Raw genomic sequence first — 461,373 nt, forward strand, 5'->3', positions numbered from 1 at the left:
GTGGCCGCGACGCTCCCCGGCTCGGGCGGGTACGCGACGCGCGCGATCGCGGGGTCGCGCACCACCTATGCGCTCCCGGACGCGATGCCGTTCGAGGACGCCGCAGCGATGACCATCACCTACCAGACAGGCTACTTCGCGCTCCACCGGCGCGCCGGCGTCCAGCCGGGCGACACGGTCCTCGTGCACGCCGGCGCGGGCGGCGTCGGCAGCGCGGCGATCCAGCTCGCCAAGGCGGCCGGCGCGACCGTCATCGCGACCGCCGGCGGCGAGGAGAAGACGGCGGTCTGCCGCGCGCTCGGGGCGGACGTCGCCATCGACTACCGGCGCGAGGACTTCGTCGCCATCGTGAAGGAGCGGACCTCGGGCCGGGGCGCCGATATCGTCTTCGACCCCGTCGGCGGCGACGTCTTCGATCAATCGACGAAATGCGTCGCCTTCGAGGGACGTATCGTGGTGATCGGCTTCGCCTCCGGCCGCATCCCCGCGGCGCGCGCGAACCACCTGCTCGTGAAGAACTATTCGGTCGTCGGCCTCTACTGGGGCACCTACAGCCGCGCCCGGCCCGATCTCACGCGGAGGGCGCAAGACGAGCTCTACGCGCTCTACGGCCAGGGCGCGATCAAGCCGCTCGTCTCCGCTGCGCCGCCGATGGCGGAGGCGAAGGCGGCCATGAAGGCAGTCGCGTCCCGCGCGACCACCGGCAAGGTCGTGCTCACGACCGCGCGAGGCGGCGGCGCGTGACGCGCTGTTCACGGAGACCCGGCCCGCCCCGCGGCGGACTGGGTCCCTCGGCCTATCTCACGAATGCCGCCGCCGCTGCGGAGAGCGGGGAGAGCGGCAGCGGCGCGGAGGATGGGATCAGTTGCAGCCGCCGGCGGTGGACGCCTCCGGGAGCGCCGCGGGCGTCTCCTTGTTCTCCGTCGTCAGGCCGAAGCCGTACGGGAACAGCGCGCCGTCTTCCCCGCGGTTGACCCGCTGGCAATCGGTCGCAGGCCAGGAGAACGAGAGCTTGCCCTGGAACTGCTGCTTGCCGAACAGCACGTCGGCCACGCCGCCGCCCTCGGAGCCCGGGAGCCACGCGGCCACGAAGGCATCCGAGCGGTTCAGCTCCTTGTTGACATAGAGCGGACGGCCCGACAGAAAGACCGTCACGATCGGCAGATCCGGCGCGGCCGTGCTGATGGTCTGGAGGACCTGCAGATCCTCGGGGTGGAACACCGCGTGCTCCAGCGTCTTCGCGTGCGGCGTGTCGTCCGTCGCGAGCTGGATGTCCCCCTGCATCTCGGCATAGGGCGTCTCGCCGATCACCACGATCGCCGCGTCGAAGCTCCCCGAATTGGCGGCGGAGCCGTTGGCGCTCAGCGTCGCCTGGCCGCCGCCGGCCGAAACGAGGTCCTGGATCCCCTTGAGGATCGACGTCGCGCCGGGGAAATCGGCGTTCGTCACGTCGGTGCCCTGCCACGTCCGCGACCAGCCGCCGGCCTGGTTCGGGATGCTGTCCGCGGACTTGCCCGCGACGAGCACCTTGGCCGACGCGGCGAGGGGCAGGACCCCGCCGGCGTTCTTGAGGAGGACAAGAGACTTCCGGACCGCCTCGCGCGCGAGGGCCCGGTGCTCCGCTTGCCCGAGCACCGACTGATCTCCCGCGAACATCCGCTTCGACGGCGCCTGCTTGGTCTTCTTCGGGCCGAGGAGCCCCGCCCGCATCTTGACCCGCAAGATCCGCGTCACGGCGTCGTCGACCCGCGCCATCGAGATCTGGCCCCCCTTCACCTGGCTGAGGGTGTTCTCGTAGAACGCCTTCCAGTCGTCCGGGACCATGATCATGTCCACACCGGCGTTGATCGAGGCGGCGCACGAGGAGTTGGTGCAGCCCGACACCTGGCCATGACCGTTCCAGTCGCCGATGACGAACCCGTCGAAGTGGAGCTTGTCCTTCAGCACCCCGGTGAGCAGATCGCCCTTCCCGTGCATCTTCTGGCCGCGGATGCTGTTGTACGACGCCATGACCGTCTGCGCGCCCGCCGGGATGGCGGACAGGTAGCCCTGCCCGTGGATCGTGCACAGCTCGGTGTCGGAGGCGAGGTTGTTCCCCTGATCATCGCCCTTGTCCGTGCCGCCGTCACCGATGAAGTGTTTGGCCGTCGCGATGACGCGCGTCGCGCCGAGGAGATCAGGGCTGTTCGCGGCGCCCTGGATGCCTTGCACGATCCGGCCACCATAGGCGTTCACGATCTCGGGATCCTCCGAGTAGCCCTCGTACGTGCGGCCCCAGCGGTCGTCGCGCACGGTCGCGAGCGTCGGCGCGAAGGTCCAGTCGAGCCCGGTCGCGAGGACCTCCTTGGCCGTCGCGGCGCCGATGCGCTCGAGCAGCTCGGGGTCGTGGGCCGCGCCGAGGCCGATGTTGTGCGGGAAGAGCGTGGCGCCGCGGACATTGTTGTTCCCGTGCACCGCGTCGATGCCCCAGATGATCGGGATGGCCACGCGGCCACCGCTGGTGTCCACCGAGGCGTTGTAGAAGTCGTCGGCGAGCTTCACCCAGTCCGCCGCCGTGGCGTTCTTGTTCTTCCCCGGCCAGGAGCCGCCGCCGTTCAGCACGGAGCCGATGTTGTACTGCTTCACCTCGGCCGGCGTGATCTTCTGGATCTCGGCCTGCACCATCTGGCCGACCTTCTCCTCCACCTTCATCTTGGCGAGCAGCTCGGTGATGGCCGCCTCGATCGCCGGATCCTGCGCGATCGCGCTCCGCACCTCGGGCCAGCCGTTGTCGCAGGGCAAGAGGCCGACGCTGTCCCCGGCGCCGCTGCCGCCGCCGCCGGTGCTGTCGCTGCCGCCGGTGCCGCCGCCACCGGTCCCGGAGCCGCTGCCGGAGGAGCCGGCGCCGGCGCCGGAGCCAGCACCGGCGCCGGAGCCGCTGCCGGAGCCAGCGCCGGCGCCGGAGCCGCTTCCGGAGCCAGCGCCGGCGCCGGAGCTGGCCCCGGAGCTGGTCGCGTTGTCGGACGTGTCGTCACCGCAGGCGGCCGGCGCGAGAACGACAGCCGCCGCCATGATCCAAGTTGCATACCGTGTGAGGCGCATGGGTGCTCCCCTCTCTTGTCGATGAGATGAAGGATGGGCTTTAAGGGTGAATTGTGACAGTCGAGCAAAGCGTCGATCGGGACGTGTAAGAAATATAAGACAGGAAGGGAACGTTCTAATCCATGACTCCACCCGCACGCAAGCCCCCCTCACGCCGCGGACGAGGGTTCGACCGCGTGACCGCGTGACCGCGTGACCGCGTGACCACGCGGGCGTCGCCGCCGCGTCCCCGCCGCCGTCGCCATGAGCCCGAGCGAGGCCTCCCTCGTGCCTCGTGGCGCGCCGGATGACACGGTGCGTCCTGGGACGCCACCGGTTAACCATAGTCCGAGTCGGGCCGCAATATACAAACCCGATGGCGCAGCGCGGTAATCCACCCGTGGCATAACGCGACAACCCGTGCACGAGCGAGGACGCGACGGGCTCATCGATGGATGCGGGCGCACCGGGGTCGAGCACATCATCTCCGATCCGAGGATCGAGAGGCCGCGCGAGGGGACAGGGAGGAGCGCAGGTGTCCGCGCGATGACGAGAGACGCTCAGCGCGGTTGACGTTGGCTGCGTTTCGTCGGTTGTCGAGGGAGTCGGCGCTCAGCGCTCCATCATGAAGAGGACGGTGAACAGCTATCATGAGCCGTGGCACCACGGGGATACGAGGCAACGGCGGCACCACGCCGCGCGCAAGCGCCAGCTCGTCGAGCCCGCCCTCGCGCGGTCGACCCCCCGCAATGCTGATTCCAGCGGGGTGCGGCGCGATCGGCGCGGTCAACGCAGCGGGGTCAGCGGACAGAGCCATGGGCTCACGCAGCACGGGCCGACGGGCGAGCCGAAGCGTCTACCGTCGCGATTCAGCGGAAGCATATTCCGCCAAGGGAACAATGATAGAATCGTGACGCCTGCGCGGCAGCATTTACCCGCGAGACTGCACGTGCCTATTCTCCGCGCATGGTCTCTATCCCGCGCACTTCCATTCGTCTCTTCATGACCACCGGTACGCTGCTCCTCGCGCTCGCCGCGTGCGGTGACGACGAGGTCAGCTTTGGCGCAGGCGGCGCAGGCGGTGAGGCCGGCGGCGGCACCTCCACCAGCACCAGCGCAGGAACTGGCGGCGGCACCACCAGCGGCACCGGCGGCGAGGGCGGCGCAGGCGGCGCTCCCGGCACAGGCGGCGAGGGCGGCGCAGGCGGCGCTCCCGGCACAGGCGGCGAGGGCGGCGCAGGCGGCGCTCCCGGCACAGGCGGCGAGGGCGGCGCAGGCGGCGCTCCCGGCACAGGCGGCGAGGGCGGCGCAGGCGGCGCTCCCGGCACAGGCGGCGAGGGCGGCGCAGGCGGCGCTCCCGGCACAGGCGGCGAGGGCGGCGCAGGCGGCGCTCCCGGCACCGGCGGCGCGGGCGGCGATGACGGCGAGCCCGTACGGTGGGCCGACGTGGAGCCGATCCTGCTGGCGAAGTGCTCGCCCTGCCACACCCGCACGGATCCCGCGCCGGCCAGCGGCTTCGCCATCACCTACGAGTCCTCGCAGCTTGCCTCGAGCTCGGAGCAGTGCGCCGTGGACGCGGGTGAAGTTCCGAGGACGCAGGGGGGATGCACCATCATCCGCATCCACGGCCTCGACTCAGCCACCCGCATGCCGCGCAACCGCGGATGCACCGGCGACCCGGCGCTCGACGCCGCGAATTCTGCCTGCCTGACCGCGGAGGAGCAGAAGACCCTCGAGGACTGGATCCTGGACGGTCAGCTCGACTGATCCGAGGAGGCCCGGTCCCCGCCGCGCCTCACGTCACCTCGGCTGCTCCAGGAGCGCTCCGTCTCGATACGCGTCGATGAGCCGCTCCAGGATCTCGATCTCCCGCTCGAGCTCCTCCCCCTTCTCGGTGTCTCCCACCCGGCGCTCGGCCTCGTAGACCTCCACGTCCGAGATCACGGGGATGATGTCCTCCCCCGCCTCCACGGCCTGCTCGACCGACGTGAAATGGTGGTGCTGCGCGAGGCGCGCCCCGCTCGCCTCGAGCACGAGCGTGTACCCCTTGTCGCCGTACGCCTCCGAGAACGCCCCGTCGATCGTCACCGCGCGGCGCGACGCCTTGATCGGCGACTCCCCTTGCTCGACCCGGACCGGCACGTGCCCGTTCACGATGAGCCCGCGCTCCTCGTCCACACCGAACTCGCGGCACACCCGGCCGCAGAACGCGGCGCCGTGGATCAGGTGGAAATAAGGGTTCTTCGTCTCCCTGTGCGTCCTCTCGTCGGCGACGAAATACGACTCGAACGTCGTCATCCGGTCCTTGCCGAACATGGGCGAGAGCGGCCCGGTCCAGAGGTACCAGAGCATGTCGACGTCCTCCTGCGCGCCCGCCCGGAAGGCCCGGCGCACCGTTCGCTCCAGCGCGTCGAACAGCGCCCTGCCGCGGCGAACCTCGCCGTCCACCACGAAAGGAAGGAGCTCTCCCTCGCCGTCCACCGGGACACAGCCGTGGAAGATGAGCGCCCGATCGCGCCTGAGCCACGTCGTCCCCTGCTGCACCATCCAGCGCATCTGGCGGGACAGCGCCGGGCTCCTCAGGAAAGACTCCTTCAGAAGGGTGACGCACGCCGCCTCGTCCGGCGTCAGCGCGTACGGATCGCCGGGCTCGAGCGTCGGGAAGCGCGCGTCGAGCAGCGGGAACACCTCGCCGTCGATCGCGACCGTGCCCGCGCGCGCGTCGATGCGATGGAGCAGGCAGCGGTGCTCGAGCGCGTACTCCGGGCGGCGCCGGCAGAGCTGCCCCTCCAGCTTGAACTGCAGGACGGCCGCGGCCTTCTGCATCCGCGCCATCAGGAGGGCGTCGCGCAGGCCCTCGCCGCGGACCGCGAAGCGCTCCGCCGGATCGTCGGCGTAGGCCGTGCGCGCGAGCCGATCGAGCGGCGCCACGGAGATGCCAAAGCCCTCTTCCAGCTGCGACAGGCGCCCGTACCGCAGCGAGAGCCGGACGACCGTGGCGATGAGCGCCTCCTGGCCGAGGCTCGCGCCCATCCAGCTCACGTCGTGGTTGCCCCACACGACCCGCACGCGCGGCTGGCGCATCAGGTACTCGATCACCTTGTCGAGGCGGGGACCGCGATCGCCGAGATCGCCGGCCACCACGAGCTCGAAGACGGTCAGGTTCCGGATGGCGCGCGCCGTGGCGCGCAAGATCTCGATCTCGCGGCCGTGCTGCACGAACGGATCGATGAGCGCGTCGAGGTAGCCGCCCTCGCCGAGGGTGGCGCGCGCCGACACGAGCTCGCGGAGCAGGCCCCGCATGTCCTCCGGGAACGCCGCCTCCACCTGGCGGAGCGTGTAGCGCAGCGACAGCTGGCGGATGACCTCGATCTGGCGCGCGAGCGTCCAGAACAGGAAGTCCCGCCGCTCCCCCTCGCCGCGGGACGCGACGCGGGCATGGCTCTCGCGAGGATAGTAAACGACCGAGAGCAGCGCGCGCTTCTCGGCCGCCGTGAGCCGGTCGCCGAAGACCCGCTCGACCAGCGGCCGCAGGCTCCCCGAAGCGTTGTTGATGATGTGCTTCAGCTTCCTGTGCTCGCCGTGGACGTCGCTGACCACGTGCACCGTCCCCTTCGGGAGCGACAGGATCGCCCGCAGATGGCCGATCTCCGAGAGCGCGGCCTCGGTCGTCGGGTACCGGGCCGCGAGGGCCCGGAGCAGCGGCAACTCCCGCGTGTCCAGCATGGCGTCGCAGCATAGAGCAAGGCCGCGGGTCGACGCACGCACGCGACGTGCTCCGCGCTGAGCAGCCGGGCAAGCGCGCAATGCGAGCGCATGCGCCTGACTCTGCCGCGTTTCTCCTTGCGGCCGCGCGGCGTCCTACTAGCAAATGCAATGGGAGCCCATGCAATCTCGGGGCTGCGAGGCCGCACCTCCGCGCCGAGCGGCCTCGACGCCGGCCCCGCATTCACCAGCGAACGCCCTCTTCCCACATGAGCAAGTCTATCCTGATCATCGATGACGACGTGGATCTGGCGACGACCCTGGCCGAGACGCTGCGCGACCTCGGTTATGAGGCGACGCCTTTCTTCAGCGGGCGAGAGGCGCTCGAGCGGCTCCTCGACGGCGAGCGGCCCGGAGTGATCCTGCTCGACCTGATGATGCCGAAGATGAACGGCTGGAAGGTGTGCGACGAGCTCTGCGCGGTCCCCGCGCTGGAGGAGATCCCCGTCGTCATCATGACCGCGGCGTCGAACATCAAGCAGCCGATGCCGGCGCACGCGCGCGAGGTGCTCAGCAAGCCGTTCGAGCTCGACGCCCTGCTCAGGACGATCGACGCCGCCTGAGCGGCGCGCGCCCCGGCGTGCGCGCGGAGTACGGCCCGACGTATTACGCGGCTTTCCTGCACGATCCCGACGGCAACAACCTGGAGGCGGTCTGTATGAAATAGGGGCGCAGCGCGCGGCCATCGCGCCATCACGCCATCGCCGCAGAGGGCAGATGGCTCCGGCCGCCGCGCCGAGGCGGCCTCTGGGCGCCGAGCCCCGGGCTACCGCTTCTTCTTCGCCTTCGGCGGTGCGCTCGGCTTGATATCGATGCTCGTGGCCCCCTGGCACGGCACCTGCGCTGTCACACCCGCGCTGAGCCACTCGGGGAACTTCGTCTTCCCGGCCCGGCCGACGCGCACGAAGAAGCGGCCGCAGCGCACGGCCAGCGCCTGGTTCACATCCCCCGCGTACTTGCCGGTCATGTAGACGCTCCCCGGCTGCGGAAACCCCACCGTGAGCAGGCCCTGATCCTTGGGCAGCGACGCAGGATTGCCCCCCTGCCGCGCCTGGCTCGCGGCCTCCTTCGCCGCGGCCTCCTTCGCCGCCGCGGCCTCCTTCGCCGCGGCCTCCTTCGCCGCCGCGGCCTCCTTGGCCGCGGCCTCCTTCGCCGCGGCCTCCTTCGCCGCGGCCTCCTTCGCCGCCGCGGCCTCCTTCGCCGCGGCCTCCTTCGCCGCCGCGGCCTCCTTCGCCGCCGCCTCCTTCGCCGCGGCCTCCTTCGCCGCTGCCGCCTCCTTGGCTGAGAGCGTCTTCGCCGCCTGCGCCTTCCCGGCCGGAGCCTTCTTCATGGGGGGCGACTCGCTCGCCGCGGACGTCGCCGCGGCGACGGGCTCGACGATCGCGGGCGCCAGGTCCACCGCGACAGCCGGCTCGGGCGGATCCCGCCGCGCCACGTAGATCCAGAGCCCCGCCACCACCGTCGCCGTGATCGCCGACACCGCGATCGTCCCGGCGGGCGACAGCGAACGCGGCGCTTGCCATGCCAGCGCAGCCAGCCGCGGGCGCCGCGACGACGCGCCGGCCGGGGGCGACGACTCCACCGGAGAGCCGCCGCGGCCCTCCGCGCTCGGCCTCGGGTACGGCACGCCCCCGGGCGGCGTCAGGCCCGATGAGCCGTCCAGCGGCACCGTCACCCCGGACGGCGTCAGGCCCGTTGCGCCCATGGGCACGGTCACGCCAGAGGGGGTCACCGGCGAGCCGGAAGGCGGCTTGGGCGGCGCCCCCAGGAACGCGGGCGCGAGATCCGCCGGGAGGGCCGGCGGCGGACCGAAGCGGATCGCCTCCGGGATCACCGAGGTGGTCGGCACGAAGCGGGCCACCTCCGCGCCCGTGCCAGGCATCGTCGTGCCGTCCTCCTCGAATATCGGATCGACCTCGGTCAGCGTCGGCGGCCCGCCCTCCTGCGGCCCCTCGTCGGCCGCCGCCGCGTCGCGCTCCGCCGCGCGCTTCGACGCCTCGAACAGGCGGCCGAACGTCTCGCGATCCGGCAGCGCGGGCCTTCGTCCGTCGATGCCCTTCGCGCCGTCGCCCCTCACCTCGGACGCCGCCGGCACCGGGATCGTGATCGGCTCGGGCGCGCCGATCGACGCCTTGCCGTCCTGCCGCGCCGACCCGATCAGCGCCTCGGACGCCCCCGCCGAGGGAGGCGCGGTCTTCGCCTGCGCGCCGGGAGTCCGCAGCCTCGCGGCGCCGCCGTCCCTGGCCGCCTGATCCCTGGCGAAGAGATCCTTCGCGAGCCGCTTCGCCGCGTCCGCCGCGGGCCTCGCGGTCTGACCTCCCTTGCCCTTGACCGGGATCGTCGGCCGCCGGTCCTCCTCGTGATCCGCGTCCTCGATCTCGATCGTCGCGTGCGCCGATTGCACGCGCGTCACGAGCTCGGCCTTCCCCTTCTCCGGGCGAGCGACCTTCGCGAGCGCCTGCTCGATCTCGTGGACGGTGATCTTCCGATCGTCGGGCGCCGGCGCGAGGGCCGTGTCGAGCAGCGCCACGATCGGGCGCGGGATCTCCGGCCGGATCGTGGCGATCGCCTGCGGTCGCGTGCCGTCCGCGGGCGGCCGCCGCCCCGTGAGCAACGACCAGAGCAAGAGCCCCACGCCATAGATATCGGCCTTCACCGTGACGCGCTCGGCGCGCGCCTGCTCGGGCGCCATGTAGCCCGGCGCGCCCTTGACCACGCCCGCGATCGTATCCGGCGTGCGCCCGAGGATCTTGCCGATGCCGAACCCCGTCAGCCGCACCTGCCCGTCCCACCCGATCACGATGTTCTCCGGGTGGAGGTTGCGATGGATGATCGGCGTGGGGCTGCCGTGCTCGTCGACGGACCCGTGCGCGTGCGCGAGCGCCCCGGCGATGCAGTGGACCAGGTAGTAGACCGCCGCGTCGGCGAGCTTCTGCTGCCGCGACGCGAGGTGCTGGTGCAGCCGATTGAGGTTCACGCCCTCGACGTGCTCGAGCACGAGGACGAGCCGGCCGGCGTGCTCGAAGAAGTCGAACATCCGCACGATCGCCGGGTGGTTCATCGTCGCGCAGATCGACGCCTCGCGGGCGAGCTCGTCGGCGAAGCGCGGGTCACCCTCGGCGGTGTTCGGGACGAGCTTCAGCACGCAGACGCGGCGAAACCCGAGCGGCCCATCCAGTCGCCCGAGATAGACGCTGGTAGGCCCAGAACCGGACAGGCGCCGGAGAATCTTGTAGGCCCCAATCGTCTCGGGAGCGGGCTCCGTCGGAAACATCCGGGGCCGATCATACCCAAGCGGGGCGAAGCCCCCAAGCCAACGACCAAGACCGATCACTTCGCGGCGCCGGGAGGCGTCCCCGGGCGCCTCGGTACGAGCCCATGCTCCACGCGCCCTGTACGGCGCGTCGCTCTCTCGTTCGCCAGAGAGCGGTACAGCTGATCAGCAGATGCCCGAACAGCTGTGACGGATCCCCGTGGAGAACCCTCCGGCCGCGCTCGCGCGGTCGCGCCTCCGGCCTTCGAGCGGCGCGGGGCCTGGGCTATAAGCCGCCGCGATGAAGCTCCGCGCCTGGCATCGATTGCTCGCCGTCGTCCTCCTCGCGGGCTGCGAGGCCGCCGTCCCGCCGCCTCCGCCCGCGCCGCCCCCGCCCCCGTCGCCGAGCGCCGCCCCGGCCTCGGCGCCCGCGCCCGCGCCCGCGCCGGCCACGCCGGCGTCGCGGTTCCCCGCCGGGTGGCCTTACCCCGAGGGCGCGCCGCCGGTCCGGGGCCCCTCGATGGTCACGAGCGACGCCGGCCTCGCCACGAAGGTGGGCGCGGAGGTCCTCGCCTCGGGCGGCAACGCCGTCGACGCGGCGGTCGCGACGGCGTTCGCGCTGGCCGTGGTGCACCCGACGGCCGGCAACCTCGGCGGCGGCGGGTTCATGGTCGCGCGCGTCGGCGACAAGGAGCACGCGCTCGACTTCCGCGAGACCGCGCCGGGCAAGGCGACCCACGACATGTACCGGGGCAAGGACGGCAAGGCCACGGAGAGCGCGCGCGTCGGCCACCTCGCGGTCGGCGTGCCCGGCAGCGTGGCGGGGCTCTGGGAAGCGTACGACAAGCTCGGCTCCAAGAAGAAGACCTGGGCCGAGCTCGTCGCGCCCGCGATCCGGCTCGCGAAGGAGGGCTTCCCGGTCGACGAGAACTTCGCGACGACGGTCAAGGCCGCGTCGGGCAAGCTCAAGCGCTTCCCGGCGTCGGTCGCGCTGTTCCTGCCGGGCGGCGCCCCCATCGAGATCGGCGCCACGTGGAAATCGCCCGAGCTCGCGGCGACGCTCGATCGCATCGCGGAGAAGGGGCCCGCGGGCTTTTACGAGGGCAAGACCGCCGAGCTCTTCGTGGCCGAGATGCGGCGGGGCAAGGGCATCATCACGGCCGCGGACCTCAAGGGCTACAAGGCGAAGTGGCGCGAGCCCGTCGTCTTCGAGTACCGCGGGCGCCGCGTCGCATCGATGCCGCTCCCGTCGTCGGGCGGCCTCGCCCTCGCGATGATCGCGCACCAGCTGGACGGGCTCGACGTCGCCAGGCTCGGCTGGCACTCGCCGTCGCACGTGCACGTGGTCGCCGAGGTGATGCGGCGGGTGTTCCTCGCGCGCAACGAGGTCCTCGGGGATCCCGATTTCGTGAAGAACCCGGTGGAGGAGCTGCTCTCGGTCGCGTGGGCCGAGAAGCAGCGCGCCACGATCGCGGCCGACCGCGCGACGCCTACGGACGAGCTCGCCCGCGGCGCGGCGGTCAAGGACTCGGGCGGGCGCGGCCCGCACACGACGCATTTCTCGGTGGTCGACGCGCAGGGCAACGCCGTCGCGCTGACCACGACGCTGAACGGCTGGTACGGCTCGGGGGTGACGGTGACCGGCGCCGGCTTCGTGCTGAACAACGAGATGGATGACTTCGCCGTCGTGCCCGGCACCCCGAACCAGTTCGGCCTGGTGCAGGGGGAGGCCAACTCGATCGCTCCCGGCAAGCGCATGCTCTCGTCGATGTCGCCGACGATCGTGACGGGGAAGGACGGGCGCGTGGAGCTCGTGCTCGGCGCCGCCGGCGGCCCGACGATCCTCACTGCGGTGTTCCAGATCCTCTCGAACGTGGTCGACTTCGGCTTCGACGTGACCACGGGGGTCAACGCGCCGCGCTTCCACCAGCAGGACTACCCCGACAAGCTGTTCGTCGAGAAGGGCGGCTTCTCCGACGAGCTGAGGAGCGCGCTCGGCGCCATGGGCCACACCCTCGACGACCGCGGGCACATCGCCGACGCGCCGTCGATCGGCCGCGAGGGCGCCGCGTTCGCCGGCGCGCGCGAGCCGCGGCGGCCCGGCTCCGAGGCGGCCGCCGGGAAGTAGCGCCGGCGGGGCGCCGCGCCCCACATCGGCTCACGCGACGCCTGCGTATCCCACAACGGGCGGGATCCGTGGCCTGCTCCGGACCGGCAGACCGGCGCCGCGGCGCGCTCGGGGGCGCCGCCAGGCGGGGAGCCTCGACAGCGAGCCACGCCCCGTCGACGGACCCACCCGACCCACGTGACCCACCCGATTCACGTTGTCGCCCGCCGGGCGACGCATGTTGTCGGGACAACATCGCAACGATCAATCGGTCAGGCGTCTCCCTACCTCTCTCCCAGGGACCAATCGCCTCTCATTTCAATGGCTTACCGCCTCGAGACGCGCCGCGCATCAGGCAATTCCCTAAGGGAATCCCTCCTTGTCTGGCGCACGTTGGCCGTTCCCCGTTCCCGGCACGCGCGTGCGCCCAATGGACTGTGGCGCCCGTCCTCGTGGCGTCATCGCGTGATGCGCTTCCGACGGCCCTCTTCGCCACGGAGCGCCGTGAGTCCGGGCGACGAGGCGACGCTGTGTCGCATTTGCTCCTGACCCTCGAGCCGAGTCGTGCTTCGCTCGCCTGACGCGCGGCGTCTCGGCGGCGGAGCCCGCCAGGAGCGCTCGATCCGCGCGCGGCGCCGCGGCGGTTCGACCTTGACACAACCCGTCCGTTTCGATTGCGTAGGGCGATGCGCCCCGCCGAGCATGTTTGCTGCCCCGGCGGATCGCGCGGCCGCCTCTCGCCTTCCTTGAGTTCAGCGCCCGAGGAGCTGCCGTGAAGCGGGGGGCTGCGGCTTGACACGGACCGAGATACCGACTGAACGCCGCGCTGGGTAAATAGCCCTGTCACTCCAGGGGGGTCGCCGTCATGGTGGAGCTGTTGAATCACGAGTTGCTCGAGACGCTGCACGATGGTGCTCGCAGCAGCGTCTATCTCGGCCGGAGGAAGAGCACGGGCAAGATGTGCGTCATCAAGGTCGCGCGCAAGGGCGTCAATGGCACCCGCAACGTGGCGATCCTGAAGCGCCAGTACGAGATCACGAAGCACCTCGACCTCGATGGGGTCGTGCGGGTCCACGAGCTCGAGGTCCGGCTCGATTACGCCGCGCTCGTCATGGAGTACTTCGCCGGCCGCTCGCTGCGGGCGATCATCGACGGCAACGGGCAGGGCGTCGGGCTGGCGCAGGCGGTGAGGATAGCGCTCCAGCTCGCGGACACGCTCGGGGCGATCCATGAGCGGAACATCGTCCACAAGGACATCAAGCCGAGCAACATCATCGTCGACAGCGACGTGCGCACGTCGAAGCTCACGGACTTCTCCATCGCCTCGCTCCTGCCCGGGGAGCGCGCGGCGGTCGTCGACCCCTGGTCGGTCGGCGAGGGTACGCTGCAGTACATCTCGCCCGAGCAGACGGGCCGGATGAACCGGTCGATCGACTTCCGCTCGGACTATTACTCGCTCGGGGTCACGCTCTACGAGCTCACGACGCGGCGCCTCCCGTTCGAGACGACGGATCCGCTGGAGCTCGTGCACCATCACATCGCGAAGACGCCTGTCGCGCCGCACCTGATCCGGCCGGCGATCCCGGAGGCGCTCTCCCGGGTGATCATGAAGCTGCTCTCGAAGACGGCGGAGGAGCGGTATCAGAGCACCTTCGGCCTGAAGGCCGATCTGACGGCCTGCCTCGACATGCTGGAGCACGGAGCCCCGGTGGCGGACTTCGTGCCGGGGAGGAGGGACAAGCCCACGCGGCTCCAGATCTCGCAGAAGCTCTATGGCCGGCAGGGCGAGGTCGGCGCGTTGATGGCGGCCTTCAGGGACATCAGCGGGTCGGGTCCGGAGGCGGCGGCGGGTGGCCGCTCGGAGCTCGTGCTCGTGGCCGGTTACTCCGGCGTGGGCAAGTCGGCGGTCGTCAACGAGATCCACAAGCCGATCGCGAAGGAGGCGGGCTACTTCGCCGCCGGGAAGTTCGACCAGTTCACGCGCAACGTCCCGTACGCGGCCGTGCTCGCGGCGCTGCGGGAGGTCGTCCGGCAGATCCTGACCGAGAGCAGGAATGAGCTCGCCGACTGGAGGGCCAGGATCCTCGCGGCGGTCTCTCCGAACGGGCGGGTCATCGCCGAGGTGATCCCGGAGATCGAGCTCATCATCGGCGAGCAGCCGCCCGTCCCGGCGCTGGGCTCGATGGAGACGCGGAACCGCTTCAACCTGACGTTCCGGAACTTCATCGGCGCGATCGCGCTGAAGACGCGGGCGCTCGTGCTGTTCCTCGACGATCTCCAGTGGGCCGACACGGGGTCCTTGAACCTCCTCAGCGTGCTCCTGGAGGACCCGGACATCCGCCATCTCTTGCTGATCGGGTCGTACCGGGACAACGAGGTCGACGACGCCCACCCGCTGACGATGACGCTGGGCGCGCTCCGGAAGAGCGAGGCCCGCGTGCGCACGATCACGCTGACGCCGCTCGGGCCCGATCACGTCAACCAGCTCGTGTCGGACACGCTCGACGCGCCTCGGGAGGAGTGTCGCGAGCTCTCGGGCGTCATCTTCGCCAAGACGCACGGGAACCCGTTCTTCACCATCCAGTACCTCGAGAGCGTCTGCCGCGAAGGCCACCTGCGCTTCAGCTCGGAGACGGGCGCCTGGCGATGGAACATCGCCGACATCCAGCGGATGGAGGTCGCGGACAACGTCGTCGACCTGATGGTCCGCCGGATACAGGGCCTGGGTGAGGCGACGCAGCGGGTCTTGAAGCTCGCCGCGTGCATCGGCAACCAGTTCGATCTGAGGATGCTCGCCCTCATCCACCAGAAGAACCGGCGCGCGACCGACGAGGACCTCTGGGGCGCGCTGGACACAGGGCTCGTCGTGCCCGTCGACGGTGAGTACGGGATCGCGCGCTTCCTCGACGACGCGGACGAGGAGGCGGTCACGTTCAAGTTCCTCCACGACCGCGTGCAGCAGGCGGCCTACAAGCTGCTCCCTGAGGGGGAGCAGAAGCGGATCCACCTGGAGCTGGGGCGGCTGATACTACGGGAGAGCCCTCCCGCGTCCGTCGAGGACCGGATCTACGACATCGTGATGCACCTCAACATGGGGGCAGAGATGATCGTGGACAGGCGCGAGCGCGAGGAGGCCGCGACGCTCAACCTGAGGGCCGGGCAGAAGGCGAGGCGCTCCACGGCGTATGGCCCCGGGGTGCAGTGCCTCCGCGCGGCCGCGGCGTTCTTGCCCGAGGACTCGTGGGAGACGAACCACGAGCTGTCGCTCACGATCTACACGGATCTCGTCGAGCTGGAGTACCTGACGATCAACTTCGACCGCGCCGAGGCGTGCGCGAAGATCGTCGTGGACCATGCAAGGGACGTACTGGAGAAGATCCGGGTCTACGAGACGCGCATTCAATTTTACATGTCGCAGCATCGACTGGCGGATGCTCTCGACATCGCCCTGGCTGTGCTTGCCATGCTGGAGGTACCGCTCTGCCAGGCGCCGCCCGCCGACATCGACATACCTCACCTGGCGGAGCGGCCGGTGCTCGCCGATCGGCGGATGCTCGCCGCGAACCGGATCCTCGTCTCTGCTTTTCCAGCGGCTGTCCTGACAAAGCCCCACTTCGTTCCGCTGATCGCATTCACCATGATGGACATATGCGTACAGCACGGGATCTCCCCTTCCGCGGCATACGCCTTTGCGATCTATGGCCATATTCAGTGTAGCGTGATGAACAATATAGATCATGGGTTCGCGCTGGGCCAGCTCGCGATCGAGCTCACCCATCGCTTCGGGGCGATCGAGCTCGAGCCCAAGATCTATACCCTCAATTACATCGCGATCCATCACTGGAAGCGGCACCTGAAGGAGACCATCGAGCCGGCGCGCCACGCGGTCCAGGTCGGGCTGGAGACAGGAGACATCGAATATGCCGGATACAGCTCCTGTCAGTACCCCACCTACTCCTTATTTACCGGGGAGGATCTGGAGACGGTCGAGCAACGAATGACGCATTCTATCGAGCTCGCGCTGAAGCTCAATCAGCAGTATCCGCTGTATTATGTAAAGATCTGGAAGCAGCTCGTGCGCAGCCTCCGAGATCCATCTTCCGATAAGCAGCGGCTGGTCGGCGAGAGCTTCGACGAGACGTCGATGATTCCTTGTCTCGAGCACAACAGGACATCCCTGTTTTGCCTACACCTCGCGAAGGGCATGTTGCTCTACCTCTTCGGCGAGCCCAAGCTCGCATACGACTGCCTTCGCGCCGGAGAGGAGTACCAGGACGCGGTGGGTTTTGCCACCGTCGTGCAGCAGAACTTCTATTGCTCGCTCTCGATCCTCGCTTCCTTCGATCGACTCTCGAAGGAGGAGCAAGACGCGGCGCTCGCCAAGGTCGACGCGAACCAGCAGAAGCTGGGGATGTGGGCACACCACGCTCCGGAGAACAGCCAGCACAAGCACGACCTGGTGAGCGCGGAGCTGGCCCGCGTGGGGCGCTCGATGATCGAGGCGATGGCCCTCTACGATCGCGCGATCGAGGGAGCTCGACAGCACGGATACATCCAGGAAGAGGCGCTAGCGTGTGAGCTCGCGTCGTCGTTCTACCGAGGGATGGGTCGGGGCGAGATCGCTCAGCACTACATGACGATGGCCTACCGGGGCTATGCTCTGTGGGGCGCTGATGCGAAGTGCCAGAGCCTCGTCGCCGCGTTCCCTCATCTGAGGCTCGAGGGGAGGCCAGACCAATCGACGTCGGTGACGGTGACCTCCACCCACGAGGACGCGGTCCTGGATCTGCTCAGCGTGGTCAAGGCGTCGCAGGCCGTGGCGAGCGAGATCGTCCTGGAGAGGCTCCTGGAAAACCTCATGACGATCGTGCTCGAGAACGTCGGCGCGCAGTCCGGCATGATGGCCCTCGCGCATGGCGATGCCCTCTTCGTCGAGGTGGAAGGGACCTTTCAGCCGAAGCAAGTTCACGTGCTCAAGTCTGCGCCCGTCGTCTCGTTCAGCAGAGCGCCGCTCTCGATCATCAGCTACGTGCAGCGTACCCAGAAGGCCATTCTGCTGGACAATGCGACGGAGGAGGCCAGATTCGCTGCCGACCCTTACATCCGAGAGATACGCCCGAAGTCGGTCATCTGCGCTCCGATCATCCGGCAGAATCGGCTCGTCGGCGTGCTCTACCTCGAGAACAACCTGTCCACCGGCGTATTCACGCAGAACCGCCTCGATCTCCTGAAGCTCCTCTCGACGCAGATCGCGATCTCCATCGAGAATGCAAAGCTCTATGAGAGGCTCGAGCAGGAGGTAGCCGCGCGCACGGAGGAGCTCCGGCTGTCCAACGAGCAGCTCCGCGACGTCAACGACCAGCTGCAGGTGGAGCTGGGCGAGCGGGTCCGGCTGCAGGAAGAGCGCGTCCAGATGCAGGAAGCCATCATTCAGACGCAGCGGGATCGGCTCTTCGAGCTATCAACGCCCTGCATACCGATCACCGATCAGGTCATGGTGATGCCGATCATCGGAACCATCGATGAAAGACGGGCGGCGCAGATGATTGAAACCGCGATGCAAGGGGTCGCGTCCAGCTCTGCCAAAGTCGTGATCGTCGACGTCACGGGGGTCAAGAGCGTGGACACAAGCGTCGCGAGCAGGCTGATGAGCTTGGCCCAGGCGGTGGGATTGCTCGGAAGCAAGGCTATTTTGACGGGGCTCCGCCCTGCGGTGGCGCAGAGCTTGGTCGCGCTCGGCGTCGACCTCGGCTCGATAGAGACCCGCTCCAATCTCAAGGCAGGTATCGCCTACGCGATGCGGCGGACGGCGACGAGACTGCACGCGTAGGGAGCCCCCTTTCTCACGACGCGCCCCGTGACGCCGGGCGAGCCCCTCGCAAGCGCCACGCGCCCGGTGGACTCCCTTGCCTTCATCCAGCGCGCACGATCAAACTTTCTAGTCCAGAGTAGCGACCGGCTTCGAGAGCCCAGCGCTGGTTCCCGGCGATCATGGCGTCGGCCGCGTCCAGGTAGAGGCGGATCTCGTCGTCCGCCCAGAGCGCGAGCACCTTCTCCTTCACGCCTTGGTACTCCGCGACCCGGCGATCGTGCATCTGCTTGAGCCGGTCGACCGCCTCTCCCAGCGTGCTCACGCATTCGTTCCGAAGGACGACGATCAGGTTGTGCGACTCGCCGTTGCTCAGCTCCTTCCCGAGCGAGAAGTAGTCGTTCGTCCAGCAGAGGATGTCATTACATATATCGCGAACCGCCTGAATCAATGGATGCTGGACGACCTCGAGCGGCAGCGGCCGTTCGAGCAGCAGCTCGAGCAGGTCGCAGTAGGTATAGACGGCTCCGCTGTAGCGCCGCATCATCAAATACTCTTCGAGGTCCGGGACCCTCATCTGCTTTCGGTTATTTGCCTCCCACAGGTTGGCCTCGTAGTAGTACTGAAAGTGCGAGAGCCATCGATTCAGGAAGAAGTGTGGATGGCTGCGTCGGATGCGCTCACGCACATCGAGCATCCCGCGCGTCAGGGGATCGCTCATGTCCACTTCGGTGTATCCGAAGAGCTCCCCCAGATACTTTTCATTGAGACACTCGACGGACTCCGGGTCCGTGCTGAGCTGTCCCTCGTCGTACGCGTCATCCAGGAGGAACAGCGCGGCAGTGAAGTCCGATGCCAGCTGGAGCGTCTCGGTGCTTGCGGACGGCAAAAGCCACGCCGCCAGCTGGGAGAAGTTCGTCGCCTTGAGACGCGAGAGCGACCGACCGTCTGGCACCAGACGCAACCGGCGAACCCACGCCAGGGTCCTTTGCTCCGCGACCTCTCGCCCGGGGTGACACGACGCAGCAAATGGATATTCGAATACACCAGCATCGCCCTTACTGACGACAACGCTGGTTCGATCAGATGACATGACGAACTCCGCCACAAGACGATTCCATGGAGTAGAGACATTCTCACGACGAGAGCATGGTCCTACCAGATCCCCTGGACGACCGGCGACTCACGCGCGGCGGTCGCTGAGGCGGGGATCACCTCGATGGGCAGCGCCACCGGGGAGCGCGTGTTGAGAGCCGCTTGCCACTCGAGACGGTCGGTACGAAGCACGATGCGGTGGCACCGACGCAGGAGCTCCTCCAGCACAATGCGGGCCTGCACCCGGGCCAGGAAGACCCCGAGGCAGAAGTGGGCACCATGGCCGAATGCCAGGTTGGCCTGATCGCCACGCTCCGGGTTGAAGCGGTCCGGCTCCTGAAACCTCGCCTCGTCGCGCAGACCCGAGCTGATGAGCAGCGCGACCACGGCGTGGGCGGGCAGACGCGTACCGCCGAGCTCCGTCTCGGTGAGGGTCAGTCGCATCGTGGCGTGCACAGGCGCCTCGAAGCGCAGGACCTCCTCTATGAAATGCGGGATGAGCGCCGGCTCCGCACGTAGGCGATCCATCCACATCGGACGCTGGGCGAGGATCAAGACCATATGGGTCATCAGCGACGTCGACGTTTCGAGCCCTGCCACGAGGAGCAGGGAGAGGAGGGATACGAGGTCCTGGTCCGTGATCCCATCGTCGTCCCTCCGAGACCGGATCAGCTCACTTACCAGGTCGTTCTCCAGCCGACGCCGGCGGCTCGCGAGTAGGCCCAGCATGTACTGCTCCATCTCATCGATGGTCCTACGCACCTCGGCGATCCGCGCGTGATCTTCTGGAGGTATGACGCCGACGATGACCAGGTCAGTCGCCCATCGCTTGAAGTGCTCCTCCAGCCCTGGATCAAATCCGATCAACTTGGCGAGGACGCTGACCTGCGCGCGGCTCGCGAACTCGGAGACGAACTCGACGACACGATGCTGCACCAGGCCGTCCGTGAGCCGCACGGCCACGGATCGCATGTGGTGCTCCAGCGTGCTCACCATGTTGGCGGTGAACGCGCGGCTGCTGAGGCTGCGCAGCTGTCCGTGCCGCGGCGGGTCCGCGAGGATCATGGATCCGGACAAGGGATTTTGACGCCCCAGGAACGGGGGCTCGGTGGCCATGCGCAGCCCCGCGGACGAGAACACCTGCGTGTTCTTGCACGCCGCGACGATGTCATCATACCGGGTGACCACCCACATCCCGTTGGGGTCCACCTGACACACGGGCGACTCGCGGCGCAGCGCCGCGTAGAAGGGGTACGGGTTCTCTCGGACCTCGGGGGCAAACAGATTCAGTCGACTCATCGCGCTCTTCCTGTGGCGAAGGCAGGACGCAGCCGCAACACCATGGCGGCACGCGTCGTTCAGCCTGGAGTGTGGTGTTCCCTCGGATGACGCGCTGGGCGACGCGATGGCGTCGATTCGGTGCTGCCCTGAGGCAGCTGGCCCCTAGCGCTGAAAGGAGCACGAAACGGAACCCGCAAGCCGCGTTGCCGCGATGCTCCAGCGCGTGGTCACCTGGGCGCATCTCCCGCGAGCAGGGCGCTGAACAGCCGCCGCGCGGTCCGAGCCAACGCTCGGCGTCCGCACGACACGGCTGCACTCCTCGGTCGTCGCTGCGCTCGCCAGGATGCGAGCATGCGACTCACGAGCGCCTGGATTGCTTCCAGGGCATCTCCCGGTGCATCATGAGACCAGAGCAAGCGAGAGAGCCGCTAGGCTCTCTTCATGGCTGCAGGGGTCCGATGGTTCGTGGGTGCTCCTCCATCTGATGACAGCATCCTATACCATGCGGACGAATGCGCAACTGTATTCTTATTTGCGGACTTCACACGACGACCTCGTCGTGATCGAAGCACCGCGGACAACGAATCTTCTAACACTTCCATGCGATGGCCGAGCCGCCACGACATGCCGCGTGAATAAAAATACATTTCAGCGTCTGCGAGCCCCGCCGCTCCAGCAGGCGCGGAGAACATCGACTGCCCCCGAGCGACACCTCGATGGCCATCCGATAGAGATGCGTTGCGATCGATGAGCGCAATGATCTCTGGATGATCGACGTCGTCTATCGCGAGCGGCTGTGCAGCAATGCAAGATGCAGTCGACTCGGCTTTCATCCGTGAAGGCATAGCGTGTGACCCGAAGCCGCCCCCGCTACGCTCCGGATGGAGCGAGCCGTGCAGACGAGAACGCTGCAGGCGCGCGTCGGCGCGAACGCCCGCGGCGCCTGCCTGGAATGCTGACGGCGAAGGTTTTCGCCATCGATGTGACGTGCATTGCAGGAATGCACGGCCGCACGAGAGTGCGCCGGCCTGCTATGCAAGATGAACGCCTCGCTCGAGAGGCGCGCGGTCACCCTTCCCAGCGTCGCCGGCCGTGATGCGGGTCGCTCGATGTCGCGCTCGGGTCGATCTCGTGACCTCGAAAGAGGGGGCCTCTCCCTGGAACCCTACCTCCTCCGGAGGCGCGCCGACCCGCGCCGGAGGCGCGTTTGGGACGAGGCCCGTTTGGGCTCGGGGTCACGCTCTGGGCACTCCCGGGTTGCGCCCAGGGGTCTCCTTCGTCGTGCTCAGGGCATGCCCAGCGCTGAACCGTTGAACAGCATCCAGGGGCGCGTCCAGCCCGCCTTGACGATGCGACCGATCGGTCATATGACTGACCGGTCGCATGCCGAAGAGCACGTTCTTTGGGTTGCCCGAGGAGCGGCGGGGCCGCCTCGTGCGCGAGGCGATCGCCGAGTTCGCGGATCGCCCGTACGCCGAGGCCTCGCTCTCGCAGATCGCGCGCCGCGCCCGCATCCCCAAGGGGAGCTTCTATCAGTACTTCGAGGACAAGCTCGATCTCTACCGGTGGCTCCTGACCGAGGAGGTGCCGCGGCAGAAGCGCGCGTTCCTCGGCGCCGCGTGCCTGGAGGGCGGCTTCTGGGCTCGCCTGGAGGTCCACATCGAGCGCGGCATGGCGTTCCTCGTGGAGCACCCGCGCCTCGCCCGCCTGTCCGCCGCGGCCGCCGACCCGACCGCGACGGTCGAGGTCCGCGGCCTCCACAAGGCGATCTGCGAGGCCGGCGCCGCGGAGCTCCGGGCCCTGCTCGCGGAGGGCATCGCGAGCGGCGCCGTCCGTTCCACCGACACGAGCCTCGAGGTGGCGACCCGGCTGGTCGCCGCCGTCATCGGCCCCGGGCTGACCGACGCGGTGCTCCAGGAGCTCGGGGCCGAGCTCCACGACGTGCTGGCCTCCGACGCGCTGCGAAAGCAGCTCGGCCCGAAGCGCCGCCGTCGCCTCGCCCAGCAGGCGGTCCAGTTCATCCAGCGCGGCCTCGGCGCGAGCACCGCGTGATTCCACCAGGAAAGGGAGCTTCATGATCACCTACGACTTCGCCGGACGGGTCGCCCTCGTCACCGGGGGCACCTCGGGCATCGGCCTCGCGACAGCGCGCGCGTTCGCGCGAGGAGGGGCGCGCGTCGCCGTCGCCGCGCGCGACGGCGACGCCGGACAGCGGGCCTGCGCCGCGCTCGAGCGAGAGGGCGCGCCGGCGCTGTTCGTCCAGGCCGACGTGCGGGACGACGCCTCGATGAAGCGCGCCGTGGAAGAGACGATGAGGCGCTTCGAGCGGCTCGATTTCGCGGCGAACTGCGCGGGCGTCGGGGGCGACATGGCCCGCCTCGAGCGCGCCGATCAGGCGGTGTGGGACGACGTCATGGCGACCAACGCCCGCGGGATCTGGCTGGCCATGCGGCACGAGATCCCGGCCATGCTGGCGTCGGGCGGGGGCGCCATCGTCAACATGGGCTCCATCTACGGCGTCGCCGGGAAGCCGGCGCACCACGCCTACGTCGCGTCCAAGCACGCGGTCCTCGGGATGACGCGCTCGGTGGCGCTCGAGGTGGCGCCGCTCGGGATCCGCGTGAACGCCCTCTGCGCCGGCGTCACCCGCACGCCCGCCATGCAACAGGCGGAGGCGTTCGCGCCCGAGCTGGTGCAGGCGCTGGTCGCGCAGCATCCGATGGCGCGGATGGCCACCGAGGACGAGATCGCCGCCGCCGCGCTGTGGCTGTGCTCCGAGGGCGCGGGCTATGTGACCGGCGGCGCGATCCCGGTCGACGGCGGCTTCCTGGCCGCGTGAGCGCGCCGATTGCGTGGGCCTCGACCGTCTGTTAGAGAGCACGGCTGACGCAAGAGGAGAGTGCTCCGGTGAAGATCAGCTCCTGAATCGGTCTCCGTCGCAGGTCGCGAGCGCGACAGGTGGCATCCCTGCTCCCTGGCCGCGCGAGGCAGCCTGCCCGTCCCGTGACCGGGCCATGTGGCCCTCTGGATTCAGGAGCTCGTATGTCGTTGTTGCGCGCGCAGCGCCTCTCCTTCTCGTATTCCGACGCGTCCACGATCCTCGCGGACGTCGATCTGAGCCTGACGCCCGGGTGGTACGGGATCGTCGGGCCGAACGGCGCCGGCAAGACGACGCTCCTCCGGCTCTTCGCCGGCGAGCTCGCGCCCGAGGCGGGGAGCTTGCGGCTCGACCCGCGGGGCGCGACCGTCGCGGTTTGCCCGCAGGCCGTGGAGCACGCCGACGCGGCCATCCATGCGCTGGCCGACGCCGAGGACGGCGCCGCGCGCAGGTTGCGCGGCGAGCTCTTGCTGGATCCGGCGGAGCTCGGGCGCTGGGCCACGCTGTCGCCCGGCGAGCGCAAGCGGTGGCAGATCGGCGCGGCGCTCGCCGCGGCGCCGGACCTGCTCCTGCTCGACGAGCCGACGAACCACATCGACGCGGACGCGCGGGCGCTGCTCGCCAGCGCGCTCGCGGGGTTCCAGGGGATCGGGGCGTGCGTCTCGCACGATCGCGAGCTCCTCGACGCGCTGACCACCGGCACGATCCGGGTCGAGCGGGCCGCGGCGAGGCTCTATCCCGGCGGGTACAGCGCGGCAAAAGCGCTCTGGGAGGCCGAGGCGCGCGGGCGCGAGGAGGCGCACCAGCGGCTGCGCGCCGAGGAGCGGCAGCTCCGGCGCCGCCTCGGCGACGAGCGGCGGGCGCAGGCCTCGGCCGACGCGGACCGGAGCACGAAGCGGCGCATGAAGGGCCCGCGCGACAGCGACGCCCGGGGCCTGCTCGCGGACTTCCGCGTGTCGTCGGCCGAAGCGCGGCTGTCGCGCAACGTCGGCGTGACCCGGCGCAAGCTCGAGAAGGTGTCGGCCGAGGCGGGAGAGCTCGAGCTCGAGAAGGCGGTGGGCCGCAGCGTGTTCGTCGATTACGAGCGATCGCCCGCGCCGTGGCTCTTCGTGCTCGACGCGCCCCGGATCCACGCCGGCGGCGAGGGCGAGGGGCGGACGCTGCTGCGGGACGTGCGGCTCTCGGTCGGCCGCGAGGACCGCATCCGGATCGCGGGCCCGAACGGCGCTGGCAAGACGACGCTGGTGAACGCGCTGCTCGCCGGCGCGCGCGTGCCGGCGGACAAGGTGCTCCATGTGCCGCAGGAGCTCGGCGAGGCAGAGCAGCAGGCGCTCCTCGCGAGGGCGCGGCGCCTCCCTCCGGAGGAGCGCGGGCGGGTGATGTCGCTGGTGGCCGCGCTCGGGGTGGAGCCGGGGCCGCTGCTCGGGTCGGCGCGGCCGTCGCCCGGCGAGGCGCGCAAGCTGATGATCGCGCTGGGCCTCGGGCAACACGCGTGGGCGCTCGTGCTGGACGAGCCGACCAACCACCTCGACCTGCCCTCGATCGAGCGGCTGGAGCGCGCCCTCGCCGACTACCCGGGCGCGCTGCTCCTCGTCACGCACGACAGGGCGTTCGGGCGGAGCTGCACGTCGATCCTCTGGACGGTGGCCGGGGGAGAGGTGCGGGTGTCGTCCGACGACGCCGGCGCGTGACCCGCGCCGGCGTCCTCGCGATCGTGCTCTCGAGGTTGCGTCGCGCTCAGTCGATGGCCGGCTTGCCGCCCATCTCCTTCAGCACGGCGTCCGCGCCCGACACCGCGTCCATCACCCACTCCATGTAGCGGTGCTCGACGTGGATGGTCCGGGTGATCGACGGCATGAACAGCCAGTCGGACGCCATCGCCTCGTAGTTGCCGTCGAAGGCGAGGCCCACGAGCTCGCCGCGCGCGTTCAGCGTGGCAGAGCCGGAGTTGCCGTTCGTGATGTCGAGATCGCTCAGGAAGCAGACCGGCACCTCGCCGAGGTCCTTGTCCACGTACGGGCCGAACCGCTTCTCGCGCGCGGCCTCGAGCAGGGTCGTCGGGGTGTTGAACGGCGCCTCGCCGGTGCTCTTCTTCACGACCTCGCTGAGGGTGGTGAACGGGCGAACCACCGGCTTGTCGGCCTCCGGGCGGTACCCCCGCACGGTGCCATACGTGACGCGGAGCGTGCCGTTCGCGTCGGGCGCCAGGAGGCCGCCCCGGTGCGCGCGGAGCGCCTCGACGAAGCGCGGCTTCACGAGGGCCATCGCCCCGGCGTAGGCCTTGTCGCGCGCCTCGATGGCCTTGTCGACCGGCGCGAGCTCGAGCGCCAGGCGGATCATCGGATCCCGGCTCGCCCGGAGCTCCTCGAGCGTCGCCGTCTTGAGCAGCTGGATCCGGGTCGCCGCGTCCTCGAGCGCCGTCTTCTCGTAGAGCGCGTCGATCGCCGCGGCGATGCCCGCCTCCGTCTGTGCCTGCCCGCCCGCGAGGGCCCCGAGCAGCGCGGGCCTGTCCTTCGGATCGAGCCGGAGCGCGCGCCGCGTGGCCAGCTTGAAGGTGCTCCGATCGATCGCGCGGTCGTACGACTTCTGCAGCGACGCCTGCGCCTGCTCGAGGCGCTCCCAGTTGCGCTGCTGGTACTCGGCCTCGCGCTCGGCGTCGGCCTTCGGCCGCTCCTCCGCCATGCGCACGAGGGTGACCGCGGCGTCGAGGAGCCTCGCCGACGAGGCGATCTCCGACACGGCCGCGTCATGGTCGCGCGTCGCCAGCTGCCCGGCGTGCAGCGCCGCGATCCGCTCGATCGCGCCGCCGTAGGCCGCCTTGCGCTCGGGGTCGGCGTCGATCCAGGCCTTGAGGTCGCCCTCCTGCTTGGCCTTCTCCTTGGCCAGGCCGCCCTGGACCAGCCCGTCGAGCAGGCCGCGCGTCTTGAGCAGGTAGTTGGCGTAGCCCTGGATGGTCGGCTCCGCCTTGATCCGCAGGGCCGGGTCGTTCTTGCCGAGCTCCTCCAGGAGGGCGACCGACTCCTCGTAGAACGACACCCGCTTCGGGTACAGCCAGGAGACCGCGGACTCGACCTCCGCCGCGGTCCGGAGCCGGTTCGTCGTGCCGGGGTAGCCGGCGACCATCACCAGGTCGCCCTGGTGGAGCGGCGACGACGCGAGCTTCAGGTGGTGCGCCGGACGGTAAGGCACGTTGTCCTCGGCGTGGGCCGCCGGCCGGTTGTCCTTGCCGACATAGGCCCTGAAGAAGGCGAAATCGCCGGTGTGGCGCGGCCAGCGCCAGTTGTCGATATCACCGCCGAAGTTGCCGATCGCCTCCTGGGGGACATAGACGATGCGAACGTCCTTGATCTCGAGCTGCTCGATCAAGGACACCTGGCCGCCGCCGAAGTACTCGGCGATGGAGCAGCGGATCTCGGGGCGCCCCTCCTCGCACGCGGTCACGAGCTGCTTCTTGCGCTTCTCGATCTCCTCGTAGCGCTCGAGATCGCCCTGGATGGCCTCGATGCCGCGCCGCACCTCGGCGGTGACGTCGCGGAACGCGCGGGTCACGAGCACGCGCGCGGTGGGGCCGGCCCATCGCTCCTCGGCGCGGGATTTCGCGAGGTAGCCGTTCGTCAGGAGGTCCTGCTCCGGGGTGGAGTTGTACTGGAGCGCCCTGGTCGAACAGTGGTGGTTCGTGGCGATGAGCCCATCGGGCGAGACGAACGAGGCCGAGCAGCCGCCCAGGCTCACCACCGCGCCGAGCGGGGACGCCGTGGGATCGGCGAGCGACTCGGGATCGATCTCGAGCCCGAGCGCCTTGAGCTGGTCCTTGTGCTGCCGCATCTGCTCCGGCATCCACATCCCGCCGGGGTTCTCGAAGGGCGCCCCCTGACCGGGCTCGGAGCCCGGCGGCCTGGTATCGCCCGCTTGCGGCCGCTCCGAGCCGCAACCCGGCGCGAACGCGGAGACCGCGAACAACGCCAGGAGCGTATGACTACGTAGAGAGGAGTGAGACATGCGGTGTTGTTACCATCGTCAGTGAACAACGCAACCACACGGCAACTTTCTAGTAACACGAGACACAGTGGGACGGGCCTCCTGCGTGCGGAGACGTACGGATCCCGGCGAGAGGGCGGCGTTCCGTATGTGGTGATGGACACCGGATCTCGTCGATGTTCGTTGAGGCGAGCTTCGCCTGCTTCAGCGGGCTTGTCGGGACTTCATGTTCTGTGCGCCGGGCGGCCGGACTGGCATCCACGGCATTCCGGACAAGGCCGCGCGCGGAGGGTCGGTCGAGCAGCGGGGGCGATGTGGCTCAGTCGACCTGGTGAGCCCGGAATGCGGCGACGGCCCCGTGGGTCTCCAGGCAGCGGTGGATCCAGGCGGCGTCGCGCGCGCGCACGGCGATGAGCCGGACGTTGCCGGAGCCGTCGAGCGCCTGGAGGCCCTGGAAGCCGACCAGCGCGGCTTCCTGGAGCGTCATCACCTGCGCGCCTGTCTCGCTCAGGACCTCGTCGCTGAGCAGGCCGGCGCCGTCGGATCCCTCGGCGAGGTGCACCTCGAACACGGTCATCATGAGGCCATGGTCGCCGGGCGGCGCCGCGCCGACAAGGGCCCTCGTGCGAGGCGGATCGCCCCATGCGCCCCTTCACCGATTGCCGGCGGCCTCGCGCTCCGTCGCGCCCTGTCACGCCTTGCCGGCGGCCTCGCGCTTCGTCTCGAGCTCCTCCCAGCGGCTGACCAGGCGCGCCGCGTCCTGCTTGGCGCGCTCGAGCTCCGAGAGCAGCCCCGCCACGTCCGCGCCGCGGCTCGCGTAGAGCGTCGGGTCGGCGAGCTTCGCCTCGAGCTCGGCGACCTTCTGCTCGGCCGCGTCGATCCGCCCCACGATGGCGTCGAGCTCCGTCCGCTCCGCGAACGTGAGCTTCGGCTTGTCGCCGGCCCGCGCGGCCGCCTTCGCCGGCGCCGCCGCCGGCCGGGCCTCCGCCGCCTGGGCCTTGGCGGCCCGCGCCTCGGCCTCCGTCTCGAGCGCGGCGTTCGCGCGCTGCTCGCGGTAGGCGTCGTAGTTGCCCGCGTACCGCACGACCCGGCCGTCGCCCTCGAACGCGAGGATCGAGGTCGCCACCCGGTTCAGGAACCAGCGGTCGTGGGTCACGACGAGCGCCGAGCCGTCGAGCTCGATGAGCATCTCCTCGAGCGCGGCGAGGGTCATCACGTCGAGATCGTTCGTGGGCTCGTCGAGGATGATCACGTTGACGCTCTGGGTGAGCATCTTCGCCAGGGCGACCCGCGCCCGCTCGCCGCCGGAGAGCGAGCCCACCGGCTGCCGCGCCTTGTTCGGATCGAACAGGAACCGCTCCAGGTAGCTGCGCACGTCCATGGACCGGCCGCCGACCTCGACGCGCGTGTGCGAGCCCGCGATGTTCTCGAAGATCGATTTGTCGAGGTCGAGCCCGCTCCTGTGCTGGTCGAAGTACGCGACGCTCGAGTTCTTTCCGAGCACGACCTCGCCTTCCATGCGGGGCCCCTCGGCGGCCGCGCCGTCGCCCTCGGCGCCGAGCTGGCCGAGGATCGCGCGGAGCATCGTGGTCTTGCCGGTGCCGTTGCGGCCGACGACGCCGACGCGCTCGCCCTTGGTCAGGGTGAAGTCGAGGCCGCGCACGAGCCACTTGCCGTCGACCGCGAGGCCGAGCTTCTTCAGCTCGAGGATGGTCTTGCCGGTGCGCACCGACTCCACCGAGAGCTGCGCGGTCCGCTCCGCCTTGGGCGGCGGCGCGCTCTTGGTCATCTCGGCGCGCTGGATGCGGGCCTTCTGCTTGCCGGTGCGCGCCTTCGGCTGGCGCCTGAGCCACTCGAGCTCGGTGCGCAGGAAGTTCTGCCGGTTCGACTCGGTGCGCGCCTCGAGCGCGAGGCGCTCGGCCTTCTGCTCGAGGTACTCCTCGTAGCCGCCGTCGTAGCTGTAGACCTTGCCCTTGTCGATCTCGAGGGTGCGCTCCGCGACGCGGTCGAGCAGGTAGCGGTCGTGGGTGATGAGGAGGAGCGCGCCGGGGTGCTCCTCGACGAGGTAGCGCTCGAGCCACTCGACGGTCTCGACGTCGAGGTGGTTGCTGGGCTCGTCGAGCACGGCGAGGGCGGGCCGCGACACGAGGAGGCGGGCGAGCGCGACGCGCCTGCGGTCGCCGCCGCTGAGCACGCTCATGGGCGCGTCGGGCCGGGTGACGCCGACGTGGCCGATGATGGCGTCGACCTGGTGCATCATGTCCCACCCGCCGAGCCGCTCGACGTCGGCCCCGGCCTCGGCCTGCTCGGCGAGGAGCGCCTCGGCGTCCCCCGAGCCGGCCGCGAGCGCCCGGCTCACCTCGTCGTGGCGGGCCTTGGCGGCGTGCCAGGCGGAGAGCCCGGCGAGCACGACGTCGCGCGCGGTGTCGGTCGGCTCGAAGACCGGATCCTGCGAGAGGACGCCGATCTCGGCGCCGCGTCGGCGCGCGATGGTGCCGCTGTCGGCCTGCTCGACCCCGGCGAGGATGCGGGCGAGCGTGCTCTTGCCGGAGCCGTTGACGCCGACGAGGCCCACCCGCTCGCCCGTGCGGATGTTGACCGAGACGCCGTCGAGGATGGTCTGCGGACCGAAGGATTTGTGGAGATCGTGAGCGGTGAGGACGGGCACAGGGCGCGGAGCTTAGCGCAGCCGGGGGTGCATGCGCCGGCTTTGCTGGGCCGGGGGCTGGGCCCAGGACCGGATGGTTCGGCCCCGAGGGGCGCGGCGCCGCCCCGGCCCTGAGGGGACGCTGGAGTGAGATGCTCTCGGCCGGCGGGCGCCAGCGCAAGCGTCAGGGCGCGACGATCCGTCCGGGCGCCCCCTCGGCGCCCTTCTGGGAGTGGCAGCTGTTGCAATCGCCGCTCATCTGCGCGGTGAGCATCTTGCGCTCCTTGTCGCCCTTCACCACCCGTGCGGTGATCGGGAACTTGATGGGCGTGCGATCTCGGGCGGTGTCGAAGAGGAAGTTGCCTGACGCATTGACCGGCAGCTGGATCACCCGAGCGTCGGCGGTCGTGATCTCGACGACCACGTCCTCGGCATCCCCGTCGACGCCGAGGCAGTCGTCGGGCTCGTGCCCGGTCGGGTAGACGGTGCCGACGATCGGCAGGCGCGTCGCGACCCGCGGCTCCTTCATCGAGTGACAGGTCCGGCACGCCATGCCTGGGTGCATGAGCGGCGATTCGTGATCGCCCATCGTCCAGTGCTCGTCGCTGCTGCACACCGGAGCGTGCGCGAACGGATCATCGCCGCCCGTGCCCCCCGTACCGCCGGAGCCGCTCGCGGCGCCCGAGCCCCCGGAGCCACCGGAGCCGCCCGAGCCGGTCGCGTCGCCTGAACCGCTCGTGCTGCTGCCCGACCCGCTCGTCGGGTCCTCGATCCCCGTGCCCGTCGTGCTCGTCGTGGTGCCCGACGTGGTCGGCCCCTCGCCGCTCGAGCTCGTATCGTCTCCGCCCGCCGAGCCCGTCCCGCCCTCCGCGCCGGTGCCCTCCCCCGCACCGCCGCAGGCCACCAAAAGGATCGCTCCAACAAGAGTGAAGAACCGTGTCATCGCATGAACCTCCATCCATCCAGCCTGCCCACGGACGCTCGATCCCGGTATGTCGGGATGGGCCACGATCCGAGGCATGCAATTGCATGTCACGACTCTCAACGATCTTTCGCGTCGACGCAATAGCTCGATCGCGCTCTCGCATGGAGGCTACCGACAGCGGGCGTCGTGTCATTGCACGGCGACGCCACCCCGCCGCGCGAAATGTACAGCATCACGGGCCGCAAATGCTGTTGATATAACGTTTCGTTTTCAGGAAGCCGCGGACCTCACGAATGCTGTTGATGTAGCGTTTCGCTTTCAGGAAGCACGCCCACCTTGAGCTCGCCTCGTACGAGCCCACGACGCACCGCCCCACGACGCATCGCCCCACGACGCACCGCGACCCCATGGGGAGCGACGTTATGGTCCGGGTGGAGAACAACGAGGTCACGGTGCGCCAGCGCCACCGCAAGCGCATCATCGAGCGCCGGGAGGCACCTTCTCGGGGTTCTTGCGCCAGAACTCTCTCTGGCACCACGCCGGGAGGAGCTGCTCCACGATCACCCCTTCTGCGGAGAGCGCCTCTTCGTGCTCGTGCCAGTCGGTGTCGCACGCGTTCACGATGGTGCTTTGACCGCCTTCCGCCCGGTGCGCGAGGTGCGCCGCCACGAGCTTCTTGTCGGAGTTGTCGAAGCGAGCGAGCCGCTCGGGCACGACGGCGTACTCGCCGTCGTACTGCACGGAGACGAACGCCGCCGTCCGGAGCTTCTCCATCGCCACGACGAGGCCGTAGTCCTGGGCCGTCAGCTTCTTCCTGTACTCGCGCAGGATGCCGCGGGCCCTGTCGATGATCAGGCGGCGCCCGTCATCGGCGCGAAAATCCTTGAGCCACGCGAAGACGACCCTCCGCTCGCTCGTCGGGACGTGGGTGTCCTTGAACGGCGAGGCAGGATCGGCGGCGCTCGCGACGATGAGCACGTTGGTGTCGACGACATGATCAGCCACGTTGCTCGTCCTTCTCCATGCGGTCGAGCATCCGCTCCATCTGGCGCTCGACCTCGCCCACCGTGTCACCGAAGAACTTGTCGGGCCAGTTCGCGACCCGCCCGTACTCGTTCACCGCGAGCGGCTCGAGCACCGAATCCCCTCCATTGCACCGGGCAAAGTACATGGCGCACTCGTCCGGCGTGATGCGCTCCTCGGCCATCAACGTCTGGATCCGCCGGAAGAGGTGCTCCGAGTGCGTCTCGACGAGGAGCTGCACCCCGCGCTCTCGCACGGCCTCGACGAGCAGGTCGCCGAGCGCGGATTGCGCCAGCGGGTGCAGGTGGAGCTCGGGCTCCGACATGATCACCGTCGAGCCCTCGGGCGCGAAGTACGCCGCGGTGACCACGGGCAGGACCTGGGAGACCCCGAAGCCGACGTCGAGCAGGTTCGTCCGGTGGCCCTGGAAGGTGATCATGACCTGGAAGAACGTCGTCGCCTGGCGCTCGATCTCCATCCTGTCCGCGACCCCGAGCCGCGCGAGCCCCGCGGAGACCTGCTCGACGAGGCGGCCCCGCTCGGACCCGTCGGCGTGGCGGCCGACGAGGCTCGCGATCAGCGCCGGGATCGCGTGCTCGCCGCTCGATCCGAGCTGCCCTATCGAGCGCCCCGTCCACGCGTAGTGGCGCGTGGGCACGCTCCGGTGGGGCCCAATGTAGGCGAGCCGCCGGAGCTCCCGCGTCAGCGCGAGCGCGAGATCCTGCGCGTCCGCCCCCGCGGCGCCGAGGGCGGCGACCGCATCGGCCGAGAAGCCGACGGACCGCTCGGGCTCGTAGGTCCGCCGAGCTCGCCGGTCGTCGGGCAAGGGGCCGCCCGGCGCGGAGAGCGCGTAGGCGCCGTCTCGCTGGCGCGCGACGGCGTAGGCGCCCTCGACGGTGGCGTACGAGAGCCGCTCCACGTAGGGATTCTCGTCCTCGCCGGCGCCAACCTCCACCTCGTAGTCCACGGAGCCGAGCGTGCGCGGCGCGGCCCCCTTCCCGATGCTCACGGGGCCGAACGTCAGGCGGAAGCCGAGCCCGGCGCGCACGTCGCCCCCGGAGACGACGTCGGAGAGCCTGCCGAGGTCCAGCATCTCACCGGGCTGCCCGCCCAGGTTGAGCGAAAGCAGCCGGTCGGGCGACTCGATGGTTTGCTTCAGGAGCAAGAGCGGCTGGAGCAGGCTCGTCTTGCCGGCCGAGTTGACGCCGAGCACCAGCGTGAGCGGCCTGAGGTCGAACGCATGTGCGCCACGCCAGGACTTGAAGTTCCGGAGTCCGAGCTTCGTGAACATCCTCTGTTTCCCTTTCCAAGGAGGGCTCGCGCCGCAACGGGGTTCGCTGTTCTGTTGCTCGAGACGCCGGACGCGCAGGTCAGCGGTCCGGCGGATCGGCCCGGTAGCCCGGCTTCGGACCGGCCGGCGCGGAGGGCGCCGCCGCGGGCGCCCCCGCGCCGCCCGCCTCACCTTCGGCCGCGACGAACCGGACCCGACCGAACCGCCGCGCCCTGTGGAAGTTCCCCTCGCCCAGGATCGGCGACCACGCCGCCCCGCCGTTGTCCTGCATGGCGTAGAAGTTCATCCGCCACGCGTCCCCCGGCGACGGCGGCGCCGCCTTCGCCTTCGCGAACGAGCTCCACGGGATCTTCGCCTCGACCACGTACCCCACGTCCTCGTCCGAGCCGTCGTCGAGCGTCCCTCTCAGCGCGACCGCGCTCGTGAGGCCCGCGCTCCACGCCTCATGGCCGAAAGGCCCGCTCGGGCCGCCCCTTGGAGCGTTGTAGTCGTCGAACTGCGAGTCGAAGACGAGGTTCTGAGGGTTGATCTGAATTTCGTAATAGTCTTTGTTATCTCCGTCGCCGTCGGGATCGATCATCACCTCGACGGTGTCCCGCTCCCAGAGATGCGGATCCCGCGCGCCCTCGGGGAACCCGCCGGTGATCGTCCTGTCGCTGACGTCGAATCCGACGTAGAGGAACCCATCGTCCCAGAGCAGCCGCGCCTCGCCCTGCGTCGGCAGCGACCGGTCCTCGCGGCCCGTGCCCACGTTGACGAACGGGCCTGTCGTCGCCGCCGCCTGCCACGCCGGCTCGTCGAGGCGGCCGTCGATGGCGATCGCCGCGCCGGGCGCGAGCTTGCGCACCGAGAGCTCTTTCACGACAGCAGGCGGTCGTCTCTGGATCTGTCCGGCGCCCGCGCCGCTGCTCGCCGGCGCGCGACCCGTCGTCCCGGACGGCGCCGCCTCCTTCTCACCCCCGCCGCCCCGGGAGCACGCGGCGGCGAAGGCCACCGCGACCAGCGCGAGCGCCCGCGCGCGACCGTGCGCGCCTTCCGCGCCGTGCGCTCCGTCAACAGCGCGCCTTCGGCAGCAGGGCCCGCGCACGCGGCCGCCGCTACTTGCGCCCCTTCTTGCGGGCGTCGCGCTCGCGCTTGCGCTGCGCCTTCTTCGCGTTGCGCTCGGAGGCGCTGAGCGTCTTCATCTTCGTCATGTTCGGGCCCCCGGCGCCGACGCCCGGGAAGCCGCCCATGCCCGGCATCCCCAGCCCGGGCATCCCCATGCCCGGGAAGCCCATGCCCGGGAAGCCCATCCCGGGCATGCCCATCCCGGGCAGGCCGCCGCCGCCGGCCATCATCTGCTTCTGCATCTCCCGCATGTTCTTGGCCATGGCCATCTGCTTCATGCCGGGGATCTTGCCCATGAGGCCCATGTTCTGGCCGAGGCCGCTCATCATCTGGCGCATGAACAGGAACTTCTGGACGAGCTCGCTCACCGCCTCGGGCTTCGAGCCCGAGCCCTTCGCGATGCGCTCCACCCGCTTCGGCTCGCGGACCAGCGCGTACGGGTCGCTCTTCTCGAGGCGGGTCATCGACTGGATGATCGCCTCGATGCGGACGAGCTCCCGGTCGTCGAGGTTCACGTCCTGGGGCAGGCCGCCCGGGAACATGCCGCCGAGGGGCAGCTTGTCGACGAGATCCTTCAGCGACCCCATCTTCTGGATCATCCGCACCTGATCGAGGAAGTCCTCGAGCGTGAAGTCGCCCTGGAGCATCCGCGCGGCGTCCTTCTCGGCCTTCTTCTGGTCGACGACCTCCTCGAAGTCCTGCATGAGGCCGACGACGTCGCCCATGCCGAGGATGCGGCTCGCCATGCCGTCGGCGCGGAACGGCTCGAACTTGTCCGTCGTCTCGCCGATGCCGGTGAAGAGCACCGGCGCGCCCGTCACCTCCTTGATGCTGAGCGCCGCGCCGCCGCGGGCGTCGCCGTCGAGCTTCGTCAGCACGACGCCGCCGATCGACAGCCGCTCGTTGAAGCCGCGCGCCGTCTTCACGGCGTCCTGGCCGATCATCGCGTCGACCACGAGGAAGATGTTCTCCGGCTTCGTCGCGTCCTTGATCTGCGCGAGCTCCTGCATGAGCGGCTCGTCGATCGCGAGGCGGCCGGCGGTGTCGTAGATGATGACGTCGCGGCCGAGCCGCTTCGCCTCGCCGCGGGCCGCGGCGCAGATGGCGACCGGCGACTCGCCCGGCACGTTGAACACGGGGATCTTGAGCGACTCGCCGAGGACCTTGAGCTGCTCGACGGCCGCGGGGCGCTGCATGTCGGCCGCGACGAGCAGCGGCTTCTTCCCCTGCTTCTCGAGGTAGCGCGAGAGCTTCGCGCAGCTCGTCGTCTTCCCGGAGCCCTGGAGGCCGACCATCATGATGCCCGTGGGCCCGCCGTCGGCCCAGGCGATCTCGTCGCCCTCGTGGGTCATCATCGCCTCGAGCTCGTCGTGGCAGATCTTGACGAAGTGGTCGCTCGCCGAGACCTGGTGGACCTCGCCGGCGTGCTTCACGCGCGTCTCCAGGGTGCGGCCGAGCGCGGCCTCCTTGACCCGGGCGAGGAACGCCTTGACCACCCCGATCTCGACGTCGGCCTCGAGCAGGCTGAGCCTTACCTCGCGGAGCGCGGCGTCGATGTTGCTCGCGGTGAGCTCCGTGAGCCCGGCGAGGCGGTTTCTGGCCTGACGAAAGCCCCGTGTCAGCGTGTCGAACATGGCAGGGCGGGTCTTAGCACAGGGGACCGCGAGCGCGGATCCCCTTGCCCTCTTCAACGCCGCACGCCGCGCGGCGCGGGCGCGGCCGGCGCCCCTCCCCGGGGGCGCGCGGCGCGGGCACCTCGGCCGGCGCGGACGCCCGCCGGCGCGGCCCCGCGGACGACGCGGCCCCGCGGACGACGCGGGCCGTCACATCCCGCGCCGGCCCGAGCGGCGGAGGATCGCGAGCGCCTCGGCGCACCTCGGCATGACCTCGGCGCTCTCCTTGACCTTGGCGTCCGCCGCGACGAGATCCGCCAGCGCGCCAGGGCCGGCGGCCCCGTCGGGCGCCTCGAGCAGGGCGCGGACGCGCGCCTCGGCGGCCGTCGCGTCGAGCAGCAGGCGGTAGGCCCGCGCGCACGTGTCCTTGGCGCTCGCGGCGGGGGGCGTCGACGCGGGCTGGCGCTCGAGCTCCGCGAGCAGCGCCTCGCGCGCTTCGCGCGGCTCGCTCGGGGCGTCGCGGAGGACGTCGATCGCATGCAGCAGGGCGTCCGCCTCCTGCTGCTCGGCCGATCGGCCGCACCCGGGCGCCAGCTGGACCATGGCGACGGAGGCGAGCGCCGCGGCGATCCGCCGGACGGCCGTCCCTGCTGCGCCCGCCGCCCCTGCCGCCTTCGCCGCCCCTGCTGCGCCCGCCGCCCCTGCGCTGCCCGTCGCGCCGGGCCTCGTCGTCACGCTGGGCGCCCTCAGTCGGCCGGCTTCGCGGGCGGGCCCATCTGGATGCGCTCGCCGAGGTAGGAGCCGATCAGCGTGAAGAGCACGCCGATGAGCGCCATGATCACGTACATGAACAGCGGCATCGTCCGGACGGTCTGGCTGTGCAGGAGGTAGAAGACGGTCGGGATCGCGACGAGGAACGACGCGACGACCGGCTCGAGGAACGTCTTTCCGGGCGAGATCATGCCGAGGAGGACGCCGCCGATGAACCAGACGGGGATGGCGACGATCATCCCGTTCGACCCCTCGAAGTCGAGCTGCTGTACGATCATCGGGAGGCCGCCGACGAGGGCCGCGGTGAGCACGCTCTGCAGCACGAGGGCGATGAGGCACCACAGGATCGAGAAGCCCTCCTGCTGGTAGCGGCGGTGGCGGTCGAGCTCGGAGTCGCGGAAAGGCGCGAGCGAGCCCATCCTGGCGCCGCACGCGATGCAGCGCCCGCTCGCCGTCACGGAGGCGTTGTTCGCGCCGCACGACGGGCACACGATGGAGCTGTCGTTCTTCGAGGGCATCGCGGCTAGGCTAGGCAAGGCGCCGCGTGCGGGCAAGCGCGCGACGCGGCCCCCTGCGCCGCGGCCGGGCGAGCGCGCGGCGAGCTCAGGGACGGCCCGCGAGGGCGGTGGGCCGCTTGACGGTGCGTGCAGCGCCTGGCGACCCTGCGGGCCCATGGGGGGTACCGCCCGCGCCGCCCCCCGGCGCGTGTTCGGGCGCCGGCCCGGCGATCGCGTCCCGCGGTTCCTGATGGGCGAAGGCGCGGGCTAGACTCGGCGCCCCGCCGACGGACGCTCGCGCGGCGGGGATCCCGCCGGCTGCCGCGAGCTACGCAAGAGGCGCACGAATGGGCCTGGACGCGACCGTGATGTGCAGATGTTGGCTCGACGGGACGACGCGGACGCCGCCCCCGCACGCGGAGCACGTGGGGTTCGATGAAGAGGGGCAGCTCTGCCTGACGCTCCCCGAGGAGCGTCAGGACGCGCACGGCGCGTTCTACGCATGGATGGAGGACTGCTGCCCGCACCCACGCATGTGGCTCGCCTCCGAGTGGATCTCGAACTGGGCAGGTCTCAGGGCGTTCCAGGCGGCGCTCGATCGGATCGGCTGGCAGCACTTCCCGACGCTGCAGGCCGAGCTGCCGGCGGCGAACGGCGGCATGATGCCGGCCGAAGCGAGCGCGCGCGCGCTGGGAGAGCTCGCGCGGTTCGCAGAGCGCGTCGCCTCCGTCCGCTCGGCCTTCCTGGTCGATTCCGGGACCGGTGATGAGCTCTACGACTTCATTCCGCAGTACGAAGGCATCTTCATCATGAGCGGCTCGGACCAGATCCACCTTGGCTTCGACGTGAATGGCTTCTTCGTGCGGAGCCGCGGAGCGCCGCCCCGTGAGCTGTTCCGCGCCCTGCGCGTCGAGCAGATCCTGCTGGAGCCCGAGCGCACCGAGGCCCACGAGGGCGGCCGCGTGCTGCTCCGGGACCTCGACACGGGACGCGAATTCGAGTCCAGGGTCGCCGTTCCCGGCGGGCGCATTCCGTGGCCCGACGGTCGAATGCAGGACGACAGGGGGCGCGTCCGCTCCGCGTATCCGCGCTCCTTCCACGTGGCGCAGCGCGCGCTGGGCATCGCCGATTTCGAGCAGATCCTCGGCTCCCTGCGCCGGGTCTTCGAGGCCTCGGTGGCCACGGGCAACCCGGTGTGCTGGTGCTGAGCCCGCGCACGCGCGCCGGGAGCGTGTCGCTCGCCCGTGTCCTGCACGCCGTGCCTGACGTCCTGCGCGCCCGGGTCCGCCACGCCCGAGCCCGCTCCTCCCCTCGTCCGGGGGCCGGCGAGACGGCGGTGCACCGCGGCCGGCGCTCCGGCTATATACTCGACGAAGCGTGCCCACCGACCCGACCTCGACCCTGGAATCCATGACGTCCGGCCCGCGCGGCCCGGGCGGCGATGGCCTCGACGTGGCGGGGCCCGATCCGGAGCTGCTCGCGCTGCCGTCGCCGCCGAAGCAGGAGCGCACGGTCACGGTGGCGCTGATGGCGGCGACCGCGATCGCCGCCCTGTGGATGGCCGTCGCGCTGCTCGGGGAGGCGCGCTACGCGCTGTCGCCGGGCCAGCCGGCGGACGTGGGAGAGCTCGCGTCGCTGCGGCCGCAGGCGGACCTCGCGAACCGTTACGTGCGGGCCGCCGGCCTGCTCGGGACGCGCGGCGCGATCCGGTACGGGCGCGCCGCGGAGGGCGACTCGTTCCGGCTGGCGCCGGTGGCGGGCAACCCGGCGCTGTGGGTGGAGATCCGGGTGCCGGAGGGCTTCGAGGGCCCGCGCTTCGTCCCGCCGAGCACGTTCGCGGGGCGGCTCGTGCCGTTCAAGAGCGCGGGCATCCGGCACGCGCGGCTGGCCGCCGAGGTGGAGGAGCAGGCGGGGATGGCCGTGACGGACGACGCCTGGCTGCTCATCGACGGCAGCTCGCCGCGCGCGTCGCGCTGGGCGGTCGCGCTCGTGGCGCTGTTCGTGGGCTTCGCGGGCTGGAACCTGGTCGGCATCGCGCGGGTGCTCCACCGCGTGCGGGACGCGAGGGACGCGCGCCGCGCTTCTTGACGCGCTCGCGGCAGGGGAGCAGGACGCTCCCTGCCCACCGATGCCCAAGGTCACCTTCGTCAACGAGCACAGGACGGTCGAGGCCGCGCCGGGTCGTCTCCTCAGCGAGATCGCGGCCGAGCTCGGGATAGCGGTCTGCCGCGAGGCGTTCCGGGGCACCGGCATCGGCGACTACACGTGCTGGGTGAAGGGGGAGCCCGGCGCGACGTCGCCCCCGACGTTCCTGGAGAAGCTGCTCGGCGCGCGCGGCCAGCGGCGGATGGCGAACAGGACGCGCGTGCTCGGCGACGTGCAGGTGTGGACCCAGGCGGGCCCTGGCAACCGGCTGCGCGCGCCGCGGCCGATCGCGCCGCCGCCGAGCCCGGCGACGGATCCGGAGGCCCCGCGCAAGCCGATCGACGCGAGCGGCAGCGCGGCGTTCCCGTACGGCGATCCGCGCGCGGTCGGCCACGGCAAGCGCGAGCCGATCGCGGCGGGCGCGCTCGAGGCGAAGGCCGCGAAGGAGAAGAAGGCGAAGGCGGCCACGGCGAAGGCGGCGGAGGGCGCGGCCGCGAAGGCGGCGGAGGGCGTGGCGCCGGAGGCCGCGGCGAAGGCGGCGGAGGGCGCGGCGCCGGAGGCTGCTGCGAAGCCGGCGGAGGGCGCGACACCCGACACCGCCACCGCACCAGGAACCACGGGATCCGGGACCGCGGCGCAGGCGCTCGGACCTGCAACGACAGCCAAGGAGACCGGCGGAGGTGCATCGGAGTAGCGGTCGTTGCGCGCTCACGCCGACGCGAGCGAGGTCGAAGGCGTCGAGCGGCCTGTCTTCTCGACGATCCCCGCGCAGGCTGACGGGGCTATACAGGACTTGGGGGGTATGTTCTTGAGAGCTGCTTTAAGCCTGTGCTCGTAGCTCCAAGGTGCGAAGGCTCTCAACCGTCCCCTCGACAACTCATCCTGTTTCTTCCGCGCTGGCCGAATTTGCCCTAGCCTCCCAGGCTGGAGGCTGCCAGCGATGAAAGCACGTCGGCGCAGACGAGCATGACCGAGATATCGAGGAAGGCGATTGCGTCTTGGCAAGCGCATCTCCAACAGGCGCAACGCGACGGCGCATGGCTCCAGGCCATGAAGGCTCTCGAGGAGCAGCGCGAAGAAGTCGTGCCGCAGATCCGGGAGCTGCTCGACAGCTTCCTCGCAGGCAGCACCGATCTCGAACGCTTCCGGTCGGAATTCGATCGGCGAAGCCGCACCGAATGGAGCACCTTCGGGCTCGGCGGGTTCGGCGGTGGCATGGTGCTGAACAAGCTGGTCAAGCACGTTCCCGATCACGCCACGCTTGCGGCGAAGCTCAAGGCCGCGCTCCGTGTCCCTGCCAACGAGGGTGCAGCCACGCTGCAGCTCCGGGAGTTTCTCGATTACCTCGCGGCGCTGGAGACCACCAATGTCACGACGGCGATCAGAACCGACGCGTCGCGGGTACCCTTCTTCGTACCGTTCTGGTGGCATATCCAGGCCCCTCAGGAGTGGCCCGTCTATTACAAGTCCGCGCGCTCCGCGTTCATCGCGGCGGGCCTCCTCGGCGAGGAAGCGGGTATCGCAGACCAGTACACGCGTTTCCGTCGCGTCTTCCTGGAGCTCGCGAAGGCACTCGACATCGACGCATGGCGCCTCGAGCAGCTCTGCAAGCGCGTCGGGGGCGCTGAGGGTGAGGGCACCCATGAGGAGAGCGTGATCGCCGCGCCCGCCACGACAGAGGGCGGCACAGAGCGCCGTGTCTGGCTGCTGGCGCCTGGAAAGGGCGCGCGCCTCTGGGAGGACTTCAAGAAGGAATCCATCGCAGCGATCGGAGTGGATTCCCTGGGCGACCTGAAACGGTACGCCGACGTCGACGCGATCCGGAGGAAGCTCGCCGAGGGTCGAAACGACGGTAGTATCCCGACGAACGACGCGCTGGCCTGCTACGAGTTCGCGCACAAGATGCAGATCGGTGACGCCGTCGTCGCGAAGCGAGGCATCCACCACATCGTCGGCTACGGCATCATCGACTCGGACTATCGCTTCGATCCCAAGCGCTCCGAATACAAGCACGTCCGCACCGTGAAGTGGCTCAAGTCCGGCGCCTGGCGCGTACGCGACAAGCCGCTGGTAACAAAAATGCTGACCGACATCGGCAAGTACCCGCAGCTCGTGGCGCAAATCGAGGACGCTCTCGGGGTCCGCGGCAGCAACGGCCCCGAGCCTCCGGAGCCGACAAAATCGTACACGCTCGACGAGGCATGCCGTGACCTCTTCCTCGGGCGCATCCACATCGAACGGATGCTCGGGCTCCTGCGGAACAAGAAGAACCTCATCCTGCAAGGACCGCCCGGGGTGGGGAAGACGTTCGTGGCGAAGCGGCTCGCGTACCTGCTTCTCGGCGAGAAGGCTCCCGAGCGCATCGACATGGTGCAGTTCCACCAGTCGTACGCCTATGAGGACTTCGTCCGCGGCTACTGCCCGACCGAGGAAGGCTTCGTGCGGCGCGATGGCCCATTCCTCCGGATCTGCAACCGCGCTTTGCAGGATCTCGACAACTCCTACGTGCTCATCATCGACGAAATCAACCGCGGCAACTTGAGCAAGATCCTGGGCGACCTGATGATGCTCATCGAGGCCGACAAACGTGGCCAGGAGTGGGCGACGACGCTCTCGTACTCGACCGAGGACGAGGAGCGATTCTACGTCCCCCCGAACTTGCACATCATCGGCACCATGAACACAGCGGACCGCTCGCTCGCCCTGGTGGACTACGCCCTCCGGCGCCGCTTCGCGTTCGTCTCGGTCGCGCCGAGTTTCGAGACCGACGCGTTCGCCGCGGAGCTCTCGCGGATGCAGGTGCCAGAGGCGCTCGTCGGGCGGATCCGGACGCGCATCAAGCTGCTCAACGACATGATCCGGGAAGATCGGCAGCTCGGCCAGGGCTTCTGTATCGGTCACAGCTACTTCTGCCAGGCTCCGGCGGGGCGGGCTCCTGCCGAGGACTGGTATGGGCAGATCGTCGAAACCGAGATCCGACCGCTGCTCGAAGAGTACTGGTTCGACGCGCCCGAGCGCGCCGCAGAGGCGCTCGCGCTCATGTACGACGATGAGCACTGACACCGTGGAGATTCCGATCCGGAACGTGTACACGCTGCTCGCCTACGCGTCCGGGTTCCTGGAGCTCTCGGCCGTCTCGGAGGTCGGCGCGATCGAAGCGGACACGCCAGCAGATCTCCTCGCGCGGCTGCTCGCGGACGGGCTCAGTGCGCTGCTCCGGCGCGGGCCGTACCGCGCGTACCTCGAACGCGCGGAGGACGTACGGCGGCCGCGTGGTGCCGTCGACGTCACGCGCACGGTCAGCTGCGCGCTGCGGTCGCGAGGGCGCGTGGGCTGCCGCTTCGACGAGCTGTCGCACGATGTCATCGAGAACCGCGTCGTCAAGGCAGCAGCCCGCTTGCTCAGCACGTGCCGCAACATCAAGCGCGAGCTCGCCCTCGCGCTGCGCGCCGCGTACTTCCGCATGGAGGACGTCGCGGACGTCGAGCTCAGCGCCGAGCTGCTGCGGCGAGCCCGCGTCCCCCGCGGGTATCGCCTCTACGGGATGCTGCTCGACATATGCCAGCTCGTGCTCGCTAACTTTCTCCCGGACGAGCAAGGGGACGGTTCTCGACTCCGGGACTTCACCCGTGACGACGAGCAGATGGCGCACCTGTTCGAGGCGTTCGTACGCGGCTTCCTCCAGCACCATCTGGACGGCGCTCGCGTCGCCCGCGAGCACCCAAGCTGGGCCAGCGCTTCAGGAGAGCCCACGGCGCTCCAGCTCCTGCCGCGGATGATCACCGACGTGTCGGTCCGCTGGCCCGGGCAGTGCACCATCGTCGAGACCAAGTTCGTGAGGCGGCCGTTCAGGGAGCTCGCAAACAGTGCGCGGCTCAAGCTGAGATCAGATCACCTGTACCAGCTCTTCGCCTACGTGAAGAACATCCGAGAGCGGGAACCCGCATCGATGAAGGTGGATAGCATCCTGCTCTACGCGAGCGTCGGACGCGGCCTGTCAGAGACACTTTCGCTAGGAGACATCGGCATCTCCGTCCGAACGATCGACCTGTCGGCGAGCTGGACCGACATCCGTGCGGCCCTGCTCTCTTTGCCGTTACGACGCGGCGCGACGCGCATGGTGGCGATGTGAAAGCTCGTTCTCCGCGTGCGTAACGAGGAGCTTCGTCGAACCGGACGACGGCGTGCGGCTTCGCAGCGCCATCGTGAACATCACACCTCGCGACATGAGGGCCGGGCGTGCCAAGACGATCACTCCTCGCAGCCGCAGACGCCTCCGTGATGTGAGCAGCAGCCACGATACGAGGAGCGGGCGCAGAGGCAGCTCGGCGAGAGCGTGCCGTCGCAGCACTGCACCCGGAGGCTCGCCTGTCGTCTCTCCTCGGCCGCCTCTTTCATCAGCCGCTGCCTTTCCTCCGCGGCTTCCTGGAGGTCCCGCCGCCGCTTCTCTTCCGCCTCCCGCCGCCGCCGGATCTCCTCCACCCCCGCGTCGACATCCGGCCGCAATCGCGCGACCCGCGCGAGGAGCGCTGCGCAGGGCTCTGCCTGCTGCACGTCGGTGCCCCGGAACTCGTCCAGCGCGAGCTCCACGCGGCTCAACGCAGCTTGAGCATCCTCCCACCGTCGCAGCGTTGCCCTGGTGGAGGCGACCTGCAGATCCCGCGCGATCGCTGGAGCGACGTCCTTGAAGCGGGCAGCGGCTCTCTGCTCCCTCGCCGCCCGCTCCCGCTCCTCCTCGGCGCGCTGTTGCGCCTTTCGGGCGGCTTCCTCCTCGTCACGCCGCTGGATGGCCTCGCGCTCTCTCCCGTCGACCTCGGCCTCCGTGCGTGCAACCTCCAGCAACGCCACCCCGACGCAGGTGCTCCGCGCCTTCTGGAGATGCGACCTGGCCCGGTCGAAGCTCGCCGCCTCGAGCGCCTCGTTCGCGCTGCCGCGCGCCCGCTCGCAGGCGGCGAGCGCCTCCCGGCGGACGCGCTCGTCGGCGCTGCGCTTCGTGATGAAGCCCGCGAGGCCCACGCTCAGCAGGCCGGCCACCGCGGGGTAGACCACCCACGGCGCCCGACGCGACGCCAGCGCAGCAGCCGCGAACGGCCGCGGTGCAGCCGCGGCGGACGCACCGATCGCGACCGTCAGGCCAGCGAGGATCCCTGCCCCGAGCACGACGAGCGCCACGGGCTCGGAGGTGGCGCCGATCACGTAAAGCAATAGCAGCGTGTAGACCTGGGTTCCGGCCCACCCGAGGGCGACGCCGAGCCTGGCCCTCGCCTCACCCGTGTATCGCCCCTCCGAGCTGGCGATCTCCCGGAGCACGAGCCGGCCGAGCACGATCGCAGGCACGCCAAGGAGGGGTCCGAGCACCATCGCCGCAGCGCCCAGCTTGAAGAGCGTCTCGCTCGACGGATGAGGCCGCGGGAAGAGCCCTTCCAGACTTGGTACCGGGCTCGGGCCGGGCAGCGAGCTGGGCGGATCCCGATCTGCCACCGTCACGTCTCCAGCGCCGCGAGCGCATCCTCGAGCCAGCGGATCTGCTGCGCTTGCAGTTCGTCTGGGACCTCGTCGGAGCGGACGGCATCGAGCGCGGCGAGCAGATGGCGGCGCTTCGCGGCTGAGGTCTTGAGCCCATCCACCTTCTCCAGGACGGCATCGACCTCGATCCGGGAGGCCTCGAGCAGGAGCTGATCGCGCAGCTCCTGGAGCGTGAGCCGCTCGAGGCCGAACCGCACGGCGCTCCTGCGCCCCGCGGGCCCCTTCGCGGCCTCGAGCCTTGCGAGCGCCTCCTCCAGCGCCTCCTTTTCCTGCACCCGCAGCGCCCGCTGGCGGCGCTCCTCCTCCTCGACGAGGATCGCCTGCCGGCGCGCCTGCTCTCGGGCGCGGAGCGCCTCCCGGCGTGCCGGCGCGTCCTCGTAGTCGCCGAGCGCCTCGTACTCCTCGTCAGCCTGCACCGGCGTGCCGGCGTCCTCCAGGGCGATCGCCAGCATGTAGCGGACCGCGCGCGCGGTCTCCTCGTCCATGGGAAGCGTGAGCGCATGACGGAGCCCCACCGCCGCGAGGCCGTGCTGGCCCGCCGCGCCGAGCTTCTCCGCGTGGGCGATCGCGAGCTTCAATGCTTCTCGCTGCCGCGCTTCTTCCTGGTGTTTCCGCGCCTCGTCCTCGCGGCGCCGCTCCTCCTCGACCTCGGCCTGCAGCGCCGGGAGACGGTCGGCCGCGTCCTCCAGACCGCCCTGAGCGATCAGCGCCTGGTACTCGACGATGGCGGTGGAGCGAGAGTCATGGTCTTCCAGCAACCGCGCCAGCTTGTAGCGCAGGCTGCGCGACAGCTCCGGGGCACAGCCGGGCGCATCCGCAGCCTGCCGCAGCAACGTCGCTGCGTGTTCGATCTCGCCCAGCGCGACCCGTGCGTCCGCCAGCGCGCAAGCGCCCAGCGGGAAGGCAGGATCCGAGGCGGAGAGCTTGAAGTTGCCTACGGCCTCACGCGGATGCCCGTCGAGCACATGAATCTGGGCTCGCGCGACCTCGATGCTGCCAGCTCCCCCGCCTTCCGGGCGAAACGGCAACGGCGCAGGCAGCCCAGGGAAGGCCAGCGTCATGCCCGACGAGAGCCGGCCGATGCTCGGGACCCGCGCGGCGGCCCTTTCCAGGGCCGCGAGGGCGTCCTGGTAGCGCACGCGGCACGCGGCGTGAGCTGCGACGAGCAACCACGCGTCGGCATCGTCCTGTCCGCGGTCCTCCAGCGTGCTGAGCAGCTCGGCGACCCTGGGATCCGATGCGTGGAGAGCGGCGATGGTATCGAGGAACAGCACCTCCAGGCGCTCGCGCGCTATCCGTCGAGCTATCCGGTAGATCGCGTAGGCTGCGCCCCCGGCGCCGAGGAAAATCCAGACGGCCGGGATGGTCAGGATCATGACGAGCGCGTACAGAAGCAGCGCGAGGAGGCCGGTCAGCGCGATGATCGCCAGGAGCACCACGAGAGGGTGTCCACTCCGCGACGCGCCCTGCCCGGAGGGCGGGAGACGCTCGCGGTATACGACATAACCCACGCCGACGAGCCCGAGCGCGATCCACGGGTACGGCGTCGCGAGGACCGCGGCCAGGGCGGAAATGATCGCGAACAGCGCGTAAAGCCCCAACCCGATCGCGAGCAGGAGCGCAAGCGCACCGGCCGATCCACCACGCCGCCCGCGTGTCCGCGGAAGACGGACGCGAGGGAAGGGTCGAGGGCTACGGCGTCCCATTCGCCACGTTCATTCTCGGCGGGGACGCCGCTGCTTGTCAATGTGTCCTTGCACCGCGGTGGGACAACATCTCCCGTGGTCCCACGATGGCAGTCGGTCGCTCGACTGCGCGACGGCGTGGTACCGAACCTGGTGGTCCCCGTTACCCCGGATCAGCAGAAGAACCGCCAAGCCGCCGAGGACGTCAAGGGGAGATGGGGAAGGGGGCCGTCCGGGCATCCCCCCCTATTCCCCGGTTTTCTTGGCGCCCTCGGCGGCTTGGCGGTTCGCTTCCCTGGCCGACTTCTCCCAGTAGAGATAACCGTCTTTGTTTTCTCTCCGCATGCCGCCTGCCGAGACCTCCAAGTCGACGTCATCTCCAGCATCATCACCCACGTTGGGCCCCTGCATGAGCAGCTCGTACAGCGTACCCTCCATCTCGAGCGCAGACGGCGCGAAGATCTCACTCACGGCCTCGGGGGGCGATATCCCCGCGAGCGACCCAGAAGACTGCCGCCGCCTGCCGCATCTCCCCTGCGACTTGCTCCGGTGTCTTGGGTGTATGGAACGCATCTTCCCGTATTTCTTCGGTGACCCTCATGCACGCCTCCTGTTGCTTCAGATCCCTTGCCCTATCTTCCGCGCAAGGCCGCCGTCCAATCACTGCCGAGCCCCGGCAGCGCTTCCCCCTGCCCCTGCCGGGCCTCCGCAGCCCTTCCCCCCACCCATGCCGGGCCTCCGCAGCCCTTCCCCCCACCCATGCCGGGCCTCCGCAGCCCTTCTCCAAACCCCTGCCGGGTCTCCGCAGCCCTTCTCCAAACCCCTGCCGGGTCTCCGCAGCCCTTCTCCAAACCCCTGCCGGGTCTCCGCAGCGCTTCCCCCAACTCCTGCCGGGTCTCCGCAGCGCTTCTCCCTGCCCCTGCCGGGTCTCCGCAGCGCTTCTCCCAACCCCTGCCGTGTCTCCGCAGCGCTTCCCCCTGCCCCTGCCGGGGCTCCGCAGCGCGGGTGCTCCGGAAGGCGCACGCCCCGACGCCGCCCCAGGGTCGACAGCCGAGCATCGCTCTCCCCTGCGTCGACAGATCCCGCGAAGCAGCCCCCCGATCTCATGTCGCACCGCGCCGCGGGCGACGCGGCGACACGCGCTCCAGGTTGTGTGGCTGCCCTTGGCGCCCGGCGTGCTATGCACGCGTCGATGAGCGACGTGGTGGTGATCGGCGGCGGCGTGGCCGGGTGCGCCTCGGCGCTGGCCCTGGCGCGGCGCGGGCTGTCTGTCCGTGTCCTCGAGCGCAACCAGGGCGAGGGCGCTTCCTGGGCGGCGGCGGGGATCATCGGCCCCCAGCTCGAGGCCGCGGGCGACGGCCCGCTCGCGCGGCTCTGCCTCGCGAGCCGCGCCCTGTACGCGGAGCTCGCCGCGTCGCTCGTCGAGGCGACGGGCATCGACGTCGGGTACCGGCAGAGCGGCGCCCTCCGCGTGGCGTTCACCGCGGAAGGACGCGAGGAGATCGCGCGCGAGCTCGGGTGGCAGCGCGAGGCCGGCCTCGCCGTGGAGATCTGCGACGGTAACGGGGCGCGCGCGCACGCGCCGGCGCTCTGCGACGAGGTCGCCGGCGGCGCGTGGCTGGCCGACGAGGCGCGCGTCGATCCGCCGTCGCTCATGCGCGCGCTGCGCATCGCGGCGGAGCGCGCGGGCGTGCAGTTCAGCACCGGGGCGACCGTCCGGCGCATCGTGGTCGAGCGGGAGCACGCGCGCGGCGCGCAGCTCGAGGACGGGACGAAGGTCGAGGCGGGCTGGACGGTGCTCGCCGCCGGGAGCTGGTCGTCGCTGCTCGAGGCGTCGGGCCTCGCGCCCTCGGCCGTGCGCCCGGCGCGCGGGCAGATCGTCGAGCTCACGCCGGCGACGCCGGTGCTCTCGCAGGTGGTCTACGGCCCCGGCTGCTACCTGTCGCCGCGCGACGACGGGCGCGTGCTCGTCGGCGCGACCACGGAGTTCGCCGGCTACGTCACCGCGGTGACGTCGCGCGCCGTGCGCGACCTGCTGACCGCGGCGCTCCGGCTCGTGCCCGCGCTCGGCGACGCGCCGATCGGCAGGACGTGGGCCGGCCTCCGGCCCCACCCGAAGGACGCGCTGCCGATCCTCGGCGAGGGGGAGATCGCGAATCTGATCTTCGCGACAGGGCACTTCCGCAACGGCGTCTTGCTCGCCCCGGTAACGGCGAAGATCGTGGCGGCGCTGATCGCCGGAGAGGAGCCGCCGCTCGATCTGTCGCCCTTCTCCGCCAGGCGGGCCGGCATCGCCGGCTGAGCGCGGCGGCAAGGTGTGCGCACTTGGCGCGGCGAGCCGACGGTCGTCCGCGCAAGCATCGATGTGCGGAGACTCTCGCGATGTTTCGGCGCGACAGCGCCCGAGCCCGCTGGCCACTCTGCCCGATGGGAACGACGCATCGTGAGGGTGGCAGCCCGCTGAGCTCCCTCGCGAGGCGAACGCTCACCGGGGAGCCTCGATCGCCAGCAGTGAATTGAGCACAGCCCATTCGGTCAGCGGACAAGGCGCCGACATACATGCTCTTTCCAGGAGGGAGGCAGACAATCAAGGCAACGAGCCGTCGACCAGGAGCAGGCTCCCCAGCACGGGCTTGACATCGCCGGGAAATATCGTATCTCATCTCCTTCAGAACTTCTGATCTTGCTTGGTGGCATCATCACGCACACTGCCTTGCCTTGAAGTGGTTGAAATGATCCACCGAAAGGAGAATACCTTGAGCTTACACACTGCCTTTCCCACAATGTGTGTCGCCCTGGCGACAGCTCTCGCGGGCTGCGTCGTGGGCGTTGACACAGGCATTGACGAGGGCGCTGCGACAGACAGCGATCACGTCGGTGACCAGCAGCCGTCGGCGCTCGCGTCGTCTGGCTGCACGGTTCGTCTCACGCCGACGAGCCTCGTCGCGAGCGTCGCGCAGGCCGAGAACCCGGCGGCGAACGTCGCCGATGGCAGCCTGGCCACCCGCTGGTCGGGCCGCGGCAAGGGCGCCTACGTGACGGCGGACCTGGGCGCGAAGCAGCGCATCTGCGGCATCTCTCTCGGCTGGTACAACGGCGGGGTCGATGGGCGCATCTACGACTACGCGCTCTCGACGTCCACGGACGGCCAGAATTTCTCGCCGCTCTTCGCGGGGAAGAGCCTGCCGAGCACCTCGCTCCAGCCGGTCGAGCTCCAGGCCGTCGACGCGCGGTACGTCCGCCTCACGGTCAACGGGAATACCGTGAACGACTACGCCAGCGTGACGGAGCTCCAGATCTCCGCCAGCGCGGCCCCCGCCGGCGCCTTCGTGCACCCGGGCATCCTGGTCAGCAAGGAGCAGCTGGATTTCGTCAAGACGAAGATCGGCGGCGGTCAGCAGCCCTGGACCAAGGAGTACCAGCTCGCCAGGGGCTCGAGGCACGCGAAGCGGGACTACGTCGCCAGCCCGGTGCCGGTCGCGAAGTGCTCCACGCCTGGCTCGAAGGAAAAGGCCATCGACCTGGGCTACGAGCAAGCGGGGTGCAGCGAGATGGTCAACGACGGGAACGCCGCCTATACGCAGGCGCTGCTCTGGTACTACAGCGGCGACGCACAGTACGCCGAGAACGCGAGGCGCATCCTCAACGCCTGGGCGCGCACGATGACCGCCATCCTGTTCGATCAGCCCCGCTTCCCGGACAACAACGGTCAGGTCTACGCCAACGGCCATTTCGTCGCTGGCTGGGCAGGCACCAACTTCCTGCGTGCCGCGGAGATCTTGCGTTACACGTACGGCGGCTGGACGGCCGAGGACACGGCGCTGCAAGAGAACCACTTCAGGACCGTCTACTGGGACCTGGTGAAAGACGGCTGGACGGGCGGCGGGAACCGGACCTCCGTGATGAACGAGACGGCGCTCGGCATCGCGATCTTCACGAACGATCGCGAGAAGTACGAGTACGTCGTGAGCCAGGTAGAGCACTCCAGCAAGGCCATGATCTACATGCCGAGCGACGGCGGCCAGCCGCTCTATCCCATGTATCAGGGCCGGCCGCGCTACACCAACGACGCGAAGGGCGATCTCGCGGGGATCTGGAGCAAGCCGACGCGCTACATCGCCGGCCTGGAGCAGGAGACCTGCCGCGACCTCGGGCACATGCAGATGGGCACGAGCTCGCTGGCGAACATGGCAGAGACCCTCCGCATCCAGGGCGACGCTCGCAGCGCCTACGGCGACGACCCGGTTCATGACGAGAACCGCCTGCTGCAGGCGCTCGAGCTGAACGCCGATTACGTGCTGCAATACCTCGACAACACGGGCAATCAGGTCGGCGTGAAGGTGACGCCCAAGGGCTGGATGCCGGCGCGAAACTGGCCGTGCAGCAGCTTTTCCGAGTCCGCCGGCGGCGGCTCGGCGGTCATGGGCTGGGAGATCGGGTACAACGAGTTCCGCAAACGCCGCGGGCTCAGCATGCCGAAGACCGAGGAGCTCATCACGCGTGTCAGGGCGATGAGCAGCGCTTCCACCCGGGTCGGCAACCACATCGGCTGGGAGGCGCTGACGCACGCGGGCGCGCCCTAGCCGCCCCGCAACCCCGGTCCTCCCGAGCACGGGCTCCCGCGCGCCGCGGGAGCCCCGTCCCCTGCGCCGTCGCCCGCCGCCCACGATGTAAGCCGGGCCACGTCCTCGCCGAGAACCCGCCGGTCAGGAACTTTTCGATGGGCTCGCCGTGTCCTGGAGGTGTCCGGGAAACGAGGCGGCGTCAGCCTTCCTCCTCCCGGCCCGGCCCATGCGCACGTCTCCCCACGCCTCGTTCCTCGATCGGCTCCTCGCCGAGCTCCCGTGCCTCCTGCGGGCGGCGCGCCGCCTGACGCGCTCGGAGCAGGACGCCGAGGATCTGGCGCAGGCGACGATCGTGCGCGCGATCGAGCGGCACGCCGACCTGCGCGACGAGGGGCGCATGCGCGCGTGGCTGCTCCGCATCGAGCGGTCGGTGCTGCTCAACGCGACGCGCGGCGCGCGGCAGCGCCTCGAGGTGATCGAGGGCGGCCGCGGGGCCGAGTCGGTGCCGGAGCCGCAGGGCGATCTGGAGGCGGAGCTCGTCGAGCGCGGCTTCGCCGACGAGGTCGAGCGCGCGCTCGCGCGCGTGCCGCCGGAGTGGCGCGAGGCGCTGCTCCTGCGGGAGGTCGAGGAGCTTTCCTACGAGGAGATCGCCGATCTCCAGGGGTGCCCGGTGGGCACGGTGCGATCACGGCTCTCGAGGGCGCGGCTCGCGCTCGTCGAGGGCCTCTCCGAACGATGCGAGGAGACGTCATGGCAGGGTGCAACCGCGAGTGGTTCGAGAACATTTCGGCGTGGCACGACGGCGAGGTGACGCCCGAGGACGCGGCGCGGATCGAGGCGCACATCGCCGGCTGCGGGCCCTGCCGGCGCGCCGCGGAGGTCCTCGGCGGCGTGCGGCGCGCGCTCGTCGCGAAGGCGGACGGGGAGGTCCCGGAGCGCCTGCGCGAGCGGGCGGAGGCCGCGGCGCGGAACGCGCGCCCGCGGCGCCGCGGCCCCTGGGCGATCACGGCCGCCCTCGCCGCGGCCGCGGCAGCCGCCGCGCTGCTCGTCGGCAGCCCGGGCCGGGGCGTGAGCGCGGCGATGGCCGACGAGCTCGTGAGCCACCACGTGCGCGGCTTCGCGCGCGAGCGCCCGTGCGACTTCGAGTCCTCCGATCCGGGCGCCGTCGCCGGGTGGCTCGAGGGGAAGCTCGGCTACGCGGTGACCGTCCCGCCGGTGTCCGGCGCCCGGCTGCTCGGGGCGCGCCTCTGCCAGATCGGCGGCACGCGCACGGCGGCGCTCATGTATGAGAGCGGGGACAAGCCGCTCACGGTGTTCGTGCCGCCGCCCGGCTCCGGCGCCGCGACGGCGGCGCGCGCGCTCGCGGGGCGCAGCGTGGGGTGCACCCGGGGGCCGCTCGGCAACGCGATCTGCGCGAGGAGCGTGGAGCAGCCGGTGCTCGCGGTGGCTGAAGTGGACACAGCGGCGCTCGCGCCGGCGCTCTTCGGGCGCTGATCCCGTCGATCGCGAGGACCCATGATGACGATCGGTTCATTGCTGACGCTCTTCGGCGCGGGGCTGCTGACGTTCGCGTCGCCCTGCGTGCTCCCGATGCTCCCCGTCTACCTGTCGGCCCTCGGCGGCGCCGGGGCGCTCGGCGGTCCGGACCCGGCGGCGGCGAAGCGCGGCGTGCGCCTCGCCGGCGTCGGCTTCGCGATCGGCCTCGCGCTCGTGCTCGTCGCGCTCGGCGCCGGCGCGTCGGCGCTCGCCGCGGTCCTCGCGCCCCACCGGCGCGCGTTCACCGTCGCGTCCGGCGTGCTCCTCGCGCTCTTCGGCGCGAAGCTCCTGGGCGTGCTGCGCCTCCCGTGGCTGGAGCGCGAGGCGCGCCCGCTCCTCTCCCGCCTCCCGGGCGCGGGCGGCTTCTGGGGGGGCATGCTCTTCGGGATCGCCTTCGCGGCGGGGTGGACGCCGTGCGTCGGCCCGGTGCTCGGCGCCGCGCTGACCTATTCGGCCAGCGCGGGCGCGAGCCCGCTCACCGGCGCGATCCAGCTCGGCGCTTACGCGGCGGGCCTCGCCGCGCCGCTCGTCGCCGCGGCCTTCGTCGGGCCGGCTGCCGTCGCGCTCGCGCGCCGCCTGATGCCGGCCACGCCGGCCCTCCAGCGCCTGACGGGGGCGCTGCTCGTGGCCGCCGGGATCGCCGTCGCTGCCGGCCGTCTGGACGCCCTCTCGCCGGCGCCCGCGGCGGCCCTGGATGCGGGCGCGCCCTGCGAGGTCGGCCCCGCCGGCGCGTGCGCGGCCCCGGAGGGCGCCGTGGCGCAGGGCGACGTGGCGCTGCCCGAGGGGATGCCTCGGCTGCTCGAGTTCGAGAGCGCGCACTGCGCGGTGTGCGAGCGCATGGCGCCGCTCGTGAAGGAGCTCGAGGCGCGCTGCGCCAAGGAGGCCGGCACCGTCCTGCGCATCCAGGTCGACGATCCGCGCGGGCAGGCCCTCGCCGCCCGCTACGGCGTGCGCTTCGTGCCGACGTTCCTCAGCGTCGACGCCGCCGGGCAGGAGGTGGAGCGCGCCGTCGGCGAGCTGCCTGCCCAGCGGCTCGCGAGCCTCATCGGCGACGTCCGCGGCGAGGCGTGCCCCCCTGCCTTGTGAGCCCCGACGGCGGGGCTAGGCTCCCGCGAGCCGCGCGCGCACCTTGGCGAGCACCGCGACGTCGGCGGGGGGGAAGAGCTCGTCCCGTAGATCCGCCGCCTCGGCCCAGCGCACGGCGGCGACGTCGAGCGCGGCGGGCGCGGGCGAGCCCTCGGCGAGGGTGGCGGTGTAGAACAGGAGGAGCACCGGTTTCTTCGGATAGCGGTGGTAGGTCACCTCGACGATGTCGCCGACCTGGGCCTCGACGCCGATCTCCTCGCGCAGCTCGCGAATCAGGGCGTCTCGCGGATCCTCATCGGCCTCGACCTTGCCGCCGGGGAACTCCCACGCGCCCTCGAGGTGCGCGCCCACCTTGCGCTGCGTGAGCAGGACGCGGCCGCGCTCGATGATGACGGCGGCGGCGACGAGGACGAGGGGAGGAGCGGGCTCGGGCGTGGCGGACATGGGCGCGTAGAATGTCGGTCGCGGCGCGCAAGACAAGGGCGAACGGCGCGCTCGACGCTGCGCTTCCCTCCGGAGTTTGCATTGCCTTTCTCGGCTGGGATTTCTCACCCTCGGACCCGAGCTCCGGCGGCGGCGGGAGCGGGGGCGCGACCGGCGGCACCGGCACGACCGAGAGCACGTTTGGCAGGCCAGCGCGGCCATTCGCGCCCCGTCGTCACGGCGTGTAGCTGGGCAGCTCGATCACGTAGGCGTCGACGGTATCCCCGTTGCCCCAGTCGCTCCCGAACACAGCGCGCGTGCCGCTGGGGCTGGGCACGGTGTGCGGCTCGGCCCAGTACGGCTCGGCGAGGTGGGTGTTCTCCTTGCCCCAGCTCCGGTGGCGGCCAATCCGGCAAACCTTGCCCGTGCTCGTGTCGGCGATCAGGTTTTCCATGTCGAGCGCCCCTGTGCCCGACGTATCGCCGATCGACGACACGAACACCCACCCCGGCCGCTTGTACGCCATCCCCGAGATGTGCCCTGTCGGGGGATAGGGCCACCCCGTCTCCGGACCGATGACCACCTTCGAGGTGCCCTCCGCGAGATCCCATGTGACGAGGAGCCCGATGTCGTCATTGCCGCCGGGACCGGGATCGTAGACAGCCCCGTTCCAGGTGTCGTGACCGTTCACCCTGCTCAGCGACGCGTGGCCGTACGGCTCCAGCAGGTCCAGCGTACGCACCACGTTCAGCTGCGGATCGGTCACGCCGCCGCTGTCGCTCAGGAACGCGAGCGTCCCGCTCGGCGCGACCTGGGCGGGATTCTCGTCGAGCGCCTTCCTGGCGAGCACCGTATTCTGGCCGATATCATAGATGAACACCTGATCGTCGCACGTGAGGCCGATGCGGTTCGAATCCCACGACATGAACAGCGGGTCGCCGCCCGCGCTCGCGCCGCCCGAGCAGAAGTCGAACGTCGTCACGACCTCCTTCGTCCCGGCGCCGACGTGGTAACGGATGAAGTCCTTGTCGTCCACGTAGAACAGGACGTCGGGATCGGAGGTGTGCCAGTACACCTGCTCGATTCCGGTCCCGCCGTCTCCGGCCGATGACCCGCCGTCGGAGCAGGCGGCGAGGAAGGAAGAGGAGACAAGGAGGGTGACAGCGACGCCGACTCTCATGGGGTTTCCTTGGCGCGAGCCACGATGCGTGGCCGCGGCAGCATACCCCGAAGCGACGTCAGGCGTACGCGACGGTCTGCAAACCCGCCGGCTGTCCCGGTCGCGGCGCAGCCTGATCAGGTGTGGCGCTGTTGATATGGCGTCGCTTTTCACGCTACAGTCTCGTGCGAGCCAGGGACGCGGGCTCCACTCGCCGGAGGCGGCCGATGGGCTGGGAAGTCGATCACGTGTTCCTCGCGACGCCCGACGTGGGCATCGCCGAGCGGATGCTCGCCGAGTTCGGCCTGAACTTCAGCCGCCACGCGGTGCATGAGGGTCAGGGGACCACGAATGCGTGCGCGGCCTTCGAGAACGCGTTCTTCGAGGTCCTCGGCGTCCATGATCTGGAAGAGCTGCAGACCGAGATCGTTCGGCCGCTGGGGCTACAGGAACGCATTCATTGGGCCGAGACCGGCGCATGCCCGTTTGGCATCTGTTTCAGGACCATCGATGCTGGAGGCGCCGGGGACTGGCCCTTCGAGACCTGGGACTACAAGCCGAAATACACGCCGGCGGGCATGAGCATGCCCATCGTGACGCCGCGAGGGTCCCTGGCGGAGCCCATGATATTCGTGGCGCCCCAGACAATCCGGCGGACCACCCCGATCGAGTCGCGATCGCATCGTGGCGCGCGCCGGACGCTGACGCGTGTACGTCTGCAGCTGCCAGCGGAGAACCCGCCGCTCTCGTCGGGCGTGCGTTGGTTCGTGGACCAGGGCATGCTCTCGATCGATCGTGGGGCGACCTGCTCTCTTGAGCTGGAGTGGGATCACGGTCACGAAGGGCAATCGCACCAGTTCCCCGCAGAAGTGCCGCTCGTCGTGCGCTGGTAGAGCGGGCTTTCGCCGTACGTGGGGGGAAACACGAGCGCTGGCCCGGCCATGCGGTCGCGTGTCTGTTCTTCCTCGACTACTTCGCGACAGGCAAGCTCGACGTCGACGTCGACGTCGACGTCGACGTGGGCGAGGCCGTGGTCCGCGGCATCGCCGAGGGCTGCAAGCAGGCCGGCTGCACGCTGATCGGCGGCGAGACGGCCGAGCTGCCCGGTATGATCCGGGCGCGAGGCCGTCGAACCGCTAGATATCACGAATCCAAGGCATCGGAATCATTGAAGTCGGACCACCATTGTCGGTTTGACGAGATCGTCCGGATGCCTTCGCGACCGAGCGCCTGCGACAGCTGCGTCCGGCTCTCGCTCCAAGCGCTGATGGCCACTGACTCCAGCCGCATCACCTCTCGTGCATTCTCGATCAGCAGGAGTGCCCGCTCGCTGGTGTCGCAGCGAACCACACAGAACGAGATTCCAAGTGGAGCTATCAGCTCGCGGACCCAGAGGTCCTCCCCCTCATAGCTGGAGACGAGGCGGTCCGTGCACTCAGGGACAGGTCGGAGTCCGAGCCGCTCCGCGATGAGCCCCCGCCGTAGGTGCGAATCCAGCGGGAAAGCCAGCTCGACGCGGAGTCGCTCGGCCTCCGCTAGACCGTCCTCCAACGCGAGGATCTCGAGCCATGTCCGGAGCTCGCCTGCCACAAAGTCCATCTGCTCAGGCATATTTGCGTACACCCAAAGTCCGCCTTCGCCGGACCACAGGATGAGCTTCCAGTCGTGCCATGCTCCCACGGCAACGAGCTGCAAGTCCTTCCACGACCAGAGCGGCCAGCGGACAAGGCGAAGGCCGGTCGGAAACGACTCTGCTCCGCCTTCGAAATCGAGGAGCGACTGAGCTCGCTCTGGGAGCATCTCGCGCGGAAGCAGCCCCAGCCACAGTGCGCCGTCCGGCATCTCGTGCTCGCGGGGCATGACCACACAGCCTCCGCCCACGAGTCCGCGTATGGACTCGACCAGCGCCGACGGCGCAGGGACCGGCGGCGCAGCGACGCAGACAGCCCCTTGGTCCTGCAGGTAGCGATCGAGCCGCGGCGAGCCGAGTGCCGGCGCGCGGCAGCGGTGCTGAGTCGCTTCCTCGCGGACGATGTCGAGCCGTGCGACTGCTTGTTCCAGCACAAAATCGCCCTGAATCACGTGTTCATCCGTCACCCACACACGGCGCGAAGTGAAGGCGGACGCGTCCGTGTAGAGAGGAGCAGCCGTGGGCACCGATAGCTCTGGAAGCTCGCGCACAGCGACGCCAGCACCCACGTCGAACACCGCCCGGGCACCTTCATGGGCGCAGAACCGAAGCACGTCCCCGAGCGCTGCCAGCGTGCGCGTGAAGATGCGCGGCTGCGCGACGACGACATCGCCCGCTCGAAGGAGCGAACCACCTTCTCCAGACGGTGAAAGCGAGAACTGCTCACTCAGTCGCGTCCAGAACGCCTGCGCGGCCCGACGACGGCGCACGACGAGCGAAGGCCAGAAAGCGTCAAAACAGTCCACGCACGCCATCAGCGCCACACAGTCGCGCCACAGGCCCACACCGAGGCCACCAAAGGAGTCGAGGTAGAGCGCGCCCTTCCAACGATCCCACGCGAAGAGGCGGCGCTCACCGCGGCCCATCGAGGGCACCGTGGTGGGCGCGAGCGCGCGGGCAGCTGGGTAGCCGAACGCTGCCCCCCCGAGGAGCGGGAACCCACGGCGACCCGTCAGCTCAAAAAGCTCTTCGTCCTCGACGGGTGTCGGCGAATCCGGCCGAAGGCTCACGCCAGGAACGATGGGCGCCTGGCGGAGCTGCTCGCACGTCGCAGGAGACCATCGCTGCATCAGAGCTTCGTCCATCTCTTCCCGTCCCAGTTCCAGGCACCAGGCTCCGCCGCTCTGCCTTCTTTGTTCATGAACATACCCTCCCTGGTCGGCGACTGTGTCCTGTTCGCCCCAGGCACCCATGATGGGTCGTAGTTCGGCCCTGTTGTGTTCTGAGAAGGGTTGCTGCCGCTCGTGAATCCCCCAGGTACCGTCTGCAGTCCCGGGGGAGGCAACCCTGCAAGGCTCCAGAGGCGGGGGACCGTCTGAGAGCAGTTGGGACATGCCTGCTCAAGCTGACTTTTATCACCTCCTTTGTATGATTTCACACCACCCACGCTCTCGAGCGCTTCTCCCAGGTGCTGCTGCCAGTTCTCATGACCTGGCCTGCACATCTTCCCCGTATCCTGCTCCCATTGCTTCAAATAGTCGCTCAGTGCCTTGGGTTCCGAACAAACATTCTGCGCGCCGCCGCTCTCCGAAGGACGTGCGTTGTTCGGGGCCAGCGCGGCCTCCACTGCGGGATGTAGGTCCGTGGAGCCCGCCCTACCGGAATTTGCGAACTTCGTCACATTGGCTTTCTTCCCGTTCTTCTTCAGGTAGGAGCCAGTCACTTCCGTATGCATCTTGGAGAGACCGTTGAAATCCGAGAACTCGAGAGGCCACCCATCAACATACGCGTATGTCCGAAGGCTGCCCTCCAACCGGATGGGCTCCGGGCTCAGGTACTGCCCCGTCTCCGGGTCGTAGTACCGGTACCGGTTGTAGTAGAGCCCCGTCTCCTCGTCCGCGTACTGCCCCGGAAACCGCACGGGCGTCAGCCCGGCCTGCTCCCCCTCGACCTTGCCGAACAGCGAAGCATCGATCCGGCCGACGAGCCTCCCATCGTCGCGCACAAGCGCCGCCGGCATCCCGTTCGGCGCCTCGACGTAGTACCGCACCTCGTCGCTGTCGCCCCGCCGTACCCGATCGGCGAGCGGCGTCACCCCCTCCGGCAGCACCGCATACGCTCGCTCTTCCCCCACCGGCTCCCCGCCCGCTTCCCCGAACAGCTCGCGGATCTCGTGCACCAGCGCGTCGCCGCTCCAGGTATAGCGTGTCACGCTCTCCACCACCCGGTCGCGCCCCCGCTCCACCCGCTTCTCCAGCCGCCGAGCGAACGGGTCGTAGACGAAGCGCACCACCCGGCCATCCGGCAGGCGCACCGCCTGGAGCAGGTCGTCGTCGCCCCACTCGAAGCGAGTGACCCGCCCGTCCGGCAGCCGCTTGGTCGTCATCCGCCCTCGCTCGTCGTAGAAGAACTCAGCGCTTCCTCGCCGCTTGAGCTGCCCGCCTGGCGCATACTCCCGCGGCGCCGCGCTCTCGTGGAGCTCGCCGCTCGGCCCGTGGCGATATCCCTCGATGAGCTCCCGCAGCGCGCCATCCACCCGCTGTCGCCCCACCACCCGGCCCTGCGCGTCGCGCAGGTACTCGACATACGCCGCGCCCGGCGCGCCGCTGCCCACCGCGCCGAGCAGCCCGGCCGCCGACCATCCATAGCTCTGCGCGAACGTCACCTCATGCGGCAGCGGCCCCACCCACGCTGGCTTGCCCGGCCGCACCGCGGGCGTCGCCACGAGGCCCGTCACCTGCACCCCCGACGGGAGCCCATCGGGCGTCCACCCCTCCGCGATGCGCCCTCCCGCGGGCAGCACCCGGTCGACAAGCTGACCCGCTGGATCGTAGGTCAGCTGCACCTTCATGGTCTGCGCGCCGACGTCCCCGACAGCCACCGCCAACGGCCGCCCCACCACGTCGCGCGCGATCTCCATCCGCCCGAACGGCCCGCTCGCGCGCACCGCCTTGCCCAGCGCGTCGTGCGCCGTCTCCACCACCGTCCGCCGCCCGCCCCGCGCCACCGTCTCCCGCACCACCCTCCCGCGCTCGTCATGGGTGTACTCGCACATCACGTCGCCGCTCGTCACAACCTTGATCCGGCCGAGCAGGTCATAACCGATGCTCTCCGTCCGCCCATCCGTGAACCTGCGCTCCACGAGCCGGCCGCACGGGTCATAGACGAAGTCGACCGTGCCGAGCCCATCCCGGATCTGCGTGATCCGTCCCATCACATCGTGCCGGTAATAGATGCGCCGCCCGTCGAACGTCCGCTCCTCGCCGATCCGCCCCTCGCCGCGCCGCACGTACCGGTGCTCCTCGCCGGACTCGTCGACCACGCGTACCAGGTCCTGCTCCCGATCGTAGAAGTACCTCACGGCGCTCCCGTCCGGCCTCACCACCTCGGTCACGACCCCGATCCCACCCCACCGCAGCGTCGTCACCCGCCCGTCCGCGTCGGCGATCTCTGACAAATTCCCGTCGACATCGTAACCATACCAGTCCGTCGCCCCGCTCGGCCTCCGCACACGGACGAGCCTTCCGCTGCCGTCGTAACCATAGGACGTCTCGTGTCCCCGCTCGTCGACGAAGCCCGTCACCCGTCCCAGGAAATCATAACGGATCTTCCGCCTCGTCCCGTCCGGCTCGATCACCTCCACACGGTTGCCGAGGGCGTCGTAGACCATCCGCGTCACACCGCCGTTCGGCAGCGTCGCCTCGACGAGCATGCCGCGCTCGTCGTAGCGGAACGCGACCACCGGCCCGAACTCGTCCTCGACGGCCACCACATCGCCTCGCGCGTTTCGCTGGTAGCGCGCGAACCCGCCCATGGCGTCGCGCACCTCCTCGATGAAGCCCCGCTCGTCGTATTCGTACACGGTCCTCGCGCCCATCGGATCCGTCACGACGCGCAGTCGGCCCAGGTCGTCTCGCTCGTAGCGCCACGTGTGCCCCAGCGCGTCCCGATACACCAGCACGTTGCCCGTGGCGTCAAACGTGTAGGCGTGCAGGCCGCCCTCCCACGCGACGCTGTTCACCTTGTCCAGGTGGTTGCCGTCAATCCGCCGTTTTGCGCGCGAGGTGATCACCTCGACGAAGTGGTCGTAATCGTCGATCTTGACGTGACAGAAGCCCTTGGCCCTGGTCTTCCGATCGTCCAGCGTGCCCGGCACGTCGCCATCGAGGGCGTCGTTGCCCTCGCGACGACACCATGCCTCCACGCAGCGGCCGTTGTCGCCATAGCGGAACTCCGCCACCAGCCCTCCCGGCTCGCGGCGCCGGACCAAGCGGTGCTGTTCGTCGTACTCGTACCGCTCCTCGTTGCCCGCGGCGTCGCGCGCCGAGATCAGATCTCCTCGATCGTCATGACTGTAGGTGCGAAACGCGCGCCACCCTCCGCCCGGCGACTCGTCGTTCACCTCGAACGCAGCGATCCTCCCGTCCGCTCGCCGACGCACCCGCACCATCCGCCCCACCGCATCGATCGCATGGGACAGGCGCCCTCGCTCGTACGAGAGCCGTACCTCGTTGTCGTACCGGTCCACGATGCGCGACAAGAGCCACCTGCTCTCCTGCCTCTCGCCGAACACGAGCAGCACCCCCTCGGCCTCCAGCGTGTAGCCGCCCTCGTGACGCCTCAGCACGCCGCACGGCATCGGGACGGGACGGCCCGGCTCGGGGATCTCCGCCTCGGTCGGCGCCGCGTGCGGCTCCAGGACACGCAGCGTCCGCCGCCCGTCCTCGATGGCCCACGCCAGCGAGTGGCTCCACCCGAACCCGAGCCCCAGATCCACATCGCTCGTCTCCGACGAGTAGCTCCGCTCGATCCGGAGCGGCAGGATCATCCCGCCGAGCGTCAGATCCACGGTCTTCGCGGTGTAGACCCGCCCCGTCACCGGATCGACCGGGTCACCGGCCGACGTGCCGCCCCCGCGCCCGTGAGACGGATTCGGGCACCCGCCGCCGCTCCCCGGTCCGCACGCGCCTGCGTTCTTGCCTCCGCCTCGCGGCCCCTTGCCGCCGCTCTTGCCGCCCGCCCCCTGGTCGCCGCCGCGGCCCCGTCCTCCGCGGCCGCGGCCGCCGCCTCCGCCGCCCCCGCCGCCCAGGATGAATGTGCCGGGGTTCATGCCGGGAATCGCGGGAATGTTCGGGACCGGCGCCGTTCGTGCCATGGCGGCCATAGTCGATAGGCACACCCCGCGGTGTCAAGCCGGGCAGCCTCTGTGCGACGCAGATCTGGAACCGGCGATAGCGGCGTTGAGGGAATGACCCGCGTCCGGCATGCGGGACCGCGGCTCGCCGCGCCGAACTGGCACGCGATCGACCGCTGTTCAGGCTCGCTCGACGGCTGCACCGAAGTCGCGGCGGGCTCATCCTCGCCCATCTCCGTTTGAACTCCGTGTTCGTGCGTCGCGAGCGCAGGTCTCGCCCGATCGCCTCGTCACTGCTGGAGGATCGGCGTGAGCAGCGCGAACAGGCCCGAGTTCCTCGCGTGCGTGCGCTCGTCTTGCTTGCCCAGGATCATGGCAGCAGCCTCGAGCAGGCACCCCTGGCCTTTGGCACGCGCGGCGCGCACCCCTGACCCTACAAAAAACGCGGTCTGGTGGCTTCATCAGGCTGCAACCTCGCAAGAGCCGGGCGGCAGCCCGACGCTACAGCCTCGTGCAAACCAGGGCCGCCAGTTCCACTCGCCGGAGGCGGCCTCCGCGCCCGGCGGAAGATCGAGCTTACGGACGTCGCAGATCCCTGTAGCATGGTTCACATGCGGGCATATCAGCGGTCATGGTTGCGACGGACGAGCGGCGCACCCGGCAGATCGACGATAGAAGTCACTACAAGCCATTGATTTCGCCAAATGTAGCAAACGAATGAACTCCGAATCTGACAGGGCCTGCGCGGCACTTGGCGCCGCGCTGCTCGATGCCAAGCTGGAGACGCTGTTCCACCGGCACCTTCGAAGCTTCCACGAAGAGCTCCTTGGCGCAAGCCGCCCTATCGGATCCCTTAGCACGCGGATTCAATTGGCAAACGCACTGGCGCTTGTCAGCGACGATACCCGCGCAGACTTGGACACCATCCGCGTCATTCGAAACAATTTTGCCCACAGCTTCGATTACGAACTCGGCTTCGACGACCAGTCCATCATAGATCGTTGCACAAACCTAAGAACAGCCAATGCTTACATTGATGGCTTTGACCTCGCCACGGCCGCTCCGCGCCGCAAGTTGAGTGCCATGGCAATCCACGCAATACGTGATCGTTTCAGGGCTCCTCGCTGGCGGTATCAGCTCTCGGTTGAATTCTTGGCACAGTACTTGGACGAGATCGCGACGGGCACTCCAAACTATGCGGGTTCGGACCTGCCTGCCGAGGTTCGGGCCCTCAGCGCGAACACCGGGTTGAAGTAGGGGCGCAAGGGAGTGTTCAACCGCCGGCCGTCACAGAAGCGGCGCAGGAAGCCCCTCGTCGTGTGATGCTGGCGAACATGGCTTTGCAGCCTCCTGGCCCCTTACCGCCTGATCACCGTCGCGACCCGTGCCCTCCCCCGACCATGGCCACCGTCTCCACGCCAAGAATGAACGCGCCCGGATTCATGCCAGGAATCACGGGGATGCTCGGGACCGGGGCCGCGTGCGCCATGCCGGCCACCGCCGAGAAGCGTTGCACGCGACGTACAGCGGCCCACCATCCTCCTCCCCGCACGGCCCAGCCAGCCGGCCGTTCTGGCGGGGCTGCTCAGCAGAGACGAGCCGGGCGACCCCGAAAGCCGCCCCGAGAGCGAGCCCGCTTCCCTTTGCCGCCGAGGTGTGGGATGCGCCTGCCATGAGCGTCACGTACCGGGAAGCCGGGGTCGATATCGATGCAGGGGACGCGCTCGTCGAGCGCATCAAGCGGCTCGCGAAGCCGACGCGCATCCCCGAGGTGCTCGCCGACGTGGGCGGCTTCGCCGGGCTGTGCGCGCTGCCGGGCGGGCTGTCCGAGCCGGTGCTGGTCAGCGGCACGGACGGGGTCGGCACCAAGCTGAAGGTGGCGTTCGCGACGGGCGTCCACGACACCGTCGGCATCGATCTCGTCGCGATGTGCGTGAACGACGTGCTGACCGTGGGCGCGCGGCCGCTGTTCTTCCTCGACTACTTCGCGACAGGCAAGCTCGACGTCGACGTGGGCGAGGCCGTGGTCCGCGGCATCGCCGAGGGCTGCAAGCAGGCCGGCTGCGCGCTGATCGGCGGCGAGACGGCCGAGCTGCCGGGCATGTACGCGGACGGCGAGTACGACCTCGCCGGGTTCGCCGTCGGCGTCGTCGAGCGCTCGCGCATCCTCGACGGCAAGCGGATCGCGGCCGGCGATGCGGTCCTCGGCGTGGCGTCGAGCGGGCTGCACTCGAACGGCTTCTCGCTCGCGCGGCGCGTGCTCGAGAAGGAGATGGGCCTCACGATGAGCGACCGCGTGGCCGATCTCGGCGGCACCGTGGGCGAGGCGCTGCTGACGCCGACCCGGATCTACGCCCGCGCGATCACGGCGCTCCTCGCGGCCTGCGGCGACGCGGTCCGGGGGCTGTCGCACATCACGGGCGGCGGCCTGCCGGGGAACCTGCCGCGCGTGCTGCCGGACGGGCTGGGCGCGCGGCTCGACCTCGGCTCCTACCAGCGGCCGGCGGTGTTCCAGGTGCTCCAGCGCGGCGGCCCCGTGGAGGAGGCCGAGATGCGGCGCACGTTCAACCTCGGCGTCGGGCTGGTCGCGGTCGTCGAGAAAGGCGCCGCGGACCGGGCCATCGAGGCGCTCGCGAAGAGCGGCGAGCAGGCCTGGGTGCTCGGCGAGGTGGTGTCGGTCGGCGACGTGCCGTTCGAGGAGCGCGTGCTGTTCGGATGAGCGGGCCGGCGAGGGCGATGCGCGGCGCGCGGGCCGGGATGCGCCGAGCGACCGCGCAGGCCGCGCGGGCCGCGCGGCGCGAGCTCACCCGCCTTCGAGCCGCGATCGCAGCTTCTTGATCGCCTCGTCGATCGCCCGGTTCTTCTTGTAACAGGGCCTCACCGTCGTCTCGAGCACGACGAGGGTGCGCTCGTCCCCCTCGGAGACGGCGCGCTCGAGGAACGGGAGCTTCTCGCCGCACGTGGCGTCGCGCAGCTCGAAGGAGATCCGGACCGCGGGGGTCCCGCGGGCCGCGATCTCCGGATCGCGGAGCAGCTTCGCGGCCCGGGTGGCCGGCGTGGAGCGGCCGCGGGTCTCGACGATCTCGTAGAGCACGTCGATGCCCGCCGTCCCGAAGCGGCTCGAGAGCGCGTCGAAGACCTTGTCGGCGTGCTCCTCGCCCGTCTTCGCGATGGCGATGGCGACGTTGCGCGCCGCGATCGCGAGCGCGCGCTCGCGGAGCGCCGTCGGATCGCGCTCCGCCAGCTGATGGATCGCGTCGGCGGCCTTCACCCAGCGGCGCGCCTTGACAGCGTCGGTGAGCGCCTTCCGGGCCGCTTCATCGGGCGGGGGTTCGGCCGGCGCGTCGGGCGCCGCCGGCGCAGCGGCCTCGGGCGCCGGCGCCGTGGGCGCGGGTGTCTCGGGGACGGCGGCGGTGTCGGCCGGGGCCGGCTCGCTCGTGGCGAGCGCGCTCGCGGGAGGCCTCGCGGAGCCGAGCTGGGGCTCCGGCTCGGGCGGGGCGCGCCCACCGCTGGCGAGCGCCGCGATCACGGCCACCGCGAGGATGCCGCCGCCCAGGTACGGGGCCAGCCGGCCCACGCGGCCGCCGAGGCCTTCGGGGCCCAGCCGCGACGCGCGAGCTTCCCGGGCTTCGCGCTTTCGCCTGGCCTTCTCCTCGCGCTCGCGCGCGGCCTCCTCGCGCTCGCGCGCGGCGCGCTCTGCCTCCTCGGCGAGCTTCCGCCTGGCCTCTTCCTCGCGCTCCCGGGCGACGCGCTCCGCCTCGGCGGCCTCCAGCTCCCGCAGCAGCGTCGGGGCGAAGGCTGGCCGCGAGCCGCTCATCCGCTCGGACGTCGGCTCCGAGACGGGCGCCGCATCCTCTGCAGGCGGCTCGTCCGGCGGCGGGGACGCGGACGCCACGGGAGCCGGCTCGTTCTGCGGCGGCTGCGCCTTCACGGACGGCGCGGGCGACGGCGATGACGCCGGCTCCGCGCCGGCCCCGGACGGCGGCTTCGACGACGCCGGCTTCGCGACGGATGCCGGCTCCACAGCGGATGAGGACAGCGGCTCCGATGGCGCACGCTCCGCTGCAGGCGACGACGGCGGCTTCGATGACGCACGCTCCGTTGACGGCAGCTTCGACGATGCACGCTCCGCCGCTGGCGACGACGGCGGCTTCGATGTCTCACGCTCCGCCGCTGGCGACGACGGCGGCTTCGATGCCTCACGCTCCGCCGCCGGCGACGACGGCGGCTTCGATGTCTCACGCTCCGCCGTTGGCGACGACGGCGGCTTCGATGTCTCACGCTCCGCCGTTGGCGACGACGGCGGCTTCGATGTCTCACGCTCCGCCGTTGGCGACGACGGCGGCTTCGATGTCTCACGCTCCGCTGCGGGCGACGACGGCGGCTTCGATGTCTCACGCTCCGCTGCGGGCGACGACGGCGGCTTCGATGACGCCGGCTCCGCAGCCGACGGCGATGGCTCCACGACCGCCGACGGCGACGGCTTGTTCGATGAGGGCTCGGCCGCACGGCGCTCCGCCTTGCCCGACGACAGCAATAGGTCGTCCAGCGACAGCCGCAGGGAGCCCAGCCCCGCTGCCTCCGTCGCCCCAGGCGCTTCGACGGACCGCTCCTCCTCGCTCGGCGACGGAGGCAGTACCTCCGGCGACGGCGGCATCGACATCAGCGACGCCCACTCCTTCAGCTCCGGCGACTCCTGCGACCGCGCCGGCGCCTCGGACAGCGGTGACGACGCGTGCGGAGGACGCTGGTCATCGGCCTCGGCAGGAGCGCCGTCGCCGGCGGCCTCGCGCGCGAAAGCGGCCTGCGCGATGAGCGCCGCGCCGCCCACCGTCGTCGGGCGCGCGTCGTCCGGCACGCTCGAGTCGTCGGCCGCGGAGGCAGCGTCGGCCCTGGCGACCTCCTGCGCGAAGGCGACCTGCGCCATGAACGCCGCGCCGCCCACCGCGGTCGGCCGCGAGTCCCGCGTCATCTCGGCGACGAGGGTCGGCGTGTTGCGCACCGGCGTCGGGCGCGAGTGGCTGAGGGCGTCTTCCTCGTCCTCGTCGCCGTCCACCGCCTCTGCCGGCTCGGCGCCGCCCGTTCGACCCTCCGGAAGCTCGCCCGACGCGCGCGCTCTCTCCGCCTCCTTCGCGCTCGCGCCGCTCCCGGCCGGCTCACCTGCCGCCCGCTCCGCGGCAGGCGCCAGCGCGTCCGCGACATCGTTGAACGAGACGAGACACGAATCGCCAAGGACAATCGCCGAGGCGCCGCCGGCGCTCGCGTCGGGCGCGCCCGACGGCGCGCTGGGCACGGGCGGCCGGTTGCTCGGCACGCGCGCCGCCTCCGCGATCGCGGGCACCGACGTCATCTCCCCCCTCGACGACATCTCCGCCCGCGGCTCGTGCACCGCGATCCCCGACGCGGCGCACGCGTCGTCGAGCGCTGCGATCACCTCCTCCGCGGTCCCGAAGCGGGCGCGCGGATTCTTCTCGAGGAGGAGCCGCACGACCGCCTCGAGGGCAGGCGGGACCACGACGCCGGGCGAGTGCGCGGCGATCGGCGGCACGGGCGCGCTCCGCTGCTGGTTGAAGAGCTCGACCGGATCCTTGGCCAGGAACGGGTGCTTGCCGGCCAGCATCTCGTAGAAGATCAGGCCCAGGGCGTAGAGATCCGCGCGCTCGTCGACGAAATCCATCCCGAGCGCCGACTCCGGGGCGAGGTAGGCGATGGTCCCGAAGATCACGCCCGCCGTGGTGAGCCGGACCGGGAGCGAGTCCGCGCCCGCCCGCGCGGACTCCGGCGAGCCGACGGACCGGCGCAGCTGATCGACGCTCACCTTCGCGAGGCCGAAGTCGATGAGCTTCACGAGGTCGCCCTGCGGCTCGACGACCATCACGTTGCGCGGCTTCACGTCGCGGTGGACGATGCCCATCGCGTGGGTCGCGTCGAGCGCGGCCGCGAGCTGCCTGGCGATCAGGGCGGCGCGCGCGGCGGGCACCGGCCCCCGCCGGATGATCTCGTGGAGCGTCGTGCCGCGCACGTACTCGAGGACCAGGAAGAACGAGCCGTCCTCCGCCTCGCCGAAATCGGTCGCGGTCGCGACGTTCCGGTGCTGGATGTGGGCGCCGGCGATGGCCTCGCGCTCGAAGCGCTGCACGAGCTCGGGGAGCCGCTCGGTGTCGGGGTGCAGGATCTTGATCGCGACGCGCTTGTGCATGTGCACGTGCTCGCCGCGGTAGACCGCGCCCATGCCGCCCATCGCGATGACCTCGTCGATGCGGTAGCGCTTCGAGATCACCCGCCCGAGGTAGGACCTCGCCCGGTGCTTCGCGGCCTCGTCGGCGGTAAGGGTCGGCTCAGGCGGGCGTTCCGACATCGTGGCGGCGCCACCCTACCCCGAGCGGCGCGGCATTGGTAGGTGGCCGGCCAGAGGGGCCCGGCCCCGGCGAGGCGCGAGCGTGCGCAGCCGCAAATGACAGCGCAAGCGGCCCGGAGGTCGCCTCGCAGCCCTCGATGCGCCCCCCGGGGAGCCGGGCGGCCGCTTCCGCCCCGGATCTCTCCCGCGCCCGCCTCCGCCGTAGTATCTGGCCCCCATGCCCCCCCTCGATCTCGGCGTCCTCATCTCCGGCCGCGGCTCGAACCTCCAGGCGATCCTCGACGCGATCGCCGCCGGCCACCTCGACGCCCGCGTCCGGCTCGTCCTGTCCAACCGGCCCGACGTGGAGGGCCTCGCGCGCGCCGAGCGCGCCGGGGTCCCCACGCGGGTCATCGCGCACCGGGACTTCGCCGATCGCGACAGCTTCGACGCCGCCGCCGTCGACGCCCTCCGCGAGGCGGGCGCGACCTGGGTCGTCCTCGCGGGCTTCATGCGCCTGCTCACGACGACCTTCCTCGACGCCTTCCCGCACCGGGTCGTGAACATCCACCCGTCGCTCCTGCCCTCCTTCCCCGGCGTCGACGCCCAGCAGCAGGCGCTCGATCACGGCGTGCGCGTCACCGGCTGCACCGTCCACCTCGTGGACGCCGGCACCGACACCGGGCCCATCCTCGCGCAGGCCGCCGTCCCCGTGCTCGACGGGGACGACCGCGACGCGCTCGCCGCGCGCATCCTCGTCCAGGAGCACGCCCTGCTCATCCGCGCGCTCTCGTGGATCGCCGAGGGGCGCCTCCAGATCGCGCCGCCTGACGTGCCGGGCGGGCGCGCGCGCGCGACGCTCGCCGGCGTCGAGACCGCGCTCGGGCTCGCCCAGAGCGGCCGCGCGCGGGGAGACGTCGGAGATGTCGGGGAAGTCGGAGAAGCCGGGGAAGGGGCGTGATTCACAAGCACTACGACGTCATCGTCCTCGGCCGGTCCATCGGCGCGCTCACGGCCGCGGCGCTCCTCGCGCGCCGCGACTTCACCGTGATGGTCGTCGGGCACGGCGAGCGCCCGCCCACCTACCGCCTCGACCAGCACGTCCTCCGCCGGCGCGCCTTCACGATGCTCGCCGAGCCCTCGCCCGCGTGGCGCCGCTTCCTCGTCGAGCTCGCCCAGTCGCAGACCTGGAAGCGCCGCATCGTCCCGGCCATGCCCATGCTGCAGGCCGTCGCGCCGCGCCGGCGCCTCGACGTGCCGCCCGACATGGTCCTCTTCGGCCGCGAGATCGACCGCGAGTTCCCCGAGCTCCGGCGGGTCGTCGACGAGCTCTACGCCGAGCTCGCCCACGTCAACGGCGCCGCGGACGACGCCTTCTCGCACGACGCCCTCTGGCCGCCGGGCACCTTCTGGGAGCGGCGCGAGACCGCGCGCTACGCCGGCATGCTCCCGTACGCGCGCGCCGAGCCCGACGCCGACCTGCTCGTCGAGTTTCCGCGCGGCCACCTGTTCCGCTCGATCGTCACGCAGTCCGTCCTCTTCGCCACGGACCTCTCGGCGCTCCCGCCTCCCTTCGCGGTCGCGCGCCTGCACGGGGCGTGGACGCGCGGGCTGATGATGCTCCCGCGCGGCGAGGAGGAGCTCGAGGAGTTCCTCGTCGAGCGCATCCTCGCCCACGGCGGCCGCTGCCTGCTCGACGAGCGCGCCGCGTCGGTCCACGTCCGCCGCGGCACCGCCGCGGGGGTCGTCCTCGACGGCGACGACCACCCGAACGGCAGCAGCTTCGTCATCACCGACATGGACGGCGAGACGCTCGCGAGCCTCTCGGGCGGCGAGGGCATCCACAAGCGCGCGCTGCGCGAGTGGCCGCGGATCACCTCGTCGGTCGGCCGCTTCGTCGTGTCGCTCATCGTGCGCCGCGAGGGCTTGCCCGAGCCGCTCGGCCCCGAGGCGCTCCTGTTCCCCTTCCCGTCCGCGTCGACGGGCCGCTCGCCCGCGCCGCCGCGCGTGTCGAGCGACGGCGCCTCCGGGGGCCGGCCGAGCTCGCCGCGGCAGACGCGGCCGACCGGGCCCGGGCGCCCCGTGGTCCACCTCCAGCGCTGCGATCTGCCCGCTCCCTCGACCGACACGCTGCTCGTGGCGGAGATCCTGCTCCCCGACCGGGGCCCGCTGTCGCTGCTCGAGGCGCGCCAGGCGGTGCTCGACGCGCTCGCGGCCGAGCTCCCCTTCCTCGAGCGCCACCTCGTGCTCGTCGACTCGGTGCACGACGGGCTGCCCGTGTGGCTCTACGACGGCCAGCGCCGCCGCCTCATCGAGCGCGCCGCGCTGAAGGGCGCCGCCCCGGGCGCCGAGCCGATGGTGCGGCAGCTCGAGGTCGACCCGCCCGGCTACCTCGGCCTCGCGGGCGAGCCGATCCGCGGGCCGATCGAGCGCACGCTGCTCGTCGGCCGGAGCGTGCTGCCCGGCCTCGGCCAGGAGGGCCAGCTGCTCGCCGCCTGGGGCGCAGCGAGGCTCGTCACCCGGACCGACCGGCGGAAGGAGCGGATGCGGCGCGACATGTGGAGCAAGGTGGAGATCGGATAACGACGTTGAGGCCGCCCCCCCGGCGAGCTGCTCAGCTGCATCCCTCGAAGACGCGGTGACCTGCGCGCGGCCTCGCCGGCTCCCGTGCTAGCGGGACTCCGCTCGTGCCGACATCTCACGCCGCCACCATGACATGTCACGCCGCCATCGTGACATGTCGCGTGACATGTCACGCCGCCACCGTGACATGGAAAGGTGGCGGGCCCGCCCCTCAACCATCCGCACCGGCACCTCGATCGCTTCCTGCTGCGCCATTTGCAGGCCCTGGGGAGGCGGATGGTTCCCCTCGTGGCCGAGGCGGGGCGCCCACGAGCCTGGCACACCAATTGTAAGAACATAGCGTGTCGCTTGGCGCTGCGCCGGTGCTCGGCGTGACACGAAAGGTCTCCGCTCATGGAACCATGGCGGCCGCTCACACAGGCAAGACCGGAAGATCGTCGCGCTGCGGGCCGAGCTCGGAGTCCATGCTGACGCTGAGGAGCTCTGACGTAAATCTGCCAGGGCTCTTCTGCTTGCGCTCCAATCACCATCACTTCCCATTACGTCTAACAACCTCGAAGGAACGCTAAATGTACAAGTCGATTCCCCTCTTCATCGTCGGCGCGGTCGTAAGCGCAGCGCTGGCCAATTCCTCCGACGCGGCGGCGCTGCACGAGCGCGTATCGGGGACCAACTGCGCCTACGGAAATGGAACCACGACCGGCAATTTGATTGCCATCGGGAGCGCCATCTCCAACAGTTCAACGAGCGGCGCGGAGAGCGTCTCTTGCCCGGTTACCGACGATGATCGCTTCCGTAAGCAGGACATCGCCTCGCTGAACATTCACGGCTACAATGGCGGCATCAGCATCTCGGGTCAATCGGCCGAGGTCGACGCGTCCACCTGCGTGCAGTACTATGGATCCACGGGTGGAGCCTGCACCACGCCGGTGAGCACGTCGGGGAATGGAAACTACACGCTCAGCCCGCCGCTGACGTACTGGACGAGCTCCAACTACGCGGACTTCGGATACATTCGCATCAAACTGCCGCCGAAGGGGACCAATGCGAGCACCGTCAGGGGCTACTACACCGCGGACTAGCAGACAAGATTTGCGATAACACCAGAAGGGGGCAACGAGCTGCGTATCGCGAGAGGGAACGCCGAGTTGCCCCCTTCTATTCATTACAATCAAACATCGAAGCCCAGCGCCGGGCGCCATTCGAGCAGGCGCGCCGTTTACTGAAGCGGATGCGCTCGACCTCGTCGACCGCATCCCAACAACAGGAGATGTCCGTGATTTCTTTTCGTAGCGTCATCTCGGCCATGATGCCCATTCTGGCGGGCGCTCTCGCCGGTGCGATAGCGACAGTGATTGTCTCCCGTGAAGCCGCGGACGAAAAGTCGCGAAAGAGCACGGCCGTCGCCGGCGAATCCAGAACGCACTATGTTCCTCGATCTATCAGCAGCGTGAACCCGGGGATCGGCGCGACGGACCTGAGGGAGCTGAAGCAGCGTCTATCGGCGCTGGAAGAGCGAGACGAGCAGCAAGACTCGGATCAGAAGGACTCCCACGAGCGTACCGAGATGCCCGACCTCGTGGAGTGGAAAGCCCAGAAAGAAAGTCACCATCGCGAGATCATCGCGGCGCATCAGCGTGCGGCCGAGGATGCCACGTGGGCTCCCCAAGCACGAGCCTCCCTGCTGAAGGAGATACGCACCGTCGGCTCGGGGAGCTTTGACGTGCGCGACGTAGATTGTCGGACCAACACCTGCGCCGCCGTCCTGGAGTGGAAGAATTACGACGAAGCGGTCAACAATTGGTCGACCGCCGTGGAGCACAACTACGAAGTAAGCTGCAATCGAGAGATCCTGCTCCCGGAGCCCTCCGATCGGAGCACGCCGTACCAGGCCACGATGGTCATGACCTGTCCTCGCGATTCAGGGTGAGCCATTTGACTGACGCGCGACGAGCGGCTCCCGCTCGCGCCGCGCGTCCCAGCGATAGACGCCTCGAGACGCCGCTCAGGGCGAGCGGGGGAAGACCTGGAAGAACCCGTCGCGCTCGACCACGGTGAGGGGCACGTCGAACAGGCGGGACAGGTTGTCGTCGGTCAGCACCGCGCGCTTCGGGCCATCGGCGAAGACGCGGCCCCTCCGCAGCAGGACGACCCGCCCGATCTCCGGCGGGATCTCCTGCACATGGTGCGTCACCAGGATCAGCGTCTTGCCCTGCCGCGCGAGGCGCCTGAGCAGGTCGATGAGCTCGAACGCGGCCTTCAGATCGAGGCTCGTCGTCGGCTCGTCGAACACCAGCGCCTCCGGGTCGTGCACGAGCGCGCGCCCGAGCAGGCAGCGTCGCTGCTCGCCGGCCGACATCTCCGCGATGGGCTTGTCGCCGAGGTGCGCGACGCCGAGGTCGCGGAGCACCTCCTCGGCGCGCCGGCGCTGCGCGGACGTCGGCGGCTCGTGCTCGTGCAGCCCGGCGCTCGCGAAGTAGCCGGAGAGCACCATGTCGGAGCCCCGCACACCCCGGGGATAGGCCATCTGCAGCTCGTACGACACGAGCCCAAGCCTGCGCCGTAGTGCGGACACCTCCCACCTTTCGCGACCGAGTATCCGCACATGCGAGCCTTCACGGTGGACCGGATAGATTTCCCGTGAGAGCAGCCGCAGCAAGGTCGACTTCCCGGCGCCGTTGGGCCCGAGGATCGCGGTGTTCTCCCCCTGCTCGATCCGCAGCGACAGCCCCTCGAAGACGCGCGTGTCGCCGCGGAAGACCTCGGCGTCCTCGATCTCGATGAGCGCGGGCGCGCTCATCGCTCCACTCCACGGTCCTGGTTCATCGGGCGCAGACTACCCGCTTGGCAGCGTCCCGCACCGAGAAATCAGGCCGTTCGCGGTGGATCGTCCGTGCCCCGGTTCGGCGATCCACTCCATCGGCCCACTCTCCATCTCTCGCGGACAGGCACCGTCGGAATGCGCCCGTGAACCGGCGTCCTCCGCGCTGGAGAGACGATGGCCCGGCCGTTGCAACGCTCTCCAAACCTTCCTTTCAACAAGCGCCCCGTGCCAAGCCGACGCTGGCACTCGGGAGTGGAAAAATCCGATGCGGCGCGGAGCCGCTCGGTCACTTGGAGATTGACAATGACGAAGATCAAGGGTTCGTTTTTCGGTGCTGGGGCAGCTGCGTGCCTGCTCGCCGCTCTCGGCGGGTGCATCGTTGCCGCGGACGATGGTTCCAGCTCCGAAGAGGACGAGATTTTCGCCGATGAGGCAGCGGCGGCCGCGGCGGCATCGCAGATGCGCTTCGGCGTCGCTCCGCAGTGGAGCCAGACCTGGTCGCCGCCCCAGTCCGGCCCCGCCAACGTCGATGTGGTCGCCGTCGGGGACTGGTTGCAATCTGGCGGCTTCACCAGCACACACAAGACCAAGCTTCAGAAGATCGTCAACGCGGGGAAGACCCCCTACTTCTTCGGCTACATCGCCACGGACATGACGAAGAAGGGGCTCGGGTCCGAGAACGACTGTGACGGCAACAGTGGCGCACCGCTGTGCCAGAAGGGCGCGGCGTACGTGCGCGCCAACATCGCCTCGATGGCGAGCGCCTACCAGAAGGCGGCGGCAGGGATCAACGGGGCCCTCGGAGGGCGCGAGGCGCTGATCCACATCGAGCCGGACTGGTACCAGTTCTCGCAGACGGCGCAGCAGAACGCGCTCACGGAGACGGAGTCCGACAGCTACATCAACCAGATCCTCGGCGCCATCAAGTCGGGCTGCCCCTCGTGCAAGGTGGTCATCGACTTCAGCCCGTGGTTCAGCCCGTCGGCCACCAAGTGGGCGTCGTCGGTCGGCGACTTCTACGACGGCTGGGATCGCAGCGTGGTCAAGTACGTCGGCCTCACGGGCAAGCAATTCCCGTTCACCACGGGCAAGATCGACAACTTCACCTACAAGGAGATCACCACCGCGCTCAGCCTGCCGCTCGTCATCGTGGACGCGTACACGTTCGGCGGCGGCCCGATCAACGTCGACTCCACCTGGCTCAACGAGAGCAACGTCGCCAAGGCCGTCGACATGGGCGTCGCGATCGTCATGCTCTCCCAGACGGGCGACGTCGCCGGCTATGACAGCTTCATCGCGCGGGTGAAGGGCAGCAGCAGCTCCAGCTCCAGCAGCTCAACCTCCAGCTCCAGCTCAACCTCCAGCAGCTCCAGCTCCAGCAGCACGACGACCAGCAGCAGCAGCGGTGGCGGCGGCAGCGGCGGGACAGGCGGCTCCGGCGGGACAGGCGGCTCCGGCGGCGGCACCGGGACGGGCGTACGCGTGGAGGGCGGCAATATCGACGTCGCCGTCACGACGTCGTCCTCGTGGTCGAACGGGTACTGCAAGAACGTCACGCTGACGAACAAAGATAGCCGCGACGTCACCTGGAAGCTCTACGTGCCAAAGGACGGCACCATCTACAACCGCTGGAACGTCAAGGACTCCGTCGAGGGCAGCAACTTCGTGTTCGTCGGGGTGGACTGGAACGCCAAGATTGTGCGTGGCTCCAACACCAGCTTCGGATTTTGCGCGAACCGCTGACAACCGGAGAAAGGACGACGCGCGGCCGACGGCAGGACGAGCCCCGCGGCCGCGCGTCGCCTCGGCCCGCATCGACGAGCTGAGCGACACAGAGCAGACAGATACGTCCTCCGGGTCAGCCTCTCGACGTCCCGCATCCCGCTGTCCTCCCCCGGCTCCCGCGCCTTTCCCGCCTCCCGCGCCGTTTGATATCGTGGGCGCACCGTGCCCCCCGCCCCGCAGCATTCCTACCTGGCCGGCGACGGCCCGCTCCGCTTCGCCCGCGCCACCGCGCCGCGCGCGCACCGTCCGGTCGGGGCCGCCCCATGCCGCTGAAGCTCCGGGTCACCTGGCGCAATGCGGGCAGCCCGCTGCTGCCCGACGCGCTCGCCGACGTGCAGGCGACGGCCGACGACGCGCCGCTGCCGCTCGCCGGCGCGAGCCCGGGGCGGCGCGAGTTCGTGATCCCCGCCGGGGCGTCGCGCGTCGCGCTCAGCGCGCGCTTCTCGGCGGCGTTCGACGCCTTCGAGGACGTCGCCGCCCTGGAGGAAGAGGTCCTGTCGGTCGACCAGGCGTTCGACGTGGCGGGCGGCGGGACAGCGCTCAGCCCCGCCCCGGACCCGGCGCTCGGGCAGGCGCACCCGCTCGTCGACGTGCAATCCGCGCCCGGCCTCGCGCTCGCCCAGATCAGGACGGATTTCGTCGATATCACCCCGTTCTGGATGGCCTACGCCGGCTACGCGGACGAGTACCAGCGCGAGCACCGGCCCGGGACCGAGCTCGTGGCCCTCGGCGCCACCGCGGGAGATCCGAAGATCTGGTTCGCGAGCATCCCGGAGGCCTGCAAGGCGCCGCCGGACGGCGGGATCTCGGCCCTCGTGTTCTACCGGCCGGAGGGATACGCCCATACCCGGGTCGACCAGCGCCACGAGATGTTCGGGCTGAATCGATACCTGCTCGCGCCCGACCCGTCTCCCGGCGCCTCGTTCTGGGCGCGCGACGTGTTCGAGCGCGATCCGCGCGACCAGTCCCGCTGGGTCTATGTCCGCTGCGGCTTCGAGGAGGCGCTCGCCGCGAGCGGCAGGGCGGTGGTCATGCTGCACCCGTGGCCGAGCGGCGCGAGCTTCGGCGCCGCCACGACAGCGAGCCTGCCCGGCCTCGCCGAGGCGGCGCTCCGCTTCCTCTGCGGCGCGCGGAAGATCGGCACGGGACAGGGCGGGCCGCGGCTCGGCAAGCTCGGGCTCGCGGGCTTCAGCGCCGGCGGACTGGCCCTGTGGCAGGCGCTCGCGGCCAGCAAGGACCGCGTGAGCGAGGTGTTCGCGTTCGACGCCCGCGGCATCGCCAAGAACGAGGCCTTGCTCGTGCGCTGGCTCGGCGGCGACGCCTCGCGCCGCCTGCGGATGACCGGCGGCCACCAGATCGAGGCGAACGCGGCGCTCCAGCGGAAGCTCCCCGGCCCCTCCAGGGAAGCGCGCCTGACCAGCTTGCCGCCCGACAGGAGCGGCTATCTCCCCGGGGCGAACCCGCGCTGGGATCACGTGTGCTCCTCGCTCGAGGCGAGCGAGAAGGATACCTATCTTCACGCCGACTGGGTATGGCACCAGTTCGCGATGTTCGGGGGCTTCCCGGAGGCCGGAGAGCAAGCCACCGTCACGTTCCTCCAGCGCTTCCTCGAGGCGTCGGAGCTCTGAGCCGTCTCTCACCACGTGATGAGCCGCGCCAGCACCCGCATGTCCTCGTCGTCGCCCATCCTCGCGAGCGCGGCGCGCGCCCGCGCGAGCGCGGGCTCGACGTAGCGCAGGTACGTGGGATCCACGCCGATGCGGTCGAGAAAGACGAAGCGGCCGGCGTCCTTCAGCTTGCGCTGGACCGTGAGCACATCGAACTCCCGGCCGAGCGCGTCGCGCGCCGGCCGGTCGAGCGAGGCGGCGGCCGCATAGTCGTCCAGCCGGGCCTCGACGAAGGAGCGATCCAGGTCCTGGGCGCTGTCGTTGAGGAGCGTCGCGAGATCGTAGGCGCGCGGGCCGAGGAGGGCGTCCTGGAAGTCGAGCCAGGCGATCTCGAGGCCCCCGCCCGCCGCGTCCACGACCATGAGGTTCTGGCTCTGGTAATCGCGGTGAACGAAGCCCCGCGGCCACGCGGCGATGCGCCGGGCGAGGCGCTCCGAGACGGCGTCGAGCTCGGCCCGCGCGGCGTCGCCCAGCCGGAGCCCGCGCGCGTCGAGCGCCCACGCGCGGAAATGGTCGAGCTCCCAGCGCAGGAGCGTCTCGTCGAGCGCGCACGCGTCGACGATCGAGCCGCTCGGGAGCGCCGCGAGCGCCCGCTGCGCCCGGGCGAGATCGCGCGCGGCCAGCGCGTAGACCTCGGCGCGGCGGGCGGGCGCGCGCTCGACGAAGGCCGAGAGCGTCGCGTCCCCGAGATCCTCCAGGAGGAGCAGGCCGCGCTCGCAGTCCTCGGCGAGCAGCGCCGGCACCCGGACGCCGCGCTCCCGGAGGAGCGCGCGCACCTCCAGGAACGGCCACCGCGGGGGAGCGGCGCCGACCGCGACGCCGTCGGCCCCCGCGCTCGGCGCGAACATCGCGACCGCCGTCCCGGCCGGCGTCACGACGCGCAGATAGCGCCGGCACGACACGCCCCCGCGCAGCGGGACCATCGACGACGGGACATGGCCCGTGGCCCGCTGGACGAGCCGGAGCAGGGCGTCGGTGTCGAGCTCGCGCACCCGGTGCAGGAACGAGCCAGACGCTCAGCAGGCGCCGGCGCAGCCGTCGGCGCTGTTGAACCAGAGACCGCCGGAGTCCTCGCACGCGCTGCGGTCGTACCTGCCGGAGCAGCAGCGCTCCTGGCTCTCGCACACCTTCGCGGCGCCCTCGCCGCTCCGGAAGCAGCACTTCCGGCTCTCGGGCGTCTCGGGCGCGGCAGGATCCTCGGGCGCGGCGGGCTCCCCGGGCGCGGTCGCCTTCTCGATGACCACCGGCACCGCGGGCGCGACGAGCGTCGCCACCGTGTCGCAGCCGAACGAGGCAATCATGACGAGGAGGGCGAGCGCCGATCCCAGCGCACGAGCGTTTCCAGCCGGCTTCATGATCGCCGTGGGTGACATGGGCGCAGTGCGGCGGCAAGTTCGTGACGAGCGCCGTGCTATAACGCCGCGGAATGGCGAATGGTGCGACGAAGAGCGCGACGAAGAGCGCGACGAAGGCCGCGATGATGGGCGCGATGAACCGTGGGACGAGCGGCGCGACCGGGCCCGTGAGGGTCACGCCGCTGGACGGAGCCGCCGCCGCCGCCGTCGCGTGGCGCAGCCGGGGCGAGCTCCACATCACCGTCATCGTCAAGGCCACCTTCGCCTTCGCGGCGGACGCGGAGATGCCGAGGGTCGAGCCGCAGCAGGTCGTCCACGGGGAGGTCCATCACGGCAACAACCCTGGGCGGAGCGTCCGGCTCACGAGCGATCTGGCGCCGCACCTGGAGCGCGCCGACGTGCTCTTCACCGGCCACGCCCACGCGCCGCCGCCCGGCGCGCCCGTGCACGCCTTGCCCGTGCGACTCGCGATCTCCGATGAGGGCGGGCCCCTCCTCGACAAGGAGCTCCTGGTCAAGGACAGGGCCGGGTTCCAGCGGATGCCGCTCGTGTACGAGCGGGCGCTCCGCGGCGAGAACGACCAGGAGAACTTCCTCGGCGTGCAGGCGACCGGCGACGCGTCCGAGCCCGAGGCGAACATCGTCGATCCCCTCCAGCCGGGGCGCGCGGCCGGCTTCGGGCCCATCGCGCGCGCCTGGCCCGCGCGCAGGCGGCTGCTCGGGGCCACGCCCCGCAAGGCGCTCGACGCCGCCATCGCCGAGATCCCCGATCCCTTCGAGTGGGCGTATTACCAGGCGGCGCCCCCCGATCAGCGGACGCGTTACCTGCGCGGCGGCGAGTGGATCGAGCTCCACGGGCTCCACCCCACGCTGCCGCGGCTCCGGACGCGGCTGCCCGAGGCGCGCGGCCGGGCGCGCGTCCACGGCCTCTCCGCCTTCGGCGTGGGCGAGGGCCACGCGCTCGAGCTCAACGCGGACATTCTGCGCATCGACGGCGACGAGCAGCGCTGCACCCTCGTCTTCCGGGGCAACCTGGTCGTCCCCGACGAGGCCGCCCTCGCGGCGGCCACCCTCGTGGCGGGGGTCGAGCTCCCCGGCGAGCCGCTCGAGTGGCCCGAGCTGCCGGCGGAGCAGGGCGTCGCGGCCCAGGATCTCGCGAAGGCAGCCGACGCGGCTGGCCGCGCGCGCGGCGTGGGAGGCGACGGCGACGGCGGCGACCCCCTGGGCGCGACCCAGGCCGCGCCGGCCGCCGGGGCGCGCACGGTGAGCCTCTCGGACGCTGGCGCGGTGGCCGCTGCCCTCGCCTCGGCGGCGGCGACGCCGTTCCGCCCCGGGTCGGCTCCCGGCGACATCGCCGGGCCGGCCGAGGGCGCGCACGGGCCGCGGGTCGACACGGGGACCCTCTCGATCTCCTCGGTGGAAGAAGGGCCGAAGGGGTCTCCCGCCGCGACGCTGGCGCTGCTGCCCGAGGAGGACGCCGGCGCGACGGACCAGCCCGCGCTCCCGTTCCAGCCGGCGCCCCCGGGCGGCGCGCTGCCTCCCTCGATGATCAGCCGGGAGCCGGTCACGGCGGAGGAGCGCGCGGGCTCTGGCACGCTCGCGCTCGCGATGGAAGACGACTGGGAGCCGGTCGCCGGCGCGCCCGGCCCCTCCGGCGCCGGCGCGCTCGCGGCCCCCCCTGCGCTCGTGCCAGCCGCCGTGGAAGCGCCAGAAACGGCGGCAGCGCCGCTCCCGGCTCCTGAGCCGGCGGCGCCACCTCCGGAGCCGCTGCTGCCGGAGCCGCCTCCCCCGCCGAGGCCAACGCTGAGCGCCTCGCCTGCGCGCTCCCCCGAGGCGGACGAGCCGCCGCCGGCCCCGCCGCCCCGCAGGCCGCCGCCTCCCCCGCCCGAGCGCCCCGCGCTGCCGACCCCTTCCCCCGCCTTGAGGAGGAGCCTTTACGAACGCTTCGATCGCAAACGGTAGCTCGCCGAGCCCGCATCGACGAGCGTGAGGGGCGCCCGCGGGCGAGGCGCCCCTCAGCAGGAGCCCCTCCCCCACGTCACGAAGGATGGATCGACGATGACGACGCGCAGCCCCTCCGATTCAGATGCCCCTCAGCAGGAGACCCTCTCCCACGTCACGGACGATGATTCGACGAGGACCGCGAGCAGGCTCGCCGATTCAGACGCCCCTCAGCAGGAGACCCTCTCCCACGTCACGAACGTTGAACCGACGGAGACGGTGAGTAGGCTCGCCGATTCTGGCGCCCCTCAGCAGGAGACCCTCTCCCACGTCACGAAACTTGAACCGACGAGGTCGGTGCGCAGGCTCGCCGATTCAGACGCCCCTCAGCAGGAGACCCCCTCCCACGTCACGAAACTTGAACCGACGAGGTCGGTGAGTAGGCTCGCCGTTTCAGGCGCCCCTCGGCAGGAGACCCCCTCCCACGTCACGAACGATGGTTCGACGACGACGATGCGCAGGCTCGCCGTTTCAGACGCACCTCGGCAGGAGCCCCTCTCCCCCGTCACGAACGTTGAACCGACGAAGACGGTGAGTAGGCTCGCCGTTTCAGACGCACCTCGGCAGGAGACCCCCTCCCCCGTCACGAACGATGGTTCGACGACGACGATGAGCAGGCTCGCCGTTTCAAGCGCCCCTCGGCAGGAGACCCTCTCCCAGGTCACGAAGGAGGGATCGACGGGGACGGCGAGCGGGCTCGCCGATTTGCTGAACATTCGACTCGAGCTCTCCGGCTTCTCGTCCGACCTCCTCCAGGTGAGCAGGCTGTCGGGGCGCGAAGCGATCTCCCAGCTCTTCACGTTCGACGTCGAGGTGGTCTGTCCGAGCGACGCCGGGGTCGACGGGCAGACCTTCACGGGCGAGAGCGTCGCGATCGTCTTCGAGCAGAACAGGGTCGAGGTGCGGCGCGTCCACGGGATGGTCGCGGAGGTCCACGACATGCTCGCGAACCTGCGCGACCACCGGGCGTACCGCCTGCACATCGTCCCGCGCGCCTACCGGCTGGCGCTGGTCGAGACCACGGAGACCTCGATGAACAAGGCGGTGCCGGATCTCATCAAGCAGAAGCTCGAGCTCGTGGGCCTGAGCGGGAGCGACGTGGCGCTCAGGCTGACGGGCACGTACGCGCCGCGGGAGTTCGTGGTGCAGTACCAGGAGACCGATCTCGCCTTCATCAGCCGCCTGGCCGAGCACGCCGGGATCAGCTTCTTCTTCGAGCACCAGGACGGGCAGGACACGATGGTCTTCACCGACGGCGCCGGCTTCGAGCCCGCGGCCGGCGCCGAGTCCGTCCAGTTCCGCGAGCACAATGAAACGCGCGACGTCTTCGAGCTCGAGGCAAGATCGCGGCTGGTGCCGAGCGTGTATGTCGCCCGCGACTACAACTACCGGCAACCGATGCTCGATCTGACGGCGGAGCACGTCCTCCCCACGGGGTACGCGGGGGGCGTGATCGAGTACGGCGGCCATTACAAGACGCCGGCGGAGGGGAAGGCGCTGGCGCAGGTCCGGGCCGAGGAGCGGCAGGCGACGCAGCTCGTGTACGCGGGCAGGAGCGCGGTGTGCGGGCTCGGCGCGGGCGCGCGATCGACGCTGGAAGGGCACCCGAACCTGGAGTCGCTCGACCTGCTCTTCGTCGAGGTGGAGCACCGCGCGACGCTGCTGACCGGCAGAGACGAGCCGCGGCGCTACGTGAACACCTTCCGCGCGATCCCGGGCAAGAACACGTACCGGCCGCCGCGCGTCACCCCGACGCCCCGGATCGGCGGCGTCGTCACGGGGATCGTCGACGCCGGGCCGGGGGGCGGGGGCAACAACGCGGAGATCGACGATCAGGGCAGGTACATGGTCCGGTTCCTGTTCGACACGGCGGCTGCCGGCGGCGTGTCGTCCAGGCCGGTGCGCATGCTCCAGAACCACGCCGGAGCGAACTACGGCACGCATTTCCCGCTCAAGCCGGGGACCGAGGTGCTCATCGCCTTCGTGAACGGCGACCCGGATCGGCCGGTCATCGTGGGCGCCGCGCCCAACCCGCTGACACCCTCGCCGGTCAACAGCGCGAACCGGTCGACTCACCGGATCAAGACGCAGGGAGGTATCGTCTTCGATCTCGTGGACGAGTGAGCCGCGCACGGCCCCCCCGGGCGGCGAGCGATGGCGCCGCTCAGGGAGCTGGCTTCTTGCCGGGCGCGGGGCCTGCGCCGTGGGAGGCGCCCTGGGCGCCTGTCATGGCCCGGATGGCGTAGTTGAGCGCGGCGCGCAGGTTGCGTTGCGTGTTCAGCTGGGTGAGGTCGAGGCCGAGCGCGACCATGGTCTGGGCGACCGTCGGCTTGATGCCGGCGACGATGCCGTCCGCGCCGAGGAGGCGGATGGCGGTGATGAGCTGGATGAGGTGGCTCGCGACCCGGGTGTCGACGACCTCGACGCCGGTGAGGTCGAGGATGGCGAAGCGCGCCCGCTTCTCGACGATCTGCGCGAGCAGGCTGTCCATGACCTCGGCCGTGCGGACGCTGTCGACCGTGCCGACCATGGGGAGCGTGAGCACGCCGTCCCAGACCTCGATGATCGGCGTCGAGAGATCGCGGATCACCTTCTGCTGCGCCGCGATCTGGTCGAGCTGGATGCGCAGCTCCTTCTCGACGAGCCTGGAGTCCGACACGTCGAGCGAGACCCCGAGCACGCCGTCGACGCTGCCGCCGGGCTCGCTGCGGAGCGGGATGAGCCAGGTGTCCCAGTCGGCGCCGTGCGCCTCGCCGCGACCGCGGCGCACCTCGCCGTCGTACCATCGCCGCATGTCGGCGGCGGCCTCCGGGGTGGCCGCATAGAGATCGTACACGCTGTGCCCGACGTGCTGCCCCCGCGTCAACCCGGCCTTCGCGACCGACTTGCCCTCGTGATAGACGTAGATGCCGTCGCGGTCGAGCGCCCATATCGTCATGGGATCCACGTGCTCGACGAGGCCGTCGAGGATGCGCGCCTTGAGCCGGAGCGTGCTCAGCTCGTCCTCGGTCGCCGGCGCCGCGGCGGCGGCCGCGGGCGCGGGGCGGAGCGAGCCGAGGACGGCGCTTCGGTCGGACGACCGGCTGGCGCTGCACGACAGCGGCCGGTAGGCGCCGCCGCCGTCGCGCAGGCGCACGCTGAACGAGACGGGCTCGTCCCTCTGAAGGAGCGACGACCAGGCCGCCGAGAGCGCGGCGCGATCGTCCGGGTGCGCGAGATCCGCGAGGCGCGTGCCCCCCTCGACCCCGGGGCCCAGCGCCTCGCGGAGTCCGCCGCTCCCGTGGAGCAGCGCTCCGTCGGCCGAGGCGATGAAGAGCAGATCGGGCGAGCGGGCGAAGAGCTCGCCGAGCAACACATTGGGGGCAGATTCCATCAGTCTCACGACTCCTCAGCGAACAGAGAAGGATAAGTGTAGCGTGAACGGAGCAGGCTGCGAAAGAGCTCCCTGGCGGTCGTCATGCGATTGAGCCGGGAGAAACGCGCCACGAGGTGGGGGCGCTAGCGTGGCGGGCGCTGCGCGGCAAGACGGTGAGCCGGCTCGCCGCTGAATGAGCTACGGCGAGGTGGGCCGGGGACGGCAAGGCGCCGCTTGCGTGGACCGGGGCGGGAGAGGTGGTGAGAGGTGCGGTGCTCGAAAGCGGACCGCAGGTCCTCCACGATCTCTCCGGCGATCACGTCCGGCGCCCCTTCCAATTCATCTGTCAGTCGATGCTGCCGCCGAGCAACGGCTCGAACGCGTGGTAAGCCTCATAGCTCTTGAAGTGCCGCGCGTAGATGTCCGCGCCGTCATCAAGAGTGTCCGAAAGAACACGACTTACATCCACAACGCGCTTCAGCCTCCAGTGAATCTCCTGCCCTAGAACATTGTTGAAGCACGTCTCGTGCGCACGGCTGTGTTGCTCGGCGCGCGCGCGTGCCTGCTCCTCACTTTCGGCGCGCACCAGCGCGAAGCACTCTTCGTACATGGGTGTGTACGACGGGTCCGGTGACCAAGACTCGTAGAGGATAACGGCAACATAGAGATCGTTGTTCGGGCTGGATTCCATGGACGAGCTCGCTTGTCGATGCGGCTTTGACCGGGGAGTGCAACGCCGCGTGATGCCGAGATCAGCCTGCCCTGTCGCGGGGCGCGGCGGTAGGGGCCTACCTGTCCGGACGCTTCCCTTTCCTCAAGTCGGCCACCTTCCGCCGCGCAGGCGGCGGCCCCGTTGAAGCCGACCGACCAGGCGTGGCTGAGGTGAAGCCCGCGAGGTGCCGCGATCGCGCGCTCGCCGGCGTCCACCTCGACCCCGAGGCCGGTCCGTAGCCCGTGGCGCCACGCACCCCAAGCACACTCTCGTTGACGGTGCAGGACGGCGACGGCGGCAGGGTAGCTCAGCGGTCGCGAGCGGTCACACAGAGGGGATGCCCCGGGACGGACCGGGTGGGGTCACGAAGCGAGGTCGTCACGGCGAGGTGCTCCCGGCCGACGCCCGCGCCCTCAGATCGGCCTCCACCGTCTCGAACTGCTCGAGGGCTGCCCGCAGGTCCTCCACGATCTCTCCTGCGATCACGTCCGGCGCCGGCAGGTTCTCGGAGGCCTCCAGGCTCTCGTCCTTCAGCCAGAAGACGTCGAGGCTGCACTTGTCCCGAGCGATGAGCTCCGCATACTCGTAGGCTCGCCACTGCCCTGTCGGGTTCTTCTCCGAGCACGTCGCCCGCCGCTTGTGCAGCTCACCGGCCTTGTAGCAGGCGACGAAGTCGTCGAGATCGGCGCGAGAGAGCGGGTTGGTCTTGAGCGTGAAGTGCTGGTTCGTGCGGAGATCGTAGACCCAGAGCTTCTTCGTCCACGGCTTCTCGCTGGCGGGCTTCTTGTCGAAGAAGAGCACGTTCGCCTTCACGCCCTGCGCATAGAAGATGCCCGTAGGGAGCCGGAGCAGCGTGTGAACGTCGCAGTCGTGGAGCAGCTTGCGGCGGATCGTCTCCCCTGCCCCGCCCTCGAAGAGCACGTTGTCGGGCACGACGACGGCCGCGCGCCCATGGATCGCCAGGATGGTCTTCACGTGCTGGACGAAGTTGAGCTGCTTGTTGCTCGTCGTCGCCCAGAAGTCCTCGCGCATGACGGTGAGCGCCTCGCGGGCCTCGTCGCCCTCTTCCGTGAGGACCATCACGCTCGACTTCTTCCCGAACGGCGGGTTGGTCAGGACCATCGAGTAGCGGGAGCCCGGATCCGCGGCGAGGCTGTCCCGGGTCTCGATGGGCGGCTGCCCTTCGTCGGCGCTCGGCCCGATGCCGTGGAGGAGCAGGTTCATCGCGCAGAGCCTGGTCACGCCGGGGACGAGCTCGACGCCGTGGAGCGCGCCGACCTTCAGGCGCTTCTTCTGCTCGCGGGTCATGCTCGTGTGCGTCCGGACGATGTGGTCGTGCGCCGCGAGCAGGAAGCCGCCCGTGCCGCAGGCCGGGTCGCAGATCGTGTCGTCGGGCCCCGGGCGCATGACCTCGACGATGGCCTGGATGAGCGGGCGCGGCGTGAAGTACTGCCCCGCGCCGCCCTTCGTGTCCTGCGCGTTCTTCTCGAGCAGCCCCTCGTAGGCGTCGCCCTTCACGTCGGCGTCGAGCGTCGTCCACTGCTCGCGGTCGATGAGATCCGCGACCAGGCGGCGCAGCTTCGCCGGGTCCTGGATCTTGTTCTGCGCCTTGCGGAAGATGAGCCCGAGCATGCCCGGCTGCCGGCCGAGGTGGTCCAGGGTCTTGCGATACTGGACCTCGAGCGCGTCGCCGTCCTTGGCGAGCAGCGCGGGCCAGTCGTGACCTGCCGGGATGAACGGCTTGTGGTTCCACGGCGGCTGCGTGCGCTCGTGCGCCATCTTCAGGAACAGGAGGAACGTGAGCTGCTCGACGTAGTCGCCGTAAGACAGGCCGTCGTCGCGCAGGACGTTGCAGTAGGACCAGAGCTTCTGGACGATCTGGGCGGAGGGGTTCGACACGTTGGCTATTTTCTGGAATGAAGGGCGAAGACGGACACCTGAAGGAATGTCCCGGCGAGGGGCTCGAAGTCCTTGTCCGTCGTGATGAGGAGCGATGATGTTGCGGCGGCCGTGGCGGCGATCCAGACGTCGTTGTCCCCCACGGTCCGGCCGGCGCCGATCAGGAACGTGTGGATCGCCGCATAGCGCTCGGCGATCGCACGGTTGATGTCGAAGACGACGAGCTGCTTGAGGATCTGGTTCAGCTTGTCGATCCGGTCTGCCCCCCAGGCTCGTCGCTTCGCAAACGCGAGCAGCTCACCCACGCTCACGATGGATAGGATCGGACGGAGGGGGCGAGCCTGGAGCCTGAACGCCGCGTCGAGCGCGCGACCGAACTCGTTTCCGCGCACCAGCTGCAGCACGACGTTCGTGTCGAGGACGACCGGACCCTCCGGCGCCGTCACGAGAGCTCCTCGAGTGCGGCCAGGAACTCCTCCTCGGTGTCATCCATCGGAATGCTGCCCAGGATGGCCGCAACGCCCGAGTTCGGCCCCTGCGGCACACGGAACCGGTGCGGGTCGGCCGGCGTGTCCAGAGGCCGCGGCATCGTCGACCAGACCGCGAGGTCGCCCGGCGCCGGGTCGATGCGCTCGGCCTCCACACGCAGCACCTTGCCGGAGGGCCGGAACTTGGCGACGCCGGAGACGATCGCCGGCTGGCCGAAGAGCCGCGCGAGATCGGCTGGGTCCAGCGAGTCAGCGGTGATGCCTCGCAGCGTCTCGCCCGAGGTGAGGACGAGCGTGAAGGAGCGATCACTGTGGCGGATCGCGTCGAGCTTGCCGCCGACCGCGACGCGTCGGTCCTCCGGCGTTCGCTGGCGCAGCGCGCGGATCGCCTCGACGCCCCCCGGGTCGACACGGAGCGTCCGGCCGTTGATCAGCTCGATGCTGTCCACGCCATGGCGGAACAGGCGGCCGAGCCCTTCGAGGGTGGCCATGAGAGGCCGATCGTAACGATCGCTGTCCTCGCGCCCGGCGAGGGCGTCGTCGAGGCTGTCCTCGAGGTAGTCGAGGCAGGAGCGGCTCGGCTCGGCGCCCGCGAAGAGATCGAGCTGCCGGGAACGATGCGACAGCGCGTCCGCGAGCGAGGGAGCGCGCAGGATGATCTCTCGCTCCTGGATCTGCTCGACGTCGAACGCCGCCGCGTCCTCCAGCCAGGCCGGAGGCGTGCCCGGCGCGGTGCTGCGGCCGTCGATCTGCAGGCGCGTCGCCTGCTGGGCGCCGTCGACGAGGATGTCGAGCAAATCGCGCAGGAAAGGGCCACGCTGCGTTGCAACGTCCTCGCCCGTGAAACGGATCACGTGCCGGGCGCCGCCGAGCTGCGTGCCGGACGCGGCGCGCTTCGTGGTCCTGGATCGTTCACCCATCGTCGAGCCCTCCCTCGTCGGCCTGGACCACCTTAGCGCGACCCCTGCGGCAGGTCCTGCCCGAGCCGTTCGCGGCGGACGCCGGCACGCGCGCGGCGCGGATCCGGTCCAGCAAGGCGCTCGCCGGCTCGTCGTTCGGGTCCTGCGGGACGAGCTTGCCTTCGAAGGCGCGCTTGAGGACGGATTGGCGGAGGCGCTGGGCGCGGGCGAGCTGGACATTGACAGCCTTCTCCATCTCGTCGGTGATGGATTGCAGGCGCGCGACCTCGGTCAGAATACGCCGCTGCTCGGCAACGGGTGCGAGGACCACCGGCCACTCGAGCATGCGCTCGGCTGTCAGATGAAGAATGCCGACACCGGGCGCCATCTTGGCAAATCGACCCAGCAAGGCATCGCGCATGAAGCCCAGGTGTAGCCACTCCGGGGCAAGATCCGGGAAGTACGACCGAACCCGGAGCAATGTCTTTTGATAACAGCACCCAGGAATCTCTCCTCGCCAGATCGCCGGCTTGCCTACCTCGCTCGGACTGCCCGAAGCCTCCGAAAGCAACACGTCTCCAGGTGCTAACCGGTACCGCTCCGGGTCTGGGAATCCCATCTGCTTGACGTCGCTGAGATCGAGCCCGCGCCATGTAATATTGGCGGCACGGATATAAGGGTACGTCACCTCCGCCGCCGCATGCACGGGGGCTCGCTGCTGACCTAGCTGTACATCGGCGACGCTGCCAAGCTTCGCCCAAGCCCATCCTTCCGGCAGTTTGGGAAGATCGCTCGCATCCGGCTCTTTCGGGTCCTCATACTTGGCCTTCCACCCTTCGTCGCGGGGCTCCTGCCCCTTGGCCCGCATCTTCGCGAGCTGGTCCGCCTCCCACCGCGCGCGGCGCTCGTCGAGGATGCGCCGAAGCAGCACGTCGCCAGGCTCGTACTCGCGCCCCTCCTTTCTCGCGAGCTCGGCCTCGGTGGGCACCAGCCGCCCCTCGCAGGCAGCCTTGAGAACGGCCGCGCGGTAGCGCTTCAGGTTTGCGAGTACGCGCTCAAGGGAGGCCACACCGGCATCGACATCCGAGAGGAGCTGCTCAACGACAGCGACAATGCTTCTTTGTTCATTCAGCGGTGGGACACCGATCCTCACAGAAGCCACGTCGTCTTGCGACAATTTCCAAATGCCCGCGGTCGTCTTCGCCTTTCGCTCCAACTGCTCCCGAATCGCAAGCGACGACCACATCGCAGGCACCCACCGCGTCTTTACGAATGATGCCACAAAACGAAGGCGAATCATCGTATCAGGAAATATTACGGTGAACGGCGGAGCGCCGGCTAGAGTTCCGCGCCCAACCAGGTGAAGACTTCCGTTGCCACGCGACACGAAGAAGTCATCTGCCTGGATGTGTAGCCGCTCGACATCTGTGGTCGCTATTGGTAGGTAACGAATAGCTGAGTAGTCAAAGCCGCAGTCGCCCATAGCGTTCAGCCTCAGCGCACGCACACCGGGCGGATGGTCGGCACCTTTGACAGAAAGTCCATTACACGGGCGCTCGACCAACAGCTCACCTACCGTGGCCCATGCCCATCCCGCCGGCAGTCGAGGCAGATTGTCTCTCACGCCGCCAACACCTCGTTCAGCTCCTCCATCACCCTCTCCAGCTCCGCCCCGAACACCCTCGCCGCCTTCCCCACGCCGCCCATCCCGACGAACGGCGCATACTCGAAATCATCGACCGAGATCTCCAGGTTCGCCGCCATGTGATCCCGTATCGCCTCAAGCCACGCCCGCTGCTCCGCCGAGAACCTCCGCCCCTGGTTCGCCTGCTGCGTCATCCACCGCTCGAACCGCTCCTGCACCCGCTCGCGGAAGGGCACAAGCTCTTCCTCCTGGTGCAGCGCGAACCGCACGAGCGACACGACATCCGTCAGCAATCTCCCCGCCCCCGCCCCGCGGACCTTGTCCCGCTCCAGCGTCTCGTATGCCCGCCACAGCACATCCGGCGTCCACTGCCGCGGCGGCGCCTTGATGGCGTCGGCGAGCGCCTTCACGTCCTCCGGCTTGAGCCGCTGCCGGTGCGGGCGGCTGTAGAGGATCTGGAGCGCCGTGATCTGGTCCCGGTGCTTCCGGCAGAACGCCTCGAACGTGCTCGTCAGCGCCTTCGCTCGCTCCTTCGCCTCGTCCGAGAAGCCCGCCGCGGTCACCTCGTCCTTCGTGACCGCGTCGATCGTCTGCTCCAGGCTCTTCTTGACGTCGGTGAGCGCCCTGCGCAGCTCCGGGCTCGCGCGGAGCGGCTGCACCGCCTCGCGCAGCATCTCCTTGCGCACCTTCTCCAGGACGCCCGCGGGCGGCTCCTTCCCCGCGGGCAGCCCCGCGACCGCACAGGCGCGCTCGGCCTGCGCGTCGGGATCGATCGCCTCGACGAGCTTCGCGCTGAGCTCCGCCAGGCTCTGGCCCCCGGCGAGCTTCGCCAGCATGGCCCGCTCTTCCGCGCCGATGCGCCGGTCGAGGCGCGCCAGCCTTCCCGCGAGCGACGAGAGGACGTCGACCTTCGTGCTCCCCTGCGCCACGGCCTCGAGCAGCTTCTCGAAGCCCACCGTGCGGTTCCTCTCGAGCGGGAGCGCGTCGATGAGATCCGTCTCGCAGACGCCGACGCAGTCGACAAGCACGAAGCGGTCCTTTGCGCGCGCGTCCGATGTGACCAGCTGGAGGTCGGTCGGGTTGATCACGCGCGCGCCGCGGCCCTTCATTTGCTCGAAGAAATTCCGGCTCTTCACCGCCCGCATGAACATCACGATCTCGAGCGGCTTCACGTCCGTACCCGTCGCGATCATGTCGACCGTAACGACGACGCGCGGGTCGTAGCTGTTGCGGAAGGAGGAGAGCAAGTGCTCCGCATTCAGCCCGTTCGACTTGTACGTGACGACCTCAGTCTCCTTGGCGTCAGGCCCCAGCTGCTTCTCGACGATGCGTGCGGTGCCCGTCTTGTAGGTGATCTTCTCGCAGAAATCGTTCCCCTTGCCGAACTCCTCCCGGACGATCTGCACGATGTCGTCGGCGTGGCTGTCGTCCTTGGCGAAGATGAGCGTCTTCGGGACCTCTCGCCGGCCCGGGAAGATCTCGGTGAAGAGCCGATCGCGGAAGGTGCGGACCACCGTGCGGATCTGGTCGAGGGCGACAACCTGGCGGTCGAGCGCGGCCGCGTCGTACGTGAGATCGTCGTCGAGCAGCTCCCAGCGGACCCTGCGCGTCTCCCGGTCGCGCCGGCCGACGATCTCCTCCGGACCGGCCTCGACCGTGGCGCCCTTCTCCGTGATGCGCGTGCGGATCTTGTACACGTCGTAGTCGACGTTCACCCCGTCGGCCACGGCCTGCTTATGGTCGTAATCCATGACCAGGTTCTGGCGGAAGAACGCGAACGTCTGCTTCGCAGGCGTCGCCGTGAGGCCGACGAGGAAGGCGTCGAAGTACTCGAGCACCTGCCGCCAGAGCGAGTAGATGCTGCGATGGCACTCGTCGACGAAGATCGCATCGAACGCCTCGATCGGCAGCGCCGGGTTGTAAGCGACCGGCACAGGCTCCCGGAGCATCTCGCTCAGGCTGGCCAGGCCGAGCTCCTCCGCTTCGGGCGGGAGATCCGCCTCGCCCTTCAGCATCGCGTACAGGCGCTGGATGGTGGTGATCACGACGCGCGCGACCGGATCGAGCTTGTTCGAGGTGAGCCGCTGCACGTTGTACAGCTCCGTGAACTTCCGGCCGTCGTCCGGCGCCACGTACTGCTGGAACTCCTTGAGCGCCTGGCGTCCGAGGTTGTCGCGGTCGACGAGGAACAGCACCCGGCTCGCGTCGCCGAACTTGATCAGCCGGTAGATCGACGTGATCGCCGCCACGGTCTTCCCCGCGCCGGTGGCCATCTGGATGAGCGCCCGCGGCCGGTTGTCGCGCAGGGACACCTCGAGGTTGCGCACCGCGCGCACCTGCGCGGCCCGCAGGCCCGCCTCGGGCACGTCCGGGAACGTGAGCAGCCGCGTGCGGAAGGACGCGGGGCGCTGGCTGCGCGGATCGGGACGCCCGTCGACGCGGGGCAGGTAGACCGGCTCCGAGGTGATCCAGCGGCTCAGGGTCTCGGGCTTGTGGAAGTGGAACACAGAGCGGCTGCGCGGGTCGGGGTCGAGCCGGTTGGTGAACGCCGTCTCGACGCCGGTGGACTGGTAAAGAAACGGCAACGGCCGCACCGGCGCCGGCAGGAGGTCCGGAAGCCCGGCGGAGTACTTCTCGGTCTGCCCCTCCACACCGGTGAGCGTGGTGCCGACCTCCTTCGCCTCGATCACGCCGACCGCCTCCCCGTCGACATAGAGCAGGTAGTCGGCGAAGCCGTGACCGCGCTTCAGCGGGAACTCCCGCACGGCGACGCCATGCGCCGCATCGAGGTTCATCACCTGCCTGTCCTGCACGGCCCAGCCGGCAGTCCTCAGCGCTTCGTCGATGTTCTTCCGGGCAGCATCTTCGGGACGAGTCATGGGCTGGATCAGGAAGCGTAACGAAAGCAGCGGGTTCCCGTCGATACCGAGGCGTGGAGGGGGAGCCATTCCACCCGGAAGCGCCGGGTAGGATATCGACGCCGGAGCAGGCGGGGAACGGGCGAAGGAAGGTGAACGCAGCGCCGGTGCAAAGGTGGAGAGAGCTCGCGCCGCGGGTCGCGATCGCGGAGCCGCCCGGCGCCGCGCGCTCCGAGGAGCTCCAGCCGGCAGCGGCGAGCATCATTCCGGCTCTCGCCGGCGCTTGCGATGCGCTCGCGGATCAACGAGCCTGTCGGGCCATGTTGCGGCCGTTCTGGCCGCGTTCCCCGACAAGGAGGGATAGATATGGCGTCGAAATTGGTGACCGACAGGGACAAGTCCAGCCGCGCCGTGGCCGCGTCGGCCGAGACGCACGCCGACGAGATCGCGAAGGGGATTGCGGGCGAGCTCGCGCCCTGCCTGAGGTCCGGCGAGAAGATGCCCGACGTGGCGTTGCTCATGCGCCTCGTCGCGCGCCGGCTCGCCGCGGACACGGCCGCGCTCGTGGCGGCCGACGACGCGCACGAGCGCGAGCTCGCGGACGACGCCGCGCCCCGCGAGGCGCGCGACGAGGCGGCCGCCCGGCTGCGCTCGGTGCTCGTCGACGGGCGCGCCGCCGTCGACGCGGCGTTCGGGCCGGCGGGCCTGCGCAAGCTGCGGCTGGACGGGGCCGTCGCCGAGGACCCTTCCGTGCTCGTCACGACCGGCGAAGGGGTCGTGAGCGCCCTGCGGGACGCGGAGATCAAGCTCCCGAAGCCGAGGCGCGCGTCGATGAAGCTCGATCGCGCCGCGCTCGCCGACGAGATCGCGGCCGAGCTGCCGGCGCTGAAGAAGGCGCTCGCGAAGGTCGCGACCGAGGAGCGCGAGAAGGAGGCCACGCTGCGCGCGAAGCAGAGCGCCATGCGCAAGAGCGACAGGAGCTTCGGCCAGGGCGCCGCGCTGCTCGCCGCGAGCTTCACGTTCGCCGGCCTCGAGGATCTCGCCGCCAAGGTGCGCCCCTCCGGCCGCAGGCCCGGCCGGACCGCGGCCGAGGAGGACGACGCGCGGCCCCCCGAGGCGCCCGCCTCGCCCGGATCGCCTCCGGCGCTCGAAGGCGACTGACCGCCGTCCGCGCCGGCCGAGCCTGAAAGCGGCCCCTCCGCTCCCCAACTCGCGCTGCCACGGCCGGGAAACGCGATGATCCCGCGGCAAAGCGCGCTCTGAACCGTTCCCCTCGGGCGTCGCCGCGGGCGCAGCCCTTCCGAAGCGATCGGCGGCCTCGGGGCCGCCGGAACTCGCCTTTCTGACGGCTCCCGTGTCGTCTCGCCCCGGGCTCGTCGCCTGTGGAGCGGCTCCAGCGTCGTCTCGCCCCGGGCTCGTCGCTTGTGGAGCGGCTCCAGCGTCGTCTCGCTCTGGGCTCGTCGCCTGTGGAGCGGCTCCAGCGTCGACTCGCCGTGGACTCGTCGCTTGTGGAGCGGCTCCAGCGTCGTCTCGCCCTGGGCTCGTCGCCTGTGGAACGGCTCCAGCGTCGACCGCCGCACCTCCCTGCTTCACCTGCGCTTCGGTGGACGGCCATGGCGTCACCACAGACGCCCGTCGGATGCACCGGAGGACACCTCCCCGGTCCGGCTGGTGCAGATGCGGCCGCTCTGCGAGGTGGCGTCGTCCTCGTGGCGAGAGGCGGGGTGCGCGGCGCTCCGAGGGCGGTTCGACGCCGCGGAGGCCGAGCTCAGGACGGGTTTGCCGGAGAAGATCGCGGCGGGCCTTGCGGCGCTGCGGGAGAAGGGGATGGCCGCGGCGGAGCTCGACGCGGCTCAGGCGAGGCTCGATGCGGGCGACGTGAAGGGCGCCGCAATCGCGTATGACGCCGCCGTACGCGGCGCGGAGGGGACATGAGAAGCTCGAAGGACGTCGCGCTGCGCGGCCGGAGCTCCGTGGTGGTCCAGAAGCTCGTCGCGCTTGTCACGGCGCTGGCGGTGCTGGCGCCGTCGTTCGCGTGGGCCGGCACGCCGTACACCCTCCTCTGGAGCAACCGCCAGGACGTCGACTCGTGCGCGAGCGGCGAGCTGGAGACGGAGGGCGACGCCCTCTTCGAGGTGAACCAGACGCCCCTGCCCACCTACGGGATCCCGGGCGCGCTGCAGCTCGAAAGCGACGGCTCTCGGAGCAACACGCTCGAGGCGGAGTTCGACTCGGTGCTGCTCCGCACAGGGGCCAACCAGTTCGACTTCGGGGTCCACACCGTCAACGGGGGCAACTGGTGTACCCACGCGCACGACGTGGTGCACCTCGTCTCGGAGCCGCTCGCGCTGAACAAGCCGCTCTTCGACATCCGCCGCGATGGGGCCGGCTTCGAGGGCAGCACCGTGGCCGACCTCGGCCTCGCGGAGATCAACCCCGCGCTCGCGCGCGACATCGCGGAGCTGGAGGTCGCGCTCGGCAAGCTGATGGAGGCAATCCTCCGGAACGCCGCCAGGGTCGCGGACCTGAGGGCACGGATGGACCTGCTGCGGCAGCTCGATCTGGAGCTGCACGACCTGGTGAACCGGCCGCTGGACGAGATCTCGCGGACCGACCTCGACGCGATCCTCGACCGGTACAAGGACGTTGTCGACGCGGAGACGCGGGCGGCGATGGAGCAGCTCGTCGACGACCTGAAGAAGAGCGTCAGCGACCTGGAGGACGAGCTCGGGCGGCTGATCGACGAGTTCGGGGCGCAGGCCGACGAGGTGGCGGACCTCGCGACGCAGGACGCGCGCGCCGAGGGATGGAACCCGGACGATCCGTGGGTGTACGCGCTCGGCGAGAGCGAGGTGCCATGGGTCGAGGTGCCGGACATCGCGGAGGTGGACGGTGCGTTCGACGAGGGGAGAGACCCGTACGCGGCGTATGCGGACGGCGTGATCGCGGCGCTGGAGAAGGACGTGAGCGGGGGCGCGGTGGTCGCGCGGGCGGACTTCGTGGCGAACGTGCGGGCGTGGCGGGCGAACAGCGCGGCGCTGGAGATCGCGCTGCGCGACCGGATGGGGGTGTCGCTCGCGGAGACCAACGCGTTCCTGAAGGCGCAGAACCGGATCACGGCGGTCGTGCGGAAGTTCATGGATGCGTCGGACTGGTTCATCGAGACGCCGATCCCGCCGGACCTGCGGGCGCAGGTGGACACGGTGCTCAAGCCGCGGTTCGACGCGCTCGCGGACCAGATGAAGGACAACCTCAACCTGTGGACAGGGGACGGCTTCGATCTGGAGCAGACGCAGCTCTACCAGACGATCAGCGCGTTCGCGGGCGCGATGTCGACCGTCGCCGAGGGGTTCGGGGCGTACGCGGAGGTGATGCAGACGCTGGTGCACGCGACGACGCGCATCGGCGTGGGCTTCGTGCCGGTGGTGGGGCCGGCGCTCGACCTGTGCGAGGCGGTCACCGGGAAGGCGTGGTGCTTGCCGTCGGGGGAGGAGCTCAGCACCGAGGAGCGGATCTTCTCGGGGGTGGGGTTCGGGCTCGGGGCGGTCGGGCCGATGTGGCGCGCGGTCAGTCGCGCCGGCGGGCTAACGCCGGATGCGATTCGGGTCGCCGAGGAGATCGCTCAGTTTGGCGAGGAGCTCGCCACTGCGCTGCGTGCACCGCGGCGCACCTGGTACAAGACGCTGCGCGGGGCGGTCACGAGCAAGCCGCTCGACGCGATGGAGAAGGAGGCTGCCAAGTTCATGCTGGACGACGGGCGGGCGCTGATCGGCGTCGGCGACGACGGAGTGCGCCGGGTGCTGGACATACCGAAGGAGTCTCCTCCAAGTACGACCTTGGGAAGGGCTCCCGACTTTCTCACCGTGACCAAGGGAAACAAGCTGGCCCTGACCGAGGTGAAGGATATTGACAGTACCACCGGGAAGGTCGACATCGACCACGCACTCACGCAACTGGAGAATGCGATGAAGAAACTGAGCGACAAAGGACTCGCCGGCGACGTCGAACGGATCGAGTTCATCATCCCCAAGGGTGCGCCGCTCAAGAACGAGAACAAGATCGTCAAGGACGGCTATCTAGTCGACGCGCTCACGGGTAAGCGCATCAAGCTTGAAGGCTTTAGGAACCTGGTCATGGTCATCCAGTTATGAGTGTATCAGGTCCCTGGCTCTATGCATGGTGTGACGAGGCGGACAGGGTCGACGCGCTCGCTGCGGCTCTGTCTGCTCTCGTCATCCCGGGGGGAACGTGCGGCTTCCACATCGAGTCCATCGAGCATCCCGATAGCACCTGGCGATGGCGCGATACGGTCACCCTCAGCGAGACGGTCGCGGCGGTGCGTGCAGGATTCACCGCAGGGACGCATGTCTTCGCATCCTTCGGCGTGAAGCTGAACTCCGGCAGCGCAATCGAACTCGCCATCGAATGCAATGGCGAAGCGTGGGAGCGCCGGTATCCCTCCGGTCCTCTATGCGCACGCCCCGGCGATCGCAGCGATCTACTTCCCTGGAGCCTTCGCATCGCCCTCGGCGGCACGCGCTCTGTCGAGGTCGAGGCGGCGATCCTGGCGGTGCAGGTCCAGCAGGATCTCGAAGATCTTATGGTCCGCCTCTGCGCGCCGGATGCGCGTGCGCGCGTGACGGCCGGCGCCTGGACGGAATTCGCGGCTTGGGGGCCGCCCACCAAGGCGTGCGCGACCTATCACACCAGCGCGGCGTTGGTTGCACACGATCTCGCCCTTACGTGGGTAAACCTGCGGGACGGTGACAAGGTCGCACATTCCGCGGGAATGCCAACGGACGTGTTGCACGCGCGCGTCGACGCCGCGCCGCGCGGAGCGCGTGTCGCTGTTGAGGACGGCGCTGAGCTTTCGCGCGAAGCGGTCCTCAAGGCGCTCACGGAGTCACCGGCTGCGCTGCTCGACGCACTCGAGGCGTCCGCGGTGGCGGATGAGGAATGGCGCACCGTCGAATCGGCCGCCCTTGAGACCATCGCAGCGACGACGGAGGGCGCGCCGACGTGCGAGGTGGACGTGACGTCGCGCAAGCACGTCCAGTTCATCGAGCGCCACGCCCCCTACCACGTGCGTCGCCTCCCGAGCGGCGGCGTGGTGCTGGCGACGCACCCGTACCGCACGCTCTGGCCGCTCTGGGCCGACGCCCTCTTCTTGCTGGGCATCACGTCCTGACGCGAGTTGCCCGCCTGCTCTCCCTCTCAGGTTTCCACCTGGAGTTGCGGGACGGCGCACCCCTCCCTGAGCGCGCGGAGCGCGCGATTTGGGAGGGGCGGGCCGCGCGCAGGCGCGGAGCGCCGAGCACGGGCCGGGGGTGGGCATCCGCTCACAAGGCTTCACGCTAGACCAAGAGAGGACTCGACCCGAGCGCCGCGCGGCCGTGGGCCCCAGCAGCCTTCCCGCCCTCCCGCACAGGACTCCGGCTCTCTCGCGGCGACTCCACCCTCCAGCCCCCGCAGGCGCCCTTCCAACGGCGGCTCCCGCCGTGTGATAGCCTCGCAGGACGCATGGCACCCTACCGCTCCTCTCGCGAGGACCGCGCCGCGCCCCCGCCGCCGCCCCCGGGCCCGGTCGCCGACATGGTGCAGCAGTTCGCCGACCCGTACGCCTTCCTCCGCGAGCTCGTGCAGAACGGCATGGACGCCGGCGCGCGGAAGATCGACGTGCGCGTCGAGACGCTGCCCGGCGCGTGCGCCACCTCGGTCACCGACGACGGGTGCGGCATGAGCCGCGAGGACATCGAGGGGCCGCTGCTCACCCTCTTCAGCTCGTCGAAGGAAGGCGACGCGACGAAGATCGGCAAATACGGCGTCGGCTTCGTCTCCGTGTTCGCCCTCCAGCCAGAGCAGGTCGACGTCGAGACGTGGCGCGACGGGAAGGCTTGGCTCCTCCGGCTGCACAGCGACACGAGCTACGAGCTCGAGGACGCCGGACCGCGCCAGGGCAGCGGCACGCGCGTGACCCTGATCCAGCGCCTCGGCCGGGAGGCGTTCGTGGAGCACGCGCGCCGCGCGCACGCCGCGCTCCGCCGCTGGTGCCGCCACGCCGACCGCGAGATCACCCTGAGCATCGCAGACCACGAGGGGGGCTCCCGGACGGGCGCGCTGCGCATCGACGCGCCGCTCGCCGTCGCAGCGCCCGTCTCCGTGACCGCCGTCGAGGAAGAGACCACCGTCGTGGTCGGCCCCTCCGCCGGCGCTCAGCACCTCGCACAGCCGAGGAGCGGGGAGCCCGCCGTCGAGCACGGCCAGAGCTTCGCCGGCTTCTACAACCGCGGGCTCACGCTGTTCGAGACCGCGGACGAGCTCTTCGGCGGGCTGTCGGGCGTGCGGTTCAAGGTGATGAGCCCCCACCTCCAGCACACCCTGAGCCGCGATAACGTGCGCCGCGACGACGCGTTCTGGGACGCGATCGCGCGCGTGCGGGAGCTCGTCAAAGGTCCGCTCCGGCGCGAGCTCGCCGCCCGCCTCCCGCAGGCCGCGGCCGCGGCAGCCGCCGGCGAGGCCGAGGGCGCGGCCGCCTACGCGGCGATGCTGGAGGCGGCGCTGTCGCCGCCGACGGCGCTCGATCCGGACGAGATCCCGTTCCCGCTCGCGAGCCCCGTCGCAGGCGACCGGAGCCGCGCGGGGCTCCGGGCGCTCGCGCCGGGGCGCGAGCCGCTGCTCGTGGCCAGGCGAGCCGACGCGCTGACCGCGGCCATGGCCCGCGGCGGGCTGCCCGTCGTGCTGTGCAACCACCGCGCGACCAGGGCGCTGCTGAAGCGGTGCTTCCCGGCAGCGCGCGTCGAGAAGGCGCACGCGGTCTACCTGCTCGTGCGCGAGGAGCGCGAGGAGCCGAAACGCGCCCGCGCCGCCGACGCCGCGCTCCTCCAGGTGATCGCCGACGCGCTCGCGCGCGCCCGGCACGGGGTCGCCCGGGTGAGCCTCTGCCAGGTCGAGGGCGCCCTCCGCCAGCGCAGCGGGTTCCTGCTGCCCGGGAGCGGGGAGCGCGCCGGGCCCGAGCAGAGCTGCCACGCGGCGCGCGAGGTCGTGCGCCGCGCGGCGCGCTTCCCGCCCGGACACGCCCTCTACCTCAACGTCGAGAGCGACACCGTGGCCCTCGCGCGCAGGCGCGCCGCCGTCGACGCGGTGACCGCCGGCAACCTGCTCGCCCGCGCGCTGCTCGTCGAGGCGAAGGGGGCGCTCGATCCCGAGGACAGCGACCGGCTCCTCGACCTCTCGGCGAGCCCGCCGCCGCGCGCGGGGGCGGCGCGCGGCGGGAAGGCGCCCGCAGGCGGCGCGCGCCCCGCGCCGAGGAGGTCGCCGCGGTGAGCCGGGTCGTCGCCCGCGGCGCGATCCGCGTCGATGCCCGCCGCGCCGTCCAGAAGCTCAGGGAGCACCTGCTCGTCGACCTGGACCTCTACCTGCTCGAGCTCGTCCGCGCCGCGGCGGCCGGGGGCGCGACGCGGATCGATCTCCGCTACGACGCCGACGACGTCGTCGTGACCTTCGACGGAGAGCCGCCCGACGGGCCCGCCCTGGCGCGCCTCCTCGACCACGTGCTCAACGCCGCGCCCGACGCCGCGTCCCGGAGGCTCCGCCTGCTCGCGCTCGGCGTGAACGCGGCGCTCGGGCTGCGCCCGGCGCGCGTGGACCTGCTCACGACGGGGCCGGCCGGCGAGGCCAGCGGCGCGAGCTGCACGCGCGTGCGCTTCACGCCCGCCCTGCTCGAGGCGCCCGCCGAGGCCCCCGCGCCGGCCGCCGGCCCCGCCTGCGAGGAGGTCCCGAGGCCGCCCGGAATGCCCGCGGCCGGCCTGCGCATCGAGGTGCGGCGGAGGCTCGGCTGGTCGGTGCTCCGCCGGGCGATCACGGGCGATAGCCCGCCCGAGCTCGCGCACCTCGCCGCGGCCACCGGCGATTTCCCGATCCCGATCGCGCTCGCCGGCGAGCCGCTGCGCCGCGCTCTCCCGGGCGGCGACCTCGCGGTGCTCGTGCGCGTGCCGTTCCACGTGCGCGGCGCGCGCAGAGCCGCGCTGGAGATCGTCGCGCCCCCCGAGCCCGCAGGAGGTCCGGCCAGCTCGGCGCCCCGCTCGCGCCCCCTCGCCGCGCCCATCTCCACGCCCCTCCCCTCCGGCCTCCCCGCCGCCGACTTCCTCGAGCACGGCGTGCGGCTCGTCCGCGAGCGCTGGAGCTTCGCCCCGCGGTTCCCGTCGGCGCCCTACCAGGGCGTCGAGCTCCCGGTCCGCGTCGTCATCGACGCGGACGCGCTGCCCACCAACGCGTCGCGCTCGGCGGTGCGCGAGGACGCGCCCCTCCGCGCGCGGCTCCGCGAGGCGGCGGCCGGCGCGCTGATCGACGCCATCAAGGCCCTCGCCGCGCTCGTCTGCGGCGAGGGCGCGGTCCCCGACGGCGCGCTCGTCGTCGACGAGGACCGCGGGCGGCTCGCGGACGCGCTCGCGGCCTTCGCCTGCGTCGCGACCGGGGCGGCGCGGGCGGGCGCCGAGCTGCCCGCCGAGGCACAGGCCGTGCGCGAGCTCCCGCTGCTCCGCGACGGGCACGGGCGGCCGACGTCGCTCGCGGCGCTCGACGCGCTCGATGCGCCGCGGCTCTTCCTGTTCCGCGGCGACGCGAGGCTCCCGAAGCAGCTCGCCCCCTGGGCCGGCGACGTGGTCTGGAGCCCGGGGGGTCTCGTCGAGCGCGCGCTCGTGGGGCTCCCGCTCGCCGACGCCGAGGCCATGATCGAGCAAGCGAAGCTCGGCGCCGAGCGCCGCAGGGCGTTCCTCCTGCACGCGACCGGCGATCCCGTCGTGCCGCCCTCCCCGGAGCACGCGTTCCGCGACGCCTTCCAGGTGGACGAGGGGCCGCTCGCCGGCCTCCGCGGCGAGCTCGCGGTCTTCGCCGACGCGCGCGAGCCCCCGCGCGGCGCGGAGGTCCGGGTGTTCGTGGAGGGGCGGCACCTCGAGACCGTGGAGCTCGATCCCGCCGCCGTCCCCTTGCCCGTCGAGATCGCGCTCGCGTGGAAGGGGCGCGTGCGGCCGCGGTTCGCGTACGACGGGGTCGAGCGCGACGCGCGCTTCTGGCGCGCCGTCCGCCACGCGCTGAGGGTCGCGCTCGCCGCGGCCGACCGCGAGGCGAGGCGGCTCTTCGGCCCGAGCGACGCTCTGCGAGGCGCGCGCTCGACGACATCCGCGCCCGCGCCCGAGAGCGAGCTCGCGCGCGTGAGGCCCGCGCTGCGCGCCGCGATCGGGGCGATGTTCTGCGCGCCTCCGCGCCTCGGCGCCGCGGCCGGCGGCCCCGGAGGCGGCGCGGCGCTGTCCCCGGACGACGGCCTCGCCCCCGAGCGCTTCGGAGGCCTCCTGGACGCGCGGATCTGGCCCACGCTCACGCCGGGGCGGTTCGTGAGCGTGAGCGGCCTCTCCACGCTCTCCCGGGCGGCGCGCGGCCTCTGCACGGCGCCGCCCGGGGCGCGGGGGCGCGCGGCCGACCGGAGGACGGTGCTCGCCGTCTCGCAGCGCGAGCTCGACTGGCTCGCCGCCGCGCTGCCGGAGCGCGAGCTCGTCCCCTACGCCCCGGGGCTCTTCACCGAGGACGAGCTCGCGGCGCGAGGACCGGCGCGGCGGCGCGCGCTCGCGGCGTCGCTGGAGAGGGTCACGGCGCTCCCCGGCGGCGCGCCGGTCCTCGAGGTCAGCGGCCCCGGCTTCCTCGCGCTCGCCACGCCGAGCGACGCGATGGTGGAGGTGTGGCACCACGCGTCGCGGCCCCTCGCCACCCTGGAGGCCGCGCCGCTGTTCGGCCCCGCCGCCATCGCGATCGACGACGACGCGGCGGCGCCGAACAGCGGCTGGGACGGCCTCCTGTCGCCGCGCAACACCGCCGCCGTCCACGCGGTCGAGCGCGCGCTCTGCGAGGCGCTCGTGGCGGCGCTGGAGGGCGACGCCGCGGCGCGCGCGCGGCTCGGCCTGCGGGGCGATCCGCTCCGCGAGCGCGGCAGGCCGGACGCCCGCGTGAGCGCCTACCTCCTCGACATCGCGCACGCGCTCGAGGCGCGCGCGCGGGCGCCCGGAAGCGCGCCCCGCAAGGGGGCCGAGGGCGAGCTCGCCGCCCGCATCCGGCGCCTGCCGCTGCTCGGGATGCTCGACGCGCGCGGCCAGGAGGTCGGGTGCTCGCTCGAGACCCTCGACGAGACGCACCCGGCGCCCGCGCCGATCCCGGTGCTCGACGCGGCGCCCGGCTTCGAGACGCTCGCCTGGCACCCCCTCGTCGTCCGCGGCCCGCGGGAGCGCGCGGCCCTGATGCGATGGGCCGGCGGGCGCGCCCTCCTGGCGCAGAGCGGCGTGCCGGCGCGGCGGCAGCGCGCCGCGGCCGAGCAGGAGCGCCGCGCTCTCGCCGGCAAGGCGCAGCAGGAGCAGGGCCCGCGCGGGGCCGCTTCCCGGCCGCGCGCGCCGCTCGCGCTGCCGGGCGCGCCCTCGCACCCGCTGCTGCGGGTGAGCGCCGCCGCGCTCGGGGTGCAGGGGCTCGAGGGCGAGATCGAGATCGTCGAGGGGCCGGTGTCGGACGCCCGCTTCGTCGGCCCCGACGGCGCGGAGCGGCGCGTGGAGGTGGAGCTGCCGATCCCGCTCCGCCTCCTCGTGCGCGCCGGGGCGGCGGACCCGTCGAGGGACGCCTCGCGCGCGATCCTGACGCGCCTCGCGAAGGCCGCCGGCCGGCACCTGATCGCGCTGGCGCCGCGCTTCGACGAGCTGCCGCCGTTCGCGCGGGGCCACGCGCGCCGCGCCGTCCTGAAGACGCTGGCCCAGGGCAAGCGCGTCGTCGCGGAGGCGGCGCGCGCGCGGCTCTTCCACGACATCGAGGGGAACCTCTTCTCGCTCGACGACCTCCGGCGCGACCCGCGCGCCGAGTGGCTGTGCACCTCGACGCCGCCGCCCTACCCGAAGCAGCGCTACGAGCGGCCGGTCCTCGCGCTGAGCAGGCCCGAGCGGCTGCAGCTCGCGACCGCCGTGATCGTCAAGGACATCACCGACGCGGTCGCGCGCGATCGCGCGGCCGAGGAGCGCCTCACGGCGCCGCCGCTCGCCGCCGTCGGCCTCGACGCGGCCGCGCGCGCGGCGTGCTTCGCGATCCTGCCGTTCGAGCGGCCGGCCGGCGCGCAGGAGGGCGCGCCGCCCGCGCACGGCGAGATCGGCCTGCTCGCCCCGGAGCACGCCGGGGCGGCGGGCATCGCGGTGCACGTGGGGCGCCGCCCGCTCTGCGCGCTCGACGCCGGCGACGGGTGGCCCCTGTGCGCGGCCGTCAACGACGACGCGCTCGAGCCGAACCGCGCCTTCGACGGGCTGATGGCCCGCGGGGACGCGTCGAGGCTCCGGCAGGCGGTGCGCGACGCCGCCGCGCGGTGGCTGCGCGCCCGGCTCGCGCCGCCCGCCGACGCGCTCGCGACGCGGTGGATCGACGTCGCCACGACCTGGCCCCGGCCGCTGTTCGTGACCGGCGCGCTGTGGCTGCCCGCGCGGTGGCCGCGCGCGCCCGAGGTGCTCGTCGCCGCGCCCTCCGCGGCGATCCTCGACGAGGAGCGCGACGGCGGCGGCTTCACCCCGCTCGCGCTGCGCTGCGGGACGGGCGTGGGCTCCGGGACGACCGGCGTGGCCCCGCTCCCGCCGGTCGAGGGGAGGCTCCTCGTGTGGCCGCTGCGCGAGGCGCGCTGGGACGCCATCGCGGAGCTCGCCATGGAGGCCGCGGCCTCCATGGCGGCCGAGCTCTCGGATCAGGCGTCCGCGGCGCCGTACCTGTGGAACTTGCACCTGCTCGGCCGCCTCTCCGGCGGCAAGCTCGCGGCGCGGACGGCCTCCGGGGAGAGCGTCGGCCCGGCGGCGGTCCGCGCCGAGCTCGCTGCGAGCGGCTGCCTGTGGATCACCGACCGCCGGGGGAGCGCGGACGGCGATTTCCCGGACGGCGCGCCGCCGTTCGTGCTGCTCGACGACGGCTCGCCGCTGGTCGAGGTGCTGCGCCACCGCGCCGCCGCCGGCGCGCTGCGCGAGCTCGGCGCCCTCGCGGCGACGCCCGCCCCGGCCGTGGCGCTCGCGGCCGAGATCGGGCCCGCCTCCTGGACGGGCCCCCCCGCCGCGAGCGCGGCCCCTCCCGCCGCGGGCGCCCGCGGCGCGGAGGCGCCCGCGGCCACGGGCGCCGCGGAGGCGCCCGCCGCGGACGCGCCGCCCGACTCGAGCGGCGCGCGGGCCTGGGCGATCGCGCTGTGGCGCAGCGTGCTCGGCCTGCTCGGCGGCGAGGCGGCGCCGGCGCCCGGCGCCACGCCCGAGGGGCGGGAGGCGGCGGCCGGGAGCCCGCTCGCGGCCGCGCTCCACGAGGCCATCGTCCGGATGAACCTCGAGGGGTCCCCGGTGCGCGCCGTCGTCGAGGGCCGCTCGGGGCGGCCGATCCGTTACGACGCCAGCCGGGGCCACATCGTCGTCAACACCGAGCACGAAGCGCTCGCGTGGCTGCGCGCGCGCGGGGCGCCCGATCCGGCGGCCGTCGCGCTGCTGGCGGCGGCCGCCGTCGGCGAGGTGAACCGGGCGCTCCAGTCGGTCACCGACGCGGAGGAGCGCCGGGCGCTCGATCATCTGCTGCGCTCGATCGGGTAGCGCGCGGGCGCCCCGCTCCCGGCGTTGCCCGCGCGCCGCCGGGGCGCAAAGCTCTTCCCCGTGGACACCGTCTTCACCGTCGGCCACGGCACCCGCAGCGTGGAGGAGCTCGTCGAGCTGCTCGGCGAGGGGCCGGCCGACACGCTGGTCGACGTCCGGAGGTTCCCGGGATCGAGCCGCTCCCCTCACCTCGGCCGCGCCGCGCTCGCCGAGGCGCTGCCCCGGCTCGGGGTGACCTACGTCTTCCGCGGCGACTCGCTCGGCGGACGGCGGACCGGGCGGGCCGGCTCGCCGCACGTCGCCTGGGAGAACGCGAGCTTCCGGGCCTACGCCGATCACATGGAGACCGCCGCGTTCCAGCGCGCGCTCTCCGAGCTCGAGGCGGAAGCGCGCGCCGGACGGCGAATGGCGCTCCTGTGCGCCGAGACGCTCTGGTGGCGGTGTCACCGCCGCCTCATCGCCGACGCCCTCGTCGCGCGCGGGCTGGCGGTCGTCCACCTGCTCGGCCCCGGCGCGCGAGCCCCGCACGCGCTGAACCCCGCCGCCCGGCCCGACGGCGCCGGCCACCTGATCTACGACGTCGGCGCGCAGCGCGCGCTGCCGCTCGGCGGCGCCGGCGCGGAGCGCGCGCCTGTGCGCCCGCGCCGCGCGCGGTGATCCCGGCCGGCCAGGTGGCCGCGGGCCGCAGGCCGGTCGCACCGCCCCGCCAGGCGCACCCGGCCCGGCTCCCGTGCTCCACTGCGCGCAGGACCCCGGGCGGCGCGGCCGGACCTGGAGGTGCCCCTCGTCGAGCCGCTGCAGAAGCGCGTCGCATTCTTGCGGACGGCGCGTGGCGCGGGAGCCCGCCATCGACCTCCGGTATCGCTGGCCGCTCACCGGCGCCGCCCCGAGGGCCGTACGGTACGTGTCAAAAATCACGAAGTCCGCGTAGCGGTCCAGTCGGGTATCACCTGAAAAATAGACCATCAGTCGTCGCACTGACGTCCTGATCCCGGCCCACCTGGAGCGCCATCCGCGCCCACGGGGGCTCTCCGCGGAGCGCGACATCGAGCGCGCCCCCGCCCGTCCGGTATGGCGGAGCCGCACCGATTCCGTTACCGTCCCGAGATCACATGAAGGCGCGCCCGATGTGGGCAGGGCCTCCTGGCTCGGGAGACAGTAATGAAAGTGCAACGCATTTCGGCGATCCTGCTCACCTCGGTCGCCTTCTCTGCAGGCTTCATCGGTTGCGGCGACGATTCGGACGGGGGCGCAGGCGGCGGCTCTTCCTCTTCGACCACGAGCTCGTCATCGGGAGGCCCCGCGAGCACGGGCGCGGGCGGGAGCAGGGCCGAGTTCCTCGGCGCCCGCTGCACGGCCGACGCCGACTGCGGGCCGGGCGGCGTGTGCGCCCTGGAGTCGGACGGGGAGGCCGGTCCTGCGGGCGGGTACTGCACGATGGAGTGCATCGACGACGGCGACTGCGAAGGCGAGGGCAGCGCCTGCATCAATGACATCTGTTACCTGGGCTGCGTCCTCGGAGAGCCCGAGATCATGGCCCTCGACGAGGAGCTCGATCCGTTCAAGTGCCACGGCCGCGACGAGCTGCGCTGTGAGGAGGTGGATGACGGCGTGTCGGTCTGCATGCCGAACTGCGGCTCCGACTCCCAGTGCTCCGACTCCGGCCGCAGCTGCGATCCCAGGCAGAACGCGTGCGTCGACACGCCACACGAGGGTCTTCCGATGGGGGCCGCGTGCGACCGCGACGCCGACGAGGATCCGTGCGCCGGACACTGCGTGGGCTTCCCCGGCGACGTCGGCGCATGCACCGAGTTCTGCGGCTTCGGCGGCGATGTGTTCGAGTCCGACTGCGGCGGGTTCGAGAACGGTATCTGCCTCTACCAGTTCGCGGAGGTCGTCGGCGCCGGCGACTTCGGCGCCTGCACCAGGGCGTGCAAGGCGCACGACGATTGCCTGTTGCCGAACGCCCGTTGCGAGGACTTCGGCCTCCCGGACAACGGCTTCTGCATCTTCGGCAAGATGCCGTGCGAGGACGACGGCGATTGCAAGACACCGGACGAGTGCGCCGAGACGCCTGATGGCTTCTTCTGCCTCGACCCGCTGTACCCGCTGAGCAACGAGGGCGCGGGCGGCGCGGGCGGCGCGGGCGGCGCGGGCGGGGGCGGCGACGGCGGCGCGGGCGGGGGCGGCGACGGCGGCGCGGGCGGCACCGGCGGCGCGGGCAGCACCAGCGGCGCGGGCGGCACGGGCGGCGCGGGCGGCACCGGCGGCGCGGGCGGCACCGGCGGCAGCGGCGGCGCGGGCGGCAGCGGCGGCGCGGGCGGCAGCGGCGGCGCGGGCGGCAGCGGCGGCGCCTGATCGCTGCGTCTCACGACAGGCACTCATCTCATCTCCTCTCGATCTCCAGGAGGTGAGATGAGCGCCTCGCGCTCCACTCCCCTTCCTCGAAGCAGCCGAGACACCGCGGCGCGGTGGCGACAACGCGTTTCCCAGGGCTCCCACGCGCCCAGGAAGCGGCGCGCGCCGCCGTCGCCACACGGGTTCCGTCGCGAGCGCGAGGTCTGTCTATCGGCCCGCGGACGGCGCGTTCGCCCGCGGCGACAGGCCGCGGACGAGGGTCGCGAGCGTGCGCAGCACCGGGGTGTCGACCCCGGCCCGGCGCGCGCGCTCGACCACCGCGCCCTGGAGGATATCGACCTCCGTCGCGCGGCCGGCCCGCACGTCCTGCAGCATCGAGGGCTCGGTGAGCGGGAACTCGGAGCGCGTGAGGGCGAGCATCGCGTCCGCCGTCGCCTCGGAGATCTCCGCCCCTTCCGCCCGCGCGACCGCGATCACCTCGAGCATCGCCGCCCGGGTGAGGTCCTCCATCCGCTCCGCGACCACGCCGGCGCGCTGGCCGGTCAGCGCGCAGATCGCATTGAAGGGGGCGTTCCAGACCATCTTCTCCCAGAGCATGGCGCGGTGGTCCGCCCCGCGGCGGACCGGGATGCCCGCGCGCTCGAGCAGCGCGGCGGTCGCCTCGACCCGCGCCTCCTGCCCGGGCCGGTAGGGCGCGAGCCCGGCGCGCGTCGGCGCGAGCGTCTCGATCTCGCCAGGCCCGGCGACGCCCGAGGACATGTACGCGATCGCGGCGATCACGCGCGGCGCGCCGACGTCGCGCGCGACCACGTCCTCGGAGTCGAGCCCGTTCAGGAGGGGCGCGGCGAGGCCGTCCGCGGCGAGCAGCCCGGCGAGCTTCGCGCTCACCGCGGCGAGCGACGGCGATTTCACGGCGATGAGCGCGAGGTCGAACGGCCCGCGCGCCCCGTCGAGCGGGACGACACGGAGCGGGGGAGTGCGCAGCTCGCCGGACGGCGTGCGGACGATGAGCCCGCGGGACCGCATCACCTCGGCGTGCGCGCCCCGCGCGACGAAGGTGACGTCTTCCCCGGCGAGCGTGAGCCGCGCCCCGAAATAGCCGCCCACCGCGCCCGCGCCGACAACGAGGATCCGCATCGGCGGCGACCATAGCACGCTCGAGCCGGACCGCAGCGAACCGACGGGTGGCGACCCGCGAGGATTGCGGATATGCCTACGCCGAGATGCGCAGGCCGGAAGCCCCCGCCGCGGCGCACGAGAGCGGCCTCATGAGCGCAGGCGAGCCGAGCGTGACGGTGGACGCCGAGGAGCTCCAGCGCTTGCTGGACGCCCTGCCGGCGCTCGTCTCGTACATCGACAGCGACGAGCGCTACGGCGTCGTCAACCGGGCCTACGAGCGCTGGTTCGGCGAAGACAGCGGCTCGGTCGTCGGCCGGCAGGTGCGCGAGGTGATCGGCGACGCCGCCTATGCCGCCGTGAAGCCGCACATCACCGCGGTGCTCGCCGGACGGCCGCAGGACTTCGAGTCGCCGCTCACCTACCGGAACGGCCGCCGGCGTCACGTGCGCATCGAGTACATCCCCCACCTCGGCGCGAGCGGCGACGTGCGCGGCTTCTTCGCGCTCGTCGCGGACGTCAGCGAGCAGAAGCGCGCCGAGGACGCGCGGCGCTTCCTGGCCGACGCGTCGGCCGCGCTCGATCCGGTGCAGGGCCGCGACGCGGGCTTCCAGCGCGTCGCGGCCCTCGCGGTCGCCTCGGTGGCCGATCTGTGCGCCGTCCACACGCTCGAACCGGACGGCTCCGCCCACGCGCGGGTCGTCGCGCACGCCGATCCGGCCAAGGCGGAGCTCGCCGCCCGTCTGACCCGGCGCAGCTGCCCCCCGCCGGCGCCCGGGACGCCGCCATCGCCGTTGCACGAGGTGCTCCACGGCGGCCACGGCCGGCTCCTCCCCGACCTCGCCGGCCACGCGCTGGCCGGCGCGGACCACCTCGCCGCCCTGCGCGAGCTCGGCTGCCGCTCCGCGGTGATCGTGCCCATCCGCGGCGACGGGTGCGTCCTCGCGGCGCTCACGCTCGCGTCCGCAGAGGCGGATCGCACCAGCGACGCCGCCGATCTCGCCTTCGCCGAGGAGCTCTCGCGGCGCATCGAGGTGGCCTTGCAGCGCGTGCGCCTCTACGACATGGCCCGCGAGGCCGAGTCCGAGGCGCGGCGGCGCTTCCTGGCCGAGCACGAGGCGCGCCGGGCCGCCGAGCGCGCGGCGCAGCGCATGGCCGGCCTCCAGCGGATCACCGCGGCGCTCGCCGACGCGCTCACGAGCGAGGCCGTGGCGCGGGTCGTCGTCGACATCGGCGTCGCCGCCGCGGGCGCGCACGCCGGGGCCATCGTCGTGACGGCGGGCGACGAGCTCGAGTGCCTCATGGAGGTCGGCCACGAGCGCAACGCCGTCGAGCGCTTCCGGCAGATGCCCCTCGACGCCGCCCTCCCGCTCGCCGACGCGCTGCGGACCGGCACGCCCGTCTGGCTGCGCTCGCGCGAGGAGTGCTCCGCCCGCTACCCGCACATCGCGAGCGCCGTGCTGTCCGGCGCGACCGTGTCGCTCTGCTGTCTCCCGCTCGTCGTCCAGGAGCGGCCCATCGGCGTCCTCAGGCTGAGCTTCGCGGAGCCGCGCCCGTTCGACCGGGAAGAGCAGGAGTTCCTGGTCGCGGTGTCGCGCCAGTGCGCGCAGGCCATGGAGCGCGCCCGCCTGCACGAGGAGCGCGCCGCCTTCGTCGAGCGCGAGCGGCGCGTCGCCCTCGAGAACGCCCGCCTCTACCGCGAGGCCCACGAGGCGGACCGGCGCAAGGACGAGTTCATCGCGATGCTGTCGCACGAGCTCCGCAACCCGCTGGCGCCCCTCACCACCGGCCTCGAGCTCCTGCAAATGAGCGCCCAGATGAGCGCCGGCGAGCGCGCCGATCGCGACGACCGGCAGATCCTGGCGACCCTCGAGCGGCAGGTGAAGACGATCGTCCGGCTCGTCGATGATCTCCTCGACGTCTCCAGGATCACGCAGGGCAAGATCGAGCTGAAGCGGGAGCGGCTCGACGTCGCCTCGGTCGTCGAGGCCGCGATCGAGTCGGTCCGCCCGCTGCTCGTCCAGCGCGGGCACGATCTCGTCCTGTCGGTCGATCCGGGCGTGTTCGTGCACGGCGACCGCGTCCGGCTCGAGCAGGTCATCGTGAACCTCCTCAACAACGCCATCAAGTACACGAACCCCGGCGGCCGCGTCTCGCTCGCCTGCGCCGCGATCGCCGGCGACGCGCGGATCCGGGTGACCGACACCGGCGTCGGCATCTCCGCCGAGCTGCTCCCGCACGTCTTCGACCCGTTCATGCAGGCCCGGCGCACGCTGGACCGCTCCCAGGGCGGCCTCGGGATCGGGCTCACGCTGGTCAAGCGGCTCACCGAGCTGCACGGCGGCCGCGTCGAAGCGCTGAGCGGGGGCCCCGGCGAGGGGACGGCCATCAGCGTCTGGATCCCGCTCGCCGGCGCGCCGAGCGCGCCCGCCGAAGCTCCCGCGCCGCCGGCGCTTCCGCCAGCGCTCGAGGCCGCCCCTCCGCGCGCCACGACGCGCGCCCTCCACGTCCTCCTCGTCGACGACAACGTCGACGCCGCCGAGGGCCTCCGAAGCGTCCTCCAGCTCCACGGCCACGCCGTCTCGATGGCCCACGACGGCCCGGCGGCGCTCGAGGCCGCGCGCGCGTCGAAGCCCGATCTCGTCCTGCTCGACATCGGCCTGCCCGGGATGGACGGCTACGAGGTCGTCCGGCGCCTGCGCGCCGAGCCCGAGCTCACGCGCTCCTACATCGCCGCCCTGTCCGGTTACGGGCAAGACCAGGACCGCCGCCGCTCGCGCGAAGCCGGCTTCGACGCGTACCTCACCAAGCCGGTCGCGACGGAGCAGCTCCTGTCCCTGCTCGACGAAGCCGCCCCGCGCGGCTGATCGGCCCGCGCTCCATTTCAGAAGTGCAATGCATCCGCGCCTCCCGCCAGGCGCGCGATACATCGCCGAAACAGACTCTTCCAGTTCTGAACGTTGCGCCCATTTCCTTTCATCGGCGCTGTCGCGTCCAGGCTCGCTCGGGGCCTTGTTGCGCCCGCTGATGACCGCGAAACATGCATGAAACAGAGGTGGTAGAGGCCATTGCCAAAGGCCTGGCGCGCCGTCGGGTCGACAATTTATTCCTGCGAAACAGTTGCGAAACAGAGCCCACAGTACACAGGTTTTGGTCCGGGACTGTGGCTGACGCCTGGTTCGGACGGCAGCGCGGCAGTGACGGTGAGAAGGACTCACCGGGTCCAAAGGTGGGTTTCATGAGCAAGAAGAAGGACCTCCTCGTCATCGGCAACGGCATGGTCGGGCACAAGCTCATCGAGAACATGGTTCTCGGCGGCTTCCTGCGCGAGTGGAACATCACGACCTTCTGCGAGGAGCCCCGGCTCGCCTACGACCGGGTGAACCTGTCCGCCTTCTTCAACGGCAAATCGGCCGAGGATCTGTCGATGGTCAAGCCCGGCCTCTACGAGGAGGCGGGCATTCAGGTCCATCTCAACGACAAGGCCGTCTCGATCGATCGGCGGAAGAAGGCGGTGACGTCGGCGAAGGGGAAGACGGTCTATTACGACAAGCTCATCCTCGCCACCGGCTCGTATCCGTTCGTCCCGCCGATCAAGGGCAAAGACGCGAAGGGCTGCTTCGTCTACCGCACGATCGACGACCTCGAGGCCATGGACGCCTACGCCAAGGTCGCGAAGGTCGGCACGGTCATCGGCGGCGGCCTGCTCGGGCTGGAGGCGGCCAACGCGCTCAAGAACATGGGCCTCGAGGTCAACGTCGTGGAGTTCGCGCCGCGCCTGATGGCCCTCCAGGTCGACGACGCCGGCGGCGCGATCCTCCGGGCGAAGATCGAGTCGCTCGGCGTGAACGTGCACACGAGCAAGTCGACGACGGAGATCGTCGCGGAGCACGGCCGCGTGGCGAGGATGATCTTCGCCGACCAGAGCGAGCTCTCGACCGACATGATCGTCTTCTCGGCCGGCATCCGCCCGAGGGACGAGCTCGCGAGGGCGTGTGATCTCGCGCTCGGGAACCGCGGCGGCGTCGCCATCAACGAGCGCTGTCAGACGTCGGATCCGGACATCTATGCCATCGGCGAGTGCGCCAGCTACAACAGCCAGCTCTACGGCCTGGTGGCGCCCGGCTACCACATGGCCAAGGTCGCGGTCGACGCCATCACCGGCGGGAAGGAGACCTTCAGCGGCTTCGACATGAGCACGAAGCTCAAGCTGATGGGCGTGGACGTCGCGAGCTTCGGCGACGCGTTCGCGACCCAGCAGGGCGCGCGCGTGCTCAGCTTCATGAACGCGACGTCGAACGTCTACAAGAAGCTCGTCGTCAGCGCGGACGGCAAGCTCCTCCTCGGCGGCATCCTGGTCGGCGACGCCGCGAACTACGGCCAGCTGCTCCAGCTCGTGCAGAACAAGATCGTCCTCCCGCCGCACCCGGAGGATCTCATCGTCACGGCGCGGGACGGCGCGAAGCCGGCGGGCCTCGGCGTCGACGCGCTGCCCGACACCGCCATGATCTGCTCGTGCCTGAACGTCACGAAGAAGGCCATCTGCTCGGCCATCTGCGACGACAAGCACGTCACGGTCGCCGGCATCAAGGGGCACACCAAGGCCGGCACGGGCTGCGGATCGTGCACGACGCTGATCTCCGACATCCTGAAGAAGGAGCTCAAGAAGGCCGGCGTCGCGGTCAACAACTACATCTGCGAGCACTTCAACCACTCGCGTCAGGAGCTCTATCACCTCGTCCGGGTCCACCAGCTCAAGACGTTCGACGACCTGCTCGCCCGCCACGGCCAGGGCAAGGGCTGCGAGATCTGCAAGCCCGCGGTGGCGTCGATCCTCGCGTCGACGTGGAACGAGCACATCCTGAGCAAGAAGCACCTCCCGCTGCAGGACACGAACGATCGCTACCTGGCCAACGTCCAGCGGGACGGCACCTACTCGGTGGTCCCGCGCGTGGCGGGCGGCGAGATCACGCCGGATCAGCTCATCGCCCTCGGGGTGGTCGCGAAGAAGTACAACCTGTACTCGAAGATCACCGGCGGCCAGCGCGTGGACCTGTTCGGCGCGCGGCTGGAGCAGCTGCCCGACATCTGGCGCGAGCTCATCGCCGCCGGCTTCGAGTCGGGGCACGCGTACGGCAAGGCGCTGCGCACCGTGAAGTCGTGCGTGGGCAGCACCTGGTGCCGCTACGGCGTGCAGGACTCGGTGGGCTTCGCGGTGGCGGTCGAGAACCGCTACAAGGGGCTGCGCAGCCCCCACAAGCTGAAGTCCGCGGTGTCCGGCTGCGCGCGCGAGTGCGCCGAGGCGCAGGGCAAGGACTTCGGCATCATCGCGACGGAGAAGGGCTACAACCTCTACCTCTGCGGCAACGGCGGGATGAAGCCGCAGCACGCCCAGCTCTTCGCCTCGGATCTCGACGAGGCGACGCTCATCAAGTACCTCGACCGGTTCCTGATGTTCTACATCCGCACGGCGGACCGGCTCCAGCGCACGTCGGTGTGGTTCAACAACCTCGAGGGCGGCATGGATTACCTCCGCCAGGTCATCATCGAGGACTCGCTCGGGATCTGCGAGGAGCTGGAGAAGGAGATGGCCCACCTCATCGCCACGTACGAGTGCGAGTGGAAGGCCGCGGTCAACGACCCCGAGAAGCTCAAGCAGTTCCGCCAGTTCGTGAACGCCGGCGAGCCCGACCGGAGCATCGTGTTCGTCAGCGAGCGCGCGCAGCACCGCCCCGCGGCGTGGCAGGAGAAGTCGAACCTGGTCGAGGAGATGATCTGACAGCAGGGCCGAGGGGCCTTGTCTGAGGGAAACCGTCATGAGCGAGCTGCACACTTCGGAAGCGCCTCGGAGCGATACCATGACCCAGGGTTGGATCGACGTCTGCGGGGTCGAGGACATCATCCCGAACACCGGGGTCTGCGCGCTCGTCGGGAAGCGCCAGATCGCGCTGGTCCGCGTCGGCGAGGGCGAGGAGGTCTACGCCATCAGCAACTTCGACCCGTTCAGCAAGGCGTTCGTCCTCTCCCGCGGGATCGTCGGGGACAAGGGGGGCGTCCCCAAGATCGCCTCGCCGATCTACAAGCAGAGCTTCGATCTGCGGTCGGGTCAGTGCCTGGACGACCCGGGCGTGAGCATCCCCGTGGTTCCCCTCCGGGTCCGGGACGGGCGCGTCGAGATCCAGGCCGCGGCGGAGCCGCTCGCGGCGGCGAGCTGACGGGATGACCTGGCGAGCCAGCGCCAGGCGCTCCCGCGCGGCGGACGCGCCGCCGTTCGCGGTGTCTCTCTTGGAGTTCTCGGGGCTGGGCTTCCGCGCCGGGTAAACAGGGAATTTCGATGAGCGTTGCAAAGGTCTCGGACACTCACTTTCGCTTACCCATCGTCAACTCGGCGCCGAAGATCCACGACAGCAACAAGGGCCTGCTGGACTCTCTCCTGGCCGACCAGCAGAAGCTCACGGCGGTCGAGAAGTTCTCCAGGATGCACGAGGAGCACGCGCTCCCGGCGCAGTCCAAGTACTACCGCGACCTCATCCCGCTCGAGAAGCCGAAGCCCGGCCAGCAGTACGGCTTCGAGGTCGACCTCGACGCCTGCACGGCCTGCAAGGCGTGCGTCACCGCCTGCCACAGCCTGAACGGCCTCGACGACAACGAGGTGTGGCGCTCGGTCGGGCTCCTCCACGGCGGCACGCCCCAGGCGCCGGCGCAGCAGAGCGTGACGACGGCGTGCCACCACTGCCTGGACCCGGCGTGCATGTCGGGGTGCCCGGTCAAGGCCTACGAGAAGGACCCGATCACCGGCATCGTCAAGCACCTCGATGACCAGTGCATCGGCTGCCAGTACTGCATCCTGATGTGCCCCTACGACGCTCCGAAGTTCAACGCGGAGCGGGGGATCGTGCGCAAGTGCGACATGTGCAGCGATCGGCTGGCCAACGACGAGGCCCCGGCGTGCGTGCAGTCGTGCCCGAACGGCGCCATCCGGATCACGATGGTCGACCAGCAGCAGGCCGTGCAAGAGAGCCAGACGAGCCTCTTCTTGCCGGGGGCGGCGGCGCCGGAGATCACGATCCCGACGACGACCTACAAGACGCAGCGGTCGCTCCCGCGCAACATGCTCCCCGCGGACTTCTACCAGGTGAGCCGGGAGCACTCCCACCCTCCGCTCGTCGCGATGCTGGTGCTGACGCAGCTCTCGGTGGGCGCGTTCTGCGTGAGCCTGGCCCTCAACGAGCTGCTCGGCGCGCAGGCGACGCGGGATTTCGGCGGCCACAGCGCCACGTTCGCGCTCGTCTTCGGGATCGCCGCGCTGAACGCGAGCCTCTTTCACCTTGGCCGGCCGCAGTTCGCGTTCCGGGCCTTTTTGGGGCTCAAGACGTCGTGGCTCAGCCGGGAGATCCTCGGGTTCTCGCTCTTCGCGGGGGCCGCGACGCTGTACGCGGCGTCCTTCTGGCTGCCTTCCCTGCCGGCGCTCCCGGTGCTCTCGGCGCCGCCGGTCGAGCACCTGCGGGCGCCGCTCTCGTACGCGGTCGCGCTGAGCGGGCTCCTCGGGGTCTTCTGCTCCGTGATGGTGTACGCCGCGACGCAGCGGGAGCACTGGCGCGGGGCCCTGACGGGCTTCAAGTTCGCGACCACGGCGGCCATCCTCGGGAGCTCGACGGTCCTGATGATCGGGCTGCTCCTGAGCGCCGAGCACGCGGCGCTGCTCCTGACCCGGGGCTTCCGCGCGCTGAGCGCGTTCCTGTGCGTGACGACGGCGCTCAAGCTGCTCGTGGAGCTCTCGATGTTCCGGCACCTCCGGAAGCGGAGCCACTCGACGCTCAAGCGGAGCGCTATCTTGATGACAGGAGAGCTGAAGGGCGCGACGGGCTGGCGCTTCGCCTGCGGGGCGCTCGGCGGGATCGTCCTGCCGGCGCTCAGCCTCTTCTCGGCGCCGAACAGCGGCGTGAGCTCTGAAGTTCTGATGGCGATGGCGGTCGTGGCGTTCCTGTTCTGCCTCGCGGGCGAGTTCCTCGAGCGGTATCTCTTCTTCGCAGCGGCGCCCGCCTCCAAGATGCCCGGAGGGCTCTCCTGATGACGACCACCGATGCCAAGAAGACGTCTCCGGCGCCCACGCAGGCGGACAACCTCCTCTTGCGGCGCAACGGGCCGCTGACGCGCGAGCTGCTCCTCACGCCCGGCGAGTTCGGCCTCGGGAGGGTGCCTGCGCGGCTCAAGCCCGACCAGACGACGACGGTCGTGTGCGGGTTCTGCTCGACCGGGTGCGGGCTGAACGTGCACCTCAAGGACGGAGAGGCGATCAACCTCTCGCCCAACACGGACTATCCCGTGAACCTCGGGATGGCGTGCCCGAAGGGCTGGGAGGCGCTCACGCCGCTCCGCGCGACCGATCGCGCGACCGCGCCGCTCCTCAGGAACGCCCGCGGGAAGCTGGAGCGCGTGGAGTGGGACGTCGCGCTCCGCACGTTCGTCGATCGGTTCAAGGCGATCCAGGAGGCGCACGGCAAGGAGTCGGTCGCCTTCATCAGCACCGGGCAGATCGTCACCGAGGAGATGGCCTTCCTCGGGGCGCTCGCGAAGTTCGGGATGGGCATGGTGCACGGGGACGGCAACACCCGGCAATGCATGGCGACGGCGGTGGTCGCGTACAAGGAGGCGTTCGGGTTCGACGCGCCGCCCTACACGTACCGCGATTTCGAGGAGTCCGACGTCGTGGTGCTCGTCGGCTCGAACCTCTGCATCGCCCACCCGATCATGTGGGAGCGGCTCTGCAAGAACAAGAACCGCCCCGAGATCCTCGTCGTGGATCCGCGCAAGACCGAGACGGCGATGGCGGCGACGGCGCATTACGCGCTCAAGCCGAAGTCGGATCTGACGCTGTTCTACGGAATCGCCCACATCCTCATCCAGCGCGGGTGGATCGACCCGGGGTACATCGAGGCGCACACGGTCGATTTCGAGGCGTTCAAGGCCCACGTCGAGGATTTCACGCCGGCGCGGGTCTCCGAGGCGACGGGGCTCAGCGAGGCGCAGCTCGCGTCGTTCGCGGAGAAGATCCATAACGGGAAGCGGGTGTCGTTCTGGTGGACCATGGGCGTCAACCAGAGCCACGAGGGCGTTCGGGTCGCGCAGTCGCTCATCAACCTGGCGCTGATGACGGGCAACATCGGCCGCCCCGGCACCGGGGCGAACTCCATCACGGGCCAGTGCAACGCGATGGGCTCGCGGATGTTCAGCAACACGACGGGCCTGTTCGCCGGCCACGACTTCACGAAGGAGGAGCACCGGAAGAAGATCGCCGGGATCCTCGGCATCCCAGAGGAGGTCATCCCGACCCGGAACAGCCTGGCCTACGACCAGATCATCGAAGGCATCTTGAAGGGGAAGATCAAGGGCCTCTGGATCATCGCGACGAACCCGGCCCACTCCTGGATCAACCAGGAGGATCTGCACGAGCTCCTCGGCCGCCTGGAGTTCCTCGTGGTGCAGGACATGTACACCACGACGGAGACGGCGGAGCGCGCGCACCTCGTCCTCCCGGCGGCCTCGTGGGCCGAGAAGGAGGGCACGTTCATCAACTCGGAGCGGCGCATCGGCCTCGTCAAGAAGGTCGCGCGGGCCCCGGGCCAGGCGCTGGCGGACTTTCACATCTTCCAGCTGGTCGCCCAGTACTGGGGCTGCGGCGAGCTGTTCAAGGAGTGGAAGAGCCCGGAGGCGGTCTTCCAGATCATGAAGCGGCTCTCGAAGGGGCAACCGTGCGACATCACGGGCATCGACGGCTACGCGATGCTCGACGAGCGCGGCGGCATCCAGTGGCCCTACCCCGAGGGGGCGGCCTTCGAGACGAACGAGCGGCGGCTGTTCGAGGACGGCCAGTACTACCGCCCGGATCAGAAGGCGAAGTTCGCCTTCCAGGCGCCCCGCCAGCTGCCGGAGCCGACCGACGAGCAGTATCCGTTCACGCTGCTCACGGGGCGAGGGAGCTCCAGCCAGTGGCACACGCAGACGCGGACGAAGAAGTCGGCGGTGCTGCAGCGGCTCTATCCGAAGGAGATCTACGTCGAGCTGAGCCCGGTCGACGCGAAGAGGATCGGTATCGAGATGAACGAGTGGGTGGTCATCGCGTCCCGCCGCGCGGAGATCAAGGCGCGGGCGTTCGTCACGAACTCGGTGAAGCCCGGGGAGATCTTCGTGCCGATGCACTACGAGATCACGAACAAGCTGACGTTCCCTGCCTTCGACCAGTACTCCCGGCAGCCGTCGTACAAGGCCTGCGCGGTGAAGGTGCGGCGGGAAGAGGATCGCGGGTAGCGCCGCGCGGCCTCCGCGAGGACGGCCTCCGCGAGGGACGCGCGGCGCGCGTGGCGCGCGTGGGAGGCGCGCTCAGCCGGTCGCCCCCCGCCGCTGCGCAGGTAATACGCCACAGGAGCGTGTCCAGCAGCCTGGCGTTCATGGGGGGACACGCGATCGCCGTGCCGGCCAGCCCCTCGCTCGTGTTCTGGCAGTCGACGCACGATCGCCCGGCTGACGTAATCGACCGTCACGAGCTCCTTGCTCTGCGCGGGGAGATCGGGGGCGCAGCGCATCTCGAGGCAGCCTTTGATCATCCTGCTGTTCGACTTCAAGACACATGAGGAGGCTGCGGTCACTGCATACTTAAAACGACATGGGTTCTATACGGACCTTGCCTCCGTTGTGAAGCGCATCCTCGAAGAATCACTCAAACGCCGAAACATCAATGTCCACTCGGTCAATGCACGAGCAAAAGATCCATCGAGCTTCGGCAAAAGGCATCGCACCCCTCGGACGAAGATCCGACAAAACCCAAGTACACAAATCCTCTCGTCCAGATCACCGACCTGGCAGGGATTCGCATAATAACATATTTTCCGAGCACGCTGGCAGAAAGCGACGACATGCTGCCTGAAGAGTTCAGCGCGATCGAACAAACAAGGTCGCAAAGCTGATAGAAGAAGACCGGTTCGGGTATCAAAGCATTCACTATCTGGCCAAGCTTACAACACACCGGACACGACTTCCAGAGCACGGACCTTTTGCGGACACAACAGCCGAGATCCAGGCACGCACGATTCTTCAGCATGCATGGGCAGAGATCGAACACGACATCCAGTACAAATCGACCTCTGTCATACCGACCGAAATTCGCCGTCGATTTATGTCGATTGCGGGAATGCTCGAGATCGCCGATCGCGAGTTCCAGGCGATACAGGACGCCGACAGAATACTTACCGATGAAGCCAGATCCCGTGTGGAGGAGGGGCAGCTAGATCAGGTGGAAGTAACGCCAGATTCAGTAAAGGCGTTTCTCGACAAAAGATTAGGGCGAGATGGTCGCATATCCGATTTCTCGTATATTTGAGCTGCGAAGCTCCTAAAGAAGCTCGGATTTGAGACCCTGGATCAGGTCGAAAGTTGTACCCATGGATACAGCGACGACCACGTAAGCAGGATAGCGGGTGGAGGACGCCATGGCCAAACGACCCGCTTCGAGTACATGCTACTCGCGGGCATGGGCGAAAACTTTCTTCAGCGTCACTTATGGGCCAACGAGCCTTGGTTTCAAAGCAGAGAGCGCGATCGGCTTGAACGCATGAAAAATCAGGGGGTCGAGACGCGCGCCTACGACCCCATGCTGGAGACGTCCGGCGCCGAGAATGAACAAGGAGATATATCTCCGAAAAGCGATGCTGTGACGCAAGAGTAGGAGATCCAGCAATCCATCTCGGCGAGGTCGGTGCTCGCGAGGACGCGCTCCCGCGGGCTGCGGACACCTGAGCGGGGGCGAGCAGAGCGCGACCCTACCCCTCCGCGTCACCGTCCATGGCCGGCGTTGCCCCCTGGGCAGGAGCCGGCGGCGTGCTCGCCTCCAGCAGGAGTGCCCATTCGGGGAACACGGTCTCTCCATGCTCGGGCAACGTTAGCCGCCCCCTCATGGTGTACCACTCGACGTACTTGGAGAGCGCGAAGATGCCGAGGATGACCGCGCCTAGCCCGTCGGTTCCCCACACCGGCGGCAGTTTCCACGGTTTCTCTGGATCCAAGATGTCGATCTGGACTTCCCATCCGTCATCCGGCCGTTGTTGAGGTCGGCCGACGTGAAGGGAAATCTCGCGCCCGTGCTCCGCTCCGGCCGGCTGAAAGACGATTTTCCGTTCGCCGATGATGTCCATGCTGGCATCATAGCACCCGATCTCCCCCCAGCTCGTCAACCGGGTCGTCAGGGACAACGCGCGTGGCATGCAGCGTTTCCAGAAGCTTTCGCGAGATGGCAGCGAATCTTCCACTTCACTGGAACTTGCGAACAGAACCTGTCGATGACCTCATAGTAAGCCATACAGGCGTCCTCGCATTTGCCGCGCGGAGCCGCATCCGGTGTTACATCCGTCGCCGCTGGTGTTGCCAAGAACTCGAGGCTTTCCGAGTCATCCAAGTCCTGCTGGCTGGCCCGCACACCGCCGGCCATGGCCGCGATCCAGGCCTCGATGTCGTCGTCCGTCTCCCACGTCGCTCCCGGGCTCAGGGCGCACGATGCAGCACCGAGCGCACACGAGAGGGAGATCAGCATCACTGAGGCGAGATGATGTGTTCGCATGTGCGCCGCCCAAGCGAGCCGCGAGCCACCACGGAACGATCACCGGGGGAACGAGCTCGGCAGAGTCGTACGGTCATCCGCCGACCGTTACGTCCGCAACGGGTCAATCGACAGGCTGGCCTCATTTACGGGCAGCCCCCGAGGCTCGTCGCGCCGTGTGACCTCCGTGTGCCCCGACTTGAGGGCACGGGGCTCCACGAGAGGGCACTCGGGTATACGAGAGGAATCGAGCCCTCGATGGCCGCTGACACCGTTCCGACGCGTCTGACGCGGTGTCCGCCGCATCTCTCGCGCATCCGCCCCGCAAGTTCAGCTCCGGGTTCGATTCCCGGCACCTCCACCACGAAGACACCGCGAGAGCCGTGCTCTTTTTGCTTTTGTGACCTGCGTGTGACCTATTGAATTTTGGCTTCGCTGAACGGCTTCACGAGAGAAACACCTGCTATGGCCTGTCTGAGGAGGGCAGCACTCTAGACCGCTGTGGTGAGGCGAGCGGACTCGCAAGACTCCTTACGTCACATCAGACGCCTCACCCCGTTTTCCTCACGCGACCAGGCGCACCTCAAACCCCGCGCGGGAAGTCGCCCAGCGGCGGGAAGCGCGGGTCCTCCGTCGGATCGGGCGACGGCGGCTCCGGTTGCTCCGGCCCCGGATCCCCCGGGTTCGGCGGCAGCGGGGCATCCTCGTCGTCGCCGGGAATGTCCGTCTTTGCGAGCTCATGCGTGCCGTGGTTCATGACGGCCTTCCGCTGCAATTTTCAAACCGCATCACGCGCACGACCGCTCGACCCACCGCTTGACGCCCCCGCCCGGCCCCCCTGATCTGCAGCGGGCGTGCTCTCGATCCGCCACGACCCCTTCCCGCTGGAGGCCGCCCGCGACCTGCTCGGCATCGTGCGCGCGCTCTACGCCGAGGCGCGCTCCCGCGGGGCCAGCGTGGCAGATCTCCACGCCATCGCGGCGGTCGGCGACGACCTCCGGCAAGCGATCGCCCTCGCCGAGGCCCACCCGCCCGGCACGCTCGGCTTCTCGTCGGCGTGGGCCCGCGCCGAGCGCGCGGCGGGCCGCGTCGGCGAGCTCGCGGACGCCGTCGCGCCCGCTGCGCCCATCGTCCGCGCCGCCCTGGCGCGCGTCGGCGGGGGCAACCTCACCCCCGGCGGCTGAGCGCCCCCGCGATGGGATGGTCCGCCGCGACGGGCCAGGCGAGCGCGCGCGACGCGGCCGCGCAGTACGCGGCGAGGCGCGCGCGCGGCACCGGGGGGCGCGCGCCGAGGCGACCGAGGTTGTCGACGAGCAGCTCGAGGCAGGTGTTGCCCGTCCGCTCCCCGACGCCGAGCGCCGTGGCGTGGACCCGCTCGACACCGCTCGCCACCGCCCAGAGCGCGGCCGCGAGGCCGAGCCCGCGATCGTTGTGGCCGTGCCAGTCGAGCTCGATCCCGGTCGCCCCCAGCGCGCCCAGCTCGCGCCGGGCGAACGCGACCAGCGCCTCGACTCCCGGCGGGGTGACATGGCCGGTCGTGTCGCAAAGGCAGAGGCGCGCCGCGCCGGCGTCGACGGCGGCACGGAAGAGCGTGCGGAGCATGTCGGGCGGCGAGCGGGTCGCGTCCTCCGCGACGAGGCAGAAGGGCAGGCCAGCCGCCGCGGCCGCCCGCCCGGCCTCGTCGACGCTGCGGGCCAGGAAGTCAGGCCCCCACCCCTCGACGAAGTGCCGGATCGGCGAGCTGCCGATGAACGCGTAGACCATGATCGGCGCCCCGGTGCGCTCGGCCACGCGGGCGACCTCGTCGACGTCCGCGGCGAGGGTGCGCGCGGCCGCGGTCAGGCCGAGCGGCAGGCGGGACGCGACGATCTCCCGGGCGAGCAGGCACGCGTCGTCGAACTGCCGCGGCCCCGTCGCCGGCATGCCGAGGTTCACGACGTCGACGCCGACGCTCGCCATCGCGTGGAGGAGCTCGATCTTGCGCGCGCGCGGCGGGTTCACGATGGAGACGCCCTGGATGCCGTCGCGCAGCGTCTCGTCGAGCACCTCGACGGGCCGGGCTCCCCGGTCGAAGGGCAGCCACGCCTCGCCCTCGGCGCGCGCGGCGCCCCCCGCGTCGGCCACCAGGCCGCCAGGGGGCGGCTGCAGGCCACCGCGGGGCGGCCGCAGCCCGCCGGAGCCGGGGGGCGACAGCTGCCCGCCAGGGGGCGACAGCTGCCCGCCTGGGGGCGGCGGGCGCTCCCCCGGCGCGGGCTCGGCGCGGTTCCAGTCGAAGGGGGCCGCGGCGCCGGGATCCCGGCCGTCGGCGCTCATGCGCTGCATCTCATCTCGAAGGGGGCTCTCGGCGTGGCGCAGGCGCGGCGCACCGCGTCGATCCGCGCTGGGAGAGAGGTTACTTCATGTCGGCCGCCGGAGCAGGTCCCAGCAGCGCACGGCGAGCGCCGCACCCCGCGCCGCGAGCGCATCGAGCCGGCGCCAGGCCTCCACGCCCGCAGGACCGGACCACCGCGCCCACCGGCGGGCGCGGCTTTCCGCGCGGAGAGCGGCAGCGTAAAAAGCTGACGGCGTGGCGCAGCTCGCCGGGGGCTACCAGCACACGTGCGCGCTGAAGGCGACCGGCGAGATCCTCTGCTGGGGCGAGAACGCCGAGGGGCAGCTCGGCGTGGGCCAGGGGGTCGGAGACCAGCCGTCGCCGGTCGCGGTCAAGTTCGAGCCCTGAGCGAGGGCGGAGCTCGTGAAACGCGCCGTCGCATCGCACTCCCTCGTCGTGCTCGCGGCGATCATCGCAGCGATTCAGCCGGGTTGTCATCGAGAACGGAAGTGCCAGGGCGACGCATCGCCGGGCGAGCTGGGCTCGTCGACCACCACCACCACGAGCGCGCCCGCGGCGTCGGCCTCGCCCGCCGGAAGCGCCTCCACTGCCGGGGCCGGCCCGGTCGATCTCGATCTCGACGCCGCACGCCCGGGCATCACCGGGTCGTCGAGCCCGGGAGCGCCGCCGCCGTCGACCGCTGGTGCGGGGGCAGCATCGCCGGCTCCCGGGCTGAACACCAACCCGAGCGCGCCGGGTAACAAGCCGTTCGACCAGGATGCCTGGCTGGCCGCCCGCGGCGCCGTGTGGCGCCCCGATGCCTCGTGCTGGTCGACCCTCGACACCACCATACCGCCTCAGCGCCTCAACATGTGCTCGTGCCACGGGGCGCTCAGTCTGCCCGAGGTCGAGTTGATCGAGTGCTCGCGCGCACGCGAGCAGGATTCCACGGCGGTGCCTTTCGTGACGCACACGGTGCTCTACGCAGCGCGCGGCGGCGCGATCCGGGCGGTGGAAAATCAGGCAGCCTTGCCTCCACAGGAGGGCGTAGGAGCGCCGCAGAAGACAGCTCTGTATATCGCGCTACATCGGGTGCCTCCTCTCGCAGGCAATTCCGTGTGATGAACTACTATCAAGTCGATTCCAGCAGGCAGCCCTGTATACTGCATTACTCCCGGATCGGTTCTCGCAGGCAAATCTGCATGATGCCTTACATCCGAAGGCGCTCTCGCGGTCGGGCGCGACCAGCGCTGCATGAGACATGGGCCTGGGTGACATGGGGCGCCGGCTCAAGGGCGAGGGATTGGTCGCCCAGCACCTGGCCCCGTCGAGATGTCTTCGCGCAGCGCTCCTGTCCGGCAGCGCCTGCGGCGCTCATCGATACGGTGAGTCGCCTGGGCTCCGCATGCCGCCAAGGCGGAGCTTGTACTCGAGCGCGTCGATCTCGACCTCCAGCTCGAAGCGCGCGCGCTCGAGCGCGCGCCTGCGGCGGGCGGCAGCGATGAAGGGGCCGACGAGCAGCAAAGCGAGCATCACGAGGCCGGCGTCCAGCAGCACGCTCGCCCAGCGGGTGAGGCGGTAGGGCGCAAGATCCTTGTCTTCACGATCGGTAATGTCGTTCCACGTGAGGCGGTCGATGTCGACAGCGCGGTTGTGACAGATCTCTGCCGAAACATCCGCCTATTTCATGTGCGGATGACGATGCGGTGTTGGTGAGCATCTTGCTCGTTCGACGCCACCGCTCCGGGTTCGATGGCCCCCGGAGCGAGACGCTGTCCTGGTTCCCCGTGAACGTGACAGCGCTGGGATCACGTTAACGTGGAAGACGTGCTGGGCCAACGTCCATGGATGCCGGGACTCGTCGCGCGGACGAGGGTGCCCCACGAGCTCAGACTCGGGATCCGCGTCCATCGGCGTCGCCTCCTCGCTCGGCCAGGGTACCACCACGCGACGGTGTCGTGCGGTGACATCCACGACCTTGCACGTCGGGCGTCCTTCTGTGTAGGGTTCGCGGTCGCGACATCGTCCGCGCGCGGCCGCTGCGTTCAAGGGGGCCTCGGGTGGACCACAACCTGGTGGGGAGCTCATGAGCGTGGACGTTCTTGCCATGCACTGCGCAGCGCTGCCGGCCGCCCGTGCCGTCGGCTTCAAGGGCACCGAGGCGCTGTGCCGACCGTTCGAGTTCGACGTCCTGTTCACGGTGCCGGCGGGCACGGACGTCCGCGCCGCGATCAACGCTCCGGCGACGCTCACGCTCCAGCGCGGCGCCGACTCGCCGCCGATGTGCTGGCACGGCGTGTTCGTGCGCCTCCGGCTGCTGCGCGAGTCGGCCGACCGCGCGCTCTACCATGGGTCGCTCGTGCCCAGGCTGTGGCTCCAGCGCCACTCGGTGCGCAGCTTCGTCCATACGAAGAGCAAGATCGACGCCTTCCTGACGAAGACGCTCACGCACGGCGGCCTCACGACGAGCGACTTCCGGTTCAGCGTCGACACGGACCGCTATCCGGAAGAGGAGTTCGTCTGTCAATACCGGGAGAGCCACCTCGACTTCACCCATCGGTGGCTCGAGCGCGAGGGGCTCTACTACCACTTCGAGCACCCGGTCGACGACGGCGGCGCCGAGGTCATGGTCATCGTCGACAGCAAGGATCAGCACGAGCCGCTGAGCGGCAACGGGCGGGTTCGTTACCATCCGACCTCGAGCCACGACGTGTCGGCGGGCGAGTGCTTCCGGGAGGTGCACGTCGATCTCAGCGCGCTGCCGGCCGCGGTGCGGATCAACGATTACAACTACGCGAACCCGGCCGCCTCGGTGTCGGGAGAGCACGCCGTGTCGAAGAGCGGCCACGGTGAGGTGCGCGAGTACGGCTACCGCGTCTTCACGCAGGACGAGGCGACGCGGCTGGCCCAGGTCAAGGCGGAGTCGATCGCGTGCCGCGAGCTCACCTTGCACGCGACCGGCAACGCGACAGGGCTGCGGGCCGGCTACGTCTTCGAGCTGGAGGACGGGCCTTCGGACGTGCCGACCCGCTACCTCGCCGTCGAGGTGCGGCACGCGGCCGCGATCACGGGCGGCTCGTTCGACATCACGCGCTTCACGGGGATGGCCATGGACGAGACGTACCGCGTCGAGGTGGTGGCGATCCCGGCCGACGTGCAGTTCAGGGCGCCGCAAGCGACGCCGTGGCCACGCATCTACGGCTTCGAGAACGGCGTCGTCGACGGGCCAGGCGACAGCCAGTATGCCCAGATCGACGACATGGGTCGTTACCTGCTCCGCCTCAAGTTCGACGCGAGCGACCTGCCCGACGGCGCCACGTCGACATACCTGCGCATGATGCAGCCGCACGGCGGCACGGTCGAGGGCTGGCACTTCCCGCTGCGCAAGGGGACCGAGGTCATGGTGTCGTTCCAGGGCGGCGACCCGGACCGGCCGTTCATCGCCGGCGTGGTGCCGAACGCGCACCGGCCGAGCACGGTCACGAGCCGCAACCTGACCCAGAACGTGCTGCGCACGGGCGGCAGCAACCACATGGTCGTCGAGGACCTCGAGGGCAAGCAGCACATCGACCTGTTCACTCCCGTCGGCGCGACCAACGTCCATATGGGCGGCCCCACCCACCAGGCGTTCGTCGTGCCCCCGAAGACGCCGGACGCGAACCCTGACATGCAGCCCGTCGACTGCATGTTCTACGTTTCGACGGAGGGCAACGCCGGCTTCAACGTGTGCGGCGAGTGGTGGCAGAACGTCGGCGGCAAGTACTACGTCGAGGTCAGCGACGACGCGACCATCCATTACGTCGGCATCCACACGATCAACGTCGACGGCGACTCGAACGAATTCTACAACAGCCACCAGAACATCAAGGTGCGCTCGGGCCGGACCGACAAGGTCGAGAGCGGCGGCATGACGCAGGACATCCACGGCGGGTTCACCCAGACCATCGAGGCCGGCGGCAAGCAGGATGTGCTGGGGAGCTGGTTGCAAAAGATCAGCGGCCAGAACCACGACGACTACGGATCGTGGAAGACCGACGTCAAGCTGGGGTGGACGGCGGACATCAAGGGGGCGTGGTCACACACCGTGAAGGGCGACATCAGGATCGAGAGCACGAGCGGGACCATCCACGTGGAGAGCCCGACGAAGATCACGCTCAAGGCCCAGGAGGTGACGCTTGACGCGCCCAACAAGGTGCACAAGCACACGAACCTCTACATTGAGACGTTCGGCTCCAAGAACTCCTTCGGCATTCAGAAGGCGGACTTCACCGGGATCAACTTTGCCCGCAATAACCTCAAGGTTGAATTCACCGCATACGCGGCAGCGAAGGGTGGTTACAAGGGAGAATACTGGATCACCAACAAACTGAACTACGCAACACTCTTCGAGACATTGGGCGCCAACATGAGAAAATCCGGAACGGAAGCCTGGAACTCGGCAGCGCGGATGCTGAACGCCGCGATCACGAAGCTAGGCTAAGAGAGCCGGAAGTCACCTGAACCAGCTCGCGACGGAGGTCTTCATGAAAGCGACGGGAACATGCCCCAAATGTCTCTGCACGGCCCTCTGGTACGTGGAGTACGTGGGAAACAACGATCCGAACCCCGGCAGCCAGGAGAAAGCACTCCAGTTTCAGCTCGCGGTCACCGGTAAGCTAGGCCCAGACGGCACCAGCGGAAGGCTCGAAGCGTACGCGTGCCAGCAGTGTGGCTACGTCGAGCTGTACCTGAAGGAGCGCCTCCCCGTCGACGGCAAGCACATCCGCGAGCTGCGGCGCCCGCAGGGCCCGCCCTACCGCAGCTGATCGATGCAGGCGCAGAGGGGCTCGACAGGTCATCGTCTCTCTCAGACCCACGCTCGACAAGAGGTCCCGTGAAGATCGTCAAGCCCATGAAGGTCCCCATGCTCACCCGGGTGCTGGAGTTCCGGCGCCGGTGCTACTTCCATGTGACCGCCATGCTGGGCTTCCCGCTCACGAGCCCTCGCGCGCTCGTCGACGAGCTGTCGTTCTGGCGCATCGTCACCGGCGCGCTCGGTGAGCAGGGGGCCATCGACGAAGGCTTCGCCAAGACGCGCGGCGAGCTGCTCGTCGCGGGCAGCTTTCACGCCCCGGGCGGCGTGCCCACCCGCGCCTCGTACGTGAGGGCGCAGATCGGAAGCGTCGACAAGCGCCTCGCCGTGGTCGGCGACCGGACGTGGTGCGACGGCGTGCCGACCGAGCCCGCGCCGATGACCGCCCTGCGCATCGACTGGGCGCACGCCTTCGGAGGGGCCGGCTACGACAGGAACCCTCACGGCAAAGGCTACGAGCCGCTCGATCTCGGCGGTCGTTCCGTGTACCCGATGCCCAACGTCGAGCAGTACGGCGCCATGATCCGCTCCCCGTCGGAGCGCCCGGAGCCCGCCGGCTTTCTGCCGCTAGACATCACGTTCGCGCAGCGCGGGGGACGCGCCGGCACCTACGACAAGCGCTGGCTCGACGAGCACTTCCCGGGCATCCCCGCCGACGCGGATCCGACCTTCTTCAACGTGGCGCCCGAGGATCAGTGGCTCGATGGTCTCTTTCGCGGGGACGAAGAGATCCTCATCGAGAACATGCACCCCGAGAAGCCTCGCCTCGTGGGGCGGCTGCCCGACCTCGTGACGCGATCGTTCGTCACCCACCACACCCCGGAAGGCGAGCGCTTTCTCGAGATCCCGATGCGGCCCGACACGGTCTGGGTGTTCCCCGCCGAGGAGCTCGGCGTCGTCATCTTCCACGGCGTGCTCGCGATCGCCGAGGACGACGCGGCCGACATCGTACACCTGCTCTGCGCGTGCGAGGAGCCCGGCTCGCCGCGCCCGATCGAGCACTACCAGGCAGCCCTCGCGCGGCGCCTCGACAAAGACAAGGGCGCGGTCGCAGAGATCTCCGACGGCGACCTCATGCCGCCGCGCGCGTCGGGCGTCGCGCCCAACATCGATCTTGGCGACATGGGACGCTGGGTCAAGAGCGAGAACCTGGCCGCCCAGAACCTGCGTCGGGGCCAGGAGCGAAGCTTCGCCGAGGCGCGCGCGAGGATCGTGGCCGAAGGGCTCGACCCGAAGGACCACGGCCTCGAGGAGCTACCCGCCCTGCCCGAGCCGCCGCCAGACGACCTCGATGCCCTCGCCGCCTATGTCGAGGCCGCGTCCCTGAGGACCGACGAGCTGATGGAGCGAGCCAGAGCAACGGAGGCGCAGGCCCGCCAGGAGGCGAGACGAGCCTGGGCCGAGATGGGCGAGGACTTCGATGCTGCCATGGAGAAGGCGGCCAAGGAGGGCGCAGGGCCGCCCAAGTTCTCGGCAAAGGCGCACCTCACGGCGCTGCGCTCGATGGCGGCGGAGGCGCGCGAGGCGGGCGTCGTGCTGGACGACGTGGAACAGACGCTCGCGGACCCGGGATATCACGCCCAGATCGAGGAGCAGGAGCGGGGTCTGGTCGAGATGTACCGGCGGATGGGGCACCTGCAGCCGGCGGCCGCGGCGATGGAGCCGGAGGCCTCGGAGCGCGCGCGCGTGGTCATCGGGCTCGCCCTGGAGGTGGGCGAGTCCCTGGCGAACCGCGACTTCACGGGCGCGAACCTCGCGGGAATGTGCCTGTCCGGCGTGGACCTCTCCGGCGCTTTCCTCGAGTCGACCGACCTCTCGGGCTGCGATCTCTCCCGGGCCAACCTCGAGGGCGCAGTGCTCGCCAGGGCGAACCTGGCTGGCGCAAACCTCGCCGACGCTCGGCTCCGCGGCGCGAACCTGGGCGGCGCGGCGCTGCGCGGCGCATCGCTCGATCGCGTCGACCTGAAGGAGGCGGTGCTGAGCCGCGCCGAGCTTGAGCGGGCGCGCTTCTCCGGCGCGGATCTCACAGGCGCCGACTGGTTCGAGACGAAGCCGGGCGGCGCGGACTTCACGGGCGCCACGCTCGGGCAATGCAACCTGCTGAAGGTCGACCTGTCCGGAGTCCGCTTCACGGGCGCCGACCTGTCCGAGGCGAACCTCGTGGAGAGCACGCTCGACGGGGCCGATTTCTCGAGCGCCACGCTCCGCAAAACGACGTTCGTCGCCTGTCGTGGAGAGGGTGTCTCGTTCCGAGAAGCGCGCTTCCAGCAAGGCGTCGTCGTGCACGGATCAGCGTTTCCCGGAGCCGACTTCAGCGACGCCGACATGGAGAGAGCCAATCTGCGCGGCACCGTCCTCAAGGGCGCGCGGCTCGATCGCGCGAACCTGCGCGGCGCCGACCTCTCCGGATGCGACGCCTCCGAGGCCAGCCTGGAGCGCGCCCTCCTGAAGGGCGGCCTGCTCCTGCGCACCGACCTCGGCGACGCGTCGCTCAAGGGGGCCAACCTGATGGACGCGCTCGCCTCCAAATCCCGGCTGGCGGGCGCCGATTTGACGGGCGCGAACCTGTTCCGCGCCGACCTGTCGCGGGTCGCCGGCGACGAGCAGACCACGTTCGCCGAGGCGGAGGTCGGACACGTGCGCTTCCTTCCGAAGGCCGACGTCACGAGAGGTGGCACGTGAACCGAGACGAGCTCCTCGACAAGCTTCGGCACGGCGAGCCGATACGCCACGTCGACCTGTCGCGCCTCGCGCTCGACGGCGCCGACCTGTCGGGCGCGACCTTCGAAGCGGTGCGCTTCCCCGCGGCGCTGCGTGCCTCGCTCCTCACGGAATCGACCTTCGTCGAGTGCGATCTCGGCGGGTGCGATCTGCGCGACGCCGACCTGCGCCACGCGAGCTTCTACCGATCGCGGCTGGAAGGGGCGCGCCTCGACGGCGGCAGGCACATCGCGGCTGCCTTCGTCGAGTGCGCCGCGGACGGCGCGTCGTTCGCGCTCGTCGAGGCGCCCATCGCGAGCTGGCTGAAGACCTCCCTCCGGGGAGCGTCGTTCGCGGGCGCCAACCTCGATCGCGCGAACCTCGTCGACATCGACGCAGACCGGACGAGCTTCGCCGGGGCGAACCTCGAGAAGTCGACGCTCTTCCGGGCCGATCTCCGCACTGCCGATCTCGCCGCCGCGAACCTCGCGCTGACCACGCTCGTCGAGGCCAGGCTCGGGCCGAAGAGCTTCGCCGACACGAAGCTCTTTCGCACGCAGTTCATGAAGAGCGATCTCGCCGGCGCGAGCTTCGCCGGGGCAGACTGCGCGCAATGCAACTTCATGGGAGCCGACCTGCGCGAAGCCCGGCTGGAAGGCGCGAGGGGGCCGCAGTGCTTCTTCGGCGAGGCGAAGCTGCATGGAGCGCGCCTCTCGAACGGCCAGTTCCCCCAGGCGGTGTTCGAGAAGGCCGAGCTGCTGAAAGCGGACCTCTCCGGCGCGTTCCTCGAGGAAGCTTACTTTGGTCGCGCGCTGGCAGCTGGAGCGCGGTTCGTCGATGCCAGGCTCCGGGAGGCGGACTTCTCGCACGCCGACGTGTCGGCCGCCGATTTCTCTGGAGCCGGCCTGTATCGAACCCGGTTCCATCTCGCAAAGCGCGACGGCGCGGTGTTGCCGCTGCTCTCGGGGTGGCTCGGCGATGACGAGGAGCTGGCCAGGGTGGAACGATGGCAGCCGAGGCATGGCGCGGCGCCCCCTGTGAAGACGTGAAGCAGGTTGCAGTCGAGGCGAGGAGCAGGTCGTTCAGGAGACGCTCCGCAAGGGACAGGACAGACGACGTGGAGAAAGGGTTGATACCGTGACAGCCGTAAAGAAGCTTGCGAGGCCGGAGGCCTATCTCGAGACGGGGAGCGTTGAGCGGGTCGGCGCGACGCTCGTGGTACGCCTCGGCGCGTCGAGCTGCGAGGCGCGACGCGCGAAGAGCTGCCTCGTCGCGCCCGACGTCGGGGACAAGGTGCTTTGCGCCATCGAGCCGGAGGGGGTCTATGTGCTTGCCGTGCTCGATGGCCGCGAGGGCGCGCCGACGAAGCTCGCGACCGACGGCGATCTGGTGGTGCAGGCGCGAGGCGGGCGGATCGCGGTCTGCGCGTCGGAACGCGTCGACATCGTGGGCGCCCGCGAGGTGGCCATGACGGGCGCCGAGGTGCACGTGCGCGCCAAGAAGGGAGCCATCGCGATCGATGAGCTTGGCTTCTTCGGGCGGCTCGTGCAGGCCGAGGTGACGAAGATCGCGCTCGTGGCGCAGGAGGCCGACACAATCCTCACCCGCTTGACCCAGCGCGCCAAGCGCGTGTTCCGCTTCGTGGAGGAGATCGATCAGACACGCGCGGGGACCGTCGATCTACGCGCCCAGAACCTGTTCGGCATTCGCGGAGAGAACGCGATCATCTCGGCCCGTGTCCTCGCCAAGGTCGATGGCGAGCAGATCCACCTCGGCTGACCGCTACGCAAAAGAGAGGAGATCCCGATATGTTGGCAAAGACGAGCGCTGGCGGCATGTGCCTGGCGTTTCCCGACGTGTGCCTCACGCCGGCCCCACCTGCGCCGGCTCCGGTCCCGGTGCCTTATCCGAACATCGCGATGGATCCCACCGACGTGGGGTTCGTGCCGAACGTCCTCATGACGTGCACGCCTGCGCACAACATGGCGACGATGCCCATGCTCACGAACGGTGATAACGCCGGCCTGGCGACCGGCGTCGCGTCTGGCACCGTGATGGGCCCTGCACGCACGGTGACAGGGGCGTTCACCGTGGTGGTCGGGGGGATGCCGCTCGCGCGGCTCACCAGCATGACGATCCAGAACAACACCAATGCGCCTGGCGCCAAGATCGTGCCCAGCGTGACCAACGTGCTCGTTCTGGCGCCCTGAGGGCGTTGGCCAAGGGAGGTGTCGGCGCGCCTCGAGCCGTCACCCGGCCCGGCCCCGCCGCAGTCACCGGTACGGCGTGCCGGTCGCCTCCCCGATCGTACCCTGCCCCTCGATCGCTCACGAGCCTTCGGGATCTTCCGGGCTCACCGGCGCCGTCTCGTCGATCTCTTTCATGTTGGCGCCCGCGATCTTCGCCCGCCTCCGCGAGGCCCCATGCAGATTGGCACGCTCCAGGTTGGCGCCGCGGAGATCGGTCAGATCGAGCTTCGCGTGCGCCAGCACCGCGGCGACGAGGCGGGTCTTGCAGAACGAGGCTGCGCCGAGATCGGCGCGGTCGAACCGCGCCGACATGAAATCGCCGCGATCGGCCTTCGCGTCACGCAGGTTGGCGCCGGCGAACGACGCGCCCACGAAGCGCGCATCCTCCAGGTCGGCGCCTGCCAGGTTCGCCGCGGAGAGGATCACGCCGTCGCCGCGGACACGAGCGAGCCGCGCTCGCTCCAGGTTCGCCCCGCGCAGCGAGGCGCCGCGGAGGTCCGCCTCCTCGAGCGAAGCCTCGACGAGCTCCGCGCGGTCGGCGCGCGCGTTCGTGAGATCGGCGCGAGACAGATCCGCGCCGCGGAGGTCGGCCTCGTCGAGCGTCGCCTCGACGAGGCTGGTCCCTGCGAGGCGGGCACCACGGAGCCTCGCGCCGCGGAGCGCGCACCGCGCGAGCGAACGCCCGCTGAAGTCGAGCCCCGACAGGTCACCGCCCGACAGGTCGTCTCCGTTGAAATCGCCTCCTTCAGCGAGCCTCGCCTCGGCGCGCTTTCGCGCCTCCAGCCCAACGAGCGGCTCGCTCGTCACCGGCGGCGATACGGCTTCCGGCGACACCACCTCGGGCGGCCGACTCACCCTCGCCGGCACCGCCACCTCGGCCAGCGCCGGCGGCGCCACCTTGAACTGCGGACTCACCTTCTCCGGCGGTGCCACCTCCACCGCCGGATAGACCGCCTCCTGCCTCGATGGCTCTCGCGCCACGAGCGTCGACCCGGATGACTCCGCCCGAGGAGCCGCCACGGGATGCGGCTCCAGCGGCGGCGCCGATTCCACGACACCGCTCTCAGGATCTCCCGAGTCGACCAGCGTGCGCCCGGCCTGCGAGCCCCCGGCACCAGCGGGGCTGACGAGCCGAGGCGCGGCCATCGGGCTCCACGGCGCGCCCGGGATGGGGTCCTCCCCGCGCGACGCGCTCGTCCCCGGCGCTGCCACCGGGAACTGCGCCCGCTCTGCCCCGACCTCCGCGAGCCTGTCCTCGGGGATCGGCATCCTCTGGCCGAGCGGTCCCGTGATGCCTCCGCTCACGGCGAGATCGGCAGGAGCCTGCGGCGCGGCAGGCGCATCACGGAAGGGGAGCACTGGCCTTTCCCTCTTCTCGAGGGGGCCGGTCTCCGCCAGCGCGGCCGGCGCCGCTATCGGCCTGGGGAGAGAAACGGCAGGCGCCGAGCTCCGGCGCGTCGCCGCAGGGGCCCCGGGGAGCGACGCGCCGCGCTCCGGCCACGGAATGGTCCCTTTGAGCGTCTCGACACCCGCGAACAGGCGGATGCCCTGGAGCGCCTCCTCGCTCTCCGTCGCGAAGTTGCCCCGCCACACCAGCGAGGCGATCTGGCGATCACCGTCGATGACGAGCGTGTCGGCCACCAGCGGGATCTCCTGCGATCCGCCCGCCGGCGCGGCGTCGATGCGGAAGCGGCGCACACGAGCGCGCGCCGAGGGGAGGCGCGTACAGATGAATGCTCTCCCCGCGCTCAGGTTCTCCAGGAGGATGCGCTCATCGCCTTGCAGAAAGGGGATCTGCTGATCGAACGGCGCCGGGTTGAAGGCGCGAAAGTCGAAGTCCTCCGGAATGTGGAGCACCTCCGCGCGCCCCGCGGCGGCGGGGTCCGCGCCGGGCGAGCCGAGCTGCGCCGAACGCCGCGTGGCGCCTGGCTCGAAGCCGTTGAAGAGCCGCTTCCGCAAGGCCCAGTGAGGCGCGATGGGCGCGAAGCACGCGGGCCGGTGGGGGCTCGCAGGATTGACCAGGTTCGGGCGCGCTCGCCTTGCGCCCATCGCTGGATCCAGCGCGTCGGCTCGCGCGCCCTCGCCAGCCTCGGAGACGCCGACCGGGTTCCACGGATGGCTGGGCCCGCCCGCCGTGCGCTCGTACACGAGCGGCATCCTCTGGAACGGCGTGGGCGCGATGCTGCCGGGCGCGGGATCCCCGAAGACGTGGATCGTCTTGTCGAGCAGCGGCCCATCGCGGAAGAGCGCGAGCCTCGCCGAGAGGCCGATCACCGGACCGGTGGCGTCCGAAGCATGCGCGTGCCCGGTGAGCACGACGCCGGCGCCGGGGAGGTACGGCGCGGTGTCGCTCGCGAAGCGCAGGCTCCGCGAGGGGTCGTCGTCGTGAAAGCGGTCCTCGCGCTCGACGGGCTCGGGCGCCACGAGCGCCGCGTCGCCGTCCGCACCGAGCGCAAACGTCGCCTTCACGAGGATCGTGACACGCAGCACGCCGCCGATGCGCCACAGGACCGCGCCGCACGACACGGGATTCAAGGCGACGATGTCCACCGGCCAGAGCGCGCGCACGCGCGGATCCTACCCGCTCGTGGTCCGGCGGGTGCAGGGAGACTAGGGAAACTTCGCGGCTGTGACGCGCGTGTCCATCACCGCCGCACCGCCGCACCGCCGCACCGCCGCACCGCCGCACCGCCGCACCGCCGCACCGCCGCACCGCCGCACCGCCGCACCGCCGCACCGCCGCACCGCCGCACCGCCGCACCCGGCCGGGCGCGAGGGGCTGGAGGCGCCGGCGGACATGGTCTATCGTCACGAGTCCGCCGATCGGACGCCGCGAGGCGCCGAGAGCCGCTCCAACGTCTCGATGGCTGCTGAAGGGGGGTCTTGCCATGCGGATCGCGCTGATATCCGACATCCACGGCAATGAAGTGGCGCTCAGGGCCGTGCTGGCCAGCATCCGGGCGACGGGCGTCGATCAGGTGATCTGCCTCGGCGACGTCGCGACGCTGGGGCCGCGGCCCTCGGCCATCCTGGACATGCTGCAGGAGCTCGGGTGCCCGTGCATCCTCGGGAACCACGACGAGTTCATGCTGGATCCGGAGCTGATCCGCACCTACACCGAGGCCCCCATCGTCGTCGACGCGGTGGACTGGTGCCGCGACCAGCTGTCGGCGGACGAGCTCGGCTTCCTGCGCACGTTCCAGGCGCGCCTCGAGATCCCGCTCGACGCTCACGCGACGCTCCTCGTGTTCCACGGCTCGCCCCGGTCTCACATGGAGGATCTCCTCGCGAACACCCCGCCGGAGGAGCTCGATCGCCGCCTCGCGGGCCACGCTGCGACGGTGATGGCCGGGGGGCACACGCACCTCCAGATGCTCCGCCAGCACCGCGGCACGCTCCTCGTGAACCCGGGGAGCGTCGGGCTCCCCTTCAAGGAGTACGCGAACGGCGGGCCGCCGACGCTGCTGCACCACGCCGAGTACGCGACCGTGGAGGCGCAAGGCGGCGCGGTCAACGTCAGCCTGCACAGGGTGCCGGTCGACAGGGACGCGCTCCGCGCGGCGGTGAAGGCCTGCGACAACCCCATGCGCGGCGCGCTGCTGCAACAATACGCCTGAGCGAGCCCGGCCGGCTCCATCAGCCGCGGCGCGCGGAGACCAGGGAGCGCGAGCACCGCGAGGCCGCCCGCGACGCTGCGCGCTGCGCGCTGCGCGCTGCGCCGCAGAGTCCCGCGCGTCGGCAAGGCCGAGGGGCCCGATCCGCGTGCGGCGAGGCGCGGCGATCTGGTAGCGTCGAGGGCGCGCCGGAGAGCGATGGAGCCCCGATGACGAAATACGAGCAGATCAAGCTGTCCTATGAGGCCTCCAAGGCGGCGATCGGCCAGGTCGCCGAGGAGCTCTTGCAATGGATAACCGAGCTCCGTGACCACATGGCCTGGCCGAGGGACAAGTGGGCGCTCAACCGGATCGCCGGAGACGCCCACGCCAACGGGCTCCTGCAGCGGTTCGTCGTCGAGAATCAGCCCGGCGTCGGCGAGGTCTTGAAATGCCAGCTGTCCCTCACCGTCGAGGACGAGCTGCCGTTCACCGTCGACTTCTTCGCGGTGGGCAGGACCGACAGGGGCCTCCTCGTCGTCCTCATCGGCGGAGAGCAGATCACCGTCAGCAAGGCCTCCCCCGAGGCCTTCTTCGAGAAGGCCGTCGAGCACATCCGGCAGCAGGCGAGGCGCGTGGCGAAGACGCGCCGCGTCGGAGCCATTGCCGGCACGCCCTACCGCCCTGCCTAGCCGCAGCGCTCGCCTGGCTGCTCAGGCGCAGCGCTCGCCTGGCCAGGCGCCCTGCCGAGCGCCACCGTGCAACGCCCGGGAACGCGAAGACGGCGCCCCTGCGCTTCAGGAACGAAAGCCGCCATACCAGAAACGAAAGCCTCGCCGGTACGGTGCCTACGTAAATTCACGGACTCGCATCAGGAGACTCCTGGCCCAGCTCCTGCATAGCCCTACCACCGGAGCGCCTGAGGGACGGTTTCCCCCCCCACACCGTCGGACGGGCGCTCCTCTTTTTCTTTTGTCCGCGCCTCCGCCCCGGCACCCGCGCGGGTGCCGGGCGGGTCACCGCGAGACGCAGGGCATGTCGGTCCTGGCGCTGGCGTCGTGCCACGATCGGCCGGCGACCGAGCCGCGGCGCGCTCGCGTCGCGCGAGGCCAGGGCTATCGCGCGCGGCGTGCTTCGCCGGAGAGGAGGCGCTTCGCTGCGCCAGCGATGGCGGAAGCGTCCAGCCCCGCCGCACGCAGGAGCTCGGCCGGGGTACCCGAGCCGGGCATCTCCCGCACGGCCAGGTGGACGACGCGCGCGACGACGGGCTCTTCGCCGGCCAAGGCCTCGAGCACGGCGTCGCCCAGGCCGCCCTCGGCCCAGTGATCCTCCACGACGACGACGTTTCCAGCCGTGGCCTGCACCGCCGCGCGGATGCCGGCGGCGTCGATCGGCTTGATGCCATACGCGTCGAGGACTCGAGCGGAGAGCCCGCTCGCCTCGAGCTCTGCGTGGGCCTTCAACGCCTCGTGGACGGTGATGCCGGCGGCGATGATCGTCACGCGATCGTGGGGTGTCTCGCGCAGCACCTTGCTCCCGCCGATGGGGAACGCTTCGGTCGCATCGTACAGGATGGGCGTCTTCTCGCGCGTCGTTCGGAGATAGACGATACCCTTCTGGTCGGCCATGGCAGCCACCAGCCGAGCGGCCTGATTGGCGCAGCACGGGTAGAGCACGGTGCTCCCGTGGATGGCGCGCATCATGGCCAGATCCTCGAGCCCCATCTGCGACGGGCCGTCCTCGCCGATGGATACGCCCGCGTGCGAGCCGCACACGCGGATATTGGCCCTCGACACCGCGGCCATCCGGAGGAAATCGTGGGCGCGCGTGAGAAAAGCCGCGAACGTCGACGCGAAGGGCGACCAGCCCCGGACGCTCAGCCCCACGGCCGCGGCCACCATCTGCTGCTCGCTGATGAACATCTCGAAATAGCGATCTGGATGAGCCTTCGCGAACTCCTCGGCAAAGGTCGAGTTGCTGACCTCGGCGTCCACGGCGACGATCTCCGCGCGCGCAGCGCCGAGCGCCTCGAGCGCGTCGCCGTAGGCCCTCCGCGTCGCGACGGCCGTGGAGCGCTCGTAGATGGGGAGCCTCAGCGGCCCGGCGGTGGGCCGCGGAGCAGGCTCACCCGGCGCAGGCGCCTCTGGCGCGACGACGATGTCGCGCACGCCGCCCAGCTCTTCGATCGCCGTCGCGCACTGCGCTTTGTCGAGCGCCTTTCCGTGCCAGCCGTCCTTGTCCTCGACGAGGGACACGCCCTTTCCCTTCACCGTGCGCGCGACGATCAGCGCGGGCGCGTCCGAGGCGCGGAGGGCTTCGGCGTAGGCGCCGGAGATGGCGGCTGGATCGTGGCCGTCGATCTCCAGGGCACGCCAGCCGAACGCGCGGGCGCGCGCCGCATAGGCCGCGGAGTCCCAGCCGAGGGGCGTCTGTCCGCGTTGCCCGAGGCGGTTCATGTCGAGGATGGCAATGAGGTTGCCGAGCTTCGTGTGGCGCGCGTGGTCGAACGCCTCCCAGATGGATCCCTCGGACATCTCGCTGTCGCCGAGCAACACCCAGACACGGTAGGGAGCCTTCTCGAGGTACTTCCCGGAGAGCGCGATCCCGACGCCCATGGGGAGACCCTGACCCAGGGAGCCGGTCGCCACGTCGACCCAGGGGAGCGTCGGCACCGGGTGCCCCTGCAGCGGGCTCCCGAAGCGCCTGTACGACAGGAGCTCCGCGTCGGAGATGACGCCCGCCGCCTTGAGCATCGCGTAGAGCAGCGGGGAGGCATGGCCCTTCGAGAAGATCAGGTGATCGTTGTTCGGGTTCTCCGGATGGCTCAGGTCCCAGCGGAGGTGGTCGCGGAGGAGCACCGCCATGAGATCGGCCGCCGACAGGCTGGAGGTCGGGTGTCCGGAGCCGGCCATCGTCGAGCAGCGGAGGCTATCGACGCGAAGCTGCTGAGCGAGCTCACGATCACCATGCGCCTGCTCGGCGCTGCTCCGGCGTTGCCGCTCGCTCCGGTCGTGCCCGCCGCGCGGTTCGTGCCCACGCGAAGGCATTCCGTGGGGCGCCTGGGTCGATCGCTCGCCAGGTGACGCGGGCGAGCGATCCTTCTCGGCCTTCGGCGCTTGCTCTCGATCCTCCTGCGCGGGCAGTCCCCTGGGGCGGCTCGGCGCGACGTCTTTCAGGGGGCTACGTACATGCTTTGGCCGTCTCTTCTCGGCCGGCTTGGGGGCTTCTTGCGCCATGGCTGCACCTGCGCCGCCGTCTTGATGCAAGCCCGGCGCCACCGCGCACGAAGCTTTGGGTCTGGCCACGACCAGGACAGCCAAGCCTGCCCGCATGGCGCGACCGTCGAGCGGCCTGAGGCGCGCGCGGCCCCGCCGACTTCACTCACGCGCGGATCGGCAACGACCGCTCCGCAGGGAAATCATGCGGCGGCGCGCCCTGGGACGGTCACGGCGAGACGCAGGGCACGCTCGGCGCGGCGTCCGGCGAGAGCAGCGGCGGCAGCCAGCGCCGCAGCACCAGCGGCACCATGGCGTCGTGGGGCATCGGCTCCGTCGGGACGAGCGGCTCGAGCTCGCGGAGGACGCCGGGCGCCGCAGGGTGCGCCTCGACGCCGCGCTGGAAGGCGCGGCGGAAGTCGGCGATGGGGCGCTTGGCCCAGGTCATCGTCTGCCACGACACGACGACGTGCGTGGTCGGGCGCGAGCGCGCGAGCGGGAGCGCGATGTCGGCGTCCATGCACGTGTCGATCACGAGCGCCGCGTGCACGGGGGTGGACGCGCGGAGCGCGGTCGCGATGCCGCCCGCCTTGTTGCAGCCGCCGCCGGAGTGGCCCGCGACGACGACGCGCGCTCGGTCGAGGGTCGCGACGCCGCGCAGCCGCGCGGCCGTGGCGTCGAGGAACGCGTCCAGATCGAAGGCAGGCCAGCTCGTCCGCGCGACGGCGACCGCCGCCGGGAGCACGGCGCTCGGCGCGGCGACCAGCATCGGCGGGATCCGGCCCGCCTCCATGAGCTGCGCCGCGATCCGGCGCACGTCGCCCTCCTGGCCGCCCCCCATCCAGCGGTGCTCGATCCGCGCCTCGTTGGTGCCGTGCAGGAACACGAGGATCGGCAGCGGCCGCGCGGGATCGGCGGCCGCGAGGCGGTGCACGAAGGCGCGACCCCGCCAGCGCCGCTCCGGCGGCACCGGGGGCGCGGCAGCCCCGGCCTGCGCCGCGCCCTGCTCGGCGGCGCCGCTCGCGTGCGCAGACGGGTGCTCGTAGTCGTACGTCGCGCCGTCGAGCTGCGCGGGTGCCGACGCCGCCGACGCCGCCGGCGCTGGGGCCGCCGGCGCAGGCTTCGGCTGCGCCCCCACGGCGCCCGGGGAGGACACGGCCGCGAGCCCCGCCGCGAGCGCGAAGGCGCGCGTCGCGGGCGCTGGACCACGCGCCGCCGCGCGCGGGGCGCGGCGCCCGGCGGCCGTCACTGCGGCTCCTCGGCCGGCGCCGCGCGACCAGCGCCGGGCGGCGAGGCGCCCGCGTCCCGCGGGATCGTGCGCTTCCGCTCGAAGGCGCGGGTCGGGTCGACCACCTTGACGTCCCCGAGGCGGCTCAGCATCGGGCCGATCGCCTGGGCGTCGCCCACCACGACGATCGCGGCGTGCGCCGGCCGCACGTCGTCGTGCGCGACCTTGCCGGCGAAGGCCGGCGTGATGTCCCGGAGCTCCTTGCGGTAGCTCTCCTGGTGGTCGTCCGGCAGATCGAGCGCCTGCATGACGGCGATCTCGTCCGCGAGCCCGGCGGCCGTCCCGAGGCCGAGGCCGAGGCCGGCCGCGAGCCGCCGCGCCGCGGCATCGACCTCCTCCTGCGAGGGCGCCGCGGCCGCGAGCTGCTCCGCGTGCTCGAGCATCGCCTGCGCGGCGAGGCCCGTGCGCGCCGCGGGGACGCGGACGTGGGCGAGGAGCGGGACGGGCCCGTGCGCGACGTCGAGCGGCGCCGCGGACACCTCGCGCGCCGGCCCGCGCGGCTCGAGCAGCTCCTGCGAGAGGCGCCCGGCGCTGCCGCCGAGGACCTCGCCCGCGACCGCGAGCGCGGGCCACTCCGAGGCGCTGCGCTCGGGGCCGAGCACGCCGAGGAAGAGCTCGCTCTCGGCGCTCTTCGGGCGATCGACGATCGTGATCTTGAGCGACGCCGGAGGCACCGGATCGGTGAACGAGAGCGCCGGCGGCTCCGCGCCGCGGCGGTCGGTGAAGGCCTTCTCCACGGCCGCGCGCGCGGCCTCGGGCGTCGTGTCGCCCGCCACCACCACCACGGTGTTCTTCGGGACGTACCACGCCGCGTGGAACGCGCGGCAGTCGGCCGCGGTGATCAGCGGGAGCTCCGCCGCTGTCGCGCCGAACGAGGCGTAGGGGTGCAGCTCGGTCGGGAGCGCGTAGAGGTCGCGGAAGAGGACCATCAGCGCTCCCCAGCGGCCGTCCGAGCGCGCGCGCTCCCGCGCCGCCTCGGCGGCCTGGGCCTTCAGCTTGGCGAGCTCCGCGGCGTCGAGGCGCGGCCGCTGCACGACGTGCCCGAGCAGCAGGGCCGCCTCCGCGAGGCGATCGCTGGGCGCGCGCAGCCCGATCACGGTCGCGTCGAGGCCGGTGTCCACCCGCAGGGAGGCGCCGAGCGACTCGACGCGCGCGAGCAGCTCGCGGCCGGGGAGGCCGCCCGCGCCCCCGCGCAGGAGGAGCTCGCCCGTGAGCGCGGCGAGCCCCGTGCGCTCGCCGTCGGCCGCGGAGCCGCCGCGGATGACCACCCGGACCTCCACGAGCGGCAGCGCGCGGCTCACCGCCGTGGCGACGCGGAGGCCGCTCGGGAGCTCGGCCCAGGTGATCGCGGGCATGCGCGCGGGCTTCGCGGGGCCGGACGGCGGCGGCTGCTCCCCGCGAGCGGCCTCGGCCGGCGGCGCCGCCGGCGCGGACGTCGCCGGCGCGGGCCTCGCCGGCGCGCCCGCCTGCGCGGGCGGCTGCGGCGCCCGCCCAGCAGCGCAGCCGCACGCCACGGCGGCCGCGAGCGCCGCGGTCCAGGAGAGCCAGGGGCGCGCGGTCCGTCGCCCGCGCAGGTCGCGTCGCTCGCTTCGCTCGTTCATCGCGTCACGCGTTCTCCGTCGCTCGCCTCTTCGCGTCACTTCTTCGTGGGCTTCGCCGGCTTCGTCGGCGCCGGATCCGGCGCGGGCCGGCTCGCCCCGCCGTGCGCCTTCGCCGGGCGCTTGCCCGGCGTTGCCTTGCCCGCGCCCTTGCCCGGCGCGGCCTTGCCCGCGCCCTTGCCCGGCGCGGCCTTGTCCGTTCCCTTGCGCGGCGCGGCCTTGCCCGCGCCCTTGCCCGGCGCCGCCTTCTCTGCGGCCTTGCCCGGCGCCGCCACCTCGGCGTCCTGCTCCGGCGCCGCGGCGCGCGCCCCGCCTCCGGCCCGCGGCGCGCGGGCGGACGCGCGCGGCGGCGAGGCGGCTCCCGGCATCGCAGGGGGATAGGTCTCGACGATCGTCCGGCGCGTCGGGCCGAGGTGGTCGCGCGCGACGCGCTGCACGTCCTCCCGGGTCACCGCGAAGCAGCGCGCGAGCTCCCCGTTCAGGTGGGCGGCGTCCCCGAAGAGGAGCTCGTGCTCGCCGAGCGCCCGCGCCCGCGCGCTCGCGTCCGCGAGGCCCGCCACGAACGCCGACTGGAGCAGCCGGCGCGCCCTGGTCAGCTCGGCCTGCGAGGGTCCCGCCGTCGCGAGCGCCCGGATCTCGCCCTCGATCAGCTTCTCGACGTCGCCGACCCGGACGTCCTCGGCGAGCCGCACGTCGATGGAGAAGAGATCGGGCCCGCGGTGGCCGTCGATCGCGACCCGCACCGACCGCGCGACCGCCTTGCTCCCGACGAGGAGCGCCTTCAGCCGCGAGCTCTCGCCGCGCCCGAGCAGGGCGGCCGCGAGCGCGAGCGCGTGGTGATCCGGGTGCTCGCGCGGCGGCACGGCCCACCCGTAGACGATGGACGGCGCGCGGGCGGCGCTGTCCCTCACGACGCCGGTGCGCTGGCTCGTCTGCTCGGGGAACGGCACGTCCTTGAAGGGCGCGGCGGCGACGGCGGGGATGCCGTCGAAGTACTCGTGCACGAGCGCCATCGCCGCGCCCGCGTCGAAGCCGCCGGCGATCGCGAGCACCGCCCTGTTCGGGCCGTAGTGGGCCTCGTGGAAGTCGCGGGCCCACGAGAGCTCCGCGCCCGCGAGATGGTCCGCTTCGCCGAGCGCCGGGTGCTCGTGGGGCCAGTACCCCTGGAAGACGAGCTCGCGGAGCCGGATCGCGCCCTGGCCGTGGGCGGCGCCGAGGACCGCGCCGCGGCGCTCGAGCGCGTCCCTGCGCTGCGCCTCGAAGCCCTCTGCGCTCGGCGCGGGGGCCCTCATGCGATCGGCCTCGAGCCACAGCGCCAGCGCGAGCTCGTTCGCGGGCAGCGCCGCCGTGAACGTGGTGCGATCGACGTCCGCCTCGGCGTGGAGCTCGCCGCCGCGCTCGGCCACGAGGCGCCGGGGCTCGCCCGCCGGCAGGCTGCGGCTGCTCCGGGCCATCATCTCCATCACGAGGCGCGCCACGCCGCTCCTGCCGCTCGGCTCGTCGCGCGAGCCCGCGTCGTACGTCACGGCCACCGCGACCGTGGGCGAGCTCTCGTCGGGGCTCAGCACCACGCGCAGCCCGTTCTTCAGCGTGACCCGCTCGACGGGCAACGCGAGATCGAGCGGCGCTTCCGCCGGAGCCGCCGCGGCGCGCCTCGGCGCCCCCGCCGTGTGCGCCGCCTTGCCGTTCGGCGCGCCCCCGCCGCGCGCCGCCTTGCCGGCGGGCGCACGCGCCGCCTTGCCGGACGGAGGCGCTGCCGCGGCGAGGTGGGGCGCGCCTGCGCAGAGCAGGCCGAGCGCCACGAGCGCGGCCGTGAGGGAGCGGCGGGGCAGGGTTCGGCTCACGGTCGTGGACACCGCAGGGCGATAGCACGTCGCCGCCCGGGTGCGCGCGTCGAGGAGCGACGCGGCGCAGCGACCGCGCTTCACCCTGCCGGCCGACTCGCGTAGGCTCACGCCCCGAGCTCACGACGTCACGAGCGCGCGCCGCGCGCCGCCCCGCGCCGCCCCGCGCCGCCCCACGCTCAGAGAGAACCGCCGATGCCCGACGTTCAAAATTTGATCAAAGCCGTGATCGGAACGCTCGTCTTCGTTGCCGTCGGGCTGCTCGTCTTCCTGCTGGCGTTCATGCTGATCACGAAGCTCACCCCCTTCTCCATCCGCAAGGAGATCGAGGAGGACCAGAACACGGCGCTCGCGATCGTGATCGGCTCGGTGATCCTGGGCCTCGCCTGGATCATCTCCGCGGCCATCCACGGCTGACGCGCGGGTCTCGGCGTTGGCCTCGGCCGGGCCCGACCTCCTCGGCGCGCTGCCGGCCGGGCCCCCCGGCGCGGCCCGCGGCGGCTTCATGTGGGGCCGCGGCGTCGACCTCGCCGTGTTCGGCGGCTCCGCGGCGGTCGCCCTCGCCCTCGCCGCGCTCTCGACGGGGGGCGCGCTCCCGGCCTGGGGCTTCCTGCTCTTCGTGGTCGGCGTCGACGTGGCGCACGTGCACACGACGCTCTTCCGCACGTACCTCGATCCGGAGGAGCTCCGCCGCCACCCCGCGCTCTACGCCGGCGTCCCGCTCGCCTGTTACGCCGCCGGCGTCGCGCTCCACCTCGCCTCCGAGCTCACCTTCTGGCGCGCGCTCGCCTACGTGGCCGTGATCCACTTCGTCCGCCAGCAGGTCGGGTGGGTCGCGATCTACCGCGCGCTCGCGGGCGAGCGCTCACGCCTCGATCGCCTCCTCGACGACGCGCTCGTCTACGCGGCGACGGGGTGGCCGCTCCTTTACTGGCACGCGCACGCTCACCAACCGCGCGCGTTCCAGTGGTTCGTGGACGGCGATTTCGTGAGCGCGCCCTGGCTCGCGGCCGCGGTGGGCCCGCTCGGCGCGGTGTACGCCGCGCTCGCCGTCGCGTACGTCGCCCGCGCGATCCAGCGGGCCTGCGTCGACCGCGCGCCGCTCAACCTCGGCAAGCACGTCGTCGTCGCGACGACCGCGGCGACGTGGTACGTCGGCATCGTCGCGACCGACAGCGACTTCCAGTTCACGGTCACCAACGTGATCGTCCACGGGGTCCCGTACATGGCGCTCGTCTTCGCGTACGCCCGGGAGCGGGCCCGCGAGGCGCCGCGCTCGCTGCTCGCGCGGGTCCTCGCCGCCGGGCTGCTCGCCTTCCTCGGGGTCGCGCTGGCGCTCGCGTTCGTCGAGGAGATGCTCTGGGACCGGCTCGTCTGGCACGACCGGCCGGAGCTCTTCGGCGGCGCGCGGACAGGGGACGAGCCGCTCCTCGGGCCCCGCGCGCGGGCGCTGCTCGTGCCGCTGCTCGCGCTGCCGCAGGCGACCCATTACATGCTCGACGCCGTGGTCTGGCGCCGCCGCCACACCCGCCCTGCCCAGGCGCGCGCGCTCGGGTTCCGGCCCGGAGCGCCGGAGGGCGAGGGGGTCGAAGGCGGCCCCGGCCTCGCGGGCGGCGCGCGCCGCCGGAGCGCGGCGGCCGCGCCGATCACGCCGCCCGCGCGGTCGGCGAGCGGAGAGGCTTGACCCGCGGCGCAACTCCCGTAACCCTCGGCGCTTCGCATGGCTTCGCTCGCGGTGCCCGTGCTCCCGCCACGCCCCTCGCCCGCTGCTCGGCGCGGAGCGGCGCCGCCCCCGCGTAGCCCGGAACCATGTCCGGAGAAGATCCGACGATGCTGAGGGCATGCAATGCGTGCGCGGTGCTCGCCTGCTATCGCTCCTGCATGCTTGCGCAGTCTGGAAGAGGTAACAGCGATGAGTGAACCCTGGCCAACCGACGGGCTCGACGGGCCGCGCGTGACGCCGATTCCCCCGAACTCGCGCGCCCCCGTCCTCCTGGTCGACGACGACGCCGAGCTCCGCGAGATGCTCCGCGAGATGCTCGAGTCGTCGGGCTACGATGTCTACTGCGCCAGCAACGGCAGGGAGGCGCTCGATCTCCTGCACCAGGCGGACCCGCCGCCCGGGCTCATCCTGCTCGATCTCATGATGCCGATCATGACCGGCGAGGAGATGCTCGCCGCGCTGAAGCAGGTGCACGCCCTCGCGGCGATCCCGGTGACCATCGTCTCCGGCCACGACGGCCCGCCCGAGGGCACGGCCTACCTGAAGAAGCCCGTCGACTTCAGCGCGCTGCTCGGCGTGGTCCAGAAGACCTGCGGCTAGCCCCTCCGGTCGAGCGCGGCCAGAGCGTCGACCAGAGCGTCGACCGGAGCGCCGACCAGGGCGCCGACCTCGACCGGCGACGGCGACCGCGGGCTCATCGCCGCGAACGCGAGGAGCGCCACGACGGTCAGCAGGAGCGCGAGCGCGAACGCAGCGGCGAGGAACAGGATGCCGAGCGACGCGCGCTCGCTCCCGGCTTCGCCCGCGCCCTGGTCCGGGTCCTCGTCGCGCCGCTCCGGCTCATCCACGCTCCGCCCTCCGGCTGTGCTTACCGCCTCGCGCCGGACGGCGCAACGGACGCGGTGAGGACCTCCGTATTCGCCGCGCTCACCGGGCGCGGCGGCGTCCTCGGCGGACGCGCCCTTCCGGACATTGTCTGTCCGGAAGGGCCATCGCCGTCCGCCTCCAACGGCTGTAGGTTCGCCTCCTCGGAGGGCGTGAGAATGGCAGAAGGCCGCACCAGCGACGCTGCGGAGAAGAGCGGACAGGCGAGCTCCGATCGCCTGTGGATCCTTGTCAACACAAGTCTTCGTGAGCCTGCGCCAGAGCGCGTAAGTGGCCGCCCTCCCCGGGAAACCATGGTGATACGTGACGGCGATACCCTCCTCGTCAGCGTCGATGTCGGCCGGGGCCGCGGCAAGGCGCTCACGGTGCCATTCAACATGGTAGAGCTCGGTCGCCTGGAGGCGACGCTGGTGGTGCGGCTCGCGGCCACCTCCGCCCCGTGCGCCGCCTGCATCGACGAGAGCCTCGCCAGGGCGGCTCAGGAGCCCGGGGGGCTCGACACGGAGCGCGTCTTGCGCGCGGTGCGCGCCGCGATCGCCGGCTGCGCGCAGCGCGCGCACGGCGAGGCCGCCCGCGGCGCGGCCGGCGCCGGCGGGCCTCCGCCGGGGAGCTCGGGGCCGCGGCCGCTGGGCGCGCTCCGGCTGGCGCCGGTCAACGCGCCTCACGTGCCCGCGGGGGGCGCGCCGGGAAAGGACAGCGAGCTCGAACTCCTGCTGATCATCTGAGTCGGGACTTCGCTCTTCCCGGGAGGCGCGTGCGCGAGGCCAGCGGCCACGAGAGGGAGGCCGAGGGTCTGGTCCGACTGGCGCTCACCGAGTCGATCGCCGTACACGGCGTCATCCCGCGCGTGCTCCCGGCGCTCGCCGAGAGGCACCCGCGCGTCTCGCTCCACCTGCTGACCAGCTACGAGGTGGCCGATCTGGGCCACCGTGAGGCCGAGATCGCCGTGCGCTTCTTCCGGCCGAAGAGCGGCGATCTGGTGGCCGCGCGATTGGACCCGAGACTCGCCCGCGAGGTAGCCTGTCGGGAGGCGAGCTTCCGCGCCGGAAACCCATGGAAAAAGGGACAGAGTCATGCTGGACAGGATCTGGGATCGCCATCGCGCCGCCGGGCTCGACGCAGCGGCGGCCGCCGTCGCGGCGCCGTCCCCGGAAGGCCTTTGCTACCTCGCGATGCTGGCGTTCTCCGACGAGCGCTACGCGGACGCCGCGACCTTCGCCGCCCGCGCCGCGGCGGCCTCGCCGGGAGACACGCTGTTCCAGGCGGCCGCGGCGCACCTCGCGCGGGTCGCCCGGGAGGGGAAGCGCAATGTCTACGTGTCCGCGGAGGGGTTCGCCGCCTTCATCCGCGGCGGCGGCAACGTGCCGCTCTACCGGGAGACCAGCGCCGCGCTCGCCGGCCAGTACCCGGAGGCGCCGTTCGATCTGCTCGACATCGGCGCCGGCGATGGCCTGGCGCTCCTGCCCGCGCTGACGCCGGCGGTTCGGCGGGTCACCGTGGCGGAGCCGGCGGCGCCGCTGCTCGAGCGTTGCGCCGCAGCGCTCTCGGCGCGAGGGGTCGACTTCGAGGCCTTCGGCGGGCGACTCCAGGATCTCGCCGCTGACCCCGGCATGGCGCCGCGGCGCTGGGCGGTGGCGCAGGCGACCTTCTGCCTGCACGCGATCGCTCCGGCCGAGAGGCCAGCCCTTCTCCGCTGGGCGCGCGCGCATTGCGATCTGCTGCTCGTCGCCGAGTTCGACGCGCCGCGCATGGACGAGCCGCTCTCGCCGGACACCGCGCGGCACGTGCTCGCGCGCTACCGTGAAGGGCTGGCCGAGTACGCCGGGGCCGATCTCGACACGGTCGCGGAGGGCTTCCTGATGCCGGTGCTCTTCGGCTACGTGGACCGCGGCGCCACCCGCACCACGTTCGAGCACCCCATCGACGACTGGGCGGCGCTGCTGCACGAGGCCGGCTTCGAGCGCGTCGACCGCCGGCTGATCCATTGCTACTGGTGGGCGCCGGCCTGGATGCTGGCGGCGCGCTGAGGCGCCTCGCGGGGTTTCCGGTGCGCGAGCCAGCTCCGGCGCTGACGGGGCCTCTTGTGCCAGAACGGGCCAGCTGTTCGCCGGATGTCAGGGTTCGGGGGCGCCCCGCGCGCGGCGGCCAGGTCGCTGCGCGCGGTTCGCCTCGGAAACGCACGAGCCCGCGATCGGGGCCGGCGCGGCACGGCCGATGCTGGGCGGGGCGGCATGCAGCGAACCCTCCGAACCTGCGCTCCGCTCTTCGCCGTATCTCTGGCCGCGATCCTCGGTTGCGAGGCGTCCACCGATCCCAACATGCACCCGACCCCCGATACCGGGGACGAGGAGTGCAGCGACGCCGACAGGGCCATCTGCGTGATCGCCTCGGACAAGCAGCGCATCTCGAGCCCGGACGTCCCTCCGGCGGACAAGACCGCGCTCGTCTCGGGCAACTCCGCGTTCGCGCTCGACCTCTACCAGCAGCTCCGCCAGGAGCCCGGCAACGTCTTCTACTCGCCCTACAGCATCTCGACGGCGCTCGCGATGACGTGGGCCGGCGCGAAGGGCGAGACCGAGACGGCCATGGCCGAGACGCTGCGCTTCGACCTCGGGCAGGACAAGCTCCACCCGGCGTTCAACTGGATCGACCAGGAGCTCGAAAGCCGCGGTCAGGGCGCCCAGGGCGCCGACGGAGAGGGCTTTCGTCTCAATGTCGTGAACGCGCTCTGGGGGCAGATCGGCTACTCGTTCGAGGCGCCCTTCCTGGACACGCTCGGGCTGCACTACGGCGCTGGAATGCGCGTCGTGGACTTCCTGGGCCACCGGCAGGAATCGGTCGATCTCATCAACGGCTGGGTCAGCGACCAGACCGAGGGCAAGATCGAAAAGCTGGTGCCCGTCGACGCGATCACCCCCGAGACAGTGCTGGTCCTCACGAACGCCATCTACTTCAACGCCGCGTGGCGCACCCCGTTCGAGCCCACCGCGACGGAGGACGGCCCGTTCGAGACGGCCGACGGGACCGAGGTGACGGTGCCCCTGATGCGCGGCAACCTGGAGATGCCCTACGCCGAGGGCGACGGCTACCAGGCGGTCGCGATGCCCTACGACGGGGGCGAGCTCTCGATGCTGATCATCCTGCCGGCGAAGGGCACGCTCGACGCGTTCGAGGCGTCGCTCGACGCGGCGAAGGTCGACTCCATCGCCGGCGCGATGAGCGAGCACCTGGTCGACACCACGATGCCCAGGTTCAAGTTCGACTACGAGCTGAGCCTGAAGAAGACGCTGGAGGCGATGGGGATGGAGATCGCGTTCAAGTCCGGGGTCGCGGACTTCACCGGCATCAACTCCAAGGGACAGCCCTACATCCAGGACGTCATCCACAAGGCGTTCGTCGGCGTGAACGAGGCCGGCACCGAGGCGGCGGCCGCGACCGCGGTCATCGTCGGCGACGAGTCGGCGCCCCAGCCGGCGTCGCTCGCGCTCGTGAATCCCTTCCTGTTCCTCATCCGCGACAACGCGACGGGCAGCGTCCTGTTCGTCGGCCGCGTCGCCGACCCCAGCGCGAGCTGACTCAGGCCTCGCCACGCCGAGCAGGGCGCGCCGCAGCCGAGGGCCCTCGCGCCCGTCGAGGGTCCGCCTTCACGCCGAACGCGGCGAGGGTGAACACCGACATGATGGCGCCGAAGACATCGAGCCTCATGAAGACCGCGATCCCGACGTGCAGTCCGACCGTGGCTGCCACCCAGAGCCGCCGGGTGCGACGCGGCCAGATGAAGAACGGGTACCCGATCTCCACGAGCAGCACGAGCCACCCCGCGGCCACGGCGATCCAGGCGTGGTGGGCGAGCCACGAGAAATCGAACCGCCGGTACTCGGGCAGCATGAGCGATCGCCATATCGCGTCGCCGTCCCACCACGCTGCGCCGAGCGCCTTCTCCACGCCGCTCGAGAGGTAGACGAGACAAAGGTGCAGCTGTACCACCCGCAGCGCGAGGCGCGCCGCCGCGCTCGGCTCGGGCGGCGCTCGCCCGAGGGCACGATCGAGCGACAGCGCGGCGCCAGAAGGCATGAAGACGAGGTAAAACAGGAAGATGTTCGCGAACTGATCTGCTCCGTAGTTCGTCCTCTCCGCGGTCATCATCAACATGAAATGCACGAGCCACGTGCACGCCGCGGAGAGCCTCGTCCTCCAGCCGAGCAGGAGGCCAGCCAGCGACAGGACGTAGAGCACACCCATGCCAGCGATCACCGAGCTCTCACCGACCCCGAAGCGCGAGAGCGCGTTCACGAGGTGGCCGATCCGGGGGAAGCCGATCGCGCCGGACCCGTCGAGGAGCTCTCCTTGAACGATGCCCGAGCGCGAGTACAGCTCGGGAGCGATGGGCGCGATCAGCGCCGCCTGCGCCAAGAGGACCGACGCGAGCCCTATCCGGAGCGCCGCCAGGGGCCGCGCCGACGCGGGCGCGAACGCGAATCGCCCCATCGAGCCCCACAGGCGCGCAGCTGTCTCTCCAGCCTTCGGCAGGAGCGGGGTGCAGGTCCGCAGCCTCATGGCGTCGTCGCTCTGTCGTTCTCGCCGGCGGCGAGCCGCGCCTTCAAGTTGAACTTGGCCTGGTATTCGACATACCACCGCGGCTGTTTGCCCGCGCGATACTCCGCCATCGAGGGCAGGTCGTAGCTTTCGAGGCGGACGACAACGCTGTCCGCCTCTGGGTGCTTGGCGAACACCTTCGCTGCCCAGGACGCAACCAGGGAGCGCCTCACGGCGTGGTCCTGCTCATCCCAGAACATGCCGATGATATTCTTGACGCGGAGGTCCGCTTCGCGGCTCGCTCCTGTCTCCAGCGCCTCGGTCGTCAGCGCTCCCGCGCGATCCCTGACCTCGAAGGTGGCCCAGAGCAGGGGCCCGACGGTCGGAGCAAAGAAGGAATACGCGCTGCTGGCCCCGGAGAGCGCGCCATAATAGCCCACCGCACGTTCCGCCCAGCCCCCGTACGGCAAGCGCACATGCAGCACACCCAGCACGATCACCAGCCCGAGGTGGATCGCAGCGGCGGGAAGCACGAAGAGGACGTGCTTTTCTATGTTTCCTGTTTCCTCCATGGAGCTCACCCCCATGGATCCGTAGTGCGCGCGGCGTGCCATCCGCTTTCGCCACCCCCGTTTCCAATGCGTTGCCATCGGACCGCAGAGCAGGCCGCGGTCGGGCGGCGACGCTTGACGTGCGATGTCTCAGCGCAATCTCCCGTGATGGTCGACTCCGCGCTCGGCAACGCGAACCCGGCATTCCGTGATGACCGCGCCCAGCTCCGCGCCCATCACGGTGGAGCCCACACCTGTCCTAGCGCCAATAGGGCCGATAGTAGCCGGTAGCCGGCCGGTAGTAGCCCGCCGCCGGCCGGTAGTAGCCCGCTGCCGGCCGGTAGTAGCCCGCCGCCGGCCGGTAGTAGCCCGCTGCCGGCCGGTAGTAGCCCGCCGCCGGCCGGTAGTAGCCCGCCGCCGGCCGGTAGTAGCCAACAGCCGGCCGGAAGGCGTAGCGCTCGCTGTCGAGCGACGGTGGCGTTGAAGTCTCCTCGACGAGGTTCAGGTTGTCGATCGGCACCGTATTCGCCGCAGAAGCAAGCGCAGAGATCCCGCACACTCCTGCGATGACGGCGATGAGGCCAAGAATTTTCACATGCTTCATTTGTCGGCTCCTTCCCTCGTCGGTCGCGCGCGCGGGCGCGTCGTTTCGTGACATTGCGCCCACGGGCACGAGGGTGCGCCCACGACGATGCAGGGGACGGGCCGGGTTCGACCGGCGCGGCAGGTGGCAGGCCGCTGATCACAAACCACAGATCATCCCTGAAATGTGGGCTGGCCAGGTCAAGGCGCGCGACGCGTGAGCAGCGCGCTGCAGCGCTGAAGCATCGGCGGCATGACAGCCATTCATGGCCGTCAAGAACCTGCGCCAGCAGGGAGCATCCAGGATCTCGGGAGACCCTGTTCAGGAACCTGCGGAGGTCCTGGCGGGACGCCATGAACTTGGCGTGTGAACGGGCGCCGAGCCACCTCGCTCACCAGGGCAGCGGTCCCCCTTCGTTCATGAAGCTGCCCGTCGGCCCGTTCGCGTCGAGCCGCGCCAGCCGCACCGGCTCGCCCCCCGCCGAGGTACCCACCTGTCCGGTATCATGGAGTGTCTGCGCCCCATGCGAAGCGCCGGCACGTCAAGGGGCGGTTCGCAGGAAAGGAGCTGGAGCTGTGCCGCCATGGGCCATTGCTGCGGCGGCAATCCCGCGTGCACCGTGGCACATGATGCGCTCACATCACCGAAATCACGCGGAAGTATCGCGAATGCGTCTGGCCCGCCGCTTGCTGATTGTGCCAGCGCGACGAGATCGCTGCGCTTTGCACAGGCGCTGCGTCCCGCGTCTTGCTGTCAAGGAGAGGTGACCATGTCCATCCCGTTCAGCGCCTGCGCCCGCTGGATCGTCCTCGCTGCGACCGCGGCATCGATCGGACTCGCCGGTTGCGAGCGTGGTGCTGGCAACTCCAACCAGATCGGCTTCATCTCCGGCAATCCGACGGGTCCCCGCGGCGGCGATCCGGCGGGGGATGGCTCGGGCGACGCCAGCTCGGGCACGGGAGGAGGCGGCGGCCCGGACGCGGAGCCGGTGCCGCCGCGCGGCGGCGCCATCGCGGAGCGCGCTCTCCGCGACGCCGACATCGTCCAGGAGAAGGACGGCAGGCTCTACGCGATGTCGCGGTACTCGGGGCTCAGCGTGCTCGACGTCTCACGACGCGACGGGCTGCGCGTCCTCGGGACCCGCCGGATGTACGGCACACCCGTCGCGATGTACCTGCGCGACGGGGTCCTCTACGCCCTGTTCTCCGGGTGGACGCACCTCGTGCCCGACGCGCAGGGGGGCGCGTCCCACCGCGAGTCCACGAGCCGCGTCGAGGCGCTGGATGTCTCCGATCCAGCGGAGATCCAGCCCGTCGGCTCGTTCGATCTGCCGGGCAAGCTCACCGAGGCGCGCCTCGCCGGCGACGTGCTCCATGCCGTGACCTACGAGCACGGCTCCTGCTTCGGGTGCGCCGCCGCGCCGAACACCACCGTCACCTCCCTCGCCGTCGGCGACCCGGCGGACATCGCGGTCATCGATCAGCGGAGGCTCATCGAGAGCGCCCCTTCGGGCTACTGGGGATGGCCCAGCGTGAGCGTCAGCGACGATCGCGTGGTTGTCGCCAGCGCCGCGTGGAACGGCGGCGAGGAGGAAGGGCGCGCCACCCTCCAGGTCGTCGACATCTCCGACCCCGGCGGCGCCCTCGTCGAGGGCGCGCGCGTCGACGTGACCGGCCAGATCGAGAGCCCCTGGCAGGTGGATGAGCATGACGGCGTGCTCCGCTTCGTCAGCCTGCCCGGCCCCTGGCAGCCCGACGCGAAGCCTGGCATCCAGACCTTCTCCATCGTGTCCTCCCAGGAAATCGTGCCCCTCGGCGCGACCGTGCTCGACGTGCCCCCGGCCGCAGCGCTGCGCTCGGTCCGCTTCGACGGCGACCGCGCCTATGCGATCACGATGTCGAGCATGGCCCCCTTGCTCACCGTCGACCTCAGCGATCCGGCGAACCCCGCCCAGGTCGGCGGGATCGAGGAGCCCGGCTCGATCTTTCACGTCGAGCCGCGCGGAGATCGCCTGTTCGCCCTCGGGTTCGCCAACGACAGCGGCGAAGGATCTCTGTCCGTCTCGCTCTTCGACGTCTCCGATCTCGCGAACCCCACGAGGCTGGAGCGCGTTGCCTTCGGCGGCAAATGGGCGCGTGTCGCCGAGGAACGCGACCGCATCGATGAAGCGTTCGCGGTCTTCGACGGTCTCGGCACCCTCGCCGTGTCCTACGGCGAACGGAGCTTCGACACGTCGTCTCCCGGCTGTGATCCCGTCACGATCGGCGTCCAGCTCATCGATTTCACGCGCGACACCCTCTCGCAGCGCGGCTTCGCCGCCACGCGCGGACGGGCGCGGCGCGTCCTCGCCAGCGGGGAGCGGCTCATCGCCGTCTCCGACCTGGGCGTCGAGGCCTTCGGCATCGACGATCGCGGCGCCCCGGCCAAGGTCGCCGGTATCGCGCTCGCGCCGCTCGCCAACAGCGCTGTCGCGGTCGGCGACCTCGTGGTCCGCATCGGCGCAGACGTGAATACGGGGGGCGGCGCCTGGCTCGAGACCGCGTCGGCCGCGAGCCCGGGCCTCGCCGAGCCGATCGCCAGGCTCGACGGCGCGGCGCTGTACACGGAGGCCCCCGCCTGCCGGCGCCACCTCGGCAATGCCCGCCTCTTCGCGCACGGACAGCACGTCTACGTGCTCGCGCAGACAGGGAACGCCTCGTTCACGCGCCTCGCGATCGTCGATGTCGGGGACCCGGCCTCGCCGCGCGTGGTCGCCCAGCGCGATCTGCCCTTCAGCCCCGGCGCGCTGTACGCGAATCCTTCCGGCGCTCTCGTGTCCGCGGGCGACTCCGTGGTTCAGGCCGGCAGCACCCTCGTGATCCGTGGCGTCAGCGATGACGGCTACTACACTTTCGAGGAGGACCGGCCGCCTCACGAGGCGTGGCTCGATCTGCTCGACCTCTCCGACCCGCTGAACCCGCGGCACAGCTCGCTGGCGCTCCCGGACGGCGCTGGCCACACGGGCCTTCAGATCGACGGCACCACGGTGCTCGTCTCGCGCTGGACGCCGCTGCCCGACGATCCCTCCAGGGCGCGCTTCTATCTCGATCGCATCGACGTCGCGGACCTGTCCGCGCCGGTGGTGCGGGCGCCGGTCAACGTGCCCGGCTCGCTGCTCGCGTTCGACGGCGCGTCGAGCAGGCTGCTCACGACGGATTACGAGGCCGTCGAGACCCCGGTGGCGGGGAGGGAGGCGTGTGCTCACGCCTTCGCGTCGAACGCGGCGTTCACGCCGGCGGCCGCCGGCGATGACGCCGGTCCCGGCGTGTGCAGGGGCACGCGGAGGACGCTCAAGCTCCTCGATCTCGGCGACACGAGCGCGCGACTCCTGGACGAGAGTCCCGTGGACGACACGATGGCGGTCATGAAGGCGCTCGCCGGCGAGGGCCGGGCCTTCCTGTCGGTGGAGGACGCCGCCCACGGCGGAAGGCCCTCGATCCTCGTGGCCGGCGGGCTGCAGGAGGGCAGCTTGAACACCGCGACGCAAGAGGTCGCGGGCTTCGACCCTGGCGATGGCCCGCTGCTCCTCGCGGACGGAGCGCGCCTCCTCGTCGTCGACAACTACCTGTCCACGCTGTCCGTCCTCGACGCGACCGACCTCACCGCGCTTTCGTTCGAAAAGAAGAGCGAGCTCCCGGGGCACGTGTACCACGCGACGCTCTCCGGCGACCGCGCGCTCTGCTCCTGGGGCTACGGCCTCGAGGCCGTGGACGTCGGCCCTTGATCCACGTCGCGCGGCCCGCGGCCGAACCGCGCCCGCGCCCGCCACACGAGAATCCGCGTCCTCCCACCAAGCCGCGTCGACCAGCGCTGGTTTGCTTGAATGACCGTCCCAGTGGCATGTCTGGTGGGAAGCTGAAGTGCATCGCGAGGAGGCGAACGATCATGCGCAGGGAATTGGAGTGTCTCAGGCCCATGAATGGACTTGCACAGATGCGAACGTTGGCGATGGGTTGCATCGCCGCGAGCGTCCTCGGCCTCGCCGCGTGCGGCGACGAGGGGCAAACGAGCAGCAACGCTGGAGGCGCGGGCGGCCAAGGCGGTGTCGGAGGCGCCGGCGGCCAAGGCGGTGTCGGAGGCGCGGGCAGCCAAGGCGGTGCCGGAGGCGCGGGTGGCCAAGGCGGTGCCGGAGGCGCGGGCGGAGGGGGATCGAGCGCGTGTGAGCCCGGCGTTTCGGGGACGGCCACGCCCGTGACGATCCGCTTCCGAAACGCAGGAGCGACCGAGCTCCTGGTCGGCGACACCCAGTGCATCTCGACGTGGGTCGTGACCTCGGCGAGCGGCGCCGAGGCCCCGAGGAACCTGGCGAGGCCGCTGTGCGACGACGGGACCCCGATCTGCCCCGCAGATTGCCTCGACGCCGGCTATAAGCCGCTCCCGCCTCAAGGCGAGCTGACGTTCACCTGGAACGGCGTCATCTTCGAGAGCGTCGACGCAATGGAGGCGGGGTGCCCCGCGGCTCATGCGGGCGAGCTGTGCCCCGCGATGTGCGCGCGGCCCGTAGACGCCGCGCCGGGCAGCTATACGCTCAAGGCATACGCGTACGACGGTTCGACGCCGATTGAAGCGACGGTCACGTTCACCTACCCCGAGTTGGCCGAGGTCGAGGCGGTGTTCCCATAGATCGAACGGCTCGCCGCAGACGCCGCCGCGAGGTGATCTCTCAGCCTGCGGCAGGGGCGCGGTTCCGGGAGCATCCGGGTGGCTTAGAAATTCAGCCTGAAAGACCCGCAGCCCCCGCGATTACGGCAAGTCTCGATCCACTCGTTGCAGGCCCATGTGGCATCCACTGCCGTATGGCCCCACCAGATCGTGACCTTCCCGACGTACTCGGCACGATTGATGCACCACCATGTGGTTTCAAGCGCTTGCTGCGCGGTTCCAACCGCCTCCGCTGCCTCGGGGTCGATCGCGTCCGCTGACTCGGGGTCAGCCGCCTCCGCCTGGGTCTCCAGCTCGTCATCGCCTTCGCGGAAAGCGTCGCCGACGCAGCCACCGAGCACGGCTGCGGCACCGAGGAGCGTCACCGGGAGGACTCTCTTGCTGAACAAGCTCATCTTTCTATTCTCCTGATAGTGGTTGCGTGCCGAAACGCCTCGGAGGCCTCCGGCAAGGTGCGGGAGATGAAGCGCCTCCTCACGACAAGGAAGCCCAAGAACGCGCAGACGAAGCGCTCACCGTCCGTCCACGGCGAGCCCATGCGCACCGAGATTTTCCAGGATGCAGTCGCGCGCTTTGAGCAACTCCTCGGGAAAGCAGTTCCAGGGACGACGACGCCACTCGACGATCGGCGCTACGACCGGGTGCTCTACGTCCACATGGCGGCGCTCGCGACTGTGGAGGGGAGACCATTTACCGCCGAAACGCTGACCGGCAGCACGCTAGCCTAGGGCACCGATCACGTTGAGCGAGCGAGAAGTGAACCGCCAAGGCGCCATAAGACGCCAAGATCTTTGTGATTCTCTTGGCGTCCTTGGCGCCTTGGCGGTTCGAATTCTGCTCTCTTCTGGCGGTTTCAACCCGTTTGTCGCTCTCGGCGGTGGTGGCAGAGGGGCGGGAGCTGTGGGGCGGGCGGGTGCGGCTCAGCGCCGAACGCTGGCCAGCGTGTCTCGTCGACGAAGATGGCCGACACCATCGGATGACAATGCAGATTCAAATTGAGGCTGCCACCGAAGTTCCAGCAGAAGCAGCAGAGGCGACGCCTGGAGCCGGCATGGCCCCACGACCCAGCGCCGTGCCAGCATGCACCAGCCCCGTCGCCGCTCTTTCCTCGCGTGGACTCGAGGCGGCTGGTGGCCGCCGGCTCACGAAGGGCTTCCCTCCACGCCCTCCGGGGAGGGCCTCTCCACCGCCTCTTCCCCGCCTGCCACGCGCCCGCTCCCGCCGCCGTCGCTCTCCCGACGCCTGCCCGACTCACTCTCCTTCCTCGGTTTCCTCGGTCGGCCCGAGTTCGGCCGGCCCGCGGCGAACAGCGAGGGGAACCGCTCCTGCACGCGCGCGCTCCTCCGCCACAGCCACAGCGCCGCCGCCCGCACCTCGTCGTAGCGCCGGCAGAGCAGCGTCCAGACCCGCACGTACCGGCCGTAGGCCTCCCGCGCCTTGGGCGTCATCGCCGTCGAGCGCCGCTGGACCATCACCCCGGCCAGCTCCCGCGCGCGCGCCGCGTCGCCGGCCCGGTAGAGCTTCCGGTCGTCCTTCACTACGCCGGCGCGAAGCTCGTAGATCCGGGCGTATCCGAGCAGGTCGTTCGCGAGGTCGCGGTGCCCGGTGCCGGGCCGCAGGCGATCGAGCTCCGGCCTGATCGCCGGGTCGTCCGAGAGGTGGTACTCGCATAGCGCCTGCATGCGCCCCTCGATCTCCGTCGCCTCGCGGACGATCTCGACGGGCAGCCGCGCGTCCGTCGTCGTGAGCGCGCCGGCGGCGCGGGCCTCGGCCAGCGCATGGAGCGCGGCGAAACACACGAGCTCCAGCTCGTCGAGGAACGTCATGTCGAACTCCTCCCGGGGCAACAGCGCGAAGCGCGCGCGAACGTCGGGCGAGGACACGAATCCGGCGACGCCGAGGGCCGCATACGTGGCCGCCTCGACGTCCAGCCTCACGGTCACGAGGTCGGCCTCGGCGAGGCGGTCGAGCGCCGGGGCGAGCGCCTCGAGCGCCTTCTTGCCGATCGCAGGAGAGTAGATGGGCGAGGGATACGTCGGCTCTCCAGCTGGCGTGGCGGCCACGGAGCGCTTCTTCGACTTGATCACGGCAGGCATATCTCTCCTCCTGAAGTCTCCTCGAATCGAAAAGGGAGTCTGTCGGATGTGTTCGACCCGGGCCTTCGCCTCGCCACGCAAGCAGCGCGAGCGAACGATGGACCAGGGCCGCCGGGACCGAGCGCGCCGCGCGAAGGGGCTCCGTCGCCCGGCGTCCTTCCGTCCCGTCGAGGAGATCAATCGGGAGCTCGACCCCGATCGGGTCACGAAAATCGACCCGAGCCCGTCGTTTTCCTCGTCTCTCCGTCCGGCAGGCGGCCCTGCACGTCCGGAGATCCGTCGACACGAGAAAGAGACGCCGGCGAGACTCTCGGTGGGGGGCTCGGTCGACTGCGGTCAGGTCGCCGTGCGCTACAGGCGATCTTGACCGTTGTGGGGCAACGTTGACCGTTACCCCCGGCAGCCTCCGGCCAGAGCTCGACATCGCCCCGGAGCCTCTCGACAGGTGGTGTCCTAATTAGGACAGAGAGCCGTTCGGCGGCTTGACCGCCCGGAAGCACCCGGCTCAGAGCGACCGCGCGTCCGCCATCGTTGGCCTGTCCCTCCGCCGCCGGGAGCAGCACCACGGGCTCTGACGACCACGGGTCGAAGCGGACGATGGCGCTCCCGTCGTGAGCGCACGAGACGGTCGCTGCGCCGAAGGCGTGGGGCACCGGGCGCGCGCGTCGTGCCTGTGTTAGCTGCAGCGCATGAACGTCGCGCTCGAGCGGGTCGGCACCGACGACGTACGGCTGCAGCGATTGCTGCAGCTCTACCTCTACGAGTGGAGCGCGCGGGTGAGCGTGCCGATCGGTCCCGACGCGCTCTACACATACCCGAAGCTCGCGCCGCTAGACGCGCATCTCATCGTCAACGTCGACGCCGGGGTGCCTGTCGGCTTCGCGCTCACCTACCGCGACGATCGCGGCGCGCAGCACGTTGAGGAGATGTTCGTGATCGCCGGCGCGCGCCGCAGCGGCGTCGGACGGCGTGCCATGCACCAGCTCTTCGCCGCGCACCCGGGCCCCTGGACGCTCACGGTGCGGCACGAGAACCCGGAGGGCCTCGGGTTCTGGCGACGCACGACGGCCGAGTTCGAGAGCATCTCCGTCGACGAGCGCGAAGAGTGCGGCGCCGACGGCATCGTGCGCACACGCTTCTCGTTCACGATGCCCGCGCGGCTCTCGCGCTGACATCGTTCGGCTCCCGTCCACGCGCCCCGCCAAGGCGTCCGGGCGCCTCTAGGACGAGCCGCGTCACACGCTGCGCCGTCCCCATCGACCGCACGCAAAGCCCTTGTTTGATGCTGGATTCGCGATGTTGGCTATGACAGCCGCTGTCCCAGCTGCGCTGGAGCCCTGGAAAACAAGGGTTATACTCGCTTGCACAGGCAAAGCGCCCCGCCTCGGCTGGAACCCGAGACGGGGCTGCGGAACGCCGGATGGTGGCCCACCCGTCGCACGTCGCGCTGCGATCATGGGCACGCGTCCGGAGAGGTGCAAGCCCATGGCGAACGTGCTCCCGGCGGAGCGGCGGCTAGAGGTGTTGGCCGCGCTCGTGAACGGCACCACCATCAGATCGACGGAGCGCATGACGGGCGTCCATCGCGACACGATCGGCCGCTTCGCACAGGCCATCGGCGAGGGCTGCGCGCGGCTCCATGACCGCCTGGTGCGCGATCTGACCTCCCCGCTTGTAGACCTCGACGAGCAGCACAGCTGGTGCAAGGTCCGCCAGAAGCAACTCGACCCGGCGAAGCACAGCGCGGCCGAGATGGGCGAGCAGTGGACGTGGGCGGCCATCTGCCGCACCAGCAAGCTCATCATCGCGTGGCACGTCGGGAAGCGCGACCAGGAGAGCGCCGACGCTCTCGTCGAAGACGTGCGCGCGCGGCTCACGGTCATGCCGCAGGTCACCACCGACGGGCTCGGCCTCTACGCGCAGCCCATCGCTGCGAACTTCGGGCGCGCCGTGCCGTACGGGCAAATGATCAAGAACTTCACGGCGCGCCCGGGCAAGCCGGGGACGTCGGAGAAGTTCGCCGTCGAGTGCGGCGTGGACTTCATCAAGAAGCGCACGATCTACGGCACGCCGGACCACGAGAAGACCACGACCTACGCCATCGAGCGGAGCAACCTGACCACGCGGCAGTGGAACGCGCGGCTGCGGCGCCGGACGCTCGCCTTCAGCAAGAAGCTCACGCGGCACTGCGCCGCGGTCGCGCTGCACTACACGTACACGAACCTCTGCCACATCCCGCGGAACATGCGGATCACCCCGGCGATGGCCGCGGGCGTCACCGACCACGTGTGGACCCTGGAGGAGCTCATGGTCGCTACACTGGCCGAGCCCGCAGGGGAGAAGCCAGAGCCGCAGCCGCTCGCCATCCCCAAGCCGGAGGGCACCGCCAGGGCGCTCCCGGGCGGGCGCGGATGGCTCCGGGTGCTTCCGGGCGGGTCCGCTCCATCAGCGCCCTCTGCTCCGCAGCCGCCGCCTGTGGCGCCCGTCGCGGCGTCACCGAAACCGGAGCCTCCGCCACCGTCGGAGCCCCCGCCCGCGCCTCAGCCCCGGCGCGTGGTGCAGTTGTCGTCATTTGGCGAGGAATGATGATGCGGCACACCTGCAACCTATAAGATGCCTCTTCCCCGCTTAGTTCAACTGCTTTGGCGGTTTACTTGCGCTTGAAGACGCATCGCCGGCGATGTCAGATTTCTTTTCTCTGCGCAAGATCGAAAAGTAAACAATGGTGCCAATCATCTGCACAGCGCCAAGGAGCGCTGGCTGCCAAATGAGGCCGACCGCCACAAGGGAAACGATGACCACGACCCATGCAATCGAAAGTGAAAACGCGAGCCACTGGGCTCGTTTCATCACCACGATGCGGGCATCTGTCATCTTCTCAAGTTGCGTCATCTCTCGCTCTTCAAGCAGCATTTCCCGGTGCTGCAACGAGCGACGATGAGGACCTTCTTCTTCGAACGATTTAACGATGCGCTCAGCGAGGCCAGGAAGAACCTGATCGTATTCGCTGAGCATGCTTGGTGGCGGCAACGGACCATCGTAGAACGAAAGTTCCCGTTTGACCTTTTGAACCTGCGTTCTAACGACGCTCGTAACAAGTCGAGCCAATTCGGCGGGCGGGTCAATCCTGTCTAATGCTGGACCCTTGGACTCCGTCAGCGCGGATGAGTCATCACCGTTCGATGCTGGGACAGCTCTCTCGCTGTCACCATCACCTCTCACAGGCTCGAAGGATCCGTCACCCGTTTCCTCTGTCTCACTCATCGTGCGTCTATCGCGGTTTTCGCCCACGCGTCATCGCGTGCAGTACTGTGGCCAGATCGCCCAAAACTGCTTCCAGATCCCTGGACCATGCTTCCGCGTCTCGATCGCCTGGTACCCCGCGACGCCGAGTTGGAGGGGTCGGCCCGTCGTACCCTTCGAGGTCTAGAATACTAGACGCTCCGCTACGCCAAGAAATATGGTCGAGCTCGGATGTGAGCTTCTTATGTAGGTCGCCCCTGCGCCCGTGTCGCTGAGGCCCGCCAGCGGCTTCGGTTCGCAAGAACTCGTCCGCCATTCGCTCGAGATAGGCCCGTGCGTCCACAGTCAACACACTGTCCAAGTATTGCCGGACCCCTTCGGAAACTGCTGGGACACCTTCGTCTTCGGCGACTTTGATCGACGTTCGACTGGACGCATCGGTGTCTTTTTGTGGTATGTTGGGGATGTTTGACCGCTTGGATACGTCAGGGTCCTCCCGCGTGGACGAGGATATGGCCTCCCTCTTGCGCGGGTCAACCTTGTTCATCGGAATGCTCACCGTGCTGTGAACATGCGGGCGCGCGGCACTGTTCCCTCATTGGTGAGGCAAAATGTGGGCCGCTACTCGCAGAGCGAAGATCTGTCAGATGTGTAACGTGGCATACGCCTGCCTGGACGTTTGCGCCAATTCTACCGCTAGAAACCGAGCAATTTCCAGGAAAACTGCCGCTAGAGGCCGACGGGCAGGGTGCGTCCGCCCATCCCCACGCGCCGCTCTGGCACATGCGCCATGACGCCGATCTCGCCGTTCAGGGCGGGGCTACTCGTCGGGCCTGTTGTACAGCCGGGTCAGGGAGTCAAGTACCTGGATCGCTCCGAGCGCCCGCTGGACCACCTCGCGCTCGGCCCTGGTCTTCGCGTTCATGTGGAGGTCCAGAACGGCCGCCAGCATGCGCTCGCGGCTCCAGGGCCGCATCGGCAAGGGGTCGAGCGCCGGCGTCCAGTCGGCAGTGGCGGCCAGGTAACACTCGGTCAGGACGGGCCTGCTTACCGCCGCCACCTGCGGAGCTTCAGCGCCAAGGCTTCGCGAGCGATCCGAAGCCTGGACGCCGCGGTGGACGGGTTCATCCGGCGCCGCTTGGCGTACTGGACGAGCGACTCCGGGCTGTCGACCGAGAGCAACGCCTCCAGCTGCCAGGGCGGCAGGCTGGCCATCGCGTCGAGCACCTCGCGCGCGGCGACCTGTGCCTCCAGATCGGGCCCGACGAGATCGCGGAGCAGGCCAAGGGGCTGCTCGGTCAGGACGGCGCGGCGCGCCCACGCGCTGTTGACGTGGTGCATGGAGAGGTGCCTCGCGACCGAGTAGAGCCAGCCGCGGAGCGCCTTGCGCGGCTCGTCCCATGGCGCCGGGCGGTAGAGCCCGCGCTTGATCGAGCGCCACGCGCCCATGACGACGTTCTGGAAGACATCGGCCCGGTCGCGTGCAGGCACGCCGCTGGCGACGATGACTGCCATGATGGCCGAGCGCTCGGCGAGGATCGCCTCCATCGTCGGCTTCTTCCGGGGATGTCGTGCGGCAGGCGGGCGTCCGGCCCCCTTCCGCCGGGGCTTCATCCGCTCCTCCCGCAGTGCGCGCACTTGCTGGCATCGACGACGCCGGGCGAGAGGAGGCGCTCCACGGTCGTCTTCGCGACCCGTGCGGCGAGCAGCACCAGCGCGGGCGAGCCACGTTCGGCGCCACCGGCGACGCGGTACAGCGTCCGGGTGTTGACGCCTCCCATCGCGGCGCTGACGTCGCGCCACGTGCCCAGCCGGGCCTTGATGCCGCGCAACGCTGCGCGCAGCCGTCGGGTCTCGTCGGGGGTGAGGGAGAGGGAAGGGCTTCGTCGGAACGAGCGGCGCGCGGGCGCACGTTCGCCTTGCCCGATCTCGGGCGGGATCAGGTATAACTGCACTTGTTCGGCTCCGTGTAAGCGGATGTCGGACCATGCAGCCCGGGGTGGTGGTACACCCGCGGGCTGCGCCTACTTCCGGGGGAGCCTAACCGCTCATGCGGGGCACGGAATCAAACTAGGACAAGGGTCCTGAACTTAGGACACCACCTCTCGACAGCTTCCAAGCAGAGTTTCAACTCACCCGGGTGGCTCCCGCCGATCTCCGGCCAGAGCTCGACATCTCCCCGGAGCCTCTCGACAGCTTCCAAGCAGAGTTTCAACTCACCCGGGTGGCTCCCGCCGATCCCCGGCCAGAGCTCGACATCTCCCCGGAGCCTCTCGACAGCTTCCAAGCAGAGTTTCAACTCACCCGGGTGGCTCCCGGCAGGCTCCGCTCTGAAGTTCACCACCTGCCGGTCGGCCACGACGTGCCGCGCTCGCGAGCAGCGCTCTATCCTCGTGCAAGCCCGGGATCGAACCCGAAGCCCCTTCACGAGGACCCGATGAAGAGCCGCCCCCTCCTCCTCTTCCTGCTCGCCGCGGCGAAACTCGCCTCCGCGTGCGGCGGCGGCGACGACACCGGCAACGGCGGCAGCGGTAGCGGTGGCGCCGACACCGGCAACGGCGGCGGCGACGCCGGCAACGGGAACGGCGCGCTCCTGTTCGGCCCCTACAAGGACACGAGCGTCAACATGAACTGGAACACCAGCGTGATCTCCACGAAGGTGTCAGGGACCCGGACCGTGTTCGCCGACGACCTCAACGCCGCTGGCGGCAACGTCGTCAGCCTGGCCTTCGCCACCGGCGAGTGCGGCAACGAGAGCTGGGGCGGCATGCCCGGCGCGGCGATGGCCGCCGCCAACGTCCCGGTGCTCGAGGCCGCCGGCGTCGGCTACATCCTGTCGACCGGCGGCGCGGCGGGCTCGTTCACCTGCGGCTCCGACGCCGGCTTCGCGGCCTTCCTCGATCGCTGGGCCGGACCGCACCTCATCGGCGTCGACCTCGACATCGAGGCCAGCCAGTCGCCCCAGGTGATCGCGGCGCTGGTACAGCGCCTCGAGACCGCGCACGCCGCGTACCCGAACCTGCGCTTCAGCCTGACCCTGGCGACCCTCGCCAGCAACGAGGGCGCGTCGACGGCGCGCTCCCTCGGCAGCAACATCGGCTCGAGCCTCAACGTCCTCGGCGACACCGCCATGGCCGCGATCGCCGGCGTCTTCGGCTTCGACGGCAGCGCGGCGACCTGGCCCAGCTACGTCACCGTCAACCTGATGACCATGAACTACGGCTCGCCCGGTCCCGGCGTGTGCGTCGTGTCCGGCGGCCAGTGCGACATGGGGCAGTCGGCGATCCAGGCCGCGTACAACCTGCACGATCACTTCGGCGTGCCCTACGCCAACATCGAGCTCACCCCGATGATCGGCGGCAACGACGTCCAGGGCGAGCTTTACACGCTGACCGACGTCGATGAGACCGCCGCCTTCGCCAGGTCCCAGGGCCTCGCCGGCGTCCACTACTGGTCCTACGACCGCGACGCCGACTGCCCGATCGGCGCCGCCTCGCCGGTGTGCAACTCCCTCGGCAACGCCGGCACCCGCGGCTTCCTCGCCCGGTTCCTGGCCGCGGGGCTCTGACCACAGCGCGACCGCGCACGGCGGAGCGGCCGGTGTACGGGGTGAAGCGGCCCTGCGCCCCGGACGCCGCCCGGCCGGGGGCCAGAGCGCCCTCCCGGTCCCGAAAAACGGGTGATGGCGACGACGAGGTGCGGCCACACAGCCTCGACCATCACCTCGGAGGTCCCGGATGCAATGTAGGACATGGCAGGCGCTCTTCGCTCTCCCCGCGCTCGCGGCGTGCGCGGCGGTTCCAGACGAGCTGCCCCGCGCGCTCTCGGTGGAGGAGCCGCCCGTGGCCTCCGGCGCCGACGAGGCAGCCACCTGCAGCGCCCTCGCGCCCGCGGGGCCCTCCATGAGCCTCGCGCTGCCGGGCACCGACCTGCTCGATCCTCAGTGGGTCCTCGGGGCCAAGGACGCGCCGGTCTATCTCTATGCCTCGTCCGCGATACCGGCGGGGGGCCGGGTCGTCCAGCGCGTCACCCTGGATCCCTGGTCAGCGCAGCCGCCCGCCTTCAGCGAGCCGGCGCTGGCGCTGGACGCAAAACACCAGACCATCCCGGGCGAGGCCTTCGCGGTGGCACAGCTCTATCCGCTCGACGACGATGACAACTTCGAGTCCGTGGTCGTTTACCGAGAGCGCTACACGACCCCCTTCCCGGATCCCCTGCCGCCAGGCGGCTTTTTCAGGACCGCGCGCGCCTGGAGCGAGGGCAGCGAGCCCTTCTCTTCCTGGTCGCAGCACATCGGCACGCACTACGGCGAACGCATGGTGTCATTTCGTTCCTCAGGGGCGGAACAGCTCGCGATCACCGAGATCCACGAGCCCGGCCCGCGGTACACGATGGTGGCCGGCACCGTGTCGGAAGGGGTGGGCCACGCGATGTTCGGGCTGTACTTCGGGTGCGCAACAACACCCATCGCCGCCGATGCGACATGGTGGACGCGAGTGGATGAAGAGGATGCGGGATGGGTGCTGCACGACTGGCTCGTCGGCGCCGCGGTGGACGCGCCCACCGATTGGAGGCTCGGGTGGCATCCGTGCGACGTGAAGGACCCGGGCGTCGGACCGGCGACGACCATTTACCTGGGGCGGTACTCCGCGGACGGCATCCGCATCGGCCCTAACGGCAGCGCGATGGCCTCGAAGGAGGCGATCCACGAGGCCGCGCCGGTCGCGCGCCTCCGCATGGCCCCCCGCCCGGACGGCGCGTGGCTCGCCTGGACCCTCGCGCCGCTCGAGGACGCGCCGAGCGCGCTGCGCGTCGCGCGCATGACCCCTTCAGGGGAGGTCGCGCTGCCGCCCATCACCGTCCCCTCGTGCTCCACGCCCGTCGCGGAATCGCTGGCCGCCGAGCAGGTGGACGGAGACCTGGTGGTCGCGGTCGTCGAGACGAACACGCGCGGCAAGGACCGGATCGTGCTCCGCCGCCTCGACGCGGACGGCACGTTGACCTGGATGACCACCCTTTTTCCGGGAGGGAAGGTGGAAGGCAGCCTGTCGATGCTCGCGCAGCGCGGTCGCGGGCTCTTGATCGCGTGGGCGGAGCGGCCGTCGCGCTCGTCCGCCTCGCAGCTGCGCGCGGTGCGCCTCGGTTGCGCCGAGGGGTTCGCCGCCGCCACGCCCGTTTGCGAGACCGAGGACGTGATCCCTCAGTAACGCGGCACGCGGCGCGCGGCCGCCGGTCTCCGAAACTTGGCCCGCCTTCGCCCGGCGTGCGAACCCCGAGCCCGGAGACCTCTGCAAGGATGACCAGCCCTCGCTCCCACGCCGAGCTCGTCACGCTGCGCAAGCTCGCGCAGGACCTCGCCGCCCAGCGCAAGGAGCGCCTGTCGAGCGTGCACCTCCTCGCGGCCATCGCCCTCAGCGGAGGCCCCGCCGCGGATCTGCTCCGCGATCGGCGGCTCGACGACGAGGCCCTGCTCAAGGCAACCCGCTCGGTCGACGACGAGGGGCCCGACCCGATCGGCCGGGCGATGGGGGGCGCGCGCGACGTCGCGAAGCGAGCGACCGCGAAGGAGCCCGCGGCGCTCCACCTGCTGCTCGCGCTCCTGTCCGACCGCAGCTCGGCCGCGCACCGCGCGCTCACCCAGTCGGGGGTCGACCTCGGGCGGCTGCGGACCGCGGCGCTCCAGATCGCGCTCGGCGTGGTGCAGGCGCGGCGGACGCCCGCGCGGCTGCTCCAGGACGGCGGCGCGCCGGAGACGCCGCCCGCGCCGGGCGCGACGCCCACCGCGCGCCGCGCCCGCGGCGAGGCCGCCGATCCGGGGCGCACGCCGCGCTCGCCGCGCACGTCCCAGGAGCTGCGGCCCGCCAAGGGCGCCGGCGTCGCCGTCCCGGAGCTGCGGCCCGCCAGGGGCGCCGGCGTCGGGATCCCGGAGCTGCGGCCCGCCAGAGGCGCCGGCGCGCCGGAGTCACGGCCCGCCAAGAGCGCCGGCCCGGGCGTCACGGTGCCGCTCTTCCCGCCGACGCCGCTGTTCCCGCCGGGGCGCCCCCGCCCCGCCGCGGCCCCGGCCGACGCGCTGGCCTTCGCCGAGCCGATCGCCCTCACGCCCACCCCCTCCCCGGCGTCCTCGGCCTCCCCTGCCCCGGCTTCCGCCGCCTCGCCCGCGCCGGGGCGGCCGCTCCCGCCGCTCGCGCCGCCGACCGCCACGAGCGCCGCCGCGAGCGCCGCCCTCGCGGCGCGCTTCACCCTCGACCGCGCGCGCTTCCCGGCCCTCGCCTCGCTCGGGCACAACCTCTCGCTCGCGGCGGTGCAGGGGGAGCTCGAGCCGATCGTCGGCCGCGAGCACGAGATCGAGCAGGCGCTCGACGTCCTGGCCAAGCGCCACGCGAACAACCCCTGCCTCCTCGGCCCGGCGGGCGTCGGCAAGACCTCCGTCGCGCGCGGCGTGGCGCACCGGCTCGCGTTCGACGAGCGAGAGCCGCGCGTCGTGGTCGAGCTCGTGCCCTCGGAGCTCCTCGCCGGCACCGGCGCGCGCGGCGCGCTGAGCGAGCGCCTGTCCGCGCTCCGGTCCGAGGTCCGCGAGGCGGGCGGGCGGGTGATCCTGTTCATCGACGGCCTGTCGGAGCTCTTCGGCAGCGGCGCGCTCGACGAGGCGATGGCCGAGATCAAGCTCGCGCTCGCCCGCGGCGAGCTCACGCTGATCGGCACCGCCACGCCCGAGGAGTACAGGAAGAGCATCGAGGCCGACCCGGCGCTCGCGCGGCGCTTCACGATCGTCGAGATCGACGAGCCCGAGGAGGACGAGGCGTTCCTGCTGCTCCAGAGCGTCGCGGTCGGGCTCGGCGCGCACCACGGGCTCGTGTTCACCGACGAGGCGCTGGCCTCGGCCGTCGCCTGGTCCGTGCGCTACCTGCCCGGGCGCGCGCTGCCCGACAAGGCGCTCTCGATCCTCGACCTCGCGGGCGCGCGCACGCGGCGGCGCGCGTCGTCGGCGTCGTCGGCGTCACGCGCGTCGCGCGCGGCGCCCCGTGAGCCCGCGCAGCCGGCGCGGCAGGTGGGCCCCGCCGAGGTCGCCGAGGTGGTCTCCGAGCTCGCCGACCTGCCGGTCGAGCGGCTGCTCGAGACCGACCGCGAGCGGATGCTCTCGCTGGAGGCGCTGCTCGCCGAGAAGGTCGTCGGCCACGGCGAGGCGCTGGCGCGCATCGCGCGGGTGCTCCGCCGGAACGCGGCCGGCCTGCGCGCGCGCCGCCCGATCGGGTCGTTCCTGCTGCTGGGGCCGACCGGCGTGGGCAAGACGGAGACGGCGAAGGCCATCGCCGAGGCGCTGTTCCACTCGCCCGATGCGATGACGCGGCTGGACTTCTCCGAGTACGCGGAGTCGCACGCGGTCGCGCGCCTCGTCGGCGCGCCGCCCGGCTACGTCGGCCACGAGGCGGGCGGCCAGCTCACCGAGGCGGTGCGGCGGAGGCCGTACCAGGTGGTGCTGCTCGACGAGATCGAGAAGGCGCACCGCGACGTGCTCGAGGCGTTCCTCCAGGTCTTCGACGAGGGCCGCCTGACCGACGGCCGAGGCCGGCGGGTGGACTTCACGAACACGGTCCTCGTGATGACCTCGAACCTCGGCGCGGCGGAGGCCGGCGCGCTCCGGTCCGAGCGCTCCGTGGGCTTCGCCCGCACCTCCGCGACGGTGTCGCCCGAGCGCCTCGGGGAGGCGATGCTCGCCGCGACCCGCGCCGCGCTCCCGCCCGAGCTCTACAACCGCATCGACGAGGTCCTCTGCTTCGCGCCGCTCACCCGGGCGGACGTCGCCGAGATCACGCGGCGGCTGCTCGGCGGCCTGGAGAGCGAGCTCGAGGCGCGCGGCGTGGAGCTCGAGGTCGAGCCCGAGGCGATCGATGCGCTGCTCGACGCCGGGGGGTTCGACCCGGAGCTCGGCGCCCGGCCGATGAAGCGCACGATCGCGCGCCTCGTCGAGGCGCCGCTCGCGGAGCTCATCCTGCGCGGCCAGCTCGAGGAAGGGTCGGCGGCGCTCGTGGGCGTTGAGCAGGGCGAGGTCGTCGTGGACGCGATCGCGCGGGCCGGCGAGCGGCGCTACGCCGCGTGCTCCAGCTGAAGCCCGAGGGCCCTCGGATCGAAGTACGCCTTGAACCTCCTGATGGTGCCGGCCGGGTGCTCGATGACGCTCACGCCGTCGTACGAGAACTCCCCTCCATTGACCAGCTTTCCACGGCTCGTCCACTCGAGGATCGCGGCCTCGCCCGACTCGACGATGCACCGGAACTCCGACCGCACCTCGACGAAGGTCTGCCGGTAGCTGCGCCAGAAGTTGCGGGCGCCGTCGGGGCCGTGGAGCGGCCTCGAGATCGTCGAGTTGCTGAGCTCGGCGTCGGGCGCGAACAGCCGCGCCATGGGCTCGACGTCGCCGCTCTCCTCGATCCGACGCAGGGCTTCGATGAACTCGCTCGCCTTGGACATGGTGCCTCCTGCGGTGCTGGCGCGTGCAAGGGGCGGACCTAGGGCCGAGGCGCCCCCGCACGGACGCGCGCGGCGCCTGAGCCGCAAGGAGGCCAGGGCCGCGAGCATGAACCCGGGCCGAAATCAAGACCCAGGTCCCAGGTTCCTGCCCGTCCGGTCGGGCCACGCATCGCCGTCGTCCGCGGGCGCTCCCGCAACGCCAGAGTCCTCTGGCAGAGAGGGCCGCAAACGTCGCGGCAGATGGCCCCGCACGTCCGTGCTCCGGCGGTCCGAATCGGCGGGTGGAATGGTGTTTCACAAGCCGCGGCGCTTGGCCCTATACTTCAGCTCGTTCGCCCGTTGGCCACGCTCGGCCCCCGAGGGCGACGCGAGCGGAGAGGGCGGAACATGCCGTACGACGTATTCATCTCGTATAGCCGACCCGATCAGCCATGGGCGGCCAAGCTCGACGCCTCCCTTCAAAGAGCAGGGCTGGAGGTCTTCTTCGATCGCGCTCGCCTCGAGGCAGGCCGGCAGTGGGAGGACCAGCTCAAGCGGGCGATCCGCGAGACGCGCCATCTCGTCGTGCTGTGGTCGAGCAACGCGAAGCAGTCGGACTGGGTGACCCGGGAAGTCTCCAACTTCGACGCCCGGATCGGTGATGACGCGGCGAGCATGGCCCAGCATCGGCTCATCTTTCTCAACCTGGAGCGGGTCAGCTCGGCTTACTCCTCCCTCCAGGCCATCAACGATCTGGTCGACTCCTACAAGGCAGGGGCCGACGCGGTCGACACGAACCTGTGGAACCAGGTCGTCCGCAAGATCATCAGCGCGATCAGAGGCGATCTCGCCTCCGTTCCCATCCCCGTCGCGGTGCTGACCCTGACCGCCGAGGAGCTGAGGGGATTCGGCGCCAGCGAGCGAGAGAACCTCAATCGCGAGCTTGGAGTCTCCCCCGAGGCGCTCGCCGCCCGTTACGGCGAGAGCCGCGACGACTGGAGGCCCCTCGGGAACGACATCACGATCACGACATTGCTCGATCAGCACAAGGACGAGATCAATCGGCTCGTGCCCGGGAAGACGTTCCGCTGGGAGCGGGAGCCGGCGAGCTTCTGGACCGATGTCTCTGTGGTGAGAGGATACTCCCTCAGCTTCATGGCGGCGCCGCTGTCCTTGCTGGTGATCGACCCCGTCGCCCTCGCGAGCAGACACGTGTACCAGCGGCTCATGCACTTCCCGGACTGCTTCGAGAGCTCCAAGACCGCCATCCTGGTCATCCCCCCCTTTCGCGTCGATCCCAGCTACGGCAAGCTGCGCTCCTGGCTGCTCACGCACGCCTCCCCTTACTTCGATCCGTACTTCGACCCGATGATCCCGCCGAAAAAACGCCTGTCGGCGCACTGCGCGTTCGGCACCGGAGACACCGACGAGATGAAGCGGCTCCTCTTCGTGACCGTGGGACAGTTCGTCTCCGACGTGAGCCGCCATGACAAGCCCGAGTACCTTCAGGTCTAGGCTCCCGTGATCTACACGTTCTACTCGTACAAAGGCGGCGTCGGGCGGTCGATGGCCCTCGCCAACGTGGCGGCATGGCTCTGTGATCAGGGCCTGAGGGTCGTACTCATCGACTGGGACCTCGAGGCGCCCGGAATCGAGAGCTATTTCTACCAGTCCGAAGAGGACCTCGAGGACGTGCGCTCCACGCTCGGGCTCATCGACCTCCTGATGTCCTACAAGAGGATGTATGGGAGCCTGCACCTCCGCGCGGGCTCCGCTCCCGAGGAAGCCGGCGAGGGCGCGCCGAGCTCGAGGGAGCCAGACCGCCCCACGCGCGGAGACGAGCTCGACGCGGTGGTGAGCGCGCTCGACCGCGTCTTGCCCCCGCTGTCGCACTCGCTCTATCCGATCCGCTCGCCCGGACGAGGGAGCGACGGCGGGTCCCTCTCGCTGCTCCCGGCGGGGTGGCGCGCCGGGGCGCGGTTCAAGATGTACGCGGAGGCCGTCCAGCGCTTCGACTGGGCGGAGTTCTATGCCGCCTACCAGGGAGAGGCCTACTTCGAGTGGATGCGGCGCCAGCTCCTTCGCGAGGAGGTGGCGGACGTGGTCTTGATCGACAGCCGCACCGGCGTGACGGAGATGGGCGGTGTCTGCACGCGACAGCTGGCCGACGTCGTGGTCTGCCTCTGCGCGTCCAACACGCAGAACCTGGAGGGCGTCGCGAGGATGATCGCGTCCTTCAACAGGGATGCCGTAGTCGCGCGGCGGCGCCGGTCGCTCGAGGCGGTGCTGGTCCCGTCGCGCGTGGACAACTTCAACACCACACAGAAGAACATCTTCGAAGAGGAATTCCGGCGCCGGCTCGACAGTTATACTCCGCCCGCCTTCCGGACGCTGAAGACCAGCTTCTGGAACCTGCGCATTCCGTACATCTCCGACTACGCCTACCGTGAGCGCCTCGCCATCGGGGACCCGGACGCGGACAAGGACCTCGTGGAGGTCTACAAGAAGCTGACGGCGCACCTCGTGATGCTCGCGCCCGGCGGGAGCGCGCTGCGGCGCTGGTGCCGGGACGAGGTGTCCCGCGTCTTCGGCGCGGCGCTGCCCGAGGTGTTCATCGCGTACGAGGGCGCGGAGCAGCGCCCCCTGGCGGCGGAGGTGCGCGCTCGGCTGGAGCGCGCCCGGATCACCGTATGGCCCGATCCGGACGAGGCGCTCACGGCCGCTGTCAACTCAGAGAGAGAGACGCACGGCGCGCTCGACCAGTCGAAGGCCATGGTTCTCCTCATCACGCAGTCCGGCCTGGACTCCGGGTGGGTGAAGAGGACGTGGCGCGCGGCGCGCGAGCGCGGCGTGCGCGTGTTTCCGATCGTCGAGGACCCCGGGACGTGGGCCGCGCACCGCGCGCTACCGGCCTGGATGCGCGAGTCCCCCACGTGGGACCTCGCTGGGCGCTCGGAAGCGCTGTTGCGGCAGCTGATGGACCTGTCGCCCGTGCAGCGCGTGCCCTCCATGGCGCCGCGGCTGCCGCCGCGGTACGTGGAGCGCCCCGAGGAACTCCGGCGCATCAAGGAGAAGCTCCTGATCTCTGCGGACGGGTCGGGCGCCGGCTCCCCCGACATGCCTCCCTCCGTCGCCTTGTGGGGCCCCGCCGGGACAGGGAAGACCATCCTCGCGGCCGCCGTGTGTCATGACGACGACGTCATCGATCATTTCTCGGACGGGATCGTGTGGGTGCCGCTCGGCGCGAAGGCCGACTTCGCCGCCGCGCTGCGCAAGATCATCGCGGCGTTCACGGGCGATGTCAGCCCGCACCTCGCCGAGGAGGAGGCCGCGAGGCAGCTCGAGCGCCTGCTGGAGTCGAAGCGTTGCCTCCTCGTGCTGGAGGATGCCTATGAGCCCCAGCAGCTGCTCCCCTTTCTACGCGGCGCCAGGCGCTGCGTTCGGCTCATCACGTCGCGCGACCTCAACCCGCTCGTGGCCATCAACACGCCGTGGATCCCGATCGGCGCGCTCTCCGCCGAGCAGGCGACGACGCTGCTCACGCGCCAGCTCGATCGAGACGCTCCACCCGCTCCCGTGCGCCAGTTGAGCGAGATCGTCGGCGGCTCGCCGTTCGCGATCGATCTGGTCAACCAGGAGCTGCGCAAGCGGCTCGCGCAAGGCGAGCAGATCGAGCCTGCGCTCGCGGCGCTCGCCGAGGGGCTCCAGCGCGCCGGCAGCGCCATCATCGACCAGCCAGGGACGGCCGACACGAGGGCTTCCTTGCAGGTGAGCGTGGAGCTCACGTTGAGCCGCTTGAGCGCGGAGGATCGCGTGCGGCTGGAGTCGCTGGTGACCGCGCCCGCCTCGCACGCGATTTCACTCGCCGAGGCGTCGATAGACTGGGACATCGACGCGCTCGATGCCAACGAATGCGTCCAACGCCTCGCCGACTTGGCGCTGGTCGATTTCGACAAGTCTGCGGGCACCGTGCGGCTCTACCCCGCGGTGCGGCTGGCGCTCTTGAGCCACCCCAAGCGGAGCGGCGATGGCGGCGCGGCTGCTCGAACCAGCGAGCCCGCGCGCGTCACACTCCCCACGCAGTCTGGCCCGGCCGCGATGCCATCCCCGCCGGCGCCGCCGTCTCCGCCGGACCAGAGCGCGAGTACGACGCCCGCGGAACCATGGCGGAGATCGCGGCCGCGGGCGTCGTGGCTCCTCATTGCATCGGCTGCGAGCATGTTCCTCGTCGGCCTGGCCGGCCTTTATGCCATGAGAAGGCCACCTACCCAGGAGTCTTTTGTCAGTTCGAACCTCTCCAAAGCAACCTTACCTCCGCCTCCCGCGGGGTTCATGACGGACCCGCTGCGCCATGACAGCAAGCTCGCTCAAGCCTACCGTGAGTCTGGCCGGTGCTTCGCGGCGTCGGGAGAGCTCGAGAAGGCCGTCGAAGCCTACACGTCCGCCATCGAAGCAGACGCGAGCGACGCGACCTTCTACCTCGACCGCGGCGAGCTCTACGAGCGTCAGGGGAAAGCCATGCTTGCGATGGATGACTATGAAAAGGCCAGCGAGCTGGATCCCAAGTCCGCCGACGCGCGCATTCTGCTCGGCTCCGCCTTGCTCCGCAAGGGAGACCTCGCCGCGGCGCTCGCCGCATGGACGAACGCGTCGAGCATCGCGCCGAGCAACCCGGTGGTGTACTTGAACCGCGCGCAGGCGCTGGCGCTCCAGGGTAACAACGAAGAAGCGCTCGCCGCCTACTCCAAGGCCATCCAGCTTGAGCCAGAGCAAGCGGACGCCTATTTCGGCCGCGGTCGGCTCCATGAACAGGCCAAGCAGACAGCGCTCGCGATCGAGGATTTCAAGATGATCCTGACCTTGAGCAGCGCCGACCCCAACACGGCCAAGGCGGCGCAAGCTCGCCTCAAGGAACTCGGCGCATTGAAGGAACCGCCCGCTGCGATCGCCGCCAAGGTGAAGGTGTACCTGCACTTCGCCAGGAAGGACGACGCCGATATCGTGAAGGAAATCAGGAGCGCGCTCGCCGCGAAGCACTTCGAAGCCTCGAGCGGCGAGCACATCGCGCACCAGAGCCAGGGGGACATACGCTACTTCTTCAAGGCGGACTTGGCGAAGGCGGAGCTCGTCAAAGAGACGGTCGAGTCCAGCCTTGCGAAGAAGGGCATACCCACGCGGGTCGCGCTCCTGTACCGCGACGCAAACCGGTTTCCATCTGCCAAGCCAGGGCGGATAGAGGTCTGGCTTCCATCGCTGCAGCAACCGCCGCTGCCAGCATCGCTGCTAGCGCGGTCGACAAAAGCAGAATAGTCGTCCAGATCCATTGGCCGACGGCCAGGGCGAGCCCTGCCGTCGGGAGACAGGCCCCTCTGAAAGCTATCAATATATGAGCGACACCCCCCGAGCGGCCCTGAAGGATGCGTTCACCGAGCAACGAACATGGTCTGCCACGGCGAGCTACTTGAAGCGGGGGATCACGCTCTGGCGCAGCATAGCGCTCGGGCTCCTCGCGTCTGGCGCTCTTCTGCAGACCGCCGCGTCGCAGCTCGATCCGCCAGGGCTCCTCCCCTGGCTGGCCCAGCCGCTCCGCTGGATCGGCGCTGCGGCGCTCGCGTGTGTGCCGCTCATTCATACCGTCAAGCTCGGGGCCGAGCGGCTGCGCGACTGGACACGCGCCCGCGCCGTCGCAGAAGGGCTCAAGCACGAGATCTACCTGTATCGCACGGGGACCGAGCCGTACGACGGCGCCGACGCCGAGAGCAAGCTGCGCGCCCGGTCGAGCGAGCTGGCGGAGCAGATCCAGGATCTCCAGCAGTATGCCGCCATGGTGCAGGTTCCACCGGGCGACGATGACGGGGAGCGGCTCGACGCCGAGGCCTATTTCGAAGATCGGGTGGAGCAGGAGATCCGGCGCTACTACGAGCCTCAAGCCGCGCGCCTCAGCGCGCGGCTCCGCAGATCACGGCAGCTCGAGTTTATCCTCGGCCTGCTTTCGGCGGCCCTCGGCGCGGTGGCCGCGCTCCAGGAGCGCTCCCCCGCGGGCGCGTGGGTCGCCGCCGCGACCACGGTCGCGGCGGCGCTCTCGGCGCACGTGGCCGCTGCGCGCTACGAGCAGCTGGCGCTCAGCTACCGGGCGACGGCGGCGCGCCTCCGCAGGCTGCGCGGCGAATTTTTGGACGCCGTGGAGAGCAAGACGATCACTGACGCCATGACGGGCAGGCTCATCCGTGAATGCGAGCGCGCGATCGCGATCGAGACCGAACACTGGATCACCGAGACGCTGCGCGTTCGCCCCGCGGCCGGCGGCAGGACGGACCGCGCGGCGTGATCCCCGATCGAGCACGTGCCGCCGGAGCTCCTCGCCGGCACCAGCGCGCGGCGCGCTGAGCGCGCGCCCGTCAGTGCGCCGCAGGGCGCTCGTGCCGTCGCGTGACGACCGCGATGGCGACGGCGAGCAGCGCGGCGAGCAGGAACCCCCCGCCGAACGCGAGGCCGATGATCCAGGGCTGGATCGCCCTCCCCAGGCCGTCCGCGAAGCCCGTGGCGGCGGCGCGGCTCGCGCGCTCGATCGCGGCGCTCGAGCAGCCCGGGTCGCCGGCGGGGCACCCGGCGAGCTGCTCCATGAGCTCTGCTGTCCCCTCGCGCGCCGCAGCCCTCGCCGCGGCGCCTGTGCCCTGCTCGACGAGGGTGACGAGCGCCCGGTCGTGCTGGAGGGCCCCCTCGATCACGGCGCTGCTCACCGCCTCGCTCGTCTGCGCGATGACCGGCTCCAGGCCCTCGGCCTGCCGCCCGATCTCCGCCGCGCCGGCCCGGACCGCGTCGTGGACGATGGCCCCTACGAGCGGCCGCTCGCGCTCGCGCCCGCCCTCGGCCGGTCCTCCGGCGGGCCCGGCCCGGTCCTGCGCGCTGGGCTCGAGCGCCTCGAGCGTGCCGTGGGTCGCCTCCTTCGCCGCCTCGCGGACGCACCCCGGGGCGAGCACGAGGGCGGCGATCAGCGCCGCCGCGGCCGATCGACCGGAGCGCGCCGGCCCGCCCGCGCGCAGCGCGAGCAGCGCCGTCGCTCCGGGTCCGGGAGAGAGCGGGCATTGCACAGACGCGCCGTTCCTTCAGCAACCGTGCCCGCCACGCGTCCTGCGGAGCGCGCGGCGCCGCCCTCCCCGCGCCCGCGGCCGCTACGGCGGCCCCGCCTCGATCGCCCGCCGGTACCGCTCGCGCCTGTGCGGCTCGCGCAGGATCTCGTAGGCCTCGTCGAGCACCTCGATGACGAGCCGCACGTCGTCGAGCAGGTCCACGGTCGCGGCGGTGAGCAGGGTGGACGGCTCGAAGGCCTTCCTCAGCGCGAGGTACGCGCGGCGGATCTCGTAGTTCGTCGCGTCCCGCGGGATGCCGAGGATCGAGAAATAGTCCCCGTCCTCCACCAGCGCGAGCCGCGCCCGGACGCGCTGCCGGATCGCCTCCTCGTCGAGCGGATCTTCCACCGGCGGGGGCGGCGCCTCGGTGATCGACGGCGGGATGAGGACGTCGAGCACCTCCAGGCAGACGAGCGCGTAGAGCACGCTCGCGTTCTCGGGCTCCGCCGCGCTCACGAGCTCGCCGACGCTGCGGCCGCGCGCGGTGCGCACGAGCTCCTCCTCCTCGCGCCGCAGCGCGCACTCGCCGAGCAGGTTGCGCCGGACGCCGTCGTCGAGGCGCGCCCCCGGGCCGCCGAGGCGGCGCAGGGCGACCTCGGGGGCGATCACGCGGCGGATCGTCTCGACGAAGACCTCGGCGCCGGTGGCGCCGCCGAAGACGTTCGGCTCCGCCTTGAGGCGGCCCGGCGGCTCGGGCTCGAGGTCGCACGTCCCGGCCTCGACGAGCACGACGTGGCCGATGACCCACTCGGCGTGCGCGCGCAGCACCGGCCAGAGGTCGTCCTGGCCGAGGTGGCCGTGCGCGATGAGCGCCGCGCCGGCGTGCCGGCCCGAGGCGGGGAGCTTGCCCGCGAGCCGCGCGGCGACCTCGCGCTCGAGGTCGCCGCGCCCGACCAGGAAGGCGAGCAGCGTCTCCTCGGGGATGCTCGAGCCGGCGGTGACGAGATCGCCCTCGTGCAGGACGATGCGCCGCGCGCCCTCCTCGGTCGTGATCGCGAGGGCGCCGGAGGAGCGGCTGCCCACCGCGCGGGCCAGCGCGCGCGGCGCGTCGCCCGGGCCGAGCACCGTGGCCGAGGACGCCCCGCCGGAGCTCGGCGCCTCGTCGACCGGCTCGGGCGCCATGGCGCGGCCGAGCACGGCCGCGGTGACCGTGGCGGGCGCGGGAGGCACGAGCGGCAGCGCAGGCGGCGCGGGCCCACGCAGGGCCGCGCCGGAGATGGCCATGGACGGCGGAGCTGGCAGGGGCCCGCGGCCGAACGCGGACGTGCTCGGCGCGGCAGGCGGGCTCGGCGCGAGGAGGCCGCGCCCGAGCGAGCCGGCGCCCGCGCTCGCCGGGACGGGCCCGCCAGGAGGCGCCGGGGCGCGCCCCGCCGGGGCGGAGCGGGCCGGGGACGGCACGGGCGGCGGCTCGGGCTCGGCCCTCCCGACCGGCGACAGCAGCGCGGTCCTCACCTCGACCGAGGGAGGCGACACGAACGCGACGCCCGGAGACGGCGGCGGCGGAAAGCCAGGCGCGCGGGCGTCGCGGGCCTCGCGCGACCGGGGCGGCGGCTCGGTGACGCGCTGGCGCAGGCTCGGCTCGACGCGGCCCGACGGAGCGCGCGCCCAGTCGACGTCCTCGCCGCCGCGCGCAGGGCCGGCGCGGTCCCACGCGAGCTCCTCTCGCGGCGCGGGCGATGGCGAAGGCGACCGATCCCACGCGGGCTCGGGGCGCGGCGGCGGCGACGCGAAGGCGTGGGGCCGGCCCGCGTCGCGCGGGGTCGGCGGCGCGGCGTCGCGGCCGCCGCTCCGGCGCGCGGGACCGCCGAGATCGCGCTCCTCCCTGCCGTGCGGGTGCGCCTCCCTGTCGAGCGAGAGCGCCGCGAGCTCGGGGCCGGCGCGCTTCGTCGCGTGCGCCCCGTCGAACGCGGGCTCGGAGGCGCGGTCGTCCTCGTGCTCGTCGCCCGGCTCGGCGAGCTCGACGAGCGAGTCGCCGGGCCCTGTGTGCTCGGCGCGGGTGGCCGCCGGCTGCGGAGCGGGCGCGACGCCGTACGGGCCTTCGCTCGACCTCGGCTGCGAGGGCGACCCGGCGAGCGCCTGGGCGACGGCCGCGCTCGCGCCGGTCCGCGGCTCGTCCTCGTCCGGATCCAGGGGCTCGTCGAGGGCGGAGAGCAGCTCCGGCGACAGCATCAGGTCGACCTCCTCCTCGGCCGCCGGGATGCTCGACGGGTGCGCCTTCGCCGTGACCCGCTGCTCGGCGGCGACGAGGATCTCCTCGAGCTCCGGGCTGATCCGCGCCGGCAGGAGGCGCGGACCGACCTCGTCGCCGTCCTCCTCCGGGGGCGGCAGCACCGAGCCGACGTCGAGCGGGTCGAGATCGCTCGAGAAGTCGGGGTTCGACGGGACGTCGTGGTCGAGCGGCCCCGGCAGGCCGGCCTCGAGGTGCGCCTCGACGGCGTGCTCTCCGCGGAACCGCCCGGGCTCGGCGACCGCGCTCACGTGCGCGGCGAGCTCGGCGGTGTCGACCGGGCGCTCGAACACCTGCCCGAACAGCTGGGGATCGAGCTCCGCCGAGCGGACCGGATCCCCCACGAGGAGCACGGACGCGGCGACGCCGCCCGGCCGCAGGTAGAGGCGCTCGAGCGCCTCGATCGCGCCGGGCTCGTCGATGTCGACGATCACGACGCGCGGCGCGTCGCTCTCGAGGCGCGCGTCGAGCTCGGCGATCGGCGCCGCGATCACCTCGAAGCCCCGGCCCCGCAGCGCCGCGCCGATCGCCTCGCCGTCCGCCGACGCGTCGGCCAGCAGGATGGCGCCTTCGCGCGGGCGCGCCTGCACTGCTTCGTAGTCGTCGCGGGGCTCGGACACGGCGGTCATCTCGTGGCGGCGGCCCGGCAGAGCAGCGCCCAGGGGCCCGCATCGCCTGGACTCTCGACGGTCGTCGGCGGGCTGTCAAACGCGATCGCGGCCCGCTCGCGTTCCCGCTCGTGTTCCCGCCGCGCAGCGCAGCTCCCGCCACGACCGCCCCGCCGGCGCGGCGAGGTCTTTACCCCTGCCGCGCTGGGGGCGCCCGGCCGACATCACCTCCGCGACGCGAGCGCGAGCGCGCGGTCCACGCCGCCGCGCGTCGCCGCACGCGGGCGCGGCGGCGCCCCCGCTGCGGGCGCCGCGTGGTAGACGTCGACGCCATGGTGCTCGGCGCTTCCCACAACGAGATCGCCCTGACGGCCTTCCTGCTCATCGTCGTGCTGCTCGCCGCGAAGATCGGCCGCATCGGCGAGGCGATCGGCGGGCTGTTCGAGCGGGACGCGCCCGCGACGGACGGCGGCGCGCCCGGGGACGGCGCGGAACAGGCGGGACAGGCGGAACGGGCGGAACGGGCGGAACGGGCGGAACCGAGGGAAGAACGCCAGGAAAGCTGAGCGCGCCCCCTCACCGGCGGCCTCGCCCGCGCTTGCGTTCTGTTTTTTTGAAATTCATAGTTTCCGATGGTCGTGAACGAGCCGGCCTCGCCGCGATCACGGCGGCGCGCGGAGATCGCGGCGCGGATCCCGCGCGGGTACCGCCCGGCGCTCCACCTCGCGGCGCCCACGCTGCTCGGCGCGCTCGTGCTCGCGGCGGCGGTGCGCCTCCTCGACGCCGTCGATGCCGTCGAGCTCGTCGCGGTGCCTGCGACGCTGCTGCTCGGCCTCGCCTTCGAGTGGTGGGCGCACAGGTCGGTGCTGCACCGGCGGGCGCCGCTGCTCGGCGCGCTGTGCGAGCGGCACGAGCGCGAGCACCACCTCGCCTTCACCGCCGACGACATGGCGCTGCGGAGCGCCCGCGAGCTCTGGCTGGTGCTGACGCCGCCCGCCTCGGCGCTCCTGGTCCTCGCCTTGCTGCTGCCGCCCGCCGCGGCGGCGGGCGCGCTGCTCTCGCCGGACGCGGCGCTGCTCGGCCTCGCGACGGCGATGGCGTTCTTCGTCGGCTACGAGTGGCTGCACCTCGCGTATCACCTGCCGGCGGACAGCCCGGTGTACCGGATCCCGGGGCTCGCGCGGCTCCGCGAGCACCACCGCAGGCACCACGATCCCCGGCTCATGAAGCGCTGGAATTTCAACGTGACCGTGCCCGTGTTCGATCTCGTCCGCGGGACGCGCTGGTCGCCGCCGCGCAAGGGCGCGTAGCCGCGGCGCGGGGGCGCGCAGCCGCCACGCCAGGCGCGCCCCTGGCGTGGCGGCTGCGCGCCCCCCTCCGCCGCGCCGGAGCGCGCGGGGCGCGCCCGCCGGGGCGTCCGCCGCGGCCGTGTGCTAACGGGTCGCGCGTGCAGCCGCGGACCAGAGACGGCCTCGTCCTCCTGCTCGTCGGGGTCCTGCTCGGCGGCGGCGTCGCCTGGCTCCTCGGCCGCCGGCGGGAGAGCCCCCCCGCGGCGCCGCGCGCGCTCGACGCAGTGCCCGCCGGCGCGATGCTCGTCGCGACGCTCGATCTCCCGGCCCTGCGCGCCTCGCCCGCGTTCGCCTCGTTCCTGCGCGAGGAGCGCGAGATCCCGGGGCTCGGCAAGGTGCGCGACGTGTGCGGCTTCGACCCGGTGGCCGCCTTGACCGAGGTCGCGATCGCCATCCCGGCGGCGGGCGAGGGCGGCGAGTTCGGGCTGGTCGCGGCCGGCGCCGTGCAGGACGAGGCGCTGCTCGCGTGCGCCTCCAAGGTCATCGAGGCCCGCGGCGGGCGGCCGGTCGTCTCCGGGATCGGCAGCTTCCGCGCGGTGCAGGACTCGAGCGCCGAGGGCCACGGCGAGATCGCGGTGCGCCCCGGGGGGCCGATCCTGCTCGGCGGGGGCGCGTACCTGCGCGCCATGATCGACGCCGCCGAAGGCCGCGCCGGCAGCGTCGGCGCGAGCGGCGCGCACGACGACATCGCCCGCGCCGTGGGCGAGGGGGCGGCGCGCGTCACGGTGGTGCTCACGCCCGAGCAGCGCGCCGAGATCGGGCGCGAGCTCGCGCTGAGCGGCTCCAGCCGATCGCCCGCGGCGTCCCTTCTCTCCGGCGGCGCCAGCGTCGCGCTCGGCCCGGAGATCGCCGTCCACGCCGCCGTCCTCTGCGACGCGGAGGCCCCCTGCGCCGCGCTCGGCGCGGAGCTGCGCGCGGCGCGAGACGCGCGCGCGGCGGACCTCGCGACGCGGCTCGTCGGCTTCGGCGCCCTGCTCGAGCGCATCGCGATCGCGGCCGAGGGCAAGGCGCTCCACGCGCGCGTCAAGCTGTCGCCCGAGGAGGCCGGCGTCCTCGTCGATCGGCTCGCCTCGCTGCGCGGCCTCCGCCAGCCTGCGCTCGCGCCCAGGCGGCCGCCGGCGCAGGGAGACGCCGCCCCGCCGCCGCGCGGAGACGCCGCCCCGCCGCCGCACGGAGACGCCGCCCCGCCGCCGACCGATGAGGTTGTCACACCCCCGCGGCGAGCGAAGCCGGACGGCGGCGCGCCGTAGCGCGTGGACCCGCGCTGGCGAGCAGCGCGTAAACGCGCCGGGGAGAGCCGACCGCCGCGTCGCGCTGCCGCGGCGCGGCTCCGTCGATTCCGTGGTCTGCCTGACGAGCGCGCCGCTCCGCCGCCCAAAGCCGCGCGGCGTGCCCGATCGGGCCCCCACGGGCTGCCCCGAACTCCTGTAACCTGAGCGGTGCCTTCCGACGGGATCGGCGCTCCGGTCTTTCCCGCCGCGCAGGAGGCGGGTGGGGCACATCGCATGCAGGTCGTCCGGATCTCCGCCTTCGTGGTCGTCGGGACCCTCCTTCTGGTCGCCCTCTGGGCGCTCCGCCGGCGGCTCCACGCCCGCGAGCTCGAGCTCGCGCGGAAGGCGCAGGAGCTCGCGGCGAGCCGCGCCGCGGAGCAGCGGCTCTGCGAGGAGCTCGCCGAGGCGCGGCGGGCCGAGGAGGAGGCGCGCAGGGCGAGGGAGGAGGCCTTGACCGCGAGCCGGTCGAAGAGCGCGTTCCTCGCCAACATGAGCCACGAGCTCAGGACCCCGCTCAACTCGATCCTCGGCTTCGCGCAGCTCGTGGAGCGCGACCCCTCGCTCGCCGACCGGCACCGCGAGAACCTCGCGGTCATCTGCAAGAGCGGCGAGCACCTGCTCGGCCTCGTCAACGACATCCTCGAGATGGCGAAGATCGAGGCCGGCCGCATGACGCTCGTCGACGCCGAGTTCGACCTCCACGACACGCTCTCGGGGCTCTCGGAGATGTTCGCTGTCGAGGCCCAGAAGCGGGGCCTCACGCTCACGGTCGAGCGGGAGCAGGACGTGCCGCGGCACGTCCACGGCGACGAGGGGAAGCTGCGGCAGGTGCTGATCAACCTGCTCGGCAACGCGCTGAAGTTCACGCCGCGCGGGTCGGTCACGCTGCGCGCCTCGGCACGGCGCGCGACAGGCGCGCACGACGGCGCGGCGGCGGGGCGGGTGCGGGTGTCGTTCGAGGTGACGGACACCGGCCGGGGCATGGCCAAGGCGGAGCTCGCGGAGCTCTTCGAGGCGTTCGCGCAGACCACGACCGGGCGGCAGTCGCGCGAGGGCACGGGCCTCGGCCTGCACATCAGCCGGCGCATCGTGCGGATGATGGGGGGCGACATCCGGGTGGAGAGCCAGGTCGGCCGCGGGACGACGCTCCGCTTCGACGTGCGCCTGTCGCTGGCCGACGCGCCCGACGCGCGCGCCGGCGGCGCGGCGCGCGCTCCGGCGGCGCTCCGGGCCGTCGGGCTCTCGCCGGGCCAGCCGAGGTACCGCGTGCTCGTGGTCGACGACCGGTGGGACGTGCGCCACTGCCTGCTCAAGCTGCTCGACTCGGTCGGCGTCGAGGCGCGCAGCGCGACGAACGGGCTCGGCGCGGTGGCGCAGTGGGAGACGTGGGCGCCGCACCTCGTGCTGCTCGATCTCCGCATGCCGCTGCTCGACGGCTACGAGGCGGCGAGCCGCATCAAGGCGAGCGCGCGCGGGCACGAGACGGTCGTCGTGGCGATGACCGCGAGCGCCTTCGAGCAGAACCGGGCGCTCGCGGCGGAGGCGGGGTGCGACGACTTCGTGAGCAAGCCGTTCCGCGACGCGGACATCCTCGGCCTCCTGACGAAGCACCTCGGGGCCCGCTTCGAGTACGAGGAGCGCCCCGCCGAGCCCGGCGCCGCCCAGGGGGCGCCGGCCGTCGACCTCGCCCGGGCGGCGGCCGGGCTGCCCGCCGCGCTCCGCAAGGACCTCCGGCGGGCGGCGACGCGGCTCGACGCGAAGGCCGTCCAGGCGACGCTCGATCGGTTCCGGCCGGAGGACGCGGACCTCGCGGGGGCCGTGGCCGAGCTCGCGCGGGGGTATCGCTTCGACAGCATCTTGGCGCTATCGAGCGCCGACGAGGAGGAGCCGTCATGACGGACACCGACGCAAAGCCAGCCCCCCGCGGGGCGGCCCCGGGCGCGCGGCCGGAGCGCCCCGGGGAAGAGCCCGCGAGCATCCTGATCGTGGACGACATGCCGGCGAACCTGTCGCTCCTGACCTCGATGCTGACGGCGCAGGGCTACGAGGTGCGGGCGGCGATCAGCGGCGCGATGGCGCTGATGTCGGCGGCGGCGGCGCCTCCGGACCTCATCCTGCTCGACGTGAGCATGCCCCACATGGACGGCTACGAGGTGTGCCGCCGGCTCAAGGGGGATCCCGGGACGGCGGACATCCCGGTCATCTTCCTGAGCGCGATGACCGGCATCGGCGACAAGGTGATGGCGTTCGACGCGGGCGGCGTCGATTACGTCACGAAGCCGTTCGAGCTGCGCGAGGTGCTCGCCAGGGTGGGGACGCAGCTGCTCTTGCACCGGCAGCGCCGGGAGCTCGAGCGGCAGCGGAGGGAGCTCGAGGAGCGCTACGCGCAGGTGCGCCAGATGCAGGCGGCGCTGCGCGGCTACCTGTCCGACCGGGCGTGGGAGAGCATCGAGGAGAGCGTGTCGTCGAACCGGCCGAGCCCGCCGGCGCGCGAGGTGCTGACGGTGCTGGTCAGCGACATCGAGGAGTTCGTGCGGCTGTCGGAGAGCGAGGAGCCCGGGCCGCTGATCGCGGATCTCAGCCTCTACATGGCCACGGTGGCGCAGATCGTCTACGACCACGCGGGCGAGGTCGACAAGTACGTCGGCGACGGCATGCTCGCGTTCTTCCGGGGCGCGAGCGACGCGCTCGCGGCGGCGCAGCGGATCCAGCGGAGCATCGCGGCCTTCAACGAACATCAGCGCTCGCAGGGCCGGCCCGCCTTCCCGACGCGGCTCGGGCTCTCGACAGGGCCCGTCCTCCTGGCGATCATCGGGTCGAGCGGCAGGCGGGAGTTCACCATCATCGGCGATCGTGTGAACACCGCGTTTCGGATTCAGGCGCAGGCGAGGGCCGGCGGCCTGCTGATGGATGAGGCGACGTTCACCGCGGCCGGGAGCCCTGGAGAAGCGATGCCCGCGCTGGCGCGGATCCGGGGAAAGCAGGGAGAGGAGAGGCTCTATGCGATCTCGCCGGAGGCGATGTTGGCAGGAGCAGAGGGCAGCGGGGCGGACGGCGGTTGAGCGCTCACGCTCGCTCCCGGCCCGACAGGCTGGCTGTTCAAGGCTGCTCCCCCGCCTGATCGTGCTGCCCCGCACCGCCGGGGCCATTCGAGTTCCAGCGCCTGGATCGTGCTATCTGCCGAAAACGTTCGTTCTTGAACCACGCGATGACCTCGTGCAATAGTCGCCGCGGAGGATGGAAACGAACATGAATCTTCGAATTAGCGTTACTTTGCTTGGCCTGCTCGCGACCTTTGCGGCGGGCGCGGTTGCGTGCTCGGATGACGATGGTGGCACGACGTCGTCGTCGTCCTCGACCACCGGCGAGGGCGGCGGCGCCACCAGCGGCGGCGGCGCCGGCGAGGGCGGCGGCGCCACCAGCGGCGGCGGCGCCGGCGAGGGCGGCGGCGCCACCAGCGGCGGCGGCGCCGGCGAGGGCGGCGCCGGCGAGGGCGGCGGCCCGGCCTGTGCGGCGCTGCTCTGCGACGACTTCGAGTCGTACGAGGGCCAGGGCGCGAACGGCGAGAAGCTGGGCGCGTGGACGGTCTACACGGCCATGGCGGGCTCCACCGTGTCGGTCGACACGGAGAAGCATTACAGCGGCACCAAGTCCATCAAGGTGACCACGCCCGCGAGCTCGGGAGACAACAACTACAAGTCGGCCATGATCAAGTTCGCGGACGCCGACGCCCTGCCCACCGAGGCGAACGTCATCCATGGTCGCATGATGTTCTTCCTCGAGGCCGCGCCGACGGGGGATGTGCACTGGACCATCATCGACGGTTCAGGGACCATTCCTGGCAGCGATTTCGAGGGAATGCCCTACGCGGCACAGTATCGCTACGGCGGGCAGCACCCGACCGCGGCCGGCAGCCAGCTCATGGCGAACTACGATACGCCCGGGTACTGGAGCGACCCGAAGACGGGCCCGCAGTCGGACTGCTGGCACCACGCGGAGGAGACGACGGTGGTCCCGACCGGCGCGTGGACCTGCGTCGAGTTCAGCTTCGACGGGCCGAAGAACGAGATGCGCTTCTGGCTCAATGGCGCGGAGCTGGCCGATCTCAAGGTGTCCGGGACGGGCCAGGGCTGCGCCAACAACGAGACGAACTACACGTGGAAGGCGCCGGCGTTCGACAGCATCGGCCTCGGCTGGGAGTCCTATCAGGCGGATTCCGCCCGCTCGATGTGGATCGATGACGTCGTGATCGGCACCGCGCCCATCGGCTGCCCGCCCGCGCAGTGAGCGCGCGCCGCTGAGCTCGGCGACGCGCGGAACGGACTCCGCGCCTCGCCGGTCCCTTTCCGGGGGTCGGGCGCGCTGCCCGCGGCGCCGGCCGGCGCAGGCCGCGCGCCGGCGCACCTGACGAATGTCGGGTTCGCCGATTGATCGCTCGCCAGGACCGCTCTACGAGACGGCGGAGGTCCAACGCTTCACGAACCTGGAGGTCTCCGCTGTGATGAAACCGGCCTATCGTCTCTCGCTGCTCGCCTCGTTCGTCCTGGGCGCCACCGCTTGTGGCGGCGCGCCCGAGCCGGCCCCTGCGGTCCCCGACGTCCCCGCCCAGCCCGCGCAGCCTGCGCCGGAGGCGCCCGCGGCGCCCGAGGCCGCGGCGCCCGAGGCCAGCCCGCCGGCGGGCGCCGCGGCGCCGGAGGCTGCGCCGCCTGCGCCGCCGGTGAGCGTCTCCGTGCCCATCGAGGCACGGACCAAGTCGAAGCTCAAGGGCACCGCGACCTTCACCGAGGTCGAGGGCGGCGTGAAGGTCGCCGTCCAGGTCTCGGGCGCTCCCAAGGGCAAGGTCGCCGTCCACGTGCACGAGACCGGCGATTGCAGCGCGCCGGACGCGAAGAGCGCGGGCGCGCACTACAACCCCGAGAACCACCCGCACGGCATCCCCGACGGCGCGCCTCACCACCTCGGCGATCTCGGCAACATCGAGGTCAAGGCCGATGGGACCGGCACCCACGAGATCATCGCCAAGGGCGCGAATCTCAAGGAGGGCGCTCCGAACACCTTCCTCGGCCGCGCCATCATCGTCCACGAGAAGGCGGATGACGGCAGCCAGCCCGCCGGCAACGCCGGCGGTCGCATCGGCTGCGGCGTCATCTCGCAGGGCAAGTGACGCCCGCGCGACGCGGCCCGCCGCTCCGCGCTCACACCACGTCGACTCCACCTCACCGCCTGTCCTGAGAGGGCCTCTCTCCGAACGCCCGCAGCGCCCGCAGGGCGGGAGTCTCCGTCTCCGGTGTCACCGGGGCGGCGCGCTGACCGGAACGCCCTTTCTGCCCAGGGCCGGGCCCGGGCTCGGGAGGCCCCCGCTCGCGGGCCGCTCCTCGGGCCGCGTTCCGCTGGCCAGCAGCACGACGACGATCGCCGCCGCCACCGCCGCCAGGACGAAGCCCGCCCTGAAGGGCGAGCGCAGCCGCCGGAGCGTGTCCGCGAGCGTCGCCTCGTCGGCGTCCTCCCCGACGCGCGCCCTCTCCGGCGCTGGGCCGGACGCGCCGAGCCCGACATGGCCGGCCTCCGCCCGGGGCTGAGGCCGCGCCGAGCCGACCGCCACCTCGCCCCGCTCCGCAGGGCTGGTCTCCGACCGGACGCGCGAGCGGTCCGACACCGTGACGGCCTCGCTCCGCTCCGCCGGATCCGCCTCGGCAGGGGCGCGCAGGCGGTCCGAGACCGTCGCCGCCTCGCTCCGCTCCACCAGGTCGGTCTCCGGCCGGACGCGCGAGCGGTCCGACACCGTGACGGCCTCGCTTCGCTCCACCGGATCCGCCTCCTCGGGAGCCGCGGGGAACACGGGAGGAGGAGGCTCCGGGCGAAGCTCGATCGCCATGCCGCCGGTGGATGCGCCGGAGCCCATGGTGGTGGGGATCGAGCCGCGCTCCCCCGCGTCGACGCCGTCCACGCCGGGGCGCACCCCGGACAGCGAGTCGCGCACGCCCCCGCGCAGGATGCGCTGGATGCGGTCGACGAGCGGCTGCGCCGCGGGCGGCGCGAACGGGCGGAGCGCCAGCGTGAGCTCCGCCAGGTCGGGCCAGCGCCTGTCGCGATCCCGCTCGAGGCACCGCATGATGATCGGATCGATGTCCGGCGAGAGCCCGCGGCAGACCTTCGACGGCAGCTCCGGCACGAACTTGCCCCCGAGCACGAGCGACACCGTCTGGACGGAGCGCGCATGCATGGGATACCGGCCGGTGAGCAGCACGTAGAGGAGCGACCCGACCGCCCAGATGTCCGCGCGCGCGTCGACGTCGCGCTGCCCGCGCATCTGCTCGGGGGGCATGTAGTGGGGCGTCCCCAGCATCTGGCCCGTGCTGGTCCGCATCTCGGCGATGCCGAGGAGCGCCGCCTGCGACACCTTGGAGACGCCGAAGTCGAGCACCTTGATGCACGGCGTCCCCTCGCGCGTGTGCGTCAGGAAGAGGTTGGCCGGCTTCACGTCGCGGTGCACCAGCCCGAGCGCGTGCGCCTCCGCGAGCGCGTCGCACGCCTGGATGACGTAGAGCGTCGCCTCCTCCGCCGGCAGCGGGCCCCGCTGCTTGCGGACGACCCGGAGATCGCGGCCGTCGAGGAACTCCATCACCATGTACGGCAGCCCGTTCTCGAGCCGCCCGACGTCGTGCACCTTGACCGCGTGCTCGCTCCTGAGCCGCGACGCGATCCGCGCCTCCTGCAGGAAGCGCCCGCACATCTCCGGATCGGCCGCGGTGGCCGGCAGCAGCACCTTGATCGCCCGCAGCTCGTCGAGATCGACGTGGGTCGCGGCGACGACGGCGCCCATCGCGCCCTTGTCGAGCAGCCGGTCCACGCGGTACTTGCCGGCGATCAGGGTTCCGACCTCCAGCCCTTCGATCTCTTCCAGGCCGCGCATGTTCGAAACCTCCGACCGAGAGCGCCGCGCCGCGGCAGCCAGCATAGCGCAGCCGATCGTCGGCCGGACAGCCGTTGCCGAGGAAGCGACGCTCCTCTGCCCCTTTGCGCCCTTTGCGCCCTCCGCTGGCCGGCGCGACGCTCGCGTGCCCGCGCGGCGCGATGTCGCGGACGCCCTCACCGCGCGCCGCGCCGCTCGCGGGAGCGCACCACGGCGGCGCGGCCCGCCCTGGCTCAGCCCCCTTCCCGCGCCCCGCTCGGCCTCTTGATCGCGATCGTCCGCCGCGCGCCGCCCGACTCGAGCGTGAGCTCGAGGGTAGCGCCCTCCTGCGCGCTCGGCAGCGCATAACGCATCGCGTCAAAGCTGACGAGGGGCCGGCCGTTGATCGCGACCACCGTGTCGCCGACGCGGACGCCCGCGGCCGCGGCGGGGCCGCGGTCTTCCACGGCGACCACGACGGCGTCTCCGCTCGTCTTCAGCGCGCCTTCGAGCAGCGGGAAGAGGGGCGCCGCGGTCAGCCCGAGCGCGCTGACCGTCCTCCGGTAGCTCTGCACGGCCGCGTCGAAGCTCTCCTTGCGCATGCGGTAGCGCGCGACGGCCGCCACCGCGCCGCCGCGCTCCTGGAAGCGCGCGTCGACGCGCTCGGGGGTCGCGAACGCGCCGACCTGCTTCAGGTAGCGGCTCGCCTCGGCCTCCGCCATGCCGGCGCGGCGCGCGCCGCCGCCGCCGTGCGCCTGGATGAAGTCGTACGCCTGCGACCCCGCGAGCGCCGGCACGACGTTGCTCGCGAGCCGGGAGATCGCGTCGGCGCGCGCGACCGCGAGCGCCGCCTCTCGGCTGGCGCCCGAGCCCTCGCCGACCACGAAGATCGCGTCGCCCTCGGCGATGAACGGCCGGTCCATCCACGGAGGGCTCTCCTCGGCCGGCGGAGCCGCGCGCCACCCCGAGCTCGGCGCGGGCGCCGGGCCCGCCCCGGCGGCGGTGCGCGGGCGTCCCCGGCTCTGGTAGGCGAAGGCCACGGCGAGCACGAGCAGCGCTCCCGCCGCGAACGCCGCGAGCACCCCGCGCGAGCTGGAGCCACGGGCCGCCGAGACGGCCGCGGCCGGCGGAGACGCCCCCGCCGGCGCCGCTGCCCCTGCGGGCGCCCCCGCCGGCGCCGCTGCGCCTGCGGGCGCCCCTGCCCCCGCCGTCGTCACGTGCCCCCCCGCGGCAGAGCGCTTCGTCGCCGGCTCGGACGTCCCGGCGAGCGTGGGCGCCGGCTCCAGCGCGGCGCCGAGGCGCTTCAGCGCCGGCCGGAGCCACGGGAGCGCGAGCGGCGCGTTGCACCGCTTGCACGGCACGTACGGCTCCCGCTCCTCGCGGGCGGCCTGCGCGGCCTCCTTCACGTCGAGCAGCGTCTGCCGGGGCGCGTTGCACCGCTCGCAGGCGCCCTCGACGATCGCCGAGACCACCTCCGCTCGCAGCGGGGGGCTCTCGGAGGCGAGGTGCTCGAGCAGCACCACGGGACAGCCCTCGATCTGGATCGACGTCACCTCGCCGCCCAGCGCGCGGAGCGACAGCGCGAGCGCCCTCGCGCCCTCGGACGTCACCCCCGCCGCGCCCGCGAGATCGAGCACCAGCGGCCCCTCGATCCCGTCGAGCGCGCGCTTCCACCGCACGTGCGCGTCGAGCTTGCAGCGCACGCGGATGCGCGTCCCACGCTCGTCGACCGTCTTCTCGATCGCCTCGTGGGTCCCCGCGTCGAGCCGCGCGAGCTCGTCGAGCACGGCCCGCACGTCCTCCGGCAGATCGATCCCCGCGTGGATCGCCGCGAACGCGAAGTAGCTCTCGGCGTCGTCGTCGAACACCGCCGCAGCGCCGCAGCGCGGGCAGGGGCTCGCGGGCGGCTCGTGCGTCCTGACGAGGTGCGCGTCCCTGTCGCAGTCGAACAGCCGATCGAACGCGGCGCCGCAGCGCTCGCACCGGTACGGGCCGTAGAACGACGCGACGCGCCCGTCCCCGAAGAAGCGGCGGATCATGCTGATCTGGTTCACGAGCGGCTCGGTGCAGCGGCCGATGTAGATCTCGGACGCGCTCCGCGACACCTCGGCCAGCATCGCCATCCACTCGCGCACGCCGAACGACGTGACCCGCTGCACCCCGCCCAGATCGAAGAGCACGCGGCCGGAGATGCCGCGCGCGACAGCGAGGCCCTGGAGCTCCTCGGTCATCCGCCCCGACAGCGAGACGATGAGCAGGCTGCCCAGCCTCCGCTTGGTCACCGTGAGGGCCCGCGGCCCGTGCCCGTGCGCCCCCTCGGGCTCCGCGCCCTCCACGCCGGCGCCGGCGTCCGCGAGCGACAGCGCGGGCAGCCTCCTGGAGCGCGGCAGCGTGTCCAGATCCCCCGCGGAGTCGGGCCGCGACGCCGTGAAGAGCGGCGCGGAGAGCTTCGTGGCGACCGCGCCGGGGCGGCCGGTCTCGGCGGCCTGCGGCGCCCCGCCCGCGGCGTCGAGCGCGCCCGCGAAGGAGTCCTCGTTCTGGTTCGTCTCCTGCTTCTCGACGATGTGCGATTCGAGGTCCGCCCCCGAGGCGAGCGCGCCCCGCCACGCCTCCACGCGCTGGCCGAACAGCTCCGACATGAACGACGACAGGGCGAGGGCCGAGGTGGCGAGCCGCTCCTCCCGGGCGAACGCCTCGAGGTCGATCTGGAGATCCCTCGCGGTCGCGTACCGCTTCTCCCGATCCCGCTCCAGGCACTTGAGCAGGATGCGCTCCAGCCCCGGCGGGTAGTCGGCGCAGACCTCGCTCGGCGGCAGCACGGGGTCCTCCACGATCGCCCGCATCAGCTCGAACTCGGTGGCGCCGCGCCGGAACATCCGGCTCCCCGTCGACATCTCGTAGAGCAGGAGGCCGACCGAGTAGATGTCGCTCCGGCGATCGAGGTGCTCGCTCGTGCACTGCTCGGGCGACATGTACGGGACCTTGCCCTTGAGCGCGCCGTCGCGCGTCTCGTTGACCCGGTTCGCCGCCTTCGCGATCCCGAAGTCGAGGATCTTCACGGCCCCGTCGTAGGTGACGATCACGTTGTGCGGGGACACGTCGCGGTGGACGATGTCGAGCGGCTTGCCGTCGAAGCCGACCTTCTCGTGCGCGTAGTGGAGCCCCGCCGCGACGCCCGCCGCGATGGTGATCGCGTGCTCGATCGGCATCCGCCGGTTCGCCGACCGGAGCGACTTCCGGACGGTCCTGAGATCCTCGCCGTGGAGGTACTCCATCGCGATGACCGGCACGCCGTCGACGTCCTCGATGTCGTACATCTGGACGAGGTTGGGGTGGTCGAGGGTGGCGGCGATGCGCGCCTCGTCGAGGAACATCCGCACGAACTCGGGGCTGTCGACGAGGTGCGGGAGGATGCGCTTGACCACGCAGATCTTCCTCACGCCCGAGATGCCCGCGACCGAGGCCACCCAGATCTCGGCCATGCCGCCCATGCCGATCTTCTTGATCAGGCTGTACCTGCCGAGGGTGGTGGGGTGGCGCGAGCCGACGCTCATGGGGCCGGCGGCGTGGCGCTCGGTCATTCGACCGCCTCCATCGCTCGGGCCGGCGGCGTCACTTCTCCAGGAGCGCGGCGGGCGGTCATGGTGCTCATCGAGGGCCTTCGGCCTGGGATTTCGCGAAGCTCACGCTGCGGCGCTCACCGCGCGACTCGATCTGGAGGGTCATCGTACCACCGGCCGGCGCGCGAGCCCACGCGTCCGCCGCGGCCTTCCCGAAGATCTCGACCGAATGGACGGGGCGATCGTTGACCGAGAGTACGACGTCCCCTGGCTCCGCGCCGCGCTGCGAGCGCTCCGCCGCGACGACGACGAGCTCGCCGGAGGAGCGTACCCGCGCCTCGAGCTGCGGGAAGAAGCGCGCCACGGTGAGCCCCTGGAAGGTGGCCGTCTGGCGGTAGAGCGCCGCGGCCGCGTCGAAGCTCTGCCGGGACAGCCTGTACCGCGCGAAGGCGAGCACGCCGCCGCCTTCCCGCCGCACGACGGCGTCCACGCGCTCGGGCGTCGCGAACGCGCCGACCTGCGCGAGGAAGCGCCCGGCGATGCGCTCGACGACCTCCGCGCGCTGCGCCGCCCCGGCCTCGGCCGGCGGCTGCGCGACGAGGAGCTCGGCCGCGGGAGAGCCCGCGAGCTCCGCGGCGAGGCCGGACGTGAGGCGCTCGATCGCGCCGTTGCGCGCCGCCGCGAGCGCGCCCGACTCGCTGGCCGCGGGGCCGCCGCGGCCGACGACGAGCACGCTCTCGCCCTCGATGACGAACGGCCGCTCCACCCACGCGGGCGGGAGGTCGTCCATGACCGACCAGCCCGCCGCGCCGGGGCCGCTCGCGGGCGGCCCCGGCGCGCGCGCCTCGCCCGCGCGTGCTGCCAAGGCCGCAGGCGCTGACAAGGCCGCAGGCGCTGCCGAGGCCGCAGGCGCTGACAAGGCCGCGGGCGCCGCCGAGGCCGCGGGCGCCGCCGAGGCCGCGGGCCCTGCCGAGGCCGCTGGCGCCGCGGCGGGGCCGACGCCGCCGCGCCACGCCGCGAAGCCGGCGGCCACGAGCGCCACCCCGCCGAGCAGCCCGAGGAACGCCGCGTTGCCGCCCGCGCCGCGCTGCTGCGCCTGGGGCGCCACGGCCGGCTGCTGCGGGCTCGCCGCAGGCAAGGCGGGCGGCAGCGGGGCCGCGGGGGCGCGCGTCGCGTGGGCGCCGAGGACGTAGAGCAGCGAGCGGGAGCCGTCGAAGGCGAGCGGCGTGTTGCAGCGCTTGCAGGTGACGCTCGGGTCCTGGCCGCCGCGGAGCAGGGGGGCGTGCCGATCGACCTCGACGAGCACCGTCCGGATCGCGCTGCAGGACGCGCAGCGGCCCTCGACGACCGCGGACTCGATCCGCGCGAGCTCGGGCCACGAGGGGCCCGCCGTGCGCTCGGCGAGCAGCCGGGGACAGCCCTCGATGCGGATCGCCTCGACGGCGCCGTCGAGCTTGCGGATCGCCGACTCGAAGCGCGCCGCGCCGTCGGCGGTGACCGCGGGGACGCTGCTCAGGTCGAAGACGACCTGGCCCTCGAGGCCGTCGATGATGCGGCTCCAGCGGATCGTCGCGGTCAGCTTGCTGCCCACCTTGACGCGCGTGACGCGCCCCTCGACGGACTTCTCCACCACGTCGCCCACGGCGGGCTCGTCGGCCCGCTCGAGCTCGAGGAGGATCTCCCGCACCTCCGGCGGGATCGCGCCGGCGCCGTGCTGGGCGACGAACCCGAAATAGGTCTCCGCGTCGTCGTCGAAGGCGCCGGCGCCTTCGCAGCGGGGGCACACCGCGTCGGGCGGCTTGCCCTCGGCGAGCGAGGCCGCGTCGTGGGCGCAGTCGACGAGGCGCTCGAACTGGGCGCCGCACGCCTCGCAGCAGTACGGCGCATAGAACGAGACGACCCGCCCGTTGCCGGCGAACCGCCGGATCATGCTGAGCTGGTTGATCACCGGCTCGGAGCAGCGCGCGAGGTAGAGGGCGCGGAGGCGCGGCTGGGCCGCGTGGATCATCTGGAGCCACTCGCGGACGCCGAACGACGTGATCCGCTCGACGCCGGCGAGGTCGAGCAGGACCTTGCCCTCGAGCTCCCGCGCGAGCGCCGCCCCCTTGAACGCCTCGGTCATGCGCCCGGCGAGCCGGACGACGAGCACGTCGCCGATCGTGCGCCGATCGAACGCGAGGCTGTCGAGGCGGCCGGCGGCGCCGGCGGGCGGCACGCTCCGCGTCGGCGCGGCGCGGTGCGCCCAGGCGGCGGGCGGCGGCCGGTCCACGGTGGTGGGGCTGCGCCCCGACGAGACCGGCCCCGAGGCAGGCTCGGCGCTGTGCGGGCGCGACGCCCTGCGGCCGTTCGGCGGCACCCGGATGGTCGGCCGCGGCTCCTCGCCCTCGCGCCCCGGCGACAGCGGCGACGGCTTCGGCGTCGCGCTCGACGCCGACGCCGGCGCGTCGAAGGCGGTCTCGGACGTGAAGGTCGAGTCCGACGCGATCTCGAGCTCCTCGAACTCCGCCATCCCGCCGGCCGGCTGCGCGACGACCCGCGCCGCCACGGCCGGCGCCCGCTTCGCGGCGCGCGGCCTTCGCTCCCGCGGGCCCTCGCTCCTGGCGAGCGGCGTGGGCGCCTCGGAGAGGACGGTGAGGGTCATGGTCTGGTTGTGCAGGTCGCAGTGGCCGGTCGCGTACGGCGAGATCTCCCCGTACGAGTAGAACCCCGTCACCTGCGTGCCCTTCGGCAGCACGTCCGCCACCGCCTCGACCTCTTCCTCGGTCCTGTCGCCCAGCACGATCCGGCGCCCCACGCAGCTGATCGCGATCGCCAGCGCGCTGTCCCCGCCCGCCCTCCCCGCCTCGCTCGCCGCCCTCGCCGCCTGCTCCGCGCCCCCGATCAGCCGCTCGAAGTCCGCCTTCATCAGCTGCACCAGGTGCCCTCTCGGCACGTCCCCCGCGAACGTCAGCGACTGCGCGTCGTGGTCCACCGCCAGCACCGTCCGCACCAGCGCCTTCTCGTCCTGCGCCGTCGCGCGCAACGCCAGCGGGAACAGGAGCGCCGACGCCGGCAGCTCCGCCGCCTTGTCCCCGAGGTACTCCTTGTACAGCGAGAGCGCCGGGCGGCCGTCGACCTCGTAGAGCACGTTGCCCTCCGAGCGCGTCACCACGCGCTCCGGCCCGAACTTGTCCCAGCCCCCCTTCGACCCGTGCTGGATGACCACGTGCTCGCCGTACAGCCCCACGGCCGCCACGAGCCCGCTGCGCACCACGTCCCCCGCGCACACCCACGTCCGCTTGAACTGCGTCCCGTCCCCGGACAGGCCCCCGGTCACCACCACCGACTCCGGCAGCACCGCGTTCAGCCCGCGCACCAGCTGGCTGCCGTTCACCCCGAGCCCCTCCGACAGCACGAGCACCCCGCGCAGCCCCGGCCGCTCCAGCTTGCGCGCCAGCGCCTGCCCCGCGGCGAACGACCCCGACGCGCTCGCCACCTCCACCTGCGCCGTCGCCAACGTCGTCCGCTCGAACCGCGCCACCGCCACCGTCAGCGTCCCGTCGCGCACCGACGTGCCCGCGATCTCCCCCGCGCTCGAGCACCCCACCACGTGCGACCGCGGGTACGCCCGCCGCAGCTCGCGGATCGCCCCGGGGTCGTCGAGGAGCTCCGGCGCCCCGAACGCCAGGACCAGCGTCCGCTCGCTGTCGAGCACCGGCAGCACCCGCACGGACCACTTCTTGGTGTCCCGATCGTAGTGGAAGGTCTCGAGGATCATGGATCTCCTCGCTCTCAGGCTACAGCACGCGGGGGACGGCGGGCGTCGCGACGTGACGGCGGAGCTCGCTCACCCGCCTGGCTGCGTCCTGCCCTCGGCGCGGCCGGCAGGACACGGGCCTGGTTCGACGGCGACCGCCGCGACGCGCCTCCCACCCACGCTGGCGCCAGGGAGCGCGTCCGCCACGCGGCGCCGAGCGTCGGTCCGGGACGTGCGCCGACGCTTGCGATGAAATCATGGGTTGAGCGTCGAAGCCGCTCTGTCATCGACGATCATCCACGCAATGAAATTCGCGATTTGGATTGCCGACGCCTTTTCCGGATTCCATCATTGCGGCGCTGACTCGCTGTACCCCTCGACGCTGGACAGCGCCGAAGGCGAGCACCGACCCACGCGGGAAGACGCTAGCCCACGCCCCAACGGGCGGCTTCGGCTTCCAGCACCGAGAGGAGCACCAGGATGAAGCCAACGATCCTCTTGCTGACATTTGCCGCGGCGTTCCTGATTCATCGAGGCGCCCTGGCAGCAAATCGCTATGTCGACTGCGACATCGGCGACGACGGTGGAGAGGGCACCTCGGACGACCCATGGCAGACCCTTCAATTCGCCGTCGACAACATCAACAACGGCGACACGATCATCGTGCGCCCGGGGTTCTGTGAGGGGTGTCGCATCAGCGAGTCGGGGGCGCCAGGCGCAGGGAGAAAGACCCTGCGGGGCGAGCCCGGCGTCACGATCGATATGCCGGGGATCGAGAACGCACACGGCAGCAACATCGAAGTCGAGCTCTTCGACGCCACGGTGAGCCACTGGATCATCGAGGGCTTCGAGCTGGCGAACGCGCCTAGATCCGGCGTCGATCTACGCGGCACGAGCGACATCACCGTCAGGCTCTGCGACGTCCACGACAGCGGTCGGACGGGCATCTTCACCGCGTTCAGCGACGATGCGGTGATCGAGTACAACGAATCCGCCTTCAACGGCGAGCATGGGGTGTACACCAGCAACAGCGGGGATCGCCCCCAGATCCGCGGCAACCTGCTCCATCACAACGCGTCCGCCGGCGTTCACATGAACGGCGACAGGAATTTCACGCCGGGCGACGGGATCATCACCGGCGCGACCGTCGAGCAGAATGAGATCTGGGAGAACGGCACGCGCGGGGCCTCCGCGATCAATTGCGATGGGGTCAGCGACAGCATGTTCAGGAACAATCTCCTCTACGGGAACCACGCGAGCGGCATCTCGCTTTACGCGATAGACGGGGCGGAGGGCTCGAGCCGCAACCAGGTTTACAACAATACGATCGTGATGGCGGCAGACAGCCGCTGGGTGATCAACATCCCGAGCTCGGAGGGCGGCATCTCCAATCCGGTCGGCAACAAGATCAAGAACAACATCCTATTTACACCGCGGATCGACAGGGGTTCCATCCTGATCTACCAGCCCACCATCGACGGCTTCGAGAGCGACTACAACGTCGTCGTGAACCGATTCAGCACGGACGACGGCAACTCGATAATCAACCTGAGCACGTGGCGGAACCGCGGCCACGACAGGAACTCGCTGGTCGCCTCTCCGGCGAACCTCTTCGTCGATCCGAACGCGCCGTTCGACCCCGATTTCCACCTGAGGCCAGGCTCCTTGGCCATCGACAGGGGAACGGCGGTCCCTGTGTTCATCGATCTGGACTGGGTCGCTCGGCCCCAGGGGCCCCGCTGGGACATCGGCGCTTATGAGTTCATCATGTAGCGGCCAAGGAACGGCGCCCGGGTCGCCCTCGCGGGGCGCCGCACACAGCAGCGCCGGACGCCGTACCTCCGCGAGAGGCGGAGCTCGACCGGGGTGGCGGCCGCGGCGAGGGCGTGCTGGACGATCTGCGGCGCGGTCCCTCGGGTCGGCTACCGCACGCGGGCCACGACGAGCGTCACGTCGTCGTCGAGGGCGCGCTCGCCGCGGAACCTGGACACCGCCTCGACGATCGCGTCCCTCGCCTCCTCGGGCGGGCAGGCGGCCACGCTCTGGAAGAGCGATCGCAGCCGCTTCTCGCTGAACTGCTCGCTCGACTCGTTCTCGCACTCGGTCACGCCGTCGGTGAACCAGAGGAGCGCGTCGCCGCCCTCCAGGGCGACGGTGCTCGACGTGTACTCGGCCGAGCTCGCCGCCCCGAGCGGCTCGCCCTGCGCGGCGAGCTGCCGGATCGCGTTGTTCCTGACCAGGTAGGGGAACGGGTGCCCGGCGTTCGCGAGGGTCAGCGAGCCGGCTGCGGGGTCGAAGACGCACGCCGCGCAGGTCATCAGAAACTTCTGCTGCCCCGCCTCGAAGATCGAGCAGTTCATGACCCGGAGCAGCTGCGCCGGGCTGATCGCCTCGCGCGCGAACGTGCGCGCGACGTCGCAGGCGGCCTTCGCCGCCCCCGTGATGATCGCGGACGAGATGCCGTGCCCGGTCACGTCGCCGACGACGGTGAGCAGCCTGCCGTCCGGCAGATCGTGGAACGTCCACCAGTCGCCGCCGCACTCCGCCGCGGGCTGGAAGTGGCTGGCGAGCCGCAGCGAGGGCCGCTCGATGACGTCCTCGCTCGGCACGAGCATCTGCTGGACGGCGCGCGCGACCTCGAGCTGCTTCTTCAGCGACGCCTTCTCCGCCGTGTCGTAGAGCAGCTGCACCAGCCGGTCCCCGAGCGCGACCAGCTGCACGCGGACCTCGTTGATGGCCTCGTCCGAGCCGCTCGCGCCGGCGGCGTCCTGGGTCGCGCCGCCGGGCGCCGCGCCGCTCAGGGAGAAGAGCTCGCCGAGCTTCGACGCGAAGCGCCGCTTCGCCGTGGAGATCGTCGAGCCGACCTCGATCGGCCGCGACGGCTCGACCTGCGAGCTCGCGGCGTCGTGGAAGATCGTCAGCGCGTCCCCGATGGCCACGACGACGCTGCGCAGGCGGTCCCGCTCGGCCAGGAGCTGCCGGTGCAGCGCGCCCATCTCGTTCGTGGAGAGGTCGAGCGAGCGGGTGAGCAGGCTCCGATCGTCGGCGACGTGGCGGTAGTGCTCGCTGATGCGCGCGACCACCTTGTGCCAGGTCTCCTTGTCGGGCGGCTCGCCGAGGTCCTCGAGCCCGAGGCGCCTGAGCTGCCGCGCGAGGAGCGGATCGATCTCAGCCATGGCGCCCGCCTCGGCCGGCTCGCCGTCCTCTTGCGCCGCGCGCGGCGAGCGCGGGCGTCACCACCCGGTCCGCTCCAGCGTCTCGATCGCCGGCGTGGAGCGCTCGAAGAAGTGGAGGGACGCCGGGAGCGAGCGGAACTCGCGCGGGTTGACGTCGAGGTCCCAGAAGGAGGTGACCATGGTCGAGGCCATGGGCGAGACGTCGACGACCAGCACGGCGCCGGCCGCGTAGATCTTGAGCATGCCGAGCCCTGCGCCGCCGCGCGACGTGTCGAGCACGGGGGCGCTCGTCGAGTCGGCGCCGCGGGCGCTCAGGCCGCGGGTGATGCCCTCGAAGACGTGGTGTCGCCGGAGGCCGCCGAACGGATCGTGGGCCTGGAGGGCGAGGTACGCGCCGTCGGTGCCGAGGCGCAGGGTGGGGATCTCGTTCTCCTCGAGCACGAGGTCGCCCCGCCTGTCGTGCGCGTAGCGGGGGCGGCCGCGGCGGTCGACGGGCGCGTCGTACATCGCGTTCATGAGCAGCTCGTGCGCGAGGGCGGCGAGCCGCTCGGCGACCCGCGCGGGGGCGCCGGAGCGCTCGGCCCAGTGCGCGACCTCAGCGACGGTGCGGTCGCGGTCGTCGCTCGTGCGGGGGCGCCATTTCACGATGGTGGCGCCCCAGGAGAGCAGGTCGGAGAGCCGAGGCGGCAGGGCGAGCGGCTTGAGGATGCGGCGGACGGCGAGGGCGATCTCCCAGGGCCGCGGCATGGAGGCGAAGCTCGGCCAACCGACGATGCTGGAGAGGCGGGGCTCCTTCAGGGCGGCGTGGAGGATCGCGTCGGTGCTGCCCGAGGTCCACACGAGCAGGTGCATGCTGGGGTAGCGCTCGGCCGCCCACTCGAGCGCGAGGTCGAGATCGGCGGCGTCGCAGCCGAGCAGCAGGGGTCGCTCGGACAGCCGGGCGCGCAGCTCGGCGGGATCGCCGGCGACGGGGACGTCCTGCAGGCCGGAGGCCGCGGACATCACGCGGGCGATGCGCTGGCCGACGACGCGGTTCCGCTCGAGGACGGCGATCGTCGCTTTGGGAGGAGAGGCGCTCAAGGGCTCACCGCGGGTTATCCCCTGGCAGCGGCTGCGCCCAGGGTGTGGACACGGCCCATTACATCACAGCGCGCGTCCGAGAGGTGCCGTGAAGACGCCGGGCCGCCGCGTGGGCGTGGAGGCGCGGGGGACGCTCGCCCCCGCAGACGACCGCACATGCAGGGGCGTCGCCGCCGCCGAGCGCCGGATCCGGGCCCTGTACGGCATTCCTCCGTCAAGCCGCCGTGCCGGTTACCGGACGCACTGCGACCACGCCGTCTTGTTGTTGACGGTGTGCTGCTCCCAGTCGAGCGTCGTTGGATTGTACTCGAGCCAGACGCCATCGGTCCAGTTGTTCGACGTGACCCAGTGCCAGGGGAGCGACGATCAGCGCCAACGCCGAGCCGAGATGAGCGCTCCAGGGCCTGTTCATCATCGGATTCGATCTCATGGAAGGAGCTCCTTGGCAGAGGGGAAGTGAGTCGATTTCAAGCTCAGGACGACACTACGACCTCTATCTTTTTCGCCGGCGGTTTGTCAACACGGTTAACTTTCAGACAGCGCCTCTTTTCCGACATGAAGCATGAAGGAGGAGGTCCGGAATCATGAAGAAGCCCCCCGCGCTCGACCTCTCGGGGGTGCGGAGCAGAAGCGCATCCTCGACGAGGTGCAGGTGCTCTACGCGCAGAACGCGCCGGTGATCCCGCTCTTCAAGAACCCGTCCTGGGGCGAGTACAGCACGAAGCGCTTCACCGGCTTCCCCACCAAGGAGAACCCGTACGCCAAGCTGTCGCCGAACAACCCGCCGGAGTACCTGCTCGTCCTCACGGAGCTCAGGCCGAAGTGACGCGCCGCGGGCGGTTCACTCGGGAAAGCGATAGGTCTCGTACCTCTTGCCGCGCTCTCCCCACGTCGATGGATCGTTGGGATTGCCCATACCGCCCTCGCTGGGCTCGCCGAGGTCGAACGTGACGTTCTCCAGCACGAGCTGGTCCTCATCGAGGTAGGCGATGCCGATGGAGTCCCCGCCGCGCCCTCCGCCGCCGTAGCCTCCCCAGCCCCCGTAGCCGCCGTCGCCGCCGTCGCACGCGCGGCCGGAGCCGTCGGGCCAGTAGGCGCCGGCCGCCCCGAAGCCCGGGTTGCCGCCGACCTGCGGCGCGCCGCCCCTCCCGGCGCCCAGCGGATACACCGTGGCGACCTCGCTGTCGCGCACCGTCACCTTGGCGTGCAGCGCGAGGATCCCGATGCTCGGCGTGGCGTTGTCGCCCCCCTCCCCGCCCTTGCCGCCGCAACCGCCGCTGCCGCCCCCGCCGCCGGGCGGCCCTGCCAGGTTGGCCGCTCCGCAGATGGCGAGGCTCCCTCGGCGACCGCCGCCCCCGCCGCCCCCATGGCCTGGCTCCCCGGTGGCGCCGTCGCCCGCCTTTCCTCCGATCCAGCCGGCCTCGGTGATGCGACCCATGCCCTGACCCGGCGCTCCGTCGGCGCCCCGCGCGCCCGATTGCCCGTCCTGGCCGTCCTCGCAGCTGCCGCTCCCGTGATCGCCCCTGCCCCGGAGCCCCGAGTCACGGGGATTGTCGGGGTTCGGCATGGGCAAACCGTCGGCGCCGTCGCCGCCATCGGCGACACCTCCATCACCCCCCTTGCCGCCCATCGACACGGGGCCCTCGTCACAGGCGCTCACCACGGCAACCCCGCCGGCCACGATCTCCCCGGTGCAGCCGAACGCGCCGCCCTTGCCGTTCACGCCTCTCTGCGCCACGGGCGGGCCCGACCAATCCTTTCCGTGCTCCGTCTTGTAGCTGGACGACCCGAGGATCAGGCTCCCGAGGATCTCCACCTCGGTGCCCGACCGGACGAAGACGGCGACCTCCGACCCGGCCGATACCCTCATGCCGACGATGGTCGTCACCCCGTCTTCTGCCCCCGTGTCGCCGGGCCGCGCCGGCTCGATCGTGATCGGCACCGTGTCGTCGAGCGTCTGGATGACAGGATAACTCCCCTCGGCCAGGCGCTCCCACGTCCCGTCGAGGCAATTGAAGCTCCCGATGAGATCCACGCCGGAAGGCACCGTGACCGAGCCGACCATGTGCGTGCAGAAGAACACACGCCCCCGCCCGGTGCGCGCGATCTCGATGGCGCGCTGGAGGGTCAGCACCGGCTTGTCCTGTGAGCCGGGGTTCGCGTCGTCGCCGAACATCGAGTGGACGAACACGCCGCAGCCGTCCACCGCGCGATCGGCGGTGAGGTACTCGCGACAGAGCGACTCCGGCGGCTCGGGCGCGCACGACCCGCCGAAGCACGGCGCGGGGCCTTCCTCGTAGGGGCCAAGGTCGATCCCGCACCCCACCGCCAGGAGCGGCAGCAGGAGGGACAAGCGCTTCATGTCTGCAATCCTCATCGCTCTCTCTCGACGTGACGCCCTCGCGCGGGGGTCGTTCACCATCTCGGCAATCCTCATCGGTCTCTCCCTGCGTGGAGCCCCGGCGCGGGGGTCATTCATCGCGGTGGCCCCGGATCGACGGCAGGGAACACGACCCATGCGCCAGCGGTGCCCGGATCGCGGCGGCTCGGATCGCTCCCTGAGCCGCCGAAGCCGGCGTGTCCATTCCTGACGATCGTGCCTGCCTCGAAGCTCACCTTCGTGACGCCCACGGTGGCGACGCCGACCGAGGGCCCGCCGAGCCCGCCGCCGCCGTCACCGCCGCGCCCGCCGTTGCCGCCCTTGCCGCCGTTGCACGCGCGCCAGTCGTCCCATGGCGTGTAAAGCCCGCCAAGGCCCCCGTCATGGCCCATGCCGCCTGCCTGGCCTCTCCCACCGCCGCCGCCGTCGCCACCGTCGCCAGCCACGACCAGCGAGGCGAGGAGGGTGATCTCGGCGCCCTCCAGCGCGACGATCCCGAGGCTCGCTCCCCCAGGGCCTCCGCCTTTGCCCCCGCGTCCACCGCAGCCGCCGCCTCCTCCGGAGCCGCCGGCGGCGCCGCGCTGGGGTCCGGTGGGATGGCACTCGATCATGGCGAACCTCGATTTGCTGCCCCCGCCCCCGCCTCCGCCCCAGCCGATGCCTCCGCGGTCGCCGTCGGCCCCTCGAACGCCTACCCAGCCGCTGGTGTCAAGGACACCGGCGCCTGCCGCGTCGGCCCCGTGCTCGCCATCCTTACCGTGCGCGCCCCCTTGACCGTCCGTGCAGGACCGGCTGCCCGCACCTAGCCCCCCTCGGCCCGACTGCGAGGGGTCGTCGATCCAGTAGGGCTCGCCATGCTGGCCGTCTTCGCCGGAATGGAGCCCCCCATCGCCCCCTCGCCCGCCGATCGATTCCATACTGTCATCGCACGCTGTAACCGCCGCCACGGGGCGCTCTGCGCTGCACGCAGGCGCGCCGTGGTTGCCATAAACCCCTTCCTCTGCCGTGATGATCGGCCCGTCTTCCCCCGGCTCCCCGTCCATCCCCCCGGCCGCGTGGACCTCGCTCGCCACCAGCCGGACCTTCGCCCCCTGGCTCAGGATCATCCCGATCGACGACCGCCCATCGCTCGCCGAGCCCTCGCCGGCAACGACCCGGACCCCGTAGATCGTCGACGTCCGCCCCTCGGCGGCGAAGACCCGGACCGGGATCCCCTCCGGCCCCGGAGCGATGGTGGTCAGCTGATCGGGCCCTCCGAACGACCACCCGAACGACCCGTCCCCGTCCGCGCAGCGACGGCCGCCCCAGAGGTCCACGCCCGAGGGCAGCGCGACCGTCTCCTCGAACGTCTCGCCGCACGCGTACACGCGCCGGGTCGGCTCGTCCCCGTCGCGCCGTCCGCTCGCGGCGAGCACGATCGCGCGCTCCAGCGTCCTCACCGGCTGCTGCCGCGTGCCCGGGTGGCGGTCGTCGCCCTGCGCGCGCACGAACACCCCGCAGCCGTCCAGCACCGGCCCCGTCACCGGGTCGCCTTCGCACGGCGAGGCCGGGGGCGGCGGCGCGGGCGGCAGCGCCGAGGCGCCTTCATCGCACGTCTGCTCTTCCCAGCAATGGCTCCCGAGGTACATGCACCCCGAGACGGCGCTCGCGCCGCACGCGCATAGCGCGGCCACCGCAAGCGAAGCCGCTCCCCGCCATGCCGTCCGAGACCGCGTCATGTTCGCCTCCATGCCCTCACCACGCCCCGAGCGCCATCACGCCGATCTGGTGCGCCGTCGTCACCGGCACGACGCGGAGCGCGGTCGTCGCCGGCTTCGATCGCGGGAACGAGGAGTCGATGAAGAACGACGCCGCGGTCGCCGCGCCGACGACGGCCCCCGTCGCGACAAGGGCGGTCCCGAGGACGCCGGACCTGTCGCGCTGCTCGCGCAGGCGGTGGAGCTCGGGGCACGCGGAGGGCTGCGGCGATTCGCGGCACGCGTCCGAGGTCCACGCGGGATCGCGGTTGAGGCCGTCGATCCGCTCGCTGATGTCCCCGTCGAGCACGCTCGCCCGGAGCATGAAGACGGCCCCCGACGAGACGGCGGCCGTCGTGACGGCGATCCCCGCGATCCGCAGCGCCCCCGGCCACGACGCCCAGGGCCCCGGCGCCGGGGCCGCGGCCGGCGCGACCGGTCGGATGTCCTTCGCGCTCGGCTCGGGGGCGCGCGGGGGCGCCTCGACCACGGGCAAGAGCGTCAGCGCTGCGCCGACCGTCGCCCCCGCGGCGAGCTCGACCCGCTGCGAGAGCTCCCCGTGGCCCGACAGCCGCGCTCGGAGCGTGTACGTCCCCGGATCGACGAACAGCTCGAGGACCGTGGCCCCCGTGCCGATCGGCTCCCCGTCCAGGAGGACCTCGGCGTCGGGCGGGGCGGCAGCCACGTAGATCCTTCCGACGTGCTCCAGCGCCTTGTTGAACCCGCTCGTGAACCGGCGGACGAGCGCCTCCTTCAGGACGGCGTCGTGATCGAGGCTCTCCCCCAGGTGCTCGGCGGCCTCCCGGTGCTTGCCCTGCTCCAGCTCGGAGAGCCCGAGATACCCGAGCACCTCGGCCAGCTGCACCTCGGTCATCCCGGCGGCGTCGGGCGCCGCCAGGGCGGCTTCGAAGCGCGCCTCGGCGTCCGCCCACCGCCGCCCGCCGAAGGCGATCCGCGCCTGCTGGCGCAGCGCCGCGGCCGCCGGCGGCGAGCCCCCGGGCGGCGGCGCCGCGCGCGAGGGCGCCGTGGCGCTGATCAACGCCCCGAGAAGGCAACTCCTCAACAGGACCGACCACAAGCGCAAGCGCGTCATCCAGGCGACCTTATCAACGACGTCGCCAGTCCGGCAACGGTGCACGCCCGCGTGGCGCCGCGCTTTTGCACGACAATTTTGGCGTCGTCTCTGGAATGCAACCAACCGACGCGTCGACGTGTCGTCCCCTGGGGACACACCCCGGCGCACCGTTCTTCGTCGCGCCGGTCGATTCTGTCACCTGTTTTCGCGCCTGGATCATCTGGACGGGCATGGATGTGACCGCCTGGGCGAGCGCGGACGGCGCGGCGCCCTGTCAGCTTGGTTCCGATCGCTTCCGCCGTCTTGCGCGCGCCATGCGTGCCGGAGCGCCCGAGCGCGCGGCGTTGGGGCTCGCGTCGGCAGCGTTCGAGATCACGGCGGCGCCTGCGGGCCAGGACGGCGCTGTATCGGCGAGACCGGCGGGCGCGATAGGGCGACTGGAGGCCACGGCCGCGCTCGGATCGGCGGATCAGGGCAGCACCCCCACGGCACGCGCGATGTCCGCCGCGGGCGAGATACCGTTTCGGGCGCGCACCGGTGTGGAGCGATCGAGGATGGATCCGAGGCTCGAGCGGGCGCGCGCGATGCTCGATCTCGGGACCGCCGAAGGAAGGCTATCGGCGTGCCGTCTCCTGCACGAGCACCGCGAGCGCCGTGGTCGTGGAGAGCACGCGGCGCGGCGCGACGCGCTCCTCCGGGAAGCGCGCTGTGAGCGGCGCGGGCCGGTCGAGGCCGAGGCGCACGACTGATCGCATCGCAAGAGACAGAGCGGTAATCCCTCGCTGCCCTGGCGCGCGGCGTGGCTCCGCGGGCGCGCTCGTTCGATCGCCCGGCGCGGCCGCGCTCCGTCTCGTGGAGACCCCATCGGTGGAGACGATCCTCATTACGACGCTGCCCGGTAGGGACAGCGAACGACCGCCCGCGCGTGCGCATCGCGCCATCGTCACGCTGGACATCGACGCCATCACTCGGCACAAAGCGATCATCGACGGCGTGCTGCGGCGCTGGAGCGTGCCGAGCAAGGATCGCGCGGACGTCGCCCAGGAGGTCCTGCTCGGGGCGTGGCAGAGCATGCGTGCCGGGCGGTTCCAGCCGCGGCCGGAGGTGCCGATCGCCGTGGCCTTGAAGCGATGGCTCATCGGCATCACCTGGCGGCACGCTTCACACTACGTGACGCGCGCATGGCGGAGGTACGAGGTCCTGGTGCCGGACGCGTGCCGTCTCTTTCAAGACCACGCCCGCTCGCCGCTCGGGCAGATGGAGGCTCGGGAAGCGCTGCGCGAGCTCGGGCGCGTGCGTCCCAGGTTCCGAGCCGTCCTTGCCCTCAAGGCGCAGGGATATACGTGCAGAGAGATCGGCGCGGCGCTGGGGCACAACCCCAACACGGTTTGGAATCGAGTGCGCCTCGGGCGGCTGTGGCTCCGGCGGGCCAAGGCTCGCCAGGATGGCGCCAGCCTACGCACATCCCCCGAGCACGACCTGCACCGAGACAAGCACGGTCATTTCTGATCGAAGCGGCTCGAAGTGCGCGTCAACCGCGCGCACCTGAACGTCTGCTCCTCGCGCGATACCGCCCGGCACGGCGGGTCGTTCCGCTTCCATCCGCACCCCGGGCTGGTGTTCCATGGAACGGTCCCCCCACCGACGCGCGAGCTCGATCCCATGCCCCCTGCCGCCTCGCCCAACTTCGCGTTTCTCGACCACCATGACCCGCGCCTCGTCGTGCTCGGGACGCAGGCGGAGCGCTACTTCGCCGAGGACCCGAACACCTGCCTTGTGAAGCTGCGGCAGTTCGGCGAGATCCTCGCTCAGCGCGCCGCAGCGCGCCTCGGGCTCTACATGTCGCCCGAGGACAACCAGGCCGCGCTCATCGGCCGCCTCCGCGATCGGGGCGCGCTCGACGCGACGACACGGCAGCTCTTCCACGACCTGCGCGTCGCCGGAAACAAGGCGACCCACGAGCTCCGCGGCGACCACCACGAGGCGCTTCACCAGCTCAAGATGGCGCGCGAGCTCGCCGTCTGGTTCCAGCGCTCGTTCGGGAACAACAGGAAGTTCGACCCCGGGCCCTTCGTGCCGCCGCCGGATCCCGCGAAGGAAGACGCCGCGCTTGCCGCCGAGCTCGAGCGGCTGCGCGGAGAGCTGGCCAGGAGCAAGGTCGACATCGAGGCCGTCCGAGCCGCCGTCGAGGAGGAGGCAAGGAAGCGCCTCACGGCCGAGGAGCGCGCCCGGAAGGAGGCCGAGGACCGGGCTCTCTGGGAAGCCCTCGCCACCGAGGCCGAGCAGAAGCGGTCGAAGGACATCGAGGCCTTCGAGCGCCAGAAGGCGCAGCTCGCCGCGGAGCTCGCCGCCCTCCAGGCCCAGGCCGTGGCTGCGCCTGCCGCGGAGGTTCAAGCTTTTGTCAACCGCGCTGCGGAAGCGGCGCAGGCGATCCACCTCGACGAGGCCGCGACCCGCCGGCTCATCGACAAGCAGCTCCGCGACGCCGGATGGGAAGCAGACTCCGAGCAGCTTCACTACAGGCGGGGAACGAGGCCGCAGAAGGGAAAGAACCTCGCCATCGCCGAGTGGCCGACGGAGACCGGCCCGGTCGACTACGCGCTGTTCGTCGGGCTCGAGGCGTTCGCGGTCGTCGAGGCGAAGAAGATGAGCGTGGATGTCGCCAACGTGCTCAAGCAGCAGACGACTCGCTATAGCCGCGGCTTCAAGGTGGAGGGCGACGCCAGGTTCGCGGGTGGTCCGTGGGGTGGGGTGCACAAGGTGCCGTTCCTCTTCGCCACGAACGGGCGGGCGTATCTCAAGCAGCTCGAGACCAAGAGCGGCATCTGGTTCCGCGACGCGCGGCTGTCTACCGCCCTCCCACGCGCGCTCCAGGGCTGGTACACGCCCGAGGGGCTCGTCGCGCTCTTCAAGCAGGACATCGACGCCGCCCACGCCAAGCTGGGAAACGAGCCCACGGGCTACCTCGACCTGCGCGACTACCAGATCCGCGCCATCCGGGCGGTGGAGGCGGCGGTCGAGAGCGGGCAGCGGGCGTGCCTCGTGGCGATGGCCACGGGGACAGGGAAGACGCGCACCGCCATCGGGCTCGTCTACCGGCTGATCAAGGCCCAGCGGTTCCGGCGCGTGCTCTTCCTCGTCGACCGGAGCGCGCTCGGGGAGCAGACGGTGGACGCGCTCAAGGACGTGCGGCTCGAGAACCTCCAGACGTTCGCGGAGATCTACAACATCAAGGGTCTCGACGACGTGCGGCCCGACGCGGGCACCAAGCTGCATGTCGCGACCATCCAGGGCATGGTCAAGCGCCTCCTCGATCCGAAGGCGGAGGGCGACGTGCCGCCGGTCGACCAGTACGACTGCATCGTCGTCGACGAGTGTCATCGCGGGTACACGCTCGATCAGGAGATGAGCGACGTCGAGCTGAGCTTCCGCAGCCTCGACGACTACGTCTCCAGGTACCGGCGCGTCCTCGATCACTTCGACGCGGTGAAGATCGGCCTCACGGCGACGCCCGCCGCGCACACCAAGGAGATCTTCGGCACGCCGGTCTTCCTCTACTCGTACCGTGAGGCGGTGATCGACGGTTGCCTCGTCGACCACGAGCCGCCGGTGTCCATCGTCACCGACCTCGCGAGGAAGGGGATGATCTGGAAGAAGGGCGAGAAGATGCGGCGCATCGACCCGCGCACCGCCGCCGCGGAGCTCGTCGACGTCAAGGACGAGGTGAAGATCGACGTCGACGGCTTCAACAGCAAGGTCATCACCGAGAGCTTCAACGAGGTCGTGTGCGCCGAGCTCGCCAGGCACATCGACCCCACGCTCCCAGGGAAGACCCTTATCTTCTGCGTCAACGACGCTCACGCCGATCTGGTCGTCAGGTTCCTGGAGGCGGCGTTCCTCGCTCAATACGGCAGCGTCGACGAAGGGACGGTGGCCAAGATCACCGGCCACCCCAGCGTCGATCGCCCGCTCCAGCTCATCCGGCACTTCAAGAACGAGCGCCTCCCCAACGTGGTCGTCACCGTGGATCTGCTCACCACCGGCGTCGACGTCCCGAAGATCTGCAACATCGTCTTTCTGCGGCAGGTCAAGAGCCGCATTCTGTACGAGCAGATGCTCGGCCGGGCCACGCGCCTCTGCCCGCAGATCGAGAAGACGAGCTTTCGCATCTTCGACGCGGTGGCGCTGTACGAGAACTTCGAGCGGCTCACCTCGATGACATCGGTGGTGAACGACGTGAGCCTCTCGTTCCAGAAGCTCGTGGAGGAGCTCAGGACGGTGAAGGACGCCGAGGCGCGGACGGTGGTGCTCGAGCAGCTCATCGCCAAGCTCCAGCGCAAGCGGCAGGTGCTCAAGGGCGAGAGCCTCACCCGGTTCGAGGGCATCGCGGGGATGACGCCGGCCGAGGTCGCGCGCTTGCTCAAGGCGGGGACGCCGGATGCGGCGTCGGAGTTCTTCGCCCAGCACGGGTATCTCGTCTCGCTCCTGGACGACAAGCTCGGGGCCGGCCGGCCGATGATCGTTTCGGAGCACGTCGACCGGGTGATCGAGGTGGGGCACGGCTACGGCAAGGCGGCGCGGCCGGACGATTACCTGGACAGCTTCGCGGCCTACGTTCGCGACCAGATCAACACGCTCCCGGCGCTCGTCCTCGTCACGCAGCGCCCGCGCGACCTGACCCGCGAGCAGCTCCGGGAGCTCAAGCTCGCGCTCGATGGGGCGGGCTACACCGAGGCGGTGTTGCGGACCGCGTGGCGGAACAAGACCAACGCCGACATCGCCGCCTCCATCATGGGCTTCATCCGGCGCGCCGCGCTCGGCGACGCGCTGGTGCCCTACGGCGAGCGGGTGGACCGGGCGGTGGCGAAGATCGGCCAGAGCCGCGCGTGGACGCCCGTGCAGCGAAAGTGGCTCGAGCGCATCGGCAAGCAGATCAAGGCCGACGAGGTGGTGGACCGGGCGGCGCTCGATCGCGGGCAGTTCCAGGCCGACGGCGGCTTCCAGCGGATCGACAAGATCTTCGACGGGCAGCTCGAGCAGGTGCTGGGCGATCTGAAGGAGGCGATCTGGGCGAAGGCGGCCGGCTGACTATGGTAGGTAGAGCGCGCCGACCATGACGACCGCCGATATCGTCCGCAAGCTCTGGGATCTGTGCCACGTCCTGCGGGACGATGGCATCACCTACCACGAGTACCTCACCGAGCTGACGTACCTGCTCTTCCTCAAGATGGCGAAGGAGACGGGCACGGAGAAGGAGCTCCCCAAGGGGTATCGCTGGGACGACCTCTCGGCCAAGGGAGGGATCGAGCTGCTCAACTTCTACCGCGCCACGCTGCTCCACCTGGGCACCGAGGCGTCCGGGCGCGTTCAGGCGATCTTCGTCAACGCCAAGACGTCGATCAAGCAACCGAAGAACCTGGGAACGCTGGTCAAGGAGATCGAGCGGCTCGACTGGTACTCGGCGCGCGAGGAGGGCCTCGGCAACATGTACGAGGACTTGCTCGAGCGGAACGCGAGCGAGAAGAAGTCGGGCGCGGGGCAGTACTTCACGCCGCGGCCGCTCATCGACTGCATGGTACGGCTGGTCCAGCCCAAGGCGGGGGAGCTGGTGCAGGATCCAGCGGCGGGGACGGCGGGGTTTCTGATCGCGGCGGATCGGTTCATCAGGGCAGATGACAAGATGTATGAGCTGCCCCAGCGCGCGCAGGATTTTCAGAAGAAGAAGGCGTTCTACGGGATCGAGCTGGTGGAGGACGCGCACCGGCTGGCGCTGATGAACCTGATGCTGCACGGCATCGAGGGGAATCTGCTGCGCGGGGACACGCTCTCGCCCGACGGCGCGCGGCTGGCGCCGGCAGATGTGATTCTGACGAACCCGCCCTTCGGGACGAAGAAGGGGGGCGGGCTGCCGTCGCGGGAGGACTTCACGTATCCGACCTCGAACAAGCAGCTCGCGTTCCTGCAGCACATCTACCGAGGGCTGAAGCCGGGCGGGCGGGCCGCGGTGGTGCTGCCGGACAACGTGCTCTTCGAGGAGAACACCGGGGCGCAGATCCGGTCAGACTTGATGGACAAGTGCGATCTGCACACGATCCTGCGGCTGCCGACGGGGATCTTCTACGCGCAGGGGGTGAAGACGAACGTGCTGTTCTTCACGCGCGGGGAGGAGAAGAAGGACAAGGGGAACACCAGGGCGGTGTGGGTCTATGACCTGCGGGCCAACATGCCGTCGTTCGGGAAGAGGACGCCGCTCGGGCCGGAGCACTTCGCGGAGTTCGAGAAGGCGTTCGGGAGCGATCCTTACGGGAAGAGCCGGCGGAAGGATCAGGGGGAGGCGGGCCGGTTCAGAAGGTTCACGCGCGAGGAGATCAAGGCGCGGGGGGATAACCTCGATATAAGCTGGCTCAAGGACGAGAGCGTCCGTGGGGCGGATGACCTGCCGGAGCCGGAGGAGATCGCAGCGGAGATCCTGGAGAAGCTGCGGGTCGCGACGGAAGAGATGGCGGCATTGCAGGTGGAGCTGGGGGTGGAGGCGTGAGCGAGTTACCTGTCGGCTGGGCCTGGGCAACGCTGCAGACCCTCGCCGAGATAAAGGGCGGGGTCACAAAGGGGCAAAAGCGCCGACAGGAAGAGCGCCTTCAGTTCGTGCCATATCTTCGAGTCGCTAATGTCCAGCGAGGTTATATCGATCTCTCCGAAGTTGCCCAGATCGAGGCCACGGATCGAGAAATAGCAGAGCTGCGGCTACAAGCCGGCGACGTTCTATTCAATGAAGGCGGAGACCGCGACAAACTCGGACGCGGTTGGGTTTGGGAGGAACAGCTTCCGCTGTGCATTCACCAGAACCATGTATTTCGCGCACGTATCTTAGGCGACGTCGTTCTGCCCCGATTCTTGTCGATGTACAGCAACACATTTGGACAAGAATACTTCGTTGGTGAGGGGAAACAGACAACGAACCTCGCTTCTCTCAGCCTTACGAAGTTAAGCGCTCTACCCGTTCCGATCCCGCCGCGTTTCGAGCAGCGCCGCATCGTCGCCAAGCTCGAGGCGCTCACCGCCAAGAGTCGCCGCGCCAAGGAGGCGCTCGACGCCATCCCCGCGCTCCTCGAGCGCTTCCGCCAGTCCGTGCTCGCAGCCGCCTTCCGCGGCGATCTCACGGCAGACTGGCGGGAGAAGAACCCCGACGTGGAGCCGGCCGAGGAGCTGCTCAGGCGCATCCGCGCCGAGCGGCGGCGGCGGTGGGAGGAGGCGGAGCTCGCCAAGATGCGGGCGAAGGGGAAGGTGCCGGGGGACGATCGGTGGAAGGAGAAGTACGAGGAGCCGACGCCGGTGGATGCGAGCGAGCTGCCAGAGCTGCCGGAGGGGTGGTGCTGGGCTTCAATTGGAGAGCTTGCGGAGGTCGGCACAGGCACCACCCCGTCCCGATCGGTACCGTCCTACTACGGCGGTGGCATCCCATGGGTCACTAGCGGTGCCTTGAACGAGTGGTTGGTCGGAAGCACCGATGAAACTGTAACAGAAACGGCGCTAAGGGAAACGAGCTTGACCTTGTATCCACCCAATACGTTGCTTGTGGCAATGTATGGTGAGGGTAAGACCCGAGGCAAAGTGTCCGAGTTGACAATCGAGGCAGCAACGAACCAGGCTATCGCCGCCATTGTCATGAGAGACAGTGCAGGCTCGGCGAAATCTTACGTCAAGCTGGCGCTGCTTAAAAGTTATGAAGACATACGCCTTATCTCGTCAGGAGGGGTACAGCCCAACCTGAATCTGGACAAGGTGCGTGCGATTAAAGTCCCTTTGGCACCGCTGCGCGAGATGCAGGAGATTGTGAAGCAGGTTCAGTCGTGTATCGCAAGATACGAGGCAATCAAGCGTCATGCCGTCGATGTAAGTAGCGATCTTGCGTTGCTGGACCGCGCCATCCTCGCCAAAGCCTTCCGCGGCGAGCTCGTCCCCCAGGACCCGAACGACGAGCCCGCCTCCGTCCTCCTCGAGCGCCTCCGCGCCGAGCGCGAGCAGAATGGCAAGACCCCCAACGGCGCCGGCCGCCGCCGCGCCGCCGCATCCCCGCCCCCTGCCCCGTCCGACCCCACCGTCCCACGAACGAAATCCCCTGCAAGCCGCCGAAGCCAAGCTCCGGCGCGTTCTCGAGGGTAGCAAGCAGCTCCGGTGCCGCACCGCCAGCGGCCGTACTCCTGGCAGCGGGCGCAGTGAGAGGCATCTGGTAGCCTCGCCTGCCGAATGGACCCACCGTCACCGCCGCGACCGGGAGCGCTCAGCCTTCGCAATGGCCAGCAAGTAGCCCGCGCGCGGAATGCGGCCGACCGCACCTGAGCCGTACGCACTACCGCATGAACATAATCGCCATGTAGATAACCTGTTGACGTCGCCTTCCAGCGGGAGAACGGTGCGCGCATCCGGAAAGGGGAGGAGTGTGGATTTGATTGAGCATGACGGACGCCCCCATGCTTCTTGATGCGACGCACGTCGCCTTTGATCCGCCAACAGCAGACCGCCTGGTTCGGCTCGGTGCTACCAACGTCGTGCGCGCGTCAGACTGTCTTGTCATTGGACCGAGCCGTCGGGATGCCGCAGAACATAACCGGCTCCGCGAGACGTGGTTGTCCCTTTCTGAACCCCACTCCGATAGGGACGATCCTGGCGAAAAGTGGGATCGGCTCTACTCTCCGGATGTTCGCTGGGAGCTTCCCGTCGTCTTGTGGGTATCAGTGAGCCTCCACGAACGAGTGAACCTGTGGAGGGCCTGTAGCTGGTTGAGGCACATCGGGATCGCATGCAGTGACGTCATTGTCGCCGAGCTCGAGTTCGTGTACGGCACAAGGACGAGTCCTCCAGAGCCGCCGATCGTTCCGCGGTTCAACTGCTCCGCGTCGGTAGCCGACCATTTGGACGAGGCTCTTCTGGATCGTCTCGACGAGTCGCGCCCTTGGCCGGTGGAACGCTACGACCGTGCCGTTCGCCTCTGGGAGAGCTACGCCGATGAGGATCCCTTGGCCTTCGTCGAGAGCTGCATGGCTGGCGTCGAAGGGTTCCCGGAGCTTGCCCCCTTGTGGGAGCTTCTGTCATGCTTCTTTCCGAGAAGGACCACGGAAGGCGCCCTGCGCCTCAGCCGATTCGACGAGCTCATCCTGACCATCCTCTCGGCAGAGGATTACAAGACTGACGTGTCCGTGTTCTGCGACAGGTCGCAATCTGGACTGGACTTGCGAGGAATTCTCTCCTGTACAGGCGACCTGTTCCTGGAAGATCGTCTGTCCCAATGGGCGAGGCACGCTTCGAGCGCATTCGTGGAGCGCGCGCCTCGCCCGAATCCTGACGAGGTGATGAAGTCGTTCGTCTACCGCCTCACCGAACGTGGCATCCGACTCCGCGACGAGGGGCTCGAACAGCTCACGGATGCGCCAGGCCTGCCCGTCGCCGGGACCGAGGCGTATGCACCTTCATCCCCCTGGAGTTTGCTCGAAGACGGACGGCTCGCTCGGCTGTGAGGGGTAGCAGCGGCTCCGGCCAGCGCGGCCCGGATCGGCGCAGGCGCCAGCGGTGAACGGTGAACGCCGGCGAGCACGTGGCCGCGATCTTCACCGGCCCGACGCGGGACGCGATGATCATCGACATCTTCTGAGGGAGACGCCGGGAATCGGCCCCTGATCTGAATCTGGGGGCCGGCTGAACGAGAGACACAGCGGACGCCGTGTCCGATTCCTCGAAACGGTGTCGACGACCATCGAGGGCCTGATTCCGTTCGTTACCCGAGGGCCCTCACACGCAGCCCCGTGCCCGGACCGCCGGGAGGCACACGCGGGTCACACGCCGTGACGAATCCGAGGAGCCGCCCGGAATTCATGAGTGGGAGGACGCCGCTCGGCACCTGCGGGTCCCACCGCATGAGCCTGGCACGCCGCGCAAATCCAGCATGATTGCAACCACTCATGAGACCAACCCATGCCCTCAGTGACCCATGAAGCCCTGGTGGAGCTGTTCAAGAACCGGCCGACGCTGGCCGCCGAGATGCTGCACGACGCGCTCGGCCATCCGGTCCCGACCTTCACGGAGGCGCGCGTCGAGTCCTCCGATTTCACCGAGATCGTGCCCTCCGATCGCCGGGCAGACGTCGTCGTCGTGCTGCTGGTCGGCGAGCAGCAGCGGCCCGCGATGGCCATCGTGGTCGAGGTCCAGCTCGGGGTAGACCCGGACAAGCCCTACGTCTGGCCCGTGTACGTCACCCAGACGCGCGCCCGGCACCGCTGCCCAACCGGGCTGCTGGTCGTGACGATCGACGCGGCGATGGCGCGGTGGAGCGCGCGGCCGATCGACACGGGCCACCCTGGCTGGACGCTGACGCCGCTGGTGCTCGGGCCCCACGGCGTCCCGGTCGTCACCGACGCCGAGCAGGCAAAAGCGGCGCCCGAGGTGGCCGTGCTCTCGGCCATGGCGCACGGACAGAGCGAGGCGGCGGAGGCGATCGGCGAGGCATTCTTCGCGGCGGCGGCCGGGCTCGATGAGGAGCGCCGGGCCGTCTACGGGGACCTGGTGCTATCCTCGCTGAACGCAGCGGCGAGGCGGAGGTTGGAGGCGATGATGAAGAGCGGTTACCAGTTTCAGAGCGAATTCGCGCGCAGCTACGTGGCGAAGGGCCGGCAGGAAGGGATCCTTGAAGCCAAGGCGCACGACGTGCTCGCCGTCCTCGAGGCCCGCGGGCTCGAGGTCCCCGTCGAGGTGAGGGCCCACGTCCTCGCGAGCACCGACCTCGACGAGCTCGACCGCTGGATCCGTCGTGCCGTGATCATCAGCGACGCCCGGGACCTCCTCGCCACGACCGGCTCCTGAGGGCGCCCGGGCTCCAGGAGCGGGCAAGCGCGCTGCTCCTGTCGCCGGAAGGCGATGGCAGGTGGCCCGTGCGCCAGGCTGCTTCTACGCGTTCGCCTCCTTCAGCGCCGCCGGCAACGCCGGCAGCCTCGACCTCGGCCGATACCCGGCTTCCCGTACGATCGGCTCGGAATCGCCTCAATTCTCCGAACGAAAATACAGCGCTCTCGCCATGTCGTCCGAGTGAAGGCGCCGGGTGTCCAAGCCGGAGCTGAATCGGAGGGCCAGCTACGCAAGAGCCACACCGGACGCCATGTCCGAGGCAACGGTACGGCGTTGGCGACCGTCGAGGGCTTGAGTACGTCACCCAGACGCGCGCCCGGCACCGCTGCCCGACCCGGCTGCTGGTCGTGACGATCGACGCGAAGATGGCGCGCTGGAGTGCGCGGCCGATCGATACGGGTCATCCCGGATGGACGCTGACGCCGCTGGTGCTCGGGCCTCAGGGCGTCCCGGTCGTCACCGACGCCGAGCAGGCGAAAGCGGCGCCCGAGGTGGCCGTGCTCTCGGCCATGGCGCACGGACAGAGCGAGGCGGCGGAGGCGATCGGCGAGGCATTCTTCGCGGCGGCGGCCGGGCTCGATGAGGAGCGCCGGGCCGTCTACGGGGATCTGGTGCTATCCTCGCTGAACGCAGCGGCGAGGCGGAGGTTGGAGGCGATGATGAAGAGCGGTTACGAATTTCAGAGCGAGTTCGCGCGCAGCTACGTGGCAAAAGGCGTGGAGAAGGGCCGGGAGCAGGGGCGGCAGGAGGGAAGCCTCGAAGCCAAGGCGCAGGCCGTGCTCGCCTTCCTCGAGGCCCGCGGGCTGGAGGTCCCCGCCGAGGTGCGGGAACGCGTCCTCGCGAGCACCGACCTCGACGAGCTGGACCGCTGGATCCGCCGCGCCGCCGTGATCAGCGACGCCAGGGAGCTCCTCGCCACGACCGGCTCCTGAACCAACGCCCCGGGCCCCAGGAGCAGCCGAGCGCGCTGCGCCTGTCGCCAGACGGCGATGCAGGGTGCCCCTGCCCTCCCTACTTCTACGCGCTCGCTTCCCTGAGCGCCGGCGGCAACGCCGGCAGCCCCGGACGCGGCCGATACCCCGGCGTCTGGTACGACAGGATCGGGATCGTCTCGCTTTTCAGAACGAAAATACAACGCTCTCGCCATGTCTCCTGAGTAGAGGCGCCGGAAGTCGAACCCGAAGCTGAATCGGACGTCCAGCTGCGCAAACGCCGCAGCGGACGCCATGTCCGAAGCATCGGTACGGCGTTGGCGACCGTCGAGGGCTTGATTCCGCTCGTGCGCCCGAGCGCCCTCCCCTCTCGTTCAGCCCCGTGCCACGACCGTCGGCGCACACGCGGGTCACACGGCGTGACGACCTCACGGAGCTGCCCGGAATTCATGAGTGGGAGAGCGCTGCTCGGCTCCTGCGGGACCGACCACATGAGCCTGGTGCGCCACGCAAATCCAGCATGATTGCAACCACCCGTGAGACCACTCCATGCCCTCAGTGACCCATGAAGCTCTGGTGGAGCTGTTCAAGAACCGCCCGACGCTCGCCGCCGAGATGCTGCACGACGCGCTCGGCCATCCGGTCCCGACCTTCACGGAGGCGCGCGTCGAGTCCTCCGATTTCACCGAGATCGTGCCATCCGATCGCCGGGCGGACGTCGTCGTCGTGCTGCTGGTCGGCGAGCAGCAGCAGCCCGCGATGGCCATCGTGGTCGAGGTCCAGCTCGGCGTCGACCCGGACAAGCCCTACGTCTGGCCGGTGTACGTCACCCAGACGCGCGCCCGCCACCGCTGCCCGACCGGGCTGCTGGTCGTGACGATCGACGCGGCGATGGCGCGCTGGAGCGCGCGGCCGATCGACACCGGCCACCCTGGCTGGACGCTGACGCCGCTGGTGCTCGGGCCCCAGCGCGTCCCGGTCGTCACCGACGCCGGGCAGGCGAAGGCGGCGCCCGAGGTGGCCGTGCTCTCCGCGATGGCGCACGGACAGAGCGAGGCGGCGGTGGCGATCGGTGAGGCGTTCTTCGCGGCGGCACCCGGGCTCGATGAGGAGCGCCGGGCCGTCTACGGGGATCTGGTGCTATCCTCGCTGAACGCAGCGGCGAGGCGGAAGCTGGAGGCGATGATGAAGAGCGGTTACGAATTTCAGAGCGAGTTCGCGCGCAGCTACGTAGCGAAGGGCCGGCAGGAAGGCCGGAAGGAGGGAATCCTCGAAGCCAAGGCGCAGGCTGTGCTCGCCATCCTCGAGGCCCGCGGGCTGGAGGTCCCCGCCGAGGTGCGGGAACGCGTCCTCGCGAGCACCGACCTCGACGAGCTGGACCGCTGGATCCGCCGCGCCGCCGTGATCAGCGACGCCCGGGAGCTCCTCGCCACGACCGGCTCCTGAACCAACGCCCCGGGCCCCAGGAGCAGCCGAGCGCGCTGCTCCTGTCGCCGGACGGCGATGCAGGGTGTCCTCCGCACCCGCCGACTTCTCCGCGCTCGCCTCCCTGAGCATCGGCGGCAACGCCGGTACCCCCGATCGCGGTCGAATCTCCGGCTTGGGTTGCGACAGGCTCGGCGTCCCCTCGCCCTTCGAAACGACAAATCACGGAGCTCGCCGCATCTTCTGAGGGAGACGCCGGGAATCGGCCCCTGATCTGAATCTGCGGGCCGGCTGAACGAGAGACACAGCGGACGCCGTGTCCGATTCCTCGGAACGGTGTCGGCGACCATCGAGGGCCTGATTCCGTTCGTTACCCGAGGGCCCTCACACGCAGCCCCGTGCCCGGACCGCCGGGAGGCACACGCGGGTCACACGCCGTGACGAATCCGAGGAGCCGCCCGGAATTCATGAGTGGGAGGACGCCGCTCGGCCCCTGCGGGACCACCGCATGCGCCTGGCGCGCCACGCATATCCAGCATGATTGCAACCACTCATGAGACGCCCCGATGCCCTCAGTGACCCATGAAGCTCTGGTGGAGCTGTTCAAGAACCGCCCGACGCTCGCCGCCGAGATGCTGCACGACGCGCTCGGCCATCCGGTCCCGACCTTCACGGAGGCGCGCGTCGAGTCCTCCGATTTCACCGCGATCGTGCCCTCCGATCGCCGGGCGGATGTCGTCGTCGTGCTGCTGGTCGGCGAGCAGCAGCGGCCCGCGATGGCGATCGTCGTCGAGGTCCAGCTCAGGGTAGACCCGGACAAGCCCTACGTCTGGCCCGTGTACGTCACCCAGACGCGCCCGGCACCGCTGCCCGACCCGACTGCTGGTCGTGACGATCGACGCGGCGATGGCGCGGTGGTGCTCGCGGCCGATCGACACCGGCCACCCTGGCTGGACGCTGACGCCGCTGGTGCTCGGGCCCCAGGGCGTCCCGGTCGTCACCGACGCTGAGCAGGCGAAGGCGGCGCCCGAGGTCGCCGTGCTCTCGGCCATGGCGCACGGACAGACCGAGGCGGCCGAAGCCATCGGCGAGGCATTCTTCGCGGCGGCGGCCGGGCTCGATGAGGAGCGCCGGGCCGTCTACGGGGACCTGGTGCTATCCTCGCTGAACGCAGCGGCGAGGCGGAGGTTGGAGGCGATGATGAAGAGCGGTTACCAGTTTCAGAGCGAATTCGCGCGCAGCTACGTGGCGAAGGGCCGGCAGGAGGGAATCCTCGAAGCCAAGGCGCAGGCGGTGCTCGCCTTCCTCGAGGCCCGCGGGCTGGAGGTCCCCGCCGAGGTGCGGGAACGCGTCCTCGCGAGCACCGACATCGACGAGCTGGACCGCTGGATCCGCCGCGCCGCCGTGCTCAGCGACGCCCGGGAGCTCCTCGCCACGACCGACTCCTGAGAGCGCCTCGCGCCCCAGGAGCGGACAAGCGCGCTGCTTCTGTCCTGGCGGGCGATGGCAGGCCGGCCGGCCACCATCCTACTTCTCCGCCCTCGCCTCCTTCAGCGCCGGTGGCAGTAGCGGTAGCCACGGACGCGAGCGTGGCCCAGATCGGCGTGGGTGCCGGGCGGTGAACGGCGAACGCTGGCGATCATGGGGCCGCGGTCTTCACCGCTCGGACGCGGGACGCGATGATCACCGACAGGTGAGCGAGGATCCGTGAACCCCGAGCTCAGGGCGACTCCCCGTCATCGCCCGCCTCGCCGTCTCCCGACTCGCCCTCGTCCGACTCGCCATCTTCCGGCTCGGCCTCCTCCGACTCGCCGCCCTCCTCCCCCTCCTCTTCTCCTCCGCCGTAGGCGCCGCGGGAGGCGGGGAACGGCGCATAGTCCTTCATCTTGTCGGTGCCCGCGTACCAGTACTCCGCGGCGGCGCGCAGCCTCCGCTCGGCGTTCACGACGAGGGTGTACGCGGCGTCGCGGAGCTTGCGCGAGCGCACCGCCTCGAGAGAGAGCTTCTTGTCGGCGAGCATGCGCGCGAGCACCGGCGAGAGCTCGCGGAGGCGGTCCGCCGCGGCGCCCTCGCCGCGAGGCGCCTTCTGAACGGCCTCCGCGTGCTCGGCGCAGAGCAAGAGGAGATCGGAGGCGTCCTGGACCAGATCCGCGTCGCCGCTGCCCGCCCGGATCGCCATGAGCCGCTTTTGCCCTTCGGGGCTCTTCTTGAAGCGGAGATCGAAGAAGCGGAGCAGCGATTGCTTGATCTGGACGGCCTCGGCGGCCGGCTTCACGAAGGCCGCGGCGGCCCGCTCCTGGCGCTGCTGCGCCGCTTGCCAGCGCGATTGCACGACGCGCAGGAGCTCGATCTTCTCACGAAGCCCGCCGATCTCCTCGCGCGTGAGCGGGGGCTCGCCCTCGGCGAACGGCGTGCGCACGAGATCCGCCGCGTCGCGCTCGGCGGCGAGCTGAATGCGGCTCGACCAGATGACGCGTCGAGCGAGCTTGCCTGGAAAGAAGGAGGCGTTATCGCCGAGCGACTCGGCCTCCCGGAGCAGCTCGGCCTCTCGCTCGGCGCTCAGCGTGAACTCGGGCGCGCCGCCCGACGATCGGCGCGCGCCTCCGGCGTCGCTCGAAGCGCGCGAGCTCCGGGCGTTCTTGGTCCTGGATGAAGCGGCAGTGGGTGCGTTCGGTGCCATGGCGATGAGATGTCTCCTTGTCGAGGTCAGCGCCCCTCCGAGCAGAGGCGCGGTCGCTCAATGAGGAAATCGGCGGCGCCCAGGATTCGGGTCACAGGAGAGCACGATACCGACGCATTCGTCGCACGATCGCAAGGAGACAGAGGCGCCGCGCAAGCGGACACCGAGGCTGCGCAGCAGCGGTGCAGCAGCGGCAACGGCCATGCGCAGGCGTCGAGCCATGGTAACCCAGGGCAGCAACTGGGCGTGCAGAGGGGCGCTGGGGCTGCACTGGGGCTGCACAGGAACCACGCGATCGTACGATAGGACACATCAATGGGTGCGCAGGAGGGTCGCGAGGGCCGCGCAGGAGCCACAAAATCGTAAGATAGGACACCCCAATGGGTGCGCAGGAGGGTCGCGGGGGCTGCGCAGGAGGGCGCCGACGCCGCGCAGGAAGGTCGCCGGGCCTGCGCAGCAGGGCCGCCGGGGCTGCGCAGGAGAGCGCCGACGCCGCGCGGGAGGGTCGCCGGGCCTGCGCAACAGGGCCGCCGGGGCTGCGCAGCAGGGCGCCGAGGCTGCGCAGCAGGACTGCCGCTGCCGCGCGGGTGTACGAGCGGAGCCCTGGTAACACTTCTGACCGGGAGCTGCGGTGACACTTCCTTGAGCCACGGACCCCTGCTCCGGGAGGACTGGAAACAGGGACCGGATCCTCGTCGACGCGACACGCTCGCCGCACTTTCTCGGACCGCCTGGATCTATACACGAACCGCTCCCCGTGGTCGCGGTACACACGAGCCTCTCCTCACGATCCGGCGTGAGTTCGCGCAGGTCACCGCGCCCTGGCCAGCTTCAGCTCCTTGTTCTTGAGGGTGACCTGCGCGAGCAGGACCGGGCCGTAGTACAGCTCCCAGACGTCATCGGCGATCGGAGTCAGCCCCACGGGCTCGCCGGCGAGCAGTGTGGAGACGTTGGTCTGCGCGCCCCCGAACAGCATCCGTCCTTGCTCGTCCAGGCGTCGAACGGCCATCGTGTCCGGGTACTCCGGCGACGAGGGCTTGCTCGGCATCGAGCGGCGCGAGGGCGTGTAGCGCGAAGCCGGCGTCCTCTGGCCGAGCGCCTCGTGCGGACGCTGATCATTGTACTCGTGCCGAAACCGGTCGAAGACGCGCTGCTGCGCTGCCAAGTTGGCTTCTGGCGGCGATGTCGCCTCCGCCTTCAACGTCTTGTGCATTCGCTCGTGACGGCCGTTCTGCTGCGGCTTACCGGGCTCGATCCGCTCGGGATGAATGCCGAGCTTGATCCAGCTGACCGAGAGCGCCGAGAGCCCACCGATGCCAATCGTGGCGAACGGCGGGCCGTTATCGGAGCGGATGCGGTGCGGCAGCCCGAACTCGCGGAACGCGCGCTCGAAGTGCGGCCGCACCGAGGCCTCGTCCGGCTTCGCCACGCCCTCGCACTTGAGCAGGTACCGCGACGCCTGGTCCGTCAACGTCAGCGGGTGGCAGCGCGTCCTGTCGCCGAGCGCGAAGTGCCCTTTGAAATCGGCGCACCACGTGTCATTCGGCTGCTCGGCTGGAGCCAGCGGCGACGGCATCGCGGTCGTCGGCGTCACCACGCGGCGCCGACGGGGCCGGATCAGCCCGTGCTTCTTGAGCAACTCGCCGATGGTGCTCGTTGCTGGCAGCCCCTCGACGCCCAGGCTCTCCAGCCGCGCACGCAGCTTCTTCGGCCCCCACGTGGGGCGCTCCTTCCGCAGCTCGATCAGCGCGTCGATGAGCGCCGCTGGCGTCGCATGCGGGAACGAGCGCGCCACGGGCCGCCGCTCCTCCAGCCCGCTCGGTCCGGCCTGCTCGTAGCGCTCCACCCACTTGTACCCCGTCTTCCGGCTGATGCCGAACCGCCGGCACAGCTCCGCGAACGTCTCGTCCGACTCGTTGACCTGCGCGATGAACCGAAGTCTCTCGTCCACTGAACATGTCTCTTTCCAAGGCACCAGCGCTCCTCCGTCGCCAGTCCTCTACGACATGTGTCACCTAAGCTCCCGGTCCGTCCGGGTGCTACCCAGGCTCCCGGTCTGAACCGTTACCCAGGCCACCGGTCCGTACCGGGAGGGCGTCGAGGCGGCGCAGCAGAACCGCTAGGGCTGCACAGGAGGGCGCCGGCGCCGCGCAGCAGGCCTGCCGGAGCCGCACAGCCCCTCGATGCCCCGCGGATCACGAGGCGTGATGATCCCGAGGAGCTGCCCGGAATTCATGAGTGGGAGAACGCGGCTCGGCTCCTGCGGGCCCCACCGCATGCGCCTGGCGCGCCACGCAAATCCAGCATGATTGCAACCACTCGTGAGACCACTCCATGCCCTCAGTGACCCATGAAGCCCTGGTGGAGCTGTTCAAGAACCGCCCGACGCTCGCCGCCGAGATGCTGCACGACGCGCTCGGCCATCCGGTCCCGACCTTCACGGAGGCGCGCGTCGAGTCCTCCGACCTCACGGAGATCGTGCCCTCCGACCGCCGCGCGGACGTCGTCGTCGTGCTCCTGGTCGGCGAGCAGCAGCAGCCCGCGATGGCCATCGTGGTCGAGGTCCAGCTCGGGGTAGACCCGGACAAGCCCTACGTCTGGCCCGTGTACGTCACCCAGACGCGCGCCCGCCACCGCTGCCCAACCGGGCTGCTGGTCGTGACCATCAACGCAGAGATGGCGCGGTGGTGCTCGCGGCCGATCGACACCGGCCACCCTGGCTGGACGCTGACGCCGCTGGTGCTCGGGCCCCAGGGCGTCCCGGTCGTCACCGACGCCGAGCAAGCGAAGGCGGCGCCCGAGGTAGCCGTGCTCTCGGCGATGGCGCACGGGCAGGGCGAGGCGGCGGAGGCGATCGGCGTGGCCTTTTTTTCGGGGGCGGCGGAGGGGCTCGATGAGGAGCGCCGGGCCGTCTACGGGGACCTGGTGCTATCCTCGATGAACGCAGCGGCGAGGCGGAAGTTGGAGGCGATGATGAAGAGCGGTTACCAGTTTCAGAGCGAATTCGCGCGCAGCTACGTGGCGAAGGGGCGAGAGGAAGGGATGCGCGAGGGCACCCTGAAGACCAAGGCGCGCGACGTGCTCGTCTTCCTCGAGGCCCGCGGGCTCGAGGTCCCCGCCGAGGTGCGGGAACGCGTCCTCGCGAGCACCGACCTCGACGAGCTGGACCGCTGGATCCGCCGCGCCGCCGTGATCAGCGACGCCCGGGAGCTCCTCGCCACGACCGGCTCCTGAACCAACGCTTCGGGCCCCAGGAGCAGCCGAGCGCGCTGCCCCTGTCGCCAGACGGCGATGCAGGGTGTCCCCTGCACGCCCCTACTTCTCCGTGCTCGCTTCCTTGAGCGGCGGCGGCAGCGCCGGCAGCCCCGGACGCGGCCGATACCCCGGCTTGCGGTACGACAGGATCGGGATCGCCTCGTTCTTGTACGGCGCGCTCTCCCCCGGCTTCGGGCACTGATCTCGCACCCAGTACACGTCGAACGCCACGATCTCGTCCTCCGGCCGCCCGGTCCGCTCGTGGTACCTGAGCAGGTAGTCCTGGAGGCCCGGCTTGCGAAATGCCTTGTTCCGATCGAGCCGGATCCGGTTGAAATAGTCCTGGCGGATCTGGCCGAGCCCCAGCCCCCGCGCGTCGGAGAGGTTCAGATCCGGCGGGAGCCCCGTGAACGGGTCCACATGCCGGCCGTCGACCGTGATCGCGTCGACGCTGAGCGACCCGTCCTCCGTGATCGGGTTCGGCGCGAACATCCCCCACCCCTGCAGGATGCGCGGATACACGATCGTCGCCTGCACGAACTTCGGCTGAGTGTGCTTGAGGAACGCCGGCACGCTCTTGTTCTCGTTGATGGCCTGGCTCACCGCGCAGAGCCCGAGGTACGCGATCAGCGCCTCCCGCGCGATCGTCCTTCCGCGGGCGAAGCGCTCCGCGAGCGGCGACGGGCTCTCCACCCCGCCCGCGCCCCGACCGCGCGGCGCCCGATCCAGCCCGAGATACCGCGCGATCCCGTCGCGCCGCCTCGAGGCGACCCCGAGCAGCGCGCCCGGCGCGCCGAGGGCCAGCGCCCAGACGAACGGCCAGGCAAAGCGGCCTCCAGGGAGCGCCTGCACGATCTCGCGCAGCGCCGCCGCACCGCGGAACACCCGCCCATCCGCCGGGTCGCCCGCGTCGCGCACCTCGAAGAGCTCCGGCCGGGGCTCCCCTCCCCCGGCCGCCTCCGCGCCGCCCGCCGGGACAGCGCGCGCCTCCTCGAACCGGAGCAGCTCCAGCGCGTCGAGCCGGACAAGGAGCCGCATGAGCGCGAAGGCGAGCGGCGAATCGCCGTCATAAACGACGACCCGGGGCGCCGCGCGGCGGCGGTACCAGCGCGCGAGCGCGTCCCAGTGCTGCGCCGTCGGCAGCAGGAACGACCAGGCGATCATGAACCACGAGAACGGGCCGAGGCGCATCATCACCCCGAACGTCCCGTGCAGGGCCCACATCCCCCCCATCGCGAGCGCCCGCGTGAAGCGGCGGCCATAGGGCGAGAGGATCCACGTGATGAGCAGCGCCTCGAGCACCAGCACGCCCCAGGTGAGCCCCTTCGTCGCCCAGAAAGGGATGAGCTCCCGCGCGAGGACGGCGAGCCCGGTCACCATGCGATCGAGGTGCAAGACGTAGTGCACCGTCTCGCCGCGACGCCAGATCTGGCCCGACTTGTTGACGACGTTGAAATAATAGATGGTCGCCAGGTTCAGGATCGCGAGGAGCACGATCCCCGAGACGTACGGCCGCTCGGCCCACTCGGGGCGCCTCCTATCCGCGAGATCGGCGGCCGTCCGCTCCCGCCGCTCGCGGTACGAGCGAATCAGCGCGTCGACGGAGAAGCGCCTGCCGGTCGGCATGAACATGGCCCAGCAGGTGATGATGTTCACGACGACATAGCCGCCGTTCTCGATCATCACGATCCGGTTGTCCCTGCTCGCCACGAGCACGAACGACAGGATCGAGAACAGCCGCGTGTTCCATCCGACGAAGAAGCAGAGGAAGCAGAAGAGCGAGAGCGCGAACGCGACGTGGACCTCTGCCGTCGACGAGAACGCGTGATACAGGCTGAAGTTGTATCCGCTGCTCGGGTGGAAGAGGTGATAGTGGTTGGTGAGCACCCCGTCGTTGCTGTAGATCCAGCTCGCCTCGGCCCAGTGGCGCACGCAGTCGGCCGAGAGGAGGAAGCCGAGCACCAGCCTGAACAGGCCGAGCGTGCGCACGTCGATGGTGCAGTAACGCTCCTTGATCCATCGCCCCACCCGCCGGAGGCGCCCCTCGGCCGGGCGCCTCGGAGCCCCGCCCTCGGGCGCTCGCGGCGCGCCCTCACCGCGCGGCGCGCTCTCCGGCGGCTCGCCCTCGCCGGGCGGAACCTCCCCTGTCGGCGCGCCTTCGCCGGGCGGCGCGCCCGCGCCGCTTCCGAGCGCCGCGTCGGGCTCCGCGGCGCTCGGGTCCTCGTCAGGCCGGCCCATCCGAGCGCCTCAGTTCGGCTTGCCGTGGTGCCGGAGGACGCTCGGCGCGATGGGTAGGCCCCGCTCGCCCAGCTTTCCCGTGCCGCCCCGCGAGTGCGAGAACAGCTTGTCCCGCTCGAAGCTGCTCGGCGCGGGCTCGCCCGGCGCGGGGATCGGCGCCGAGACCCAGTACGCATCGAAGCCCGACAGCGACGCCTCGCGCCCTTTCCCGGACGCCTGGGGCCCGCCCTTCGCGAGGTAGTCGCGGAAGGCCCGCTGGTAATCGGACCACTCCGGCCGCCGGATGCGATCGAGGTAATCGGACCAGAGCTGGCCGAGCCGCGCCCCGGGGTGCCCCGCAGGCTGGAGCCGCGGCTCCCCCCCGGTCAGCGGATCGATCGGCTCCGACGCGCGCGTCTGACCGTCGATCACCATCAGCGCGTTGTCCCGCGGCGGCTCGGGCGCCATCACGTTCCACCTCGCCAGCATGCGCGGCCACGACGCCACGCCCGCGAGCACCGCCCCCTGCGGGACGGCCGCCGCGCCGGGCAGCGGGTTCTCCTTCGCCGTCTGCGCCAGCACCGCGGCGAGCACCACGAGCACCGCCGCCTCCCGCAGCGACCCCAGCGCGAGCCGCGCCGTCCGCACCGCCGGCGCAGGGACGTCCGGAGCGGGGCCCGCGTCGCCGCCGTCCGCGTCGCCCTCGTCGGGCAGCGGCATCCCGCACGCCTGCCGCCCGAGGAGCTCGCTGATGCGGTGCCTGCGGGCCGCGACCACGTCGTAGATCGCGTTCAGGAGGTGCGAGACGCCCGGCAGCTTGAGCGGCCAGGCGAGCCAGCCGAGCGGCAACGCCAGGAGCCCTTCGGTCACCGCGGCGCCCCGCGTGTACACGCGCCCCTTCCGGTCGATCGCGAGCGCCGTCCGCTCCACGAGCTCCGGCGTGACCTCCTTCGGCATCGGCACGCGCTCCTCGGCCCCCGTCTGGTTGCGGACGTAGAGCTCGTCGAGCGTGACATTGCCCTGGAACGTCAGGTGCTCGCGCAGATCGAGCCGCTTGACCAGGCGCGCCAGGAGGAGGCAGACGCCGCAATCGGCGTCGTACACGAGCGTGCGCGCGCGCCCCTCGCTCCAGGAGCGCTCGTACGCGTCCCAGAGCTCGCCGGGCACCACGAGCGGCGCCGCGGCGGCGAGCGCCCAGCCGAACAGCCCGAGATCGAAGAAGACCCCGAGGATCAGCCCGTGCAGGACCATCAGCGCGGCCGCGACCCCGCGCGTCCAGCGGAAGAGCGCCGGGACGAAGAGCAGCGCCGGGATCGCGAGCTGCATGGCCCACGTGCCGAACGTGAGCCCGCGCAGCGTGCCGAGCGGCAGGACGTCGCGGAGCCAGACGCCCGCGTCGCTCGCCAGGCGCTCGGCGTGGAGCGCATAGTAGAACGCCGTCCCGTCGCGCCACGCCTCGCCGCGCTGCTGGAGCGCCGTACAGAGGTAGATGAGGGCGAGCTGCAGCAGCACGGCCAGCGCGGCGAGCGACGTCGGCGACCACCCGGGCAGGCGCTCGGCCGCGATCTCGGCCTCCGAGGCCCTCGACCTGTCGTTCAGCTCCGTGTCGCGCTTCTCGTCCCGCAGGGCGAGCGAGGCGCGGAGGCTGTCGAGCGACAAGCGGCTCCCGCACGGCAGGAACGCCGTGAGCGCGAGGATCGCGATCGCCGCGTAGTTGCCGGCGTTCTCCAGCAGGACGTTCCTCGACGTCAGGCTCACCAGCACGAGCAGCGAGAGCACATGGAAGACGCGCGTCCGGTGGCCGATGAGGAACAGGGCGTAGACGACGAGCGCCAGCGAGAAGGCGAAATGGGCCTCGCCCTCCGTCGAGATGGCGTGGAACAGGCTGAAGACCTGCTGTTTGCCCCGGAGGTTGAAGAGGTGGTTGTGGTTCGGGAGGACGCCCTCGTTCGAGTAGAAGTCCCGCACCCATCGCCACCGCCCGAAGAGGTCGGCGATAAGGACCAGCCCGAAGGTGATGCGAAACAACCCGAGCGAACGGGCATCAAGGCGCAAGAAGTGATCGCGAAGTGATTTCACGGAGAGTCCTCGACACGGAATCCGTAATCCGATGCGTGCTCGAGCTCAGGGACGCTCGGCTTACGCAAGAGCAGGGAGCGCACCGTCCAGAGATCGCCGAAGACGCGGTAGCGCAGCGCGGTCTGGTCGAGGTAATCGACGCCCGCGGAGCCGCCCGTGCCGGTGCGCCGGCCGATCACCCGCTCGACCATCCGCGCGTGGCGCTGCCGCCAGATGAGCATGGCCTGCTCCATCTCCAGGATGCGGTCGAGCACCTCGCGCGGCCACGCGAGCCGGGGCAGCTCGCGGTAGCTCTCGATGAAGACGATCGCCGCGCGGACCGCCCGGCGCTTCTCGCGCGTGGCCGCGTCGGCCGCCGGGTCGTCCTCGGCGAGCAGGAACGCCTCGGCGGCCGCGCTCTCCGCCTCGTAGCGCGCGCGGAGCCGCTCGACGTCCGGCGGGGTGAGCGCCTTGTCGATCGCCATCCGGACGCGGCGCTCGTTCTCCTGGCGCATCGAGCGCGTGTAGCTGCGCAGGAAGCCCACGACGCCCTCCGGCTCGCTCGATCCGTCGATCGGCGTCCGCGAGAGCCACTCGTCCAGGAAGTGCTTGAGGCTCGGCCCGCTCGCGAGCCTCGCCTCCACGCGGCGCGTGGCCGCCGAGGGCGCGCCGTCCGCGGTCTTGAGCGCCTCCTTGTAGCTGCCCTCCCGGCCGAGCGGGATCCGGAGCGCGTCGTCGAGGCCCAGCAGGAGCTCGATCTCGCGCAGCTGCGCCGACTGGAAGCCGCTCGCGGGGATGAGGCGATCGCGGAAATCGAGATAATCGCGGGTCGTGAGCGTCTCCATGACCCGGAAGTGCTCGATCGCCTGCTCGAAGATGGTGACGACCCGCCGGAACGAGCGCGCCGCGGAGGCGAGCTTCTGATCGGGCACGGGGTTCTGGCGGAAGAGCTCGCGCGCCGAGGTGAGCTCCCGGAGGATGAGCTTGAACCAGAGCTCGTAGATCTGGTGGACGACGATGAACAGGGCCTCGTCGTTGCCGACCTTCTGCTCGTCGTCGTCGAATCCACCCTGGAGGGCGAGCAGCTCCTCGACGTGGATGTAATCCCAGTAATTCATGTCCTTGGTGATTCGAGGGGCGCCGCCGGCAGCGTTCGCGCGGCGTGTTCGCAGCAAGCGGTGCGCCCGCGCCGCGAGCGGCGCCGGGAGTCTACTTCCCGCCCCCCAGGAAACGGAAGGGCCTGGCACGGGTCGCACGGATTGCGCGCCTGCGCAAAAAGCAACGGGATGCGCCGCCGGGCGAGCGCGCGCGGGCGGCCTCCGCCGCGGGGCGCGCGCGGGCGGCCTCCGCCGCGGAGCGCGCGCGGCGCGCTCAGGGCGCGCTCGCGGCGCCGTGAGGCGGATCGGCCGGGGCGCGCCGCACGCCGTCGGGGCCCATGTCGACGGGCGGCGCGTAGCTCCTGAGCTCGGCCCGCTCGTGGCTCGCCCCGCCCGCGGCCTCGATCACCACCACGCCGACGTCCGGGCAGAACGTCGACACGTAGCGCGCGGGCCTGTCGCCGAGGCGCTCCTCCACGGTCCGCACGCACCCCGTGAACCGCCCCGCGGGCACCTCGATCGCCACGTCGACCGCGTCGATCCGCGCGCGGCCGCCGTGCTCGCCGGTCCACGTGGTGCCGGGCGCGATCGGCTCCTTGAGCACGAAGACGCCCGTGTCGCCGCGGATCACGCCCTCGCCGGTGAACTCGAAGCGCTTCACCCCCGAGGGGAACCGGAGCTCGCCGCGGCGCGCGTCCGCGCGGTGCACGCGCGCGACGAGGAGGCCCTGCTCGCCGTCCTCGCGCAGGGTCGCGTAGTGGTAGATGTGCCCGTCGACGAGCGGGAAGTAGCGCTCGGCCCGCGTGCCCGAGGCGGCGCCCCGCTGCCCGTCGGGCGCCGCGTTCCACGCCGCGGGCCGACCCGGGCCGGGGGCGCCCCCGCAGGCGATCAGCGCGAGCGCGAGCGCGACGAGCCAGCGCGCCGGGGGGCGGCCTGAGGGACGTCCGGGCTCGGCGTTCACCGCGCTGCCTCCTCGGTCGCCGCGGGCGTCACGGGGCCGCGTGGCCGTGGGACCAGTACCAGAGCGCGAGGAACGCGAGCAGCGCCATGGCCGCGACGAGCAGGATGACGGCGAGCGGGTCGGGGTCGATCCGGCGCAGCAGCGCCCGCGCCGCGCGGCGGATCTCGTCGCGCTCGGCCTCCTTCGCGAGCCGCCCCGCCTCCGCGCGGACCCGCGCGTAGTCGCCGCGCTCGAACGCCTGCTCGAGGCGCTCGATCTCGGGATCGCGAGGGCGCTCCGGCGCGTCGTTGCCGGGGGGCGGCGCCGCCTTCCCGTCGCGCCGCTTCCCGCGCTTCTTCGGTGGGCGCCGCGGCTCGGCGTCGGCCTGCGCGTCCGGCGGCGAGCTCGGATCCGGCTCGGGCCGTGCGTCGGTGTCGGCCTGCTCCGTGTCCGTCACGTACAGCTCTCGGTGGTGATGTAGCCCATGGCCGAACCCGCGGCAGAGCCCCGGGACGGCGCAGGCTACCTCAGGCCCGGCCGCGCGTGCCCGAAAAAGGCCCGAAAAGCCGCTGTCCGCCGGCGCTTGCCGCTGGCGCGCCGCCCGGGCGCCGGGCGCGCAGCGCGCCGGAGGGCGCCGGCCTACTCGAACGGCAGCCGGTCCCGCTGCCGGTCGACCTCGGCCGGATCCGGGCGGTCCCTCCACGGGACCATCGCCTCGCCCTCGCCGCTCACCACGCAGCGGAGCGCCTCGCAGGCGGCCCGGTAGTACGCCTTGCGGCCGCAGCCGACGGCCTTGAAATGACCGCCGAGCTGCTCCTCGATGCGGACGTCCTTGTCGGCGCAATCGAGGTCGGAGGTGGCGCGCGCCCGGACCATCGGCATCGCGTTCGAGGGCACGTTGGACACGCTGCACGCCGGCGAGAGCGCGCCGGTAAGGAGGACGGCAAGGGGGGCGAGGGCGGCGAGACGGGGCGGGCGCACGGCGAGAGCCTAGATCATAACGGGAGATCGCGCCGACTCATCTCTGCGCCGGCGGCGGCCATCCTCGTCCAGGCCGGGTGCGGTCTCCGTGCCGGCGGGACGCGTCGTCATCGCGGCCGAGCCCATCACACTCCGCGGCCGTGGTCGACCTGGCACGTGCGTAGACTGCCGCTCCAGCAGGCAGCTACGCTCGCCGGCTCATGAGCAAGGTCACCGCGCTCGGGATGGACACGATCACCGAGAAGTCGGGGCATCAGATGACCGGCATGGCGGTCAGCGTGTGCACCACGCCCGCAGCGCCGAGCCCGGTGCCTATCCCCTACCCGACCGCGGGCACGGTGTCCGAGGGGATCATCGACGCCCCGATGCGCACGAAGATCACCGGCGCGAAGATCCTGACCGTGGGTGGCTGCATGAAGGCGTGTCACGGCAACGAGCCCGGCACGCTGAAGGAGGTCGTCAGCTTCAACACGGGCGGGCCGTGCTTCCCGTGGCTCGGCGCGCCCAACGTGCTCATCGAGCTCGGCATGGCCGGCATCACCGGCAGCATGGGACAGATGAACAAGTCGATCACCGTCGGCGCGAGCGGCAGCGCCAGCGGCGCAGGGGGCGGAGGCGACGGGGGCGGCGGGGGCGGGGGCGGGGCAGGGGCACCGGGCGCGGGAGGGCCGCAGGGCCCGAGCAACGGCGGGAGTGGGGGCGGCGGAAGCAACCAGGGTGCGGGGCCGCCCAGCCCGCCGGCGGCGCCGGCCGCGGAGGGGCAGGCCGGAGCCGGCCACCCGGTCGACGTGATCACCGGAACCCTGTACACGCCCCCGCGCACGGATTTCCTGCTGCCCGGCTTCCTGCCGGTCGCCTGGACGCGCTTCTACCGGACGTCGTCCGTCCGCGATCGCGTCGGGCTGGGCCATGGCTGGTCACACGCGCTCGCCTGGCGGGCGGAGTTCCGCGACGGCGTGCTCACGCTCATCGACGAGACGCTGCGCCGCACGGCCATGCGCGAGCCCGACGCCGGCACGGAGCTGCTCCTGCCATTCGGACGGCGACTGTGGTGGCAGAGCGGCGCGCTCGTCGTCGACCTCGACGACGGGCTACTCCGCGTCCTTCGGCCCGCGGGCGAGGCCGGGCAGTACCGGCTCGCGGCGCTCCGGGATCGGTTCGGCAACGCCGCCGAGATCCGCTGGGACGACGGCGAGGTGGTCGGCATCGTCGACTCCGTCGGGCGCCGCGCGTGGCTCGATCGCCAAGGGCCTTACAAGGTCTGGTGGGTCGAGATCACGGGTGAGGACGGCGCCGTTCACCGCCGCCGGCTCGTGACGTACGAGCTCGATGAGGCCGGCGATCTCGTGCGGGTGATCGACGCCGGCGGCGCGGAGGTCTGCTACGCGTACGACGACGAGCACTACCTCGTACGCGAGCGCCAGCCCGACGGACTCACGTTCCACTTCCGCTACGCCGACGTGCTGGGCCAGCGGCGGTGCGTCGAGACGTGGGCGGACCTCGAGGGCGGAGACGTGCTCGTCGCGATCGGCGCGCCCGAAGCGTTCGCCGCGGAGCGGCCGCGAGGCCTCTACGCGATGCGGCTCAGCTATGGGCCCGGCCCGTTCGAGACCGCGGTCCAGGACGGCCTCGGCGCCCGCTTTCGCTACCGGGGCAACGCGCTCGGGCTCGTCGAGCGCTACGAGGATCCGCGAGGCGGGTGGAAGCAGCTCGTCTACAGCACCCTGGGGCAGGTCGTGCGCTCCGTGACACCGGACGGCGGCGAGCGCCGGGCGTACGACGCGGCGGGGCGCCTCGTCGGGTTCGAGGACGCGGAGGGCCGCTCGTTCTCGCTCCGGCGCCGCGACGGCGACGGCGCGATCACCGAGGTGCGTGATCCGGCCGGCGAGCGGTACGCGCTCGTCCCCGGGCCGCACGGCGAGGTGATCGAGCGGATCGATCCGCTCGGCGCGAGGACGTCGTACGCGTACGACGCGCGCGGTCAGGTCACCGCGATCACCGGTCCGGACGGCTCGGCGGAGCGCTTCGTCTACGACGCGCGCGGCAACCTGGCCGAGCGCACGTGGCCGAGCGGCGCGACCTTCCGTTACACGCACGATCTGCTCGGGCAGCTCGTGCGCGTGGAGACGCCGCGCGGCGCGGTTTACGAGCTCGAGTACGACAGCCGCGGCCTGCTGGTGCGGGTGAATGGGCCGGGGGGCGTCGTGGTCGAGCACGGGTACGACGACGCTGGCCGCCGCGTCGCCACGCGCCACCCGGGCGGCGGCCTCACGCGGCTCCGCTACGCCGGGGGGCTGCTCGTGGAGGAGATCAAGGCCGACGGCAGCCGCTTTCGTTATGGATACGACGCGCTTGCCCGGCTCGCGTGGATCGAGAACCCCGCCGGCGAGCGCCTCTCGATGAAGCGCGACGCCTGCGGCAACGTCGCCCGGAGCAAGACGTTCTCCGGCGTGCTCACGGAGTACGAGCATGACGTGCGCGGCCGCGTCGTGCGCGCGGAGGTGCCCGGCGCCGTGGTCCGGCGCTTCGTGTACGACCGCACGGGCGCGCCGGTCCACCGGGAGGACGGCGACGTCGTCACGACGTTCGCCTACGACCCGCGGGGCCTGGTCCGCCGAGCCACGCGCGGGGCGACCGATGTGCTGCTGGAGCGCAACGCGCTCGGGCGTGTCGTGCGCGAGGAGCAGCGGCTCGGCGGGTTCCGCTTCGTCGTGGAGCGGGCGTTCAACGCCAAGGGCCACACGGTGGGCCGACGTTACTCGACGGGCTGGGAGATCAAGCTCGATCGGGAGCATGGCAGCGGCGTCGCGTCGATGACGATCGAGTCGGCGGCGGGGGTCGAGCGCGTCCGTATCGAGGAGGACGGCCTGGGCCGCGAGACGGCGCGCGTGCGCGAGGGCGGCTATGCGATCCGCACCACGCGGGACGATAGCGGGCGGCCGGTGGTCATCACGGTCGAGGACGCCGCGGGCCGGCCGCTGCGCGAGCGTCGGTATGCCTGGAGCGCGGCCGGGCCGGTGACGGAGGTCGAGGATAGCGCACACGGCAGGCGCCGTTACGCGCTCGACGTCTACGGCCGCCCGCTGGCGGTCGCGGGGCTCGGGGTCGAGGAGCAGTTCACCTACGACGTGAACGGCACGCCGGTCACAGGGTCGGGCGTCGTCGTTGGGCCGGCAGGCCGCGTGCAGCGCACCGAGACCGCGGCCTTCACATGGGATGTGCTGGGCCGCCTGTCGGGGCGCGCTGCGCCGGATCGGCGCGGCATCTGGGCGTATACGTACGACGACCTGGATCAGCTCGCGCGCGCGGAGCGCGGCGACGGCTTCGTCGTCCAGTATCACTACGACGCCTTCGCTCGGCGGCTCGGCGAGCTTCGCAGCGATGGCACCAGCATCTGGTACGGTTGGGACGAGAACGCGCCGGTCGAGGAGATCGGCAGCGACGGCCGGTCGGTACGCCGCGTGTTTGCGGACGACGAGCACACGCCGCTCGCGGAGGCCGAGGCGGGCGGCGCTTTCCGCGGCGTCGTGACGGACGCGGCGTCGACGCCGTGGCTCATGGTGGATCCGACCGGCGCGCTCGCCTCGCTCGATCTCGGCGCGCTCGGCGCGGAGGGGCGCGCCGAGGGGAGGTTCACGGGGCTGCGCTTCGCCGGCCAGCGGCAGGACGAGCTCACGGGACTCTGCTACCAGCGCGCGCGCTGGTACGCGCCCGAGCTCGGGACGTTCACCACGGCGGACCCGCTCGGCCCCGACGCGTCGGCGTTCGAGGTGGCGTTCGTGCCCAACGTGACGGCGTGGATCGACCCGCTGGGGCTGGTGATCCTGCTGATGAGCGATGACTGGCAGTGCCGGCACGGCGCACAGTCACGCGCCGCGAAGACCGGCCAGCGCATCGTGCACTGGAGCGAGCTCGGACGAACGCCGAACGTGCTCGCGGGCGAGCCGCACGTCGATCTCTACGGGCATGGCAACCCGGGGCAGCTCGCCTATGCCCACGGTAACGCGTGGCAATACAACAACGAAGAGAAACAGTGGCAGTGGGCACCGAACTTCACTGGGCACGGGTGGTCAGGTCGGGATCTCGGCCAACTTATTCACGGCGCCGGGTTCAGGGGCAGCACAATTCATATGACGGTGTGCCATGGTGGAACTGAGCCTCCGGGGCAGCCGGGAGGATCGATCGCACAGCAGATCGCGAGCGCAACTGGTGCGACGACCATTGGCTGCGTTGGCGACAAAATGTATGATCATCCAACCCTGCCCGGTGTGACGATCGCGGGGAAGCTCGGCAGGATGACGCCTTTCGAGCCGTCATCGTAGCCTCATCGAATCGGCTGATTCGCTCAGGAGAGGCCCAATGCCCATCACGATGTGTGCCACCCTTGCCGAGCCCCACGCCCCGGGTACGGACCTCGTCTTTTGCGTTCCGCTCGCGCTCGCCTGGCGCAAGCTGCAGGATCGCTTCGGCCCGCTGCGCTTCGACCCGCAGACGTCTCTTGCCGACGCCATGAACCGCGTCCCTCTCGACGAGGTCGTCAACCCGGCGTGGTGCGTCACCGGGGCCGGCTTTGGCGCCGAGGGAGTCCTCGAGCAACTGCGCAGCGAGCTCCATGCCAAGTTCCCTGACGCCGATCCGCGCCTGCTGCCCAGCCGCGTGGCGCCTGACGAGCTGCTCGCTTACGGCTATCTCTCGCGCGACCTCCAGTTCCCGACGGTCTTCGCCATGCGGGATCGCTGGTTTCAGGGGCGGTATGTCCGCGCCTTCGGGATCGACGACGGCCCTCATCCCGACAACCCCGCCCGTCGCGCGCAGGTCATCGCACACGACTATGTGTCGTCGGACGAGTTCGTCATCGAGCTCTGCGCGGGCGAGACCGAGGATCGCATCGTCATCGCCCAGATCCCGCCCTGCAGTCGGCTCGGGGTGACGGTGGGGGCTGCGCTCGACCGGCTCGAGCGGCTGCGCCCTGAGGACCGCGCGCTCCAACCCGATGAAACGCTGTGGGTTCCACGGCTCGAGTTGGAGGTCTGCCGACGGTTCGACGAGCTCACCCATCGGCCTCTCTGCAATCGAGATCTTCAGGGCAGGAGCTTCGATGAAGTGCAGCAGCTGGTGAAGTTCAGGCTCGACGAGGTAGGCGCCAGCGTGACCGCGGAGGCGGTCATGCACGGGTATGGGGCGCCGGCGCGGAAGCGCTATTTCATCGTCGCAGGACCTTTCCTGCTGATGCTGATCCGCCGCTCCGCGCCCATCCCGTACCTCGCGCTCTGGGTCGAGACCACGGCGTGGATGCAGGAGCAGCCGGCGCCCGCGCCCCCGGCATTCCCCACGTTCGATCCATCGTCATGGCCTCACCTGCGTTGATCGCGGCCCGCTCCCTCCGCCCCGTCGCGCACGCTCTGCACACGCGCCGCAGAGCGGCGGTCACCCGCACAGGAGACGGGTCCAGATCGGCGTTTTCGGCGCGGAAGCGCACTCCGGTGCGCTGAGCACCGAAAACGCCGAGATGGGCCCGTATCCGAAGCGGGTGACCGCCGCTCTCAGAACTGGAAGTACACGAACGGCACCGCGGCCGCGCTCGCCGCCTCGTGGAGCCCGACGGCGACCAGGAACAGCAGCGCGCCCTGCACCGGCGCAGGCGCCGCGATGAAGGCGCCGCGGGCGCGCTCGTAGAGGCGCTCCGGCACGTAGTGGGACAGGAGCGCGACCCCGAGGAGCGCGACGAGCACGGGCGGGAGGTTCGGGTGGAAGGTCGTCAGCGTGCCGATCTGCCGCAGGATGAGCACGGCCTGCGAGAACGTCGGCACGCGGAAGAAGATCCACGCGAAGCAGACGTAGTGGAACGTCAGCAGCACGCACAGCGCGCGGAGGGGCACGCGGGAGAGCGGCGAGCTCGCGGTCGCGCCCCCGCGCTCGCCCTCGCCGGCCGGTCGCCGGCGCTGGACGGCGCGCTGGAAGGCGCGCGTCACGGCGAGGCCGAGGCCGTGGAGGAAGCCCCAGAAGACGAAGTTCCACGATGCCCCGTGCCAGAGGCCGCCGAGCAGCATCGTGATCATCAGGTTGCGGTACGTCGCCAGCTCGGAGCCGCGGTTGCCGCCGAGCGGGATGTACAGGTAGTCGCGGAGCCAGGTGGAGAGCGAGATGTGCCAGCGGCGCCAGAAATCGGCGAGGTTGTGCGCCTTGTACGGCGCGTCGAAGTTCTTCGGGAACCGCACGCCGAGCAGGAGCGCCGAGCCGATCGCGATGTCGGTGTAGCCCGAGAAATCGCAGTAGATCTGCGCGGCGTAGCCGTAGACGCCCGCGAGGACCTCCAGGGCCGAGTAGTTCTCCGGGCGCTCGAACACGCGGTCGACGAGGTTGAGCGCGAGCTGGTCGGAGAGGACGACCTTCTTCACGAGGCCGATCGCGACGAGGAACAGGCCCTCCCCGCCCTCCTCGAGGGTGAGGCTCGGGGCGCGCTCGAACTGCGGGAGCAGGTCCCGCGGGCGGACGATCGGCCCGGCGACGAGGTGCGGGAAGAAGGCGACGAAGAGCAGGTAGCGGAGGTAGCTCTTGTGGGGCGGCAGCTCGCCCCGGTACACGTCGATGACGTAGCTCATCGACTCGAACGTGAAGAACGAGATGCCGACCGGCGGCAGGAGCACCCGGAACGCGTGGCCCACGCTCGCCGGCTCGCCCGTGAGCAGGGCGCGGAGCGCCGCGGCGTTCTCGAGCGCGAAGTTCCAGTACTTGAAGAACCCCAGGAACCCGAGGTTCAGCGCCACGGTGGCGATGAGCATCGCGCGCCGCGCCCGGGGCCGCTCCTCGCGGGCGATCGCGCGGGCGAGCAGGAAGTCGACCGTGGACGAGGCGAAGATGAGCGGCAGGTAGCGCCAGTCCCAGGCCGCGTAGAACCCGTAGCTCACGAGCAGCAGGAACACGAGGCGCGGCCAGGCGCCGGCGTACCGCACGAGCGCCCACGATCCGACGAAGACGGCGGCGAAGAACTCGGCGTAACGGAGGGTATTGAAGAGCACGGCCGGTCGGAGCCCGGGTCAGGCTGCGGCGAGGGGCGCGGCGCGCGGCAGGGCCGAGCGCGTTGTCGAGGAGGAGCGGGCTACCCGGGCGGTGGGGGGCCGTCTACCACAGGGAGCGCGGCGCGGTCGCTCTCCTGGCGCGGCCCGATGGCGCCGCGCGGCCGCGTTCACAACGCGGGCCCTGCGGAACGGCGCGGAACGGCGCGGAACGGTACGCAACGGCGCGGAACGGCGCGGAACGGTACGCAACGGCGCGGAACGGTACGCAACGGCGCGGGACGGCGCCGGGAACGCGACCGTGCGGGGCCGCGTTTGAACGGCGCCATGGCGCTGCGCCATGTTGAACGGCGCCCCGCGTCGTGCCAAGGATGGATCTGATGCTGGGTCGCCTGATCCTCGGGGTTGTGAAGGGGCTCATCGTGGGGGGCCTGCTGGGCTTCGCGCTGGCGAAGCTCGGCTTCGCCGCGCCCATGGCGATCGTCGCCTACCTGGCCGCGGCGCTCGCCGGGGTCCTCGTGGGGCTGGTCGCGGGCAAGCCCATCTGGGCGAAGGACGCGAAGATCGAGGCGGGGATGAAGGCCTTCGTCGGGGCGCTGCTCGGCGCTGGCCTGATGTACGCCGCGCGCAGGTGGCTCACGGTGCCGGTGCCGGTGCCGCTCGGCGAGCTCGGGGGCGCGAACCTGTCGCTCGGCGAGGCCGCGGGGGGCACCGGGACGTTCGGCGGCCTGGCGATCACGTCGCTCGCCGCGATCGCCGCGCTGCTCGGCGGGTTCTACGAGGCCGACAACGACCCCTCGGACGAGGAGAAGCCGGGCGCGAAGCCGGCGGTGAAGGCGGCGGCCGGGGGCAACAACAAGCGCATCGCCGCCTCCGCCGCGGCGGACGAGCTCGACGACGACCTCGAGGTCGAGGCCGAGAAGAAGCGCACGAAGAAGTAGCCGGTGCCGTTCGCGCGGGCCCTCCTCTACGCGGCGTCGCTCGGCGCGCTCGCGCTGGTCGCGCGCTCGCTGCTCGTCGCGCCGGTGCCCATGGCGGTCGCGGGCGCGGCCATCGCCGGCTACCTCGCGCTCGTCCTGTGCGGGGTCTTCTTCCTCGGGCTCGGGATGTTCGTCGACGTGGTGAAGCGCGGCCCGCCCGGCGCGCGGGGCGTGGCGCTGACCTTCGACGACGGGCCGAGCCCGGAGCACACGCCGGCGGTCCTCGCGCTGCTCGACGAGGCGGGCGTGAAGGCGACGTTCTTCGTCATTGGCCGCAAGGCCGAGGCCCACCCGGAGCTCGTCCGCGAGATCGCCGCGCGGGGCCACGCCATCGGGCTGCACAGCCACGCGCACGACCGGCTCTTCTCGCTGCGCTCGGCCCGCCGGGTCGAGCAGGACCTCCGGCAGAACCTCGACGTCATCGAGCGGATCACCGGCGCCCGCCCCACCCTCTTCAGGCCGCCGGTCGGCCACACGAGCCCGCGCATCGCCCGCGTTGTGGACGCGCTCGACCTCGACGTCATCGGCTGGTCGGCGCGGGGGTTCGACGGGCTCGCCGGGGCAGACCCCGCCCGGGTGGCGGCGCGGATCATCCCGGGGCTCCGCGACGGGGCGATCGTGCTGCTCCACGACGCGGCCGAGCGCGACGACCACGCGCCCGCGGGGCCCCTGGCGCTCCCGCGCATCCTGGCGGCGATGGAGAGGCGCAACCTGGTCGGGGTCCGCGTCGACGCGTGGCTCGACGACGGCGCGCGGGACGACGGCGCGACGTAGCTCCGTGTGTCGGAAATTCGGGACGACGGCACGGCGTAGCTCCGTGTGTCAGAAATTCCGCCAGGATTTCTGAGACGTCGGGGCGGAGGCGGACGAAATGTCAATAATTTCAATATGTTCTGTCTGATTCGCGGCCGGGTCGCTCTCGGACGTGGCCCAACGCGGGCCCAACGGGCCGCATGCAGCCACCAGGGCGCCCGCTGCGGGCTGGCCGGCGTGGTCAACGACCGCGGTCGGCCCTCGGTGGTGCAGCGCGCGGGCGAGGGACGCGACGTCGCTCGGCGACGACGCGCCCGCCTCCGGTCCCCCAGACATGGGATCACTTCCACCTAAACGGCCGCCCCTGCCGTTCAGCTCGGGGATCGCCTCGTCCAGAGGCGCGAAATCCCCCAAGCCGAGCTCAGCAACCTTGCGCGCCGCACGCTTGTAGTGGTGAATCTGACGGCTCGACTTATGCCCGGTCCGATCGGAGATCCACGTCTCAGTTCGGCCGTTCGCGAGCTTGATCGTGATGAAGGTCGCGCGGGTGTCGTGCAAGCGTATATTCAGCCTTGACTGCGTGGTCTCGAACAACTCGGGCCGATCGATGCCAGCACGGCGCAGGTGATTTCGAAAGTTGTGCGCCCCACTGCGCCCCGGCAGGGGCCCGCTCGGCCCAATGAAGACACGCTCCTTCGGGGGACATATAGCCAAATAGGTCCGAAGCGCGCGCACGACGTCGGGTGAAAGTGCCCAGGCGCGTGGGTCATCTGTCTTGTTCTCGTCGAGCACCACGGCGCCACGCTCGAGATCGAGGTCGGACGGCTCCAGCCTTCCGGCCTCGTCTGCCCGCATTCCCTCGCGAATCAGGAAGCCATAATAGATCCGATAGGACAGCGGAATATCCACCGCGGCCATGAGGCGCCTATCCTCGTCGGGATAGAGGGAGCCTTTGGCCTTGTTGTCCTCCGCCTTGGGGATCCATCCACGCGGCAGCGGATTGCTGGCGATGATGCGCGCCGGATAGGTCGCGAGCGCGAGTATCCGATGAATGACCTTTGCGACTCCTTGGCGCGAGGAGTCCTCAAGATGTCCTGGCAGCATGGATATCGCGCGATCCGCATGATCGAGCGTCAAACGAGGGAGAGGAACGGGGCCGAGTACCCCTAGAACATGATTGAGCTTATGCCGGTATTGCTCCGGATGGCGAAGCGCTTTCACATGCAGTGGGTACTGCTCGGCGAGCCTTCCAGAAACAACCAGCTCGGCGAACTCAGCGAAGGTTGTTTCCCCGGACGCGCGAGCACGCGCTTCGCCCCTACAGAGCTGCTCGATGGCAAGCCGGACGTCGCGGAGCGCGCTGCCCTCGCGCGCAGCAGCCCGCTCCAGCAGCGGCAAGCCGAGAACGATCTGGCCGGCTGCGAGCAGGCGCCCGGCGAGGTCGGCCAGCACCTCCAAGCGCGCGTTGGCTTCCTGCTCGGTCCGGCACGTCGGCAAGCTGAACGTGGATCGACCGGCCTCGCCGAGGCTGAGGCGCGCGGTCCACGTCTTCCCGCGCAGCCGGACGGACCCGGAGCCGTTGGCGCGCTTGTCTCCTGCTGGACTGCCCGGGGCGCGGGCGGTCAGCTTCGGGCGATCCGTCGTGCTCGCCGAGCCCGGCGAGTCTGCGACGGGCGTCGCTGCTTCCGCCACCGGAGAGCGACGTCCGGCAGAGCGGCTCGAACGCAGACGTCGATCAGTCGACGCCGGTGCAGCGAGGGACGAGGCAGGGGACGACGCCGCGCGCTTGGCGCGCGCCCGTCCCTGGGGTACGTCGGTCATGGGTCGGTCTCCGGTGAACGCGGGGGTCGATCAAGGGCCCGTCCGGCGTTGGTAGCGCCGAGCGGGCCCGCTCTACTTCGGCGGCAGCCTAGCACGGCTTATTGCTGCGGGAGGAGCGCTCGCCCGGTCGGTGGGTGGGCATGGGACAGATTCGAGACCGGCAGAGGCCAGCACGGCGGCAACCCGCGTGCGCTCATCCTCCTCTGTCGTGCGACGCGAGGCCGGCTCACTGGCCAGCGCCCGCAGGTAGGCCACGAACGCCTCACGCTGGACCAAGCGCAACTTGCCGAGTTTCGTGATCAGCAGGGGAAAGCCCGGCGCGCGGATCGTGTCGAGGAAGACGCGCGCGGGGATGCCGGTCACCGACTCGACGTTCTTCTGCGAGAGCAGCTCCGGCGGCGGCGCCGTAATCGTCAGCCCATCCAGGGGGATCGCGAGCGTTGCGGTTGCCGTCGCCGTCCCTGTCTGGCCGATCGCCTTCGGGCTGGACCATCCGCCGGGGGAAAGCTCCGGGCTCTCTCTGTAGCTGGCGCGCACGCCGCTGCCGGCCTGACGAAGAGCAAGCGGTGCCGATACACGGGCGAGAGCCGCTCGTGTCATGCTGTACCTCCATCTGTGTTGGGTTCGTGCGCAACCGTGACCGACACCGCCGGAAGGTGCCCGAAAAGGTATCTCGGAGCCGACGGTATCTCACCGCGAGATACTCGCTGTACGCGCCTGAGAAAACACCGCGTCGTGTCGCGGGGTTAGGTGTTCTGGAAGGCGCCGAAGAGGGGTCGAAAGATGGGGGGAGCGAAGGGCGTTATTTGGTATCTCGGAGCGACCCGCCGGCACCGCCCGGGGAGGTCGCGCCGCGGCGTGCGCTGAGACCGGCTGCGATAGTGGGCGCGGCCGTGCCGTGGCGGTAGGGGCCATCGGCGGCATCGCGTCGTCGCCATCGCCGATCGGCACACGCTGCCCACGGAACTGCGTCAATTTCGTGCGGTGTCCGTCGTGGGGCGCTCCTCGTCGGCGACGAGCTCGGGCGGCCTCCAAGCGCCCGGCGCGCTCGGCGAGCACCTCCAGCCGCGGGTTGGTTTCGTCCTCGGTCCAGTACGCCGGCAGGCTGGCGGTCCAGGTGTTCCCGCGCAGCCGGACGGAGCCCACGCCGTTGGTGCGCATCAGTGTCGTTGGTTTGCTGGCAGCGCGAGCGTCTGGCTTCCGGCATTCCGCCAAGCTCGCCGGCTCGGCGAGGCCGCGTCGGGTGCAGCTGTCTCCCTGCACGACGACGGGCCCCCGCCGCAGCGGATCGAGCGCGCCCGCCGGTTCGGCGGACGACGGCGCGGGGAGGGACGCGGCAGGGAGCGAAGGCGAGCGCTTGGCACGCGCCCGCCTTCGCTGGGCCACATGAATCATGGGTCGTCTCCGGTTGCCTGGGGGTCCGATGACGGGCTCGCGCGGCATTTTCAACGCCGGACGAGCCCACCACGCGTCCGCCGCAGCCTGCCACCGCCTGCGCCGTGGGGAGGCGCGACCGCTCGGCCGGTGCGTGCGCACGGGATGGGCTCCAGGCCAGCAGCCGCCAGCACGGCGGCAACGCGCGTTTGCTCATCCCCGTCTGCGTCACGGCGCGACGCTGGGTCACCAGCCAGCGCCTGGAGGTAGGCGACGAACGCCTCGCGCGGGACCAGGCGCAGCTTGCCGAGCTTCGTGACCCGCAGGGGGAAACCCGGCGCGCGGATCGTGTCGAGGAAGACGCGTGCCGGGATCCCGGTGACCGACTCGACGTTCTTCTGCGAGAGCATCTCCGGCTGCGGCGCTGTGACCATGAGCCCGTCCAGCGGGATCGCGAGCGTCGCGGTGGCGGTGGCCGTGGGCGTGCTCCCCCTGGGGCCGTGCGATCCTCCGACGGGCGCCTTCAGGATCGTCCTCTCGATCGCGCGCATGCCGTTGTCAGCCTGACGATGAACAAGTTGTGCCGATACACGCGCGAGAGCCGCGGATGCCATTCCGTACCTCCGTCCGTTTAGGGTTCGGGAGCAACCGTGACCGACGCCGCCGGAAGGTGCCCGAAACGGTAGTTCTGCGCTCCCGGTAGTTCGACGCGAACTACCGGTGTACGCGCCCGGAAAGAACATCAAGCGATGTCGCGGGGTTAGGTGTTTTTGGAAGCGCCGCTGAGGGGCCGAAAAACGGGGAAAACGAAGGGCGCGATTTGGTAGTTCTGCGCGCCCCCTCAGCGACGCGCGCGGAGGTGACACCGAGGGGGGCCCCAAGGTAGGCACACCGCGCAGAACGCGACCCACGCGCACCGGGCGAGAGGGTTCGGCCGGTCCGCCGTCGCCTCCGAAGCCCAACCCCGGTAGACGTAGCCAACCCGCACCGTCACCGGCTGCGCGCCTTCGAGGGGGCGCCCGGAGGCGTCCTTGCCGTCCCACGAGAACGTCGTCTCGCTGTTCGGCTCGCAGGGGCAAGCGAATCGCTCCTCGAAGCGCCGGCCGACGAGCTCGACGACCAGGTCGATGCGCTCGAGCGAGGCGGGCACGTCGCGGCGGCTGGGCGGGATCGTTAGGGCATCAGGCCGAGCGCGAAGAGGGCGTCGGACCAGAGCGGCCAGAGCGTGCGGTACGGGTGGGTCGCCAGCACCACGCCGCCGCTCGGCAGGCGCCGGACGTAGAACCGGGCGTGGTCGACAAGGAACTCGAAGTGGGCGAGGGTGATCTCGACCTGCGAGAGGGCCGGGCTGTTGCCTGTCTCCGAGCCTTGTCCGTCGCTCTCCCTGCACTGGAGCGTCCGCTCGTGGATCTCGCGCGCACGCGGCTCTGCGGCGCGCCACGCGCCGTCGGGCGCCTCCGCCGCTGCTTCGAGCGCCTCGAGCAGGGCGGAGGGCGGCGTTTCCAGCGCCTTCAGGACGGCCTCACGGGAGAGCGAGCTCGAGCATCCGCTCACATGTCTCAACGCGACGCACGCGCCACGCGGCGCGGCTTCCACACGCGCGCGGAGCGCTTCCAGCGGCAGGCCCGCGGTGCGCGACACCCTGTCCTTGTCGTGGAGACAGATCCAGGAGAGGGCGAGATCGCGCGCGATGTCGCGGGCGTCCGCGTTGTACGTCGCGCACAGGGCGACCGGCGCGAGCCAGGTCCGTGCCGTCGTGCAGCCGCCGGTCGGGACGCGCCCGCTCGCGTCCGGCGCGCAGAGGCGGAGCAGGACGTCCTCGATGTCTTGCAGCGCCATGTGCCACGCGAGCACGGCCTCGGCCTGCACGGAGCGCGGGCCCCTCCCCAGGGCGAGGTCCATGTGCATGGGGGAAAAGTCCTCGATCTGGCGGGCGTGCATGTGGATGGGGCCCATCGGCTTGAGGCGCTCGCTCCTGTCGGTATAGCCGCGAAGGATGCAATGGACGAAGTGTTCCTGGCTCAACGACGCGACGAAGTAGGCTTCGGTGTCGGTGCGCCCGAAGTGCGCGCTGAGCATGGCAACCACCTCGTCCACGGAGGTCGTGTTGCATTCCGTGTCGCGGTCCATGATCGCGCGGATACTGTACTGTGGCTCCTTGATGAGGGCCGACAGCGCCGCGCCGAACGCATCGACCCTCTGTGCCTCGTCACACCAGGCGAAGAAAAACGGACCTTCTCTCATCGATCGATCATCCTCGTGAGGTAGCCTGCGTCAGGACATGAGGCCGAGCACGAAGAGCGCGTCGGACCAGAGCGGCCAGAGCGTGCGGTAGGGGTGCGTGGCCAGCACCACGCCGCCGCTCGGGAGACGGCGGACGTGGAAGGGGGCATGCTCTTCCAGGAAGCGGGAGTGCTCGCGCGTCGTGATGTCTACCCAGAACGCGGGTGGGACCTCCCCCGCGGCTTCATCGTCGAGCTGGCGGCGTAGCTCCAGGAGCTCGCGCGCCTTCGGCTCGGCCGCGCGCCACGCATCGTCGGGCACCGCCGCGGCCTCGAGCGCTTCGAGCAGCGTGGCCGGCGGCGCCGCGAGCGCCTTGAGCACGGTCTCGCGCGAGAGCGAGCCCGTGAGCTCGCTCGCACTTTTCATGGGCACGCGCGCGCCGCGCGGCGCGGCGTCCACCCGCGCGCGGAGCGCTTCCAGCGGCGTGCCCGAGATGCGGGAGACGCTCTCCTTGTCGTGGAGGCTCACCCACGAGAGGGCGAGGTCGCGTGCGAGCTCCGCGGCGTTCGCGTTGTAGGTCGCGCACATCTCGACCGGGGCGATCCAGTCCTCCTCGCCCGTGCAGGCGCCGGTCGGCACGCGCCCGCTCGCGTCCGGCGCGCAGAGGCGCAGCAGGAGGTCCTCGATGTCGCCCTGGACCAGATGGCAGGCGACCGCGGCCTCGGCCTCCACGGAGCGGGGGCCCCTGCTCACGGCGATCTCGTAGGGGTAGAAATCCCGCTTGCGTTCGCCCGCATCCAATCTGAGGGGGCCGTAAGGATGGCGACGCTCGCTTTCCTCCGGGTAGCACGCGAGGCTGAAAATCATGTCGCGCTCGGAATGGTTCAGCCTCATGCCGGACAGGATGTGAGCGCTCTTCAGACCGCCGAAGTGGGCGCGCACCATGGCGAGCACCTCGTCGATGGAGCGCGTTGCGCACGATATGTCCGCGCTCATCCCCAGGCTGGTGCGGGCTCCCGGGACGACCAGCGCGGACAGCGCCGTCGCTAGTGCATCGAGCCGTTCTAGTTCGTCACACCAAGCGAGAAATTGAGGCCCTGAGTAGCTCATAGCCGGATCACCATGATGGGGTTGTCGAAGCCCGCGAGGGTAACGATTTTACCAGCGTCCCAATCGAACAGGTAGCCGTCCTTGACGGTGAACTTCGTCGGGTTGAACTCCGCACCCTGCTCCATAATGAGCTCGATCCGGGCCACGTCTCCATCCAGCCCCTTGTCCTTCAGCGCCTTCATCGCGTTCAAGAGCTGTTTGCGCACCTTGAAAACGTCGATCTTTCCGCCCTTCGCCTCGCTCACGATCAGCTTGTGCCCCGTGGATATCGACACGAAGTCGGGCGCCAGCGCCTCGTCGCCACCGGGGCTTGATGTCCTCGGAATCCCGACCACGTCGCGCACGGCGTCATCGCCGACTCCGACGAGCGATCGGCCGTCGTCCACCAGGAACTTCGCCGCCTTCTTCTCGAAAATGTCCACCTTGAGCTTGGTGATCGCCCCGCGGAGGTTCTTGTACCCCCGGACGCGGTTGGTTTTCACGATCTTGGCGAACGCCTCCTCGATGTCCGCGATGTTCCCGGCCACCCGGATCGCGGACGGCCGCAGCCCGCTGCTGATCTTGACCGCGCGCCACATCGGCCCGACCGCGCCGAGCCCGAACCCCATCCCTGAGAAGATCCGCTCCTCGTCGCTCAGCTCCTCGCCCGACGGCAGGCACCACGCCTTCCCCGTCACCGCCTCGCACAGGTCGAGCGCCGGCCCCACCACCGGCACGAAGCCGACCCCGATGCGCGTCGTGGCGTGGACGAGCGTCTGCATCACCTCCGCGTACGCCTCGAAGCCCTCGGCGACCGTCGACATCGCCCCCGCGAACGCGCTGATCGTCTGGTAAAGCTCCGTCTGCTCCAGGTCGAGCCCGTCCCCCGTCCACAGGTTGAGGTTGTCCTTCATCTGGTCAGCGAGCGAGTCGAACCGTGGCTTGAGCACCGTGTCTACCTGCGCCCGCAGGTCGGCCGGCACCGGCGAATCCTCGAACCAATCCGACGCATCCATGAACTGCCGCACGAACCCGGTGATCCGGTTCTGCGCGTTCAGGAACGCGTTGGTCTCCGCCAGCGACACCCCCATCCGGTCGCGCAACGCGATCTCCAGCGCCGCGCTGTTGGCTCGCCACGCCCTCACGTTCGCCACGAAGTCTGCCCGAAAGACCACCACCCGGCCGCTCACGTCCGCCTCCAGCGCCGCGAGCACCGCGTCCGCGTACGCTTCGTAGGGGTCCCTCCCCTCGTCGAACGCCCCCTCCACCTCCGCGATGTCCGGCACCTCGACCCACGGCACCTCGCTCTCCCCGAGCGCGTACGCCTGCGGATCGTCCGGATCCCACCCTTCGGCGCGCGCGTCTTCCGTCGCCAGGTCCGCCACCTCGTCCGCCTGCGCGCCGAACTCGTCCATCAGCCGCGCGAGCTCGTCCTCGAGATCGCTGACGCTCCGCTTCAGGTCGTCGACGAGCTGCTCCATCGCTGCGCGCGTCTCCGGCGCGACCGCGTCCTTGTACCGGTCCAGGATCGCCTCGAGGTCGGTCCGCGAGATCTCATCCAGCGGCCGGCTGACCAGGTCCTTGAGCTCGGTGTCGAGCTGCTGGAGCAGGTCCATCTTCTCCGCCAGCAGGCCCACCGCCCGTGCGTTCGCCACGAGCGCCTCGCGCTCCTTGGCGATCTCGGCCAGCAGGATCTCGATGTCGCGCGCCAGCGCCGGGTTGATCTCCGCGAGGCTCAGGTCGAGCGTCGTGTCGCCGGAGAACGCCGTTCCGCTGCGCCGCACATTGAAGAGAGGCTTGTTCAGTCCGAGCGGCTCGGAGACGAGATGCACCACCTCGTGCGACTCGGTGCACCAGTCCTCGCCGGCGGAGTTCTTGACATGGAAGTCGAAGTCGTTCGCTCCCATCTGGAGCAGCACCGAGTCGAACTCCGTCTCCGCCCTGTTCGTCTGCGTTCCGTCGGGGAGATCCAGCAGCGCGCCGGGGACCTCGTACGTGGTCAGCGGCGTGTCGTTTACGCTGAAGAAGTTGTGTCCGACGAGGAACGCCCCTTCGCACGAGGAGCTGAGCTCCGTGCGCTCCCAGTCAAGCCTGTACGGCGTACCGGCCCACGCGAACGACGGCGCCAGCACCGCCAGCACCGTGACCAGCGCGACGAGCCTCTGGAACACCGCGGCGCTCCAGCCGCGCAGCGCAACGTCCTTGCAGCCTCTCATGTCCCCTCCGCGCCGCGCACGGCGGCGTCATACGCGATCGCGGCGCCCTTCACGTCCCCCGCGTCGAGCCTCGCCTGAGCCGCGTCGAGCTCCGCCGCGGCCATGCCCTTCTCCCGCAGCGCCGCGAGACCCGCCGCGATCTTCTGCGGCACCCCCGTCCTGAACTCGGCCTCCGCGGCGTCGAACCTTCCTCGAAGCTCCGCGCACCCGGCCTCGCGCCAGGACGACCCCGCCGCCTCGCAGAGCGGTCGCAGCTGCGCCAGCGCCAGGAGCTCCCCGCACCGCTCGGCCAAGAGCGGCAGCCCGAGCTTCTCGCTCACCGGCGGCGCCGCCGACAGCGCCGCGACCTGCGCGCGCGCACGCTGCTCGAAGGCATCCGACGCCTTGCGCGTCCGCGCCCCTGCGACGGCCTCGCGCGCCCCCTCGTCCATCTGCAGCACGCGGAGCGCCTGCCGGCGCAGCGCGATGCCGCCGAGCAGCGCCGCCGCGGTCGCGTCGCTGCGGGCGACGCGACCCTTCACATAACCCAGCATCGCATTCAGCGAGCGCAGCGCGCCCGACGTCATGTCGGGCAGCACCGCGCCGTGCGTCGCGAGCAGCTCCCTGTGCGGCGCCATTGCCTCGTCGAACGAGGCCGCAAAGACCTGGAGCGTCGCCGACCACCCCAGGATCTCCGCGGTGAGCTCGCCGGGCGAGCGGCTCGCCTCGCGCGCCGTCGCGAGCACCGCCTGCTCCACGCCGTCGAGGCCGTCGATGTCCGACCGCGACGCCTGCGCCGAGAGCGCCGCGTACGCCGCCGTCTCCGCCGCCTCGGTCGCGCGGTACGCGGCGAAGCGCGCCGCGACGCCCGCGTATTTCGATCGCAGCGGGGCGGCCTCGTCCCGGGCCTGGTCGAAGATCACCTGCACGGCCGCCATGGCCTGCCTGTCGGCCGCGAGCGCGGCGGCGAGCGGCTCCCTCTCGGCGCTGGCCTTGTCGAGCATCGCCGCCGTGAAGTTGCCGGCCGCGTCGACCGGCGCCTCGGCGAGCAGCACCCTCTGGCGGTCCCTCGCCTCGTCGAGCAGCCGCGCGAGCTTGCCCGCGAGCGTCGCCCGCAGGGACTCGGCGTTCCTCGCGTCGTCGCGCACGTACGCAATAGCCTCGTCGATGTGGCCGAACCAGACGCCGAGCGAGGTTTCGCTCGCGACGATCTCCTCCGGCGTCTTGTTGTTCGGCCAGGTGGCCCACACCTCGATGGGCAGAGCGCCATCCTTCTCGGCCTGGGCCCACGCGGCGCCGGGACCCTGATTCTCGCCCACGCAGTGCTCCTCGCCGCCCACCGAGGCTGCGCAGAAGCTCCCGAACGTGTCGTCCCCGAATTTCCACAAACACCCGGCCCCTGCCGCGCCGAGCGCCAGGGCGGCCACAGCGACCGCAAGGATCGTCCTCCGTCGCATCGGTCTGGATCTTTCGCCCATGCTCATTGCCTCCACCCCGCGATTTTTCTCGCTCGCGCACGCTCGCCCGCACGTCCTCCAGAAGCAAGCGTCCCCACCAAAGCGCTAGGACATTGCTCGGCCGTGGATCGCGCCCCGAGCGCCTGGTTGTCCGTCCTCGATGCGCGGACAGTCGCGGAACCGGAGAGGTGTGCTTGGGGGTGCGTGGCGCCACGGTCTGCGGACCGGCCGCGGGGTCGAGGCGGACGCCGCTGAGCTCGTGACCTTCGCCGGCGAGCTCCGCGAGCGAGGTCTCCGCGTCGTGCTCCCGGGGCGCCGCGCGGCTGTCCACGTCGCCACCAGCAGGCCCGCGGGCGCCCTCGTGGAGCTCCGAGTGTGTCACCGTCGGCGCCCTGTCACTACAGGGTTCGCCTGAAGTGTCGTGATCCTATTCAGGGAAACGACGCGTCTCGACCCGGGTGCCGTCCTCCCCCCGGATCTCTTCGCCAGACCAATCCCAGCTCACGCCGCCCTTCCCCGGCGGTCCCAGCTCGTAGGTCACGCCCTCCAGCGTAAGCTGGTCCTCGTCGAGGTAGGCGATGCCGATCGAGTCGCCGCCGCGCCCGGGGCCGCCGTAGCCGCCCTCACCCCCTCGGCCGCCATTGCCACCCTGACAGGACCACGTGCCGTCCCCCACGGCGCCGCCCGATGCTCCTCGACCGCCTTTGCCCCCTTGCTCGGGTGGCCCGCCGTCGCCGCCCGGCCCCGCGGCCAGCGTCTCGATCACGGTGTCGCGCACCGTCAGGTTGGCGTGGAGCGCGACGATCCCGATCGTCGGATGGCCGTTCTCACCCCCTCGACCGCCTCGTCCGCCGCAGCCACCGGCGCCGCCGGAGCCGCCGCCGGCGCCTCCTTTCGAGGCTACGCCGCACGCGGCGAGGCCGCCTCGACGGCCACCACCCCCGCCGCCGCCTTGCCCCGGCATGCCCCTATCGCCGTCGCCTGCCCAGTCGGCCTCCCATCCTGTCTCGGTGATACGCCCGATGCCCCGACCCGCGGCGCCGACGGCACCCCACATGCCGCTTTTTCCGGTGAAGCCGCTGCTGCAACCACCGTCTGCCCGGTTGCCAAGTCCTCCTTGCCCATCGTGGCCGGGGTCCGGCTTGTCTACGGGCTCGCCGTCCTCCCCATCTCCAGCGCCTTCGGCGAGCCCGTCGCCTCCCTTGCCACCGGCGCTCGGGATTCCGCCGTCGCACGGATTCATCACCGCTGGGCCGCCGGGGACGGTGTCTGCCGAGCACGCATCGCCGCCGTACAGACCATCCGGTCCGGCCGCTGCCTGATTTAGCCCGCCCCATTTCTCGCCATCGTGGCCTGCGTATCCGTAGTATGTGCGGATCTCGCTCCGGATGAGCTCCACGGCAGTGTTGGAGTGAACAAGCATCGTGATCGGGCCCCACGCTCTCAAAGCCATGTCGACGATCGTCGATACCCCGTCCGCGGCACCCCTATCGCCATCGCTCGCCGGTACAACGGTCAGGACGATATCTGGCTTATCCGAAATCTGAATCAGGGAGCGCGTGTCAGCCTGGCGCCTCCAGCTCACGCAGCCGAACCCGCCGATGAGATCCACGCCGGAAGGGAGCGTCACAGGCCCGAAGAACCCGTCGGCGCACGCGAAGACGCGCCCCCGGCCCGTACGCGCGAGCTCCACGCCGCGCTGTAGCGTGCGCACCGGCTTGTCTTTCGTGCCGGGGTTCGCATCGTCGCCGCTGCCCCAGACGCCGCCCACGAACACGCCGCATCCATCCTCCCACACATCGGCGGCGAGACGCTCGAGGCAGACCGACTCCGGCGGCGGCTCGCCTTGACACGGCGAGGTCCCGTCGCACGCCGCTCCGCCAGGCTCATTGGGGCCCGGCGCGGTGCCGCAGCCGGCTACCGCGAGCAGCAGCGCGGGGGACAGATGGATCGCTCTTGTGGTTCGCATTGTTCTGCCTCGATGTCGTGTCGTAGCGAAGGGGGACAATCAGTTGGGCCGCACGGGATTGGGCACGTCGAATTGACGGTAAGGCATGGAGTCGCCCGCCTGCCCCTGCCCCACAGCGTCATCAGGTGCTGCATTGCCTGCGAGACCGCCATCGCCAGGTCTTCCAAGCTGTATAGTGGCGTCCGGCCCGATGCCCACGTAGGCGCTGTGAGCAGCGACGCCGTAGGAGGATCCTCCGAGGCCGCCGCCGGCGTCGCCCCCGCGACCGCCGTCGCCACCAAAGCCGCCGGAGCACGCGCGCCACATCTGACTGCCGGGAGCGCCCAGTCCACCGTCGCCACCTGGTGAACCCCCGCCGCCTGGTTGGCCCGTACCGCCGACCCCGCCCTTGCCGCCGTTGCCCGTCATCACGCGAGTCGCCTCGAGCGTCACCGCGCTCCCCTGCAGCGCAACAACGCCGATGCTCGACCCGCCATAACCACCGCCTTTGCCGCCAAGGCCACCGCAGCCGCCGCCGCCGCCTGAACCGCCAGCCGCACCGCCCTGCGGGCGGCCAGCTGGACACGCCACCATCGGGCCGCGCGACCTGCTGCCGCCCCCGCCGCCACCTCCTTGACCGACCCCGCCCTTCTTCCCATCATCACCGCGGATTCCCATCCAGCCGTCTTCGGTGAGGTAGCCTGCGCCAACAGCACCGTCCGCGCGACCGGCGTCAAGGCCGACCATCCCGTTTGCGCCATCACTGCAACGCGCGCTCCCCGCGCCAGTGCCTCCAAGGCCGTTGCCTTCTGGATTCTCCGCGGGCATCGGCTGCCCCGGGGCGCCATCGCCCCCCGACTCGAGCCCACCGTCGCCCCCATAGCCTCCAGTGGACTCGATGCCATCGTCGCACACGGTCACGACTTCCAGCGCGCCCGTCGGGGAGCCCGCGGTGCAGGCGTCCACGCCGTGGTTCCCTACCACGCCGACGTTCGCGCGGAAGCTCGGCGCGTCTTTCCCCGGCTCCCCGTCCTTGCCGTCGCCCGCGACGATCACGCTTTGCCGCACGATCGCCCTGGCCCCCGTGCTCAAGATCACCGCGATCGACGACTTGCCATCGTCCGCGGACGCATCCGCCGCCTCGACACGCACGCCGAAGACCGTTGACGTCGCGTGCTCTTTGTCATCCGCGATCACCCTCAGCGGGATCCCCACCGGCGGAGCGATGATCGTCGGGTGATTCGGCCCGCCGAACGACCCGTCATACGACCAATCACCGCCGTCACACAGGCGCCCGCCCCAGAGGTCGACCCCCGAGGGAAGCGTGATCTTCTCCTCGAACGACCCGCCGCACGCGTACACGCGCCGGGTCGGCTCCTCGTCGTGGCTTCGCCCATGCGCGGCGAGCCCAATCGCGTGTTGCAGGGTCTTCACCGGAGCGTCCTTCGTTCCGGAGCTGTTGTCGTCGCCCTGCTCGCTGACGAACACCCCGCACTCGTCGAGCGCCATTGCCGTCGCTGGGTTGCCGTCACAGAGAGTCGGCTCAGGCGCAGGGGCGCACTCCATCACTTCCCAGCAATCGTCACGGTACGAAGTGCAAGCTAGCAGCGTGCTGCTCGCTCCCCACGCACAGACCACGACAGCAACGGCGGCGGCCACCGCTCTTCGGTCTGCCTGTGGCCGCATCCCCTCGGTACTCGGCATGGTCACCACACCCCCTCGATGCTCACGCCCGTCTCGTGCCCGGTCACGACGAGCGATATCTGGACCCGATCCTGAGCTGACGTGCGGCCCAGGAAGGAGAAGTCCGTGAAGAAGGACGCGGCGGTGGCCGCGCCGATCACACCGCCCGTGATGACCAGGGCCATGCCCACCCGGTCGGACAGGTTGCGCGCGTCGCGCAGGCGCCGCAGCTCGCCGCACGGCGAGCGCTCCGGCGCTTGCCAGCACATGGACGAGCTCGATCTCGGGTCGCTCTCGAGCTGGTCACGCCGCGCGCTCATGTCCTGATCGAGCTTGCTGGCGCTGATCATGAGGATGGCGCCTGCCGATACGGTGCCCGTCGCGAGCGAGATTCCCACGACGCGCAGCGTCCCCGGCCAGGAAGCCCACGGGCTGGGGGCCTGCGCGCGCGGAGGGGGCAAAGCGCGCACGGGAGTCGGCGTCGCGGTCGCGGTCCCCTTGGCGCCGCTCGCCTCCTTGGTGCCGCTCGCCGCCGCACACAGCAACGGCATCGTGAACTCGTGCTCCGCGCCTGCCACGGCGCGCAAGTAATGAAGAGCGTCCTTACAGCCCGGTGCACGGCCCCGCACCATGTGTTGGCCCGGCTCGAAGAACAGCGTGTAGGTCCGCGCGGTCCGGCCGATGCGCTTGCCGTCGACGAGCACCTCGGCGTCGGGCGGATCGACGCCGAGCACGAGCCGCGCGACGTGCGGCGCTGCGTTGCGCTGCCCTGCCTCGAATCGCTGCTGGAGCGCTTCTGGCAACGCTTCGCGCTGTTCTAGGCTCCTGGCCAGGTGCTCGGCCGCGTCGCGGTACTTGTGCAGCGCGAGCTCGCAAAGGCCGAGCTCGCCGGCGAGCTCCGCTCGCTCCACCTCGGTGCTGGTCGCCGCGTCCGCGGCCTCCAAAGCTGCCTTGTATTCAGCGGTTGCCTCGGCCCACTGCCCGGCCTTGCGCGCTTTCTGGCCACGGCGAACATGCTCCTTCACCGTCGATCGGTCGCTCGGTCCCGCCTTCGGATGAATATCGTCCGCGCTGGCCGAGTTCGGGAAGCCTGTTGCGGCCCCGAGCGCAAGAAAAATCGAGAGCGAATGCGCAATGCAACGCATGCCGCGACGGTACCGACGCTGGCTGCTAGGCGTCAACCGGCAGAAACCGCCACGTCTCGGCGGCTTCGGTGGGAATTGGCGGTCGGATGAGGGAATGCGTTCAACCATCCGTCAGACATGGCCAAGCGTAGCCTAAGCGACTACATGGCGGCACATTGTCCGACCAAAGTTGCTCCTCGACTCATTTCTCTGAACCTTTTGGGCCGCCTCGCGTGTGCTGCTTACCGTGGCCAAGCCAGCGACCGTCTCCCCCGGCTTCGAGCTCTTCCGGCGCCTGGCCAGGCGCCACGGTGTACCGGCGCGAAACGCCGAGGATATCGCCCAGGAAGCGCTGCTGCGGGGGCTCGACGCCGACCAACGGATCGAGCCGGGCGGCGACCCGGGGCCGTACCGCGTCACGATCGCCGTCAACCAGGCGCGCAATCACGTCCGGGACGCGCGCTGCCGCGGCGAGGTGCTCACGTCGTTCGATGAGCGCGAGATCCGAGATGAGCTCCCCACGCCGGAAGAGCTGCTCCGCAGACGGCAGCGGGAAAAGCTCACCCGGCAGCTGATCGACCAACTCGAGCCCAAGTACCGGGATCTCGTGATCAAGCACGACCTCGAGGAGATCCCGCTCGCCGAGATCGCCGCCGAGCAGGGGCTCCCGCTGGACACGGTGAAGACGCGACACCGGCGGGCCCACAAGGAGCTCGAGGTGCAGGGGGGACGGTGGCAGGCGCAGGAGCGCTCTGAGGGAAGGGACGGGAGCATCTGCGTGCCGCTTGCACTGGGCTTCGGCCGTCGTGCGTCGTGGGTGGCATCGCTGCGCCGGCTGGGCCTGACGATCGTCGTTCAGGCCGCCCTCGTCCTGCTGACCGGCGCGCTCGTCTCCACCGTGCCGCCCTTGCCCGACCTGGTAACGTGGATCAGGGCGGCGGCGGTCCGCGCCCCTGCCACCGCGCCCGCGGAGCAGGACGCCGTGGCGCCCCCCGCGCGAGATGGCGCCCAGAGCGCCGCGGGGCCCGCCAGCGGGGATGGGGCGCCCGACGCAGCGGCGCCCGCCGCGGCGACCGCGCACGAGATCTCGTCGCGCACGGAACACGGAAGCACGCACGGCGAGGCGATGGCGACCGGCACGCCTGCTCCCTCGAAGGCGACGACGAGAAGTCACCGGGCCGCGCCTCCGGCGAGCGCCGTTCGACCGACCGCCGGCGAGGTCGAGAGGAGCCTGGTCAACCAGGCGCGGAGGGCCATCGAGGCCAACGACGTCATGGCCGACGTCGAGGCTCGGCGGCTGCTCGATTCCCACGCGCGGCAGTTCCCGCGAGGGCGGCTCGCCGCAGAGCGCGAAGAGCTGCTCAGGCAGCTTCGCTGAATCGTCGGCTACCCATCAACAGCTAGGCAGGCGGGGATAGCGGTGCTGCTTTCGCGCAGCGCAACGCCGAGATCCGCCTTGCGTCGGACAACAACGCTCAGGTCCAGGAGGCGAAAGTTCATGGAAGACATGCTGGGGGCGATGTGGCTCGTGTCGCCGCTCGGGCTCGCGATGATCGCGTGCGTCGCGATCGGCTTCGCGGTCACCGCGCGCGAAGCGCTGGGACGCGAGCGCGGGCTTCGCGAGGCGCGCGAGCACGCGCACGATGACGAGGAGGCAGCCCTCACCGATGCGAAGGAGCAGGCTGCGGGCGAGCGAGATCGATACCGGCGCCTCCTGGACTGTCACGTCGACGCGGCGCTCGCCGAGCTGAGGGAGACCCGCACGCGCCCCGTCCCCTGGCCAGGAAGGGTCCTCGAGTCGTTCTGCGCGACGACGCCTTCGTGGAGGAGAAAGCTGGCCGAGAGCACGGGGTTGGAACCGAGGGAGGTGGAGCGGTTGCTGAGGAGCGACCTGCCGATGACGCCCGGCCTTGCCCGGCAGCTGGAGTCCTTCACCGGCACGCCTGCGCGGTACTGGGAGCGCCTGTGGCGGCTGCACGACGACCACCGAACGGACGCAGAGGAGACCGTGGTGATGCAGATCGGTGCGCCCAGCACCAAGCGTGAGACCTCGGCGCTTCCCGCGGAGTCGGTGGCGCCGAGCTCGACGCCACCGACTCCGCCGACGATACCTCCCCGCGCGCTCGACGTTCCTCCGCCCGTGGTGCCGTCTCCCGAGCTTGCGGCCAGGAGCCCGCGGGCGAAGCTCCCGCCGCCTCCGCTGCCGCGGCTTCGGTCGCCGCTCCCTGTCCGCACCGCCGCGGGGGCGGAGCTCGCCCAGCGTGCCGCCACGCTGACGAGCTTCCCGCTACAGCGTGACGAAGCGGGGACGAGCTCCGCCAACGCGTCCGACTGGGAGGACGCAGAGCGCTCTCCGCTGAACACGACACTTCCGGGCGTAGGGAGCCATGGATGAGTGCCGCCGCGCTTCGCAGCTACACGCCATCAGGAGCCTGCTGGCGAGGATGCCGCCGCTACGGGAACTGAGCAGCTACGGCTGACGTCTTCCTTTGGTAGCGGACGGGGAAGCCCGCGAACCGGTGCCGCATGAGGCGGACGCGCGGCATCACCCGCTTGCGGGCGATTGCCCGCGGAGGAGGGTAACGCCATGGATCGTCTGTCGAATGAAGACGAGCGCGCCGCTGCGCACGCGCGCTTGTTTTGCCCGGCGCAGGTTCGTGCCGTGCTGCGCTGGCTGGGGAGGCTGGGAGTCCCATGGTGCCATCGTACCGACGTCGCAGGCCAAGTCTGGCTCAATGCCTGGGAGAGCTGGCCCAGGTTCGATCCGAAGCGCGGCAGGCCGGAACGCTGGTTGAACGCGATCACCGTACACGTTGCTTCACACTATCACCAGCGTATGCAGCACCGCAGGGAGGAGCTCGTCGATTTGATCGATGTGACCGATCCAGCCCCGGATGCCGCTGCTACGATGGAATCCGACAGCATCAGGACGGGTACCATCGACGCGCTAAACGAGCTCGATCCGAAGCTGCGCGTTGTTCTCGTGGCACACGATCTGAACGGAGTCTCGATGGCCCAGATCGCCGAAGACGAAGGGCTACCTCTCTCTGTGATTTACAAGCGACGCGCCAAAGCGCTCGGCGCGCTGCGCGACATCATCGGACTTCGGGAAAACATGGAGGACTTCGCCCGGAGAGTGGGGCCGCAATGACCATCAAAGTCCTGGTTGTTCACTTCCGGCGCGACTTGGACGACCACGAGGCCGAACGAACACTCGACGCTCTCATGATGATCAAAGGGGTTAGCAGGGTGTCACCAATCGCAGCCGTTTACGAGGACGACCTAACCGGCAGCGGGTCAAGCGAGAGCTGCGCTACAAGCTGCTCGCGCTTCTGGACGACGAATAGAGGTAGCCGCTTGTAGAGCGTCAGTAAAAATGGTTCCCCGCACTATTGCTGAAGGAGAGGAGCAGGCTCGTCCAGTGCGAGCAAGGAACGTGTGAAGGTAGTAGCCCCCGACGAGCAGCAAGGCGTCGCGCTCTAGGTCAGCTCGCCGAGAGCGCGCCGAACGGATCCTCGTCGCGCGCGCCGGCCTCGGGCTACTCGAGGCGCCTACGCCCGAGTACCACCACCACGTAAACCGGGAGAAAGCATGCTGCTTCCGTCGACGACGGCAACGAGGGCTGCGCGGAACCGTTAGCCCGCAGCTTCCAGCGCCACCAGTACGTCGCTCGTTCGACGGCATTGCCGCGGTCGTGCGCGAGTGCTGCGGCAAGACCCGCATTTCGAGGCGCTGTTCCTCTTCTTCGACTGAGCAGCCGACGGCGTGAAGGCCCGGGTCTGTTGTTCGGGATGAGCGAACCGCCCTTGTCCTACCTCTCCGAAGCGCTACGCGGGTGCGCCGCCAGTTGCCCGTTCGCGCAGGTCGTCCAGGAATTCAGACCCCGGCTCCACCCCAGTGACCATCAGCCTGTCCCGCGCCCGGGTGCACGCCACGTACAGGAGTTGCCGCTCCGTATCGTAGATCTCCTGCAAGTCCCCGGCGTCGCCCACCGCCGCGATCCGCACGTGGGACGGGATGACATCATCGTCGCACGCCATTACCACGACGGCTCGAAATTCGAGCCCCTTCGCGAGGTGCATCGTCCCGACTGACACCTTACCGCTCGCGGTCTTCACGCCATCGTCGAGAACCCTCGCCGCCAGCCCTGCCTTGGCGATCGCCGCCTGGGCCCGTTCAATCTCCTTCTCCGAGCGGACGAACACCCCAATCTCGTGCGCGGGCCCCTCGGCGCAACGCTCCGCGATCCATTTTGCGACGACGTCGACCTCCTCCGTCTCTCGCGCGAAGGTCTCGATTTCGGGTGGTGGCCCGTTGAACACGGACACGGCGCTGCGCTTCTCGTCGTTCCCGTCGGCGTCGCTGACGGATGCACCGAGCAACCGATCGGCCTGCACGCGGATCTGGTGCGACGTTCGGTAGTTCACGCGGAGCGTTCGCGATCTACCGCGCACGTCGACGCCCAGGGTCTTCCACGAGAACGGCTGTTGGAAAATGCGTTGGCCGAGATCACCGGCGAAGAAGAGCGCGTTCGGCCGGCCGCTAGCGAGGGCGGCGAAGAAACGGACGTGGGCGACTCCGAGGTCCTGTGCCTCGTCGACGACCGCGTGATCGAAGAGGATCTTCTGCGTCTTCGCGACCGCGACCGAGAGCGCGTCGAACAAGCCCGCTTCGGTCACTAGGCCCCGCTCGAGAAGCTGCGCGCGCGTGCGCTCGAACACGCGCCACGCAGCCGCACGCTGCCCCTCGGGGACCCGCGTCTTGCGGCCGAGGCGCTGGACATCGCGGTACGCCTCCCACGTCGCAAGCTGCCACGCGTCGACGACGTGCTCCCATTCGGAGACAAGGAAGGGAATCGGTAGCTTCTCCTCGCCCACGAACCCGGCCGAAGAGATGACGAGCCTGCGAGCGCAGTCGCGATCTGCGATCGCGACCGGACCGATGTGCGCGCGGTGAAGACGCAGGCCGAGCGCGGGCAGCGAGATCACGTCGATGCGCTCGCCGAGGACCGGCTCGCTCCCGAGCAGACGGCGAAGCCGCTCGTGGAGCGCGTTCGCGAGCGCATCGGAGTACGTCGTCAAGAGCACCCGCGCGTCCGGGTTCGCGCGCGCGAGGTGTACCGCGCGGTGCAGGGCCACGATGGTCTTCCCCGTCCCCGCCGATCCCGACACCCGCGCAGGCCCGCCGTGATCTCGCTCCACTGTCTGACGCTGATCGGGGTGAAGAAAAATCGTCCACTTCTCCCACGGGAAGTCGAGCGCGCGCTGCAGCTCCTCGACGTTCGACATCACGCGGAAGCGGCGGAGCGCGTCGGGGTGCTCGAATGGATTCACGGCAGAGGCCGGCGAGGGCGCGGCGCGGGGCTTTCCACCCGTTGCGAGCTCGAGGAGCGCCTCCGCCGCCTCCGCAGGGAGATGGTCCGCCACGCCGAACAGCGTCGCCCCGGTCGCCGCCTTCACATCCGCGAGCCACTCCGCCGGTACGCCGTAGGACAGCAGATCCTCGTCGGCGACCGACGCGAAGAGGGGCCGCTTGCCCGTCTTGGGAGTGGCGATGGCCTCGTACGACGGAACGGGGATCTCGTCCGTTACCGCGTCGCGGATCTCGACGAGTTGTGCCGCGCCGGTGGTCGGATGGGTCTCGAGCTTCCTGCGCTCGGCCCACGCGTGCGCCTTGTCGCGGAGGTCCACGTAGCAGAGGAGCAAGGCTCCCGGCGTACGGTGCACGATCAGCCGGATGTCGGCATTCACGGAGACCGACCAGAAGTTCTTGTCCTTCGCCCGCTCAAGCTTGTAGAAATCTACCCCCGGATTCGACAGATCGAGGCGCATATCGAACGCGATCGCCTTTACCGCCTTCTGCTCGTCGGGGGTGAGGCGCGCGAGGCTATTCGTGAATGTGTCGGCGATTCGCAAATCCATGAATTACACCTTGAAGACCTTCATTACCTCGTCACCGAGGTGATTGATCACCTTCACCGCGATTCGCCCCTTCGCTGGCCGCTCGAATGGCCGCGACGTGTCGCTGTGGAGCGAGGCCCATGCCTCTTCGTCGATCTCGGCCTTGAGCGTCTTCTTGAGCGCATCGTACGGGTCGTCCGCGCCGAGGAAGTACGCATGCCGCACGAAGAAGCTCTCCTCGTTGTAGTCGGTGTCGAGGAGCCAGCAGGCGATGCCGTCGGCATTGCTGCTTACGACATCGCCAGTCTGCGGCTTGAACACGTCGACGCCGTTCACCTTTACGCGGAGCCTTCCGTCCTTTTCAGTCAGGAGCGTGATATCCGGCTCGCCGAAGACGACGAACAGGTTACCCTTGCCCGTCGTCTTGAGCTCCCCGGCCATGTGAAGGTCCGCGTTCATCCGTGCCTTAAGCACCGGCAGCCGGCCGAGCTTGGTGAACTCGGTGGTCCGCGCCTCATAGTTGAAGGCGCACGCGACGAGCACGTCGAAGCCGGCCTCGGCCGCCTCGCGCGCGGCGGCAACGAGGTCCGCCCGCTGCACCGTCCCGAACTCCGGTCCGATGAAGATGGCCGCTCGCCGCTCGCCGTCGCCTTCGAGGTACTTGCCCTCGGCGCAGACGAGGTCGCCGGGCCAGCGCACGAGCGACGTGAAGGTGATGCGATCCTCCTTGTGCGCCTGCTGCACCCCGGCCACGCGAAGATTCTCGAGGATCATGTCCGGAAATGATCGCTTCGCGCCGAACGGCGGCCCGCTCGGCTCCCTCTCCTTCATAGGGTCGATCAACTCGTCGTCCTCGGCCATGCCGAGCATGCGGTGCGGGCTTAGGCTCTCGACGGTGAACGGGCCGGGGACACGGAGCTTTTTCTTGTCTTCGTACGGCTTATCGTACAGGTACTCGAATTCGGCCTTCGCAGCGATCGACGCATCGATCTCCTTCTGCCGGGCGATGCGCGCCTGCCACCAATCGGCGTGGAGTTTTTTGACGACATCGCTCCACGAGGGCTCGGCGTCGCATGGGATCTCCCACTCCTGCCACTTCTTCTTGAGGGCGGCGTTCAGCTTCGTACGGAGCGCCTCCAGGATGGCCTGGTGCTTTTCCCAGACAACGTCGATCTCGGCGTTGTGGGCGATCGACTTCAGCGTGATGTGCGGGACGCGCTCGTAGACGAAGCCGTGCCGGATGTCGCCGTGGGCTGGCTGGCTGCTCGGCGCGGTGCGCGTGATCTCCGCCTGCTTGAGCTGGCCCTCGCGCGAGTCGGCGAGGAGGTAAAAGGGGTATTTCGCGCCCATGATGCGGGCACGCGCGAGGGCGAGGGCGACTCGGGAGGTGTCGATGGTAATCCAACGGCGGCCCCACTGCTCGGCGAGGTAGGCGGTGGTGCCGGAGCCGCAGGTCGGATCGAGGACCAGGTCACCGGGATCTGTAGTCATCAATAGACACCGTTGAACGACGAGGCGGGACGTCTGGACAACATACGTCTTGTCCGACGGTGCGGACGTGTCGTTCCAAACAGTGTTGAGTGGCGACACGGGGTAGTCGGCATACTTCAAAATGTATCGAAGAGTTTCACCGCTCGTGTACGGCTGAAGCCGTCCTGCTCTTGCCAGAAGGTTCATTCCCTCGATGGGGGTGCGCCAGCACCTTCCCGGTGGCGGCTCGTAAGTCTTGCCTTCGAAAGTAAAAGGATAGATCCCGGTTGCGAAGACGCCCGTGGGATACATACCGATGAGTTGGTAGACGTCGGAGCCGGGGGACAACAGCTTATGGTTGCAAACCTCCTCGGTCGACATGCGTCGTCGGATACCACTGGGCAGTTCTACGTAGTTCCAGTGCGTATCACCCTCCACGCTCCCCTCCTGAAAGAGCGTTCGATACTTCACCCGCTCCTTGTCGCGCGCATACCACAGTATGTAGTCGCAATTCCCTTCGAGTAGCCGGCCGCCCAAGGGCATCGTCTTCTTTCGGAAGGAAATCAGCTCGACATGGTTGCGAGGCCCGAAAACTTCATCAAGCACCAATGCAACCAGCCGAAGATTTTCGGTGCTCATCTGTACGAAGATGCTGCCAGTCTCCGCAAGAAGATCTCGTGCGACAGTAAGACGATCCCGCAGATACGACAGGTAGGTGTGAAGCCCATCGCGCCAAGTGTCCCGGAATGCTTTCACCTGCTCGGGCTCACGACTGATCTTCTCAGGGGCGTCAGCGGTCGTGCCCGCCTTGTCTCTCGTTGACCATTGAAAGTTCGAGTTAAATCCGATCCCGTACGGCGGGTCGAAATAGATGAACTGCACCTTTCCGCGTAGGCCCTCGCGCTCGGCGAGGCTCGCCATCACTTGGAGCGAGTCACCGAGGATCATTCGGTTCGACCAGTTTTGATCATGCTGGTAAAAGTCGGTCTTCTCGACGTTCTTCGGGAGACCGTTGAAGTCTGCGAAGAGATCCGCCTGGGCGCCGATCGCGAGTGACCTTTCCGCTCTCGTCTCGCGGAGCAGATCGTCGATCAGGACCTTCGGGTGTACCTTCTCCTGGATATATAAAGGTGGGGCGTGGACGACAAGGTCGCTCCAGTCCTGCTGGTCCTTGCCGCGCCAGACCAGCTGCGGATCGAGGTCCGTATTCCGTGCGTAGCGGAGTTCGAGCGGCTTCTGTTCGTCGGAGCGAACGACTGCTTGAAACTCGGCGGTGGGGATGTTCTTCCGCTTGTCCTTATGCTTGATCGATTCAATGATCGTTCGGCCGCTGATAGAGGACTTCTTCGCCATGGTGTCTAATTAGGGGCACATGTTGCAGGCCACGTGGCTGACCTCGTGGTGGTCGCCCGAGTTCAGCACATGCGTTGATGCGAATGCCCATTGCAAAACGTGGGGTCGCGTTGTGCCCTTTTGGCGACTAGGTTTCGAGGTATCCATCGCATCACGCAGCTTTTTTACTCGTCCGATGATGTTGGGCCGCAGGACATACACTATGAGCAACCCGCCGAGCTCCCGGCCTGTCGTGTACCGATCGAGCAGCTGCTCCAAACCTTTCGCGTGGTTCCTCGGTCCGCGATCTATCTTAGCTTCGCCGAGTTTTCTCCTGGCGGGCACGCAGTGGTCAAAATCGATCGTGATATCGACGTGTCCATTCGAGTGTGCCTCTTGTATCACGGTGAGGCCGGGGACGGAAAGCGCCGCCGAAAGGACGGCGGTCAGTCCGACCTCGTCGAGGGGTGCGAAGTGGGTCCGATTCGACTCAAGCTTCCGCAGCGCCACATCAAGTATAGCGTTGAATGCCTGCTCGACTTCAGTGTCACTCTCCGCGGTGAGGAGATCGAGGTACTCGGGCGCCTTACGCTCGATTCGCTTGAGAAGGTCAGCAGGAGTATTACCGTCCTTCTTCATGATCCGAATACCTCCGCTCGCACCCAGCAAATGGACAGCCGCGACACGTCTCTTTCCCACTCGGCTCGCGTGGTGCGCTTTTCCCTCCACCAGTACCGCATTCCGCTGAAGACGGCCGATGCTGGAACGTCCCGGTCGTGCTCGTCGCGTACTATCATTCGCAGAGGTCCGAGCGGCCGTGCCATCACGGCAAGAACCCCAAGCACATCTTCGGGGCTGCAATCCGCTTGGTCGCTTATCGCGTCGAGATCCGTCAAGAGGAGGCCACGTTGGGGGTTGCACGCTGCTCTCCAGAGCAGGCGGCCAGTGGCTACAAGCTCAGACCTCGTTGCGAAATGCCTCGCGAGGAACGACTCGACCAACTCGTCTCTCGCAGGATCACTCTGTGGCCGCGCCGCTCCGAACCCCACGAGCATCGCATTGAAGCTCTCGTCGATCTTAGCCTTGAAGTTGAATTCAATCTCGTAAACCTGGGCGAATTCGGCGAAGGCCCACCTACCATAGGAGCCGAGGTGATTCACCCCCGGCACCCAGTACGTTACCATCGTCGCCTTCTTCTCCTTCGCGTCCTCGCCTCGGTAGCCTTTGATCTCCACGACAAGATGGAGGAGATCGCCCGGGCCGCGACCGTCGTCTACGAGAAGAAGGAAGTCTGGCCTGTAGCGGCGGCTCTGGGAGCCGTATCGGTAGGGCACCTCGAAGCCCAATCCCTGGTTCTTTACATAGGCGAGCACCTTCGGATGAGCCTCGGCCACACGACAGAACTCCCCTTCCCATTCGCTGTCTAGGACAGCCCAGTTCACGTGAGAGCGATCGGCATGGGTCTGCCAGCGGAGGGGTCTCGAGGTATTGAAGCGGACGTGGGCCGTGCTGCCCGTCGGGTTGAAGGGGTCGAGGAGCGCCTTGACCGGGCGTTCGCCGATGAAGCGCTGAGTGATGGCGCGCGTGATGCGGCTGCACGCCATGTCCGCGAGCTCCTGGTACATAAGCTGCGCTGGGTAGGTTCCACCTTTGCAAACGAGATAGCCGTCGAGCCACTGCTTGGCGATCCGCTTGAGCTGCCCGAAGAGGTGGTACTTCGTCTCCTCGCCTGGGTCGCGAAAGCTCGTCTCGACGAGGCGGCGCGTGAGGTGGAAGAGGAGGCTCGACGGGCGCATGTCGCCAAGGTGAGCGAGGTTCATGTCTGCGACCTCGCCGATGATGCCCGCGTTTCGAGTGACCGAGGGGCCGACGAGGTCCGGCGTGAGCTCGAGGACCGAGTCGGCATCGAACGTCGCCTCGAGTCGCTCCTCCGGGAGCTCGACGCGGTAGCCCTCGACGCGCGGGAATCGGATCTCACAGGCGTCGCGCTCGGGCCGGACAGCCTTGACGACGACGGTCTCGCGCGGCGGCTGCGGAGGTGCGGGAACCGGCTTGGCAGTGAAGTCGAAGGGAATGCCGAAGACGTCGGCGTACTCGACGTCGAAAAGCCCTTCGGCGTTGAGGTCGTACGACTGGCGGCGGAGGGCGCGCCCTATGACCTGCTCGCAGAGAAGTTGCGTGCCGAACGCGCGGATGCCGAGGACGTGGGTGACCGTGTTCGCATCCCATCCTTCGGTAAGCATTGACACGGAAACGACGCAGCGGACCGTCGCGCCAAGTTGACCGGGCTTGCCGACCGTGTTCATGACCTCGCGGAGCAGCTCTTGGTCGCTGATGTCGTCGGCCGCACGCGCGCCGCCGGTCCGCTCGCTGATCTCGCGGCGGAAGCGCTCGATTTCGTCGGCGGCCATCCTGCGGAAGTCGTCGTCGAGGGCGTCACCGGCCTCGAGCTGTTCACTGTCGATGAGGAGGGTGTTCGGGCGCGGAAGGGGGTCACCCGTCGTTTTGTCGAAGTTCCGGAAGAGGTCTAGGCGGCCGTTCTCGAATGTGGTCGTGCCGTTCTCGTTCTTGCGACGGAAACCGGCGACGTAGTCGTAGATGAGCTTCGAAATGGCGGTGTTCTGGCAGACGATGATGAAGCAGGGCGGGACCTGGATGCCCCGCTCTTCCCAAAGCCGGAAGGTCTTCGCGTAGTGGCCGTAGAGTGCCTCGAGCGCTGTCTGGAGGCGCGTCGGGAGCTTCAGCGGGTCGAGCTCCTCGCCCTTACCGCGGCCCTTCTTGGGCATGTCCTTGCGAATGTGCTCCCAGAGGTTCCGGAACATTGGCATTTCGTTGCCGGGGATGTTCTCGGCGACGGGCACGCGTGGGAGCTTCACGATGCCGCACTCGATCGCGTCCATCAGGGAGAAGTCGCTGACGGTCCAGGGGAAGAGGGTTCCCTCGGCGTACCCGGAGCCGCGGAGGAAGAAGGGCGTCGCTGAAAGATCGATCACGCGCGCCAGGCCGAGCTTCCGCTCGACGGCCTCGAGCCCCGAGATCCAGACGCGCGCGGCCTCGTTGTTCTTTTCGGCCTCCTTCTTCTCGTCCCCCGAGAGTTCCTCGTCTTCCTCCTCGACCCTCTCGCGGTAGCAGTGGTGCGCCTCGTCGTTGATCGCGAGGACGTTCTTCATGCTCAAGAGCTCCGGCATCACGCGCTGGAGCATCTGGCCTTCGGTCTCGAGCGTGTCGGGCGGCTCGCCCGTGCGCCCCTGGACGAGGGCGCGCGCGCCGGCGGAGATCTGACTGCGCTGGCGCCGGCGGAAGGCGTGGAAATTGGTGATGACGATCTTGGCCTGCTTCACGTCGCCGAGGAGGTCGCTCGGGACGAGGTCGCGCGTCGCGTAGTAGTTGTCGGCGTCGTTCGGGAGCAGGACGCGCAGGCGGTCCTTGATGGTCAGCCCGGGCGTGCAGACGAGAAAGCCGCGGGTGAACTGCATGCTCCCCGGGCGGCGGACGGCGTTGATCGTCTGCCACGCGATGATCATGGCCATCACGGTCGTCTTGCCGGCGCCGGTCGCAAGCTTCAGGGCGACGCGTAACAGATGCGGGTTGGCATCGCGGTTCGCGGCCTTGATGCGCTTGAGAATGCCTTTCGCCGCCGTCATTTGCGGCGCCACCTCGGTCAGCCAGATGGCGGTCTCGATGGCTTCGAGCTGGCAAAAGAACGGGCGGGCGCCAGGGAAGTCATGGTGCCGCCAGTATTGCAAGAGCCGCGCCGTCTCCGGCGTGACACCCCAACTGCTCGGGCTCGGAAGCGAGCGCCACGTCTCGACAAGCGCGCGCACCTCGTTAATCATCGAGGTCGTCTCGTACTGCTGCTTCTGGCTCGAGAGTCCGCTGCCTTCGTCGAAGATGAACTGCTCCTGCTTCGCCTTCTGCTTCTTCGGTTTCGGGATTGGCGAGAGGAACGACGCGCGGCGGCGTGATTCGATGATTCGCTGGGTGGGCTGGCCGGTCTCGTCGAGCTCCCAGTGCCGCGTGGGGCAGGCGTACGGGGAGTTGAGGATCGGGCGCGAGAAGAAGGGGTTCGTCGGATCGGGGGGCTTGCTCGGAGCCATGTGGGTCGGAAAGGAGGCGCTGGGCGGCGGGCCATGCTACCCCAGGGGGGCTTCGGTACCAAGCCCATCTTCCGCCGCACTCGTTCCTTCGCCTAGGCGGCCACCGCTCACACTTCGGCTACTTCGTCCAGACCTCGCGGCCACCTACCTCGGCTGCCGCCGGCCCGAAGGTGCCGCCCGCGAACGCGAGGGCTTCGATGGAGGGCGGCGGACGTCAAGGTGGTTGTCGCGGCGGCTTACACTCACGTTGTGAGCACGTCCTCGCCTGAAATCTTGCTGAGCTCGTCGGGTTTGCGCGGCCCGAGGCGGACAGCGCCACCGGGCGTCCGATCGCTCGCCTAGCCCAACCAGCGCTCGGGATAGCACCGCCGCGCTTGCTCGTAGGCACGCTCGCCGGCCGCGAGCAGGGCGACGTCGCGCCCGTGGTGGCGGTCGTCAGGAATAATGACGAAGTGCAGCGCGCTGTGGCGTCCGGCCGGTGTTTGACCCTGCGGAATGCGTCTCGGAGAAAGCATTGTCGGTTCTAACCTCGGGGCGGCTGAGGGAGGCGCGTACCCCCAGCCGGTTCAGCGTGACGCGTCGAACCGCGCATGGGGCCACCGATGTCGGAGCGGAACACCCGGCCCTTGGGGTCGAGCTGACTGTCGACGCACGTGATGCTGAAAAGCGCGGCGGCGTACTCAGCCGACTCGTCGTCGTGTACCGACCAAACATGATATGCCGGCTGTAGATATCGATGCTGAGTATAGGAATAGAACCAACCGTGGACGGTGGTCTTGATCCAGTTGATGCCCCAACTCCACAGCTGCTTGGGGCCGGTTGCAATGTGCTCATCGGCCTGAGTGCGCACCGGCACCAGCCGGAGTTGCTTCAGGAGATTGCACGCTTCGACGAGCTGGTGGGGTGACGGCGCCTGCTGCTCGGTGTTGCGGAGCGGGTCCACGACGGTAAGCGCCGCGGCGAGAGAGGCGACCAGCACAGCTCTGTTGAGAATCAAGCTGGTTGATGCTCTCCCGCTCGGGCTGCCTGATGGCGATCGTGAAGGTGCACGGGCCTAGGTCACGGGCGTGAAGGTCGGCCCATCGCTGGCCTGAGCGTGCCGGGGTGCTCGGACGCGTCAAGGGTTCCGTCGCAGAGCTCGGCGGTTGCGCCGCCTTTGACGCCCCCTGCGCCCCCGGCGGACGCGTCGCGCGGGCGATGGGCGGACGGAGCCTCCGGCGGGGGCTCCGAGCACCAGATGGGCGATGGCCATCGGGTACGTGAGCGAGCCATCGTCCTGCTTGAGCGAAAAGTGGCCTCCCGCCATCATCGACGGGGAGCGTCAACAGGGGGGCAGCGGCACACTGGGAGGTGTTGGATAAACGGGGGCGCCACCTCGGCGTGGCCGCCCTGGCAGGTGAAATCGACCCGGGCCAGAAGGAGCCCGGCAGAATCATCGAAGACTGATCGTGCGGCTGCGACAAATCGCGCCAGACGAGCCCGCTCAGGGGTCTTCTGGGGGCTATGAAGTCCAACAGCGGCGGGCTCGACGGTCGGTCCAAGGTTGCTCATTCGTCCGGTGCCACCGGCAGCTCAAGCAGCCGACCGATCGCCTCGTGAACGACCCGGGCCGCCACCTCGTCCCCGAGGGCGACGGCGCGGCTCAGGGTGCCGGCGAGCGAAGCGACCACGGCCGCCCGAGGCGACGGCCCGGTCACGGCGAGCTCCCCAGGCCCGAGGCTTGACGCTTGGGCCCGGGTTGGGCCCACGCCTTCCGAGGGGCTGCGATCCGTCGTCACCCCCTCCCAAAATCCCGGGGCATCCGCCGGATCGCAACGGTTCGCCGCCGCGGAATCGTCCCGCCAGGATTTGCGATCCAGCATCGCCTGGAGCGCGGGCAGCCTGGAAAACCTCCGGAGCCCCCTCCACCGCTCCTCGTCCCGGTCAGTACGTGTACGCCATCGTGCCGCTGCACGACCCGGAGCCGTGGCAGCCGACCCGGAGGATGTACGTTCCGGTCGTCGGGAGCACGTACGATAGGTTGGAGCCGGTGCCGCCGCAGGCGTCGTCATTCTTTCGGAGCTGGTCGCCCGAAGGGCCGATGAGGCGAATGAGCGTGTCACCGGACTTGGAGGCGCCCGCCACGCCGCAGGTCCCGAACGTCAGGAGCATCCCGGCGTTGAGGTTCAGCGGCACGTCCTGCGTGTTCTTGGTGGCGTCTTTCGTGTTGCTCACGTTGAAGGCGACGGTGCCGTCCTGGCCCGGCACGGAGCCGCGCTCGCAAATGAAATGCCGATCGCTCGAGCAATCGACGTCGCTCCACTGGAACGTGCCCTGCGAGTTGTCCTCCACGCAGTCCTGGCTATTGTCGTTGTTCGGCTGGCCAGGCCTCCAGTTCACATAGACAGCAGGCTCGCCGGACGCCCAGGTGAACGTCCCCTCGACCCCTCTGTCGTTGTAGCCGATCCAGAAGGGGCTCGACGCCCGGCTGGTCTCCTCGGCGGTCAGGAAGGCTTGCTCCGCGGGGCTCGAAATCGTCACCAGGTCGTAGCCGTTTTGAACGCAGTAGGAGCGCGCCGCGCTCCAGCTCATGAGGTTCGTCACGAAGAGGTAATCGTGGCCCCCGAAGGTGACGGCCTCGGCCGCCTCGGCCACGTCCTCCCCCTCGTAAAGCTCCTGCCCTTCCCCCGCGACGCAGCCGAGGGCGGCGAGCGACGCGCCCGCGGCGAGCAGGGCGATCCCAAGACCACGGGTCATCACGATCGAATTGTTCACGTTCACGGTGCTCATGGATGGACTCCTCTCGGAGCCGGCTGTCCGCCGGCCAAGCGCTCTCGGTGGAGATGCTCGCGCCGCCTCCGGACTCCGGTGTCCCAGGGCCCGCCGCGGCGCTCACAGGATGTGACCTTGCACCTCGCGAGCGGCCTTCGCTATTTCAGGCCATATCAGCCGATTTCGCGCCCATCGGGGCCTCGTGGTCTCCACCGCGTCGACGCGGATCCGGAGCTTCCCCGAGCCCGACCGACGCTCGATCACCCTCCCGCATCCTCGCGCACGGCTCCTCCTCCGCGCTCTTCACGCGGCCTTTCGCCCCTGAAATAGGGTGATATATGCTGAAATGGCCCCGGGCGTACGGACGGTCGTAAGGTGCGTCCAGGCCTCGCTCTCCGATGGGGGGGCATCGCACACCAGGAGAAGAAACATGAGCGGAGTACGATTCGTACCGATGGATGCATGGACGAAGACAGAGGCGCACACGGAGGAGATCGACGGCGGCATGCTCATCGTGCTGACCGATCGCAACGGGACGATCGCAACCATCTACCAGCCGCCCTCGAAGGCCCCCCCCACCGGCTTTTCACGCGATCGGATCTACTACCAGATCTCGGGGGCCTGGCCGACGAGCGGCTCGCTCACCGTCACAGCCACGAAGGGCGGCACCCCGACCTCGAGCGCCGACGAATTCAAGGCCGCGGCGCCCGGAAAGTTCGAGCCCAAGGACAAGCCTGTTTCGTCGGGAACGAAGAGGTTCATGTACACGAATGCGGGGAGCGTGACCTGGGGCGTCGATCTGAGCGGCATCACGGAGACCCTCTCGGAAGCGAGGGGGAACGCCGTGTGGTGGAGCGACACGGACGGCCACATCCCCTTGGATTCGACCTGCGAGCTCACGCTGAACGACAACACACCCGGAAGCTCCGGCACGAGCTACTTCAAGGCGATGGACACCCTCGGATGACATCGCGCGAGCCGGAGGCCGATGGTGAGCCGCCGGCTCGCCGGAGCATTGCCGAACCGCGCCGCGACCCTGCAAAATTCGAGCGGGCTGCTCCACGATCCGCCGCGCACCGCGCGCACCTCGTCGCCCAGCGCCGTCTCCCGCACGAGCCGACCTCGCTCGATCCGCGGACCATCCCGCCGCCAGGCGTTCTCGCACCAGTCTCGCGTGTTTCCGCCGAGCCCGCGCGCGCCGTAGGGGCTCTCGTCCACCGGATCCTCGTACACGCTCACGATGGCCGGGTTCTTCTCCACGCTCTCGACGCACCGGAGGAACTGCGCGTCCACATGATGCCCCGCGGGGCACAGCCGTCCGTCTGCGCCCCTCGCCGCCTTCTCCCGCTCGAGCTCGTCGAGGAGCCGCCAGGCTCTCCCCGTCCGCGAGGCGAACCAGCGCGCATAGGCCGCCGCGCCGAACCAGTCGACGAGCGTCACCGGCGCGTCCGGCAGGAGCGGGCGCCCGAGGTGATCGTCGCCCAGGGTGAACTCCCCGCGGCCGCCGAGCGTGAAGACCATCCGCTCTTCCCCCATCCCGAGCTGAGCGCGCGGACAGGCCGCGATGGCGTCTCCCTCGCGGCCTTGGCGCACGAGATCATTCAAGAAGGCGCGGTACTCGTCGTTCGTCACGGCGAACCGCTTCAGGATGAACGCGTCGATCCAGATCCTCTGTCCGGGCAAGCTGTCCCCGGCCTTCGGATCACCACCCAACCATGCGACGCCCGCCGGGACGACCACCTCGTCCGCGTCGAGCTCGCCCTCCGCGGGCAGCACGATCGGGGAGGCGTCGTGCTCCCCCGGGGCGCGACCGTCCCAGTGCCCGGCACGCTCGACGAGCACCGGATAAAAGACCTCCGCGTGTCCCGGCGAGCGGACGCGCAACCGGTAGCTCCCGTGCGGCAGCGGTACGCGATCGAGCGGCGTACGGCCGAGCGAGCAAAAGGGCTCGGGGACGAGGCGCCTGCCCCGCTCGACATAACGCTCGCACACCACCTCGGCCCCGGGTGGATCCGTCGCCAGCGAGACCGCGCCTTCGCCGCGGAGGACGGCCGCGTACCGCCCTCGATCGTGCGCGCGGAGCAGGGCGAGACAGCGCGCGGCGTTCGCGTCGTCGTGCGCGCGCTCCGCCTCGAAGAGCCGATCGTGATAATGGTCCGCGAGCGCCGCGTGCGCCTCGTCGAGGTCCGGATCCACGCTGAGCGCGCCATGAACCGCTTCGACGAACGAGATCTCCGCGATCTCGGCCTCCACGGAGAGGGCTTTTGCCTCGTCCTCGCAGCGCCACCCCGGCTCCTTTTTCTCGATCGGATCGAAAGGACGAATGGCCCCGAGCAAGCCATCCGCCTCCGCCTGGCGCTCCGCCGAGAGGCCCCGCAACGAAAGGAGCGAAGGCTTCTTCGCCTCCGCGGCTGCGAGCGCGCGTTTCGCCTGCTCCCTGCGCCGCGCGCCGTCGAGCCACGCGACGAGGTCCTCCGCCAGCGCACCCGCGTCAGGGGAACGCGCCTCGATCACCCGCGCCATCGCGCGCTCGCAGGCCGCCACGAGCTCGACGGGCGGCGGCGGCCCCCCCGCGGCCGCCGCGATCACGGGGATCGGCGGGCCCGCGAGGATGGCGCGAAAGGACGCCCATCCCTCGGCCGCGTACGGGGGCCTGCCGGCGAGGAGGTGATACAAGATCGCTCCGAGCGCGTACACGTCGCTCCGCGGTCCATGCCGGTGACGCTCCCCGCGCGCTTGCTCTGGAGGCATGTACGCGGGCGTGCCGAGCACATCCCCCTCGCGCGTGAGCGACGGGTCGAGGGCGCGCTCGTCGTCGACCTCCGCCGCGCCACCGCCGTCCGGCGCCTCGACGTCGAGCACACGCCGCGCGAGCCCCCAGTCCATGACGAGGACCTCGCCGAGGTCCCCGACCATCACGTTCGAAGGCTTCAGATCCCGATGAAGGATGCCCCGGCCGTGCGCGTGCGCGACGGCCTGCGCCACGCGCGCGAGCGCATCGACCGCCCTGCGGAACGCCGCGGCGCCCTGGCGAAACCCCGCGGGCGTCTTGCCCTCGTGGAGCTCCGCGAGCACGACCTCGAACGTGCGGCCACGCACCTCCTGCATCGTGTACCAGAGCCGCCCATCCGGGAGCTCGCCGCGATCGTGGACGGCCACGATCCCAGGATGCGAGAGCCCCGCGGTGATCTCGGACTCCGCGAGGAAGCGCGAGCGCCTCCGCGGCTCGTCGGCGTGCTCGAACCGCTGGATCTTCATCGAGATCGTGCGCGAGAGGAGCTTGTCGCGGACGCGGCGCACCTCGCCGAACCCACCGGCAGCGATGCGACCGAGATCGTCGTACCGCTCGGGGAAAGCGACGGGCCGCGCCGGGTCCGGCGCAGCGTGCCCCTCGGGCAGGAGCAGGGAGAGGGTCGCGTCGCTCACCGGTCCAGGAGCTTAGCCGAGGGTCCTTTTTCCGGTCACCTCGGTGCTGTAGTGTCTCGGCACCTTGGGAATCCTGGAGGAGCTCGGGACGAACCGCCGCACGACGCTGGGGCCCCGCTACCTCATCGGAAGACACGCAGCCTGCGACCTGCGCCCGCAGGATCCGCGCGTCTCCGGGGAGCACGCCATCGTGCGCTGGATCGAGGGGCGCTGGGAGCTCAAGGATCTCGGCAGCAAGAACGGCACGTTCCTCGACGGTCGGCGGCTCGGGCCCGGCGAACGAACGCCGCTCGGCCCAGGCGCCGTCGTCACGCTCGGCGGAGAGGGCGTCGGGTTCGTCCTGGTGGACGCGACCGCGCCCGTGCCCGCTGCGCGCTGCGTGAGGACGGGCGAGATCCGATCGGCCGCCGATCACGTGCTCGTCCTGCCGAGCGAGGATCGGCCGCTCGTCACGGTCTTCGAGGACAGCGCGGGCCGCTGGGTCGCAGAGCGAGAGGAAGGGACGGCCGCCGTGGAAGACCATGCGCTCTTGGTCGTAGAAGGCGAGCCGTGGCAGCTCCTGCTCCCGACCGCGATCCGCGCGACGTGGGACGCGGGCGCCGGGCTCGTGCTCGAGGCGATCGGCCTCCGTTTCTCGGTGAGCCCCGACGAAGAGCACGTGGATGTATCGGTTCTTCACGACAGCGGGGTTCTCCCGCTCGCGCCGCGGGCATACCATTACGTGCTGCTCACGCTCGCGCGGGCGCGCGCCGAGCACCGCGCGGGCTCGCCGGAGGATCGAGGCTGGGTGGATCGCGACGTGCTCTGCGGCATGCTGGGCGTCGATCAATGGAAGCTCAATGTGGACGTGTGCCGCATCCGCAAGCAGCTCGCCGAGATGGGCATTCACGGCGCCGCGAGCATCGTCGCGCGGCGACCGGGCACCGCGCAGCTCCGAATCGGCGTCGACAGGCTCGAGATCATTGCGCGCAAGCCTTGAACCGGTGCGCGGGAGCTCGAAAATCCAAGCGCGATCGGAAAATCAAGCTCACTCCAAAGAGTGACGCTGGTTCACCATATGACAGGCGATCTCAGCAGAGCCTGCGGGCGCTGGCGAGCCGCAAGGCTCCGGCAGCGAGTCCACGCGAGCGGCGCCAAGGAACAGTCCCTGGCGGAATTCTGACACACCGGAATAGGTGAAGCCGACGCCGGGGTGTGGAGCGGGGCGAAGCCCCGAGGAGACAAAGTCAAGGCTGCCCGCGCGAAGCCCCCGCGAAGCGGCGCGGAAGTCCGGCCTTCGCCGGGACTTCCGGCGGGCGGCGCTAGACCATCTCCGTCGGGTGGCGCTACGCTCGGTCCGATGGCCGCGCCGGTGAGTCTGACGCTCTTTGCGCATATCGCCGGGAGACCGGAGGACGAGCTCGACCTCGCCGAGGCGGCGCTCCTGATCGACGACGCCGCGTACCCGGGCCTCGACATCCCGCACTACCTCGGCGTGCTCGACCGGCTCGGCGGCGAGGCGCGGCGCGCTGTCGATCGCCCCCTGCGCGCCGCGGAGGCGACGCCGGGCAGCGGCCCCATCGAGCAGCTGCTCCGCTGGTTCTACGGCGACCTCGGGTTCCACGGCAACTCCGGGGACTACTACGACCCGAAGAACAGCTACCTGCACGAGGTCCTGGATCGCCGGACGGGCATCCCCATCACGCTGGCCGTCGTCCTCCTCGAGGTGTGCTGGCGCGCGGGCCTCGAGGCCCAGGGCGTCTCGTTCCCGGGCCATTTCCTCGTGAGGACGCCGGTCCGCGGCGGCGTGCTGCTCATCGACCCGTTCGAGGGCCGCCTGCTCGGCCGGGACGACCTGCGCGCGCTGCACACCCGCGCCACGGGCGCCACGCGCGATCCGGAGCCGCGGCTGCTCGTGCCCGCCCAGAAGCGGCAGATCCTTGTGCGCATGCTGAACAACCTGCGGTCGATCTACTCGAGCCGCTCGGACGCGTCGCGGCTGCGCAGCGTTCTCGAGCGGATGCAGGTGCTCGCGCCGACCGACGAGCTCCGGAAGGAGCTCGATCAGCTCGGCGGCGAGCGGCCGTGGCCGTCCGCGGGGCGCGAGGTGAACTGACGCGGCCCGATCGCCGCTCGCGCGCCGCGCGCGATCGGATACGCTCGTCGGCATGGGTCAACCCGCCACGACCCCCCCGACCTTCGAGGAGCTCTACCAGAGCATCCGCGCCCTGCCCGAGCACCTGACGGGCGAGATCCTGGAGCCCGGCGTCCTCCGCACGATGTCGCGGCCCGGGAAGCGCCACCGCCGCGCGGCCAGGCTCTGCCTGCACGGCCTCGTCCCGTTCGACGCGAACGTCGGCGGCGTCGGCTGGTGGATCGAGCCCGAGACGGAGATCCGTTTCCCCGGCGGCCGGCTCGCCGTGCCTGACCTGTGCGGCTTCCGGGTCGAGCGGGTGCCCGAGCTGCCGGACGAGAACCCGCTGACGATCCTTCCCGACTGGTGCTGCGAGGTCCTGTCGCCGCGGACCGCCCGCGACGACGTGGCGGTGAAGCTGCCGCTCTACGCGCGCTCCGGCGTCGGCTGGAGCTGGATCGTGGACCCGATGCGCCGGCTGGTCGAGGTCTTCGAGACGGTCGGTGGGAGGCCGGCGCTCACGGCGACCGCGCAGGACGACGAGCGCGTCGTGCTACCGCCTTTCAACGGAGAGCTCGCGGTCGCCTCGTGGTGGATTCCGGGCGCCGTCGAGGAGTAGAGCGCTCCCGCCCAGGGCAGGGCGGGGGCTCGCCGCCAGACGGGGAAAGCGAGGGCCGCTGCCGATCGCTCCGGTCGTGTGGAATCGCACGTGGGATCGCGCGTTGCGCCCTCCCATCACCCATGCCTGTCGGCCGCCCCCGGCAGCAGCACCACGAACCGCGCCCCGCCTTCCGTGCCTCGCTCGACCCCGATCGTCCCGCCGGCCGCCTCCACGAGCCCCCGGCACACAGCGAGCCCGAGCCCCGTCCCCTCGCCGACCTCCTTGGTCGTGATGAACGGCTCGAACAGCGTCTCTCGGACCGCCTCCGCGATCCCCGGCCCGTTGTCCTCGACCTCGATCCGCGCGCCCCCGCCCGCGCCCCGCGACGCGCGCACCGCCACGCGCCCCCCGACGCGCGGCGCCGCGTCGGCCGCGTTCAGGAGCAGGTTCAGGAGCACCTGGACGAGCTGCCCGTGCGCGAGCGGCACGGCCGGCACGTCGGGCGCGACGTCCCGCTCGAGCTCGATCGCGCGGAACGCCTTCTGCGGCGTGACGAGCGAGACGACGTCGCCGATCGCCTCCGCGACCGACCCCGAGGAGAGGTGCCCTGCCTCTCCATCGTCGCTGGCCTCGGCCGCGCCCCGCGCCGCGGGCCGGGCGAAGTCGAGCAGGTCGCGCAGGATCTTGTGGATCCGCTCCGTCTCCCGCTTCATCCGCTCGACGAAGTCGCGCTCCTCGGCCGGCGTGAGGCCGCCGGCGAGCAGCAGATCCTGCAGGCCGAGGATCGCCGCGAGCGGGTTGCCGATCTCGTGCGCGAGCCCCGCCGCCAGGCGCCCCACGGACGCGAGCCGCTCCGAGCGGACCAGCCGCTCCTGCGCGCTCTTCAGGTCCGCCGCGTAGCGCTCGACCTCGGCGATCTTCGCCCGCAGCGACTCCTCGTCGGCGCGGAGGCGGCCCGTCATCAGCGCGAGGCTCGCGCCGAGCTCCGCCAGCTCCCGCGCGCCGGCCCGCGGCACTTCGAGGTCGCGCGCCCCGCCGGCCACGCGGCGCGCGGCCTCCGACACCGCGTCGATCGGCCGCACCACGAGGTGCGTCATGGAGATGTACGCGAACACGAGCAGCGCCAGCGCCACGATGCCCGTGTAGAGCGCCACGATCCGCACGAGCGGCGCGGCGGCCACCGTCGACGGGTCGGTCGGCACCAGCACGGCCACGGAGCCCGTCGACGCCGCGGGGGCCGGCTCCGCGAGGGACGCCGCCTCGCGCGCGGGCTCCGGGACGACCACCAGGAGCGCATCGCCGCGCGCCGTCCGCACCGTCTTCAGCACCTCCGTGCCGGCCTCCACCGAGGCGGGCAGCGCCGCCGCGATCTCCGGCTCCCCGGCGCGGCCCGAGAGCGCCCCGGCCGCGTCGTAGACGCCGATCGCCGACGCCCCGTCCGGGCCGAGCTGCGCCTCGAGCAGGAGCGAGAGCTCCGGGGCGGAGCGGGTCGTCCGCGCGGCGGCCACGTGCCCGGCGATGGCGCGGCCGATCGCGCGGGCGCTCGACGCGCGCGCGCCGCTCATCGTGGCCCGCGTGAGGCTGGCCACGGCGAAGAAGAGCGGCAGGAACGCCAGGAGGAGCAGCGCGCCGAGCGCGAACAAGAGCTGAAGCCGGATCCCGAGCCGCACGGTGTGGTCTGCCCCCTGTCGTACCGTCCTCGCCCAGCTCGGCGCCCGCTCATCCGTGGCATCGCGCCGGGCTCGGAGGAACGACCTCTCTGATAGCGGCATGCGCGCCCATGGCAAAGCTCGCGAGGCTCGCGAGGTTCGCAAGGCTCGCGAGGTTCGCAAGGCTCGCGAGGTTCCGACCGACGGCTGGGCCTGGCGTCCGCCGCGCTGGCCTGGTACCCGCCGCGCCGAGCTGGTACCCGCCACGCCGAGCTGGTGCCCGCCGCGGGAACCAGACGCGAACCACGTAAACAGCGAGAACCAACGTGAACCACGCTGGCTGTTACAACGGCGAACCTCTTACGCGCTTGATCGCTCGCCCAGAGTCGTGACATCATGGATGGTTCAATGGGGATAGTCTTATGAGCTTGCTCGAATCCTCCTCCGACGTGATCGACCCACACCATGTTCCTTTCCTCGCTGACTCCGCCGCCCGCGACGCGCGCCCGTCGACCGGCCGGCGCGACCGCTCGACCGAGCGCGCCGGGCTGGCTGCGGCGAGCGACGCCGATCACGGCCTGCTCCGCCTCGAGATCGAGCTCCTCCGCCGCGGCGCTCGGGACGCCCTGGAGCTGCGCCGGGAGCTCGCGGCGTTCTTCTTCGTCGTCATCGCCCTCTTCGGCGTCGCGCAGCTCGTCCGGGATCTCATCCGCGCCGATCTGCCGCCGCTGCTCCAGATGGGCTATTCGTGGGGTCTCCTGCTGCTGCTCCTCGTGCCGATCGGGTGGTTCGTCCGGCGGCAGCCGCTGCCGCTCGCGCGGCTCGGCGTGACGCTCTCGGGCGCGCGGCATAGCCTCCGCGAAGCGCTCGTCATCGCCGCCATGGCCTTCGCCGCGTGCCTCGCGCTCCGCGCGGGGCCGGCCCTGCGGGGCGAGCCGTGGCTCGACTGGGGCTCGGTCGCGGGGTATTCGCGCCTCGAGTTCGCGATCTTCCTCGCGAGTTATGGGCCGCACTGCCTGCTCCAGGAGTTCATCGCGCGCGGCGTGATCCAGACCTCGCTCGAGCGGCTCCTGCCCGACGCCGGGCGCCTCGCGCCCATCGTCGTCACCTCGGTGCTCTTCGGCGTGTTCCACCTGTATGTCTCGCTGGCCTTCGCGGTCATCACCTTCGCCGCGAGCGTCCTCTTCGGCCTCTTTTACGCGCGCCACCGCACCCTCGTCGGCGTCACCGCCGTCCATCTCACGGTCGGCCTCGCCAGCGTCGCCGCTGGCCTCAACTGACGCTCTCCGCGACAGGCAAGCACGTGCGCAGGTTCCTCCCAGGTGTACGTCCCCGGTAGAGCCATCCTCGATGCAAGAAGCGGGGAGTGGCCTGGTGAGGCACCATGTGGTGACCACGCCGAGATCGGGCGCACACCGTGGTCTCGATGGCCTTGCGCTTGCTATCGGCCCGCGCACGTGCTCGGCGTGCTCAGGGTCGCGGACCGGATCGGATCTCCCGCGCCGGCGTTTGCGCCCGCGCCCGAGCCGCAAGCGAGGCGAGTGTGAGGAGGTCTGCGGCTACAGGGGCTGCGCTGTGCGCGATCGCTGCAGTTCACCTCATGCCGGCCTGCCTGCACGCCGGGCATCGAGCCGGACCACGACCGCTGGTCCGCCGAGCCGGCGGCGTCGTCCCTGGGGCGCGCGGCGCAGCGGGCGAGCGGGGTTGAGTGGAAGACCGTTCGTATGAATGACTTCAGCCGCGACGAGATGGTGGATGTGCTCTGGGAGCATCCCGAGAAGAGCCTGGCGGCGATCTGGCTGATGGAGGGGACCCAGCTTGTCGCGCCGGGGCCGGTCATCCCCGGGCTCGGCCGCGGCTTTCACGTCGTCACCGCGCGGGACTACAACGCCGACGGCATGGCGGACGTGCTCTGGTACGCCACAGGAACGAACCAGGCGGCGGTCTGGTTGATGAACGGCACTCAGCTGCTCGCGCCGGGGCCGGTGTTTCTGGGGCCCTACGACGGCGGGTGACTGGGCACCGTCCCACGTCCTCTGTGCTGTGTCCGTGCCGGCGGCGCCGAGGCAGAGAGGAGGCGGAGGAGCGCCGAACACAGCCGAGGTTGGGGAACAATTTCGGGCACTTGCGTCCGCGCCCGGCCGTCCTCCGCGACGATCCCTCCGGAGCGCGCAGAAACGGTGGATACAGCGTGGCTGTCCAGGAGGCGCGGGGCGCGCACGAGATTCTTGTCGCCTCGCGTCAGCGCCATGATTTGTCATTGACAGCCGCGAATCGCTTTGCTCTTCATTTGAATGCTGCCCTTCTGAGCCGACCGGGACGTACATGACCGCCGCATGCTCCGCGACCGCCCTCTCGTACGCGTCCATCCGCGTTTCGGTCCAGCGTGGCGTCCGTCGGGACGGAGGCGGCCTTGGCGCGCGGGATTGAGCTGGATCGTTCGCGCTATCCGCTGGTCGTGATGCGGGCCGGCGAGCACTACACCCAGGACGAGTGGGACGTGCTGATGAGGGGCATGATCCAGCTCATCGTCTCGGGGCCGTTCGGCCTGATCAACGACACGCGCGGCAGCAGCATGCCGAACGCGGTGCAGCGGCGAGCCGTCGCGCAGATGTACGTCGACTACGAGAAGCAGGCGCGCGCGCACCTGCTCGCGTCCGGCATCGTGGGCGATTCCAGCCTGGTGAACGGCATCCTGACCGCGCTCAACTGGCTGAAGCCGCCGCCGCATCCCGTCAGGGTCTTCTCGTCGATGACCGACGCGGAGCGCTGGGTGCTCCAGCATTTCAACGTCGAGCTCCGCCGGCAGGCCCAGGCGCCGAGCGTCGAGCACAGGGTCGGCTGACCCGCGCGCCGGATCGCCGGCGCGCCGGTCGGGATCGACGCAAGCGGAGTTACAACACGGACGTCACCCTGACCGACGACCTCACCCCGGAGACGTTCCTCCGCAATCGGTCGGGTCGATGAGCGTCGCCGGGCTGTTGTGAGCGCAGCCGCGGCGATGCCTCGCCTGGTTGAACCACGCCTGCCAGGCCCATCATGAGGAGGCCGCAGGTCTGAGCACCATGCCGAGCGACTTCATCTTCTTCAGGTACGCGAGAGATCTCATCTCGGGGCAATTCAAAACAGCCTCCTGAAACACCAGCGGCGGACAGTAGTCATGAGCATCAATATAGTGGGCGATCAAGCTCGGAGCGACATACACACAATGATCCGCTGGAATGAACAGATTATTCGCTCCGACACGGATCGCCGTATCCTCGAACCAAAGCTCGGCGGATCCACCGGTGAACCGGCAATAGGAGCACCTGTGGAAACCCGCGAGCGCAACGGGCTGCCATGGGTTGGAAAGCAGACGCACGAGGGCTTCGAAGAACCGCTTCGATACCGAGCCTGTCGCGAACGGATGGCTCGGCTCGTGCCACCCGACCGCCAGCAAAATTTCCTGCCAACGATCGAAGTAATCACACGGGCTCAGATCTGGATAATAAGCCACGGCTCCTCCACGTTCAGCCGCCCCGAAGGGCGGCATGATGCGCTGTACGATGGTTCCGTTCGGGATATTGGCTCGAATGTGGAGCCAAGGCCATGCAGCACCTCGACCTGACGCCATGAGTCCCGGGAGGAGCGTGCCGCCGCGCTGCCGGCTCGCCTCGCATCTCCTCGCTCATCCACACGTCGAGCCGCGTACCCACCGTCAAGCCTCGTTGCCCCACCTCAGCGCGCGCGTCCGAGCCTGGCTCCTCGACCCCTCCTCAGACTGGCCACGACTGCAGGTCACACCTTCGCCCCCGCTCTCCCCCCTTTCCCCCACTGTTCGGCCTTCTCTCTCCGCCGGCAGAGAACTGGGCCCGGGGGATCGACCTCTGGTACCGGCATCCGAGCCGATGGCCAACCTGGTGCTCGCCGTGCTCACCGCCCGCCGTACCGCGCGCAACGCGGCGCCGCTCGCCTGCGCGCTGGCCCTCGGGGCGCTCGTGGTCCTCGACGCGGCCGCGCCGCTCCCGCCGCTCGCTGCCGCGACCGCGCTGGTCGTGCTGCTCGTGGCGCTCGTCCAGCGGGCGCGGCGGCGCGCCGCCGCCATCGAGGCGAGCGCCCTGCTCGACCTCGAGGTCGGCGCCCTGCTCCTCGTCGCCACGTTCGCCGCCGTCCTCCGCCTCGACGGCTCGCTCGACGGCGACGCCCAGGCCGCCCTCTACGTCGTCATCGCCCTCGTGAGCGCGTTCGCCCGCCCAGGGGCGTCGCTCCTCGTCGCGATCGCCGCCGCCGCCCTCGAGATCGCCGTCCGCTCGGCCGCGGCCCGGCGCGGCGCGCTGCCCTTGCTCGACGCCGCGCGCGCCGCCGCGCCGCACATCGGCTTCATGGCGGTCTTCTCGCTGCTGAACGCCACCATCCTCCGCGCGGAGCTCGGCCGCGTCAGGAAGGCCTCCCACACCCGCCTCCAGGCCGAGATCGAGCGGCTCCGCGACGACGCGCGCAGCTACCGCCTGCTCTCGGCCCCGGCCCAGGCGCGCGGCGCGGGCGCGTGCCAGAAGGGCGACGACGAGCGGCTCGCCCGCTCCGGCGTCGAGGAGATCCACCAGTCGGTGCTCTTCGCCCTGCGCCTCCTGCGCGAATCGCTCGACCTCTACACCGCCGTGCTCCTCTGGCAGAACGACGCCGGCACGCACCTGCGCATCAGCGAGCTCGCGAGCGACGCGCCGAACCTCTCCGAGGGCCCGTTCCTCTCCGGCGACGGCGTCTTCGGCGCGGCGATCACCCAGCGCGCGCCGGTCGTCCTCGGGGGCCTCAAGCCCGGCTACAAGCTCCCCTACTACGTCGGCCCCTCCCCGGTGCGCGCCGTGTGCGCGCTGCCGGTGTTCGAGCACGGCCAGCTCCGCGGCGTGCTCGTCGTCGATCGCGTCGAGGAGCGGCCGTTCTCGCCGCGCGAGCTCGAGCTCATCGACGAGGCGTGCCGCTACGCGGTGCGGGCCATCCAGAACGAGCGCGTCTTCGTCCAGCTCGAGCGCGCGAAGATCGAGCAGGGCAAGCTCTACCGCGCCGCCGAGGGGCTCGGCGCCGCCACGACCGAGGCCGGCGTCATCGAGGCCGGCGTCACGAGCGCCCGCGAGATCACGTCCGTCGATTTCGCGGCCGTCACGCTGTACGACGAGGCGCAGAAGGTCCACGAGATCCGCGCCGTCAGCGGCGACGGGGTCGCCGAGCTCACCGGGCAGCGCTTCCGCCACAACGCGGGGCTCGTCTCGATGGTGCTGCAGAACCGGCACCCGCTGCCGTACCGCGGCGAGTACGACGAGAAGCGGCAGGTCGTCTTCACCCGCCGCGTCACGCCGCCGTCGATGCCGTCGATCATCGTGCTCCCGCTCGTCGTGCACGACCGGCCGCTCGGCACGCTGGTGCTCGGCTCGCGGCGGCGCGCGGCCTTCACCGACTCGGTGCGCAGCACGCTCGAGGTGCTCGCCAGCCACATGGCCGTGTCGCTCTCGAACGCGCGCATGGTGCGGCGCCTCGAGGAGCTCGCGACGATGGACGGGCTCACCGGGCTGCTCAACAAGCGCGCGATGCTCGAGGTGGCGGACCAGAAGATCACGGCGGCGCGGCGGTTCTCGCGGCGGCTCTCGGTGCTCGTCACGGACATCGACCACTTCAAGAAGGTGAACGACACGTACGGCCACGACGTGGGCGACGTGATCATCAAGGGGCTCGGCGACGTCCTCCGGCGCGCGAAGCGGACGACCGACGCGGTCGCGCGCTTCGGCGGGGAGGAGTTCGTCGTGATCTGCGAGGAGACGGACGCGCGCGGCGCGATGCTGCTCGCGGAGCGCGTGCGCGAGGAGCTCGGCCGGACGACGTTCCACGCGGCCGGGAGCAACGGGCCGGTGCAGTGCCAGGTGACCTGCTCGATCGGGATCGCCACCTACCCCGAGGCGGGCAGCACGTGGGAGGAGCTCTTCAAGGCCGCAGACGAGTCGCTCTACGTGTCGAAGCGGTCGGGCCGGAACCGCTCCACGGCGTGGTCGCCGGCGGTGCGCTCGAACAGCGCGCATCCGCCCGCGGCGGAGGCGAGCGCTCCGGCGAAGCAGGCGGCGGAGGCGGCCGCCACGGCGAAGCAGGCGGCGGAGGCGGCCGCCACGGCGAGGCACGCGGCAGAGGCGGCCGCCGCGGCGAGGCACGCGGCGCCCGCGACGGCGCGGCCCGCGGCGGCCGCCGCGGCGGCCAGGGCTGCGGCGGCGAAGCCCGCGGCAGGGGCGCCCGCGCCGCAGCGCAGGCCGGCCGTGACGGGCGGCGGAGGCGGCGTCCCGGCGGCCCCGGGACAGGACGGCGCGCCGTCCGCCGGGAAGCGCGCCGCAGCCGCCGCGCAGGCGCCGGGGAAGGCGCCCGGCGAGGCCGAGCCCCGGAGCAAGCCGAGGCGCCCGCCGGACGTCGATCCCACGAGCAAGCCGAAGACGGCCGCCTGAGGTCTGCGCGCCGCTTGCGGCGCAGGCGCGGCGGGAACATAAGCCTCCTCGGCGAAGGCAAAAGCCAAGGAGGCGCGATGAGCTCGGACCCCGATCGAGACGACCCCAGGGAGGATCTCAAGCAGGGGCTGAGCCTGCTCTGGCGCGCGGCGCGCAAGACGGCCGTGGACCTGCGCAAGGACCTCGACAGCACGAACGTCGGCAAGGCGATCGACGACGCCGGGCGCGAGCTCGTCCGGGCCGCGACGAACGTGGTCGGCCGGATCGGCGCCGAGCTGAGCAAGGGCCCGGCGCAGGCGCCCCCGCGGGACGAGCGCCCCGAGGGCCGCGGGGAGGCCGAGGGGCCCGAGACGCGGCCCGCCGGGCCCACGCCGGAAGACCCGGGGTTCCGCATCGCGGTCGACGACCCGGAGGACAAGGACACGAAGCCACGCTAGCTGCGTGGCTTCGGCCAATGAGGGGCCGAGGGACCAGCGCCGCAGGCGAGCCTGCTACGATGTCTCGTCAGGGGGACATGTGGGCGAGGAACACGTCCAGCTCGCTGGTACCGTCGCTCTGGTACGACAATGGACCTCCGCCAAAATCCACGGAGCTGGCGCTCACCCCGTGCTGCCCAAGGAGGATCGTGTTGTCCGAGCTGTCCACTGCGACGGCGACGGCGGTCTGAAATGAGCCACCGGTATAAAGCACGCTGTCGACATACGTTCCGGTCGTATCCCACTGCGCGACAAAGACGTCACCCCACGATCCAGGGGTCAACGCCCCCCCGCCAAAGTTGACGCTGCTCCAGACGTTTCCGGCGAGCATCACGTCGTCGGAGCTGTTCGTCGCGAGGCCGTGATTCCACGTGTGCGCGTCGATGAAGCCCTTGGTCCAGATGTCCGTTCCGCTGCTGTCGAACTGCGTGACGAAGGTAGAGACGGACCCCCCGCTCGTGAGCGTGGGCGTGTTGCTGCCAAAGTCGACGGTTCCAAAATACTGGCCGGCCACGATGGGGTTCCCAGACGAGTCGACGACGACGTGCAGACCATACGAGTCGCCGTTGCCGAAGGATTTGCTCCAGAGCGCAGTGCCGCTGCTATCGAATTTCGCGACGAAGGCGTCGTTGCCAGTGCCCCCGGTGTTGCTGGTCAGCGTGCCGTTGCCGAAGTCCGCGGTCGTGATGAACGAGCCCGTGACCGCGATGCTGTCGTCGTTGAGATCGACGGCGACGCCCGAGCTGAAGATATGCGAGCTGGCGCCCGACTCCTCGAAGAACCTGGCAAAGACAGGGGTCCCCGAGCTGTCGAACTTCGCCAGGACCGAGCCGCCCCATGACAGGGTATTAGAGTCGCTGCCGATCGTGAGGTTGCCGTCGTATTCACCGACGAGGATGACATTGTCCGAGGAGTCGATCGTGAGCTCATCGCCGACCGCGACAGGCCCGCTGCCGTAGCTGTCGCTCCAGAGGTGGGTGCCAGACGAGTTGTATTTCGCGACGTACAGGCTGCCGCCCGTGCCGCTGCTGTTGGTCACCGTCCCGCCGCCGAAGTCGACGTCGTCCCACATCACTCCCGTGATGACCACGTTGCCCGAGCTGTCCGTGGCGACGCCGCGGACATCCGCAAAATCGAAGCTCTTGCTCCAGAGGTGGCTGCCCGCGCTGCTGAACGCTGCCACATAGCCAGCAGAGTAGCCCGCGCTGAAGAACGTGCTGCCGCCGAAGTCCGCCGAGCCGCCGTACCACCCGACCATGATGGAGTTGCCCGATCCGTCGACCGCGACCCGCTGAGGAATCATCCAGCTGTAAGGCTCGCGGAACGTGAGACTCCAGTCGTGGGTCAGGGCTTGACTGGACGACGCGACAGCCTCCGACGAGCCGTCGTCGCCCGCGCCGGAGGGCGCATGACAACCGGTGATCCCGACAAGCAAAGACAGACCGATAGCCCCGATGGGCAGCATGATCCCATGCATAAGAATGACCTCCTCCTGTTCCGGCGTGCTCGAACGCTGCCGCGATCGTCCGTTCAAACCCGCGGTAGCTGGCCGCACGCCACTTTGTTAACCAGAATAGTACCGTAGATCACTATTTTCCACGAAGTCAAGGTGGACGCATCGCTCCGGATGGAATTTTTGGTCACACCCCTGGCCAGCAGCGGCGTCCAGGTGGGCAGGCGGCACCGAAGCGAAGGAGCCAGCGCCCAGCGCCGGCGGTTTCACGCGCTGTCGTGGATGTTCCCGGCCTTGGAGCGGTGCGCGGATGAAGGGCGATGGCCTCGGCTTCGAGGAGAGCGCGCTCGAGCCCCTCCGACCGCGCCGGAAGCCTAGCTTGTGAGCGCTGACTTCAGTCGCACGTTCCGTCGACGAAGACGAGCACGTCGCGCGTCATCTTGGAGCCGTCCTTGTCGGTGACCTCGACCGAGAACTCCGCGTGTCCGCAGCCGCTCGGCGTGAACGTCGCGGTCTTGCCCGAGATCGCCACGGCTCCGTTCTCCGCGCTGGGCGACGCCTGGGTCGGACCGTCCGTGAAGCCGGCGAAGACATGCTACGATCGTCCTCGATGAGCGCCTCCAGTTCGTTCACTGCCCTCGATTGGGTCGCCGTCGTCGTCGTTGGCCTGCTGTCGCTGGCGCTGCTCACGTTCCCATTCACGATCGCGCCGTCGTTCGCCGGGATATTCGCCGAGTTCGGCGGAGCGCTCCCCGCGGTGACGCGCGTGGCGCTGACCCCGTGGGCCTCTCCGGCGTTGGGCATTTTGGTGGCCTCGCCCGCCGTGGTCGCGCTGGCGCTGCCTGCTGCCAGCACGCCCGCGCTCCGCCGCGCCATGGTGGTGCTCGCCTTCTTCCTTGGGGTGATCGCCCTCGCCGCGGCGATGTACGCGATGTACGCGCCGATCTTCGAGCTCGCCGGGAACATCAAGCCAGAATAGGCTCGAGGGTCACGCCGGTGCTCGGTCATGTACGGAAGAGCTCTTCACTCTCGAGTGTGGCAACGCCGGGTCACTGAATACGAAGGCTCGCCTGACTCGCGAGCTCTCCGTTTGCCACCGTCACCTGATAGTCGCCGGGCGGATACTCCTGGGTGATCAGGATCCTGCGAATGTTGCAGGCGTCGATGGGCGCGAGCTCGTCGATGCCGTTTCCGGTGATGCGCACGGTCGTCCAGCCTTCGACGAAATTGTCCCCGATGACGTAGATGGGATACCAGACGGCGCTGTCGAACTGGTCCGACGCAAAGCGCCGGATGCTTGGCGGGAGGCCCGGATCGGGCGCGGGCTCCGGCTCGGCGCAGGTGCCCCACAGCGGACAGTCGCCGAGGACCCGGTACGGATCGCGCCCGAGGATCTCCTGAACTCGCCATTCGGTCAGGAGCCGCGTGTACATGCTGCCACCGGGGTTCAGGTTGGGCGGCGGCGGCTCCACGGGCACAGCGTCGAAGCACCCCTCCCCCAGGGCGTGGTCGCGGCACAACGCGACGTCGATGTCGCCGGCAACGCTGAATTGAGAGAGCCACTCCGCGATCGGGAGGGGCCGCGACGGATCGATGGCGACGTCCAGGATCATGAGCTGCCCGCCGACCCGGACCACGGGCGCGACGTGGCCGGACCACGTCACGGTTCCGGACGGCTCGTTGGCTGTCTGGAAGACCAGCCGCTTGCGCGGCTTTGCCTTGACCCTGGCGAAGTAGGGCGTCGGATAGTCCCATTGGTGGAAGAAGTAGACCGCCGCCTCGGCCCGCTCCTCGCAGCCGTTGTCGGCCGCGAGCCAGGGGATCCGCCGCAGAAACCCGGGTTGCTCCGGCACGGTGAGCAGCCGGCTGTCGCGGATCGCGGCGAACCCGGAGCTCAGCTGCTCCTCGGTCCACGTGGGAACGCAGTCGGCCGCCAGGCTCCCGGGCGGGCCCTTGAGCTCATCGAACGAGCGCGGACCGTCGGGCAGCTGGCAGACCGCGCTCGCGCCGCCTCCGGGGGATCCTTCGTCACCCGGCGAGCCCGCGCCGGACGGCGGGGAGTCGACGGCGTCCTCCAGCAGCGCTCCCGTGTCGGAGCGCTCGATGTCGGGAGCCCGATCGGAAGAAGCGCCCTCGTCGCCTCCACAGGCCGAGGCGGCCAGGGCCGCCGACGCGACACACAACACCCTCGCAAGAGCAACATAGGACTGTCGCATGAATCTGATCTCCCTGCGTAAGATAGGATGCACCCCGAGAGGAGCCGTCACGCTCGGAGCATGTCGGGGACCGCGGGGTGCGGCGCACCATAGCACCGCTCGTGGTCCCCGCACGGCGGACACCGGCGATTCTCGAAGCTCGGCCGGCTCCTGCGCCGCCGTTCGACGCTTACCGGGAGTTGCAATTCGCAATCACGCCCTCCGCCGTCGCGTCGCCCGCGGTGGTGGGCGGTTACGAGCCGTCGGCTCTCCGTAAGCGCCCAGCCATCGCCATGGGCGCGACGCCTTGCGGCTCTCGTCGGGGTCGACGATGCTGGGCGCGGGGCAGCGTCAGCCCACGGCCCCGGCGAGCACGGGCGGGTACGACAGGGCCGGCGAGGAGCTCGCCCCCGGCACGAAGATTGAGGTCCGCGTCGTTCAGGACGCGTCAGCGCCGCTGGCGGCCGGAGCCGCGAGCGACGCTCGCGCCCACGCATGGCGTACTGCGTTGCGACGTACATCGGTGTACTGGGCACGAGCCGCAAGTGCAGCTCGTGCATCCACTGGTACAGCTCGCCCCCCGCCGCGCGGCTGGTTCGCCATTCGCCGGCGACCCGCCGATCCTGAACGCCGCGCTCGCCGGCCGCGCCATCCGCGGCGCGATCACCCCGAACATCGCCGCGGTGCTGCGCGGCGAGAAGGCTCCCGACGACGCGCTGGCCCGCGCGCTGGGCGCGATGGGGCTCCTCTGCGTCAGCGCGCGCGCCGGTAGTGCATCGCCACCGCGCCGCAGCGGAGCGGCTTGGCCGAGACCAGCTCGAGCCGCCGCGTGGCGGGCAGCCCGCTCTGGTACAGGGTCGGGCCGCGGCCGGCGAGCTTGGGGTGGACGAGGAACTTGTACTCGTCGATGAGATCCAGCCGATCCAGCTCGGTCGCGAGCTTGCCGCTGCCGAGGAGCACGCCGGCCGGGGTCGCGTCCTTGAGCTTCTGCACGCCCATGCGCAGATCGCCGGCGATGTGGTGGCTGTTGGTCCACGGGAAGTCCTTGCGCGTGGACGACACCACGTACTTCGGCTTGGTCTCCAGCTTGAGCGCCCACTCGTGCATCGCCGGAGGCGCCTCCTCGTCGCCGCGGGCGACCGCCGGCCAGTAGCTCTCCATCATCTCGTAGGTGACGCGGCCCCACAGCATCGCGCCGCTCTCGTCCATGAGGCGGGTGAAGAAGGCGTGCGTCTCGTCGTCGACGATCCCCTCCTGGTGGTCGACGCAGCCGTCCAGGGTGACGTTGATGCTGAAGGTCAGCAGTCCCATGCGGCGAGTCTCCCTCGGAACGAGGCATCGGTCAATGTTCCGGTATTGCAATGCGCACCGCGAGGCGCTCGGCTTTGTCATCCCGCAAGACGCTCGAGTCCGTGTCGTCGCAAAGCACAGGCCCAATGGTGGGACCGCGAGCGTCGTGATGGCTCGGTCTTGGGTCGAAAGAGCGTGGTCCGGGCGGCGCCGTGCGCTAAGGGGCGCATCGGCGTGCCGTGGGCACACGTGTCCGTCCGGGCGTTGGCCTGGCCCGGGAGGCGCGTCGCGAGACGCTATGCGGCGCCACCGGGCGCCTTGCGGCGCACAACGGTGCTCTTCCAGTATGGCGGCCCTCGGTTGGGAGAGCGTGGCTTGCGCGCCTCCGGACGACGCGCAGCCCTCTGTGCCAACGTCGGGTGAGACAAGCTACCCCTGGAAATCTGTGATGAGAGGGCGGAGAATGGACCTGACCCGTGCCGAAGCCTTCCCATCTCCGAGCGGTCGATCCTGCCCCCGCCCCAGCGGCGCAGGGCGCTGCTGCTCGCCCGAGTGGCGCCGCCGTCGAGAGCGTGCCGAAGCCGGGCAAGAGGCGGAAGTTCTCCGCGGCGGAGAAGCTGCGCATCGTTCGCGAGGCGGCCACGTGCACCCAGCGCGGGGACATCGAGGCGTTGCTGCGCCGCGAGGGCATCTACAGCTCCCTCCTGGCGGCGTGGCGCAAGCAGCTCGCCCTCCACGGCAGCGAGGCTCTCGCGGAGCGTAAGCCCGGCCGCAAGCCGAAGCAGGACGCGAAGGACCGGCGCATCGCCGAGCTCGAGGAGCGCTCGGCGGCTCGAGGAGAAGCTCGCGTTCGCCGAGAAGCTCATCGACCTCCAAAAGAAAGTCTCTGCCATTCTGGGCGTCAATCTCACGACCGGCGGAGAGCGCTGATGGACGTCATCGAGGAGCTCGATGACCCGCACATCCCCATCGCGCAGGCGTGTGCCGCGCTCGGCGTCAGCCGCGCCACGCTCTACCGGCAGACCCGGCCCGCGTCGCCTCCCGCGCCGCCCCGGCCCGCTTGATGTCGGTGGGATAGAATTGATGGCGTTCCGGACATGTGCAAATTGATCGGTGCGCAGCGAGCTTTGCACATGGAGAACTTGTCATATCGATTGGTCGGTGACTTTTAGGGCACTGTGCAAACAAATAGAAACAATACGATCAGCCATGGAAGAAAAAAGTTTCTGGCAACGCAATCAATCCGACAAGGCACAGAATCAGATAGCGCGCGAAGCGAAGAAGTTTGGCCTTGATAAAAAGGCGCTGAATATCGCATACAACGCGTGTAAAGATCTGGATGCTTTTGATCCGGCGTTGACGGATTATCTGGAGCCGCCGGAAGAAGATCTTGCTTATGCTACAGAGAAAAAAGCGCTGTTGCGTTTGCCGCTCAATGACCACGATCAAACTATTTCCATGTTACGCGACAAGGTTAGACAGATGGATCGTGTCAGCCTTGTTAATTCATTTGTCGCCAGTTTGAGTGCCGGCAGACCCGATTGGCGCTCGCCGCTTTCTTCTTATGCCTATCATTTGCATCACCCCGCGCATGATGCGCAAGAAAAGGCATTGGGCCACACAGGGAATTACGAATGCCAGATTTGCGGCCTTCTGCGAAATCCAAACAATGGACACGCAGGAGTCATCGAATATATACTAATTCGCTTTCGCGGCGGCGGCATTCACCATCCCTCGCCAGGCTATGCACTGGCAGATTTGATCTGGTCTCAGGAAGGCGAGAAAGTCAAACCAAGCGAAGCGGATTGGAAAATTTTATTGAAGATCTTCTCGGTCATCAGGGCATTGCCTGAGACGGCTCAATTGAAAGAATTGAATGAGAGCCTGTCAGGCCTTGTTAAAGGGAATAAGTCTGATCGCCAGGGCATACTTGAAACGCTGGGTTATTGCGGCATTCTAACCGCGCCCAACAGGCCGATTGTTTGCAACACCTGGTTTCGTCCACATGAAGATCTTCCTCCACATTTTTATAAGAAAGAATGGCGTTACCCGACTTGCTGGTGGACAGGTGAAGAAGGATTGAACGAGGAAGCAATTGCGTTCTGGTTTCCGGAATTGAGTCTAATGTGACAACTTTTTTCTCGGAAAGAAGAAATGAAGCTTGCGCGTAGGTAAAAGAAGCCGGATCGCAGCGCGAGGCAGTGTGGCGCAGCAAACCTAAGAGGTCGTCGTCGCGGGCCTCGACGACGCACGTTCCGTCGGCACCATGCGCATACACGAAGCGGGCGTCGATGTACCCGTCGGCCTCACGGTCGAGTCGGATCTCGCGTCGCCGGCCCTGCGGATCGTGGTCGATCAACCGCCGGTCGCGCCGCACGCCCGCGTGGTTGACCTCGATGAAGGTGATCCGCCCGGCGTCATCGCAGCCGCAGGTGTGATCCGTCGGGCAGACCCCGGCGGGGCACGGGCCGCCGCGGAAGCCCGATGCCATGCTCGCGCTGTTCGAGGCCGTCAGGGATCGAACCGGGGGCGAACCCCCTTCCTCCGAGCGGGGCGGCCGTCGCGGCGGAGGCGGCGATGAGCGTCCGTTCGTTGAACAGGCGCTTCAAGGAGCAGACGGGGACAACCCCGCTGCAATGGCTGCTGCGGGCTCGACACCGCGCACCAGGGCAATATGCCGTTCGTGCGGCGCTATGAATGTGCTCCTATGAGCCATCACGGCCCGCCGCGGGAGCGCGGGCTCGATCAAGGAGACGTCCATGAACGCGAAATCATTCGTCCGTAGTGCGCTCGCCGGTGCGTGTCTCATGTCCAGCGCCGTCGCGACGGCGCAGGACCTCCAGTTCTTCGGCACCGGCGGCACCGGGCTCGACATCGGCCACGGCGGCGGCAAGGTCTGGGCGGTCGGCATCACCGGCAAGGTCTACCGTTTCGACACCCCGCCCGGCGCGTGGACCGAGATCGGCGGCATCACCACCGGACTGCGCATCGACGTCGATAGCGGCGGCAACCCGTGGGTCGTGACGAGGGACCAGAAGCTCTTCACCTGGAACGGCGGCTGGTATCAGGTGTACGGCGACATCCGCGATGTCGGGCGCAGCGCCGTCGGCGACCACATGTGGGCGATCGGCGGCGGCGGCGACGGCCGCGGCAACTTCAACATCTACCGGTGGGAAGGGCAGGCGGGCTGGGTGCAGAAGCCCGGCGTGGCCGCGCGCATCGACGTCGATCCCGATGGCGTGCCGTGGGTCGTGAACGCGTACAACGCGATCTACCGCTGGAACGGGGCCGACTGGAACCAGATCCCGGGCGGCGCGACGGACATCGGCATCGGCGCGGAGCGCTCCGTCTGGGTCGTGGGCAACGACGGCACGCTCTTCTGGTGGAACAGCCGGGACTGGGATCGGCGAGGCGGCCGGCTCGCGCAGGTGAGCGTCGACGAGGGCGGCAATCCGTGGGGCGTCGATCCGGCGGGCAGCCTGCTTCGCGGCAAGCGCACGGACGTGATGCTCGTCCACGCGTACGATGGCGCAGAGCTCTACGCGGAGGACTACTTCCAAAACGGATCGCGATGGAGAGCGGTCTTCGTCGATTACGGGAGGGGCCGCCCCGCCGCACGCTGGATCTTCGGCGGCGACGGATCGCTGCGCAACGTCGCCGCGAACAAGTGCATCCACCTGAAGGGGGAGGGGGTGAGCGGCTGGACCTGGCTGCTCGATTGCAATGGCGCGCCCGAGTCCATCGGCTGGTTCTGGAGCGCCTCGGACCGCACGATTCGCAAAAGCTCGCATCCGGCCGGCTGCGTGTACAGGAACGCCTCGAGCAGCTTCGAGTTCGCCCTCACGTGCGAGCGCGAGATGCGCTACGCGATCACCATCGACGTGAGATAGGCGTGAGTCGTTGCGGGCGTGGGGGCCGTCGCCTCTGGCGAGCGCGACGGCGCGATCACAGAAGAGATCCTTCAAGGCCCAGCCTGGTGCGGTCGCGCACGCTTCTTCTACGACGGAGACGCCCTCCGCTGCCGGCTGCTCGGTGCGGCGCGCGAGGTCACGCGGGTGGCGTAGCCGCCGCGCGCTCGGCGCGGGCATTTGTGACGCGGCCGAGCACCCCGGCAGCTTCGGCCGTGGGATGGGCCGACCACCAGGGCCACGAGCGGGACCGCTCACCAGCGCGATGGACAGCAACCAGCCTGCACGATCGAGCAGTAACCATCGTGAGCGTCGACACGAGGCAACGGCGCTCGGGGCACGGCCAGCATTCACGCGTGCGGGTGGTCGATTCGAGGCGTCGTTGGAGCTGCCGCAGGAGCGTTATTACGTGCAAATCACCAATCGGGGGGAGGCCGCGGCATTATTTGATGATCTGGCCATTCGCCTGGTGGAATCGGCGCCTACATCGACGCCGCCCGACGGTGGGTCGCCCTCGAACGCGATGGTTGTCGGCGTGGGCCTCGTGGCGGCAGGTGCATTGGCGTTTGCGGTGCTGAGGTCGCGCTTCGAGAAGCGCGCGGCCGCCGTGAGCTCGCGGCGATGAGGTGTTGGCACAGGCATGTCCAGCGCTTCGACTCGACCGCTGGCGGATGTTCCCGAACCAGGAACGCCTGTTCAGGGGGAGCGTCGGAGGGGGATGGGGCAGCGTCAGGGGAGCGCGAGGCCGCAGAACAGGCCGCCTGCATTGCGGCCGCAGATGTCGGAGCTGCCGTCGCCATTGATGTCGGGGAAGCGGATCGTCGACCAGCGCGATGCGTTCGCGTTCCAGGCGTTCGAGTCGGTGTAGTTCAGGTCCCAGTCGCTTATGCCAGTGAATGCCGTTCCCGAGGACACCGCGCAGAGCACCTGATTCGCTCCCCGGCCGCACACGTCGGCTTTGCCGTCGCCATTGATGTCCGGGAAGCGGATTGTCGCCCAGTAATAGGGCTGCGAGCTCCAGTTACCGGCGTCCGCATAGGCATTGACCCAGATGGATGACGCGCCAAATGCGGTGCCCGTGGAGAGCGCGCAGCGAATCCCAGACTCTTCGCGCCCGCAGACGTCGGCGCTGCCATCGCCGTTGAGGTCGGGGAACTGGATTGTCCCATAATACTCGGGACCGTGGCTCCAGCCGTTGCTGTTGCTGAAGTCGGTCGTCCACCAGCTCGTCGCGGCAAACGCAGCGCCTGTCGATAGGCCACAGATGATTCCGTCACCGCCGCGCCCGCAGACGTCCGCCTTGCCGTCGCCGTTGAGGTCGGGGAAGCGGATGGTCTTCCAGTGTATGTCCGAGGTCCACCCCGCCTCGTCGCTGTAATCGTCTGACCAGAAAGACGACGCGCCAAATTCGGTGCCCGTGGAGAGCGCGCAGCGCATCCCAAGCTCATGGCGCCCACAGATGTCAGCCTTGCCATCGCCGTTGAGGTCGGGGAACTGGATTGTCCCATAATACTCGGGACCGTGGCTCCAGCCGTTGCTGTTGCTGAAATCGGTCGTCCACCAGCTCGTCGCGGCAAACGCAGCGCCTGTCGATAGGCCACAGATGATTCCGTCACCGCCGCGCCCGCAAACGTCCGCCTTGCCGTCGCCGTTGAGGTCGGGGAAGCGGATGGTCTTCCAATGTGCGTCTGGGGTCCAACCCGGGTCGGTGTAATCGTTTGACCAGTGGGAGAGCGCGTCAAATGCGGTGCCCGTGGAAAGCGCGCAGTGCATCCCGTCCACGTCGCGCCCGCAGACGTCGTCGCGATTGTCGCCGTTCACGTCGGCGTATTGAATGGACCCATAACGGGCCTCGCTGGCGCCCCACCCTTCGGCGTCGCTCAGGCTGCTACTCCAGTATTCGGCGTCTTTGAACGACGTGGCGGGGGTGACGAGCGCATACACGAGCTGGAGCGGCGGGACGACCTCGATCGGGTTGCCGCCTGTGACCGTATTCCAGCCGCAATGGCCGCCGCCTGTGAGGTGCACCGTGCGCCCACCTGCACCATACGTGGTATTGCCGCTCGGCATGAAGCCAGCCACGGTAAACTGGTCGGGGGCGACGACGAAGGGGACCCCTGTGAGATCGACGTTTCCGACGCCGGAGCTGCTCCCCTGGGCCAAGCAGTCGACAGCGGACCCATAGGGTACGGAAGTGAGGATTGCATCGCCGTGGTCCAAACTGCCGGTCGATGTGGAGAACGTCAGGTCGTTGGGATCCACCTGGAGCGTCGCCGGATCGATCCGCACCTTCGTGAAGCTCGTCCGCACGTCGGTCCCGGGAGAAGCCCCCCCGGCGGTATATTGCGAATAGTTCGCGTTCGTCGTGTTGACGAGCGAGAGGTAGGTCCTGGGCGTGCCCGCCATGTCATGGCAATATGCCGTCCAGGGCTTTTGAGGATCGCCGCCGACGTAGAGCGTGTAATCGCCGTCGGCGGCCGCCGGATCCGCTGCTCGGCGCTCCGCACAGCTCGAGAGCCACTGGTTCTCGCAGATGCCCGCAATGCAACTTCCATCGGCGCAATCAGCGTCCTGAAAGCACCTCTGACCCTGTGCGCAGCCGATGAAGCAGGCGGCACCGCAATCGATGTCCGACTCGCCAGGCGAGAGCTTCAGGTCCTTGCACGTCTCATCGACGCATCGATAGCCGTTGCTGGCGCCGGTCGCGCACTCCGCGTCAATGTTGCAATACGCGCCCAGCGCGCAGGCGTTGCAGCCGCCGCCGCAATCGGCCCCGCATTCACCGTTGTTCTTCGTGTTGTCCTCGCAGGGATCGGCCACGCAGAATCCAAGGCTGGAGCCGCTTCCCGGCAACGCTTTGCAGAAGCCGCTCTTGCAATCGCTCGGCGTCAAGCACGCCCGCCCAAGGGGGCACTTGTCACAGAGCGCTCCGCCGCAATCCGTGGCGGTCTCGTCCCCGTCGATGATCCCATCCTGGCAATGATCCGTATTCGAGCACTTCCCGGCCGCGCAGAAGCCGACCGCGCAATCGCTGTTCTTCGAGCACCCTTTGCCTTCCGCACAGCCATTGCATTGACCGCCGCCGCAATCGGCGTCGGTTTCGAGGGCGTCCTGCGCCGCGTTGGTGCACGTGGGCGTGCAGTAACCGAGCCCCAGTACGCTCCACTTGTCTTCATACAACGGAAATTCTTTTGTGAAGAGCTCGGGCGGATACCACGTCGCCCCAAGCGGGGTTCCGGATGTGCCAAGGAAGCTCGAGCCCGGGACCTGTCCGCGCGCTCCGACCTTGAGGCCGAGGCCGGCCGAAAGGCCGAGCTTCACTTCCCCTTCGGGCTTCCAGGTCGTCGCGGCGTTTTCGCAGGAAGTCGTATACGATGCTCGCCCGATGATCGACGCCCGGAGTCCCGCGTTCAATCCAATGGTGTCATAAATGAACGCATTGATGCGGGGAATGAGCCCGCACGTGGCGACAAGCGAGCCACCGGCGAGCACTTGAATGTTGAACCTGTTGCCTACTTTGACATCCGGCTTCGAGCTCGTGACGGCTCCCTTCTCATAGCGTGCCGAGTATTTGAACGTCAGCGATTGCTCTGTTTCGAGCACCGCGGTGATGTTCGCCTGCGCTTGGAGGCCGCACTCGAGGTCGAGCTGGAACGTCTCGGTGAAGACCACCGGCACGGGGCCGGCCGCGACCGTTTGTGTCATTGGCTTGGAGATGAAGATCGTCTTCGTCCAAGCCGTGCCCGGCTTGAGATCCGGATGGCCCAGGAAGAATTCTTTGGTGTGCGTTTCGACTTCGGCCCGGGTCGTGGGCGCTTCCTTGAAGAGGTTTTCCAGGTCGACCCCCGACTTGCCTCCGGCCGACTCGAGGGTAGCCTTGAACGCGAGGTCGATCTTCTCCGATGCGCGCAAGTAACTGTCGGCGTTGATCCACAAGGCAAACGGCTTGTCCCCTCCGATGGAGCCCAGCCCCGGAACGGTGAAGCCGACCTGCACTTTCGGGTTGAAGGCCAGCGTGCCGGTGACGATTGCGTTGCCCTTGATGCCTAGCTCCAGCGGCAACTTGCCCGAGGGGTTGAAGGTTTTCTTGTAGTCGAGGTCGAGAAAGTCTTGTGAAACCGACTTGCTGATTTCCTTGTCCAGCGGAACGCTGCCGTCGAAGCTCTTCGCTGTCACGGTTTGCCAAACGGTGTTCGACGCGCTCGCGATGGCCTTCGCCGCTCCGCCAATGGCGCCCCCGACGGCGCTGACGCCCTTCTTCGCGGCTTTGGCGAGCCAACCGAAGGCCGGATCGCCAGGCATTGCCGGAGGCAGCGACATGCCGTCCTCACCGACGTCGCCTGCCTCGAGGGGGAAGCTGTCGGTGAGAACTCCGGGGCTTTCGCTGGAAAAGTCGACATTGGCGTACAGATTCTCGGCGGCCCACTCCAGGTCGAGCTTGGTCAAGTCGACTGCCTGAGCTTTGGCGGGATCGAACGTCATCTGCACGTCGCCCTCGAAGAGCTCTTGAAGGACGGGGATTTCCGTCGTGACGACGATGTTCGCTCCCTGCTCGGCGACGCTCACGACGCGCCGAGCAAAGCCCAAGGGGTTTTTCCCTGCGCCTGCACCCGGCCCCGCGACGACGATGCGCCCGGGCTTCCAGGTGAGAACTTCCGGGTGCGTCGCTCTGGGGAAGACGAGCTCGGTGGCCGTGACGGTTACGTCGTCCGTTTGCGCCTTCGTCGCGGGTTCGACACCCGGCCGTGGGGTCAGGTTGTTGTAATCGGGGTCGAGCGAGGGCTGCCAGTTGGCGGCGATGGCGTCGAGGGCTTCTGTCGTGTCGCCTCCTGAGATGTTCGTTCCCGCCGGCAGCGTTTCGTCGGGCGGGGGGCCGATGGGCGGGGGCGCCGTATCGCTGCAACTGGCAGCGATGATGACACCGAGGCACAAGAGGGGCAGTGCGACCGTGTGTCTGGTTCTCATTGGCTCCTGTTACGAGTGAAGAGGTGAAGGCCCAAGGGGTGGGCACCCGTGGGGGGCCGGCGCACGACAAGTCCCGTGCCTGTCGCAGTCAGGCAGGAGTCGGCGTGATTGCTGCTTTACCGCCCAAGAGCTCCAGGAGAGGCATTCGGGGCTGCTCATCGACGAAAAATTCCGAATGACGCAAGCCCACCCGTAACATCTCCCGCATACGTAACGCAACCCCCACAATGCGCGTGGCGCGCGACATGGGCAAATCTCGCGTGCAGATTCATCGCTGGATGCGGACGTTGTCGATCAATGTCGGCGCGTATCGCGAGTGAGCGCCCGGACAGGTGTGGGGGTGCGCGCTGTACGTAGTGCTGTCCATGTACCGTACAGGTTACAGCTAGGGAATCGGTCCTACGAGCTCAGCCAGCGACGCTCGAGGTGTACCGCCTCGAGGGCGGGCGGTGGGTGCTGCTCGAGACCTACGAGGACCGACCCGCGCGATGAGGGGCGCGAGCTGCTCCACGCCGCCCCAGCGGCTCAGCGTCGAGACGACGCGTGACGCACGCGCGGTGCAGCGTCGCGAGCGCTCCCTGCGCGAGCGCGACCCGCACGAAGCTCGAGATCGCGTCGGGCGGATTCACCGCCTCTTCGACGGCGCCGGATCGAGCTCCGGATAGTGCCGGAAGATGCCGTCTTCGTTGAAGCGTATCCGCCGATCCGAGGCCAGGTAGGCCGCGATCCGCGGGCGCTCGGCCACGCGGTCGTGCAGGGCGACGAGCCCGGGGATCCTGGGCGCGAAGGCGGCCATGGCGTGCGGGAACGCGTAGCGGAGGCCCGCGATCACCTGGAACAACGAGAGATCCACGTAGGACATCGCGCCTCCCAGGACGTGACGGCCGCCGTGGCGCTCGAGGACGCGCTCGAAATAGCCGAGGAACTTGGGCATGCGCTCGGCGAGGAAGGCCTGGCTGCGGCGGAGGGCCTCGGGCTTCTGGTCCTCGTAATAGAGCTCGACAGAGATGGGGTGGTGCGTGTCGTGCACCTCGGCGACCAGATCGGTGATGGTGAGCTGGAGCTGATGGGCGCCGAGCCTGCTCGCCTCGTCGTCCGGCGCGAGGCCGAGGTAGAAGAGGATGTTGGCCACCTGGGCGATCACGAGATCGCCGGAGCGGAGAAACGGCGGCGCGAAGGGCTCGAGCGCGAGCGCGTGGCTCTTCATGAGCTTCTGCATGGCGGCGACGCCGCCGTGCTTCGCCGCGGGCAGGCGGGCGACATCGACATATCGACATAAGGAGCGCCGGCGTCCTCGAGCGCGAGGCGCACGAATTCGCCGCGGCCCTGAATGCCAGGCCAGTAGTACAGCTCGTACGTTGGCGCGTTCATGATGGATAGCTCGCGCCGGCACGGGCCGGGGTCAATGGGCGCGCCGCCGAGCGGTCCGCCGGGCCCCGCGCGGGCACGCGAGCCGGTGCGAGCGCTCAGGGTGTCGGCACGTCCCGCGCGTAGGTAAAAGAAGCCGTATCGCTGCGCGAGGAAGTGTAGTGCAGCAAACCTAGCCGTGGGCACACGTGTCCGTCCGGGCGTTGGTCTGGCCCGGGACGCGCGACGCGAGACGCTCTACGGCGTCACCGAGCGCCTTGTGGTGCACAACGGTGCTTTTCCAGTACGGTGGCCCGCGGCTCGTCCGGCATCTTCCTCTCCGAGGGGTTCGAGCGCACGCCGCTCGAACTTTCTGCTCCTGATGCAGAAGGTCTCCGGGGTTGCGGCCGGGGACGCCGAGCTTTTTTGTCGAAGAATTTTTGACCCGTTCGACCCACCGCTGCCCACCGGGAAGGACGCTGGCGACGTGGGGCCTCCGACGTCGTCCCGTGCGGGTTCGATGGCTTCTGGCGGTCGGGAAAAGGGGCGAGACATGATGGCTTATCGGCGGATGGTGGTGGCGGTGTCGGCGTGCGTGACCCTCGTGGCGGCGACCGCGTGTGCAGGAGGGACCAGCGACGCTGGTGACGCTGCCTCCGACGGCGCCGGGACGGCGAGCGGCTCCGGGACGGCGAGCGGCGGCTCCGGGACGGCGAGCGGCGGCGACTTCGGGCAAGACCCTTCTTTCGGCGAGATCGGGGGTAGCTCGGGCGGCAACCCGAGCTCGGGCGACGACGCCTGCGGCAGCGATCTCATCGCGATCGTCCGCGACTTCAAGGACACGCACCCTGATTTCGAGGCGGGCCGGTTCGGGAGCGACCGGGGCCTCGTGGAGGCTCAGCTCGGCGCGGACGGCAAGCCGGTGTATGCGGGCGACAGCGAGGGCACGCGGACCACGACCGGCAAGGAGGCCTTCGATCAGTGGTTCCGCGACGTGCCCGACGTGAACACCGCCGTCCAGATATCGATCCCGCTCGCCGACAACGGGAATGGCACGTCCACGTACGACAGCTCCGACTTCTTCCCGATCGACGACATGGGGTTTGGCAACGAGGACCGGAGCCACAACTACCACTTCACGCTCGAGCTCCGCACCAAGTTTGAATACGAGGGCGGCGAGGTGTTCACCTTCTCGGGCGACGACGACCTCTTCACCTTCATCAACGGCCACCTCGCGATCGATCTGGGCGGTGTTCACAGGCCGGAGAGCGCGACCATCGACCTCGACGCGCGCGCAGAGGAGTTCGGCATCACGCCGGGCAACAGCTACACGCTCGACTTCTTCTTCGCCGAGCGCCACACGACCGAGTCGAACTTCCGCATCGACACGTCGATCGGTTGCTTCACCCCGGTCGTCAACTGAGCTCGGTCAGCCTGGGCGCCCAGAGGAACTGCCGTACATTCCAGCCGGCCTCCGGCGCCCATGGCGGACGCAGGTCCGTCCCGCCGCTCGCCCGCCCGCGCGCCGAGGAGCGCTCGGCCGCCTCGTGCGCGGTCTTCTTTCCCTCGCGGCCCGCCGTCAGATCACGCCGAGCGCGATCATGGCGCGCGCGACCCGCAGGAACCCCGCGACGTTCGCGCCCACCACATAGTTGCCCGACACGCCGAGCTCCTCCGCCGTGTCGTAGCACGTGCGATGGATGTTCGTCATGATCTCGGCGAGCCGCTTTTCGGTGTGCTCGAACGACCACGAGTCGCGGCTCGCGTTCTGCTGCATCTCGAGCGCCGAGGTCGCCACGCCGCCGGCGTTCGCCGCCTTGCCGGGGCCGAACGCCACCCCGGACTCGAGGAAGACGCGCACGCCGTCGGGCGTGGTGGGCATGTTCGCGCCCTCGGCGACGGCGCGGCATCCGTTTTTCACCAGCGTCGCCGCGTCGCGCGCGTTCAGCTCGTTCTGCGTCGCGCAGGGGAGGGCGATCTGGCACGGCACCTCCCAGACATTGCCGCCCGGCACGAAGCGCGAGCGCCGGCCGCGCCGCGTCGCGTACTCGCTGATGCGAGCGCGTTCGACCTCCTTCACCTGCTTGAGCAGCGCGAGATCGATGCCGTCGGGGTCGTGCACGTAGCCGCTCGAGTCCGAGCACGCAACGACGTGGGCCCCGAGCTGCTCCAGCTTCTGGCTCGCGTAGAGCGCGACGTTGCCCGAGCCCGACACCACGCACGTCTTGTCCGTGAGCTTCTCGCCGCGCACCCGCAGCATGTCGGCGACGAAGTAGACGGCGCCATAGCCGGTCGCCTCCTTGCGCACCAGCGAGCCGCCCCACGCGAGGCCCTTGCCGGTGAGCACGCCCGACTCGTAGCGGTTCGTGAGGCGCTTGTACTGCCCGAACATGTACCCGAGCTCGCGCTCGCCCACGCCGATGTCGCCCGCCGGCACGTCGGTGTGCTCGCCGAGGTGGCGGTGGAGCTCGGTCATGAAGCTCTGGCAGAAGCGCATGATCTCGCCTTCGGACTTCCCCTTGGGGTCGAAGTCCGCGCCGCCCTTGCCGCCGCCGATCGGCATCCCGGTGAGCGCGTTCTTGAAGACCTGCTCGAAGCCGAGGAACTTGATGGTCCCGAGGTAGACCGTCGGGTGGAAGCGGAGGCCGCCCTTGTAGGGACCGAGCGCGCTGTTCACCTGCACACGGAAGCCGCGGTTCAGCTGCACCTCGCCGCGGTCGTCGACCCACGGCACGCGGAAGATCACCTGGCGCTCGGGCTCACAGATGCGCTCGATGATCTTGTGCCGCGTCAGCTCGGGATGCTTGGAGAGCACCGGGCCGAGGGACTCGAGGACCTCACGGACCGCCTGGTGGAACTCCGATTCGCCGGGGTTGCGGCGAACGATCTGCTCGAAGAGTGACTCAACTTTCTCGTCCAAATGCACCATGTCGAGGGGGGTATACACCGGCGCGGCGCGCGGTCCAGTCGTCGTCGCCATCGCCCCCGGTCGTTCGGAGTATGCAGCCCGCCCACCTGGGCAGTATCGGTGTTAAATTGTTAATGCAGTGTAATTTCAGGAGGGAGGCGGACAGCAACGGGACCTTCTGTCACCTGACGCGGGCGTGGCGGGTTCGCCCTTGACATCGCATGGCGTCGAGCATTGTTAAGAGCACTAGTGACCGAGCTTACGGCGCTCAGGCGAGATGAGGAAGGGGGCGGCGGCGGCCCAAGCCGCGGCGGCCTTCGAGCTCTGCTTCGGCGAAACCGCCCCGCACGGCCTCATCGCAAGATGCGCTAACGAGGCTGCGCTGCGAGGCGGAGGCTCCGCTGCCCGCTGCGCGAAGCCCTGAAGGCGACTCTTCCTGCTCGTCCCGTCGGTGACGTCCAGCAGGAGGTGGGCGGCAGCGCCAGACGGTATGTCCGTGATCGGGACGGTGAGCGTCGGCTCGCCAGACCAGGGTCACGTCGCCTGCGGCCGGTGCCGAGAGCAGCGATCGCCGGTGCGGATGGGACAAGCAAACGTGTTCCGCAAAGAAGATTCTCGGAGCCGTTCCTGACTCGTGCAGTCCGACGGTACGAGCTCATTGACAGAACGGGCCTTGCGCGATCCACGTCGCTTCGCGGTCTCTCGCCATCATGGCGGCGCCCCGACGTCATTCGGTATCCCAGTCGCAGCGCAAGAAATGTCGCTGCTGCCGGAAGATCAATACCGCGTGCCTGCCACGAATGCCGAGATGAAACGGCCGCCTGTCAGCCTCCGCGCGCTTGCGAAGTGCAAGCACTTGCTGTCCGGCCATGCGCCAGAAGGTCGGCTCCAGATAGGCTGGGGCTGGTTCGTCCTGCGCCGAGTAGGCGATCGCGACGAGCTCGCCCTCGCCGCTGTAGTTGACGATCAGTGTGACGCGCGTAGTCGAACAATGAACGCTGTACGTTGCCTGAGCGAGACGCGGCCAAGCCAGCACTCCGAAAGCGACGAGGAGCGCGCTGAGCAGCTGATTCACGGGTCGCGCGCCAGCAAGCTCCGTGCCGCAGCTCGATGACGCAATTCGCGCGCGCGGACGCCTCGCCGCGTGCGTGAGCAGCCACCGCCCGTGGCAAAGCAACCACGCATCCGCCACCTCGTCCCCGGGGGCGACGGCGCGGCTCAGGGTGCTGGCCAGCGAGGCGACCACGGCCGCCCGAGGCGACGGATCGGTCACGGCGAGCGCCTTAGGCCCTGGGCTTGACAATTGGACCCGGGTTGGGCCCACGCCTTTCGAGGGGCTGTGATCCGTCGTCACGCCCTCCCCAAATCCCCGGGGATGCGACGGTTCGTGACGGTTCGCCACCGCGGAACAGTCCCGCCAGAAACACCGGTCGATGACGAGCGGTCGCTGGAAACAGCGGTGATTTCCATGGTTTCCGCCTGTCTCCCCGCCGGGGGCAGCCCGGGCGTGGCCCAATGAGGCGTCTCATAGCCGCCGCGTCGGCGGGGCGCGAGGTCAGAATTGGGTGAAGAAGTTCCAGATGGCCGAGCTCGCGAAGCTCGGCGTCTGGTGGTCACCGGCAAACTCGCAGCGATGCACCGGGTATCCATCCCGGCACCCTTGATAGGCGACGCACGAGCTGGGGCCTACGGGGCTCGTCTCGGTGCTGCAGCCGTTCTTGCGCACGAAGACGTCGAGCGCCGCCCTTCCGGCCGAGACGGGGACGACGCTGTCGGACAGGCCGTGCGACATCCAGACGGCGACGGGCTGGGTGTTGGACTGGTTGCAGCCGCTGTAGAGGGCGCCGGACATCGGCGCGATGGCTCGGAAGACGTCGGGCATATCGCAGCCGATCGCGTTCGACATCATCCCCCCGAAGCTCCACCCGGTCGAGAAGACGCGGCTCGTGTCGACGCACAGGTCGGCTTTCAGGGAGTCGACCATGGCGCGGGCGAAGGCGATGTCGCGCCCGCCCGTGTTGGCCCAGCCGTTGTCGATGCCGTTCGGTGAGACGAAGATGGCGCTGCCGTTCGCCAGCGCCTTGAGCCCATAGTACCCGTTGTTCACGACGTCGTTGGCCGATCCGCCGCGCCAGTGCCAGCCGAACACCAGCCGATAGGCCCTGTTCGGGTCGTAGTTCGCCGGAATGTCGAGCACGTACTGGCGCGTGGTGCCGTTGACGTTGATGGTACGGTTACCGCTGGTGAGGGAGGTGGGACTGCCACAGCCGGTGCTGCGCGTGTCTCCGGAGCCGCCGGAGCCGCCGGTGCCGCCGGTGCCGCCGGTGCTGCCGGTTCCCGAGCCCACGGGCGTGAGTCGGAATTGCTGATTGGTGCCGCCGTTCGACGCCCATTGAATCACGGCGGTGCCGTCCCCGGTGCCGCGGCCGTAGACGTCCAGGGACTTGCCGCTGTGGCGCGCGGTGAGGCGCACAACGCCGCTGGCGACGTCCGTGAACGACCACTGCTGGTTTCTCCCGGTCCAGCAGGAGTATTGCTGGATGGCGGCGCCGTCGCTGGTGGAGGCGCCCGCGACGTCCATGCAACGGTTGCTGTTGACGTTGCGGATGCGATAGTAACCGCCGCCTGCCGATTCCATGCGGAACTGTTGCCGCGTCGAGCCGTTGCAGCTGGCGATCTGCATGGCCGCTGCATCAGCGGTGCTGCCTCCAGCCACCTGCACGCATTTTCCACTCTGGACGCCGACGATCGTGTAGACCGCGCTCGTATCGATCGTGATGGCGCCCTCGAGCGAGCCTGCCTCCTCGATCTCGGCGTCGTACGCCCCGTCGGGGCCGATGACGCACGACACGGCGAAGATGCCCGTCGCCACCGCAAGCAAGCTCTGCTTGGTTCCGAATCTCATCTTGTCCTCCTCGTCCTGTTAAGTAAGTGAAGCTGGAATCTTCTCACGGCGCAGCGCTGCCCTCGCTCAGGTCGAGGTCGCTCGCCGCGCGCTCAAGGCTCCCGCGCTGGCCATTGCCGCTGCGGACGAATATCGAGATGCGCGCAGAGTGGATAAGTTCGCTCTGCGTGCGCCATTTGACACGATAAGCGTGTCTATCTCCTGGATGCGCATGACGCGCCTATCCGGAGCGAAGCAAAAGCGTAACGACCGGCCGTGAGTGTGAGCGCTCACATGATCGATGTCAACTTGGATCGACCAGCCCGCCGCTCGGCTAGCGAGGTACTCGCTGCTGTGAGCATTCAGAATTTCACCCGGCGAGCGCGCTCGCGTGCTGAACCGTGGCACGCCATCCAGCTCGCCCCTGCTCCCGCGCTCGGCGTGGGCCCGGGCCACTCGGCACGACGCCCCGCGAGACACAGGATGAGCACCATGACGAAGGCCCGCAGCGGGCGCCGAGCCCGGCCGACAGCCACGTCAAGACAGCTCGCACGTGGCGCGAGCGTATGGCCTCGCGGGCGGCAGGACGGGGTCACGGCGGAGTCGCCGCGCTTCTTCTGGGAAGGGACGGCCGCGGGCTCGTCGCCGGGCCATTTCGGTTGACGCCGCCGTTGTGAACGCTCACAGTTGCTCTCGAACGACCCTTTCGCTTTGTGCAGGACAGGCCGTCGTGCGCGCAGGGCGCTCGTCCTCGGGATCGCGCCCGGCACGGCTCCGCTCCTGTGGACCAGGATGTGAACGCCTTGCCCGGTTGAGCACCGGAGCACCTCACGCTGGCGCCCATCGGCGCAGCAACTACGCACGAAACCGAGGACCGAGATGGCACGTGTGGGAAGCAGCCCGAGAGCACGATTCCTGGTGGCGCTCTTGTGGACTTCGGGGTGCAGCGACCCGGTGACGACAGCCGGCGGAGACGCAGGACCCGGTGACGAGCCCCTTGCGTGCTCCGCGGGCACCTGGGATCACGATGGCGATAGCGCGACGAGCTGCGTCGCATGGACAGGCTGCACCGCAGGCACCTTCGCGAGCGCCGAGGGCTCGCCTACGGCGGACCGGCGGTGCACGGCGTGCCCCGAGGACACCTTCAGCGACACGGTGAACGCGCCGAGCTGCAGGATGCACACGCCCTGCGCGCCCGGGACGAGGCAGACCGCGCCGCGGACGAGCTCCACGCCCGTGCAGTGTGACCCCTGCTCGCCGGGCACGTACTGCGCAGGCGGGACCGCCGCGCCTGTCGATTGCGCGGACGGCGCCTGGGACGACGACGCCGATCCCGCGACGACATGCGTCCCGTGGACCGACTGCGTGCCAGGGGAGCGCATCGACACGGCGGGGAGCAGCACCACGGACCGCAGCTGCCTCAAGTGCACGAACGGCGAGCACACGGCCTCGATGAATGCAAGCAGCTGCTCCCCGGGTGCCTGGGTGCTGAGCTACTTCGGGCCGCATCAGGACGTTCCGAGCGATTCGCTGCATCTCGCCTACAGCACCGACGGGCTCCACTGGTCGGCCCTCGCCGATGGCCAGCCTGCGTACCAGCTCACCGGGATGGGAACGAATCACATCCGAGATCCGTTCCTGTTCCGCAAGAACGATGGGACGTACGTCTATATCGCCACGGACTGGACGCTCTCGGTAAACGACGCGAACTACTGGAACCATCCGAGCTCCAAGATCTTCGTGGCGGACTCGACCGATCTCATCACCTTCACGAACCCCCGGTTGATCACGCTCACGAACCTTCCGGGCCCCGGGGCCACCCCGATGCACGCCTGGGCCCCGGAGGTCTACTACGACCCCGATCGCAAGCTCTATGCGATCATCTGGTCCGGAAACGACACCACGGGCGCGAACCGCATCTACGTCAGCTACACCGAGGACTTCGCCACCATCCTCAACCCGACACCCGACGTGCTCTTCGATCCGGGATACAGCGTCATCGACGCGACGATCACGCAATGGAATGACCGCAACTACCTCTTCTTCAAGGACGAGACGGACAGCAGCGGGGGCGCGCTCACCGGATCGGGCAAGGACATCCAGATCGCGCGCTCCTCGACGCTCGCGCTCGATCCGGCGACGTTCACGCGATGGAGCCCGGACTACATCACGCGCGGGTCGACCCAGAGCAGGAGGCGAGCGACGGAGGGCCCCTTTGTCATCAAGGATCCGCGGCAGAGTCGATGGTACCTGTTCGCCGACTACTACCTGAACGGCGGCGTGTTCGGGTGCTGGAGCACGACGGATCTCGACGCGGATCCGGGTTCCTGGACGGAGCTCCCGAGCGCGCAGTACAGCTTTCCGTCCGGCGTGCGCCACGCGAACGCGGTCCGGGTCACGCAGGCGGAGCTCGACGCGATCATCGCCCACTACTGAACATCCTACCGGATCCGCGGCACCTTCTCATGCGCGCACCGAAATCTCCCCACCCAGCGTGCACATCCCTCTCTGCGCCACGCGTCGTGCTCACGGCGGCAGCTTGCTCCTTCGCCGCATGGCTCGTGGTGGCCGGGTGCTCGGATGGGCCCTCGATCGATGCGCCGGGCGCGCCGACCAATGCATTGCGGATCACGACGGCGGGCACAGCGCTCAGCACCTCGGAGTCCGGCGGGCGGGTGACCGTGAGCGTGGCGCTCGACGCCGCGCCGAGCGAGCCTGTCATCGTGCCGGTCTCGAGCTCGGATGCGACCGAAGGCTCCGTCTCACCGGCGACCATCTCCTTCACGGCGGAGGACTGGAGCACCCCTCGAGAGATCACGGTCACGGGCGTGGACGATGCGGAGAGCGACGGGGATCGGATCTTCCGCGTCCGCTTCGGGCCCTCGGTCTCCGCAGACCCGGCATGCGACGGCCTCGTCGCGGAGTCCGCTGACATCACGAACACGGACGACGACGGTCCAAGGACGGCGGCGATCGTCGTCAGCGGCCCGTCGGGGATCCTCGCCGAGCGCGGCGCGCCCGTGACGTTCACCGTGCTCCTCGCATCGCAGCCGAGCGCGCCCGTGACGATCGCCCTCCGCGTCAGCGACACGACCGAGTCGACGCTGAGCCATGCGGGCGTGACGTTCACGGAGGCGAACTGGAACGCGGCGCAGACCGTGACCTTGAGCAGCGTCGATGACTGGGTGGCCGACGGAGCTCAGCCCGTACGCGTCGTCTTCGACGCACCGGTCAGCGAGGACCCCGCGTATGCGGCCCTCGCCGCCCCCGCTGCTCTCGAGCTCTCCAACCTCGACGACGACGTCGGAGGGGGGTACCAGCTTCGCACGACGCACACGGAGAGCGACGCCCCGCTCTACGTCGCGCACTCGTATTATCATGCGATGATCACCCACCTGGACGACAGGGCGAACAACCAGGTTCCTGCCGACTTCCAGTGGAGAGTGGTGCCCGGCCTCGCGAACCCGGAGGATCCGACGCTGGTGTCGTTCGAGTCCGTGGGTTTCGGCGGTCGCTACCTGCACGTCGACAGCGCGAATTCGACCCGGTACCCGCTGCAGGATGAGACGTCCAACCGGGCTGACGGGCTCTGGCAGACCCCACCCGAAGAGAGGAGTCACCTCCTGTGGATCGACGCGTTCACGGATACCACCACGTTCCGGAGGGACGCCACGTTCCGGATCGTGCCCGCGCTGAACGGGGATCCGACGATGGTCTCGCTGCAGTGGTACTCGGATGCAACGCGTCATCTCCGGCGCCTGAACTACCAGATCTATGCGCACGCGCTCGACGGCACGGCGGTCAAGAACGCGGAGGCGTCGTTCGCGCTCGAACCGCTCGGCTATTTGATCTCGCAGCGCGCTGATCCCCACATCAAGCGGCACACGGACGGTTACTACTACTTCACCGCGAGCGTGCCGACGTACGATCGCATCGAGATCAGGCGCGCGACAACGATACGAGGCCTGGCCAGCGCGACCCCGAAGGTCGTCTGGACGAAGCACGCGACCGGCCCGATGGCGGCGCACATCTGGGCGCCGGAGCTGCATTTCATCGACGGCAAGTGGTACATCTACTTCGCCGCCGGAAGCTCGACCGACATCTGGGCCATTCGCATGTATGCGCTCGAGAGCTCATCGGCCAACCCGATGGATGGCAGCTGGCTCGAGCGAGGGCAGATCGTGACGGACTCGGACACCTTCGCGCTCGACGCGACGACGTTCGAGCACGACGGCAAGCGCTATCTCGTGTGGGCGCAGGAGGACCCCGGCGTCGCGGGCGACAACAGCAGCCTGTTCATCGCGGCCATGGTGAACCCGTGGACGCTGGTCAGCCCCAACGTGCGGATCGCCAGACCCGAGCACGCCTGGGAGACGGCGGGGTTCGCGGTCAACGAAGGTGCTGCCGTGCTCGAGCGGAACGGGCGGGTCTTCATCAGCTACTCGGCGAGCGCGACGGACGCCCGCTACTGCCTCGGCCTGCTCACGGCGAGCGCGACGGACGACCTGCTGAGCGCCAGCTCGTGGAAAAAGAGCGAGAATCCAGTGTTCGCCAGCGCGAACGGGCTCTATGGCCCGGGCCACAACTCGTTCACGACGTCGGCGGATGGATCGATCGACCTGCTCGTGTACCACGCGCGGAACTACGAGAAGATCACGGGGGACCCGCTCTACGACCCGAACCGTCACACGCGCGTCCAGCGGCTCGAATGGAACGCAGACGGAACGCCGAACTTCGGCGTACCGCTCCTGAACGGCGCGAATACGATGGGCGATTGACTGCCTCGTGGAGGAATCGAGCGCGAGCGCCGCGGCGAGAGCCGCAGCTGGCCACGATCATGGCGATGGGCGGGCGGTCACGAGCGGTCGGCTCTCCGCGCGCGAGCTCGCCTCTCCGCGCGAGCTCGCCTCTCGCTGCGCGACACGTCCGATGTTCGCGCGGTGAGGCGAGGGGGGAGCAGGACCTCTCGCGCGACCCTGGCCCCCGTCAGCATTTCAAGGAGCAGCCGGACCGCTTCGCGTCCTATCGCGCCGACGTCCTGATCGACGGTCGCGACGGGATAGCGCAGGAGATCGGCCATCAGGATGTCGTCGAATCCGACGACGTCGATCTCGTCGGGCACGGAGAGACCGGCCGCGCGGATGCCCCGCAGGGTCCCGACAGTGCTCCAGAAATTCGCCGCGTAGACGGCCAGAGGTCCACGCAGCCGCTGGAGAAGCTCGACCATGCGCGTCTCGGCCGCTTCCGGGGTGGCCTCCTTCAACTCCTCGATGGCCGCCGCCGTGACGCCGCTCCGCGCCAACTCCGCCCGGAACCCGTCGAGACGATGTCGGTAGGTGGGGATGTCGAGCGGACCGCCGATGTAGACGAGCGACCGATCCCTGTGCCTGAGAAGGTGGCGGAGCGCCAGCGCCGAACCGGCGGCGTGATCGGTGCGCACGCACGCCACGTCGAGGCCCGGGACCGCCCGGTCGATCTGCACAAAGGGGAGTCCCTGCTCGTGTGCCGCGATGAGATCGCAATCCCCTCCGGAAACCGGGGACACGATGAGCCCATCCACCCGGGACTCGTGCACGAGCTGCAACGCGCGACGCTGGCGCCCCGCGTTACCGGCCAGGTGGCTCACCACGAGGGTGTAGCCGTGGAGCTCGGCCTCGCGCTCGGCGCCGACGGCTATCCCGGCCCAGAACGGGTTCGCCAGGTCCTCGACGGCGAGGGAGATCGCGTACGATTTTTGCTCCCGGAACGCCTGGGCCATGGCGTTGGTCCGGTAGCCCAGCTTCTGGGCCAGCGTCCAGACCCGCTCCACCGTGGCGGCGCTGATGCGGAATTTGGCGTGCTTGCCCGTCAGGACGTGAGACACCGTCGTCTGGGACAACCCCAGCTGTTCGGCGATGTCCTTCATACGGACCGGACGCAGGCCGGGCACGTGCGGCGGGTCGGGGTCGGGGGGATCGTTCAAGCGCGCGCTCCGTTTAGCTAATTCGGATTAGCTGTTGACGCTAGCACGCACACGCATAGTATTGAAGCGGAATACGCGGTCGGTGTTCGCGGTCCCCTGCGCGCGAGGGAGCCATGGCAGCGATCTGCGGATCCGCCAGATCGAACAATCGTTCAGCGGTGTCAAAGCGCTGGCGGGGGTCCAGGGGCATTCTGGCTCAAGCCCGCCTGCTCCAGGAGACAGCAATGGCACAGAGTGAACCGGTGATCTTGGGCTTCATGGGCAACCGGGGCTTCTTTCCGACGGAGTTCGCGAAGGAGGGTGCGAAAGCGACCCAGTCGGCCGTGGGCCACGTGCTCGGCGAGCGCGTGCGCTACGTCGATCTCGGCAACGTCGAGACCTACGCCGACGCGCGCGCGGCCGCGGGCGTCGCCCAGCAGTACCGCCGCGCTCCCGACGGCGGCGGGGCCATCGGCGTCGTCTGCTCGATGTACAATTTCTCCGATGAGAACGGGATCCGGGACTTTCTGCGGCTGGCCGACCTCGATGTGCCGGTTCTGCTGCACACCGAGCCAGACGTGCGCGGTTTGGGGCGCATGGGACAGAAGGGCCGGCGGGACGGGGCGTGCGGGCGCTTCTCGGCCGCCAACGCGCTCCGCCACATCGGCTACCCGTACACCCTCACGTCCAGGCATTGCGAAGCCGTGAGCTCGGCCGCCTTCGCGGACGATCTCCACGCCTTCTACGCGAGCTGCGTCCTGGCATCGAAGTTCCGCCGCCGGGGCCGCGGCGTGCGCCTCGGGCTGGTGGGCTCGGGGCCCGACGCGTTCCAGACGGTCACCAACGTCTCCACCGAGCTCTTGGGGCACATGGGCCTGAGCACGGTCGGCCTGGAGCTCATCGCGCTCGATCGACAGATGCGTCAGGTCTCGCCGCGCGAGCTGTCCACCCAGCTGGAAGCCGTCTCCGGCTACATGGCGGCGACTGACGTCCCGCGCGCCTCGCTGGAGGCGATCGCCCGGATGGGCGTCGTCTTCGATCGCTTCGTGAAGGAGAATGACCTCGACGGCATCGCGGTGCGCTGCTGGACGGAGATGCAGAAGTACCAGATCGGCGGAGAGGTGGGCGTGATGCCCTGCACCTGCATGAGCATGCTCTCGGACAAGCTCATCCCCGCCGCCTGCGAGACCGACGTCGCGGGCTGGATGGGGATGTACATGCTCCAGTGCGCTTCCGGGCTCGTGCCGCTGCTCGGCGACTGGAACAACATGTACGACGACGAGCGCGAGGAGGTGGATCTCTTCCACTGCGGCGTCTGGGCCAAGAGCGTGATGCGCCCCGGCGCCCGCATCACCCGCCAGGAGATCCTGGCCACCCAGGCCGACATCGGCGCGGAGAACACCTGGGGCGCGGTCGACGGCGAGCTCAAGGCGGGCACCTGCGCCTTTCTGAGACCTTGCACCAACGCGCGCGAAGGCAGCGTGTTCCTCTACGGCGGGGTGGGCCGTGTCAGCGAAGAAGGCGTCGACACGTTCGGCACGCGCGGCCGCATCCAGATCCCGCGCATTCAGGAGCTCTTTCGCTATTTGACGCAGCCCGAGCGGGCGGTGGAGCACCACACCGCCCTCGTGGTCGGGACGCAGAAGAACATCGAGCTGACGATGAAGGCGATTCGAGACGCGGTGCCCTACATCAATGCCCAGGCGGGCCTCGGCCGCGGCGGTCAGGCGCTGATCGATTTCTACGAGCACAGCCAGGTGGGCGAGCTCTGAGGCCGCGCCGCCCCGCGGCCCCTGCACGCCGCGCTCCAATCGCTCCGGTCCAGGGTGCTCGACACGAGGTACCCGAGCTGCGGCAGGTGATCCTCCAGCCGGCGAGGGCGCGGACGACGGCTCCGACGGGGCTCAGGACGGCGCCGGACAGGGCGGGGCCGGAGGACAGGGCGGGGCCGGGGGACAGGGCGGGGGTTTCTCGTCGCTATTCGATAACGCCTGTTTCCCTGCGTCGGACGACGGCGGCTGCCCCTCGGAAGAGGACGTCGTGGCCCAGCTCCCGAGAAATGGCTGCCTGATTCCATCGCTGTTGGTGAGCGGGCCGGAGATCGACCCGGCGACGAATCAGTGCTGCTATACGTTCTTGCCCCCGGGCGAGTGCGTCACGGTGGCCAATGGTACCGGGCGGCCGTTCCTCGTCGGCGCGCGCGCGCTCCATGCCGCCGCGACGCCCGGCGCCGCGTGGCGAGCCGCGCGCGCCGCGGACGAGACGACGCCCGATGTCCGCCGGCTCTCCGCCGAGGCGCGCGCTGAGCTCGCCCGCGCGTGGACGGGCGACGCGCTGCTGGAGCACGCCTCGGTCGCCTCGTTCGGGCGGTTCGCGCTCGAGCTGCTCGCGGTGGGGGCCCCGGCCGAGCTCGTGGAGGCCGCGCATCACGCCGCGCTCGACGAGATCCGCCACGCGCGCCTCTGCTTCGCGCTCGCCGGCGCGTACGGCGGCGCGCCCGTCGGTCCCTCGGCGTTCCCCTTCGGAGGCGCAGTCGCGGTGAGCGAGGACCTCGCCGCGGTCGCCGCGAGCGCCGCGCGCGAGGGCTGCGTCGGCGAGACGCTCGCCGCGGTGCTGGCGGCCGAGCAGCCCGGTCAGGCCCAGGATCCCGCGGTCCGCGCCGCGCTCGCCGTGATCGCCGCGGACGAGGCGCGCCACGCCGAGCTCGCGTGGCGCGCGGTCGCGTGGGCCGTCGCCACGGGCGGCGCCGGGGTGCGCGCCGCCGTGATCGACGCCTTCGCGGCGGCCGAGGAGGTTCTGGCCGGCTTCGCGGGCGGCGCCGTGGCGAGCCCCGAGCTCACGGCCCACGGGCGGCTCGGCGCGACGGAGAGCGCCGCCGTCCTCCGTCGCGCGCTCGACGAGGTCGTGCGTCCGGCCGCCGCGGCCCTGCTTGGCGCGTCCACCTCGCCGGGAAGCGCGGCCGCAGGCGCGTTCTCCGCCTCATTCGTCGCCGAGGTGGTCTAGAGCGACGAACGGGCTGAAACCACGAGAGAAAGCAAGAATTTCACAGGGAGGCGGGGAGACGGGGAGGCGGGAAGAGAGAGACGGCAAGAGCGAGAGATTCATTTTTTCTTCCTCCCCGCCTCCCTGTGAAATTCTCCGGATTTCAACGTGATCGGTATTCGAAGACATCATGGGAGGAACGTAGCGTCCGCAAGGTTGATCCTGCTGGTTCTCGCACCTGCCATCCGTGGCCGCTCCACCGGGCAGGTCGCAGGAGTTGCGCTGGGGAATCGAGCTCGGGACAGGTAGGGAGGGCAACAGGAGGTCCGCCGCCGTGAGGTGCTGTCGGCCGCGCGATCTCATGGGATGGCAAGAGGCCCAAGCTTGCTCACCCCTCCGGTACCACCGGCAGCCCGAGCAGCCTCCCTTTCGCTTCGTGAACGACCCGGGCCGCCGCCTCATCCCCCGAGGGCGGCTTCACGGAGGATCGGTCGCACCAGGGCGGCGTGCGGCGGCCGGCGCCGCCTCCACGGGGCTCGCGCTGACCGCCGCTGCGGCCTCCAGGGGCCTCGCGGAGGCCACAGCGGCGGTGAGCCCGTCGGCCTGCACCACACACGCCTGGATCGGCCGGCCGAGCGACGCGCGCCCCGCCACGGCCCCGCGTTGCGCGTCGAGGAACGTGATCCCGCCGCGCGCGTCGCACAGCGCGAAGCCGCCCGCGTAGGCGGCGCCGCCGAGGAAGTCGGCCTCGCCGGCGTGGGCCCAGGCGAGCGCGCCGGTGCGCGCGTCGAGGCCGACCGCGGCCCGGTAGTACGTCGCCACGTAGCGCTCCCCCTCGATGCCCGGCGGGCCGACCGGCCGGGGGCGGGCGTAGAGCCGCGCCCTGTCCTCGGCCGAGGCGGCCGGCGCGAGCACCTCGGTCCCGGCGGTCATCCAGACCGGCGCCCCGGGCAGCTCGCGCGCCGGCAGCCGCGCGATCGACGCGCGCCCGGCCGCGCCGAGCCCGATCGAGGCGTCGAACCGCGTCGCCGCCTCGCCGCCGAAGAAGACCGTCCCGCCGAGCAGGAAGGCGCGGCTCACCTCGGTGCGGAGCTGCGCCCGCGCCACCTCGCCGCCGGTCTGCAGGTCGAACACGGTGACGTAGCGCCCCTGCCAGGGCAGGAACGCGTAGCGCCCCACGACCGCGGGCACGCCGATGGCGGCGGAGTCCTCGATCTGGCGCAGCACGAGGCTCTCGCGGCTCACCGCGAGCACGACGCTCCTCGTGCCGGTGGTCGACACGAGGGACACCACGGTGGTCTCTCCGTCGTCGCCCGCGCCGCGGAGCCTGCCGCCGGCGCGCCGCTTCCAGAGCAGCTCCCCGGTGCGCGCGTCGAGGGCGAACAGCTCGCCCCGGCCGAGCCCGACGACGACGCCCCCCGCGACGGCCGGGCGCGCGTCGAGCCGGTGCACGAAGGTCCACGCCGGGCCGCCGTCGAGCGGAACCCCGACGAGCTGGCGCGCCCGCGCGCCCGCGACGACGCCGACCGCCACGTCGGCGCCGAGGGGGATGCGCCTGCCCGCGAACCGCTGCTGGAAGGCCGCGATGCCCGCGCCGCCGTCGTCCTTCCAGCGGGGGTCGAAGGCCTCGCCCTGGGTCTGCCCGCCGCCGCAGGCGACGGACAGGGCCGCGAGGGCAGCGCACACGGGGACGAGCAGCGCGCGGGCGCAGGCGGCGGCGCAGAGCGAGCGCGGGCGCGGGGCTCGGGCCGTGGCCGGAATCGCCCTGTTCGGATCCATGATCTCAGGCACCTGCGTCCACGTTCCGGCGATCCCCCGCATGCGGTGTGTTCCTGCGCCGGTCGTAGCGTGGCTTCGGCTCACCGAGCAAGCGAGGCGGGTTTCTGCGAGCAGCGCTGGCAGCTCACGCCGAGAAGGCGCCGTCGACCGTCAGGCTCACGCCGTTGATGTAGATCGACTCGGGCCGGGCCAGGTACGTGACGAACCGCGCGAGCTCGCCGGGGTCGGCGATGACGATCCGTCGCCGGGCCGGCGGCGCTCAGCCAGCCTCCGCGAGGAAGGCCGCGAGCTTCTCTGGGTTGCGGTGGGCATAAACCCCTCGGATCACGCCCTCGTCGACGCTCACGCTCACGGCGGCGATCAGCCGATCTTCGTCGTGGACCAGGAGCCCCGGGGAGCCGTTGAACCACCGCAGCACGAAGCGGTAGCGGCCATCGGGGTGCGCCGTGGCGCTCCAGACGCGGGCGAAGAAGGTGCTCACCGCGTCCGCGCCGCGGAGCACATGGGTCACCGTCTCGGCCTTGCCGCCCCCGTCCGCGTGGAGCTCCACGCCCTCCGCGAGCAGGCTGCGGAGCTCGTCGATCTGACCAGCGCGGGCGGCGTTCAGGAACGCTGTCAGGAGGCGCTGGTGCTCGGTGGACGACGCCGCGAACTTCGGCCGCGCGTCGCGGACCCGCGCGCGGGCACGGGAGGCGAGCTTCCGGCACGCCGCGCTCTCTTTGCCGAGCAGCGCGGAGATCTCGTCGAAGCTGTAGCCGAACACGTCGTGCAGCAGGAACGCGGCGCGCTCCTTCGGCGTCAACCGCTCGAGGGCGTGCATCAACGCGACCGAGACGGTCTCGTCGATCTGCGGCTCGTCGTCAGGGCTCCGCGTATCCTCCATCAACGGCTCCGGCAGCCATGTGCCCACGTACGTCTCTCTCCGGGAACGCGCCGATTGCAGCGTGTTCAACGCGATGCGGCTGCACACCGTGACGAGCCACGCACGCGCGTCGCGGATCTGGTCGATGTCTGTCTGGCTCCACTTCAGGAACGTCTCCTGCACGATGTCGAGCGCGTCGGCGCGCGTGCCGAGCATCCGGTAAGCGAGCCCCTCGAGGAGGGGGCGGTGGCTCTCGAAAAGACGCGTTCGGTGATCCATGACGGTTACTCGATGGCGTTGGACATCAGCACGGCGAAGCGCCAACCCTGCGCCGTCCGCCGGAAAACATGCGTGTACTTCTGCCGCGCGGCGAAGACGCCCGCGGTCCCGCCGCGCCGCACGGCCACCTCTTGCCGGCCCACCTCGACGGCCAGGTCGCCGCTCCGCTCGATCCGCTCCGGCGTCTTCCTGAACGACGCGAAGCTCGCGCTCCGGAAGAGCTCCGCTTCGCACGCGAGGAGCCGCTCGCGGCCGGAGACGACATCGTGCCCCGGGATCAGGAGCTGAATGTCGTCGGTGCAAAGCGCTGCATAGGCCTCCGCGTCGCCCCGCTGGATGGCAGCCGCCTGCGCAGCCCGCAGCCCGCCGATCTCCCGCCGATCGTCCTCGGTGAGCGGCCCGAGACACACCGGCTCTCCAGGAGAGGCGAAGAGATGATCGATCTCGGCCCGCGCGCACGCGATGCGACGCGACCGAGAGGCCTCGTCTCCGCTCATCCCATCCAGCGAGATCACGTCGACCTTCGTGACGCCGATGAAGGCCAGCATCGCCCGCAGCGTGCGGGTCTGAAGCTCGTCCTCGGCGGCCGGCGAGGCGACGCCGCCGCGCGTCGTCACGACGGACGCCGACTTGCCGGTGAGGAGGCCCACGCAGCGCCCTTCTATCTGTGCAAACGTACGGTCATTGCGGATGACGTGATCGAAGTAGGCCTTGAGGGTCGATGGCAGCGTGAGGTTGTACAGCGGGCTGCTGATCAGCACGTGATCGGCCGAGCTCAGCTCATCGATCAAGGCGTCGGACAGCACGAGGCCCTCGGGCGGCGGCCCCCCGGAAGGCGGCGGGGGCGCGAGGAACGCAGCGATGGTCACGGCGTCGAGGTGCGGCACCGGATACCGGGCGAGGTCGCGAACGATGACGCGGCCGCCCGGATTCGATTCTGTCCAGCGTACCTGGAAATAGTCCGCCACGCTCCGCGAGATCGACCCTTGCGTACGGGCGCTTGCATCGATTCTGAGCAGTCTCTTCATGTCCTCTCCGGGTGGGGTCCGCTCCCAGGACAAGGCAGCCCACCGGAATGTGACCGCCGGCGCAGCACGGACGCAGGCGCTCACGCCCGAGCGCTGCGGCGATGGACTGTCTGCAGAGCCGGGGCTGCATCCGCACGAGCGCCGAGGAGTGATATGCCGCTCGGGCCTACTCGCTCCGGCCCAGGTTCACGACGCGTGTGCCCGCGATGTGATCATGCACGCAGCGCCGATCCTTGCGAAAGATGAACAACACGTTGACGAGGCCGAGGACGCTGCCCGCGTACGGGATCTGAGCCACGACCGCCACCGGCAGGAGCCGTCGCAAGACGATCGTGCCGAAGGCCGCGGGCTTGCCGTCGCTGGCGTTGACGATCTGGATGTTCAGCGCCTTCTTACCGATGGTCTGCGCGCTGCGGGCGAGGAACGTGCCGTGCAGCACCAGGGTGATCGCGAACCCCGCCAGCGCCCACAACAACGACTGCGGAAACGGCGGCGCGGAGACCTTCGGAAAGTCGCGATAGACACCGGCGACATACTGCAGCGGCACGAAGATGATGAGGGCCAGAACCCCGTCGATCATCGCCGCCCAGAAGCGCGACATGCGCGACGCGCTGCCATCGTGGGCTCGCTCCGAGTCAGCCATCGGCTCGAGCGCGGTCGGCGGTTGATACGGGTTGGGAGCGGATTGGTCCATGGCTCATGCAACGCCGACCGCCGCCGCGCGTCAATCGGCGACCGGGGTTGCGCCCGCCACGGGTAACGAAGCGCAACCCCCGTCCCGCAGAACACGCCGACGCCGCTCGAATAGGCCGAGATCCGCAGGCCGCAGCTAGATGTCCGCCAGCAGAAGGCGCTCGGCGGCGTCAGCGTGCATTGCGCGGATGGCGTCCAGCCGCGCGCGCCATGCGGGGCTGCCTCGGAGTTGCTTCTCGACCTGCAGCGACAGCTCGGCGGCCGACAGCGCGGCCGCCAGTCCGCCATGCTGGATGAGCCAATCGATGAGGGAGGCGGCGAGCCCGGGATCCTTCAGCTTGCCGGTGGAGGGGATCCGACGCGCAGGCTGTTCGTCTACCAGGGCCAGATACTCCGACCATAGCTCCTTGGCGAACCTGACCTCGACAAGATCGACGTCGAGGATCTCCTTCAGCGAGGCGGCGGCCATGAGGCGCAGGCCTGCAGCCTTCTGAGCCAGGCCGAGCGCGATCCGGAACGCCCGTGGCCTGGGCGCGAGCCGCGCCAGTCGGACCAGGGCCCAGGTCCGATCGCCGCTCGCCGTTGCGACGAGCCGGGCCAGCGCCGCCTGCCAGTGGGGTAATCCGGCGTCGTCAGGGAGGCGGCTCAATGAGTCGACCGTCTGGACCAGGACGCGGCCGGAGGTGCGCGCCTCGGCGAGGAGCCTGGTCGCCAGACCAAGCCCTTCCGAGCACAGGTCATGCTGGGCGATGCAGACGCCCGCTGCCGTGGAAGCGAGACGCTCGTCGCCGCATTCGACCAGCACCTCGGCCAGGGCCACGAAGCCGCGAGCCACCGCGGGTCGCGCCTGCGACTCGTTCGGGAACAGGAGTCTCGACCCGGGGTTGAGCAGCTGCCACGTATCCGGCACCGTCGTGATGCCGTCGATCAGCACCTGTCGGACGTCGGCCTGGTCAACGAAGCGCAGCAACCCCGCCAGGATGTCCGGCCGGATGCTGGGGTGCAGGTCCTCGGACCGCCACGCCTCCAGCAGCAGGTCGCGGGCCTCCACGGTCGCAGAGGCTGAGACCCTGCCGGCGGCGTTCTTGCGGTTGACCACCGCGCAGTCCTTCGACAGCAAGAGCTCACGGTACGGCGCCAGATCGAGCGGACCGGGCATGCGCTCGGACAGCACGTTGAGGGCGCTCATCGCCGCGCGACCCACCACGCCGGATCTTCGCGCGCGCTCCAGGAACAGCCGCCGGAGCTCGGCGGTCGGCGGAGCGATCCGGGCGCACCGCGAAAGGATCGCGGCGGCGACCGGCCCGGCCGCTCCCGGCAGCAGCTCGAGCAGCAGCGGCGCGTCCTCGACGCGGCCGATGGCCCTGGCGCGCCTCGAGGGATCGAGGCTGGCGTCCCGTGCCACCCGCAGGAGATGCTGCGTGAAGCGCCTGCGCTGGGAGGGCGTCCACCGCCCGGGGGCCGATCGTGAGATCGCCGCCACCAGATCGGTCTTGTGCGGATCGGTGGTGTCGTCCCGATCGAGCAGCTCGTCGACCAGGGCAGTCTCCTTCAGGCTGATCTCCGGGACGTGCCCCATCACCTCGTCCAGCGGCCCGTTGCATGTGACGGGCTTGCGCGGAGGCCGCGGCGTCTTCGGTGCTCTTCCGAGGAGCAGGTCCAGGATGAGCCGCTCCGCCTCGGGCTCGTAGCGACCGACCGCCACCGGTCCCAGCATGGGTGTGGTGCCGTCGAGTCGCACGCCCTCGTAGGCCGCATGGAGCTGGGCGGCGAGACCTTCGGCGATGCGCAGCGGGCTCGGCAGATACTCCTCCATGGACGGCTTCTGGCCGGGCGCCGGCGCCTTGTCGGCGCGCCAGCGCACCCGGGGATCCAGGCGAATTTGAACCAGGAGCCCGAGCAGCTGCGCCGCGCGCGGGATGCTGTCCCGGAGGATCGCTTCGCCGATGGCCTTGTGCACGGCCCGCTCGGCCTGGGCCAGGGTGCTTGCGTTCGACTCGCGCGACTGCACGGTGGTGAGCAGGGCGTCCCTATACGTCTGCACGGGGATCTCCGAGACCTGACGATCGGACAGCTGGGCCAGCTCGACCATGACCAGGTGGCGGCTCGGGCCATGCCATGCCGGCTCCACCTCGGCGAGGACGGACGCGCAGGTCGCCGGGTCGGCGCCGCGGCGGAGCGAGCGCACCAGCGCGACCATCCGCGCCGCGCGCTCGCCCCGGTCCTTGGCCGCGCCGAGCGCCTCGTGCTCGGATCGCAGCTGGGCAAGGTCGAGGTGCTTCTCGATGGCCCGAAGCCGCTTGCGCCGGGTGTCCGGATCGACGGGAGGAATCAGGGCCGCCGCCGTGAGCCGCGTGACGCTCGCCGGTGGCATCGTGGCCAGCCGCGCCTCCATGCCAGGACGGGGCGACCATGCGGCCGCCGCGGCCTGTTCCAGCTCGGCGCCAAGGAGACGTTCGCGCTCGGTGAGGGGCAGGAAGCGGAAGAGCGGATCGGCGGAGGCGTCGAGGGGCTTGCACCGGTTCCGGAGCTCCAGCACATCCTCGGCCGGCAGCGTCGAGATCGGCGGCGATCCGGAGGGAAGCGGACCGCTCGCGAGAGAGACGGTCCAGTCGTTCCGGCGCAGGACCTCGAGCAGCTCGGCCGGGCAAGCCGTCGCCAGGGCGTGGATCGCCCTCGCATGCAAGGCATCCTGCCGCACGAGCAGCGCCAGGGCCTCCCTGGGATATCGGGCGCAGAACAGCGTGGCCTCGTCCGCCGTGATCTTGCGCCTCGTCGCCAGCGCCACGCGAAGGCCCCGCTCCGGCGCGCGCGTCACCAGCGCGCGCCACGCGGCCTCGTGCTCGGCCGCGTGACGTTCCAGCGTGTCGAGATCGCATGTCGCGAAGAGGCGTGTCGCGAGCCCCACATCGTGCCTGGCGATGACCAGGGGAATGACCGCCGTCGCATGGGCGACGAGACGGTGCCTCTGCAGGATCATGACCACCCCGCGGGCCTCGCGGCGATTCCCCTCGCGCAGCACCTGGAGCAGCGCTTCGTCCGACACCGGCACCCGGCGCGCCGAGGAGAGCGCTGCCCGACGCATCATGGGGTCGCGCAGCGCCCTCTCGATGCGCGCCACGTCCCGGCGATAGGTCGCCAAGTCCAGCGCCAGCCGCCGCTCGTCGCCGTCGCCCCCATCCAGCGCAGCCATGACCCGATCGGCCGTGGCCTGATCCCAGCCGCGGGCGAGCAGGGCAAGCGCCCGCCCCCGCCTCGCGAAGCTCAGGCTTCCGAGTCGACGGACCTCCGACAGCGGTTCCACCATGCGCCGAGTCTAGACGAACGCGACGACCACGTGGGCGGCGTCGCGGCTCCCGCTGACGCGAGTGCAGGCAACGCAGGCGCGGGCGACGTGGGTGCAGCGGGCCGAGGCACGTGGCCAGGGCACGGTTCAGGCGACGCGCCGCGGGCGGGGGTTTGGGCGTCACGGGAGAGCGCAACGACGAGCGAGGCGCGAACACGCCATGGTACCTCACAAGGGGGGTCTTCGGCGGAAGAAATAAAGCCGCGAGCCGGGCAATGAACTCCATTGCACACATGACGCGGTGAGTGCGTCCCCGCCGAGGTGTCTTCAGCAAGTACACGATGCGTCCATCGGGCAGGAGCTCGATTCGAGCGAGTGCGAAGGCCGGGCGGGTGCAGTACCGCACGAGCCTCTCGCGACCCTGATCGTCATCCGCTGCGATGATCTCTTCGTAATGTGATCGAACGGGAGTGGTCTGCCCCCGGGTTTGTCTGGCGGCGCCCTGGGGGGGTCCCCCGGTAACGTGGCCGCAATTGCGGCGGCGTGACGTCAACGGCGCCGCAGATCATGAGGAGCGGCGATCGGGCGTCCCACCACGCCCCGCCGCACGCCGGCGGGCGTCCCACCACGCCCCGCCGCACGCCGGCAGGCGTCCCCCCACGCCCCGCCGCACGCCGGCAGGCGTCCCACCACGCCCCGCCGCACGCCGGCGGGCGTCCCCCACGCCCCGCCGCACGCCATCATGAAGTAATGTCCCCGGACCGGAGAGGTCACGAGGGCGGTCACGAAGGCGGCGCCGGCGAGCGATGCCAGGACGGCTGCGTCGGTCGGGAACACGGTACGAAGGGGACGCGATCCCTCCAGGCGGTCCGGGCAACGACGAGGACCAGCGCCGCCAGGAGGGCGACGAGCTTGCCCGCCGTCGGCATCGCCAGCACGTCCCAGAGGGCCCTCGCCTTGCCGGACAGCGAGGTATCATGGTGACTTTCCATGACGCGCCACCGCGAGTTCACCGTGTGATACGTGATCGCGTTGAACACGAAGACCCGCCCCTCGAGCGCGCCGGGGCGCGGCCCCGCTGCTCCCGCGCCTGTTCGTCTGCTACGCTGCCGGGGAGAAAAAGAAGGATAGTTTACGATGAAACCGATGATGACCCACGTCGCGCTCCACGTAGGCAACCTCGACGCGACGATCGCCTTTTATCGCGAGTTCTGCGGGCTCAAGGTGGTTCACGAGCGCAGCGACGCCGGCACGCGGGTCGCCTGGCTCGCCGAGGAGGGGAAGGAGCGGACGTTCGTCCTCGTGATGATCGAGGGCGGCCAGCGCGCGCCGCAAGCGCCGGAGGACATGAGTCATTTCGGGTTTGCGCTCGAGAGCCGCGCCGCGGTCGACGAGATCGCGCGCCGCGGCGGAGCGCACCTCGTCTGGCCGCCCAAGGAGCTGCCCTATCCGGTGGCTTATTTCTGCGCGCTCAAGGACCCGGACGGCAACTACATCGAGTTCTCCTACGGCCAGCCGCTCGGGCCCGGCGCCGAGGCGCACGACGCGGCGTTGCTGGAGGCTTCGGGCTGAACCAACCAGGGGCGACCCCACGTCGACCCCTCCGGGGCCGATCTCTCAGTAGAGCGGGTGGAGCGGGATCAGCTCCGCGATCTCGTCGAGCTCCGGATCGCCGCCCGGGTTCGCCGCGATCACCTGCTCGCGCGCGGCGTGCAGCGCCTCGCTCGTGCCCGCCTTGAGCGCCTCGGCGTAGGCCACGATGGCCTTGCCCTTGACGAGCTGCTCCTTGCTCCCGGCGGCGAGCTCCGCGAGGGTCGCCTCGCGGCTCGCCTCTTTCGGCTCATGGGTGAGCGGCGTCTGCCAGCGCGCGCGCACGGTGAGGGTATCCTCGTCGTTGATCACGCCCGGATCGCACCCCCGCACGAGCTGGCTGAAGATCATCGCGTCGCCCGGCGCGAGGTGCTGCGGCTCGACCTCCTCGGGGTTCGTCGAGTACTCCTCGCCATAGAACTTCTCCATCTTGAAGTACCACGGCATGGTGAGCTCCACCTGGACGCCGCGGGCGGCCACCTCCATCACCTCCGCGAAGCGATCCCGGAACATGTGGAACGCCTCCTCCTCGTCATCGAGATAGACATAGGCGCCGCGCCCCTTGTCGGTCACGGCGTCCATGAGCACATCGTTGTAGCCGAGCGCCGGACCCGTCCCGACGCCCACGAGGTAGATCGCCTCCTGGTCGGCGTCCTCGGCGTGCAGCGCGATGAGCTCCTCGGAGGTGACTCCCACGTTGGCGCCGCCGTCGCTGACGAGGATCACCCGGTTGATCCGGCCTTCCTCGAAGTGCTCCTGGGCGAGCCGATACCCGACCCGGAGGCCGCTCTCGAGATCGGTGCCGCCGCTGGCGGAGAGCGCGTCGGCCGCCACGAGCAGCGCCGGGTCGTCCGGACCGTCCACCACGTGGCCGCTCAAGATCACCGAATTCTGGGTGTTCCAGGTGACCATGTTCACGACGTCGCCCTCGGATAGGCTCGCGGCGACGGCGCGCACCGTGGCCTTCTCGCGCGCCATCGGCTCACCGTCCATCGATCCGGAGGTGTCGAGGACGAACGTGACCGCGATGGGGCGGCGCGGGCTCGGCGGATCGTAGGAGCGAACGCCGATCTGAAGGGCGTAGCTCCCCGCCTCCTCACCGGGCTCGATCTGGGGCTCGACGCGGAGCTCGCCCTCGTCCGGCGGCGCGTAGTTGATGCGGTAGTAATTGAGGAACTCGTACGTGCGCACCTGCCACGGCTCCGGCGCGCGGCCCGAGCGGAGCAGCTCGCGCACGTGCACCGGCGAGCTCATCGAATTGGAGTCGTCGGCCGACAGGTACAGGACCACGGGCTGGCTCGAGTCGAGCCCCTCGCAGGTGAACGCCGGGGCCGCGCCGGCGTCCTCGTCCGACGGCGCCGGGGGCGGCTCGGCCTGGGCTCCATCGACGGCACCCGCACCGCCGCCGGAGCCGCTGCCGACGCCGGTGCTGCCGGAGCCGGTGCCGGCGCCGAAGCTGCCGGTGCCGCTGCTGCCGGTGCTGCCGGCGCCGGTGCTGCCGGTGCTGCTACCGGCGCCGTTGTCGAAGGGCGCGAAGGGCGGCTCCGGGGAGGAACCCTGGCTGCAGGCGACGAGCCCGGCGCCGCCAAGGAGGACCGCCGATACAGCGTAAAGACCGAGAGATAGGGACGCGGGAACGGTTCGCACTGGCACCCTCCTCCGCGATGCGACCGCACCGCGCTCGGGACGGCCCGCCCAGCAACATGGATGCCGCGCGCGCAATGCCATCCGGACGCCGCGCCGCACCCGAGCGCCGCTGGTCCGATCGCGCCGGATCGCGCGGGCGATACAGCTCAAACCGCGGCCATCTGCGCTCCCGCGGCAAATACCATGACAGCGTTGTCAGGTTCGCGTCTCAGTATGGCGCACGCTGGCATTGCTCGACCCACACGGACGCGACACATGCGCCGCCCGGAGGCCGCACGGCCGCCCAAGCAGAAGAGATGACCTCGTGCAATCCGGGCAGATGGGTCACTTCGTGCAGACTCTTTATTCGAAGCTGAACGCGCGCGCCACGAGCGCGTCGTGCGAGCGCTCGTCCCGAATGCGATCGCGCGCGACCAGGCTCCGCGCACTCGTACCTCGTGACGCGCGTGACGCGAACCACCATGGTGAAGCGGCCCGGGCGCGCCCGAGCTTCGAGCATGACCCGGAACGCATCGGCCCTCGTGTTATTCTCGCGCGCGTGGGGCAGCCTACCCGCGTCGCACCCGCGCTGATCCTGGTCGGGGTCTCCGCGTTTCTCATCCTCACCGCGCTCGCCGCGGTCGCGTATCCGGGCGGCACCTTCTGCGACGCGAACGCGCCCGGCTACGATTTCTGGGGCAACTTCTTCTGCGACCTCACGCAGCCCGTGACCCAGCGCGGGGTGGACAACACGCGCGCGCGCTCGCTCGCTCAGGCCTCGTTCGTCTGCTTTTCCCTCGCGCTCGTCCCGTTCTGGTGGGTTCACGGCGCCCTGCTCGGCGGCCGGCTCGGCGGCGCGGTTCGCGTGTTCGGACTGCTCTCCGCCGCCGGCACGAACCTGATCGCGTGGCTGCCGTCCGTGGTCTCGCCGCTGTTCCACGCAGTGTCGGTATTCGCCGCGACGATCCCCGGGCTGCTGGCGACGCTCCTGGGCGTGACCGGCGCGTTTGCACGGGGCAATGCGGGCGAGAGCCGCTCGTCACCGTTGCGCTTCTCGGCGTGGCTCGGTGCGCTTTCGCTCGCGTTCGGCAGCGCGGACGCCGCGTACTACGCGGTTGCGATCGCGGTGCCGGGCTGCCACGTCCTTTTGCCAGCGCTTCAGAAGCTCGCGGCGCTCTCGGTGATCGGGTGGATGGGCACGATTGCGCGCGCGGGTGCCGCGCGTGGGGCGCGCTAGCGCGTCGAACGGCGCCTGCGACCCGTGCTGTCCAGCCTTCGGTCACCGCTGGGCGTGAACCCGACCCCGTTCCTGGGTCTGCCCAAAGCGCCGCACGAGCTAGACGGACCTGGTCCGGCGGTTTCGGTTGACCAAGCTGGCCGCTCCAGAGCGACTTCGGCGGCGCTCGTCGGGGTGTTCTGGTCGCTGGCGTTGCGCGCGATGGTGCGTTCCGTGACGAGCGGGGCGCCGAGGCAGGTGCTCGAGGTCGCCGACATCGAGGCGCTCGCTTCGGCGTAGCTCGCGGCGCGGAGCTGGCGGCGAACGGTCGAGCTGGCGCTTTCAGCCGCGCGCGCCGGCGCCCGGTGATAGAACGACCGCCGTGAATCCGCATACGGACGCTGGCCCGGCGAGCAGCGACTACCTGGATCGCCTGATGCGCCGAGGGTCTTTCGAAGCCCTGTGGCCGCTCTTCGCCAAAGCCACGCGCCCCGCCAAGGAAATGACCGAGAGCTATTCGGCGCTCGAGCACCTGCGGCCCTTCATGTCCGGCGCGCCGTGCCGGGTCATCCACGTCGGCGACGGCGCCCACGCCCGCACCGGGGCGTTGTTCGCGCTGAAGACGGAGACGGAAAACGTCAGCGTCGATCCGGTGCTCAACGAGCCGCTGGTCGAGGCCTGGCGCACCCGATTCGGCATCCGCCGCTTCGCCTGGCAACGCGCCGACGTCTTCGCGGCCATCGAACGGCTCAACGCGTTGCCCGACATGCCCGTGCTCGTCACGTTCGTGCACGCCCACGTCCCCATCGACGATGTCCTCGCCCGGCTGCGCTGGAACGTCGCGTACACGCTCGCCTGCTGCCAGCCGGGTCATCAGCTGAGCCAGCAGCACGACGTGCTCGCGACCGGCGAGGACCCGTACGTGTTATCCAGCGGACGGCGCTTTCAGGTGCTCGCCCCGCGCGCGTGAGCGCGGGACGCCGCGGCCGGTGTGGCCCTGCGCGAGGTCGGCTCGCGCGCGCTCGCCCCGCGGTTTTCGCGGATCGAGACGCGCGAGGACCGGGACGCGCTCGCCTCGGCGATCGACGCGCGCCGGATCAACGTGATGGTGGTCGCGCCGCTGCGGGACATCGACGATCCGCGGCGCTTCCGGATGGGCGTGCACTGGCGGCACCGCGCGACGCCGGAGCGGCGCTTCATCATTTGAAGGCGGCGGCGCACCGTGGAAGCGCACGCCCATGGCGGTCTTCTCGAAAACGCCGTCGATTGCGAGCGTGTGGAAATGAACGTGAACGTTCAAGCTCGAGCCGAATCTCTGAGGGAACCCGACCGAGCCCGTCCGTGCGCCAGCGATGCTCGCGAGCCACGTGGTCATGCGGGCGATCTCCTCCGCGAAGATGCGCTCCATCTCCGCGAGGATGTCTGACCTTTTGGTCGCAAGCGCACGTAGCTCGAACGGAAGCGATATGACCCACTGCCTGACGGGCACGTTGGGCAAGATACGATCGACGAGCGTCGCCGCCTCGTTGCACATCCGGCGTGAGGCGCAGCTGGGGCAGAGACCGCGGTACTTGCACGAAAAGGCGACGAGCACATCGTGCCCGCAGGTGATGGGAAGTTGGGCGCGCCCCGTCCGACCTCGCGCTTGACATGCCGAAGGTCCTTGGCGAGGATCGGCGGACACGAGGAGGCGACGATGCGGATATCCATCGCCCAACGAGCGATGTTTGAGCGGGAGGTCGACGTGCAATCGACGCTGCGGGTGATCGCGCACCTCTGTGCATTTCACGCGAGCGCCATACGAGGCACCACCCCGCCGGGCCCGTTTTGGCCCCACGTGCGTGCCGGCATGGCGCGGGCACGGTCCCACGGTATCCGCGCCGAGTGGGCGGTGACGTCGTTCGTCGCGATGATGTTCGAGATAGGTCCGGACTTCGATACGCAGCCCGAGATCCGGGCCTTCCTCGAGGAGGGCAGCGGTTTGCCGGAGATGCGGCTCATGGAAGCCGTCGAGCGTGCCCCCGAGGAGAGCTGGACGGACGCCGAGGAAAACGCCGATCCCGGGGCCTGGGCCATCCCCGACGATTGGGCGGAGGACGACCCCGCGCCCGCCGCCTGGGCCGGGGTCTCCACCGATCGAATCGAGGATCCGTGACGATTTGCAAGAAGTGCGCTGGCAACATGCGCGGTGAGGGCACCCTGTGCTTTTACTGCCGGGGCCGGTCCGTGCCGCGGGTCCCGATGAAGAAGACCACGCAACGGGACAGGAGGCAGGCCAAAACCAAAGCCCAGACCATCGTGAAGACCGCTCGCAGCGACGACGCGCTCCCCAATCAACAGGCCGTCGCCGTCCAATCCTGCCAGACGTCCATCGTGCAAGAAGAGATGGAGAAGGCGCGCAAAGGCGGATACGTCTATAGGTCAGCGGTGGCGCAAGGGCTCGCTCGTTTCCCGATCGGGGAGACGGGCAACGTGTTGATCCTCGCCACCGAGCACGCAGCCGTTGGGCTCCAGTCGCAGGCCGTCGTCAACTTGAAGAAGGCTATGCCCGAGGAGGTGGCCGTGGCCCGCTTCGGCGACTCGTTCGACAAGGGTCTCTTGGCCGTGATGGAAGACAAGAACTTCGACTTCACCGAGCTGGACCGAGTGGGCGGGACACGCCTTCTCGATCAGTGCGAGGCTTGGGCCTACAAGATTCACACGCTCTTTCAGAGGCACCGCGAGGTCGTCATCCATTGCAACCACGGGCGCACACGGACGCCGATCGTGGCCATCGCCTATCTCTGGCTCTATAGCAACGCAGGGGAGACGATCAAAGCGCTGGCAAAGTCAGTGCGCGACAAGATCATGACAGAGCGGCCGAACTGTGGGCAGGTGTTGGGAGACGGCAGCAAGATGGTCAACGTCTTGGAGCACGGTGCGCTCACGCGAGAGAGGTGGAAGACACGGCAGGGGAAGAAGTGAGCCACCGCCGAATTGATAGTCGGAGAGCGACGCTTCCCCCGCGATCAGGCGAAAGCCGTCCGGCTTCACGAGCGCGCCCCAGTGGCGGGCCTTGGCGCAGATGGAGCAGTTGCACTTGCCGGTGCCCTGCGCGAGATCGGTGTCCGCCTCGAACCGGACATAACGCACGTTTCATGAGCACGGCCCACTCGACGTTGCGCGACGTTGCGATCTCGGCGGGTTCGGGACCGGCTGCGTCTCATCGTGGTAGACAAGGCAGGTCAGGTCGCGCCAGCGCGGGTCGCCGCGGAGCTTGATGAGTCCAGCGCGCAGGGGGAGAAGGTCGCGCACGGCCGTCACACGTCGCACGCGCCGTCTTGACGGACGAGCGCACCCGCGCATCCTGGCCGCCATGTCGCTACGCCGCGCGCCCGTCGCTCCGCTCGCCCTGCTCACCTCCCTCCTCGTCGCCACCCCCGCCGCGGCGGCCGTCGTGCCGGTCGGCACCGCCGACGAGCTCGTCGCCGCGATCGGCGCGGCCAAGGCCGGCGACGAGATCGTCCTCGCCTCGGGCACCTACGCCTTCGACGGCGTCTCCTGCGCGGCCGCGGGCACCGAGGCCGCGCCGATCGTCGTGCGCGCCGCCGAGCCGCTCGGCGCGATCGTCGAGCTGTCGGGCCTCGAAGGCTTCAAGGTCAGCGGCCCGAACTGGCACTTCGAGGACCTCGACATCCGCGGCGTCTGCGCCGACGACTCGGACTGCGAGCATGCCTTCCACGTGTTCGGCGCGGCCAGCCGCTTCGCCCTCCGCCGCTCGAAGGTGCGGGACTTCAACGCCCAGCTCAAGATCAACGCCGCGCAGGTGGACGGCGTCTGGACGGCCCCCGACGACGGGCTGATCGAGCGCTCGGAGCTGTTCGACACCCACCCGCGCAGGACCAGCACGCCCGTCACCAAGATCAACATCGACGGCGGCAAGCGCTGGAGCGTGCGCGACAGCTACCTGCACGACTTCCAGAAAGACGGCGGCGACACCGTCAGCTACGGCGCGTTCATGAAGAGCGGCGGCTCGAACGGGCTCTTCGAGCGCAACCTCGTCGTCTGCACCACCGCCGGCTCGCCGGACGGGGCGCGCATCGGGCTGTCGTTCGGCGGCGGCGGCACGGGGGCGCAGTACTGCGCCCCGGCCTACGACCCCGACGTGCCCTGCGAGGTCGAGCACACCGGCGGAACGATGCGGAACAACATCATCGCGAGCTGCTCGGACGTCGGGGTCTACTTGAACCGCGCGGCGGACACGCGGCTTCATTTCAACACGCTGATCGCGACGAGCGGGATCGACTTCCGCTTCGCGACGACCAGCGGCGTCGCGCGCGGCAACGTGCTCACGGGCAAGATCCGCGACCGCGACGGGGGCACGCATCAGGAGAGTGACAACCTGGCCGAGGTGGGACTCGCGACGTTCCAAACGTGGTACGAAGATCCAGGTCTCGGCGACCTGCACATCAAAGGGGATGTGGCGTCGCTCGTCGGCGAAGCGCCCGCCGAGGCCGCGGTGACCGACGACTACTGCGCGCGCGGGCGGCCGGGCAGCGGGAGCTTCACGCTCGGCGCGCTCGAACATTCGCTCGGCGACTGCGCGACGGTGCCTCCGCCGGGGCCCTCCGGCGACGGGGGCGCGGGCGGCGGCACCACCGGCTCGGGCGGGATGGGCAGCGGCGCCGCATCCGCGGGTGGGATGGGCAGCGGCGCCGCATCCGCGGGCGGGGGTGAGGCAGGCGGCGCAGGCGGCACCGGCGCAGGCAGCGGCACCGGCGCGGCCGGCGGGGGCGGCGACGCCTCCAGCGACGGCGAGGGCTGCGGCTGCCGCGTCGCGGGCGTCGGCGGAAACCACACCCTTGGCCTCCTGACGGCGGCCCTCGCCGCGTTCGCCCTCCGGCGACGACAGGCCTCCTCGCCGCGGAGCGACGCCCGTTAGGTGGAGGGGGGCGACTACGATCCACCCGGGCTCGCACGGCGGCGACCCCCCGCAGGCTTCCACCTGGTGATCCCGTCGATCCCGGGTCACGGGATCTTCACGAGCGATCCGGGTAACCTGTGCGGGAATGATCGACATGTCGAAGCTCGCGGCGCTGCGGATCGCGGGGGTGTTCGTGTTGGCCTCGCTCGGGGGCTGCTCGAGCGAGGCGAGGGATGACGCGAAAGCGCCTGCCCCGAAGTCGTTGGCCGTCGTGTTCACGCCGAAGGGAGGCACCTTCCAGGCGTCCGAGCCCGTGGAGCTCACGGTCGAGGACGAGCGCGCTGTGGTGCACTTCACGACAGACGGCTCGCTGCCCACCGCGAGCTCGCCGGTCTACGTCGAGCCGCTCGTGCTCACCGCGTCCACGCGGGTGCGCGCCCTCGCCGTCGTCCCGGACGCCGCGCCTTCCGGGGAAGGGGGCAACGGGGGAGAGGGCAGCGACGGGGCCGACCTCCTCGGGCCGATCGCGACCGAGGCGTATTTCAAGGTCGCCGCCGATAGCGCGGAGTTCAGCTCGGAGTTGCCGATCGTCGTGATCCACACCTTCGAGTCGAAGCAGCTCGACCCGCTCGGCACCGAGTTCGTCCCGGCCACGTTCATGCTGCTCGAGCCCAGCGCCGGGCAGACCAAGCTCCTCGGCCGCGCGAGCTTCGATGGTCGCATCGGCATCCACGTCCGCGGCGCGACGTCTCGCGAGTTTCCGAAGAAGCAATACGCCGTCGAATTTCGTGACGATGCTCTGGACACGGATCTCGACCGGGAGTTCCTGGGGATGCCGGCGGACTCCGACTGGGTGCTCAGCGATCCGGTGAGCTTCGACCGCTCGCTGATCCGCAACGCGCTCGCCTTCGAGATGAGCAACCGCATCGGCCGGTACGCGCCGCGCACGAGCTTCGTCGAGGTGTTCCTGGTCGACTCGGGGGCCGACGTGGCGAAGCAGAGCTTCCTCGGGTTCTACACGGCGATCGAGAAGATCAAGCGCGGTCAGGCGCGTGTCCCGGTGGCCAAGCTCTCGGCCGACGATCTCACGGAGCCGGACGTGACCGGCGGCTTCCTCTTGCGCATCGACAAGGGCGACGATCAATTCAAGGCCGCCGGCCAGGACCTCCAGTTCGTGTACCCCGATCCGGAGGAGATGCTGGCCCCCGCGCGAAAGCCGCAGCTCGACTACATTCGCCGTTACATCGACGACTTCGGTCAGGCCGTCGACGCGGATGACTTCACGCAGCCCAGCAGCGGCAAACACTACTCGAGCTTCATCGATCAAGACGCCTTCATCGACCACAACATCATCAACGCCCTGACGAAGAACGTCGATGCCCTGCGGATCAGCACGTATTTCTTCAAAGATCGACAGGGCCTCCTCTCGGCCGGTCCCGTGTGGGACTTCGACCGGAGCCTCGGAACGCTCCACGACGAACGCGCGGTCGAGCCGGAGGAGTGGAAGCTCGCGGGCTCCGACGGGACCGACTACTTCACGGAGGGCTGGTGGGGGTCGCTGTTCCGCGATCCAGCGTTCAAGGCGCGGTACAAGGCACGATTCTTGGCGCTGCTCCAGGGCGAGCTCGCGCCCGACAAGCTCGACGCCATGGTGGACGATCTGGTGCGCAAGGCGGGAGCTCCGGCCGTGGAGAGGAACTTCGCGCGCTGGCCGGACTCCCCGCCTCGCGATGGGTCCCACGACGCCGAGATCAGCCTGCTCAAGGACTTTCTCCGCAGGCGGGCCAGCTGGATCCGCGACCAGCTCATGACGTGGTGAGCACGTCGCCGCTCAGGCGATGCAGGCGACGCGCCGGCGTCAGCTCGGCTGTCCGGCTCACGCCGAGGCCGCTGTCCGTCCCAGCCGCAGCCTCCGCCGGGCGCCCGGATCCGCCTTGCGCCGCACGTGCCCCTGCCGCACGAGCCGACGGAACGCGCCCACCCGCGCGGCGCGGGAAGACGAGATGCCCGACCGGCGCGGCGCGGGCGAAGTGAGGCAGGCTGATGGCCTGCATCCACACCGACGACACCGGGGAAGCCGAGCGCTCCGGAGGTTAGAACCTGGCCTCTCGTCTCGACGCGATCACGGCTCTTCGAGCCGCGAGCGGACGACCTCGCCGTCGAGCGTGCTGCCGTCGGCCTCGATATAGAGGTGATCGCCCACGATCGTGACCGCCCATTTGCGCCGCAAACCCGTGTTCTCTGCGAGCGCGGCGACGAGGCGGTGGTCGACGGTGGAGAGCGAGATCGCGCCGGTGACCTTGCTCGCGCGCGAGGCGGCCTCACGCGCGCCGGACACGAGCTCGTCGCGCCGGCGTGCGTCCGAGAAGAGCGCGTGAACGGCCACGCCCGCGTTGTGCTGCACGACCCTCTTGAGCTTCTCGAACGGCGCCGCGCCGCACTCGATCCAGGTGAGGACGCGGCCCGCGGGATCGCGCGTCCAGAGGTCCGCCCCCTCGGCGTCGGCGAGCCCCGGGCCGAAGGCGAGGCCCTCCTCGTGAAAGAGGCAATACGCGAGCACCCGCAGCATGACGTGCTCGGCGCTCTCCGACGGGTGGCGGGCGACGATCACCCGCTCGCTCGCCTCCCGGCCGCGATCGACGTGCGAGAGGTCGATGCGGAAGTCCATTCGCGTCGAGGGAAGTGCCATCGATGCTCCCGCTAGCCTCGATGCGCCGCGCCGCTGTCGCCGGACGCGGCTTCGGGCAACACCGCTGCCTCTTCGTGTTGTTCCCGCCGTAGGCGGGCGTCGAGCACGAACGGGCCGAGGGGATCAGCGACGCGAGGAGCGCTCGGAGCCCCTGCCCCATCGACCAGCGCCCGGCGGCCACCGCCTCGGTCACGCCGAACACGTAGAACACGAACAAGAGGGCCCCGAGCTCTCACAGCGGCTCGATGCTCAGAAGATCGCCCGCCAGGTGATAAACGCGGTAGTGGGCGCCGTGCGTCGTGAGCTCCCACGCTTTCTGCGAGACGACGAAAGCGACTCCGCCGATCGCGTAGCGCCATTGGCTCGGCATGCCGCCGCGGCCGTCGATGTGCACCTTCTGGAGCGGCCCCTGGGCGACCAGCGCGGGGCTCTGGGCGTACGCCTTGCGCCTCGCGCTGACCTTCCAGAACGTCAACAGCGCACCGATACCGAGCAACCCGCCCAGCACGACGCCGCCCCCGCCAAGCGCGTAGAGCCCGTTCATGTCAATGTCGGAGATCGGCTTCGAGTAATCGTCGTGGAGGTAGAGCGCACCTCCGACCCCCCCGGCGGCGACGAGTAACCCGAGCAGGAGCAAGAACACCCCGCTGCCGATGCCGGAGCTCTTGCCGCGCTTGGTCTGCGCCGGATGAACGCGCCCTTGCCGGTTCATCTCGAGCTCTTCGAGCGTGAAGCCGTGGGCCGCTCCGAGGTCTCTGAGGTACGCCTGCCGCGGACCTGCGGGTGAGGTCATCATGCGAGCCTCGAGTGACCCAGGGCGACCAGGGCGTCAATGGGGGCTTCGAGCTCGGCGGGCTTCAGCGGCTGACCGCCGTAGGAGAGACAGAGCTCGCCGTTGTCGTAAGAGAGCCCGACCTGATTCATGGGCAGCTTGAGCAGGGCTGCCTTCACCGCCGAGCTCATGAGCGCACGAGAGAGGGCGGGCGAGTCGCTCCTGAGCGAGATCATGCGATCGAAGCTCGGGTCGCCCGTCGGCACCAGGTGGTACTGCGGGCCGCCCGCGCCGCGCGTGATCTGGAGCGAGAAGCGATGCGGCGCCGGATACAACGAGCGCGCATAGAAGGCCGTGGAGGTGGTTCTGGTATTGCCCACCATGCTCCAGGTGGAGATGACGCGGAGCGGCACGTTCTGCACGGCGCCGGTGAGCGACTTGACGCTGCGCTGTGACGTGAGCGCGTTGCCCTCGTTCTGCTGATCGAAGGTCAGCCCATACCTCGTCGCACAGTTCGGCCAGACCGCGTCCGTCGCGCGCGAGAGCTTGATCGCGGCCGCCACGATCGCGACCAGGACGAGGGCGCCCGCCCCGAGCCCCAACCATTGGAGAAATTCGTACGTGCTCATGTCGTGTTCGCTATCTCGGAAAGAGATTACTCGCCTTTGGAGAGGCGCGACAACGGGCCGCTCTCGCGCCGCGAAATTCCCTGCGGTGAGGATACTCGCCACCGATCATAAGACATGGCGAAACACGGGCCACCCACCCTTGGGCGTTTCGAATGAACGTGTCGCGACGATCAAGATTCAGCGAGGCGGGGACGGGTGGGTCGTGGTCGGGAGGAGCGTGCTTTCGAGAGGATAGCCCACGCGCAATGCCATTCCGACCTGTCAAGAATTTCCCGCCAACGACCGGCTGTTGACATAACGTACAAAAGTACGATCCACGGATCCGCCTACAAAAACCCAGACCGAGATCAGGGTCGGCTCAACTCGCACCGCAGGCTCGGCTCACCCGGCCGCGACGCGCAGCACGTCGGACCGGAGGTGGAGAAATGACGCGTGCACGTAGCGCACGAACGGCGCCTTCAGGCCGAAGAACTCCGCCAGATCGACCTCGGCCACGGCGCGGAACATCCCCTGATCCAGCACGGGAGCCTCCGTGCGGAGCGCGCCCCTCGCGAGGCTCCGGCAGATGGGCGACGCCGACGCGGGGTGGATGGCGACCACCAGCGTGGCGGCCCACGGGGCAGCGGCGAGCCGCGCGCCCATGGAGCTCGGATACCGATAGCGGAGCGCGAGCACGGCGCCCCGCAGCGCAGCCTCGAGAACAGGCGCCGCCTCCGCCGCGGACCGGGCTGGCGAGGTGGCCTTCGCCCCCGCGGGCGCGCCCTTCACCCCCGCAGGCGCGCCCGCTGGCCCGGGCGCGCCGCCGCACCCGCCGAGCGCCACGAGGCCGGCCCCCGCGGTGACCTGCGCGATGAACGCGCGCCGCCCCTCACTCGCCATGCGACGGCCCCTGGAACCTGCGCCGGCGCGCCTGCCCCACCAGCATCCGCGCCGGCGTGATGCGGCCCAGCGCCGCGGCGCTCTCCTCCGCCGTCGGCCGCACGGGGTGACCCGGCGGGAGCTCGGCGACCATGCTCTGCCACAGCGCGAGCGCCCGGTGCTGGTAGATCTGCGCCAGGCTCGATCGCGGCGAGAGGAAGCGCTGGCCGAGCACCATCGCCCTCTCGAGGAACGCGATCGCCTCGTCGTCGCGGCCGTCGTTCAGGAGGTGGAGCCCCTCGTTGTACCAGGGCATCGGATCCGCCGGATCCTCCTCGCGCATGCGCTGGTTCGCCTCGAGGTAGCGCGACAGCTTCTCTTCCATGACGCCGTCGTCCTTCAGGAAGCCATAATGCTGGATCTCCACGCCGGCCGGGCGGACGACGAGCTCGGGGTGCCGGTCGAGGCTCGGCTGCACCGTCTCGTGCACGGCGCGCCCGTACCGGATCCTCGCGTCGTTGCGGAACAGCCGCACGGCGATCGTCATGACGGGCGGGCCGTCCTTCTGATGATTGGCGATCTCGAACGAATAGGCATGGACGTCGAGGTCATCCATGAGCCGCACGACGCGCGGCAGATCCCAGTGCGCGAGCTCCTCGTCCGGGTCGAGGCTCAGGATCCAGGGCCGCGTGGCCATCTCCAGGCCCACGTTGCGCACCTCGGCCAGGTCCAGCCGGTCCGTCCGGTGGACGCGCACCCGGTCGGTGAACCTCCGCGCGATCTCGACGGTCGCGTCGTCGCTGCCGTTGTCGACGATGCAGATCTCATCGACGAACGGCTCGAGGAACGCGAGGAACCGCTCCAGCCGCTCCGCCTCGTTCCTCGCGATGATGCAGAGCGATACGCCGGACGCGGGCGCATACCTGCGCAGCGTCACCGTGTTGCTCGCGAGATCGGCCAGCTCGGGAGGCGCGCCCGGGCGCGGCGGCGTGTACGCGCCCGGCCGCCCGTGGAGCGCGAGCCGCGCCTGCCGCGACGCCTCGGTGTCGTAGCCGAGCCGCCGCACGCGGACGTCGGTGAAGCGCCCGCACCCGTCCGGCATCTCGGGGATGCCGCCGCCGGGCAGGCCGCCCTCGGCCCCGCGGGCGGCGCGCACGCCCGGCTCGCTCCGGTACATGCGGTACCCCGACATCGCCCCGAGCGCGCCGTCCGCCCGGAAGTACGTGCGCGTCGGCTCCCAGAACGTGTACCAGTGGAAGCCGAGCGCCTTGATGTGCGGATCGGCGAGCTGCATGAGCCGCTCGGCGCGCGCGCGGTCCATCTCGAACACCTCGTCGGCGTCGACCGCGAGGATCCAGTCCGGGGAGAGCTCCGCCGCCATCTGCAGGGCGCGGTCGCGATCGCGCCGTTCGTCCACCGCCGGCGGCAGCTCCGTCCGCTCGACCCTGGCCACGGCGGGGTGCGACCGCGCGATCGCCCCCGTCCCGTCCGTCGAGCCGTCGTCGAGCACGACGATCGCGTCGGCGAACCGCGCCGTCGCGTCGAGGCTCTCGCGCAGCGTCGCCTCCGCGTCCCGGACGCGGTACGCGGCCACGAGCCGCGTCTTCCCGGCGCGGCGGGCGCGCCACTTCTCGAAGAAGAGCTCCGCGCCCCCGAGGCCGCCCTGCGCGCCCGGGAACGCCTTGCTCAGCGTGGCGCTCCCCTCGTGGTGCACGTACACGTCGCTCGCGATCATGCACTCGAAGCCGCGCTCCTGCGCCCGCAAGGCGAGGTCGGCGCCCTCGTGGCCCACCGGGAAGAACCGCTCGTCGAGCCCGCCGATCTCGGCGTAGACCTCGCGGCGCATCATCAGGCAGAAGGTCGAGAGGGCGAACGACGGCGCCCACCGCCGGCGGAACGCCTCGCGGTGCTCGGCCGCGAGCTCGTTCAGCGCCTCCGGCTGGAACGGCGGCGGGTTCTGCACCTTCTGCGGGCCGCGCGCGCTGTTCGTCACGGGCCCGACGAGTCCGACGCGCCGCGCGCCGGGCACGGCCCGCGGCGCCTCCTCCATGCACTCCCGCAGCCCCTCCAGCCACCTCGGGGTCACCACGACATCGTTGTCGAGCAGCACCAGGTAGTCCCCGGCCGCGACCTCGAGTCCCCGGTTCGCGCCGCCGGCCAGGCCGAGGTTCTCGTCCAGGAAGATCGTCTTGGCGCCGTCCCCGAGCCGGCGCGCGACGTCGGTGAGGTAAGCGGGGGTGCCGTCCTCCGAGCCGTTGTCGACGAAGACCACCTCCGCGTCCGAGGGGAGCGTGCGGAGGAGGGCGTCCACACATCGCGCCGTGTACTGGAGGTTGTTCCACGTGACGACGATAACGGAATAAACAGGCGTCATCGGGCACCGGGCGGGGCCATGAGGCGAACCACGTTGGAGACGTACTGGCGATACGCCGCGTGCAGATAGAACGCCCCGACCCGGGGTGCCAGGACGATCTCGCACCGGAAGCTGCCCACGAGGTCCGCGCCCACGTCGTCGATGTCGTCGGGGAAGACCAGCCTCGGCCCGAGCAGAGGCACCGTGACGCCGCCCTGCGCGGGGGCGTAGATCAGCGTGAGAAAGACGCCGCGGAGCACCTCGGCGCGCTCGACCTCGATATCGACGGCGGGCACACGCGAGCTGCCGTGGACGACGTGGACGAGGGCGCCGCCCTCGACGGTGGGCGGGCCCGGCTCGGCGAGGACGACGCCCGCGCCGGAGGTCGCGGGCGTCTCCGCGGTGAGGCCGAAAGAGACGGATCGGACGAGCATGGGTTCACCGCCGGTCAGAATTCGATGGCCTTCTTCTCGACGAGATCGATGCCTATCACGTTCGACACGTAGTTCTCGAGGACGAGGTACACATAGACGCTCGGCCGGTAGCGGGGCACCGCCACGGCGCAGGGGAACGCGACGGTGACGTTGAGCCAGGCGCCCTGGTACCCCTCGGACGCGAGGCTGCCGCGGCCCGGCATCGGCAGCGCGGGCTCGGCGAGCTGGTTCGGACCGTCGCGCTCGCCGGCCGGGAACTCGATGAACGTGTTGCGCGCGAGCAGGGCGCCGCCGTCCGCCTGCTCGATGTCGTGGACGACGAGGACCATCGACTCCTCGACGTCACGGTAGCGGCTCGCGACGGCGTCCGGGAACAGGAACGAGGCCGAGACGTCGAGCTCCACCGTGCCCGCCGCGAAGGACACCCGCGAGATCGCGAGTCGGATGGCCTCCTTGCCGGCCGCGATCTCGGGCGAGCCCGCGTGGGGGGCGAAGCCAAAGGGTGTCCGGGGTTCGATCTCCATGGGGTCCTCTCGACGTGGGTGCGGCGCGGGGCGCGGGGCGCGGGGCGCGGGGCAGAACGACCAGCGCGCCCCGGCCCGCGAGGTTCAGCCAAAGTGGTTCCAGTTGCGGGAGGTCTGCGCCGGCGCATCGAGGCGCACGCGGCGGATGCGCGGGGCGCACACGGGGCAGAAGACGCCGTCGTCGCGGTTGTAGTGGCCGGCGTGGTAGATGGTGCAGAGCCGCCCGCCGAGCGCGGGCCACCAGTCGTACCGCTGGCCCGACGTGGTGGACGGGTCCGGCGTGAGGCCTGCGTTCGTGTTGCAGTGCGGGCCCTGCCCGCCGAACTGGTCGGTGTACCAGCGGGGGTTGGCGAGCTGCGTGGCGAGCGCCACGCCGGTCGCGCTGTACTGCGGCTCCTGCCGGACGGTCTGCCCGATGCCGTGCCCCATCTCGTGGACGAAGGTGCCGAGGACCGCCGTCTCGCTCCGGCCGGGGCCCGTGCACCCGACGACGCAGAAATTGCCCCAGCTGTAGCCGTTGATCGAGCTCTTCCAGATGAACGAGAACGTGAGGTTGTACGTGTTGCCCGGCGTGGCGAGGTGGGCCGTGAGGCCCGGCAGCGTGGTGAGGTTCCAGTTCACGCGGTTCGGCGACCCGGGCGTGACGGTGAAGTACGACCGCACGTCGGTGGCGCCGGCCGCCGGCCACGACGCCTGCGCCGTCCACATGAAGCTGTTGCCATTCAAGGGGTCGCGCCACACGTTGCGGAACGTGGTGACGCTCCCGACCGCGTTGTTCGCCGTGGGGAACGCGTGCCGCTGGAGCTGCGTGTAATAGCAGTTCGGCACCAGCAGGAAGGCCATGTGCAGCGGCTTGTCGGTCAGCGTGCCTCCCCCGGGGGGCGCGCCGCCGACGCGCAGGTTGAGCAGCGCGTTCGGGCCGCCGTTCATGAACGGCCAGTCGAAGGTCGGCGAGCTGACCGCCTGCTGCGACAGGCTCTGGAACTCGACGCGGGCCGAGTCCACGGTCGCGAGCGCCGGGAGGACCGCCCTGCGCTCCAGCTCGATGAAGTGCCGCGCGAACTCGCCCACGAACCGCGGATCGATGTTGTTGTACGTCGCGAGCGTCTGCGCGCCGGAGTACCAGACCGTATAATAGAGCTTGCGCCACGTCTGGAACTCGTCGGTGGCGAGGAACTGCGCCCGCTGCCCGTCGCGCGACGCCTTGACCGTGTACTTGTCGCCGCCGATGTGCGTGAACGTGAGCGTGTTGTCGAAGTGGTGCCCAGCGCCGACCGTCACCCCGGGGGCCGCGCCGTGCGCGAGCCGCGTGCGCTCGGTCAGCGACTGGAAGGCGAGGCTCTCGTTGCCCGGGTCGGGCTCGATCCACCAGTCCACGCGGTCGCCGGGCGCGACGTTGGGCACCTGGTTGGGCGTGACGCGCATCTGCCGCACGGGGCCGTTCACGCCCGTCGCGGCGGCAGGGAGGTTCACGTATTGCTTGATCGTCGGCATGCGAGAGCTCCAGGACGAATCAGCGGGGAGTCCGGTCCATCAGCCAACGCGGCGCGGGTCGAGCCTCGCTCCGCGGCCGCCCCCTCAGAACACCTCGATCTTGTCGACGCCCCAGTCCTTCGGGTTCTCGGGCGCGGGCGGGGGCTCCTCCATGACGATGACGATGAGCGGCGGCTGGACGAGCGGCGTGGGCGGGGTGTTCTTGCTGTTGTGGAGCATGAGATCGAGCGCGCGGGCGCAGCCTTTCCCCTCGACCTTGACGTCGAACGAGTAGCTGATGAACTCGGCCTTGTTCATGTTCACGCCGGAGGCGACGCCCCCGTTCGTGCCCGCCTCGTCGCCGCTGCTGCGCGCGAAATTGCTGTCCTGATGGCAGACGGGGTTGCCGTCGGCCTTGACGTTCTTCGCGGTGCTCGCCGCGTCGGACGACATGGCGATGTTGGGATAGGGGATGGGGACCGGCGGCGCGGGCGGCGCGGGGGTGAGGCACACGTCCGGGAAAGCGATGGTCATTCCATTGCTCGCGGCGTGGACGACCGTGCGTGAGTTGACTCCTACGGTGACAGGCATATCGCTCCTCCTTCACGCCCTCTTCGCTGCAGCCGAGACGAGGCACACGGCGGCGCGCGTCCCGTCGCCGGAGCCCGCGAAGAGCGCGGCGCGCGCCTCGGGGGACGCGCCGCGCTCGAACGATCGCACGCACGCGGCCGCGAGGCACCCGCCGGTCGCGGCGCCGACGTCGCCGTAGCCGTCGGCGGGGTGCCACAGCGCCCGGACGCCCCCGAGGAGCGCGGGCGCGCGGACGCGCGCGAGCCCCCACTCCTTGGCCCGGTAGCTCTCGCCGTTGAGATCGCAGAGGACCCACGCGGGCGGGCCGCCCGCGGCGCACGCGGCGGCGAGCGCCGCGGCGAGGGCCGCGCCCGAGGGGGGATCGCCGCTCTCGATGAGGTTGGGCTCCGCCCCGGCGCCCGAACCCTCGATCTCGGCCAGGATGGGGGCGCCGCGGGCCTCGGCGCGGCGGCGGTGCTCGACGAGCAGCGCGGCCGCGGCCTCGCCCGGGATGAACCCGTCGAGGTTGCGGCGGCTCTTGAGGCGGCGCGCGCGGTCGAGCGCCTCGAGCAGCCCCACGTCGACCTGCGAGTCGGCGCCGGCCACGATCCAGGGCGTGCCGGGGTCGGCCTCGACGGCGCGCGCCGCGTGGCCCAGGCCGAGGAGCATCGCCGCGTGCCCGTCGGGGGCGAGGAGGCCGCGGGTCACGGCGTCGATGCCGGCGGCGTCGGCGACCCGCTCCCGGAAGGCGTCGCGCAGCTCGTGGTGGTGCGCGGCGGGGCCGGGCGAGGGGCGCGCGAGGAAGAACGAGGCCTCCTCCAGGTCGGCGCGCGCGAGGTCGCCGGAGGTGGCGAGGTCCTGGAGCGCCAGCGCGAGCAAGCGGACCGGGAGGTCGAGCGCGCGGGGGAGATCGGTGTACGCCGCGACCACCGAGAAGGGCTCCTCCGGGCGGGGCGGGTCGGCGGGGAGGCAGGGGTAGCTCGGCCACTCGCGGAAGCGCGTGAGGCGGGCGCGGACCGCGGCCGTGGTGGACGCGGCGGTGTCGCCGAGCGCGGTGACCATGCCGGCGGCGGTGATGACGGCTCCGGTGCTCATGCGTGTGCGGGCTCCACCTCGATGCGGCGCACGCGGAAGAGATCGCGACCGACGGGCATGGCGCCGCGGTACACGAGCACGGCGCGGAGGTCGTCGGGCTCGAGGACCACGGTGTCGAGGACCAGCGGGAGCGGGCGGCGCTCGGCGTCGATCAGGACCACGGCGCGAGGCGCCGCGGGGGGCAGCGAGAAGCGCTGCGGGCCGAGGGGGCTCAGGTGCACGAGCTCGACCGGCTCGCCGCCGCGCAGGTGCGGCGTGGCCACGAGGCGCGGGTGCGCGCCCTGGTGGTAGCGCGGGTCGAAGGCGGCAGGCAGGAACGGCGACGGGGCGGGAGGCGGCGACCCGGCGGGAGGCGGCGCCGAGGGGTCGGGCGCCGTGGCGGCGTAGCGCAGGCGCGGCTGCCAGCTGCGCCCGATGAAGCCGAGGCCGACGGGCTCGGGGCGATCGTCCGGCGAGCGGAGCGGCTTCCTGGGATCTTCGAGGTTCGGCATGGCGAGCTGCGCGAGGTCGACGAGCGAGCGGCGGGCCCGGAACCCGCGTCCCACGGGGTTGCGCGGCTCGACCTCGTGGTCGGCGGGGGACTCGGCGGACTCGTCCCGCCCGCCGAACGCGCGCTCGTACACGAGCGGCATCCGCTCGAAGGGCGCGGGGGACGCGGGGCGCGCCCAGGTGCGGTCGCCGAACACGGCGAGGGTCGCGCGGATCGGGCCGACGCGCACGGAGACCTGGACCTCGGCGTCGCGGCGGCCGGGCGGGTACGCGTGGCCGAGGACCACGACGTCCGTGCCGACCTTGTGCGGCGCGAGGTCGCTCTCGTAGCGCACGCTCGAGAGGCCCGGCTCGCCGTGGAAGGCGTCGGCGTGCTGGAGCGGCACCTGCTCGGCCGCGGGCGCGAGGCGGCCGCCGGCGTGGATGGCGAGCGTCGCCTTGACGAGGACGACGAGCACCTCGGCGCCGGCGGCGTCGACGTGGACGATGCGCTCGGCGACGAAGGGGGTTCGGTTGCGGAGGTCCATGTTCAGGTGGGCGCGGGCGCGGCGTCGGGCACCGAGCGGAGGAACGAGGCGCCGAGGCCGTCGGCCGCGACCTTCGCGGGGCGGCGCTTGCGCGGGGGGATGAGCGGCTCCGACGAGGGGCGCGCGTCCGGGGCGAGGCGCTGCCGGCGCGGGCGCGCGGGGCGCCGGGCAGGGGCGGCGGCGGCCGCGGCGGGCCACGGCGAGGCGGCGGGCGACGATCCCAGGGCGTACGACGGCGCGATGCGCGGCTGGGCGAGGGCGTACGACGGCGCGACGGGCGGCGGCGAGGCGGCGGGCGCCGAGGCCGCGGCTGCGCCCGACACCCACGGAGATTGCGGCTCCGAGGCGGCGTGGGGCGCCGCGCCCGACACCCACGGCGAGGAGCGCTCCGGCGCGGACAGCGCGGGAGGGTGCGCGGACGGCGCCTGGGGAGCAGCGGGGACGGGCGCGGGCGGCGCCGGCGCGAACGGCAGCGCGCCGGACGCCGCCGCCGGCGATATGAACGGCAGCGCGCCGGACGCCGCCGGCGATACGAACGGCAGCACGCCGGACGCCGCCGGCGCGCGGACCGGCGCCGCCGGCGACGCCGCGGCGGGGGCGGCGAACGGCAGCGCCCACGCCGCCGCGCCATCGCGGGCGCCCGGGGGAGACGGGGCGGCGGGCGCGAACGGCAGCGCCCTGGAAGCTGCGCCCGCCGCCGCCGGCGCCACGAAGGGCAGGCCGCCGCGCCGCGGCTCCGCGGGCGGTGTCCCCGCTGGGGCGGGCATCTCCGCCGTGCCAGACCTCGCGAGGTGCGGTCCTCCCACGGAGGCCGCGGGCGACCGGAACGGCAAGGCGGGGCCCGGCTGTCCTTCGTCCGGATCGACCGCCACCGTCCCGGACAGCGGATGGTCCTTCGCCCCGCGCCCCGCCCGCTGCGGGCTCGCCGCCGCCGGCGCCTCCTCCGGATCGAGCGCCACCGTCCCCGCCAGCGGATGCTCCGCCGCGCGCCCCGCCCGCTGCGGGCTCGCCGCAGCCGCGGCTCGCGCCCGCTCCGGCGCCGCCTGCCCCCGCTCCGCGCGGACCGGCGGCGCTGCCGCGACGTCCCACGGCACCGCCTCGCCCGGGAGCGCGACCCTGGCCGTGACCCGGACGCTGGCGAGGGCCTCCTCGCCCGGCAGCAGCGCGCTGGCGCGCCACACGAGCGAGCAAAGCCAGCGATCGGCGTCGATCACGAGCATGTCGGCGACCAGCGGCAACGCCTGCGGCTGCGCCGCCCCCCCGAACGCGACCCGCGCCTCGGCGACGGGGCCCGGCAACCAGGCCTCGATGCGGTCGAGATCCGGGTGCATCCCCTCGAGCAGGATCCACTCGTTCCCCCGGAGGTACGGCGTCTGCTGATCGGCCGGCGCCGCCTGGAAGTACGCCCAGTCGAAGCCGTCCGGGACCACGGGCCACGGGGCCTGCACGCCGCGCGGATCGGCGTTGCCCAGCCGGCGCTGCCGCGCGGGCCAGTGCGCCGCGATCGGCCCGAAGCCGGCGGCGCGCGTCGGCTGCCGGGGATCGATGATGTTGGGCGCGCGGCCGGCCCGCGGATCGACGCCGGCCGGGTTGTCGGGGTCGGCCGCCCCGCCGAGGGCGCGCTCGTAGCCGAGCGGCATGGCGAGGAACGGCTGCGGGGCGCCGCGGCCGTTGCCGCCGCGGTCGCCGTAGACGTGCAGGGCCTTGTCGAGGAGGACGGCCGCGTCGAGGCCGAGGCGCAGGCGGACGGGGACGAGCGGCGCCGGGCTCCGCCCGCGGGCCCAGGCGTGGCCGCCGAGGAGGACGTCCGCGCGCGAAAGGAACGGGGCCATCTCCGCGGCCGCCGAGATGGCGGCGCGCGGGTCGGCCGCGGCGCGCGCCGCGCACACGTCCGCCGCGACGATCGGCGCGGGCGGGAGCGGCGACATGGCGCGCTTGTGCTCGAGCCGGAAGGTCGCCTTGACGACCACCGCGAGCATCACCCGCCCCCGGGAGCGGAACGGGCGCACCGCGGCCGCGGCGTGCCCGAGGGCGCGCGGCGCGGGCGGCGCCCTCACGGCGACGCCCCGAGCGCGGCCCTCTGCCGCTCGACCCGCGCGGTCACGTCGAACAGCGGGCGGCCGGGCGCGCGCGCCGCCCGCTCGAACGCAGCGCCCGCGCGGCGCCGCTGGCCGCCGAGCCGGAGCACGCGATCGAGCGCCCCCTCGTCCAGCGGGCGGCCGTCCACGTGGCGCACCCCCGACGCGAGGCGCCCGCGGTGCGCCGCCCAGAGCGCCCGCGCGTTCGCCCCGTGCGGCCACGACAGCTGCGTGTCCGGATCCATCTTCACGCTCGTGTCGCGCGGATCGTCGCTCGGCCCCGCGTCGAAGCCGGGCGCCGGGGCCCCGCGCAGCGCCCCCTCGATGGGCGCGCCGGTGATGCGCGAGAGCGCCTCGCCGGCGAGCCGCGCGAGCGGCGCGACGTCCAGCCGGTCGAGCACCCACGGCAGCAGCGCCGGATCGCCCAGCGCCCCCGCCGCGACGAGGCAGACCCGCCCGAGCCCGGGCGACCGCATCAGCGCCTCGATCCGGCGGCGGGCCTCGCCCGGCGGGCTCACGCGGGCGGCGCAGTCGGCCGCCTCCTCGGCGAACGCGCCGCTCCGCCCGGCGACGCTCCACAGCGCCTCGTCCGCGCCGCGCGCCCCGAGCAGCGCGCCGGCCCACGCCGACCAGAAGCGCTCGGCCTCGTCGTCCGAGCCCCACGCGCCGCGGAGCTCGCCTGCCAGATCGGCGCGGCCCAGCGCGCCGGCCGCGCGGAAGGCCAGCGCGCGGACCGCCGCGTCGCCGTCGCAGATCGCGTAGCCGAGGAGCTGCCCCGGATCGCGGCGGTGCGCGACGCACGCGGCCAGCGCCAGGCGGCGCAGCGCCGGCGGCTGCGCCCCCGACAGCATCGGCGCCACCATCGCGAACGCGTCGGCCGGCGACGCCCACGCGAGGGCGCCCGCGACGCCGGCGGCGGGCTCGTCCGCCTCCTCCGTCGCGTCGAGCACGGCCGCGAAGCCCGGGTAGTCGCGCGCCTCGACCGCCGCGATGGCCGCCGCGAAGAACGCGCCCGAATCCTTCGTCGAGAGGGCGGCCAGCGTGAGCTCCCAGCCGGGCTCCCCCGCGATCCGCAGCCCATCGAGGTGGGCCTCGACGCGCTCCTCGAGCTCCGCGAGATCGGCCAGCGTGTAGTGGTGCGACCTCACGGCCATCTCGCGGAGCTCCCAGAGGAACGACGCCATCTCCGCGTGATCCGCCACCACCTCGTGAACCATCCGCCTCGGCTCCGATCCTGCGCGACGCCGCTCAGTTGATGTCGACCCCGCTGCCCGACAGCTTGATGTTCGAGCCCGCCTTCACGCTCACGTCGCCGTCGCTCTTCACCTCGACCTTGGCGCCCTCCACCTTGACGGTGCCCGAGCCCTTCACGGTGATGTCCGACCCCTCGACCGTGATCTTGCCGGAGCTGTCGACGATGATCTTGCCGCTCCCGCACTCCAGCGTGAACTTCTCGCCGACCTTGACGGTCTTCTTCGCGCCGACGGACTCGGTCGCGTCCACGTCGATGTTCCGGGTCTCGGTGCCGCCGACCGACAGCGAGTCGTCGCTGCCGACGGTGGTGTTGCGCTTCGAGCCGACCTCCAGCGTCGCGCGATCACCCACCTTGACGGTCTCCTCGCCGCCCACCGTGAGCTCGCGCTTGCCGCCCACCGACTCGATGTCGTCCTTCCCGACGTCGGTCTTCCGGCTCTGCCCGATCTTCAGGCTCGCGTCCTCGCCGATGTCCACGCTCTCGCTCTGGACGACGCCGAGCGTGCGGTTCGCGCCGATCTTCTCGTTGTGATCCTTGCCGACCTCGGTGGTCTTGAAGGCGCCGATCGACTCCCACTGGCTGTTGTCGACGCGCTTCTTCCGGTCGTGGCCGACGGTCAGGCGCTCGTCGTGGCCGACGGACTGGGTCTTGTCGTTCTCGACCTCGATGTTCCAGTCCTTCTGCGCGTGCAGGTAGATCTCCTCCGCGCCTCTCCTGTCCTCGAACCTGAGCTCGTTCGAGCCGCCGCCGCCCGGCGAGGTGTCCGACTTGATGGTGCTCTTCGTCTTCTCGGCCGGCAGCGCGTAGGGCGGCACGTTCGCGCCGTGGTAGACGCGCCCGACGATCAGCGGGCGATCCGGGTCGCCCTCGAGGAAGTCGATGACGACCTCGTGGCCGACGCGCGGGATGTACATCGAGCCCCACGCGGCGCCCGCCCAGATCTGGCTCACCCGCATCCAGCACGAGCTCTGCTCGTTGCGGCGCCCCTTCCGGTCCCAGTGGAACTGCACCTTCACCCGGCCATAGATGTCCGTGTGGATCTCCTCGCCCGCCGGGCCCACGACGATCGCCGTCTGGATGCCGCGGGGCGTCGGCTTGGGCGTCTGCACGGGCGTGCGGTAGGGCACGTCGTCCGGGATGCACTGGAATCGATTGGAGTACCCGACGACGGTCTCCTGCGACTCCCCCCCTACCGCCCGCGAGCCGAAATGGTCGACGCGCGTGATCAGGTATCCGCGGTTGAAGCTCTCGCGGCCGTGGTCCTCGAGCGTGAAGGTGGCCCCGGGCATGAACCGGAGCACGCTCCCCTGCCCCTCCGCGGTGCGGCGCACGACCTGGAGCTGCTCGAGCCGGAGCTTCGCGAGCTGGGTGCCCTCCTCGGGCAGATCGTGCTCGGTGGCATACACGTACACCTCGAGATCGGTGTCCCGGTCGGCCTCCGCTTCCCCCTCGAGGCTCAGGCTGGGCTTCTGGAAGTTGTAGTCGCGGACGGTGACCTTGCCGGGCCGGACCTCCTCGGCCATCGAGAAGCGGGAGACGGCCTCGCGCGCGGCGAGCGCCCCGCCGGCGGCCCGGTACGGCACGACGCTCGGCCCGTCGATGGGCTCGTGGACGAACGGCGCGTCGCCGAAGACGAGCACGTGGTTGTCGGCCTTGTGCTCGAAGAAGCAGAACATGCCTGTCTCTTCCATCAGGCGGCTGATGAACGCCCAGTCGGTCTCGGCGTACTGCACGCTGTACTCCCGCCGATCGTGGGTCATCGCCGTCGCGACGCGGAAATCGTCCGAGGACAGGCCCGCCGCGCGGAGCACCTTGTCGATGATCTCCGGCGCCGTCGCCTCCTGGAAGATGCGGTAGTCGTGCCGGTGCTGCAGGCGCCACGCCCGCGGGACGACCGTCGCCAGGTACGTGGTGACCGCGCGCCCCTCCTCGTGCTGCTCGAAGCGCGCGACGATGCCGTGGATGTACCGAGTCGACGCGTCGGTCCGGATCGTGAGCAGGCACGTTTGCCCGACCAGCCCGTCGAACGCCAGCGCGGCGTCCGTCGACGCGAGGGTCACGCGGAAGTGGAACAGCCGCGATATGCCCTCATGCCCCTCGATCCGCGCGACGCGCCACGGATCGGTCGCGCCTTCCACAGCGAAATCAAACTCGATCGCACCGTCCGCCATCGGTCGCCTCGCCCTCGCACGTCCCGGAGCCCGAGCCGCCGAGCCTACCATCGCTCGCCGGCCGGGTGGGCACATTCACGCGCGCCGACGTCGTCGACATGCCCGCGCACATGGCGTCGACATGCCCGCGCACATGCCGGCGCTGCTTGACGCACGGTTGACGAACCGTTGACGCACGGCGAGGGCGGGCCTAGTCAGATCGGGCGCCGGGGAAGCAGCGGACAGCGGATCGCGCGGATTCATGGGCAACGTCTGGCAGGTCGTCGATGCGTACGGAGACGTCGGCTTCGTCCGCGCGGCCGGCGCGGTCCTGCCCGAGGGCGCGGAGCCGATCGAGCCGCACCTGGCCGCCCTCGAGGTGCCCGCGTGGTTCCCCTCGGAGGAGCCGGACCGCGAGCGCGTCGATCTCCTGAGCGAGCTGTGCGCCGCGGGCGCCGGCATCGTGTCGCTCGACGCGGCGCGCGAGCTCGACCTGCTCCGCGAGCGCGTCGCCGAGCTGCTCCGGACGGGGTGCATCCTCGCCTTCCGCGGCCCGCCGCCCCGCGCCCCCGAGGCGCGCAGGCCGCTCGAGGTGCCGCCGCCCGTGCAGCCGTCGCCGAAGGCGCCCGACATCGTCCACGCGCTGGTCGGCGTGATCCAGGTCGACTTCGCGGCGAACCACGCGGTGGAGCGGGACTCCCTCGGGAACTTCGCCTCCCCCGAGTGGCTGAGCACCCGGCAGGCAACGGAGCAATCGCCGGTCTGCTACGTCCGCGGCGCGCGTGTCCCGCTCGCCGTGGTGCTGCGCGTGCTCCGGCCGCCCACGGGGACCGAGTCCGTGCAGCTGCGCGGCCGCGCCATGGCCGGCGGCGTGACGCTCGAATGGACGTGCACGGTCAGCGTGTCGCCCGGGTCGGTCGACGTCTCCACGCCCTCGATGACGAGCAGCGCGCCGCTGCCGGACGTCGTCGCCTGCTACGATCCGCTGACGATCGCGTGGGAGGCGAACGCCGCCGGCACCGGCTGGGTCGGCGCGGGCACGACGGCGCACCTCGTCTACGCGGTGCTCGGCGCGCCGGCCGGCACGGTCCACTGGACGCTCGTGGACATCTCGTGCCGCGCGGCCCAGGGCGAGACGACCGAGGGGCGCGTCGTGTCCCGGAGCTTCGCGCCCTTCGCGACGCGGGCGCTCACGCGCAAGCGCGACGGCGTGGGCCTCACGTACTGGAACCCGAACACGACCACGTGCACGAACACGCGCCTGCTCCTCGCGAGCGCCGACGGCAGCGGGCAGTGCGGCTCGTGGGCCGAGTTCTTCATCGACATGCTCAAGGTCCACGGCATCACCAGCGCCGACAAGGTGGTGGTCGTCGTCACCGTGACGGCGTGGACCTCGGGATCCCAGGGGTTCCTCGTGAAGAACTGGCAGTGGAACGCGGCCACGCAGCCCGCCCCGTGGACCCACCGCATGTGGACCGACGTGGTCAACCTGCCGGGGATCCCCGGCCAGCGGAACCCCGAGCCCCCGCCCGCGTTCTTCAACCATTTCATCGTCGTGCACGGCGGCCAGCTCTACGACCCCTCGTATGGCGGCGGGCCGTTCGCCGACGCGGCCACGTGGGAGACCGGCGCGATCGACGGGCTCTTCGCGGCCGCGCTCGCCGGCTATCCGAAATCGTCGAACCCGCAGGCCCTCGTGCAGCTGTGGAACATGCGCACGAACGCCCGCATCTAGCGCACCGACCAGCTTGGAAACCAGGGGAATGAACCGCCAAGGCGCCAAGAACGCCAAGAAGACAATAAAATCTTGGCGTCCTTGGCGCCTTGGCGGTTCAATTTCTTGCTGTTTGCATGCGATCTCAACCCGTTTGTCGCGCTAGCGCAGCGCGGAGGTCGACCGGCATGCCCTCGCCCCGCTCGACCAGCGCCCCCTGGAGGCCGTGGCGCGGGCCTCCCGCGCCCGCGCTCCTCGTCTGCCTCGCCGCCGCCGCGTGTCGCCCCGCCCCCGGATCTGCGCCCATGAACGAAACGCCCCCTCCGCCCCTCGCGCTCTCTCCCGCCGCGCTGCCCGACGCCCCGCTCGCGGACACCCTGCGCCTCGTCGCGCTCGACGGGGCGCCGGTGCTGCTCGCATCGTCGACGCACAGCGCGGCGCCGCCGCACCGCACCGACGTCTGGGCCTTGCCGCTCGCGGGCCGCGGTCCGTCGGGCGCCGTCGCCACGATCCCGCAGCTCTTGCCCGCGCTGCCCCGCTGGGACGCCGCGGCGGCGGACGGCGGCGCGCTGTCGTTCGTGGTGGAGGTCGCGGGCGGCGCCGTGAACGCGCTGGTCCGGCTCGACGGCGCCTCCGGTGTCCGTACCTCGCTCACGGCGCACCGGCCGTTCGCGAGCTTCAGCGGGCCTCGGTTCGTGCGCGGCGCGGGCGCCGGCTCGCTCCCCGCGCCCTCCCCCGGCGCCCCGGGCGCCGTGTCCGCCGTCGTCGACAGCGCGACGGCGGTCGTGCTGGAGGCCGCGGCGGCCGGCGGCGCCTCGGTGGAGCACCCGCTCGGCGAGTGCATCGATGTCGTGGTCCTCGCCGGGTCGCCGGGCCCCACGGCGGTGTGCAAGCGCGTCGCCCCCGGCGCCTCGCGCGGCGGCGCGCTGCCCGGCACCGTGCGCGTCTCGGCCCGCGATGCGGCGTACGGCCCAGCCGGCGCCGAGGACGCGCCGTTCGGCGACCGCCGCGTCTTCGAGCTCGACGCCGACCGCGCGGGCGGCGGGCTCGTGATCGTCGCGACGTCCGCCTCCCATCTCCTCGTCGCGCACCGGCCGGCCCCGGGCGCCGCGTTCCGCGTGCTCCCCGTGGACGCCGGCGGCGCCGATCCAGCGACCTTCTCGGCGCCGTGCGTGCTGGTCACGGCGCGCACCGTGACGCTCGCGGTGCTCTCGAAGGCGCGCACGCCCGACGCGCGCGCGCTCGTGGCCACGTGGCCGCTGGACCCGCCGCCCTGACGGGCGCCGCCGTCGTGGCCCCCTCGCCCATGCGCCGTCGCGTCCTGTACATCGGCAACTTCGGCCCGTCGTTCTCGACCGAGAACCACGTCGGCGAGAGCCTGCGAGCGCTCGGCGTCGAGGTCGTCCAGGCCCAGGAGAACGCGTTCACCCTGGGCGAGCTCGACGGCATGGCGCGCGACGTCGATCTGCTGCTCTACACCCGCACATGGGGCCTGCGCGGCGACGCCCTGCGCTGGATCACGCAGCTGCCCATCCCGACGGCCTCGTACCACCTCGACCTGTACGCCGGCCTGTCGCGCGGCCGCGATCTCCGGCTCGACCCGTTCTGGCGCACGCAGCACGTGTTCACGCCCGACGGCGGGAGCGAGGCGTTCTTCCGGGCGCAGGGCGTGCGCCACCATTACCTCAAGCCCGGCGTGTACGGCGCCGAGTGTTATCTCGCGGAGGTCGACCCCGGCGTCGCGGCCGACGTCTGCTTCGTGGGCTCGTACGATTATCATCCGGAGTGGCCTTATCGGAGGCGCCTCGTGGATTTCCTGTCGGAGACGTACGGCCGCCGCTTCGTGAAGCACGGCTCACCGGAGAGCTGCGTGCGCGGCGACGCCCTCAACCGCCTGTACGCCTCCGCGAAGATCGTCGTGGGCGACAGCCTGTGTGTCGGCTTCGATCACCCGCATTACTGGTCCGATCGCATCTACGAGACGCTCGGCCGGGGAGGCTTCATGATCCACCCCTACATCTTCGGCCTGGAGGAGGAGTTCCGGGATCGCGAGCACGTGGTCTTCTATCCGTTCGGCGATTTCGCGGCCTTGCGGCGCCTCATCGATTATTATGTGAAGCACGACGACGAGCGCGAGGCGATCCGGCGGGCCGGGCACGCGCGCGTCAAGGCGAGCTTCACGTATGTGCACCGCATGCGCCAGATGCTCGGCATCCTCGGCGAGCACCACGCGGGGCTGAGGGGCTGGGTGTGACCCTGGCCTGGTGGAGGGCCCTCGCGGCGCCGGCCGGGCGGTATCAGGCTGAGATGCGGCTCATGACCAATCCCCTCATTTGACAGAGAATTGAACAGGGAGGCGGGGAGACGGGGAGATTGATGGGATTTTATTCCCCTTCTCCCCGCCTCCCCGCCTCCCTGTGAATCTTCCCGAACGATTCGACGGGATGCTTCCGATGCAGATCCACATCGTCACCAACATCGACAACGGCAAGGGGCTCGAGCGCGACTACCGTCTTCTCGGCAGCCTCCTGGAGAGCTGGGGTCACCGGGTCACCGGCGTTCATTTCCAGCGTGTCGACGACGCGGGCGGCGCGGGCGGCGCCGATCTCGTCATCTTCCTCGAGGTCTACGAGCCGCGCCTCGCCGAGGGCGCGCCGCGCCGCTGGCTGATCCCGAACGCCGAGTGGTGGCGGCCGGAGGCCCGGTCCGCGCTCGACGATTTCGAGCTCGTCCTGTGCAAGACCCGGGACGCGCTGTCGCACTTCGCCCCGCTCACGCCGCGGGCCCGCCGCCTCGGCTTCTTCTCGGAGGACCGCTGGGACCCGTCCGTGCCTCGGGCGCGGCGCTTCCTGCACGTCCCTGGCGGCTCCGACGCGAAGGGGACGGACTCCGTGCTTCTGGCCTGGGAGCGCCACCGCATCCCGTATCCGCTGACGGTCGTGTCCTCGCTCGGCTGGTCGCTCAGGCCGCGGAACGTCGAGTTCGCGGGGCGCGTCGACGAGCGGCGGCTTCGCTTTTACCAGAACGCGTCTCGGTTCCACCTCTGTCCGTCTCGTTACGAGGGCTGGGGTCACGCGCTCCATGAGGGCCTGTCGGTCGGCGCCGCGGTCCTCGTGCCCGACACCGAGGCGATGAGCGAGATCGACGGCTGTGCGCTGCGCATGCCGGCCGCGCCGCACGGCGCGCAGGGCCTTGTGCGCACGCACGCGGTGGCTCCCGAGGACGTCCGCGATGCGGTCGAGCGCTGCATGGCGTTCACGGAGGCGGATCTCCGGCGCATCCAGGAAGCGGCGCGCGACGCGTACCTGACCGAGCGCGAGCGGTGCCTCGCCAGCCTGTGGGAGGTGCTCGGCGAGCGGCCGGCGCTGAGGGGCGGCTCCGCGGCGGGCGCGGGCGGCAGCGGCGCGTCCGCGGGTGACGCGGCCGCCGGAGGCGGCGCTGCGGGTGATGCGGCCGGCGCGCCCGGCCCGGCTGCGGAGGCTCGCGCGACGAGCGCCGCCCCGCCGCGCATCGCCCTCGTGATCCCGTGCCAGGCGTCGGCCGCGCCCCTCCTGCGGCGCGCCGTGCTCGCGCTGCGCGCGCAGACCGCCGCCCCGTCGTCCTTCGAGGTCGTGGTGGTGTGCGACGGCGGCGACCCGGGCGGCGCGATCCGCGCCGCGGCGGAGCCGGGCTCTCACCCCTTCCGGGTCGAGATCGTCGACAGCCCGCGCCCGCGCGGGCAGTTCCCGCACTGCAGCCATGCCAGGAACGCGGGCTTCCGCGCCGCCCGGGCGCCGCTGATCTGGTTTCTGGACGCCGATGTCCTGCTCCCGCCCGAGGCGGTCGAGCACGCGCTCTCGGAGCACGACGCGGCGCTCGCGCGCGGCGTGCCGGCCGTGCTCACGCCGGCGCTGGCCCGCGTCGCCTTGCCGCCGGCCGCGTGGATCGAGCGCTCGGCCGCGTGGGCGGCCTCGGGCGCCGTCGAGGGGCTCGCCCCGCTCCTCGCGGCCACGCCGCTCGACGGCGGCGTGCCCGGCGCCCAGGGCGATCGGCTCCGCCCCGGTGCCCCGGGCTCCGAGTCGCTCTCCGACGTGCGCGACGGGCTGCCCATCGTCTGGCGAGGCCTCGTCGATGCGCTTGGCGGCTTCGACGAGTGGTTCATCGGCGGTGGCGCCGAGAAGGGAGCCTTCGTCGATCTGCTGGAGGGCGTGCGGCGCGCGGACCTCATCGAGATGCGCCTGCTCACGAGCGTCCGCGCCCTGCGCCAGCCGCAGAAGGCCGCCACGGAGGCGTTTCAGGTCCACGTCCATCGAGGGCGGGAAGAGCGCGAGCGCCGCGCCCGCGAGATCGGGCATGGCGCCCGGTGGTGGCGGGCGCGGCTCGCCGCGATCCGGGCGGCGCTGTCGCCGGCCGTCATGGCGGCTGCCCCGGACGCGCCGGCGGCGGAGCGCCTGCCGGACTGCTCGCCCGACGCGATCGAGGCGCGCGCGCGGCTCGTGCGCGGCGTGAGGGCGGTCGCCGCCCCCGCCTTGCGCGGCCTGTACGGCGGCGTCGTCGTGGTCGGCGAGGCGGCCGAGCTGCTCGCGCGCGACGTGGCGCAGGTGTGCGGCCTCGCGGCCCGCGCGACGACCGTCGCCGGGCTCGCCGCGCTGCCGGCGAACCGCGCCTGCGGGGTTATCCTCAGCGGCGTCCTCGCCGGCGCGACGGAGGAAGAGAGGGCGCGCGTGCTGGACCAGGCCCGCCGCATCGTGAAGGCGACGGGGCCGCTGCTCATCGCGGAGATCGCGGGCGGCTCGGTGGAGCGCGGCGCAGGGACGGCGGGCGGCGATGCGGCGCTGGCGGCCGCCGAGGTGCGCGTGCACCTCGAGCGCGTCGGCGTGTGAGCCTCCTGGCGCTGTCTTGGCACAATTCGCGCGATTTGCGTAAATTGTCCCATCCATGGCCCCTCGCCTGCCCAACGTCGCTCTCGACGAGATCGTCCTCTTCACGAGGGTCGTTCAGGGAGGCAGCTTCACGGCGGCGGCGACCGCCGTCGGGATGCCGAAGTCGAGCGTGAGCCGGAAGATCTCCGATCTCGAGTCGCGCGTCGGCGCGCGGCTGCTCCAGCGGACCACGCGGACCTTGAGCCTCACGGACGTCGGTCGCGTCTACTACGAGCACTGCGTTCGCATCGTCGCCGCGCTCGAGGAGGCAGAGCTCGCGGTCTCGCAGCTCCAGTCCACGCCCCGGGGGCTCTTGCGGGTGACGGCCCCGCTCGCCTTCTCCGTTCTCGGACCGATCTTCGCCGAATACCTGCGTCTTTTCCCCGATGTCCAGGTCGACCTGGTCTGCACCGATCGCAGGGTCGACGTCGTCGAGGAGCGCTTCGACCTCGCGCTCCGGGCCGCCACCACGCCGGACACGAGCCTCCTGCTCCGCCAGCGCCTCGTGTTGTCCACCACGCCGAGCGTGGCCGCGAGCGCGTGACAAGATTGTTCCAGCAATTGGAACAGTTCTTCCAGTTTTTGCACATTGTTCTATGAGCTTGGCGTGTCTATTCCTCCTCGTGTCAGGAGGACGCAGCCATGACCACCACGAACACGATGCAGACGCGGACGAGCGCCACCCGAGCAGCACGGTCCGAGCTCCGGCCCGTTCCAGATGGCGCAGCTCTGGGTGAATCCGCCGAAGGCGCACAAGATGTCGCCGCCTCGGTATCAAAGCATCACCAGCGATCGGATGGGCATCGTGACGCTCCCCGAGAATGCGGGCTCCGTCCGGGTCGTCGCAGGCGAATACCAGGGCGTGAAGGGGCCCGCGCAGACCTTCACGAAGATCGATGTCCTCGACGTCCGCCTGAATGCGCGAGGCAGGGTCGATTTCACCTTCCCGGCGCGCCATAACCTGGGCCTGCTCGTCATGAAAGGCGACATTGCGATCGACGGAACGCACGCTGCGGCGCACGACCTCGCGGTGTTCGAGAACGCCGGCGAGCGCCTGCTCATCGAGGCCGAATCGGAGGCCCACCTGCTCGTCCTGAGCGGCGAGCCGATCGACGAGCCCATCGTCCGGTACGGCCCGTTCGTCATGAACAGCGCGCAGGAGATCCAGCAGGCGTTCGTCGACTTCGCGAGCGGCAAGTTCGGCCACCTGGACGATTGAACGACCTCCATGCTCGGACGTCGAGCCACACAGACGCATCACCCAGGACGACAGAAGAGGAGACAGCCCATGACCAAGCCGTACGTTCGACTCGACAAGAACAACGCCGCCGTGTTGCTGGTCGATCATCAGGCGGGACTTTTGTCGCTCGTGCGCGACATCCAGCCGGACACGTTCAAGAACAACGTGCTCGCGCTCTCCGATCTCGCGAAGTACTTCAAGCTGCCGACGATCCTCACGACCAGCTTCGAGTCCGGCCCCAATGGCCCGCTCATGCCGGAGCTGAAAGAGCAGTTCCCGGACGCGCCGTACATCGCGCGCCCCGGCAACATCAACGCGTGGGACAACGAGGACTTCGTCAAAGCCGTCAAGGCCACGGGCAAGCAGCAGCTCATCATCGCGGGCGTCGTGACCGAGGTCTGCGTGGCCTTCCCCGCGCTGTCGGCGATCGAGGAGGGTTTTCAGGTCTTCGTCGTCACGGACGCGTCCGGGACCTTCAACGAGATCACCCGGCACTCCGCCTGGGATCGCATGTCGCAAGCCGGCGCGCAGCTCATGACGTGGTTCGGCGTCGCTTGCGAGCTGCACCGCGACTGGCGCAACGACATCGAGGGACTGGCGACGCTGTTCTCGAACCACATCCCCGACTACCGCAACCTCATCACCAGCTACAACGCGCTGACGAAGAAGTGAGGGCGAGCGTCCTGCCCGTCCACCCTGCTGCCGTCGCGATGGCCTCCTTCCAGCAAGCCAGGTCACCGAGCCCGACCGCCGCGTGCCGCGCCCAAGCCGATGTTCTCCAGCCGCATTCGGCGGCGTCGCCTCGACGCGGAGCGCGTTCCTGCTCGACGCGGACCGGACGCGCGTCTATCCATGCGCCATGGAACGCTCGCCGCGCGTGCTCCGGTGTGGACTCGCCCTGATCAGCTCGCTCGCCCTCGCCTGTGTGTCGGGTTGTGGGAGGGATGTCGAGCGCACCACGCCGGAGCACACGCCCGGCGCTGCTCAGGAAGGAAAGGCCATGTCGCTCTACGACTTCACCATGAAGACCATCGACGGACAGGACCGCTCCCTCGGTGATTACCGAGGCAAGGTGCTGCTCGTGGTGAACACCGCCTCGGAGTGCGGCTATACGCCGCAGTACGCGGGGCTCGAGGAGCTCCATGATCGGCTCAAGGATCGCGGCTTCGCCGTCCTCGGCTTCCCGTCGAACGATTTCGGCGCGCAGGAGCCGGGGACCGACGCCGAGATCGCCGCCTTCTGCTCCACGAAGTTCGGCGTCAGCTTTCCCATGTTCTCGAAGATCCCGGTCAAGGGGGGCGGCAAGCACCCCCTCTATGCCTTCCTCACGCAAGCCGCGCCTGCCGGCGAGGTGAAGTGGAACTTCACCAAGTTCCTGATCGGCAAGGACGGGTCGGTGATCGCGCGGTTCGAGTCGTCCGTGGCGCCGGACGACCCGAAGCTCACGCAGGCGATCGACAGCGCGCTCGGCGGGTGAGCAGGGCGGCGCCCGAGCCGCCGACCAGGCAAGACGGCCGTCAATTGCAGTCGAGGCACCTCCACTCGACCTGTCCAGACGCCGAGACCCCGAACCGCTGAGCGGTGTACTTCTCGATATCGATCAGGTACCCCGACGGCTGCGCGTTCCGCGTGCAGCACCCGCTGCAATCGGCGTCGGAGCACATGTCGTACACCTTGACGTCGATCTCCTCGCCATTCTTTCGAAGGCGCAGGGTCTTGAGCTTGTACCTCTCGAAGTCCTTCGAGTGCACCGCGGCGATGTTGTTCTCTCTCACCCAGCTCTCCGGCTGCTTTCCGTCGAGGGCCGCGAACTGGCCGGCCCACGTGCACCCGTTGTACTCGATGCACTCCTCGCTGCCGGGGTCGGGGTAAGACTCGAACTCCGTCAGGCTGGCCGTCTGCCACACCACGCCGGAGCCGCCGCTGCCGCCGCTGCCCGTTGTGCTGCCGCCGCCCGTCGTGCTGCCGCCGCCCGTCGTGCTGCCGCCGCCCGTCGTGCTGCCGCCGCCCGTCGTGCTGCCGCCGCCCGTCGTGCTGCCGCCGCCCGTGCCCGTGGTGCTGCCGCCGCTCGTCGTGCTGCCGCCCGTGCCCGTGGTGCTGCCGCCGCCGCCCGTGCCTGTGGTGCTGCCGCCGCTGCTCGTCGTGCTGCCGCCGCTGCCCGTCGTGCTGCCGCCGCCCGTGCCTGTAGTGCTGCCGCCGCTGGAGCAGCTGGTGTCGCGGAGCTCGACGCGGGACGGGGTGAACGAGGACACCGAATCGGTGGAAAAATTGAGCGTGAATGACGCGCCGCGGGCGATGGACACGTTCGATGTCCTCGAATAGGTGCATCGGGAGCCGGCTTGTGTGTGGGTCCAGCCCGGCTCGTGATGATCGCACGTGACACCGCCCGGCACGTCGAAGGCGACAGTCGGCTTCTTCAGCGCGCTCGCGCCCGTGTTCTTGATCTTGATGGTCCCCCAGTACTCCGGGGCTCCTTCGTACGCGTTCGTTGTGACCGCATACGAACAGGCTGCAAGATTCTGGTCCTGCTCGCCCATGTCTTCGGCCGTGGGGCCCGTGTCGGCCGAGCACGCTGCGAAGCAGAAGGCTGCTCCCGCAGACGCGGACGCGAACGCAAGCTGAGCTGCCCGCAGACCTCGGATTTGATTGATGCGCATAAGGCGATCCTTTCCTGCGTGCATCGGCGACAGGCCATGATGTAATGACATGTCCTCCCCCTCGACGCCGGACACGTGGATGGGTAGCACTGCCGCGTTGGGCTGTCGAGACGAGGATGCCGGGATTTGCGGCCAGGCGCCGCGTGGGCCCCAGGATACCCGCGAATGTGACTTTGCTCGTCATCCTCGTCGCGTCGTCGTATGGAGGGGCTCAACCTACGTTCTCTGCCATGCAGCCTGCGCCGCCAGCATCGGATCGCTCAATCGATCTGCCGCGGTTTACTTTATATGGCCTCGCTGCACTCGCATCGTTCACCCATCGCCGGTTGGCCCCCGACCTCCCGGGACACGCTGTGTATTCAGGGCTGAAGGCGCAGCCTGGCGGTGACGGGAAAGTGATCCGACGGATAGAGGCCGTCGCGGTGTTCGCGGATGATCTGGGCCATCAGCACCTCCGCGACCGGCGCCGGCTGAGCGAAGATGAAATCGATCTTCTCTCCGCCCTCGTCTCCGCTGAACGCGTGGAATGTGCCGACCGGCGCCTCGTCCGGGTATCCGGGTAGAGGACGCGAAACGTGTCCACGAATTTGCCTATTCTGAACGAAGCGCTCGCTCTCTTCAGCGATATCGGCTAGCTGGCGCGCGCTCTGCACAGTCGCCACAGAGTTTTCTTGCTCTTGCCGTCGACCTTCACCGTGGCTAGCGTGTCGGCTTCGTCAGCACACTCTTTGCGCTCGGCCGAGCCGAGCGATGAATGAGACCGGGGGCCCGGCAATGATCGAATCACCACGCCTGCAGATGATCGACGGTCGCTACATTCCGCAGCTCGGGCTCGGGGTGTATCAATCGGCGCCCGGCGCAGAGACCGAGGGCGCCGTCCTCGAAGCGTTGCGCCTCGGCTATCGCCACGTCGACACCGCCCAGTTCTATGGCAACGAGGCGGACGTCGGCAGCGCGGTGCGCAAGAGCGGCCTCGGTCGCGACGCGGTGTTCGTCACGACGAAGATCGCGAATTTCAACCAGGGGCGCGACACGACGCTGCGCTCGCTCGAGCGCTCGCTGAAGGAAGCTGCGTTCGACGCCTACGATCTCGTGTTGATTCACTTTCCCGTCACCGGCAAGCGCAGCGACACCTGGCGCGCGCTCGTCGACGCGCAGAAGCGAGGCCTCGCGAAATCGATCGGCGTCAGCAACTACACCGTGCGGCACCTCGATGAGCTCCTCGGCGAGAGCGCGGTGGTGCCAGCGATCAACCAGGTCGAGCTCAGCCCGTTCCTCGGGCAGGCCGAGCTGCGCGCGTTCTGCGCAAAGCACCGGATCCTCGTGCAGGCGTACAGCCCGCTCACGCAGGGCGTGAAGCTCGGGCACAAGGTCATCGTCTCCGCGGCGACGAAGGCCGGACGCACACCAGCGCAAGTCATGCTGCGCTGGGCCGTGCAGCACGGTTTGATCGTTCTGCCGAAGTCGGTCACGCCCGCGCGTATCGCCGAGAACGGCGCGATCTTCGACTTCGCGCTCGACGCCGACACGATGCGCACGCTCGACGGGCTCGATGTCGGCTTCCGCGCGAGCTGGGACCCGACGGACGTCCCCTGATCCACACCGTCAGAGAAAGGCGCTCAGCGGAGTGGCTTACCCCTGGCCAGCGCGGTGCCTGCGCGCCAGGTTACGGGCTGAGCTATGCAACGGGTTGCGGCCGCTCACGGGGACGGCTCTGATGAACAAAGTCACGTTCGCGAGGCACGCGAGCGGCGCGACACAGGCGCCGCTACCGTCCGAGCTCACCGAGTGGGCGACAAGCTCGGAATCTTCATGAGTCGCCTAGCAACAAGGCATCGGCGTTTCGACGACAACGCCGGTAGGCACGTAATCACCACAATTCAGCTGATGCTCACTCCACTCACACGTCCGACAAACCTCACGCATGCGCATCACTTTACACGAGCACCATTTCGGATACCAGCCACACCACACCCATCCAGCCTGGCAACCTAGACCTGGTCCGCCAGTGTACCCACAGTCACCGTAAGAATCGACTGACACGTAGCTTGCCGCATCGCCGCTCAGCTTGTCGGCCACACCCTGCTCCCCAGCGCAAGGCTCTTGACGTTCGGAGTCCGAGAGGGGCTCCTGCGGCAGCTCGGACGCCTGTTCTATCGACTGCACACCCTGAGCGCCGTAGATATCTTCTTGGGGTTCGCCGGACAGCTCTGTCTCCGGTTCGCCCGAGGCCACGCATCCAGCAGCAAGCAATGCGATAGCTCCGCAAACGCACTCATCAACGAAACTCGAATACATACTCTTCTCCCAAGCACTAGCTGCACCGCTTCAGCAGCTGCGCATCACGCCAGGAAGATGACCACGCGACGGCTCAGTCTCTTTCCTAGCAACGTTGCCGATCAACGTACTAAAAAGCGAACACACTCCACGTCAGCCGACAATTTCCTGCTCTGGCATCGAGATATCGCGGCGCTTGGCGCGGTCGAAAACCAACGTTCGCGAGAAGCAGCGCTGGGCGAGGGCACCGTCTAGCAGGTTCAGGGGCGGGGGTTTCCCGCAGGCATCCTGCGCGCCTCGGCACGCACGCATGCACGCCCCGCGGTGACGGTGCGGCGGAGCGACGGATGCGCACCAAACCATGCAGCCGACGAGCGGCGGGCTACTCCGCGGTCATCGGGCACCGTGGAAAGGGCCGCGCGACCATCTATGTCCCGCATGACCCGCCGTGTCAACACCACCTCGATTACAACCGATTACAGCACGCCGCTCCTCCTCTCCTCGCCGGCGGCCTCTCCCTCGGTGTCGCGCGAACGGCTCGGCGCAGCAGGATTCAGGCGCCTCAGCGCGCCAAACGAGCTTGACAGCCACTCTCGATAAGCGACCATCCTCCAGTCACTCTCAACCAGGAGGGAGCTCATGCCCCTGACACGCACCGTGAACAACACGCCCGGATCCACGTCATCCAAGGCCAGGTCGCCCAGCAAGACGCCGGCCGCAAAGACGAGGCGCCCAGCCGCAGAGACCCACGACCCCACCACCGACGAGGCGCTCCTCGCGCTCGACCCGGGCTACGCGTCCCCGCCCGATATCCCCCTGAGCGTCGCCGAGCGTGAGCTCACCTCCCTGACGCGCCTCGCGGGCGCTCAGCAGGCGCGCCTCTCGAAGATCGGTATCGCCGCCGACAAGGTGGCTCTCCTCGCGCGCTTCGCGCGGCGGCTCGGTGCGATCGAGAAGGCGTGGCAGAAGGCGCGCGGCGCCGTGAAGCTCACGTCCGCGCAACGGAGGCTCCGCGACGAGGCCGAGGCGCTCGATGCGAAGCTCGTGGCCGGCGGCCGGTGGGGATGCCGGAACGACGACGCCGCCCAGGCGGAGCTCTCGCGCATCGCCGAGGGCTCAGGCCTGGCGGACACCATCCAGGACCTGCGCGATCTCGTCGACTTCTGGGCCGACCACGAGGGCGCGCTCGGCGTGACCGATATCACGAGCAAGGATCTCGCGAGGGCCAGCGCGCTCGCCGACGCCCTCGAGGACGCCGCCGCCAACGAGGCCTCGGACGCGAGCGCCGCGCAGGCGCTCGAGCTCCGCAACCGCGCGTTCTGGGCCGCCGACGAGCTCGCCAGGGAGATCCGCGAAGGCGGTCGCTACGCCTTCCGCGATCAGCCCAAGCTCGCAGCGAAGTTCGTCTCTCGCTATCGGGCGAGCGTGAAGCGGCGCTCCTACCGGAAAACCAAGGCCAACGCGCCCGTCACCGTCCCGGAGCCGGCCCCGGAAGTGTAACCGGCCCCCGCGCAGCCCGATCCTCCCACGCCCGCGCCCGATCCTCCCACGCCCGCGCTCGATCCTCCCACGCCCGCGCCCGATCCTCCCACGCCCGCGCTCGATCCTCCCACGCCACGCCCACGCTCGATCCCCCCGCCCCGCGCCTGGTCCTCGAAGCGGGCGTGTTACAAGGCCGCGTGCACTTCACCATCTCGCACGAGCTCGACGCGCCCCTCGACGCCGTGGAGCTCGCCGTGCTCTCGCCGGACCTCGGGCCTCGGCTCGCCACGCGGGTCGCCTCGCTCGAGAGCGTCGTGACCGTCGAGCACGCGCTGCGCGACGGGGAGCTGCTCCGCGTCCTGCGCTTCCAGGCGAGCGCGCCGCTGCCGATCTTCCGGAGCTACCCCGTGGCGAAGGACGCCATGTCCTGGGAGGAGCGCTCGACGTACCGCCTCTCGGACCACGCCTCGACGTGGCAGGTCAGCCCGAAGGAGCAGTGGCGCAGCTACTTCCGCTCCGCGGGGACGTACCGGCTCGAGCGCCTGCCCCAGGGCCGCACCCGCCGCCGCGTCGATGGCGACATCCAGATCCGGCTGCACCTGCTCGGCCCGCTCGTCGAGCGCCTCGCCCTCGCCGAGGTCCAGCGGACGTACGACGCGGAAGCGGATACGCTCCGGGAGCTCCTCCGCGCATGAACAACCTACCCCGCCCCCAAAGCCCCGCCCGCTCCCCGCGCCCCGCCCGGCCGGGGCGGCTCGCCAGCATCATGCACCCGGCCAGCGCCGCTCGCCCAGCCGGCTCCGCTCGCCCCGCCAGCGCCGCCGCCGCGCTGCTCGGCCTGTGCGCGGGCCTCTGCGCGCTCGCCGGCGCGACCGCCGCGCGCGCCGCGCCGGCCGACGGCCCCTCGCAGCCGCTCCCCGATCCCGGCAAGCCCGTCGCCAGCAGCGACGACACCTCGGCCATCGCGGTGAACCCCGCGAACCTCTCCTTCCTCCCGGGCACCGAGCTCCGGTGGACCTGGGTCCACACGGGCTCCGCCTCGCCGCTGCCCGCGCGTGGCCACTCGATCGCGCTCGGCGTGCCGCTCTGGTACGTGTCGACCGGCCTGCGCTTCGACTTCCTCGACCCGCCCGACGCCGCGCCGGCGCCGTTCGACAGCCCGTCGCGCTGGGTCCGCTGGGGGCTCGCCCTCGACACCGGCCCCACCTTCGCCTTCGGCACGACGCTCGGCTGGGGCAGCTCCGACGCGCCCGCGCTCGACGGGTACTTCTCGCTCACGAGCGGCGTGACGCTCCGGCCCTCCACCTGGCTCTCGCTCTCGGCCGTCGCGCGCGACTGGAACCGCCCCGAGAACCGCCTCCGCGAGGCCATCGAGCGCAGCTACGACTTCGGCGTCGCCGTGCGGCCCGCGGGCGGCAGGCGCGCGCTCGAGATCGGGCTCGAGACCTCCTACGTCGAGAACAGCGACCCCGACGAGAGCGGCACCTGGACGCCCAGGGCGACCCTCGGCCTGCGCGTGCCCTACGTGGGCACGCTCCGGGGCGACGTGGCGCTGCGCGACCTCACGGCCGACGGCGGCCCGAAGATCGCCGCCATGGCCGGCCTCGACGTCAACGTCGACGAGCTGCAGGTCTCCGCCGGCGGCGTCTTCGGCAACGCCATCACGAAGAGCGGCACCGGCTTCTACGCCGGCGTCGCGCTCCGCAGCTTCTCCGAGCCGGGCGTCCGGCTGCCGGCCCGCGTCGTCCGCGTCCGCCTCGACTCGACCCCGGGCGTCCGCAGGCACACGCGGCTCCTCCAGCAGCTCTGGCGCCTCGCCGAGGACCCGGAGGTCTCCGGCGTCGCGCTCGTGCTCCGCGCGGAGCCCGCCAGCTCGCTCGCCCACGCCGAGGAGGTCTCCGACGCGATCCGCAACCTGAGGAGCCACGGCAAGAAGGTCCTCTGCCACCTCGAGGACGCCGGCGGGCGCTCGCTCCACGTGTGCTCGAGCGCCGACGCCATCGCCATGAACCCCGCGGGCGGGCTGCGCTTCGCCGGCATGTCGTCGAGCTACTTCTACTTCGGCGGCCTCCTGCAGAAGCTCGGCGTCCAGGCCGACATCGTCCGCATCGGCGCGCACAAGCTCGCCGCCGAGCAGTTCGCGCGCGAGACCAGCACCCGGGTCGGCAACGACGACCACCAGGCGCTGCTCGATCAGCTGAACGACGCCTTCCTCGCCGAGGTGAGCGCCGGGCGCCGCATCCCCGTCCCGGAGCTCGAGCGGCGGATCGCGCGCGGGCCGTTCCTCGCCCAGGAGGCGCGGCAGAGCGGCCTCGTCGACCAGCTCGCCTACGACGACGAGCTCGGCCGCGTCGTCGACGAGGTCATGGGGCGCGCCTCCCGCGTCGTCGACGACGACCCGGGCGACGAGGCGCCCGAGCGCTGGGGCCGCTCGCCCAAGGTCGCGCTCGTCTACCTCGACGGCGACATGATCGACGGCGAGAGCCGGTCGATCCCGTTCGTCGGCGTCAAGCTCGCCGGCTCGTACACGGTCGCGGGCGCGCTGCGCCGCGCGCGGGAAGACCGCAGCGTCCGCGCCGTCGTGCTCCGGGTCGAGACCGGCGGCGGCTCGACGCTCGCGGCGGACGTCATCCTGCGCGAGGCGATCCTCACGGCGCGCGTGAAGCCGCTCATCGTCTCGATGGGCTCGTCGGCCGCGAGCGGCGGCTATTATGCGTCCGTCGCCGGCGCCCCGATCTTCGCGAACCGCTCCTCGATCACCGGATCCATCGGCGTCTTCTACGGGAAGGTCGACGTCACGGGGCTCCTCCAGAAGCTCGGCGTCAGCATCGAGACGTTCCGCTCGTCGCCCCGCGCCGACGCCGAGTCGCTCTACAGGCCGTACACCGACGACGAGCGCGAGCAGCTCGGCGTCAAGGTGAAGCAGTTCTACGACCGGTTCGTCGCCCGCATCGTCGAGAACCGGCACATGAAGGCCGAGGAGGTCGACGCGCTCGGGCGCGGGCAGGTGTGGACCGGCGCCCAGGCCCTCGATCGCCGGCTCATCGATCGCCTCGGCGGGCTCCGGCAGGCGATCGCCGAGGCGCGCCGGCTCGGCCAGCTGCCCGACGACGCGCCCATCCAGTCGCTCCCCGAGGAGGACACGTCGCTCCTCGGCTACGCCCTCAGCCTGGTCGGCTTCTCCGCGCAGGCCCAGGGCGAGCTGGCGAGGGCGACCATCCCCCCCGTGATGCTCGACGCCGCGCGCGCCCTCTCGCCGTTCTTCGTGTTCGGCGCGGACAGGCCGCTCGCGCGCAGCGAGTTCGCCGGCGAGATCTCGTTCGGCGCCCCCGCCACGGCCCGGGAAGACGAGCCCGGAGGGTCCGCGCCGCCGGCGTTGCCCGCGTCGCCCGCGTCGAATGAACGCTGAGCCCATGGAGCAGCTCGAGCCCGCGTCGCGAAGGACCGCCGAGCCCGCGGAGCAGGCCGCGCCCGCCGCGCCGCCGCTGCTCCACGCCCGCGCGGCGCGCATCGCGGTGGACGACGTTGTCGCCGTCGACGCGCTCACCGCGGCGACGCGCGGCGATCGCGTGCTCTGCGCCGGCGACGCGGGCGCGCTCTTCGCGGCGCTCACGGGCGTCCCGTTCTCGTCCCTCCGCAGGCCGGCGCAGGCCGGCGCGGCGGACGACGCGAGCGGCGGGGCGCCCGGGGAGGCGCGCGTCGTCGCCGGGCGCCTCGAGGTCGCCGGGCGCGACGTCGCGCGCTCCGCGCACCGCGCGGCGAGCGGGGCGGCGCCGCTCGACCCGCCGCTGCCGCTCGCGTGGACCGCGGACGCCTACGTCGGCTGGGGCGCGCGCCTCGCGGGGGCCTCGCCGCGCGCGGCGGCCGAGATGGCGGCCCCCGCCCTGGCCCGGGTCGGCCTCGCGGCCTCGCGGAAGCGCGCGCTGAGCGCGCTCGCGCTGCCCGAGCGCCGCGCGCTCGTCCTCGCCCAGGCCATCGTGACCGCGCCCGCCGTGCTGATCGCCGAGGATCCGCTCGTCGGCCTCGACGGCGCCGCGGCCGCCTTCGTCCTGGCCGCGCTCGCGGGCGCCACCGAGGGCCGCGGCGCGCTGCTCACGGCCGCGCGGCTCGACGTCGAGGGCCCGCGGGGCGCGCTGGTCCGCGGCGCCACCGACGTCCTCGTGCTCGCCGGCGGCGAGCTCGCCTTCTCGGGCACGTTCGCGGAGATCGCCGCCGGGAGCCGCCTCTACGCCGTCACCGTCCGCACCAACGCGGAGCTCCTCCGCGAGGAGCTCGCCGCCCGGGGGATCGCGCTCCGGGGCGGGCCGGCGCGCTTCGCCGCCGCGCTGCCCGAGGGCGCGACCACCCGCGACGTCGTCCTCGCCGCGACGCGCTGCCGCGCCGCGATCGTCGAGCTCACCCCCCTCTTCTGACCTGCCGCCCGCCGTAGTACCGTGCGCGCGATGTCATCCGAACCCGCCGCGAACAAGCCGACCGCCGCTCAGGTCACCCCGGGCGGCCCGCCTCCCGGAGGTCGACTCGCCGTGCTCACCGCCTTCGCGGTAGGCGCCTCGTGGATCCCGGTCCCGGTGCTCCCCGCGCGGATGCTGCTGCGCATCCGCGGGGCCATCGTGCAGGACACGGTCGCCCGCCACGGCCTCAGCCTCACCACCGACGCGCGCGCGCTGCTCATCGAGCCCGGGTCGGAGCAGACCCCGCTCCGCAAGGCCGCGCAGCTCGTCACGAAGGAGGTCCTCCGGCGGCTCAACCCGGCCCTGGCCCTCGCGGCGGCCGCGCGCGGCCTGGAGGTCTACGCCCTCGGCCACCTCCTCGACCGCTACATCACGCGCTTCCGCCGGAGCACCGCCGTGCGCGTCCACGCCGAGGAGGCGCGCTGGGTCCGCGACGCCGTCGATCGCGCCGTGCGCCGCGCGCTGTCCCCCTCCCTCCAGGCGAGCTTCACCGTCCTGCCGAGCGGCACCGAGGACCTGCGCGACGAGTTCACGCGCTGGATCGACGCCTTCCTGCTCGCTGGCGCCTCGGTCCCGGAGTACATCGAGCGCCGCCTCGACGCGGCGTTCGACGAGATCGCCGCCGCCGGCATCCCCCATGACTGACACCGAGGACCGCACCGCCCCGAAGGGCGGCGCCGCGGGCCGCGCCGCGGCCGACGCCGCGCCGGAGCTCGATCCGCAGGCCGCGCGCGCCGCGCTCCGGCGCTGCCGCCGCATCATCGTCAAGATCGGCTCGAAGAGCCTCTCCGGCGACGCGTGGGACCGGCTCGCCGCCGAGGTGGCCGCGCTCCGCGGCCGCTCCGGCCGGAGCCTCGTCATCGTGTCGAGCGGCGCCATCGCGCTCGGCGTGGCGAAGCTCGGGCTGAAGTCGCGCCCGAAGGACATGGCCTGGCTCCAGGCCGCCGCCGCCGCCGGCCAGAGCGTGCTGATGCAGCGCTACGAGGAGGCCTTCGGCAAGGTCGGCCTGCTCGTCGCGCAGGTGCTCCTCACGCACGCCGACCTCGCGGACCGCACCCGCACCAACAACGCGAGGAACGCCCTCGCCGCGCTGCTCGAGGCGGGCGCCATCCCGATCATCAACGAGAACGACGCCGTCGCGGTCGAGGAGATCAAGTTCGGCGACAACGACCAGCTCGCGGCGATGGTGACCCCGCTCTGCGAGGCCGATCTCCTCATCCTGCTCTCGGACGTCGAGGGCCTGCTCGACGGCGACGGGCGCCGGGTGCCGTTCGTGCGCAGCGTCGCCCGCGAGGCGCGGCACCTCGCGGGCGCGTCGACGTCCGGCGTCGGCACCGGCGGCATGGCCAGCAAGGTCGAGGCCGCGCGGCGCGCGACGCTCGCGGGCTCGCACGTGGTCATCGGCGCCGCCCGCGAGGCGGGCATCATCACGCGCATCGTCTCGGGCGAGGACGTCGGCACCCTCTTCGCCGCCGTCCCGCAGCGGCTCAGCGCGCGCAAGCACTGGATCGCGTACACGCTGCGCCCGCGCGGCGCCATCCTCGTCGACCGGGGCGCCGCCGAGGCGATCGGCTCGAAGAACCGGAGCATCCTCGCCGTCGGCGTGCTCGGCGTGCGCGGCACCTTCCTCCCCGGCGACGCCGTGGCCGTCGTCGACCCGGACGGCGCCGAGATCGCGCGCGGGCTCGCGCGGATGTCCGCGAGCGACGCCGCGCGCACCGCGCGGAAGAAGCGCGAGGAGGCCGGCGACGACGACGTCGTCGTCCACCGCGACGACCTGGTGGTGCTCCCGAGCGAGTAGCCTTGCGGCCCACGGCCGGACGGCGCCCTGTAGGTGCGCCGGTCACCCGGCCCACCACGATGGCGCGCCGCGCGCGCTTCGCGGGAACCTTCGCGCCGCCCCGCTGTCGCTTGGGTTTACCGCATGTTACCGCGCGCGATTGCCCGTGATCGCCGGCCGCCGCCGACGGCCGGGGGTCCCTGCCGGTTCCTGGAGGTCGGGTGATGCGCATCGGGTTGTTCGTCGCGAACGGCTTGGTTCTCGCGGGGGTCGTCTGGACGATCGGGCTCGGGCCGAGCGTCCGGGCGTCGCAGCTCCTGCCGTCGCGCGCCGCGGCGGGGGCCGACGAGCTCGCGGCGCTCGAGGCCCGCTACGCCGAGGGCAGGACGCCGGCCAGCGTCACCGCGCTCGCCGCGGCCTACCTGGAGCGCGATCAGCCGGGGCTCGCCTCCTCGGCCCTCGACGCGGCGCCCGGCGAGGTGCGCGCGCTCCCGGAGGCGGCGCACCTCTCGGCGCGGGCGCTCGTCCGCCGAGGCCGCGTCCGGGACGCCCTCGCCGCGTCCGAGCAGGCGTCGGCGGCCTGCGCGGCCGGCGCCTGCCCCGCGTGGCTCGCGGCGAAGTCCGAGCACCAGCGCGCCTTCCTCGAGCAGCTCGTCGCCGCGGGCGTCGAGGATCCGCAGGTCGACGCCGCCGCCGCCCGCGCCGCGCTCGACGCCTACGCGCGCAGCGCGAGCCAGGTGCGCCTCGTCGCGGTGCGCTAACGCGGCGCGGAGAACATCGACGCACGCGCGAACGGAAGCGCAGGCGTAAATGTACAGAGCAACTACAAACGAGGCGGCGAGGCGGCAAGACGGCGAGACGTACGATGGGATCTGCGATCGTCGAGGCCGTATCCAAGCTTGGAAACCCTGTCGTTGTCGAATGACGGTCACCGACTTATGCCGTAGTCTTTGGCATTGCTCGGCGCGTTCGTACCGGGGGCGCTGTCCGAGAGAACAACCGGTTGCGCTTGGGAGGGTCTCCCTCAGGTGGAACAGCCGCAAGCTCGCACGCTGGGCGCCGTGGCGACCGCATGGACAGGGTTGTACCGGCGCGGCGCCGCCGTGGCGGCCGCGCTCGCCCTCACCGTCGCCGCGGGCTGCGCGCGGCCGATCACCAACGCGGGGCTGCCGATCCCCGCGGCGAAGCCGGGCATGGAGCAGCGCCCGTTCGAGCTGCGGCCGCCGTTCGAGCTGGCGACGAACGAGGACGCGATCGTCCGGATCGTCACCGACGTGACGTGCACGGGGACGCTCATCACCGAGGACCTGGTGCTCACCGCGCACCATTGCGTCGCGGCGCGGGACGACAACGGCAGGACGCTGCGCCGCGATCAGGACGCCGAGGCGATCTCGATCGAGCTCGGGGGCGACCACCTGCCGTGGGGCGACGTGAAGGTCCGCGCGGTGGTGTCGCCGGACTGCGGCTACACGTCGGGCGAGGGCGACATCGCCATCCTCGTGCTGTCGCGGCGCCTCATCGGGATCCCGACCCTCCCGCCGCGGATCGAGGCCGAGCCGACCTCGAAGGAGCAGGTGACGCCCTACGGCTTCGGCCGCTGCGCGCTCTCGCGCGATCCGATCCACCTCGCGCCGCGGCTGGGCGGCACGATCGACGCCGTGAACCCGGGGCAGTTCGTCGCGACCGCCTCGATCTGCCCCGGCGACTCGGGGGGGCCCGCGCGCAGCGATCGGGGGGGCGACGTCGTCGGCGTGATCTCGTCGAGCGTGATGGACGGCGACGAGCGCACGACCGGGACCTCGTATTTCAGCCGCCTCGACGTGTGGCCCGAGCTCTTCTCCGCCGCCCGCGAGATCGCGGCGGGCGCGAGCCCGAGCGAGCTGCCGCCGTACCGGGGGTGCCTGCGTTGACGGCGCCGCGGTGTCGTCGCGCTGCGCTTGCCCGCCGCCCGCGGCCGGAGCTGCGCTAGGCTGCGCCGCTGCATGCGGAAGCTGTTCAACGGGCTGCTCTGGATCCTCGGAACCCTGCTGTTGCTCGGCGTCGTGCTCCGCGCCCTCGTCCTCGACGTCTGGGTGGTGCCGAACGACCCGATGCTCGGCGCCTCGCTCGCGCCGAGCATCGCCCCGGGCGACGTGGTCGTCGTGCTGACGCGGGGCACGCCCGGCTTCGGCGAGCTGGTGCGGTGCCCGGATCCCGAGGCCCCCGGCAGCCACATCGTCGGCAGGATCGCGGGCTTGCCGGGCGACAAGGTCGACGTCGACCACACCGTCCTCCTCGTGAACGGGCAGCGCTACGACGCCGAGACGGCGTGCGCCGAGCCGAAGGTGAGCATCCCCGACCCGGCCACGGGCAACCCGGTGCAGCTCTCGTGCGACATGGTGATGATGGGCCCCGGCCTCCACGCCCGGGCGACGGGGCGCAGGCCCCCGCTCGAGCGCCGCCACCGCGTCGAGGTGCGGCCCGACACGGTCTTCCTGCTGAGCGACAACCGGAGCTACCACGACGACTCGCGCGACTTCGGGCTGCAGCCGCGCGCCGCGTGCAACCAGCGGATCGTCTTCCGGCTCTGGGGCGGCGCCGGCTGGAGCGACGACCGGCGCCGCTTCACCTTCGTGCGCTGAGCAGGGCCGGCCGTCGTCCCGCCAGCGTCACCTCGAGCTTGACCCCTCTGCTCATCGACGTCTAGAACCGTGTTTCTCTCCACCCGGGTCGGGGACCCCGCGCGAGCAGCGGCCCGGGTTCCCCGTCCTGGCTCGCTTCATCGGTCGGAGGTCCGCCACGGCGGCCTTCCACTGGCGCGGGTCGGAGAACCGCGATCCGCGGTCCTCCAATGCACCGAGGAGACGTTTGCACACCGAGCAGAACGAGATTGGCATCGTCTGTGGCCAGTGCGACCTGTGGAGCCCGATGGGCACCGCGCGTTGCCCTGAGTGCGCGAACGACTTGGCCCTGTTCACGCCGCGCCGGGCGAGCTCGACGACCACGCCGGCCCGGCGCTCCCCGACGCCCGCGGCCGGCAGCGCGGGCGCCCGGCTCGACCCGACGAGCGCGCGCGGTCAGGGCCGGGGCCCCAAGACCCCCTCGTCCAAGAGCGAATTCGCCGAACTCTCCCAGGAGGAGCTGATGGAGCAAGCCCGTAACTACGTCTGCCGTTCCTGCTCGAGCGGTGTCCCCTCGGGCCACAAGTTCTGTGGGAGGTGCGGAACGGCGGTCCCGCCCGAGATCCTCAACGCGCAGACGCTGTTCTTCGGGGACATGCAGAACCCGGCGAAGGCGAAGCTGATCCTCATCCGCGGCGAGGGCATGGACGGCCTCTCGTTCCACCTCAAGGCGGAGCAGCACATCGTCGGCCGCAACGGGCAGCTCGTCTTCCCGGACGACCCGTTCGTCTCGCCGAAGCACGCGAACTTCTTCTACCGCGACGGCAAGCTGGTGGTGCGCGACGAGGGCTCGCTGAACGGCGTGTACATCCGCGTGCGCGGCACGATCGACATCACGCCGGGCGACACGTTCCTCGCGGGCGAGCAGCTCTTCCGGCTCGATCCGACGCCGCGCGCCTCCGACGGCCAGGATCCGGACGGGACCTTCTTCTACTCCTCGCCGAAGCACCCGAGCCCGTTCCGCCTGACGCAGGTGCTCCAGGGCGGCGCGGTCGGCATGACCGTCTGCGCGCGCGGCACCTCGCTGCAGATCGGGCGCGAGGGCGGCGACCTGAACTTCCCCGTCGACCTGTACATGTCGGGCTCGCACTGCCGCCTCGAGGAGCACAACGGCAAGTTCACGCTGACCGATCTCAACAGCCGCAACGGCACCTACGTGCGCATCAAGAGCGAGCGCGAGCTCGCGCACGGCGACTACCTCTTCATCGGCCGCAAGCTCCTGCGCGTCGAGCTCAACACGAACTGACGCTGGCCCGCGGGCGCGGCGCCCTCGCCCATGACCACCGCGCGCTCTGCCCTCGACGTCTTCCGCGCCGGCCCTGTCGCGTCGGGCGCGACGCTGTGGCGCAGCCGCGGCCAGCTCCACGTGACCCTCGTCGCCAAGGCGAGCTTCGCGCTGGTGCCCGGCGGCGAGGCGCGACGGATCGAGCCGCTGGAGCTGGTGCGGAGCGAGGTCTACACGCGGGGCAACCCGATGAAGCCGCTGCTCGCGGCGAGCGATCTCGCGCCCTGGCTGGCGCGCGCCGAGGTGGTGCTCACCGGGCACGCGTGGGCGCCGGGCGGGGCGCCGGTCCGGCGGATGGCGGTGCGGCTCGCGATCCTGCGCGGGGACGCGGCGCTGGTGGACAAGCGCCTCGAGGTCGTGGGCGATCGGGCGGGCGGCGCCGCTGCGGGCGCGCAGCCCGAGCCGTTCGTGAAGATGCCGATCGAGTACCAGCGCACGTATGGCGGCCCCGGGGAGCCGGAGAACCCGCTCGGCGTCGGGGCCGGCGCCGGCGAGCGCGCGGGGGGCGGCGGCGCGCTGCCCAACCTGCTGCCGCCGGGCGGGGGGCGCGCGCCCATCGGCCTCGGGCCGATCCCGCCGATCGTGCCGAGCCGGACGCGGCTGCTCCGCGGGCTCGCGCGCGCCGAGCTGGAGGGGATCGCGTCGATCCCGGACGATTTCGACTGGTCGTACTTCCAGTCCGCGCCGGCGGATCAGCGGTTCGATCGGGTGCTCGGCGGCGAGGAGATCGTGCTGGAGGGCCTGAGCCAGCACCACGCGACGCTGGCGACGCGCCTGCCGGCGCTGCGGGCGCTCGCGACGATCCTCCTGCCGAACGGCGCGGCGCGGTGGCTGCCGCTCGTGGGCGACACGCTGATCGTGCAGCCCGACGCCGAGCGCTGCGCGGTGGTCTTCCGCGGGAGCTTCCAGGTGGCCTCGGAGGAGGTGCTCCCGGCGCTGCGCGCCGCGGTGGGCGTGGAGGTCGGGGACGAGCCGGTGCCGTGGCCGGACCTCAGCGAGGCGCCCGCGGGTGCGCCGAGCGCGATGGGCGCGGCCGCGGGGGAGAGCGCGAAGCGGACGGACTGGAGCTCCACGGTGCGGCTCGGCGAGGACGACGTCGTGGATGCGCCGGTGAGCGTCGCGGGCGTCGCGTCCGGGCGAGGGCCGGCGCGCGAGGGGGCGCACCCGCTCGAGGGCACGTTCCCGCTCGACGACACGCTGCCGCCGGCGGGGAGCGAGCGGAGGCCGCGCGAGGCGCGGGCAGCGTCGCTGCCCAGCGTGAGGGTCCGAGGCACGGGCCAGGACGACGCGGTGCACGCGCCGTTTCCGATCGCGCCACCCGGGGCACGCGGCGAGCGGGAGGGCGGCGAGCGCCCGAGCGCGCCGTGGGCGACGGGCGGCGCGGCGGCGGTCCCGGCGATCGCGTCGCCGCTGGAGGGCACGGTCGATCTGAGCGAGCCGGAGGCCACGCCTGCGCCCGCGCCAGCTGCACCTGCGCCCGCGCAAGACGCAGAGCCCGCACCCGCGAGGGTTGCCGCGCCTGCGCTCGCGCAGGCCGCCGACTCCGCACCCCCGCAGGCCGCCACGCCTGCACCCGCGCAGGCCGCAGACCCCGCACCCGCACCGATCGCCACGCCCGCGCCCGCACCGATCGCCGCGCCCTCGCGCGCGTCCGAGCCGCTGCCGCTGCCCGCGCCGGAGCGCGCTCCGCAGGTCGAACGTTCGCCCGAGCCGCGCGCGCCGGCCCCGGCGCCGCCCGCGCCGAAGCGAGAGCGGCCCGATCTCCTTGGCAGCCTGTACAAGCGCTTCCGCAAGGACTGAGCCGGAGCGAGGATGGAGGGACCAACCATGTCGGAGGGAGCCGTGGTTCGGGAGCGCGCCACGTCCGCGCGCGCCGAGGAATACCTGGGGCCGGCGCACGTGCTGGAGGCCCGCGGGCAGGCGGTGGTGGTCGAGCTGCCAGACGGGGGGAGCGCCGAAGCAACGATGGCGCTGGCGCTCCCCTATGCGCCCGCGGTGGGCGACGTGCTCCTCGTGATCGGCCGAGGCGCGCGCTTCTACGCCATCGGCGTCCTGCACGGGACGGGCAAGGTGACGCTGGAGCTCCAGGGCGACGTCGACGTCCGGGCCGCGGGCGGGGCGCTCAGGCTATCCGGGGACCGGGGCGTGGAGCTCCGGGGGCCGGAGGTGGACCTGCACGGCGACAAGGTGCGGGTGTTCGCGGGGTCGCTCGTGCAGAAGGCGGCGTCGCTCGTCCAGCGCGTGACGGACCTGTTCAGCCTGCACGCGCGCGAGAGCCACACGGTGGTGGACGGGTCCGCGACGACGAAGGCGAAGAGCGCGACGGTGCTGACCGAGGAGACGATGACGATCAACGGGAAGGAGATCCACCTGGGGTAGCTCGAGGGCATCGAGCCATCGAGTCACCGAAGGCCTCAAGGGCTGCAGCCACGGGTCTCATTAGTAGGGAGAACCCTTCGGCCCTTTCTTCCAATCGTAGTCGTTGCCGTGACGCTTGTTGGCCACGTCAATCACGTACGGCGTGACCGTGCCATCGGGCTCCTGGCGGTATTCGAACAGGATGCCCCCCGATCCGCCGGTGATGTGGCGGTGATACCTCATCCCTGCGCTGATGCCCTTGATGTGCTCATCTCGGAGGTAACCTTCCGCCAGGTTTTTCAGGACCAGATCATTGCTCGGGCTCTTGGGGATATCGGCTTCGCTGAGGCCTTCCGCGAATCGTACCGGGTTGATTGTCCAGGTGGCGCGATCGTGCCGGTTGAAGCGCGCGAGCCTGTCTTGCACCGCGTTCAGGCGTGCTTGAGCGTCATGCTCCTGTTGGCCAAGGTCGATGTGCAGCCCCTCGAGGTACGCCCTTGTGTTCGTCTGGAGAGGCTCCCAGAAGACGCCGTCCGAGCCTGCGAATGGTCTGAGATGTCCGAGCGTGTCCTTCGCCCAGCGGCTCAGAGCGTCGTCAGGAGACCTCGATGCAGCCGTGACAGCATTGATCAGTTGATTGCCCAGCGCGACTAGAGCATCATGCTCGATTTCTTCCGCGGTGGGAGCGGGCGGTGGCGGTGGTGGTGGCGGTGGCGGTGGTGGTGGCGGCGGCGGCGGCGGCGGCGGCGGCGGCTGTTGCTGCGGCGGCGGCTGTTGCTGCGGCGGCGGCTGTTGCTGCGGCGGCGGCTGTTGCTGCGGCGGCGGCTGTTGCTGCGGCGGCGGCGGCTGTTGCTGCGGCGGCGGCGGCTGTTGCTGCGGCGGCGGCGGTGGCTGCTGCGGCGGTGGCTGCTGCGGCGGTGGCTGCTGCGGCGGCGGCTGCTGCGGCGGCGGCGGCGGCTGATGCTGCTGCGGCGGCGGCGATTGCGGAGCCTGGGAGGCTCCCCCACCCCAGTACCATCGCGCCAATGCTCCTGCGACGCCGCCTACCACCATGCCTACGCCCACGCCGATGGGGCCGCCGACCATTGCCCCGGCGGCCGCCAGGACGGTCGCGGGGGTAGCCACGGTTGCCGCCGTCTGCGCCGAAGGGAGGTGAGCGGCGATCGAATTGACAATGCTGGGAGCGGTCCCTCTACCGGCCGTCGCTCCATGGAGCGGTATCGATGTACTGCCGGGGCTGTTTTTCTTTCTACGCTTCACCGCTCCCCCCCCGCGGTCCCCACGTCGCGCTCCGGTGCCACGCCCACCCCCTGCACCTCCGCCCCCCCCGGCAGCGTCACCCGCACCGCCGCCGCCATGCGCGCGCCCCCCTCGCCCGCGCACAGCGCCAGTCCCACCGCCTTGCCGTGGGTCCGCTCCCCCGCGATCGCCGCTCGCCCGTGCGCCTTCAGGCACCCCGCGAACAGCTCCGCCGCCGACGCCGTCCCGCGGTTCACCAGGATCGTCACCGGCACCCCATACGGCGCCCCCTGCCCCGACCGATAGACCGTCTCGTCCCCGTCGCCGTCCGTCACCACCGCCACGACGCTCCCCGCCGGCAGGAAATCGCCCGCCAGCTCCACGAACGCCCGCAGCTCTCCTCCAGGGTTGTCGCGCAGGTCGATCACGAGCTCGCGCATCCCCTCCGCCTCGAGCGCCCCCATCGCCCGGTACACCAGCGCCGGCACGTCCAGCGAGAACACCCGGATCCGGATCACCCCGACGCCGTCGCCCAGCAGCGCGTGCGCGACGTTCCCCGGGCCCGGGAGCACCTCCTCCGGCACCGCCGCGCACGTGTAGAACACGTTCACCGCGCTCGGCACCAGCACCGCGCCCACCGCGTTGTTCCCGGCGTTCCCCGTCGTCGGACAGGTGAGGTTGATCGCCGGCAGCCCCTCGATGATCACCTTGGAGTTGCCCGCCACGTACGCCCCGACATCCATGTAAAGCGGATGCGCCACCCCGGGCTCCATCCCGAAGGTCATCGGGATGGTCGTGCCGAGGTTCAGCGCGTTCATCATCGACACCTTCACCTTCACCGAGAAATTCACCGCCATCGCGTTGAGCGCGAAGTTCGGGTACGGAATCGGCACCACCACCGGCCCCACCGGCGTCAGGCACACGTCCGGAAACCCGATGCTCATCCCGGCGCCGTTGTTGCTCGCAGGCAGCATTCGTCCGCTCCTTCCCTCCGCGATTATCGCGGCGGACGCGGGGGCGTGTACGCCTCCGCCTCCAGCCGGTCGACGTCCGTCCGGCGCGCGCCGAGCAGCCTCGCGCCGGAGAAGCGCGCGCCCTTGTCGTGGAGAGCGTGCAGGTTGGCGCCGCCGAGATCGGCCTCGCTGAAGTCGGCCTCCTCGACCCGCGCGTGCGACAGGTTCGCGCGCTCGAGGCGCGCCGAGAGGAAGAGCGCGCCGCGGGCCTCGGCATGATCGAGCATGGCGTCCCGGAGATCCGCGGCGGCGAGGTTCGCGCCGGCGAGGTCTGCCCGGGTGAACGTGGCGTACCGGAGCATCGCCCGAGAGAGCTTCGCCCCGCGCAGCGAGGCGCCGCCGAAATAGGCGGCCTTCGCCATGACCCCGGGCAGGCTCGCGCCGTCCAGCGCGGCCTCGCGGAGCCTGGCCTGCGTCAGGATCGATCCCTCGAGATCGGCGCCGCGCAGGTTCGCCTTCGAGAAATCGCTGCCCATGAAATCGCAGTCGCGGAGGCTCATCCGCTCGAGGTTCGCCTCCATGAAGGCGCAGCGGTGCACCGTGAGGCCGGCGAAGGAGACGGCGCGCAGATCCACGCCGGTGAAATCGACGCGGTCGAAGATCGTCTTGCCGAGCACGGCGCCCTCCAGCGCGGCCTCGCGGAGGAGCGCCTGCTGGAGCACCGCGCGCGTCAGGTTCGCGCGCGTGAGCCGCGCCCTGTCGAGGATGCAGCGGACGAGGCGCGCGGCCGTGAGATCGGCGCCCTCGAGATCGGCCTCGATGAGGATCACCGACTCGAGATCGCGGCCCGAAAGGTCCACGCCGCGGAGGATCGAGCGCGAGAGGTCGCAGCCGAGGAGGCTCGCGCCCCGGAGATCCGCGCCGGTGAGATCGCAGTCCGAGAGGATCGAGCGCTCGAGGCGGGCGCCGCGCAGGCTCGCGCCGCGCAGGTCGGCGCCGCGCAGCGAGCAGAGGGAGAGATCCGCGCCCTCGAGGTCGAGGCCGGAGAGATCCGCGCCCGTGAGGTCGGCCCCGGCGAGGTCCTTGCCCGCGAGCTCGGGCCGGCCGAGCTTTGCCTCGTCGAGGACCACGCCGTGCATGCGCTTCGGGAAGCGGGCGCCGCGCAGGTCCGCCTTGACGAAGACCGCGCGATCGAGCTCCGCGCCGTCGAGGTCCGCGCCGCCGAGATCGGCCCCGACGAAGGCGCCGGCCTCGACGCGGGCGCGGACGAGGCGCGCGCCGCGGAGGTTCGCGCGGGTGAAGGACGCGCGCGCGACGCGGGCCTCCGTGAGATCCGCGCCCTCGAGGTTCGCGAGGTCGAGGCGCGAGCCCGAGAGGGTCGCGCCGGCGAGCCGGGCGCCGGACCAGTCCGAGCCCACCGCCTCGACCTCGACGATCGTCGCGCCGGAGAGATCGGCGCGGGCGAGGCGCTGGTAGGAGAGCTTCGCGCGGGTGAGCGTCGCGCCGGCGAGGCGCGCGCCCTCGAGGTTCGAGCCGAGCACGAGCGCGCCGTCCAGCGCGCAGCCCGCGAGGTCCGCGTCGCGCAGGTCGCACTCGACGAAGTGCGCGCCCGAGAGCGCGCTGCCCGCGAGCCGCGCGCCGCGCAGGCTGGTGCGGAGGAACTTGACGCGGGCGAGATCGAGGTTCGTGAGATCCCGGCCCGAGAGGTCGAGGCCGTCGAGGCGGGCGCCGTGGAGCGGCGCGCCGGCGCGGATGCGGTCGAGCAGCTCCTCGACGCTCTTCACGCGCCCTCCAGGCTGGAGCGCCGCAGGTTCGCCCCCTCGAAATCGCAGCCGGCGGCGCTCGCGCCCTCGAGGCGGGCGCCGTACAGGCTCGCCCCGGCGAAGGAGGCGCCGTCGAGGCGCGCCTTGCAGAGGTCCACGCCGAAGAGGTCGGCCTGCGCGAGGTCGGCGCGCTCCAGCGAGGCGCGGTAGAAGCGGCTCCCGCGCAGGACCGCGCACGCGAAGCGCGCGCCCCGGGCCGAGGCCCAGGAGAGGTGCGCCCGCGGGAGGGACGCATACCGGAGATCGGCGCCGTCGAGCTTCGCCCGGAGCAGCGCCGCGCCCTCGCCGCGCGCTTCCACGAGCGTCGCGCGCTCGAGATCGGCGTCGGTGAAGCTCGTGCGCGGCAGGGACGCGCCCGTGAGATCCGCGTCGGTCGCGGAGGATCCGGCGCACATGCACCCGACGAGCGCCGCGCCCCGCAAGGAGGCCCGATCGAGCTTCGCCCCCTGGAGGACGGCGCCGTCGAGGTGGAGCTCCTCCCCGTCGATCTCGCGGAGGTCGGCCCCGTCGAGCAGCGCGCCGCGCCCCCGCGCCCTCGCCAGGCGGGCGCGGGCGAGATCGGCGCGGGTGAAGATGGCCTGGTCGAGCGTCGCGCCGCGCAGATCGGCGCCCGCGGCGCGCGCGCCGGTGAGGTTCGCCTGGGAGAGGTCGGCGCCCGGGAGCGCGGCGCCCTCGAGGTTCGCCTCGAACAGCACGGCCCGCGAGAGATCCGCGTTCGAGAGGTCCGCCCCCGAGAGGTTCGCGCCCGAGAGGAGCGCGCCGGCGAGCTTCGCCCCGGAGAGGTCGCGGCCCGAGAGGTCCTGCCCGGAGAGATCGCGCCCCGAGAGGTCGGCGCCCGGGCCGGGCTCGGGCGGCGGCGCCGCGGCCTCGCCGGGGAGCCGGTAGCCGGGGACGATCTCGCGGAGGCGGGGATCGCGGAGCAGCGCGTCGAGGCGGTCGACGCCCTGGAGCGCCATCCCACGCGCGGCCGCGTCCCGCCGGAGCGTCTCGACGCGCGCGACGAGCGCGTCGAGCGCGCCGCCCATCGGGACGCGCGGCGTGCCCGCGGGCGTGGCCGGGAGGTACGCGGCCTGCCGCTGGGCCGGGAGCCGCGCGAGCGCCTGCGCGATGGTGCGCTCGAGGTCGACGCCCTCGGGGGTGCGCAGGGCCCGGAGCTTCGCGACGAGCTGCCGCACGCGGTCCTGCTCCGGCGCGTGGAGACCACCGAGCCGCTCGGCGAGGAGCTTCGATACCGGATCCTCCTCGTCTGCTCCGGCGCGCGGCGGCCGCGGCGCGCCGTCGCGGACGAGGTCGTAGGCGTCGCGCATCTCCGGCGGGAGATCCTCGAGGCCGCGCGGATCGCGGGCGAGCTGGGCGAGCTTCTCCCGGTACTCGTCGAGCGGGAGCGGCGCGGCGTCCAGCGGCTCGGCGGCGATCACGACGGCGCGCACGTCGGCGAGATCGTCCTCGGCCACCTCGGCGTGGCCGCGCCAGGTCAGGGTCACGAGGCCCGCGTCCGGCTCGACGAAGAGGGTGTCGAGGCTCATGCGGGCGTCCTGCACGCGGCCCTGGGCGTCCTCGACGACCGCGCGGATCCGGAGGCCCGGCAGGCGGAACGAGGCGGTCTGCGCGGCGGGGTGGAGGTTCAGGAGCGTGACCTCCTCGTCGCCGCGCAGGTGGCCGGCGAGGCGCTGATCCGGCGGGGCGGCCTGGAAATAGGCCCAGTCGAAGTCCTCGGCGTACCAGGGGGCGCGCGTCTTCCGGTACGAGGGGCCGTACTCCTTGCCCAGCATCCGGCGGTGCTCGGGCGAATCCGGGTGGATCGGCCCGAAGGGCGCGGGCACCCGGCGGCCCTCGCGCGGCGCCGGGACGAGCAGCGATTTCGACCAGCTCCCGACCGCGAGCCCCACGGGGTGCTCGCGCTGCGGCTCGCCGGGAGGCGGGTGGCAGGCGCCGCGGAGCAGGAGATCCGCGGCCGGCTTCCAGTCGGCGAAATCGCCGGGGTACGTGCATTCGCCATCGCGCTCGCCGTCGCCCCCCTCGAAGGTCTCGGCGGTCAGCGCCCCCTGCGCGAGCTGCCCTTCCAGCGGCGCGAGCGGCTCGCCCAGGCGGAGCGAGAAGCGGCCGCGGACGACGAGGACCACCTCGGGCTGCGGCGGCCTGCGCGAGCAGACCTTGGCGCCGAAGGGGAAGGGCGTGAGGTTTTTGGTCTGCATCAGAACAGGTTGATGACGCCGGACATCAGGTTGTACGCCCCGGTGCTCACCGACTCGGCCGACGAGACGCTCGAGCAGATGTTCTTCACGTTGGTGCGGAACTGGGAGAGCTCCTGCCGGTTGGTCAGGTTGAGCTCGGCCTTGGGGCCCATGTTGATCGAGACCCCCACCGTGAGAGAGACCTCGAGCATGGCCGCGATCGTCAGCTCGACCAGGCCGCCGATCGTGACCTCCTCGGTGGCGCCGACGGTGATCGACGCCGCATTGCCGATGGTGACGTCGCTCGTATTGCCGATGGTCACCGACTGGACCTCGCCGATGGTGGTATCCGACACGAGCGAGGCGGTCGTCGTGCTGGACACGGTGCTCGCCGTGGTCTCGTCGCTGATCGCGGTCGCGTTCGTGGTGCTGGAGATGGTCTGCGCGGTGGTCTCGTCGCTGATCGCGGTCGCCGTCGTCTTGCTCGCGATCTGGTCGGCCCAGGTCTCGTCGGAGATCAGCGGCACGGGGCAGGCCGCTGAGCCGGTGTACGACTCGATCCGCTGCGCCCAGGTGGAGCTCAGGCAGGTGGGGTTCGGCCGCTCGGCCGTGGGGGCCTCGGAGCCGGTGATGCTGGTTTGCTTGTTGCCGTAAAAGCGATCGAACGTGTCGCCGTGATAGGTGGTGTCGACGTCGCCCTTCTCGGTCTTCTCGGTGACCTTCCAGGTGCCGTTGTAGTTCTGGACCCATTCGATGGTGGTGGCGGCGGTCCAGAGATCGGTGGCGTCCTGGATATGGCCGCCGGAGACGTCCCAGCCGGCGGTGTCCTCCTGCCGGCCGAGGACGAGCATGCGGTAATTGCCCTTGATGACCTCGACCTTGTCGCCGCGCGTGGTGGTGATGCGGTTGCCGTCGGAGTGGTCGCGCCAGCCGCCCTTGGTGTGGAGCTTCGCGGTCTCGGCCTGCCGCTCGGCCTCGGGGATGAAATCGGGGCAGCCGTCGCGCTTGCGGGTGTCGTCGATGAACGAGGTGACCCGGGCGGCGAGGTCCTCGCCGGTCGCCCTCGGCGCGCCGGGGTTGGCGGCGAGGCTCGGGTCCTTGACCGCGCCGAGGCGGAGATACGAGCCCATCGCCTCGGCCTCGGACGCTGCATCGTTGAAGTTGGGGACCTCGATGAGGAGGTATTTCCCATTGATCCCCTCACCCTCGCGCGTACCCATGCGTGCCTCCGCGTCGGGTACAGTACCAGGCGAGCCGCGGAGGAGGCGTGACGATGAACCGAGAGCCGACGCAATCCCTGAGGTGCAGCGAGCCGTCCCTACCCGCCGCCGCCGCGCCGTGCGGTGAGCCCGCGGCCGCGACGGCGCACCGCGCGCCCAGCGCCGTGACGATGGCCACGGCGTCCGCCGCCGCGCGCATCCGCGAGGCCCCGGACGCAGAGCCCCCGTGCAGCGCGCCGATCGCGCGGGCGGCGTGCGCCGAGGGCCCGGCTGGGCCGGTGGAGGATCCCCCGCCAGCGCCGTCTCCGGACGACCGAGAGCTCCTGGAGGCGCCGGTGCGAGCGAGCGCCGGAGGGCCGCGCGAGGTGCCGCCGTTGCGCCCGGGGGCGAGCGCCGGAGGGCCGCGCGAGGCGCCACCGTCGCCGCTGCGGGCGAGCGCCGGAGGGCCGCGCGAAGCGCCGCCGTTGCGCCCGGGGGCGAGCGCCGGAGGGCCACGGGAAGCGCCGTCCCAGGGCGGCCCGGGGGCGCCCGATCACCTGCCGTTCCGCGGGCCCGGCGCAGCGGAATCGGTGCTGCGCCCGCCGCGCGCGGCGCCGATGGAAGCGCTTCAAGAGGCGAAGGCCGCGCTCCGGGACCGGGCACGGCAGGCGCCGATCCTGCGGCTCGACTCCAGCGATTTCTCCTGCGACCTCCTCCGGGTGCGCGGGGTGCACGGCAAAGAGGCCATCGGCCAGCTCTTCTCGTACGACATCGACGTCGTGTGCAGCGACGGCGCCGAGCTCTCGATCGAACAGGTGCTGGGGGCGGCGGCGTCGCTCGTGTTCGAGGTCGAGGGCGCGGACGAGCGGACCGTACACGGCATGATCGCCGAGGTGGAGGACCGGCACGAGGCGGAGACCGCCTTCCGCTCCTACCGGCTCCGGCTCGCGCCGCGGGCGTTCCGCGCGACGCTGGTGGAGCTCCAGCAGGTCTTCCTCGACATCAGCGTGCCAGAGCTCATCCAGCACAAGCTCGCGATGGTGGGGCTCGGGCCCGACGACGTGGTGATGCGCCTCTACCGCGATCACCCCGACCGGGAGATGATCGTCCAGTACAAGGAGACGGATCTGGCCTTCATCTCGCGGCTCGCCGAGCACCTCGGGATCTCGTTCTTCTTCGAGCACGAGTCGGGCCGCGACGTGATGGTGTTCACCGACGAGCCGACGGGCTTCCAGCCGCTGCCGGGGGGAGACGCGGTGGTGTTCCGGCCGCGGGGCGAGCGGCGCGACATGTTCGAGCTCAGGGAGCAGGCCAGGGCCTTCCCCGCGACGTACGTCATGCAGGAGTACAACTACCGGACGCCAAGGCTCGACATGACGGGGGCGCACGAGTCGCCGGCGGGCCTCGGGGGCGGCGTCGTCGAGTACGGCGCCCACCACAAGACGCCGGAGGAGGGCCAGCAGTTGGCGCGGATCCGCGCGGAGGAGCGGGCCTCGTCGAGCCGCTATTTCGAGTGCCAGAGCGACGAGCTCCGGCTCATCCCGGGGGCCGTCTTCGGGCTCGAGGGCCACCCGCGGCTCGACGGCGAGCGGTTCCTGGCCGTCGAGGTCGAGCACCGCGCGGTGCAGCCGGTGGCCATCGAGGGCGGGGCCGGCGGCGAGCAGGAGTACGTCAACCGCGCGCGCCTGGTGCGCGCCGCGCAGGCCTACCGCCCGCCGCGGACGGCGCCGCGGCCGAAGATCCACGGGGTGGTGACGGCGCTGGTGGAGCCGCTCCCGGACGGCGAGATCGGGGACGTCTCGCCGATCGACGAGCAGGGGCGCTACCGGGTGCGCTTCCACTTCGACGCGGGGGATCCCGCGTCGCGCGCGTTCCCCTCGCGGCTCGTGCGGATGATCCAGCCGCACGCCGGGCCGAACTACGGCATCCATTTCCCGCTCAAGCCCGGCATCGAGGTGCTGATGGTCTTCCTCGACGGCGACCCCGATCGGCCGATGATCGTGGGCGCCGCGCCCAACCCGATCACGCCGTCCCCGGTGACCCGGGAGGTGAACCTGATGCACCGGATCGAGACGTCGACCGGCATCCTCATCGAGATGCGGGACTGCCCGCCGCGCGGGTGACGCGGGCCCCCGCTATTTCTTGCGCCCCGCTCGGCCGCTCAGGCGGCTGATCGCGTCGCCCGCGGCCCAGGCGACGCGGGCCGCCGCGTTCAGGGAGCGGACCATCGCCTCGGGCACCTGCGCGATCAGCCGCTCCAGATCGACCGGGCCGTCGATCGACGGCAGGAGCTGCTCCATCAGGTCGGCGAACAGGTCGTACTTGCGCGACAGGTCGTCGAGCCGCGAGCGCATCGCGTCGGCCTCCGCGCCCTGCGCGTCGCCGAGCAGCGAGAGCGCGCGCCGCGCGAGGGCCCGCTTGTCCTGGACCACGCGGCGCAGGCGGCCGAGGTACGCGCCGACGATCACGTCGGGGTACTTGCCGCGCAGCGCGAACGAGTCGTGACGCGCGCCCGACTCCCGCCGGCGCTCGATGATCCCGGCCGCCTCGAGGCCGCGCAGGTTGGCGAAGATGTTGCTCTTGGAGCGGCCGAGCTCCTGGCTGAGCTCGTCCATCGAGCGCGGCTCGTCCGCCAGGTAGAGCGCCGCCACGACCTGTCCACCCAGCCGGGTGATGCCGGGGAACGACGCGGCGATCTCGGCGCCGACCCCCTCGAGCAGCGCCTGCCGCGCCGCCGCGACCCGCTCGTCCGAGGCGCTCCCGTCGCCCTCCTCACCCGTTGCGGGCGGCTGCGGCGGGTGCGCTGTCGGCGACGTCGGCCTCCGGGCGGTCATGATGGGTGACTCACATAACGATCTTTCGCGGGTGCGCCAAGCGGCCAGCGCGCCCACACCCCGCATGCCTGGCCTGATCGCCCCGGCGCGGGAAGCCCGCTCAGGAATCGTCGGCGCAGACGTCGACGGACCCGGCGCGCGGCTTGCTCTTGTAGATGTCGGCCGGGCAGCTGCCCCAGCGCGAGACCATCTCGCCCACCTCGATGGCCAGGCTGCTCGACCAGTCACGCGCGCCGTCGAAGCGGGCCCGGATGATCCCGTTCGGGTCGATGATCCACGTCTCCGGGTAGAGCTGCGTGCCGTACTGGTCCATCACGACCTTGGACTCCGGGTCGAAGAGGACCGGGAACGGCGGGTCTCCGTTCAAGGCCACCTTGAGCGCGTCGCGCACGTCGTCCGGCCCCTCGTCGGTCGAGACGGTGAGGACGACGATGTCGTTCCGCGACCGGGCGATCCGGCCGAGCTCCGCGAGCGCCGGCATCTCTTGCAGGCACGGAGCGCAGGTCTTGGTCCAGAAGTTCAGGAAGACCGTCTTGCCCCGGAAGGACGACAGCCGGACGGGCTTGCCGTTCATGTCCGGCAGCTCGAAGTCCGGCGCGAGCCGGTTCCGGCCGGCGTACGCGGGGCGCAGGGCGCAGATCGCCTCGCAGCCGGTGGTACGCTGGTCATTCTGCGCGGCGTGCACGAAGCCGTAGACGGCGACCGCAGCGACGAGGATGAAGGCGAGCTGCACGATGGTCGTCCACTTCACGGGGATTCGCATAGCGTAGCGCGGCGCAGGGCGAAAGCGGGCCGAAACGCCCCGCCCTCGCCGTTCGACGCCGTGCTTCACTCCGGGCCGGAGAGCAGCCGCTCGAGCCGCCGCTCGTCGACGCGGTACTTCATGATCTTCCGCCCATCGAGCTCGACCACGGGGACCTCCCAGTCGTACAGCGCTCGCTTCTCCGGGCCGGCCTCCCGGTCGAGGTCGACGACGGCGAGCTCGAACGGCAGCCGGGCGCGCACGCGCTCGAGCGCGGCGTGGGCCTCCTCGCAGAGGTGGCAGCGCTCGCGCGTGAAGAGGGTCAGCGTCTTCATCGTCACGTGGCACCCTCCGGGCCGGGCTGCCGCCCCGCTCACCCCGCCGCGAGCAGCGGCAGGCTCTGGCGGCGCGGCGGCTCCGGCCGCTTGATCTTCTCGAACGCGCGCTCGTAGTCCCGGAACGAGCCGCCCGCGTGCACCGCCTGCAGCACGGCGTGCCCCTCGGCCTCGCCGCCCGCGGCCAGCACCGCCTCGACCCACGCCCAGCGCGCGCTCGTGGCCCGCACGTCCGCGCGGCCCCGCAGCCCGCGGCGGAGCCGATCGAGCCGCTTGTTCACGACGTCGATCCCGGCGAAGCGCGCGCCGTGGAGCGGCGTGTTGCGCTTCGGGCAGAACGGCGCGATCCCGAGCGCGACCGGCACGATCCGGGAGAGCTCCGTGACGAAGGAGACGCACTCGTCGATGTCGGCGTCGGTCTCGCCGGGGACACCCACCATCAGGTACAGCTTGAGCCGATTCATCCCGTGCTGCCGCGCGAGCTCAGCGGCCCGCTGGAGGTGCCTGGGCCGGGCGCGCCGCTCGAGCGTCTCGCGGACCCGCTCGCTCGTGCCGTCCATCGCCGTCGTGAGCGTCTTGTAGCCCGCGAGCCGCAGCGCGCCGACGAACTCGTCGGTCAGCCGGTCCGGCCGGAGGCTGCTCAGCCCGACCTCGCAGCCCCGCTCGGCGAGCGTCCTGACCACCTCGACGATCTTCGGGTGATCGCTGACCGCGGCGCCGACGAGGCCGACGCGCCTCGCGTCCTCGGGGATGAGCTCGAGGAGGCGCTCCTTCGGGACGATGCGCATGCCGCCGTTGGTCGAGCGGCGCATCACGCAGTAGGTGCACCCGCGCGAGCAGCCACGCTCCGCCTCGATGAGGAACATGTTCGAGAGCTCGGTCTCCTCGGCCCGGATCGGCGACCAGGCGGGGAGGAGCGCGTTGTCGCACTGCGCGACCGGGGGCATCTCCGCGCCGTGGCGCGCGGGGACGAAGACGTGGGGGAGGGCCGCCAGCGCGTCGAGCGCCGCCTCCCGCGACGAGGCGTCCCGCAGCACGCGGAGCGCCTCCACGGCCAGGGTGTCGGCCTCGCCCATGATGATCGCGTCGGCGAACACCGCGAGCGGCAGCGGGTTCGAGAACGTGAGCGGACCGCCCGCGAGGACGAACGGATCGCGAAAGGCGCGCTTTTCCCGGAGCGCCGGTATCCCCGCCAGCTCGAGCAGGCGGACGACCCCGGCGAGCTCGAGCTCGTAGGCCACCGAGAGCGCGATGACCGGGAAATCGGAGAGGGGGCGGAGCCCCTCGTACGTGATCGGGGGGCCGTCCGCGCCCTGGCCCTCGTCGTCCGGCAGGAAGGCCCGCTCGCACGCCATCCCGGGCTCGGCCTGGATGGTCTTGTAGATCTGGAGGAAGCCGAGCGAGCTCATTCCGGCCCGGTACGGCGAGGGGTAAGACAGCGCGACGCGGAAGGGCGCCTGCTTGTCGATACGACCGATCTCGCCCGCCAGGCGGCGGCGGATCGTGGTCGTCATCGCGCTTCGAGACATCGTCCCAGCGTCGCTCAGGGGACGTCCAGGCGCAAGGATGGGAGGCCAGCTGACAGCCGTCCGGAGCGGGGATTTTTTCCAGCTCACGGTGCACCGTTCTTCCCTGGCGCGCGCGCGCGCGTGTCCGGCGGCGGCCCCCCGCCGCGGCGACCCAGGGCCGGGCGCGGCGGCTCGCCCGGGCGGGACCAGAGGACGCGCTCGCCGTCGGTCTCCCAGGTCAGGGCGCCGCCGCGGTCCGTGCGCGCGATCGCGACGCCGCTGGCCGAGAGGCGGGAGAGCACCTCCGGGCTCGGGTGCCCGAAGCGGTTGCGGACGCCGGAGGACACGGCGGCGATCGAGGGGTCGACGGCCGCGAGGAGCGCCGCGCCGGTCGACGTCCGGCTGCCGTGGTGCCCCACCTTGAGCAGATCGGCGCGGAGCGCGGCGCCGTAGCGCGCCACGAGCGCGTCCTCGGCCTCGTGCTCCGCGTCGCCCACGAGCAGCGCGGATCGAGCCCCGTAGGTGATGCGCACGACGAACGAGTTGTCGTTGGCGCCCCGGTCGGGGTGGAGCTCCGGGCACGGCGCGAGCACCTCGATCGTCGCCCCCGAGAGGACCCGCGGCCTGCCGCAGAGCGCGTCGGGCCGCACGATGGGCACGCCGCGCCGGCGCAGGTCCGACAGGAGCTTCCGGTAGACCGGGCCCGCGCCCTCGGCCTCGCCCTGGCCGGTGTCCCAGAGCTCGCCGACCTCGACGCCCTCCACCGTGGCCGGCAGGCCGCCGAAGTGATCGGGGTGCGGGTGCGAGAGGACGACCGCGTCGAGGCGCGCGCGGCGGCGCGACCGCAGCAGCGGCCGGAGCACGCGCGCGCCCGTGTCGACGGGGCTGCCCACGAAGCCGCCCGCGTCGACGAGCATCGCGCCGCCCTCGGGGAGGTCGATCAGGATGGCGTCGCCCTGCCCCACGTCGAGGACGTTGACGCGCAGCACGCCGCGCGGCGCGCCCGCGCGCGTGGCGGCGCCCTCGAGCAGCAGCCACGCGGCGGCGCCGGCGGCGAGCGCGGCGAGCCGGCGGCCGCGGCGCTCCGCGGCCCACGCGAGCGCGATCGCGGCGGCGAGCGCGGCCAGCTGGGCGGGCGACGGCTCGGGCAGGCGCAGCACCACGCCGGTCTCCGCCGAGGCGCGGGCCACGGCGCGGACCGCGAGCAGCGCGCCCGACCCGACGAGCGCGCACCCGCGCTCGACCGGCGGCGCCCACGAGAGCACGGCGTGCGCGAGGCAGAACGGGAGCGCCGCCAGCTCGCCGATCGGCGCAGCGACCACGTTCGCCGCCACGCCGAGCAGCGGGAACGTCTCCCCGTTCATGAGCAGCAGCGGCGTGCACCCGAACATGGCGGCGAGCGTCGTCGCCAGCGGCGCGAGGACCTTGCGCGCGAGCTCCCGCGGCGGCGACGCGCCCGGCCCGCCCTCGGCGCCGCCGTCGCCACGCTCCCGCTCGCCGGGGACGAGCAGCGCGGCGAGCGGCCGCTGCAGCCAGAGCAGCCCGGCCGTCGCGGCCGCGGACAGGCCGAACGAGAGATCCCACGCGACGAGCGGATCGACGGCGGCGGCGCCCGCCAGCGACAGGGCGAAGCAGCGGACGCCCACCGGGCGGAGGCCGAGGAGGCGGGCGCCCATCGCGCAGCTGAGCATCGCCGCGGCGCGCATCGCCGAGCCGCCGCCGCCGGCGAAGTCGGCGTAGAGCCACGCGGCGGGCACGCACAGCGCCGCGGTGATGCGGCCCGCGTCCCAGCGGGCGGCGATCGGCCCGACGCGGACGAGGATCGCGCGGAGCGCCGCGGCGAAGCCCGCCACCGCGAGCACGAGGTGCGTCCCCGAGACCGCGAGCAGGTGCGCGAGGCCGCTCTCGCGGAACGCCTCCTGGTCCTCGGGCGCGAGGTCGGTCTCGCCGAGCACGAGCGCGCGCCCGAGCGCCACCGCGTCGGGGTGGAACGTCGCCTCGATGCGCCCGCGCACGAAGGCCCGCGCGCGATCGACGGCCGCGGCGACAGAGCGCCCCTCCGACGTCCGCCGCGCCTCGACGATCGTCCCGCTCGCGACGATCCCGCTCCGCGCGATCGCGGCGGTCGCGTTCCGGAGCCCCTCGTTCCGGAACAGGTGGATCGGCGCGAGGTCCACGGTGACCTCGAGCCGGTCGCCCCGGGCGAGGTCCAGCGGCGCGCCGTAGAGGCGCGCCCGGAGCGGCCCCTGCAGCGCTCGCCCGCCGCACGTCCCGCCGGAGAGCTCCACGTCGATGCGCGAGGCCGGCGGCTCGTCGTCCACGCCGCGCGCCCCGGCGGAGCGCCGCTGCGCCGCCCCGACCACGACCGGCGAGCCGACGACGGCGCACGCCACCTCGCAGCGCGCCGGCGGCTGCAGCAGCGCGAGGGCGCCATCGTAGGCGGCGCCCGCACCGTCGAGCAGCGCGCGGGCGCGGAGGCCGCTCACGACGAGCGCCACCCCGGCGGCGGCGAGCGCGGCGCGGCCGGCCCGGCGGCGGAGCGCCGCCGCGGCGAGCGCGGCGCCGAGCGCCGTGGCCAGCGGAGAGAGGGCGAGCGGCGCGCCCGCGGCGAGCGCGAGGCCGAAGAGGAGGACGGGATCGATCACGGCCCCGCCGCCCCGCAACACCTGGGCCGCGCGCGTTCCCGCGGAATTTCACGGGGGAGCGGCCGCCGCGCCCCTGGCGCCGCCATGGCGGCGCGCGGCGTCGAACGCGTCGGCGCGCCGGACGATCCTGCAAGAGCTCTCCACTGTGTGGGGGGAGCAACGAGCCGAGTCGCTCATCGCGCCCGGCGCGCGTGCACGACCGCGGCTTCGCCTCTAGAATCGTTTGCTCCTTGCGGCACCCCGCGGCGCGCGCAGACATTGCAGTATCTGGAGGCTTTCGATGTCGTTTTGCTTGCCCAGAGTCACCTGGATTCTCGCCCTGGGACTCGCTGCGACAGCGTGCAGCTCGGCCCTGGAGGCGCCTCCTGACGAGATCGGGGAGGCGCTTGATGCCATTCAGGACGGATATCTCGACGACGGCGACAGGGCCGTCGTGGGCATCTACAACGACGAGATCGGCGCGATCTGCACCGGCAGCCTGATCGCCCCGAACGTGGTGCTGACGGCCCGTCATTGCGTGTCCGACATGGCCAATGAGCTCGACGGCCAGATCACCTGTCGATCCACGAAGTTCACGGACACGCACCTCGCGCGCCGGATCTTCGCGACGACCGACGCGGAGATCGGCAGGTACGCGCGTTTCTACGGCGGCAGCGAGGTCGTGCTGCTCCCCGGCGAGGGGACGGACGCGTTCTGCGGCAACGATCAGGCGATCCTGATCCTGGACGAGCCGATCCCGGAGAGCGAGGCCGTGCCGCTCGTGCCGCGCGTCGACGTGCCGCTCGTGGAGGGCGAGGAGTACTACGCGGTCGGCTTCGGGGCGACGAACGACGAGAGCACGGGCGCGGGCCTGCGGCGGCGCCGCGACAGGCTGTTCATCGACTGCGTGGCGGACGGCTGCCCGTCGTCCCTGGTGAAGGCGACGGAGTGGGTCGGGGACACCGGCATCTGCGAGGGAGACTCGGGCGGACCCAGCCTCGATCTGATGCACCGCGTGATCGGCGTGACGTCGCGCGGGGCCGCGGGCTGCGAGTATCCGATCTACGGCTATGTGTACCGCTGGGCGGAATGGATTAAAGAGACGACCGTGCGCGCCGCCCGTGCCGGAGGATACAAGGAGCCCCCCTGGGCGACCGGCTACCCCACCGATCCCGCGTATTCGGCGGAGGTCGGCGCGGCGTGCGAGCAGCCGGAGCAGTGCCCTGCGAACGCGTGCCTCGACGGCGCCTGCACGCGGCCCTGCAACGAGGCCGCGGCGTGCCCTGACGGCTACAGCTGCAACGGCGAGCCCGGCTTCTGCGCGAAGGTCCCCGAGCCGGCCGCAGGCGACGCGTCGAGCGGGTCCTGCAGCGTGAGCCCGCGGCCTGATCCGACGCAGCCGGTCCCCTGGGTGCTCGGGGCGGCGAGCCTGGGCGCCCTCGCGAGCCTGCGGCGGCGGCGCAGCAGGGAGCGGCTTGGCTGACGAGCGGCGCCCCTCCACGCGGAGCGCCGCCGGCGCGGCGCTCCTGCCGGGCGCCGCGGGGCCTGCGCTCCTGCCAGGCGCCGCGCGGGCCTCGCTCCTGCCGGGCGCGCCGGGCCGCGCGCTCTCGCGGCGGGCCGCGCTCGCCGGGCTCGCGGCGCTCGGGCTCGCGGCGTGCGGGCGCACCGCCCCGGCGCGCGCGGCGGGAGCGCGCGTCGTCTCGCTGTCGCCCAGCACCACGGAGGCGGTCTACGCGATCGGCGCCGGCGCCGCGCTCGTCGGCCGCTCCCGCTACTGCGACTACCCGCCCGAGGTGCTCCGCCTGCCGAGCGTCGGCGGCTACGCCGATCCGAGCATCGAGGCGATCATCGCGCTCTCGCCGACCCTCGTCGTCGGCGCCCGCGGCCCCGCGGGGCCCGCGCTCGACGAGTCGCTGCGCGCGCACGGGATCGCGACCTGCTTCCCCGACACCGAGTCGCTCGCGCAGATCGAGGACATGCTCGCGGAGCTCGGGCGGCGGCTCGACGCGGCGCCCGGCGCGGAGCAGGCGATCGGCCGGATCCGCGCCCGGCGCCGCGCGGTCGAGCAGGCCGCCGGCGCGAGAGGCGCCCCGCGCGTCCGCGCCGCCCTGCTGTACGACACCTCGCCCCTCTTCGTCGCGGGCCCCGGCAGCTTCCCCGATGAGCTCATCCGGCTGGCCGGCGGCGAGAACGTGATCACCCGCGGCGGCGCCTACCCGTCGATCAGCGTCGAGCAGCTGCTCGCGCTGGATCCCGATGTCCTGCTCGACGGCACGTCCAGCGGCGACGATATGCGGGGCGCCTCCAGCCTGGCGGCGCTCCGGGACGCGCCCGGCTGGAGATCCCTGCGCGCCGTGCGCGAGGGGCGCCTGCGCCCGCTGAACACCGAGGTCGTGCTGCGCCCGGGCCCGCGCATCGGCGACGGCCTCGCCGCCGTCGCGCGGGCGCTCCACGGCGACGCGCTGGCGCTCCCAGACGACGCGGTCGTCCCTCCCTCCCCCGGCGGCGCGGGCCTCGCGGCGCCCCTGCCCGGGACGGAGGCGCCATGACCCGCGTGCGCGCCGACGCCCTGCTCGTCGCCCGGAAGCTCGCCGGCTCGCGGACCGAGGCGCAGGCGCTGATCATGGCCGGCAAGGTCACCTCGGGGCCGCGCCGCATCGACAAGCCGGGCACGCTGCTCCCGGAGGACGCCGAGGTCCACGTCGCCTCCGGCCCCCGGTTCGTCTCGCGCGGCGGCGAGAAGCTCGAGCACGCGCTCGCGGCCTTCGCGGCGCACGGCCTCGACGTCGCCGGGAAGACGTGCGTCGACGTGGGCGCCTCGACCGGCGGCTTCACCGACTGCCTTCTCCAGCGCGGCGCGGCGCGGGTCTTCGCCGTCGACGTCGGCTACGGCCAGCTCGCCGCCAAGCTCCGCGCCGATGCGCGCGTCGAGGTGCGCGATCGGGTCAACGCCCGCGAGCTCCAGCGAGAGGACTTCGACGTCCCCATCGATCTCGTCGTCGTCGACGCGTCGTTCATCAGCATCTCCCGCCTCATCGACGCGATCGCCCGCCTGCTCCGCCCCTCGGGGGATCTCGTGGCGCTGATCAAGCCGCAGTTCGAGGCGGGCCGCGAGGCCGCCGCCCGCGGCCGCGGCGTCATCCGCGACGAGGCGACCCGCCTCGCGGCGATCGCCGAGGGGCGCCAGGCCATCGAGGCCGCGGGCTTCTCGGTCGTCGGCCAGGTCGACAGCGCGGTGCGCGGGCCGAAGGGCAACGTCGAGCACTTCGTCCATGCGCGCCGCACCGGCTAGCCGCCGTTGATCGGCCGCCGCGTTGGCCAGCCGCCATGTGCACCCCGTTGACCAGCCGCCGCATCGGCTAGCCGCCATGCGCGCCGCGTTGGCTGGCCACGGCGCGCGACGCCGCGCGCCACGACGCCGGGCTCGGTCGCCGGAATCCGTGGAAAGTCGAACACTTAAGATGCTCCACGCCGACCGCATCGCGGCCCGACGGTGCTGACGTGCCGCGTAGACAATGGTAGACGCGGTGAGTACACGCGCTCTGAGCCGCTCCGTGGGCGGCCATGGCCACCGCGGGCGATCCCCACGCGAGGCAGCCCGGCGACAGGGAGGACGACGACATGCTCGGACGACGGGGTTTGGTGAAGATGATCGCCGGGGCGCTCGCGCTCAGCGCGATGACGCTCGGTTGCGACAAGAAGAGCGAGGGTTCGGCCGGCAACGCGGCTGAGCAGGCCAAGGACGACGCCGAGTGGAAGGTCGGCGCTTACTTCAGCCTCTCGGGCGAGGAGACGGCGTTCGGCGTCGACTCGAAGGAGGCTATCGATCTCGCGATCGACGAGATCAACAAGGCCGGTGGGGTCAAGGGCAAGCCGATCCACGTCCTCTACGAGGACAACAAGTCGAAGCCCGACGAGGCGACCAACAAGGTCCTGCAGCTCATCGATCGGGATCACGTGCTGGCCCTCCTCGGCGAGGTCGCCTCGTCGCGATCGCGCGCCGGCGGCATCGTCGCCAACAAAAAGAAGGTGCCGATGATCACGCCGTCGTCCACGAATCCGGACGTGACGAAGGTCGGCCCGTTCGTCTTCCGCGCCTGCTTCACGGACGACGTGCAGGGCCAGATGGGCGCGCAGTTCATCGTGAACACGCTCGGCAAGAAGAAGGTGGGGCTCTTCTTCGCCTCCGACGACCTCTACTCGTCGGGCCTCGCCAAGGTCTTCCGCGACGAGGTGAAGCGCCTAGGCGGCGAGATCGTCATGGAGAAGAGCTTCCTCAAGAAGGAGACCAACTTCACGACGTACATCAACGAGCTCAAATCGGCGAACCCCGAGATGATCTACGCGCCGATCTATTACACGAGCATGGCCCCTGTCGCGCGGCAGGCCAAGGCCGCGGGCGTACCAGGGAGCATGTTCGTCGGCAGCGACGGGTGGGACGCGAACGAGCTCCTGCGCGACGCCGCCGAGGAGCTCGACGGCGCGTACTTCACGAACCACTACGCACCGGACGTCCCCTGGCCCAACTCGCAGGCCTTCGTGCAAAAGTACAAGGACCGGTACAACCGCACGCCGTCGAGCATCGCGGCCCAGGCCTACGACGCGGCCAGGCTGCTGGCCGACGCGATGGGCCGCGCGAAGGCGATGACGCCGGACGACATCCGGGCGGCCATCCAGGACACCAAGGGGTTCCAGGGCGCGACGGGCGTCATCACCATCGATGCCGAGCGCAACGCGGACAAGCCGGTCGTCATCGTCCGGATCAAGGACAAGCAGTTTACTTACTACGCGACGGTCAACGAGAAGGCTGCGAAGCAGTAGCGTTCGTCCCCGCGCGCCGGCTCGAATGTGGGGAGCGCGCGGAACGTGCGTTGAAGAGGTCTCCATGGAGAAGATCGTGAATGCCCTGATCACGGGGCTCGCCCAGGGGTCGATGATCGCGCTGGTCGCCCTCGGCTACACGATGGTTTACGGCATCCTCAAGCTCATCAACTTCGCTCATAGCGAGATCTTCATGATGGGCGCCTTCGCCGGGCTCTTCGGGATCGCGGCGTTCGGCGCCGACAGCGCGCCGCTGTTCGCGGGCGTTGCCGGCACCCTCTGCGCGATGGCCTTCGCGGGCGTCCTCGGGGTCCTCGTCGAGAAGGTGGCTTACGCGCCGCTGCGCTCGCGGGGGCGGGGCCTCGCGAACACCCGGATCACGCCGCTGGTCACGGCGCTCGGGATGAGCGTGCTCCTCCAGAACCTGGCGCAGCTCCTCTTCACCGCCCGCTACCGCGGCTATCCGCAGCTCCTGCCGATCGAGAACACACGGCAGGTGATCTTCGTCACCTCGATCCTCGTGATGCTCGGCCTGGAGCTGCTCGTGCGGCGCACCTGGACGGGCAAGGCGATGCGCGCGCTCAGCATGAACGTCGAGGCCGCCCGGCTGATGGGCGTCCGCACGAGCCGCATCATCTCGCTGACCTTCCTCACGGGCTCGATGCTCGCGGCGGTGGGCGCGGTGCTGTACTGCCTCGATCAGTCGCAGGTATACCCCACGATGGGCGTCGTGATCGGCAACCGCGCGTTCGTGGCGGCCGTCATCGGCGGCATCGGCAACATCACGGGCGCCATGCTCGGGGGCATGCTGATCGGGATCATCGGAGAGATGACGAAGCTCACGCCCTACTCCGGCTTGCAGGACGTCCTTGTGTTCGCGGTGCTGATCGGGGTGCTCCTCGTGAAGCCGACGGGGCTTCTCGGCACGACCGGGACCGAGAAGGTGTAAGGCCGCCCTGGCCAGCCGGCCCACGCGCCGCGCTTCCCTCCATCCTCCAGAACGAGCAGGCCACCCTGCCCGCCGGCCCACGCGCCGCGCGTCCTTGCGGTATGCTCGGCGCATGCGACGCCTCGCTCTCGTCGTACCGCTCTCGCTGCTCGCGGCGTGCGCCGCGACGCCCCCCGCCAACTGGGTCCGCGGCGGCGCGCTGCTCGACATCCCCCGCGCGCGCTGGGCGCTCGCCGACCTCACGATCGACGTCATGCCGGACGGCAAGATCCTCGTGAACGGCGAGCACCAGCTCAGCGTCGATCGCGGCGGGCGCGTGTTCGGCCTGGAGGCCGAGCCGGTGGCGCTGCTCGAGGCGGACGGCCGGGTCACCGGCCCGAACGACGATCCGCTGGGCCAGGTCGGCGTGCTGCACGCCTCGCTGCCGCGCCAGGCGAACGCCTGGATCACGGTCGCCGAGGGCGGCGCGGTGATCCGCTACGCCGAGGACGGCGAGCGGGAGCCGCTCGGCGCCTGGATGGGGTGCGAGGCGACGGCGCGGGCGCACCAGGCCTGCACGCTGATCACGCACGTCCTCGGGATGCGCATGGACAAGCTGGCGCGGCCGCGCGCGCCGGACGCGCTGCAGATGGGGCTCGGGAACGGCCTCGGGCTCGCGACGGGGTCGCTGTTTCCGTAGGTCGGGCGCCCCTACTTCAGCAGCCAGCCGAACAGCATGCGCTTCGTCGTGTCGCGAGAGATGGCCGCGAGCGAGTCGACGAGCGGGATCTCCTTCGGGCACACCTCGACGCAGTTCTGCGACTTGCCGCAATCGGTGATCCCACCCTCGCTCATCACCGACTCCAGGCGCTCGCCCTCGTGCATCGCCCCCGAAGGGTGCATGTTGTAGAGCCGCACCAGGTTGATGGCGAAGGCGCCGACGAACTTCGTCCCGTCGCTGTACTGCGGGCACGCCTCGACGCAGCAGCCGCACGTCATGCAGCGGGAGAGCGGATATCGCTCCTGCTGCCGCTCCGGCGACTCGCGCGGACCCGGGCCGAGCTCGTGCGTGCCGTCGATGTCAATCCACGCCCGCACGCGCTTCATGTCCTCGAACATCCGGCTCCGGTCGACGAGCAGGTCGCGCACGAGCGGGAACTTGGACATCGGCTCCAGCGTGATCACCTCGCCCTTCGGCGCGAGCTGGTCGATCAGCGCCGAGCAGGCCTGTCGGACTCGACCGTTGATCACCATCGTGCACGAGCCGCACACCTCCTCCAGACACACCGCCTCCCAGACGACAGGAGCCACCTCCTTGCCGTCCACGGTCCGCGGATCCTTCTGGATCTGCTGCAGCGCGCTGATCACGTTCATCTGCGGCAGGTAGGGGACCTTGAACTCCTCCCAGCGCCGCGACTCCGTCCGATCCGCGGTGTCCTGCCGCCGCACGCGCAGGTGCACAAGCCGGCCCTCGCCCTTCGGCTGCGCCGGCGCCGCCGCCCCGTTCGCCTCGTCTCCGCTCGCCTTGGCCATCCTACACGCTCTTCTGCGACAGCTTCCCTGTCGCTTGCGCGCTCGCCGCGCTCGCCGCGCCCGCCTGCTCGTATTTGCGCTCCCGCGGCGTCACGAGCGACGTGTCCACCGCGTCCGTCACGTGGATCGACTGGCCGGCGCACGCGTAGTCGAACTCGCGGACGAACCTCACCGCGCCCTTCTCCTCGTGGCGCGCCAGCGTGGTGCGCATCCACGCGGCGTCGTTCCGCGCCGGGAACTCCGGCTTGTAGTGCGCCCCGCGCGACTCGTCGCGGTTCCTCGCGCCCTGCGCGATGACCCGCGCGAGCACCAGCATGTTCTCGAGGTGGCGCACGAACTGCGCCCCCTGGTTCACCCGCGGGGCCGTGTCCGTGCACTTGATCCGCCCCGCCCGCTCCTCGAGCTCGCCGAGCTTCTCGAGCACCCGGTCGAGCGTGGCGTTGTCGCGCTCGATCGTGCAGTCGCGCAGCATCGTCTCGCCGAGCTCCTGGTGCAGCCGGTACGCGTTCTCCGGCTGCTTCGCGTCCTGGTTCTGCGTCAGGATGCGCTGGTAGCTCGCCTCGGCGCGCTTCTCGGCCTTGTCGAAGATCGAGCGCGGCAGGTCGAGCGCGCTCCGCTTGATGCTCCGCCGATAGGTCGCCACCGCCGGCCCGCACACCATGCCGGCGTAGATGCACGAGAGCAGCGAGTTGGCGCCGAGCCGGTTGGCCCCGTGGTACTGGTAGTCCACCTCGCCCACCGCGTAGAGGCCCGGGATGCTCGTCGCGTGGTTGCGCGGCGACCCGGCCTTGAGCGAGCCCCGCGCGTCCGCCTCGTAGTCGACCCACAGGCCGCCCATCGAATAATGGACCGCCGGGAAGACCTTCATCGGGTTCTTGTACGGGTCGGTGCCCGCGAACTTCTCGTAGATCTCGAGGATGCCCGCGAGCTTCGACCGGAGGAACTTCTCGTCCTTGTGGGTCAGGTCGAGGTAGACCTCGTTCTCGTTCCGGCCCGTCGCGGCGTTCCAGATGCCGCGCCCCTCGTGGAAGCACGTCTTGAAGATCGCGCGCGCGGCGATGTCACGGGGGACGAGGTTGCCGTAGCCGGGGTACATCCGCTCGAGGAGGTAGTCGCGCTCCTTCTCGGGGATGTCCCGCGGGCTCCGCGCGTCGGTCTTGTCCTTCGGCACCCAGACGCGGCCGCCCTCGCCGCGCGCGCTCTCCGAGATGAGCCGCAGCTTGTCGGCGCCCGGGATCGCCGTCGGGTGCACCTGGATGAACTCGCCGTTCGCGTACACCGCGCCCTGCTGGTAGACCGCCGACGCCGCCGTCCCCGTGCAGATGACGCTCAGCGTGGAGCGGCCGAAGACGATGCCGCAGCCGCCCGTCGCGAGCACGACCGCGTCGCCCGTGAAGGCGCGGATCTGCATCGATTTCAGGTCCTGCGCGACGCAGCCCACGCACGTGCCGGAGTCGTCGAGGATCGCCTCGAGGAAGTCCCAGAACTCGAACTTCCGGACCATCTTCTCGCCCGGGATCGCCACGCCGTGCTCGTCCGTCACGTCGGCGAGCTCGAACCGCCGCACCTGCTCGTCGAGCGCGTAGAGCAGCTGCTGCCCCGTCGTGGCGCCGGCGAACGCCGTGCGGTGGTAGAGCGTGCCGCCGAAGCGGCGGAAGTCGAGCAGACCCTCCGGCGTCCGGTTGAACGGCACGCCCATGCGATCGAGCATGTTCACGATGCCCGGCGCGGCCTCGGCCATCCCCTTGACGGGCGGCTGGTTCGCGAGGAAATCGCCGCCGTACGCCGTCTCCTCGAGGTGCACCTGGGGGCTGTCGCCCTCGCCCTTCGTGTTCACCGAGGCGTTGATGCCGCCCTGCGCGCACACCGAGTGCGAACGCTTCACCGGCACGAGGGAGATCAGGTCGACAGGGACCTTCGCCTCGCACAGCTTGATCACCGTCATCAGGCCGGCGAGCCCGCCCCCGACGACGATCACGCGCCGAACCTTCCCCCCCTCGCTCCTCGTCGTGCTCTTCGCGGCCATGTTCGATCCCGATGCTCCCGCGCCGCTCCCCGGAAGGGCGCGGCCGATACGATGGTCAGTGCGAGGCCGGCGCGCCCACGCCGGCGCCCACAGACGCGCGCGCGGGGACGGTGGAACCGGTCGAGGTCGACGCGATGTCCGCGCACGTGCGGCCCCCCTCGGCCGACGGGCCCGGCGTCCCGGGGAACGGCGCGCCGGTGGCGAAATAGATCACCGTGTTGGCGCCGAACAGGAAGACCACGAGGCCCACCGCGCCGAAGACCACCGCGGCCATCCGCTGCGCCCGGCGCGACACGGTGATCCCCCACGAGAAGCAGAAGCCCCAGAGGCCGTTGGCGAAGTGGAACACGCTCGCCGCGATGCCGAAGAGGTAGACGAGCGCGATCACCGGGACGCCGCCGACGGTCGACGCCATGTCGGCGCACAGCCGCGGGTAGAACTCCTCGGGCGCCATCCGGCCCAGCCACTTCTGCACCCAGTACGACCAGAGGTGGAAGCCGATGAACGCGAAGGCGAGCACCCCCGTGACCCGCTGCAGCGTGTACATCCAGTTGCGCGAGAACGTGTAGCTGCCGACGTTCGGCTTGCCCTCGAGCACCAGCTTGACCCCGTAGAGGGCGTGGAACGCGAGCGGCAGCACGACGAGCCCGATCTCGAGCACGGGCAGGTACGGCATGTGCGAGATCTCGGCGACGGCCGCGTCGAACCGCTCCTGCCCCTGGAGCGCCTTCGCGTTCGTCCAGAAATGGAAGAGCAGGAAACCGCCCACGGGGAGGGCGCCGGTGAGAGAATGCAGCTTGCGCAGGAGAAAGGACCGGCGGCTCTCGTGAAAGAGCGATCTCGCGGGGGTTGCCTCGGACACGCTGACCTCGATGGAAGGCGGGCGCGGCGGGTGTATGGGATGCCCCGGGTGACGTCAAGGTGAACGCAGTCAACAGTTCCCGCCGGTTTTCCGCTGCCTTTGGCGCGTCGAGCGGCGGCGCGGCATCTCGCCCGCGCCGCGGCGCCGCCGGGCAACGTCGGCCACGTCACGCCCGCGCGGCCGCGATCGCGGCAACGGCCCTGCTCGCGCTCGCCGCCGCGACCGCCGGCGCCGGCTGCGGCGCGCAGGACGGCGGAGCGCCGGTGAGCCCGGCGCTGGCCGGGTCGCCCGCGGCCCAGGCCGAGCTGCGCCCCCTCCTCTCGCGCTTCGCGAACGGCGCGCGCGCCGAGCGCATCGCGCTCGAGCCGGAGCTCCTCGCCTTCCGGGGGCGCCACGCCTCCGACGACCTCGCGCGCGTCGCGACCGTCCACCTCGCGTGGATCGCCCTGGAGCGCGGGGACCTGCGCCGCGCCGAGGCGCTCGCGGCCGAGGTCGAGGCGGCGGGGCGGAGCGCGGTCGGAGATCTCGCGCGCGTGATCCGCGGCGCGGCGCTCCGGCGATCCGGCAAGCCGAGGCCCGCCTTCGGGGTGCTGCGCCCGCTGGTGAGCAAGATGATCGACGCGTACGTGCGCGCGCTCCTCAACGAGGAGGTCACCGCCGCCGCGATGGAGGCGGGCGCGTGGACGCAGGCGATCGAGCTGATGAGCGTGTGGCTGCGCGAGGCCGACGACGACCGGCGCGCCGCCGTCCGGGCGCAGATCGGGGCGCAGCTGCGCGAGGTGCCGATCGATCACCTCGTCCGGGCGCTCCGCGCCGGGCGGGCGACCGGCGAGGTCGTGAGCCCGGAGGTCGACCTGCGCTCGCTGCTCGCCGAGCGGCTCGCGATCGTCGCCCGCGAGCGCCGCGACGTGGCGCTCGCGAAGGAGCTGCTCGATCGGGCCGACGCGGCGCTCGGCACCCAGCGCGACGCGATCTTCGAGCTCGCGGCCGGCGCGGGGGCCGCGCGCGTCGAGCCGCCCACGGTCGGCCTGCTGCTGTCGACGCGCACGGCCGCGTCGCGCCGCCGGGGCGTCGAGATCGCCGCCGGCGTGGCGCACGGGCTCGGGCTGCTCCGGCCGGGCGCGGACGCGCGGCTCGTGAGCCGCGACGACGGGGGCGAGGGCAGCGTGGACGAGGCGCTGAACAGCCTCACCGCCGAGGGCGCCGCGGTGCTCATCGCCGGCTCCGATCGGGAGCAGGCGACCGAGGCGGCGAAATTCGCGCGGACGCACGCGATCCCGGTGCTGCTCGTCCACCCGCCGGAGCCGGCGGCGCTGGACGGCGCGTTCGTCTTCGTCGTGGGCGAGGAGCCCGCGAGGAGCATCGAGGTGCTCGCCGCCGCGCTCGCGGAGCGGGGCGCGAAGCCGGTGGCGCTCGTGGGCGGCGACGCCGAGGTCCGGAAGGACGCGGGGGCCGCGCCGCCGGGCGCCGCCGGGGCCGCGACGGCGGGCGCTGCGGGCGCTGCGGGGGCCGCGCCGCCGGGCGCTGCGGGCGCTGCGGGGGCCGCGCTGCTGGCCGAGCATGGCATCGCGCTCGCGCTCCCCTGCGACGGGACCTTCGACACGCGCGCTCTCCGGCCCCCGGCCATCCGCGGGATGGTCCTCGCCGGCGACGCGCGCTGCGCGGACCAGGCGCTCCGCGCGGCTCCCCGCTCGGTGACGATCGCGCTCGCCTTCGAAACGGCCATCGCGCCGCCGCCGGGATCGCTCGTCGCGACGGCGGGGCTCTTCCCGCTCCTCGCGGCGCCCTCCGGCGCGCAGCCTCCGCCGGGCGCGGGCGATCCCAGGGCGACGCCTGCCTCGGGCGCGGCGGCGGCGCTCGCGGCGTGGCTCGCCACCCATCCGTCGCCGCCGAGCTTCTGGGCGGCGCTCGGGCGCGACGCCGGCGTGCTCGCCTGGGCCGGCGTGCAGCGGCTGCCGAAGACGGGCACCGAGGACCCGGCGGAGGTGAAGGCGCGGCGCCTCGCTGCGGCGAGCGCCATGAGCACCGCGACGGCGGAGCTCTGGACGACGGCGGCGGACGGCTTCGGCGGGCGGCGCGTGCTGCCGCGGGTGATCGGCTACCGCGAGAGCGGGAAAGCGCGATGAGCGGGGCGAAAGCGCGGTGAACGACGCGGTGAACGACGCGGTGAACGTGGCCGGCGCCCGGTCAGCGCAGGGCACGACGCGCGAGGCCGCGCGTGGAGACCGTGCCGGCGCGTCGCCCCGGGGCTGCTCCGGCCTGCCGGCGGGCGTAGCATGGCGCCGCATGATCCGCCGAGCCCTCTCCTGTGCCGCCGCCGCCGCGCTCCTGGCGATCGCCCCTGCCGCGCTCGCCGATCGGGTGGCGCTCCTACCGGCGCGAGGGGGCACCGACGAGGCCGCCCGGAGCGCCGCCCAGGCCGAGGTCGCGCGCGGGCTCGCCGCTCTCGGCCACACCACGGCGCCGGACGGCGCGGTCGCGGCCGCGCTCAAGGACGTCGCCGACGGCGTCGCCGACAGCGCGGACGAATTCCGCGCGGTGGGCGCGCGGACGGGCGCGGACTGGGTCCTGACCGGCACCGTCGATCCTGCGGTCACGACCACCCGGGTCGAGCTCACCGCGTACCTCGCCTCGACGGGCCGGGTCGAGTCGGTCGCCAGGGAGGTCGACCGGGATCGATCGGACCAGCAGACGCAGGAGATGCTGGCGGTCCTGCTCCGCCCGGAGGGCATCGGCGCCGGCGAGCTCCCCTGGGAGCGCGCCGCGCGCTCCGCTCCGGCGAGCGCGCCCCCGCCGCCGTCCGCGGGAGGGGCGATCGTGCTGCCCCCGGTGCCCGCGCCGCCGCCAGCGCCGCCCGCGAAGGAGGTGCTGATGGCGTATCCCCTCGGGCCGGAGCGCGTGTGGCCCGCGTACTCGGGCGGGCGCCGGGTCGCCGTGTCCGCGTCGCTCGGGCTGGCCGTCGCGGCGGCGCGCCTCCCGGGCGCGAGCGGCAGCGCGGCCTCGCTGGTCGGGGAGGCGCGCGTGGCCTATGCGCCCGGCGACCGCGGGCTCGAGCTGTTCGCCGGCGGCGGCGGCAACCTGGCCGGCCCCTTCGCCGGCTGGATCGAGGGCGGCGCGCGCCTGCTGCTGACGCCCAGCCTGACGCCGCACGACGGGGCGTGGCGCGCGTTCCCGCTCCACCTCGGCCCGTCGCTCCGCGCGGGCGCGTTCTTCAGGTCCGCCCCCGGCGCCGTGGGCCCCGATCTCACGACGTACCACGGCGATCTCGAGGTCCACCCGGTGCTCGGGGCGTCGCTCGACGTCGCGCTCGCGCTGAGCCCCTCGGTGCAGCTCGAGGCCCAGCTCGGCAACCTCCGGTGGGTTCCCACGGGGGACGGCTCCCTGTTGCTGGTCGGCGCGACGCTCGGCGCCGGGGCCCGGTTCTGACGCATGCGCATCGAGCTGCCGAGCCGCCGCAGCACCATCCGCCTGGCGCGGGCGCTCGCCGCGCGCCTCGCGGGCGGCGATCTGGTCGTCCTCGCCGGCGATCTCGGCGCCGGGAAGACGTTCTTCGCCCGCGCCCTCTGCCGGGCGCTCGGCGTCCCGCCGGCGCTCCCGATCACCAGCCCGACGTTCACGCTGGTCCACGAGCACGAGGGCCGGGTCCCGATCGCGCACGCCGACGCCTACCGCCTCGGGGGCGCGTCCTCCGCGGAGGGCGCGCGCGACGGCGCGGCCGCGGAGCTCGCCCAGCTCGGGCTGCGCGAGCGCCGCGCGGAGGGCGCGCTCGTCGTGGTGGAGTGGGGCGAGCCGTTCGTGGAGGCGCTCGGGGGCGACGCGCTCCTGATCCACCTCGCCGCCCCCGAGGACCCGGCCGCGCCCGGCCGCGCCGCCGAGATCAGGGCGACCGGCGCGCGGAGCGGCGAGGTGCTCGCGGCGCTGGAGGACGAGCTGCGGCGCGGCGCCGTCGGATCGCGGGGAGCCGGGCCGAGCGCTGCGTGAAGCGCGTCGAGCGGCCGGCGCCTGGCGAGGGCGAGCGGGGATCGCTGCGCCTTCGGGCGGGCTCGACCGGCGGCTCGATCCACGCGCCGGCGCGAAGCGCGCGTCGCAGCGCGGGCGAGCGGGCGCGCGGGGTCGTCGCGAGCCCGGCCCCGTGCGCGGCGGCGTTGCGTGGTACAAGAGCGCACCGTGAAGGAAGGCGCTGAGATCAGCCGCGGCCAGCTGCTCGACAGGGCGCTGGAGCCGGTCCTCGCGTTCCTCGACAACATCGGCAACATCGTCACGCTCACCTTCCAGACGATCGTCTGGCTCGTGCGCCCGCCGTTCCGCCCCGCCCAGTTCCTCGCGGCGATGGACTTCATGGGCGCGCAGTCGGTCTTCATCGTCGGCCTGACCGGCGTCTTCAGCGGCATGGTCGTCACGCTGCAGACGTCCTACGCGCTGCGCGCGTTCAGCGCCGAGGGCCGCGTCGGCGGCCTCGTCGCGGTCTCGCTGGCCCGCGAGCTCGCGCCGGTCTTCTCCGCGATCATGGTCACCGCCCGCGCCGGCAGCGCGATGGCCGCGGAGCTCGGCAACATGCGCGTCACCGAGCAGATCGACGCCATCGCGACGATGGGCGTGAGCCCCGTGCAATACCTGCTCTCGCCCCGGCTCTTCGCCGCGACGGTGATGCTGCCGCTGCTCTGCATCCTGTACACGAGCGTCGGCATGTGCGGCTCGTACCTCGTCGCCGTGCTCTGGCTCGGCGGCGACGAGGGCGCGTTCTTCCAGAGCATCCGCGACTTCGCCCTCCCCAAGGACATCTCCATGGGGCTCATCAAGGCGTGCGTCTTCGGCTTCATCGTCTCGTCGGTCTCGTGCCGCCACGGCTTCTACGCCTCGGGCGGCGCGCGCGGCGTCGGCGTCGCGACCACGCGCGCGGTCGTCGAGAGCTGCGTCACCGTGCTCGTCACGAACTACATCCTGACGCAGCTCCTGCTCGACATGTGAGCCGCGACGGCGCGCGGTTCGACGCGGCCGCTCGCGCCCTCGCGGCCGCTCGAGCCCTGGCTCGCGTGGTTCCCGCTCGGCGCGCAGACCATGACGGTCGGCGAGCGTGCCGGCGCTCGAGGCGCCCTCGCCGGGGCCCTGCCGCCCGTCCTCGCCGCTGCTCGAGGGGCACGACGCGCCCGGCATCCGCTCTGGATCACGTCGACTGAACCGCTGGCATGCGAGCTCAACTCGCCACCGGCACCCACACGTCCTCGGCTGGCACCTCTTCCGTCGAGCCGGGTTGCACCTTCCGGTGGAGCCCCCGGGCGACTAGCTACGCATGATGAGCACCTCGTCCCTCTCCAACCGCCGCTACATCCTGAAGGCGCGCCCCGAGGGCCCGCCGGACCGCAGCCATTTCGAGCTCCACGAGGCGCCGGTCCGGGAACCTGGCGACCGCGAAGTCCTCGTCCGCGCGCGCTACCTGTCCGTCGATCCGACGAACCGGATCTGGATGAGCGACATGAAGCAGTACATGCCGCCGGTGAACCAGGGCGAGGTGATGCGCGCGCTCGGCGTCGGCGTCGTCGAGCGCTCCCGTCACCCCGACTATGGCGCAGGAGACCTCGTCTCCGGCCTCCTCGGCTGGCAGGACTACAACGTCGCGGCTCCCGGCGACCTCGCCCTCACGCGCTTGCCCGCGCTGGACGTCCCGCTCGGCGCCTTCCTCTGCCCACTTCACGTGACCGGCGGCTTCACCGCGTACGTCGGCCTCTTCGATATCGCGCAGCCGAGGCCGGGCGAGACCATCGTCGTGTCCGCCGCCGCCGGCTCCGTGGGCTCCCTGGTCGGCCAGATGGGGAAGATCGCGGGCTGTCGCGTGGTGGGCATCGCCGGCAGCGACGCCGGGTGCCGCTATGTGACCGAGGAGCTCGGCTTCGACGCCTGCATCAATTACCGCACCGAGGATGTCGCGGCGGCGCTCGACCGCGCCTGTCCGGACGGCGTCGACATCGATTTCGAGAACGCAGGCGGCGACATCCTGGACGCCGTGCTCGACAAGATGAACCTCTTCGGAAGGGTCACGCTCTGCGGCCTCATCTCGACGTACAACGACAAGCAGCCCCGCCCGGGCCCCGTGCGCTTCCCGCTCATCCTGATGCAGCGGCTCCGGGTGCAAGGCTTCGTCATCACCGATCATCAAGCGCGCTTCCCCGAGGCCTTCGAGAAGATCCACGGCTGGATCAAGGAGGGCAGGATCACCTGGCGCGAGCGCGTGGTGGAGGGCCTCGAGAACGCCCCGGATGCGCTCGCGATGCTCTTCCAGCCGAACAAGATCGGAAAGCTGCTGATCAAGGTCTCCGACTAGTCAGCCAGGCCGGCGCACGCCCATGTCGACGAGGCGGTGCAGGACCTCATCCCTGAAGTACGGGAGCTCGGCGGCGTGGTCGATGAAGCAGAGGGCCAGGCCGCGGGCCCCGGCGAGCTCCCTCCCCGGGGCCGGTCAGCTCGGCGAGATCTCGAGCTCACCAGGAAGCTACCGCAGCACCCCCGGTGGATCCGGCTCCCGCAGCGCGATCAGCGCCGGCGAGAACTGCACCGGGTACCTCGCCGGCGCGCGCAGGAGCGCCACCGCGTCCGGCAGCAGCTGGCGCGCCGCCAGGGAGCGCTCGCGCCCGGCGCTCGCCGGCTCGGGCGACTCGAGCGCGCGTCCGCCGCGCATCGCCGCGCGCGCGAGCGGGGCGAGCCTCGCGACCCCGAGCGCGCGCGGCGCCAGCATCCGCTCGTGCGCGAGGTGGATCACGTCGAAGGCCGCGCGCCCCGCCTCGTCGAAGTAGCGCGCCACCATCTTCCGCCCCGCGATCACGTCGCCGCGATCGCTCGTGCCCTGCCGGAGCGCCCACGCGCCCGCCTCCTCGAGCGCCACGAGCTCGCAGCGCGCCGCCGGCAGCCCCTCGACGGCCTCCCCGAGCCCCGACGCGACCCAGCCGCCCGCGCGCGTGCCCACGCGCCTCGCCTCGAGCAGCAGCGCCTCCTCGTCGTCGCCCCCGAGGTCGACCATCCGATCGGCGTACCAGGGCCAGCTGCCCTCGAGCGGGGACGGCGGCGGCGCCAGCTCGCCGAGGTCGATCCCCGCCTCACCGCGGAACGGGACGCCGAGCGCCGTGGCCGCGAGCGCGCTCGTCGTCGCCACGGCGCCGCCCACGTGCGCCGCGCGGGCGAGCGCGAGCGCCTCGTCGGCGAACGGCACGCTCGCCGACGACCCGTCGACGATGTCGCCGCCGCCGGCCGCGATGTGGAGCCGCGCGGCCCGCGTCGCCGCGGCCGTGCCGCGGCGGAGCGCCGGCGCGAGCAGCGCGCCCACGAGCAGCGCCTCGACGAACGGCCCCTCCACCGAGGCGACGGGCGTTCCCGGGAAGGCGATCGTCCCGTCGGGCATCGCGTCGATGTCGACCGAGAGCGGCGCGCCGGCGAGCCGCTCCTCGAGCGCGTCGCTCAGGCCGCACGCCGCGCGCGCCGCGGAGACCGCCGCCGCGTCGAAGCGCGCGCCGTCCACCGCGAGCGCCTCGAGCGCCGCCTCGAAGCCGGCGACCACGAGGAAGCCCGTGTGGGCCGGCATCGCGGTGAAGGAGAGCTCGAAGCTCGCGCGCCGATCGGCGACCCCCGCGTGGACGAGGCGATCGGCGTCGAGCAGCGCGCGTCCGTCGCGGAGCAGCGGGCTCGCTCGCAGCAGGGCCGCCGGCATCCGCCCCGCTCAGAGCCGCTCGGCCAGCATCCGCGTGCCGGCGACCGTCGAGGCCTCGTCGAAGAGGAACGGCAGCATCACGGTGGGCAGGTCGATATCGCGGCGCAGCCGGGCCAGGCTCTCGCGCTGCACCGACTCGCGCATCGCCCGCCGCGCGCCGGCCACGAAGGCGCTCTCGACGGTGTCCGCGGCGCGCGCCGGCGCCTGGATGTCGAGGCGCGTCGGGTCGACCAGGAGGGCCCGATGCTCCTCGGGCGAGAACAGCGCCGGCAGCACGCCGTTGATGATCACCCGGTGGACGGGCAGGCCAAGGTCGCCCCGGACCTCCGCCACGAGCTCGACGGTCTCGGTCGCCGGCATCTCCTCCGGGAGCGTCACGACGACGACCCCGCTCCGCGCGGGATCCCTGAACATCGCCCACGCCGCCTCGGCGTCCCGGCGCAGGATGCCCGGCGGCGCCACGTCGAGGATCACCTTCGGCACCCGCAGCATGTCCACCCCGTGCCCCGTCGCGGGCGCGTCGAGCAGGACCACGTCGAAGCGGTTCGAGCCGTCCGGGAGCAGCTCCGTCGTGTGGAACCACGCCTTGCCGAGCATCGCCCACTCGAACAGCCCGGGCACCGCGCGGAAGAAGGTGCGCGTGTACTTGTTGTCGAAGACGAGATCGGCCGCGGCGCGCATCTTCAGGACCATCTCGCCGTACTCCCGGAGGGCCCTGTCCGGCGAGATGTTCACCGCCGACACGCGCTCGGCGACCTGGATGACCTCCGGGCCGATCGGCTTCGAGCCGAGGATGGCGGAGAGCCGCTCCTTCGTGTGGCACATCGCGACGAGGACGCGCTTGCCGCGGGCGGCGAAGGCGAGGGCGAGGGCGCCGGAGATCGTCGTCTTCCCGACGCCTCCCTTGCCGGTCACGAACAGGAAGCGCCGGCGCTCGAGCTCCGGCAGGTCATGGCCGAGCCCGCCCGCTTCTGAGGCTTGATGGACGCTGATCATTCCTCGCCAGCGGAGTTACGCGCAAGCTCAGGCGAAGGCAACCCGGATCAAGGAAACGGGCTCTGCTATGCAGAGCTCATGCGCATCACCGAGCGACACCTCGAACCGCTGAACCGACGCTTCCAGGGCGCGTCGCCCGTCGAGCTCCTCCGCTTCGTCCGCGAGTCCTTCGGCCCGCGCGCGGCCATCATGAGCAGCATGCAGCGCGCCGGGACCGCGCTCTGCCACATGGCCGACCGCGCCGGGCTCTCCTTCGACGTGGTCTTCGTCGACACCGGCGTGCTCCACGCCGAGACGCTCGCCACGCGCGACGAGCTCACGCGGACCCACCCGAACCTGCGCGTCGTCACGCTCTCGCCCGAGCGCACCTTCGCGCAGCAGACGCGCGACGAAGGGCTGCTCTACCTCTCGAAGGAGGGCCAGGAGCGCTGCTGCGACCTCCGCAAATCGGCCCCGCTCAGCGCCATCCGGGGCCGCTACGACGCGCTCGTCGCGGCGCTGCGGCGGGGCGAGGGCGGCGCCCGCGCCAAGGTCGCGCCGTTCGGCCTCGACCCCGCGAACAACACGCTCCGCGTCCACCCCTTCGCGTCGCTGACCGGCGAGGAGCTCGACGCGTACTTCGCCGCGCACGAGGACGCGCTCGAGAACCCGCTGCACGCGATGGGCTTCCGCACCATCGGCTGCTTCCCCTGCACGACCCCGGTCCTGCCCGACGAGCCCGAGCGCGCCGGGCGCTGGCGCCACCTGGCGAGCGTCGAGTACTGCGGGATCAACCCCGTGGACCGGGGAGACACCGACGGCGGCGTCGATCTCGACGACCGGTACGAGCGCCTGTTCGCCGCGTGACCGCCCGACGACCTGCGCGATCACGCCGACGCGGCGTGGCACCTCGACGCGGCGTGACGATCGCCTGCGAACACCGGTTCGCGGCAGCTCGATCTTGACTCAAACGGCATGCAGGGAGATTTGCCCCGCATGCCGGCGAGCTACTTCGACGTAGACGGCACCCTGGTCACGACGAACCTCGTGCACCCGACGGTGTTCTACATGCTGAACCAGCCGACGCCGATGCACAGCCTGGCGAAGCTCGGCCGCGCGATCGTGAAGGCGCCGTGGATGGCGATGGCGGAGCTCCAGGATCGGCGCCTCTTCAACGAGCTGCTCTTCAGCTCGTTCGAGGGCGTCTCCGAGGATCGCCTCGTGGCGCTCGCGGAGGAGGCGTTCGCGAAGGTGCTCAAGCCGGCGATCTACGCGAAGGCGCGGGACCTCGTGAAGTGCAGCCTCGACAAGGGGCACGACGTCGTCCTCGTCTCCGGCGCGCTGGATTTCCTGATGCAGCTGCTCGCCGATCACCTCGGCGCGACGGGCATCATCGCGAACCGCCTCGAGGTGAAGGATCGGTTCGCGACGGGCAAGCTCCTGCGCCCGGTGGTGGCCGGGCCCGAGAAGGCGCGGCTCATCCGCGAGCACGCCCACGCCCACGGGCACGACCTCGACGAGTGCTTCGCGTACTCGGACAGCTACTCGGACGTCCCGATGCTCTCGGTCGTCGGCTACCCGGCGGCGGTGAACCCGGACCGCAAGCTCAAGATGCTGGCGCAGGCGTACCACTGGCCGATCCTCCACCTCGCCGCATGACCCCTGCCTCCCCGCCGGCGGCGGGAGGCCACCACCAGCCCAACACGTCGCACCCCCTGCTCTGAAGGTCCCATGAGCCATCCTTGCGTCGTCACGCTAGACAGCCGCAGCGCCCCCCGGGTGCTCTTCTCAGGCGACCAGCTGGTCGAGGTCGACCTGCCCACCGGCACCCGGGTGCTCTACGCGAAGCCGCCCATCGAGCCGCTGAAGGACGTCGACGCCGCGATCCGCTACGCGATCAACCACCCGTACAACTCGGAGCCGCTCTACGCGAAGCTCCGCCCGGGGATGAAGGTCACGATCGCGGTGGACGACATCTCGCTGCCGCTGCCGCAGATGAAGCGCCCCGACATCCGCGAGCGGGTGCTCACGATCGTGCTCGACCTGCTCGCCGACTACGGCGTCGACGACGTGGAGATCATCATCGCCACGAGCGTCCACCGGCGGATGAAGGACTGGGAGGTCCGCCACATCGTCGGCGACCGGATCTTCAACGCCTACTGGCCGAAGAGGCTCTACAACCACGACGCCGAGAACGCCGCCAACATGAAGTACGTCGGCACGACCGACGTCGGCGAGGAGGTCGAGCTCAACAAGCGCGCGGTCGACAGCGACCTCGTGATCTACGTGAACCTCAACCTCGTGCCGATGGACGGCGGGCACAAGTCGGTCGCCGTCGGGCTGTGCGGGTACCGGAGCCTGCGCGCGCACCACAACCCGCGGGTGATGCGCGACTGCTACTCGTACATGGATCCGAAGAGCTCCGCGCTGCACACGAGCGTCGAGCGCATGGGCCGGCTGGCCAACAAGAAGCTCAACGTCTTCACGATCGAGACGACGATCAACAACCGCATGTTCGATCGCCCGCTCGAGTTCCTCGCGAAGAACGAGGACGACCTGAGCGCGGGCGAGAAGAGCGCGCTGCGCGCCCTCCGCTTCACGCTGTCCAAGGTGCCGCAGCCCGCGCGCCAGGCGATCTTCCAGCGCGTCCCCTCGCCGTTCGGGGTGACCGGGGTGTTCGCCGGCGAGACCGAGGCCGTCCACGAGCACACGCTGAAGCGCAGCTTCGACCAGTACCTCGTCCCGGTCACGGGCCAGGCCGACATCCTGATCACGGGCATCCCGTACATCAGCCCGTACAACGTGAACTCGTTCCTGAACCCGCTGCTCGTGCAGGTGATGGCGAACGGCTACCTGTTCAACCTCTACCGCGGCGCGCCGATGCTCAAGAAGGGGGGGACGATGATCATCCTCCACCCCTGCACCGACCTGTTCGACAACGAGCACCACGCCCCGTACATCGAGTTCGTGCACCGGCTCCTGCCGGAGACGCGGGACGCGATGGAGCTGCACAAGCGGTACGAGAAGAAGTTCTCCGAGAACCCCGCGTACATCGAGATGTACCGCTTCGGGCACGCGTACCACCCGACCCACCCGTTCTTCATGTGGTACTGGGGCGAGGCGGGGCGGCAGCACATCGGCCGGATGATCGTGGTCGGCGCCGACAACGAGTACATCCCGCAGCTGCTCGGCTGGGAGACGGCGCGCACGATGGACGAGGCGCTGCGGATGGCGAAGCAGTCGGCCCCGCCCGCGCCGGAGATCCTGGCCCTGCACACCCCGCCGATCTTCATGGCCGACGTGACGGCCTAGCGCCCCTGCGGGAGGGGCCACCGTGCGGCTGCACCTCATCGACGGCACCTACGAGCTCTTCCGCGCCCACTACTCCAAGCGGCCCGAGCACCGCGCGCCCGGCGGCTGGGACGCGAAGGCGACGGTGGGCGTCGTCGCCTCGCTCCTCGCGCTCCTGCACCACGCAGAAGAGGAGGTCACGCACCTCGCCGTCGCGTTCGACAACCCGATCCGCTCGTTCAGGAACGACCTGTTCGCCGGGTACAAGAGCGACGAGGGGATGGATCCCGCGCTGCGCCGGCAGTTCGATCCGGTCGAGGAGGCGGTGCGCGCGCTCGGGATCGTCGTCTGGTCGATGGACGCGTTCGAGGCGGACGACGCGCTCGCGACGGCGGCGGCGCGGTTCCGGGGCGCGGTGGAGCAGGTGCGCATCCTCAGCCCGGACAAGGACTTCGGGCAGTGCCTTGCCGGCGATCGGGTCGTGCAGGTCGACCGCCGGAAGGAGAAGGTCGTCGACGAGGCGGCGATGCGCGCCGCGCGGGGCGTGGCGCCGGCGAGCATCCCGGACTTCCTCGCGCTCACGGGGGACGACGCCGACGGCATCCCTGGCCTGGCGGGCATCGGCGAGCGGACGGCGGCCGCGCTGCTCGGCGCCTACGGGCACATCGAGCAGATCCCGGACGACCCGGCCGCGTGGTCGGTGGCGGTGCGCGGCGCGGACCGGATCGCGCGCGCGCTGGTCGAGCAGCGGGAGGACGCGCTGCTCTACCGGACGCTGGCGACGCTCCGGACCGACGTGCCGCTCGCGGAGGGCCTCGACGACCTGCGCTTCCGCGGCGTGCCGCGCGACCGCTTCGAGGCGTGGTGCGACGCGATGGACGTGCGCACGCTGAAGACGCGGCCGACGCGCTGGGCGCTGTAGAGCGGGGCTTTATAAGGGCTGTTTCCTCGCCGGCGCCCCGAGCTCGGCGAGCACGCGCTCGCGGACGAGCGGCAGCGGCGGCGAGCCGTGCGAGAGGAGCGCGTCGTGGAAGCGGCGCAGCGAGAACGCCGGGCCGAGGGCCGCCTTCGCCTCCTCGCGGAGCTTCAGGATCTGGAGCTTGCCGAGCGTGTAGGCGAAGTAGCCGGGGTCGAACGTCGCGCGCACCGCCTGCTCCCGCGCCGTCGCGCGGTCCTGGAAGCAGTCGTCGACGAAGCGGCGCTCGGCCTCGTCGAGGCTCATGCCCTCCGCGTGCACCCCGAGCGAGACGACCACCCGGCAGTTGCGCAGCAGCGCGTCCGCGAGCTGGCCGAGGCGATTCTGCAGGTCCTCCTTGCCGAACCCCTGCTCGATCATCATCTGCTCGACGTAGTGGGCCCAGCCCTCCACGAACGAGTAGCTCCCGAACATCTTCTGCGCGTCCGTCGGCGCCCGGCTCTCCCACAGGCCCTGGACGAAGTGCCCCGGGTAGACCTCGTGCACGGTCGTCGAGAGCAGCGTGCCCCGCGGCATCACGTACTCCTCCTGCTCCTTCCGGGGCCACGAGGGGTCCGGCTTCGTGATGTAGTAGAACGCCTCGAGCCCCTTCCGCTCGAACGGCCCCGGCGCGTCGAGGAAGGCGGCGTTCCAGCGCATGTAGGGCGGCGTCTCCTTCACGATCGCCCGCTCGTCGGACGGCAGGCTCACGATCTCCTTGTCGACGATGAACCTGCGCGCCGACTCCATCGTCCGCGTCGCCTCGGCGAGGAGCTGCTCCGCCTTCGGCCGGGAGGTCTTCACCTTCCTGGCGAGCTCCTGGTACGCCGCCTTGTTCGCCGCGAGGTCGTCCTCGCCCATCTTCTTGAACTCGGCGAGCGGTATCGAGAGCCCCTCCTGCGCGAGGAGGAGCTTCCGGTACCGCGCCTCCCCGAGCACATGGCTCGCGTCGCCCTTCGGCAGCTCGACCTTCGCGAGGTGCTCGGCGAGCCGCTCCGCCGCGTCGGCGAGCGCGGCGTTCGTCTTCTCGAAATCGGCCTGGAACGCGGGGTCGCCCACGCCCTTGAGCAGCTTGACGACGTCGCCGCGCAGGTACTCCGCGTAGCCGCGGAAGATCTTCACGGCGACCTCGATCACCGGCTTCGGCATCGGGCTCACGAGGTTCTCGAGGACGCGCGGCGCCTGGGCCAGCGCCGCCTTCTCGTGCTCGAGGAGGCACCGCGCGCGCTCGGGCAGCGGCGCGTACGCGCGATCGAGGTAGTGGTTCACGCCGAACAGATCGCCGTAGAACTGCGGCCGCCGGCGCCACTCCTCGAGGTCCCTCCCGCTGAAGATCTTGAGGTCGATCTGCTGGAGGAGCAGCGCGCGGTCGAGCGCCTCGTCCGGGGAGAGCGCCGCGGCGTCGACGGCGGCGAGCGCCGCGCGGTCGCGCTCGAGGCGCGCGAGCCGCCGCTCCATCGCCGCGGCACCGTAGTCGGCGACCTTGCCGTCCTGCTCGTGCAGCCCGCGCGAGCGCGCGAAGGCGGGCTCGTCCGCGACCCACTCGCGCAGGATCCGATCGCGCAGCGCGGTGAACGGCTCGCGCGGCGCCTCCGCCGGCCGCGCGGGCTCGGCGCTCGCCACGGCCCGAGGGGGCGCCGCGGCCCGAGGGGGCGCCGCGCCGAGAAAAGGAGTCGGCTCCGAGGCGCTCCCGCCGCAGGCGGCGAGCGCCGCGAGCGCCGCGAGCGCCGCGAGCGCCGCGAGCGCCGCGAGCCGGCGCCAGCGCGAGCGGACAGGTGCGGGTGCGGCCATGACGGGGCGAGCCTGTCAAACCGGCCCGCGCAGGTCAACGCCGCAGGTCAGTCGCGGAGCGCGCGATCGATGATCGTGTCCACGTGCGAGAGCGCGTGGTCGAGGTCGAAGCAGCGCGCGATTTCGTCCGGGGCGAGCAGCGCCCCGACGTCGGCGTCGGCGGCGAGGTTGTCGCGGAAGCGCCCCTCGCCCGCGATCGCGCGCATCGCGCAGCGCTGCACCAGCTCGTAGGCCGCCTGCCGCGGCCTGCCCTTCTGGACGAGCGCCAGGAGCACCGCTTCGCTGAAGAAGAGCTCGCCCGTGCTGTCGAGGTTCTGGCGCAGCCTCTCGGGGTAGACGACGAGCCCCTCGACGAGCCCGGCGGCGCGGTCGAGCATGAACCCGAGCGTCGAGGTCGCGTCGGGCGCGATCATCCGCTCGACCGACGAGTGCGAGATGTCGCGCTCGTGCCACAGCGGCACGTTCTCGAGCGCCGGGATCACGGCCGCGCGCACGACGCGCGCGAGGCCGCACAGGTTCTCGCTGAGGATGGGGTTGCGCTTGTGGGGCATCGCGCTCGATCCCTTCTGGCCCACGGTGAAGCGCTCCTCCGCCTCGCGGACCTCGGTGCGCTGCCAGTGCCGCACGTTGGTCGCGAGCCGCTCGATGCCCGCCGCGATGAGCGAGAGCGCGGTGAAGAGCTCGGCGTGGCGGTCGCGCGCGACGACCTGCGTCGAGACCGTCTCGGGGCGCAGGCCCAGGGCGGCGAGCGCGCGCTCCTCGATGCGCGGCGACAGGTGCGCGTACGTCCCGACCGCGCCGGCGATCTTCCCGACCGCGATCGCCTGGCGCGCCGCGAGCAGGCGCGCCCTGCCGCGCTTCATCTCCGCGAGGTGGCCGGCGAGCGCCAGGCCGAACGTGATCGGCTCGGCGGCGATGCCGTGGCTCCTGCCGATCATCGGGGTGCGCCGGTGCTCGTCCGCGCGCCGCGCGAGCGCGCCGCAGAGCTTGTCGAGCCGCGCCGAGAGCAGGTCCGTCGCGCGGACGAGCAGCAGCGCGAGGCTCGTGTCGAGCACGTCGCTCGAGGTCATCCCCCGGTGCAGCCACCGCGCGCCCTCGCCCGCGAGCTCCTCGACGTGCGTCAGGAAGGCGATGACGTCGTGCTTGACCGTGCGCTCGATCGCCTCGATCCGCGCGGGATCGAGCGTCAGCTGCTTCGCGCGGATCCCCTTCGCGATGCCGGCGGGCACGAGCCCTTCGGCCTCCATCGCCTCGCAAGCGGCGAGCTCCACCTCGAGCCAGGTCGAGAATCGGGTGGCGGGCGACCAGAGCTCTTCGAATTCAGCGGGAGTGTAGCGGGGGATCATGGGCGGGACGCTGCGAAGGTCTGGAGGGTGCGTCAAGGATGGAGTGGTCCAGGGAGGTCCGGGCGCGCGGGGGCCGGCTCGCGCTGCTCGCCTGCGCGCGCCACGCCGCGCCGCGCGCCCCGCGCCGTCGGGCGGGACGCTTGCGGACGCGCGGCGCGCGGCAAACGTTGGCGCGATGCCAACCCAAGCGCCGGCGCCTGCGCGCGCCGATCAGGGCAGGTCGTCCGCCCGCACGCCCCACGCGGCGGGCGACGCGCCGCCAGAGACGCTGCCCGCGGGGGCGAGCGAGGCGAGCCCCGTCAGCCAGGCGCCGCTCCCCCCGCGGGCCGAGCCTGGGCGCCGCGAGCCAGCGGGGCGCGCCGGCGGCGCGGCCGCCGCTGCCAGCGCGCCGGCTGTCGTGAACGAGCCGGCGCCCGCGAGCGAGGCCCGCGCGAGCGTGCGCGGGGCTCGCCGGGTGCAGCCGTACATCGTGGTGGTCGCGATGGACCTGTCCGAGCCGGGCGGGCGGGCGTGGCGCTTCGCCTTCGATCTGGCGGCGCTCCGCGGCGAGACGGAGATCCACGCGGTGGTCATCGGCCCGCGGCAGGTCGCCCCGGCAGTGCGCGACGTGACGACGCCGGGCGCGTCGTCGCCGCCGTCGCTCCGCGTGCTCCAGCACCGGTTCGCGGACGGCCAGGCCCGGCTGATGGCGATGCACTTCCGCACGGGCCGGCCGGACCGGGCCATCGTCGCGCTCGCCCGGGAGCTCAGCGCCGATCTCATCGTCGTGGCCACGCACCCGCAGTCGCCCCTGCAGCGGCTCTTCGGCGGCTCGACGGCCGATCGGATCGCGCGGAACGCGCCGTGCCCGGTCGTCGTCGTGCGCCCCAAGGAGGACGATGACGCCGACGCGGCCAACTACGACCCCAGGCTGCGCTGACGCGGAGGTGCGCGGGCTACCGCGCGCTCGATGGCCGCGCGTCGGCCTTCGCCGCCGGGTCGAGCCTGTCCGGCGCGCTGACGCCCTCGGCCTTGCCCCCTTCCCGCGTGTCCGCGTAGCCCCACGCGACGCCGGCCGCGTCGACGAGGAGGTTGTTCGCGTCGCCGATCGGCATCGGGTCCATCACGAGGACGTGCCCTCGCCGCGCGAGGTCGTCGAGGGCGGCCTGCGGCGGAGGCGTCAGCCGCTCGACGCGCACGCGATCCGGCATCCACTGGTGGTGGACGCGCGCGTGGCGGACCGCCTCGTCGATGGTCATCCCGTGATCGATCAGGTTGCGGAGGACCTGCGCGACGGTGTTCGGGATCGTGTCGCCCCCGGGAGATCCGAGGACGAGCGCGACCTTGTCGTCGCGGCTCACGAGGGTGGGCGTCATCGAGCTCGCCATGCGTTTGCCCGGCGCCACCGCGTTGATCCCCGTCTCGGAGAAGGCGCCCATCGCGTTGGCGAGCAGGATGCCCGTGCCGGGGATCACGATCCTCGCGCCGAAGCTCGCCGACAGGGTGGTCGTGCACGAGACCGCGTTGCCCTGCGCGTCGATCACCGAGAAGTGCGTCGTCTGCGGGGACTCCTGCGCGACGGCGCCCAGAGGCGCCGCGATGTCGCCCGCCGGCGTGGCCCGCTCCGGGTCGACGGGCGGCCTGCGGCGCATCAGGTAGGCCCCGTCGAGCAGCTGCGCGAGCAGCTGCGCCGTCTCGGGCGCGACGAAATCGGGGTCGGCGCTCACCTTGCGCCGATCGGCGTACGCCCGCTTCGCCGCCTCGACGAACAGGTGCAGCGACAGCCCCGAGTCGACGGGCGCCTCGTGCGCCTTGAGCCGCTCGAGCGTGAGCATCATCTCCGCGAGCGCCACGCCGCCCATCGAGGGGGGCGGCATCGTGTCGACGGTGAAGCCGCGGTACGAGAACCGGAGGGGCGCGCGCCACTTCGCCTGGTAGGCGCGCAGGTCGCTCTCGCTGATGTGGCCGCCGCGCTCGCGCATCGCGCCGGCGATCTGCCGGGCGATGGCGCCCTCGTAGAACGCGCGCGGCCCCTCCGCGGCGAGCGTCTCCAGGGTGCGGGCGAGATCGAGCTGCCGCACCAGCTCGCCCTGGGCGACCGGCGCCTTGCCCCGCCCCCAGATGGCGCTCGCGGCCCGATCGGCCTTCAGCCGCGGCCACGCCCAGCGCAGCGTCAGCGCCTGCCGCGCGCCGAGGCGGTGCCCCTTGCGCGCGAGGGAGATCGCCGGGGCCAGGAGCTCGGCGAACGGGCGGGTGCCGAACCGCTCGTGGGCCAGGGCGAGGCCGGCGACCGAGCCCGGGACGCCGGCGGACGCATAGCCGTGCGCCCCGGCGCGCACCATCGCCATGTTCGACGCGGTGGTCACCGACGCGGGCGCGGCCTCGCGGAAGTCGAGCGCCTGCGTCTCGCCGTTCGCGAGGCGGACCAGCATGAAGCCGCCGCCGCCGATGTTGCCTGCGCTCGGGTGGGTCACCGCCAGCGCGAACGCCACGGCGACCGCGGCGTCGACCGCGTTGCCGCCGCGCCGCAGCACGTCCGCGCCCGCGCGCGTCGCGTGCTCCTCGACCGAGGTCACGAGCCCGGCGTCGCCGCGCACCGCCCGCGGGCCGCCCGAGGCGAGCGCGATCGGCGGCACCGGCGGCGTCGGCTCCGGCGCCGCGGCGCCGGCCGTGGGCTCCGCCGCGGCGCTCGCGGCCTGCGGCGCGGCGCTCGCGCCGGCGACGGCCGGCGCGCCCGAGGCCGGCGCGCCCGAGGCCGCGGGCGCCGCCGGGCGCGGCGCGGGCGGCGTGCGGGCCTCGCAGCCTGCGAGCAGCGCGAGGGCGAGCGCCCAGCGCGGCATCGAACGACGGAGCAGGGTCATCAGGGTGCGCGCGAATCTACTACGGTGCCGGAGGGAGCCGGGCCGGGCCGCGCGGGGCGACCCGGCCTGGGGGATTCGTTCAGGACGCGAGGGGTCGCAGCCGGCGCGCGCCGGAGCCGCCTCCTGCACGCGCCGTCAGGAACGCCGGGCCGCGCTCAGGACCGCTTGCGGCGGCGCGCGGCGGCCACGCCCACGCCGGCGACGAGCGCCGCGAGCCCCGTGCCCGCGAACGGCGCGGAGGAGGACCCCGGCGCGGCGGCGCAGGAGACGCTGGCCTCGGCCTCCGCCTCGGCGTGGAATTCGACCTCGACGCCCTGCGAGAGCAGCCAGTTCTTGCACTCCTCCATGCTGCCGACAATGTCGACATACTGCCCGTTGCAGAACAGCGCGCCATCCGGCGTGGTGCACTGCACCTCGCACCCACCCCGGAGGTCGGACGTGCATTTGAAGTTGCAGTCGAAGTTCGCGTCGACCTTGCACTCCCCCTCGCAGCTCGCCTCGCACTTCGCCTCGCACGAGGCGCTCGGCGGCGTCGCCTCGCAGCTCACGCTGCACTCGCCCTCGCAGCTCGACGAGCACGACGCCTCGCAGTCCGCCCGCGCGCCGGCATCGCTGCCCGCTTTCGCCTCGCACCTCGCCTCGCAATTCCCCGTGCAGCTCGCCTTGCAGCTCCCCTTGCAGTCCAGGCTCCCCGGGTCGGCGGTGCACTCCCCTTCGCATGCCGCCTGGCACTGGCCCGTACACGACGCCTGCACGCCGCCAGTGCACCGCCCGGAGCACTCCGCCTCGAAACGGACGGGCTCGCAATAGCCTTCACAGCCGCCCTCCGTTCGAATCTCACACTCGCCGGCCGCCGCGAGCTGGAGGTTTCCACATGGATTGGGCTGGGCTGATGCGGAGGAAGCGATCAGCACAGGGATCGCAAAAGTAAACGCACTCACAAAAAGCTGAGCAATGGTCCGTCGCATGCCAATTCTCCTGGGTTCAGAGCGCGGGATCCGCGTGTGGTCTCCGCAGGTGTTGCAATCGGACGACCAGCGCCACCCTTTGAAGCATTTCCCAAGACAAAAGTCTCGCTGGTCGTGACCGCTCGGCCACAGCGTATCTCCGAGTTCACGGTCCCATGATGCACCACGCCACACGAAGGGCATGTCCGAGCAGGTGAGGATACCTGCGACGTGGTGATCAGCGGCTCACAGTGTCGGCGATTTGCCCTGTTCCGTAGCGCGCCACCACGCCCTTGCGGGCTCTGCCGGGCGTCGGCTGGCTAAGGAAGTCCCCGCCGACCGCCCAGAAGGCCCCTTGCCCGTCGGCCCAGACGGCGTGGAGATCGGCGTAGGGCTCCTCGGTGAACTCGTCGATCCAGGCCCCGTCGACGAGGCGCTGCTTGAGCCCTCCATACCCGACGATCGCGACCTCCCCCGGGCGGCCGCAGGCGACGCCGTTCACGTCGTTCGTGAGCGCTATCTCGAGCCTGCGCCACGAGGCGCCGTCCGAGCGGAGCACGTCTCTCCCGCCGACCGCGTATACCTCTTCACGGCTGCAGCCGGCGGCCGTGAACAGGGTGCCCTGCGCGATCGGCGGATCGGACTGCACTTCCCAGGTCGAGCCCGAGCGGTGCCAGATCACGCCGAACTCGCCCACGGCGTAGAGATCCTCGGAAGATTCGCCCCACACCTTGTAGAGCGCCCGGCCGGTCGCCGCCGGCAGCGGCTCTCGCGACCATGTGCTGCCGTCCCAGCGGAGGACGATGTCCTTCTCCGCGTCCGCGCCGCTGCCGGGCATGCCGCCGACCGCCCAGGCATCGTCGGGTGAGAACGCGATCACGCCCCACAGCGTCGCCTCCGTCCCCGTCTCGTGCTCGGTGAACGCCGCGCCGTCCCACCGCGCGGCGCGACCGCGCTCGCCGACCATCCAGACGTCCTGCGGACCGGAGCCGGCCACCCACCAGAAGGTCGTCTCCCCGCCCGCCGGGAGCTCGCGCCACCTCGCCCCGTCGTAGTGCAGCGCGAGCGCCTCCCGGCCCGTGTTGCCGAGCGGCCCCCCGACGGCGAACACGTCGTCGGGCGCCGTCCCCCAGATCGAGAGGACCGCGCGGTCGAGATCGCCCTCGTCGAGCAGCACGCGCCACGCCGGCGGCTCCTGCGCGGGCGGCCTCGCAGGATCGCCGGGGCATCCGGCGAGGACGACCGCGCCGAGCGCCGCCAGAGCCATGGAGTGAAAGCAGGTGCGCATGGGAGTGAAGACCCGCCTGGAGAGGTCGTGCCGGCGCGACGCCACGGGGGGGCTCAGTTGCAGAACACGTCGGTCTGCTTCGGATAGTAATAGACGAAGATGTTGCAGTGCTCGTTCTTCTCGACGATCGGCCCGAACGTGTAGCAGCAATCGAGCGACTCTTCGGCGGTCCCGTTCTTGGACAGGTCGTACTCGTCGAGGCCCTTGCACCCGACGGACGGGTCCGGCTGCTGCCACTCGAAGGTGCATCCGTACCAGACGCCGCCGTTCGTCGCGAGCTCCCTGTCGAGCTCCGGCGAGATGAGCATCGGCGGGTCGTCCCACGCGTTCGATGTGTAGAAGCGATCCGAGGCCGGAGGCGTGCCGATGGTCTTGCCGTCCCATGCATACATATCGAATTGCGTGCCTCGGCTGTGGAAATGGCCGTTGGCGCCGATGATCCTCACGGGAGAGGGGCTGTTGATCTGGCACGAGCCCTCGAACGTGGGCGTCGGGTTCGACTGACAGACACGGATGGACTGCTTGCTCGCGAAGACGGTGCCCATCTCGGCCTTGACCTCGGCGTCGGGCAGCGCCCAGAAGTTCACCCGGACGCGGCCGACCGCCTCGGGGGTCTTCTGCGACGTCGCGTTCACGTAATGCGTCTGCAGCATCAGCCACTCGTCGGGCGCGAGGACGTTCGCGACGCCCTCGGGGAACTCCCAGTCGACCTGGCCGTTCTGCTGCGAGTTCGCGATGAGCGGCCAGTCGGCCCAGTTGGGGCTCTTGAAGCACTCCCCGACCCCGTTCTGGTTCTTCTGGATGCGCCCGCCCTCCGGCCCCAGCCCCTTCACGGTCTTCACGCGGAAGATGTTCATGTGGTGCGAGCCGTCGCGCTGCGCGATCTGCACGCGGTGGAGGTTCACGGGCGCGGTCGGGTCCATCCCGTTCGACGCGGCGAGCTCGCTGACCTTGAAGAAGTAGCAGTCCTGCTGCTCGACCCCCGCCGGCACCTCGGTCTCCTCGGTCTGCATCTGGAAGCCCTGGCCGACCGGCGGCACGTCGAGCAGCGACTCGTCGACCGGCGGGGGCGTCACGCCCCCTCCCCCGCCCCCGTCAACGCAGGCCACGATCCCCACCACGACAGGAAGCAAACCAAGCGTCAGGCGTCGAACAGCCATAGTCCCTCCAGGCAATCGCGTAGCGATGAGAAGAGATATACACGGCTGCGCAATTTCAGGGCGTTCGTGTCACGCGGCGGGCAGGGTTCCGTCGGGCGCCGGGGCGCCGTGGCCGAGCGCTGGCCGGTGCTGCTAGGATGTGGGAGAGGTTCAACCATGGCGGCGCCCAAGAAATGCGGTCCACACACCGAGCTCGCCTCGAACGAGGCGACACGCATCACCCGGTGCGGGTGTGGCACCGTCCACGTGACACTCATCGGCCCTGGCGTGACGTTTCGCATGCCAGCGGACGCGTTCCGGGGCGTCGCCTCCGGGCTCAAGGCAGCGGCCGAGCGGCTTGACGACGACCCCCGTTTCGGCACGACCTCCATCAATTAGCTTGCGCGCCCGCAGCGGAGCGGCCTACCAGTGGCGTCGCCGCTGAGATCTCTCTCCTCGGATGGCCGATGGTCGAAAGAGGGCGCCTCTCGTGTACGACGACGACGCGGAGCACTGGGTCGGCAAGACGTTCGCCGGGACGTGGTGGATCGAGCGCGTGCTCGGCACCGGCGGCATGGGGAGCGTGCTGCTCGGGCGCGCGGCGGACGGCTCTCAGGTCGCGCTCAAGGTGCTGCACCCGGAGCTCAACGCGATCGCGGAGGTGCGGAAGCGCTTCCTGCGCGAGGGGTTCATCGGCAACACGCTCGGCGGGGCGGACGCGGTGCCCGGCGTGGTGCGCGTGCTCGGCTCCGGCGAGACGCAGGAGGGCCTCGCCTACCTGACGATGGAGGCGCTCCAGGGCGAGACGCTCTTCGATCGGATGGCGCGCACCGGGACGATGCCGGCCGGCGAGGTGCTCGCGCTCGCCGACCAGGTGCTCGAGACGCTCTCGATCGCGCACGCGCGCGGCGTCGTGCACCGCGATCTCAAGCCCGAGAACATCCACCTCGGCAACGACGGGCGCGTGCGCATGCTCGACTTCGGCATCGCGCGCGTCGTCGACGGGCTCACCGGCCTGCCCGAGAAGACCGCGACCAAGACGGGCATGATCATGGGCACGGCGACGTACATGGCGCCGGAGCAAGCGACGGGGCTCATCCACGACATCGACGGGCGCACCGACCTCTTCGGGCTCGGGGCGACGATGTTCCGGCTGCTCTCGGGCCGATCGGTGCACGGCGAGGTGACGGAGGCCATGGAGGTCATCGCCGCCGCGACCGAGGCCGCGCCGCCGCTCGCCTCGGTCGCGCCCGGGATCTCGCCCTCCGTCGCCGCCGTGGTCGATCGCTCGCTGGCGTTCATCAAGTTCCATCGCTACCCGAACGCCGAGACCATGCGCGCGGACGTCCGCGCTGTACGCGCAGGCGCGCTGCCTCCCTATGCGCAGGCCGTGATCGAGGGGCGGATCCGCGCCGGCCAGCCGAGCTCTCAGCCGGCGCCTCCGCTGCATGCCGGCGGCTCGCCGAGCGCGCGCCCGCAGCCGACCGTGGTGGAGCCGGCCGCGGCCCCTCGCCATTCGCACTCGATGAGCCGGCCGGAGCGAACGCTCGACGACAACCCGTCAGCGCCGTCGCGCGCTGGCGCGTCGCTCTCGCAGCTGTCGACGGGGAAGCTGCTCCTGCTCGTCGGCGGCGCCTCGCTCGTCACGGGCGTCATCGTGGCCGTGATCGTCGTCCTGCTGGTGTTCAGCCGCTGACGGGCCGCGAGCGCGCCGCCAGGGGCGCGCTCGTCAGGTGTGAGGGGATCGTCGGTGGAAGGCGCCGGCGGGGCCGCTGGGCCCCGCCGCGGTCACTCGCGCTCGTCGAGCGGCGTGTAGTCGACGGCGTTCTCGCCGGTGTAGATCTGCCGCGGACGGCCGATCTTGCCGGTCGGGTCGTCGTTCATCTCCTTCCAGTGGGCGATCCAGCCGGGGAGGCGCCCGAGCGCGAACATGACGGTGAACATGTTCGTGGGGAAGCCGAGCGCGCGGTAGATGATGCCGCTGTAGAAGTCGACGTTCGGATAGAGCCTCCGCTCGACGAAGTACGGATCCTTCAGCGCGGTCTCCTCGAGGCGCTGCGCGATGTCGAGCAGCGGATCCTTGATGCCGAGCTTCGCCAGGATCTTGTCGGCGGCCGCCTTGATGAGGACGGCGCGCGGATCGTAGTTCTTGTACACGCGGTGGCCGAAGCCCATCAGGCGGAAGTTCGAGGTCTTGTCCTTCGCGAGCTTGACGAACTTCGAGACGTCGCCGCCGTCCGCGCGGATCGCCTCGAGCATCGTCACGACCTCCTGGTTCGCGCCGCCGTGGAGCGGGCCCCAGAGCGCGCAGATGCCAGCGGCGACCGAGGCGAAGAGGTTCGCCTTCGAGCTCCCGACGAGGCGCACCGTCGACGTCGAGCAGTTCTGCTCGTGATCGGCGTGCAGGATCAGGAGCAGGTTCAGCACCTTCACGATGTCCTCGTCGATCTCGTACGGCTCCGCCGGGACCGAGAACATCATGTTCAGGAAGTTCGCACAGTACGAGAGCGAGTTGTGCGGGTAGACGAACGGCTGGCCGATCGACTTCTTGTACGAGAACGCCGCGATCGTGCGCACCTTGGAGAGCAGCCTCGCGATGGTGATGTCGAGGTGCTCGGTGTTCTTCACGTCGATCGCTTCCGGGTAGTAGCTCGACAGGGAGAGCACCATCGCGGACAGGATCGCCATGGGGTGCGCCGTCGACGGGTAGCCGTCGAAGAAGCGCTTCATGTCCTCGTGGATCAGCGAGTGCCGGGTGAGCAGCGTGGAGAACCGGGACAGCTCGCTCTTGCTCGGCAGCTTGCCGTAGATCAGGAGGTACGAGGTCTCCACGAAGGTCGACTTCTCGCCGAGCTGCTCGATCGGGATGCCGCGGTAGCGGAGGACGCCCTTCTCCCCATCGAGGAACGTGATGGAGCTCGTGGTCGAGGCCGTATTGACGAAGGCCGGGTCGATGCAAACGTACCCGGTCTTCGAACGAAGGGACGCGACGTCGATCGCCTTCTCCCCTTCGGTGCCCGTGATCACAGGCAACTCGATCGTCTGCTCCCCACCGTTCTTCTTCAGCGTTAACTTCGCGGTCTCCTGCACGCCTCCTCCTTCCGCCGCAGCGCGGCGTAAGCTATCACGGGCCGAGGGAAGAATGCTTCCCCGAGAAAATGAGGTGATGCATTTGAGCGAGCCGGTCGTGCGGGGGGAGCTGGCCCACCACCCGGAGGCGCCTCGGTTTGCGGCCGAGGTGCGGCGAGTCCACGGGCGTTACGCCGACGAGGTTGTCGCTCGCTACCGGCTCTGCCCGTTCATGCGCGACGCCGCAACCGGATTCGGACGCTTTTACGTCCTGCTCGATCGCGAGCCCGCCCTGGAGACGGCGCTGGCGGTCATGGAGGAGGCCGACTCCGCGGTGGTGCACCTGGTTTTCCCGTGCATCCATACCCCGTCGCCCCAGTTCGAGCGCTTCGCGTCGCGCCTGGGTGAACAGCTGCGGCGGCGCTTGAGCCCCGCGCCGGTGCTGGCCGCGTTCCACCCCGAGATGGCAGGGGATGAGACGAACTCGCACCGGCTCGTCGGTCTCCTCCGACACGCGCCAGATCCGTTTGTACAAACGATTCCAGAGGGGCTGAACCATACTGGGACCGTCCTCGCAGGGGCAGGCGTCGAGCCTGCGGTCGACCCCGCCGAGGACAATTACCGGCGCCTTGAAGGGGCAGGGATCGCCGCAGTCAAGATGAGGCTCGCGGAGATCATGGCTGATCGGGACTCGAGTTATGCGCCCTTCCTCGCGCAGCTCGGGCTCACCCGCCCCGGCCCGCGCTTCAGCCCGCTCCCAACACGGTAGCGCACGGGCGAAGAGCGCAAATGAAACACCTGCGAAACGCGCGCGAAACACGTGTTGCGCGTGGTGACGGCCCTCGGCTCAATCCGCAGGCGAGCGGCGCGGCGCCGGGTCCGACCCGCCGGAGCCGGCGCCGGCCTTGGCCTCGCGCTGCGCCATCAACGGCATCAGGTACGGGAAGCCGGCCGCCATCGTATCGAGGTGGGGATCGATCTGGGCGGCCAGCCAGAAGAGGAGCACGCAGGCGCGCTCGACATAGAACCAGTCCTCCGGGTACTCGAACGACCGCATCAGCTCCTGGAGCTCACCGCGCTCCAGCTCGGGGTCCGCGAGCCGCTCCAGCTGCTCGGGGCGGGCGCGCATCAGCGCCGCCGGCGTGCGATCCCGGATCTTGAGCAGCTTCGCGAAGTAGGTCTTCACCGTCCTCTCGAGGAGCGCGTCGTTGCCGCCGGGCGCGACGAAGCCCATCTTCCGGAAGCCGCGCACGACCGCCGCGTCGTCCTGCGCGAAGATGCCCTTCAGGATGTCGAGCAGCCCGTCGATGAGCTCGTCCCGGGCCTCGCAGCTCGCGCCGAAGTCGAGGACGACGAGCCGAAAGCCGCCGCCCTCCTCCGCGCGCCGCGCGGCGACAAGGAAGTTCCCCGGGTGCGGATCGGCGTGGAAGAAGCGATCCGCGAAGAGCATCTTGTAGAAGGCCTGCACGAGCCTGAGCGCCACGTCCGAGGGCTCGATGCCCGCGCTCCGGAGCGCGTCGAGGCGGGTGATCTTGATTCCTTCCATGAAGGTCATCGTGAGCACGTCGCGCGTCGTGAGCTCGTGGATGACCTCCGGGAACGCGATGCCCGCGTCCCCCTCGAAGTTCTGCGCCATCCGCTCCATGCACGCGGCCTCGTGCAGGTAGTCGGTCTCCCGGCGGAGCAGATCGACCAGCGACTCGTGCACCCGCTCGATGTGCCCCACCGGCACGAACCGCTTGTAGACGAGGAGCGCGAGGCGCAGGACGCGCAGGTCGACGGCGATGATCCCGCGGATGCCGGGGTAGAGGAACTTGACCGCGACCTTGCGGCCGTCGCGGAGGCGCGCGACGTGGACCTGCCCGAGCGACGCGGCCGCGAGCGGCGCGCGCTCGATCGACGCGAACAGCTCGCCCGCGGAGCGGCCGAAGCTCGCGCGCAGCGCGGCCTCGAGAGCGCTGAACGGGTGCGGCGGCACCTGGTCCTGGAGCTGCTCGAGCTCCTTGCCGTAAGCACGAGGCAAGAAGCCGCCCATGATGGACAGCACCTGGCCGAGCTTGATGAAGACGCCCCGCAGCTGGAGCATGGCGCGCAGCAGGCGCCGGGCGTTGTTCTGGTCGACGCGGGCGCGGCGCGCGACGAGCCAGCGAGGCGGCTCACCCGCGGGCGAGCCGCGCCCGAGGCGCCTCGTGAACACCCGCGCGAGCCCCAGCTGAATGAGGTAGCTCGTCAGGATGACCGAGAACGCGAGCAGCGCGCGGAAGAGTCGGACAGCGAGCGTCATGTGCGGCAAAGCAGCCGCACCATGCTACCGCAGGGGCCGCGCGGGGCCAGCGATGCTCGCCCTCGCCCTCCGGCGATGGGTGAATCCGGGCGAGGGGGCCGCCGCGGGCCTCCGCCGCGCAGCGCAGCCCTCCGGCGAGCCGGGCAGGCTCAGGAGAGCGAGTCCTTGATCGCCTTGATGGGGCGGGCGCGGACCGACTTGCTGGCCGGCTTGGCCGCGAACGTCATCGGCTGCTTCGTGAAGGGGTTGATCCCCTCGCGCGCCTTGGTCGCGGGCTTCTTGACGACGCGGAACTTCGCGAAGCCGGGCATCGTGAAGATGCCGTTCTTCTTGAGCTCCTTGTACGCGATGTCGGTCAGCGACTCGAGGATCGCCTTGACCTGCTTGCGCGAGATCTCGTTCTCGTTGGCCTCGACCACCGCGTTGATCAGCGCGCTCTTGCTGAGCGACGTGCTCTTCTTCCCATCCGCCTTCTTGGCCGCCATGTTCATTCCTCCTGAGGTTTGTGCCCTCTTGCGGGCCAAAGGAACCACAACGGCCGCCGCAGATCCAGTGTCGAATCGTCGATCGGAGCTACAAAAGAAGGGGTTTCATGCCCCGGGGGGCGCGCCGCTCCGCCGGAGGGACGGCCGGGGGGCCCTGGCGCGGGCCGCCAAATCCGCGGGAAAACAGCTCAAATCGACCCGTCTTCGGGCCTCGCGCGCCCGCCGCGAGGGAGGTCGCATGCCGGGCGCTCGACGTAGGAGATCACCCGAACCCCTTCCGTTGAAGGCGATCCCGGTCGCCCGGCCGGCCCTAGCGGCGGCTCGCCGCCGAGCCCGCGCCCCACTTCCTCTTGGCGGAGAGGCCGAGGATCGTCAGCGACTGGGGCGCCTGCGCGAACTCGATGACGTCGCCGAAGCCGACGCTGACCGAGTGGATCGGGCCGTCGAAGAAGAGCTTCGCGTCGTGCGTCTTGCTGCGCACGACGAGCGAGGCGCCCGGCTGGATCAGGGCGTGACGGAGGCGGTACTCCTCGCCGTGGGGGGTGTAGGGCTCGCGGACGACGAGCTGGAGCCGCTTCGACGTGAGCGGCAGGACGCGCCCGCCCGCGGAGCGCTGCGCGGCCGTTGACCCGGCCGCAGGACCGATCCAGAAGCCGCTCGACTTCTGCTCCTCCTCGGCCCGGCCGAGCCGGAGCACGTAACGCGACGTGGCCGCGGGGGAGACGTGGCAGAAGAGCGCGTCGTTCAGGACGCGCGCCGTGGCGAGCTTGTCGTTCACCGTGACCTGCATGCGGGTGAGCACGGTGCTGCGGAGCGAGCCGCTCAGCGCCCCCGCGATCGCGTCCGCCGCGTCGCGGCTCGTCGCGCCGCAGAAGAAGCCGACGGAGTGCCCAGGCGCGCTGTTGATGCCGAGGATCGGCACGTCGCCGACGTTGTGGGACGCGCTGAGGAGCGTCCCGTCGCCGCCGACCGTGATCACGAGGTCGAGCTCGCTCGCGTCGAAGGACTGCGCCGCGCTGGCGACGACATCGATCTGGACCCCGAGGTCGTCGAGCGCCGCCTCGACCTCGCGCACGGTCTGCTCGTGCGCCTCGTGCGACGCCTTGAGGCGCGCGACGGCGGAGTCGCCGGCCTCGATGAGCCGCGTGATGCGCGGGTCCTTCCGCTCCTCGCGGTAAATCTTCCAGGCGGAGCGCTTCACGACGAGCGCGACGCGGGGCGGACGCCGTGGCGCGGGGGATCGTTCCGCCATCAGAGCTCCGCGAGGCGCCGGAGCGCCACCTCCGTCTTCGCGTCCTCGATCACGCCGCGCCGGGTGAGCTCGAGCGCCTCGTCGAGCGGGACCGCCGCGATGGCCGCGAACCGCTCGAGGGGGGAGCCGTCCTCGAGCGGCGTCCCCTGGCGAGCCGGGTCGACCTCGACATGAAAGAAGAAATGCCGCTCGCCCACCATGCCCGGCGCCGGGAACGTCGACGGGCCGAGCGGGCGGAGGTCCGACGGAGGCACGTCGAAGCCGACCTCCTCGAGCAGCTCGCGCGCGGCGGAGCGCTGCAGGCCCTCCGGGCTGCGCTCGTCGAGCTCGACGAGCCCGGCGGGCAGCTCCCAGATCGCGCCGAGCGTCGGCGCCTCCGGGATGGGCCACGCCTCGGGCGGGCGGGTCGCGGCCGGAGGCCGGAGCGCCGAGCGGAGGAAGACGCGACGGCGCCCGTCCGCGCCGCGGTAGTGCGGGGCGATCACCACCGCGTCGAGGCGCGCGCGATCGACGCTGTCGTAGGTGAACGGGTCGCTCAGCGACCCGTCCGGGAACTCGACGCGGAACACCTGGCGTCGCACGTTGAGGAAACCAGGGCCGTCCAGCGAGGGGATCGTCCGGACCAGCTTGAGCGCGAGCTTCGGGAAGGGAGGTAGCCGCATGCGTGGAGGCGCAAAGCATAGCGCCAAACGGCCGCGGATCGCGATGTGCCTCGTCCCCGCGCTCGCCGCGCGCTCGGGGCGGCCTCGGGCTCAGCGGAGCACGAGGACCCAGACGTCGTAGAGCGCGTGGGTCCAGACGGCCGGCGCGAAGCCGCGGAAGACGTAGATCGCCGTGAGAACGAGCCCGCACACCATGCGGAACACGAAGGAGGGGAGGTTCCAGGGGTCGCCCAGCGACCCGACATAGTGCCAGCCGGAGAAGACGGCGGCGGCCACGACCGCCCAGCCGGCCATCAGCACCACCCCCTGGACCCCCCTGCCGAAGAAGAACTTGATCCCGAGCGCGCCCAGCCCGTAGAGGCCGGCGCGGAAGGCGATCTCCTCGTAGAAGCCCGCGCCGAGCGACATCACGACCCCGGTGAAGATGTCGTTCGACGCGGCGGGCGGGCCGAGCCGGAGGGAGCCGACCACATAGGCGCCGGCGAAGCGCATCAGGATGGCGTAGAGCGCGCCCTCGACGGCGAGCAGCGCGAAGCGCCTCGTCTGGAGGGCGTGGCCGCGGCCGAGGATGGAAAGGACGAGGACGAACGCGGCGCCGACGGCGACGGTGAGGCCCGCGTAGAGCGGGAGGCTGTGCTTGGCCAGCGCGCGGAGCTCGGCGGTGACCGGATCCGCCGCGTTGCGGATGGGGAGGAAGGCGACGCCGAGGTGATACAGGACGAAGATCGGCATCGTCAGCGCGAGATCGGTCAGCGCATCGCTCTTCGCGGTGGGCTTGCCGCCGGCAGGGGCCGCCCCCGGCCGGGCGAGCTCCGGTCCGGCGCCGAGCATCAGGACGGCCTCAGGCGGTACACGATCACCAGCACCTCCGCCGACCACATGACGACGTTCAGCACGAAGGGCGTGTCCCGGAGGATCTCCTGGGTGGGGCTCTCCGACCTCGCGCTGCCGGCCACGAGCTGGAGAAACCGGATCCCGCCGAAGAGCGGGTGGATCGCCGTGAGCCAGAGGTACGGGTTCTGGAAGAACCGCTGCGTGTCGTGGTCGAGCGTGTACGCCAGGTAGGTGGCGAAGGTGGCGAGGCCCGTCACGGCGAGCGCCGCGGTCAGGGCGGAAGCCGAGTAGCCGTCGAGCGCCGCGCGCTGCTTCGAGGCGTTGACCGAGGCGAGCTCGTGGCGGCGCTTGCCGAAGCCGAGGAAGAGCGCGAGCAGCGCGGTGCAGGCGATCATGAAGCCGGAGAGCGGCGTCCTCGTCGCGAAGCCGCCCGCGAGCACGCGCAGCACGAAGAAGATCGCGATGCAGCCGACGTCGAGGTAGGCGATCTTCTTGAGCCGGAACGAGTAGGCGACGTTGAGGACGTAGTAGCTGGCGGCGACGACCGCGAAGAGCGGCGGGCCGAGCAGGCTCGCGCCGAGCGCGATGACCGCAAGGCCGACCGCCATGGCCTTGGCGACCGGGATCGGCACGCGGCCCGAGGCGATCGGCCGGAAGCGCTTGACCGGGTGGACCCGATCGGCCTCGACGTCGACGATGTCGTTCAGGATGTAGACGGCGCCGGCGAGCAGGCAGAAGATCGCGAAGGCCCCGACCGCGCTCATGATGATCGAGGGGTGGGTCAGGTGCTTGGCGAACACCACGGGGGCGAGGACGAAGAGGTTCTTCACCCACTGGTGGGGCCGCATCGCGCGGATCATCCCGCGCACACGCCAGAGCAGCGTCCCCCTGGGCGAGTCGGGCAACAGGGGCGGCTGCGCTATCAAGCCGCCCGAGGGGGGCCCGCTCTCCGGCGGGCGGGAGCTCGGCACGGCGGCGCTCCGCGGCGGCGCCGACGGAGGCTTGCCGGCGGGGACGGAGCTCATCGACGCGGGCGAGCCGCCCTGCTCGGCAGGCGCCGGCGCGCCCGCATCGGGGCGAGCCTCGGCGCCGGGCGCCTCCTGATCAGGCAAGCCTGCGGCACTGTTGCGAAAAAAGGGCCCCGAGGCGGTCACGGCGCGCGGAGCATACTCGGGCGCCCTGGTCCCGGCCATTCCGCGGCAAGTTAAAAGCACAGCGGGCGCTGGCGCCCGAAGCCGACGAAACCGACGAAACCGACGACACCGAGCGCCGGCGGCATCGCCGAAGCCCCTCAGACCACGAACCGGGAAGAACGTGGCGCAGCGCACCCGGTCCGGCGACCTCGCGGTGAGGTCGCGAATCTGGCTTCGCACCCGCTAGCCCGGCTCGTGGAACGCAAAATGCGCATCCCCGCAGGCGCGCCGTGACCTCGTGCTACCATCGCCCCCGATGACATCAGCGCTCTCGGTCGCGCGTGAAGCTTCGCCTCTTCTCCTGAAGCTTCGCTCTGCCGTGGAGCAGGCCCTCGAAGGGAAGCCAGAGGCGGTCGAGCTGGCGCTCATCGCGCTGCTCGCCCGGGGCCATGTCCTCATCGAGGACGTCCCCGGCGTCGGCAAGACGACGCTGGCCCGAGCGCTGGCCAAGGCCGTGGGGGGCGAGCTCCGTCGCGTTCAGTTCACCAGCGATCTCCTGCCGAGCGACGTCCTCGGGGTCAGCGTCTTCGACCAGCGGCTCGGGCAGTTCGTCTTCCGGCAGGGGCCGATCTTCGCGAACGTGCTGCTCGCCGACGAGATCAACCGGGCGAGCCCCCGGACGCAGTCGGCGCTGCTCGAGGCGATGAACGAGGGGCAGGTGTCCATCGAGGGGACGGCGACGCCGCTGCCGTACCCCTTCTTCGTGCTCGCGACCCAGAACCCGCAGGATTTCGCCGGCACGTTCCCGCTGCCGGAGTCGCAGCTCGACCGGTTCATGGTGCGGATCCGGATCGGGTACCCGCCGCCGCAGGTGGAGATGCGGCTGCTCCTCCAGGGCGGCGAGCCCGACCGGGCGCGGAACGTGCCGCAGATCATCGACCCGGCCCAGCTCGTCGCCCTGCAGCGCGAGGTCGATCGCGTCGAGCTCGACTCGTCGCTCGCGACCTACCTGCAGGCGGTGCTCACGGCCACGCGGTCGAGCCCGACCCTCTCGCTGGGCGCATCGCCGCGCGCCGGCATGAACCTGGCGCGCGCGGCCCGGGGGCGCGCGGTCCTTCACGGGCGCTCGTACTGTATCGCGGACGACATCCACAACCTTGCGGTGGCCGTGCTGGCGCACCGGGTCCGGCTCTCGGCCCACGCGGAGGGCTACATGCCGACCCGCGACGAGTGCGAGGCGGCGGTGCGCGACCTCGTGGCGCGGGTGCCGGTCCCCCTCTGAGGGGTGGGCGATGGGCGCAGAGGACAGGGAGCGGGGATCTCTCAGCGGCAGCTCCCGCGGCGCCGAGCGCGCCGGCGCAGCGGCGAGGAGCGCCGCCCGGCCGAGCAAGCCGAGGCGCGACAGGCCGCTGGTCGAGCAGCGCCCGCTGCTGCCCCAGCGCGGGGACAGGGCGTCGTTGTGGACGAGGGTCCTGCTCTTCCTGAGGCCGCCCCGGAAGCTCAAGTTCACCCGGGAAGGAAAGTACTACCTCGGGATCACGCTGGGCGTCGGCTTCGCGGCGATCAACACGGGCAACAACCTCCTCTACCTGCTGCTCGGGATGCTGCTGTCGCTGATCGTCGTCTCCGGCGTGATGAGCGACCTGTCGCTGCAGCACCTCACGGTGACCCGGCGGCTCCCGGCCCGCGCCCAGGTGGGCCGGGCTCACCTCGTCGAGATCGAGGTCTACAACCACAAGAAGCGCGTGCCGTCGTACGCGATCGAGGTCGAGGATCTGCGCGCCGGCCAGCCGGCCGACAAGCGCTGCTTCTTCCTGAAGATCAGCCCCTCCAGCGCGCAGGTGGCCGCGTACCGGCGGACGCCGGCGAGGCGCGGCCGCGACCGGCACACCGGATTCCGCATCGCGACCCGCTTTCCCTTCGGGCTGTTCGAGAAATCGAGAGAGGTCGAGGCCGAGGGCGACCTCATCATCTACCCCGCGGTCGATCCGGTCCGGCTCCCCGTCGAGGACGCGGGCCGGCGCGAGGGCGGCGCGAGCCTCAGCGGGCGCGGGGGCGGCGACGAGACCTTCGGCCTCCGGCCGATGCGCGAGGGGGACGATCCGCGCGACATCTACTGGAAGAAGAGCACGATGCGCGATCAGCTGGTGCTGCGCGAGCGCACCCGCGAGACGCGGCCGGACGTGCAGATCGTCGTCGACACGGTGCGCCCCGCCGGGGAGGGCGACGCGTTCGCGCCGACCTTCGAGCGCAGGATCCGCGAGGCGGCGTCGCGCGCCGTCGCCCACATCAAGCGCGGCGACGCCGTGGTCGTCGCGACGACGCTGGGCGAGCGGGTGCGCGGCGACCGCAACATCGGCTCCGACGCGATCCTCCGCTTCCTGGCGCTGCTCGATGCGGTCGACGACGGTCGGGCGCCCGAGCGCGGCGCCCGCGCGCCGCTGCGCCAGGGATCGAGCCCGAGCAGCGGTGAGCGCCGCGCCGGCGCGCCGAGGAGCGCGTCGTGAGGTTCGGGATGGTGCACCGGGTCATGACCGACGCGCTCGCGGCGCTCGGCGTGATCGCCCTCGTCGCGAGCGGGCAGTTCAACCGCTACGTGAGCTGGGCGATCCTCATCTGCCTCGGGCTCGCGCTCGTCGTGCGCGAGTCGTGGCAGCGGCACCCGGCGCTCCGCCACCTCGACACGGGCATCCTGCTGGCCGTCATCGCCGTCCAGGTGGTCCGCATCGTCGCCACCGACGCGAGCGTGCTCGACGTGCTCGTGGAGTTCGCCGCCGCGCTGCAGATCATCCGGCTCGCGACGCGCAAAGGGGCGGCGCACGACCAGCAGGTCATCGTGCTCGCGCTGCTGCACCTCATCGCCGGGACCGTCCTCGGCGGCGGCATCGGCTACGGGCTGTGCTTCCTGGGGGTGCTCGTCGTCGCGCCGGGCGCGCTCGTGCTCAGCCACCTGCGGCGCGAGGTCGAGGGCAACTACCGGCAGGGGGCGCGCGACCGGACGGGGCTGCCCGTGGACGTGCCGCGCATCCTGCGCTCGAGGCGGGTCGTCGGGCGCTCGTTCCTGGCCGTCACCTGCCTGCTCTCGGTCCCGATCTTCGCCTTCACGGCGCTCCTGTTCGTGATCTTCCCGCGCGTCGGGCTCTCGCTGCTCCTGCTCAACCGCGGCCACACCGGGCGGATGATCGGCTTCTCCGGCAAGGTCGACCTCGGCGCGGTCGGCGTGCTGCGCAGCGACCCCAAGCTGGCGATGCGGGTCGAGATCCCCGAGCTCCCGGACCCGCCGCCCCCGCGCCTCACCATGCACCTGCGCGGCACCGCGCTCGACGCGTACGACGGCCGCACCTGGACCCAGAGCGAGACGTTCAAGCGCCCCTCGGAGAGCGACGGGGGGCTCGTGCCGCTCGAGCGGTACCCGGACCCGGCGGTCGACCCGGTGATGCGCATCGATCTCGAGCCGATCGATCCGCCGGTGATCTTCCTCCCGCCGAACGCGACGGGGCTCCGGCTCAAGCACCGCGGGCAGCTCGGGATCGACGCAGGCACGATGGCCCACCGCGGGCCGGAGGGGGAGCTCAGGTACCAGCCCACGGACGATCGCGGGCTGGTCTACGACGTCTTCCTGTCGCGGAAGCGGGCGCCGACCTTCCAGCGCCTCCCGGGCGCCGAGCGGCGGCGCTACCTGGCGCTCCCGAGGGATCTGCCGTCGCGCGTCGTCGATCTCGCGCACCGGTGGACGCAAGGCGTGGATCGCCCTGCCGATCGGGCGCGGACGATCCAGGAGCACCTGCGCACGGAGTACCGGTACGACCTTGCGTCGCCGTCGGGCGCGGACCCGCAGCCGCTCGATCATTTCCTGTTCGAGTCGAAGCGCGGGCACTGCGAGTTCTACTCGACGGCGATGGCCATCCTGCTGCGCGCGGTGGACGTCCCGACGCGCAACGTGACCGGCTTCGTCGGCGGCACCTACAACCGCTTCGGCCGGTTCTATGCGGTGCGCCAGGGCGACGCCCACTCGTGGGTCGAGGTGTACCTCGACGGCGAGGGGTGGATGACGTTCGACCCGACGCCGCCGGCCGACGCGGCGCCGAAGAGCGAGCTGGTCGGGGCCTGGGCGTACCTCCGCGATTTCATCGAGGCGTCGAGCCAGCGCTGGGACAGGCACGTCGTCGGCTACGACCTGAACCAGCAGGTGGGCCTGCTCCAGACGCTGACGTCGCGCTACCGGAGGAGGTCCGGATCGAGCGGCGACCTCGCGCTGGCGCGCCCGCCGATCCTCGCCGTCGCCGCCGTCGCGCTCGCGCTGGGCGGCGGCGTGCTCTACTGGCGCTTCCGCCGCACGCGCCGCGGGCGCGAGGAGCGCCGCGCGGACGCCGGGCGCACGCCGAGCGCGATCCTGGCGACGGCGCTCTACGAGAGCCTGGAGGCCGCCATGCTCGTCCAGGGCGTGCCGCGCCCGCCCAGCCTGCCGCCGCTGCGCCACGCCGAGGCGCTGGAGCTCGCGGAGCACCCGCTGGCGCGCGAGATCCTGACGCTCACGCAGGTCTACCTGCGCGCCCGCTTCGGCGGGGCGACGCTCACGGAGGACGACAGCCGCGACTTCGAGCGGCGGGTCAAGGCGCTGCGCGGGGCGGACCGGCGGGCGCGCGCCGCGGGCGAGAGCGGGCTCGCCGCGTCGCACTGAGCGCGGCCGAGGAGACGAGCGGCGCGCCCGGAGCCGCGGCGCGCGGGCCACGCGGGTCGCGCCGCGCGCGCTGCGCCAGCCGCGCGGACCGCATCAACGGCGGCGCAAAGGTCGCTTCGCGATGAACGCCTGACGGATGCCGGCGACGGCGCGGCGGCTCGGGCCGCCGGAGATGAACGGATCCTGGGGCGCGAGCTCGCCCAGCCGGTCGACGAACGACTGCGCCACGACGCGCTCGCCGAGCAGGCTGACGACGTCCGACTGGCTTCGCATCGTGGACGCGAGGACGGCCGCCGTCGACGTGTCCGGCACCGCGGCGATCGAGAGCGACTCCAGCACGCGCCGGAGCGGCACGATCGACTGCGCCGTCGCCAGCTTGCGATCCGAGGCGCCGAGCGGCTGCGGGGCGTACTCGAGCCAGATGCCGGCGACGTTCAGGTGGCTGAGCAGCTTCTTCGACCAGCGCGGATCGAGCTCCACGTGGAGCGGCCGGACGTCGGCCAGCGTGGAGAGGGCGAACTCGCCGGGCTCGCCCGCGAGCGCGAAGTCGCGCAGGAGCGGCGCGAGCTTGCGCTCGTCGGCGAGCAGGCTCGCGGCGACGTGGCCGCGATCGAGCAGCGGGATCGGGACCACGAGGACGTCCGGCCGCTCGCCGCGCGTGATCCGCGCCGCCCACACCCGCCACGTGATCGCCGGGGATCGCACGAGGATCGCGGACCCGGGATCGAGGCGCCCGTACGCCTCGTCCGTCCAGACCTCGGCGGCGGTCTGCTCGCTCCGATCGGCGGCGAAGCCTGCCTCCTCGCTCGTCAGCGCGACCAGCGTCAGCTGGAAGACGACGAGCAGCGCCGCGCCGCTCCGCGAGAACGGCACGCGCGTGTGGAGCAGCGCCCGCACCGCGGCGTGCGCCCCGAGCGCCGAGCCGACGGCGATCGCCGCGACAGCGAGCGAGCGCAGGGGGGTGAGCGGATCCGCGGAGAGCACGCCGGCGGCCCGCGCGGGCAGGAGGGTGTCGAGCGCGAGCAGGACGAGGAAGGGCGCGACGAGCCACCGCGCGCGCGGGCGCAGGAGCGAGAGCGAGAGCCCGGCCGCGGCGATGAGCAGGGAGACGACGCCGATCTCGCGGCTCCACGCGGCGAGCGCCGTGGTGCGGGCGCTCGCGACGTCGAGGGCGGCGAGGCTGCCGGCCGTGAGCGCGCGGCCGATGTCGGCCCAGGCGCGCGGCGCGATCGGCCTGAGCGCGAGCGGCGCGAGCAGGAGCGCGGCCGTGAGCGCCCCCGCGCCGGCGGCGGCGCCCAGCAAGCGCCGGGGCGGGCCGCCGGCCGAGGTCTCGGCGGGGCGACCGCCCGCGCGCTGGGCGCCGCCGCGCGCGAGGAACATCGCGTACGACGCCGCGAGAGCGGCGAGGCCGGCGGGGGGGCTCTCGGCGAACGTGGCCCCGAGGAGCGCGCCGAGCGCGATCCACGCGCGCCCGGCGTGCCGCGCCTGCTCGGCGCACGTCGACGCGAGCGCGAGCGTCACGAGCGCGCAGCAGGTGGCGATCATGGCGCCGCCGCCGACCGTCGCCTCGCGCTGCCAGGTCGGCGACAGGGCCGCCGTGAGGACGGCGATCGCGGAGAGCACCGAGGCGAGCCGCGGGCTCACGGCGCCGCCGGGCGCGTCCGGCGCGGCGGGCGTGGATCCCGCGCCGGCGGGGGTCGGCTCGGCTGCGCCGCCGCGGAGCTTGCGCCAGAGCGAGAGCCCCGGGAGGGGCGCAGGCCGCGCGGACTCCAGGAGGAGGCGGCGGACCATCCCGTAGAGCAGGCGCGACGCGAGCGCGAGCGCGAGCGCCGATCCGAGGGCGGTACGGAAGGTGCGGGAGCCCAGCGGGAGCAGGCTCAGCGCCTGCGAGAGCGCCGTCGACAGGCCGCCGCCCACGCCGACCGCGACGAGGCCGAGGTCCCGGACGGCCGTGAGATCTTCCCGCCATTGCCCGGAAGAGGCGGCGCGGGAGAGCGACAGCCCGAAGGGCAGCGCGGCCGACAGCAAGGCGAGCGACCGATCGAGCCAGCAGCGTTTCTCTCCGGAGCCCACCGAGCGGCCATGCCAGATCGGCCGCGGCCGGGCCAAGTTCCGGCGCACCCCGGCGCCGTCGCCTCGCAGGCGGCGCGCGCGCGGCGCCGATCCGCGGGCGCAGGGCGCGGAGGATACGGAGAGGCGGTGAGCGGCGACCTGGGCTAGAGTCGCCCCTCCCACGGAAAATCGGAGGTCGGCTCGTGTCCCGTTTCATCGATGAGCTCAAGAGGACGCACCGCTGCGGCGATCTGCGCGAGGCGGACATCGGCAAGGAGGTCGTGCTGTTCGGCTGGGTCGCGCGGCGCCGCGATCACGGCGGCTGCATCTTCATCGACCTCCGCGACCGCACCGGCGTGACGCAGATCGTCTTCGATCGCAGCTACCTCGGAGCGATCAGGAAGCACGGCCTGAACGCGGAGGAGAAGGACCTCGTCGACGCGCACGCCGCCGCCGAGAAGGCCCGGTCCGAGTGGGTCGTCGGCGTCCGGGGCGTCGTGGTCAGCCGCGAAGGCAACGTGAACGACAAGATCGACACGGGGGCCATCGAGGTCTGGGTCGCCGAGGCGACGATCTTCAACAGGGCGGAGACGCCGCCGTTCGAGATCGCGGACGAGATCGAGACGCGCGAGGAGATCCGCCTGCAGCACCGCTACCTCGACCTGCGCCGCGCCCCGCTCCAGCGGGCGCTGCGGATGCGCCACGAGATCAACCGGGCGACGCGGAATTACCTGTCGGACAAGGGCTGCCTCGAGCTCGAGACGCCCTTCCTCGTGAAGTACACGCCGGGCGGGGCGCGCAACTTCCTCGTCCCGTCGCGGATCTCGGCCGGCAAGTTCTACGCGCTCGCCGAGAGCCCGCAGCTCTACAAGCAGCTCTTCATGGTCGCGGGCTTCGACCGCTACTTCCAGATCGTGAAGTGCTTCCGGGACGAGGACCTGCGCATCGACCGGCAGCCGGAGTTCACCCAGATCGACGTCGAGCTGTCGTTCGTGAACCAGGACGACGTCTTCGGGCTGATGGAGGGGCTCGTCTTCGCGGTGTTCAAGGCCGCCCTCGGCAAGGACCTCGCCGAGCTCTACCCGACGGGCCGCTTCCCGCGCATGCCGTACGCCGAGTCGATGCGCCGCTTCGGCAACGACAAGCCCGACCTCCGCTTCGGGATCGAGCACACCGACCTCACGGACCTCATCATCGAGCACAACGGCGGCGGGGTGCCGTTCTGGGTCGAGCTCGCCGAGAAGTTCAAGTCGGGCAAGCTGCGGCGCGACCTGCCGGCCGAGATCGTGAAGGGGCTCGTGATCCCGGCGAGCGCCAACCTGTCCCGCCAGCAGACCGAGGACCTCGAGAAGGGGCTCCGCGACGTGAAGGGCTTCCGCGGCCTCGCGCGCGCCAAGCTCGCCGAGGACGGCTCGTGGACGCAGTCGCCGCTCACGAAGTCGATCACGCCGGAGCTCCGGCAGAAGCTGAACGAGGCGCTCGGCGCCAAGCCGGGCGACGTCCTCTGCTTCCAGTTCGGCAAGGAAGCCGTGGTGCACACCGTGATGGCGAAGCTCCGCATCGACGTCGCGAAGAAGATGGGGCTCATCCCGGAGTACGGGCATGGCGACCAGTGGAGGTTCCTCTGGGTGACGAACCCACCTCTGTTCGAGTTCGACGAGGACACGGGGCGCTGGGCCGCCGCGCACCACGCGTTCACGCGGCCGATCGACGAGCACGTCCCGCTCCTCGAGAGCGATCCGGCGCGCGTGGAGTGTTACCGTTACGATCTCGTGCTGAACGGGTTCGAGATCGGCGGCGGCTCGATCCGGCTGCACGATCCCGAGGTGCAGGCGCGCGTCTTCAAGACGCTGGGCATCGACGAGAGCGACGCGCGCGACAAGTTCGGGTTCCTCCTGGACGCGCTCCGCAGCGGGGCGCCCCCGCACGGCGGCATCGCGCTCGGCATGGACCGGCTCGCGATGCTGCTCAGCGGCGCGCCGACGCTCAGGGACGTCATCCCGTTCCCGAAGACCAACCAGGGCACGGATCAGATGACGGGCGCGCCCGTGCTCGTCGACGCCGCGCAGCTCGCCGAGCTTCACGTGAAGACGGCGGTCGCGGCCGCGGAGACCCGGCAGGGCGGGACGGGCACCGGCAGCGCCGGCGCCTGACGCCAGCCCCCGGAGGACACGCGCGCGATCGGATGCACCTCCGGCGGCGGCGGTGATGGTGGTGCGGCGGCGCGGCGGGCCTCTCGCCGCGCGCGCGGCGGAGACCGCGACCGCGCTCGCTGTGCCCTGCCTCGCCGCGCGTGGCCTTTCGCGTTGGCCTTTATGTTTGCAGGCCGCGCACTTCTGGTAGGGTAGGGCCTGTATCCTTCGCCATGGCCTCCCCGGCGCGCGTCCTCGTTGTCGATGACAGCCCGACCATCCTGAAGGTCGTCAGCGCCATCCTCGCTCGCAACGGGTTCGACCCGACCGTGGCGCGCGACGGGCTCGCGGGGATCGAGCTGGTCAAGAAGGGGCCGAAGTACGACCTCGTCCTCCTCGATTTCGTGATGCCGAGGATGAACGGCTACGCCTTCTGCCGGGAGCTCCGCTCGAACCCGTCGCACCGCAACGTGCCCGTGGTCCTGATGAGCGCCAAGGGCGACAAGCTCAGGGGGCAGTTCGTCCAGCAGACCGGCGCCGTCGACGCGATCACGAAGCCGTTCGACGCGCGCGCGCTGGTCGCGGTGATCGAGGGCGCGCTCTCGAAGGCGGCGGAGGGGCGCGCGCGGCCCGTGCCCGAGGGCGCGAAGATGCCCGACGAGGACACGATCGCCGAGAGCGTGCGGCCGAGCCTCCTCGCCAGGAACATGCGCCAGCGCACCGGCGCGGAGTTCGCGCAGCAGCTGTCGACGGTGATGACGCCGGCGATCATGAGCCTCTCGCCCGAGGCGCGGACCAACGAGGCCGCGGTGATGCAGGCGGTCGCCCGCGTGATGACGAGCGAGGTCGTCTCCAAGCTGACCCTGACGCTCCGCGACCTCGACGATACGCCCGCGGACGCGAAGGAGGTGATGAGCGGCGACGTCTCCGCGATCCCGCTCGCCGAGATCCTCCAGCTGCTCCAGATGCAGCGGCAGACGGGCGTGCTCCGGGTGACCACGAACCGCGCGTCGGTCACGATCTCGCTCCGCCAGGGGCTCATCGATCTGGTGCAGGCGCGCAACTCGTCGGACGAGTTCAAGCTGGGGCGCTACTTCATCGAGCGCGGGCTCCTGACGCGGGAGCGGCTCGAGGCGCTGCTCCGCGCGAAGCGGCCGCACGCCCTGCTCGGCCAGGTGCTCGTGGAGGCCGGCGTCGCGACGAACGACGACCTCATCGCCGTGCTGGAGCGACAGTCGAGCGAGCTCATCTACGAGGTGCTGCGCTGGCCCTACGGGCGCTTCTCGTTCACGCGCGAGCCGTTCCGCCCCGAGGTCGAGCAGGCGCACCTCGGCCTCCCGGTGTCCGCGCTCGTGCTCGAGGGGTTCCGGCGCGTCGACGAGTGGCGGCTCATGGAGGGGACGATCAACTTCGACCAGGTCGTGGTCGTCGACCAGGTCGCGCTCGACGGCGTGGGCTCCGGCAAGCTGACGCGCATCGAGCAGCTCGTGCTCGGCGCGGTCAACGGCTCGCGCACGGTGAACGAGGTGATCAAGGAGAGCGCGGTCGGCTCGTTCGACGCGATCAAGACGATCTACCAGTTCCTCCAGTCGCGGGTGCTGAGGACCAGGGCGGCCTGAGCGCCACGGCCGCGAGGGCCGCGCGGTCCCGCGTGAGGCCGCGCGAGCTCGCGGCGGCGCGACGACCCCCCACGCGCTGCTCGTCGCAGCGGCGCGCTCGAGCGCGGCCCGCGTCACCCGCGGGTCGTCTGTTTGTGTTCGCGTGTTCGCGTGTTCGCGTGTTCGCGTGTTCGCGTGTTCGCGTGTTCGCGTGTTCGCGTGTTCGCGTGTTCGCGTGTTCGCGTGTTCGCGGTGCTCAGGCCGCCGCATGGGCGTAGCGCTGAGCGTTCTCGCGGCGGAGAGGGCGGGATTCGAACCCGCGGATCAGTTTCCCGATCGCACGCTTAGCAAGCGTGTGCCTTCAGCCACTCGGCCACCTCTCCTGGTACCCAGGATGGTCCGCCCGCCCCGTGCTCAGCGCAGGAGCAGCGCGGACCTCGATGCATGAAGATAGAAAGAACGCTGGCTCGTCCGACGCGCGGCGCGGCGGCGAGGGAGCGGCAACATACCAAAGAGGTTGCCGCCGTGCACAAAAGATCGTGCAGGGGGATGCCGGTAGCGACGGATCCCGAGGGGGCGGGACGGACGGCCGGGGAAGCCGGCTGCCAGGCTCGTCCTTGGGCGCTCGGATCCGCCGATCACCGTCGAACGGACGAGGAGCGCGGAAGGCGCCGGGCCAGCTCCGGTCGCCAGGGGCGCGCGCCCGTCATGACGGCACCACGTAGGCCAGGGCGAGCAACACGGCGCCGAGCGCCGCGCAGACCCCCCACGCGCGGGCCGCGCTGCGGGCCAGGAAGGCGAAGCACATCGCCGCGAGCCAGAGCGGAACCACGAGCGAGAAGCCGAGCGCGGACCGCGTGCTCTCGGCGAGCGGCGCGAATCGCGCGAGACACACGCTCGCCAGGACGGCGAGCGGCAGGGTCCCGACGAGCGCCGCGAGCACGCGCAGCGCGGCGTCGAGCCGGGCGAGGCGGCGGCTAGCCATGGCGCGCTCCGAGGAGCGAGAGCGCGGCGATGGCCGGCGGGCACAGCAGGGCGAGGCCCCAGACGGCGCGCGGCCAGACCGGCGCGAGCAGGACGAACGCGCTCGCGGCGCAGAGGAGCGCCGCGAAGGGGACGAGGAGCGCCGCCGCGCCGGCCTCGGCTCGGCCCCAGAGCCACACCGAGAGCGAGAAGATGACGATGGCGAGGACCATCGCGAGTCACCCTGTCCCGTCGCGCGGAGCGCCGCGCGAATCTATCGCACCTTCGCCACGCCGTGCAGGTACCCCGGCGTCGTCAGGCCGAGCTTCGGGCCCCCTCGGCCGTGAGCTCGATCAGCGTGCTCGCGGTGGAGTCGTCCTTCTCATCGATGGCGAAGACCCGGCCGTCGACCTCGAAGAAGGAGACGTTCGCGGGCGAGGGGACCAGCTCCCCGACCGGCGCCGCCTCGTTCGCCGCGGTATCCCACCGCCACCAGTGCCACGCCGGCTGACCCGTGATCTCAAACGTCTTGGTCTCCTCGCCGATGGTGGCGAGGCCCTCCTCGAACACCCGGAGAAAGAGGCTGTCGCCGCCCGCGGGGATGGGATCGCCCGCGATCGCGCCGCCCGTCAGCTCGCTCAGGCGCAAGGCGAAGTCCGGGTCGAAGGCGTCCGCGTCCTTCAGGATGCGCAGCGCGCAGGGCTCGGTCTCCAGCCGGTCGAGGTGATAAGCCGCCCCCGCGAGGGCCGAGCTCACGAGGGGAGGCATCGCCGGGACCAGCTCGATCGACCGCGGCAGCAGGACGGTCGACGCGCGGGCGAGCGGGCGCTCGAAGCGCGAGAGGCCCACGTGGCGCCGAGCCCACCCGTGGCCGAGCCTGGGGGTCGGAGCGCTGAGGTCGGGGAACCGAGCTGACGGCCATGCCCGACAGCTTCGGTAACTCAAATGAAAAATAGAAATCAATTTAATTTATGCGCAGAATAGTGCACCGATTGAGTATTTCAGTCGCGCTTTAGGTTTGAAGGGCCGGCGGGCCGCGGATCTCGGTGGTCGCGTGCCACAAGCGATTCGACACCTGGGCGCGAGTGCCTGCGGCGGGAATGATCGTGGAGCTCGGCGGCCGCCACGGCAGCGTGGTGTGGTTCCTGCCGCCGCTCGTCACCACACCAGCTCGGATCGACGAGGTGGCGAGGAGCTTCGGTCAGGCGCTGGCGGCGGCTTCTCTGTAGTTGCCGTGCGGAGGGAGGGAGCTCGGGGGCACGGAGGTGCCGTGTTCAGGAGCCGGTCGTGACGAGCAGCTCCCTGGCGCCGCTGACGACGACGGCGCGTCGGATCCAGCGGTCCAGCTCGTCGAGATCGGTGCTCGCGAAGACGCGCTCTCGCACCTCGGCGGGGACCTTCAACCCGCGGGCCTCGAGCACGGCGAGCACGTCGTGCGCCTTGGTCCTCAGAGTGCCCTCCGCATCCCTTCTTCTCGCCCCTTCGCCACGTAGCTGCGCGCGAATTCGCTCTGAAACTGGTATCCGCTCTTCATCATCGCCTCCAACTTCCGCCTCGCCGCTGCGTTCAGCGAGAGCGGCTGTATTCGTACGGATCGAGCGGCGCCTGGACCTGGGCCGCGCTCCCTTCGCGATACTCGACGCAGAGCGTCCGCGGCGTGACCCATGGCTCCGACAGCTCGCGGTGAAGCCGGCGGAAGCCGAGGGACACGCGCGCAGGCGGCTCGTTGCGGAGCGATGCCATCACGCGCATCGGAGCCGGCCGTCAGGTGGGTCCGGAATACGCAGCCACGAACACCGACTCGACCCGATGGGAACGCCCGAGCTCGTCCGGCACCCCTCTGACGCGTCGCGGCGAACGCCTGGTAGCGGGATCTGCCGGAGGTTGCTCGTGCGTGCTCGCGGGGTGGCAGCTGGTTCGACCGGCGGGCGCACTCAGGGGAGCCAACGCTCCAGCGTCGCGGCCGGCTTGACGCACGCCTCGATGGCAAAAATGGGTTATCAAGCGGCCGGGTGTACCTGTAACGTCGAGGACCTCAAGGGACGAGATGAGGCAGGGCATGGGCAGACCCACGGACGACGAACGATTTCTCTCGTTGGTCCCGGTAGACGGCTCGACGATCAGCAACAGGAGTCTCCGCGAGCACCTCGGCTGGCCCGATGAGAAATATGAGCGCGTCCGCGACCAGCTCGTCGAAAGAGGCCTCGTCGTTCGGGGACCGGGGCCCGGGGGCACCGTCCGGCGCGCGGACACTCAGCAGGCCAGCGAGGACGACGAGCAGGACGACGCAGAAACTCACGCCGCCCTGTCGCGCCAAGAGAAGAAATTTCTCTCGCTGATTCCCGAGGACGGCTCGACGATCAACAACAGGGTCTTGCGGGAGCAGCTCGGCTGGAACGATGAAAAGTACGCGCAGGTCCGCGACCAGCTCGTCGAAAGAGGCCTCGTCGTTCGGGGACCGGGGCCCGGGGGCACCGTCCGGCGCGCGGACACTCAGCAGGCCAGCGAGGACGACGAGCAGGACGACGCAGAAACTCACGCCGCCCTGTCGCGCCAAGAGAAGAAATTTCTCTCGCTGATTCCCGAGGACGGCTCGACGATCAACAACAGGGTCTTGCGGGAGCAGCTCGGCTGGAACGATGAAAAGTACGAGCAGGTCCGCGACCAACTCGTCGAAAGAGGCCTCGTCGTTCGGGGCCCCGGGCCCGGAGGCACCGTCCGGCGCGCGGACACCGAGCAGACCAGCGAGGACGACGAGCAGGACGACGCAGAAACTCACGCCGCCCTGTCGCGGCAAGCGAAGAAGCTTCTCTCGCTGATTCCCGAGGACGGCTCGACGATCAACAACAGGGTCTTGCGGGAGCAGCTCGGCTGGAACGATGAAAAGTACGAGCAGGTCCGCGACCAGCTCGTCGAAAGAGGCCTCGTCGTTCGGGGCCCCGGGCCCGGAGGCACCGTCCGGCGCGCAGACACCGAGCAGACCAGCGAGGACGACGATCAGGACGACGCAGAAATTCACGCCGCCCTGTCGCGGCAAGCGAAGAAGTTTCTCTCGCTGATTCCCGAGGACGGCTCGACGATCAACAACAGGGTCTTGCGGGAGCAGCTCGGCTGGAACGATGAAAAGTACGAGCAGGTCCGCGACCAACTCGTCGAAAGAGGCCTCGTCGTTCGGGGCCCCGGGCCCGGAGGCACCGTCCGGCGCGCGGACACCGAGCAGACCAGCGAGGACGACGAGCAGGACGCAGAAAGCAACGCTGCCCTGTCGCGGCAAGAGAACATGCCTTCAGGGAGGGGTAGAGGTACGGGCATCTACCGAGCGGAAGGCGCGAAGCCACCCCCCATCTCCGCTGCGACGCCGAAGCCACCCCCCGTCTCCGCTGTAACGCCGAAGCCACCCCCCGTCTCCGCTGCAACGCCGAAGCCACCCCCCGTCTCCGCTGCAACGCCGAAGCCACCCCCCGTCTCCGCTGCGACGCCGAAGCCCCGTGTCGAGCACGACACCAGGCACCGACCCGATGAGCGCGCCGCCCCGAAGAGACCGATCAAGATTTTCATCGCTTACGTGCAGAGCGACGAGCTACTGAAAAAGGATCTTCTCGAGCACCTGCGTCCGCTGGAAAAGAGCAAGCTCATCGAGATCTGGCATGATCACATGATCACCCCGGGAGAGGACTGGAAGGGCGTCCTCCATCAGAGGCTTCAAGAGGCGGACATTATCATCTTCCTCATTAGTCCTATTTTCATCAATTCGGACTACTGCAATGGCGACGAGATGGAGACGGCGCTCGCGCGGCACAAGAGCGGAGAGGCCGTGGTTGTCCCGGTTATTCTGCGCCCATGCCTTTGGCAGCTGGACAGGGTGCTGGGCAGGCTCCGCGCGCTGCCCAAAGATGACATGCCGGTCACGAAATGGTCCGATCGAGACGATGCGTTCGCGAACATCGCCCACGGCATATATGACACCGTGCAAAAGCTCCTGCTGAAACTTTGATATCTTAGGAGCAGCTAACAAATCCAATCGGCGTGTAGTCGAGGCAGCTCAGGCATACCGCAAGCTGAAGGGACGCGCGGCGAATATCGGCATGTCGCTCGTAGCGCACAGCCGAGCGCTCGAAGCGTGCGTGCCGCGGCGTGCCCTGGCCACGAGCCGTGGCTAGCGAGATGGCGCGCAGGGCTCGGTCAATGTAGAAGTCATCATCGTTTGGGGACGCTTTACTCGCCGCCGCTCCGCCGCACGAGCGCGCCGCGCGCCGCGCGCAGCCCCTCGGGCAAGCTCGCGTAGCGCGGGATCGCGTACCGCTCGCACACGACATCCACGTTGCCCTTGCGCCAGAACCCTTCCGGACAGACGACATGCATCTTCCCGGAGCGCCCGAACAGGCCGAGCTCCAGCAAGCTGATCGGCGCCTTCGAGCCCGGCGCGAAGTACATCAAGACGACGTCCGCCTCCTCGAGCCCGCGGAGCTCCCATAACACCTGCTCCACGAAGCTCGGGTTCTCGAGGCTCTGCGCCCAGCCCGGCTCCCACCGCTCCCGTCTCGGGTTGAGGATCACCACCTCGAGATCCGCGAGCTCCTCTGCGACGCGCGCCTGCCACAGCTCGGCCTGGCCGTTGTCGATGGATCCGGCGAGGAACAGCTTCGGACCCGCCAATCCATCGAACGGCCGCGGCGCCAGCACCTCGATCATGGGGAACACCTCGCTGATGAGCACACGTGAACGACGATCGCCATGCGGGCCGCTCCCCTCCCCCGCCCCGTAACCCGTAACCCGTAACCCGTAAACGATCAGCCCGCGCCGCCGTGCCCGTGCCCGCAGCCTCGCTTCGGCTCGGGCTCGCCCTTCGCCTGCGGCGCAGGCACCGGGCCGCACGTGCAGTCGAGGCACCCGTGCTCCGCGCAGCTCCCGCACATCGCGGTCACCTGCTTGCGGAGGGCCTCGCGGGCGCGGAAGAGGCGCACCGCCGCGTTGTTCGCGGTGATCGACGCCTCCTCGGCGAACGCCTGCACCGAGAGGCCGTCGACCTCCACGCGCTGGATCGCGGCGGCGTACTCGGGCTTCAGCGTGCCGGCCAGCGCGCGGACGCACTGGCAGACCGCGCGGTGCTCCACCTCGGGCTGGGCCGCCTCGTCGAGCTCGGCGGCCAGCGCGGCCATCGCCCGCTCCGACGCGCCCTTTCGCCGGAAATGGTCAACCACGGCGTTCCGGAGGGTCCGATAGAACCACGCCGTGGCCGACTCCTCGTCGCGCAAGCTGTCGATGCGCCCTATGCCCCGCACGAAGGCGTCCTGCAGGATGTCCTCGGCGATGGCGCGATTGCCCACCTTCCGTTCCAGGAAGCGCAGGAACTCCTGGTGGCTCTCGACGAGAGCCGCGACCGCCCCCGCCGCCCGCGCGTCCTCGGGGCCTCCCCTCGCCTGCTCCGCGCCCTCCGGGCGTCGCTCTGGCTCGCGCTCGCTCATGACGCACCAGGCTACCCACGAGGTCCGCCCTCCGCCACCGCGCCACGGCACAAAGCGATGGCCGGCGTGACCGGTCGGGTCAGAATGTCCTCCTCTTCACCGTCTTCACCGGGAGGCTTGAATGACGCTTCAGAGGGTGCTCGTCCTGGCCAGCGTGGCGCTCCTGCCGGCCTGCTCAGGGGCAGACGCCGATGCCCCGCTGTCGTCCGCGCCGCGCTGTAGTGCATCGCCGGAGTGCGCCGCCACGCCCGACACGCCGCTGTGCGACCAGGCGCTCGGCGCGTGCGTCGAGCTGCCGCCTGGATCTCCGATCGGCGTGAAGGATGGCAGTCCGTCCTCGGTCGCGCTCGTGTCCGTCTTCGAGCCGAACCGGCAGCGCGAGCCGACCGACCTCGCCTTCAACCCGGAGCGGCCCGAGGAGCTCTGGGTCGTCAACCGCAAGGACGACAGCATGATCATCATCACGAAGCCCGGCGCGCCGGACGGCTCGTGGGTCCGCCTCCGCGACCCCGCCGCGGCGCACTTCATGGACCAGCCGCCCGCGATCGCCTTCGGCCACCCAGGCACGTTCGGGGTCTGCGGCGACAACGACAACGGCGGCAACTACTTCATGGGCCCGTCGCTCTTCTCCTCGGATCTCTCGATCTTCGCCACGGAGACGCCCGACGGCCTCGGGTCGCACCTCGACATGCTCCACTCGAGCTCCTTCTGCAAGGGCATCGCGCACGAGCAGGCCAACGTCTACTGGGTCTTCAACGGCAACGACAAGGCGCTCGACCGGTACGACTTCGCCCACGATCACGGCCCCGGTCACGACGACCACTCCGACGGCGAGATCTACCGCTATGCCGCCGGCGAGGTGCTCGGGGTCGAGGCCACGCCGAGCCATCTCTTCTACAGCGCCAGGGAAGAGCGCCTCTATGTCGCCGACACAGGCCACAAGCGGCTGCTCAAGCTGGATCCGACGAGCGGCGTGCCCGGCGCGAGCTTCGACGGGCAAGAGCCGGTCAAGGTGCGCAGGCACATGGACGGCGCCACCCTCATCGAGTTCGTCCCCCCGGGGACGCTCGAGGCCCCGAGCGGCCTCGAGGTCCACGAGGGCCTCGTCTACGTCACCGATCACGCGACGAGCCGGATCTATGCGTTCGACACGGCGGGGCAGGTGGTCCGCACCCTGGACACGGGCCTGCCCGCGGGCTCGCTCGCAGGGATCGCCTTCGGGCCGGACGGCAAGCTCTACCTCGTCGACACGCTGACGAGCCGGGTCTACCGCGTCGATCCGATCCTCTGAGGCGGCCGCGCGGCTCCCCCTACGCCCCTCTTCAACTACTCTCCGCCCGCCGGCGCGCTCGCCTCCGGCCCGCCGAGCAGCGCGTCCAGCTCGGCCTCGCCCCTGTCCTCCGCCGCCCTGCGCCGGCGGCGGATCCACTCGGCCGCGTCGTCGAAGAGCGAGTAGGCCACCGGCACCGCGAGCAGCGTGAGGACCAGGGAGAGCGACTGGCCGCCGAGCACGATGGCGCCCGTCGTCCGGTTCTGGCCCGAGCCGACCCCGTGCGAGAGCACGAGCGGGATCATGCCGGCCACGAAGGCGATCGTCGTCATGAGGATCGGGCGGAGCCGGTCCTTGTTCGCCTGCAGGATCGCCTGGAGCCGCGGCATCCCCTCCGCGCGCAGGTGGTTCGTGTGATCGATCTGGAGGATCGCGTTCTTCTTCACCACGCCGAAGAGGACGAGCAGCCCGAGCCCCGAGAAGAGGTTCAGCGACTGGCCGAAGAGCTTGAGCGAGAGCAGCGCGAACGGCACCGTGAGCGGCAGCGAGAGCAGGATCGTGATCGGGTGGAGCCACGACTCGAACTGCGCCGCGAGGATGAGGTACATGAACACGAACGCGAGCCCGATGACGACGACGAAGCTCGCCGCCGTGCTCGCCGTGTTCTTGGAGCTGCCCACCGGCTGCGCGGAGTAGCCCGCCGGCATCCGCTGCTCGGCGATGATCCTGTCGAGCGCCGCCTGCACCGCCGTGTCGCCGACGCCGGGGGCGGCGTTCGCGCTGATCGTGATCTGCCGGCGCCGGCCGAGGCGGCCGATCGACGAGGGGCCGCTGTCGGGCTCCATCGCGACCACGCTGTGGAGCGGGACGGCGCCGTGCTTGGACGACGGCACCGTGAGGAACGCGAGGCTCTCGGCGTCGGCGCGGTGCTTCGCGTCGGCGCGCACGCGGACGTCGTACTGCTCGCCCGCCTCCGAGTACGTCGACACCTTGAGCCCGCCGACGAAGAGCTGGAGCGCGCCGGCCACGTCGGCCACCTGGACGCCGAGATCCGCGGCGCGATCGCGATCGATGGTCGCGCGGAGCTCGGGCTTGCCCACGACGAGGCTGTTGTCGACGTCCACGGCGCCGGGGACCTTCCGCAGCTCCTCGGTGATGCGCGCCGCGTACTCGCCCAGCCGGTCGAGATCCGGCCCCTGGATCGCCACCTGGATCCTCGCCGACGACTGGCCGCCGGACGAGATCGCCTGCACCTCGCCGGCCGTGACGCGCAGCTCCTTCGGCAGCTTCGCGAGGATCTCCTCGCGCACCCGCTGCATGACGGCGAGCTGCCCGAGCGCGCGCTGCTCCGGGTCGACGAGCATCACGTAGACCTTGGCGACGTTCGCGGCCTGCTGCTCGCCCTCCCCCACGGTCAGGAGCGTCCGGGTGACGCCCGGGAGCCGGCGCACGTCGCCCGCGATCCGCTCGGCGATGAGGCGGGTCGAGGTGAGGCTCGTCCCCTCGGGCGCGCGCAGGTTGATCTCGAACTGCGCCTGGTCGTCCTCCGGGAGGAAGCCGGCGGGCAGCGTCTTCGCGATGGGCGCGCACGAGCCGAGCGCGACCGCCGACGCGACGACGATCACCCAGCGGCGCTTCATCACCCACGAGAGCGCGGCCATGTAGGCGCGCTCGATCGGCCGGTAGAAGACGTCGACGGCGCGCTCGAGGACCGGCGGCTTCGCGGGGGCGCCGTCGTGCGCGTCACGCGCGTCACGCCCGCCGCGCGCGTGCCCCGAGAGCCACCGCGCGGCGAGCGAGGGCGTGAGCGAGAAGCTGACGATCAGCGAGACCCCGATCGCGAACGCCATCGTGAGGCCGAAGCTCTTGAGGAAGCGCCCCACGATCCCCGGCATGAACGCGACCGGGATGAAGACCGCCATGAGCGACAGCGTGGTCGCGAGCACCGCGAGGCCGATCTCCTTCGTCGCGAGCACGGCGGCCGGGAACGGCTTCATGCCCTTCTCGTCGATGTACCGGACGATGTTCTCGAGCACGACGATGGCGTCGTCGATGACGATGCCCACGGCGAGCGCGAGCGCGAGCAGCGTGAGGAAATTCAGCGTGAACCCGGCGATCCACATCACGGCGAACGTGCCGACGACCGAGATCGGGATCGCGAGCGCCGCGATGAGCGTGCTGCGGGCGTTGCCGAGGAAGAGGAGCACCACCGCCGCGGCGAGGAGGGCGCCGAGGACGAGGTGCTCCTTCACGGCGGCGATGCCCGTGCGGATCACGCGCGAGCCGTCGCGCACGACCTCGATCTTCGTCCCCTCGGGCAGCGAGCGCTGCACCTCGTCGAGGCGCGCCTTCACGGCGTCGACGACGGCGACGGTGTTCTGGCCCGACTGCTTGACCACCGACAGGAGCACGGTGCGCCGCTCGTCGAGCTGGGCCCACGTCTTCTCCTCCGCGCGGCCGTCCTCGACGCGGGCGACGTCCGCGAGGCGCACGGCGTGGCCGTCCTGCTCCCGGAGGACGATGCGGCCGAGGGCCTCGGGCGACTCGACGCGCCCCATCACGCGGAGCGTGAGGTCCTCGGGGCCGGTCTCGACGCTGCCGCCCGGCGTCATCAGGTTCTGCGCCGCGATCGCCCGCTGCACGTCGGCCGCGGTGATCCCCTGCGCCCGCAGGGCGATCGGATCGAGCCAGACGTTGATCTGCCGGCTCTGCGCGCCGATCAGGCTGACCTGCCCGACGCCGGAGATGCCCTCGATCTGCCGGCGCACCCGCTTGTCGGCGATCTCGCTGAGCTCGCGGATCGGCTGATCGGACGCGACGGAGACGAGCAGCACCGGGGCCGCGCCAAGGTCGATCCTGCTCACGATCGGCGGATCGATGCCCTTGGGCAGGCTGGGCAGGACGACGCTGATCTTGTCGCGCACTTCCTGGGCCGCGACGTCGGCGTCCTTCTCCAGCTCGAAGCCGACCACGACCTGGCTCACGCCCTGGGTCGACGTCGAGCGCAGGTCCTCGATGCCGCTGATGGTGTTCACCGCGCCCTCGATCCGGTCGGAGATCTCGGCCTCGACCTCCTCGGGCGCCGCGCCGTCGAGGCGCGTCGTGACGACGACGTACGGGACGTCGATGTCGGGGAACTGGTCGAGGCCGAGCCGGGTGTAGCCGGCGACGCCGAGGACCACGATGACGAGCATGAGGACCGACGCGAAGACGGGCCTCTTGACGCAGACGCGAGCGAGCCACTGCATGACGACCTCACTCCACGGCTTGGCCGTTCTGGAGCGCCTCGGACGGGTTGATGACGATCGCTTCCCCTGCGCGGACGCCGCGGAGGACGGCCACGGCGTCGCCCTTCTCCACGCCGGTCTGCACGACGCGCTCCTCGAGCCTGTGGTCGACGACGGCGAACAGGTGCGCGCGCCCCTCCCGCGGGACAATGGCGGATCTCGGCACCACCGGGCTCGGCGCTTCGGCCGTGGCGAGCGCGACGGACGCGAACATGCCCGGCCGCAGCGCGCCGTCGGGGTCCTGCACCTCGGCCTCGGCGACGAGGTCGCGCGTGGTCTCGCGGACCGCGGCGCCTACCCAGCGCACCGTGCCCGCGAACGACCGCCCCGGGTACGCCGGCACGGTGAACGTCAGCGCGCCGCCGGTCTTGACGGCCGCGAGGCTCGCCTCCGGCACGGTGAACCGGAGGCGCGGCGCGCCCTTCGAGACGAGCGCGACGACGCGGGAGTCCTGGCGGACGTACTCGCCGACGTCGACGAAGCGCTCGGCGACCACCCCGTCGAACGGCGCGCGGATCTGGCCGTCGCCGACGCTCTGCGCGGCGGCGCGGGCGCGGGCGGATGCGGCCGCGACCGAGAGCGGGGCGCTCCGGCACTGGTCGGCGATCCGGTCGTGCTCGACGCCGGAGATAGCGCCGCTCTCGAGCAGCGCCCTGTAGCGGTCGCACTCGCGCTTCGCCGTCTCTTCCTGGGCGCGGGTCAGCGCGGCGTTCGCCTGCGCCTCCGCGGCGGAGAGCGCCGCGGCGCGGACGTCGAGGCGCGCGAGCAGGTCGCCCTTCTTCACCTCGGCGCCGCGCTCGACGAACGTCTCCACCACGCGGCCGACCGCGTTGGCGGCGAGCTCGGTCTCCCGATCGCCGCGCAGCGTGCCGGTGAGCGCGATGCTGCGCGGCATGGGCTGCTCGCGCACCTCCGCGGTCTCGACGCGGGCCCTGGGCCCGTTCGTCTCGGCGGCGGTGGAGGCGCTGGCCCTGGTCCCGCAGCCCGCCGCTGCGGCGGCGAGCGCGAGGAGCAGGAGGAGGCTTCGGGCGCGGCCTTTCGTCGTTGTGTGGCTCAAGGATCCCTCGGGGCAGCGTCGGTCGCGGAGCGGCCTGGTGCGGGCGGAGCGCGGCCTCGGCGGAGCACGGCGGCGCACGCGGCGGCGCACGCGCCGGTGCGCTGCGCCGTCCGCTCGTTCCCCCGTCGCCCAGCCTCCGGCCCCACCGCCCGGGGGCGCCGGCGCCCAGGCGACCGCAACCGACAGTTGCGATGGGTATAACACGGTCGGAGCCGACCGCAACCACTGGTTGCGATGATCGCAACGAATGGGTGCGATAGCCGGCCACCCGTGAAATTGGGCTGGCGTGTGCCGCGCGGCGGAACTTCAATGACGGCTGATGCAGGCGACGACGGCGAAGCGCACGGCGAGGCGAGGCTCCGCGAAGACGCGCGCGCTCGTGCGCGGCGAGCCTGTCGTGCGCGGCATCCTCGCCGCCACGCTGGAGGAGCTCGCCAGCGCGGGGTACCGCGCGCTCCGGATCGAGGACGTGGCGACGCGCGCGGGGGTCAACAAGACCACCGTCTACCGGCGCTGGCCGACGAAGGAGGATCTCGTGCGGGCCGCGCTCCTGTCGATCACGGACGAGAAGATCATCCCGCCGAACACGGGCTCGCTCCGCGGGGACCTTGTCGCGCTCGGGCGCGCGATCATCGAGATCCAGACGTCGCCGGTGGGGCAGAGCCTCTTCCACGTATGCCTGTCCGAGGGCCCCGACTCGGAGCTCATCACCATCGCCCGCTCGCTGCGCGCGGTCCAGGAGGCAGGGCTGCGGGCCATCATCGAGGCCGCGGTCGCGCGCGGCGAGCTCGCGCCGAGCGCGGATCCGCTGCTGCCGTGCGGGCTGCTCGCGGCCTATCTCCAGCACCGGATACTCGCGGACCGCACGGTCGTGGACGAGGCCCAGCTCGCTCACGTCGTCGATGTGATCCTCCTGGGCGTGCTGCGCCCCGACAGGCGGAAGCAGGCCTGAGCCGCGGCGGCGCGGGGCGGCGCCCGCGGGTGAGGTGTCCGGCGCGCATGCCGACGACAAACGTTATTTTGTTGCAAATGCAATTCTATTGCGTCATGTGAGCTCACGCCAGGCCGGGGCCCGGCCGATCGCGCCGCGGTCGCGGATGCACCTCGTTCACCCGACGCCCCACGCGCGACGGGCGCACCCGCCCGCGCTGGAGCGCCCCGGCGCTGGCGAGAGAGGATCTCGACGTGACGCAAAAGCTCCCTGTGACCGTGCTGTCCGGCTTCCTGGGCGCCGGCAAGACCACGCTGCTCAACCACGTCCTCGCGAATCGCGATTCGATGCGCGTCGCGGTGATCGTCAACGACATGA

341 protein-coding genes, 1 tRNA gene and 11 pseudogenes (2 of these 353 only partly in view) are annotated in these 461,373 nt (G+C 70.9%); 180 read left to right on the plus strand and 173 right to left on the minus strand.

What is annotated here, in order from left to right:
* Positions 1–744, plus strand: the 3' portion of a protein-coding gene (locus tag ACSRUE_RS05610; protein WP_441290111.1) for an NADPH:quinone oxidoreductase family protein. It extends 246 nt beyond the left edge of the window; the window shows 744 of its 990 coding nt (coding positions 247–990); the start codon falls outside the window, past its left edge; the stop codon is at positions 742–744.
* A 117-nt stretch (positions 745–861) separates the two neighbouring features.
* On the opposite strand, the gene ACSRUE_RS05615 is transcribed toward ACSRUE_RS05610, so the two are convergent.
* A complete protein-coding gene (locus ACSRUE_RS05615) occupies positions 862–3,081 on the minus strand; it encodes a glycoside hydrolase family 3 protein (RefSeq protein ID WP_441290112.1) in 2,220 nt (739 codons plus the stop codon).
* Positions 3,082–4,062: 981 nt separating this feature from the next.
* Here ACSRUE_RS05615 and ACSRUE_RS05620 point away from each other — a divergent pair.
* On the plus strand, positions 4,063–4,827 hold the full coding sequence (locus ACSRUE_RS05620) for a hypothetical protein (protein ID WP_441290113.1): 765 nt from the start codon (positions 4,063–4,065) through the stop codon (positions 4,825–4,827).
* Between the two features lie 33 nt (positions 4,828–4,860).
* Here the strand turns inward: ACSRUE_RS05620 and ACSRUE_RS05625 are convergent, their stop codons facing one another.
* Positions 4,861–6,786 (minus strand): fructose-bisphosphatase class III, encoded by a 1,926-nt coding sequence (locus tag ACSRUE_RS05625; protein ID WP_441290114.1) that lies wholly within the window; start codon positions 6,784–6,786, stop codon positions 4,861–4,863.
* Between the two features lie 248 nt (positions 6,787–7,034).
* Between ACSRUE_RS05625 and ACSRUE_RS05630 the strand changes: the two genes are divergently transcribed.
* Together ACSRUE_RS05630 and ACSRUE_RS05635 are read left to right on the plus strand one after the other, a co-directional pair.
* On the plus strand, positions 7,035–7,388 hold the full coding sequence (locus ACSRUE_RS05630; protein ID WP_437763003.1) for a response regulator: 354 nt from the start codon (positions 7,035–7,037) through the stop codon (positions 7,386–7,388).
* A 14-nt stretch (positions 7,389–7,402) separates the two neighbouring features.
* Positions 7,403–7,492, plus strand: a pseudogene (locus tag ACSRUE_RS05635) (VOC family protein); the annotation flags it as partial.
* A gap of 99 nt (positions 7,493–7,591) precedes the next feature.
* Here ACSRUE_RS05635 and ACSRUE_RS05640 read toward each other — a convergent pair.
* Positions 7,592–10,099, minus strand: coding sequence for a protein kinase domain-containing protein (locus tag ACSRUE_RS05640; protein WP_441290115.1), 2,508 nt, complete (start codon positions 10,097–10,099; stop codon positions 7,592–7,594).
* Between the two features lie 280 nt (positions 10,100–10,379).
* On the opposite strand from ACSRUE_RS05640, the gene ggt (ACSRUE_RS05645) reads away from it, so the two are divergent.
* A complete protein-coding gene (gene ggt / locus ACSRUE_RS05645; protein ID WP_441290116.1) occupies positions 10,380–12,206 on the plus strand; it encodes a gamma-glutamyltransferase in 1,827 nt (608 codons plus the stop codon).
* An 844-nt stretch (positions 12,207–13,050) separates the two neighbouring features.
* Complete coding sequence (locus ACSRUE_RS05650; RefSeq protein WP_441290117.1) at positions 13,051–18,015, plus strand: AAA family ATPase; 4,965 nt, start codon at positions 13,051–13,053, stop codon at positions 18,013–18,015.
* A gap of 82 nt (positions 18,016–18,097) precedes the next feature.
* Here the strand turns inward: ACSRUE_RS05650 and ACSRUE_RS05655 are convergent, their stop codons facing one another.
* Positions 18,098–19,102: a terpene synthase family protein gene (locus tag ACSRUE_RS05655; RefSeq protein ID WP_441290118.1), complete on the minus strand. Its 1,005-nt coding sequence runs from the start codon at positions 19,100–19,102 to the stop codon at positions 18,098–18,100.
* Positions 19,103–19,149: 47 nt separating this feature from the next.
* Positions 19,150–20,283, minus strand: coding sequence for a cytochrome P450 (locus ACSRUE_RS05660; RefSeq protein ID WP_441290119.1), 1,134 nt, complete (start codon positions 20,281–20,283; stop codon positions 19,150–19,152).
* Positions 20,284–21,753: 1,470 nt separating this feature from the next.
* Between ACSRUE_RS05660 and ACSRUE_RS05665 the strand changes: the two genes are divergently transcribed.
* From ACSRUE_RS05665 to ACSRUE_RS05675, 3 genes are all read left to right on the plus strand, one after another.
* Complete coding sequence (locus ACSRUE_RS05665; protein WP_441290120.1) at positions 21,754–22,422, plus strand: TetR/AcrR family transcriptional regulator; 669 nt, start codon at positions 21,754–21,756, stop codon at positions 22,420–22,422.
* 22 nt (positions 22,423–22,444) lie between these two features.
* A complete protein-coding gene (locus ACSRUE_RS05670) occupies positions 22,445–23,209 on the plus strand; it encodes an SDR family NAD(P)-dependent oxidoreductase (RefSeq protein ID WP_441290121.1) in 765 nt (254 codons plus the stop codon).
* Positions 23,210–23,412: 203 nt separating this feature from the next.
* A complete protein-coding gene (locus ACSRUE_RS05675) occupies positions 23,413–24,939 on the plus strand; it encodes an ATP-binding cassette domain-containing protein (RefSeq protein ID WP_441290122.1) in 1,527 nt (508 codons plus the stop codon).
* Positions 24,940–24,985: 46 nt separating this feature from the next.
* Here ACSRUE_RS05675 and ACSRUE_RS05680 read toward each other — a convergent pair whose 3' ends face one another.
* From ACSRUE_RS05680 to ACSRUE_RS05725, 10 genes are all read right to left on the minus strand, one after another.
* Positions 24,986–27,208, minus strand: a complete 2,223-nt coding sequence (locus tag ACSRUE_RS05680) for a S46 family peptidase (RefSeq protein WP_441290123.1) — start codon at positions 27,206–27,208, stop codon at positions 24,986–24,988.
* 337 nt (positions 27,209–27,545) lie between these two features.
* The gene (locus ACSRUE_RS05685; protein WP_437296350.1) at positions 27,546–27,806 is read right to left on the minus strand and encodes a hypothetical protein; all 261 of its coding nucleotides are present in this window, start codon (positions 27,804–27,806) and stop codon (positions 27,546–27,548) included.
* A gap of 111 nt (positions 27,807–27,917) precedes the next feature.
* Complete coding sequence (locus ACSRUE_RS05690) at positions 27,918–29,894, minus strand: ABC-F family ATP-binding cassette domain-containing protein (protein WP_441290124.1); 1,977 nt, start codon at positions 29,892–29,894, stop codon at positions 27,918–27,920.
* Positions 29,895–30,057: 163 nt separating this feature from the next.
* Positions 30,058–30,816 (minus strand): hypothetical protein, encoded by a 759-nt coding sequence (locus ACSRUE_RS05695; protein ID WP_441290125.1) that lies wholly within the window; start codon positions 30,814–30,816, stop codon positions 30,058–30,060.
* Between the two features lie 459 nt (positions 30,817–31,275).
* Complete coding sequence (locus ACSRUE_RS05700; RefSeq protein ID WP_441290126.1) at positions 31,276–31,803, minus strand: hypothetical protein; 528 nt, start codon at positions 31,801–31,803, stop codon at positions 31,276–31,278.
* Positions 31,796–33,112, minus strand: a complete 1,317-nt coding sequence (locus ACSRUE_RS05705) for a DUF3696 domain-containing protein (RefSeq protein WP_441290127.1) — start codon at positions 33,110–33,112, stop codon at positions 31,796–31,798. Before ACSRUE_RS05705 ends, ACSRUE_RS05700 begins: the two co-directional genes overlap by 8 nt.
* A 79-nt stretch (positions 33,113–33,191) precedes the next feature.
* On the minus strand, positions 33,192–33,974 hold the full coding sequence (locus tag ACSRUE_RS05710) for a carbohydrate-binding family 9-like protein (RefSeq protein ID WP_441290128.1): 783 nt from the start codon (positions 33,972–33,974) through the stop codon (positions 33,192–33,194).
* 235 nt (positions 33,975–34,209) lie between these two features.
* Positions 34,210–35,853 carry a signal recognition particle protein gene (gene ffh, locus ACSRUE_RS05715; RefSeq protein WP_441290129.1) on the minus strand — a complete coding sequence of 548 codons (1,644 nt, stop codon included), beginning with the start codon at positions 35,851–35,853 and terminating at the stop codon, positions 34,210–34,212.
* A gap of 189 nt (positions 35,854–36,042) precedes the next feature.
* The gene (locus ACSRUE_RS05720) at positions 36,043–36,567 is read right to left on the minus strand and encodes a hypothetical protein (RefSeq protein ID WP_441290130.1); all 525 of its coding nucleotides are present in this window, start codon (positions 36,565–36,567) and stop codon (positions 36,043–36,045) included.
* A gap of 11 nt (positions 36,568–36,578) precedes the next feature.
* Complete coding sequence (locus ACSRUE_RS05725) at positions 36,579–37,121, minus strand: hypothetical protein (RefSeq protein WP_044967211.1); 543 nt, start codon at positions 37,119–37,121, stop codon at positions 36,579–36,581.
* A 347-nt stretch (positions 37,122–37,468) separates the two neighbouring features.
* Between ACSRUE_RS05725 and ACSRUE_RS05730 the strand changes: the two genes are divergently transcribed.
* From ACSRUE_RS05730 to ACSRUE_RS05750, 5 genes are all read left to right on the plus strand, one after another.
* Positions 37,469–38,308 carry a hypothetical protein gene (locus ACSRUE_RS05730; RefSeq protein WP_441290131.1) on the plus strand — a complete coding sequence of 280 codons (840 nt, stop codon included), beginning with the start codon at positions 37,469–37,471 and terminating at the stop codon, positions 38,306–38,308.
* Positions 38,309–38,477: 169 nt separating this feature from the next.
* Positions 38,478–39,188: a hypothetical protein gene (locus tag ACSRUE_RS05735; protein ID WP_441290132.1), complete on the plus strand. Its 711-nt coding sequence runs from the start codon at positions 38,478–38,480 to the stop codon at positions 39,186–39,188.
* 40 nt (positions 39,189–39,228) lie between these two features.
* Complete coding sequence (locus tag ACSRUE_RS05740; RefSeq protein WP_441290133.1) at positions 39,229–39,939, plus strand: hypothetical protein; 711 nt, start codon at positions 39,229–39,231, stop codon at positions 39,937–39,939.
* Positions 39,940–40,295: 356 nt separating this feature from the next.
* Positions 40,296–42,305, plus strand: coding sequence for an AAA family ATPase (locus ACSRUE_RS05745; protein WP_441290134.1), 2,010 nt, complete (start codon positions 40,296–40,298; stop codon positions 42,303–42,305).
* Positions 42,306–42,309: 4 nt separating this feature from the next.
* Positions 42,310–43,377: a 5-methylcytosine restriction system specificity protein McrC gene (locus ACSRUE_RS05750; RefSeq protein WP_441290135.1), complete on the plus strand. Its 1,068-nt coding sequence runs from the start codon at positions 42,310–42,312 to the stop codon at positions 43,375–43,377.
* Positions 43,378–43,496: 119 nt separating this feature from the next.
* On the opposite strand, the gene ACSRUE_RS05755 is transcribed toward ACSRUE_RS05750, so the two are convergent.
* The 3 genes from ACSRUE_RS05755 to ACSRUE_RS05765 all read right to left on the minus strand — a co-directional run bounded on the left by ACSRUE_RS05755 (position 43,497) and on the right by ACSRUE_RS05765 (position 46,927).
* Entirely contained in the window at positions 43,497–44,732 is a 1,236-nt protein-coding gene (locus ACSRUE_RS05755; protein ID WP_441290136.1) for a DUF4190 domain-containing protein, read from the minus strand.
* Positions 44,729–46,372, minus strand: a complete 1,644-nt coding sequence (locus ACSRUE_RS05760; protein ID WP_441290137.1) for a hypothetical protein — start codon at positions 46,370–46,372, stop codon at positions 44,729–44,731. The genes ACSRUE_RS05755 and ACSRUE_RS05760 overlap by 4 nt, the downstream gene beginning before the upstream one ends.
* Positions 46,373–46,702: 330 nt before the next feature.
* Positions 46,703–46,927: a hypothetical protein gene (locus tag ACSRUE_RS05765; protein ID WP_441290138.1), complete on the minus strand. Its 225-nt coding sequence runs from the start codon at positions 46,925–46,927 to the stop codon at positions 46,703–46,705.
* Between the two features lie 721 nt (positions 46,928–47,648).
* Here ACSRUE_RS05765 and thiO point away from each other — a divergent pair.
* The 5 genes from thiO (at position 47,649) to ACSRUE_RS05790 (ending at position 53,643) form a co-directional block, all read left to right on the plus strand.
* A complete protein-coding gene (gene thiO / locus ACSRUE_RS05770) occupies positions 47,649–48,758 on the plus strand; it encodes a glycine oxidase ThiO (protein ID WP_441290139.1) in 1,110 nt (369 codons plus the stop codon).
* 520 nt (positions 48,759–49,278) lie between these two features.
* Positions 49,279–51,039 carry a discoidin domain-containing protein gene (locus ACSRUE_RS05775; protein WP_441290140.1) on the plus strand — a complete coding sequence of 587 codons (1,761 nt, stop codon included), beginning with the start codon at positions 49,279–49,281 and terminating at the stop codon, positions 51,037–51,039.
* Between the two features lie 208 nt (positions 51,040–51,247).
* A complete protein-coding gene (locus ACSRUE_RS05780; RefSeq protein ID WP_437763032.1) occupies positions 51,248–51,832 on the plus strand; it encodes an RNA polymerase sigma factor in 585 nt (194 codons plus the stop codon).
* Entirely contained in the window at positions 51,772–52,515 is a 744-nt protein-coding gene (locus ACSRUE_RS05785) for a zf-HC2 domain-containing protein (RefSeq protein WP_441290141.1), read from the plus strand. The genes ACSRUE_RS05780 and ACSRUE_RS05785 overlap by 61 nt, the downstream gene beginning before the upstream one ends.
* A gap of 21 nt (positions 52,516–52,536) precedes the next feature.
* Complete coding sequence (locus ACSRUE_RS05790) at positions 52,537–53,643, plus strand: cytochrome c biogenesis protein/redoxin (RefSeq protein ID WP_441290142.1); 1,107 nt, start codon at positions 52,537–52,539, stop codon at positions 53,641–53,643.
* Between the two features lie 15 nt (positions 53,644–53,658).
* Here the strand turns inward: ACSRUE_RS05790 and ACSRUE_RS05795 are convergent, their stop codons facing one another.
* Both ACSRUE_RS05795 and ACSRUE_RS05800 read right to left on the minus strand, forming a co-directional pair.
* On the minus strand, positions 53,659–54,087 hold the full coding sequence (locus ACSRUE_RS05795; protein WP_441290143.1) for a (deoxy)nucleoside triphosphate pyrophosphohydrolase: 429 nt from the start codon (positions 54,085–54,087) through the stop codon (positions 53,659–53,661).
* A 214-nt stretch (positions 54,088–54,301) separates the two neighbouring features.
* On the minus strand, positions 54,302–55,246 hold the full coding sequence (locus ACSRUE_RS05800; protein WP_441290144.1) for a hypothetical protein: 945 nt from the start codon (positions 55,244–55,246) through the stop codon (positions 54,302–54,304).
* A gap of 206 nt (positions 55,247–55,452) precedes the next feature.
* Between ACSRUE_RS05800 and ACSRUE_RS05805 the strand changes: the two genes are divergently transcribed.
* Positions 55,453–56,118 carry a VOC family protein gene (locus ACSRUE_RS05805; RefSeq protein WP_441290145.1) on the plus strand — a complete coding sequence of 222 codons (666 nt, stop codon included), beginning with the start codon at positions 55,453–55,455 and terminating at the stop codon, positions 56,116–56,118.
* 62 nt (positions 56,119–56,180) lie between these two features.
* Positions 56,181–56,345: pseudogene (locus ACSRUE_RS05810) on the plus strand (AIR synthase related protein); the annotation flags it as partial.
* Positions 56,346–56,368: 23 nt separating this feature from the next.
* On the opposite strand, the gene ACSRUE_RS05815 reads toward ACSRUE_RS05810, so the two are convergent.
* The 3 genes from ACSRUE_RS05815 to ACSRUE_RS05825 all read right to left on the minus strand — a co-directional run bounded on the left by ACSRUE_RS05815 (position 56,369) and on the right by ACSRUE_RS05825 (position 62,414).
* Entirely contained in the window at positions 56,369–58,000 is a 1,632-nt protein-coding gene (locus ACSRUE_RS05815; RefSeq protein WP_441293207.1) for a hypothetical protein, read from the minus strand.
* Positions 57,985–61,965, minus strand: coding sequence for an RHS repeat-associated core domain-containing protein (locus ACSRUE_RS05820; protein WP_441290146.1), 3,981 nt, complete (start codon positions 61,963–61,965; stop codon positions 57,985–57,987). Before ACSRUE_RS05820 ends, ACSRUE_RS05815 begins: the two co-directional genes overlap by 16 nt.
* Positions 61,966–62,279: 314 nt before the next feature.
* Entirely contained in the window at positions 62,280–62,414 is a 135-nt protein-coding gene (locus ACSRUE_RS05825) for a hypothetical protein (RefSeq protein ID WP_441290147.1), read from the minus strand.
* Between the two features lie 292 nt (positions 62,415–62,706).
* On the opposite strand from ACSRUE_RS05825, the gene ACSRUE_RS05830 reads away from it, so the two are divergent.
* Positions 62,707–63,246 (plus strand): hypothetical protein, encoded by a 540-nt coding sequence (locus tag ACSRUE_RS05830; protein WP_441290148.1) that lies wholly within the window; start codon positions 62,707–62,709, stop codon positions 63,244–63,246.
* Between the two features lie 415 nt (positions 63,247–63,661).
* Complete coding sequence (purM, locus tag ACSRUE_RS05835; RefSeq protein WP_441290149.1) at positions 63,662–64,708, plus strand: phosphoribosylformylglycinamidine cyclo-ligase; 1,047 nt, start codon at positions 63,662–63,664, stop codon at positions 64,706–64,708.
* Positions 64,709–64,792: 84 nt separating this feature from the next.
* On the opposite strand, the gene ACSRUE_RS05840 is transcribed toward purM, so the two are convergent.
* Positions 64,793–68,347: a protein kinase domain-containing protein gene (locus ACSRUE_RS05840; RefSeq protein ID WP_441290150.1), complete on the minus strand. Its 3,555-nt coding sequence runs from the start codon at positions 68,345–68,347 to the stop codon at positions 64,793–64,795.
* Positions 68,348–68,564: 217 nt separating this feature from the next.
* Between ACSRUE_RS05840 and purN the strand changes: the two genes are divergently transcribed.
* From purN to ACSRUE_RS05860, 4 genes are all read left to right on the plus strand, one after another.
* On the plus strand, positions 68,565–69,287 hold the full coding sequence (purN, locus tag ACSRUE_RS05845; protein ID WP_441290151.1) for a phosphoribosylglycinamide formyltransferase: 723 nt from the start codon (positions 68,565–68,567) through the stop codon (positions 69,285–69,287).
* Positions 69,284–70,909 carry an NAD(P)-binding protein gene (locus ACSRUE_RS05850; RefSeq protein ID WP_441290152.1) on the plus strand — a complete coding sequence of 542 codons (1,626 nt, stop codon included), beginning with the start codon at positions 69,284–69,286 and terminating at the stop codon, positions 70,907–70,909. Before purN ends, ACSRUE_RS05850 begins: the two co-directional genes overlap by 4 nt.
* A gap of 569 nt (positions 70,910–71,478) precedes the next feature.
* Complete coding sequence (locus ACSRUE_RS05855; protein ID WP_441290153.1) at positions 71,479–71,991, plus strand: hypothetical protein; 513 nt, start codon at positions 71,479–71,481, stop codon at positions 71,989–71,991.
* 194 nt (positions 71,992–72,185) lie between these two features.
* On the plus strand, positions 72,186–72,839 hold the full coding sequence (locus tag ACSRUE_RS05860; protein WP_441290154.1) for a hypothetical protein: 654 nt from the start codon (positions 72,186–72,188) through the stop codon (positions 72,837–72,839).
* A 75-nt stretch (positions 72,840–72,914) separates the two neighbouring features.
* Here ACSRUE_RS05860 and ACSRUE_RS05865 read toward each other — a convergent pair whose 3' ends face one another.
* Positions 72,915–73,709 (minus strand): ABC transporter ATP-binding protein, encoded by a 795-nt coding sequence (locus ACSRUE_RS05865; RefSeq protein ID WP_441290155.1) that lies wholly within the window; start codon positions 73,707–73,709, stop codon positions 72,915–72,917.
* Positions 73,710–74,036: 327 nt separating this feature from the next.
* Between ACSRUE_RS05865 and ACSRUE_RS05870 the strand changes: the two genes are divergently transcribed.
* Together ACSRUE_RS05870 and ACSRUE_RS05875 are read left to right on the plus strand one after the other, a co-directional pair.
* Positions 74,037–75,476, plus strand: coding sequence for a cellulose binding domain-containing protein (locus ACSRUE_RS05870; protein WP_441290156.1), 1,440 nt, complete (start codon positions 74,037–74,039; stop codon positions 75,474–75,476).
* A gap of 305 nt (positions 75,477–75,781) precedes the next feature.
* A complete protein-coding gene (locus tag ACSRUE_RS05875) occupies positions 75,782–77,146 on the plus strand; it encodes a hypothetical protein (protein WP_441290157.1) in 1,365 nt (454 codons plus the stop codon).
* An 8-nt stretch (positions 77,147–77,154) separates the two neighbouring features.
* Here ACSRUE_RS05875 and ACSRUE_RS05880 read toward each other — a convergent pair whose 3' ends face one another.
* Both ACSRUE_RS05880 and ACSRUE_RS05885 read right to left on the minus strand, forming a co-directional pair.
* Positions 77,155–78,177 (minus strand): phosphotransferase, encoded by a 1,023-nt coding sequence (locus ACSRUE_RS05880; RefSeq protein ID WP_441290158.1) that lies wholly within the window; start codon positions 78,175–78,177, stop codon positions 77,155–77,157.
* A 24-nt stretch (positions 78,178–78,201) separates the two neighbouring features.
* Positions 78,202–78,540, minus strand: coding sequence for a hypothetical protein (locus ACSRUE_RS05885; RefSeq protein ID WP_157907324.1), 339 nt, complete (start codon positions 78,538–78,540; stop codon positions 78,202–78,204).
* A 71-nt stretch (positions 78,541–78,611) separates the two neighbouring features.
* Here ACSRUE_RS05885 and ACSRUE_RS05890 point away from each other — a divergent pair, with 71 nt between their 5' ends.
* Positions 78,612–80,501, plus strand: a complete 1,890-nt coding sequence (locus tag ACSRUE_RS05890) for a DUF2169 family type VI secretion system accessory protein (protein ID WP_441290159.1) — start codon at positions 78,612–78,614, stop codon at positions 80,499–80,501.
* A 365-nt stretch (positions 80,502–80,866) separates the two neighbouring features.
* On the opposite strand, the gene ACSRUE_RS05895 is transcribed toward ACSRUE_RS05890, so the two are convergent.
* Positions 80,867–81,256 (minus strand): hypothetical protein, encoded by a 390-nt coding sequence (locus ACSRUE_RS05895; RefSeq protein ID WP_441290160.1) that lies wholly within the window; start codon positions 81,254–81,256, stop codon positions 80,867–80,869.
* On the opposite strand from ACSRUE_RS05895, the gene ACSRUE_RS05900 reads away from it, so the two are divergent.
* On the plus strand, positions 81,246–82,664 hold the full coding sequence (locus ACSRUE_RS05900) for a type VI secretion system Vgr family protein (RefSeq protein WP_441290161.1): 1,419 nt from the start codon (positions 81,246–81,248) through the stop codon (positions 82,662–82,664). The genes ACSRUE_RS05895 and ACSRUE_RS05900 overlap by 11 nt on opposite strands.
* Positions 82,665–82,704: 40 nt before the next feature.
* Here the strand turns inward: ACSRUE_RS05900 and ACSRUE_RS05905 are convergent, their stop codons facing one another.
* The 7 genes from ACSRUE_RS05905 to ACSRUE_RS05935 all read right to left on the minus strand — a co-directional run bounded on the left by ACSRUE_RS05905 (position 82,705) and on the right by ACSRUE_RS05935 (position 92,417).
* Complete coding sequence (locus tag ACSRUE_RS05905; RefSeq protein ID WP_441290162.1) at positions 82,705–83,913, minus strand: STAS domain-containing protein; 1,209 nt, start codon at positions 83,911–83,913, stop codon at positions 82,705–82,707.
* A gap of 328 nt (positions 83,914–84,241) precedes the next feature.
* Positions 84,242–84,586, minus strand: coding sequence for a DUF4288 domain-containing protein (locus ACSRUE_RS05910; RefSeq protein ID WP_441290163.1), 345 nt, complete (start codon positions 84,584–84,586; stop codon positions 84,242–84,244).
* A gap of 399 nt (positions 84,587–84,985) precedes the next feature.
* On the minus strand, positions 84,986–86,506 hold the full coding sequence (locus tag ACSRUE_RS05915; RefSeq protein ID WP_441290164.1) for an N-6 DNA methylase: 1,521 nt from the start codon (positions 86,504–86,506) through the stop codon (positions 84,986–84,988).
* Between the two features lie 5 nt (positions 86,507–86,511).
* Entirely contained in the window at positions 86,512–86,952 is a 441-nt protein-coding gene (locus ACSRUE_RS05920; RefSeq protein WP_441290165.1) for a type II toxin-antitoxin system VapC family toxin, read from the minus strand.
* Positions 86,949–87,914, minus strand: a complete 966-nt coding sequence (locus ACSRUE_RS05925; protein ID WP_441290166.1) for a hypothetical protein — start codon at positions 87,912–87,914, stop codon at positions 86,949–86,951. Before ACSRUE_RS05925 ends, ACSRUE_RS05920 begins: the two co-directional genes overlap by 4 nt.
* Positions 87,907–89,139: a hypothetical protein gene (locus ACSRUE_RS05930; protein ID WP_441290167.1), complete on the minus strand. Its 1,233-nt coding sequence runs from the start codon at positions 89,137–89,139 to the stop codon at positions 87,907–87,909. The genes ACSRUE_RS05925 and ACSRUE_RS05930 overlap by 8 nt, the downstream gene beginning before the upstream one ends.
* 374 nt (positions 89,140–89,513) lie before the next feature.
* A complete protein-coding gene (locus ACSRUE_RS05935; RefSeq protein ID WP_441290168.1) occupies positions 89,514–92,417 on the minus strand; it encodes a type I restriction endonuclease subunit R in 2,904 nt (967 codons plus the stop codon).
* 345 nt (positions 92,418–92,762) lie between these two features.
* On the opposite strand from ACSRUE_RS05935, the gene ACSRUE_RS05940 reads away from it, so the two are divergent.
* The 8 genes from ACSRUE_RS05940 (at position 92,763) to ACSRUE_RS05975 (ending at position 107,377) form a co-directional block, all read left to right on the plus strand.
* The gene (locus ACSRUE_RS05940; RefSeq protein WP_441290169.1) at positions 92,763–93,557 is read left to right on the plus strand and encodes a hypothetical protein; all 795 of its coding nucleotides are present in this window, start codon (positions 92,763–92,765) and stop codon (positions 93,555–93,557) included.
* Between the two features lie 516 nt (positions 93,558–94,073).
* Positions 94,074–94,331: a hypothetical protein gene (locus tag ACSRUE_RS05945; RefSeq protein ID WP_441290170.1), complete on the plus strand. Its 258-nt coding sequence runs from the start codon at positions 94,074–94,076 to the stop codon at positions 94,329–94,331.
* The gene (locus tag ACSRUE_RS05950; protein ID WP_441290171.1) at positions 94,328–96,547 is read left to right on the plus strand and encodes a hypothetical protein; all 2,220 of its coding nucleotides are present in this window, start codon (positions 94,328–94,330) and stop codon (positions 96,545–96,547) included. The genes ACSRUE_RS05945 and ACSRUE_RS05950 overlap by 4 nt, the downstream gene beginning before the upstream one ends.
* Positions 96,544–97,584 (plus strand): hypothetical protein, encoded by a 1,041-nt coding sequence (locus ACSRUE_RS05955; protein ID WP_441290172.1) that lies wholly within the window; start codon positions 96,544–96,546, stop codon positions 97,582–97,584. Before ACSRUE_RS05950 ends, ACSRUE_RS05955 begins: the two co-directional genes overlap by 4 nt.
* A gap of 332 nt (positions 97,585–97,916) precedes the next feature.
* The gene (locus ACSRUE_RS05960; protein ID WP_441290173.1) at positions 97,917–99,719 is read left to right on the plus strand and encodes an ATP-binding protein; all 1,803 of its coding nucleotides are present in this window, start codon (positions 97,917–97,919) and stop codon (positions 99,717–99,719) included.
* On the plus strand, positions 99,716–105,019 hold the full coding sequence (locus tag ACSRUE_RS05965) for a hypothetical protein (RefSeq protein WP_441290174.1): 5,304 nt from the start codon (positions 99,716–99,718) through the stop codon (positions 105,017–105,019). Before ACSRUE_RS05960 ends, ACSRUE_RS05965 begins: the two co-directional genes overlap by 4 nt.
* Before the next feature lie 60 nt (positions 105,020–105,079).
* Positions 105,080–105,676 (plus strand): DUF488 domain-containing protein, encoded by a 597-nt coding sequence (locus ACSRUE_RS05970; RefSeq protein WP_437763062.1) that lies wholly within the window; start codon positions 105,080–105,082, stop codon positions 105,674–105,676.
* A gap of 510 nt (positions 105,677–106,186) precedes the next feature.
* Positions 106,187–107,377 (plus strand): hypothetical protein, encoded by a 1,191-nt coding sequence (locus tag ACSRUE_RS05975; protein ID WP_441290175.1) that lies wholly within the window; start codon positions 106,187–106,189, stop codon positions 107,375–107,377.
* A 207-nt stretch (positions 107,378–107,584) separates the two neighbouring features.
* On the opposite strand, the gene ACSRUE_RS05980 is transcribed toward ACSRUE_RS05975, so the two are convergent.
* Positions 107,585–108,514, minus strand: coding sequence for a ketopantoate reductase family protein (locus ACSRUE_RS05980; RefSeq protein WP_437763064.1), 930 nt, complete (start codon positions 108,512–108,514; stop codon positions 107,585–107,587).
* Positions 108,515–108,561: 47 nt separating this feature from the next.
* On the opposite strand from ACSRUE_RS05980, the gene ACSRUE_RS05985 reads away from it, so the two are divergent.
* The 7 genes from ACSRUE_RS05985 (at position 108,562) to ACSRUE_RS06015 (ending at position 120,215) form a co-directional block, all read left to right on the plus strand.
* Entirely contained in the window at positions 108,562–111,360 is a 2,799-nt protein-coding gene (locus tag ACSRUE_RS05985) for an ATP-binding protein (RefSeq protein ID WP_441290176.1), read from the plus strand.
* 371 nt (positions 111,361–111,731) lie between these two features.
* Positions 111,732–114,272 (plus strand): nitrite reductase large subunit NirB, encoded by a 2,541-nt coding sequence (nirB, locus tag ACSRUE_RS05990; RefSeq protein ID WP_441290177.1) that lies wholly within the window; start codon positions 111,732–111,734, stop codon positions 114,270–114,272.
* A gap of 37 nt (positions 114,273–114,309) precedes the next feature.
* Complete coding sequence (gene nirD, locus ACSRUE_RS05995) at positions 114,310–114,708, plus strand: nitrite reductase small subunit NirD (RefSeq protein WP_437763067.1); 399 nt, start codon at positions 114,310–114,312, stop codon at positions 114,706–114,708.
* Positions 114,709–114,827: 119 nt separating this feature from the next.
* Entirely contained in the window at positions 114,828–116,564 is a 1,737-nt protein-coding gene (locus ACSRUE_RS06000; protein WP_441290178.1) for a DmsC/YnfH family molybdoenzyme membrane anchor subunit, read from the plus strand.
* On the plus strand, positions 116,564–118,801 hold the full coding sequence (locus ACSRUE_RS06005; RefSeq protein WP_441290179.1) for a molybdopterin oxidoreductase family protein: 2,238 nt from the start codon (positions 116,564–116,566) through the stop codon (positions 118,799–118,801). Before ACSRUE_RS06000 ends, ACSRUE_RS06005 begins: the two co-directional genes overlap by 1 nt.
* A 694-nt stretch (positions 118,802–119,495) precedes the next feature.
* A complete protein-coding gene (locus ACSRUE_RS06010) occupies positions 119,496–119,870 on the plus strand; it encodes a hypothetical protein (protein WP_441293061.1) in 375 nt (124 codons plus the stop codon).
* A 150-nt stretch (positions 119,871–120,020) separates the two neighbouring features.
* Positions 120,021–120,215 carry a hypothetical protein gene (locus ACSRUE_RS06015; protein ID WP_441290180.1) on the plus strand — a complete coding sequence of 65 codons (195 nt, stop codon included), beginning with the start codon at positions 120,021–120,023 and terminating at the stop codon, positions 120,213–120,215.
* Positions 120,216–120,309: 94 nt separating this feature from the next.
* Here ACSRUE_RS06015 and ACSRUE_RS06020 read toward each other — a convergent pair whose 3' ends face one another.
* The 3 genes from ACSRUE_RS06020 to ACSRUE_RS06030 all read right to left on the minus strand — a co-directional run bounded on the left by ACSRUE_RS06020 (position 120,310) and on the right by ACSRUE_RS06030 (position 121,839).
* The gene (locus ACSRUE_RS06020; protein ID WP_441290181.1) at positions 120,310–120,681 is read right to left on the minus strand and encodes a hypothetical protein; all 372 of its coding nucleotides are present in this window, start codon (positions 120,679–120,681) and stop codon (positions 120,310–120,312) included.
* Between the two features lie 47 nt (positions 120,682–120,728).
* Positions 120,729–121,076: a hypothetical protein gene (locus ACSRUE_RS06025; RefSeq protein ID WP_441290182.1), complete on the minus strand. Its 348-nt coding sequence runs from the start codon at positions 121,074–121,076 to the stop codon at positions 120,729–120,731.
* 589 nt (positions 121,077–121,665) lie between these two features.
* A complete protein-coding gene (locus ACSRUE_RS06030; protein WP_438033948.1) occupies positions 121,666–121,839 on the minus strand; it encodes a hypothetical protein in 174 nt (57 codons plus the stop codon).
* Between the two features lie 97 nt (positions 121,840–121,936).
* Between ACSRUE_RS06030 and ACSRUE_RS06035 the strand changes: the two genes are divergently transcribed.
* Positions 121,937–122,266: a hypothetical protein gene (locus tag ACSRUE_RS06035; protein WP_437763075.1), complete on the plus strand. Its 330-nt coding sequence runs from the start codon at positions 121,937–121,939 to the stop codon at positions 122,264–122,266.
* On the opposite strand, the gene ACSRUE_RS06040 is transcribed toward ACSRUE_RS06035, so the two are convergent.
* Entirely contained in the window at positions 122,250–123,395 is a 1,146-nt protein-coding gene (locus tag ACSRUE_RS06040; protein ID WP_441290183.1) for a 2-isopropylmalate synthase, read from the minus strand. The genes ACSRUE_RS06035 and ACSRUE_RS06040 overlap by 17 nt on opposite strands.
* Positions 123,396–123,648: 253 nt before the next feature.
* Here ACSRUE_RS06040 and ACSRUE_RS06045 point away from each other — a divergent pair, with 253 nt between their 5' ends.
* A complete protein-coding gene (locus ACSRUE_RS06045; protein ID WP_437763077.1) occupies positions 123,649–123,801 on the plus strand; it encodes an RCC1-like domain-containing protein in 153 nt (50 codons plus the stop codon).
* A gap of 15 nt (positions 123,802–123,816) precedes the next feature.
* Entirely contained in the window at positions 123,817–124,515 is a 699-nt protein-coding gene (locus ACSRUE_RS06050; RefSeq protein ID WP_441290184.1) for a hypothetical protein, read from the plus strand.
* Positions 124,516–124,767: 252 nt separating this feature from the next.
* On the opposite strand, the gene ACSRUE_RS06055 is transcribed toward ACSRUE_RS06050, so the two are convergent.
* Entirely contained in the window at positions 124,768–124,929 is a 162-nt protein-coding gene (locus ACSRUE_RS06055; RefSeq protein WP_441290185.1) for a hypothetical protein, read from the minus strand.
* A 571-nt stretch (positions 124,930–125,500) separates the two neighbouring features.
* On the opposite strand from ACSRUE_RS06055, the gene ACSRUE_RS06060 reads away from it, so the two are divergent.
* The 6 genes from ACSRUE_RS06060 to ACSRUE_RS06085 all read left to right on the plus strand — a co-directional run bounded on the left by ACSRUE_RS06060 (position 125,501) and on the right by ACSRUE_RS06085 (position 133,155).
* The gene (locus ACSRUE_RS06060) at positions 125,501–127,873 is read left to right on the plus strand and encodes a type VI secretion system Vgr family protein (protein ID WP_441290186.1); all 2,373 of its coding nucleotides are present in this window, start codon (positions 125,501–125,503) and stop codon (positions 127,871–127,873) included.
* A 43-nt stretch (positions 127,874–127,916) separates the two neighbouring features.
* Positions 127,917–128,198, plus strand: coding sequence for a hypothetical protein (locus ACSRUE_RS06065; RefSeq protein WP_441290187.1), 282 nt, complete (start codon positions 127,917–127,919; stop codon positions 128,196–128,198).
* Positions 128,199–128,266: 68 nt separating this feature from the next.
* Complete coding sequence (locus ACSRUE_RS06070; RefSeq protein ID WP_441290188.1) at positions 128,267–130,927, plus strand: DUF2169 domain-containing protein; 2,661 nt, start codon at positions 128,267–128,269, stop codon at positions 130,925–130,927.
* The gene (locus ACSRUE_RS06075) at positions 130,924–131,994 is read left to right on the plus strand and encodes a pentapeptide repeat-containing protein (RefSeq protein WP_441290189.1); all 1,071 of its coding nucleotides are present in this window, start codon (positions 130,924–130,926) and stop codon (positions 131,992–131,994) included. The genes ACSRUE_RS06070 and ACSRUE_RS06075 overlap by 4 nt, the downstream gene beginning before the upstream one ends.
* Positions 131,995–132,082: 88 nt before the next feature.
* The gene (locus tag ACSRUE_RS06080) at positions 132,083–132,724 is read left to right on the plus strand and encodes a DUF3540 domain-containing protein (protein ID WP_441290190.1); all 642 of its coding nucleotides are present in this window, start codon (positions 132,083–132,085) and stop codon (positions 132,722–132,724) included.
* A gap of 29 nt (positions 132,725–132,753) precedes the next feature.
* Positions 132,754–133,155, plus strand: a complete 402-nt coding sequence (locus ACSRUE_RS06085; protein WP_441290191.1) for a DUF4150 domain-containing protein — start codon at positions 132,754–132,756, stop codon at positions 133,153–133,155.
* 117 nt (positions 133,156–133,272) lie between these two features.
* On the opposite strand, the gene ACSRUE_RS06090 is transcribed toward ACSRUE_RS06085, so the two are convergent.
* Entirely contained in the window at positions 133,273–135,762 is a 2,490-nt protein-coding gene (locus tag ACSRUE_RS06090; protein WP_441290192.1) for a DUF2169 domain-containing protein, read from the minus strand.
* A gap of 320 nt (positions 135,763–136,082) precedes the next feature.
* Here ACSRUE_RS06090 and ACSRUE_RS06095 point away from each other — a divergent pair, with 320 nt between their 5' ends.
* Both ACSRUE_RS06095 and ACSRUE_RS06100 read left to right on the plus strand, forming a co-directional pair.
* Positions 136,083–136,811: a metallophosphoesterase family protein gene (locus ACSRUE_RS06095; RefSeq protein ID WP_441290193.1), complete on the plus strand. Its 729-nt coding sequence runs from the start codon at positions 136,083–136,085 to the stop codon at positions 136,809–136,811.
* A 206-nt stretch (positions 136,812–137,017) separates the two neighbouring features.
* Positions 137,018–137,479: a hypothetical protein gene (locus ACSRUE_RS06100; RefSeq protein ID WP_437763089.1), complete on the plus strand. Its 462-nt coding sequence runs from the start codon at positions 137,018–137,020 to the stop codon at positions 137,477–137,479.
* A gap of 423 nt (positions 137,480–137,902) precedes the next feature.
* Here the strand turns inward: ACSRUE_RS06100 and ACSRUE_RS06105 are convergent, their stop codons facing one another.
* The 4 genes from ACSRUE_RS06105 to ACSRUE_RS06120 form a co-directional block, all read right to left on the minus strand.
* Entirely contained in the window at positions 137,903–139,834 is a 1,932-nt protein-coding gene (locus tag ACSRUE_RS06105; RefSeq protein WP_441293062.1) for a transketolase, read from the minus strand.
* A 397-nt stretch (positions 139,835–140,231) separates the two neighbouring features.
* Positions 140,232–141,251: a hypothetical protein gene (locus ACSRUE_RS06110; RefSeq protein WP_441290194.1), complete on the minus strand. Its 1,020-nt coding sequence runs from the start codon at positions 141,249–141,251 to the stop codon at positions 140,232–140,234.
* Positions 141,248–142,891: a M16 family metallopeptidase gene (locus ACSRUE_RS06115; RefSeq protein WP_441290195.1), complete on the minus strand. Its 1,644-nt coding sequence runs from the start codon at positions 142,889–142,891 to the stop codon at positions 141,248–141,250. Before ACSRUE_RS06115 ends, ACSRUE_RS06110 begins: the two co-directional genes overlap by 4 nt.
* A 35-nt stretch (positions 142,892–142,926) precedes the next feature.
* Positions 142,927–144,843, minus strand: a complete 1,917-nt coding sequence (locus ACSRUE_RS06120; protein WP_441290196.1) for an insulinase family protein — start codon at positions 144,841–144,843, stop codon at positions 142,927–142,929.
* Between the two features lie 114 nt (positions 144,844–144,957).
* On the opposite strand from ACSRUE_RS06120, the gene ACSRUE_RS06125 reads away from it, so the two are divergent.
* The 3 genes from ACSRUE_RS06125 to ACSRUE_RS06135 all read left to right on the plus strand — a co-directional run bounded on the left by ACSRUE_RS06125 (position 144,958) and on the right by ACSRUE_RS06135 (position 147,055).
* Positions 144,958–145,149 (plus strand): DUF350 domain-containing protein, encoded by a 192-nt coding sequence (locus ACSRUE_RS06125; RefSeq protein ID WP_441290197.1) that lies wholly within the window; start codon positions 144,958–144,960, stop codon positions 145,147–145,149.
* Between the two features lie 16 nt (positions 145,150–145,165).
* Entirely contained in the window at positions 145,166–146,416 is a 1,251-nt protein-coding gene (locus tag ACSRUE_RS06130; protein ID WP_441290198.1) for a hypothetical protein, read from the plus strand.
* 228 nt (positions 146,417–146,644) lie between these two features.
* Positions 146,645–147,055, plus strand: coding sequence for a response regulator (locus ACSRUE_RS06135; RefSeq protein ID WP_441290199.1), 411 nt, complete (start codon positions 146,645–146,647; stop codon positions 147,053–147,055).
* Here ACSRUE_RS06135 and ACSRUE_RS06140 read toward each other — a convergent pair.
* Complete coding sequence (locus tag ACSRUE_RS06140; protein WP_441290200.1) at positions 147,052–147,303, minus strand: hypothetical protein; 252 nt, start codon at positions 147,301–147,303, stop codon at positions 147,052–147,054. The genes ACSRUE_RS06135 and ACSRUE_RS06140 overlap by 4 nt on opposite strands.
* 330 nt (positions 147,304–147,633) lie before the next feature.
* Between ACSRUE_RS06140 and ACSRUE_RS06145 the strand changes: the two genes are divergently transcribed.
* The 3 genes from ACSRUE_RS06145 to ACSRUE_RS06155 all read left to right on the plus strand — a co-directional run bounded on the left by ACSRUE_RS06145 (position 147,634) and on the right by ACSRUE_RS06155 (position 150,915).
* Positions 147,634–148,065, plus strand: coding sequence for a hypothetical protein (locus ACSRUE_RS06145; protein WP_441290201.1), 432 nt, complete (start codon positions 147,634–147,636; stop codon positions 148,063–148,065).
* Between the two features lie 348 nt (positions 148,066–148,413).
* A complete protein-coding gene (locus ACSRUE_RS06150; RefSeq protein WP_441290202.1) occupies positions 148,414–149,367 on the plus strand; it encodes a class I SAM-dependent methyltransferase in 954 nt (317 codons plus the stop codon).
* Positions 149,368–149,571: 204 nt separating this feature from the next.
* On the plus strand, positions 149,572–150,915 hold the full coding sequence (locus tag ACSRUE_RS06155) for a serpin family protein (RefSeq protein ID WP_441290203.1): 1,344 nt from the start codon (positions 149,572–149,574) through the stop codon (positions 150,913–150,915).
* A gap of 1 nt (position 150,916) precedes the next feature.
* On the opposite strand, the gene ACSRUE_RS06160 is transcribed toward ACSRUE_RS06155, so the two are convergent.
* From ACSRUE_RS06160 to ACSRUE_RS06170, 3 genes are all read right to left on the minus strand, one after another.
* A complete protein-coding gene (locus tag ACSRUE_RS06160) occupies positions 150,917–151,897 on the minus strand; it encodes an HTTM domain-containing protein (protein WP_441290204.1) in 981 nt (326 codons plus the stop codon).
* Positions 151,894–152,448, minus strand: a complete 555-nt coding sequence (locus ACSRUE_RS06165; protein ID WP_441293063.1) for a hypothetical protein — start codon at positions 152,446–152,448, stop codon at positions 151,894–151,896. Before ACSRUE_RS06165 ends, ACSRUE_RS06160 begins: the two co-directional genes overlap by 4 nt.
* A 238-nt stretch (positions 152,449–152,686) precedes the next feature.
* The gene (locus ACSRUE_RS06170) at positions 152,687–153,031 is read right to left on the minus strand and encodes a hypothetical protein (protein ID WP_441290205.1); all 345 of its coding nucleotides are present in this window, start codon (positions 153,029–153,031) and stop codon (positions 152,687–152,689) included.
* Positions 153,032–153,779: 748 nt separating this feature from the next.
* Between ACSRUE_RS06170 and ACSRUE_RS06175 the strand changes: the two genes are divergently transcribed.
* A complete protein-coding gene (locus ACSRUE_RS06175; RefSeq protein ID WP_441290206.1) occupies positions 153,780–156,773 on the plus strand; it encodes a beta-propeller domain-containing protein in 2,994 nt (997 codons plus the stop codon).
* Positions 156,774–156,982: 209 nt separating this feature from the next.
* Positions 156,983–157,672, plus strand: coding sequence for a hypothetical protein (locus tag ACSRUE_RS06180; protein ID WP_441290207.1), 690 nt, complete (start codon positions 156,983–156,985; stop codon positions 157,670–157,672).
* 83 nt (positions 157,673–157,755) lie between these two features.
* Here the strand turns inward: ACSRUE_RS06180 and ACSRUE_RS06185 are convergent, their stop codons facing one another.
* Positions 157,756–158,106 carry a hypothetical protein gene (locus tag ACSRUE_RS06185; RefSeq protein WP_441290208.1) on the minus strand — a complete coding sequence of 117 codons (351 nt, stop codon included), beginning with the start codon at positions 158,104–158,106 and terminating at the stop codon, positions 157,756–157,758.
* A gap of 66 nt (positions 158,107–158,172) precedes the next feature.
* Between ACSRUE_RS06185 and ACSRUE_RS06190 the strand changes: the two genes are divergently transcribed.
* Positions 158,173–158,439, plus strand: a complete 267-nt coding sequence (locus ACSRUE_RS06190; protein ID WP_437763112.1) for a hypothetical protein — start codon at positions 158,173–158,175, stop codon at positions 158,437–158,439.
* A gap of 414 nt (positions 158,440–158,853) precedes the next feature.
* Here the strand turns inward: ACSRUE_RS06190 and ACSRUE_RS06195 are convergent, their stop codons facing one another.
* Positions 158,854–159,807, minus strand: a complete 954-nt coding sequence (locus ACSRUE_RS06195; RefSeq protein WP_441290209.1) for a hypothetical protein — start codon at positions 159,805–159,807, stop codon at positions 158,854–158,856.
* A gap of 689 nt (positions 159,808–160,496) precedes the next feature.
* On the opposite strand from ACSRUE_RS06195, the gene ACSRUE_RS06200 reads away from it, so the two are divergent.
* Positions 160,497–160,979, plus strand: a complete 483-nt coding sequence (locus ACSRUE_RS06200; RefSeq protein WP_441290210.1) for a GNAT family N-acetyltransferase — start codon at positions 160,497–160,499, stop codon at positions 160,977–160,979.
* Between the two features lie 313 nt (positions 160,980–161,292).
* A complete protein-coding gene (locus ACSRUE_RS06205; protein ID WP_441290211.1) occupies positions 161,293–162,393 on the plus strand; it encodes an IS1 family transposase in 1,101 nt (366 codons plus the stop codon).
* 42 nt (positions 162,394–162,435) lie between these two features.
* On the opposite strand, the gene ACSRUE_RS06210 is transcribed toward ACSRUE_RS06205, so the two are convergent.
* From ACSRUE_RS06210 to ACSRUE_RS06230, 5 genes are all read right to left on the minus strand, one after another.
* On the minus strand, positions 162,436–163,071 hold the full coding sequence (locus ACSRUE_RS06210; RefSeq protein ID WP_441290212.1) for a DUF2335 domain-containing protein: 636 nt from the start codon (positions 163,069–163,071) through the stop codon (positions 162,436–162,438).
* A gap of 799 nt (positions 163,072–163,870) precedes the next feature.
* On the minus strand, positions 163,871–164,110 hold the full coding sequence (locus ACSRUE_RS06215) for a hypothetical protein (protein ID WP_441290213.1): 240 nt from the start codon (positions 164,108–164,110) through the stop codon (positions 163,871–163,873).
* Positions 164,098–164,664: an RNA polymerase sigma factor gene (locus ACSRUE_RS06220; RefSeq protein ID WP_441290214.1), complete on the minus strand. Its 567-nt coding sequence runs from the start codon at positions 164,662–164,664 to the stop codon at positions 164,098–164,100. The genes ACSRUE_RS06215 and ACSRUE_RS06220 overlap by 13 nt, the downstream gene beginning before the upstream one ends.
* Positions 164,661–165,005 carry a transcriptional regulator gene (locus ACSRUE_RS06225; protein WP_441290215.1) on the minus strand — a complete coding sequence of 115 codons (345 nt, stop codon included), beginning with the start codon at positions 165,003–165,005 and terminating at the stop codon, positions 164,661–164,663. The genes ACSRUE_RS06220 and ACSRUE_RS06225 overlap by 4 nt, the downstream gene beginning before the upstream one ends.
* 110 nt (positions 165,006–165,115) lie before the next feature.
* On the minus strand, positions 165,116–165,409 hold the full coding sequence (locus tag ACSRUE_RS06230) for a hypothetical protein (protein WP_441290216.1): 294 nt from the start codon (positions 165,407–165,409) through the stop codon (positions 165,116–165,118).
* Between the two features lie 78 nt (positions 165,410–165,487).
* Here ACSRUE_RS06230 and ACSRUE_RS06235 point away from each other — a divergent pair, with 78 nt between their 5' ends.
* The 3 genes from ACSRUE_RS06235 to ACSRUE_RS06245 all read left to right on the plus strand — a co-directional run bounded on the left by ACSRUE_RS06235 (position 165,488) and on the right by ACSRUE_RS06245 (position 171,157).
* Positions 165,488–166,618: a glycosyl hydrolase gene (locus tag ACSRUE_RS06235; protein ID WP_441290217.1), complete on the plus strand. Its 1,131-nt coding sequence runs from the start codon at positions 165,488–165,490 to the stop codon at positions 166,616–166,618.
* A 169-nt stretch (positions 166,619–166,787) separates the two neighbouring features.
* On the plus strand, positions 166,788–168,257 hold the full coding sequence (locus tag ACSRUE_RS06240; protein WP_441290218.1) for a hypothetical protein: 1,470 nt from the start codon (positions 166,788–166,790) through the stop codon (positions 168,255–168,257).
* An 89-nt stretch (positions 168,258–168,346) separates the two neighbouring features.
* Complete coding sequence (locus ACSRUE_RS06245; RefSeq protein WP_441290219.1) at positions 168,347–171,157, plus strand: AAA family ATPase; 2,811 nt, start codon at positions 168,347–168,349, stop codon at positions 171,155–171,157.
* On the opposite strand, the gene ACSRUE_RS06250 is transcribed toward ACSRUE_RS06245, so the two are convergent.
* Positions 171,136–171,519, minus strand: a complete 384-nt coding sequence (locus ACSRUE_RS06250) for a nuclear transport factor 2 family protein (protein WP_441290220.1) — start codon at positions 171,517–171,519, stop codon at positions 171,136–171,138. The two genes, ACSRUE_RS06245 and ACSRUE_RS06250, sit on opposite strands and share 22 nt — an antisense overlap.
* A gap of 387 nt (positions 171,520–171,906) precedes the next feature.
* On the opposite strand from ACSRUE_RS06250, the gene ACSRUE_RS06255 reads away from it, so the two are divergent.
* The 3 genes from ACSRUE_RS06255 to ACSRUE_RS06265 all read left to right on the plus strand — a co-directional run bounded on the left by ACSRUE_RS06255 (position 171,907) and on the right by ACSRUE_RS06265 (position 177,826).
* On the plus strand, positions 171,907–173,013 hold the full coding sequence (locus ACSRUE_RS06255; RefSeq protein WP_441290221.1) for a toll/interleukin-1 receptor domain-containing protein: 1,107 nt from the start codon (positions 171,907–171,909) through the stop codon (positions 173,011–173,013).
* Between the two features lie 6 nt (positions 173,014–173,019).
* Positions 173,020–176,808, plus strand: a complete 3,789-nt coding sequence (locus tag ACSRUE_RS06260) for a KGGVGR-motif variant AAA ATPase (protein ID WP_441290222.1) — start codon at positions 173,020–173,022, stop codon at positions 176,806–176,808.
* A 76-nt stretch (positions 176,809–176,884) separates the two neighbouring features.
* Positions 176,885–177,826 carry a DUF4231 domain-containing protein gene (locus tag ACSRUE_RS06265; protein WP_441290223.1) on the plus strand — a complete coding sequence of 314 codons (942 nt, stop codon included), beginning with the start codon at positions 176,885–176,887 and terminating at the stop codon, positions 177,824–177,826.
* 70 nt (positions 177,827–177,896) lie between these two features.
* On the opposite strand, the gene ACSRUE_RS06270 is transcribed toward ACSRUE_RS06265, so the two are convergent.
* Together ACSRUE_RS06270 and ACSRUE_RS06275 are read right to left on the minus strand one after the other, a co-directional pair.
* The gene (locus tag ACSRUE_RS06270; RefSeq protein ID WP_441290224.1) at positions 177,897–178,589 is read right to left on the minus strand and encodes a hypothetical protein; all 693 of its coding nucleotides are present in this window, start codon (positions 178,587–178,589) and stop codon (positions 177,897–177,899) included.
* An 81-nt stretch (positions 178,590–178,670) separates the two neighbouring features.
* Positions 178,671–181,475 carry a DUF4388 domain-containing protein gene (locus tag ACSRUE_RS06275; protein WP_441290225.1) on the minus strand — a complete coding sequence of 935 codons (2,805 nt, stop codon included), beginning with the start codon at positions 181,473–181,475 and terminating at the stop codon, positions 178,671–178,673.
* A gap of 320 nt (positions 181,476–181,795) precedes the next feature.
* Here ACSRUE_RS06275 and ACSRUE_RS06280 point away from each other — a divergent pair, with 320 nt between their 5' ends.
* The 7 genes from ACSRUE_RS06280 to ACSRUE_RS06310 all read left to right on the plus strand — a co-directional run bounded on the left by ACSRUE_RS06280 (position 181,796) and on the right by ACSRUE_RS06310 (position 189,247).
* Positions 181,796–182,029: a hypothetical protein gene (locus ACSRUE_RS06280; RefSeq protein ID WP_441290226.1), complete on the plus strand. Its 234-nt coding sequence runs from the start codon at positions 181,796–181,798 to the stop codon at positions 182,027–182,029.
* 66 nt (positions 182,030–182,095) lie between these two features.
* Complete coding sequence (locus ACSRUE_RS06285; RefSeq protein WP_441290227.1) at positions 182,096–182,773, plus strand: sterol desaturase family protein; 678 nt, start codon at positions 182,096–182,098, stop codon at positions 182,771–182,773.
* A 137-nt stretch (positions 182,774–182,910) separates the two neighbouring features.
* Positions 182,911–184,062, plus strand: coding sequence for a hypothetical protein (locus ACSRUE_RS06290; RefSeq protein ID WP_441290228.1), 1,152 nt, complete (start codon positions 182,911–182,913; stop codon positions 184,060–184,062).
* A gap of 255 nt (positions 184,063–184,317) precedes the next feature.
* On the plus strand, positions 184,318–185,979 hold the full coding sequence (locus ACSRUE_RS06295; RefSeq protein ID WP_441290229.1) for an ATP-binding protein: 1,662 nt from the start codon (positions 184,318–184,320) through the stop codon (positions 185,977–185,979).
* Positions 185,976–187,145, plus strand: coding sequence for a response regulator (locus ACSRUE_RS06300; RefSeq protein ID WP_437763133.1), 1,170 nt, complete (start codon positions 185,976–185,978; stop codon positions 187,143–187,145). Before ACSRUE_RS06295 ends, ACSRUE_RS06300 begins: the two co-directional genes overlap by 4 nt.
* 187 nt (positions 187,146–187,332) lie before the next feature.
* Positions 187,333–188,370 carry a hypothetical protein gene (locus ACSRUE_RS06305; RefSeq protein ID WP_441290230.1) on the plus strand — a complete coding sequence of 346 codons (1,038 nt, stop codon included), beginning with the start codon at positions 187,333–187,335 and terminating at the stop codon, positions 188,368–188,370.
* 214 nt (positions 188,371–188,584) lie between these two features.
* On the plus strand, positions 188,585–189,247 hold the full coding sequence (locus tag ACSRUE_RS06310; RefSeq protein WP_441290231.1) for a superoxide dismutase family protein: 663 nt from the start codon (positions 188,585–188,587) through the stop codon (positions 189,245–189,247).
* Between the two features lie 126 nt (positions 189,248–189,373).
* Here the strand turns inward: ACSRUE_RS06310 and ACSRUE_RS06315 are convergent, their stop codons facing one another.
* From ACSRUE_RS06315 to ACSRUE_RS06325, 3 genes are all read right to left on the minus strand, one after another.
* Positions 189,374–190,996 (minus strand): serine/threonine-protein kinase, encoded by a 1,623-nt coding sequence (locus tag ACSRUE_RS06315; protein ID WP_441290232.1) that lies wholly within the window; start codon positions 190,994–190,996, stop codon positions 189,374–189,376.
* Positions 190,997–191,229: 233 nt separating this feature from the next.
* On the minus strand, positions 191,230–194,556 hold the full coding sequence (locus tag ACSRUE_RS06320) for a protein kinase domain-containing protein (protein ID WP_441290233.1): 3,327 nt from the start codon (positions 194,554–194,556) through the stop codon (positions 191,230–191,232).
* A 67-nt stretch (positions 194,557–194,623) separates the two neighbouring features.
* Positions 194,624–198,292, minus strand: coding sequence for an FIST N-terminal domain-containing protein (locus tag ACSRUE_RS06325; protein ID WP_441290234.1), 3,669 nt, complete (start codon positions 198,290–198,292; stop codon positions 194,624–194,626).
* A gap of 459 nt (positions 198,293–198,751) precedes the next feature.
* Between ACSRUE_RS06325 and ACSRUE_RS06330 the strand changes: the two genes are divergently transcribed.
* The gene (locus ACSRUE_RS06330) at positions 198,752–200,044 is read left to right on the plus strand and encodes a right-handed parallel beta-helix repeat-containing protein (RefSeq protein ID WP_441290235.1); all 1,293 of its coding nucleotides are present in this window, start codon (positions 198,752–198,754) and stop codon (positions 200,042–200,044) included.
* A 149-nt stretch (positions 200,045–200,193) separates the two neighbouring features.
* Here ACSRUE_RS06330 and ACSRUE_RS06335 read toward each other — a convergent pair whose 3' ends face one another.
* Together ACSRUE_RS06335 and ACSRUE_RS06340 are read right to left on the minus strand one after the other, a co-directional pair.
* A complete protein-coding gene (locus ACSRUE_RS06335; RefSeq protein ID WP_441290236.1) occupies positions 200,194–201,447 on the minus strand; it encodes a PP2C family protein-serine/threonine phosphatase in 1,254 nt (417 codons plus the stop codon).
* Between the two features lie 57 nt (positions 201,448–201,504).
* A complete protein-coding gene (locus tag ACSRUE_RS06340) occupies positions 201,505–202,527 on the minus strand; it encodes a hypothetical protein (RefSeq protein WP_437763154.1) in 1,023 nt (340 codons plus the stop codon).
* 619 nt (positions 202,528–203,146) lie between these two features.
* Here ACSRUE_RS06340 and ACSRUE_RS06345 point away from each other — a divergent pair.
* A pseudogene (locus ACSRUE_RS06345) lies at positions 203,147–203,353 on the plus strand (ABC transporter substrate-binding protein); the annotation flags it as partial.
* Positions 203,354–203,368: 15 nt separating this feature from the next.
* Here the strand turns inward: ACSRUE_RS06345 and ACSRUE_RS06350 are convergent.
* The 3 genes from ACSRUE_RS06350 to ACSRUE_RS06360 form a co-directional block, all read right to left on the minus strand.
* Complete coding sequence (locus ACSRUE_RS06350) at positions 203,369–204,889, minus strand: hypothetical protein (protein ID WP_441290237.1); 1,521 nt, start codon at positions 204,887–204,889, stop codon at positions 203,369–203,371.
* A gap of 113 nt (positions 204,890–205,002) precedes the next feature.
* The gene (locus tag ACSRUE_RS06355) at positions 205,003–206,625 is read right to left on the minus strand and encodes a hypothetical protein (RefSeq protein ID WP_441290238.1); all 1,623 of its coding nucleotides are present in this window, start codon (positions 206,623–206,625) and stop codon (positions 205,003–205,005) included.
* A gap of 16 nt (positions 206,626–206,641) precedes the next feature.
* Complete coding sequence (locus ACSRUE_RS06360) at positions 206,642–207,706, minus strand: PEGA domain-containing protein (protein WP_441290239.1); 1,065 nt, start codon at positions 207,704–207,706, stop codon at positions 206,642–206,644.
* A 566-nt stretch (positions 207,707–208,272) separates the two neighbouring features.
* On the opposite strand from ACSRUE_RS06360, the gene ACSRUE_RS06365 reads away from it, so the two are divergent.
* From ACSRUE_RS06365 to ACSRUE_RS06410, 10 genes and pseudogenes are all read left to right on the plus strand, one after another.
* Entirely contained in the window at positions 208,273–208,467 is a 195-nt protein-coding gene (locus ACSRUE_RS06365) for a hypothetical protein (protein ID WP_437763158.1), read from the plus strand.
* A gap of 118 nt (positions 208,468–208,585) precedes the next feature.
* Positions 208,586–209,227 carry an RNA polymerase sigma factor gene (locus ACSRUE_RS06370; protein WP_441290240.1) on the plus strand — a complete coding sequence of 214 codons (642 nt, stop codon included), beginning with the start codon at positions 208,586–208,588 and terminating at the stop codon, positions 209,225–209,227.
* Between the two features lie 15 nt (positions 209,228–209,242).
* The gene (gene hsdR, locus ACSRUE_RS06375) at positions 209,243–212,806 is read left to right on the plus strand and encodes a type I restriction-modification system endonuclease (protein ID WP_441290241.1); all 3,564 of its coding nucleotides are present in this window, start codon (positions 209,243–209,245) and stop codon (positions 212,804–212,806) included.
* Between the two features lie 25 nt (positions 212,807–212,831).
* Entirely contained in the window at positions 212,832–214,256 is a 1,425-nt protein-coding gene (locus tag ACSRUE_RS06380; protein ID WP_441290242.1) for an N-6 DNA methylase, read from the plus strand.
* A complete protein-coding gene (locus tag ACSRUE_RS06385) occupies positions 214,253–215,881 on the plus strand; it encodes a restriction endonuclease subunit S (protein WP_441290243.1) in 1,629 nt (542 codons plus the stop codon). The genes ACSRUE_RS06380 and ACSRUE_RS06385 overlap by 4 nt, the downstream gene beginning before the upstream one ends.
* A 293-nt stretch (positions 215,882–216,174) precedes the next feature.
* Positions 216,175–217,233 (plus strand): hypothetical protein, encoded by a 1,059-nt coding sequence (locus tag ACSRUE_RS06390; protein ID WP_441290244.1) that lies wholly within the window; start codon positions 216,175–216,177, stop codon positions 217,231–217,233.
* 454 nt (positions 217,234–217,687) lie between these two features.
* Positions 217,688–218,572: a hypothetical protein gene (locus ACSRUE_RS06395; RefSeq protein WP_441290245.1), complete on the plus strand. Its 885-nt coding sequence runs from the start codon at positions 217,688–217,690 to the stop codon at positions 218,570–218,572.
* Between the two features lie 338 nt (positions 218,573–218,910).
* A pseudogene (locus ACSRUE_RS06400) lies at positions 218,911–219,546 on the plus strand (hypothetical protein); the annotation flags it as partial.
* Between the two features lie 549 nt (positions 219,547–220,095).
* On the plus strand, positions 220,096–220,992 hold the full coding sequence (locus ACSRUE_RS06405; RefSeq protein WP_441290246.1) for a hypothetical protein: 897 nt from the start codon (positions 220,096–220,098) through the stop codon (positions 220,990–220,992).
* A gap of 545 nt (positions 220,993–221,537) precedes the next feature.
* Positions 221,538–222,420, plus strand: a pseudogene (locus ACSRUE_RS06410) (hypothetical protein).
* 271 nt (positions 222,421–222,691) lie between these two features.
* Here the strand turns inward: ACSRUE_RS06410 and ACSRUE_RS06415 are convergent.
* Together ACSRUE_RS06415 and ACSRUE_RS06420 are read right to left on the minus strand one after the other, a co-directional pair.
* Positions 222,692–223,651, minus strand: coding sequence for an ATPase (locus tag ACSRUE_RS06415; protein ID WP_441290247.1), 960 nt, complete (start codon positions 223,649–223,651; stop codon positions 222,692–222,694).
* 811 nt (positions 223,652–224,462) lie between these two features.
* Positions 224,463–225,626 (minus strand): IS481 family transposase, encoded by a 1,164-nt coding sequence (locus ACSRUE_RS06420; RefSeq protein ID WP_437767246.1) that lies wholly within the window; start codon positions 225,624–225,626, stop codon positions 224,463–224,465.
* A 359-nt stretch (positions 225,627–225,985) separates the two neighbouring features.
* On the opposite strand from ACSRUE_RS06420, the gene ACSRUE_RS06425 reads away from it, so the two are divergent.
* A complete protein-coding gene (locus tag ACSRUE_RS06425; protein WP_441290248.1) occupies positions 225,986–226,885 on the plus strand; it encodes a hypothetical protein in 900 nt (299 codons plus the stop codon).
* Positions 226,886–226,966: 81 nt separating this feature from the next.
* On the opposite strand, the gene ACSRUE_RS06430 is transcribed toward ACSRUE_RS06425, so the two are convergent.
* The 6 genes from ACSRUE_RS06430 to ACSRUE_RS06455 all read right to left on the minus strand — a co-directional run bounded on the left by ACSRUE_RS06430 (position 226,967) and on the right by ACSRUE_RS06455 (position 234,199).
* Positions 226,967–229,144, minus strand: coding sequence for a hypothetical protein (locus tag ACSRUE_RS06430; protein ID WP_441290249.1), 2,178 nt, complete (start codon positions 229,142–229,144; stop codon positions 226,967–226,969).
* A 9-nt stretch (positions 229,145–229,153) separates the two neighbouring features.
* A complete protein-coding gene (locus ACSRUE_RS06435; protein WP_441290250.1) occupies positions 229,154–231,202 on the minus strand; it encodes a DCC1-like thiol-disulfide oxidoreductase family protein in 2,049 nt (682 codons plus the stop codon).
* Positions 231,199–232,299 (minus strand): tryptophan 2,3-dioxygenase family protein, encoded by a 1,101-nt coding sequence (locus ACSRUE_RS06440; protein WP_437763168.1) that lies wholly within the window; start codon positions 232,297–232,299, stop codon positions 231,199–231,201. The genes ACSRUE_RS06435 and ACSRUE_RS06440 overlap by 4 nt, the downstream gene beginning before the upstream one ends.
* Before the next feature lie 253 nt (positions 232,300–232,552).
* Positions 232,553–233,239 (minus strand): hypothetical protein, encoded by a 687-nt coding sequence (locus ACSRUE_RS06445; protein WP_441290251.1) that lies wholly within the window; start codon positions 233,237–233,239, stop codon positions 232,553–232,555.
* A gap of 28 nt (positions 233,240–233,267) precedes the next feature.
* Positions 233,268–233,675, minus strand: coding sequence for a hypothetical protein (locus ACSRUE_RS06450; RefSeq protein ID WP_441290252.1), 408 nt, complete (start codon positions 233,673–233,675; stop codon positions 233,268–233,270).
* A gap of 182 nt (positions 233,676–233,857) precedes the next feature.
* Positions 233,858–234,199, minus strand: coding sequence for a hypothetical protein (locus ACSRUE_RS06455; protein ID WP_441290253.1), 342 nt, complete (start codon positions 234,197–234,199; stop codon positions 233,858–233,860).
* Positions 234,200–234,399: 200 nt separating this feature from the next.
* Here ACSRUE_RS06455 and ACSRUE_RS06460 point away from each other — a divergent pair, with 200 nt between their 5' ends.
* Both ACSRUE_RS06460 and ACSRUE_RS06465 read left to right on the plus strand, forming a co-directional pair.
* Positions 234,400–238,521 carry a PAAR-like domain-containing protein gene (locus ACSRUE_RS06460; protein WP_441290254.1) on the plus strand — a complete coding sequence of 1,374 codons (4,122 nt, stop codon included), beginning with the start codon at positions 234,400–234,402 and terminating at the stop codon, positions 238,519–238,521.
* 37 nt (positions 238,522–238,558) lie between these two features.
* On the plus strand, positions 238,559–239,566 hold the full coding sequence (locus ACSRUE_RS06465; RefSeq protein WP_441290255.1) for a hypothetical protein: 1,008 nt from the start codon (positions 238,559–238,561) through the stop codon (positions 239,564–239,566).
* Positions 239,567–239,742: 176 nt separating this feature from the next.
* Here ACSRUE_RS06465 and ACSRUE_RS06470 read toward each other — a convergent pair whose 3' ends face one another.
* Positions 239,743–241,218: an MBOAT family O-acyltransferase gene (locus tag ACSRUE_RS06470; RefSeq protein WP_441290256.1), complete on the minus strand. Its 1,476-nt coding sequence runs from the start codon at positions 241,216–241,218 to the stop codon at positions 239,743–239,745.
* A 377-nt stretch (positions 241,219–241,595) separates the two neighbouring features.
* Between ACSRUE_RS06470 and ACSRUE_RS06475 the strand changes: the two genes are divergently transcribed.
* Both ACSRUE_RS06475 and ACSRUE_RS06480 read left to right on the plus strand, forming a co-directional pair.
* Positions 241,596–242,156 carry a hypothetical protein gene (locus ACSRUE_RS06475; protein WP_437763175.1) on the plus strand — a complete coding sequence of 187 codons (561 nt, stop codon included), beginning with the start codon at positions 241,596–241,598 and terminating at the stop codon, positions 242,154–242,156.
* Between the two features lie 3 nt (positions 242,157–242,159).
* Positions 242,160–242,969, plus strand: a complete 810-nt coding sequence (locus tag ACSRUE_RS06480; RefSeq protein ID WP_441290257.1) for a polysaccharide deacetylase family protein — start codon at positions 242,160–242,162, stop codon at positions 242,967–242,969.
* Positions 242,970–243,017: 48 nt separating this feature from the next.
* Here ACSRUE_RS06480 and ACSRUE_RS06485 read toward each other — a convergent pair whose 3' ends face one another.
* The 11 genes from ACSRUE_RS06485 to ACSRUE_RS06535 all read right to left on the minus strand — a co-directional run bounded on the left by ACSRUE_RS06485 (position 243,018) and on the right by ACSRUE_RS06535 (position 257,682).
* Entirely contained in the window at positions 243,018–244,640 is a 1,623-nt protein-coding gene (locus tag ACSRUE_RS06485; RefSeq protein WP_441290258.1) for a tyrosine-type recombinase/integrase, read from the minus strand.
* Positions 244,641–244,841: 201 nt separating this feature from the next.
* Positions 244,842–245,369, minus strand: coding sequence for a hypothetical protein (locus ACSRUE_RS06490; RefSeq protein WP_441290259.1), 528 nt, complete (start codon positions 245,367–245,369; stop codon positions 244,842–244,844).
* Between the two features lie 845 nt (positions 245,370–246,214).
* On the minus strand, positions 246,215–246,694 hold the full coding sequence (locus ACSRUE_RS06495; protein ID WP_441290260.1) for a hypothetical protein: 480 nt from the start codon (positions 246,692–246,694) through the stop codon (positions 246,215–246,217).
* Between the two features lie 290 nt (positions 246,695–246,984).
* A complete protein-coding gene (locus ACSRUE_RS06500) occupies positions 246,985–247,293 on the minus strand; it encodes a hypothetical protein (protein WP_441290261.1) in 309 nt (102 codons plus the stop codon).
* Positions 247,294–247,316: 23 nt separating this feature from the next.
* On the minus strand, positions 247,317–248,387 hold the full coding sequence (locus tag ACSRUE_RS06505) for a hypothetical protein (RefSeq protein ID WP_441290262.1): 1,071 nt from the start codon (positions 248,385–248,387) through the stop codon (positions 247,317–247,319).
* A gap of 30 nt (positions 248,388–248,417) precedes the next feature.
* Positions 248,418–249,476, minus strand: a complete 1,059-nt coding sequence (locus ACSRUE_RS06510) for a hypothetical protein (RefSeq protein WP_441290263.1) — start codon at positions 249,474–249,476, stop codon at positions 248,418–248,420.
* Complete coding sequence (locus ACSRUE_RS06515; RefSeq protein WP_441290264.1) at positions 249,473–251,671, minus strand: hypothetical protein; 2,199 nt, start codon at positions 251,669–251,671, stop codon at positions 249,473–249,475. Before ACSRUE_RS06515 ends, ACSRUE_RS06510 begins: the two co-directional genes overlap by 4 nt.
* Complete coding sequence (locus ACSRUE_RS06520; protein WP_441290265.1) at positions 251,668–253,107, minus strand: hypothetical protein; 1,440 nt, start codon at positions 253,105–253,107, stop codon at positions 251,668–251,670. Before ACSRUE_RS06520 ends, ACSRUE_RS06515 begins: the two co-directional genes overlap by 4 nt.
* 427 nt (positions 253,108–253,534) lie before the next feature.
* On the minus strand, positions 253,535–255,076 hold the full coding sequence (locus ACSRUE_RS06525; RefSeq protein ID WP_441290266.1) for a hypothetical protein: 1,542 nt from the start codon (positions 255,074–255,076) through the stop codon (positions 253,535–253,537).
* A gap of 39 nt (positions 255,077–255,115) precedes the next feature.
* The gene (locus tag ACSRUE_RS06530) at positions 255,116–256,741 is read right to left on the minus strand and encodes a hypothetical protein (protein ID WP_441293064.1); all 1,626 of its coding nucleotides are present in this window, start codon (positions 256,739–256,741) and stop codon (positions 255,116–255,118) included.
* A gap of 20 nt (positions 256,742–256,761) precedes the next feature.
* Entirely contained in the window at positions 256,762–257,682 is a 921-nt protein-coding gene (locus ACSRUE_RS06535; RefSeq protein WP_441290267.1) for a hypothetical protein, read from the minus strand.
* A gap of 427 nt (positions 257,683–258,109) precedes the next feature.
* On the opposite strand from ACSRUE_RS06535, the gene ACSRUE_RS06540 reads away from it, so the two are divergent.
* The 3 genes from ACSRUE_RS06540 to ACSRUE_RS06550 all read left to right on the plus strand — a co-directional run bounded on the left by ACSRUE_RS06540 (position 258,110) and on the right by ACSRUE_RS06550 (position 261,013).
* On the plus strand, positions 258,110–259,240 hold the full coding sequence (locus ACSRUE_RS06540; RefSeq protein WP_441290268.1) for an RNA polymerase sigma factor: 1,131 nt from the start codon (positions 258,110–258,112) through the stop codon (positions 259,238–259,240).
* A 120-nt stretch (positions 259,241–259,360) separates the two neighbouring features.
* Positions 259,361–260,257 (plus strand): helix-turn-helix transcriptional regulator, encoded by an 897-nt coding sequence (locus tag ACSRUE_RS06545; RefSeq protein ID WP_441290269.1) that lies wholly within the window; start codon positions 259,361–259,363, stop codon positions 260,255–260,257.
* Between the two features lie 192 nt (positions 260,258–260,449).
* Positions 260,450–261,013, plus strand: a complete 564-nt coding sequence (locus tag ACSRUE_RS06550; RefSeq protein ID WP_441290270.1) for a sigma-70 family RNA polymerase sigma factor — start codon at positions 260,450–260,452, stop codon at positions 261,011–261,013.
* A 676-nt stretch (positions 261,014–261,689) separates the two neighbouring features.
* Here the strand turns inward: ACSRUE_RS06550 and ACSRUE_RS06555 are convergent.
* From ACSRUE_RS06555 to ACSRUE_RS06580, 6 genes and pseudogenes are all read right to left on the minus strand, one after another.
* A complete protein-coding gene (locus tag ACSRUE_RS06555; RefSeq protein ID WP_441290271.1) occupies positions 261,690–263,783 on the minus strand; it encodes a 3'-5' exonuclease in 2,094 nt (697 codons plus the stop codon).
* Between the two features lie 3 nt (positions 263,784–263,786).
* Positions 263,787–266,585 carry a site-specific DNA-methyltransferase gene (locus ACSRUE_RS06560; protein ID WP_441290272.1) on the minus strand — a complete coding sequence of 933 codons (2,799 nt, stop codon included), beginning with the start codon at positions 266,583–266,585 and terminating at the stop codon, positions 263,787–263,789.
* Positions 266,586–266,594: 9 nt separating this feature from the next.
* Positions 266,595–267,203 (minus strand): hypothetical protein, encoded by a 609-nt coding sequence (locus ACSRUE_RS06565; protein WP_441290273.1) that lies wholly within the window; start codon positions 267,201–267,203, stop codon positions 266,595–266,597.
* A gap of 410 nt (positions 267,204–267,613) precedes the next feature.
* Positions 267,614–270,661, minus strand: a pseudogene (locus ACSRUE_RS06570) (BPTD_3080 family restriction endonuclease); the annotation flags it as partial.
* Positions 270,662–271,184: 523 nt separating this feature from the next.
* Positions 271,185–271,658 carry a hypothetical protein gene (locus ACSRUE_RS06575; RefSeq protein WP_441290274.1) on the minus strand — a complete coding sequence of 158 codons (474 nt, stop codon included), beginning with the start codon at positions 271,656–271,658 and terminating at the stop codon, positions 271,185–271,187.
* 926 nt (positions 271,659–272,584) lie between these two features.
* Complete coding sequence (locus tag ACSRUE_RS06580) at positions 272,585–273,430, minus strand: C-type lectin domain-containing protein (RefSeq protein WP_441290275.1); 846 nt, start codon at positions 273,428–273,430, stop codon at positions 272,585–272,587.
* A gap of 412 nt (positions 273,431–273,842) precedes the next feature.
* Between ACSRUE_RS06580 and ACSRUE_RS06585 the strand changes: the two genes are divergently transcribed.
* A complete protein-coding gene (locus ACSRUE_RS06585) occupies positions 273,843–274,379 on the plus strand; it encodes a hypothetical protein (protein WP_441290276.1) in 537 nt (178 codons plus the stop codon).
* Here the strand turns inward: ACSRUE_RS06585 and ACSRUE_RS06590 are convergent.
* A complete protein-coding gene (locus ACSRUE_RS06590; protein ID WP_441290277.1) occupies positions 274,349–276,838 on the minus strand; it encodes a protein kinase domain-containing protein in 2,490 nt (829 codons plus the stop codon). The two genes, ACSRUE_RS06585 and ACSRUE_RS06590, sit on opposite strands and share 31 nt — an antisense overlap.
* Positions 276,839–276,902: 64 nt before the next feature.
* Between ACSRUE_RS06590 and ACSRUE_RS06595 the strand changes: the two genes are divergently transcribed.
* From ACSRUE_RS06595 to ACSRUE_RS06605, 3 genes are all read left to right on the plus strand, one after another.
* Entirely contained in the window at positions 276,903–277,817 is a 915-nt protein-coding gene (locus ACSRUE_RS06595; RefSeq protein ID WP_437763180.1) for an FHA domain-containing protein, read from the plus strand.
* 360 nt (positions 277,818–278,177) lie between these two features.
* A complete protein-coding gene (locus tag ACSRUE_RS06600) occupies positions 278,178–278,933 on the plus strand; it encodes a SirB1 family protein (RefSeq protein ID WP_437296207.1) in 756 nt (251 codons plus the stop codon).
* Between the two features lie 52 nt (positions 278,934–278,985).
* Positions 278,986–279,570, plus strand: coding sequence for a Uma2 family endonuclease (locus tag ACSRUE_RS06605; RefSeq protein ID WP_441290278.1), 585 nt, complete (start codon positions 278,986–278,988; stop codon positions 279,568–279,570).
* Positions 279,571–279,686: 116 nt separating this feature from the next.
* Here ACSRUE_RS06605 and ACSRUE_RS06610 read toward each other — a convergent pair whose 3' ends face one another.
* Positions 279,687–281,222, minus strand: coding sequence for an ATP-binding protein (locus ACSRUE_RS06610; protein ID WP_441290279.1), 1,536 nt, complete (start codon positions 281,220–281,222; stop codon positions 279,687–279,689).
* A gap of 401 nt (positions 281,223–281,623) precedes the next feature.
* On the opposite strand from ACSRUE_RS06610, the gene ACSRUE_RS06615 reads away from it, so the two are divergent.
* The 3 genes from ACSRUE_RS06615 (at position 281,624) to ACSRUE_RS06625 (ending at position 284,046) form a co-directional block, all read left to right on the plus strand.
* Positions 281,624–282,481 (plus strand): lysostaphin resistance A-like protein, encoded by an 858-nt coding sequence (locus tag ACSRUE_RS06615; RefSeq protein ID WP_441290280.1) that lies wholly within the window; start codon positions 281,624–281,626, stop codon positions 282,479–282,481.
* A gap of 444 nt (positions 282,482–282,925) precedes the next feature.
* Complete coding sequence (locus ACSRUE_RS06620) at positions 282,926–283,216, plus strand: FG-GAP repeat domain-containing protein (RefSeq protein WP_437763184.1); 291 nt, start codon at positions 282,926–282,928, stop codon at positions 283,214–283,216.
* 398 nt (positions 283,217–283,614) lie between these two features.
* Positions 283,615–284,046, plus strand: coding sequence for a hypothetical protein (locus tag ACSRUE_RS06625; protein ID WP_437763185.1), 432 nt, complete (start codon positions 283,615–283,617; stop codon positions 284,044–284,046).
* Between the two features lie 192 nt (positions 284,047–284,238).
* Here the strand turns inward: ACSRUE_RS06625 and ACSRUE_RS06630 are convergent, their stop codons facing one another.
* On the minus strand, positions 284,239–284,697 hold the full coding sequence (locus ACSRUE_RS06630; protein ID WP_437763186.1) for a hypothetical protein: 459 nt from the start codon (positions 284,695–284,697) through the stop codon (positions 284,239–284,241).
* A gap of 391 nt (positions 284,698–285,088) precedes the next feature.
* Between ACSRUE_RS06630 and ACSRUE_RS06635 the strand changes: the two genes are divergently transcribed.
* Both ACSRUE_RS06635 and ACSRUE_RS06640 read left to right on the plus strand, forming a co-directional pair.
* Positions 285,089–287,659 carry a diguanylate cyclase gene (locus tag ACSRUE_RS06635; protein WP_441290281.1) on the plus strand — a complete coding sequence of 857 codons (2,571 nt, stop codon included), beginning with the start codon at positions 285,089–285,091 and terminating at the stop codon, positions 287,657–287,659.
* A 77-nt stretch (positions 287,660–287,736) separates the two neighbouring features.
* Positions 287,737–288,096: a hypothetical protein gene (locus tag ACSRUE_RS06640; RefSeq protein WP_437763188.1), complete on the plus strand. Its 360-nt coding sequence runs from the start codon at positions 287,737–287,739 to the stop codon at positions 288,094–288,096.
* Positions 288,097–288,163: 67 nt separating this feature from the next.
* On the opposite strand, the gene ACSRUE_RS06645 is transcribed toward ACSRUE_RS06640, so the two are convergent.
* Both ACSRUE_RS06645 and ACSRUE_RS06650 read right to left on the minus strand, forming a co-directional pair.
* Positions 288,164–289,600 (minus strand): hypothetical protein, encoded by a 1,437-nt coding sequence (locus ACSRUE_RS06645; protein ID WP_441290282.1) that lies wholly within the window; start codon positions 289,598–289,600, stop codon positions 288,164–288,166.
* Positions 289,601–289,982: 382 nt separating this feature from the next.
* Positions 289,983–290,120, minus strand: a complete 138-nt coding sequence (locus ACSRUE_RS06650; protein WP_441290283.1) for a hypothetical protein — start codon at positions 290,118–290,120, stop codon at positions 289,983–289,985.
* 78 nt (positions 290,121–290,198) lie between these two features.
* On the opposite strand from ACSRUE_RS06650, the gene ACSRUE_RS06655 reads away from it, so the two are divergent.
* Positions 290,199–290,567, plus strand: a complete 369-nt coding sequence (locus ACSRUE_RS06655; RefSeq protein ID WP_441290284.1) for a hypothetical protein — start codon at positions 290,199–290,201, stop codon at positions 290,565–290,567.
* A 70-nt stretch (positions 290,568–290,637) separates the two neighbouring features.
* Here ACSRUE_RS06655 and ACSRUE_RS06660 read toward each other — a convergent pair whose 3' ends face one another.
* Positions 290,638–291,774: a protein-glutamine glutaminase family protein gene (locus tag ACSRUE_RS06660; RefSeq protein ID WP_441290285.1), complete on the minus strand. Its 1,137-nt coding sequence runs from the start codon at positions 291,772–291,774 to the stop codon at positions 290,638–290,640.
* A gap of 762 nt (positions 291,775–292,536) precedes the next feature.
* On the minus strand, positions 292,537–293,094 hold the full coding sequence (locus ACSRUE_RS06665) for a dihydrofolate reductase family protein (protein WP_441290286.1): 558 nt from the start codon (positions 293,092–293,094) through the stop codon (positions 292,537–292,539).
* A gap of 455 nt (positions 293,095–293,549) precedes the next feature.
* Here ACSRUE_RS06665 and ACSRUE_RS06670 point away from each other — a divergent pair, with 455 nt between their 5' ends.
* The 5 genes and pseudogenes from ACSRUE_RS06670 to ACSRUE_RS06690 all read left to right on the plus strand — a co-directional run bounded on the left by ACSRUE_RS06670 (position 293,550) and on the right by ACSRUE_RS06690 (position 297,606).
* Positions 293,550–294,137 (plus strand): transposase, encoded by a 588-nt coding sequence (locus ACSRUE_RS06670; RefSeq protein WP_441290287.1) that lies wholly within the window; start codon positions 293,550–293,552, stop codon positions 294,135–294,137.
* Between the two features lie 145 nt (positions 294,138–294,282).
* Positions 294,283–295,203 carry a hypothetical protein gene (locus ACSRUE_RS06675; protein ID WP_441290288.1) on the plus strand — a complete coding sequence of 307 codons (921 nt, stop codon included), beginning with the start codon at positions 294,283–294,285 and terminating at the stop codon, positions 295,201–295,203.
* A gap of 429 nt (positions 295,204–295,632) precedes the next feature.
* Positions 295,633–295,737: pseudogene (locus tag ACSRUE_RS06680) on the plus strand (helix-turn-helix domain-containing protein); the annotation flags it as partial.
* A gap of 95 nt (positions 295,738–295,832) precedes the next feature.
* Positions 295,833–296,963, plus strand: a complete 1,131-nt coding sequence (locus ACSRUE_RS06685) for a tectonin domain-containing protein (protein ID WP_441290289.1) — start codon at positions 295,833–295,835, stop codon at positions 296,961–296,963.
* Between the two features lie 400 nt (positions 296,964–297,363).
* Entirely contained in the window at positions 297,364–297,606 is a 243-nt protein-coding gene (locus ACSRUE_RS06690) for a hypothetical protein (protein ID WP_441290290.1), read from the plus strand.
* Between the two features lie 104 nt (positions 297,607–297,710).
* Here ACSRUE_RS06690 and ACSRUE_RS06695 read toward each other — a convergent pair whose 3' ends face one another.
* Positions 297,711–301,946 carry a hypothetical protein gene (locus ACSRUE_RS06695; RefSeq protein ID WP_441290291.1) on the minus strand — a complete coding sequence of 1,412 codons (4,236 nt, stop codon included), beginning with the start codon at positions 301,944–301,946 and terminating at the stop codon, positions 297,711–297,713.
* A gap of 625 nt (positions 301,947–302,571) precedes the next feature.
* Positions 302,572–303,317, minus strand: a pseudogene (locus ACSRUE_RS06700) (glutathione S-transferase).
* A 529-nt stretch (positions 303,318–303,846) separates the two neighbouring features.
* On the opposite strand from ACSRUE_RS06700, the gene ACSRUE_RS06705 reads away from it, so the two are divergent.
* Positions 303,847–304,716 carry a fibro-slime domain-containing protein gene (locus ACSRUE_RS06705; protein WP_437943514.1) on the plus strand — a complete coding sequence of 290 codons (870 nt, stop codon included), beginning with the start codon at positions 303,847–303,849 and terminating at the stop codon, positions 304,714–304,716.
* Between the two features lie 156 nt (positions 304,717–304,872).
* Here the strand turns inward: ACSRUE_RS06705 and gdhA are convergent, their stop codons facing one another.
* The 4 genes from gdhA to ACSRUE_RS06725 all read right to left on the minus strand — a co-directional run bounded on the left by gdhA (position 304,873) and on the right by ACSRUE_RS06725 (position 310,317).
* Positions 304,873–306,222: an NADP-specific glutamate dehydrogenase gene (gene gdhA, locus ACSRUE_RS06710; RefSeq protein WP_437328268.1), complete on the minus strand. Its 1,350-nt coding sequence runs from the start codon at positions 306,220–306,222 to the stop codon at positions 304,873–304,875.
* Positions 306,223–306,928: 706 nt separating this feature from the next.
* Positions 306,929–307,474: a hypothetical protein gene (locus tag ACSRUE_RS06715; protein ID WP_441290292.1), complete on the minus strand. Its 546-nt coding sequence runs from the start codon at positions 307,472–307,474 to the stop codon at positions 306,929–306,931.
* A gap of 282 nt (positions 307,475–307,756) precedes the next feature.
* Complete coding sequence (locus ACSRUE_RS06720) at positions 307,757–309,073, minus strand: RICIN domain-containing protein (protein ID WP_441290293.1); 1,317 nt, start codon at positions 309,071–309,073, stop codon at positions 307,757–307,759.
* Between the two features lie 1,034 nt (positions 309,074–310,107).
* Complete coding sequence (locus ACSRUE_RS06725; RefSeq protein WP_441290294.1) at positions 310,108–310,317, minus strand: hypothetical protein; 210 nt, start codon at positions 310,315–310,317, stop codon at positions 310,108–310,110.
* A gap of 4 nt (positions 310,318–310,321) precedes the next feature.
* Between ACSRUE_RS06725 and ACSRUE_RS06730 the strand changes: the two genes are divergently transcribed.
* Together ACSRUE_RS06730 and ACSRUE_RS06735 are read left to right on the plus strand one after the other, a co-directional pair.
* Positions 310,322–311,521 (plus strand): hypothetical protein, encoded by a 1,200-nt coding sequence (locus ACSRUE_RS06730; protein WP_441290295.1) that lies wholly within the window; start codon positions 310,322–310,324, stop codon positions 311,519–311,521.
* An 86-nt stretch (positions 311,522–311,607) separates the two neighbouring features.
* A complete protein-coding gene (locus tag ACSRUE_RS06735; protein ID WP_441290296.1) occupies positions 311,608–313,863 on the plus strand; it encodes a family 43 glycosylhydrolase in 2,256 nt (751 codons plus the stop codon).
* A gap of 77 nt (positions 313,864–313,940) precedes the next feature.
* Here the strand turns inward: ACSRUE_RS06735 and ACSRUE_RS06740 are convergent, their stop codons facing one another.
* Positions 313,941–315,047, minus strand: coding sequence for a LacI family DNA-binding transcriptional regulator (locus ACSRUE_RS06740; RefSeq protein WP_437763204.1), 1,107 nt, complete (start codon positions 315,045–315,047; stop codon positions 313,941–313,943).
* A gap of 224 nt (positions 315,048–315,271) precedes the next feature.
* On the opposite strand from ACSRUE_RS06740, the gene ACSRUE_RS06745 reads away from it, so the two are divergent.
* Both ACSRUE_RS06745 and ACSRUE_RS06750 read left to right on the plus strand, forming a co-directional pair.
* Complete coding sequence (locus ACSRUE_RS06745; protein ID WP_441290297.1) at positions 315,272–316,798, plus strand: L-fucose/L-arabinose isomerase family protein; 1,527 nt, start codon at positions 315,272–315,274, stop codon at positions 316,796–316,798.
* A 268-nt stretch (positions 316,799–317,066) separates the two neighbouring features.
* The gene (locus tag ACSRUE_RS06750) at positions 317,067–318,029 is read left to right on the plus strand and encodes a ferritin-like domain-containing protein (RefSeq protein ID WP_441290298.1); all 963 of its coding nucleotides are present in this window, start codon (positions 317,067–317,069) and stop codon (positions 318,027–318,029) included.
* Positions 318,030–318,485: 456 nt separating this feature from the next.
* Here ACSRUE_RS06750 and ACSRUE_RS06755 read toward each other — a convergent pair whose 3' ends face one another.
* From ACSRUE_RS06755 to ACSRUE_RS06785, 7 genes and pseudogenes are all read right to left on the minus strand, one after another.
* Entirely contained in the window at positions 318,486–319,799 is a 1,314-nt protein-coding gene (locus ACSRUE_RS06755) for an outer membrane protein assembly factor BamB family protein (protein WP_441290299.1), read from the minus strand.
* Positions 319,800–320,046: 247 nt separating this feature from the next.
* The gene (gene sigJ / locus ACSRUE_RS06760; protein ID WP_441290300.1) at positions 320,047–320,928 is read right to left on the minus strand and encodes an RNA polymerase sigma factor SigJ; all 882 of its coding nucleotides are present in this window, start codon (positions 320,926–320,928) and stop codon (positions 320,047–320,049) included.
* Between the two features lie 5 nt (positions 320,929–320,933).
* Positions 320,934–321,896, minus strand: coding sequence for an NAD(P)H-dependent oxidoreductase (locus ACSRUE_RS06765; RefSeq protein ID WP_441290301.1), 963 nt, complete (start codon positions 321,894–321,896; stop codon positions 320,934–320,936).
* Between the two features lie 226 nt (positions 321,897–322,122).
* Positions 322,123–322,650 carry an RDD family protein gene (locus ACSRUE_RS06770; RefSeq protein ID WP_441290302.1) on the minus strand — a complete coding sequence of 176 codons (528 nt, stop codon included), beginning with the start codon at positions 322,648–322,650 and terminating at the stop codon, positions 322,123–322,125.
* A 135-nt stretch (positions 322,651–322,785) separates the two neighbouring features.
* On the minus strand, positions 322,786–325,956 hold the full coding sequence (locus ACSRUE_RS06775; RefSeq protein WP_441290303.1) for a hypothetical protein: 3,171 nt from the start codon (positions 325,954–325,956) through the stop codon (positions 322,786–322,788).
* A gap of 241 nt (positions 325,957–326,197) precedes the next feature.
* Positions 326,198–326,341, minus strand: a pseudogene (locus ACSRUE_RS06780) (transposase); the annotation flags it as partial.
* Between the two features lie 376 nt (positions 326,342–326,717).
* Positions 326,718–326,975 (minus strand): hypothetical protein, encoded by a 258-nt coding sequence (locus tag ACSRUE_RS06785; RefSeq protein WP_441290304.1) that lies wholly within the window; start codon positions 326,973–326,975, stop codon positions 326,718–326,720.
* Between the two features lie 97 nt (positions 326,976–327,072).
* Between ACSRUE_RS06785 and ACSRUE_RS06790 the strand changes: the two genes are divergently transcribed.
* Positions 327,073–327,507, plus strand: a complete 435-nt coding sequence (locus ACSRUE_RS06790) for a VOC family protein (RefSeq protein ID WP_437982807.1) — start codon at positions 327,073–327,075, stop codon at positions 327,505–327,507.
* Positions 327,508–327,552: 45 nt separating this feature from the next.
* Here ACSRUE_RS06790 and ACSRUE_RS06795 read toward each other — a convergent pair whose 3' ends face one another.
* A complete protein-coding gene (locus ACSRUE_RS06795; RefSeq protein WP_441290305.1) occupies positions 327,553–329,172 on the minus strand; it encodes a vWA domain-containing protein in 1,620 nt (539 codons plus the stop codon).
* 304 nt (positions 329,173–329,476) lie between these two features.
* On the opposite strand from ACSRUE_RS06795, the gene ACSRUE_RS06800 reads away from it, so the two are divergent.
* From ACSRUE_RS06800 to ACSRUE_RS06810, 3 genes are all read left to right on the plus strand, one after another.
* On the plus strand, positions 329,477–330,388 hold the full coding sequence (locus ACSRUE_RS06800) for a hypothetical protein (protein ID WP_441290306.1): 912 nt from the start codon (positions 329,477–329,479) through the stop codon (positions 330,386–330,388).
* A gap of 523 nt (positions 330,389–330,911) precedes the next feature.
* A complete protein-coding gene (locus ACSRUE_RS06805) occupies positions 330,912–331,337 on the plus strand; it encodes a hypothetical protein (protein WP_441290307.1) in 426 nt (141 codons plus the stop codon).
* Between the two features lie 21 nt (positions 331,338–331,358).
* Positions 331,359–331,574 (plus strand): hypothetical protein, encoded by a 216-nt coding sequence (locus ACSRUE_RS06810; RefSeq protein WP_441293208.1) that lies wholly within the window; start codon positions 331,359–331,361, stop codon positions 331,572–331,574.
* A gap of 312 nt (positions 331,575–331,886) precedes the next feature.
* Here ACSRUE_RS06810 and ACSRUE_RS06815 read toward each other — a convergent pair.
* Positions 331,887–332,156 (minus strand): annotated as a pseudogene (locus ACSRUE_RS06815) (hypothetical protein); the annotation flags it as partial.
* Here ACSRUE_RS06815 and ACSRUE_RS06820 point away from each other — a divergent pair.
* On the plus strand, positions 332,064–332,522 hold the full coding sequence (locus ACSRUE_RS06820) for a hypothetical protein (protein WP_441293209.1): 459 nt from the start codon (positions 332,064–332,066) through the stop codon (positions 332,520–332,522). The pseudogene ACSRUE_RS06815 and the gene ACSRUE_RS06820 overlap by 93 nt on opposite strands.
* Positions 332,523–332,608: 86 nt before the next feature.
* Positions 332,609–333,331, plus strand: coding sequence for a hypothetical protein (locus ACSRUE_RS06825; RefSeq protein WP_441290308.1), 723 nt, complete (start codon positions 332,609–332,611; stop codon positions 333,329–333,331).
* 216 nt (positions 333,332–333,547) lie between these two features.
* Here the strand turns inward: ACSRUE_RS06825 and ACSRUE_RS06830 are convergent.
* Positions 333,548–333,637: pseudogene (locus ACSRUE_RS06830) on the minus strand (lipase maturation factor family protein); the annotation flags it as partial.
* A gap of 85 nt (positions 333,638–333,722) precedes the next feature.
* Between ACSRUE_RS06830 and ACSRUE_RS06835 the strand changes: the two are divergent.
* A complete protein-coding gene (locus tag ACSRUE_RS06835) occupies positions 333,723–335,288 on the plus strand; it encodes an MYXO-CTERM sorting domain-containing protein (protein WP_441290309.1) in 1,566 nt (521 codons plus the stop codon).
* Between the two features lie 136 nt (positions 335,289–335,424).
* On the plus strand, positions 335,425–337,089 hold the full coding sequence (locus ACSRUE_RS06840) for a CotH kinase family protein (protein ID WP_441290310.1): 1,665 nt from the start codon (positions 335,425–335,427) through the stop codon (positions 337,087–337,089).
* Between the two features lie 303 nt (positions 337,090–337,392).
* Here the strand turns inward: ACSRUE_RS06840 and ACSRUE_RS06845 are convergent, their stop codons facing one another.
* From ACSRUE_RS06845 to ACSRUE_RS06910, 14 genes are all read right to left on the minus strand, one after another.
* Complete coding sequence (locus ACSRUE_RS06845; RefSeq protein WP_441290311.1) at positions 337,393–337,959, minus strand: YaeQ family protein; 567 nt, start codon at positions 337,957–337,959, stop codon at positions 337,393–337,395.
* Between the two features lie 232 nt (positions 337,960–338,191).
* The gene (locus ACSRUE_RS06850) at positions 338,192–338,755 is read right to left on the minus strand and encodes a hypothetical protein (RefSeq protein ID WP_441290312.1); all 564 of its coding nucleotides are present in this window, start codon (positions 338,753–338,755) and stop codon (positions 338,192–338,194) included.
* Positions 338,752–339,360 carry a hypothetical protein gene (locus tag ACSRUE_RS06855; protein ID WP_441290313.1) on the minus strand — a complete coding sequence of 203 codons (609 nt, stop codon included), beginning with the start codon at positions 339,358–339,360 and terminating at the stop codon, positions 338,752–338,754. Before ACSRUE_RS06855 ends, ACSRUE_RS06850 begins: the two co-directional genes overlap by 4 nt.
* Positions 339,361–339,741: 381 nt before the next feature.
* Positions 339,742–340,239, minus strand: coding sequence for a hypothetical protein (locus ACSRUE_RS06860; RefSeq protein ID WP_441290314.1), 498 nt, complete (start codon positions 340,237–340,239; stop codon positions 339,742–339,744).
* Complete coding sequence (locus tag ACSRUE_RS06865; RefSeq protein ID WP_441290315.1) at positions 340,229–342,592, minus strand: glycosyltransferase; 2,364 nt, start codon at positions 342,590–342,592, stop codon at positions 340,229–340,231. The genes ACSRUE_RS06860 and ACSRUE_RS06865 overlap by 11 nt, the downstream gene beginning before the upstream one ends.
* Complete coding sequence (locus tag ACSRUE_RS06870) at positions 342,589–343,005, minus strand: hypothetical protein (RefSeq protein WP_437763236.1); 417 nt, start codon at positions 343,003–343,005, stop codon at positions 342,589–342,591. Before ACSRUE_RS06870 ends, ACSRUE_RS06865 begins: the two co-directional genes overlap by 4 nt.
* Before the next feature lie 14 nt (positions 343,006–343,019).
* Positions 343,020–343,529 (minus strand): hypothetical protein, encoded by a 510-nt coding sequence (locus ACSRUE_RS06875; RefSeq protein ID WP_441290316.1) that lies wholly within the window; start codon positions 343,527–343,529, stop codon positions 343,020–343,022.
* An 84-nt stretch (positions 343,530–343,613) separates the two neighbouring features.
* Complete coding sequence (locus tag ACSRUE_RS06880; protein WP_441290317.1) at positions 343,614–345,023, minus strand: hypothetical protein; 1,410 nt, start codon at positions 345,021–345,023, stop codon at positions 343,614–343,616.
* Positions 345,024–345,107: 84 nt separating this feature from the next.
* Complete coding sequence (locus tag ACSRUE_RS06885) at positions 345,108–345,593, minus strand: DUF4150 domain-containing protein (protein WP_441290318.1); 486 nt, start codon at positions 345,591–345,593, stop codon at positions 345,108–345,110.
* Between the two features lie 12 nt (positions 345,594–345,605).
* Positions 345,606–346,667, minus strand: a complete 1,062-nt coding sequence (locus ACSRUE_RS06890; RefSeq protein WP_441290319.1) for a hypothetical protein — start codon at positions 346,665–346,667, stop codon at positions 345,606–345,608.
* Entirely contained in the window at positions 346,664–347,683 is a 1,020-nt protein-coding gene (locus tag ACSRUE_RS06895; RefSeq protein ID WP_441290320.1) for a DUF2169 family type VI secretion system accessory protein, read from the minus strand. Before ACSRUE_RS06895 ends, ACSRUE_RS06890 begins: the two co-directional genes overlap by 4 nt.
* Positions 347,684–347,685: 2 nt before the next feature.
* The gene (locus tag ACSRUE_RS06900; protein WP_441290321.1) at positions 347,686–349,740 is read right to left on the minus strand and encodes a DUF2169 domain-containing protein; all 2,055 of its coding nucleotides are present in this window, start codon (positions 349,738–349,740) and stop codon (positions 347,686–347,688) included.
* Complete coding sequence (locus ACSRUE_RS06905; protein ID WP_441290322.1) at positions 349,737–350,978, minus strand: TIGR02270 family protein; 1,242 nt, start codon at positions 350,976–350,978, stop codon at positions 349,737–349,739. Before ACSRUE_RS06905 ends, ACSRUE_RS06900 begins: the two co-directional genes overlap by 4 nt.
* 31 nt (positions 350,979–351,009) lie before the next feature.
* The gene (locus ACSRUE_RS06910; RefSeq protein ID WP_441290323.1) at positions 351,010–353,187 is read right to left on the minus strand and encodes a type VI secretion system Vgr family protein; all 2,178 of its coding nucleotides are present in this window, start codon (positions 353,185–353,187) and stop codon (positions 351,010–351,012) included.
* Between the two features lie 241 nt (positions 353,188–353,428).
* Between ACSRUE_RS06910 and ACSRUE_RS06915 the strand changes: the two genes are divergently transcribed.
* The 8 genes from ACSRUE_RS06915 (at position 353,429) to ACSRUE_RS06950 (ending at position 362,498) form a co-directional block, all read left to right on the plus strand.
* On the plus strand, positions 353,429–354,901 hold the full coding sequence (locus ACSRUE_RS06915; RefSeq protein WP_441290324.1) for a hypothetical protein: 1,473 nt from the start codon (positions 353,429–353,431) through the stop codon (positions 354,899–354,901).
* 284 nt (positions 354,902–355,185) lie between these two features.
* Positions 355,186–356,157, plus strand: a complete 972-nt coding sequence (locus tag ACSRUE_RS06920; protein ID WP_441290325.1) for a hypothetical protein — start codon at positions 355,186–355,188, stop codon at positions 356,155–356,157.
* Positions 356,158–356,186: 29 nt separating this feature from the next.
* Positions 356,187–357,134, plus strand: coding sequence for a glycosyltransferase family protein (locus tag ACSRUE_RS06925; protein WP_438033852.1), 948 nt, complete (start codon positions 356,187–356,189; stop codon positions 357,132–357,134).
* A 190-nt stretch (positions 357,135–357,324) separates the two neighbouring features.
* Positions 357,325–359,742, plus strand: coding sequence for a glycosyltransferase (locus ACSRUE_RS06930; RefSeq protein ID WP_441290326.1), 2,418 nt, complete (start codon positions 357,325–357,327; stop codon positions 359,740–359,742).
* Between the two features lie 55 nt (positions 359,743–359,797).
* Positions 359,798–360,325, plus strand: coding sequence for a LysR family transcriptional regulator (locus ACSRUE_RS06935; RefSeq protein ID WP_441290327.1), 528 nt, complete (start codon positions 359,798–359,800; stop codon positions 360,323–360,325).
* A 213-nt stretch (positions 360,326–360,538) separates the two neighbouring features.
* On the plus strand, positions 360,539–361,000 hold the full coding sequence (locus ACSRUE_RS06940) for a pirin family protein (protein WP_441290328.1): 462 nt from the start codon (positions 360,539–360,541) through the stop codon (positions 360,998–361,000).
* 69 nt (positions 361,001–361,069) lie between these two features.
* Entirely contained in the window at positions 361,070–361,693 is a 624-nt protein-coding gene (gene ycaC, locus ACSRUE_RS06945; protein WP_437296142.1) for an isochorismate family cysteine hydrolase YcaC, read from the plus strand.
* 328 nt (positions 361,694–362,021) lie between these two features.
* Positions 362,022–362,498, plus strand: coding sequence for a glutathione peroxidase (locus ACSRUE_RS06950; protein WP_441290329.1), 477 nt, complete (start codon positions 362,022–362,024; stop codon positions 362,496–362,498).
* 40 nt (positions 362,499–362,538) lie between these two features.
* On the opposite strand, the gene ACSRUE_RS06955 is transcribed toward ACSRUE_RS06950, so the two are convergent.
* Both ACSRUE_RS06955 and ACSRUE_RS06960 read right to left on the minus strand, forming a co-directional pair.
* Positions 362,539–363,678, minus strand: coding sequence for a hypothetical protein (locus ACSRUE_RS06955; RefSeq protein ID WP_441290330.1), 1,140 nt, complete (start codon positions 363,676–363,678; stop codon positions 362,539–362,541).
* Between the two features lie 359 nt (positions 363,679–364,037).
* A complete protein-coding gene (locus ACSRUE_RS06960) occupies positions 364,038–364,340 on the minus strand; it encodes a hypothetical protein (RefSeq protein WP_441290331.1) in 303 nt (100 codons plus the stop codon).
* Positions 364,341–364,452: 112 nt separating this feature from the next.
* On the opposite strand from ACSRUE_RS06960, the gene ACSRUE_RS06965 reads away from it, so the two are divergent.
* The 13 genes from ACSRUE_RS06965 (at position 364,453) to ACSRUE_RS07025 (ending at position 379,992) form a co-directional block, all read left to right on the plus strand.
* On the plus strand, positions 364,453–365,274 hold the full coding sequence (locus tag ACSRUE_RS06965; protein ID WP_441290332.1) for an aldo/keto reductase: 822 nt from the start codon (positions 364,453–364,455) through the stop codon (positions 365,272–365,274).
* A gap of 1,320 nt (positions 365,275–366,594) precedes the next feature.
* Positions 366,595–367,455, plus strand: a complete 861-nt coding sequence (locus ACSRUE_RS06970; RefSeq protein WP_441290333.1) for a hypothetical protein — start codon at positions 366,595–366,597, stop codon at positions 367,453–367,455.
* A gap of 179 nt (positions 367,456–367,634) precedes the next feature.
* Complete coding sequence (locus ACSRUE_RS06975) at positions 367,635–368,132, plus strand: DUF2505 domain-containing protein (RefSeq protein WP_437763252.1); 498 nt, start codon at positions 367,635–367,637, stop codon at positions 368,130–368,132.
* A complete protein-coding gene (sppA, locus tag ACSRUE_RS06980) occupies positions 368,129–370,846 on the plus strand; it encodes a signal peptide peptidase SppA (protein ID WP_441290334.1) in 2,718 nt (905 codons plus the stop codon). Before ACSRUE_RS06975 ends, sppA begins: the two co-directional genes overlap by 4 nt.
* Positions 370,847–370,850: 4 nt before the next feature.
* The gene (locus ACSRUE_RS06985; protein ID WP_441290335.1) at positions 370,851–371,849 is read left to right on the plus strand and encodes an ABC transporter ATP-binding protein; all 999 of its coding nucleotides are present in this window, start codon (positions 370,851–370,853) and stop codon (positions 371,847–371,849) included.
* Between the two features lie 30 nt (positions 371,850–371,879).
* Positions 371,880–372,533 (plus strand): hypothetical protein, encoded by a 654-nt coding sequence (locus ACSRUE_RS06990; protein ID WP_437763255.1) that lies wholly within the window; start codon positions 371,880–371,882, stop codon positions 372,531–372,533.
* On the plus strand, positions 372,526–373,689 hold the full coding sequence (gene proB, locus ACSRUE_RS06995) for a glutamate 5-kinase (RefSeq protein WP_437763256.1): 1,164 nt from the start codon (positions 372,526–372,528) through the stop codon (positions 373,687–373,689). Before ACSRUE_RS06990 ends, proB begins: the two co-directional genes overlap by 8 nt.
* A 203-nt stretch (positions 373,690–373,892) precedes the next feature.
* The gene (locus ACSRUE_RS07000) at positions 373,893–374,429 is read left to right on the plus strand and encodes a hypothetical protein (RefSeq protein ID WP_437763257.1); all 537 of its coding nucleotides are present in this window, start codon (positions 373,893–373,895) and stop codon (positions 374,427–374,429) included.
* A gap of 267 nt (positions 374,430–374,696) precedes the next feature.
* Complete coding sequence (locus tag ACSRUE_RS07005) at positions 374,697–375,578, plus strand: trypsin-like serine peptidase (RefSeq protein WP_441290336.1); 882 nt, start codon at positions 374,697–374,699, stop codon at positions 375,576–375,578.
* Between the two features lie 72 nt (positions 375,579–375,650).
* Positions 375,651–376,289: a signal peptidase I gene (gene lepB, locus ACSRUE_RS07010; protein WP_441290337.1), complete on the plus strand. Its 639-nt coding sequence runs from the start codon at positions 375,651–375,653 to the stop codon at positions 376,287–376,289.
* Between the two features lie 226 nt (positions 376,290–376,515).
* Positions 376,516–377,574 (plus strand): FHA domain-containing protein, encoded by a 1,059-nt coding sequence (locus tag ACSRUE_RS07015; RefSeq protein WP_441290338.1) that lies wholly within the window; start codon positions 376,516–376,518, stop codon positions 377,572–377,574.
* Positions 377,575–377,604: 30 nt separating this feature from the next.
* A complete protein-coding gene (locus tag ACSRUE_RS07020; protein WP_441290339.1) occupies positions 377,605–379,413 on the plus strand; it encodes a DUF2169 family type VI secretion system accessory protein in 1,809 nt (602 codons plus the stop codon).
* 27 nt (positions 379,414–379,440) lie between these two features.
* Complete coding sequence (locus tag ACSRUE_RS07025) at positions 379,441–379,992, plus strand: DUF3540 domain-containing protein (protein WP_441290340.1); 552 nt, start codon at positions 379,441–379,443, stop codon at positions 379,990–379,992.
* Positions 379,993–380,052: 60 nt separating this feature from the next.
* Here the strand turns inward: ACSRUE_RS07025 and ACSRUE_RS07030 are convergent, their stop codons facing one another.
* From ACSRUE_RS07030 to ACSRUE_RS07050, 5 genes are all read right to left on the minus strand, one after another.
* The gene (locus tag ACSRUE_RS07030) at positions 380,053–381,096 is read right to left on the minus strand and encodes a hypothetical protein (RefSeq protein WP_441290341.1); all 1,044 of its coding nucleotides are present in this window, start codon (positions 381,094–381,096) and stop codon (positions 380,053–380,055) included.
* A 131-nt stretch (positions 381,097–381,227) separates the two neighbouring features.
* Positions 381,228–382,184: a S41 family peptidase gene (locus ACSRUE_RS07035; protein WP_441290342.1), complete on the minus strand. Its 957-nt coding sequence runs from the start codon at positions 382,182–382,184 to the stop codon at positions 381,228–381,230.
* Positions 382,185–382,207: 23 nt separating this feature from the next.
* Positions 382,208–383,947 carry a pentapeptide repeat-containing protein gene (locus ACSRUE_RS07040; protein WP_441290343.1) on the minus strand — a complete coding sequence of 580 codons (1,740 nt, stop codon included), beginning with the start codon at positions 383,945–383,947 and terminating at the stop codon, positions 382,208–382,210.
* Positions 383,944–386,181, minus strand: a complete 2,238-nt coding sequence (locus ACSRUE_RS07045) for a DUF2169 family type VI secretion system accessory protein (RefSeq protein ID WP_441290344.1) — start codon at positions 386,179–386,181, stop codon at positions 383,944–383,946. The genes ACSRUE_RS07040 and ACSRUE_RS07045 overlap by 4 nt, the downstream gene beginning before the upstream one ends.
* Positions 386,181–387,380 carry a hypothetical protein gene (locus ACSRUE_RS07050; protein WP_441290345.1) on the minus strand — a complete coding sequence of 400 codons (1,200 nt, stop codon included), beginning with the start codon at positions 387,378–387,380 and terminating at the stop codon, positions 386,181–386,183. The genes ACSRUE_RS07045 and ACSRUE_RS07050 overlap by 1 nt, the downstream gene beginning before the upstream one ends.
* Positions 387,381–387,433: 53 nt before the next feature.
* On the opposite strand from ACSRUE_RS07050, the gene tssI reads away from it, so the two are divergent.
* Complete coding sequence (gene tssI, locus ACSRUE_RS07055; protein ID WP_441290346.1) at positions 387,434–389,482, plus strand: type VI secretion system tip protein TssI/VgrG; 2,049 nt, start codon at positions 387,434–387,436, stop codon at positions 389,480–389,482.
* Between the two features lie 12 nt (positions 389,483–389,494).
* Here the strand turns inward: tssI and ACSRUE_RS07060 are convergent, their stop codons facing one another.
* The 5 genes from ACSRUE_RS07060 to ACSRUE_RS07080 form a co-directional block, all read right to left on the minus strand.
* Complete coding sequence (locus ACSRUE_RS07060; RefSeq protein ID WP_441290347.1) at positions 389,495–390,193, minus strand: GbsR/MarR family transcriptional regulator; 699 nt, start codon at positions 390,191–390,193, stop codon at positions 389,495–389,497.
* Positions 390,194–390,293: 100 nt separating this feature from the next.
* The gene (locus ACSRUE_RS07065) at positions 390,294–390,944 is read right to left on the minus strand and encodes a TlpA family protein disulfide reductase (RefSeq protein ID WP_437763272.1); all 651 of its coding nucleotides are present in this window, start codon (positions 390,942–390,944) and stop codon (positions 390,294–390,296) included.
* Between the two features lie 77 nt (positions 390,945–391,021).
* The gene (locus tag ACSRUE_RS07070; RefSeq protein ID WP_272101817.1) at positions 391,022–391,270 is read right to left on the minus strand and encodes a glutaredoxin family protein; all 249 of its coding nucleotides are present in this window, start codon (positions 391,268–391,270) and stop codon (positions 391,022–391,024) included.
* Between the two features lie 38 nt (positions 391,271–391,308).
* Entirely contained in the window at positions 391,309–392,784 is a 1,476-nt protein-coding gene (locus tag ACSRUE_RS07075) for a B12-binding domain-containing radical SAM protein (protein WP_441290348.1), read from the minus strand.
* A gap of 98 nt (positions 392,785–392,882) precedes the next feature.
* On the minus strand, positions 392,883–395,423 hold the full coding sequence (locus ACSRUE_RS07080) for a DNA internalization-related competence protein ComEC/Rec2 (RefSeq protein ID WP_441290349.1): 2,541 nt from the start codon (positions 395,421–395,423) through the stop codon (positions 392,883–392,885).
* A gap of 292 nt (positions 395,424–395,715) precedes the next feature.
* Here ACSRUE_RS07080 and ACSRUE_RS07085 point away from each other — a divergent pair, with 292 nt between their 5' ends.
* From ACSRUE_RS07085 to ACSRUE_RS07110, 6 genes are all read left to right on the plus strand, one after another.
* Complete coding sequence (locus ACSRUE_RS07085; RefSeq protein WP_441290350.1) at positions 395,716–396,885, plus strand: trypsin-like serine peptidase; 1,170 nt, start codon at positions 395,716–395,718, stop codon at positions 396,883–396,885.
* Positions 396,878–397,951, plus strand: a complete 1,074-nt coding sequence (locus ACSRUE_RS07090) for an ABC transporter substrate-binding protein (protein WP_441290351.1) — start codon at positions 396,878–396,880, stop codon at positions 397,949–397,951. The genes ACSRUE_RS07085 and ACSRUE_RS07090 overlap by 8 nt, the downstream gene beginning before the upstream one ends.
* A complete protein-coding gene (locus ACSRUE_RS07095; protein WP_441290352.1) occupies positions 397,948–398,694 on the plus strand; it encodes a TlyA family RNA methyltransferase in 747 nt (248 codons plus the stop codon). The genes ACSRUE_RS07090 and ACSRUE_RS07095 overlap by 4 nt, the downstream gene beginning before the upstream one ends.
* Before the next feature lie 329 nt (positions 398,695–399,023).
* Positions 399,024–400,223 (plus strand): ABC transporter substrate-binding protein, encoded by a 1,200-nt coding sequence (locus ACSRUE_RS07100; protein WP_441290353.1) that lies wholly within the window; start codon positions 399,024–399,026, stop codon positions 400,221–400,223.
* Between the two features lie 64 nt (positions 400,224–400,287).
* A complete protein-coding gene (locus ACSRUE_RS07105; protein WP_437763279.1) occupies positions 400,288–401,172 on the plus strand; it encodes a branched-chain amino acid ABC transporter permease in 885 nt (294 codons plus the stop codon).
* A gap of 112 nt (positions 401,173–401,284) precedes the next feature.
* The gene (locus ACSRUE_RS07110) at positions 401,285–401,851 is read left to right on the plus strand and encodes a hypothetical protein (protein WP_441290354.1); all 567 of its coding nucleotides are present in this window, start codon (positions 401,285–401,287) and stop codon (positions 401,849–401,851) included.
* Positions 401,852–401,862: 11 nt separating this feature from the next.
* On the opposite strand, the gene sdhB is transcribed toward ACSRUE_RS07110, so the two are convergent.
* Genes sdhB through ACSRUE_RS07125 form a run of 3 tightly spaced genes read right to left on the minus strand, consistent with a single transcriptional unit; the run spans position 401,863 to position 405,572 of the window.
* Complete coding sequence (sdhB, locus tag ACSRUE_RS07115; RefSeq protein WP_441290355.1) at positions 401,863–402,684, minus strand: succinate dehydrogenase iron-sulfur subunit; 822 nt, start codon at positions 402,682–402,684, stop codon at positions 401,863–401,865.
* Position 402,685: 1 nt separating this feature from the next.
* Entirely contained in the window at positions 402,686–404,710 is a 2,025-nt protein-coding gene (sdhA, locus tag ACSRUE_RS07120; RefSeq protein WP_441290356.1) for a succinate dehydrogenase flavoprotein subunit, read from the minus strand.
* A gap of 55 nt (positions 404,711–404,765) precedes the next feature.
* A complete protein-coding gene (locus tag ACSRUE_RS07125; RefSeq protein ID WP_441290357.1) occupies positions 404,766–405,572 on the minus strand; it encodes a succinate dehydrogenase in 807 nt (268 codons plus the stop codon).
* A 263-nt stretch (positions 405,573–405,835) separates the two neighbouring features.
* Between ACSRUE_RS07125 and ACSRUE_RS07130 the strand changes: the two genes are divergently transcribed.
* From ACSRUE_RS07130 to ACSRUE_RS07150, 5 genes are all read left to right on the plus strand, one after another.
* A complete protein-coding gene (locus ACSRUE_RS07130) occupies positions 405,836–407,698 on the plus strand; it encodes a hypothetical protein (protein ID WP_441290358.1) in 1,863 nt (620 codons plus the stop codon).
* A 160-nt stretch (positions 407,699–407,858) separates the two neighbouring features.
* Positions 407,859–408,998, plus strand: coding sequence for a hypothetical protein (locus tag ACSRUE_RS07135; protein WP_441290359.1), 1,140 nt, complete (start codon positions 407,859–407,861; stop codon positions 408,996–408,998).
* A gap of 3 nt (positions 408,999–409,001) precedes the next feature.
* Entirely contained in the window at positions 409,002–409,553 is a 552-nt protein-coding gene (gene tsaE, locus ACSRUE_RS07140; RefSeq protein ID WP_441290360.1) for a tRNA (adenosine(37)-N6)-threonylcarbamoyltransferase complex ATPase subunit type 1 TsaE, read from the plus strand.
* 186 nt (positions 409,554–409,739) lie between these two features.
* The gene (locus ACSRUE_RS07145) at positions 409,740–410,540 is read left to right on the plus strand and encodes an MlaE family ABC transporter permease (RefSeq protein ID WP_441290361.1); all 801 of its coding nucleotides are present in this window, start codon (positions 409,740–409,742) and stop codon (positions 410,538–410,540) included.
* A 325-nt stretch (positions 410,541–410,865) separates the two neighbouring features.
* A complete protein-coding gene (locus ACSRUE_RS07150; protein ID WP_441293065.1) occupies positions 410,866–411,891 on the plus strand; it encodes an NADP-dependent oxidoreductase in 1,026 nt (341 codons plus the stop codon).
* 168 nt (positions 411,892–412,059) lie between these two features.
* On the opposite strand, the gene ACSRUE_RS07155 is transcribed toward ACSRUE_RS07150, so the two are convergent.
* Positions 412,060–413,268 carry a hypothetical protein gene (locus ACSRUE_RS07155; RefSeq protein WP_441290362.1) on the minus strand — a complete coding sequence of 403 codons (1,209 nt, stop codon included), beginning with the start codon at positions 413,266–413,268 and terminating at the stop codon, positions 412,060–412,062.
* 9 nt (positions 413,269–413,277) lie between these two features.
* Positions 413,278–414,264: an ArsA family ATPase gene (locus ACSRUE_RS07160; protein WP_441290363.1), complete on the minus strand. Its 987-nt coding sequence runs from the start codon at positions 414,262–414,264 to the stop codon at positions 413,278–413,280.
* Positions 414,265–414,342: 78 nt separating this feature from the next.
* On the opposite strand from ACSRUE_RS07160, the gene ACSRUE_RS07165 reads away from it, so the two are divergent.
* The 4 genes from ACSRUE_RS07165 to ACSRUE_RS07180 all read left to right on the plus strand — a co-directional run bounded on the left by ACSRUE_RS07165 (position 414,343) and on the right by ACSRUE_RS07180 (position 418,456).
* The gene (locus ACSRUE_RS07165; protein ID WP_441290364.1) at positions 414,343–415,110 is read left to right on the plus strand and encodes a phosphoadenylyl-sulfate reductase; all 768 of its coding nucleotides are present in this window, start codon (positions 414,343–414,345) and stop codon (positions 415,108–415,110) included.
* A gap of 129 nt (positions 415,111–415,239) precedes the next feature.
* Positions 415,240–415,902, plus strand: coding sequence for an HAD family hydrolase (locus tag ACSRUE_RS07170; protein WP_012240903.1), 663 nt, complete (start codon positions 415,240–415,242; stop codon positions 415,900–415,902).
* A gap of 72 nt (positions 415,903–415,974) precedes the next feature.
* Positions 415,975–417,555 (plus strand): lactate racemase domain-containing protein, encoded by a 1,581-nt coding sequence (locus ACSRUE_RS07175; RefSeq protein WP_437528366.1) that lies wholly within the window; start codon positions 415,975–415,977, stop codon positions 417,553–417,555.
* 22 nt (positions 417,556–417,577) lie between these two features.
* Positions 417,578–418,456, plus strand: a complete 879-nt coding sequence (locus ACSRUE_RS07180) for a 5'-3' exonuclease (RefSeq protein ID WP_441290365.1) — start codon at positions 417,578–417,580, stop codon at positions 418,454–418,456.
* Between the two features lie 9 nt (positions 418,457–418,465).
* On the opposite strand, the gene ACSRUE_RS07185 is transcribed toward ACSRUE_RS07180, so the two are convergent.
* Both ACSRUE_RS07185 and purB read right to left on the minus strand, forming a co-directional pair.
* Positions 418,466–420,280 (minus strand): DUF885 domain-containing protein, encoded by a 1,815-nt coding sequence (locus ACSRUE_RS07185; protein ID WP_441290366.1) that lies wholly within the window; start codon positions 420,278–420,280, stop codon positions 418,466–418,468.
* A 47-nt stretch (positions 420,281–420,327) separates the two neighbouring features.
* Positions 420,328–421,626, minus strand: coding sequence for an adenylosuccinate lyase (gene purB / locus ACSRUE_RS07190; protein WP_441290367.1), 1,299 nt, complete (start codon positions 421,624–421,626; stop codon positions 420,328–420,330).
* 175 nt (positions 421,627–421,801) lie between these two features.
* Here purB and ACSRUE_RS07195 point away from each other — a divergent pair, with 175 nt between their 5' ends.
* The gene (locus tag ACSRUE_RS07195; RefSeq protein WP_441290368.1) at positions 421,802–422,545 is read left to right on the plus strand and encodes a universal stress protein; all 744 of its coding nucleotides are present in this window, start codon (positions 421,802–421,804) and stop codon (positions 422,543–422,545) included.
* A gap of 16 nt (positions 422,546–422,561) precedes the next feature.
* On the opposite strand, the gene ggt (ACSRUE_RS07200) is transcribed toward ACSRUE_RS07195, so the two are convergent.
* From ggt (ACSRUE_RS07200) to ACSRUE_RS07215, 4 genes are all read right to left on the minus strand, one after another.
* Positions 422,562–424,466, minus strand: coding sequence for a gamma-glutamyltransferase (ggt, locus tag ACSRUE_RS07200; protein ID WP_441290369.1), 1,905 nt, complete (start codon positions 424,464–424,466; stop codon positions 422,562–422,564).
* Positions 424,467–424,621: 155 nt separating this feature from the next.
* Complete coding sequence (locus ACSRUE_RS07205; RefSeq protein WP_437763298.1) at positions 424,622–425,221, minus strand: hypothetical protein; 600 nt, start codon at positions 425,219–425,221, stop codon at positions 424,622–424,624.
* Between the two features lie 430 nt (positions 425,222–425,651).
* A complete protein-coding gene (locus ACSRUE_RS07210) occupies positions 425,652–426,701 on the minus strand; it encodes a WD40/YVTN/BNR-like repeat-containing protein (RefSeq protein ID WP_441290370.1) in 1,050 nt (349 codons plus the stop codon).
* 53 nt (positions 426,702–426,754) lie between these two features.
* Complete coding sequence (locus ACSRUE_RS07215; RefSeq protein WP_441290371.1) at positions 426,755–427,810, minus strand: hypothetical protein; 1,056 nt, start codon at positions 427,808–427,810, stop codon at positions 426,755–426,757.
* Between the two features lie 207 nt (positions 427,811–428,017).
* Between ACSRUE_RS07215 and ACSRUE_RS07220 the strand changes: the two genes are divergently transcribed.
* Entirely contained in the window at positions 428,018–428,239 is a 222-nt protein-coding gene (locus ACSRUE_RS07220; RefSeq protein ID WP_437296083.1) for a hypothetical protein, read from the plus strand.
* A 91-nt stretch (positions 428,240–428,330) separates the two neighbouring features.
* On the plus strand, positions 428,331–429,536 hold the full coding sequence (locus ACSRUE_RS07225; protein WP_437763302.1) for a protein kinase domain-containing protein: 1,206 nt from the start codon (positions 428,331–428,333) through the stop codon (positions 429,534–429,536).
* 92 nt (positions 429,537–429,628) lie between these two features.
* On the opposite strand, the gene ACSRUE_RS07230 is transcribed toward ACSRUE_RS07225, so the two are convergent.
* The gene (locus tag ACSRUE_RS07230; RefSeq protein WP_437763303.1) at positions 429,629–430,930 is read right to left on the minus strand and encodes a citrate synthase; all 1,302 of its coding nucleotides are present in this window, start codon (positions 430,928–430,930) and stop codon (positions 429,629–429,631) included.
* Positions 430,931–431,006: 76 nt separating this feature from the next.
* Here ACSRUE_RS07230 and ACSRUE_RS07235 point away from each other — a divergent pair, with 76 nt between their 5' ends.
* Positions 431,007–431,678 carry a hypothetical protein gene (locus ACSRUE_RS07235; protein ID WP_437769945.1) on the plus strand — a complete coding sequence of 224 codons (672 nt, stop codon included), beginning with the start codon at positions 431,007–431,009 and terminating at the stop codon, positions 431,676–431,678.
* 78 nt (positions 431,679–431,756) lie between these two features.
* On the opposite strand, the gene ACSRUE_RS07240 is transcribed toward ACSRUE_RS07235, so the two are convergent.
* From ACSRUE_RS07240 to ACSRUE_RS07265, 6 genes are all read right to left on the minus strand, one after another.
* Positions 431,757–433,193, minus strand: a complete 1,437-nt coding sequence (locus ACSRUE_RS07240) for an ABC1 kinase family protein (RefSeq protein WP_441290372.1) — start codon at positions 433,191–433,193, stop codon at positions 431,757–431,759.
* Positions 433,194–433,342: 149 nt separating this feature from the next.
* Positions 433,343–433,678, minus strand: coding sequence for an HU family DNA-binding protein (locus ACSRUE_RS07245; protein WP_012240887.1), 336 nt, complete (start codon positions 433,676–433,678; stop codon positions 433,343–433,345).
* A gap of 310 nt (positions 433,679–433,988) precedes the next feature.
* Complete coding sequence (locus ACSRUE_RS07250; protein ID WP_441290373.1) at positions 433,989–434,930, minus strand: NAD(+)/NADH kinase; 942 nt, start codon at positions 434,928–434,930, stop codon at positions 433,989–433,991.
* Positions 434,930–435,592, minus strand: a complete 663-nt coding sequence (locus ACSRUE_RS07255; protein ID WP_437763306.1) for an NUDIX hydrolase — start codon at positions 435,590–435,592, stop codon at positions 434,930–434,932. The genes ACSRUE_RS07250 and ACSRUE_RS07255 overlap by 1 nt, the downstream gene beginning before the upstream one ends.
* A 90-nt stretch (positions 435,593–435,682) precedes the next feature.
* Positions 435,683–436,423 (minus strand): CPBP family glutamic-type intramembrane protease, encoded by a 741-nt coding sequence (locus ACSRUE_RS07260; RefSeq protein ID WP_437763307.1) that lies wholly within the window; start codon positions 436,421–436,423, stop codon positions 435,683–435,685.
* Entirely contained in the window at positions 436,423–437,538 is a 1,116-nt protein-coding gene (locus ACSRUE_RS07265; RefSeq protein WP_441290374.1) for a decaprenyl-phosphate phosphoribosyltransferase, read from the minus strand. Before ACSRUE_RS07265 ends, ACSRUE_RS07260 begins: the two co-directional genes overlap by 1 nt.
* A gap of 337 nt (positions 437,539–437,875) precedes the next feature.
* Between ACSRUE_RS07265 and ACSRUE_RS07270 the strand changes: the two genes are divergently transcribed.
* The 3 genes from ACSRUE_RS07270 to ACSRUE_RS07280 are packed head-to-tail and all read left to right on the plus strand — an operon-like array spanning position 437,876 to position 442,240.
* Complete coding sequence (locus ACSRUE_RS07270) at positions 437,876–438,841, plus strand: AAA family ATPase (RefSeq protein ID WP_437763309.1); 966 nt, start codon at positions 437,876–437,878, stop codon at positions 438,839–438,841.
* Positions 438,842–438,851: 10 nt separating this feature from the next.
* The gene (locus tag ACSRUE_RS07275; protein ID WP_441290375.1) at positions 438,852–440,066 is read left to right on the plus strand and encodes a DUF58 domain-containing protein; all 1,215 of its coding nucleotides are present in this window, start codon (positions 438,852–438,854) and stop codon (positions 440,064–440,066) included.
* On the plus strand, positions 440,063–442,240 hold the full coding sequence (locus ACSRUE_RS07280; RefSeq protein ID WP_441290376.1) for a transglutaminase family protein: 2,178 nt from the start codon (positions 440,063–440,065) through the stop codon (positions 442,238–442,240). The genes ACSRUE_RS07275 and ACSRUE_RS07280 overlap by 4 nt, the downstream gene beginning before the upstream one ends.
* A gap of 93 nt (positions 442,241–442,333) precedes the next feature.
* Here the strand turns inward: ACSRUE_RS07280 and ACSRUE_RS07285 are convergent, their stop codons facing one another.
* Positions 442,334–444,361 carry a hypothetical protein gene (locus ACSRUE_RS07285; protein ID WP_441290377.1) on the minus strand — a complete coding sequence of 676 codons (2,028 nt, stop codon included), beginning with the start codon at positions 444,359–444,361 and terminating at the stop codon, positions 442,334–442,336.
* A 134-nt stretch (positions 444,362–444,495) separates the two neighbouring features.
* Here ACSRUE_RS07285 and aspS point away from each other — a divergent pair, with 134 nt between their 5' ends.
* Both aspS and ACSRUE_RS07295 read left to right on the plus strand, forming a co-directional pair.
* Positions 444,496–446,445, plus strand: coding sequence for an aspartate--tRNA ligase (aspS, locus tag ACSRUE_RS07290; RefSeq protein WP_441290378.1), 1,950 nt, complete (start codon positions 444,496–444,498; stop codon positions 446,443–446,445).
* Between the two features lie 212 nt (positions 446,446–446,657).
* Positions 446,658–448,043, plus strand: coding sequence for a DUF4388 domain-containing protein (locus ACSRUE_RS07295; protein ID WP_437742537.1), 1,386 nt, complete (start codon positions 446,658–446,660; stop codon positions 448,041–448,043).
* Positions 448,044–448,318: 275 nt separating this feature from the next.
* On the opposite strand, the gene ACSRUE_RS07300 is transcribed toward ACSRUE_RS07295, so the two are convergent.
* The 4 genes from ACSRUE_RS07300 to ACSRUE_RS07315 form a co-directional block, all read right to left on the minus strand.
* A tRNA-Ser gene (locus tag ACSRUE_RS07300) sits at positions 448,319–448,405 on the minus strand.
* Positions 448,406–448,728: 323 nt separating this feature from the next.
* On the minus strand, positions 448,729–449,007 hold the full coding sequence (locus ACSRUE_RS07305) for a hypothetical protein (protein WP_441290379.1): 279 nt from the start codon (positions 449,005–449,007) through the stop codon (positions 448,729–448,731).
* Positions 449,000–449,218, minus strand: coding sequence for a hypothetical protein (locus ACSRUE_RS07310; protein ID WP_437763316.1), 219 nt, complete (start codon positions 449,216–449,218; stop codon positions 449,000–449,002). The genes ACSRUE_RS07305 and ACSRUE_RS07310 overlap by 8 nt, the downstream gene beginning before the upstream one ends.
* An 82-nt stretch (positions 449,219–449,300) precedes the next feature.
* The gene (locus tag ACSRUE_RS07315) at positions 449,301–449,834 is read right to left on the minus strand and encodes a hypothetical protein (protein WP_441290380.1); all 534 of its coding nucleotides are present in this window, start codon (positions 449,832–449,834) and stop codon (positions 449,301–449,303) included.
* A gap of 251 nt (positions 449,835–450,085) precedes the next feature.
* Between ACSRUE_RS07315 and ACSRUE_RS07320 the strand changes: the two genes are divergently transcribed.
* Positions 450,086–450,214, plus strand: coding sequence for a hypothetical protein (locus tag ACSRUE_RS07320; protein WP_437763318.1), 129 nt, complete (start codon positions 450,086–450,088; stop codon positions 450,212–450,214).
* A 45-nt stretch (positions 450,215–450,259) separates the two neighbouring features.
* Here the strand turns inward: ACSRUE_RS07320 and ACSRUE_RS07325 are convergent, their stop codons facing one another.
* Together ACSRUE_RS07325 and ACSRUE_RS07330 are read right to left on the minus strand one after the other, a co-directional pair.
* Entirely contained in the window at positions 450,260–450,415 is a 156-nt protein-coding gene (locus tag ACSRUE_RS07325) for a hypothetical protein (RefSeq protein WP_441290381.1), read from the minus strand.
* Between the two features lie 136 nt (positions 450,416–450,551).
* Positions 450,552–450,728, minus strand: a complete 177-nt coding sequence (locus ACSRUE_RS07330) for a hypothetical protein (RefSeq protein ID WP_441290382.1) — start codon at positions 450,726–450,728, stop codon at positions 450,552–450,554.
* Positions 450,729–451,044: 316 nt separating this feature from the next.
* Between ACSRUE_RS07330 and ACSRUE_RS07335 the strand changes: the two genes are divergently transcribed.
* Entirely contained in the window at positions 451,045–452,979 is a 1,935-nt protein-coding gene (locus ACSRUE_RS07335) for a TIR domain-containing protein (RefSeq protein ID WP_441290383.1), read from the plus strand.
* A gap of 221 nt (positions 452,980–453,200) precedes the next feature.
* Here ACSRUE_RS07335 and ACSRUE_RS07340 read toward each other — a convergent pair whose 3' ends face one another.
* Both ACSRUE_RS07340 and ACSRUE_RS07345 read right to left on the minus strand, forming a co-directional pair.
* Positions 453,201–453,677 carry a nucleoside 2-deoxyribosyltransferase domain-containing protein gene (locus ACSRUE_RS07340; protein ID WP_441290384.1) on the minus strand — a complete coding sequence of 159 codons (477 nt, stop codon included), beginning with the start codon at positions 453,675–453,677 and terminating at the stop codon, positions 453,201–453,203.
* A 98-nt stretch (positions 453,678–453,775) separates the two neighbouring features.
* Entirely contained in the window at positions 453,776–454,450 is a 675-nt protein-coding gene (locus ACSRUE_RS07345) for an RNA polymerase sigma factor (protein ID WP_441290385.1), read from the minus strand.
* 121 nt (positions 454,451–454,571) lie between these two features.
* On the opposite strand from ACSRUE_RS07345, the gene ACSRUE_RS07350 reads away from it, so the two are divergent.
* A complete protein-coding gene (locus ACSRUE_RS07350) occupies positions 454,572–455,741 on the plus strand; it encodes a hypothetical protein (protein WP_441290386.1) in 1,170 nt (389 codons plus the stop codon).
* A 35-nt stretch (positions 455,742–455,776) separates the two neighbouring features.
* Here the strand turns inward: ACSRUE_RS07350 and ACSRUE_RS07355 are convergent, their stop codons facing one another.
* Entirely contained in the window at positions 455,777–458,968 is a 3,192-nt protein-coding gene (locus ACSRUE_RS07355; RefSeq protein ID WP_441290387.1) for an efflux RND transporter permease subunit, read from the minus strand.
* A gap of 7 nt (positions 458,969–458,975) precedes the next feature.
* Positions 458,976–460,064 (minus strand): efflux RND transporter periplasmic adaptor subunit, encoded by a 1,089-nt coding sequence (locus tag ACSRUE_RS07360; RefSeq protein WP_441290388.1) that lies wholly within the window; start codon positions 460,062–460,064, stop codon positions 458,976–458,978.
* A gap of 319 nt (positions 460,065–460,383) precedes the next feature.
* On the opposite strand from ACSRUE_RS07360, the gene ACSRUE_RS07365 reads away from it, so the two are divergent.
* Positions 460,384–461,016 (plus strand): TetR/AcrR family transcriptional regulator, encoded by a 633-nt coding sequence (locus ACSRUE_RS07365; RefSeq protein ID WP_441290389.1) that lies wholly within the window; start codon positions 460,384–460,386, stop codon positions 461,014–461,016.
* A 233-nt stretch (positions 461,017–461,249) separates the two neighbouring features.
* On the plus strand, positions 461,250–461,373 hold the beginning of the coding sequence (gene zigA, locus ACSRUE_RS07370) for a zinc metallochaperone GTPase ZigA (protein ID WP_441290390.1). 1,121 nt of this gene lie beyond the right edge of the window; 124 of the gene's 1,245 nt are visible here — the first part of the coding sequence; the start codon lies at positions 461,250–461,252; its stop codon lies beyond the right edge, outside the window.

Source organism: Sorangium sp. KYC3313 (assembly GCF_052075895.1).
GTDB lineage: Bacteria > Myxococcota_A > Polyangia > Polyangiales > Polyangiaceae > Sorangium > Sorangium cellulosum_B.

Excerpts from the sequence above, each read along its gene's own strand:
- ACSRUE_RS06620 (WP_437763184.1), top strand. The coding sequence starts at position 282,926 with ATGAATGACTTCAGCCGCGACGAGATGGTGGATGTGCTCTGGGAGCAT.
- ACSRUE_RS05780 (WP_437763032.1), top strand. The coding sequence starts at position 51,248 with ATGCGCACGTCTCCCCACGCCTCGTTCCTCGATCGGCTCCTCGCCGAG.
- ACSRUE_RS06600 (WP_437296207.1), top strand. The coding sequence starts at position 278,178 with ATGGCCGCGCCGGTGAGTCTGACGCTCTTTGCGCATATCGCCGGGAGA.
- ACSRUE_RS06560 (WP_441290272.1), bottom strand. The coding sequence starts at position 266,585 with ATGGCGAAGAAGTCCTCTATCAGCGGCCGAACGATCATTGAATCGATC.
- ACSRUE_RS07060 (WP_441290347.1), bottom strand. The coding sequence starts at position 390,193 with ATGACCGCCCGGAGGCCGACGTCGCCGACAGCGCACCCGCCGCAGCCG.
- ACSRUE_RS07345 (WP_441290385.1), bottom strand. The coding sequence starts at position 454,450 with ATGAGCGAGCGCGAGCCAGAGCGACGCCCGGAGGGCGCGGAGCAGGCG.
- ACSRUE_RS06880 (WP_441290317.1), bottom strand. The coding sequence starts at position 345,023 with ATGCCGACGATCAAGCAATACGTGAACCTCCCTGCCGCCGCGACGGGC.
- ACSRUE_RS06635 (WP_441290281.1), top strand. The coding sequence starts at position 285,089 with ATGGCCAACCTGGTGCTCGCCGTGCTCACCGCCCGCCGTACCGCGCGC.
- ACSRUE_RS06185 (WP_441290208.1), bottom strand. The coding sequence starts at position 158,106 with ATGAGCTTGTTCAGCAAGAGAGTCCTCCCGGTGACGCTCCTCGGTGCC.
- ACSRUE_RS05855 (WP_441290153.1), top strand. The coding sequence starts at position 71,479 with ATGTACAAGTCGATTCCCCTCTTCATCGTCGGCGCGGTCGTAAGCGCA.
- ACSRUE_RS05665 (WP_441290120.1), top strand. The coding sequence starts at position 21,754 with ATGCCGAAGAGCACGTTCTTTGGGTTGCCCGAGGAGCGGCGGGGCCGC.
- ACSRUE_RS05675 (WP_441290122.1), top strand. The coding sequence starts at position 23,413 with ATGTCGTTGTTGCGCGCGCAGCGCCTCTCCTTCTCGTATTCCGACGCG.
- ACSRUE_RS06240 (WP_441290218.1), top strand. The coding sequence starts at position 166,788 with ATGCAATGTAGGACATGGCAGGCGCTCTTCGCTCTCCCCGCGCTCGCG.
- ACSRUE_RS06305 (WP_441290230.1), top strand. The coding sequence starts at position 187,333 with ATGAATCTTCGAATTAGCGTTACTTTGCTTGGCCTGCTCGCGACCTTT.
- ACSRUE_RS06005 (WP_441290179.1), top strand. The coding sequence starts at position 116,564 with ATGACGACCACCGATGCCAAGAAGACGTCTCCGGCGCCCACGCAGGCG.
- ACSRUE_RS06325 (WP_441290234.1), bottom strand. The coding sequence starts at position 198,292 with ATGATCCTCGAGACCTTCCACTACGATCGGGACACCAAGAAGTGGTCC.
- ACSRUE_RS06885 (WP_441290318.1), bottom strand. The coding sequence starts at position 345,593 with ATGCCTGTCACCGTAGGAGTCAACTCACGCACGGTCGTCCACGCCGCG.
- ACSRUE_RS07275 (WP_441290375.1), top strand. The coding sequence starts at position 438,852 with ATGGGCGCAGAGGACAGGGAGCGGGGATCTCTCAGCGGCAGCTCCCGC.
- ACSRUE_RS07240 (WP_441290372.1), bottom strand. The coding sequence starts at position 433,193 with ATGACGCTCGCTGTCCGACTCTTCCGCGCGCTGCTCGCGTTCTCGGTC.
- ACSRUE_RS05820 (WP_441290146.1), bottom strand. The coding sequence starts at position 61,965 with ATGAACCCCGGCACATTCATCCTGGGCGGCGGGGGCGGCGGAGGCGGC.
- ACSRUE_RS06220 (WP_441290214.1), bottom strand. The coding sequence starts at position 164,664 with ATGAAGCCCCGGCGGAAGGGGGCCGGACGCCCGCCTGCCGCACGACAT.
- ACSRUE_RS07135 (WP_441290359.1), top strand. The coding sequence starts at position 407,859 with ATGATCCGCCGAGCCCTCTCCTGTGCCGCCGCCGCCGCGCTCCTGGCG.
- ACSRUE_RS06940 (WP_441290328.1), top strand. The coding sequence starts at position 360,539 with ATGTCGCCGCCTCGGTATCAAAGCATCACCAGCGATCGGATGGGCATC.
- ACSRUE_RS06645 (WP_441290282.1), bottom strand. The coding sequence starts at position 289,600 with ATGCTGCCCATCGGGGCTATCGGTCTGTCTTTGCTTGTCGGGATCACC.
- ACSRUE_RS06510 (WP_441290263.1), bottom strand. The coding sequence starts at position 249,476 with ATGAGCTACTCAGGGCCTCAATTTCTCGCTTGGTGTGACGAACTAGAA.
- ACSRUE_RS06950 (WP_441290329.1), top strand. The coding sequence starts at position 362,022 with ATGTCGCTCTACGACTTCACCATGAAGACCATCGACGGACAGGACCGC.
- ACSRUE_RS07175 (WP_437528366.1), top strand. The coding sequence starts at position 415,975 with ATGAGCCATCCTTGCGTCGTCACGCTAGACAGCCGCAGCGCCCCCCGG.
- ACSRUE_RS06175 (WP_441290206.1), top strand. The coding sequence starts at position 153,780 with ATGTCCATCCCGTTCAGCGCCTGCGCCCGCTGGATCGTCCTCGCTGCG.
- ACSRUE_RS06705 (WP_437943514.1), top strand. The coding sequence starts at position 303,847 with ATGATGGCTTATCGGCGGATGGTGGTGGCGGTGTCGGCGTGCGTGACC.
- ACSRUE_RS07160 (WP_441290363.1), bottom strand. The coding sequence starts at position 414,264 with ATGATCAGCGTCCATCAAGCCTCAGAAGCGGGCGGGCTCGGCCATGAC.
- ACSRUE_RS06430 (WP_441290249.1), bottom strand. The coding sequence starts at position 229,144 with ATGGGCCGGCCTGACGAGGACCCGAGCGCCGCGGAGCCCGACGCGGCG.
- ACSRUE_RS05895 (WP_441290160.1), bottom strand. The coding sequence starts at position 81,256 with ATGTTCAGCAAATCGGCGAGCCCGCTCGCCGTCCCCGTCGATCCCTCC.
- ACSRUE_RS07270 (WP_437763309.1), top strand. The coding sequence starts at position 437,876 with ATGACATCAGCGCTCTCGGTCGCGCGTGAAGCTTCGCCTCTTCTCCTG.
- ACSRUE_RS05830 (WP_441290148.1), top strand. The coding sequence starts at position 62,707 with ATGAACTCCGAATCTGACAGGGCCTGCGCGGCACTTGGCGCCGCGCTG.
- ACSRUE_RS06675 (WP_441290288.1), top strand. The coding sequence starts at position 294,283 with ATGGAAGAAAAAAGTTTCTGGCAACGCAATCAATCCGACAAGGCACAG.
- ACSRUE_RS06000 (WP_441290178.1), top strand. The coding sequence starts at position 114,828 with ATGAGCGTTGCAAAGGTCTCGGACACTCACTTTCGCTTACCCATCGTC.
- ACSRUE_RS07355 (WP_441290387.1), bottom strand. The coding sequence starts at position 458,968 with ATGCAGTGGCTCGCTCGCGTCTGCGTCAAGAGGCCCGTCTTCGCGTCG.
- sppA (WP_441290334.1), top strand. The coding sequence starts at position 368,129 with ATGAACAACCTACCCCGCCCCCAAAGCCCCGCCCGCTCCCCGCGCCCC.
- ACSRUE_RS06180 (WP_441290207.1), top strand. The coding sequence starts at position 156,983 with ATGCGAACGTTGGCGATGGGTTGCATCGCCGCGAGCGTCCTCGGCCTC.
- ACSRUE_RS05890 (WP_441290159.1), top strand. The coding sequence starts at position 78,612 with ATGGCGAATGGTGCGACGAAGAGCGCGACGAAGAGCGCGACGAAGGCC.
- ACSRUE_RS06805 (WP_441290307.1), top strand. The coding sequence starts at position 330,912 with ATGTCCGGCGCGCCGTGCCGGGTCATCCACGTCGGCGACGGCGCCCAC.
- ACSRUE_RS06105 (WP_441293062.1), bottom strand. The coding sequence starts at position 139,834 with ATGCCTTCGCGTGGGCACGAACCGCGCGGCGGGCACGACCGGAGCGAG.
- ACSRUE_RS05695 (WP_441290125.1), bottom strand. The coding sequence starts at position 30,816 with ATGACACGGTTCTTCACTCTTGTTGGAGCGATCCTTTTGGTGGCCTGC.
- ACSRUE_RS06425 (WP_441290248.1), top strand. The coding sequence starts at position 225,986 with ATGCCCTCAGTGACCCATGAAGCCCTGGTGGAGCTGTTCAAGAACCGC.
- ACSRUE_RS06315 (WP_441290232.1), bottom strand. The coding sequence starts at position 190,996 with ATGCGCGGCCTGGAAGAGATCGAAGGGCTGGAGGTCGGAACCCTGATC.
- ACSRUE_RS05630 (WP_437763003.1), top strand. The coding sequence starts at position 7,035 with ATGAGCAAGTCTATCCTGATCATCGATGACGACGTGGATCTGGCGACG.
- ACSRUE_RS07365 (WP_441290389.1), top strand. The coding sequence starts at position 460,384 with ATGCAGGCGACGACGGCGAAGCGCACGGCGAGGCGAGGCTCCGCGAAG.
- ACSRUE_RS05940 (WP_441290169.1), top strand. The coding sequence starts at position 92,763 with ATGGCGTCGAAATTGGTGACCGACAGGGACAAGTCCAGCCGCGCCGTG.
- purM (WP_441290149.1), top strand. The coding sequence starts at position 63,662 with ATGAGCGTCACGTACCGGGAAGCCGGGGTCGATATCGATGCAGGGGAC.
- ACSRUE_RS06520 (WP_441290265.1), bottom strand. The coding sequence starts at position 253,107 with ATGCGACGGAGGACGATCCTTGCGGTCGCTGTGGCCGCCCTGGCGCTC.
- ACSRUE_RS05625 (WP_441290114.1), bottom strand. The coding sequence starts at position 6,786 with ATGCTGGACACGCGGGAGTTGCCGCTGCTCCGGGCCCTCGCGGCCCGG.
- ACSRUE_RS05840 (WP_441290150.1), bottom strand. The coding sequence starts at position 68,347 with ATGTCGGAACGCCCGCCTGAGCCGACCCTTACCGCCGACGAGGCCGCG.
- ACSRUE_RS06920 (WP_441290325.1), top strand. The coding sequence starts at position 355,186 with ATGAACGAAACGCCCCCTCCGCCCCTCGCGCTCTCTCCCGCCGCGCTG.
- ycaC (WP_437296142.1), top strand. The coding sequence starts at position 361,070 with ATGACCAAGCCGTACGTTCGACTCGACAAGAACAACGCCGCCGTGTTG.
- ACSRUE_RS06515 (WP_441290264.1), bottom strand. The coding sequence starts at position 251,671 with ATGAGAGGCTGCAAGGACGTTGCGCTGCGCGGCTGGAGCGCCGCGGTG.
- ACSRUE_RS05800 (WP_441290144.1), bottom strand. The coding sequence starts at position 55,246 with ATGAGAGTCGGCGTCGCTGTCACCCTCCTTGTCTCCTCTTCCTTCCTC.
- ACSRUE_RS06295 (WP_441290229.1), top strand. The coding sequence starts at position 184,318 with ATGCAGGTCGTCCGGATCTCCGCCTTCGTGGTCGTCGGGACCCTCCTT.
- ACSRUE_RS06250 (WP_441290220.1), bottom strand. The coding sequence starts at position 171,519 with ATGTCCAAGGCGAGCGAGTTCATCGAAGCCCTGCGTCGGATCGAGGAG.
- ACSRUE_RS06835 (WP_441290309.1), top strand. The coding sequence starts at position 333,723 with ATGTCGCTACGCCGCGCGCCCGTCGCTCCGCTCGCCCTGCTCACCTCC.
- ACSRUE_RS06145 (WP_441290201.1), top strand. The coding sequence starts at position 147,634 with ATGGTGATACGTGACGGCGATACCCTCCTCGTCAGCGTCGATGTCGGC.
- ACSRUE_RS06015 (WP_441290180.1), top strand. The coding sequence starts at position 120,021 with ATGGGCGAAAACTTTCTTCAGCGTCACTTATGGGCCAACGAGCCTTGG.
- ACSRUE_RS05670 (WP_441290121.1), top strand. The coding sequence starts at position 22,445 with ATGATCACCTACGACTTCGCCGGACGGGTCGCCCTCGTCACCGGGGGC.
- ACSRUE_RS06350 (WP_441290237.1), bottom strand. The coding sequence starts at position 204,889 with ATGAAGCGCTTGTCCCTCCTGCTGCCGCTCCTGGCGGTGGGGTGCGGG.
- ACSRUE_RS06030 (WP_438033948.1), bottom strand. The coding sequence starts at position 121,839 with ATGAACCACGGCACGCATGAGCTCGCAAAGACGGACATTCCCGGCGAC.
- ACSRUE_RS06115 (WP_441290195.1), bottom strand. The coding sequence starts at position 142,891 with ATGAACGAGCGAAGCGAGCGACGCGACCTGCGCGGGCGACGGACCGCG.
- ACSRUE_RS06475 (WP_437763175.1), top strand. The coding sequence starts at position 241,596 with ATGCTGGGTCGCCTGATCCTCGGGGTTGTGAAGGGGCTCATCGTGGGG.
- ACSRUE_RS05870 (WP_441290156.1), top strand. The coding sequence starts at position 74,037 with ATGACGAAGATCAAGGGTTCGTTTTTCGGTGCTGGGGCAGCTGCGTGC.
- ACSRUE_RS05730 (WP_441290131.1), top strand. The coding sequence starts at position 37,469 with ATGTGCAGATGTTGGCTCGACGGGACGACGCGGACGCCGCCCCCGCAC.
- ACSRUE_RS07020 (WP_441290339.1), top strand. The coding sequence starts at position 377,605 with ATGACCACCGCGCGCTCTGCCCTCGACGTCTTCCGCGCCGGCCCTGTC.
- ACSRUE_RS06525 (WP_441290266.1), bottom strand. The coding sequence starts at position 255,076 with ATGCGAACCACAAGAGCGATCCATCTGTCCCCCGCGCTGCTGCTCGCG.
- ACSRUE_RS06490 (WP_441290259.1), bottom strand. The coding sequence starts at position 245,369 with ATGACACGAGCGGCTCTCGCCCGTGTATCGGCACCGCTTGCTCTTCGT.
- ACSRUE_RS05980 (WP_437763064.1), bottom strand. The coding sequence starts at position 108,514 with ATGCGGATCCTCGTTGTCGGCGCGGGCGCGGTGGGCGGCTATTTCGGG.
- ACSRUE_RS07330 (WP_441290382.1), bottom strand. The coding sequence starts at position 450,728 with ATGGCATCGCTCCGCAACGAGCCGCCTGCGCGCGTGTCCCTCGGCTTC.
- ACSRUE_RS06300 (WP_437763133.1), top strand. The coding sequence starts at position 185,976 with ATGACGGACACCGACGCAAAGCCAGCCCCCCGCGGGGCGGCCCCGGGC.
- ACSRUE_RS06955 (WP_441290330.1), bottom strand. The coding sequence starts at position 363,678 with ATGCGCATCAATCAAATCCGAGGTCTGCGGGCAGCTCAGCTTGCGTTC.
- ACSRUE_RS06845 (WP_441290311.1), bottom strand. The coding sequence starts at position 337,959 with ATGGCACTTCCCTCGACGCGAATGGACTTCCGCATCGACCTCTCGCAC.
- ACSRUE_RS05955 (WP_441290172.1), top strand. The coding sequence starts at position 96,544 with ATGAGTGTATCAGGTCCCTGGCTCTATGCATGGTGTGACGAGGCGGAC.
- ACSRUE_RS07235 (WP_437769945.1), top strand. The coding sequence starts at position 431,007 with ATGCATTTGAGCGAGCCGGTCGTGCGGGGGGAGCTGGCCCACCACCCG.
- ACSRUE_RS05815 (WP_441293207.1), bottom strand. The coding sequence starts at position 58,000 with ATGGACGAAGCTCTGATGCAGCGATGGTCTCCTGCGACGTGCGAGCAG.
- ACSRUE_RS06965 (WP_441290332.1), top strand. The coding sequence starts at position 364,453 with ATGATCGAATCACCACGCCTGCAGATGATCGACGGTCGCTACATTCCG.
- ACSRUE_RS07305 (WP_441290379.1), bottom strand. The coding sequence starts at position 449,007 with ATGGCTAGCCGCCGCCTCGCCCGGCTCGACGCCGCGCTGCGCGTGCTC.
- ACSRUE_RS06380 (WP_441290242.1), top strand. The coding sequence starts at position 212,832 with ATGACGACCGCCGATATCGTCCGCAAGCTCTGGGATCTGTGCCACGTC.
- ACSRUE_RS06335 (WP_441290236.1), bottom strand. The coding sequence starts at position 201,447 with ATGGCTGAGATCGATCCGCTCCTCGCGCGGCAGCTCAGGCGCCTCGGG.
- ACSRUE_RS05705 (WP_441290127.1), bottom strand. The coding sequence starts at position 33,112 with ATGTTCACGAAGCTCGGACTCCGGAACTTCAAGTCCTGGCGTGGCGCA.
- ACSRUE_RS06280 (WP_441290226.1), top strand. The coding sequence starts at position 181,796 with ATGGTGCTCGGCGCTTCCCACAACGAGATCGCCCTGACGGCCTTCCTG.
- ACSRUE_RS06415 (WP_441290247.1), bottom strand. The coding sequence starts at position 223,651 with ATGGCACCGAACGCACCCACTGCCGCTTCATCCAGGACCAAGAACGCC.
- ACSRUE_RS06890 (WP_441290319.1), bottom strand. The coding sequence starts at position 346,667 with ATGAGCACCGGAGCCGTCATCACCGCCGCCGGCATGGTCACCGCGCTC.
- proB (WP_437763256.1), top strand. The coding sequence starts at position 372,526 with ATGACTGACACCGAGGACCGCACCGCCCCGAAGGGCGGCGCCGCGGGC.
- ACSRUE_RS06310 (WP_441290231.1), top strand. The coding sequence starts at position 188,585 with ATGAAACCGGCCTATCGTCTCTCGCTGCTCGCCTCGTTCGTCCTGGGC.
- ACSRUE_RS06905 (WP_441290322.1), bottom strand. The coding sequence starts at position 350,978 with ATGGTTCACGAGGTGGTGGCGGATCACGCGGAGATGGCGTCGTTCCTC.
- ACSRUE_RS05685 (WP_437296350.1), bottom strand. The coding sequence starts at position 27,806 with ATGATGACCGTGTTCGAGGTGCACCTCGCCGAGGGATCCGACGGCGCC.
- ACSRUE_RS06025 (WP_441290182.1), bottom strand. The coding sequence starts at position 121,076 with ATGCTGATCTCCCTCTCGTGTGCGCTCGGTGCTGCATCGTGCGCCCTG.
- ACSRUE_RS07210 (WP_441290370.1), bottom strand. The coding sequence starts at position 426,701 with ATGCGCACCTGCTTTCACTCCATGGCTCTGGCGGCGCTCGGCGCGGTC.
- ACSRUE_RS06235 (WP_441290217.1), top strand. The coding sequence starts at position 165,488 with ATGAAGAGCCGCCCCCTCCTCCTCTTCCTGCTCGCCGCGGCGAAACTC.
- ACSRUE_RS06085 (WP_441290191.1), top strand. The coding sequence starts at position 132,754 with ATGTTGGCAAAGACGAGCGCTGGCGGCATGTGCCTGGCGTTTCCCGAC.
- ACSRUE_RS06585 (WP_441290276.1), top strand. The coding sequence starts at position 273,843 with ATGAGCGGAGTACGATTCGTACCGATGGATGCATGGACGAAGACAGAG.
- ACSRUE_RS05660 (WP_441290119.1), bottom strand. The coding sequence starts at position 20,283 with ATGTGGGTGGTCACCCGGTATGATGACATCGTCGCGGCGTGCAAGAAC.
- ACSRUE_RS05790 (WP_441290142.1), top strand. The coding sequence starts at position 52,537 with ATGATGACGATCGGTTCATTGCTGACGCTCTTCGGCGCGGGGCTGCTG.
- ACSRUE_RS05930 (WP_441290167.1), bottom strand. The coding sequence starts at position 89,139 with ATGTGGTCGTCGCTTGCGATTCGGGAGCAGTTGGAGCGAAAGGCGAAG.
- thiO (WP_441290139.1), top strand. The coding sequence starts at position 47,649 with ATGAGCGACGTGGTGGTGATCGGCGGCGGCGTGGCCGGGTGCGCCTCG.
- ACSRUE_RS05795 (WP_441290143.1), bottom strand. The coding sequence starts at position 54,087 with ATGTCCGCCACGCCCGAGCCCGCTCCTCCCCTCGTCCTCGTCGCCGCC.
- ACSRUE_RS07250 (WP_441290373.1), bottom strand. The coding sequence starts at position 434,930 with ATGGCGGAACGATCCCCCGCGCCACGGCGTCCGCCCCGCGTCGCGCTC.
- ACSRUE_RS06910 (WP_441290323.1), bottom strand. The coding sequence starts at position 353,187 with ATGGCGGACGGTGCGATCGAGTTTGATTTCGCTGTGGAAGGCGCGACC.
- ACSRUE_RS06355 (WP_441290238.1), bottom strand. The coding sequence starts at position 206,625 with ATGACGCGGTCTCGGACGGCATGGCGGGGAGCGGCTTCGCTTGCGGTG.
- ACSRUE_RS06320 (WP_441290233.1), bottom strand. The coding sequence starts at position 194,556 with ATGACCGAGCGCCACGCCGCCGGCCCCATGAGCGTCGGCTCGCGCCAC.
- ACSRUE_RS07035 (WP_441290342.1), bottom strand. The coding sequence starts at position 382,184 with ATGCTGCCTGCGAGCAACAACGGCGCCGGGATGAGCATCGGGTTTCCG.
- purB (WP_441290367.1), bottom strand. The coding sequence starts at position 421,626 with ATGATCCCCCGCTACACTCCCGCTGAATTCGAAGAGCTCTGGTCGCCC.
- ACSRUE_RS06930 (WP_441290326.1), top strand. The coding sequence starts at position 357,325 with ATGCTTCCGATGCAGATCCACATCGTCACCAACATCGACAACGGCAAG.
- ACSRUE_RS06020 (WP_441290181.1), bottom strand. The coding sequence starts at position 120,681 with ATGGACATCATCGGCGAACGGAAAATCGTCTTTCAGCCGGCCGGAGCG.
- ACSRUE_RS07165 (WP_441290364.1), top strand. The coding sequence starts at position 414,343 with ATGCGCATCACCGAGCGACACCTCGAACCGCTGAACCGACGCTTCCAG.
- sdhA (WP_441290356.1), bottom strand. The coding sequence starts at position 404,710 with ATGGCCGCGAAGAGCACGACGAGGAGCGAGGGGGGGAAGGTTCGGCGC.
- ACSRUE_RS06395 (WP_441290245.1), top strand. The coding sequence starts at position 217,688 with ATGCCCTCAGTGACCCATGAAGCCCTGGTGGAGCTGTTCAAGAACCGG.
- ACSRUE_RS06695 (WP_441290291.1), bottom strand. The coding sequence starts at position 301,946 with ATGAGAACCAGACACACGGTCGCACTGCCCCTCTTGTGCCTCGGTGTC.
- ACSRUE_RS06135 (WP_441290199.1), top strand. The coding sequence starts at position 146,645 with ATGAGTGAACCCTGGCCAACCGACGGGCTCGACGGGCCGCGCGTGACG.
- gdhA (WP_437328268.1), bottom strand. The coding sequence starts at position 306,222 with ATGGTGCATTTGGACGAGAAAGTTGAGTCACTCTTCGAGCAGATCGTT.
- ACSRUE_RS06820 (WP_441293209.1), top strand. The coding sequence starts at position 332,064 with ATGCGGATATCCATCGCCCAACGAGCGATGTTTGAGCGGGAGGTCGAC.
- ACSRUE_RS06990 (WP_437763255.1), top strand. The coding sequence starts at position 371,880 with ATGTCATCCGAACCCGCCGCGAACAAGCCGACCGCCGCTCAGGTCACC.
- ACSRUE_RS06195 (WP_441290209.1), bottom strand. The coding sequence starts at position 159,807 with ATGCCTGCCGTGATCAAGTCGAAGAAGCGCTCCGTGGCCGCCACGCCA.
- ACSRUE_RS07155 (WP_441290362.1), bottom strand. The coding sequence starts at position 413,268 with ATGCCGGCGGCCCTGCTGCGAGCGAGCCCGCTGCTCCGCGACGGACGC.
- ACSRUE_RS06685 (WP_441290289.1), top strand. The coding sequence starts at position 295,833 with ATGAACGCGAAATCATTCGTCCGTAGTGCGCTCGCCGGTGCGTGTCTC.
- tsaE (WP_441290360.1), top strand. The coding sequence starts at position 409,002 with ATGCGCATCGAGCTGCCGAGCCGCCGCAGCACCATCCGCCTGGCGCGG.
- ACSRUE_RS06545 (WP_441290269.1), top strand. The coding sequence starts at position 259,361 with ATGGAAGACATGCTGGGGGCGATGTGGCTCGTGTCGCCGCTCGGGCTC.
- ACSRUE_RS06460 (WP_441290254.1), top strand. The coding sequence starts at position 234,400 with ATGAGCAAGGTCACCGCGCTCGGGATGGACACGATCACCGAGAAGTCG.
- ACSRUE_RS06365 (WP_437763158.1), top strand. The coding sequence starts at position 208,273 with ATGGATCCGAGGCTCGAGCGGGCGCGCGCGATGCTCGATCTCGGGACC.
- ACSRUE_RS06565 (WP_441290273.1), bottom strand. The coding sequence starts at position 267,203 with ATGAAGAAGGACGGTAATACTCCTGCTGACCTTCTCAAGCGAATCGAG.
- ACSRUE_RS07260 (WP_437763307.1), bottom strand. The coding sequence starts at position 436,423 with ATGCTCGGCGCCGGACCGGAGCTCGCCCGGCCGGGGGCGGCCCCTGCC.
- ACSRUE_RS06155 (WP_441290203.1), top strand. The coding sequence starts at position 149,572 with ATGCAGCGAACCCTCCGAACCTGCGCTCCGCTCTTCGCCGTATCTCTG.
- ACSRUE_RS06160 (WP_441290204.1), bottom strand. The coding sequence starts at position 151,897 with ATGAGGCTGCGGACCTGCACCCCGCTCCTGCCGAAGGCTGGAGAGACA.
- ACSRUE_RS05925 (WP_441290166.1), bottom strand. The coding sequence starts at position 87,914 with ATGGGTGAACGATCCAGGACCACGAAGCGCGCCGCGTCCGGCACGCAG.
- ACSRUE_RS05875 (WP_441290157.1), top strand. The coding sequence starts at position 75,782 with ATGCCGCTGAAGCTCCGGGTCACCTGGCGCAATGCGGGCAGCCCGCTG.
- ACSRUE_RS06245 (WP_441290219.1), top strand. The coding sequence starts at position 168,347 with ATGACCAGCCCTCGCTCCCACGCCGAGCTCGTCACGCTGCGCAAGCTC.
- ACSRUE_RS07220 (WP_437296083.1), top strand. The coding sequence starts at position 428,018 with ATGGCGGCGCCCAAGAAATGCGGTCCACACACCGAGCTCGCCTCGAAC.
- ACSRUE_RS06285 (WP_441290227.1), top strand. The coding sequence starts at position 182,096 with ATGGTCGTGAACGAGCCGGCCTCGCCGCGATCACGGCGGCGCGCGGAG.
- ACSRUE_RS05620 (WP_441290113.1), top strand. The coding sequence starts at position 4,063 with ATGACCACCGGTACGCTGCTCCTCGCGCTCGCCGCGTGCGGTGACGAC.
- lepB (WP_441290337.1), top strand. The coding sequence starts at position 375,651 with ATGCGGAAGCTGTTCAACGGGCTGCTCTGGATCCTCGGAACCCTGCTG.
- ACSRUE_RS07255 (WP_437763306.1), bottom strand. The coding sequence starts at position 435,592 with ATGCGGCTACCTCCCTTCCCGAAGCTCGCGCTCAAGCTGGTCCGGACG.
- ACSRUE_RS07045 (WP_441290344.1), bottom strand. The coding sequence starts at position 386,181 with ATGCAGACCAAAAACCTCACGCCCTTCCCCTTCGGCGCCAAGGTCTGC.
- ACSRUE_RS07100 (WP_441290353.1), top strand. The coding sequence starts at position 399,024 with ATGCTCGGACGACGGGGTTTGGTGAAGATGATCGCCGGGGCGCTCGCG.
- ACSRUE_RS05885 (WP_157907324.1), bottom strand. The coding sequence starts at position 78,540 with ATGAAGCCGGCTGGAAACGCTCGTGCGCTGGGATCGGCGCTCGCCCTC.
- ACSRUE_RS06495 (WP_441290260.1), bottom strand. The coding sequence starts at position 246,694 with ATGCGCGCGATCGAGAGGACGATCCTGAAGGCGCCCGTCGGAGGATCG.
- ACSRUE_RS06855 (WP_441290313.1), bottom strand. The coding sequence starts at position 339,360 with ATGAGCACGTACGAATTTCTCCAATGGTTGGGGCTCGGGGCGGGCGCC.
- ACSRUE_RS07075 (WP_441290348.1), bottom strand. The coding sequence starts at position 392,784 with ATGACGACCACGATCCGCCGCCGCCTGGCGGGCGAGATCGGTCGTATC.
- ACSRUE_RS06550 (WP_441290270.1), top strand. The coding sequence starts at position 260,450 with ATGGATCGTCTGTCGAATGAAGACGAGCGCGCCGCTGCGCACGCGCGC.
- purN (WP_441290151.1), top strand. The coding sequence starts at position 68,565 with ATGCCCCCCCTCGATCTCGGCGTCCTCATCTCCGGCCGCGGCTCGAAC.
- ACSRUE_RS05640 (WP_441290115.1), bottom strand. The coding sequence starts at position 10,099 with ATGTTTCCGACGGAGCCCGCTCCCGAGACGATTGGGGCCTACAAGATT.
- ACSRUE_RS06775 (WP_441290303.1), bottom strand. The coding sequence starts at position 325,956 with ATGGTGGAACCGCTGTCGGAGGTCCGTCGACTCGGAAGCCTGAGCTTC.
- ACSRUE_RS06985 (WP_441290335.1), top strand. The coding sequence starts at position 370,851 with ATGGAGCAGCTCGAGCCCGCGTCGCGAAGGACCGCCGAGCCCGCGGAG.
- ACSRUE_RS07195 (WP_441290368.1), top strand. The coding sequence starts at position 421,802 with ATGCCAACCCAAGCGCCGGCGCCTGCGCGCGCCGATCAGGGCAGGTCG.
- ACSRUE_RS06390 (WP_441290244.1), top strand. The coding sequence starts at position 216,175 with ATGACGGACGCCCCCATGCTTCTTGATGCGACGCACGTCGCCTTTGAT.
- ACSRUE_RS05785 (WP_441290141.1), top strand. The coding sequence starts at position 51,772 with ATGGCAGGGTGCAACCGCGAGTGGTTCGAGAACATTTCGGCGTGGCAC.
- ACSRUE_RS06665 (WP_441290286.1), bottom strand. The coding sequence starts at position 293,094 with ATGGGACTGCTGACCTTCAGCATCAACGTCACCCTGGACGGCTGCGTC.
- ACSRUE_RS07350 (WP_441290386.1), top strand. The coding sequence starts at position 454,572 with ATGACGCTTCAGAGGGTGCTCGTCCTGGCCAGCGTGGCGCTCCTGCCG.
- ACSRUE_RS05950 (WP_441290171.1), top strand. The coding sequence starts at position 94,328 with ATGAGAAGCTCGAAGGACGTCGCGCTGCGCGGCCGGAGCTCCGTGGTG.
- ACSRUE_RS06790 (WP_437982807.1), top strand. The coding sequence starts at position 327,073 with ATGAAACCGATGATGACCCACGTCGCGCTCCACGTAGGCAACCTCGAC.
- ACSRUE_RS07000 (WP_437763257.1), top strand. The coding sequence starts at position 373,893 with ATGCGCATCGGGTTGTTCGTCGCGAACGGCTTGGTTCTCGCGGGGGTC.
- ACSRUE_RS06745 (WP_441290297.1), top strand. The coding sequence starts at position 315,272 with ATGGCACAGAGTGAACCGGTGATCTTGGGCTTCATGGGCAACCGGGGC.
- ffh (WP_441290129.1), bottom strand. The coding sequence starts at position 35,853 with ATGTTCGACACGCTGACACGGGGCTTTCGTCAGGCCAGAAACCGCCTC.
- ACSRUE_RS07245 (WP_012240887.1), bottom strand. The coding sequence starts at position 433,678 with ATGGCGGCCAAGAAGGCGGATGGGAAGAAGAGCACGTCGCTCAGCAAG.
- ACSRUE_RS07170 (WP_012240903.1), top strand. The coding sequence starts at position 415,240 with ATGCCGGCGAGCTACTTCGACGTAGACGGCACCCTGGTCACGACGAAC.
- ACSRUE_RS05945 (WP_441290170.1), top strand. The coding sequence starts at position 94,074 with ATGCGGCCGCTCTGCGAGGTGGCGTCGTCCTCGTGGCGAGAGGCGGGG.
- nirB (WP_441290177.1), top strand. The coding sequence starts at position 111,732 with ATGAGCAAGAAGAAGGACCTCCTCGTCATCGGCAACGGCATGGTCGGG.
- ACSRUE_RS05745 (WP_441290134.1), top strand. The coding sequence starts at position 40,296 with ATGAAGGCTCTCGAGGAGCAGCGCGAAGAAGTCGTGCCGCAGATCCGG.
- ACSRUE_RS06100 (WP_437763089.1), top strand. The coding sequence starts at position 137,018 with ATGACGAAATACGAGCAGATCAAGCTGTCCTATGAGGCCTCCAAGGCG.
- ACSRUE_RS05935 (WP_441290168.1), bottom strand. The coding sequence starts at position 92,417 with ATGACTCGTCCCGAAGATGCTGCCCGGAAGAACATCGACGAAGCGCTG.
- ACSRUE_RS06970 (WP_441290333.1), top strand. The coding sequence starts at position 366,595 with ATGCCCCTGACACGCACCGTGAACAACACGCCCGGATCCACGTCATCC.
- ACSRUE_RS07070 (WP_272101817.1), bottom strand. The coding sequence starts at position 391,270 with ATGAAGACGCTGACCCTCTTCACGCGCGAGCGCTGCCACCTCTGCGAG.
- ACSRUE_RS05805 (WP_441290145.1), top strand. The coding sequence starts at position 55,453 with ATGGGCTGGGAAGTCGATCACGTGTTCCTCGCGACGCCCGACGTGGGC.
- ACSRUE_RS05865 (WP_441290155.1), bottom strand. The coding sequence starts at position 73,709 with ATGAGCGCGCCCGCGCTCATCGAGATCGAGGACGCCGAGGTCTTCCGC.
- ACSRUE_RS06865 (WP_441290315.1), bottom strand. The coding sequence starts at position 342,592 with ATGACGCCTGTTTATTCCGTTATCGTCGTCACGTGGAACAACCTCCAG.
- ACSRUE_RS05650 (WP_441290117.1), top strand. The coding sequence starts at position 13,051 with ATGGTGGAGCTGTTGAATCACGAGTTGCTCGAGACGCTGCACGATGGT.
- ACSRUE_RS06265 (WP_441290223.1), top strand. The coding sequence starts at position 176,885 with ATGAGCGACACCCCCCGAGCGGCCCTGAAGGATGCGTTCACCGAGCAA.
- ACSRUE_RS07025 (WP_441290340.1), top strand. The coding sequence starts at position 379,441 with ATGTCGGAGGGAGCCGTGGTTCGGGAGCGCGCCACGTCCGCGCGCGCC.
- ACSRUE_RS06040 (WP_441290183.1), bottom strand. The coding sequence starts at position 123,395 with ATGAGCGCCGACGGCCGGGATCCCGGCGCCGCGGCCCCCTTCGACTGG.
- ACSRUE_RS05910 (WP_441290163.1), bottom strand. The coding sequence starts at position 84,586 with ATGGAATCCAGCCCGAACAACGATCTCTATGTTGCCGTTATCCTCTAC.
- ACSRUE_RS05960 (WP_441290173.1), top strand. The coding sequence starts at position 97,917 with ATGGCACCCTACCGCTCCTCTCGCGAGGACCGCGCCGCGCCCCCGCCG.
- ACSRUE_RS07340 (WP_441290384.1), bottom strand. The coding sequence starts at position 453,677 with ATGATCGAGGTGCTGGCGCCGCGGCCGTTCGATGGATTGGCGGGTCCG.
- ACSRUE_RS06465 (WP_441290255.1), top strand. The coding sequence starts at position 238,559 with ATGCCCATCACGATGTGTGCCACCCTTGCCGAGCCCCACGCCCCGGGT.
- ACSRUE_RS06205 (WP_441290211.1), top strand. The coding sequence starts at position 161,293 with ATGGCGAACGTGCTCCCGGCGGAGCGGCGGCTAGAGGTGTTGGCCGCG.
- ACSRUE_RS05615 (WP_441290112.1), bottom strand. The coding sequence starts at position 3,081 with ATGCGCCTCACACGGTATGCAACTTGGATCATGGCGGCGGCTGTCGTT.
- ACSRUE_RS06440 (WP_437763168.1), bottom strand. The coding sequence starts at position 232,299 with ATGAATTACTGGGATTACATCCACGTCGAGGAGCTGCTCGCCCTCCAG.
- ACSRUE_RS06530 (WP_441293064.1), bottom strand. The coding sequence starts at position 256,741 with ATGCGGCCACAGGCAGACCGAAGAGCGGTGGCCGCCGCCGTTGCTGTC.
- ACSRUE_RS06555 (WP_441290271.1), bottom strand. The coding sequence starts at position 263,783 with ATGGATTTGCGAATCGCCGACACATTCACGAATAGCCTCGCGCGCCTC.
- ACSRUE_RS07310 (WP_437763316.1), bottom strand. The coding sequence starts at position 449,218 with ATGGTCCTCGCCATCGTCATCTTCTCGCTCTCGGTGTGGCTCTGGGGC.
- ACSRUE_RS06095 (WP_441290193.1), top strand. The coding sequence starts at position 136,083 with ATGCGGATCGCGCTGATATCCGACATCCACGGCAATGAAGTGGCGCTC.
- ACSRUE_RS06330 (WP_441290235.1), top strand. The coding sequence starts at position 198,752 with ATGAAGCCAACGATCCTCTTGCTGACATTTGCCGCGGCGTTCCTGATT.
- ACSRUE_RS07110 (WP_441290354.1), top strand. The coding sequence starts at position 401,285 with ATGCGACGCCTCGCTCTCGTCGTACCGCTCTCGCTGCTCGCGGCGTGC.
- nirD (WP_437763067.1), top strand. The coding sequence starts at position 114,310 with ATGAGCGAGCTGCACACTTCGGAAGCGCCTCGGAGCGATACCATGACC.
- ACSRUE_RS06615 (WP_441290280.1), top strand. The coding sequence starts at position 281,624 with ATGAGCTTGCTCGAATCCTCCTCCGACGTGATCGACCCACACCATGTT.
- ACSRUE_RS07185 (WP_441290366.1), bottom strand. The coding sequence starts at position 420,280 with ATGGCCGCACCCGCACCTGTCCGCTCGCGCTGGCGCCGGCTCGCGGCG.
- ggt (WP_441290116.1), top strand. The coding sequence starts at position 10,380 with ATGAAGCTCCGCGCCTGGCATCGATTGCTCGCCGTCGTCCTCCTCGCG.
- ggt (WP_441290369.1), bottom strand. The coding sequence starts at position 424,466 with ATGACCCTGCTCCGTCGTTCGATGCCGCGCTGGGCGCTCGCCCTCGCG.
- ACSRUE_RS07320 (WP_437763318.1), top strand. The coding sequence starts at position 450,086 with ATGATCGTGGAGCTCGGCGGCCGCCACGGCAGCGTGGTGTGGTTCCTG.
- ACSRUE_RS06875 (WP_441290316.1), bottom strand. The coding sequence starts at position 343,529 with ATGGAGATCGAACCCCGGACACCCTTTGGCTTCGCCCCCCACGCGGGC.
- ACSRUE_RS06895 (WP_441290320.1), bottom strand. The coding sequence starts at position 347,683 with ATGGACCTCCGCAACCGAACCCCCTTCGTCGCCGAGCGCATCGTCCAC.
- ACSRUE_RS07335 (WP_441290383.1), top strand. The coding sequence starts at position 451,045 with ATGGGCAGACCCACGGACGACGAACGATTTCTCTCGTTGGTCCCGGTA.
- ACSRUE_RS07105 (WP_437763279.1), top strand. The coding sequence starts at position 400,288 with ATGGAGAAGATCGTGAATGCCCTGATCACGGGGCTCGCCCAGGGGTCG.
- ACSRUE_RS06170 (WP_441290205.1), bottom strand. The coding sequence starts at position 153,031 with ATGAAGCATGTGAAAATTCTTGGCCTCATCGCCGTCATCGCAGGAGTG.
- ACSRUE_RS06640 (WP_437763188.1), top strand. The coding sequence starts at position 287,737 with ATGAGCTCGGACCCCGATCGAGACGACCCCAGGGAGGATCTCAAGCAG.
- ACSRUE_RS07150 (WP_441293065.1), top strand. The coding sequence starts at position 410,866 with ATGAGCACCTCGTCCCTCTCCAACCGCCGCTACATCCTGAAGGCGCGC.
- ACSRUE_RS06825 (WP_441290308.1), top strand. The coding sequence starts at position 332,609 with ATGAAGAAGACCACGCAACGGGACAGGAGGCAGGCCAAAACCAAAGCC.
- ACSRUE_RS06405 (WP_441290246.1), top strand. The coding sequence starts at position 220,096 with ATGCCCTCAGTGACCCATGAAGCTCTGGTGGAGCTGTTCAAGAACCGC.
- ACSRUE_RS06850 (WP_441290312.1), bottom strand. The coding sequence starts at position 338,755 with ATGATGACCTCACCCGCAGGTCCGCGGCAGGCGTACCTCAGAGACCTC.
- ACSRUE_RS07295 (WP_437742537.1), top strand. The coding sequence starts at position 446,658 with ATGGCCTCCCCGGCGCGCGTCCTCGTTGTCGATGACAGCCCGACCATC.
- ACSRUE_RS06655 (WP_441290284.1), top strand. The coding sequence starts at position 290,199 with ATGAGCGCCTCCAGTTCGTTCACTGCCCTCGATTGGGTCGCCGTCGTC.
- ACSRUE_RS06255 (WP_441290221.1), top strand. The coding sequence starts at position 171,907 with ATGCCGTACGACGTATTCATCTCGTATAGCCGACCCGATCAGCCATGG.
- ACSRUE_RS05740 (WP_441290133.1), top strand. The coding sequence starts at position 39,229 with ATGCCCAAGGTCACCTTCGTCAACGAGCACAGGACGGTCGAGGCCGCG.
- ACSRUE_RS07050 (WP_441290345.1), bottom strand. The coding sequence starts at position 387,380 with ATGGGTACGCGCGAGGGTGAGGGGATCAATGGGAAATACCTCCTCATC.
- ACSRUE_RS05905 (WP_441290162.1), bottom strand. The coding sequence starts at position 83,913 with ATGGAATCTGCCCCCAATGTGTTGCTCGGCGAGCTCTTCGCCCGCTCG.
- ACSRUE_RS06165 (WP_441293063.1), bottom strand. The coding sequence starts at position 152,448 with ATGGAGGAAACAGGAAACATAGAAAAGCACGTCCTCTTCGTGCTTCCC.
- ACSRUE_RS06190 (WP_437763112.1), top strand. The coding sequence starts at position 158,173 with ATGAAGCGCCTCCTCACGACAAGGAAGCCCAAGAACGCGCAGACGAAG.
- ACSRUE_RS07095 (WP_441290352.1), top strand. The coding sequence starts at position 397,948 with ATGACCCGCGTGCGCGCCGACGCCCTGCTCGTCGCCCGGAAGCTCGCC.
- sigJ (WP_441290300.1), bottom strand. The coding sequence starts at position 320,928 with ATGGATCACCGAACGCGTCTTTTCGAGAGCCACCGCCCCCTCCTCGAG.
- ACSRUE_RS06860 (WP_441290314.1), bottom strand. The coding sequence starts at position 340,239 with ATGGCGAGTGAGGGGCGGCGCGCGTTCATCGCGCAGGTCACCGCGGGG.
- ACSRUE_RS06065 (WP_441290187.1), top strand. The coding sequence starts at position 127,917 with ATGAAAGCGACGGGAACATGCCCCAAATGTCTCTGCACGGCCCTCTGG.
- ACSRUE_RS06870 (WP_437763236.1), bottom strand. The coding sequence starts at position 343,005 with ATGCTCGTCCGATCCGTCTCTTTCGGCCTCACCGCGGAGACGCCCGCG.
- ACSRUE_RS06505 (WP_441290262.1), bottom strand. The coding sequence starts at position 248,387 with ATGAGAGAAGGTCCGTTTTTCTTCGCCTGGTGTGACGAGGCACAGAGG.
- ACSRUE_RS06150 (WP_441290202.1), top strand. The coding sequence starts at position 148,414 with ATGCTGGACAGGATCTGGGATCGCCATCGCGCCGCCGGGCTCGACGCA.
- sdhB (WP_441290355.1), bottom strand. The coding sequence starts at position 402,684 with ATGGCCAAGGCGAGCGGAGACGAGGCGAACGGGGCGGCGGCGCCGGCG.
- ACSRUE_RS06925 (WP_438033852.1), top strand. The coding sequence starts at position 356,187 with ATGCGCCGTCGCGTCCTGTACATCGGCAACTTCGGCCCGTCGTTCTCG.
- ACSRUE_RS06210 (WP_441290212.1), bottom strand. The coding sequence starts at position 163,071 with ATGAGTGAGACAGAGGAAACGGGTGACGGATCCTTCGAGCCTGTGAGA.
- ACSRUE_RS06840 (WP_441290310.1), top strand. The coding sequence starts at position 335,425 with ATGTCGAAGCTCGCGGCGCTGCGGATCGCGGGGGTGTTCGTGTTGGCC.
- ACSRUE_RS05725 (WP_044967211.1), bottom strand. The coding sequence starts at position 37,121 with ATGCCCTCGAAGAACGACAGCTCCATCGTGTGCCCGTCGTGCGGCGCG.
- ACSRUE_RS06605 (WP_441290278.1), top strand. The coding sequence starts at position 278,986 with ATGGGTCAACCCGCCACGACCCCCCCGACCTTCGAGGAGCTCTACCAG.
- ACSRUE_RS06580 (WP_441290275.1), bottom strand. The coding sequence starts at position 273,430 with ATGAGCACCGTGAACGTGAACAATTCGATCGTGATGACCCGTGGTCTT.
- ACSRUE_RS06060 (WP_441290186.1), top strand. The coding sequence starts at position 125,501 with ATGCACTGCGCAGCGCTGCCGGCCGCCCGTGCCGTCGGCTTCAAGGGC.
- ACSRUE_RS06935 (WP_441290327.1), top strand. The coding sequence starts at position 359,798 with ATGGCCCCTCGCCTGCCCAACGTCGCTCTCGACGAGATCGTCCTCTTC.
- ACSRUE_RS06770 (WP_441290302.1), bottom strand. The coding sequence starts at position 322,650 with ATGGACCAATCCGCTCCCAACCCGTATCAACCGCCGACCGCGCTCGAG.
- ACSRUE_RS06200 (WP_441290210.1), top strand. The coding sequence starts at position 160,497 with ATGAACGTCGCGCTCGAGCGGGTCGGCACCGACGACGTACGGCTGCAG.
- ACSRUE_RS06915 (WP_441290324.1), top strand. The coding sequence starts at position 353,429 with ATGGGCAACGTCTGGCAGGTCGTCGATGCGTACGGAGACGTCGGCTTC.
- tssI (WP_441290346.1), top strand. The coding sequence starts at position 387,434 with ATGAACCGAGAGCCGACGCAATCCCTGAGGTGCAGCGAGCCGTCCCTA.